Source organism: Nioella ostreopsis, from assembly GCF_004000255.1.
In the GTDB taxonomy this organism is placed as follows: Bacteria; Pseudomonadota; Alphaproteobacteria; order Rhodobacterales; family Rhodobacteraceae; genus Nioella; species Nioella ostreopsis.
Map to the genome: position 1 here is coordinate 1 of NZ_RCIQ01000001.1, position 448573 is coordinate 448573.

The window sequence follows — 448573 nt, forward strand, 5'->3', positions numbered from 1 at the left end:
GTGTCGAAGATCCTCGCATAAGCGACAGGATCACCAGGACTAACGGAAAGGCCCGCTCAAATGAGCGGGCCTTTTTGATTGGGACGCGGCCCGGACAGCGACGGGGTCATCTGAACGTTAGCGCATTGCCGACGCACGCGGGGGCGATCCGAACAGTAGGTGATGCCACTTTATCCAGGCCAAACCCGCAAACGCTCACAATGTCGCGCTTCCCTCACCAAATCGCCTCCGCGTCGGGGCGCGTCGGCAATGCGCGGCGGCTTCGCCTTGATTCCGCGCCCGGTGCCTGCAACTGGTTGGGCAACGGAAGGTGGTGGAAATCCCCAACTTTCCCCTTGCCCCATCCCCCCATCCCCTGTACATCGCGCGGGTTCGCTGATGCGGACTGCTTGAGAAGCGGGATTCGGTCCCGCTTTTTGAGTTCGACGAGGGCCGGGGGAATGAGCCGCCGGTCGTCCTATCAACTCCAAGCCTGAAAGGGCGAATGACATGCAAAGTCAGAACATTCGTATCCGGCTCAAGGCGTTTGACTATCGTGTGCTGGATGCCTCCACGCAAGAGATCGTCAACACCGCCAAGCGGACCGGCGCGCAAGTTCGCGGACCGATCCCGCTGCCGAACAAGATCGAGAAATTCACGGTTCTCCGTGGCCCCCATGTTGACAAGAAGAGCCGGGACCAGTGGGAAATCCGTACCCACAAGCGCCTGCTCGACATCGTTGACCCGACCCCGCAGACCGTGGACGCGCTGATGAAGCTCGACCTCGCGGCCGGCGTCGACGTTCAGATTTCGGTCTAAGGAGGGCAATCAGATGCGCTCTGGATTGATCGCCAAGAAGGTAGGCATGACCCGCCTGTTCATGGAAGACGGCAAGCAGATTCCTGTGACCGTTCTTCAGCTTGATAACCTGCAGGTCGTGTCGCAGCGCACCTCCGAGAAGGATGGCTATTCGGCCGTTCAGCTCGGCGCGGGCACCCCGAAGGTCAAGCGCGTTTCCAAGGCCATGCGCGGTCACTTCGCCGGTAACGGCGTGGCCCCCAAGCGCAAGCTGGCCGAATTCCGCGTGACCCCGGACAACCTGATCGAAGTGGGCGCCGAACTGTCGGCCGAACACTTCCTCGAAGGCCAGAAGGTCGACGTGTCCGGCACCTCGATCGGTAAAGGCTTCGCCGGTGCCATGAAGCGGCACAACTTCGGTGGTCTGCGCGCCTCTCACGGCGTGTCGATCAGCCACCGGTCGCACGGCTCCACCGGTCAGTGTCAGGACCCGGGCCGCGTGTTCAAAGGCAAGAAGATGGCCGGCCACATGGGCGCCGTGCGCGTCACCACCCAGAACCTGGAAGTCGTCAAGACCGATGCAGACCGCGGTCTGATCATGGTCAAGGGCGCCGTTCCAGGATCGAAGGGTGGCTGGGTCACCATCAAGGATGCCGTGAAGAAGAAACTGCCCGATGGCGTTCCGTTCCCCGCAGCCGTGAAATCGGCCGCCGTGGACGCGCCGGTCGAGGCTCCTGCTGAAGGAGCGGAAGAATGAAACTTGATGTAATCAAGCTCGATGGCGGTTCTGCCGGTACCGTGGATCTGGACGAAGCGCTCTTCGGCCTGGAACCGCGCGCCGACATCCTGCACCGCGTCGTTCGCTGGCAGCGCAACAATGCGCAGGCCGGCACCCACAAGGTGAAGACCCGGTCGGAAACCAGCTACTCGACCAAGAAGATCTACCGTCAGAAGGGCACCGGTGGCGCACGCCACGGGGACCGGAACGCGCCGATCTTCCGCAAGGGTGGTGTCTACAAGGGCCCGACCCCGCGTAGCCACGGCCACGACCTGCCGAAGAAGTTCCGCAAGCTCGGCCTGCGTCACGCCCTGTCCGCAAAGGCGGCAGCGGGTGAACTGGTCGTTCTGGACAGCATCTCGATGGACGTCGCAAAAACCTCCGTTCTGGCCAAGCAGGTCAAGGAACTGGGTTGGAAGCGCGCGCTGATCATCGACGGCGCCGACGTGGACGCAAACTTCGCCAAGGCCGCGCGCAACATCGAGGGTCTCGATGTTCTGCCGACCATGGGCGCAAACGTCTATGACATCCTCAAGCGTGACACCCTGGTGATCACCAAGGCGGGTGTCGAAGCACTGGAGGCTCGACTGAAATGAGCGCGAAGCCCGAACATTACGATGTGATCCGCAAGCCGGTCATCACCGAAAAGTCGACCATGGCGTCCGAAAACGGCGCGGTTGTTTTTGAGGTGGCGATTGACGCGAACAAGCCCCAGATCAAGGAAGCGGTGGAAAGCCTCTTCGGCGTGAAGGTGAAGGCGGTCAACACCACCATCACCAAGGGTAAAACCAAGCGGTTCCGCGGCCAGCTCGGCAAGCGGAAGGACGTGAAGAAGGCCTATGTGACCCTCGAAGAGGGCAACACAATCGACGTATCGACCGGCCTCTGATCATCTGGTCACTATGATTGAGGGAACCCTCGGCGAAAGCCGGGGGTTTTCTTGTTTTGGGGATGCCCCATATGGTTTGGGGGATCGGACGAAGGGGTTATGATTATGTCGAGCGGCCAAGCCGAACTGCATTTCCTGTGCGGAAAGATCGCGGCGGGGAAATCGACCTTGTCAAAGGCATTGGCGGCAGAGCATCGCGCGGTGGTGCTGTCAGAGGACGAGTGGCTGCCGCTGCTCTACCCTGACGAACTGGTGACGATCCCCGATTATGTGCGCTGTTCCATACGGTTGAAAAAGGTTGTGGGGCCGCTGGTGCGCGACTTGCTGGCAGCGGGGGTGAGCGTGGTGCTGGATTTCCCGGCCAACACGGTCGAGCAGCGCCGATGGATGAAGGAGCTGGCCGACAGCACTGGTGCACCGCACACCCTTCATTACCTCGACGTTTCGGATGAGGTCTGCAAGGCCCGCCTAAAAGCGCGCAATGCAGGCGGCGAGCACCCGTTCGAAGTGACGGATGAGCAGTTCGAGAAGATCACCAGCCACTTCGTGCCGCCGAGCGAGGGGGAAGGGTTCAGGATGGCGGTGCATTGAGCTTAGGGCATGGGCTCGGAGCGGAATCAAGGTCGTAGGCCGCCGCTCGATTGCCAGACTGCCCCCCGGGCTGGTGATTTGGTTGAGGTCAGCGCAACGCTTTGACGCTCCGAGGAGTTGTAGAGATAAACTGCGCCCCATAGATGTTGCTTCGCCATCCTGCGGTCTGTCGATCCCAAGGCGCGCTCCATTTGTCATCTACGGTGCTTGACCCCACCCCCCGAACCCCCTAAGAGACCCCATCGGCAAGGCCCCGGATTCGTCCGGGGCTCTGCTTTTGTCCGCAAGGACATTCACGACGGGCACCTACGGGGGCCTATAACATCAGGGTTTCGCGGCAACTGCTGCATGACCCGCACAGAAAACGGAAGACAGTAAACATGGCACTCAAGTCGTATAAGCCGACGACGCCGGGCCAGCGTGGGCTGGTTCTGATCGACCGTTCGGAGCTGTGGAAAGGACGTCCTGTCAAGGCCCTCACCGAGGGTCTGACGAAGTCGGGCGGCCGGAACAACACCGGACGGATCACGATGCGCCGCCGCGGCGGTGGGGCAAAGCGCCTCTATCGCATCGTCGATTTCAAGCGGAACAAGTTCGACGTCACCGCGACCGTCGAGCGGATCGAATATGACCCCAACCGGACCGCGTTCATCGCCCTGGTCAAGTACGAAGACGGCGAGCAGGCCTATATCCTCGCTCCGCAGCGTCTGGGACTTGGCGACAAGGTGATCGCCTCGGCCAAGGCCGACATCAAGCCCGGTAACGCGATGCCCTTCTCGGGTATGCCGATCGGTACCATCGTCCACAATATCGAACTGAAGCCCGGCAAGGGTGGCCAGATCGCACGCGCCGCGGGCACCTATGCCCAGTTCGTCGGCCGTGACGGTGGCTACGCCCAGATTCGCCTGTCCTCGGGCGAGCTTCGCCTCGTGCGTCAGGAATGCATGGCCACCGTTGGTGCCGTGTCGAACCCGGACAACTCGAACCAGAATATCGGTAAGGCCGGTCGCAACCGCCACAAGGGCATCCGCCCCTCTGTGCGTGGTGTCGTGATGAACCCGGTCGATCACCCCCATGGTGGTGGTGAAGGCCGGACCTCTGGCGGCCGTCACCCGGTTACCCCCTGGGGCAAGCCGACCAAAGGGGCTCGTACCCGCAACAAGAACAAGGCGTCGTCGAAGCTGATCATCCGCTCGCGTCACGCCAAGAAGAAAGGGCGCTAATCCATGTCGCGTTCCGTCTGGAAAGGTCCTTTTGTCGACTCTTACGTCCTCAAGAAGGCCGAGAAAGCCCGCGAGTCGGGCCGCAACGAGGTCATCAAGATCTGGTCGCGCCGTTCCACCATCCTGCCCCAGTTCGTGGGCCTTACCTTCGGCGTCTACAATGGCAAGAAGCATATCCCGGTGAACGTCACCGAGGACATGATTGGCCAGAAGTTCGGTGAATATTCGCCGACGCGGACCTATTACGGTCACGCGGCCGACAAGAAAGCGAAGAGGAAGTAAGCCATGGGCAAGGATAAGAATCCCCGCCGCGTGGCGGATAACGAGGCGATGGCCAAGCTGCGCATGCTGCGCACCAGCCCGCAGAAGCTGAACCTCGTCGCACAGATGATCCGTGGCAAGTCCGTGGACAAGGCTCTGGCCGATCTGACCTTCTCGCAGAAGCGGATCGCACAGGACGTGAAGAAGTGCCTGCAGTCCGCGATTGCCAACGCCGAGAACAACCACAATCTCGACGTGGACGAACTGGTCGTTGCCGAAGCCTATGTCGGCAAGAACATGGTCATGAAGCGCGGTCGCCCGCGTGGCCGTGGCCGCTTTGGCCGGATCGTGAAGCCGTTTTCGGAACTCACCATCAAGGTGCGTCAAGTTGAGGAGCAAGCCTAATGGGTCACAAGGTTAATCCGATTGGCATGCGCCTGCAGGTGAACCGCACCTGGGACAGCCGCTGGTATGCCGATACCAAGGACTACGGGAACCTCCTGATGGAGGACATCAAGATCCGTGAGTTCATCCACGAAGAGTGCAAGCAGGCGGGCGTGTCCCGTGTGATCATCGAACGTCCGCACCGCAAGTGCCGCGTCACCGTTCACACCGCGCGTCCGGGCGTGATCATCGGCAAGAAAGGCGCCGATATCGAAACCCTGCGCAAGAAGCTCGCGTCGATGACCGCGTCGGAATTGCATCTCAACATCGTTGAGATCCGCAAGCCCGAGCTGGATGCTGCCCTGGTGGCAGAATCCATCGCGCAGCAGCTGGAACGTCGTGTGTCCTTCCGTCGTGCCATGAAGCGCGCCGTGCAGAACGCCATGCGCATGGGTGCCCTGGGCATCCGCGTGAACGTTGCCGGCCGTCTGGGTGGCGCAGAGATCGCACGGACCGAATGGTATCGTGAGGGCCGTGTGCCGCTTCACACCCTTCGCGCCGACATCGACTATGCACATGCCGAGGCGTCCACGCCCTACGGCATCATCGGCATCAAGACCTGGATCTTCAAAGGCGAAATCATGGAGCACGATCCCGCTGCCCGTGACCGTCGCCACGCTGAAGCCCAGGAAGGTGGCGGACCGCGTCCTCAGGGCGGTGGCCGCGGCCGTCGTGATCGCTAAGGAGTAGAAGAAAATGCTGCAACCGAAGCGCACAAAATTCCGCAAACAGCACAAGGGCCGCATTCGCGGTGAAGCGAAGGGCGGGTCTGACCTGAACTTCGGCACCTTCGGCCTGAAGGCGCTGCAACCCGAGCGGGTCACCGCCCGTCAGATCGAAGCCGCCCGTCGGGCCATGACGCGTCACATGAAGCGTCAGGGTCGTGTCTGGATCCGGATCTTCCCCGATCTGCCCGTGACCTCGAAGCCCGTCGAAGTTCGGATGGGTAAAGGTAAAGGGTCCGTCGATTACTGGGCCTGCAAGGTCAAGCCCGGCCGGATCATGTTCGAGATCGACGGCGTGTCCGAGCCGATCGCCCGCGAGGCCCTGCGCCTGGCTGCGATGAAGCTGCCGATCAAGACCCGCACCGTGGTCCGCGAAGACTGGTAATTGGTGGGCAAACTGCCCACCCTACGATATCAAAACCCCCGTCGAGCGATCGGCGGGGGTTTTCCTTTTGCTACGATCCGGTTTGCGCGAGCCGTTTGACGTTGAGCGGGGCCAAGGCGGTTCGAACCGCCTTCCAACCCGATTTCGAAATCGGGTCAAAGCGCCTTCGAAGGCGCTTCCCCGCGTGCCCCTATCGGTCCCCGAACATATCCCCCAAGCCGCCAAGCACGGATCCCTCGCCCTTGCTGCCGCCCGGCATCGCGGCGCGCATGATGCGGTCGGCGAGGCGCGAGAAGGGCAGGCTTTGCAGCCAGACGGTGCCGGGGCCTTTCAGGGTGGCAAGGAAGAGCCCTTCACCCCCGAAGACCATGGATTTCAGGTTTCCGGCGCGCTCGATATCGTAGCCGACACTGCCATCCATCGCGGCCAGGCACCCGGTATCGACGCGCAGGGTCTCGCCCGCCGCAAGCTCGCGCTTGATGACGGTGCCGCCCACGTGGATGAAGGCCATTCCGTCGCCGTTCAGGCGCTGAAGGATAAAGCCTTCGCCACCGAAAAACCCGACGCCGAGCTTCTTCTGAAACGCGATACCCGTGGTGGTGCCGAAGGCGGCGCAGAGGAAGGCATCCTTCTGGCAGATCAGTTCGCCCCCGATCTCGGCCATATTCACCGGGATGATCTTGCCGGGATAGGGGGCCGCGAAGGCCACGCGCTTCTTGCCCTGCCCGTTATTGGTGAAATGGGTGAGGAAGATGGATTCCCCCGTCAGCACCCGTTTGCCGACATTGAGCAGCGAATTCATGATCCCGCCCGAGGGCCGCGCGCCATCGCCCATGCGGCTTTCGAAATCGATGCCATCTTCCAGGTAATTCATCGCTCCGGCCTCGGCGATCACCTTTTCGCCGGGGTCAAGCTCCACCTCGACGATCTGCATGTCGTCGCCAAACACCTCATAGTCGACCTCGTGGCATTGCATCGGAAAATTCCTTTTTGGTTGCGGAAAATATCGTCCAGCCGAGAATTGACGCCGCGCGGGCGAGGGTCAAGTGTCCTGTGCGGGGAACAGGCTATGGCGGCTTGATGCGCCGCGCTCAGCTCAGCAGCAGGGCCGCGCAACGCAGCGCGCGTTTCACTCCCACCGGTAGTTGAAACTGACCGAGATCCGTTCCTCTTCGGCCATGTTCATCGGCACCTCGTGGCGCAGCCAGCTTTCCCAGAGCAGCACATCGCCCACATCCGGTTTCACATAGATGAAGGTCTTCAGCTCCTCCCGCGCGCCTTTGAGCCGCGCAGGGGCGGCCATCATCCGGCCTGACCGCGGGTCCTCCAGCTTCAGGGCGCTGGCCCCGTCTGGCATCGCCACATAGGTGGTGCCGGAAATGACGGAATGCGGATGCAGGTGGCTCGAATGCATGCCGCCCTCGGGCAGGATGTTGATCCACAGATCCTCCAGCACCAGCTGGCGGCCATCGAGATCGAATTCCAGATCTTCGGCGAAGGCCGCGACGTGCTGGTCGAGCACCTTCACCAGATCGGCGAAGATCGGAAAGCGCCAGGGCAGGTCGGTGAGCGACGCGTAGGAGGTATAGCCGGGATAGCCATTCTCCTCGCACCATTCCTGTCCCGCCTCGTCATCTTCGGCGATCACGATGCAGGAATTGTCCAGTTCCTGCGGGTCGATTTCAGGGGCGAACTCCGACAGGCGGGCGCGGTACAGGCGGGTCACGAAGAGGGAGGATATCTGGGGCATGTGCTGCTATTACTCCACCACAAAGAGCTATGCGAGGGGGCAGATTGCCAGAGGGAGCAAGAGTTGGAAACTCCCCCTTGCCCTTCACGGCCCATACCCCTATAGAGCGGCATCTGCCGAGTCCCCGGGTCCCCCCGGGGATTCGTCGTTTGTCATATAACCACCAGGGCCAAGGTTACCCTCAGCAACCCGAGGCGCCTTCTGGTGATTGTAAGAAAAGGAAAAGGCGATGAACGCCCAGGAACTGCGTGACAAGACGCCGGATCAACTCCGGGAAGAGCTTGCCAATCTGAAGAAAGAGGCCTTCAACCTGCGCTTCCAGCAGGCCACCGGCCAAATCGAGAACACCGCGCGTATGCGCAACGTGCGCCGCTCTGCGGCCCGCGTTCTGACGATCCTGAACGAAAAAGCGGCTGCTGCCGCGGCGGAGGCGTAAGACAATGCCCAAACGTATCCTTACCGGCACCGTCACCAGCGACAAGAACGAACAGACCGTCACCGTGTCTGTCGAACGCCGCTTCAAGCACCCCGTGCTGCAGAAGACCATCCGTAAGTCCAAGAAGTACCGGGCTCACGATGCCAACAACACTTTCAAAACCGGCGACACCGTCCGTATCCAGGAATGTGCACCGATTTCGAAGTCGAAACGCTGGGAAGTGATCGCGAACTAAGCGATCTCCTTTCAGATTGAACGAAACCCTGGGGGAATTAACAAGACCAGCCCCCACAGGTCGGGAGAAACCACATGATCCAGATGCAGACCAATCTGGATGTCGCTGACAACTCCGGCGCTCGCCGGGTGCAGTGCATCAAGGTCCTGGGTGGTTCCAAGCGTAAATACGCCTCCGTCGGCGACATCATTGTCGTCTCGGTGAAGGAAGCCATCCCGCGCGGCCGCGTGAAGAAAGGGGACGTCCGCAAGGCCGTCGTCGTGCGCACCGCCAAGGAAGTTCGCCGTGAAGACGGCACCGCCATCCGCTTTGACCGCAACGCCGCCGTGATCCTGAACAACGCAGGTGAGCCGGTCGGTACCCGTATCTTCGGGCCGGTCGTGCGCGAACTGCGTGCCAAGAACTTCATGAAGATCATCTCGCTCGCCCCGGAGGTGCTGTAAGATGGCTGCTAAGCTGAAAACCGGCGACAAGGTCGTCGTGCTGGCCGGCAAGGACAAGGGCAAGGAAGGCACCATCGCCTCCGTCGACCCCAAGGCCGGCAAAGCCGTCGTGGACGGCATCAACATGGCAATCCGCCATACCCGTCAGAGCCAGACCGACCAGGGCGGCCGCCTTCCCAAGGCAATGCCGATCCAGCTGTCGAACCTCGCGCTGATCGACGCAAACGGCAAACCGACCCGCGTTGGCTTCCGCATGGAAGGCGACAAGAAGGTCCGTTACGCCAAGACCACGGGGGACGTGATCGATGCTTGATTCCGCAAACTACACCCCGCGTCTGAAGGCCGCCTACAAGGACAGCATCCGTGCTGCCATGAAGGAAGAGTTCGGCTACAAGAACGACATGCAGATCCCGCGCCTGGACAAGATCGTCCTGAACATCGGCTGCGGGGCCGAAGCGGTTCGCGATTCCAAGAAGGCCAAGTCGGCCCAGGAAGACCTGACCGCCATCGCTGGCCAGAAGGCTCTGACCACGAAGGCCTCCAAGTCGATCGCCGGTTTCCGGGTTCGTGAAGGCATGCCGCTCGGCGCCAAGGTCACCCTGCGCGGCGACCGCATGTACGAATTCCTCGATCGCCTGATCACGATTGCAATGCCCCGCATCCGCGACTTCCGCGGCGTGTCGGGCAAGTCCTTCGACGGCCGTGGCAACTACGCCATGGGCATGAAGGAACATATCGTGTTCCCCGAGATCAACTTCGACAAGGTCGATGAGGTCTGGGGCATGGATATCGTGATCACCACCACCGCGGGTACCGACGCGGAAGCTAAGGCGCTGTTGAAGCATTTCAACATGCCGTTCAACAGCTGAGCCGCGGAGAGGAAGTAGAACATGGCTAAGAAAGCAATGATCGAACGCGAACTGAAGCGGGAACGTCTGGTGGCACAATATGCCGTCAAGCGCGCCGCGCTGAAGGAAATCGCGAATGATGAAGAGCGGCCGATGGAAGAGCGCTTCAAGGCGCGCCTGAAGCTGGCGAAACTGCCGCGCAACAGCTCGGCCACTCGCCTGCACAACCGTTGCCAGCTGACCGGTCGCCCCAAGGCGTATTACCGCAAGCTGAAAATGTCGCGGATCAAGCTGCGTGACCTGGCCTCGAACGGCCAGATCCCCGGCATGGTCAAGTCGAGCTGGTAAGGAGGGTTTGACATGATGAACGATCCTATCGGTGATATGCTGACCCGTATCCGCAACGCCCAGATGCGTGGCAAGTCGACCGTGTCGACCCCGGCATCGAAGCTGCGCGCATGGGTTCTGGATGTGCTGGCCGACGAAGGCTATATCCGCGGCTACGAACGTGGCACGGATGCAAATGGCCATCCCACCATCGAAATCAGCCTCAAGTACTATGAAGGCGAGCCTGTGATCCGCGAAGTCAAGCGCGTGTCCAAGCCCGGCCGTCGCGTGTACATGAGCGTCAACGACATCCCGCAGGTCCGTCAGGGCATGGGTGTTTCCATCGTCTCCACGTCCAAGGGCGTGATGTCGGATGCAGCTGCACGTGGCGCCAATGTTGGCGGCGAAGTGCTCTGCACCGTGTTCTAAGGAGGTTTGGCAATGTCTCGTATTGGTAAGAAACCGGTCGAGCTGCCGTCGGGTGTTTCGGCATCCGTCTCCGGCCAGACCGTTGAAGTGAAGGGGCCGAAAGGCACCCGCACGTTCACCGCAACCGACGATGTGACGATCACCGTTGAAGACAATGCCGTGTCGGTCACCCCGCGCGGCAAGTCCAAGCGGGCCCGTCAGCAGTGGGGCATGTCCCGCACCCAGGTCGCCAATCTGGTGGCCGGTGTGACCGAAGGCTTCAAAAAAGAGCTGGAGATCCAGGGTGTAGGTTACCGCGCGCAGATGCAGGGCAATGTCCTGAAACTGTCGCTCGGCCTGTCGCATGACGTGAATTTCGAGGTTCCGGCCGGGGTCACCGTGACCGCGCCGAAGCCCACCGAAATCATCGTTGAAGGCATCGACCAGCAAGAGGTCGGCCAGGTTGCAGCAAACATCCGCGAATGGCGCAAGCCCGAGCCCTACAAGGGCAAAGGCATCCGCTACAAGGATGAGTATATCTTCCGCAAGGAAGGCAAGAAGAAGTAAAGGCGCGAAAAATGGCAAACAGCAAAAAAGTCCTGTTCCAGAAACGCCGCCTGCGCGTCCGGAACAAGCTGCGGGCAACCGCGAATGGGCGTCCGCGCCTGTCGGTGCACCGTTCGAACAAGAACATCAGCGTTCAGCTGATCGACGACGTGAATGGCGTCACCCTGGCATCTGCCTCCACCATGGAGAAAGATCTGGGCGTGGTCGGCCAGAACAACGTCGAAGCAGCCACCAAGGTGGGCGCGGCCATTGCCGAGCGTGCCAAGGCCAAAGGCGTCGAAGAGTGCTACTTCGACCGTGGCGGCTTCCTCTTCCACGGCAAGGTGAAGGCACTGGCCGACGCTGCGCGTGAAGGTGGTCTGAAGTTCTAAGACCTCTCAAGGGTCTTTTGCAGGCGGCGCCTTGCGGTGCCGCCTCGATGATCGGGGGGTCGATTCAGGCCCACTTCGATTGACACAAACCGGCGTGCAGGGCGCGCCACCAGGATAAGGATGCCATCAATGGCAGAACGTGAAAACCGCGGGGGCCGTGGCCGCCGTCAGGAACGGGAAGAAACGCCCGAATTCGCAGATCGTCTGGTTGCGATCAACCGGGTCTCCAAGACCGTTAAAGGTGGTAAGCGCTTTGGCTTCGCAGCCCTCGTGGTTGTGGGCGACCAGCGTGGCCGCGTCGGTTTCGGCAAAGGCAAGGCCAAAGAGGTGCCCGAGGCGATCCGCAAGGCGACCGAGCAGGCCAAGCGTCAGCTGATCCGTGTGCCGCTGAAGGAAGGCCGCACCCTGCATCACGACGTCAAGGGCCATCACGGTGCCGGCAAGGTGACCATGCGCACCGCTCCGGAAGGCACCGGAATCATCGCCGGTGGTCCGATGCGCGCCGTGTTCGAGATGCTGGGTGTCAAGGACGTGGTTGCCAAGTCGACCGGGTCCCAGAACCCCTACAACATGATCCGCGCCACGCTGGACGGTCTCCGCAACGAGTCCTCCCCGCGTATGGTTGCGGCACGCCGTGGCAAGAAAGTGGCCGACATCCTGCGCAAGCCGGAAGCAGACGCTGCCGCTCCCGAAGCCGCTGAAGCAGCTGAATCGTAAGGAGACGCACCCATGGCAAAAACCATCGTCGTCAAGCAGATCGGCTCCCCGATCCGCCGCCCCGCCATCCAGCGCCAGACGCTGATCGGCCTGGGCCTGAACAAGATGCACAAGACCCGCGAACTGGAAGACACCCCTTCCGTCCGTGGCATGATCGCCAAGATCCCGCATATGGTCGAAATCATCGAAGAGCGCGATTAAGCCGCCCTGAGAGATTAGAGAAGCGCCCCGGTCGACAGGCCGGGGCGTTTTTTTGTTCACGGACGCCTGTCAGTGAAGCTGACCCCAAGCCGCGCCAACCGGTCATCGACGAAATCCCGCTCCTCGGATGTCAGCCGCTGATGCCGGGGATAGACGGGGTCTTCGCGGTCCTGGCAAATGGGCATGTCCCAGCCGTGGGTTGTGGCGAAGAAACGGTCTGCCCCCTCGGCCCCGAATTCCCGCAGATAGCCCTGCACCACCACATCCAGATAGCTTTGCAGCAGGACATGGTCGCCTGCTTCTTCTATATGATCCGCGCTTGCGCGGTAGATCTGGATGTCGGGCAGGGGCGGGTGGTCATGGCGGATCTCCATCACGGGAAGCCGGTGATAGGCGCGTTCCCGTTCATCCAGCGCCACCCAATCGGCCCCCGGCACGGCGGCGATCAGCCCGTCGATCTCTTCGCCATGGGCCTCGACCGCCGTCAGGAAGGCCACGCGGCGCAGCTTTGATTTCTTCCATTCGCGCGCCCATCCCGTCACCGTCGCTTTCGCAGCGCGGGGATAGGCATGGGTGGATCGGTTGACGAGGCTGCCGTAGCCAAAAAAGAAAGGGTCTGACATGGGCTAAGAAATGCCCGCGTATGCGGTTGCATGCAAGGGCTTGCCGGAATCAAAAAGATCGGTATTCTGCCCCTCGTTCAAGCAGGGAGAATCCGGCCGCGTGCCGGTGCCGAAGGAGCAACCGCCCCGGTAAACTCTCAGGCAACAGGACCTGCTGGACATCTGAACTCTGGAGAGAGGCGCATATCGCGTCCGCCGAAGGGATAACGATCTCAGGCGAAAGGACAGAGGGGGCATCGTGACATGCGGTTTACGCATGTTTTGACGATGCCGGGCCAGCCCCGGTCAAGCAAAGGGGAGGCCGCATGAGCGATCTGAAACACCTGCCGCTGAAGGCGCTGCACGAGGCGCAGGGCGCCAAGATGGTGCCGTTCGCCGGCTATGAGATGCCGGTGCAGTTTGCCGCCGGGGTCATGGCGGAACACTTGCACACACGCGAAAAGGCGGGGCTCTTTGACGTCAGCCATATGGGGCAGGTTCTGCTGCCGCTGTCGGCGGATGCGGCGCTCGAAACCCTCGTGCCAGCCGATGTGATCGGGCTGAAGGAAGGCCGCCAGCGCTACGGCCTGTTTACCAATGACGCGGGCGGGGTGCTGGATGACCTGATGATCGCGCGGCGGGCGGGGGACCTGTTCTTGGTCGTCAATGCCTCGCGCAAGGACCATGACATCGCCCATATGCGCGCCGCTATCGACGGCGTCGAGGAAGTGACTGACCGCGCGCTGATGGCGCTGCAGGGGCCGCTTGCCGAAACCGCGCTGAAGCGGATGGTGCCCTCGGTTGCGGAGATGAAGTTCATGGACGTGGCGCAGGTCGCGTGGAACGGCGTGGAGCTGTGGATCTCCCGCTCGGGCTATACCGGCGAGGATGGGTTCGAGATTTCCGTGCCTGCCGATGCCGCCGAAGGTTTCGCAAGCGCGCTGCTGGCAATGGACGAGGTCATGCCAATTGGCCTCGGTGCCCGCGACAGCCTGCGGATGGAGGCGGGAATGCCGCTCTATGGCAATGACCTAGCCGAGGATATTTCGCTGATCGAAGCGGGTCAGGCCTGGGCCGTGAACAAAGCACGCCGCGCGGGCGGCGACCGTGAGGGCGGCTTCCCTGGGGCAGAGCGCATTCTTGATGAAATGCAGAACGGCGCCCCCCGCCGTCGCGTGGGCCTGCGCCCCGAAGGCCGTGCGCCGATGCGTGGCGGCGTGGCGCTCTTTGACGCGGCTGAAGGCGGCACCCAGATCGGCGTAATCACCTCTGGCGGCTTTGGCCCGTCGGTCGGTGCGCCGATTGCCATGGGGATCATCGACAGCGCCGTGCCCGCCGACATTACCCTTTATGGCGAAGTCCGCGGCAAGCGCCTGCCCGCCGCGCAGACCGACCTGCCATTCCACAAACCCGATTACAAACGCTGATCCAACAATAGGGAGAGACCCGATGAAATTCACCGAAGAACATGAATGGCTGCGCGCCGATGGCGATATCGTGACCGTGGGCATCACCGAACACGCGGCGACCGCCCTTGGCGATGTGGTGTTCGTGGAACTGCCAGAGGCCGGCACCCAGGTGGCCAAGGATGACGATATCGTGGTGATCGAATCCGTGAAAGCGGCCTCCGACATCATGGCGCCGCTCGATGGTGAAATCGTGGAAGTGAACGACGCGCTGGCCGACACCCCCGGCATGGTCAATGACGACCCCATGGGCGAGGCGTGGTTCTTCAAGATCAAGGCGACCGACCTCTCGCAGATGGACGAGTATATGGACGAAGACGCCTACAAAGAGATGATCGACTGAGGAGAGACCCAGATGGCCTTCACCCCCACGGATTACAAACCCTACGACTTCGCCAACCGCCGCCACATCGGCCCTTCGCCCTCGGAAATGGCGGAGATGTTCGAGGTGTTGGGGGTGAAGGATCTGGACGAGCTGATCGACCAGACCGTTCCGGCCAGCCTGCGGCAGGAGAAGCCCCTCGATTTCGGCAAGCCGATGTCAGAACGGCAGTTGCTTTATCACATGCGGCAGGTGGCCAAGAAGAACAAGGTCTTCTCCACCATGATCGGGCAGGGCTTTTACGGCACCGTCTGCCCGCCCGCGATCCAGCGCAATGTGCTGGAAAACCCGGCCTGGTACACGGCCTATACGCCCTATCAGCCCGAGATTTCGCAGGGGCGTCTAGAGGCGCTGCTGAACTACCAGACCATGGTGACGGACCTGACCGGTCTGGATATCGCCAATGCCTCGCTGCTCGATGAGGCAACGGCGGCGGCTGAGGCCATGACCATGGCGCAGCGCGTGTCGAAATCGAAGGCAACGGGCTTCTTCGTCGATGAAAACTGCCACCCGCAGAACATCGCCGTAATGAAAACCCGCGCGGCACCCTTGGGCATCGAGATCATCGTCGGTAGCCCCGACGATCTGGATCCTGACGCCGTCTTCGGCGCGGTGTTCCAGTATCCGGGCACCTATGGCCATGTGCGCGACTTCACCGACGAGATCTCCCGCCTGCACGAGGCCAAGGCCATCGGGATCGTCATCGCTGACCCGCTGGCGCTGACCGTGCTGAAGGAACCGGGCGCCATGGGGGCGGATATCGCCGTGGGATCGACGCAGCGCTTTGGCGTGCCCATGGGCTTTGGTGGTCCGTCGGCGGCCTATATGGCCTGCAAGGACGCCTACAAGCGGAACATGCCGGGCCGGATCGTGGGTGTGTCCATCGACGCGCAGGGCAACCCCGCCTACCGTCTGTCGCTGCAAACCCGCGAGCAGCATATCCGCCGCGAAAAGGCCACGTCGAACGTCTGCACCGCACAGGCGCTGTTGGCGAATATGGCCAGCTTCTACGCCGTGTTTCATGGTCCCGAGGGTCTCAAGGCCATCGCGCAGCGGGTGCATCGCAAGACCGTGCGCGTGGCGCGGGGGCTGGAGGAAAAAGGCTACAAGGTCGAGCCTGAAAGCTTCTTCGACACGATCACCGTGGATGTCGGCCCGCTGCAGGGCGCGATCATCGACGCGGCCCGGCGCGAGCGGATCAATGTCCGCAAGATCGGTCAGACGCGGATCGGGATCTCGCTGGACGAAACAACGCGGCCTGCAACCATCGAACGGCTCTGGCGGGCCTTCGGTATCCACGACCGCAAGGCCGGTCTGACCGAGGAATATCGCATCCCCGATGCGTTGCTGCGTCAGTCAGAGTATCTGACCCACCCAATTTTCCACCTCAACCGGGCGGAAACCGAGATGATGCGCTACATGCGTCGTCTGGCGGACCGGGACCTGGCACTGGATCGCGCGATGATCCCGCTCGGGTCGTGCACCATGAAGCTCAACGCCGCGGCAGAGATGATGCCGATCACCTGGCCCGAGTTTTCCAACATGCACCCGTTCGCCCCGGCGGATCAGGCTGAGGGATATGCGGAACTGGCCAAGGACCTGTCGGCGCAGCTCTGCGAGATCACCGGCTATGACGCGATGAGCCTGCAACCCAATTCGGGCGCACAGGGGGAATATGCGGGCCTGCTGACGATCCAGGCCTATCACCGCGCCAATGGGCAGGGAGATCGCAATATCTGCCTGATCCCGGTGTCGGCTCACGGCACCAACCCGGCCTCGGCGCATATGTGCGACATGAAGGTCGTGGTGGTGAAGTCGGCAGACAACGGCGATATCGACGTGGAGGATTTCCGCGCCAAGGCCGAGGCGGCGGGCGACAAGCTGGCGGCCTGCATGATCACCTATCCTTCCACACATGGCGTGTTCGAGGAAACGGTGCGCGAGGTTTGCCAGATCACCCATGATCACGGTGGTCAGGTCTATATCGACGGGGCCAACATGAACGCCATGGTGGGTCTGGTACGCCCCGGCGATATCGGCGGTGACGTCAGCCACCTGAACCTGCACAAGACCTTCTGCATCCCGCATGGCGGTGGTGGCCCCGGCATGGGCCCCATCGGCGTCAAGGCGCATCTGGCCCCGCATCTGCCGGGCCACCCGGAAACGGGCGGAACCGAAGGCCCGGTCAGCGCCGCGCCGCTTGGCTCTGCCTCGATCCTGCCGATCTCCTGGGCCTATATCCTGATGATGGGCGGCGAGGGGCTGACGCAGGCGACCAAGGTGGCGATCCTCAACGCCAACTACATCGCCAAGCGGTTGGAAGGGGCCTATGACGTGCTCTTCAAAGGCAAGGGCGGGCGCATCGCCCATGAATGCATCCTCGACACCCGGCCCTTCGCGGACAGCGCCCATGTGACCGTCGATGACATCGCCAAGCGGCTGATGGACAACGGCTTCCACGCGCCGACGATGAGCTGGCCGGTCGCGGGCACGCTGATGGTGGAGCCGACGGAGTCCGAAACCAAGGCCGAACTGGACCGTTTCATCACAGCGATGCTGTCGATCCGCGACGAGATTGCGGCGATCGAAAAGGGCGAGATGGACGCCGAGAACAACCCGCTCAAACACGCGCCACACACGGTGAATGCGCTGATCGGGGACTGGGACCGGCCCTATAGCCGCGAGCAGGGCTGTTTCCCGCCGGGAAGCTTCAGGGTCGATAAATACTGGCCGCCAGTGGGTCGGGTGGACAACGCCTATGGCGACCGGCATCTGGTCTGCACCTGCCCGCCGCTGGAGGACTATCTCGACGCGGCAGAATGAATCAAGGAAGGCGCCGGCACCCCCGGCGCCTTTTTTCTCTACCTTGCGTTGAAACGGCGGCGCAGCTGCGCCAGCGTGTATTGCTTTTCGACCGGTCCGTGTTCTTCCGGGTAGAAACCGGGATCGGATGGAAGGCAATCCCGCCCGCAGACCTGATACATGAACCCGGTCTGGCCATTGATGAACCACAGCCGCCCACCGGGCGTCGCCACCCAGCCATTCACGCCACGGGCCATGTCCCCTTCAACGTCGATGGTTGAGGGAACCTCGCCGTCATAACCGGGGGCCCAGGCCGCATGGGTGTGCCAGGACGAAATGATCTGATATCCCGGCTCGACCGGGATCATCCCGCAAGACGCTTCGCCGCCCCAACTGACCTTGCTGACATCCAGCTCACCCGTGGGTGTGCGCACGATATAGCCGCAGACCTCCCGGTTATAGGTGATCGACTGGGGGTTCATGTTACGCAAAAGGGCATGGACCAGCTCTGTCTCCTCGACGCTTTGTGCCTGTGCGGCGGGGGCGGTCAGGGCGAGGGCCAGAAGCGCGGAAATGAGGCGCATGGGGGAGCTCCAATTCTCTCAATACAGGGAAAAGATAGGGGCAGCCGGGGCGTGATGCCAGCCTTGTTTGTCCCCGGCTCCGGTGCCACTCTGGCAATGGCAGAGGAAAGGCAGGCGAGATGAGCGACCAGACAACAGAGCCCCAGGGCGATCTGACCCTGCGCACGGTGGCGATGCCCGCCGATATGAACGGCAATGGCGATATCTTCGGCGGATGGGTGCTGAGCCAGATGGATATCGCCTGCGGTATCCTGGCCCGCGAACGCGCGCGCGGGCGCTGCACCACGGTGGCCGTCGATGCGATGAAGTTCATTCGCCCCGTCGCCGTGGGCGATGTGCTGTGCGTCTATACGCGGATCGGGCGGGTGGGTCGCACCTCCATGGGGATCGAGGTCGAAGCATGGGTCAAGCGTGGCGCGGTTGGTGAACGCGAAAAGGTGACCGAGGCGCTCTTCACCTTCGTTGCCATTGATGAAGAGGGTAAGCCGAGACCGGTGCCGGCGTCAGAGACCTAGGGAATCTCGACCCGTCGGCGGTCGATCTGCACCGCGCCCGTTGCATCGGTCGTGACGATGAACAGGTCGCCATATTCCACGGGCGGTGGCCCCTCCAGGTCAAGCGTTTCCCAGATGTCGCGTAGATTGCCACTATTGCCGACCCATACGACGCTTTGGCCAGCAGACAGTCGGGCAATGCGTCGGGCGATCTGATCCACGGAAACCCGCGTGATTTCAAGGCCTTTGGCACGCGCCAAGGGCTCGGCCGTATCAAGGTTGCGCTGAATTCCGGGGCTGTAGATTGCGTCAATCTCCATGGTCTCCAGGGCATCGGCGAAGGCTGCCGCGCGGGCGATCCCCTGTGGTGTCAGGTTCTCGTCGACCCGATCGGCGTGTCTGTAGATGATCAGACGGCTGTTCGGCGCCAGACTATGACCGGTGACACGCGACAGCGGAGAACAAGCCGCCGCCGCCCCGAGTGCGGTGAACAAGAAACCACGTCTGCTGATTGCAAGCATAACTCTTCCCCGTTTTGTATTGGCGATCGAAGGTAGCATGGATGGGAAAACTTTCAAAATGCCGCTTCGTTTTCAGGCATTTCGACAGAAAAACCCCGGAAGACGGGGATCTTCCGGGGGGAAAGACAACAGGCAGGGAGAACTCAGATCATCGCCCAATCGGTGAAGCGAAACCCCGTGGGGCGCGTCGTGCCCTTTTGGCCATTGGTCCGGTGGGAGGGGCCGGTCTGGCGGGACGGGGTGGGCATGGGATACTCCTTTCGGGCGGTGTGATCTTGCGTATATCCATGGGTCGCCGCCGCCTCGCGGAGGGTTCAAAAGAAATCAGTACAGGTGGGGGTCAGGCGTTTACCTTCGCATGGCTCCGCACGAACGCCTCGATATCAGACGCTGGCCGCGCCCCGCTGAGACGCCCGATCTCTTTGCCGTTCTGAAAGAGGATCAAAAGGGGAATGCCCCGGATGCCGAATTTCTGGCTGACCTGCGGGAAATCCTGCGTGTCGATCTTGGCGAAGCGGGCATGGGGGGCGAGCGACCGCGCCGCCTGCTCGAACTGCGGGGCCATCATCCGGCAGGGTCCGCACCACGGCGCCCAGAAATCCACCAGCAGCGGCAGTTGGTCGGTCTTGCTGGCCTTGGCCAGCGTTGCCGGGTCCAACGCCTTGACCTTGCCATCCGCCAGCTTCGCCCCGCAGACCCCGCATTTCGGGCCCGAGGTCAGTTTGTCGGTCGGCACCCTGTTGACAGCCCCGCAATCGAGGCAGGTGATTTTCGCGGCGGCAGGCATGACACGGCTCCGTTTAATTGACTTTGGTAATAAATGGGCAATCGGACGCGCGATGCAAGGGGGCTGCCCGCAAAGAAGAAGGGGCGCAGCCTGCGCCGCGCCCCGTTCCGGAATTCTGTCGCGTCGGGCCGATCAGGCCAGGGCGATGTTGGTCGCGCTTTCGCGGCCATCACGGCCGGCTTCCAGATCGAAAGTCACTTTCTGGTTGTCGGCGAGGCCGGTCAGACCAGCGCGCTCGACAGCAGAGATGTGTACAAAAACGTCCTTGCCGCCGGTGTCGGGTGCAATGAAGCCGAAGCCTTTGGTGGTGTTGAACCATTTCACGGTGCCAGTGGCCATGTCCGTGGTCTCCTAGTTTAAGCGTCGCCCGCAGTATGCGGCAACTCTGGCGTCAGTCGGTAGCAGGTCGAGACTGAAGCCATGGATAGGAGACAGAGGTCGAAATGCGGTAACGGTCGCAAGGCGCATATGGGGGCAGGCGGGGCAAAATGCAAGGATAATCGTCTATCGGCAGCTCCGGGCAGCGCGATGACCCGGCCTATGCGAACGGATAGTATGCCATACGCCTGCACAGCTTCGCGGGCGGGATCGGGGCGGTTAGGGTGGTAATATTCCGAGCACGAGGCGGGTGACCCGATCGGAAACGGGTCGCGCATCTGCCCCCATATGGGCGCGTCTTGATCGGAACGGGGGACCCCTGCGCAAACTCTCACGGAATGCGTGGGACGTGCCTTTGGCAGTCGGGAGAGAAACAGGGGGCGATGCCATAGCGCCCCCTGTTTTTTCAATGGGTTAGATCATCGCCCAATCCTTGAACTGAACAGGGTCCGGCTGTGGCCGCGGGGCGGGTGCCGACGCGGGGACGGATTGGGGTTTGGGTCTGGCGATCATTGTATTGGGCTCTTTTCCTGAAGCCTGAACGAGAGGATGATCCCGAGTTTGACCACAGGTGGTCCTGCAATCGGGGTCGGTCGACACTGCGGGCTGATGTGCCCGAAGGAACGCCCGCTGCCCGTACACCCGGCGGGTCGTCTCTGTACAGCCCTCGCAACAGCTCTACGCGGGAAACCGCCTTGTCAGTTCTGGGGCGGGGCAGTCCGGATTCGGGCCAGCAGCAGGTTCGTCAGGATTGCCATCCAGACCGAACACGTCGCTCATAGCTGGGGCTGACGGCAAAGCTCGCCTTCCGGTCAGGGCTGTCATTCAGGGAGTCTGCCACTCCACTGTCATTGACGCGGAGGTCTTTCAGACCGGTGACCTGGAAAAGCGGGCAGGCATGTGGTCTTGGCTGAACAGATGGGCAGATCTGCCCATCTGATGTTTGTTAAGTACGGCGTCCTTACCGCACGAACTTCTTGTACTTCACCCGCTTGGGCTCCAGCGCGTCTGGTCCCAGGCGGCGCTTCTTGTCTTCCTCATAGGCCTCGAAGTTGCCCTCGAACCATTCCACATGGGCCTCGCCCTCGAAGGCCAGGATGTGGGTACAGAGACGGTCGAGGAAGAAGCGGTCGTGCGAGATGATCACGGCGCAGCCGGCGAAATCCTCCAGCGCGTCTTCCAGCGCCCGAAGCGTTTCCACGTCCAGATCGTTGGTCGGTTCGTCGAGCAGCAGGACGTTGCCACCCTCTTTCAGCAGCTTCGCCATATGAACGCGGTTGCGTTCCCCGCCCGAGAGCAGCCCGACCTTCTTCTGCTGGTCACCGCCCTTGAAGTTGAAGGAGGAGCAATAGGCCCGTGAATTGACCTGCGCGTCCCCCAGTTCGATGATCTCGGCGCCGCCAGAGATCTCCTCCCACACCGTTGCATTCGCGTCGAGCGAGTCGCGGGACTGGTCCACGTAAGACAGCTTGACCGTGTCACCATAGTCCACGGTGCCGGCATCGGGCTGTTCCTGCCCGGTCAGCATGCGGAAGAGGGTGGATTTACCGGCGCCGTTGGGGCCGATCACGCCGACGATGCCACCGGGTGGCAGGGCGAAGGAGAGATCCTCGACCAGCAGCTTGTCGCCATAGGCCTTTTGCAGCCCTTCGACCTCGATCACCTTGCTGCCAAGGCGGGGGCCGTTCGGGATGACGATCTGCGCGCGGGTGATCTTTTCGCGCTCGGACTGGCTGGCCAGATCGTTATAGGCGTTGATCCGGGCCTTCTGCTTGGCCTGACGGGCCTTGGCGCCCTGCCGGATCCAGTCCAGTTCGCGCTCCAGCGTTTTCTGCTTGGACTTGTCTTCGCGGGCCTCCTGCGCCAGCCGTTTGGCCTTCTGTTCCAGCCAGGCGGAGTAGTTGCCCTCGTAGGGGATGCCGCGGCCTCGGTCGAGTTCGAGAATCCAGCCGGTGATATCGTCGAGGAAGTAACGGTCGTGGGTGACGATCAGGATCGTGCCCTTGTAGTCGATCAGGTGCTGCTGCAGCCAGGCGATGGTTTCCGCGTCCAGGTGGTTGGTCGGTTCGTCGAGCAGAAGCATGTCGGGCGCTTCGAGCAGCAGCTTGCACAGTGCCACCCGGCGGCGTTCCCCGCCCGAGAGATTCGCAGGCATCGCGTCATCGGGGGGGCAGCGCAGGGCCTCCATCGCGACGTCGATCTGGCTGTCGAGATCCCAGAGGTTGTTCGCGTCGATGTCATCCTGCAGGGCCGCCATTTCATCGGCGGTCTCGTCGGAATAGTTCATCGCAAGCTCGTTGAAGCGGTCGAGCTTGGCTTTCTTTTCCGCAACACCCAGCATGACATTGTCACGCACCGACAGGCTTTCATCCAGCTGAGGTTCCTGCGGCAGGTAGCCCACCTTGGCCCCCTCTGCGGCCCAGGCCTCGCCGGTGAAATCCTTGTCGATCCCCGCCATGATCTTCATCAGCGTGGATTTACCGGCGCCGTTGACGCCCACGACACCGATCTTCACGCCGGGCAGGAAGCTCAGCCGGATATTCTCAAAGCATTTCTTGCCGCCGGGATAGGTCTTGGAGACCCCGTCCATGTGGTAAACATACTGGTAGGAAGCCATAGGAACCCTCATGCATTCGCGTTGATCCCTCACATAGACAAGGGGAGCGGTCGGGGCAATGGGCGGGGGAAGTCGGGCCCGCCCGCCCACCCCTTTTCGGGGGGCCAGCCCCCCGGACCCCCCGAGGTATTTCAGCCAAGATGAAAGGATCAGAGGGTCTTTTCGAAGAACATGTCCGGGTAGGGGTCGTCGTTGAAGCGGTCGATCTCTCGCCAGCCGGACTTGCGGTAGAGGGCCGCCGCTTCGGGCAGGGCGGAGTTGGTGTCGAGCCTGAGCGTGTCGATGCCAAGCCCCCGCGCCGTGTCCTCGGCCCGTGTCATCAGGCGGGTCGCCAGTTTCAGACCCCGCGCGGCGGGTGAGACCCAAAGCCGTTTGATCTCGGCCACCGGTCCGCCGCCGCCCTTCAGCCCCACGCAGCCAATCGGCAGCGCGTCGGACATGGCCAGCAGGAACACCCCGCGCGGGCGGATCATGTCGGTGGCCTCCGGGTCGCGCGACAGGTTCACGTCGAAGCCGGTGGCGAACCGGCGTTCAAGCTCCTCGTAATACTGCGTCAGGCAATGGATCGCTTCGGGCTCGCGCGGGTCGATCTCGATGATCTCGATACGGTCCTGCCCGAGCGCCGTGGCAATCAGGTCCATCGCGTCCAGGATATCTTTCGGGCGCGGGTGGCGAGCGAGGATGGCACGCGCCTGATCATTCGACAGCCGCTCATATTCCGCGAAAGCGGCACGGCCCGCTTCGGTCAGCTGCGCGATGCGGCGGCGGCTGTCATCGGGGCTGGGGCCGGTCGTGATCAGCCCCTCGGTTTCCAGCCCGCGCAGAAGGCGGCTCATCAGCCCGGAATCGAGCCCGAGATAGGTGCGGATCGCCCCCACCTCCTGCTGTCCATGGCCGATGGCGTTCAGCACCCGCGCCGATCCGAGCGGGCGGCCAAGGCCAAGGAAGGACGTATCGAGCGCGCCCACTTCGGAGGTCACGGCGCGGTTGAAACGGCGGATGCGTTGGATATCATCGGTCATTTATCTGACTTAAGTCAGATAAAACTATCCGACAAGTAGAAACGCGCCGGGATGCTCTCAGCCCAATCGGATGGGTCTCAGTCCTGCCCGTCGCGCCCGCTGTCCAGCAACACCGGCTGGCCATGGGGCGTGCGTTCATAGGCGCGGGTCCAGGTGGCTTTGCGCGCGCTCAGATCCGCACCGGTGATGTCGGTGGCCTCTGTCGTCAGTCGTTCGAGCGCAGAGAGGGCCGCCTCGTAATAGGTTCCGGTCGTATCAGGTTTGCCGGCGGCCTCTGCCGCGCGCAGTTCGGCCCCGAGCGTTTCGGCCCAGTCCGTCGCGGTGAACCGGCCTGCCTGCACCATGGTGTCGGCAATCGCCAGCACCTGCGCCTGCCAGGCCTCGTCAAAGACCGGATCGCGGGGGGCGAGGGGGTTTTCAGGCCGGAACAAGGTAGCTCTCCCACAGTTCCAGCGTGACCGTGTCGCGGGGGTTTGCATCATCTCCCCAAAGCTCCTGCGCCGAGAAGCTGACGGTATAGAGGTGCTGTCCGACATGGCGGTTATGGGCGCCTTCGTCGGGGAAAAGGTGGCAGCCATGATGGGCGATCACCTCGCCCACGCAGTCGCGGGCATAGGCGGGCAGGCGGGTGTGATTGTGATTGATCTGGCGCAGGGTGCGCACGGTGTCACCCACGGCGAAATGCGCCGGGGCGTCTTCCGGCACCGAGAAATCGGTGCAGGCGCGGCGGACCTGCTCGACGATCTGATCGACGGTCTTGGCCTTGGCGGGGTCGGCCGGTTCCAGAACATAGCCGCGTTCAAGGTCTTTTAGGGTGATCTGGCCCGCATCGACCATGAGCATCAGGTAATTCGTGGCCCATTTCTGGAAGTAGGAAAAGGTCAGGTAATCGCCCGGCACCATCAGTTCCAGCCCGTGGCGGAACCAGTCGATTGTGATCGACGGACAGATGCCCTCGCGCGCCAGCCCCCACATGCGCTGTTCCCAGTCATGAGTGAAAGGCGCATCGCCTTCCGAAACCGGAACCGGGCCATAGCCCTCTTTGCCGCCGAGATCGTGGATGCCGTCCATCACGCAGCCCCCGTTTGGAGAATCCGGTCCGTTCCGATCATGGAATTGCGGGTGACAATCGCGGCAAGGCTCTCCTTATCCCAGCCTTCGGTCCCGGCGGGGCGCTGCGGAACCACGAGGTAGCGCAGTTCGGCGGTCGAGTCCCAAACCCGCACGGCGACTTCTTCGGGCAGGTCCACGCCAAACTCGGCCAGCACGGCGCGCGGTTCCCGCACGGCGCGGGCGCGGTAGGCGGCGGATTTGTACCAGGCGGGCGACATGCCGAGGATCGAGAACGGGTAGCAGGAGCAGAGCGTACAGACGACCATGTTGTGTTGCGCGTCGGTGTTTTCGACGGCCTTCAGGTGGCCGGTGGCGTTGCCCTCGAACCCGAACTCCTTGATCGCCTCGGTCGCATCGGCCAAAAGCCGCGCCTTGAACTCTGGATCAACCCACGCCCGCGCCACCACCTTGGCCCCACGCATCGGGCCGATATGCTCCGAATAGGCCTCGACCCAGGCATCGACGGTCTCGGACGCGATCAGCCCCTTTTCCACCGCAAGGCTTTCCAGCGCCTTCACCCTGAGCGCCGGGTCGCTTGGCAGATGCGAATGGATATGGCGGTGCAGATGGGCGGCATGTTTGCTGTCGAATGTGGACATGGGCAGGCTCCTTCGCTGCTCAGGGAAGGTCAGGAATGCGGGCGTGTCAACATCTGACCTCTGGACAGCGGGCGCACGGGCCGCAACAAAGGCGCTCATGCGCGCGGGATTTCCATATGTCCGCCCCGGCATGACCGTGGGCCTGTTCGGAGGATCGTTCGATCCGCCGCATGAGGGCCATGTGCATGTCAGCCGCGAGGCGTTGAAGCGCTTCGGGCTGGATCGGGTCTGGTGGCTGGTCAGCCCCGGCAATCCGCTGAAATCGGAAGGTCCCGCACCGCTGGACAAGCGGATGGCGGTGGCGCGCGCGCTGATCCAGCATCCGCGCATCGAGGCGACGGATATCGAGGCGCATCTGGGCACGCGCTACACCGCCGAAACGCTGGAGGGGCTGTTCCGGCTCTATCCCGGTGTGCGCTTCGTCTGGTTGATGGGGGCCGATAACCTCGCCAGCCTGCATCGCTGGCAGAGATGGGACTGGATCATGGAGAACATTCCCGTGGGCGTTCTGGCCCGGCCCGGTCAGCGGATTTCGGCGCGCACGGCCAAGGCCGCGCAGATCTATCGCCGGTTCAAGGTGCCTGCCGCCGGGGCCAAGGGGCTCGCCTACCGGGACACACCGGCCTGGTGTTTCCTCAATGTGCCGATGGTCGATATTTCCTCGACCGAGATCCGGGCGCGGGGTGACTGGACGCGCTAGCGCCGCTCTCGCAGAAACAACGTGGCAAGGCCCGAGGCGAGGATCACCGCCAGCCCCTGAAGGGCGCGCTCCTGCGGAACTTCTGCGAAGATGAGCAGGCCCCAAAGCGTGGCGGCGACCAGCTGGATATAGACGAACGGGGCCAGCCGCGATGCAGGCGCCATGCCAAGCGCCACGATTAGAAGCAGGTTGCCAAGCGCCGATCCAAGCGCCGAAACAGTGGTGAAAACGGCAATCTCCCCGGTCATCGGGGGCCAGTGGTAAAGGCCGACCGGCATCAGCACCACCGCCCCGATCAGCAATTGGGTAATCAGTATCTGGCGCGGGCGACCGACATCGGTCAGCCAGCGGGAGGCCGTCAGGTAGGCACCGTAGAAACACCCGGCCAGCAGCGCGAAGCCCAGACCGGGGGACAGGCCGAAGCGCGGATCGACGACCATGACGACGCCATAGAACCCCGCCAGCAACAGGGCGGTGCGCAGCAGCGTGATCGGCTCGCGCAGGAAGAGCGCCGACAGGAAGTAGCTCAGGATCGGGCCGATGAAGAAGGCGCCGAAGACATTGGCAATCGGCTCGGTTCTCAGGGCGGTCAGGATGCTGGTGATGCCGCAGATCAGGAAAGCGGCGCGCAGCCAGATGCGCCAGTCGGCCAGCAGCCGCAGCGCGGATCGCGAAAAGGCGAAGGGGGCGAGCAGCAGAAAGCCGAGGGCAAAGCGGCTCCACGCCGTGAAGAACGGGTTTACCCCGTGAAACGCCCCAAGCAGCCGTCCGGCGCTGTCGCCAAGCGGGATCAGGAACATGGCCACGACCATGAGCGGCAGAGCGCGAAGCAGCGATTGGGTCATGTTCGCGTGATAGGGGCAAATTCCGGCCACCGAAAGGCTTGAGTGACGGGCCTGCCTGCGGTTTAGTGGGTGCCGGACGGACAAGAGCATTTGAGCATTATGGTAACGAGACGCGCATTCCTGGCTGGCACTTTCGCCGGTCTTGCGCAGGGCGCGTTCGCCTTGCCGCCCGAGGTATCCCGCATTCCGCTGCGCCGTCCCGACGGGTTCGAACTGCGCACCCTTCCAAGTGCTGCGGACCTGATCGCGCGCGCCGATCTGGGGGGCGCGGTGTCCTGCGTGGTGGCCGACGCCAATACCGGCGAGGTGCTGGAGGCGGTGAACCCGCTTCTGGGCTTGCCGCCCGCCTCTGTCACCAAGGCGATGACAGCCGCCTATGCGCTGGACCGGCTCGGCCCCGGCTACCGGTTCCGCACGCAGCTGATTGCAGATGGTACCCTGTCGAACGGGCGGCTGGAGGGTGATTTGTGGCTGGTCGGCGGGGCCGATCCACTGCTGGACACCGACGCGCTGAATGCCATGGCGCGCGATCTGGCCGATGCCGGGGTGCGCGAGGTGACGGGGGCGTTCCGCGTGGCGTTCGGGGCAATCCCGCATGTCACGGCGATCGACCCCGATCAACCGGGCCACGTTGGCTATAACCCTGCCATTTCGGGGCTGAACCTGAATTTCAACCGGGTGCATTTCGAATGGCAGCGCGGCGCGGAGGGCTACTCCGTTTCCATGGATGCCCGGTCGGAATCGCTGCGCCCTCCGGTCTCGGTTGCGCGGATGCAGGTCGTGGATCGGGGCGCGCCCGTCTATGAATACGAGGCCACGGAAGACCGCGAGGAATGGAGCGTTGCGCGTGGTGCCCTGGGTGAGAACGGCGCGCGCTGGCTGCCGATCCGCCGCCCACATCTTTACGCCGCCGAGGTGTTTCAGGTGCTGGCCCGGGCGCGCGGCATTGTGCTGGAAACCGCAGAACCGGGTGAGGCCCCGCCCGAGGGCGCGCTTGTCATGGCCGAACATGTCTCGGAACCGCTGGAAGACATCTTGCGCGGCATGATGCGGTGGTCCACCAACCTGACGGCAGAAGTCGCGGGCCTGCTGGCAACGCAGGCGGGCGGGGTTCGACCCGAGGGTCTGGAGCAGTCCGCCGCGGAAATGGGTCGATGGATGCAGGACCGATTCGGTGTCCGGCACCAGAATTTTCTCGATCATTCGGGGTTGAGCGAAGACAGCCGGATCAGCACCCGCGAAATGGTGCGCGCTCTGGTTGGCACCGGGCCGAATGGTGGCCTGCGTCGGTTGATGAAGAATATCCCGATCCTCGACGATCAGGGCGCTCCGATTCCCGATCACCCGGTGCAGGTTGTGGCCAAGACCGGGACGCTCTACTTCGTTTCGACCCTTGCGGGCTTCGTCCGGGCGCCATCGGGCCGCGATCTGGCCTTTGCCGTCTTTTGCGGCGATCTGCCCCGGCGCACCACCTTCGATCCGTCACAGGAAGAACGCCCGCCCGGAGCCCGCGGCTACAACAGCCGCGCCAAGCGCTTGCAGCAGGATCTGATCCAGAGATGGGCACTGGTGCATGACCGGACCTGACGCCTGGTCGCAAACAGACGCGACAGGGGGCGTTTTCTGACTTTGAATTCGCGGACGTCCACGCCGGGAATTGTGGCCGGACGACTACTGAAAAGATTGGAAAACCCGCGTGTCAGACGTCACACAGCCAGCAATCGGGGTCGCTACCCCGCGCGCGATCGAGGGCATTTCCAGCGTTGTGCTGGGGATGTTCTTTTTCGTTGCGATGGACGGGATGATGAAATCGCTGCTGGAGGATTACAGCGTCTGGCAGTTGATCGTCACGCGCGGGGTCATGGCGGTGCTGGTGATGGTGCCAATGATCCTTTGGTTGAGGGGGGCGCACCGGTTGTTCACGCCGTTATGGCGGCTGCACCTCTTGCGCGCCTTTCTGCTGGCCACCGGCTTTGCCGCCTTCTATGGCGCGTTTCCCTTCATGGGGCTGGCCGAGGTGTCTACCCTGTTCTTCTCGGCCCCGCTGATCATTGCCGTTCTGGCAGCGCTCTGGTTGGGGGAAACCATCGGCCCGCACAGAACGGGCGCCCTGATCGTGGGGTTCATTGGCGTCCTGATCGCGATGAACCCGACGGGAGACGCCTTCAGCTGGATCGCGGTGATGCCGCTGACCTGCGCGCTGTTCTACGCCATTGCCCAGATCCTTGCCCGCCGGATCGGCGACCGCGAAACCACGCTTACCACGGCGCTATATACGCTGGTCTTTTCGGGGCTTTTGATCGTGCCCGTGGGTTGGTTGACCAACACGATCGTGCCGATCCCTGCGGAATTCACCCATTTGCAGTTCACCTGGGTCCTGCCGACAGGCTGGGAACTGGGGCGGCTCGGGCTGATGGGGGCGGTTGGGCTGATCGGGTATTTCCTGCTGACCCATGCCTATATGGTGACCTCGGCCAGCCTTGTGGCGCCCTTCGACTATATCTACCTGCCGATCGCCTCGGTGATGGCCTACCTGCTATGGGGGGAAGTGCCCGGTGCCGCCACGCTGACGGGCATGGCGCTGATCATCGCCAGCGGGCTTTACCTCGGGTATCGGGAGCTTCGTTCCTCACGCACGACGCTCAGCCCGCATCCGGTCGCCGAATCCTCGGTGGCACCGGGCAACCCGGTCGCCCCCATGACCGTGACGCAAGATGTGGAGAACGACTAGCCGACCGGATCAGACCGTCATGTGCCGCGCCCGTGCACCGCGTTCGATGGCAGCTCCGTGCAGGCGGTCGATGTTCAGCTGATAGCGGATTTCCTGCAGCATCTGCAATTCCGTCTGGCGCAGCAGCCCATCCGCGGCGGCCACGTCACAGGCCAGCGCATAGGCGGTTTCGAACAGGTGTTCGGGCAGCGCATCGGTGATCAGGCCGAACAGCGCATCGAGCCCGTCTTCCTCCTCCATCAGATCGAAGACGATCTGCGCGACAACGCCAAGCCGGTCGGCGTCGAAATCGGCGAACACCGGCAGGTGATCGACGATGCGTTCAATCGTGACCAGTTCCGATGTGCGGATGCTTTCATCCGATACCGAAACGGCGATCATCAGCGCGACAAGCGCGTCCTGCGGGGAAAGAGGGGGCTGTTCGGTCACGGGTCTTATGCCTTCCAATGCGGGTACCGGCCAGAGAGTAGGGTCAGCCGCGCATGGGGGCAAGAGGACGTGACGCCGCCGCGCCGGGGAATGCGGATTGCGCGGCGGCGTGTCTCGTTCAGGCGCTCGCGGCGCTGAAACGGTACTGGACGGAGTCGAAGCTGCCCTCGGCAAACCCGTAGGTGAAGCGCAGACCCTCAGGCCCCGCGACAACGCCATGTTCCGCACCGGCGGGCACATAGATCGCCACGCCTGCGGAGATGTTGTGCGGGACACCTTCGATGGTCACGACGCCAGACCCGTCGATGCCAAGATAGAACTCCGCCGGATCGTGGCGGTGTTGCAGCAGGGTGCCATGGGGGCCGAACTCGGCAATGCCCAGAACGAATTCACGCGGGACATCGGGGGTGCCGTTGATCAGCGTGCGCCAGGTGACGGTGCCATAAGTGGGATCACCGCCCTCTTGTGCCACGTCATCGGCATGGATCGAAAAGGCCTCGCAAGAGGGCGGATAGGGGCTGTTGACGGCGGGGGCATGGGCGACGAAGGCCTCTTCCCGGTCGATAAGGGTTTCGGCGGCTGCGCTGGCGAACTGGGTCATCGGGGGTGTCCTTCTTAGCCCGTGTGGTGGGCGGAGATTGCGGATTGTCCCGTTGCTGCGCAATGCGCTAAAGATGATCGGTAACATACGTTGAGGTTATGATGTCTTCGCGCCTGCCCCCGTTCTCCGGCCTGACGGCCTTCTACGCCGCGGTGCGCCACGGTACACTGACCGGCGCAGCGCGGGAGCTGAACGTGTCACAACCCGCCGTGTCGCGCAGGATCGCCGCGCTGGAGCAGGATCTGGGCTGCCGCCTGTTCGACCGCAGTCACAAGCCGGCACGTTTGACCCAACAGGGGCGAGAGATGATGCGGGCCCTGCGAACCGGCTTTGGCCAGATCGAGGCCGCCGCCGAGACGATCCGCAGGGGCAATGCAAAGCGGGTGGTGACGGTGACGGGGCCGTCAGGGTTCGTCGGATTCTGGTTGATCCCGAAACTGGCGGAACTGGAGGCGGCCTTCCCGGAAGTGACGATTCGTATCATAAGCCAGGAGTATGGTGATCCGGATCGTCCAGGCGATATCTCGATCCGCTACGGGCTGGCAAGCGAAGCAGAACCTCTGGCCCGCCGTATTCTGGGGGATGAGGTCTTTCCAGTGGCCAGCCCGCACTACCTGTCGCGCCACGCCAGCCCGCCCGACCTGTCGAAACTTACCCTGCTGACGATGGAATCGGCCCGTCAGCACTGGCATGACTGGCCAAGCTGGTGCGAAGCGGCGGGCATGCGCATGCCCGATGGCGTGCGGCAGCTTGACTTCAATTCCTACGCGATGCTGGTCAACGCGGCCTTGGCGGGGCAGGGGGTGTGCCTGTGCTGGTCGGGCCTCTTGGACAGTTTCCTGAGCACCGGCGCGATGGTGCGGCTCGACGGGCCGTCTGCGCGGTCGGTGCGGGGCTATTTCATCACCCGCCGCGACGGGTTGGCCGCCAATGAGGAAGTGATGCGCATACATGACTGGATCGTCGCGGAAGCCACGATTCAAGGGGGCTGAATGTTGACCCCGCGCCCCGCCCGCCCTAGGAAGCGGCGGGTTTCGGCGTATGGTGCGCCACCCGCCCGTTCTGGAGAATGAAATGTCTGATCTGCGCGACGTTGCAATGAGCTCGAAAGCATGGCCCTTCGAAGAAGCGCGCCGGGTGCTCAAACGCTACGAAAAGACGCCGCCGGAAAAGGGCTATGTGCTGTTCGAAACCGGCTATGGCCCCTCGGGCCTGCCGCATATCGGCACCTTCGGGGAGGTGCTGCGCACGACGATGATCCGAAACGCCTTCGAGGTGATTTCGGATATCCCCACCAAGCTTATTTGCTTTTCCGACGATCTGGACGGCATGCGGAAAGTGCCGGGCAATGTGCCCGATCAGGAGATGCTGAAAGAGCATCTGCAGAAGCCGCTGACCTCGGTGCCCGATCCGTTCGGCACGCATGACAGCTTTGGCGATCACAACAACGCCATGCTGCGCCGGTTCCTTGATACGTTCGGGTTTGAGTATGAATTCTACTCGGCCACCGAATTCTATCGCTCGGGCCAGTTCGATACGATCCTGCTGCGCGCGGCGGAACGCTATGACGCGCTGATGAAGGTTATGCTGAAAAGCCTGCGCGAGGAGCGTCGGCAGACCTATTCCATCTTCCTGCCGATCCACCCGGAAACGGGGCGGGTGCTCTATGTGCCGATGAAGAATGTGGATGCCGAGAATGGCACGATCACCTTTGACGACGAGGATGGCCGCGAATGGACGCTGCCTGTCACCGGCGGCAATGTGAAGCTGCAATGGAAGCCCGATTTCGGTGCCCGTTGGGCCGCGCTTGGCGTGGACTTTGAAATGTATGGCAAAGACCATTCGACCAACACGCCGATCTATGACGCGATCTGCCGGATCCTGGGCGAGCCCGCGCCGGAGCATTTCACCTATGAACTGTTCCTTGATGATCAGGGGCAGAAAATCTCCAAATCCTCGGGCAACGGGATTTCGATCGATGAATGGCTGACCTATGCGTCGACGGAATCCTTGAGCTACTTCATGTATCTCAAGCCGAAGACCGCGAAGCGGCTTTACTTCGACGTGATCCCCAAGGCGGTGGATGAGTATCACCAGCAACTGAACGCCTATCACACTCAAAACGCTGAACAAAAACTGGCCAATCCGGTCTATCACATCCACGCGGGCGAGGTGCCGGTCAGCACGATGGTGGTGCCGTTCGCGATGCTGTTGAACCTCGCCAGCGTGTCGGGTGCGGAGGAGAAGTCGAAGCTCTGGGGCTTCATCCAGCGCTATGCGCCGGAGGCGAGCCCGGAGGGCAACCCGGACCTCGATCAGGCGGCGGGTTTTGCGATCCGCTATTACAACGATTTCGTGAAGCCGACGCGTGCCTTCCGCCTTGCCGATGACAAGGAAAAAGCGGCGATGGAGGAGTTGCTGGTGTGCCTCGGTGATGCCGACAAAGCCCTTGATGTCATTGCCAGAAAGAACGCCGAGGCGGGCCGGGACGATCCGCTGCCGGAGGTTGATTGGACCGACGATGAATTCCTGCAGTCCATCGTTTTTGCCATCGGCAAGACACACGGGTTCGAGCCGCTGCGCGACTGGTTCAAGGCGCTCTATGAGGTCTGCCTTGGCGCGTCTCAGGGGCCGCGCTTCGGCGGCTTTATCGCGCTTTACGGGATCGAGGAAAGCAAGCAGCTGATCCGCGACGCGCTGGACGGAAAGCTGGCCAGCTGACGCCAAAAACAGGGGGGTGCCATGCGTACACCCCCTGTGCACCCCCCGTACACCCCCCGTGCAGACGGAGTCCGGTTTCGCTGTTGCACCGGCGTTCTGCCTTTCCGGCCCGATTTGACCTTGGTCGCATCCGCACTACCATTCTCCTGACGCCTGTAGATGGGAGGACCGGAATGCGCCGCCTTATCCTAGCCCTCATCCTGACAATGGCCCCTGTGCTGGCCACAGGGCAGGAGCGGCTGCCCGCCAATCCCGATATCGAGAGCACCATCCAGAGCCAGCTCGATGCGTTTTCGACCGGCAATGTCTTCACCGCCTGGACCTTCGCCAGTCCGACCATCCAGCAGATGTTCCAGCACCCGATGTATTTCGGGGCGATGGTGGAACGCGGCTATCCGATGGTCTGGCAGCCGGGGGAAACAACCTATCTGGGCTTGCGGGAAGAGGGCGACAGGCTGGTCCAGCAAGTGCAGATCCTTGACCCGACGGGCCGGGGGCATCTGCTGGAGTACGAGATGGTGCAGATCGACGGCCGTTGGCGCATTGCGGGCGTGACCGTGCTGCGCGGTCAGCATCTGGGGGTGTGAAACCTTCGCCGCGGTTAACCGCTTTTTAACTCTGTCCCTGTAAGTCTGGGCGTCAACCGGGCCTGACCAAGCGCCCGGCGCTTTCCTGAAAGTCGTGAACAATCGAGACACCCCTCGGGCCAGACGCCGCCCGCAGGGGTCAAAGGCGTGGGCTCTGCCCATGCGTGAGCAAAAGGGGTTTGACATGAACCAAGTGATCACCGACGGGCTGAACCTGATGCCGCCGGAATTTTCCGAGGGGCTCTCTGTCTGGAGCCGGGAGGACGGCACGCCCGGCACCGATACCTGGGCCACATCCGGCTTTGGAGTGCTGGTGCCGGCGGATCAGGATTTCGGCACCTGTCTGGAGATCCTGAAGACCGAAACGATCACGCGCGTCCGCTACATGGCGGAAACGCCGATGCTGCCGGGGCTGTATCTGCGTATCTCGGCGCGGGTGAAATCGTTGTCGGGCACCATCCCGTCCGTGCGGATCGCAGGGTGGGCCGGGCAGGCCAACAATACCCATGTCTCAGGCGTGGTCGAAACCGGCCCGACAACGGCGATGACCGCCTATGGCGAGGTGGTGACCGCCTCGGCCATTGTCGGCATCGGGGATCGCAGCGGCGTCGACATGGCCTGGGGCGAGGATGCCGCCTATGGGCATTTCGGGCTGGATCTGACCGGTGGCAATGGCGGTACGGTGCGCATTGAATCGATCAAGATCGAGGATGTCACCCACGTCTTCCTGCGCAAGATGATGGACTGGGTGGATGTGAAGGATTTCGGCGCGGCGGGCGATGGCGTGACCGATGACAGCGGTGCCTTTGCCGCCGCTGATGCCGCCGCTGCCGGGCGTGAGCTGTTGGTCAGCGAAGGCACCTATCGGATCGCGTCGAACCTGACGCTGCAATCGCCGGTGCGTTTCCAGGGCCAGCTGGACATGCCCGATAGCGCGCGGCTGGTGCTGGCTGGCAGTTTCAACCTGCCTGCCTATGCGGATGCGTTCGGGGGCGATGAGTTGCAGGGGTTCAAGAAGGCCTTTCAGGCGATGCTGAACCATGGTGACCACGAAAGCCTCGACATGATGGGGCGCAGGGTGCAACTGGACGGGCCGATTGATATGGCCGCCGTGGTGGGCAACAAGGTGAGCTATGCCAACAGGCGGGTGATCCGCAACGGGCAGTTCAGCTGCCTGCCCAGTTCCAACTGGGATGACGAGGTGCACACCGCAACGGGCACCTGGACCGTGGCCAACCCGAGCCGGCTGGACAATGTGGCCAATGCAGGCTCCATCCCCATTGGCTCGCTGGTGACGGCCGCGCAAGGTGTGGGGCGCGAGATCTATGTGCGGGATGTGAATGCCGCCAACAACCAGGTGTTCCTGTCGTCGCCATTGGGTGTGCCACCATCGAGCCAGACCTATACCTTCACCCGGTTCAAATACATCATGGATTTCGTGGGGTTCGAGAACCTGCAACGCTTCGTGCTGGAGGATGTGGAGTTCCTCTGCGCCGGGGCGGCCAGTGGCATCATGTTGCCGCGTGGCGGGCTGATCTTTCATGTGAAGGACTGTTTCTTCACCGGCCCCAAGGATCGGGGGATTACCTCCTGCGACCAGGGCTGCGCGGGGATGCTGATCGACCGTTGTCAGTTCCTGTCCAATGAACAGCTGCTGCGGGTTCAGGACCGCACGACGATTGCTTTCAACACCAATGCCAATGACACCAAGATCCGCGACAACCGCGCGGTGAAGTTCCGTCATTTCGGGGTGTTCGGCGGCAATGGCAACCTGATCACCGGGAACCACTGGTTCCAGGGGGATAACGAGCCCGACGGCCAGATCAGCGCCGGGATCGTGCTGACCAATACAAACGTCAAGACCACGATCATCGGGAACTACGTGGACAACAGCTATATCGAATGGGCCAATGAACATGACCCGGCGCCCGAGATGTCGGGGGAGTATTCCTTTGGCGGGCTGACCATCAACGGCAATATCTTCACCGCGAACGGGATTGCCAGCTGGTCGAACTTCATCCTGATCCGGCCGCATGGTCCGGGGCATTACATCAACGGGCTGTCGATCTGTGACAATGTCTTCAAGCATCTCAATGGCGGGGCGCTGGATTCGGTCGATGACGTGGACGATTCGATTGCGCCTTTGGATGGCAGCCGCACCGCGAATTTCCTGATGACGGGCAATGTCTATCACGGGATCACCAAGAACTCGCAAAACCCGGTGACGGTGAAGGTGACGGAGAACAGCGATCTCGACGTGTGGGAGGTCGATCTGCGCGACTGGCTGCCGTTCGAGACCGAGGCGCGCGTGGCGGTGGCGGTGATGCCAGAGGGCGCGGTGCGGTCGGTGTCGAACGTCGCCGTCTACACGATGCCCTATGCCACCACGCGGCACGGGGTCGGGCGCGGATCGGTGCGGCTGAACTGGTCGCAGCCGGTGCATGGCTCGGTCCAGCTGACGGCGCGGTGCGATACGGTCTGACGGCTCAGCCTGCGGCCCCGCTCTTGGTGCGGGCCGCGGGTTTTTCCCCCTGCGGGCGACGATATTCCACCAGCTTTTCCCAGCTGTTTGGATCGAGCAACGCCCACGCCCCGGCATCGACCGTATAGCCGTAAGTGACCGCCGTTTCGGACGGCAGAAGGAATTTCACCCGGGCGCCATCGGTTTCCAGATGGCCCCGGTATTCGCGTGTCCAGAGCGTGCCGTTTGCAGAATCCAGAACCCAGATGCCGGTGGTGCGTTCGCCGTCGGACCAGCGTTGCAGGTAGGTCCCGTCTTCGCGGAACAGCCATTCGTCCCCATGATCCCGGTCGCGCCACGCCCCGATGGGGGCATCGCTGTCCCCGCCGATCCGGTCGAACCGGGTCCGGCCCCAGATCATCGCGGCGCCATCGGCGGCCACGGTCAGGGGCTGCGCGGGATCGGCAATGTGATAATTGCCATCCTGATCGATTTCATAGGTCGTCTGCTCACCCGGAATGATCCAGATGCCGGGAAGTTCGGGGTCGATTGCCGCTTGGCTCATTATCCTGGCCTTATGACGGTGCCGTTAACCAATATGATGCACCCTTTATGTTACCTTGGCAACAAAACCTGTCCTTTTAGACAAGTCTTAGGTCAGAAGGTGACAAACGATAGGCTTTGCCGAACCCGCCATTGAGGTGGGCTGCGATCACACGAAGACGGAGCATCAGGAAATCACTGAAGTCGTAGTAGAGCGTCGCCTTGGGGTGTTGCGACAGGTAGAGCGGTTTGAGCATATCCTTGTCCGCTGGCTGTGCCTGGCATTGCAGGGTCAGGCGCGGATGGATCAGCGGATCGCCCCGCTGCCCCGGCTCGCCAACCAGCAGGGAACAGTTATTGTTGAGAAAAAGGGCCCGGCTATGCAGGGACAGCTCGGAAATCAGGGTCACTGGCGTGCCATCGCCATCGGTGCCAACGGAGACACGGGTGACCATCGGGCTTTGCGTGTCGGGGCAGATCACCCCGAGCGAGCCGAACCGCGCCCGGCGCAGCAGATCCTGACCGACCGCGCGCGCCTCGTCATCGGTTTCACGCAGCATCCGCTTGGGTTTCGACATGTTGGGGGCCCCTCCTGCAAAGGGAATACCACCCGTGCGGTTTTGAATAAACATGGCGATAAGTTCAGAATTGGTGCCAGAATCCCAGCTCTAATCCGAGCTGCACGTCCTCCCCTTGGATCGCCCTAATCCCAAGCTCTACAGATGTTCCGCCACGGATTTGGTAGACGAAGGAGGGGTTTAGCGCATAGGTGACGTCAAGCCCGGCCCATTCCTCAGCCACCACCTGCAGCATAAAGCGGGAGCGTTCCGAGAGGGTCAGGCCGAAAGTGGCCTCGACCTTCCAGCGATCCTGCTGCCGGCTCATGTCGCGGACTGCATGGGCGTCCAGCGCAATCCATCCTCCCTGAAGATCCATCGGCATCCAGTGCGGCGGAGTGATCCCGTAGCCGTATCCGAGGGACAACCCAAGCCGGGCAAGCGTGCTGTTGTCCTGACCATCAGCGCTGCGCTGACCGGCGCCAAAGTCCAGGGCGGCCTGAAACCGGGCGTCTGGTCGGGTCAGCGTGTAGCGCAACAGGCCCATAGCCTCGCGGGAATGTTGCCCGCGTCCGATCTCGGCGCTGAACGTCAACCGGCGGCCCAGGCCGTATTCCAGATAGGCGGAATCATGGCGGCTCATCGCATCAACGCCGTCCGCCAATGCCTCGATGCTGGAATGGAGGTTGCTGGAGAAGGACAGGAAGACCTCGCCGTGTAGTCGGGCCCATGCCCCGGCCTGTACAGCAGACGCAAGGCACGAGAAGAGCAGGGTAAGGATGACCACGGGGCGCATGAGAGAAGCCTCGCGCAATCTGGTTAATGTATCCCTAACGCGCCCCAATCGGGTGCTCTGCACAATGCGGTCAAAGGATGAGGGCCATGGCCATACCGGCAGGGTTTCGGCTAGAAACGGGCGCGGCACATGAAGGCGGGGCAGACCGGTGACAGAGAAACGCATGAAACTGGTGCTGGTGACGCCTGAAATCCCCGGCAATACCGGCACCATCGGGCGCACCTGCGTGGCGCTGGAGCTGGAGCTGATCCTGATCCGACCCTATGGATTTTCCATCGACGACAAGGCGGTGCGCCGGGCCGGGCTGGATTACTGGAAACATGTGAGGCTGAGCGAATATGACAGCTGGCAGGATTTTCTGGCGGATCGCTCGCCGCCGCGAGACAGCCTGTTCTTCTTTGAGGAGCATGGCGCATCCAGCGTCTATGACCCTGACTATCCTGACGATGCCTATCTGATCTTCGGGCGCGAAACCAAGGGGCTGCAAGCCGAGATCCTGGCAGGCATGGAAGACCGCATTTTCCACCTGCCGATGCGCAGCCCGCATATCCGGTCATTGAACCTTGCGAATGCGGCGACGGCGGTGGTCTATCAGGCGTTGCGCGGGCAATTCACCCGTTAAGAAACGATTAACCCCTGTGACGGGCTGCCCCGAAGCAGCCAGACCTTTCCCCGAAACAGCCGCAAAGAACCACAATCCGATCAAGGCCTTGCCCCATCACTGCGCCACGCTGGCCCGGTAGTGACCTAGAACGGGTATGAGTAAATGGTTTCGAAGCGTTCCGACGGGTTCGCTGCGCGCGAAAGCGGGGCAGCAACCTTTGACTGGGTGATTCTGGCTGTGGGCGTGTTTGGCCTCGGGCTGGCGGTCTACTCGGTCTTCACCGCCGATCTGGACGAGCGGCCACCGGCCCCGCAAACAGCAATCGAGCGATCCGCGCCGGAGATCGCGCCGCTCTATCCCTATTTCGACGAGGTCTGGCGGCGGGATCAGGCCGCCTACTACGCCGAAGCGGGGGATGACGCGCTGCTGGCGGCCTATGCGGCCCAGTACGCCGTGGCCCTTGGCGAGGTGAATGCCCGGATCGGGGCAGATTTCCTGATGATCATCGAAGAAGAGATGACGCGGCGTGGCCTGCCGCTGCCCGATGGCAACCTGCGAGCCGCCGAGATTCGGGCCCGGTTCATGGACGCGGCGTCCCCGCCATGAAAACAGCGTGATTCCTTCATGACCGCGCCCAACCGCGCGGTTAGGAAGGTCTGGACTGCCCTGGGGGGTAGCTCTGCCCCGGGGGTCGTGTCGCAAGGCGCGGCCCCTTTTTCCTGCCCCGGGCCGGTCATTGATCCCGATCAAGGCCTAGGCGCGGAAAGGCGCGCTTGTTAGGCTGGTGTCACAGGAGGATCTCCCATGCCGACCATCACCAAGGGCGCCGCCCTACAGACCGTCATCACTACCTTCGAGACCACGCCGGGCACCTGTCAGGACCTGCTGGACGCGCTGACCGCGGCTTATTCGGATTTCATCTCGCATCAGCCCGGCTTCATTGCTGCGGGGCTGCATGTGAATGACGCGCAGACGCGCGTAGCCAATTATTCCCAGTGGGAGAAGCGCGAGGATTTTCAGGCGATGCTGCGCAGCGACGAGATGCGTAAAAGGAACCGAGCTATCAACGAGCTGTGCAAAAGCTTCGAGCCGGTGATGTATGACGTTGCGGAGAGCTTCAATTGAGTGAGGGTGACGACGCGCTCAGCACCGAATTGCGGCAGTTGCGCGAAGAGGTGGCGGTGATCAACCAGCATCGGTTGTTCACCTCGCAAAGCACGGTAGGGCGGATGCTGGCGTTGAGTTTCGGACGCGGGCTGGCCTTTGGGCTTGGGTCGGTCATCGGGGCGTCGTTCCTGGTGTCTGCGGTGGTCTATTCGCTGAGCCAAGTGGATTTCATCCCGGTGATCGGCGAATGGGCCGCCCGAATCGCCGATGAGATCACCGCAGGACGCTGAGCCGGGGCTTGCGCCCGAGCGGGTGCGCGCGTAGCCTCATATTCAAATCATTGCATTTGAAATGGAGATCGCCATGCGCCGCAGTTTGCTTCACGCCCTGATCATCGGATTGACCCTTGCCACCCCGGCGCTGGCGCAGGATGCCGTGGGGATCACCCCGGATGTGATGTCCGTCACGGTGGAAACCGCATCCGGCCCGCGCGAGATCACTCGCATTCAGGACACGGATCATGTGATCGAGGACGAATGGGGCCGCACCTCTCGCCCCTGTCCGAATTTCTGCGTCCAGCCGATGATCCCGGCGCCCGGCGTCAGCCCGATTGGCGAATTGGAGCTGTTGGAGGCGCTGCAGAATCCCGACGTGATCGTGGTCGACAGCCGCACGCCGGATTGGTTCCAGGCGGGCACCATCCCCGGTGCGGTCAACATGCCCTATACGGAAATGGTGGACCGGCTTGGGGAACTGGGCTGTGAGATCGACTTTGACGGGTGGGATTGCACCGAGGCGCGCGACGTGGCGCTCTTTTGCAACGGGCCGTGGTGTGGGCAGTCCCCCACGGCGATCCGCCGCATGATCGAGGCAGGCTACCCGGCAGAACGCATCCACTATTACCGCCCCGGCATGCAGGGCTGGCGGATGTTGGGGCTGACGGTCGCTGGCGGCTGAATCCGACGGAAATCGTCAGGATGCCCGTTGTTTCGGGCGGGTTTGCTCCTATCTGAAAGGGAACATCAACCCGCCGGAGGAGACCCGCGCCCATGCAATGCCCGATTGACGGAACTGCCCTTGTGATCACCGAACGTAGCGGGGTCGAGATTGACTATTGCCCCACCTGTCGTGGCGTCTGGCTGGACCGAGGCGAGTTGGACAAGATCATCGAGCGCAGCTCCCTGGTCGACAACCGTGAAGGCAATTGGCGCGAAGCCCCGGCGCGTGGCAGCCGCAGCGACCACGACGGCGGCGACCGGCGCAAGAAGAAGGACGGCATCGGGTCCTTCCTGGGCGATATCTTCGACTTCTGATGAAACGGGCGGCAGACAGCCGCCCTTTTCTTTGCCACACTCCCGGCAGACCATACGGGAGGTGACATGACCGATCTGCCTATCGTCGGCGCGCAGCTGAGCGTGCTCGATCTCGACAAACACCGGGACTGGCTGTTTGAGAAGAACCGCGACCTGGAGCTGCCGGAGTTCTGTCTGGCCGATATCCTCGCCAATGCGCAGCCCTTCATCGACATGGCCAAGACCAAGCTGGACGGCTGGACCGGGCGGCTTGGCATTCATGGGCCGTTTGCGGGGTTCGAGCTGGACGTGAAGGACCGCGACATTCGCGCGGTGGTGCAGAAACGGCTGGATCAGGCGCTGGACGTCTGCGCCGCCCTGAACGCGCGGCAGATGGTCATTCACTCGCCCTATGATGGGTGGGATGCCTGCAATCTGGACAACGGCCCGAAGGATAGGGAACGCCGGGTCGCTGCCGTGCTGGACACGCTGAAACCGGCCATTGCACGGGCCGAGGATCTGGGCGTCGAAATGGTGATGGAGAACATCAAGGACACCGATCCGCGCGACCGGGCCGAGGTGATCGCGGCGGCGGATACGCCCGCGCTGCGCCTGTCGGTCGATACCGGCCACGCCCATTGGGCGCATTGGGTTTGCGGTGCCCCACCGGCGGATCGGTATATCTCGACGGCGGGCGAGAGCCTTGGCCATGTCCATCTGCAGGATACCGATGGCTACGCCGACCGCCACTGGCCCATCGGACGCGGCAATATCGTGTGGGAGGCGGTGTTCCAGGCCCTGCGCAACATCAAATCCGGGCCACATCTGATCGTCGAGATCAATGATTTCGACCGGGTTGAGGAAAGCGTCGCGCATCTGGAGGCGCTCGGGTTGGCGCAGTGACTAAAGCGGGTTCGTCCCGCAATAGGTGATGTCCTTGTTATCGCAATGGCGCCCGGAACAGCGGATGCCTGCGATGACATGGCCGGGGGGCAGGCCCACGCCTCGGTTTTCGTCGCTGTGACGGGTGGTGATGCAGGTGGCACGGTCGATCTGCACCGGGAACCGGGTGCATTGCAGCGAGATGTCGTCGCAATTGTCACCGCGGCAGGCGAGGCCTGTCATCACGAAATCGCCAATGGGGCCGTCACCCGAGGTGATGCCCAGGCCCGGATTGCTGCACCAGGCGGTGTCCTGCCCGTCGGCCTCGACCCACTCTGTCCAGTCAGTGACCCCGGCCCGGCCTGCAATGGCGCGGCAGGTGATCGTGATATTGTCGCAGAAATCGCCCGAGCACTGGAAACCCGCCACCGCTGTTCCGGTCGGGCAGGCGGCGGGTGGATCCTCTTCGGACAGGGTGAAGGATTGCGCGAATGCTGTGGCGGGCAAGAGTAAAAGGATGATCAGGAGCCAGCGCATATCAGGGTCCTTTCATCTGGAGGACCGGGGCGCTGATAGACGCACCCCGGCGCAGGATTACTGGAAGCTCACCAGCAGGATTTCGATATCGCCGGGATCGGCACTGGGGCACATCTGGCGGCCGTTATTGGTGATCGCGACGGATTCCGAGCGACCGCCCGAGAGCATCGCGGTCGCGTCGGTCGCGGTTTCATTGCCGCGTAGGGTGACGCAGACGCGGGCGGTGTTGCGATCGAGGATCACGGCCCAGGTGGACCGGTCAGGCCCGACCCGTGCAAGGCGGCGATTGTCGGTGCTGATCGTGCCGCCGCTGGCATTGAGCTGGGTAATTGCGATTTGCAGGTTTCGCGGATGGCTCGGGTTGGAAAATGTGGCGATGAACTGGTCTGCCAGCGCGGCAGGGGCCGACAGAAGAAGGGCTAGGGCGGCAAGTTTGATGCGCATGATAACCTCGTCAATTAACTCGTGTGCAGGCCCGGCGGCAGGTCCGGGCCCGATGGAATCGACTGGCATGGGGCCGAGTCGTTACAGAAATACTAACGCAACCTCCTCCTATTTGTGATCGTCAATTCAAATAGACCGATACCCCCGCCAAGCCGGCCAGCGGGGTCAGGGCCATCGCCATGCCCAGATGCTGGTGGGCGCGGGAATGGGCAAGCGCGAGCGCCGGCACAAGAAGGGCCGAGAGCGCCAAGCCAGCCACCAGAGCCATCCACAGCGGCAAAGGCTGTCCCGCCATCACGGTGGCGAAGCGATGCGAGACCAGAACCGCCACGGCCAGCAAGACGGCTTGCAGGGCGCAGAGCGTGTAGATGATCCGGCGCATCATCTGGCTGTAGCAGGGCAGGGGGGCGAGAGTATCGGCTTGCATGGTCATGGCTCGGTCAGTCCGTCAGGGTGCAGAGGATGATTTCGCGGGTGTCGCAGCTGGTATCGAGGCAGGTGATGCTGTCTACGGTCAGCGGATCGGTGGGATACTGGCCCGCGTGGAACACGGCGCTGTGACAGGCGGGGGTGTCCTGGGCCAGCGCGGCGGGCAGGTGGATGCTTGCGGGTGTGGGGGCATCCAGAACCGGGCCGTCGGTATGGGCGATGGCAGGGCCGGTCAGGCCCAGATTGAGGGCGGTGCAGAAGAGGCTGGCGATCCGGCGCATGGTTGGCTTCCCTAGGTTCCTGACCATGGGTCGCGGCACCGGGCGCGGCGGTTCAATTTTCGTCTAGACCGAGGGGCTGGTGGTGCAGGCGCGAAAGATCTGCACCTCGGGTGCGGCACCGGTCAGGTCGATCCGCGCGAGGCCCTGCCCGGCAAAGGCGGTGGCCGTCCGGTTGAATTCCAGCCCGTCGAGCACGTTGCCGAAGCCCTGGTCTGTAACTGTCAGGCTATGGCCCGTTTCGTCCCGTTCGTGCCGGGTGGTGGTAATGATGTTGGGCCGGAACCCGTCGAACTGCAGGCCGAAGACGGGCGCCTCGGGCCATGGCGCGGGCGTGGTCACGGTGATGGAGTAGAGCGGCCCGTCAGGGTCATAGGTGAGCCGGATATCGGCGGCGGGGTCGGAATGGCTGAGCGTACAGAGCCGCCCCTCGCTGCCCGCCTGCCAGGCATGGGCGGGAGAGGTGAGAAGGGCGAGGAGGATCAGGGCACGCATGGCGGGATGGTAGCAGGGTTCGCGGGCGGCGGGAACGGCCCCTTTGGGCTGGCGGGTTGCCCGCAACGCTCCATCGGGAACGCCCTGCGCCCGGGGCCCGTTTCCCACGCTGCGATCAGCTGCAGCCCCGGCGGCCTTGTCGCCGCAAGGTTGCGAAGGCTGCGATGGCAAGGCCCGGGTGTCCCCGGATTTCCGGGCTAGCCCGGCCCTCTGGCCTCTGCTAGGTCGAGGCCGAACCATGACCGGACACCGATCGGGAGGGCCTGTTTTGCCGCCACAGGATCACGCAAGATCCAGCCTCGAAATGCTGGAGCCGATCTTTTCCGTCGATCTGACGGCGACCGTGATCGGCGGCATGGCCAAGACCGGCACCACCCTGCCGCTGACCCTGCTGGACGGCCACCCCGATCTGGTGACCTTCCCGGAGGAGCTGCGCTTTTTCCACATGAAGGCCGACAGGCGGGATGCGGTTCGCGCGGCCCGCAAGTTCCTGGACAATGAAAACACCCGGCGGCTGGCCAGCGGCAAAACGGATTACAGCCTGACCGACTATACCGCGCATGGGGGCACCGGATTTGGCAGCATGGATTATTCCATGTTCGACTGGGACCTTTTCGAACGGCTGATCGTCGATGGGTTTGCCGCCCATTCGGTGCCGCTGTCCCGGTTTCGGGTCGTGATCGGCGCCTATTTGCTGGCCATGGGCCGGGCGATCCCGGTCGGGCGGCTCCACTTCGTCTGCAAAGCCCCGCATAATGAACGGTTCGCGCGAAAATGGCGCCGGATGCTCGGCCCGCGGGGGCGGTTCATCCAGTGCACCCGTGACCCGATGGAACATTACCTGTCGCTTCTGAATGTCGCCCGCATGTATGACCACACGCCGCAAACCGCGGGGGCCTTTGCGCGCACTGTCCGGAAGCGGCTGCGCCTGTGGGCGATTTACCCGGCGGATCAGTTGTTCGTTCTGGATTATGACAGGCTGACGGCGGACACCGAGGCGGTGATGCACCAGTTGGCGGAGTTCATCGGCGTCCCCTTTCATGCGTCGATGCTGGAGCCGACGAAGAACGGCCAGCCGTGGCTTGGAAATTCCTCGCGCGGGGTGGTGAAAGACCGCGTATTCCGCAACAGCGCCATCGCGCGGGACCAGTTGTCGGCGGAGGATCAGCGTTGCATCGAACGCAGGTTGCACCGGTTCATGGCGCGCATGGGATATGCCCTGTCCGCCCCGGTCGGCCCGATGGAAGAGGCCCGCGATGCCCTTCGCTGGTTCGGGGAATTCCTGCGCAACAGGCGGGCCCGATAGGCAAGAGGGCCTGCGCGTGCGGCTCCGGGGGCGCGGGGAAGGGCTTTCGAAAGCCCTTTGTCACGCGGTTTCGAAACCGCGTCGCCACCGACCCTGAAACGCGTCATGCGGGTTTGATTCCGCGTCCAGGGCACCATGAGTGTGACGAGGCGATCACCCGCGCCTATCCCTGCGACAGGCTGAACGGGACCGATTCAGCGGGCAGCTCGCCGGCGTAGGGCGCCTGAGACTGCTTCAGGGTTCGGAGGAGACCCGCGCGCGGAATTTCTTTGCTGTCGTCAGGCCGGCCTCTTGCAAGGCATCGTGAAGCTTGTCTGAAAACAGGATGAGCTCCCTCTGATGCCCCTTCTCCCGCCATAGATTTGCGCCGTCATCAGCGTCCGGTCCAACGGTGACGCGTTTGGCGTTGAAATCGATCAGGCTGGTGCCTGTACTCCAATAGGTCGTAATGGTTCCGTCAGGCAACTTCTTGGGAAGCTTTGCCGGAGGCAAGTGCTTGATCGCGGATTCCGCATCGATCATCGTCTTGCGGACGGTCGTGATGTTCATCGCAAACCACTCCCCGGGAGGGGAAGAGCCATCCGGGAACTGCACATTGATGGAAAAGAACTGGTGAAGCCCTGGGTCGAGATCTTCGATGATCTGGCGGGCGGGATCCGAAACGACCCATTTACCGCTCGACCCCATGAACATATCGGGTAACGCCCTCGGCTTCTCATCAATAAAGAACTGTCGTGGCATTTCGTCCGCGGATAAAGAACGCGTGCCCTCTCCGAGCACAATGGAAACATCAAGGTATCGAGACCAGTCTGGATGTGGTTTCTGCGCCTCAAGGAACCAACCTGCTATCAACACATTATCGTTCACGGAACGATTAAATACCCAGGTCACTTGTTAACTCTCCAAATCCTCGTTTCGGGCTTTGCGCCACCACAAAGTCTGTGACCTCACCGATCCTGTTCATGCGCGTAGCGCAGTTTGGCGATCTCTTCGTTCTTGGCGATCTTGTTTTGCAGGTCCAGCGCGTCCTCGACGAAGGTCAGGTGGATGTTCACCGCCTCGCGCGCCGCATTCGGGTCGCGGGCCTGGATGGCGTCGTTGATGGCGCGGTGGTGTTCCAGCAGGATATCGCGGGTGTTGCGCTGCTTGAACATGACCTGACGGTTGTAGAACACGCCCTCTTTCAGCAGGTCGAACATCGATCGCATCATGTGCAGCATGATCACGTTATGACTGGCCTCGATGATGGCCAGGTGGAACTGCGCGTCAAGCTCGGCCTCGTCGGACGGGTTCCGCTTGTTATGGGCCTGTTCCATCTTGTGAAAGATCGTGTCGATGACCTTCAGGTCGGTATCGGTGCCCGCCTCGGCGGCGCGGGCGGCGGCGACGCCCTCCAGATCGCGGCGGAAGCCGATATAGTCCAGAACCGCCTGATCATGGGACGCGAAGAGGCGGATCAGGGCGGGAGAGAAGGCACTGCCCAGAACATCGGCCACATAGATGCCAGCCCCGGCGCGGGTGGCCAGCAGGCCACGGTCCTGCAATTCGGCAATCGCTTCGCGCAGACTGGGGCGCGACACGCCGAGCCGTTCCGACAGCTCGCGCTCGGATGGCAGGCGTTCACCTGGGCGCAGAATGCCCCGCAGGATCAGCTGTTCGATCTGGCGCACAACCGATTGCGACAGCTTCTCGGCGTCGATGCGTTGGAATGGCATGGCGGACCTCCCTCTGATTGGTCAGGTTAAATGACCAGATCGAGGGAAGTCCAGTGAAAGCGTGTGTTAGTTGGTCGGGCGGATGATGATCTCGACCCGGCGGTTTTGCTGGCGACCCTCGGGCGTCAGGTTGGTGGCGACAGGCTCGTTCTCGCCGCGGCCAAAGCTGCGAACGCGGGCAGGATCGACGCCCTGTTCCAGAAGCACACCGGCCACGGCGCTGGCGCGGCGGGCGGACAGATCCTGGTTGTAATCGGCGGATCCGGTGTTGTCGGTATGGCCGATCACGTCCACGGTCGAGGCCGGGTATTGCTGCAGGTTGCGGGCCATGGCGCGCAGGTCGGCCTGAAGGCCCGCCCGAATCGCGGCGCTGTCCGTGTCGAAGAGAATGCCATCGGGCATGGTGACCATCAGGTGATCGCCCCGGTTGTCGATGACGATATTGTCATTGGCCATCGAGGCGCGCAGGTCGGCGGCCTGCTGATCCAGCGAATAGCCGATTGCCCCACCGACAGCCGCCCCCGCCGCGGCGCCGAGCACGGCATTGCGGCCCCGGTTGTCATCATCCGCCGCCGCCCCGAGAAACGCCCCCAGCATCCCGCCAAGGATCGCCCCGTCGCGGGTGCGGTTCTGGTTCGGGTCCTGAAGATAAGCGGGTTCACAGGCGGCAAGGCCCACGGCCGATACAAGGCTGAGAGTGAGAATGCGGAAGGGGGTGTTCATATGGCTGCCTTTCCCAATAGGTCGGACCCGGTCTGATGCGGGGTTCGGCGAGACTATAGCAGCGGTTTTTCGCCGTGGCAGCGGTAAACTGCCTTGCGGCGGAATCCCGCGCACTTCCGGCGGCGCGATCCGGCAGGATATGCGGGGCAATGGCGGCAATCGTCGGTTGCATTCGCACGCGGCAGCCCTACCGTAGGAATTGTCAGACGGGGGACCTCCATGACCGATTTTCTGCTTCTCGCCTTCATCTTCCTTGTGGCCGGTGTCGTCGCCGTTCCCATTGCGTCCCGGCTCGGGCTCGGGTCGGTTCTGGGCTACCTGATTGCGGGGATCGCCATCAGCCCGGTTCTGGCGCTGCTGCATGTGGATGTGATTTCGATCCAGCATTTCGCGGAGTTCGGCGTGGTGATGATGCTGTTCCTCGTGGGGCTGGAGCTGGAACCGAAAAACCTCTGGTCGATGCGCGCGCAGCTTCTGGGGCTTGGCGGCGGGCAGGTCGGTCTGACGACGGCGGCGGTCATGGGCGTGGCGCTGGCGCTTGGCCAGCCCTGGACCGTGGCGCTGGCGATCGGGCTGGTCTTTGCGCTGTCCTCGACCGCGATTGTCCTGCAAACGCTGAATGAAAAGGGGTTGATGCGGTCCGATGGCGGGCAATCCTCTTTCGCAGTGCTGCTGACGCAGGATATCGCGGTGATCCCGATGCTGGCCTTTATTCCGCTTCTGGCGATGCCGGAGCTGGTCGAGGTGCTGAGCCACGGTGCGGGACATGGGGCAGAGGACGGCCACGGGCCGGGCCTCAGCCTTGTTGACGGGCTGACCGGCTGGCAAACGGCGCTTGTGACGATCGGAGCCATAGGGGCCGTTGTCGTGGGAGGCAACTACCTGACCACACCGATTTTCCGCTTCATCTCGGTCGCCAATCTGCGGGAACTGTTCACCGCGACCGCCCTGATGATGGTCATCGGCATCGCGCTTCTGATGTCGCTGGTGGGGCTCTCCCCCGCGCTTGGCACCTTTCTTGCGGGCGTTGTGCTGGCCAATTCACCGTATCGGCACGAGCTGGAAAGCGATATCGACCCGTTCCGCGGCCTGCTGCTTGGCCTGTTCTTCATGACCGTTGGGGCGGGGGTGAACTTTGCGCTTCTGGCCGAAAATCTCGGGGTGACGGTCGCGCTGACGCTTGGGCTGATGGCGTTGAAGGTTGCGGTGCTGCTGGTGCTGGCGGTCCTGTTCAAGATCCGCGGGGCGGACAAGTGGCTCTTCGCGCTCGGGCTGGCGCAGGCGGGGGAGTTCGGTTTCGTACTCCTCTCGTTCACCGTGGCAAACGCGGTCATTCCCGGACCTTTGGCCGATCAGCTGCTGCTGGTGGTGGCGCTGTCGATGCTGCTGACCCCGGCGCTTTTCATCCTCTACGACAAGGTGATCCGCCCGCGCTACACCGCCGGGCAGGATCGGGATGCCGACGAGATGCCCGAAGGCTCGAACGTGATCATCGCGGGGGCGGGGCGCGTTGGTGGTCTCATCGACCGCATCGTGCGCGCGGCGGGCCACCAGACCACGGTGATCGACTATTCGTCGCGCAGGCTCGACATCATGGCGCGCTTCGGGATGCGCACCTATTTCGGCGATGCGACCCGGCCCGACCTGCTGCACGCGGCGGGCATAGCAGAGGCGCGGGTTCTGGTCGTGGCCATCGACGACCGAGAGGGGATCACCCAGATCGTGCATCACGTGACCTCGACCTATCCGAATGTCCACGTGATCGCCCGGGCCACCGACCGCGACCACGTCTATGACCTGTGGCAGCATGGCTGCCGCGATATCATCCGCGAAACCTATGACAGCAGCCTGCGCATGGGACGCTCGGTGATCGAGGCCTTCGGGATCGACCGCGACCGGTCCGAGGCGATGATCGGGGCCTTCAACGCTCAGGATCGAGAGGCGATGTTGCGCGTGGCAGATGTGCACCGGCTGGACGTGCCCCCGCATGAAAACGAAGCCTATATCGCCCGCGTGGCCGAGTTCCGGGAAGAATTCGAAGAGGCGCTGACGGCTGAAATGGCCCGGATCAGGGAAGGGGGCTAGGCGCTTTCGCGCGCGTCCTCCTCCGCTGCTTCCCAGGCCAGCATGGCGCGTTTCACCGGCAGGCCCCAGTGATAGCCGCCAAGCCCGCCCGATTTGCGAAGCGCGCGGTGGCACGGGATCAGCCAGCTGATCGGGTTGCGCCCCACGGCGGTGCCCACGGCGCGCACGGCCTTGGGGTTGCCGACGGCGCCCGCGATTTCCGAATAGGTGGTGACATGGCCCGAGGGAATGCGCAGCAGCGCCTCCCATACCTTGATCTGGAAGGGTGCGCCGATCAGGTAAAGCCGCGCCTCGCCCCCCGCCGCGCCGAAGGCCGCGTCGGCCCAGGATTTCAGCGCCATCGGATCCTCGGTGAAGGTTGCATGGGGCCAGCGCGCCAGCATGTCTTCCATCGCGGCCTCTGGCCCCGTTTCGGCGGCGAAGGCGATGCCGCAGATACCCTTTTCGGTGCCCATGATCAGCGCCGGGCCAAAGGGGCTTTCATACCAGCCCCAGAAGATCTCCAGCCCCGCGCCGCCGCGCGCGTAGTCGCCGGGGCTCATCGCTTCCCATGTCACGAAGAGGTCATGCAACCGACCGGAGCCGGACAGCCCGATCTCATTTGCCGTGGCGAGTGTCGTGAACCGGTCGCGCAGCAGGTGCCGGGCGTGATCGAGCGCAAGGTATTGCTGATAGCGCTTGGGGCTGACGCCCACCCATCTCGAAAACACCCGTTGCAGGTGGGCCGGGCTCATCCCCAAGGCCCGCGCCAGATCTTCCAGCGAGGGGCCGGGGGCCGGGGCCGCGTCGATCACATCGAGCGCGCGACGGATCACGTTGTAATGGTAGGCGGTGTCGGTCATGGCGTCTGTCTCCTGCCCTTCTGTCTACAGCCCCCGCCCCGGCCCCGCGACCCGTTTCCTGCGCATCTTGGGCGTGTTGACCGACCTCCCCGCGCTTTGATGCGCGACAGGGGATAAGCGACCTGCTAGCATCGCTTCGTTTTGAATTTGAAGGAATTGCCCATGGCCGAAGAGTATTTCGGTTCGCCGTCCCAGCAGGGGCTGCAACGGCGCGCCGCCGCGATGTGGGCGCTGCTGCACGACGATCCTGCCTATTGCTGTCATGGCCGCGCCGTCGGGGTGACCGAGCCTTCGCCGGAAACGATTGGACAGCAGATCGCGCTGGCGCGTCTTCAGGGGGTCGGAGCCTGCGAAGGCGTATCGGCAGAGGACACACCCGCACGGCGGGCCGCCTTGGAGGCGGCGGGGCTTTCGCTTGACGAATATGTCAGTTGGAGGGGCGGGGCCGAGGCCATTCGGACCGCGCGAGAGGTGCTGGCCAGCCGGTCGCTGCCAGCGGGCCTGACCGTCGGGCAGGTCGATGCCGACACCCCCGCCGAGGTCATGGCGCAGCTTGATCGTGTGACCGCCTCCTGCGAGGTGCTGCTGCCCATGGGGCAGTTTCTGCGCGGGATCGCCCGTCCCGCCGTTTGCGTCTATGCGCAGACTGAGGACGGTGAAGTGGTCGCCACCTCAGCCGCCGTGGCGCAGTTCCATCCCGCAAGCAGCCGGGGGCGAGAATTCTGGTGGGGCATGCTGGCGACGGATGATCGGTATCGCGGTCAGGGGCTCGCGCTTCTGCTTGGGGCGGACTCGTTGGTGCGGATGGTCGACAGCTGCGACATGACCGGGTTTTTCACCGGGATACGGGCCGGGAATGCCCCGTCTGAACGGCTTTGCAGCAAGCTCGGCCTTGAGGCCACCGACCGCACAATCCAGATCTCCATCGCTCCGGAGGTCTTTGCCGCGACAAACGTCACCAAGTGACGGGTCCGGCGTGAGAACAGAAGGAAGCCAGCCATGATCCAGCCCCGCATTGCCACCGCCTGCTACGCCTTGGTCGTTCTGACGGGCTTTGTCACCTCGGCCTCTGCCTGCGTGATCCCCCTGCCGGAATGCACGCTCGACGGCGGCGGCATCGCTTACCTGAACGGTGACAACGCCGGCGCCGTGCATTTCACCGAGCAACGCGTTGTCGATGGGCGGACCGAGGCGCGGTCGGTTCTTGTCGAATGCACCAGCCGTCAGGGCATTGCCATCGAAGAGCCCGATAGCTGGGACGACCCATATTACGACGCCTATGACCTGATGGCCGATGCGATGTATTCCGAAGAGGCTGTGACCTTGCGCGCGCTGACGCGGGACATTCGGGCCTTGGGGGTCGAGGTGCAAAGGATCACGCTGCCCGCGGGCCATTGCGGCTGCGATCTGCCGGATATGCCGCCGCCGGAATACTACTGCCCCGAGTTCTAGGCCACATTTGCCCATGGCAATGGGCGCTGCCGTTGATCTTTCCCGCCATCCCCATTAGGGCGGGTGAAACCATTTCAGAAGCGCCGGTATCATGGCCAAGCAACTGCCCTATCACACGATCCACGAGATCTTCACCCGGTTTCAGGCCGCAGAGCCGGAACCGAAGGGCGAGCTCAATCACACCAATGCCTATACGCTGGTGGTGGCGGTGGCGCTGTCGGCGCAGGCGACGGATGTGGGGGTGAACAAGGCCACGGCCAAGCTCTTCGAGATCGCCGATACGCCCCAGAAGATGCTGGATCTGGGCGAAGAGGGGCTGATCGAGCATATCAAGACCATCGGTCTTTACCGCAACAAGGCCAAGAACGTGATGAAGCTGAGCCGCATTCTGGTCGAGGAGTATGGCGGTGTCGTCCCCTCCTCCCGCGCGGCACTGGTCAGTCTGCCCGGCGTTGGCCGCAAGACCGCCAATGTGGTGCTGAACATGTGGTGGCACTATCCGGCGCAGGCGGTGGACACGCATATTTTCCGCGTCGGCAACCGGTCCGGCATCTGCCCCGGCAAGGACGTGGACGCAGTGGAACGCGCCATCGAAGACAATATCCCGGTCGAATTTCAGCAGCATGCCCATCACTGGCTGATCCTGCACGGCCGCTATAAATGCAAGGCGCGCAAACCCGGCTGCGCCACTTGCCTGATCAACGATCTCTGCGCCTACGAGGACAAAACCGAATGAGCAAAACCTACGACGTGGTCGGCATCGGTAACGCGATTGTCGACGTGATTTCCCACGGCACCGACGATTTTCTGGCCAATATGGGCATCACCAAGGGCATCATGCAGCTGATCGAACGGGAACGGGCGGAACTGCTCTATTCCGCGATGCGCGACCGGGTTCAGGCCCCCGGCGGATCGGTCGGCAATACGCTGGCGGGGATCGGCACGCTTGGGCTGGAAACGGCCTTCGTGGGCCGGGTCAAGAACGACCCGCTTGGCCAGTTCTACGCCGAACAGATGGTCGAGGAGGGCACTGCCTTCCCGAACCCGCCTACGGATGACGATCCGCTGCCCACCTCGCGCTCGATGATCTTCGTCAGCCCCGATGGCGAGCGGTCCATGAACACCTATCTGGGCGCGGGGGCAGAGTTTTCCTCTGACGACGTGGACCCGGTCGTGATGGAAAACACGCGTTACCTGTTCCTTGAAGGCTACCTCTTCGACAAGGACAAGGGCAAGACCGCCTTTCGCGCCGCTGCTGCCGCCTGCCGCCACGCGGGCGGGCAGGCCGGGCTGACGCTGTCCGATCCGTTCTGCGTCGACCGGCACCGCGAAAGCTTCAAGCAGTTGATCGAGGACGAAATGGATTTCGTGTTCGGCAACGAGGAGGAGTGGCTGTCGCTCTACGAAACCAAGGACCTCGCCACCGCCTTGCAAGAGGCTGCGATGGTCTGCCCGCTGGTGGTGTGCACCCGGTCGGGCCATCCCGTGGTGATCCGGGCCGATGATCAGGAAATCCACGTGCCGGTGACCGAAGTCACGCCCGTAGACGCCACCGGCGCGGGCGACCAGTTCGCCGCCGGGTTCATCTATGGGCTCGCCACCGGGCAGGACCTGAAGACCTGTGGTCAGATGGGCGTCGCGGCGGCCGCCGAAGTGATCGGCCATATCGGCCCCCGTCCCAAGCGGCCTCTCAAGGTCGTGTTCGCGGAACAGGGGCTGATCTGAGTTCTGTCAGGCGGGGCTGTCCACCACCTCGAAATCATGGGTAACCTCTGCGGTCTTGGCCATCATGGCCGAGGCCGAGCAGTATTTCTCCACCGACAGCTGAATGGCGCGTTCTACCTTTGCGGGGTTCACGCCACGCCCTTTGACGATGAAATGCATGTGGATGCGGGTGAAGACGGCAGGCGTTCCCTCGGCCCGGTCGGCGTCAAGCTCCACCACCACATCCTCGATCGGCTCGCGCCCCTTTTCGAGGATCGAGACCACGTCATAGGCCGAACAACCGCCGGTGCCGATCAGCACCAGCTCCATCGGGCTGGGGCCGGGGGTGGTGCCGTCCTCTTCCTTGGTGCCGAAGACGAAATTATGGCCGGTGCCGGACTTGCCGATGAAGGTCCGGTTCTCGGCCCATTTCACGCGCGCTTTCATTGTGCTGCTCCGCTAGAGGGATTTGCCGCCTCATAGCGCAGCCGGGCCGGGGGGCCAAGCGGTCAAGATCATGCTTGGGGGATAAGGAACCATAGCTCGATGCGGCCCAACCCGTCCTCGATCTCGCAGGTCAGCTGCACGAGCGCGGGATCTGTGTCGGCATGGCGCAGAACCATGTTATTGCTGACATCGCAGTCGCGCAGGATGTCGATGGCGGCGGGATCGAACGGATGCGGGCCAATACTGCCGCCACCGACCGTATGAGGCGGCAGGATTTGCAGACTGGCGCGCAGGCTGTCCCGCATCCGGGCGGTGAGCTCGGACAGGGGCAGGTGATAACGCGCCGGGCCGGAAAATCCGAACCCGTCGAGGTCCAGCCCGCTCTCGCTCAACGTGATTGCTGAGGGTGTCCCGAACCGGGGCGGGTCCAGAGGCCATGCGTCGAAGTCGTGATACAGGTCATAGGGGTTGGCGGGCGCAGACAGCGGCAGGGTTTCGACGCGCGGATCGCCATCCGGCCCCCGGTCAACCACCCTTGCCACGCCCTGAAACCCCCGGTCATCCCCGCCAGACAGGTTGCGGAAGACCAGCAGCGTATCGGTCTGGGTCACGCCGTGCAGACCGTGATTGTCCCGCGTTTCGCGGATCAGAAACAGCGTATCGGCGTTGCGCGCGAACAGTCTGTCGCGGATGTCCATCGTGCGGGGCGGCGTTGCCATGACCGGCAGCGCCCCGACCAATAGCACCGCAAGCAGCGCCCTAGTCGCCCAGTTTCGCATGAACCTCGTCCAGGTCGATCTCTCCCACGGGCATCTTGTTGGCCGGGTTCTCGAAATCGTATTTGAAGAGCTGGAAGTCCTTCTTGTAGATCTCGTAGACCAGATGCATCGACAGGTCGTCGAAATAGTCCTCTACCGGATGCGCGCGCTTTGGGCCGTGGCCCTCGGATTCGTTGAAGCGCGGGATCGTGGCCAGGTCGAGCGAATGCTTGGTCTCGATATTGTCCAGCACCTGCTGCATCCCGTCGTTGAAGCTTTCGGTCCAGAAGATCTTGTCGTAGCGCCCGCCGTTGACGATGAAGGTCGAGATATGACCCGACATGGCCGACCAGTGAATGTCCGGGTCCATCGGGCGGCGCCAGCGGATGGTGTCGCGGGCAAAGAGCAGGAAGCGGCGGAAGCTGGCGATCTGGTCGAACTCCTCCTTGCCGTCATCGCCGCCCACCTCGATCCCGTATTTCTGGATCAGAAGCGGCACGAGGTTGCCCCGGTAACGTTTGCCGTTCCTCTGAATGCCGCAGATCTTGTCGAAAAAGCTCGACAGGATGCGGGCGTAGGGGTTGCGCACGCAGGTGAAGGCGTAGGAGCCATGCCCACGCACATTCGCCTCGATCAGCGGCTGTGACGCGTCGAAGGCCCATTTGTGCATGCCATCCTTGGCATCGTGAATATCACCATCAAAAAACGCACCGTTGTCCGAATAATACATGATCTGCCCGATGGTTGAGCAGGCACATTTCGGAACCACCCGATAGACGACGCTTTCGCTCTCTGTCATCCAGGTCCCAGGGAAACCCATACTGCCTTTCCTCCGACGGTTTTTTGCCCGAACCACGGATTGATCGGGCTTTCATGAAACTCTAGGCTGTCTTTACCTGCTATCAACTAGTAATGGCACAACAATAAGGAAAGTTTGAGGCGTCTGTTTCGCAAATGGCAAAAATTGCCTTCATCTTGTTGTGTCACAAAGACCCTGAGGCGATCATCCTGCAGGCGCGCCGTCTGACGGCGGCTGGCGACTGCATTTCCATCCATTTCGACGCCCGCGCCGGGGCCGACAGCTATGCCCGCATCCGCGAGGCGCTGGACCAGAACCCGTCGGTGACCTTTGCCAAACGCCGGGTCAAATGCGGGTGGGGGGAATGGTCGCTGGTACAGGCGACGCTGAACGCGGTGCAGGCGGCGGTGGACGCTTTCCCCGATGCCACCCATTTCTACATGCTGTCGGGCGACTGCAACTCGATCAAATCTGCGGCCTATGCCCATGAGTTCCTCGACCGCCACGACAAGGACTATATCGAAAGCTTCGATTTCTTCACCTCGGGCTGGATCAAGACCGGGATGCGGGGCGAACGGCTGATCTATCGCCATCTGGTCAATGAGCGGAAGCACAAGCGCCTGTTCTACTGGCTGATGGATATGCAAAAGCGGCTGCGGCTGGACCGCGCGATCCCCGATGACGTGCAGATCATGATCGGCAGCCAGTGGTGGTGCCTGCGCCGCGCGACGATCGAGAAGATCCTGCAATTCTGCAAGGACCGCCCCGATGTGATCCGCTTCTTCCGCACCACATGGATCCCGGATGAAACCTTCTTTCAGACCCTTGTGAACCACCTTGTGGCGGTGCGGGAGATTGAGACGCGGACGCTGACCTTCCTGATGTTCACCGATTACGGGATGCCGGTCACCTTCTATAACGATCATTTCGACCTGCTGCTGTCTCAGGACTTCCTCTTCGCCCGCAAGATCAGCCCCGAATCGACCGAACTGAAGGAAAGGTTGGGGGAGTTGTGGGTCTCGGACCGGCGCGATTTCGCGATCTCGGACGAGGGCAAGAAACTCTTTGAATTCCTGTCGGGCCGGGGCCGCATCGGCCGCCGCTTCGCGCCGCGCTTTTGGGAAAGCGAAAGCACGCTTGGGCAGGACCGAGAATTGCTTATGCTCGTCTGCAAGAAATGGCATGTCGCCAAGCGTCTTCTGACCGCTGCGAAACGGGTTACCCGCACCCGTGGGCTGGAGTACATGTTCGATGAGGCAAGCTGCGAGATTCCGCATCTGGGCGGGCTGGAACGCACGCTGGACAAACGTAACCGCCACCGCCGCGCGGTGATGAAGCTTCTGTTCGACTATTACGAGGTGGACCGGCTGATGATCTGTCTCGACCCTAACAATGTCGACCTGATGCGCGATTTCATGTCGGACAAGTCGAACAACCGCATCCTCGAAATCCAGTGCACCTTCGACGACGACTACCTAATCGGCCACGCGCATCGCGTGGGTCTGGCGCGCGAAGAAACCCCGCCCGAGGTGGTGGAACATCTGCTGCCGACATTGCGCCATGAGTTCGACTATGAGGCGGTGCGCATCCGCGAGGCGGGCTTCGGCAACCATTTCCGCATCCATCAGGACCGCAGCCTCGAGGAGAACGCCACCGTTCTGGCGGACTATTTCAACCTCGATATGGACGCCGCCCGCGAAATCGCCAATACCCCCTATCTGTTTGACGACTGAGGAATATCCGCATGGCCTATGCCTATGACGACCAGAACATCTTTGCCAAGATCCTGCGTGGCGAGATCCCCAACAGCACGGTGATGGAAACCGAGCATACGCTCGCCTTCAACGACATCGCCCCGCAGGCCCCGCATCATGTGCTGGTCATTCCCAAGGGGCCCTACGTGACCCACGATCATTTCGCGGCCGAGGCCAGCGACGCCGAGATCGCCGATTTCACCCGTGTTGTCGGTGCCATCTGCGCGGGACTTGGCATCCAGCCGGGCGAGGGCGGCGAGGGTTATCGCCTGATCTCCAACGCGGGCGAGACCGGCGTGCAGGAGGTGCCGCATTACCACATGCATATCCTCAGCGGCCGTCCCCTTGGCCGGATGGTGAAAAAGGCGGACTGACGCAGGACAAACGGATCGGCCTTGCCGGGGGCGGGCCGATTTGCCATATGTCGAAGCGTTGCAAGCCCCCGTTTGTTGCGAAGGATCGCCAGCCATGACCATTGACGCCCCCGAAACCGAAGTTGTGACCAGCTGGCGCGTGGCCTGCGACGGCGGCGAAGGCGCGCTCGGGCATCCCCGCGTGTGGCTGTCGCTGGACCGTGACACGGGCGAGGTCGAATGCGGCTATTGCGACAAGAAATTCATCCACGCTTCGTTCGCGGATAAACAGAACGGCTGATCCCCGCCGATCCGCCCGATTGCCCCAAGGTCATCCGCTCGTCCCGCTTTGTCCGTGACCGGACCGGTGCTATCTATGGGTTATGGCACTCCACCCTGATCCCGTTCCGATGCCCCATGCGTCCCGGATCTATACCCGGGCGGAACTGCTGAGCGATGCCATCGTCCACCTCGCGGCCCTGATCCTTGCCATCGGCGCGGTGCCGGTGCTGATCACGCTGACCGCCATGTGGCAGACGGGGGCGCCGGGGATCGTGGGCGTGTCGATCTATGGCGCGTCACTGATTGCGATGCTGACCGCCTCGCTGCTTTACAACCACCTGCCGACACCCGACTGGCGCGATTTGCTGCGCCGGTTCGATCACGCCGCCATTTACCTGAAAATCGCCGGAACCTACACGCCCTTCGCCCTGCTGTCCGGCACCGGGACGGGCATTCTGGCGGTGATCTGGACCGTGGCGCTGGTGGCGACCATCGGCAATTTCCTGGTCCGCAAATGGTCCACATTAATCGGCGTCCTCATCTGCCTCGGCATGGGATGGGCGGTGGTCATCGGCGGGCGCGACCTGCTGGCGCTGATGTCGACCCCGGTCGTGGTGCTGATGGTGGTGGGCGGGCTGCTTTATTCGACGGGCACGGCCTTCCTGCTGCTCTCTCGCATGCGCTTTCACAACACCATCTGGCACGGCTTCGTGGTGGCGGCATCGGCGGTCTTCTTCGTGGCCATCTTTATCCACGCCGCGCAGGTCGCCTGACCCTCGCCAAAGCCCGACCCCCGCGCTACACAGGGGGCCTGACCAACGCGAACAGGGACGGCACATGGCATTCGGTAAAGGGCATCATCTGCATCTGGTCGACGGCTCGGCCTTTATCTTCCGCGCTTACCACGCGCTGCCGCCGCTGACGCGCAAATCCGACGGGCTGCCGATCGGGGCGGTGTCGGGGTTCTGCAACATGCTGTTCAAGCAGATCGAGGATAACAAAGGCCCCGATGCGCCCACCCATGTGGCGGTGATCTTCGACCATTCCGGCAAGACCTTCCGCAACGATCTGTATGATCTCTACAAGGCCAACCGTCCGCCCGCGCCCGAAGACCTGGTGCCGCAGTTTCCGCTGACCCGCGAGGCCACCCGCGCCTTCAACATCGCCTGTATCGAGCAGGAGAATTACGAGGCTGACGACATCATCGCCACCTTCGCCCGACAGGCACGCGAGGCGGGGGGGCGCTGCACCATCATCTCTTCCGACAAGGACCTGATGCAACTGGTCGGTGGCGGGGTCGAGATGCTCGACGCGATGAAAAATGCCCGCATCGACAGCGAGGGCGTGGAGGCCAAGTTCGGCGTCGGGCCGGATCGCGTGGTGGATGTGCAATCGCTGGCCGGTGACAGTGTCGACAACGTGCCGGGCGCGCCTGGGATCGGCATCAAGACCGCCGCTTTGCTGATCAATGAATATGGCGATCTGGAAACGCTGCTGGAGCGCGCGGAAGAGATCAAGCAGCCCAAACGGCGGCAGACGCTCATTGATTTCGCCGACCAGATCCGCCTGTCGAAACAGCTTGTGACGCTGGATGATCAGGTGCCGATGGAGGTCACGCTCGACGATCTGGAATTGCGCGACCCGGAGCCAGAAGTGCTGCTGGAATTCCTCGCCCAGATGGAATTCCGCACACTGACCAAGCGGATCGCCACGCAACTGGGGATGGACGCGCCTGATATCCCAGAACCCGCCGCCGTTGCCGCCAGCAATGATGCCCCCGCGCCTGAGGCCGTGCCCTTCAACGCCGACGCCTATGAATGCGTCCGCGACGCCACCACGCTGGCCGCCTGGATCGCCAAGGCCCATGCGCGCGGCTACGTCGCGGTGGACACCGAAACCACCAGCCTGGATGAAATGACCGCCGATCTGGTGGGCGTCTGCCTGTCGGTCGAACCGGGGCAGGCCTGTTACGTGCCGCTTCAGCACAAGGAAGGCGAGGGCGATCTTTTCGGCGGCTCCGCGCTCGCCGAGGGGCAGATGGGGCTGGAGGACGCGCTGGCGCTCTTGAGGCCGATGCTGGAGGACCCGAGCGTCCTCAAGATCGGGCAGAACATGAAATACGACGCCAAGATCTTCGCCAATTACGGGATCACCGTCGACCCAATCGACGATACGATGCTGATGTCCTACGCGATGCATGCGGGGCTGCACGGGCACGGGATGGATGCCCTGTCCGAGCGCTACCTTGGGCATGAGCCCATTCCGATCAAGTCCCTGCTTGGAAGCGGAAAATCGGCGATCACCTTCGATCTGGTGAAGATCGACGAGGCGGTGAAATACGCCGCCGAGGATGCCGATATCACGCTCCGCCTCTGGCAAAGCTTCAAGCCGCAACTGCACCGCGAAAAGGTCACGACCGTCTACGAAACGCTGGAACGCCCGCTGGTCCCGGTGCTGGCCCGGATGGAACGCCACGGCGTCAAGGTCGACCGCGATACGCTTTCCCGCATGTCCAATGCCTTCGCCCAGAAAATGGCGGGGCTGGAGGCGGAAATTCATGAGCTTGCGGGGCGCAGCTTCAACGTGGGCAGCCCCAAGCAATTGGGCGAAATCCTGTTTGATGAAATGGGGTTGGCAGGCGGCAAGAAGGGCAAGACCGGAGCCTATGCGACAGGGGCCGATGTGCTGGAAGACCTGGCCGCTGAGGGCCATGATCTGCCCGCGCGGGTGCTGGACTGGCGGCAGCTCAGCAAGCTGAAATCGACCTATACGGACGCGCTACAGGACCATATCAACCGCGACACGGGCCGGGTGCATACGAGCTATATCCAGTCGGGCGCCTCCACCGGGCGGCTGGCGTCCACGGACCCGAACCTGCAGAACATCCCCGTGCGCAGCGAGGAAGGCCGCCGCATCCGCGAGGCCTTCGTGGCGGAATCCGGTAACGTTCTGGTGTCATTGGACTATTCCCAGATCGAACTGCGCATTCTGGCCCATATCGCCGGGATCGACGCGCTGAAAGCGGCGTTCAAGCGCGGGGATGACATCCACGCGATGACCGCGTCGGAGATGTTCAACGTGCCGATGGAGGACATGACGCCGGAGATCCGCCGCCGCGCCAAGGCGATCAATTTCGGGGTGATCTACGGCATTTCCGGCTTCGGTCTCGCGCGCAACCTTCGCATTCCGCGGGGCGAGGCGCAGGAGTTCATCAACACCTATTTCGAACGCTTCCCCGGTATCCGGGATTACATGGACGCGACGAAAGAGTTTGCGAAATCAAAGGGCTATGTGCAGACGCTCTTTGGCCGCAAGATCCACACCCCCGAGATCAACGCCAAGGGCCCGCGCGCCAGTTTTGCCTATCGCGCGGCGATCAACGCGCCGATTCAGGGCACTGCGGCGGATGTGATCCGGCGGGCGATGATCCGCATGGAGGACGCCATAGAGGGGCTGCCCGCGAAGATGCTGCTGCAGGTGCATGACGAACTGATCTTCGAGGTCGAGGAGGGGTCTGCCGATGCCTTGGTCGCGCGGGCGCGCGAGGTTATGGAAGGCGCGGCGGAGCCTGCCGTGAAACTGGCCGTGCCGCTGGTCGTGGATGCGGGTCAGGGCGCGAACTGGGCCGAGGCGCATTGAGCCAAAAACAGGGGGGTGCCATGCGTACACCCCCTGTGCACCCCCCGTACACCCCCTGTGCAGACAGAATGCGAAACCGGCGCGTGACGCGGGTGCGTGCGGTGTGAGCAGGGGCGGGTGCATAGGGGGCAGGTGATGCCGAGCCGACAAGGGATGCTAGCGGGCACAGCGCGCGATGGGATTGCCTCCAGGGGTGGTTCGGCAGCGCAGGGGTGTGACTTTATGGACTGGGACCCGAAGGCGACGTCTGACCTTGAAGCGCTGCGGTCGGTCTATGACACGAATGGTGACGGCAAGCTGACGAGCGCGGACAGCACCTGGTCCCAGTTCCGGGTGGCGGTGACGGAACCGGACGGGAAGCTCAGCTATCACACGCTCGACGCGCTCGGGATCACCGAGATCGACCTGATGGGCGATGCGACGCATATTGAGCTGCCGGATGGCTCGGTGATCACCGGACAGACGACGTTTACCATGAACGGCCAGACCCGCACGGTAAATTAGGGTCAGGGCTTCGGTAAAGGGGTCGTTTCAGTCAAGCGGTTTTACGCAGAATGATTGATCTGCCAGAGCGGTTCAGTTGTAGCTTCTCGTGCCCACCCTGCGCCCTGTCGCGGCTTTCGGCTGAGATCCTTGGGGTACATGCTTCGGTTCGTGGTAAGCGCCGCGGTCGAAGCTTGCGATCATTCGGGCCAGCCCTCGAACCAATGGCGGGCAGGCCCTCATTATTGCTGCTCGGATGGCGTGCGCGGTCGTGGCGCAGCCGTGACGAATTTGTCCCATAGGGCTTCCTTCCATTCCGACGAATAGATCGCACCATCAAATAGTGGGATCAAACACCTGGCAGGTGCTATCGCGGGTGCACAGGCAGGATTCTTTGCCGGGACAGTTACTGGTGGTCCAGCTTGGGTCCTGACCAAACGCTCTAGTGGGTCCGATCCGGCCATCGACGGCTTCGCGCAAGAGGACCCGCGTTCGCAGGGGCCGGGTGTCTCCTGTCAAACGACATCATAGTCGGGGAAACCTGACCTCAGCCCCACTTGGCGCGGCCAGCCAAACCGGTTAAGTCTGACTCTTGTAGGCAGGACGGGCCTTTTGACATGAGTGCAGACCACAAGTTCCTGATCGAGCAGATCGCGCAGGGCGACAAGCAAGCCTTGGCGGCGCTTTACCGTGCCCTCGAACGGCCCGTCTACAAGTTTATCGTGTCCAGATTGAACGATCCCCACGAGGCGAGCGACATACTCCATGAAGTGTTCATGGATGTCTGGCGTTCCGCCGGCCGCTTTGAAGGGAGATCGAAGGTGCAAACCTGGATTATGGGCATAGCCTACCGAAAGAGCATCGACGCGATGCGCAAGCGCGGCCGTATGGACCTGACCGATGAAACACCGGACATGGCAGATGACGGCCCCGATCAGGAGACCTGCCTTGCAGCCGGCCAGGAGGCCGCGCATGTGAGGCATTGCCTGGAGACGCTGAAGGACGATCACCGCTCGGCGATCACCCTGGCGTTCTATCAGGACATGACCTATGGCGAGATCGCCGAGGTCGCGGGGGTGCCCGAGGGCACGATCAAGACCCGTATCTTCCATGCCAAGAAACTGTTGATGCGCTGCCTGTCTGGCCGCGTGGAAAGGGGTGTGGCATGAGCTACCAGGATATTCACGAATTGCTGCCCTTCCGGGCGAACGGAACCCTCGAAGGCGCCGATCTGGCCGCCGTGGACGCGGCCCTGGCCGAGGATGCCGACCTGCGCGCCGAACTGGCCGCGCTGACCGCCATCCGCGCCACGATGCGGGCCGAAGAGGTAGCCAGCCCCGGTGATTTCGGTCTGGCCCGGCTGATGCGCGATGTCGATGCCGAAACCCATGTGGCCGCGCCCGTTGCCGCCAATGACAACGTGGTGCCCCTGTCGCGTCTTCGGATCTGGCAGGTCGCTGCCGCCGTGGTGTTGGCCGTTGGTATCGGCTTCAACCTGCCGCAGATCGGGCCGGGCTCCGCCCCCATGGAGCGGGCCGAAAGCGAACCTGCGGGCTTTACGCTGGCCAGTGGCGGTGCCGCTGCCGACTTCACTGTGGTCTTCGCGCCCGACGCGACCGAGGCGGAACTGCGTGCCCTTCTGCTGCAGGCCGGTCTGGAAATCGTTTCCGGCCCCTCGGCGCTTGGCATCTACGGGCTTGGCCTGATCGACGCTGAAATGTCGGATGCCGCATTTGCAGCGCTGTCGGCTTCGGCTATTGTCGAGGACGTGCAATAGTCCCTTTCAAAGGCCCTGCTTATGTCTCGTCTGATCATCCTAGTCGCCGCAGCTTTTCTGCTCACGCTTCAGGTGGGGGCTGCGCAAGCCCAGATCGAACCCACCGACCCGGCAACCGGGGGACCGACCAGCCCCGGAGAGTGTGACGGGCCGTGCTACCCCGACGATCACCAAGACGAATATGGTTATGAAGATGAACGGGTAGATGCCAATAATTCATCACAACCTCGCGTCGTGACATCTCCATCGGGTCTGCCTGAATACATCGTCAGCGGTCCGATCTCGGAATTCGACGCCTCTCGGAATGGCCTGACCGACGCCGGGGCGCAATTGCTGCGCTATCGTGATCTGCCTCTGCTCGGCATCCGCATTGCCATCTACGATTTCCGCCTGCGCCTTGGTGTGCGCCGGGCCAACATGATTCTCGACGATGTGGCTCCGAATACCCAGGTGGGGCGCCACCACATCTATGAGTTGTCTCAGGCCCGCCCCCGCGTTTACGCCGCCGATATGATTGGCGATGCCTCCCCCGGTGCCTGCCCGGTGGGGCGTCGGTCGATCGGTCTTATCGACGGGCCGGTTGACCCGGACCACCCGGCGCTTTCCGGAGCGCAGATCGTGACGCAGAGCTTCCTCGGCGATGGCGAACGCCCGCCTGCGGGCAATCACGGAACCGCCGTGGCGGCGCTGATCGTGGGGCAGGACCCGTCCGGCGCGCTTGGCGGCTTCGCCCCCGGTGCTGCGCTGTACGCCGTCTCGGCCTTCACGGAGTCGCGCGGTGATGTCGGGGCGGATATCGAACGCATTGCCACCGCCATCGAATGGCTGCTGCAACAGGATGTGCGGCTGATCAACATGTCCTTCGCGGGGCCGGAAAACACTGTGCTGTCGGCTGTTCTGGACAGCGCTGCCGCGCGCGGGGCGATCATGATCGCCGCCGCGGGCAATGACGGGCGCGAGCGGGCCGCCTATCCGGCGGCGCACCCTTCAGTCATCGCCGTAACCGCCGTCGACGCCGCTTTCCGCCGGTATCGCGATGCCAATTACGGCGACCATATCGAGTTCTCGGCCCCCGGTGTTGATATCTACGTGGCCTCGTCGCGCGGCGGCAACTATGCCTCCGGCACCTCCTATGCCGCCCCTATCGTTACCGCACTGGCGGCCCGGCTGGGGGCAGGCGGCGGGCTGAGCCTGACCCAGATCCGTGACCGCCTGCGCGGCTCGGCGGTGGATCTTGGGCCGGATGGCTTCGATTCCGAATTCGGCTGGGGTCTTGTGCGCGGCGGTTGCTGAAACCGCATATTGCAAGAGTGATCCTTGAGGAACCGGCCTGTTGCGGGCCGGTTTCTTGCGTTTCCGGCTTTTGCCACGATGAAATCGGGATGGGATTTTGAACCGAGGCCGGCCACCGTCCGACCAACAGGTATAAGGGCGGATTTTCCCGCCGGATGCCATAACGATCAGGACCCAAGCCATGACCCGTTTTCTTGCCCCCTTTTCCTCTGCCGCCCGCCGCGCCATCGCAGGCGATCACCTTCGGGTCCGCAGCAGTGCCGCCGGATCGCAGCGTGACCTGGTGGCGGTGCCTACCCGCGACACCGCCCCTGCTTCCCGCGCCCGGCTGACCAATTTCCGCCGCGCCATTCAGGGCTGAACCATCGGTGTTTCCGTGGCCACTGTCACCTGCCACGGACTTGTCCCTCGTCTGACCGATCCCGCTTTTCCGTCCCGATCGGCACCTTTCCGGCCCGTATTCTTCATGAGTGCGGGCCTTTTTTTGTACGTGGCCCGCCAGTTCGGCGCGCGGATCGAAAAAAATCTGAAAAACTTTGAACCAAGTCGACACGTCCCCCGACCTACTCCTGTATCGCGCAGATGTTCTGCGCTGCAGGTGAGGGAGCACAACGTGTCACGATTTCTGAAGTGCATGCTGACATTTGTCTCGGTCAGTGTGAAACGCGTTCCTTCCCCGATTGCCTTGGATTTCTGGCAACCGCTGCCCGCTTGTTATGGCCAGGCGATCAGTGGTGATGACGAAATCATTTCCCAATATCGCAGCCACTTGTTTTCCGTCTAACCGGCTGCTTTCCCGGCGCCGAACACCCCCCGTCCTTAGTTCGGTGCCCCGATGCCCGGTCCTCCCCCGGACCGGGCATCTTCTTTTTCTGTCCCGTCAAGTGCTCTTGAAATCCGTTGCACGATGCGCAACGCCTGTCTCATCCTCTTTGCGCTGCCCGTGCACAAGCGTATCACAGGGACATGAACAGCTGGCTGCCCCCAGATCCCGCAACGCTTGCCACCACGCTGGCCGTGGGCGCTATGGGTGCGATGGCCGCGGTCTTGCTGCACATTCCCGCCCCCTACCTGACCGGGCCTGCCGCGCTGGTGACGCTGGCGGGTGTCTTGGGCCTGCGCACGCGGGTGCCGCTGCCGCTGAGGGACAGCTGCTTCCTTGTCATCGGCACGTCGATGGGGGCTGGCGTGAACCCCGAGATCCTGGCCGCCGCAGCCCAATGGCCCCTCAGCCTCGCGGCGCTTGCCTCGGCGCTTCTGGTCATTTTTCTGGGCGGTGCCACACTCCTGCAGCGCTGGCTTGAATTCGACCGCATATCGGCCCTGCTGGCGGCGACGCCCGGACATCTGAGTTATATCCTGTCCCTGTCTGCCGATACCAAATCGGAGCTATCGACCATCACCGTGGCGCAGTCCCTGCGGGTGCTCATCCTGACATTGCTGGTGCCGCTGGCTGTGGCCCTGCTGACCGATGTGGATCTGAGCATGTCGGCGCGCCCCGACGCGGTTATGTCGCTGGTGCATCTGGGCGTGATCATGGTGCTGGCCGCGGCGCTTGGCGCAGTGCTGAAACGCCTGAACATGCCGGCGGCCTTCCTGATGGGCGGCTTCATAATCTCGGCGGTCAGCCACGGCACCGGCGCAACCCCGGGGCTGGTGCCCGGATGGGTGACGATCCCCGGATTTGCCATCATGGGCACTTTGATCGGCACCCGCTTTTCAGGCATCTCGCTGGCCCAGATCCGGCGTGCCTCGGGCGCGGCGGCGGTGCTGACGACGCTGGCGCTGATCGCCACCGTGGGGGCGGCACTGTCCATGCACTGGGCCCTGGGTCTGCCGGTGACGAACCTTCTCATTGCCTATGCCCCCGGCGGGTTGGAGACCATGGCCGCGATGTCGGTGATGCTGGATGCCGACCCGGCCTTCGTGGCCTTCCACCACGCTTTCCGCATCCTGCTGCTGACTTTCCTCGTTCCCGCCTTCCTGCCCAGATCGGAGCCCGAGACATGACCGCGCCCAAGCCCCTTGCCGGTATCCGTGTTCTGGACCTGACCAATGTGCTGGCCGGTCCCTTCGCCTGCCATCAACTGGCCCATATGGGGGCCGAGGTGATCAAGGTGGAGGCGCCGGGTCGGGGGGATCTGGCGCGGCAGTTGGGGGCCGATCCGGGGTTGAATGCGGCGGGCATGGGCGTGTCTTTCCTGGCGCAGAACGCCGGGAAGAAGTCGGTGACGCTGAACCTGAAACATGCGGAGGGCAAGGAGATCCTGAAGGAACTGGTGCGCGGGGCCGACGTTCTGGTGGAAAACTTTCGCCCCGGTGTGATGGACCGGTTGGGGCTGGGGCCGGAGGTTCTGCGGGCCGAAAACCCCCGGCTCATCTACTGCGCGATCTCGGGCTTCGGGCAGGATGGGCCATGGGTCAATCGCCCCGCCTATGACCAGATCGTGCAGGGCGTGGCGGGCGTGATGTCGATTACTGGCGATGCAGAGAGCGCGCCTTTGCGCGTGGGCTATCCGATTGCCGACACGATCGGCGGGCTGACGGCGGCGATGACGATTGCGTCCGCGCTGAACGCGCCGGACCGGGGCTGTGTGATCGACGTGTCGATGCTGGAGGCAGTGTTGGCCACGATGGGATGGGCGGTGTCGAATTACCTGATCGCGGGGGTGGAACCCGGTGCGCATGGCAATGAGAACACGACCTCCGCCCCTTCGGGCGCGTTCCGCTGCAAGGGGGGGCTGGTGAATATCGCTGCCAACAAGGACGAACAGTGGGAATTGCTGGCCCGGCATCTGGGGTTGGAGGTACTGCTGGACGACCCCGACTATGCCACCCGCGAGGACCGAAAACGCAACCGCTATGCGTTGCGGTCGCTGATCGAGGCGCGGTTGGAGGCGAAATCTGCGCGGGACTGGGCACGGGAGTTGAACGCCCTGGGCGTGCCGGCCGGGGCGGTTCTGTCGGTGCCCGAGGCGCTGGCGCATCCTCAGGTGGCCGACCGGGGGCTGGTGGCCTGCTTCGAGGATGTGCCGGGCGTGGACCGGCCGGTGCGGGTGCTGCGACCGGGCGTGAAACTGGATGGGGCCGTGCCCGAGGTGGCACAGGGGCCACCCGCGCTCGGGGCCGATTCGGCGGAGGTCTTCGGGACGCTCGGGCTGGATTCGGCAGAACTGGAACGGCTGGCGCGCGACGGGGTGATCTGAGCGGCGGGGAGCGGCCCGGCTCAACCTGCCCCCGGACGGCGGAGGCCTCGCCGGGCCGCGCTGCCGCGGGATATCGGCTGGGTCAGGTTTGCCGGTTCGGAGGTTTGCGCGGGTTGCTCGGGAGGGATGCCTCCGGCGGGAGTATTTGGGCCAAGAAGAAGGGTACGGGGGTCAGTTGGCCTCGGTGTCGATCCAGATCGTGACCGGGCCGTCATTGATGAGCGAGACCTTCATATCGGCCCCGAACTGGCCGGTCTCGGTCGGGATGCCGAGCCCTGCCAGATGGGCTGCCACATGCTGATAGAGCCGGTCACCCTCGGCGGGCGGGGCGGCGGTGGAGAAGCCGGGGCGGTTGCCGCGCGAGGTGTCGGCGGCCAGCGTGAACTGGCTGACCACGAGGGCCGAGCCGCCCATGTCGAGGATCGAGCGGTTCATCTTGCCCGCCTCATCGGTGAAGATCCTGAGTTTCGAGATCTTGGTGGCCAGCATTTCAGCCTGCGCCGTGTCATCGCCCTGCATGGCGCAGACGAGGATCAGCAGGCCGGGGCCGGATTGGCCAATGATCTCTCCGTCGACGCGGACGGCGGCTTCGCTGATGCGTTGGATGAGGGCGCGCATGTTGGATCCTTTCGCTGATCCGGGGGAGAGTGCGGAAATCTTGACCGGAATCAAGGCGAATCCAAGCGGGATGGGAGAGACTCCGGGACGCAGGCAGAGGCGTGATCTGTCGCACATCAAGGAGGATCGCTATGGTTGAGAAATCGCATACATCCGGTGGATGGCCCTCGGTTTTTGAGCCCTTCCGCACCGTTGGCCGCCATGTGGCGGACTGGTTCGCACCGGCGTCAGAGGCGGCTGTGGATGAGGCCAGCTACCGCGTGGTGGTGGAACTGCCCGGTGTCGAGGACAAGGATATCGATGTGAGCGTCCATGACGGTGTGTTGACCGTGAAGGGCGAGAAGAGGTCGAGCCGCGAGGAAAAGGGCGAGACCTGGTATTTCAGCGAACGGCAATACGGGGCGTTCTCTCGCAGTTTCCGGCTGCCGCCGGATGCGGATGAGGGGGCCGTGAGTGCCGACCTGAAGGACGGGGTCCTGACGGTGTCGGTGGCGAAATCTGCCCCCGCCAGCCCCGAGGCCAAGCGGATCGAGGTGCGAAAAGGCTGAGACCGGGCGCGGGGAAGGGGCTTGCAAGCCCCTTGGAACGTCCTTGCAAGGACGTTGGTTGCGCCTAGCCCTGCCAGCGGAGCGTTTCGTCGAGGCCCGCGCGCGTGGTACGGAAGCTGTTGGCCGGGTGAGCGTCATCCGCCCGGCCCATGCTTATGACGCAGATCACTGTCCGGGTTTCAGCGAGATCAAAGAACCGATGCAGGAAAGGCGCATAGCTGGCCAGAGCCGCTTGCGGAATGGTCGCCACATCGCGCGCCGCCGCGGCCAGGGTCAGCGCGGTCAGGAAGCCGCCGCAATCGACGAGCCCGTAGGGGCCGAGCTCTGCCTCCGAGGTCAGGACCGCCACATGCGGCGCGCCGAAGAAGCGGAAGTTTTCCATCATCTGCCGGTGCGACCCGTCGCGGTCGCCCTTTTCCACTCCCACAGCCCCATAAAGCTGCCAGCCGCAGGTGGACCGGCGCTGATTGTAGACACCCGAATACCGCTCGGGGAAGGGGATGTCGGGCGTGTGGCTGGCCGTTGTCATCTCCTCTGCCAGTTCTGCGCGCAGTCGGTCCGTTTCCTCGGCGCTCGTCACCACCAATTGCCAGGGCTGTGCGTTGCACCAGCTGGCGACCTTTTGCGAGTCGCTCACGATCTCCTCGATCAACTCGCGCGGCAGAGGGTCAGGCCGGAAGGCCCGGCAGGAAAACCGGGCGTCCAGGATGCGGGTCAGCGCCTCGGCGTCGCTCATTGCTGCGAAATCGAGTAGAGATAGGCGGCACCGGCAGCCAGGGCGAGGCCGATGACCACGGCGATGGCGATCTTGATCGCGGACCAGGGCCGTTCGCCCTGCACCTTGCCGGTCTGGCCATTGACCACGAAGCGATAGCTTTGGCCCTTGTATTTATAGGCGGCCATCCAGACCGGCAGCAGCACATGTTTGAAGGTGATCTCGGACACGGCCGTGTTCACATGGCTTATGCGCTGGCGGTCGCCGCCGATATCGGCGTTGATGTCGCGGCGGATCTGAGCGTCCATGATGCCGCGCGCTTCCGCGAACCCCTCCTCTACATCGACCGTATAGCCCTCGGCCATGAATCCGGCGAGGTAATGGGGCTGGTAGGGTTCCAGCTCGCTCAGGTTCCAGGGCTTGAGATTATCGGTGTAGCTTTTCGGCAGCGAGCGCGAGCCGAGGATCAGGATATCGTCGAAGAAGCGGCTGACGCGGCCCCGGACATTGGTCCAGCGGATTTTCTGTTCCCGGACCTGTGTCGGCTTGCCCTCGCGCATCACCGTGCGAGTGACATAGTAGATCGTCCCGCGCTGACCCTGGTAGCGGCTGGCGGTCTGGGCGTCATAGGTCCAGTAGGGCACATAGATGCCGTCGAGGCTGCGGCCCTGGCGGGCATATTCCTTGAGCCCGTTCGGCGCGAACCAGAGCCGCCCCAGCCAATCGGTCATCGCCTTGTGGGCGTCGCGTTCTTCCAGCTTGAAGGGCAGGACGGCCTTGGGCTTGATATGCCTGTGGGTGCCGGTATCGGTCACCACCGGGGTGGCGCAGAAGGGGCATTCGGTGGAATGAACGTCCGAGTTGAACTCCACCTGCGCGCCGCAATTGGGGCAGGGGGTGACGCGGATCTCTTCCATCTCGGCGCTGTCGAGGCCCGAACGCAGCGCCGCTTCGAAATCCATCTCGCGGATCTCGGGCAGGTCGGCGGTCTCGAAGTCTTGCTCATTGCCGCAATGGTCGCAGATCAGCTTGCCCTCTTCCGGGTCGAAGCGGAAATCGGATCCGCATTGATCACAGGGGAAGCGGTGTTCGGCGCTTTCGGGGGCGTCGGTGACTTCCGGCTCGGGCTCGGTTCCGGGCGGGGTGGGGGGTAAATCGCTCATGGCTCTCTGAAAAATGGTTTATGGTCCTGCCACATCTTCGACCGCGGCAGGGCGTAATTCAAGGGAATAAGCCACATGGCCCAGGCTAGCGTGGGCGCAGCATTCGGGTCATCGTGCCGTCTTTCAGCACAAGCTGGTGCAGGATCGCCACCAGCGCATGGCCGAGCGCCACGATCATCAGCGCATTGCCAAGCAGTTCGTGCCCTTCGCCAAGGGCCTCGATGCCGCCGAACCAGGTGATGGCCCCGCCAATGGGGGTGAGAATCATGAGCAGGTAGAGCAGCCGGTGCCCCCAAAGCGCGGCGGCCTCGGCCAATGCGGAACTGCCCGGCACCGGACCCGGCGTGCCCTGACGGTGGCGCACGATCACGCGGATCAGGACCAGAACGAAGACGGCGAGGCCAAGGATCGCATGGGGGTTGGGTGTCAGAATGCCGCTTTCAAGACGGGCCTCGAAGGCGGTTTCCATGGCGTCATGGGTGATCCAGGCCGCGAGGATCAGGACAGCAATCAGCCAATGAAGCGCGATTTGCAGGCGGGAATAGGCGGGGGCGTGTGACATGGGGGCTCCTGAAACAAACAGTCCGGCCCTTTTCACGGGGCCGGACCGGATTTCCGTCGCTGTCGGGAATCAGATGCCCGGCGGCGGGGGCGGGGGCATGACGGTGAAGAGCTGCGCGAGCTCTGCCACGTCCTCGGCCTTCTTCCAGCCGTCCTGCCCGGCGGTCCAGACATAGGTTTCGCGCTTGAGCTGCCCGGCGCTGGCCATGCGACCCAGATCGGCCTTGGAGAAGGGGCCGGTGGTCTGGCCGTTTTCGGCCAGGTGCCAGACATGTTCGACCGGCGGCGGGGGGGGCACGGCGGCACCGCCGCCCTGCGCAGGCTGCTGCTGGCTGCCCTGGTTCATGGCATTCGCCATCTGGTTGGCCATCGCCATGCCCATGCCAAGCCCCATGCCGGCAGCGGCCTCGCCCCCGCCGGGGTTCGACGCGGCGGCGGTCATGGCTTCGGCGGCGGAGAACTGGGTGTATTTGTTCAGATCGCCCACAACCCCCATCGAGGTGCGCTTGTCGAGCGCTGCTTCCACGGCGGGCGGCAGGCTGATGTTCTCGATGTAAAGTTCAGGCAGTTCCAGCCCGTACTGGTCGATGGTGCCCGAAATCGCCTCGGCCATCATGCGGCCCAGATCGTGGGTGTTGCCCGCCATGTCGAGCACGGGAATACCCGACGAGCCGATCACGCGGGAAAACTCCTGAACGATGATGTTGCGGATCTGCGAGGTAACCTCGTCGGTGGTGAACTCGCCATCGGTGCCGACGATCTCGGTCATGAAACGGCCCGCGTCCTTCACCTTGACGGTGTAGGTGCCATAGGCGCGGATGCGGGTCGGCCCGAACTCCGGGTCGCGCAGCATGATCGGGTTCTTGGTGCCCCATTTGAGATCCGTGAACCGGTTGGTGTTGACGAAGTAGATCTCGGATTTGAAGGGCGACTGGAACCCGTGCGACCAGTGCTGCAGCGTGGTCATGATCGGCATGTTGTTCGTTTCGAGCATGTAGAGGCCCGGGGTGAACACATCGGCCATCTGGCCTTCGTGGATGAAGACCGCCGTCTGGCCTTCGCGCACGGTCAGCTTGGCGCCGTACTTGATTTCGTGGCCATGGCGTTCGAAGCGCCAGACCATCGTGTCGCGGGTGTCGTCCGTCCAGTGAATGACGTCAATGAACTGGCCGGAAAGGAAATCGAAAATGGACATCTGGTCCTCCTTTTGAAAATCAGACCTTGAGAGTCAGCTTGGCCCACCAACCAGCCCGTCTGCAAGCTCTTGCAGGATCGGGCGGGCCTCATCGGGGGTCATGCCGGGGCTGAGACGGGGGTTGTAGAGCATGCTGAGCAGCATCTCGTCATGGGTGGTGAGCAGCGCGAACTCCTCGTCATCGTTGAAGATCGAGGGCCGCGCGGTGGGGCTGTCATTGGGCAGGCCGAGGCCTTGCGCCACTTCCTCATGCACACAGGACCGGCGTTGCAGGTCGGGGTGTTCGGTGCGGATGAAGGCGATGGCGGAGACGTAGACATTGGGCGCATCTGCGTTCGAAATCGAATAGACCGCGCAGAATTCATGCCGGGGCAGAGAGGTGATTTCCCGGATCGTGGCGTCGCTGATATTGGGCATGATCCGACGCAGCAGGGGTTCCGCTGCGCGCTGTTCGTCACGATTGAGGTAGAGCACATGGAAATTGCCGCCCGATCCCACGGCGCGAATCGAATGGCCGGTGATGCGTGCCAGACGGTCGGCATAGCGGGCGAGTTCCGCCCGATCCTCGTCGCGCATGTCTTCGGGCACTGAGCCGCCGAAATGCGCTTGCAGCCGAATGGGTCTCTCCCACCGTCGCAGTTCTGCGGGGGTCTGTTGCGCAACGAATCGGCCCCCGGAAATGGTGTATTCGCTATAGAGGGCAATGCGTTCGAAATTGGCCACCAGATTGCGGGCGACTATGGGCGTATCCGGCCCGCCGCCATCGGTGCGCAGAAGCCCCTGCGTCAGAAGCCGCTGCTGGACGCCCGCATAGTAGCGCGCATAGGCAAGGCTTTCTTCCGAGGGCTCCACAGACGGTGGCGCGACGATTGGGGTAGAGGGGCGCGAGGAAGGGGGCTCGGGGGCCTCCTCGCAGCCCGACAGCGCCGCCAAGGCGGCCACCATCAGGGCTGGAAACAGGGCCTTGCGCATACGGCCTCGCGCCTCCGGGTCTTGGATCAGGTCCGCGGCACGGCGGTGCCGACATTGTCGCCGGTGCCGTCGCCGCGCGCCGTGGCCGAGGCCAGCGTATCGCGCAGCTCGTGCTCCATCTTTTCCATCTCGACCTCGGCGGCTGCACGGCGGCGCTTGCCTTCGTCGGCAATGGCGAGGCTTTCCTCGATGGTGGCAATCAGATCGGCATTGGCCTGCTTGACCGCTTCGATGTCGAAGACGCCGCGTTCCATTTCCTCGCGCACCATCTTGTTCGATTCGCGCAGGTTGGCGGCGTTCTGGGTCAGCAGCTCGTTGGTCAGATCGTTGGCCTCGCGCACGGCCTGAGCGGCCTGGGTCGAGCGCTGGATGGTCAGCGCCTGCGCCAGCTGCGTTTCCCACAGCGGCACGGTGTTCACGAGGGTGGAGTTGATCTTGGTGACCAGCGACTTGTCGTTTTCCTGCACCAGACGGATCGAGGGCAGCGACTGCATGGTGACCTGGCGGGTGAGCTTGAGGTCATGGACCCGGCGTTCCAGATCGTCGCGCGCAGCGCGCAGATCGCGCAGTTCCTGCGCCTTCATGACCTGTTCATTCTCGGGCGCGGCGGCAACCTCGGCCTCTTTCGCGGGGATGGTTTCCTCGTCGAGTTCCTTCAGCTTTTCCTCGCCCGCGGTGATGTAAAGCGCCAGTTCATCATAGAAGGCGAGCGTCTTGTCATAGAGAAGGTCGAGCGACTTGATGTCCTTCATCAGCGTATGCTCATGCGCCAGCAGGCTGTCGGTGATGCGGTCGATCTGGCCCTGCACGTCTTCGTAACGGGCCAGGAAATCATGGACCGGCTTGGCCTTGCCGAAGAGCCGTTCCCACCAGCTGCGCTTGCGGTTGGGGTCCAGTTCATCGACGGAGAACCCGCGGATCGTCCCAACGATTTCGCGCAAGCTGTCGCCTGCCGGGCCAACATCCTTGTTCTTCACGCCTTCCAGCATGGCCTGGCTGATCGTTTGCAGCTCCGCCTGCGCGTTCGACCCGAAGGTGACGATGGAATTGGTGTCGGTCATGTCGAGCTCGGCCATCCGGGTGCGGATCTGGTCAGCGGTCGGCGCGGGGGCTTCGGCCAGTGGCACAAGCGCCGTCGAGGGTTCGGGCAAAACCGAGGCATTGATTTCATCGACGAGCTGCGCGGCAGCTTCGGCCTGTTGGCGGATCGTGTCACTCATTGTTATTGGTCCTTATGTCTCAATATGTAGATTATCACGGTTCAAACGATCCCGCAGCACGTCGATTTCAACGTCGAGATCGCTGCGATCCGTCACCAGCATGCGCTTGGTGCGGGCCGCGAAATTGGTTTCGAGGTCATCGAGCAGGGTGACGTAATCGGCACGCACCGAGGGGTCGCGGTCGCGGGCATAGAGATCGGCGAATTTCACCGTCGCGTCGCGCGCCCCGGTCAGGTAGACGCCCAGATACTTGCGCGCCTGGGTCAGATCGCGCGGGTCTTCCTCGACCGTGCGGAACATGTCGCGGGCGGTGGCCTGAAACGCCTCGACGCGGGTCTCCAGCTGCCGGTCGCCTGCGCGGCGGATCGCGTCGGACATGCCTGCCAGCAGCGCCTCGGCCTCTTCGATCTTGCGCGCCACGCGGTCGGTCTGGAACCGGTCGACCCCTTCCAGCCCCTTGTCCTTCAACGGATCGAGCCCGAAGGAGAAGAGATGCAGCGCGCCAGCGAGCGTGCCCACAAGCCCGGCATTCAGAACCGTCCATTGTCCGCCGAAGATCAGCAGGCCGACGCCCACCCCGGTCAGGACCGAGGCGAAGATTTTGCGCGGGATTGCGGGGCGGCGGGCGACCTTGCGTTCGTTATAGGCATCCTCTGCCCGCACCCCGTCGCGCAGCAGCCAGGCGGCCAGCAGCAGCACGGCGGCGCCCGCGAAATCGGTGATCATCTCGGTCACCGGCTGGAAGAAGACGGTCAGGAAGACTAGCAGCGGCAGCAGGAAGAGGATGTTGATCCGCGCGCCATAACGCGCCGGGCTGCGGCCGCGAAAGCTGGCCTCAAGCGGTCGGGTTTGCGGGGCCTGAACCTCGGTGCTGTCGGGATCGGGGCTGAACTGTCCGCCATAACGCTGCGCCATCTCAGACCACCCCGAAGCCGCCGAAAATCGCCATCACGATGATGACCACAAGCGCCACGAAGGCGACACCCTGAAGACCGTTTGAACTCATTTAAGAACCCCTTTCCGCCCAATACGATAAGCACGCAGGGGCGTAAAAAAAAGATGTCAGTGCGTGGAATCGTGAACCGGGACGGTTTCCGCCTGCGCCCCGCGCGCCCTTTCAGCATCAAGCTTGCGTTTATAGCCGGTTTGAATGAATTCGACCACGAACAGCACCACGACCGCGAAATAGAAGGTGGTCTTCGACATGGGGATCAGCGCATAGCCGAAGATATGGATGCCCATGGACGGATCATGGGTGGCATGTTCGGCGGCCACACCTGCCTCGCCAAGCAGCACCACGCCCACGATCAGCAGGATGAACAGGCCAAGCACCTCGTACATCCGGTTCTTCTCAATAAAGGCGGTTACCCCGTCGGCCAGAAGCAGCATGGCGCCCCCCGACAGCAGGATCGCGGCGGCAAGAACCGGGAAGACATCGGTGATGGCGAGCGCCGAGAGCACGGAATCGAAGCTGAAGATCAGGTTCATCAGGACGATCAGCACAACGACCTGTAAGGCGGATTTCCCTGATTTTTCAGAACCCTCGTGGTGCAGGTCATGCATCGACAGAAGGTGGCCGATTTCCTTGACCGCCGTATACATGATGAAGATACCGCCGAAGACGAAGACGCAGGTGGCGAAATTCACACCGCCTTCCAGAACGCCGACCCAGTTCATCACGAAGAACGGCTCTGACAGGCTCTCGATCAGCTGGATCATGGTAAAGAGCAGCACGACCCGCAGCGCCACGGCGATGATGATGCCCCAGAAGCGTACCGATTTCTGGCTCTCCTTCGGGGCCCGCTGGCTTTCGATCGAGATGTAAAGAAGGTTGTCGAAGCCCAGAACCGCCTGCAGGAAGCATAGCATCACCAGGTTGCCAAGATTTTCGATGGTCAGGATATCAGCCATTTTCTATCGCCATTTTTCTATCGCCTTTTCCGGTCTGTGCCGGGTCTCTTCGCCTGAATAAGCGCTAGGGGCGGGGCTTGTCACGCCTTTCCCCGCGTCCGGTTCCCTCTTGTCAAGGCGGGCGCGCTGACGTATCCCAACCCCACCGTGGCGATTTGTTAACCGGATTGCGGGCCACGTTAAACAAGCCGCTAAAGAGGTCGAGCAGCGCCATCCATGGCTCTTGCCCCCGACCGTTCACCCGGTTCGGGGTTTTTTCATGCCCCGGGCCAGCAAAGGACCGTGAATGAAAATGGGACCGAAAGTTCTTCCCGCCGACGCCAAGCCCCGCACCCGCGCCGTCCATGGCGGCACCCGCCGCAGCCAGTATGGAGAGGTCAGCGAGGCGATCTTCCTGACCCAGGGCTTCGTTTATGACAGCGCCGAACAGGCCGAGGCGCGGTTCATCGAGTCTGGCGATGACGAGTTCATCTATGCCCGCTACGGCAACCCCACCGTGCGCATGTTCGAGGAACGGATTGCGGCGCTGGAAGGCAAGGAAGATGCCTTTGCCACGGCCAGCGGCATGGCGGCTGTCAGTGGCGCGCTGACCTCGATGCTGAAGGCGGGCGACCATGTGGTGTCCGCCAAGGCTCTGTTCGGCTCGTGTCTCTATATCCTCGAAGAGGTGCTGTCGCGGTTCGGTGTGGAGGTCACCTTCGTCGACGGCACCGATCTGAACGAATGGAAGGCGGCGATCCGGCCCGATACCAAGGCGGTGTTCTTCGAGAGCATGTCGAACCCGACGCTGGAAGTGATCGACATCAAGGGCGTTAGTGACCTGGCCCACGCGGTCGGGGCGATTGTCGTCGTGGACAACGTCTTCGCCACGCCGGTCCTGCAACGTTCGGGCGATTTGGGGGCCGATGTCATCGTCTATTCCGCCACCAAGCATATTGACGGGCAGGGGCGCTGTTTGGGTGGCGTCATCTGCGGCACGCGCCAGTTTATCCGCAAGGTGGTGGAACCCTACATGAAGCATACTGGCGGGTCGCTCTCGCCCTTCAACGCCTGGGTGATGCTGAAGGCGCTGGAGACGATGGACCTGCGGGTACGCGCACAGGCCGACAGCGCCTACAGGATCGCCAAGGCGCTGCATGGTCAGCCGGGTCTGGCCCGCGTCATCCACCCGTTCCTGCCCGATCACCCGCAGCAGAACCTCGCGATTGCGCAGATGGAGGCGGGCGGCACCATGGTGTCGATCGAACTTGCGGGCGGCAAGCCGGCGGCGTTCAAGATGCTCAATGCGCTGCAGATCTTCGTGATCTCCAACAATCTGGGCGATGCAAAGTCCATCGTCACCCATCCCGCAACCACAACGCATCAGCGTCTGACACCAGACCAGCGCGCTGCGCTTGGCATTTCGGACGGGCTCTTGCGGCTGTCCGTGGGGCTGGAGGACGCGGGCGACCTGATTGCCGATCTCGAACAGGCTTTGGCGGCGGCCCAATGACCGAGATCACCATTCACCGCATCCGGTCGGGGGAGGGGGACCTTCTTGGGCAGCTCTTCCACCGATCCGTGCATGAGGGCACGCATGGGGCCTATGATGCTGCGCAGCGTGCGGCGTGGAGTCCCCAGCCACCGAGCGGCCCGGATTGGGAGGCGCGGCTAGCCGGGGCCGTGACGCTGGTGGCCTGGGCCGGGAAGCTGCCCGCCGGGTTCATGACGCTTGACCCCGAGACCGGTTATCTCGACCTCGCCTTCGTCGCGCCAGAGTGGCAGGGGCAGGGGGTGGCGGCGATGCTCTATGGGCTTGTGGAACGCTGCGCGCGGCGGCAGGGGCTCGCCCAACTGACCAGCGATGCCAGTGAAGTGGCGCGCCCCTTCTTCCTGAAACAGGGATGGCAGGATGGGCCACGGCAGGAGGTGACGCGGGGCGGTGTGACCTTGCACAATTACCGCATGGCAAAACCGCTGAAACCTGCGCTAGAACGGGCGGCATGAAACCCTTTCTGATCCTGCAACTGCGCCCCGAGGATGAGGCCGCCGACGAGGAGTTCTCAAGCTTCCTCACCAAGGGCGGGCTGTCGGAGGATGAGGTCCACCGCATCCGGCTCGACAAGCGCGACCTGCCCGGTGGTCTGGTGCTGGCCGATTATTCCGGCGTGATCGTCGGCGGCGGGCCCGGCTGCGTGTCGGACGCGCCAGAGGACAAGACCCCGCAGGAAGCCAAGATCGAGGCGGAAATCCTCGGGCTGATGCCGCGCATCACCGAGGGCGACGTGCCCTTCATGGGCTGCTGCTACGGGCTCGGCATCCTCGCCCATCACCTGGGCGGCGAGGTCAGCAAGGCGCGCTATGGCGAGGCGATTGGCGGGGTCGATTGTACCCTGTCGGAGGAAGGCGCTGCCGATCCGCTCTTTGACGGGTTGCCCCCGACCTTCCGCGCGCTGGTCGGCCACAAGGAGGCCGTGCAGAACCTGCCCCCCGGCGCAGTGCATCTGGCGGCGGCGGATAGCTGCCCCTTCCAGATGATCCGCTACGGGAAGAACGTCTACGCGACGCAATTCCACCCGGAAGCCGACGGCGAAAGCTTCGCCACCCGCATCCGCATCTACCGCAACAAGGGATACTTTCACCCAGACGAGGCCGACAGCCTGACCGAAGCCTGTCTGGCCGAAGAGATCACCGTGCCGGAACAGGTGCTGAGGAACTTCGTCAACCGCTATCGCACCGGGTGAGCGGGGCGCGGGGAAAGCTCTTCGAAGAGCTTTGCAATTTTCTTCGAAGAAAATTCCAGCACTCCTGAGCAGCCTGCGGGCCAAGTGCCGCCGTTTCACGCTCCTGTGCCGTTTTGGACCGGTCCCGGCCCGGATCGCCGGTCTATCTCTCGCAACGGAAAACTTGGAATAGCGGGGCGGCTGGCCCATATTGTCAGTCTCCAGACCCCGGGAAGGCCCGCGCCATGAACCTGCAGCTCAACGATCTTGCCACCGCGCCTGACAGCGACGAGGCCCGCAAAGCGCTGGAGACCCTGCGCGCATGGGCTGCCACCGCGTCGGCGGAGGAGCTGGCTGCGCTCGACCCGTCCGTCACCAGCCTATTGCGCAATGCGCCCGACTATCCGGTGTTCAACCGCGACTACCCGCAGGATTTCACCGTGGATGCCGCGTATAAGGACAGCCTGCCGGACCTGCAGAACGGTCCTTCTTCGCTGATCAAGGGGCAGAAGCGGGTGATCCAGCATGTAGGCATCTCCAACTTCCGCCTGCCGATCCGCTATCACACCCGCGACGATGGCGATCTGACGCTGGAAACCTCGGTCACGGGCACGGTCAGCCTTGAGGCGGAGAAGAAGGGCATCAACATGTCCCGGATCATGCGCAGCTTCTACAACCACGCGGAACGGACCTTCAGTTTCGAAGTGATGGAAGCCGCACTTGACGCCTACAAGACAGATCTCGACAGTTTCGACGCCCGCATCCAGATGCGCTTTTCCTTCCCGATGAAGATCGAAAGCCTGCGCTCGGGCCTGACCGGCTACCAGTATTACGACATCGCGCTGGAACTGGTGGAGCAAGGCGGCAGCCGCAAGAAGATCCTGCATCTGGATTATGTCTACAGCTCGACCTGCCCCTGCTCGCTGGAACTGAGCGAACACGCCCGCGAATTCCGCAACCAACTGGCGACCCCGCATTCGCAACGCTCCGTGGCGCGGATTTCGGTCGAGGTGCCCTTCGGGGGCGACTGCCTGTGGTTCGAGGACCTGATCGAACTGGCCCGCAACGCGGTGCCCACGGAAACGCAAGTGATGGTCAAGCGCGAGGATGAACAGGCCTTCGCGGAACTGAATGCCGCCAACCCGATTTTCGTGGAGGATGCCGCCCGACTGTTTGCGCAGGCCCTGCATGACGAACCCCGCGTCGGTGATTTCCGCATTGTTGCCAGCCACCAGGAAAGCCTGCACAGCCATGATGCCGTCAGCGTGCTGACAGAGGGCGAAACCTTTGCGGCCACCAGCCTTGACCCAAAACTGTTCAAGACGCTTTTCCACATCGGTTGAGCCCTGCCCCTGACGCAACCCGGGGTTTCCGGATCGGCATTGGGCAAACGGGTCAGGAAGACATACCTATCAGGTCGAACCGGGCAGATGCCCGTCGCAGATATCAAGAGGTAGTCCCATGGCAACCATCGCCCTGTCCCCCGCCGCAACCGGCACCGAATCCCCGATCCGCAGCTTCTTCGCCGCGCTCCTGCGCGTGTTTTCCGCCTATGACGCCGCGCAGTCGCGCGCCAATCAGGTGCAGCGCCTGAACGGCATGACCGACGCCGAACTGGCCCGCATCGGTCTGCGTCGCGAAGATATCGCGCGCTACGTCTTCCGCGATATCCTGTATATCTGACGCGCCCGGCGAAAGCGCCCGTGCGAAGCTTCACCGGTTGACAGCGCGCGCGGGCCGGGCCAACGCTTCGGCCCATGTACGACCTCAGGCCCATTGGATATGTGATCGGACTGCTCGTCCTTGTGCTGGGGTTGACCATGCTGGTCCCCATGGGCGTCGATCTGTATTATCAGAACGGGCATTGGCGGGCCTTCCTGGAAAGTGCCGTTCTGACGGTGATGCCCGGCGCGATGCTGGCGCTGGCCGCCTCCAGCGGAGGCAGCAAGCGACTGTCCATCCAGCAGACTTTTCTTCTGACAACGGGTGTCTGGCTGGCCCTGCCCATCTTCGGTGCGTTTCCCTTCATAATCGGGGCGACGGACGCTACATTCATCGACGCGCTCTTTGAATCCATGTCGGGCCTGACCACCACGGGATCAACCGTTTTCATCCGGTTGGAGCTGCTGCCAGAGGGGCTGTTGTTCTGGCGCGGAATGCTGCAATGGTTCGGCGGCGTCGGTATCATCGTCGTGGCGATGGTGTTCTTGCCGGAACTGCGCGTCGGCGGCATGCAGATCTTCAAATCCGAAGCCTTCGACACGATGGGCAAGATCCTGCCCCGCGCGGGTGAGATCGCGCAGCAGATCTCGGTGATCTATCTTGGCCTCACGCTTGTCTGCTCGCTTACCTATGTAGCGCTCGGGATGCCGACATTCGAGGCCATCGTGCATTCGATGACCACCGTCTCGACCGGCGGGTTTTCCACGTCGGACGCTTCTTTCGGGGCGTTTCAGGGGCCGATGGAATATGCCGCGTCCATCTTCATGATCCTCGCCAGCCTGCCTTTCGTGCGCTACGTGCAAATGATTGCCGGCAGCGCCCGGCCGCTTTGGGTCGATACGCAGGTCCGGGCCTATCTGACCACGATCCTGATCCTTACGATCTTCTTCGCGGTCTACCGGCTGGTTGTGAACGGCGACCATCTGGAACACGGGTTCCGCGAGGCGATCTTCAACGTGACCTCGATCATCTCGGGCACGGGCTATGCCAGCGTCGATTATCAGGAATGGGGCGCCATCGCAGTTGTCGTCTTCTTTTTCATTGGCCTCATCGGCGGCTGCGCGGGCTCGACCGCCTGTTCGATCAAGATCTTCCGATATCAGCTGCTCATGGCCTCGATCTCGACGCAGCTGCGCAGGCTCTACGCGCCGCATGGCATCTTTGAGCCGCGCTACGAGGGGCGCAAGGTCAGCGAGGAAGTCCTGTCCTCGGTCATGGCCTTCTTCGTGATGTTCTTCGTCAGCCTCGGGGTCGTGGCGATGCTCTTGGCGCTGACCGGGCTTGATTTCGTGACGTCGGTGTCCGGTGCGGCCACGGCGCTGGCCAATATCGGACCGGGCCTTGGGGCAGAAATCGGCCCGGCGGGCACGTTCACCAATCTGGGCGATACGGCCAAGTGGATTCTGACCGTGGCGATGCTGGTCGGGCGGCTGGAGCTGATGGCAGTGTTTGTCCTCTTCACCACCCAGTTCTGGCGGGGGTGAGGGACGCGGTGGAAAGCAAAAGGGCGGCCCGTCGGACCGCCCTTTTCTGTTCACAAGAGCCTTGGGATCAGTTCCAGCAGGTCACCAGAACCGCCAGATCGCTGCCATAGCGGGCCAGTGCATTGCGGGTCATCGCGTCGGCCTGCACCGGGGCGGCGTTGACGGTCACACCCGCGCCACCGAGGAATTCCGCCATCCGGTCGCCGCGCAGGGCGAAGCTGACGCCTTCGGGCAGGGCGCGGCCGGTATTGGGCTCGGGCAGGACCATGCCGATCACCGCGCCGGTGGCATCCAGCACCGGGGCTCCGGCCTCTGACGGTTCAATCGACATTTCCAGCCGCGCCATCGTATCCTCGCCATTCAGCCCCTGCATGTCGGCCAGCGTGCCGAAGTTCATGGACGCTGCGCCAAGCGCGCCTTCATAGGGGTAGCCGGCAACAGCAACATCCGTGCGGATGCGGGCGGGAATGGTCGGGAAGCCCGCATAGGTCGACGGGGCCAACGCCTGTGTCGGGCGCAGCACCGCGAGGCCGAGCGCCGGGTCGGAATGGGCGACGGTCATCTCATACCGGTCATTGACCAGCACTCGGGTGCAGGACGCCACGGCCTCGGCGGTGGTCAGCACGGTGCCGGTATTGTCGAGGTAGAAACCGCTGCGCGCCCGGTCGGGCTGACGCACTTCTAGCCCCGCCATCAGGTCGACGCCCTGTTCCATGCCGGGATCGACCGCGCCGGGATCGAGCGTGCCGCCATAGGTGGAGAAACTGTCCTCCATCATGTCCAGCACACGGGTCATCTGCGCATCCCGGTCCGGCGTCCAGATCAGGGTAAAGCCCTTGATCTGACCGTCTTCCAGACGGGCCACGGTATGGCTGCGCAGGGTGTCGGACTGACCGGTCAGCACGAAGCTGTTGGACCGGCGGTTGCGTTCGCCTTCCAGCGGTACGATTTCCAGCGTCTGCATGATCTCATAGAGGCCGCCAAGCGTGGCTTCGCTGCCCTCCTGGCTGATCAGCAGAACCTGGACACCGGAATCACCAATGGAATCGTACTGTGCGAAGGGGAATTCGTAGCGGGCGAACTCGACCATTGCGAGCGGCAGGTCGATCTCGATTCCCGCACGCTCGTCACGCACCGTCTGCATACCGAGCGCATTGAGTTCACCCTGGTACTCGGCCAGCAATTGCGCCCGCTGACGCGTGGTCAGGACGCCGGTTTCCGCATAGCCCTGCGCGGCTTGCCAGCGGGACATGGCCCCGCGTGTGCCGGGGCCGAACGCGCCGTCGATGCCGGAATTGTAGTAACCGAACCACTGCATGGCGATCTGCAACGCCTCGCGTCCCTGCTGGTCGAGCCGGGCTTCGCTTTGGCGTGCCTCGGCGACGGTTTCCTCGGGGATTACCGGTTCCGCGGGCTGCGGGGCCTCTGCGATGGTGGGGGCCTCAGTCACGGCACCGGGGGCCAAGGTATTGGCGCCAATGGGGAAAAACTGTTGCTGGTAGATGTCGACTTCGGACAGGTAACTGTCCTGCGGAATGGCCCCCTGCGCGCGCAATTGGTTCAGAACCGCCGCGCCTTCTCCGGGCGTGTAGGGCCCAAGCGCGATGGCGTACCAGCCGGTCCGCAACCGATAGCCGTTCACCGCTGGCAGGATCCGCGAATAGGCGCGGACCCGGCCCTCGGCGGTGGCCAGATCTGGGTGGGCCTCCATCTGGACCCACACCCGGTCCTGTGCCTGGGCGTCATCGGCCCCGAATACGGCCAAGCCCAGTATGATCAAAAGACACAAAACAATCCGGCGTGCTGCCATCCTCTTTCTCCTAACCCCATGTTTCCTGCGGGCTTCGCCCGTTCACGATCGGCGGCAACCTATCAGAGTGAACAGCCGATGCACCAGAAATATGCGTGATCGGCCAATTGACCATGGCGGGGGGGACCACTATCACACCCCTGCCTTGCAACACCCGGGAAAAGACATGGCCATGAAAAGCACGCCGCCGCGCAGTTTTCAGGAAATCATCCTGAGGCTTCAGTCCTACTGGGCCCAAAAGGGCTGTGCGATCATGCAGCCCTATGACATGGAGGTCGGCGCCGGCACCTTCCACCCGGCCACCACCCTGCGCAGCCTCGGCACGCAGCCCTGGGCCGCGGCCTATGTCCAGCCCTCGCGCCGCCCCACGGACGGGCGCTATGGTGAGAACCCGAACCGGTTGCAGCATTACTACCAGTATCAGGTGCTGATCAAACCCTCGCCGCCTGATCTGCAGGCTTTGTATCTCGGCTCGCTGGAGGCCATCGGCATCGACATGGACCTGCACGACGTGCGCTTCGTGGAAGATGACTGGGAAAGCCCCACTTTGGGTGCCTGGGGCCTGGGCTGGGAGGTCTGGTGCGACGGGATGGAAGTCAGCCAGTTCACCTATTTCCAACAGGTCGGCGGCCATGACTGCAAGCCGGTCTCGGGCGAGCTGACCTACGGGCTGGAACGTCTGGCGATCTATATCCTCGGCGTCGATCACGTCATGGACATGCCCTTCAACGACCCCGACGCGCCGATTCCGCTGACATATGGCGACGTGTTCCGCCAGACGGAGGAGGAATACAGCCGCTTCAACTTCGATACGGCGGAAACCGAAATCCTGTTGCGCCATTTTGAGGACGCGGAGGCCGAATGCGAGGCGATCCTGAGCCACCCGGCAGAGGACCCCAAGACCGGCAAGCGCATCATCATGGCGCACCCGGCCTATGACCAGTGCATCAAGGCCAGCCACCTCTTTAACCTGCTCGACGCGCGGGGGGTAATCTCGGTCACCGAACGGCAGGCCTATATCGGCCGCGTCCGGGCGCTGGCGAAGAAATGCGCCGATGCCTTCGTGCAGACCGGGGCAGGGGGCTACGTGCCTGAAAGCGACAGCGCGGCATGACCCGGGGCCAATTCGTGACAGCAGCCATTCTTCTTTCCGCCGCCGCCGCCGGATCCCTTCTGTGGTGGACCGAAACGCGCGCCTATTATGAACCGATCAGCATGGATGCGGTGACGATCAGCGCCACCACCTTCGATGGCGTGGTTGACCCGCTGCCGATCGCCGATTTCGAGGGCATCGACGCCGACACCTCGCCGCTGCGTTTCCGGGCCTGTTTCTCCACGCCCCTGTCGCTGGCGCTGATGACGGAAACCTATCAGCCCTATGACGGTGCAACGCCGCTCAACACGCCGGGCTGGTTCGACTGCTATGACGCGGGCACCCTGACCCGCGCGTTGGAGGCGGGCACCGGGCTGGCCTTTCTGGGCGAAGCGAACATCATCTACGGGATCGACCAGATCGTGATGATCACCGAAGACGGCCATGGCTATGCCTGGCACCAACTGAACCATTGCGGAGAGGCGGCCTATAGCGGCGACCCCGTCCCCGAAGACTGCCCGCCCGCGCCCGAGAGGAACTGACATGCCCGATCTTCTGCTGGAACTGTTCAGTGAGGAAATCCCCGCGCGGATGCAGCGCCGCGCGGCTGAGGATCTGAAGAAACTGGTGACCGATGCGCTGGTCGAGGCCGGGCTGACCTATGCAGGTGCCGGGGCGTTCTCCACCCCGCGCCGTCTGGTGCTGGCGATGGAAGGGCTGACGGCGGAAAGCCCCGACGTGACCGAGGAACGCAAGGGCCCGCGCACGGATGCCCCGGAAAAGGCGCTGGAGGGCTTCCTGCGCGCCACGGGTCTGACGAAGGACCAGCTGGAGATCCGCGACGACAAGAAGGGCCAGACCTATTTCGCCAAGATCGTGAAGCCGGGCCGGTCGGCAGAGGATATTCTGGCAGACGTCATCCCCGCTACGATCCGCAACTTCCCCTGGCCCAAATCGATGCGATGGGGCGCGGGCAGCCTGCGCTGGGTGCGTCCGCTGCATTCGATCCTGTGCATCCTGTCGGACGAAAACGGTGCGCGCGTCGTGCCGATTGACGTGGACGGCATGGCCGCTGGCGACACGACCGAGGGCCATCGCTTCATGGCCCCAGGCCGCTTCGCAGTCTCCGGCTTCGACGACTACGCCGCCAAGCTGAAGAAAGCGCATGTGATCCTCTCCGCCGAGGAACGGGCCGACCATATCTGGCACGACGCCACCAACATGGCCTTCGCCGCCGGGCTGGAAGTGGTCGAAGACAAGGGCCTGCTGGCCGAGGTCGCGGGGCTGGTGGAATGGCCAGTTGTGCTCATTGGCGAGATCGGTGAGGACTTCCTGGGCCTGCCGCCCGAGGTGCTGCAAACCTCGATGCGCGAACATCAGAAGTTCTTTTCCGTAAAGAACCCCAACACGGGCCGGATCGAACGCTTCATCACCGTCGCCAACCGCGAGACCGCCGACCACGGCGCAACCATCCTGGCGGGCAATGGCAAGGTGCTGTCGGCGCGTCTGGCGGATGCGAAATTCTTCTGGGAAAACGACCTGCGCGTCGCCAAGTCGGATATGTCCACCTGGACCCGCAGCCTTGAAAACGTGACCTTCCACAACAAGCTCGGCACACAAGCTGCCCGGATCGACCGGATTGCGGCGCTGGCGCGTGATCTTGCGACTGTGGTGGGGGCCGACCCCGATCAGGCGGAAACCGCCGCGCGCATCGCCAAGGCCGACCTGTCCTCGGAAATGGTCTACGAGTTCCCCGAATTGCAGGGCCTGATGGGCCGCTATTATGCCGAAGCCGCGGGCTACCCGGCAGAGGTCGCCGCCGCCGCGCAGGAGCATTACTCGCCGCTTGGCCCCTCCGACGATGTGCCGACCGCGCCCGTTTCGGTCGCCGTGGCGCTGGCCGACAAGCTGGACACGCTGGCAGGTTTCTGGGCCATCGACGAAAAACCCACCGGGTCAAAAGACCCCTACGCGCTGCGCCGTGCGGCGCTTGGGGTGATCCGGCTGGTGCTGGTCAATGGGCTGCGTCTTGACCTTGACCGCTTCTTCGATGCGCAGCTGGTGCGGGTCGAGGCTGCGGTGAATACCGGCATGGGGGACGCTGCGCTGACCGAACTTTTGCAGGAGATCGCCGAACACGGGGTGTTCGGAGCTGCTTTCCACGCGGTCAGGGATCGGTTGGACGATCTGCATGACGATTTCCTTGCGCTGGAAAACAAGGTGCCGGATACCTCCGATGATCTCCTGCGCTTCACCCATGATCGGCTCAAGGTCCACCTGCGCGATCAGGGCATTCGCCATGACGTGATCGACGCGTGCCTTGCCCTGCCGGGCAGCGACGATCTGGCCCTTCTGGTCAAGCGGGCCGAGGCGCTGGCGGCCTTCCTTTCCTCCGACGACGGGGAAAACCTCGTTCAAGGCTACAAACGCGCCGCCAATATCCTGGCGCAGGCCGAGGAAAAGGACGGGGTCGAGTACCGCTATGGTGCCGATGTGAAATACGCTGAGACCGCAGAGGAAAAGGCGCTGTTCGCGGCGCTGTCGCAGGCCGAGGCCGCTGTAGCCCCGGCGCTTGCATCGGATGATTTCCCCGCCGCCATGTCCGCCATGTCCGCTCTGCGCGCGCCGATCGACGCCTTCTTTGACACCGTGCAGGTCAATGCGGACAGCGCGATCCTGCGCCGCAATCGCCTCAATCTGCTGCACGAGATCACCGCAAGCTGCGGCAAGATCGCGGACCTGTCGCGGATCGAAGGTTAGGCGTTCCTTTCAGCTTGGTGAAAATACCTCGGGGGAATCGCCGAAGGCAACGGGGGCAGAGCCCCCGGACCCGCTCTTGTGAAAGCGTTTCACGCGGCCAGCAAGGGCCGCGCGGGTCGACGTGCCAAAGGCACAGCGAAACACCCTGACGCCCAAACACCGCACTGGACCCGGCGCGATTCCGCTGTATGGTCCCCTCAACCCTTTTTCTGCAAGTGCGAAGCAAATGCCTGACCGCCCGGATATCGTCCAGATCACTGCAACCGCGTCGATCAAGAAGGACATGCATGGCAACCGCGCCAAATGCCTTCAGCGGCTGGTGCGGCTCGACCTGCCGGTGCCGCTCTCCGTGGCGTTGTCCTTCGACACGGTGCGAAGGCTGGCGCAAGGCTATGTGCCGGATATGTGCGCGCTGTCGGCGATTTTCGAGAAGGGCGACCTGCTGTCCGTCCGGTCCTCCAGCGAGGCCCCTGATTGGGGCGGGCCGGGGACGGTGCTCAATATCGGCATGAATGACGCCGTCGCCGCGCGCATCGCCGAGGAACACGGACAATCGGCGGCGGACCAGCTTTACCTGTCTTTCATCCGTGCCTACGCGGTCGATGTGCTGCGGCTCGACGAGGATCTGTTCGCAGATCCCATCACTCCCCGTATCGCGCTCGCCCATTTCGAGGACGAGATGGAGGAGCCCTTCCCGCAGGATGTGGAAACGCAGCTGACCGAGGTCCTGCGCTCCATGGCGCGGGCCTGGGAGGGCACCTCGGCCCGGCTTCTGCGTCAGGCCAAGGGTGCGCCTGCGGATGCGGGGCTTGGCCTCGTCGTGCAGCGCATGGCGTTGTCCATCGGCAAGGAGGAAACCGGCGCCGGTGTGCTGCAGTTCGTTTCCACCGATACCGGAGAGCCGCAGATCACCGGGCGCTACCTGCCGCAAAGCCAAGGCCGCGCGGCGCTGAGCGAGGCGGATGCCCAGTTCATCGAAACCGACCCGCGCGGCACCGCGCTGGAGGATCGCTGCCCCGATCAGGTCGCGGCGCTGCGCGATGCAGGCCATCTGATCCGCACCCGCCTGCGCGAGGAAATGCAGATCGAGTTCACCCTGATGGAGGGCCGGCTTGCCATTCTTGATGCTGTCCGGGTGCCCCGTTCAGCGCGCGCAGATGTGCGCATCGCTGTCGATCTGGCCGAGGACGGGATCATCCCGCGCGAAGAGGCGTTGATGCGCATCGCGCCGTTTACCCTCAACCAGATGATGCACCGCCAGCTCGACCCGGAGGCCCCGCGTGACGTGCTGACCCGCGGCATTGCCGCGGCCCCCGGTGCGGCAACCGGCAAGCTCGTCTTTACTGCCGCCGCAGCGCAGGCCGCGAGTTCGCAGAATGAACCCTGCATTCTCGTACGTCGCGAAACCAGCCCCGAGGATATCCGTGGCATGCATGCCGCCGAGGGCATCCTTACCGAACGCGGCGGCATGACCAGCCACGCGGCGGTGATCGCCCGTGGTCTCGGCGTACCTTGCGTGTCTGGTGCCACCGATCTTCAGCTCGACCATCGCAAGAAGACCCTGACGGTGCCGGGCCGCAGGGTGTTCCATGAAGGCGACATCATCACCATCGACGGCAGCTCCGGGCAGGTTCTGGTCGGCGCGGTCAGGATGATCGAGCCCGACATGAGCGGCGCGTTCGCCACCTTGCTGAAATGGGCCGATGCGGCGCGCGATATCGGCATCCGCGCCAATGCAGACACGCCCGAGGATGCGCGGCTGGCGCAGACCTTTGGTGTCGATGGCATCGGCCTGTGCCGGACCGAGCACATGTTCTTCGACCCCATCCGCCTGACCGTGATGCGAGAGATGATCTTCACCGAGGATCCGGAGGACCGCAAAGCGGCGCTGGAGCGGCTTTTGCCTATGCAGCGCGGCGATTTCATCGAGCTCTTCAAGCTGATGCAGGGCCAGCCCGTCTGCATCCGCCTCTTTGACCCGCCCTTGCATGAATTCCTGCCCGGCGACCGCGATGGCATCCGGGCGCTGGCTGAGGCGCTTGACCTGCCCGTCAGCCGCGTTGCCGCCCGGATCGAGGCCTTGCAGGAGTTCAACCCGATGCTGGGGATGCGCGGTGTCCGGCTCGGCATCACGGTGCCAGGCATCTATGACATGCAGGCCCGTGCCATCTTCGAGGCGACGGTTGCGGCGTCAGAAGGCGGCGACCCGGTTGTGCCTGAAATCATGATCCCGCTGGTCAGCGCCAAACGCGAGGTGGAGCTGATCAAGGACCGCGTCGATGCGGTGGCCGCGGCGGTGCGCAACGAAACCGGGGTGAATTTCACCTATCGGCTCGGCGTGATGGTGGAAACGCCCCGTGCCGCGCTGCGCGCGGGCGAGATCGCGGAACATGCGGCCTTCCTGTCCTTCGGCACCAACGACCTCACACAGATGACCTATGGCCTGTCGCGCGACGATGCGGGGCGCTTCATGTCGGCCTATGTCAATCAGGGCGTCTACCCTGAGGACCCGTTCCAGCGGCTTGACCGGGACGGGGTGGGTGAGTTGCTGCTGCTCGGCTCGGCGCGGGGACGCGCGGCGCGACCGGGCATCACCCTGTCGATCTGCGGCGAACATGGCGGTGATCCCGATTCGATCGCCTTCAGCAGATCCGCCGGGTTCGACTATGTGTCCTGCTCGCCCTTCCGGGTGCCGGTTGCCAAACTTGCGGCCGCACAACTGTCCATTGCTGACATATAAACGGCGGGATTCCAGCCCATTATAAGCCGACGTTAAATGATTCTCTTTGCGGAGACCCCTAGCCGTTGGGGTCCTGTTAAGGGGATGTCACTAGATTGTGCTCCGGTTTGGTCGATTGGCGATCTTTCCGGTACACGTATGAGGTCGAAGCAGAGCCGGGAAAACCCGGTCAATGGGGGATGCCCAGAATGGGACAGCCGAACATCTTGCGCGCCGTGAAGGCCGCTGCCACCGCATTGCTATTCACCGCCGGTCTCGCGCAGGCCGATGTTGTGGCGTCAACCTCCACCGATCCGACCCATACGCTCGGCTCACTCTTTACCTCTGTCATGGGACAGGAACACAGCGGCATGCGCGCGGTCAGCCCGCTGCGCCTGTCGGCGCTTGGCGCGCCCTATACCGGGCAGGGACTGGATCAGACCGGTGGTGTGGCCCCCTATTCGGCGGCGGAACTTGACGCCATGGGCCGCGCCCGCGGCGGACGCCAGTGGCAATGCCTGACAGAGGCGCTTTATTTCGAGGCGCGCGGGGAAAGCGTGGCAGGTCAGTTCGCGGTGGCAGAGGTCATCCTGAACCGGGTCGATCACGCCAATTACCCCGATACGATATGCGATGTCGTCAACCAGGGCACGGGGCGGCGTTGGGCGTGTCAGTTCACCTATACCTGTGACGGCCGTCCCGAAACCGTGACCGACCACGCGATTCACGAACGGCTTGGCCGTATCGCCCGCATCATGATTGACGGCGGTCCGCGCAACCTGACCTCGGGCGCGACGCATTACCACGCCAATTGGGTCAGCCCCTCCTGGGCGCGCGACTTCCCGCAGACCGCTGAAATCGGTGTACATCTCTTCTATCGTGGCCGCTAGGCCCGCGTCGCATTCCCGGCCAACAGTGACGCCTCCGGCCCGTGCATCCCGCGCGCTGGCCTGCTAGAAGGACGCGACTGTCCTGACCGGCCCCGGAGGCCAAGCCCCATGTCCGATGAAACCCGCCTTGCCTTTGCGCACCCGTCCGAACGCGCCAAGGCCACAGCCGGTAACGATCCGCTGGACCGGATCAGCCTCTCTGACCATGAACGCGAGGTCGAGATCGGCGCGTTTCAGCAGGAACGCGGGCTCTTGCAGCGGGTGCGCTTCAACGTCGTGGTCGAGGTGCGGTCCGCCGCCAATCCCGATGCCGATGATGTGGACCGGATCCTGTCTTACGACACGATTTCCGAGGCCATCGACCATGAATTGCAGGCCGAACGCCTGAACCTGTTGGAAACGCTGGCCGCGCGTATTGCCGAACGCATCCTCGCCCATCCCTTGGCCGCGCGCTGCTTCGTTCGGATCGAGAAGCTGGATCGCGGGCCGTTTGCCCTTGGCGTCGAGATTGTGCGCACCGCCCCCGAACGCCCGCGCCTGTCGCTGCTGAAGGACGGTGCCCCGCATCCGCTGGTGGTGTATCTGTCGAACGCGGCCATTGCGCGCCCGGATCTTGCGGCGCTACTGGACCGGCTGGAAGGGCAGGGCAAACCGGTGATCCTCTGCGTGGGCCGTCCCGATACGAACGTCCCCGTGGCCGATCACGCCATGCCGCAACGGCGCATCGACCTTTTGGCCATTGAACAGAACGCCTGGATCCTGGCCAGCCATGACGACCGCTGCGTGGTGGTCGAGACCCGGACAGAGCTTGACTGGGCAATGAAGCATGACCGCATATCGGTCTGGGCTCCGTCCAAGCTGGTGCTGGACAGCGTTGATGGACCGCACAGCTCTGCCCGCTCCGGTGAGGCGCTGGCGCTTTGGCTCGCGGAAAGCTTCGAGGCGGAGGGGATGCTGTTCCTTGGCGGTGATGCGCCCAAGGCCGATATCGCGCTGACGGTGCTGGCCCCCGACGCGATGCCCGCGCTCTGAGCCTTGCCCGCGAGGCCCCATGACGCTAACCGGCCGGCAACCCGAGGACCGCACCATGACGCTCTATTACCGCCCGATTGCCCAGACCGATCCGGCTCGCCCCGCTGCTGCCTTGCCGCTTGCAGGAACATGGGCGTGGTTCACCCATGTGGAGGAATTGGCAAGGGGCCGCGCGCCGCGTGTGATCCCGGCCGATGCAGTGCCATCGGAAGAGCTTGCCTGCCTGACCACTCCACGCACGCCAATTGCTGGCCTGACATTGGACTTGCCCCGCATCATGGGCATCCTCAACCTGACGCCCGACAGCTTTTCCGACGGCGGGGAATTCAACAACCCCGAGGCCGCCATGGCGCAGGTGCGCCGGATGTTGGAGGAGGGTGCCCATATCCTCGATCTCGGCGGCGAAAGCACCCGCCCCGGTGCGCAGGAGGTTCCCGTTGAAGAGGAAATCGCGCGCACCGCGCCCGTCATTGCCGCGGTCCGGGCGGCGGGCATCGACACACCGATTTCCATCGACACCCGCAAGGCCCCGGTGGCGCGGGCCGCTTTGGCCGCAGGGGCGCAGCTGATCAACGATGTTTCGGCCTTCAGTTTCGACCTCGACATGCAGGGGCTAGCGGCGGATACCGGCGCGCCCGTCTGCCTGATGCACGCGCAGGGCCTGCCCGACACCATGCAGGACAACCCGAATTACTCCGACGCTCTGCTCGACGTTTATGACAGCCTTGAAACATCCGTCGCCGCGGCTGAGGCCGCCGGTATCCCGCGTGAAAAGATCCTCGTCGATCCCGGCATCGGCTTCGGCAAGCGCGATCCGCACAACCTGGCGCTGATTGGGCGCATATCGCTCTTCCACGCGCTTGGCTGCCCGATCCTGCTTGGCGTGTCGCGCAAAGCCTCGATCGGTCGGATCGGTAATATCCCCGATCCTCACGACAGGGGCCCGGCATCGGCAGCAATCGGCCTATGGGCGCTTGGGCAGGGGGTCCAGATGCTGAGGGTTCATGATACACAGGTGCACAGGCAGATGATCGCGCTGTGGCGCGCGGCAGCAGAGGGAAAGGCATGACTCGCAAACTCTTCGGCACCGACGGCGTCAGAGGCCGCGCCAACAGCTATCCGATGACGGCGGAACTGGCGCTGAAACTTGGGGCGGCGGCGGGCCGCTATTTCCGGCGTGATCAAAGCCCCGGCCACCGGGTGGTGATCGGCAAGGACACGCGGCTGTCGGGTTACATGATCGAGAACGCGCTGACGGCGGGGCTGACCTCGACCGGTATGAACGTGCTGCTGCTTGGCCCGGTGCCGACGCCTGCTGTGGGGCTTTTGACGACTTCCATGCGCGCAGACCTCGGCGTGATGATTTCCGCCAGCCACAATCCGGCCACCGACAATGGCATCAAGTTCTTCGGTCCGGATGGCTTCAAGCTGTCGGACGAGGCCGAGAAGGAAATCGAAGCGCTGGTCTTTTCCGAGATCCAGCCCGCGCAGGCCGAAAACATCGGCCGCGCCAAGCGCATCGACGATGGCCGCGCGCGCTATGTGGAACGGGTGAAAGGCACGTTTCCTCATGGATTCAGCCTCGACGGGCTACGCGTGGTGATCGACTGCGCCAACGGCGCCGCCTATCGCGCCGCGCCTGAGGTTTTGTGGGAACTGGGCGCGGAGGTGATCCCGCTTGGCGTCGTCCCCAATGGCTTCAACATCAATGATGGCGTGGGCTCGACCAAACCCGCCGCCGCGCAGGCGCTGATCCGCGAAACACGGGCCGATGTGGGCATCTGCCTTGATGGCGACGCCGACCGGGTGGTGATCATTGATGAGACCGGAGAGGTGGCGGACGGCGATCAGATCATGGCGCTGTTCGCGAACAGATGGGCGGAAGAGGGCCGCCTGAAAGGCCACACGCTGGCCGCGACGGTGATGTCGAACCTCGGGCTCGAACGCTACCTGGCCGAGCGCGCGATCAACCTGCACCGGACCCCCGTGGGCGACCGCTACGTGGTCGAGGCGATGCGGCAATACGGGCTGAACCTCGGCGGCGAGCAGTCGGGCCATATCGTGATGACCGACTATGCCACAACCGGCGACGGTCTGATCGCGGGGCTGCAGTTCCTGGCTGAGATGACCCGCACCGGCAAACGCGCAAGTGAGCTGGCCCGCAGCTTCGAGCGGGTGCCGCAGCTGCTCAAGAACGTGCGTTTCGCGGCAGGCCAGACGCCGCTGGAGTCTGCAGGTGTGCAGCAGGCGATTGCAGAGGCAGAGGCGCGGCTGGAGGGCTTTGGCCGTCTGCTGATCCGCAAATCGGGCACCGAGCCGCTGATCCGCGTCATGGCGGAATGCGAGGATGAGGGCCTGTTGCGCAATGTCGTGGGCGAGGTTGTCGCAGCAGTTGAGGCCGTCGTCTGACCGTCAGTCGGGTTGCACCAATCGGGCGGTGACGAAGATCACCAATTCGCGGTGCCGGTCGGTCGCGGCGCTGGACCGGAAGGCGTGACCGACGACCGGAAGGTCGCCGAAGAACGGCAGCGACGCATTCCGCTCCGTGGAATGGTCCGGTGTATCGTGCATCAGCCCGCCGATGACTATGGTCTCACCGTCCCGCACTGCAACCTGCGTCTGGACCCTGCGCACCAGCAAACCCGGATCACCCGTGGCATAGACATTTCCGGAAAACTCGAGATCCGTATCGCCGATATGAGGAGCACCCGCCGCGGTTGCATCAAAGGTAATCAACGGGCGGGAGATATTCTTGATCTCGGCCCGAACGTTCACGTGAACGGATCCGTCCTGAGTATTCAGTTGCGGGGTCATGATAAGCTTCAGGCTGGTCCGCCCGGTGGTGGCCAGCTCAGCCTCCCTCAGAACCCGGGGTGCGCCGCGGAAAAGCGTGTTCAGGTGCCGCAGGTTGGGAATCTGCAACAGCTCGATCCGTTCTTCTTCCTCAAGCAGGTTGAGAAAAGCGGCTGACGGCTTCGCAAGACCCGAAACAGCCCCGACAGCCAGCCCGGCAGTGAATAGACGACGGTCCATGACACGTCCTACCTTTGCGCTAAAGAAACCATTATAGCACGAGTAAGGGGTTTCAAGCGACTCCGCTTGGGTCAGACGCCGAACAGCCGCCGCAGCGCGCCCCACTGGCTCAGGAACACCCCGGCGAGGATCAGTGCCAGCGCCCACAGCAGTGAGGGCTGCAGCGGCTCGGACAGGACCAGCGCGCCAAGCACGACAGAACAGACCGGCACGACGTAGTTGGTCAGGCTCATGAAGGTGGGGCCCGCGCTGCGGATCACCACGACCCGCAGGATATTGGCCGCCGCCGTCGGCACCAGCCCCAGAAGCGCCAGAACCGCCAGCGTCTGCCCGTCCACGGCGGGCGGCGGGCCTTCCACCATCAGCGCGGCGGGGATCACCATCGCCGCGCCGATGATCAGCAGAACGGTCGCGAGACCGATCGGATCGACCGCAGGCAGGCGGCGCATCCAGACGGAACTAAGCGCATAGCAGCCCGCTGTCCCAAGGCAGGCGAGCCGCCCATAGGGTTCCAGCGCCGCGCCGGTTGAGGAAAAGGCCTGCCCGCCGATCAGCACCACGACGCCCGCGAAGCCGATGACAAAGCCCGCCGTCCGACGCAGCGTCATCCGCTCGCCCGGCACGAGGAAATGCGCCAGCGGCAGCACCATCAGCGCCACCGCGGCCATCGACACGCCCGCGAAGCCCGAAGTCGTGTATTGCTGGCCCCAGCTCAGCAGCATGAAAGGCACGGCGGAACTGAGCGCCCCGATCACCACCATCGCGGGCCAGTCGCGCGCCTCGTCAAGGAAGAGCCGCCCGCCGCGCGCGAGCCACACCACCGTCATCAGCGCGGCGGCAAAACCGATCCGCGCGGCAGCGAGCCAGAAGGGCGTGATGCCGCGCAGGGCGATCTCGATCACCATGAAGGTCGCGCCCCAGGTCAACCCGAGGGCGAGGATCATGAGCCAGCTTGCGCGGGTTATGTTGGGGGTCATATCAGGGGGCTCCTTCCCCGCGCACCTGACAGAGCGGCGCAGGGAAGGTCAATAGCCGACGCTTCGCTCTGCGTCGAAGCGCGTCTTGCGGTCAGACGAAATCAACGAACCTGTTGAACGGCATCTCGCGCAGCCGCTGGCCGGTGGCGGCGAAGATCGCGTTGGCCAGCGCCGGGGCGGCGGGGGGAACGGGGGGTTCCCCGATCCCGCGCACGGGGCCGCCAAGCTCCACGCCGCGCACGGCGATCCGTGGCGCCTGCCAGATGCGCATGCCGTCGTGGCTGTCGAAATTCGACTGTTCCGCCATGCCATCCGCAAAGGTGATCTCGCAATTGATCGCGTGGCCAAGGCCCCAGATCACCCCGCCCTGCACCTGGTTCTCGAAGGCAACGGGATCGACCACCGTGCCCACCTCCGCCGCGACCCAGACATCGCGGATGCGGATGCCCTGCGGGGTGGTCTCCACCTCGATCACCTCCGCCACGGGCACGCCGAAGCTTTCGACCATGGCCACGCCAAGGCCCCGGTTTTCGCCCGGGGACCGGCCCCAGCCCGACATCTCGGCCACGGCCTCCAGCACCGCCACCGCGCGCGGGTCATTGGCCAGCCGCAGCCGTTCGGCCAGCGGATCGGCCCCCGCCGCGTGGATCAGCTCGTCTAGGAAACTCTCGCCAAAGAACCCGCTCGAAGACGCCCCGACGGATCGCCAGGACGAGGTCGGCGCCAGTTCCGGCACCGCGTAGGCGCGCACCCGGTAGGACGGGATCGCGTAAGGCGCGTTCCACACGCCCGCCGGGATCTGGCTGTCGGGGCCGGGCACATTTTGCCCGATCCGGCCCATCTGGCTGCGCGAGGAGGATACCGCCGCAATCTGGATATCGGCGGCCTCGACCCGGCCATTCGCCACCGCACCGTGCCCGCGCGCCATGCCGATCTGACGGGGGAAATCCTGGGCGAAATCCTCTTCCCGCTGCAGGGTCAGCTTGACCGGAACGCCCGGCATCTGCATCGCGATCTCGGCGGCCAGCGTCACGTGCTGGAATTCCAGCCTATGGCCGAAACTGCCGCCCGAGAACTGGTTGTGGAAGGTGACCTGTTCCGCCTCGTGCCCGGTCACGCCCGCCACCTGCTGTTGCAGGAAACGCGGCATTTGGTGCCCGGTCCAGACCTCGACGCCTGCCTCCGTCACCCGCACGATGGCATTGAGCGGTTCCAGCGGCTGGTGCGCCACGTAGGGCGCACGGTATTCGGCCTCGATCACGTCGCCGCTTAGCGCCGCTTCCACGTCGCCCTCGGCCCGCCATTCGCGGTCAAGCCGCGCGTCGGTGAAGCTGGCGGCGACCTCGGCCCAATGGTCGGCCTGCTCGGCGGGGTAGGGGGCAGGGCCCCAAGTGCACTCCACCGCGTTCACGGCCTGGAAGGCGCGCCAGGTGTTGTCGGCGACAACGGCCACACCGTTCGTGACCTCGACCACCTCCGACACCCCGCGCATGGCGCGTGCGGCGCTGGCGTCATAGCTGGACAAGACGCCCCGGCGCGGGTTCACCCGCGCGGCGGCATGGACCATGCCGGGCACCGAAACATCAATTCCGTAGACCTGCTGCCCGGTCGATTTTGCGACGATATCCAGCCGCTCGGTTTCCTGCCCGATCAGCCGCCATTCGGAACGAGGGGTCAGGGGCGCGTCCTCGACAGGGTCAATCGTGGCAGCTTGCGCGGAAAGCTCCGTATAGGGAATGCGGATGCCATCGGGCAGCACCACCGCGCCACTTTCGCAGCGCAGTTGGTCCGAAGGGATCGAGGTTCGGATCTCGCCCGCCCGGCGCAGGGTTTCGCGTGCCATCGCGCCCGCCAGCCGCAGCTTGTCGAAACTGTCTGGTGTCGAGGTAGAGCCGCCTGTGACCTGCATCCCCAACACCTTCATGACGGCCCCCATGGCGGTGCGGGTCGTGCGCGCGGCAAAGCCCTGGTCGCTGGACAGGAAAGGCGCGCCCTCCTCGCCCATGGCCCTGTTCCAATAGGCGGGCGACGGGTCGCCGAAGCTGATATCGAACTGGCCGGGGTCCAGCCGCATTTCCTCGGCCAGCAGCATCGCCTGCATATGCGCCACACCTTGCCCCACATCCGCGTGGGGGGTGATCAGGGTGATCCGCTCGGGCCCGATCAGCACCCAGGGGTTGAAGGTCACCTCCCCCTCTGCCAGCCCCGCCTCCAGCGGGTTCTCATGCGGGCGGCGCACGGTGTAGACCCCGAATGCCACACCGCCGGCCAGCACGGCGGAGCCAATGAGGAAACTGCGGCGGGCGATTTTTCCAACACGCGACATGGCTCAGCCCTCCCGCAGACGCGCGGCGGCGTCGTGAATGGCGGCGCGGATGCGCGGGTAGGTGCCGCAGCGGCAGAGGTTACCGCCCATGAAATCGTCGATATCCGCATCCGTGGGGTCCGGCACGGTAGCCAGCAGATCGGCGGCCTGCATCATCTGCCCCGCCTGGCAATAGCCGCATTGCGCCACCTGATGGGCGATCCAGGCCTCCTGCACCGCGTGCAGGGTTTCGCCTTCTGCGAGGCCCTCCAGGGTCGTGATTGCGGCGCCCTCCAGACTGTCGGCAGGCAATTGGCAGGACCGCATGGCGATGCCATCCACATGCACCGTGCAGGCCCCGCATTGGGCGATGCCGCAGCCATATTTGACGCTGGTGATCCCCAGCTCATCCCGGAGAACCCAGAGAAGCGGCATGTCGCCTTCCACATCCACCTCGCGGGGGACACCGTTTACCGTAAACCGCATAGCCATCCTCGTCTGTGCTTTGGGGCTTTCAGGATAGGTAGGAACGCGACCGCCGCATGTCACTTGCAGATCGCGCCATTTCTCTCGCTTTCCGTGCCGTCACTCTTTCGCACAGCACCTGTTCAGGTGCTGCGCTTGATCGCGCGCGGCGCGAGGGTAGGGTGTGATGAAAGAAGGAGAGCACCCATGGGCCTGATGATCGACGGGATCTACCACGCCGAGGACCCCGGCCCTCATACGTCCGAGGACGGCAGGTTCCAGCGGCAGAAGGCGACGATCCGGCACTGGATCACTGAAGGTGGCCCCTTTACCCCCGATCCGGGGCGCTATCACCTCTATGCCGCGTGGAACTGCCCCTGGGCGCATCGGGCGCTGCTGATCCGTGCTTTGAAAGGTCTGCAAGACCAGATCACGGTGGCCTATGCCCGACCGCGTCGAACGCCCGATGGCTGGGTCTATGATGCGGAGGGGGAATACGCCGACCCCGAGCTCGGCGTCAGTGCATTGCATCAGGTCTATGCCGGCGCGTCGCAGCCCTTCACGGGCCGTATCACCGTTCCGCTTCTGTGGGACCGCGAGACGCGCCAGCCGGTGTCGAATGAAAGCGCCGATATCGTGCGCATGCTGAATGACGCCTTCCCCGGCCCCGATTTCGCGCCGGAACCCTTGCGCGACGGGATCGAGGCATGGAACGCCCGCATCTATCGCGACGTGAACAACGGCGTCTATCGCGCCGGGTTCGCCAGAACGCAGGCCGCCTATGACGAAGCGGTGGCGCAGGTCTTCGCCACGCTCGATGAGATCGAGGCGCATCTGTCGGAAAATCGCTACCTGATGGGCGAGAGCTTCACCGAGGCCGACATCCGCCTTTTCCCCACGCTCGCCCGCTTTGACGTGGCCTATCACTATGCCTTCAAGTGCAACATCCGGCGGCTGATGGACTACCCCAATCTCTGGGCCTATGCGCGTGAGATCCATGCCATGCCGGGCGTGGCTGTGACCGTCCGGTTCGACATCTACAAACAGGGCTATTTCTCACCCTCAGAACTGCGCAACCCGCTTGGCATCGTGCCAGCGGGGCCGATCGTCGACTGGTCAGCGCCGCATGGGCGCGGTCAAAGCCCCGCCTGAAACGCCGCGCGCAGATTGTCGGTGTAGTAGATCATCGTAGGGCGGTCATTCGCGGCGGCTTTCGTCAACAGCTCGGGCAATTCGGCGGGATCCGCCACATGCGCCACGGCCCATCCGCTGGCCTCGGCCTGTGCCTTCAGGTCGGGGGTGTAAAGATCCACGCCAACGGTGCCCATCTGCTTGGCGATCATGTAATTCTTGATCTCACCATAGCCCGAATTGTCGTAGAGCATCACGATCACCGGGGCCTCTGCCTCCACCGCGCTGGCCATTTCGGGCGAGGAGAACTGGAACCCGCCATCGCCCGACAGCACCACAACCGGCCCGCCACTGGCCAGCCGCGCGCCGATCCCTGCGGGCAGGCCATAGCCAAGCGTCCCGAACCCGGTGGTGGAGCTGTGGTAATGCCCCGGCTTGGCGCTGGCAAACCCCAGATTGCCCGCATAGACCGCCTGGCTGCTGTCGCCCATAAAGACCACATCGGGCAGCGTATCGCGGATCAGGTCGAGCATCGCCAGATCGCCACGCATTGCGTCGTCCAGAACCATGCGCCCGGCTGACGCCGCCATTGCCCGCGCTGCGCCGTCCTTGTGCTGGTCTGGCGTGGCAAGCTTCAGCAAAGCGGCGGCGGTGGTGGCGGCATCGGCCACGATCCCGATCTCGGGGGCCGCGCTGCGGGCCATCTGCACCGGGTCCACATCGACGCGGATCATGCGGCCTGTGATGCGGAACCCGTTATCCTCATACATGTCGTAATCCGTGCGCCCAATCTCGGTGCCAAGCGCCAGCACCACGTCGGCATTGGCCACCAGCGCCCGCGTTTCGGGCTGCGAGGCGGTCAGCGACACGCCAAGCGGATGCTCGGGCGGCAGCAGGCCCCGCGCATTTGCGGTCATCACCACGGGCGCGTCCAGTGCCTCGGCCAGGGCGCGTAGCGCCACCGCATTCCGCGCGCCGCCGCCAGCGAGGATCACCGGCGCTTCGGCCCCGTTCAGCAGCTCCGCCGCCTCGGCCAGCGCGCTTGCATCGGGGGCCGCCCGCGTGATCCGCATGGGCGCTTTGGGCAGCGGCAGGTGATCGGCGGGCGCAGTCATGATGTTGATGGGAATTTCCAGATGCACGGGCCGGGGCCTGCCGCCCTCGAACACCGCGAAGGCCTGCGCCAGCGCCGGGGCCAGTTCCTCAACCGTGTGGATCGTCCGCGAAAACGCCGAGACGCCCGAGACCAGCGCCTGCTGGTTCGACAGTTCATGCAGCCAGCCCTCGCCCGATCCCATGCGGCCATGGGAATTCACCGCAGAGATCACCAGCATCGGGATGGAATCGCCATAGGCCTGCCCCATGGCTGTCGCGATATTGGTCATGCCGGGGCCGGAAATGATGAAACAGACTCCGGGCCGCCCGCTGACCCGCGCATAGCCGTCGGCCATGAAGCCCGCCCCCTGTTCATGGCGCGGTGTCACGTGGCGAATGCCCGATCCGGGCAGGCCACGATAGAGCTCCACCGTATGCACACCGGGGATTCCAAAGACCGTATCCACCCCGTAAAGCGCCAGAAGGCGGGTCAGGTACATGCCTGCGGTCAATCCAGTCACGTCGGTCATCGCTTTGCTCCCTGTGTTCACCGGGCGACTGTTCCAGAGCGTGCGGTCTTGCACAAGAGCATCACGCCTCGCAGTCCGTGCTGCCGTTACATGCGCCCAAAAGAACCGAAACCCGCGCGGTCGGTAGGAGGGCCGGCGGAGAAGCGAAAAGTAGGAATCGACAATCCGGCCAGCTGCCGTCAGCTTTGTCGCGGGGGCATCCCCCGCGAAATTGAAGGACGGCGCGTACAGGATGAAGATTACCCTCGCACAGCTTCGGGCCTTCGTGGCGGTCTCGCGGGAAGGCTCGTTCACCCGCGCGGCAGAGCGGCTTGGCACCTCGCAGCCGTCGGTGACAATGGCGATCCGGCAATTGGAAGAGGCCCTTGGCCTGAAGCTGTTCGACCGATCCACGAAAGTTCTGGCTCTGACCAAAGCCAGCGCGACCTTTCTACCGGGGATCGAGCGCACGCTGAACGACCTCGATACAACGCTGGCCGATTTCCACGCGGCCGCGGACGGCACACAAGGCAGCGTCGCGGTGGCGGTGCTGCCCTCGGTCGCCACGGTTGTTCTGCCGCGCACGATTCAAAGCTTTTCCGCAGCCTTTCCCAAGACCCGCATTTCCTTGCGCGACGACAATTCCACCGGTGTGTGTGACCGCGTGCTGAGCGGCGAGGTCGATCTGGGGGTGGCAGGGCGGACCGATCATGTGGCGGGGGTGCAGTTCGAACCCTTGCTGCGCGATCCGTTCGGGGCGGTCGTTCACAAGTCGCATCCCCTTGCCGGGGAAACAGGCCCGCTGACCTGGAAAGACCTGGCCGGGTATCCGTTCATCTCCTTCGCCGCCGATACGGGGTTGCGGCCGCTGCTGGACACACTGGTCGATCAGCCCGAAAACGTCAGTTCCCCCTGGATCGAGGTGTCGAACATCGCGACGGTTCTGTCGCTGCTGAAGACCAATCTGGGGATTGCAGCGCTGCCGAAGATGTCGGTGAACCCGATCGAGAACGACGTGGTGTTCCGGACCCTTCTGAACCCGCCGCTGTTTCGCGAGCTTGGGTTGATCACCCGACAGGGGCGATCCCTGACGCCCGCAGCGGAGCATTTCGTGGAGCATATGAAGGAAACCCTCAGGCCCAGATGGGAGAAACCGGCGGCGCATTGATACCGGCGGGTTATCTTTTTATTCGATTTACTTATAGGTGAGCATTTTATATCAAAAATGCTCATAAAATGCTTAGCACAATCCGTGGAATCATGTGTCCCTTGGGGTATCCGAACCAGGAGGACTTCCCATGACTAATTCGATCAATCGACGCGGATTGCTTGCTGCGGCAGGCGGCATCGCTTTCGCCTTGTCCGTGACCTCACCGGGTTTTGCGCAGGATCCTGACTTTCTGAATATCGGCGGTGGCCCAAGCGGCGGCACCTTCAACGTGGTCGCAACCGGCCTTGGCGATCTGCTGCGCGGCGAGTTCGCCGACAGCATCATTGGCGTGCAGCCCGGCGGATCTGGCCCTAACCTGTTGCGGGTGTCGTCGGGCGATGTCGATCTGGGCATCACCTCTGCCAGCAACGCGGCGGATGCCTGGGCCGGGCGCGACCCGGCGACCCCTGACAGCCCGATCCAGAATGTGCGCGGGCTGATGACCTTCTTCCCGAGCGCGATCCAGATCTGGGTCGATGCCGATTCCGACATTTACTCGGTCGAGGATCTGGTCGGTCGTCAGATCAGCGCCGGCCAGCCCGGCCAGACATCGTGGCTGGCCTTCAACAACCTGCTGTCGGTCTATGACATGAGCATCGAGGATATCGAGGCCGGTGGCGGCCAGGTGCATCCGCTGAGCTGGGCGGAGTCGCAAAGCGCCTTGCGGGACGGTCAGCTGGATGCGGTGATGTGGGTTGCGCTCTATCCGCATTCCACGGTTCTGGCGACGGAAACGGCGCGTGAGATCCGGGTGCTGTCGCTGGATGAGGAGCGTGTGGCGGAATACCTGGACCTGCACGGTGCGGGCTTTGCGGAAGTGACCCTGCCCGTGGGGCTCTATCAAGGCCAGAGCGAACCGGCCTTGACCGTGGGGACCACGACCTTCCTGTTTGCCTCCGACGACATGAGCGACGACACGGCCTACCGGGTGACCTCTGCGATCTGGAACAACCTCGAGAGGTTCCAGCAGACCCATGCCCTGCTGCAATATATCGAGCAGGACACCGCAGGACGTGGCATGTTCGTGCCGATCCACCCCGGCGCAGCCCGGTTCTATGAAGAGCAAGGCATCCCGATGGATGAGCCTCGCCTCGACTGAGACAGCTCCGGTCACGAGCGGTGATGCTCTCTTGCCGCTCGTGACCTCTGCACCCCTGATGTCCGATGTTTATGGCTGGCGGGCCAGTGATGCCCTCAGTGAAGCTTAGGTGACCCCAATGCCCATCCCCTTGGAAAGAACGGTGACGGTGCTGGCGGTGACGATGGCGCTTTTCCATCTTCTCGTCGCCTCGCCCCTGACCCTGTTTCCCGATCTGATCGTGCGCGGGGCGCATCTGCTTCTGGCGCTGGTGATCGGCTTCCTGATCTATGGCATGAAGGGAGGTGCCGTTCAGAAGACGGTCGACCTTGCCCTGATTGCGCTTTCGGTCGTCTGCCTGGGCTACCTTGTCGTCAACCACGCGTCGATCGTTGTGCGCCCGCCATGGACGCGGGACGCGACGCCGATTGAGCTTTTCGTCGCGTTTGGCACCATCGTGGTGGTGCTGGAACTGACCCGGCGCGCGCTTGGCATGGCGATTACGGCGCTGTGCCTGATCTTCATTCTCTATGGCTTCATCGGGCCAGAGCTGCGCCATATCGGATTTCTCAGACCGCTGGCCCATAGCGGCGTGGACCTCAATGAGTTCGTGGACCAGATGTATTTCAGCTTCGAAGGCATCTTCGGGGTCGCGCTTGGGGTGTCCACCAGTTTCATCTTTCTCTTCGTGGTGTTCGGCGCGCTCTTGCAGGTGATCGGCGGCGGCGATTTCTTCGTCAATGTCACCAAGGCTGCGACCGGCGCAACGCGGGGCGGCCCGGCCAAGATGGCCGTGGTGGCCAGTGCCCTGATGGGCATGATGTCGGGCAGTTCCGTGGCCAATGTCGCGACCACCGGGGCGATCACCATCCCGATGATGAAGAAACTCGGCTACCCGAAGACCTTCGCGGGCGCTGTCGAGGCGGTGGCATCGACCGGCGGGCAGATCACGCCGCCGATCATGGGCGCCGCCGCCTTCCTGATGGCGGCAATTCTGGGCATCAACTATCAGGAGGTGATCACCGCCGCCGCATTGCCCGCCGTTCTGTTCTTCCTGTCGCTGTTCGTGGCGGTCCACTGGGAAGCGCTCAAGCACGGATTGCAACCGCTGGAGCGCGTCGAAAAGGGCGCGACGATGCGGGAATTCGCGGCGGGCTGGACCTTCATCTTGCCCCTGGTGGTGATCACCACGTTCCTGATGATGGGCTACACACCCAGCCTGTCGGCCTTCTACGGCGTGGTGGCAACGCTGGTGACGCCCTTCCTGCGGCGCTCGACCTGGGTGTCGCCCATGGTGCTGGCCGAAGGCTTGAACCTCGGGGCCCGCGCCGCCGTGACGGTCGCCATTGCCTGCGCCTCGGCGGGGATCATCGTGGGCATCGTCCAGATTTCAGGGCTCGGGTTCCGCTTCAGCAGCCTTGTGATCGCGTTTGCTAATGGCAATCTCTACGCCGCGCTGTTCCTTGCCATGATCGCGGCCTTCATCTTCGGCATGGGGATGCCGACGACGCCCGCCTATATCATCCAGGCCACGCTGGTCGCCCCCGCGCTGGTCGAGCTTGGCGCGACGCCGCTGTCGGCGCATCTGTTCGTGTTCTACTATGCTGTTCTGGGCCAGATCACCCCGCCCGTCGCGGTGGCGGCCTTCGCAGCCGCGCCGATAGCGGGATCGAGTTCCACCTCTGTCGGGTGGCGCGCCTTCGCATTGGGCATGCCCGCCTATGTCATCCCCTTCCTGTTCGTCGCCAATCCGGTGCTTCTGGGGCAAGGCGGATGGGGAGAACTGCTGGAGGTGCTGTCAAGATCGGCCACCGCCATCGTGTGTCTGTCCATCGCCCTGACGGGTTGGCTCGGCGGCCGGGCGCTTGGCTGGATCGGCCGGGGCATGCTGTTGCTTGCGGCGGCCCTGCTGATCGCCCCCAACCATTTGCTGAGCGCAGTCGCCATCGTCCTGTGTATCGGCGTCTGGTCGATCCAGTGGTCGGGCTGGTCCCTGCATCGCCTGAAAGGAGAGCCCCGTGACTGAGCCGAACCCAAGCCGGATGACGACAATGCTGACGGGCTCTCGCGGTGATCTTGCCGCTGTCGCGGGTCGTTTGCCCAAGCCGGAGGGGACGCAATACCCCTATGAGCTGGTGATCATCGACGGCACGACTGCCTTTCTGGCGGGTCAGATCCCGAAGCAGGCGGGGCAGCTTGCGGTTGTCGGCAAGGTTGGCATGGACGTCAGTTGCACCGAGGCCGCCATGGCCGCGCGCATCTGTGCGGAACAGGCGCTGGCCTGGTTGAACCACTCGGCAGGCGGGCTGGAGAACCTGAGACGGATTCTGCGCTTGACCTGCTACATTGCCCATGATGACGGGTTTCAGGACATATCGGCAGTTGCCGATGGCGCCTCGACCTACCTGATCGAGATGCTCGGCGACAAGGGACGGCACACACGGTCCGTTGTGGGTGTGAAAAGCCTGCCGCGCAACGCGCCGGTGCTGGTCGAGGTCACGGCCTCTCTGATATCGCCGACCCGGGCCGATGCCATAGGTGGGTGATCCACGAAGAACAGGCAGGCAGCTCTACGCATTCCCGCTCGCCTATTGCCGATAGCTGTATGCCGGGCGCGAGAACGCGCTGGCCGTCGGACCAAGCGTCGGCCCGGTGTCGCGGAAGGCCATGTTGTTACGACGATCCTCGAACGGCGACAGGCCAAAGACGGACCTGTAATTCTTCGACAGCTGCGACGCATTGGTGCATCCGACCTCGATGGCGATTTCGGTGATGGGCCGGGTTGAAAACCGCACCAGTTGCCGCGCGGCCTTCATGCGCATCGTGCGATAGTAGACGGACGGGCTTTGCCCCGTGGCGCTTTTGAACCGGCGTTCCAGCTGTCGCTGTGACATGTTCATACGGTCGGCCACTTCGGCGATGCTGATCGTGTCCTCGATATGGTCATTCAGCAGCGCGATCGCCCGGCGCACGGGTTCCGGCACGCAATCGACGGTGCTGTCGGCATGCAGTGTTGGTACCCGTTGCTGCACGCCGGTGCTGCGGATGATCGGGTGCTGGAACCAGCAGGCCACCTCGGTGGACACATCCAGGCCGAGGCGGTCCCCGATCAGATGCAGCATCAGGTCGAACGCCGCCGCCGATCCGGAGGCGGTCTGGCGGGCGCGATCCACCACGATCACCTCGTCGGACGACTCGATAGCGGGAAACTCGGCAGCGAACGCGGCGCGATAGCACCAATGCACACTGACCCGGTGATCGTTCAGAAGACCGGCCCGCGCCAGCGGAAAAACACCCCCGCTAATCGCCCCGAGCACCGAGCCGTGCCGCGCCAGATGGCGCATTCGGCCTTGGCTGGCGGACCTGCTTGCAAATGCGCTGTCCGGGGCGCTGAGAACGAACAGGTAGTCCAGCCCGACCGTATCGGGCAGCGCGTGGTCGGCGTCAAAGCCAACCCGCGCGCTGGACCGGACCGCCCCACCATCCTCGCTCAGAAGGCACCAGTCGAAGACCTTGCGTTCGGCGATCTCGTTGGCCACCCTCAGAGGCTCGATCGCCGAGGTCAGGCAGGACATGGGAAAGCCCGGCAGCAGCAGGAAGCCGAAGCGAATTGGCTTTTCTCGGGGCATGAGCCTTTCGTTCCTCCCAGATCGGCCGGATCAGATATCCAGCGTGTTATCCTTTTCCCATCGGCTGAAATGGGACACGAAGTCGTTCCATTCCTGATGCTTGAGCTTGAGGAAAGCCGCCGAGAACTCTTCGCCCATGGCCGCCTTCAACCCCTTGTCGCGGTCATAGGCGCGCAGGGCGTCCAGCATGTTCAGCGGCAGTTTCGGCGCACCGCGCACCTTGTGGCCTTCGGCATACATGTCGATATCGTATCGCTTGCCGGGATCGGCTTCGTTGCGGATGCCGTCGAGGCCCGCCGCGATGATCACCGCTTGCAGCAGGTAGGGGTTTGCCGCGCCATCGGGCAGGCGCAGTTCGAACCGGCCGGGGCCGGGCACGCGGACCATGTGGGTGCGGTTGTTGCCCGTCCATGTCACGGTATTGGGCGCCCATGTGGCCCCCGACATGGTGCGAGGCGCGTTGATGCGCTTGTAGCTGTTCACCGTCGGGTTGGTGATCGCGGCCAGGGCGCTGGCGTGGCTCATGATGCCGCCGAGGAAGTGCTTGCCCGGGGCGGAGAGACCCAGTTCGCCGGTCGGTCCATCGCCTTCGCCGGCGAAGGCATTGACGCTGGCAGCCGAACCCGGCGCGTCCCAGACCGAGACATGCACATGGCAGCCATTGCCGGTCAGCCCCTCGACCGGTTTCGGCATGAAGGTGGCGCGCAGCCCATGTTTTTCCGCGACCGACTTGGTCATGAACTTGAAGAAACTGTGCTTGTCGGCGGTCTTCAGCACGTCGTCGAATTCCCAGTTCATCTCGAACTGGCCATTCGCGTCCTCATGGTCGTTCTGGTAGGGGCTCCAGCCAAGCTCCAGCATGTAGTCGCAGATCTCGCGCACCACGTCATAGCGGCGCATCACCGCCTGTTGGTCGTAACAGGGCTTGGCGGCGGTGTCGTATTCATCGGAAATCTGCTCGCCATCGGCGGTCAGAAGGAAAAACTCGGCCTCGACCCCGGTCTTGACGTGCAGGCCCATCTCGGCGGCTTCATCCACCAGACGGCGCAGCACATTGCGCGGGGCCTGGGCGACGTCTTCGCCCTCCATCACGCAGTTGGACGCGACCCAGGCGACCTCGGGCTTCCAGGGCAGTTGGATGACGGATGAGGGATCGGGAACCGCCAGCATGTCGGGATGGGCGGGCGTCATGTCGAGCCATGTGGCAAATCCCGCAAATCCCGCGCCATCCGCCTGCATGTCGGCAATCGCCTGCGCGGGCACCAGTTTGGCCCGCTGGCCGCCAAAAAGGTCGGTGAAGGAGATCATGAAATATTTGACGCCGCGTTCCGCCGCGTAGGCTGCCAGATCAAGTGTCATGTCGTCTTTTCCCGTTTCCCTGTTGCTGTCTTTATGCGTTAAAACGGCGCGAGGTCACACCCCGCGCCGCATTGTATCAGTATCCGCTGCCCGGTTTGCCCGGATACCAGTCGGTGCCTGCCAGCGGCACCTGTGCCATGGCGGCGGCCTCCATCGTCAGGGCGCAGAGGTCCTCCGGCTCCAGATTGTGCAGGTGGTTGTGGCCGCAGGCCCGCGCGATGGTCTGGGCCTCCAGCGTCATGACCTTGAGGTAGTTGCGCAGCCGCCGCCCCCCTTCGACGGGGTCGAGCCGCTTGGCCAGCTCCGGGTCCTGCGTGGTGATGCCCGCGGGGTCCAGCCCCTCGTGCCAGTCGTCATAAGCGCCGGTGGTGGTGCCGAGTTTCTGATACTCGGCTTCCCATTTCGGGTCATTGTCGCCAAGCGCGACCAGTGCGGCGGTGCCGATGGCAACCGCATCCGCACCAAGCGCCAACGCCTTGGCAACATCGGCCCCGGTGCGGATCCCGCCAGAGACCACAAGCTGAACCTCGCGGTGCAGCCCAAGGTCTTGCAAGGCTCGCACGGCGGGGCGGATACAGGCCAGCGTCGGCAGGCCCACATGTTCGATGAACACATCCTGCGTGGCAGCGGTGCCGCCCTGCATCCCATCCAGCACCACCACGTCAGCGCCTGCTTTCACCGCCAAGGCAGTGTCGAAATAGGGCCGGGTGCCGCCGACCTTCACATAGATCGGCACCCGCCAACCGGTGATTTCGCGCAGTTCGAGGATCTTGATTTCCAGATCATCGGGGCCCGTCCAATCCGGGTGACGGCAGGCCGACCGCTGGTCGATCCCTTTGGGCAGCGTGCGCATCTCGGCCACACGGTCGCTGATCTTCTGGCCAAGCAGCATGCCGCCGCCGCCGGGCTTGGCGCCCTGGCCCACGACGATTTCAATGGCATCGGCCTTGCGCAGGTCATCGGGGTTCATCCCGTAGCGCGAGGGCAGGTATTGATAGACCAGTTTGCTGGAATGGCCGCGTTCCTCTGGCGTCATGCCGCCGTCGCCGGTGGTGGTCGAGGTGCCAGCGGCACTCGCCCCACGCCCGAGCGCCTCTTTCGCCTGCGCCGACAGCGCGCCGAAGCTCATCCCCGCGATGGTGATCGGGATATCGAGCTTGATCGGGTTCTTGGCGAAGCGGGTGCCAAGCGTCACCGATGTGTCGCAGCGTTCGCGGTAGCCTTCCAGCGGGTAGCGCGACACCGACGCGCCAAGGAACAGCAGGTCGTCGAAATGCGGCACCCGCCGTTTCGCGCCGCCGCCGCGAATGTCATAGATGCCGGTCGCCGCCGCGCGGCGGATCTCGGCGTTGATCGGGTTGGAAAACGTCGCCGACTGAATGGGGACGGTGCGGGGGATCTTGTGGTCTTGATCGCTCATGGTCCTCGTCCTCAATAGGCGTTGTCGATGTCGAAATTGTAGAGCTTGCGGGCCGATCCATAGCGGCGGAACTCTTCCGGCTTGGCGTTCACGCCCGCGCGGGTCAGCAGGTCAGTCAGAAGATCCAGATGTTCGGGCCGCATCTCTTTCTCGATGCAATCCGCGCCAAGGCTTTTCACCGATCCGCGCACGAAAAGCCGCGCTTCATAAAGCGAGTCCCCAAGCGCGTCGCCCGCATCACCGCACACGACGAGGTTCCCCGCCTGTGCCATGAAGGCCGACATATGGCCGATATTGCCCTGCACCACGATGTCGATCCCCTTCATGGAAATCCCGCAGCGGCTGCTGGCATTGCCCTTGATGACCAGCAACCCGCCATGCCCGGTAGCGCCTGCATATTGGCTGGCGTCGCCTTCGACGATCACCGCGCCCGACATCATGTTTTCTGCCACGCCCGGTCCGACGGAGCCTTCCACATGCACGGTCGCCTGCTGATTCATGCCCGCGCAGTAATAGCCAGTATGGCCCTTAACCGTGACTTCGATCGGGGCATCCAGACCCACGGCCAGCGCGTGGCTGCCGCGGGGGTTCAAGATCTCCCACGCGGTCTGGTTGTCGCCGCCTTTCTGCGCCTGAAGGGTTTCGTTCAACTCGCGCAGCGAGGTGGTTGCTAGGTCGATCTGGCTCATCTCAGTGGCTCCAGAAATAGACGGTGGCGGGTTCGGGTTCCCAAACGCGGGCCGCGTCGATACCCGGCAGGTTCACCAGTGCGCGATATTCGCTGCCGAAGGCGACGTATTGATCGGTTTCGGCCATGACGGCGGGTTTGCAGGCGATGGGGTCGCGGACCACGCCGAAGCCTTCCTTGGTGCCGACAACGAAGGTGAAGAACCCGTCAAGATCGGTCAACGACGCTTCCAGCGCCTCGCCGAGGGACGCGCCGTTCTGCATTTTCCAGGTCAGGTAGGCAGCGCCCACTTCAGTGTCATTCTCGCTCTCGATCCGCACGCCTTCACGCCGCAGTTTCCGTCGCAGGCTGTTGTGGTTGGACAGAGACCCGTTATGCACCAGGCACTGATCCGGCCCGGTGGAAAACGGATGCGCACCTTCGGTGGTCACGGCGGACTCAGTGGCCATGCGGGTGTGCCCGATGCCATGGGTGCCCGACATGGCGGGCAGGTTGAAGCGGCTGGCCACGTCGCGGGGCAGGCCGACCTCCTTGTAGATCTCGATCACGTCGCCATCGCTCATCACCCTTATGCGACCGGGGCGGTCTGCAATCGCTGTGCGGGCGGCTTCGACCTGATCGGCGGGCAGTTCCAGAACCGCGTGGGTGTCATTGGCGCGCAGGGTGACCGGCGCCCCCAGTGCAGCTTCAAGCTCTTCGGCCAGCGTCGCGAAATCCTGATCGGGGTTGTCCGATTGCACTGTCAGCTTGGCGCGGTTGCCCGCCGCGCCGTAGATGGCAATCCCGGCGCTGTCTGGTCCGCGGTCGGTCATGGTGATCAGCATTTCCGTCAGCAGCGCGCCGAGCTGGGGCTCCAGCGCCTTGTCCTTCAGGAACAGTCCAACGATCCCGCACATCTGTGCATCTTCCTTTCAAAGAGTGGTCTTGCCCACAGGCTATCAGTACATTGGAGTCATATAAACCCTTAGGAATAAAATTTTCACAAGGGGCAATTTTTGTCGACCTTTCCGACGCAAAGCTGATTTTGCCGACAGATCAGGCAAATTGCGCGCTCGCTGAACAGCAAAGTGGCACGGATCAAGCCGCATCCATCATTCAGAACAGAATCGGATGATGTGGTCAGCTCGTCTGCGGATAGGCAATGATCGAGAGGTAGCGCGCGGGCAGGACCTTGAGGATCTCTGGCCCGTGCGGCGCGTCGGCATCGAAGAACAGCGTATCGCCGGGGCGCAGATGATACAGCCGGTCGCTATGGCGATACATCACCTCGCCTTCCAGCATGTAGATTGTTTCGATCCCGCCATGCTGGAACGTCGGGAAGACATCCGATTCCTCGCTCAGCGTGATCAGGTAGGGTTCCACCATGACGCCGCTGGCATTGGCGCCGATATGGCCGAGCAGCTTGTACTGATGCCCGGCGCGGGTGCCTTCCCGGTCGATTTCCACCCCTTCGCCTGCCTTGGTGTGAACCGCTTCGCGATGCTCCTCGAAACGGCGAAAGAAGGCGGTCAGCGGCACCGACAGGGCATTGGCCAACGTTTGCAGCGTGGTCAGGGAAGGCGAGGTATTGCCGTTTTCGATCTTCGACAGCATCCCGATGGAAAGGCCGGTCAGCCCGGCGAGTTCCGCAACGGTGATGTTCTGTTGCAGGCGAAATCCCCGGACTTCGCGGCCGATGGCCACTTCCAGCACCTTTTCGCGGTCATCTGCCTGCCGATGCGGGTTCTGTTTCAGTTTTGCCAAGGGTATCGTCCTGCCTGTTCGGGCCTGATGTCCGGATCATCTAAACCGACTGACGGGCCGTTTGGAACCGGCAACCGGCTGGGCAGGGCGTTTTGGCCCGGCAAAGGGGTCTGCACTAGACGCTCGTGCACGCGGCCTTGTGCCGGTCTGCACATCAGGCGGGCGCAGGGCGCAACCTGCTTGACCCGCTATCCGGACAGACCCTAACTGCGCGCCACGGGCGTCCATCGCCCGCGCAAACGCAAGCCGCGTCGCCATAGAGGAAAGGACCGCGATGAAGACCGCCGCCGATGCGTTCGACGCCTATGAGGCCATTCGGCATCTTCTGCCAGCCATGCCCGCTGCGGGTGCGGGGCAGGATATCGGCTCGATCCTGGACATCGCCGACGGCGTGGACGCGTTCGTTTTCGATGCGTTCGGGGTGCTCAATGTCGGTGACAGCCCGATCCCCGGTGCCGCCGAGCGCGTGGCGCAATTGCGGGCCAGAGGCAAGCTGGTCCGGGTGCTGTCAAACGCTGCCAGCTATGATCGCACGGCGGCCTTCTCGAAATTCGCCCGGCTTGGCTTTCCATTGGCCGAGGATGAACTGATCACCAGCCGCGACGCGACCTTGCGCGCGGCGGATGAGCGGCTCTGGGGGGTTATTGCGGCACCGGAAGATGCGCTGGAAGACCTGCCATTCCCGGTCCTGAGGCTTGGGGAGTCCGCAGATGCCTATGACCGCGCGGAAGGACTCCTGTTCCTGTCGACCAGCGATTGGTCCGACCACCGGCAGACGCTCTTGCAGGCCAGCCTTGGCCGTCGACCCCGGCCGGTCCTGATCGGCAACGCGGATCTCGTCGCGCCGCGCGAAACCGGCCTGACGCTGGAGCCGGGACACTACGCGCGCGGCCTGCCGGGCGATATCCGGCTGTTCGGCAAACCCTTCCCGGATGTCTATGACCTCGTGACTGCCACTCTGCCCGGCGTGCCCGCCGACAGGATCGCCATGTGCGGCGACAGTTTGCATACGGATATTCTGGGCGCTGCGGCGCAGGGCTGGCGCAGTGTGCTGGTGACGGCTGACGGGCTTTTTGCCGGGGAGGAGACCGGCCCCTATGAACTGCGATCCGGCATCGTCCCGGATTGGCGCGTGGCGCGGATCTAGCCGCGCGTCGCGCAGGCCCTCACATGGCGCATGCGCGTCACCGCCTTTCGTGATAGGCTTTGGCACGATTTTCCACGTTCAGCCCTTTCCCGGAGACCATAGTCATGACCCGCAGTTTCCTGACGAGACTTTCGCTTGTGCTTGCGCTGTCCCTGTTTGGCAGTGTCGCAAGCGCCCAGACCACAACCGACTGGCTGACCAGCCAGGACTACCAGGCCTATTTCGACAGCGTGGTTCCGGCGGGCTATATGCCTGTGTCGGTGCAGGCGGGGCTCGTCTATGGCCATGTCCGCTATCAGGCGACATTCGCACCCACGCCTGCTGGCATATCCTGGGTTGCCCGCCATGGCCAATCCGACAGCAGTTTCGCCGAAACCAATGCCGGCCTGACGGCGCAGGGCTACAGGCTCAGCTTTCATCACCGTTTCAACACCGAAGGCATGGTCCGCAACCAGGCGATCTGGGTGCGCTGAAACGATCCGGTGCACCCGCCAGAGCGGATGGACGACGTTCAGCATCCGCCAAGGGCGAGCGGCGCAGTCCTGCGCGCAAGCGCGGCGAGGATCGCCAAGGCGACCGGATGCGGGCCCGGCCTGTCGAAACGAATATCCGTGCGGATGGTCTGGCCCGGCATGACGAACCGCGCGGCAATGCGATGCGCGCCACCTTCCGGGGTGGAGATCAGAGTAATGTGGGTCGCGTCGATGCCGGGACCGCAGATGGCGCTGGCCATGGCGGTGTTGAGGTGATCGGGAAAACGACCCGCCGCCTCGACCAGCGGCCCGCGAAACACCGGGCCGGGGCGGTCCGCAAGACCGGGCGCATATTGCCGGACAAACAGCTTCGCAGGCAGACCCGGAGGGCACAGAAGCGGCCCGGAAATCCACCCGGTGAAGAGCTGAATCCTGTGTCCACTTTGCAGCGCGGCGCGATGCAGCCTGTCGCGCAGGTCGGGGTCGATCAGGGCGGCGGCGCCGACCGTCCACAAATCCCCATGTGACAGTGCCTCTTCGCCGAACTGGCGCAGGGCGTCCGGTCCGGCCATGTCGATGGTGATGTCGGCTTGGGGAAGGCGGCGGGCGTCGCGTCCAAGGATCGCCTCGACGCAGTAGCCGTGAAGCTCTGGCAACTGGGCTGTGACGTCCCTGCCGATCCGGCCGCGTCCGATCAGGACCAGCTTGGTTGGGGAATGGGTCATCCGCTGCGCGAAGAATGCGCCCGGCCCCGCGATGGGGCCGGGCAGGGGGGTCAGTTGATCGACGCCATGAAGCCAGAGACCTCTTCCAGCGAGATGTAGCGCTGTTCGGCCATGCCGCTGTCATCGAAGACCCAGGACACGGCCGGGGCCGACACATTGCCGTTGGCATCGAAGGTCACCGCGCCGGTCGCGCCCTGATAGGACACGGACCCGCCTTCGGACAGGACCTCCATCGCGCGGGCGAAGCCTTCGACCGTGGCGGGGATCGCCTCGCCATCGGGGTCGGTCACTCGCGGCACCTGGGCTGCAATTTCCGCACCCGTCGCGTCGCGGCCTGCCGCGTGGTAGGCCAGCAGCGCGATTGCTGCCGCGTCAAAGCTGTTGGACAGGCCCGGTCCACTTGGGGCGGACCCGAAATGCGCGGCATAGGCATCGACGAAGGCCTCGGCGCTCGGCACGCGCGGGCTGGAGGTGTCGGTGCCGACGAAATCACCGAGATTGGCAAGGCCGACGGTCGTGCGGAAATCGTCGGACCGCAGCGAGTTCGCCCCGATCATGACCGACGTGCCGCCAAGACCCAGCCATTCGCGCACGAAGGAAATCCCCTCGGTCGGATAGAGCGCCAGATAGAGCGCGCCGGGCTGGTCACGCAGCGCCTGCGTGGCCTCGGCGCGATAGCTTGGCTGCGCGTCGTTCAGCGCGATGGAGGCATGCACCTCGATCCCCACGGCCTCGAACGCGGCGGCGGCCATGCGACCGATATCCTGACCCCAGTCGTCATTCTTGTAGACAACTGTGATGCTTTCGATCCCCGCATCGCGGGCCAGCATGGCGGCAACAGCGGCCTGCACATCGGCGGTCGCAAAGGTGCGGAACCACAGCCCGCGCGCCTCACCGGAGGCGGCGATTTCCGTCAGCCGGGTCGAGGAGGAACAGCAGGACATCTGCATGACACCCGCGGGCGCGGTGACCGAGGTCAGGATCGGGATGGTGATGCCCGAGGACACGGTGCCGATCAGCAGCTGCACCTGGTCGATATCGACCAGAGAACGCGCCGCATCGACGCCAACGCGACCGTCGTTCTGGTCGTCACGCAGGATCATGTTGACATCGCAGCCATCGACGCCGCCGGCCTCGTTGATCATCTCGCCGACCCAAAGCGCGGTCTCCGCAATCGGGCGGCCCCAGTCGACAGAGGTCGGGTAAAGCGTGCCGACATTCACGCTGCAATCCTGCGCCAGTGCGGCGCCGGTTTGAAGGCCGATTGCCAGCGCCGAGGCACCGGCCAGTCCGAGAATATGTCGTTTCATGGTCAGTCTACTCCTTGTTGGATGTGGGTGCGGCCTTGGTGGCCGTCGTGTTTCGGGTGTTGGATATGCGTTCCGGCAGCAGCCCCTCTGGCCGCCAGAGCAACATGGAAACGATCAGGGTGCCAATGAGGATGTACTGGATCGAGCCCGCGTCAAGCTGCATCGAGTCGGGCACAAGCCGGGTCAGGGCAAATCCGCTGAGCGTCCAGGCCCCCCAGATCAGCACCGCGCCAAGCACCGCGCCGCGATTGTTGCCCGCGCCGCCGACGATCAGCATGGCCCAGATCTGGAAGGTCAGGATCGGCAGCAAGTCCTGCGGGCTGACGAAGGCGGTGTAGGAGACATAAAGCCCGCCACCCGCGCCCATGATCGCCGCACCGATGACCAGTGACCAGAGCCGCAGCCGCGCGGGGCTCTTGCCGAGCGCGCGGGCGGCGGTCTCATCCTCGCGGATGGCGCGCAGGGCGCGACCGAAGGGCGAATGCACCAGCCGCTCGATGCCCCACCAGACCAGGGCGAGAACGGCCAGCACGATCAGCAGGAAGACGACACCAAAGAGGAAGTTGCTCTCGATCACCGCTTCGAACGGGCGTGGAAAGCCGCGCATGCCCCTTGCACCGCCGGTCAGCCATTGGGAATTCCGGGCCAGCGATTCCAGCGCCACGGCCACGCCGAAGGTGGAAATGGCCAGATAGTCGTGCCTCAGCCGCAGCGTCAGCAGCCCCACCACCCAGGCCAGCGCCGCCGCCAGCAGGATGCCCCCGCCAAGCGCCACCAGATAGGGCAGACCAAAGCCGCCGAACTGGCCGGGCTCGGCCGGGCCGCCAAGGATCATCGTGCCATAGGCCCCGGCCCCGAAGAAAGCGACCACGCCGCCATTGAACAGTCCGGTGTACCCCCATTGCAGATTCAGCCCGAGGGTGATGATCGCCATGATCCCGGCCATGGTCAGGAAGAACGTCAGGTAGGACACCACGCCGATCATCTTTGATCCTCCCCGAACAGGCCCTGCGGGCGCACCAGCAGCACCGCCAGAATGATGAGGAACGGCATCGCAGGAGCGTAGCCCGAGGGTAGCACCAACAGCGCAAGGCCAGAGGCGATGCCGACGATGAAGCCCCCCAGAACCGCGCCGTAGACACTGCCGATGCCGCCCACGATGGTCGCTGCGAAGACCGGCAGCAGGAAGACCGGCCCGATCATCGGATTCAGCTGGTTGGTCAGCGCATAAAGCGTGCCCGCCGCCGCCGACAGGCTGCCCGCGATGATCCAGACCGCCGCGATCACGGTTGTCAGACGCACCCCCGCAACCTGCGCCAGCGCGGGGTTTTCCGCAACCGCACGCAGGGCGAAGCCGAATGTGGTGCGGGTCAGCATAAGATGCAGCGCCAGCATCAGGACCAGCGCCAGCGCCAGAACGAAGACCTGGTCGGGCTTGATCAGGATCAGCGGATCGAAGCTGAGGATGGTCGCGCGGGCGATCTCCTGCGAATAAAGCTGTGCGTGATGGCCGAAGATCAGCACGATCACGTTGCGGATGATCAGCGCCACGCCGAAGCTGGCAAAGACCATCGACAGCGGATCGGCCTTCTGCCGGATACGGCGGAACACCAGCCAGTCGATGATCACCGCAGACAGCCCGGTCAGCAGCATGGCGATCACCATCGACAGCGCCAGCGCCCCGGTCAGGGTCAGGGGCGCGAAGGCCTGATCCAGCACCGGCACCAGCGCGGAAAAGAGCCGGTCGAAGACCAGCGCCGCATAGGCCCCGATGGCCAGCAGTTCCGAATAGGCGAAATTGGCAAAGCGCAGCATATGCATGATCAGGGTCAGGCCAATCGCGCCGAGGGAAATGATCGCGCCTGTGAGGATGCCGTCAAGGATGCTCTGGATCATGACGCCACCATGCGCTTGCCGCCAAGGTAGATTTCCCCCACCACCGGATCTGCCGCGATCTGCGCCGCAGGCCCGTCGATCTGGTTGCGCCCTTCGGCGAGGATGTAGCAGTGATCGGCCACGCGCAGCGCCTGCTTCACGTTCTGTTCCACAAGCAGCACCGTCACCCCCTGCCCGGTCAGGCCGCGCGTCAGGTCCAGCACCTCGGCGGCGATCTTGGGCGACAGCCCGGCAGAGGGTTCATCGAGCAGGATCACAGAGGGCCGGTTCGCCAGCGCCATGGCAACGGCCAGCATCTGCCGTTGTCCGCCTGACAACGCGCCTGCGCGCTCGCCCCGCTTGTCGCGCAGCGCCGGGAACAGATCATAAAGCTCCTCCAGCCGCGTGGCGCGGTCGGGCGCGCGGCGCAGGACCAGCAACAGGTTTTCGCGGATCGTGAGGTGGCGAAAGATGTTGTCGGTCTGCGGCACATAGGCCAGCCCGTGCGACCCCATCAGGTCCGGGCGCAGGCCGGTGATGTCGGTGTCTCCCAGCATCACATGCCCGCTGCTGACCGGCACAAGACCCGCAATCGCCTTGATCAGGGTCGATTTCCCGGCCCCGTTCGGGCCGATGATGACGGTCAGCTTGGCGTGCTCCGCCACGACGTCCACATTGCGCAGGATCGGCAAGTCGCGCACATAGCCGGCCTCCAGCTGTTCGATGCGCAACGCGGTCATGCGGGCGCCCCCAGATAGGCGTCCAGAAGCTCAGGGTTTACGCGGGCCTCCTCGGCGGTGCCCTGGAACATGACCTTACCTTCGGCCAGCGCAATCACCGGGTCGCAGTGGCGCATGACGAAATCCATGTCGTGCTCGATCACCACGAAGGTGACGCCGCGCCGGTTCAGTTGCTCGATCCGGTCGATCAGGATATTGGTCAGCGACGGGTTCACCCCCGCCGCCGGTTCGTCGAGCAGGATCACGGACGGATCGCCCATCAGCGCGCGGCCCAGTTCCAGCAGTTTCATCTGCCCGCCCGAGATCTTTCCCGCCGGGTGATCCGCGAGATGTGCCAGAGTCACGAAATCGAGGATTTCTTCCGCTTTCGCGTGCAGCGTGCGTTCCTGTTCGGCCACGCGGCCCCGGCGAAAGAGCGCGCCTGATACTGTTTCACCCACCTGCGCGGGCGGGGCCAGCATCAGGTTGTCCATCACGCTCATCCGCCGGAAGGGGCGCGGGATCTGGAAGGTGCGGGCAAGGCCGAGCGCGAAAAGCGCCTCGGACGGCTTGCCTGTAATGTCCTGCCCGTTCAGGGACACAGTGCCGCTTGAGGGCTTCAGACTGCCCGCGACCATGTTGAACAGCGTCGTCTTGCCCGCGCCATTGGGGCCGATCAGCCCCGTGATGCTGCCCTTGCGGATGTCCAGCGTCACCCCGTCCACGGCCCGGAAAGGGCCGAAATCGCGGGTCAGCCCGGCAAGGGACAGGGCCGCGTCGGTCATGATCCGTGCACCTTGTCGGCCGGGTTGGTGTTGAGGTTGTATTTCATGATCCGCCCGTGGCGGCCGCTGCGGTCGCCCTCCAGCCCATAAACGGGGCCGTTCGGTCCACCCGCCTGCGCCAGAATCGCGTCGATCTTCGCCCGATCCTCCGCATCCAGCGCGAACCCGAAGACCTCCAGCGTCTTGGGCAGGTGGCGGGCATAGCGCGCGCCGACGATGGCGGCGGCAACCTGCGGCTGATCCAGCACCCACCGGGTCGCGACCGAGGACAGCGCCACGCCGTGCTTGTCCCCGATGGCCTGCAGCGTCTGCAACAGGGCCTGAAACAGCTCCCAGGGCCCGAATTCGTCGATGATCAGCCGGTATTTCACGAGGCTGCGGTTCTCGAACGCAAAGCCCGGATCGGGCTTGCCGAGCCAGTTTTCGGTCAGGAACCCGCCCGCCAGGGTGCCATAGGCGAGGATCTGCACATTGCGCCGTGCGCCCCAATCGCTGAAATCCCCGGCAGGACGGCGGTCCAATACCGAGTACTGCACCTGCGCCGAGACCACATCAAACCCCGCATCACAGAAGCGGTCCATCACCGGCGTGTTCCAGTTCGTCGCGCCCAGATTGGCGATCTTGCCCTTCTTCTGGCAGTCCTTCAGCACGTCGAGTGCCTCGACCGCGTTGCCGATGGACATATCCCACCAGTAGAACTGCACCAGCGGGATGCGCTCGATCTGCAGGCGATTCAGCGACCGGTCGACGATGGCCTCCACCTCGTCGGGGCGAATATCTGCCAGGCGGCCAAGGTCCGGCACCAGTTTCGTGTGTACCATCACGCGGTCCGCGACCTCTGCCCCCCGCCGGTTGCGCACATCGGCGATGAAATGGCCGATCATCTCTTCCACGCCGGTATAGATGTCGGCGCAGTCGAAGGTGGTGATTCCGGCGTCGAGGAAGGCCTCCATATCGGCGATGGCCTGCTCGCGCCGCACCTCGCCATGGTCACCGGCCAGCTGCCAGCCGCCCTTGATCACGCGTGAGATGCGGTGGCCGGGGCGCAGATCCGCCGTTTCCACGGTCATTTCTCGGTCTCCTGCCAATAGGGGGTGCTGCGTTGATCCGGCAGGCCCGTTGTCGCCGCGTGAGAATACCAGCGTTTGCCCTCACGAATGATGCGGAAGCGGCCGCCGCAATGCGGATCGGGGCAGGCGACCTCTGCGTCGGTGCTCATCCAGTCGTCCTCGTCTGTCAGTCGCTGCTTGGCGGGCAGAAGCGGCAGAAGGGCCGCCAGCGCATACATCGACAGCTTGTGAGGTTGGTCGAAGACGAGGTTTTCTCCGATCACGCGGAAGGAGTCCCCCTCCACATGGCGGCACACGGGCACACGCCCGTCCAGAACGGTATCGACCCGCAGGTCATAGAGCCAGAACCCCCGGTCCCCATCCTTCTCCATCGCACCGCCTTTCCGGTCTTGCCGTGTGATCTGCGATCTGTGATATTTAATCACAATGATATTCCGATTCTGTCAAGCATCACATGTCTGCACCAGCCATTTCCCGCATCGACCCGACCAAGCTGCGCGAGAACGCCTATTTCGCGCTGCGTGACGCCTTTACACGCGGGGCCTTCGCGCCCGGCGACGTGCTGACCCTGCGGGATCTGGCGGCACAACTGGGCGTGTCGATGACGCCCGTCAGGGAAGCGGTGCGCAGGCTGGTGGCGGAGGGCGCGCTGGTTGACACGCCAACGCGCAAGCTGATGGTGCCGCCCTTCGACGCGCGCCGCGCGGGCGATCTACTGGCGGCGCGGCTGGCGATGGAGGCGCTGGCGCTCGATCAGGCGATGGACCGGATGACGGGGGCGAACCTTGATGCACTGGACGCGGTGCTGGCGCGGGTGCCGGACACGCCGGGCAGCCAGCCCGACCTTGTCACCAACCATGACTTCCACTTCACGCTTTATCGCATCGGCGGGTCCGAGGTGCTGCTGCCCATCGTCGAGGCGCTGTGGCTGCAATACGGGGCCTATCTCAACCTGATCATCAACCGCCCCGGCGTGACCGACATCGAAGAGCATGTGCACCATTTCGAACTGATGTCGGCCCTGCGCGCGGGCGACCGGGCTGCGGCCCATGCGGCCTTGCGGGCCGATATCACGCGATCCTTCAACTTCCTTCTGCCCCCGGAGTGACCCCATGCCCGACCGTCCCGACCGCCTGAAACTCTCCGACAGGCTGGAGATTTCCCGCGCGCTGACGGGGCTATGGCAGGTCGCGGATATCGAGAAGGATGGCGCGACCATCGACCCCGACACCGGGGCGGATTGGCTGGCCGCCTATGCCGATCAGGGCTTTGACACATTCGACATGGCTGACCATTACGGCAGCGCCGAGATCATCGCCGGGCGGCTTCTGTCCCGGGGCGGCGCGCCCCGCCCGCTGGCCTTCACCAAGTGGTGCCCCGCCCCCGGCCCGATGACGGCCAAGGTGGTGCGCGCCGGGGTGGAGGAGCGGTTGCAGCGCCTGCAGGTGGACCGGATCGACCTGCTGCAATTCCACTGGTGGACCTTCGAACATCCCGAATGGCTCGATGCGCTGCACGAACTGGCCCGCCTGCGAGAGGAAGGGCTGATCGCGGAACTGGGAGTCACCAATTTCGACGCCGCGCATCTGAACCTTGCCCTGTCGGACGGTGTGCCGATCCTGACCAACCAGGTCAGTTTCTCGCTGATCGACCGGCGCGCAGCGGGGGATCTGGCCGAAGTGTGCGCCCGCCATGGGGCGTGGCTACTGGGTTATGGCACGCTTAATGGCGGGTTCCTGTCCGACAAGTGGCTGGGCCAACCCGAGCCGCAGGACATCACCGACTGGTCCAAGATGAAATATCACCGTTTCATCCAGACGGCGGGTGGTTGGGAGGCCTTCCAGTCCGTGCTGCGGGCTGCCGCCGGGGTCGCGCGTAAACATGGCGTGTCAATGTCCAACGTGGCAACGCGCTGGGTGCTGGACCAGGCCCGTGTTGCGGGGGTGATCATCGGCGCACGGCTGGGCGAGGCGGTGCATACCGCCGACAACCTGCGCCTGTTCTCCTTCGCGCTGGACGCGGAGGATCGCGCGGCACTGGACGCGGCTTTCGCGGTCACGACGCCCATTCCTGGCGATTGCGGCGATGAATACCGCAAGCCGCCCTTCCTGACCGCCTCGGGCGATCTCTCGCACCACCTCGACGCGATCCCCAAGCCCTTCACGCCGGAACCGGCGGGCGGATCCGCCACCCGGGTTCTAACCGGATCCTACTGGGAGAACGAGGCAGGCTATTGCCGGGCGCAGCGGATCGGGGACCGGGTGCTGGTGTCCGGCACCACGGCGATCGCGGGGCTCGACCGGCCCGTCGCGCCACAGGATGCAGGCGCGCAGACCACCTATATCCTCGACAGGATCATCGCCGCCGTGATCTCTCTCGGCGGGCGGGTAGAGGACATCGCGCGCACGCGGATCTACATCACCGATGAATCGGACGTGCTGGCCATTTCCCGCGCCCATGGCCGCGTCTTTGGCGACATCAAGCCCGCCAACACGCTGGTCCGGGTCGCCGGTCTGATCGGCGATCACAGGGTCGAGATCGAGGCCGAGGCCATCCTGAACCGGCAATAGGACCACGGCCGGACCCAAAACGCGGCGGGCGGCGATGCGTCGGGCTGGGGCCCTATCAAGAAGCGCCAAAGCCAGCGGCGCGAGGTGGCAAGGAACAAGCCGGATCACGCCCGTGGGGCGGGATCAACTGTCTCTGCCCCCCGCCAGCCGAGCCAGCAAGGACCAGAGCGCCGCCCCATCGGGCGACTGGACCCGGATCATCAGACGGTTGCCGCTGCGCGTGACATGAGCGCCGAGACCGCCGAACAGCGTTGTGGCCGATGGCGAGCTGCCATCGAGCGGCGTTGCGGTGCAGGCGGCAGCAATTTCCTCGACGCGGGGGCCCTCCAGCGAGATGAGGGTATAGAGGTCATCGGCAAGACTGATCGCATAGGACCCGTGCCAGCCGGGCGCCACGTCCAGTGGCGCGTCCGTGACCAGCAACGCCCTGTCCCGCGCGATGCGGATCGCGTGCGGCCCCTCCGGTGCCGGTGCCCCACATCCCAGAACGGGGGCGCCTTGCACCAGTGCGGAGATTGCCGCATCCAGATCGCCAGAGATCATCAGCGCCCCTCCGGGGGCGGCGCAGGCGACCGAGAGGCCGGGATACTCCGCCACCTGTCCCGGTTCCGGGCTTGGATTGGTCCAGCGACGTTCATCCATTCAGCCGCCCTCCCTCCGGGTCGAACGCACAGGCGGGGGTGACCTGTACGGATCGCGTTTCCCCCAGATGGAATGCGGTCAACGCCTCGCCCATCCGGGAACCGCCCGCCTCCAACAGGGCCAGCGCGATCGGGCGGTTCAAGGTCGGGCTGACATGGCTGGAGGTCACGAACCCGAGCGACCGGCGCGGTCCATCGCTGGCCACCAGATGCGCCCCCACGGGCAGCGGGTCGGAGCCTTCGCTGACCAGCCCCACCAACTGCCGCCGATCCTCGCGGCAAGCCTCCGGCGTGAACAGCGACCGTCGCCCGAAATACTCATCCTTGCGCTTGTCACGCGGCCCGCCCCAGCCCAGATCATGGGGCATGGTCAGCCCGTCCGTGTCCTTGCCGACGAGGATGAAGCCTTTCTCGGCGCGCAGGATCATCACCGCTTCCAGCCCGATCCAGCGGCCCTTGTGGGCCGCGCGCGCGGCCTCCAGTCGGGCGTGCAAATCGGCGCCATGGCGGGCCGGCACCGAGATCTCGTAGCTCAGATCGCCAGTGAAGCTAACCCGCGCCACGCGCAAAGGATGGCCGTTCCAGAGACCCTCCGCCACGCCCATATGCGGCAGCGCCAGCATCCGGTCGGGCAGCCCCGCCGCATGGGCCAGATCGCCCGCCCGCGGGCCGGTGAGCGTGATCGTCACCCAGTTGGCGGTCACGTCGTGGATATAGCTGCGGCGCGGATCGAACCGGTCCTGCCGCGCCTCTTCAAGGATCATCCGCACGCTGGCCACGTGACTGGACGACGCCGAGACGATGAAGCGGTCCTCCGCCAGCCGGAACACCACACCGTCATCATGGACGATCCCGGTTTCCGACAGCATGAAGCCATAGCGCGCGCGCCCCGGTTTCAGGGTCGACATGCGGATATAGCCGCAGAAGTCGAGCAACTCCGCCGCGCCCGGCCCGATCACCTCGATCTTGCCAAGGGGCGAGGCATCATAAAGCCCCACCGTTTCGCGCGCGGTCTTGGCCTCGGCCTGTGCCAGTGTGGATTCCTCGCCATCGCCGTAGACAGAAGGGCGCAGCCAGCCGCCATATTCGCGGAACCGGGCGCCCTGCGCGCGGTGCTGCGGCTCCAGCGCCAGCCGTTTCACCGGGTTGAACAGCTCCCCCCGCCTGAGCCCTGCGATGGTTTTCAGCGGCAACGGCGTGAAGGGCGGGCGGTAGGTCGTCGTGCCGGTTTCGGGGATCGACAGCCCCGTGATCGCCGACATCGCCGCCAGCCCCGCGAAATTGGCGCTGCGTCCCTGATCGGTCGCCATGCCGAGCGTGGTGTAGCGCTTGAGATGCTCGACGGAGCGATAGCCCTCCTGCGCGGCAAGCTTCACGTCCTTCAGCGTCACGTCGTTCTGCGGGTCGAGCCACTGGCGGCCTTTCAGCGTCGGGTCGGGACGCATCGGAATGAGCCCCCAATCGCCCGTGGTTGCCGCGCGCGGCGCGCGGCCTGTGCCGGTCCCGGCCCGGTGGCCCTCCTCCAGCGCGTGTTGCAGCCCGAAACCGCCGTTCGCGGCCCCCGCTACCGCCATGCTGCACGTCCCCGGACGCGGCACCAGCGCATCCGCCCCGGCATTCCAGTCCAGCTTGCCACCCGCCTGGCACCAAAGGTGGACCGAGGGCGTGTAGCCTCCCGAGACCAGCACCGTGTCGGCACCCACATGGCCGCCCTCGACCATCGCACCGCCAACCTCGCGCGCGCCCTTCGCTTTGGTCAGCCTGGCCCCGCGCAGGAGTTCCACCGCCTCAGGCGCATTGGGACCATCCGCCCGCGCATCCGCCAGCGTCACCCGCGCGCCCGTCTCGGCCAAGGCCGCCGCAACCGGGTAACTTGCGTCATTGCCCGTGGCCAGAAGGATCCGCCGCCCGGCCACGGCCCCGTAAAGGCGCAGGTAATGCAGCGCCGCCTCTGCCGACATCACGCCGGGCAGGTCGTTATTGGCGAACCACAGGGGCCGCTCGATGGCGCCAGCGGCCAAAACGACGGTCGCTGCCCGGATACGCCAATGCCGGTCCGGCTGGCCCTCTCGCCGCTGCCATGCCGCATAAAGCCCATGATCGAAGGCACCCCAGAGCGTCGTGTCCGTCATCACGCGGCCCCCGGCGGCCTCGACCGCCTTCACCGTCTCGCTGGCAAACTCCCGCCAGTCGCCGCCGTCGATCTGCCCGCCGCGCCAACGCAAACTGCCGCCGACCTCGCCCGCCTCGTCAATCAGCCAGACCGCCCGCCCCTGTGCCGCCGCCGCCTTCGCCGCCGCCAGACCGGCAGGTCCCGCCCCGATCACCAGCAGATCACAACGCGCGTTCATCGGCACCGCATCCGCCGCCGGATGGTGCCCCGGATCGACGCGGCCTAGCCCCGCCATGCGGCGGATCATCGGCTCCCACCGCATCCAGCCGAGCGCCATGAAGGTCTTGTAGTAGAACCCCGCGGGCAGGAACCGATGCGCAAGGTCCATGATCCCGAACCGGTCCCGCGCCGCGTCGGGGGCCGCGTTGACCGAAGTCAGCGCCATGCCGTCCCGCAGCCGCATCTGCGTGGCGCGCGCATTGGGGGTAAATCCGTCCGGTCCGGTCACGTCGAGGATCGCATTCGGCTCCTCGCCGCCCATCCCCCACAGCCCGCGCGGGCGGTGATACTTGAAACTGCGCCCGAGGATACGGGGGCCCGAGGCCAGCAGCGCCGAGGCCAGCGTGTCGCCCTCGAACCCCGTCAACGTCTGCCCGTCGAAGGTAAACCCGAGCGGCTTGTCGCGGTCGATCCCGCCGCCAGAGGGAAGCCGCCAGCCGCTCATCCGTCCCTCCCCGGCAGGGCCGTCACATCCGTGATTTCCCGCGTGACCGTGTCGCGGGTCATCACGAAGAACTCGCCGCAGGTCGCATGCACCCAGACCTCGCGCGCGGCGCCCTTGGGCGCGTCATTCAGGTAGAGGTAGTCGGCCCAGTCGGCATCGCTGACCTCTTCGGCCGGTTCCGGGCGGTGCTTGCCCGCCTCGGCGGCGAAGTGGAACTCGGTTTCCTCGCGCGGCCCGCAGAAGGGGCAGGTGAATATCTGCATCGTCTCGCCCCCCTAGTGCGAAATCCCGGCGCCCGCGGCCTCGTCAATCAGACGCCCGCGCGCGAAGCGGTCCAGATCGAAGGGGCGGCTGATCTCGTGGTGCTGCCCCTTGGCCATCAGATGCGCCAGCAGCCAGCCACCGGCAGGGATCGCCTTGAACCCGCCGGTGCCCCAGCCACAGTTGATGAACAACCCCTCCGGCCCCACCGGGCCGATGACGGGCGAGCTGTCGGGGACCACGTCCACCACCCCGGCCCATTGGCGCAGCAGTTTCAGTTGCCCGAAGGCCGGGAACATCTCCAATAGGCCCGAAATCACGACCTCCTGCGCGGGCAGGTTGCCCTTTTGCGCATGGGTCGGCACCCGGTCGAGCCCGCCGCCGAAGACCATCTCGCCCTTGTCGGACTGGCTGACATAGGTGCCGGTGCCGAGATACAGCAGCACCGTGTCGAGACAGGGTTTCACAGGTTCCGACACGAAGGCCTGCAGAGCGTAGGTATGGATGGGCAGGCGCACGCCCGCTTCGGCCACGATGCCCGGGGTTGCGCCAGCGGCGGCCACGCCGACCCTGTCCGCGCGGATGGTGCCAAGGCTGGTTTCCACACCGGTGATCCGCCCGCCCTCGATCAAGAGGCGCTCCACCGCGCAATTCTCGATGATATCGACGCCCCGGTCGGACGCGCCGCGCGCATAGCCCCAAGCCACCGCGTCATGGCGCGCGACCCCGGCGCGGCCCTGCCAGATGCCACCCATGCATTTATACCGCGCATCAGCGGTCTGGTTCAGAAGCGGAATGCGTCGCAACGCTTCCTCCGCGCCCATCAACTCCCCATCCACGCCATTGAGTCTCATCGCATTGGCGATGCGCGCGCAGATCTCCATCTGGGCGGGGGTATGGGCCGCAATCAGCATGCCGCGTTGCGAGAGCATGACGTTATAGTTCAGCTCCTGCGAGAGACCCTCGTAAAGCCGCAGCGCCAGATCATAGAGCGCCACGCTTTCGGGGTAGAAATAATTCGAGCGCACGGCGGTCGTGTTGCGCCCGGTGTTCCCGCCCCCGATCCAGCCCCGTTCCAGAACGGCAACCCGGCTCATCCCGTGGTTCTTGGCCAGGTAATAGGCCGTGGCCAGCCCGTGCCCGCCACCTCCGATGATGATCGCGTCATAGGCCGGTTTCGGCCGTGCCTTGCGCCAAGCAGGCCGCCAGCCTCTGTGGCTCCGCAGCCCCTCGCGCAGCAGGGAAAAGGCGGAATAGCGGGTCATGACAAGGGGCGCTCCGTCGAACGCTCGGCAAAACTGCGGCTAAAGCGGATGAACTCTTCGACTTCCTCCGCGCTGGGGCGCACCCCGGTGAAGCAGTAGAGATAGCCCGCGAGGCGCGGCAGGCGTTCTTCCAGCGTCTCGGCCAGTTCAAGCGCGTAGTAGCCAAGCTGCTGGTAATAGAGCACGCGGGCGCGAATATCGGCCTCGGCGGGGTCATAGCCGTGGCGGATGAACATCTCGGCGATCGCGGCATGGCGCGCGGTGTCGGAGCGGTCGATCACTCGGCGCACCTTGCCATCCCGCCGCGCCCATTCGCGCACCGCGAAATCGAGCTGGTGGTTGAACCCGTCGGGATCGACGATGCAGCGGAAGAAGTTGTTGACCGCAGCCGTGATCGTCTTCGCGGGCATCCGGCAATGGGCCACCATGATGCCAGTATTGGTGCGCTCCCACTCCGCAAGCAGCTGGTTCAGCAGGTCCTGACGGCTTTTGAAGTACCAGTAGAAAGAGGACCGAGAGACCTCCAGCCGATTGCCGATGGTCAGTACCTTCACGCTGTCCACCCCGTCGCTGATCAGGATGTCGCGGGCCACATTCAGCCAATCTTCGCGCGTCACCTTGGTATGGGCGACAGGACGGGTTTCATGGGGTGCGGTCCTTGGTTTCTCGGTCAATGGTCTGGTCCGTCTGTGCGTTTGCCTGAGGCTATCGCGCGGCATGGGGAATTGCGAGGGGGCTAGCTGACCGGTGGTGCGCCACCTTCGGCGGTGCGGCGGGCGATGAAGGCATCCAATGCGGCAACACGGTCCGGGGTTGCGCAGGTCGGGGGCTGGTGATCTTCGACGATCTTTTGCCAGACATCCGTGGCCCGCGTGTTCGCGTCCCGCGATCCGCGTTCGGTGAAGGTGCCGAAATTCGACCAGTCGGCAACGATGGGTTCGTAGAAGGCCGTGGCATAGCGCTCCATCGTATGGGCGCAGCCGAAGAAATGCCCGCCCGGCTGCACTTCGGCCAGCGCGTCCCATGCGATATCCGCATCCTCGGAGGGCGTGCCGCTGCACAGTTCAGCGATGACCTGCACAGCCTCCATGTCGGTGATGAGCTTTTCCATCGACACCGACAGCCCGCCCTCGATCCAGCCCGCCGCGTGGATCACGACCGTGGCACCCGCCAGCACCGCGCCCCAGAGGCTCATCTGCGTTTCATGGGCGGCCTGCACGTCGTTCACATTGGCCGCGCATCCCGCCGCGTTGCGCCAGGGCAGTCCAAGATGGCGCGCAATCTGGCCCGACAGAAGGCTCGCCTTGACCTGTTCCGGCGTGCCGAAGGCGGGCGCCCCCGATTTCATGTCGACATTGGAGGCGAAGGCCCCATAGAGAACCGGCGCGCCGGGGCGCACGAGCTGCGTCAGCGTGATCGCTGCCATCGCCTCGGCATGGGACAGGGTTACCGCACCCGCTACCGTGATGGGCGCCATTGCCCCCATCAGGCAGAAGGGCGTGACGATTGCAGGTTGCCCATGGCGGGCGAAGTCGATCAGCCCCTGTGCCATGGGAATATCGATCTGGCGCGGGGAATTGGTGTTGATGATGGTGTAGCAATGGGCGCGGTTCAGAAAGTCCTCATCCGACAAGCCCCGGAAGTCGCGCAGCATTTCAAAGCAATCCTCCGCCTGCCCGGTCCCGCGCGAAAAGACGAAGGGGATCTTGTCCGACAGGGTCAGTTGCGTGCGGGTGAACGCATAGTGGCGCAGCGAAACGTCCACGTCCTGCGGCTCCACCCCGGGCGACAGCATCTGGATCGCGTCGAAATGCTGGACGAGCTTGGTCAGCTCGACCACATCCGACAACGCCCCCGGCCTGCGCCCCCGAAGACGGTCGGTCACATTGGGCGCGCCCGCGCCAGATTGAAAGCTGAGCGTTCCCAGTTCCATCTGAAGATCACGCTCGGGAACAGCGCCATGCAGCCGGAAGCTGCGCGGGGCAGCGGCAATCGCGGCCTCCACGATCTCACGCCCCAGAAAGACCATTTCGCTGGCCTCATCCACCCGCGCGCCAGCCGCCTTGTAGATCGCCCGTGCCTCGGGCAGCAGCACCTTGACGCCAAGTTCCTCCAGCACCCGCAGGGCGGTCTGATGGATGGCCTCCACCCGGTCTTCGCTGACGGCAGGGACCGCCGGGAAGGGGTTCTTCAGCTGGCGATATTGGGGGATACGCCCCGAAGGGGTGCCCGCCTCCCCCCCGCGTCGCCGTTTTCGCCGACCACCGGTTTCGATGAGGCCAGTCATGACCCGGCCCTTTGCCCGCGCATTGCGCCGCCCGCAGGATCATAGGGCGATGGCGCGATGACCGTCGCCTTGCACTCCTGCCCGACGATATGGACGGTCAGGTCTGTGCCCTCTGCCGCCGCGCCCCGATCCACCATTGCCAGCGCCAGCGATTTCCCGACCGTGTGGCCATAGCCGCCGGAGGTCACGAACCCCACGCGCCTGCCGTCCTGCCACACCGGTTCATAGCCGCTGGCATCCGCGTCGGTCGCATCGACCTCCAGCGTGACGATCACCTGTCGGGCCCCCGCATCGCGCTCTGCCAAAGCCGCCTCGCGGCCGACGAAATCGCCCTTGTCCCAGGCGATCCAGCGATCCATGCCGGTCATGCCCGGCGTGTACCCTTGGGTGAACTCCGCCGACCAGATGCCGAAGCTCTTCTCCAACCGCAGGCTCAGCAGCGCATTGAACCCGACCTCGCGCAACCCGAGCCCGTCGCCTGCCTCCAGCAAGGCCCGGCGCAGCGCGATGTGATCGGCGGCGGAACAGTGGATCTCATACCCAAGCTCCCCCGCGACCGAGAGCCGCCCGATCTTCGCGCGCACCAACCCGACATCGAACGATCCGCAGCCCATGAAGGGCAGGTCGGCGACGGGTCCATCGGTCAACCGTTCCAGCACCTTCAGGCTGTTGGGACCGGAGAGCGAGAAGCCAACCGTCGCATCGGAGATATCGGCCACGGTCACATCCGCGCCCATGTGATCGGCGAACCAGCGCATGTGCCATTCACGCAGGTAGTAGCTGCCCATGATCCACCAGCTGCCATCGCCCCAGTTGAACACGGTGAGGTCACCCTTCAGCTTGCCCGTTTCGCTCAGCATCGGGGCCAGTCGCGCGCGGCCCGGGGCGGGCAGCTTCGACGCCATGATGTGATCGAGCCAGGCCTCGGCACCTGCCCCGGTCACTTCAAAGCGAGAGAAGGCCGATATGTCCAGTAGGCCAGCGGCCTCGCGCACCGCGCGGCATTCCTCGGCCACGATGGGGAAGGCGTTGGAGCGTTTGAGGGTTGGCGTTTCCTCGAACCCTTCGGGCGCAAAGTAGAGCGGCAGTTCCAGCCCGTAGCTCGCGCCCCACCGCGCCCCTGCCGCCGTCATCGCGTCATGGGCCGGGGCCATCTTCAACGGACGGCCTGCGGGCAGTTGCTCGTTCGGATAGGTCATCACAAACCGGCGGGTGTAGAACTGGCCGGTGGTTTCGCGGATGAAACGCTTGTTCTGCGCATAGTCGCCGAAGCGCGCCACATCCATGCCGAAGACATCGGCCTCCGGCTCGCCATGGATCATCCATTCGGCCAGCGACTTGCCCACACCGCCGCCCTGAAGGAAGCCCGCCATCACGCCACAGGCGCACCAATAGCCCGGTTTGCCGCGCACCGGCCCGACCAGCGGGTTGCCATCGGGCGCGAAGGTGAATGCCCCGTTGACCCAGGTCTTGATGCCGACATTCTGCAAGGCGGGATAGCGTTCAAATCCAAGGATCAGTTCTTTCTCGATCCGATCGGGATCTTCCTGCTGGAGCTCGAACCCGTATTCCCAAGGCGCGCCATCCATCATCCAATGCTGGTGGTCGATCTCGTAAATGCCCAGCAACATGCCGTTCTGGTCCTGCCGCATATAGGTGAACCCTTCGAGATCGACCGTCAGCGGCATCTCCTTGTCCAGCGCGGCCACTTCCGGGATCGTGTCGGAGATCAGGTAGTGGTGATTGAGGGGAGAGACGGGCAGCTCGATCCCCGCCATGCGGCCGACCTGCTTGGCCCAGAGACCGGCGGCATTGACGACATGTTCCGTATGGATCGTGCCCTTTTCGGTGACGACGTCCCATCCGTCCCGCGTCTGCACCAGCTCCAGAACGCGGTTGTGCTCGATCACCTCGCCGCCATATTTGCGGGCCGCGCCAGCATAGGCATGCACCGTGCCCGTCGTATCGACATAGCCTTCGCGGTCGGCATACATGCCACCCAGAATGCCATGGGTCGACATCAGGGGATTCAGCTCTCCGGCTTCCTCGGCAGAGATCAGGTGAACATCGTCGATCCCGATGGACTGGAAGGTGCGATAGGCCGATTGCAGCCATTCCCACCGGTCGGGCGTGCCCGCCAGCGTCATGCCGCCGGTCATATGCATTCCAACCGATTGGCCCGATTCCTTCTCGATTTCGGTAAGCAGGTCGATGGTATAGGCCTGCAGCGCGGCAATATTCGGGTCCGCGTTCAGCGCGTGAAACCCTCCCGCCGCGTGCCAGCTGGACCCCGCCGTCAGCACTTTGCGTTCGATCAGGCAGACATCTTTCCAGCCGAATTTCGCGAGGTGGTAAAGCACCGAAGCCCCGACGACGCCACCGCCGATGATCACGGCCCTGTAGTGAGATTTCATCTTCTTCTCCCTTGCAGAAATCGGCTGCCCAAACCGGTGCCCGTTTCTCTAGACAACACTGTCTAGATTCGTTCGTCAAGAGGCTTGCTCTTGCCGGAAAGCCAAGCCTAATCCTCGCTAGGGCCCTGTTTTATAATGGGTTTCCAAAGCGTCTCTGAAAGAGATTGACGGAATCGCGGGGATGGAAAATTCTATGGACAGTTGTGTCCACAGAATCACGACACCCCGTTCAACAAGGGAGATCCCAGTCAATGACCCGCAAGACGCACCCCGTCGCAGCGCTCTACGCCCAAGAGTATGAGGCCGGACAGCTCAGTCGCCGCGAATTCCTGAGCCGCGCCACGATGCTAGGCGTATCGGCCACCGCGGCCTATTCGATGATCGGGCTGACCATGCCCGCCCCGGCCCATGCGCAAGCGATGCGGGGCGGCACCCTGCGGGTGAACATGGAAACCAAGGCGCTGAAGGATCCGCGCCTGTGGGACTGGACGGAATATGCCAATTTCTGCCGTGGCTGGCTGGACTACCTGACCCAGTTCAACCGCGACGGCACCGTCACCGGCGCGCTGTGCGAAAGCTGGGAGGCTAACGAGGACGCCACCCAATACACCCTGCATCTGAGACAGGGGGTCAGCTGGAACAATGGCGATCCCTTTACCGCGTCCGACGTGGCCTTCAACCTTGAACGATGGGCCGACAGCACGGTCGAGGGCAATTCGATGGCCACCCGCGTGGGGGCCTTGCAGGATGCTGACACCAACCAACTCGCCGAAGGCGCGGTGGTGGTTGTCGACGACCACACCCTTCAATTGAACCTGCAACGCCCGGACATCGCGATTATGGCAGCGTTGTCGGACTATCCGGCGGCTCTGGTCCACACCAGCTACACCGGCGGCGATCCCTCGGAAAATCCGGTTGGAACAGGGGCCTACCTGCCCGTGCATAACGAGGTCGGCGTGCTGCAGGTGCTGGAGCGCAACCCCGATCACGATTACTGGCGCGAAGGCGGCTGGCTGGACCGGATCGAGTTCATCGACCTCGGCACCGATATGGCGGCGGTCCTCGCCTCGGCGGATGCGGAGGATATCGACCTGACCTACCGCACCGATTCCGACTATGTCGCAGCCTTCGATTCCATCGGCTGGACCTCGACGGAAGCCGTTACAGCCAACACGCTTGCGGTGCGGTTCAATCAGAACTCTGCACCCTTCGACAATCGCGACGTGCGCCGGGCTTTGCAGATGGCCGTGGACAATTCGACCATCCTGCAACTGGGCATTGGCGGCCTGGGCCTTCTTGGCGAAAACCACCATGTCTGCCCGATCCACCCGGAATATGCTGAACTGCCGCCGCTTCAGGCCGATCCCGAAGGGGCCATGGCCCTGCTGACCGAGGCGGGTCACGCGGATACGGTGTTTGAACTGATCTCGCTCGACACCGAATGGCAGTCCAACACCTGTTCGGCTGTCGCGGCCCAGATGCGCGACGCGGGCATAACGGTGGAACGCCGCATCATGCCCGGCGCGACCTTCTGGAACGGCTGGACGGAATATCCGTTCTCGGCCACGGAATGGGGTCCCCGTCCGCTTGGCGTTCAGGTGCTGGCGCTGGCCTATAAATCGGGCGTGCCCTGGAATGAATCGGGCTTTGCGAATGCGGAGTTCGATGCGCTGCTCGATCAGGCCATGGCCGTGGCCGATGCCGACGCACGGCGAGAGATCATGACCCGGATTCAGCAGATCATGCAGGAGGAAGGGGTGATGATCCAACCCTACTGGCGGTCGGTCTTCAACCACTCCAACGGGCGTTTCGCCAATGTCGACGTGCACCCGTTCTACGAGCTTGCGGTTCATGACATTCATATGATCGGCTGAACCACAGTCAGCCAACAGATCGACCGGGCCGCGTTTCTGGTGGCCCGGTCGCCTGGCTGCAAATTTGGGCTGTAACTGACGTGTTCAGTGACTCGCGCCCTGACTTCCTGCCTGACCTTCCACGTCCCGCGAGGACTGCTACCGACCCGAAACAAACACTTAGGCCGCTGCTTCTGACTTCTTGTCTGATTCCGTCCCCAAGTAGGTCGAAACCCCCTCTCCATATGCACGCCCGGTGTACGGGGGGTGTACAGGGGGTGTACGGGGGGCACCCCCCTCTTTTCGGGCGTATCCCGAACCCGCCCGGTAGTGGTTGCGCGTGCCACATGGTCTGATCACACGGCAACCGGGGCGCGTGACGCACACGCCCCGGCTTTTGTCACCAGATGCCCGATCTCAACGCAGGAGGATCTCCACGGGCCGGCGCCCCGCAACTCTCGCTTACCGGTCTAGCATGAATTCCTTCAGCATATCGGCAAGGCGCTCCTCCGCTTCCAGGGCGAGGCTGTGGCCGCATTCTTCGAAGACTTCGGCTTTCTCGACGCCCGCCGACAGACGGGTCATCTGCTCTTCCACAAGCGGCCCGAAGAACTCCGGTGCGCCGACGGTCATGATTGGAAGTGTCAGTTTTTCCTTGCGCAGGTCCCGCACGATGTCGGCGTTCCGGAAAGCGGCGCGATAGGTTTCAAGCGTTCCGCGCAAACCGCCGGGCGCCTTCAGGCAGGATACCCATTCGTTCATCGCCTCTTCGGTAATGGCGTTCGGGTTCCAGGTTTCCGCCTTGATCCAGAATTCCCAGAATTCCCGCTCCTTGCCGGAAATCAGCATTTCGGGAAGATGGGGGATCCAGAAGAACGGGATGTGCCAGACCCAGACACCGTTCTGGCGGAACTGGGCCGAGATATTGTCAGGCGTGAAGAAAGAGGCCTCTTCCAAGCCTTCGCCGGACAGCAGCATCTCGCAAAATGACAGGGTCTTGACGCGGTCACGTTCGGTTGCGGCCAGAACATAGGCAAATTCCGCGCCGCGATCCTCACCATGGACGTGGAACCGGTCATGGCCGAGAAAGCTCATCAATTCCGCCAGATCGCGCGCATTCGCAAGGCTGTCATAGCCTTCGCTGACCGGCGGCTTGTCGGTATAGCCGAACCCGCGCAGGTCGGGGGCGACCACCGTGAAATGCCGGGTCAGCAGGGGGAAAAGCTTGTGCCAGTAGTAGCTGGTTTTGGGGGTGCCGTGGACCAGCAGCAGGGGCTCGCCCTGGCCCGCGGTAATGTAGTGCATGCGGATGCCATTGACGCGGGCGCGCCCATGTTTGACCGGCGCGCCGGTGTGGTCGAAGACTTCAGCCATCTTTACTTCCTCCTGTCCCTGTTCGTGAAAACTGGCCCGGGCTGCGGATAGGGCCCGGGCGGTGTTCGGTCATCCTGCGGCCTTGCGCGGCGGGGCTTGTAGCGAGGCCCGGTAGCCCGAAGGTTGATCCAGCTCCATCGCCGCGATTTCCCGGTGCTGCTGCTCGGCTGACCAGCCAAGCGCGGTGGCCGCGACGCGTGCGCATTCGGCAATCGCGTCGGATGTCAGCCGTCCCGACATCGCGATCAGCGTGCGCCGGAGCAGCAGGTCGGCCAGAGTTCCTACGCGCTCGGTTTGGCACAGGGCGCAGAGTTCCTCGGTGGAATAGTCGGGCAGGCTGACGAGCATGGTCTCGCCCATGCAGGCGCGCGCGATGGACTCTGCCGTCGTGCCGTAGCGGGACAGAAGCGTGTCGATCCGGTCCCGGGCCAGCCCGGTTTCGGCGGCCACGCGGTCAATCCAGAGCGTCCGTGCCGCAGGGGTGCGGGGAAAGTCCCTGCCGCCGCCGATGGCCATGTCGGCCGTGTCGGTTCGACGCGTGACGCCGAGATGGCGCAGTACGCGCGACGTGGCTTCGGCGGAGAAGGCTCTGAATGTCGTCCACTTGCCGCCAATCAGGCACAGGACCGGGGTGGCCTGCCCGAAGCGCAGCTCCGCGATGGAGTGATCCCGCGTGACCAGTCCGATATCGCAATCGGCCCGGGGCAGGGGGCGTACCCCGCAGAATCGGTAGCGGACGTGATCTTCGCGAAGGTCCAGATCGGGGAAAATCTGCCGCATCGCGGCCAGCATGTAGGACAATTCATCCGCGTCGCAGCGTGCGTCGTCCGGATCTTCGATCGGAACGTCCGTCGCCCCGACAAGGACGCGGCCCATGAAGGGATAGCAGAGGTTCACCCGCCCGTCGGCTGTTCCGAAATAGATCATGTGCCCGTTCAGCGCGCGGTACAGCTCCGGGTGATCTATGATGAGATGGGATCCCTTGGATCCGCCCATCAGCTTGCTGGCCAGTCCGAGATCGTGGTTAACGGAGTCGATCCAGGCCCCGCCCGCATTCACGACAACCCTTGGGCGGACGGTGCAGAGCGTACCTTCATGGGTAAAGGTCACGCTGTCGCCCTGAACCGCGATGACCCGCGCGTGATTGAGCGCCCGAGACGCGGGATTGAGGGCCTCGCCATCGAGCACCAGTTCAAGACCAAGCCGCTCGGCATGGCTGAGCTGCCCTTCGTAGTAGAGACCTGCCGCAAAGATGCCAGCATCCAGCCCGGACACCCGCTGCTCCAGTGCCTTGCGCCCGAGCATCCTGTGAACCGGCATGGACCGGAACCGGTGACCGAACACATCATAGAGGATCAGGCCAGCCCGCGTGATCAGCGATCCGCGGTCGGTCATTTTCGCAGGCAGGCCGAAAAACCGCTTTGCGGACGGCAGGATGCCGGAAAAGCGCGATCTCAGGGGCAGGATGGTCGGCAGGGCGGACACGTAGTGCGGGGCGTTGGCCAGCAGGCGGTTCCGCTCCGTCAACGATTCCCGAACCAGGCCGAACTCTCCTGTCTCCAGGTATTTCAGCCCGCCATGCATCAGCCGGGACGACGCGGCCGAAGCCCCGGCGCAGAAATCGTCCCGCTCCAGCAGCAGGCAGGTGACCCCCTGGGCGCAGAGATCGCGAAATGTCCCGCACCCGTTGATACCGCCCCCGATGATCAGGACATCGATTTCTTCTGCATCAGGCATTTTCGATCGCGACCTTTATCGCAGAACCGCTCTCGGCCACCTCGAAGGCGCGGGCCGTTTCTTCCAGCGGGAAGGTGTCGGTGATCAGCTGCGCCACGTTCAGCCGACCCGATGCCACCATGTCGAACGCATCGTCGAAGTTGCGTCGGCTGAGGCCGAAAGCGCCGGTCACGGTGATCTGGTTGTAGTGGATGGCGTTGATGTCCATCTCGGACATGTCGCCTTTCGAGAAGCCGGCAAAGAGGCTGACACGCCCCCCATGCGCGGCCAGGTCTGTTGCCTGGCGGGCCAAGGCCGGGACACCGATGGCGCAGATGACCACATCGGCCCCGCGCCCGTCGGTTTCGGCACGCACGCGATGCGCGACATCCTCTGATGTGGGGTCGATCACCACATCGGCCCCGAATTTCAAGGCTGCCTCGCGGCGGTTGGCATTGGGGTCGGATACCAGGATCCGCATGGCGCCGCGCAGTTTCGCCAGCAGGACATGCAGCAGACCGATGGGCCCGGCTCCGACGATCACCACCACGTCCGCGAACCCGAGGTTGACCTGTTCCTGTCCGTTTAGGACGCAAGATAGCGGTTCGACCAGCGCGGCCTCTCCGAAGGTCATGGTTGCGGGCAACTTGCGGACATTTCCGGCGTCCACCGCCTTCGCGGGCACTCTGACATACTCCGCGAATCCACCGTCGATCTCATAGCCGAAATTCATGCCTTCCGCGCAGAGGTTCTCAGCGCCGCGCTTGCAGCGGTGGCACTGGCCGCAGGGAATCGCCGGGCAGAGACCAACGCGATCCCCGACCGCGAATTCGGCGCGTCCACCAGTGTCGACGATGTCACCTGCAAACTCGTGACCGAGAATCGATGGGTAGCGTACCCCCATGGTCTTGCGTCCACGGAAGATCCGGATGTCGGTGCCGCAGACGGTGGCCACGCGCACTCGGATCAACAGGTCTCCAGGCGAAAGGGCTGGATCATTTGTTGAGTCGAGAGTAATTTTGTTCGGTTCATGCAGGATAGCGGCCTTCACATTAGTAACTCCGATTGAGCGTTTGTCTAATTTTGCTACACCGCACCGCGCCCTAAATCCAGAAAAATCGCGCAAAACACTGCGGTAAATCGCTAAGTGTCTGATTTATATGATGAACATATATGTTGACACATTTACAAAAAAGCGCAAGTGTCAGGAACGAAGGATTTGGGAGGAGCCGCATCCGTGACCTGTGACTACGCATCCGTTGGGTTTTACACCTATGACTGCCTTGGCTGGCCGTTTGCGGGGGTTCCGCCCGGCGGCGGCACTTACTTCATCGACGAGATGACAATTGCCGTTTCAGGCGCAGCTGGCGCAGCGGTGATCGCGGGCGCCAAGGTGGGGCTCTCCACCCGCGCCGTCGGTGGCGTCGGCCACGATCTCATGGGGGACTGGGTGCTGAACCGGCTGCAGGGGTTCGGTGTCGACACGACCCATATGAAGCGTTTCGCAGACACGCCGACCGCATCGTCCATCGTGACGACACGTGCCGACGGTTCGCGTCCCGCGCTGCATGTGAAGGGCGCGACGCGGATCTTCCGGATCGACGATGCCGATCTGGACGCCATCACCGATGCAAAGGTCCTGCACCTGGGCGGGGTCGGCCTGCTGGACGCCATGGACGGAGAGGGCACCGCCCGGTTGATGGCGCATGCCCGGGCACGCGGCGCGATCACCACGGTCGACGTCTTCGCCGGATCGCAGGCCGATCTGCCAGATGTCGAGGCCGTGCTGCCCCATACCGATTATTTCATCCCCTCGATCGAAGAGGCCGAGGCGCTGTCGGGCATGACCGACATCCCGCGCATGGTGTCCTTCTTTCTGGATAAGGGCGCGCAGTGCTGCATCTTCACGCTGGGCGCGCACGGGGCCTACTACCATCACCGCGACGGCACCCGCATCCAGGTGCCCGCGCATGACATCGACGTGAAATGCACCTGCGGCTGCGGGGACATCTTCAACGCCGGGATCGCGACCGCGCTGGTCCGGGGCATGCCCCCGAAAGACGCGCTGCGCTTTGCCTCGGCCATGTCTGCGCTGAACGCGAGCGGACTCGGATCGCAGGCCGGGATCGAGAACTTCGATCAGGTCGTCAACTTCATGAACTCATGCCCGACGAAAGAGCCAGAGCTCCTGATCGGCGCGGCCTGACCCTGCGAACAATCATAACCCCACGGAGGAGAAACCAGACCATGACTACCAATTCCAAGACGAAGCTGATCGCTCAGCGCCTGGGCAGTGCCGCCCTTATCGCCGCGCTGGGCGTTGCCGCCAACGCGCAGGGCGTGACTTTCATGTCCGCCTATGATCCCACCCCGGAAACGATCCTGAACGATCCCAATTTCCTGTCCTTCGAGGAATTCACCGCACGGGCGCGTGAAGGCGAAGCCGCCGGTGTCTATGGCAATGGTGAGCCGATCACGCTCGCTTTCTCGCAGGTCGTCATGAACCACCCGGTCCGTATCAACATGGTCGAGACCTTCCTGGCAAACTGTGAGCTGTACTCCAACGTGACCTGCATCCACACCGAAGGCACCGGTGATGTCGGTGTGGAGATCGCCAATATCGAGAGCCTGATCCAGCGCCAGCCCGACGTGCTGATTGCAAGCAGCCTGTCCGGCACCGCTGTCTACCCGGCCTATGAGGCTGTGAACGACGCGGGCATCCCGCTGATCATCAACAACTCCGGTATTCCCGATGATGATGCGGATCACATCGAGTACACGTCCTTCATCAGCCCCGATGACTGGTACAACGGCGGTATCCTCGCAGACTACCTGGTCGAAGCTCTTGGCGGCGAAGGCGACATTATCGTCATCCAGGGCGTGGTGGAATCGTCGAACTACGAATTCCGCTGGGGCGGGTTCGAGGAAGTGATCAGCCAGCACCCCGGCATCAACGTGGTCGGCATGCAGGCTGGCGCATGGATCCGCATGCCCGCGATGCAGGCGACGGTGGACCTGCTGCAGGCCAACCCGGATATCGATGGCATCTACGCGATGAACGACGAAATGGGCATGGGCGTTCTGGCCGCTTTGCGCGCAGCGGGTCGTGAAGACGAAGTGGTAATGGTCAGCGTCGATGGCCAGGCCGACCTGGTCTGCGAAATCCTGAACGGATCGGCCGCAGAAGCATCCGTCTTCTGGGAATCCGACATGACCTCCGTGGTCGATGCAGCGCTGGCCGTTGCCGAAGGCTACGTGATCGAGCCGCACATCTGGTACCAGCCGCCGCTCATCACCCAGGAAAACGCTGCTGAATGGCTGCCCGAAGGCGCCTGCCAGTAACCCGAGCATCGAAAGGAACCGAGACAATGACCCTGTCACTGAACAGATTCGAGGCGCGCAAGGCCGATTGGGACACGCCGCTGATCGTGGAATCTCATCTCAACGGCGAACGTACCAAAGAGATGAACCCCAACACGCCCCGCACCTATCAGGAAGTGATCGACGACGCGATCGCCTGCTGGGATGCCGGTGCCTGCTGCATCCACACCCACAACACCAGTTTCGACCTTCTGGGCGAGGCTGCCGCCAAGGACTATCACCCGGTCTTCGACGAAGTGCTGCGTCAGCGTCCTGACGTGGTGTGGTATCCGACAACCTGCAACCGCGAGCTGCTGAACGAAGATCAGTTCGGCACCGAGCATAGCGGGTTCCTGCACAAGACCCACAATGTCAACATTTCCTGCATTGATACCGGCGTGAACCTGTTCGCCTTCGACGTGAACGAAAAGGGCCATATCGAAGGCCGCGAATACGGCTGGAACTACAAGCAGGTTGCCGGCCAGGTGGACCAGGCGCTGGCCAACAACATGAGCATCATCTGGGGCGTCTACGAACCCGGTCAGCTGCGGCTTGCCATGCACTACGTCAATCGCGGCATGTCGACCCCCGGTTCGTTCATCGACTTCTACCTGATCGGCCCCTACGCGCTGACCTCGACGAAGGCGATCGGCACCTCCGGCATGGAGCCCACTGTCGAGAGCCTCTACTACTATCTCGACATGATGGAAGAGCTGAACCAGACCGGTCAGAAGATGAACTGGTGCATCTCGATCTGGGGCGAGGGCGACCGTGATACCCGCGAGGTCATCCGCCGCACCATCGAACTGGGTGGTCACGTCAAGACCGGCCTGGAGCTGTTCTACGATCCGGCCCGCAACCCCACCAACCTGGAACTGCTCAAGGAAGTGCAGGACATCGCCCGCGAAGTCGGCCGTCCGCTCGCAACCCAGGCTGAAGCGCGCGAGATCTATGGCATCTCCAAGCAGCACGAAGCCGGCAAGGCCCGGATGGCGTTGCAGCCCGCATGATCCAGGCAGGCCGCACTTTCGGGTGCGGCCCCATCCCGAGCGGAGCCGGTGCCGACTCTCCGGCGATGCTCGGGCCTTCGCCTCTCCCTTCGAAAACTGGCGATCTGTCCTGGCCGGTGTTTCCACTCCGATGCACCGGCAGGACCCCGCCTATCCGTTCCAACCAGTCTGTGGAGACAGGGACAATGCAAACAACATATCCTCAAAGCACCTTCTCAGGCTTGCTGAGCGAATACAGGTCCGAGGCGACGCTCATCCTCTTTCTCGCTGTGGCTTTCATCTTCGGGCCGCTCTTCACCGAGTATTTCCTGACGCCCGACAACCTCTTCAACCTGAGCCGTCAGGGCTCCTACCTGACCATCGTGTCCATCGGCATGGCGCTTGTCCTGATCGTGGGCGGCATCGACCTGTCCATCGGGGCGGTCATGCAGCTGGTCGGTCTGTTCACGGTGCTGCTGCTTGGGGCCGGTGCCTCGGCCGAGATTGCATTTCTCTTCGCACTGGCAATGGGGGCGGTGCTGGGGGCCATCAACGGCGTCCTCACGGTTTATGGCCGGATGCAACCCTTCATCGCGACGCTGGCCACGGGCGGCATCATGACGGGCATCGTCATGACCTATACCCAGGGCAACGCGGTCGCGCCGCGCGGTATCGACCCTGCGTTCCGGGAAATCGGGGGCGGCGCCGTAGCCGGATTGCCCATTCCCGCGGCCATCATGATCGTTGTCGTCCTGCTGTTCTGGTGGACCATGACCAACACGACCTACGGCAAGAACGTCTATGCCCTTGGATCCAACAAGCACGCTGCGCGCAATATCGGGCTGAATACCGAACTGCTGGAATGCTCGGTCTACATGCTGAGCGGCATGCTTGCCGCGCTTGCCGGCTATCTTACCTTCGCCCGGATGGGGACGTTCCAGCCCGCCACCGCCGCGACCGGCGGGACCCCGGTTGAAATGGTCATCATGGCCATCGCAGCGGTCGTGTTGGGCGGTGGAAGTCTGGCCGGTGGCAAGGGGACCATGATCGGTGCCTTCCTTGGCGCAACCGTCAGCGCCGTGATGCTCAACTACCTCGTCCTGCTGGGCATGGGCATCTGGTTCCAGCGGTTCATCCTCGCACTCATCATCATCGTCGTGGTCCTGCTGGCCCGCAAGAACGAGAGGGCATGAAAATGGAAGGAAGCATCGTGTTGGATTCGCATGTGATCGAAACGAATGCCCTGGAGATCCATGGAGTTTCCAAGAGCTTCGGTCAGAACAACGTCCTGCAGGACCTGAACCTGACCCTGAGGAAAGGCGAGGTTCACGCCCTGATGGGGGAAAACGGGGCCGGCAAGTCCACCTTGATCAAGATCATCTCGGGCGTGCACAAGGCCGACCAGGGTGAGATCAACCTCAATGGCAGCAAGGTTGATTTTCACAGCCCCTACGAGGCCCAGATCGGCGGCGTTGCGACGCTGTTCCAGGAGATTCAGGAAATCCCGGATCTGAGCGTCGCGGAGAATCTCTACGCCGGAATGGAACCGCGCAAGCACGGGTTCCTGATCGACTGGAAGAAGCTCTATTCGAACGCACAGCGCCAGATCGACGAGCTTGGGCTTAGGATCGACGCGACCCAGAAGATGCGCAGCCTCAGCCCGTCCTCTCGCAAGATGGTCGAGATCATTCGCGCGGTTCACAAGCGCGGGGCCTCGGTCGTGATCATGGACGAACCCACGGCCAACCTGAATCAGGGCGAGATCGACGCGTTGTTTTCCATGATCGAGGAACTCAAGCAGAAGGGTGTGAGCATCATCTATATCTCGCACCGCATGCGTGAGATCTTCCAGATCGCCAACCGTGTCTCGGTTCTGCGGGACGGGCGGCTGATCCGGACATCCAATATCGAGAACATCTCGGAAGACGAAATCGTCAAGCTGATGGTCGGCCGTGACCTGCCCGCGCTCTATCCGCAGCGCACGCCGCCGGAGAACGAAGTTGCGATGAAGGTGGACAACCTGACCGTGGACGGAGAGCTCGACAGCGTCAGCTTCGAGGTGCGCAAGCGGGAAATCCTGGGCATTGCTGGTCTGGAAGGGTCTGGCGCGACATCGGTCATCAAGGCGCTTTTCGGTCTCAGGCCCGTGAGCGGCGGGACGATCGAAGTGGATGGCGAGACGCTCGTGATCAAGAACCCCAAGCGCAGTATCGCGCAGGGGCTGGCCTATGTGCCCGAGGATCGGAAGGAAGACGGTTTGTTCCTGAACAAGACCGTCAACTTCAACCTCGTGGCGAACGTGCTGAAAAGCCATTTCGCCCGCATGGGCTTTGTCGTTCGCAAACGGGCCGCGCAAACGACCTCTCGCGATGTGGTCAAGCGTCTTGGAATCAAGACCACTGGCGGCATGGCCAAGATCGGCAGCCTGAGCGGCGGCAACCAGCAGAAGGCCCTTGTCGGTCGCTGGCTGATCGGGAGCTACAAGGCCATCCTCCTGGAAGAGCCGACGCGCGGCGTGGATATCGGCGCCAAGGTCGACATCTACGAAGAGATCAACGCCCTCGCCCGGTCCGGTCTGCCCGTGGTCATGTACTCGTCGGAACTGCTGGAGCTGATCGGGATGTGCGACCGGGTTGTCGTCATTCGGAACGGCCGGGTCAGCGGCATCCTCTCGGGTGACGAACTGACCGAAGAAAACATCCTGGAGAAGGCCATCACCAGCTAGGCGGCGCGCACATGCCGTCGCGAGGCCGGAGTCTTCCGACCGGGAAATCTTAACCCTTCATATGGAGCGGGATAATGGAAAACGTCTTGAACAATGCACTGCCGATGACCCGGCCGACGAGGCGCGCCTCGCTTGCCGAGCTCGCGCCTGCCCTGATCGTCGTGGTGCTGCTGGTCATCGGCACGATCACGTCCGATAGGTTCATGCAGACCAACAACATCCTCAACATCCTGCAGTACGCGGCGGAACCGTCGCTGATCGCCGTGGGCATGATGTTTGTCATCCTGGCGCGGGGGATCGACCTTTCGGTCGGCTCCGTGATGGGGGTCGGCAACGTGACGGCCGCGCTCCTGCTCGCTGCCGGATACCCGGTGATCGTGGCAATCCTGGCTGCGGTCGCGTTCGGGGCCGTGATCGGGTTGGTGAATGGCCTTTTGATCACGAAGGGCCGGATGGAGCCTATCATCGCAACGCTGGCGACGATGATCGGGGTGCGCTCGATCATCTACTTCATGACCGACGGCGCCCCCCTGTTTCAGGGCATCCCGCGGGAATTCGTGCAAATCGTTCGCGGAAGCGTGACGGGCTTGCCGAACGGCGTCCTGTTCCTGGTCATCTCGTTCCTGCTGGCCTACGTCTTGCTCAACCACACCCGGTACGGGCGGCATGTCTACGCTGTGGGTGGATCCGAGGAAACCTCGGAGCTGTTCGGCATCAAGGTCACGCGGATCAAGATTTCGGTCTATGTCCTCAGCGGCGTCATGGCAGCCATTGCCGGTGTTGTCGGAGCAAGCCGTCTGGGAATCGGCGATCCCAATTCCGGTATCGGCTATGAACTGGTCGCGATTACCATGGTGGTCGTGGGCGGCGTGCGACTGGCGGGTGGCGTGGGCACCGTCATGGGGGCCTTGTCCGGTGTGCTGATCGTGTCGATCCTGACGAATATTTTGCAGCTCAACAATGTCAGCACCCATGCGCAGCATATCTTCCTTGGCGGTGCCATGGTTGGCATGATGCTCTTCCTGTCCTGGCGGGATGCGAAGAAGGCCTGATGACTTGGGTATGCAGGCGATTGCGGAATGGCACGCTTTACGGCATTCATGAAACAGTGGGGTTAGGGGAGAGACATGTCGAAGTTATCCAGAGAAAGAGAGTCGGACCTCGATACCATAGAGGCTGTGTCCATCGGCTCCGGTACGCCTGATGACTTGAAGACAAGGGTTTCCTGGCTCTACTACATGGAGGGCAAGACACAGGACGAGATTGCCCAGATCGTCGGCAGCAACCGGTCGAAGGTCCTGCGGATCCTCGCACAGGCCCGGTCAGACGGAACAGTGCAGATCCGGGTAACCACGCGCCTGTCGCGCTGCGTCGAGCTGGAAGCGGAACTGAAGAGCAAATACGGCTTCGACACCGTGATCGTCGTGCCCTCTCCGCAGGAGCCGTCGGACCTGCCAGATATTCTTGGCGCTGAGCTTGGGGCATATCTGTCGGACCGGATCGGGCCGGACATGAGTGTCGGTCTTGGATGGGGCCGGACCCTGACGTCGGGTATTCCGGCGATCGAACAGCGCCAGCCTTCGGGCATTTCGGTGATCTCGCTTCTGGGCGGTCTGACCAAGGTCAACCGGGTCAATCCCTCGGATTTCGCATGGCGGGTCGCGGATCGGTTGGCCGCAGAATGCTACATGGTCGCGGCCCCCGTCTTCGCCCCGGATGCCGCCAGCCGCGAGGCATTGATGAACCATCACGGCATTTCCGAGGTGGTCGAGCGGGCGCGACGGCTCGATCTGGCCGTGGTCTCGGTCGGGGATCTTTCGCCTGAATCGATCTTCACCCGCTACGGGCTGCTGACCCATGACGAGATCATCTCGCTGGAACGCGCCGGTGCGATCGGGGACGTACTGTGCCGTTTCATCGACGCCGAGGGGCGGGTGATTGACCATCCGGTCAACGACCGGGTGCTTGCCGTACACCCCAATGACCTGAGCGGCGCGCGCGAAGTCATCCTCGCGTCGGGGGGCTGGAGCAAGCTGACCGCGATCCGGGCCTCTATCAAGCTGCTCAAGCCGCGCGTTCTGATTACGGACTCCATTGTCGCGGAGCGGATCGCGGTCGAGTGATCTGCAAGGGGCACCGTCCCGATCAGTCTCCGCCATCCTCAAGAAGCGCTTTGGCCGTGGTCTCGTCGGTGATGAAGACACCGGGTCCGAGCGCCTTCAGGGTCGCATGGATGATCTCCAGCTTGTCGAGGCCGCCGGAGATCAAGACCTTTCGGGGAATGCGACGAAGCGCATCGAGCGGCATGGAGATCGCCCGTTGATTGATCGGGTGGTTCAGCACTTCGCCATCCGAATCCAGGAAATTGTAAAGAATATCGCCGACCGCGCCGGCCTCGATCAGGGACAGGCGTTCGGCCTCTGAAATGTGGCCCGAGCGATAGGATGTGGTCATCGCGGATATCCCGCCGCAGGACAACAGCGCGATGTCGCAGGACTGGGCAAGCTGAAGGATCTGGTCCAGCCCGCAATATTCCAGAAGCGCGTGCTTCGTCGTCGGAGAGTCCACGATGGCGGGGGCTGGGATCAGGTAGCCCTCGGCTTCGAACAATTCCGCGAATTGCCACGCGAATTCGGCCGGGTTGAAGCGGCGGGCCTGCGCGATACCGCCAAGCAGCGACACCACGCGCACGCCAGCCAGCGCCCGTCCCTCGACATAGGGCAGCATCCTGTGCAGGGTACGGCCCCACCCGACACCGACGGTCAGGTCGTCTTCCATCAACTCCGAGACATAGGCTCCCGCAGCGGCGGCAATGGCGCGTGTCGGATCGACGTCCCGACCATCGACCGGGGCAATGATGGCCCTCTTCAGCCGGAATCGCCGTTCGAGCGCCTGTTGCATTTCGAGCAACGGCGCAATCTGCGCGCGGATGCGGATGACCACGTCGCCGCGCTTCCTCGCGTCAGACAGCAGGCGCGTGATCATGATCCGGTTGACGCCAAGCGCCTCGGCCACATCAGACTGGGTCATCCCCTCGATATGATAAAGCCACGCCGCCCGAATGCGCAGCTGCTGGTGCGGGTCACCAGAGACCCGGTCCGGGGGCGGCCTGTGGGTTTTTTGAACAGCCTCAGACATATTCGCCCCCGCGACACGGTGGGATTGGCGCGATCACACCGCAGCCCGCAAGATCTTACCGACCAGATCGGGTTGTTCGATCTGCGGCATGTGACCGATCCCGTCGAAGAGGTGCAGAGCGACGCGGCCCGGTGCCCGCAGCGCATGGTTCCACGGAATGATTGCATCCCGTTTGCCCCAGATGATCCGGGTGGGCACCTCGACCCGATCAAGCGCGGCGCGCAGGTCGAAGGCCTGTACCCCGTCAGGGAAAAGCGTATCGGCCAGCGCCACCTGGGCGGCGCGCAGGGCTGGGTCGCTACGCCCTGCCATTGCAAGGCGGATGTAGGATTCCGTGACCAGTTTCTCTTCCGCGACCAGCGATTTCAGCCACGGTCCCAGGCTCTCTGCGCGGGTCGCCCTGCAAATGCCAGTCAGTGCCGAGCCGTTGATTTCAGGCCCCAGACCTGCAGGCGCAATCAGCGTCAGCGAGGCAATGGAGCGTAGCCGCGTATCGGCCAGTGCCAGGCTCAGGGCGCCTCCGAGGCTGTGGCCGATCAGATGTGCCTGATCCAGCTGCAGCGCGTCGAAGGCGTGGCGCAGTTCCTTCACGAGATCTGCAAATCCGGGGAACCGTCGCCTTGGAGACTTGCCATGACAGGGCAGCTCGATGCGGATCAATGGGCGATGCTTGAGATATGGCTCAAGCGGGGCCCAACTGGGCGCATCGCTGGCGAACCCATGCAGGAGAACGACCGGGGTTCCCGTCCCGCCCTTGCTGCGGGTCACCGCGAGCGGGCCGGTTTCCGAAGTGAAGCCGGGCGGTGCGGAAAGGGTGGCGACGCTGTTCAGGGCGGACCGGACATCCTCGGCCTGCACGCGGCCGCGCGGGCCGGTGCCGGGAATGGCATCAATTCCCAACCCGGCCTCTCGGGCCAGCCGGCGGGCGCTTGGGGTGGCGCGGGGCCGATCCGCCGTGGGAACGGCTTCGGCATCGGAAGGCCGGGACACGACGCTGGCAGCCTCGGACGAGTGGTCCGGGGCGGGCGCCGCTGCCGGGGCCGGAGCAGGGGTATTGGCACCAGAGATGGCAAAGGGCTTGGGCTGTTCGCCGATCGCCTCCCCATCGGCATAAAGCCAGGCCACTGCTTCGCCGATGGGGATCTCGGACCCTTCTGGCGCGGCAAAGTGCAGAACGCCGGCGTCAGGGGCCTCGATCTCCATCGCGGCCTTGTCGGTTTCGATGTCGAAGAGCGGCGCACCCTTGGCCACCGCTTCACCCTCGCCGACATGCCATGACATGATCTTGCCGCTGGCCATGTCCATGTCGACCTTGGGCATGATGACTTCAACGGGCATCAGATCTGTCCTTTCGCCAGCGACCGGGCCGCGTTCAGGATGTCAGGCATCTGTGGCACCGCCGCCTTTTCCAGTTCCGGGTTGTAGGGGATCGGGCATTCCGCGCCGCCAAGCCGGATGATCGGCGCATCGAGGAAGTCGAACGCGTCGCTTTCGGCGACCATGGCCGAGATCTCGGCCCCGACTCCGAGCGTTTTCACACCTTCATAGACGCAGACCAGACGGCCGGTCTTGCGCACGGAGTCGAGCACCGTGTCCCGGTCCATCGGACGGACCGTGCGCAGGTCGATCACTTCGGCCTCGATGCCATCTGCAGCCAGCGTCTCGGCCGCAGCCAGCGCCTTGTGGACCATCAGCGAGGTTGCAACGATGGTCACATCCTTGCCCTCGCGCCGCACGGCGGCTTTGCCGATTGGGGTGGTGTAGTAACCCTCGGGCACGTGGCCCTTCATCTTGTAGAGAATCTTGTGCTCGAAGATCATCACGGGATCGGGATCCGCGAGGGCCGCCAGCAGCATGCCCTTGACGTCTTCGGGCGTCGACGGCTGCAGCACTTTCAGCCCCGGAACGTGGCCGAGCCAGGCTTCGATGCTCTGCGAGTGCTGCGCTGCCGCGCCGGTGCCGGATCCAGCCGGAAAGCGCATCACAAGGGGGACGGAGACCGATCCGCCAAGCATGTAGCGTACCTTGGCGGCCTGATTGACGATCTGTTCCATGGCCAGGGCGGCAAAGTCCGAGAACTGAAACTCGAAAATTGGCTTAAGGCCCGTCAGCGCCGCGCCAACCGCGACACCGGCCCCGCCAAGTTCGGAAATTGGCGTGTCGATCACGCGGTCCTCGCCGTACTTATGGACGAGATCGCCGGTCACCTGAAAGGCGCCGCCGTAGACGCCTATGTCTTCGCCCATCAGAACGACGGCCGGGTCCGATCCGAGGGCGATATCCATCGCCTCACGGATGGCCTCTGCGTAGCTCAACTCGCGGGTTGGGGCTTCAATCTCTACATGCGTGTTCATGCTGCCGTCTCCGTGTAGACGTCGCGGGTCAGTTGGGTGATGTCCGGGTCGGGACCGCCGCGGGCGAATTCGATTGCCTCGGCAATTTCGCGGTCCGTGCCAGCGTCGATGTCCGCAAGCTCTGCCTCGGTCAGAATGCCATGGGCGATCAGATCGGCGGCAAAACGTGGGATCGGGTCACGCGCCATCCAATCGGAGATCTCTTCCTTGGTCCGATAGCGGTTGCGGTCGGACTTGGAATGTCCACGCCAGCGATAGGTGACGTTTTCCACCAGAGAGGGGCCCTCGCCAGCGCGGGCGCGCGCGACAGCGCCGTCGATCGCCTCGGCCACGGCCGAGATGTCGTTGCCGTCTACGGATACGCCCGGGATGTCATAGCCCTTGGCCCGGTCGGCGATGGACTTGACCGAGGTCGAGCGCTGGATCGAGGTCGACATGCCATACTTGTTGTTCTCGCAAACGAAGACGACCGGCAGCTTCCACACGGCGGCCATGTTCACCGATTCATGGAAGGCGCCTTCGTTATTGGCCCCGTCCCCGAAGAAGCAGATGGTAACATCGTCGCGCCCAAGCCGCTTTGCCGACAACGCCGCGCCAACAGCAATGGGAAGCCCGCCACCGACGATGCCATTGGCCCCGAGGTTCCCCTTTGACGGATCCGCGATATGCATCGACCCGCCACGGCCTCGGCAATAGCCAGTTTCCTTGCCGAAAAACTCGGCAAACATCTTGGCGACATCGGCACCCTTGGCGATGCAGTGGCCATGGCCGCGATGCGTCGAGGTGATCTTGTCGGCATCCGTCAGCGACAGGCAGGTGCCGACGCTGCTGGCCTCTTGCCCGATGCACAGGTGCATGGTGCCGTGGATCAGACCACGGGTATAGCTTTCCTCGGCCCCCTCTTCGAACTTGCGGATGAGATACATCTTGCGCAGGGCATCCTTCAGCTTCTCCGGCGTATGAGTCCGGATCGCATAGGGGATGTTGCTGTCGTCGTTCCTGTCAGTGGACATCGGCCAGTTCCTTGCCATAAAGCATTTCGTCCTGCCGCTTGCGCAGCGCGACGAGCTTGGTGTTCGGGAGAGTTGCGTTTTTGGCGGTGATCAGCTCGCCCTTGCGGATCGGGGCGGTGACGACGGCGCCAGTCAGCATTCCTGCGGGCAGAGCCTGGGCCGCCTGCGCGCGGGACACTTGCATGGCCCAAGCGCGGTAGGTGTATTCGCCGATCTGGTCCAGTTTCTCGCCGGGCTTCAGATCGCGCTTGGCAACGGCACAGACCTCGGCCACCGGTTTGTCGAGCGGAACCATATCTGCCTTGCCATAAAGCACGACGCGGGCACAGGTCAGCGGCACCTCCAGCGAGGTCAGGTGATAGGGGCGGATAAACTCGAAATAGGGGCCGTCGCCCATCTTCAGGTCGCGCATGCGTTCGTGGATGCGCGGATGTTCGGCCTCGGCGATGACGAAAACCCCGGGGGAGACGCCCTTGCCGATGGAATAATCCACCCGGCCGATATCCGACAGGATACCGCCATCCTTTTTCGGGATCAGCACCTTGGCCAGTTCCTTCGGCCCGGCGGCGGGGCCATGCATGCCGTCACAATCCGGGATCAGCCCGGTGGCATTGGCGATCGCGGCCATTTCCACGGCGGTCTTCGACCCGTCGACGAATTCCACCAGAAGGCGCGGGTTCATGTGCCGCGCGATAGCCTCGGCCGCATAGGCGTCGGGCGTGGCGTCGATGTTCAGCGGGTTGTTCTTGCCCTTTCCGGCGCACACGATGCGGTGCCCCATGGCCGAGACGAATTCGATCAGCTCCATGCAGGAGGACGGCTCGTCGCCCGCGCCGAGGCTGTAGATGACGCCGAGCCGGTCGGCCTCGCGGCGCAGGTAGGAGCCGATGGTGATATCGGCCTCGACATTCATCATCACCAGATGCTTGCCGCGCTCCATCGCGCGCAGCCCGATTTCGGCGCCGACGGCTGGCACGCCGGTGGCGTCGATCACCACGTCGATCAGGCCTGATTCCAGCAGCGCGTCGGCATTGTCTGTAATGGCGGTCTTGCCGCTTTCGATGGCGGCGTTGATGGCATCGGTCGTGCCTGCGTCCTGACTATGGCCCGTACCCATGCGGGCGATTTCGACAGCCTTGTGCGCGGAGGGCAGGTTCAGCTCCGCGATTGCGGCCACATCGACCCCATCCATCATGGCGGCCCGAGTTACGATGTCGGTGCCCATCTCACCGGAGCCAATGAGGCCGATGCGAACCGGCCTTCCGGTGTCGGCGCGGGCGGCGAGATCCTTGGCGAGGCCGGTGAGGGCAATGTTTGAAGGCATGTTCTGCGATCCCTTTCTGAATGCGTGGAGGATTGCCTTTCGGCCGTTGGTCCCGCAGTAGATGAACTAAAGTATATCTGTCAATAAAAATGTTCAAACACGGCGAGGCGATGGAACGCGAAAACCCAAGCGGGTTCCGATTTTTCTGGAAGATTTCAGCGAAAAAGGATAGTCTTGTCACGAGACGCCCCTGCATTGCCAAGGGAATCTGGGAGAAGAGATCGAACATTATGACTATAGGAAGAACAAATGCACGATTTCGACACAATGGTTCACCGACCAGACCCCTTGGCGGTCTCTGGTGGTGTGTGGGCGAAGATCCGTTTCGCACCGCTGGCGGGGCAGGGGCGATGACCCATCCTTTCCCGCCATCTCTGTCACCCGGTCTCGGTGCGTCCGTCCTGCGCGACGCCTTGCGTGGTGTGACCCACATGGCCGGGCTGGCGCAGGATGCGCTTCGTCCAATCTCGCCACATCTACCGCTTCCATTGCGCGACGCCGTTGAAGGCGGACTGCGCACCCTTGAGACTTTGACGCGTGAAGAAAACGCAGCACCGCTTGATGCTGCCACGCTTGAACGCGCTCAGGCATTCGTCATCGGCAGGAGCGACCGCACCGCAGATGCAGAGGCCTGCGCCAGATGCCTCGGCTTCGCGTGGCAGCATCTCGGGCGTGACCATGAGGGCCTGCACCATATGCTGTTCAGTGAAGCGGTAACGGCAGGACTTTTGTGCAAGCTGGCCGAGTGCCACGACAGCACTGAGACGCAAAGGGCTGCGGCTATTCTGGAAACGATCATCGGATCGGGTGCGATCCTGATGCTGCCGGGTTCGCCCGTCGGGACAGAGAACGGGATCGAACTGGCCTGCGAAGACATCGTCAGTTCGGCCCTGGTTTGGCTCTTGGCAGAGCGCGCGGCCTCCACAACCCAAGAGCTTGCCCTGCTGGACATGGCGCAGGCCCTGACACGGTCGACAGCTGATGCGACTGCCTCGGGCAAGCTGTCCAGGGCAGCCCGTACAGCACAGCTGCGCAACCTCGCAACGCACCTTTAGGAATCGACCATGCAAATCCTCATGACCGAACCCGACAGCGCATTGGCCTTGCACAAGGAAGCGCAGCGATTGCGTTGGTTGTTCGAGGCATTTGAACACCAGCAACATGTGACCGAGCAGGAAACCGGTTTCACATACCGCACTGACCGGCATGACCTGGCATTGGCCTTTGCCGACTGGCTGAAGGATTTCGAAGCTCAGAAACCTGCCGATTCCCGCAGCAACGCCGCCTATGTCGGTTTCGCGGCCGGGCTGATGCTGCGGGCCCTGATCCGCCACACCCCTTCGAGCGTCAGCGCGAGGCCCAAGGCCGCGCAGGAAAACGATCCCGCGCATTTCTGGCCGGAAGGATATCTCTACGTTGCATTCTGCCTGAGTGTCAGGGGCCAGGTGCTGCGGTCAGACTACGGCGAACGGCAATATCAGAGCGGTAAGCTGGGCGATCTGCGAACCTGGTGGAGCTTCAAGGAAAATACCTCCGAAGACCCGTCGCGGGCGATCGGATTCCTGGATCTCTTTGCCGGATGTGAACCGGCATGGGACGTCCCGCAGATTTTCAGGGGGCGGCCGGGCTTCCGTCTTGCCACTGGGCAGCCGGGTCAAACCGGTGGTCATCTCAGGTGAATTTCTGACGGCCGTCAGTCACAATCCAGCCGGAGCCCCCTGACGACAGGCGCTGTAGGGGGGAAGCCCGTGTTCAACTGGTTTTGACTGTCTTGGTCGCGTAGGCTGCGCGGAGGGAATCCGCCGCATCCAGAGAATGCGCGGTCATGAGGTCTTCCGCCGCCTCGGAATCGCCAGCAAGGATGGCATCGAGAATCTCCGCGTGCTGTCGCCAGATCTCTTGCGGCAGATCGCCTTGGCGCAAGGTTTCGTTCATTGCGCGACGCAGAACGCGCCAGTGAGGTTCAGCCGTCTTGGCCAGCAACGGATTGCCTGACGCAGCATAAAACAACTGGTGCAAAGCCGCATCCTGGCGCACTTGCTCGGCAACATCTTCGGCCACGACGGCGGCCTCGCCCCGGCGCAAAATCTCAAGTCCCCGGGTTTTCAGATCCCGTTTGGCGTCCGCATCGGCACGAATGCGGCGTGCCGCCTCTCTTGCGGCGAGGCCGTCCAGAACGCCGCGAATGGCATAGTGATTGCGGATGCGGTCCATATCGAGGGGCGCAACCCGAAGGCCGCGTTTGCCCGTTCGCTCGACCAGCCCGTCCAGGCGAAGCCGAAGCAGCGCCTGCTGCACAGGCTGACGCGAAACGCCGAGCCGTGCTGCCAGGTGTTCCTGCACCAGATGCTCACAAGCCGCAATTTGGCCCGTGCAGATTTCTTCCGCGACGACATCGTAGACTTGGTCCGCGATACTGGTACTTGGCTTGAGAGTCTCCATGGCGACCCAAGACTCCTGCATTCTGTATTCAGACTTCGGAAAAACTGGATTTGACTGCCACAGTCAAGACTGTTGTCCCTAAGACCTGTCGGAGGCACCGCCGGAATACCCTGGCCTGAGGAGGCGTAGCCGGCACGTGCCAGCCAACTCGGTATACAGATGGGCAGGGCGGTTGTCCTTGTGGAGACCGGTTGGAATTGGTCTGCCAGCCCCTGACCCGCATCCCGCCCGCCAAGCCCCAGCAGAACGCCAGAGTCGAGCGCAACAACCGGACGATCGGGCAGGAAAGGCTGGACCTCCGCATCTGCGAAACCATCGACGAGTTGCAGCAGATCGCCACCGAGTGGCTGTGTATATGCAACAAATATTGCGTGACTATTGCATTGACAATGAATACTTCATAAACTGTCGAAAAGCATCGCAGGAGGAAGCGGCATGCCCCACGAAACGGTTCGTCTGACCATGGCGCAGGCCTTGGTCCGCTATCTTTGCAACCAGTTCACGGAAATCGAGGGCGAGCGCGTGCCGCTTTTTGCGGGGGTGTTCGGCATTTTCGGTCATGGCAATGTGACCTGTCTGGCAGAGGCGCTGGAGACGGTGCAGGACAGGCTGCCCACTTGGCGTGGCCAGAACGAGCAATCCATGGCGCTGGCCGCGATCGGTTACGGCAAGGCCAGGCTGCGGCGGCAGATCATGATTGCCACCTCCTCGGTAGGGCCCGGTGCGACCAACATGATCACCGCCGCAGGTGTGGCCCATGCCAACCGCCTGCCGCTTTTGTTGTTGGCTGGCGATACCTACACCAACCGGCTGCCGGATCCGGTGTTGCAGCAGGTGGAACATTTCGGAAATCCCACGACGACCGTGAACGATGGCTTCAAGCCGGTCAGCCGGTATTGGGACCGGATCACCCATCCCGCGCAGATCCTGTCGTCGCTGCCGCAGGCCATTGCCACCATGCTGGACCCGGCGGATTGCGGCCCGGCCTTCATTGGCCTGCCGCAGGACACGCAGGAACTGGCCTATGACTACCCGGTGGCCTTCTTCGAGGAACGGCTGTGGACGATCCCGCGCCCGCGCCCGTCGCGCGATCAGGTCGCGGCGGCGGTGGACCTGTTGCGAACCGCAAAGGCACCGCTGATCATCTCAGGGGGCGGGGTGCGCTATTCCGGTGCAGGCGCGGCGCTGGCGGAGTTCGCAACGGCGCGCGGCATCCCGATGGCCGAAACCATCGCGGGCAAGGGGGCGGTTGTGCATGATCATCCCGCATATGTCGGCCCGTTGGGAATTGAAGGCACCGATGCGGCAAAGGCTCTTGCGGAAAGCGCCGATGTGGTGATCGCGGTCGGCACGCGGTTGCAGGATTTCACCACCGGATCCTGGACCACCTTCGGCGACGATACCCGGTTCATCAATATCAACGCGGCGCGTTTCGATGCGCTGAAGCACCGGTCGCTGCCGGTTGTGGGCGATGCTTTGGAATCGCTGGCCGATCTGGATGATGCGCTTGGGAATTGGGCCTGCGATCCGGCCCGTATGGCGGATGCGCAGCGGCTCTATGCCGACTGGAACCGCATGCTGGACGAGGGCCAGGCCCCGACCAACACAACACCCCCCAGCTACGCGCAGGTCATCGCCGTGGTGAACAAGATGGCCAAGCCAGAGGATACGATGGTGACGGCAGCGGGCGGCCTGCCGGGAGAGACGGTCAAGAACTGGCGGGTGAAAAGCCCCAACACATTTGATTGCGAATTCGGTTTTTCCTGCATGGGGTACGAGATCGCCGGGGCCTGGGGTCACGCGATGGCCAAGGGTGGCGAGGGCACCCCGATCGTCATGGTGGGCGACGGGTCCTACATGATGATGAATTCCGACATCTACTCATCGGTCCTGTCAGGCCACAAGATGATCGTCGTGGTCTGCGACAATGGCGGGTTCGGCGTCATCAACCGGCTGCAGACCGGCATGGGCGGGGCGGGTTTCAACAACCTGCTCAAGGATTCGCGGGTGCTGAACAGGGACAATCCGCTCCATGTCGACTTTGCCAAGCATGCTGAATCCATGGGGGCCTATGCGCGCCATTGCGACAGCCTCGCCGATCTGGAGGCCGCAATGGACTGGGCGCAGGGAACCGACCGGACCACGGTTCTGACCATCGCTTCGGATGCCCATGCGTGGACACCGGGCGGGGCCGATTGGTATGTGGGCGTGCCAGAGGTGTCCGAGCGTGAGGGCGTGCGGGCCGCGCGCAGCGGTCAGGAAGAGTTCCGCAAGAAACAGCGGCCGGGGGTCTGAGGGGCTGCGTCGCCTCGGGGCCAGACATGCTGACGAGCCGGGGCGGTGGCGTTTATGTCACCGGCGCCCGCTTCGCCGGACCGCGCCACAGCCCGCCCATTTCCTGCGCGGCCACGCGGTTTGCGATCCATAGCGACAGGCCAAGGCCCGAGATCACCGCACAGGCGACACCGAACCAGACGCCATGTTCGTCAAAGCCCCAGATGCCGACGAACAGCCATATGAAGAAGGCGATGCCGAACCCCTGACGGTAGAGGCTGATCCAGACTGTTGCCATGGGGCGCTTGAGCGCCTGAAGCAGCCCGTTGATGGAGAACAGCATCATGTAGACGGGCAGGATCACCCCGTCGATGCGCAGATAGATCGTGCCGACCCGGATCACCTCGGGGTCATCGGTGAAGACCGACAGGATGGTGCTGCCGAAAATCCACAGGATGGGTGCGGCCGTGGCGGTCATGATGAAGCCGACCTTCCAGCAAAAGCGCAACGCTTCCCTGACACGCTCGTAATCCCCGGCGCCGAAATTCTGCGAGGCAATTGGCAGCAGCGCACCGGTCACGCCGAAGACCGGCAGCAGCAGGATCTGTTCCAGCCTGATCCCGAGACCGAAGCCTGCCACGGCATGTTCGCCAAACCCTTTCAGCGCGTATTGCACGACGAAGCCGGAGAGGAACATCACCAGCATCGAGGTGGCCGTCGGCAGCGTCTGGAGAGAGATCTCGCGGAAGCGGTCGGCGCGCGGGCGAAAGTTGCGCGCCCTCAGCCGGGCCATGGTGCGCAGGCGAAAGACCTGCCGCAGCATGTAGAGCATCACCCCGGTCTGGCTGACCACGGTCGAGGCCGCCAGCCCGTCGAAGCCGATGCCGGACCAGAGGCCGGGAATGCCATAGATGAACAGCGGGTTGAGGCCGATATTGGCAACGAACGCCACCATCAGCGCCCGCTGCATCGACCGGCCGTCGCCATGGGCCTGCAAGACACCGTTGCAGCCGAAGGCAACCAGAAAGCCGGGCAGGGCCAGCGACAGGATCTGGAAATAGCGAATGCCCGCATCCTGATAGGCTCCGGCCTCTGACACCAGCCGAATGATCAGCGGGCCATACCACAGCCCCGCAAGGCCGAGCACAATGGCCGCCGTCACCCCGTAGACGATGCCCTGCGCGATGGTGCGCCGGGCCTGACGCCGGTTGCGCGCCCCAAGGGCGTTGCCGACCAGCGCGCCCATGGCCGCCCCAAGCCCGACCCCAACTGACATGGCGATGTGAAACGCCTGAAAGCCAAGCGCGATTCCCGCCTGCGCGCTGGTCCCGAGCAGCCCCGCGAAATACATGTCGACGATGTTGTAAAGCGTGTTGAACAGCATCCCCAAGGCACCGGGAATGGCAAGCGTGCGGAAATGGCCGGCGATGGCCCCCTCGGTCAGATCGTTGTCGATGGGGCGTGCCATGTCAGGGCCTCACGGTCTTTCGGCCTGAACGGTCAGGAAGGTGAATTCGGGGCTCAGCACCTCGACGAACCCATGGTTGAGCTCGGCATCCACGCTGATGCTGTCCCCTGCGCGCAGGGTCAGGTGTTGCTGCCCGTAGCGATAGACCGCTTCGCCTGCAAGCACCTGAACGAAAACGACGCCATGACCGACATAGGTGGGGGGCGGGCCGCCCTCGCGAAGCAAGGTTACCCGCCTTGCCTGAAACCGCAGATCCTTGCGGGCATGGATAGCGAGGTTGATATATTCGTGCTGGTGGTCGTCGGTAATCCGGGTCGATTTCAACCCCTCGCCGTGACGTACCAGCGTGAAATCCGTGTGGTCGGTCTGGGCTTCTCGGAACAGCGAGATAATCGGCACTTCCAGCGCTTCGGCCAAAGCGGCGAGGGTGCCGATGGAGGGCGAGACGAGGCCGTTTTCGATGCGGCTGATCATGGCGGCGGAGACGCCCGAAAGATCGGCAAGGGACCGTGCGGAATGGCCCCGTTGGTGGCGCAGTTCTTTCAGCGAGGCACCGATGGCTCTGTCGATCAGCTTGCCGGGTGGGTCCTCTGTCCGCATGTGCCGCGCCCCTAGTCCTTCTTGTAGTAGCCCACGACGTCGCCGTCGGTCGTGACCCCGAGCCCGTTGAGCAACCTGTTGGCGTAGTTGAAATATCCGACGATCTGGTTGATCTCCAGGATCTCGCCGTCATCCCATCCGGCGGCGCGCAGCCCGTCCACATCCGCCTTTTCGATCTTGCCGGGATGCAGAGTCAGCTTCGCCGCATAGCGCAATGCGGCCAGTTCCGCCCCGTCGAACGCATCTTCCGGGCGACGCGCCTGCAAGGCGTCTTCGACATTGTCCGCGCGGGCGTCGTCGCCGATCAGATGGCGCGCGTTCGCCCAGTGATTGGCGTAGGAATAGGGGCAATCGTTGAGCGTCGAAACATACGAGCTGATGACCTCCTGAAACCACATCGGCACGGTGTTGCTGTCATCATGCAGGCAGGCGCGATACAGAACCACATGGCCGTTCATTGTGCTGGGGCGCAGGGAATGCACACGCATCACGTTATCGACGGTGCCATGTGGCGTCCGGGCGAAGTCGAGGGCCTTTTTCAGGGGCGCGTCGGCCTCGTCATCCGAAAGCATTCTGATCCAGGCGGACATGGTCGCTCCTTCACGTCTATGTGCTCAAAAACTATGCGCTGTGGTTTCGATCCACATTCGTGCTACATTTTTTATTGACGAATTATTGCGCCTCGCGCAACCTTATTCAGCGACGCGCAACAGATTCAGGGGCTGGGGAATTGCTTATGCGGTGGAACTGCACAGGATCGGGGGCGGCCCGACCGGGCTGCGCCATGTGGCCCGTCGGTGGTGCCGATTTGGCCTTCCTGTCATGACAGGTGTGTCCGACCCAATCATCGAGGTCACGAATCTCGACAAGTTCTATGGCGATTTCCATGCGCTGAAAGACGTCAACCTGACGGTCCACCAAGGTGAGAAAATGGTGATCTGCGGCCCGTCCGGGTCCGGCAAATCCACTCTTATTCGCTGTTTCAACGGGCTGGAATGGCACAATTCCGGCCAATTGGTCATCGACGGCGTCGAAGTGCACGAGCAATCCAAGGACATGCGCAGGCTGCGGCAGGAAGTCGGGATGGTCTTCCAGCAGTTCAACCTGTTTCCGCACCTGACGGTTCTGGAAAACCTGATGATCGGCCCGATGAAGGTGCGCAGGCAAGGCCGTGCGCAAGCCGAGGCCACCGCCAGAAAATACCTGGACCGCGTCCATATTCCCGAACAGGCGGACAAGTATCCCGCACAGCTGTCCGGCGGCCAGCAGCAGCGCGTGGCCATCGCCCGCTCGCTCTGCATGGAAACGCGGATCATGCTGTTTGATGAACCGACATCGGCCCTTGACCCTGAAATGATCAACGAAGTGCTGGACGTCATGGTCGAACTGGCCCAGTCCGGCATGACCATGGTCGTGGTGACGCACGAGATGGGCTTTGCCCGCAAGGTCGCCGATACGATGGTGTTCATGGAAGCTGGTGAAATCGTCGAGGTCTCTCCGCCAGACCGGTTCTTCACCAATCCTTCATCCGAGCGCTGTCGGCTGTTCCTCGACCAGATTCTGGAGCACTAAGGATGAGCGCACCGGACCTGTCCGGCCTCCGGGGCCAGCCGCTGCCGCAACGCCCGGCGTTTCAGCGATTTCTTTCGTCCACCGGTGTTTCCGTGGCGATCTATTTCGCGGTGATGGGGCTGATCATCTATGGTTCTTTCACCGGCGCGCAGAACATGGGCTACAACTGGCAATGGCACCGGGTTCCGCAGTTTCTCTACAGTTTCACCGATGACGGGTTTCAACTGGGCGAAATCTTCCACGGTCTTCTTGCGACGATCCAGCTGTCCGCCACGGCCTTCGCGCTTGCCGTGGCACTTGGGCTTCTGGTGGCGCTCTTGCGCCTGTCGGGGCTGGTCATGGGCACGGCCGTGTCGATCGGGTTTCTCGAACTGATCCGCAACATCCCGCTGCTGGTGTTGCTTTACCTCTTCTACTACGTTCTTGGCCCCATCTTCGGGTTCGACCGCTACTGGGCCTCGATCCTGACGCTGGCTGTGTTCCATTCCGCCCTGATTTCCGAGATCTTCCGCGCCGGGATCAATGCCGTGGACAAGGGCCAGTGGGAGGCCGCGAAATCCATCGGGATGACCACAGGCCAGACCTATCGCTACATCATCCTGCCGCAATCGGTGCGTTTCATGCTGCCGCCGATGACCGGGGAGGCGGTGCATCTGATCAAGAGCTCCGCCATCGTCAGCGTCATCGCGGTGGCAGAGCTGACCACCATCGGGCGCAACATCATTTCCGACACCTTCATGAGCTTCGAAATCTGGTTCACGGTGGCCGCCGTCTACATGGTGGTCACGCTGATCCTGTCTGTCGGCGTCTCGTATCTCGAACGCAGATACGCCGTTGACCAATAACAAGAGCACCAAGTCCCTAATGATCCAACAAGGAGACATACAATGACGATTACTCGCAGACTGTTCGGGGCCGCCCTCGGCGCGGCCATGGCGGCGGGCGTTGCCCTTCCCGCCGCGGCGCAAAGCGCGTCGCAGGCGCTGATCTCTGACAGCGTCATCACCCAGATCCAGGAAGAGGGCGTGATCCGTATCGGCCTGTCGCTCTTCGTGCCGTGGTCCATGCGCGACGTGAACGGCGACCTCATCGGGTTCGAACTCGACGTGGGCCGCCAACTGGCCGAGGACATGGGCGTCGAGGTGGAATTCGTCCCGACCGCTTGGGACGGCATCATTCCGGCCCTGCTGGCGGGCAATTTCGACGTGATCATCTCGGGCATGTCGGTGACTTCACAGCGGAACCTGACCGTGAACTTTACCGATCCCTATGCCTATTCAGGCCTGGCCATCCTGGCCAATCGCGAGATGACGGAAGGTATGGAGATGGCGGATCTGAATTCGCCTGACGTGATCTTCGCTGCCCGCCGCGGCGCCACCCCCGCCGTGGTGATTGCGGACCGCTTCCCCGAAGCGCAGCTGCTTCTCTTCGATGAGGACGGAGCCGCCGCGCAAGAAGTACTGAACGGCAACGCGCACGCAACCATGGCCTCTCAGCCCTCGCCCAACCGCGAGGCGGGCCGTCACCCCGATGTGCTCTACGTGCCCTTCGACCAGCTCTTCGATCCGCGTGGCGAAGGCTTTGCCGTGCGTCGCGGCGACCCGGATGCGCTGAACTACTTCAACAACTGGATCGCGCAGCAGTGGCGGTCTGGCTGGCTGGAAGAACGCCACGACTACTGGTTCGCCACCGAAGACTGGGCCGATCAGGTCGCTCAGTAAACCCTAACGAGAAGGGGCGGTTCCGCCGCCCCTTCACCCCTTCTCAGACAGGCCGGCACCGTGATCAGGTTCTTTCGAAAATTCAGATGGCCCGATTGGGTGATCCTGGCGGTCCTGATGGCGTTCTTCAGCTATATCTGGTTCACCATCGAAGGGACGCTTAACTATTCCTGGCGCTGGCACCTGATCCCCAATTACATCGTCGGCTGGCACACCACCCGTGAAGAGTATTTTGCCAATATCCTTCTGCAGGGGCTTGCCGCGACGATCCGCATTTCGATCTATGCCTCGATCCTTGCCGTGATCCTCGGCACGATCCTCGGCGTTGCCCGCTGTTCGGCAAACCTGACGGTGCGGATGCTGGCGCGCACCTACCTTGAATTCCTGCGCAACATCCCGCCCGTTGTCGTGGTCTTCATCTTCTTCTTCTTCCTCTCGCAGCAGCTGATTGACGCTCTGAACCTCGAAAGATGGGCGCGCGGCATCGCGCGGCAGGAAAACAACGGCGTTTGGGAATTCTTCTTCGGCGAAATGCGCCGCTTCCCCTCGCTTGTCTCCGGCGTGATCGTGCTTGCCCTGTTCGAAAGCGCCTTCGTGGGCGAGATCGTCCGCGCGGGCATCCAGTCGGTTCCCAAGGGCCAACGCGAGGCCGCCCGGTCCATCGGCATGAACCGCTGGCAGGAACTGCGCTATATCGTGCTGCCGCAGGCGCTGAAAAAGGTCGTGCCACCGCTGGCCAACCAGTTCATCACGCTGATCAAGGACAGCTCCATCATCTCGCTGATCTCGGTGCAGGAGCTGACCTACAAGACGGTGGAACTCGTCGCTTCGTCCCGCATGATTTTTGAGGCCTGGATCACCACGGCCGGTTTCTACTTCGTTGTGTGTTTCTCTCTCTCGCGTCTGTTCGGGCGGCTGGAGAAACGAAACACGCGGGACGAACGATAGCTCAGGGTAAGGAATGGTCAGATGACGCAACGCTATTCCGCTTTGTCCCTCCTGCGCCACGGGATCAACCGGCACACCACCTGGGCCCCCGCCTGGCGCAGCCCGCCGCTGAAAGACAGCTATGACGTGATTGTCATCGGCGCGGGCGGGCATGGGCTGGCCACCGCCTATTATCTGGCGAAGGAACACGGGCTGACCAATGTCGCGGTGCTGGAACGCGGCTGGCTTGGCGGCGGCAATATTGCGCGCAACACGATCACGATCCGCTCGAACTACATGCGCGACGCGTCGATCCCGTTCTACGTGAAATCGGTGGCACTCTACGAGGCGATGACGCGCGAGCTCAATTTCAACATGATGCACTCCAAGCGCAGCATGATCGACGTGATCCAGAACTACCCGATGATGCGCGACCGCAGGCGGCGGCAGCATATCATGGATATCTACGGCTCGACCTACGAGCAGATTTCCGAGGTCGAGGTGCGCCGCCGCATTCCCGCGCTGACCGGCGGTGGCCCCGATGCGCGCCTGCCTGTTGTGGGCGGCTACGTGCACACCGATGCCGCGATCAACCGTCATGACGCCGTGGCCTGGGGCTATGCCCGCGCGATCGACTCTATGGGGGGCGAGATCCACCAGCAGACGCCGGTCACGCAGCTTCTGCGCGGGGCGGATGGGCGGATCGAGGGGGTAGACACCCCGCGCGGCGTGATCCGCGCCCCCAAGGTCGCCGTGGCCGTGTCGGGCCACACCACGACGCTGACGGAAACCGTGGGGCTGAAACTGCCGCTGCGGACCATGAACCTGACGGCCTTCGTGTCGGAGCCGGTGAAGCCGCTTGTCGATGTGATCGTGAACTGCCCCGATGCGGGCTTCTACCTCAGCCAGTCGGACAAGGGATCGCTGGTCATTGGCGGCGCGCCGGACCCCGGCCAGAGCTTCCGCCGCGATATCAAGCAGACAGTGTTCGAGGATACGGTCTCGGCGATGCTGTCGCTCTTCCCGTCCTTCAAGAAGCTCAAGTTCCTGCGCCAGTGGGGCGGGCATCTGGATATCGCCCATGATGCCTCGCCCATTCAGGATGAAACGGACGTGCCGGGGCTCTTCGTTACCGCTGGCTGGTGGGGCGGCTACAAGGCGATCCCGGCGGGGGGGCTGACGCTGGCGCATCTTGTGGCGACAGGGCGGCCGCATCCGCTGATGGAATCCTTCACAATCAACCGCTTCCGCCATCTCGACTACGTGATGGAAACCGGCACGACGACGGCGAGGTAGGAGAACCGCGATGATGCAGATCCCTTGCCCCTTCTGCGGGCCGCGCAATGAAAGCGAGTTTTCCTTCGGCGGGCCGGTGAAGCCGCCGCGCCCCGATCCGTTGACGGTCAGCGACGAAGACTGGACCGCGTGGCTGACGCAGGTGCCCAACCCGCTCGGTCCCGTTCAGGAACAATGGTGGCACGTGCGCGGCTGCGGAACCTGGCTGAGCATCTGGCGCGACACCCGCACGCATGAGATCGTGGAGGCCCCGGATGACGGCAGGTAACCGGCTGGCAACGGGCGGCCGGATCGACCGGTCGCGGCCCCTGAATTTCACCTTCAACGGCAAGCCCTATACCGGGTTTCAGGGCGACACGCTGGCCTCGGCCCTGCTGGCCAACGGCGTGCGGCTGACGGCGCGCAGTTTCAAATATCACCGCCCGCGCGGCATCGTCGGCGCAGGGGTGGAGGAGCCCGCAACGCTCGTGGAACTGATGGGCGCGGACGCCTCCGGCAACCGCCCCGCCACGACCGTGCCGCTGACCGAGGGGTTGGCGGCGAAAGCGGTGAACTGCTGGCCCTCGCTGGAGTTTGACGTGGGCGCTGTGAACCAGCTGGCCAGCCGCTTCATCCCGGCGGGGTTTTATTACAAGACGTTCAAATGGCCGAACTGGCACCTCTATGAACGTCCGATCCGCAAGGCGGCGGGGCTGGCGGCAGCCCCCTCGGAACCGCCCGCGACGGGCCACTATGAGACCCGCTATGGCCATTGCGACGTGCTGATCGCGGGCGCAGGTCCGGCGGGGCTTATGGCCGCGCTGACCGCCGCGCGCGCCGGTTTGCGGGTGATGATCGCGGATGAGGGGTGCGAGGCGGGCGGGTCGCTTCTGTCGCGCAGGCTGACCATCGGCGGCGCGGATGCGATGAACTGGGTCGCGCAGGCGGTCGCGGAACTGGCCGCCCTGCCCAATGTCACCCATCTGCAGAACGCGACCGTCTGGGGCTACCGCGAGCATAATTACCTGATGGTGACGGAACGCGCCCCGGCGAACCCCAGCCTTCTGGAACGCACATGGCGCATGCGCGCGGGCCATGTGATCACCGCGACGGGGGCGATCGAACGGGGCCTCGTCTTCGGCAACAACGACCGGCCCGGCGTGATGCTCGCCTCTGCCGTGCAGACATACGTCAACCGCTACGGCGTCACCCCCGGCAAGCGCGCGGTGATCTTCACCAACAACACCTCCGCCTATGCGGTTGCCGCGAATCTGGCGGCGGCGGGGGTCGAGGTCCGGGCTATCGTGGACAGCCGAGATAGCGTGCCGGACGACGCCCGCGCGATGGTCCCCGGCATCGAGATCATGGCAGGCAAACTCGTGACCGAGGCGCAGGGCGCGCGGCAGTTGCGCGGCGTGGCCGTCGCCGCGAAAACCGGCGGCTCGGCACGGATTATCTCCTGCGATCTGCTGGCCATGTCGGGCGGCTGGAACCCCACGGTGCATCTCTGGTCGCAGTCCCGCAGCACGCTGCGCTATGACGAACCGCTTGCGACGTTCCTGCCCGACACGCCCGCGCAAGCCGTCAGCGCCGCAGGCGCGGCCAATGGCGCGCTCACCCTGCAAGACGCGCTGCGCTCCGGCGCCGAGGCCGCCGCGCAGATCACCGGCGCGCAAAGCCCCGAGATCCCCGACGCCCCCGACCTGCTCTATGACATAGAGCCGCTCTGGCGGGTGGAAACCACGAAGGGCAGGGCCTTCCTCGACCTGCAGAACGATGTCACCGTGGACGACATCCACCTCGCCCTGCGCGAGGGCTACTCCAATGTTGAGCATGTCAAGCGCTACACCACCGGCGGCATGGGCTTCGATCAGGGAAAGACCGGCAATATCAACATCATCGGCACCGTGGCGCTGGCGCAGGGGCTGGCGATGGAGCAGGTCGGCACCACCACCTTCCGCGCGCCCTATACGCCCGTCTCCTTCGGGGCCATCGGCGGCCTTCGCGAAGAAACCGTCGCCCTGCCCTACCGGCACACGCCGATCACAGACTGGAACCTCGCCCAGGGCGCCTTCATGTACGAGGCGGGGGCGCGCTGGCGCAGACCGGGTTACTTCCCGCGCGCGGGCGAGGGCCTGCAGGAGGCCACCAACCGCGAATGCCGCGCGGTGCGCTTCGGCGTGGGCGTCTATGACGGCTCCCCCCTTGGCACGTTCGAGCTGAAGGGCCGCGACGTGGGCCGCTTCCTCGACTACCTCTACAGCAACGTCATGTCCTCGCTGAAACCGGGGCACGGACGCTACGGGCTGATGCTGTCCGATGACGGGCTGATCATGGATGACGGCGTGTGCTTCCGGCTCGATGAGCATCGCTGGATCATCTCCACCTCCACCGGCCACGCCGACGCGATCAACGGCTATATGGAGGAGATGCTGCAAACCCGTTTCCCCGGCTGGAACGTCTTCATCACCACCGTCACCAGCCAGTGGAACAACGCCACCATCTGCGGGCCGAAGGCGCGGGAGGTCATGGCGGCGCTCGGTACCGATATCGACCTTTCACCCGAGTCCTTTCCCTTCATGAGCTATCGTGACGGCACCGTGGCGGGCCTGCCCGCCCGCGTGGTGCGCGTGAGCTTCACCGGCGAGCTTTCCTTCGAGGTCAATGTCGCGCCCCGCCATATGCGCGACCTGTGGGCGAAGGTGATGGAGGCGGGCCAGCCCTTCGGCATCCTGCCCGTGGGATCGGAAGCCAGCCACGTTCTGCGCGTCGAAAAGGGCTTCCTGTCGCTTGGGCACGAGGTGGACGGCACGGTTGACGCGTATGATCTGGGCATGGGTTGGGCGATGTCGAAGAAGAAGCCCGATTACCTCGGCAAACGCGCGGTCCAGATCCGGCGCGAGGGGGCCGCGCCGCGCCGCGAACTGGTGGGCGTGATCCCCGAGCCCGACCGCCAGATCCCCGAAGGGGCGCCGCTGACCCCCGGCGGACGCAAGGAAAGGACCGAAGGGTTTGTCACCGCCTGCGTCTGGAGCGTGGTGCATGAGAAGTGGGTTGGCCTCGCCCTGCTGGAAGACGGCCACGCCCGCCACGGCGAAACCGCCCATGTGCGGCTGAAGGGCGGCGAGGTCATCCCGGTGCGGGTGACGGCGCCCTGCCATTACGACCCCGACGGCGAAAAGCTGAGGTCCTGAGCGATGCCCTATGACGTGACTTTCGACCGGCTGGAGACGCAGGCGCTTTATGATCTCAAGGGCCCGTGCGCCGCGCTTCTGGCCTGGGCGGGCGACGCGCTGCCGCCCTTCCCCGACCAGCCCAACACGAAGACCGAGGCCGGGGGCGCGACGCTCATGTTCATCGGCCCCGACCACTGGCTCCTGCGCGCCGATCTGACCCGAGAAGATGCGCTCGACGCCGCCCTCCGCCCGGCAGAGGCGCCGCCGGAAATCTCCCTCGTCCGCGTCTCGGACACGCTGGCGTGGTTCCGTATCACCGGGCCGGACGCGGCGGAAGTCATGGCCGTGGCCTGCCCGTTGGACCTGCACGCCAGCCGCTTCAGCCCGGACGGCGCCAGTTTCACCGAAGCCTTCGGCCTTCGGGCGTTCGTCACCCGCTGCGCGGGCGGCTTCGATCTGGCCGTCGAGCAAAGCTTCGGCCCGATGGTGCAGGACTATCTCACTCGCGTCACATCCTGACCTGCACCATGCCGTCCTCGACCCGTGCCTCCAGCACCCGCATGGGCCGGGTCGCCGGGGCTGCCACGGGCCGCCCGTCGCGCACGTCGAAAGCGCCCTGATGCAGCGGGCATTCGATGACATGGCCGTCGAAATACCCGTCGCACAGATCCGCCCCGCCATGATTGCAAAGCGCAAGCGAGGCATAAACCCCGCTCGGGCTGTCATAGACGGCAATCAGCCGCCGTCCGACCTCCACCCGCGTGACCCAGTTCTTCTCCAGGTCCGCCACCGCGATCACGTCGCGCCAGTCCTTGCCGCTCATCCCCGCGCCTCGCGGATCTGGCGCAGGATGTCGAGATGCGCCCCGAAATAGCCGCGCGGCTCCACATGGATATGGTCGCGCAGCTTCTCGTGCAGGCGCGGCAGGGCGTGATAGGGCACGGAGGCCACGTAGTGATGTTCCGCGTGGTAGTTCATGTTCCAGCACAGGAATCGCCAGGGGGCCGAAACAAGGTTGGTGCGGGTATTGTCGCTCATCTGCGCCACGGTCGGGCGGCCCACATGCTCGGTCATCCGGATGAAGCGCATGACGGGTTCGCCCAGGAACAGCGGGATGATCCAGTACCAGATCAGCCCCCACCAGCCGGTAAGTGCCATGGCCACGAAGATCACCGCGTAAATCCCCAGCATCATCCGTGCGTCCCGGTAGACGGCGGCATGTTCCTCCTTCGGGATGAAGCGCTTTTCGACGTCGGAAAGCCGCCCGCTGGCGTGGCGGAGCACCTCGGTGAACTTGGCACGCCAATAGGGGATGGCCGAGAGATACAAGAGGTATTCGCCGTAGGTCTTCGGCATCGGGATCTGCTCGGGGTCCTGCCCGGTCAGCTGCGTATGGGTGTGGTGGTCGCAATGCTCGTACCGGAAGAAGCGGTGCGGCAGCAGGATGATCAGCCCGCAGATCTGGCCCACGATATCGTTCAGCTTCCGCGTCCGGAACACGGTGTAATGCACGCATTCATGTTGCAGCGAGAAGTGATGCACCAGAACGATGCCCTGCAGGAACATCGCGGGCCAGATCAGCCAGCTGTTCCAGGTCAGCGCGATCAGCGTGGTGGTGCCGGCCAGCACCAGCACCCAAAGCGTCAGCCGGCGCAGGGCCGGGCCGTCCGAGCGTTGCATGAAGGATTTGAGCTCGTCCCGGGTCAGCTTGCCCTCTGCAAGCGCCTGGGTCAGGGGCGTGACGATGCCGTGTGTCATTTTGGGATGTCCATGAGTTTTGCCGGTGCCGGGGGCCGCAAGGGGCGCCATCTCGGGTAGGACCGGCGCCGGAGACGGGAGTGCTCCGCACCATGGGGCCGTCTCATACCGGTCCCATTAACAATGGATTATGGAGCGCCTGACGCCAAGATCAAGCCCTTCATCCAACGGCCCGGAGGCCGATATCGCGGTCGGGCCTGTCAAACAGGGCTGCCACGCCCGGATAGCGGGCAAGAATCGCAGGCCCGCCGGGCAGGCGGTCGGCACGAAAGACGCCATTGTCCCACAGCACCACGCCATCGACCTCGATTGTGGGATCGAAGATGTTCCAGCTGATTTCACCGGGCGCATAGGTGCCGCAGGTGTGGAAATGCAGGATGCGGGGGTTGCCAAAGGCCGCGCCCCCCCACCGTTCGTAGTTCTGCCGCATGTCCCAGGGGTAGCCGCAACCGGGATGGATGCCCGCATGCCAGGAATGCACGAAATCGCGGTCGATCCCGAACATCGACGACACCCGGTCATATTGCGCATTGGCACGGGCGACATCCGTCGGTTCGCCCTCGAATCCGGTCAGGCGTCCGTTCTCCATCAGGGCAAAAACCGGTGCGCTGAATTCGGGCGAATAGTCGTCGTAGTATTTCGATCCGGTGCCGGTCAGAAAGCTCATCGCGGCGCGACCGGAAAAGCTGTGCGCCGGGACCGGCGTGAAGACCGACATGGGAAAGCGCAGGATCGTCGTGTCGCCCTCGGGCGTCAGGTTCATCTCGGGCCGCCCGGTGATCTCGGTCCCCAGGGGGCAGGTGATCCGCACATGTTCCGCCCGGTCCAGCGTCTCGTTAACGACGGCTTTCAGATCCAGAAACGCCTCGTGATGGCCATTGGCAAAGCCCGACCCGAACAGATCCCGCGAGAGCGCGAAGCTGACGATGATTGTCTTGCCCTGCGGCATGTCGGAAAACCGCAGTTGATCGCCAAGCCGCGCGAGGAAGACGATGATATCCGCCGCCTCGAACCGGGCCAGCAAGTCCTGCGGCAGGTGCGGATTGTCGGGGTTGAACCCCACGTCGACCGCATCGACCCGAAGCCCGAGGCGTTCGGCGGCACGGGAAACGATGCTGACGGCGTCTGCATCGAAATAGCCATATTCCGGCGGCTCGTAGGCAATGAGCAGCCTGTCACCCGCCGCCGCATGGGCGCAATTGCGCAGCAGGTTGAGCGCACCTTTTTCCGGGGACGGGATCGGCATCTGGTGGGCTCCTTTCCTGATCTACACCAAAAATGTTGACGGATCGTGAAGTCACTCTAATTCACATTGGTTGCATTCAGCTATTTGATTCCCGTAATGGGTGCCATTAGACTGACTTATATGATCATCAACCTTCCCTTCTCTGCCCTGCGCGCCTTCGAGGCGGTGGTGCGCCTGTCCGGCTTCTCTGCCGCCGCACAGGAATTGGGTGTCAGCCAGAGCGCCGTCAGCCAGCATGTGAAGACCCTGGAGGAGTGGCTGGGGCATGAACTGCTGATCCGTGGCGCCCGCAAATCGGAACCGACGCGCGAAGGCGATCAACTGGCCCGCGCGATCTCGGACGGGCTGGGGCGAATCTCGGATGTCTGTGCGCAGTTGCGGGACCGGACGCGATCGGAAAACACCATTGTCATCAGTTGTTTGCCGGGGTTTGCCTTTACATGGCTGTTTCCCCGCCTGCTCAATTTCGACACCAGTCATCCGCATCTGGCGGTGTCCATCGCCACCGATACCGGCCAGCACCCGTTTTCCGCCGCCGATGCCGATATCGGCATTCGGTACGGGCTTGGTGATTACCCCGGTTTCCACGTGGATCACTTGATGCATGAATGCCTGACTCCCGTCTGCGCCCCCGCATTGGTCGATGGCCCGCCCGGCCTGCACCGATTGCAGGATCTGGCCCACCACACCCTGCTGCATGACGAAAACGAAAGCTTCGGCAATGCTGCCCCCACGTGGGACTTCTGGGCGCGGAATTGTGGCCTGACCCTGCCGAAACCGGCCAAGTCCCGACGCTTCGGGCAATCGAACCTTGTGGTGCAGGCGGCGATTCAGGGGATCGGTGTGGCGCTCGGGCGCAAGCCGCTGGTGATCGACGCGCTTCTGGATGGACGGCTGGTTCGGCCATTCCCCGAGATTGCGCAATCGCCTCTCTCCTATTGGCTGGTCCTGCGCCATGACCGCATGGACAGCGCGAAGGTGCAAAGCTTCCTGTCGTGGATCAGGTCCGAGGTCGCCTCGGAACCTGACCTGCCGGACGCTGTTTTGCCAATGAATTAGCCTGCCTAATGGGGGCATTACCTCTGCCCCATGGCGCAACGCTGCGCCTTACGGCAGGATGGGCCGGAGCCATCCCAAGAAAGGACGCCACCCATGTATCTGAGAAACTGCTGGTATGTTGCCGCCTGGAGCAAGGATGTAGGCCGCGAGCTGAAGGCGGAGACCTTTCTGGGCGAGCGTATCGTGTTCTACCGCAAGGAAGACGGCAGCCCCGTGGCGCTGGAAAACGCCTGCCCGCATCGCAAACTGCCCCTGTCCAAAGGCAACCTGATCGGGGACACGGTGGAATGCGGCTATCACGGGCTGACCTTCGACTGCACCGGCACCTGCACCGACAGCCCGACGCAGCGCGGCATGACCCCGCGCCGGGCGGTGGTGAAATCCTACCCGGTTGTGGACCGCTACCGCTTCCTGTGGATCTGGATGGGCGACCCAGAGCTGGCCGATCCCGACACCATCTTTCCGATTCCCAATTTCGATGACCCTGCCTGGGGCAAGACCGATGGCGGGGTGATGGATATCGATTGCCATTACCTGTGGGTATGCGACAACCTGCTCGATCCCAGCCATGTGGCTTGGGTGCATGTCAGCTCCTTTGCAGGGGCGGGCACCGATCACGAACCGCTCAATATCGACCGGCACGACAACGGCGTCGTCGTGTCCCGCTGGATCGAGGGCAAGCCGCCGTCGCCTTATTACGCCAAGCTTGTCCGCTTCGAGGGCGATTGCGACCGGCTCCAGCATTACGAGATGTGCATGCCCGCCATCGGGGTGAACAAGTCGATCTATACGCCTGTCGGTACGGGGGGCTATGACAAGCCGCAGGTGGAGGACACTTTCGTCAACATCTCGTATAACTTCATGACCCCGATTGACGAGGACCGGACCCGCTATTTCTGGTTCCAGCACCGCAATGATCATGCGGAGGATCAGGCGATCTCTGAATACATGAATGACGGTGCACGGATGGCCTTCCTGGAGGACAAGGAGGTTCTGGAAGAGGTTCACAAGGGCATGAAGAACCCGGTGACTCCCCATATCGACCTCGGGCTCGATGCCGGGGCCAAGGCGTTTCGGCTGATGCTGGACCGAGCGATCAAGGCGGAAACCTGATGGCCGGTCATTCCAGATCGTAGAGCACGCTAGTGCCGTTGGCATTGGTCCAGCGCAGGCGCGTGGCGCTGATAACCGTCAGACTGTTGCCATTGCCGCTTTGAAACCGGTCCTGCGCAATCCGGTGGTAGGGCACCGGGGGCGAGGAGTATCCCTGCCTTTGCAAGGTGATCATGTCCGGGCCGATCACACGCAGGATCTGGCGCAGCTCCTGTCCGTCGGTCCAATGCCCCAGATAGGTTCCCCCGGTGATGCCGGCCTGTGCCGCGATGGTTCGCGTTGCGGGATGGGTTGAGAAGAGCTCGGCCTCGGCGGGGACCACCCACAACAGGAAAGGCGCGAGCAGCAACTGGCGGCGGTCAGGACAGGGCATTTGCAGGGCCTTTCTAGGCTAGGGGATGTGACCAGCCTAAGGTGTGGGGGGATGGCTGCGGATAGGGTCGATCCCCCAAACGGGGCTTTGGTCCCCAAGGGAAACCCCGCCAGCGCAGGGCTGACGGGGCTGCATGACGCGAATGCGCGCGGGGGGGGTGAGTCAGTCGTGATCGTCCTCCTCTTCGAGAATGCTGTAAGAGCTGCCGACACCGGTGCCCTCTTCCACAAGAGCGCCACGGTTATCGCCGACGATGCCTTGTCCGACGCTGATCTCGATGGGGGCGCCTATGGCAACATTGCTGTAGTCGGGCCAGGAGGGGCATCGAATGCGGAACGGATGTTCGGTATGCGCCAGTTCCGGGCAATAGCGCGGCCCGGTATCGGCAATCGGGATGCCGGGATTGGCGACGTAGGTGTTCGGTCCGGTTGCGGATTGGGCAAGGACGGGGGCGGCAGAAAGCGCCAGCAGGGCGGCAAGAATGAATTTGGTCATGGGTGGGCCTTTTGGGTTGGGGCGGTGTCTGGGATGAAGATATCCGAGGCACCGGTCACCTTGGATGAGGGCAATCCCCCAATTGCCCGGTGGCCTATTTGGACCGCGCGTCGCTGTTCTCGAAGGTCAGCGCAGAGGCGGGCATGCTGACGGCCAGCGTCACGGCGGCGGTGACGGGCAGCAGCACGGCAATGGCGAGGGCGGCGGTGAGCGTGGTAAGAGAGGATGCGCGGTTCATGAGGTTCTGTCCCTGTTTCATGATGAAGCTGGGATCAGGGATATGGCGCCCATGCCCGCCGGGGCATGGGGCGAATACCTCAATCAGACGGGTCTAGCCGTTCTCGCGGAAATCATCGTCGGCATTGCGTAGCTCGGCGGGGCTGGCAAAGCCGTCCTCATCCTGATCAACACGCCGAAAGGCGATGCGATAGGCAGCGAAATTGCGGATCAGCCGGGCCGTGGGCTGGCCGGTGCGGGCCATCTGGCGCACGAATTCGCGGAACTCGGGAAAGCTGAGCATCCCGTCGCGGTCCACGTCCGCCACGACAAAGGCATCAACCTCGCCTTCGGTCACGGGGCCGACGCCATCCACCTCGGTCTGGGCATTGGCCGCGAGGGGAAGTGAAAGTACCAAGAACAGAACCGGCAAGCGCATCATGAGGCTCCTTTTACCACGCGGTCTGCAGGAATTCGCAACGAAAAAACGGTGCCCCTTCCGGGGGTAGAGGTGACGGCCAGTGTCAGCCCGTGCTGCGCGGCAAGTTCGTGGCAGATCGACAGGCCAAGCCCGTGGCCGCTGCTGTCCTTGCCCGAGGACCAGGCCTGCTGGAAGCTTTCCAGCTCCTCTGCCGTCATGCCAACACCGGTATCGAGAATCTCGATGATGGCCCCGTTCGGCCTGCGGCGTACCCCGGCCAGAACTGTCCCCTCGGTGGTGTATTTTACCGCGTTCGACACGAGGTTCGACACGATCCGCATCAGGATCAGCGGCGGAACGGTGGTGGTCAGGGAGGACGGCACGATCCGCAGGCGCAGCCCCTTGGACACGGCCTCCTCCCGGAACATCTGCGCGACCGTGTTCAGGATCAGTGACAGGGCATACGGCTCTGGTGTGTCCTCAGGCTCTGACGGGGCGGGATCACCCGGCAGGTCCTCCTCGGGGCGGGTATCCTCCAGATGACCGAGGGCCAGATCCTGCATGTAGTCGAAGGCCTCCGACAGCCGTTCCCGGATCTCGGGCGACTGATCGCGGGTCATGGTTTCCATCGTCATCCGCAGAGAGGCGAGCGGCTGGCGAATGTCATGGGACATGGTGGCAAGCTGCTGCCGCCGCCGGTCGGCCAGATCGCGGGCGCGGGTGTAATTGCGTTCGGCCTCCAGCAACTCGCGTGTGGTTTCCGCCTCTTTCTGAAGGGCCACCATCTCCCGTTCCAGCGCCGCCGCATGTTCCCGCCGCATGTCGATCAGCCCGACCGAAAGCCCCGACATGGTGCCGAACGCGATGATCGCGTAGATCGCCTTTATCGCCCAATTCATCGGGATCTCGACCGAGCCAAGTCGCGCCAGCGCCAGCAGGATCAGCAGGCCAAGCCCGACGAAAGCCACCAGCACCACAATGCGAAACACCGGCCTGCGCGCGCCGGAGACCATGTCCCACTGGAATCCCGCCAACAGGTGACTCCCAAGCATCAGCACCAGCAGGATGTAAGAGGCGGGGGCCATGATCTCTGGCGGTAGAACGAAGACAAGGGCAATGCCGATGATCGAGACCACGGCGAGGCCGCGCATGGCCTGTTTCAGCTTCGGCTTCCGGGCAAAGCGCGTCAGCGACAGGGCGGCAGTCGCAAAGCCTGCCGCGCAGAGCGCATAGAGCAGGGACAAGCCAACCGGCAGGTGCCACGTCGGATGGGCGGGATAGAGGAAGCGGAACAGCAGAATGTCGATATAGGCGATGAAGAGCAGCCCCAGGGCCAGAAGCCCGGCGTATGCGCCGCCCACATCGCTGCGCATGGTGGCGCTGAAGACCGCGAAGAACAGGATGCAGGAGCCCAGGAAGGCGTAGAACCCGGCCAGCGTCAGGCCATCGGTAAAGGTGCGGGCCTGATGATCGGCGGGGGTCTCAAGGCTCAGATCCACCAGATCGGTCGCGCCATAGGTCATGCGCACCATCAGCAGCGCCCGTTCCCCGGCAGTCAGTTCCACCGGCGCGCTGCTCAGCCTTGTGGCGCTGAAATCGGCGGGGTCGAAGGGTTCGCGGATGTCATGGGCCAGCAACTGCTCGGTCAGGCCGCCATCGCGCACAAGGAACACATCGAGCGCCACAAGGCCATGGGTATCCGACGCCAGAATCCAGGCATCGGGCGGGCGGCCCTCATCGGGGGCGACGTTCAAGAGTTCGGTCAGCGCCCAGATCGGCTGATAGGGGGTGGCAGGCGCGATCACCGCGTCGAAATCACCGCTCAGGGCGCCGTCCATATAGGCGGTGACGATGTCGGCAATCGGCTGGCCCACATCGCGGGCAAAACGCATGGCGGGCGCGATATCGGGCGAGGAATAGGCCGGGTCGACCTCCATCACCGGCGGGCTCTGCGAGGCTGCGGGAAGGCTTGCGAAAAGCAGGGTCGCACAGACCAGAAGGAATGATAGGATCGCCTGCAAGAGATTGCCTTTTCGAAAGATAATGGGGGGAGCTTAATTTGCCCGAGCCAAGATTTCACGCGGTTATTGCCGATGATCATGCCATTGTCCGGGCGGGGTTGCGCACGGCGCTGGAAACCCCCGGCATGGTGGAAACCGACGGCATCGCCGTGGTGGCGGAGGCGGGGGACGGGTTGCAGGCCATATCCGCCGTGCGCCAGCACCGGCCGCAGTTGCTGTTGCTCGACGTGCAGATGCCCCATGCGGGCGGGCTGGAAGTGCTGCTGGAGGCGCGCCGCTGGTCGCCCGAAACCAAGATCGTGATCCTGACCGGCGTCATGTCCGTGGGCAAGATCAGCGAGCTGGTTTCAAGTGGCGTGGACGGGCTGTTTTCCAAGGGTGAGGACAATACCGAGCTTTACCGCCAGTTGCCCAACATCCTGCGCGGCCGGCGTCACATCGCGGCGAGCCTTGTGGCCATGCTGGAAGATGCACCGGACGCGCCCGACCTGACCGCGCGCGAGAGGCAGACGCTGAACCTGATCGTCGCGGGCCAGTCGAACAAGGAGATTGCCGAAACGCTCGGGATCAGCGCCAAGACCGTGGATCGCCACCGCACCAGCCTGATGCAGAAGCTCGACGTGCATTCCGTCGCGCAGCTGATCGCCTATGCGCTGCGCGAAGGGTTGATCGACCCGGCGGGCGGGTTGTAGCGCCGCCGGGCCTGTGCAGCGTTAGGGCCGGTTGATCGCGGGGGCCGGGCGGCCTGCGGCTTCGGCGAGGTCCATGATGCTGTCATGGATTGCCTGCAGCGTGTAGTTCGGGTTGTGGGCATACCCACCCGGATCGCGCGTCACGAACTGGAAGTTGTAGGCAGCGGCCAGCAGGCGCGGCGTCCAGCTGACATACTGGTTGGGAAAGATCGCCTCGCCCTCGTCGGCTTCGCCGTTCCCGTTCGTGTCGTTGAAGAAATACGGGTATGTATGCAGTTCATAAAGGATCGGTGCCCCCGCGACCGTGTCCGCATAGGCGGCGATTTCCGTGGCCAGGATCAGGCGCAGCCCTTCGACCTCGGCGGCGATGCCCTCGGTGATGTCGCCATCGCCGTCATAGTCGATGCGCGAGATGCGGATCGTTTCGGGATCGGCGTTTTCGTGGCAGGTCAGGCAGCCGTCGGTGACAACCTCCAGAGAATGGGGGTCGTGACAGGAGGAACAGGTGGTGATCGGCCCGGTATGGCTGAAGGCCCCGTCATAGGTCCGGCCCATATACTGATAAAGTCCCGCAACTTCCGATCCAAATGTCGTGGCCCCCGCCGCCGCATAATGCGGGTTCACGAAGCGGAGCTCGTCATTCGGCGTGTCGGGGTCCATCCCCTCCAACTGCCCTTGCAGCGTCGGACCCGAGGACCGGCCCTGGTGGCAGGTCAGGCAGGTGCCCGCATTGGGCAGCGCGGTCATGGTGACGCCAGAGGGGAAGGTGATCTCGGAAATCGCCGATACGCCGTCCGTATGGCAGGTGTCGCAATCCACGACGCCTCCCGGCGCGATGGTCTGGTCAACCGTGCCGACGGCCGTGCCGTCCAGCCCATGAAAATCGCGAAAGCCCGCCCCGGAATGGCAGACCGCGCAGGCGGCGGGCACCTCGTCTTCGCCGTTCCAATGCGCAAAGGCCTCGGCGGCGGCATCGCCATGGGCCGATTGCACCCAGGCCTGCACAGCGGCAGCCGTGCTGTTTTCCTGCGCGAGAATGGCAGAGGGTGCAATGGCAGTCAGCAGGGCCAACAGGGTGGCGCGGGCGGTCTTCATGACAGTCTCCTTCAGGGCGGGAACAGCTTGGGTCCAGATATGCCAGATCGCATCGGTCCTGGCTTTGACCTCCATCAATCCGGGGCAGGGCGTTAAGCGCTATGGTGGGCAGATGAGAGCCCGCGTCATTTCACCGGAGAATCCCGAATTGCCCCGTATCAAAGGTGTCAGACTGCCCGATCAGGGTGCGCCCCGGCAGGAGGTCGGGCCGGTCAAGCTGCCAGATTATGTCGGGCTGATCGGTGCGGATTATCCGGGGATGAAGCTGCGCGCTGTGGTCGCGGAGGGGGATCGTGTGTCTGCCGGTCAACCCATGCTGCACGATCATGCCATGCCCGAGAGGGTGGTAACCAGCCCGGTCAGCGGCACGGTGGAGGACATCGTGATCGGCGCGCGCAGGCAGGTGGCGCGGATGGTGATCCGGCGCGGCACAGGAGAGGCGAGGCGATTCGACCCCGCCACGGCGGACAGCACCGAAGGACTGCGTCGTCTGATGCTGAGCACTGGCCTGTGGGCCGCATTGTTGCGTCGGCCTTTCGGACGGGTGCCGCCGCCCGATGAAACACCCGCAGCCATTGTTGTGACCGCGATGGCCACCGAGCCCGGTGCCGCCGATCCCGCACCTTTGATCCGGGCCGAGGCAGGAAACTTCAACACCGGCATTCAGGCGCTGAGCCGCCTTGGCGGGGGGCCGGTCTTCGTCTGTCAGGCCCCGGGCGCGGAACTGGCCCGCATTGGTGAGCGTGTGCGCGTCGCGGTCTTTTCTGGTGCGCATCCCGCGGGGATGCCCGGGGTGCATGTGGAACGATTGTGCCCGGCCACCGCGTCGCATCCTGTCTGGCAGATGGGCTATGCGGATGTTTTGGCGCTCGGCCACGTGCTGCGCGATGGTGCCTTGCCTGCCGACCGGGTCGTGTCCCTCTCCGGGCCTGCGGCGGCGGACCCCCGGCTGCTGCGCCTTCCCATCGGGGCGGATATCGAGGCGCTGGCAGGCAGCGAGACGCGCGGCACCGCATACCGCGTTCTGTCCGGCCCGCTGTTGTCGGGGCAGGAGGGGCGGTTCCTGCGTCGCAGACATGTGCAGATCAGCCTGACCCCGCGCGAAGCCCCTGCACCGCATGGCCGCAAGGGGTCGGCCCTTCAACGCGCGGCGCTGATCCCGAATGCGGCGATCTCCCGCTCTCTCGGCCCGGATTTCCCGGCGGTTGCCCTGTTGCGGGCGCTCAGCGTCGGAGAGGTCGAACAGGCCGAGCGGATGGGGGTTCTGGGATTGCTGGAAGATGACATGGCGCTTGCCAGCTATCTGACCGGAGGGGGCGAGGATTTTGGCGTTCGGCTGCGGGCCGTTCTTGACCGGTTGGAGGCAGCATGACCGCGCGCGGGCTCTGGTCACGGGACATGATCGGGTGGGCCGTCATCGCCGCCCTTCTGCCACCCGCCGCCATCGTGGTGGTCGAGCAGGGGGTGGAGGGCATGCTGCGCATGGGTGCGGTGCTGGCTGTCGCGTCGCTGTGGCAGCTTTTGTTCCGCAGGCTGAACGGGGTGCCCTGGTCGCCCACAGGCGCGGTTCTGGCGGTGTCGATGGCGGTGCTGGCCCCGGCGGGCCTCTCGCCCATGCAATTGGCGCTTGGGGCGAGCTTTGGCATCGTGCTGGCAGACCTGATCTTCGGTGGCTGGGGTCGCAACGTGGTGGGGGCCGCCCCGGTGGCGCTGGCGATGGTGTTCCTGACATGGCCGGGCGGTGCCGCGCCGGAGGCGGAAACCACGATGTTGCTGGCTGTGGCCGCCTCGGGGGCTGTGCTTCTGGCGCTTGGTATCCTGCCATTGCCAGCGCTGCTCGGCGGGGTCGCGGGCGTGCTTGGTGCAATGGCCCTGATCGGTGCGCCGTTGGAGACCGCTCTGCTGGCCGGGGGCGCGGGCTTCGGGTTGCTGCTGCTGGCCGACCCGGTGACTGCGCCGACAACGCCAGTCGCACGGCTGGTCTACGGCCTGCTCGGCGGCGCGTTGATCGCGCTTCTGGCCGGTTCGGACGGGCTGGCGGGGGCGGAACGCGCCACGGTCTTCGCGGTGCTTCTGGCGCAGGTTTTTGCGCCGACAATCGACTATGCGGCGCTCGCGGTGAAGCGCCATGCAAGGGGGCGGCGACATGCCTGATCTGAACCCGATATCCCTGTGGCAGCGGCTGCTGGCGGCCCCGAATGACAGTCGGGGCAAGACCCTGACCATGGCGTTTCTGGTGTCCTTCGCGGCCGCGCTTGCCGTGTCCAGCGCGGCGGTGCTTCTCGGGCCAAGACTCGATGCGAACCGAGAGGCCGAACGCCGCGCCCGGCTGGAGGCGTTGATCGCCGAGACGCCGGGACTGGCCGAGGTGCTGCCGGGCAGCGGCATCGACAGCCTGGAGGTGCTGACCGTGGATCTGCGCGACCTGACGCTGGCGGACGCAGTCGATCCCGCACAGGTGACGGAACTGACCCCGGACGAAGACATCGCGGGCATCGGGACGCGGCCTGACCTGCAACAGATCTTCATGGCCCGCGACGGGCGGGATCTGGCCCTCGTGATCCTGCCGGTCTACGGGCAGGGCTATCAATCGACGATCCGGGGCTATCTGGCGCTTGGCCCAGATCTGAATACCGTGATTGGCCTGACGATCACCGAACAGGGCGAAACACCGGGGCTCGGCGCCACGATCCAGACGCCGGGATGGCTGGCGCAATGGCCGGGCACGCAACTGATGGATGAGGCCGGTGAGATTCGCGTTGCCGTGGTGCGCGGCGGCGGTACGACGAGTTATGAGGTCGATGCGATCACCGGCGCGACCCGCAGTTCCAACGGGGTGCAGAACATGATCCGTTTCTGGGTCGGTCCGCTCGGCTTTGGCCCGGTTCTCGATGCCCTGCGCAGCGGGGATCTGTGATGAGAGCCGCGCTGAAACCCCTCTTTGACCCGCTCCTGCGCGACAACCCGGTGACGGTGCAGATCCTCGGCATCTGCTCGGCTCTGGCCGTCACCACCTCGATGACCACCGCCCTGACCATGAGCTTGGCCCTGACCGCCGTTCTGGTGGCCTCCAGCGCTGTCGTGTCGCTGATCCGCCGTCATATCCCGGCGCAGATCCGGCTGATCCTGCAAATCACCATCATCGCGGCCATGGTCATCGTCGCGGACCTGATCCTTCAGGCCTATGCTTATGCGATCAGCCAGCGGCTCTCGATCTTCGTGTCGCTCATTGTCACGAATTGCATCGTGCTTGGCCGGGCCGAGGCCTTTGCCATGTCGCACCCGGTCGGTCCCAGCATCCTGGACGCGCTTGGAAACGGAGCGGGCTATTCCGCGATCCTGATGGTCATCGCCTTCCTGCGGGAGCTTCTGGGCTTCGGCACGTTGTTCGGCGCGACCATCTTCCCGACCGTGGCTGAGGGCGGCTGGTATCAGCCCTTCGGCTTCATGCTGCTGGCCCCGTCGGCCTTCATGCTGCTCGGGCTGCTGGTCTGGGCGCTGCGCAGTTGGCGGGTGGAGCAGGTGGAGCCCGCAACGACCCATGTGGACCGGGAGGAGGCGCTGTCATGACCGACCTTTTCCTGCGAGCGGTCTTTGCCGACAACCTGATCCTCAGCTTCTTTCTTGGGGTCTGCACCTTTCTGGCGGTGTCGAAACGGGTGGAAACGGCGCTTGGCCTGGGGGCCGCGATCATCGTGATCCTGACGATCACCGTGCCGGTCAATCAGCTGATCCTGAATTGGCTGCTGGCCCCCGGGGCATGGGACTGGATCGGGGCAGGGGATGTGGACCTGACTTTCCTGAGGCTCATCGCCTTTATCGGCGTTATCGCGGCCATGGTGCAGGTGCTGGAAATGGTGCTCGACCGCTTCGCCCCGGCGCTCTACGCGGCGCTTGGCATCTACCTGCCGCTGATCACGGTCAACTGCGCCATCCTGGGGGGCAGCCTGTTCATGGCAGAGCGGTCATACGGGTTTGGGGAGTCCATCGTCTTCGGCTTCGGCAGCGGGTTGGGTTGGGCGCTGGCTATCGTTGCGCTTGCCGCGATCCGCGAGCGGCTGGCCTATGCAGATATGCCCGCCGGTCTGCGCGGGCTTGGTATGACCTTCATTGTCACGGGCCTCATGTCCATGGCGTTCACCGCCTTTGCCACGATGGCCGCGCCATGACCCAGATCCTGCTTGCCACCGGACTGATGGTTGCGCTGATCATGGCGCTGGCGCTTGGTGTCATGGCCGCGCGGGCGGTATTGGTGCCGTCGCGACCCGTTCGCCTGACCGTGAATGGGCGGCGAGAGGTTGAGGCACGGACTGGGGAGAAACTGCTCGATGCGCTGAAGGCCGGGGGCATCCCAATGCCGTCAGGTTGCGCCGGGGCGGGCACCTGCGGGCTCTGCCGGGTGGTGGTGGAGAATGCAGGCCCGCCGCTTGCGACCGAAACCGGAACCCTTGGCAAACCCGCGACCGATCGGGGCGAAAGGCTCGCGTGCCAGACCGTCCTGCGCGGTGCGATGTCGGTGCAGGTGCCCGAGGATATCCTGTCGGCAGAGCGCTACGAGTGCGAGGTCATTTCCAACCAGTCGCTTGCCCCGCTGATCAAGGAACTGGTGGTCGCCCTTCCCGACGGGGCGGAGTTCGACTTCATCGCCGGGGAATACGGCCAATTGACCGCCCCTGCCTATGCGCTCGATTTCACCGATGTCGACGCAGGTGCATTTGCCGGGATCTGGGACAGTCGCGGGCTGCGCAGCCTGAGCTCCCACAGCCCAGAGCCGGTGTCTCGCGCCTATTCCATCGCAAACCGGCCCGAGGATGCGGGCAAGGTGGTGTTCAACATCCGCCTCGCGCTGCCGCCTGCGGGCAAGCCCGGTGTTCCGCCCGGTATCGTGTCCTCCTACCTGTTCGGCCTGAAACCGGGGGACCGCGTGGCGCTGGCCGGTCCCTATGGTACGTTCCGCGTTCGTCCGTCCGACCGGGAGATCGTGCTGATCGGTGGCGGGGTCGGCATGGCCCCTTTGCGCGCGATTGCCCATGAGCAACTGGCAGGCCCTGGCGCGTCCCGGCGGATCTCCTATTTCTACGGTGCGCGCAGCCGGTCGGACCTGTTCTATGACGACGAGTTCAAGGCCCTTGCCGCCGCGCATCCGAATTTCAGCTGGACCGTCGCCCTGTCCGATCCGCAAACGCAGGACGGCTGGACTGGCGAGACCGGCTTTATCCACGACGTCGCCCTGCGCGCCTATCTGGGCACGCATTCCGCGCCCGATGCCTGCGACTACTACCTCTGCGGTCCGCCCCTGATGATGCGGGCCGTGATCACCATGCTGGACGACCTCGGGGTCGAGCCGGATTCCATCTTCTTCGACGATTTCGCGAGCTGACCCATGACCCTGACCCGCCGCCATTTCCTCGCCCTTTCCGCCGCCACCCTGACGGCGCGACCCGCGTTTGCCTCGGACCCGCAGGTGATCGGGGGGCAGGCCTTCGGGTCCTACTGGCGCGGAATGTTTGGCAGCGATTTGCCCGCAGGCGATGTCTCGGCTCTGATCAACAGGGTCGTGGCCGATGTGGACGCCTGGATGTCGCCCTATCAGCCGGGATCGGAGCTGTCGGTGTTCAACCGCGCGGGCCATGCAGCCCTGTCCGTGGACGTGGCCGAGACCACCCGCGCCGCGTTGCAGGTCGCGTCGGACACGGGCGGGGCGTTTGACCCCACCGTTGGACCATTGGTGGCGCGCTACGGGTTCGGCCCGATCGAGGGGGCAGAGCAGGCAGGCTGGCGGGCGCTGAGCCTGTCCGGCAACCGGCTGACCCGCGCGGCAGCGGGTGTCACGCTGGACCTGTGCGGCATTGCCAAGGGCCAGGCCTTGGATCGGATGGCGGATGCGTTGGAGGCGGCGGGGGCAGGCGGCTTCGTTCTGGAACTGGGCGGCGAGGTGGTCGCCCGTGGCCAGCACCCGGAGGGCCGCCCGTGGCAGGTGGGCATCGAGGATGGCGCGGGCGGTTTGGCGGGGATCGCGCGGCTCGACGGGATGGCCGTTGCAACCTCAGGCCTGTGGGATCAGAGCTACGCCGTCGGGCAGGGGCGCTATGGCCACCTCATCGACCCGATCACCGGCGCGCCTGCGGGTGATACGCTGGCCTCGGTCTCGGTCTTCCATGACCGGGCGATGATGGCGGACGGGCTGGCCACTGCGCTCTTTGTGATGGGGGCCGCGCCGGCAGCGCACTATGCTCAGGCCAACGGGCTGGCCACGGTCCTCGTGGCACGCGGCGGAGGCGCTACGGTGACCGGTGAAGCGCAAGCTTTCGTTGAGACAGGAGGATTGGGCTGATGGGTGTCTTTCTGGCGGTTCTGGCGGTCTTCCTTCTGGCGGCCCTTGGCCTTGGCCTTGGTCTGATGATGGGAGGAAAACCCGTGCGGGGCAGCTGCGGCGGCCTGTCTTGCGGGGCCTGTGAGACCTGTCCGAGAAAGAGGGCGGCGGAATGACCCAAGGCGCCACGATCGACCGCTACATGAGCCGCAATCTCGTGACCCTGTCGCCGGATACGGAGGTGACCCGAGCGGTAGCCACCTTGATCGAACATGACATTTCCGCCGCCCCGGTCGTGGATGATCTGGGTCGACTTGTGGGCATTCTGACCGCCAGGGACTGTTTCCGCGCGGTGCTGCACGCCCATTACCACCAGGAGCTTGGCGATACCGTCGCAGGCTACATGACTGCGGATGTGACAACGCTCGACACCGGTATCGGCGTCGTCGCCGCCGCGCAGGCGTTCATGGACAGCAATCACCGCCGCTATCCGGTGATGCAGGACGGGCGGCTTGTGGGGATCATCACCCGTATGGATCTGCTGCGGGCCTTTCAGGCGGAAGGCTAGGGCAGATGCAGCGCTTCGCGCCCGACCGGTCCCATCTGTCGGGTGATCTGGTCCGTCAGGCTTTGAGCGGCCATTGTGGCCACCTGCTCCGGCAAGTCCCCCAGTTCCCCGGCCCGAGCGACAACGGTGATGGATCGTGAGAAACTGGCCGCAGGCAGCGGGCGGAGGGACAAGGGCATCTGTTCGACAAACCCGTCGATCAGCAGGCTCGGCGTCAGGATGGTAAATCCCAAGCCCTGCGCCACACAGGCAGTCACCATGCTAGACCGGTCCGCCTGAATGACCCTGGGAACCGCCAGTTTCAGCCGCCGCAGATGCTGTTCCGTGCGCCGCCCGACACTGGTCGTTGCGGCAAATCGAACCAAGGGCAGGTTGTCGAGGATATCGGACAGCGACCCGCTTGGGCCACGGTAGCTTTCGGGCAGGACCAGCAGAAAGGTTTCGGTCAGAACATCGTGCCGTTCCAGCCCGTCCATGTCGTAAAACGGGTTCGAGGTGACCACCAGATCGGCCCTTTTGCTGCGCAACAGCGCTTCGTGATCGCCGCTTTGGCCGGCATGCAGGGTCAGGTCCTCGACCCCGAAATCGGCCTTGGTCAAATTGACCAGGGGCGGGGTCAGGGTGGTGGCGATGGAGGCCAGCATTCCCACCCGCAAAACACTGATCGGCCGGGGCCCCTCGTGGCGCATGGAGGTTGCGAGGTCTTCGATGCTGTTCAGGATGCGCTGCGCGTGACGCAGGCACAGCTCGCCCGCCTGCGTCAGTCTCAGCGGTCTGACGGAGCGGTCCACCAGCCGCGCGTCGCAGGCCTCTTCCAGCGAGGCCAGTTGCTGAGACGCCGCTGATTGGGTGATGCCAAGCAGCTTCGCCGCGCGTGTCACCTGACGGGTTTCGGCAATGGCCACGAACACCTCCAGCGCCGTCACCAGGTTCTTGTCGGACAGCAGCCGCGAGGAGAGTTTTTCCTGCATCATAAGAATACCTAATGCTGTGTGGTTTCATTTGCTGTACCGCGGGCCGTTGGGTCAAGCTCCTGTGAGGCGAGACAGGGGTTTGGCATGGCAAGGCGTGGCAAGAAACGAGAGGTGGATCAAAGCACCATTCGCGCGCCTTATATTGACCGCAAGATCGGGCCGCTGCCGGTTCTGTCGCAGGAAGGGCTGGAATTGATCGAGGCCAATGCCGACCGCATCCTTGCCGAAACGGGGATGGAGTTTCACGACGATCCCGAGATTCTACAGATCTTCGCCGAGGCCGGGTGCGATGTGATGGGCACGCGGGTGCGGTTCGTGCCCGGCTTCTGCCGCCGGACCATCACCGCGACAGCCCCCGCCAGTTACACGCAACACGCCCGCAACCCCGCGAAATCGGTCCGCGTGGGCGGCAGCACCAGTGTGCTCTGCCCCTCCTGGGGGCCGCCCTTCGTGCAGGATATGGACCGGGGCCGGCGCTATGCGTCCTGCGAGGATTTCACCGATCTGGTGAAGCTGCACCAGATGATCCCCTGGCTGCACCATTCCGGCGGTGTGGTCTGCGAACCGGTGGACCTGCCTGCCAACAAGCGCCATCTCGACATGCTCTACGCCCATATCCGCTGGTCCGACCGGCCCTTCATGGGAGCGTTCATCGGGGCGGAACGGGCCGGGCATGCGATTGATATGGCGCGGATTCTGTTCGGTGCGGATTACGTGGCCGAAAATCCGGTGCTCTACTGTGTCTCCAACACCAATGCGCCGCTGGTGATGGATGCCAATATGTCCGGCGCGCTGAAAACCTATGCCCGCGCGGGTCAGCCCGTAGCCTGCACCCCCTGGACCCTGACCGGCGCGATGAGCCCCACGACCGTCGCCGGAACGCTGGCGCAGGTGCTGGCAGAGGCGATGGCCTGCCTTGCGCTGGTGCAGCTGGTCAATCCCGGCGCGCCCTGCCTGATGGGCTCCTTCGCGTCGACAATGTCGATGCAGACCGGCGCGCCCACATTCGGCACACCGGAGGCCGGGCAGATGGTGCTGGCCGCGGGGCAGCTGGCGCGGCGGCTCGGGGTGCCGTTTCACACCGTTGGCACGCTGTCCGCGTCGAAACTGCCGGACGGGCAAAGCCAGCAGGAGGGCACCTGGGGCCTGCTCATGTCGATGTTCGCGGGCGCCAATATGATCAACCACGCCACCGGCTGGCTGGAGGGCGGGTTGGTCACGGGCTATGAGAAAACCATGATGGATGCGGATCTGTGCGGCAAGGTTGCGAGGTTCTTTGATGGCATTGACCTCTCTGAAAACGCGCAGGCGATGGAGGCGATTGCCGGGACCGGACCGGGCAAGCATTTCCTGGGGTCCGAGCACACACAGGCGAATTTCCTCAGGGCGCTGTTCCGGCCCGACCTGCCCGACAACAATTCCTATGAACACTGGTCCGGGGCTGGCGGGCTCGACATGGCACAGCGCGCGAATGCTCTGTGGAAACAGCGCTTGGCAGAGTATGAAGATCCGGGGTTGGACCCCGCGATTGACGAGGCGTTGCAGGACTATATCGCGCGCCGCAAATCCGAGACCGAAGACAGGGCCTACTTCTGATGCGCGTCCTCGTCCGCCGCCTGGCAGAGCAGATCGTAGAACGGCCGGTGATGCGCGTCGTAGTCGGTATAGGGCGCACCGAGCGCCGCAAGCTCCGCCCGGTAGTCCCGGTCCTCCGCCGGTTTGATCCCCGTGGAAGACAGAACCTCCTTGTGCCAAGCCTCAACCGATTTCCAGCCCTCGGGAACGTCGCTGTCCCAGCTCAGCGCCTCGGGACAGTCGGGCAATCCCACGGCCTGCCAATAGCGCGCCATTTGCCCCGCAGGGTCGGCCCGCAGCGCCGCCGAGCGGATGACCACCGGCTTCAACCCCGCCGCGCGCAACTGTTCGTAAAGCCGCCACAGCCCCTCGATCCCCACCTCTTCGCAGGCGAAACCGGGGTCCTTGCGGTGATAGGACAGGATGCTTTCTGCCGGATCGCGGACAAGGAAAGCATGGCTCATGGCCCTCATGAAGTCCGGGTCGGCGGGCAGTTTGTCCTGCACGTAATAGGCCATGTCCTTGAAGAACACAGGCGCATGCGCGCCAAGTCTCAGGATCATCTCGCGGATGCCTGCGTAGTCGGTCGGATGGCCCGGTTCCGGCTCGAAATTCTCGAAGGGTTTGTTCCCCGCACCGATATAGTAGTCATACATGAAGGGCTCATGCAGGACGGTCAGATCGCCCCTTTGCCGCATGATGCGTTCAAAGGCGGTCGAGACGGAGCGGGGGTGGCACCAGAGCGCGTGAATGGTCATGCCTGCGAAGCTGCGCCGGTTCGAATGCCCTGTCAATTCCCCGCGATAGGAGGTCCCGCATGAGCCGTATCATCATCATCGGCGGCGGGGCGATTGGCCTGTCACTGGCCTATCACCTGGCGCAGCGTGGGGCGCAAGACGTAGTTCTGCTGGAACGCAACCAGTTGACCTCCGGCACCAGCTGGCACGCGGCGGGGATCGTTGGCCCCCTGCGCGCAACGCCCAACATGACCCGGCTGGCGATGTATGCCGGTGAGCTGTTCCCGAGGCTGGAGGCCGAAACGGGGCTGTCGACCGGCTATCGGAAAACCGGCGGCTATTGGCTGGCGCGCGAGCCGGAACGGATGGACGAGCTGCACCGGATCGCAGCGCTTGGCCGTCATTTCGGGCTGTCGCCCCGGATGGTCGGTCCCGATGATTTGACCCGTGACGTGCCTTGTGTCGATCCTGCCGGGCTGGTCGGTGTGATGGACGTGACTGAGGATGCCAGCGTCAATCCGGTCGACCTGTGCATGGCCTATGCCCGCGCGGCCAAGGCGGCGGGGGTGGAGATTCGGGAAAACACAGGCATTGACGCGCTGCTGACAGACGGGAGCAGGGTAACTGGCGTGAGGCTGGCGGATGGCACCGAGATGCGGGCCGATCACGTGGCGCTCTGCGCGGGTGCGTGGTCCAAGCGGCTTGCGGCGACGGCGGGTCTGGCGCTGCCTTTGCAACCGGTTGAGCATATGTATGTGGTCACCGAACCAAGGCCCGAGTTTGCTGGCTTCCCTGTGCTGCGCGACCTCGACCGGGGAATCTACATCAAGGGCGATACCGGCAAGCTGGTCATTGGCGGGTTCGAGCCGAACGCCAAATGCTGGGACCCGCATGGGCCGGAAGGCAATCGACCTTTCCTTGAGATGGCCGAAGATTGGGACCAGTTCACCCCTTTCATGGAGGCGGCGCTGGCCTTGATTCCGGCGCTGGAAACCACCGGCATCCAGCATTTCATGAACGGGCCGGAAAGCTTCACCGCCGACACCAGGCCACTGGTCGGGCAGGCCCCCGGCATGGACGGGCTTTTCGTGGCGGCGGGGATGAACTCGGTCGGGGTCATGTCTTCGGCAGGCGTGGGTCGCGTGCTGGCCGATTGGATCGTGGACGCCACCCCGCCCATGGATTTGTGGGAAGTCGATATCGCCCGCTGCGATCCGCTTGCCGCCAGCGACACCCACATGGCCGCGCGGATGGAAGAGGCCGTGGCCGACCTCTTCGCCTTGCACTGGCCGTTCAAGCATCCCAAGGCCGGGCGGGGACTGCGGCTGTCACCCTTGCATGATCGCTGGCAGGCGCAAGGTGCTGTATTCGGTCTGACCGCCGGGTGGGAACGTGGGTTGTGGTATGCGCAAGACGAGGCCGAGCGCAGCTTGCCCTATTCCATCGGCGCGCAACCATGGGAGCCCATCGTCGCGCGGGAAGCCGCGCGGATGGAGACGGGGACCGTTCTGCTCGACCTCTCGCCGTTCAGCAAATTCCACATCCACGGGCCACAGGCCCTGGCCTTCATGGAGCAGATCGCCTGTTCCCTGATGGACGTGCCCGAGGGCAAGGTCGTCTACACCCAGCTTCTGAACGCCAAAGGCGGGATCGAGGCGGATGTGACCGTGACCCGTCTGGCCGCCGACCGCTTCCGCCTGACCTCCGGCGCCGCGACCCGCTGGCGCGACGGGGCCTGTCTGCGTCGGGCCTCCCAGGGCTTCGACGTGACCATCACAGACGTGACGGAGGAAACCTGCGTGATCGGTGTGATGGGCGCAGGCGCGCGGGATGTGCTGACGGCGGTGGCGGGCGATCACTGGCAGGATTTCCCCTTCGCCACCGCCCGTACGATCCCCTTCGCCCGCAGGGACTTCTGCGCCACGCGGATCAGTTTCGTGGGCGAGCTTGGATGGGAACTGACCGCCACGCCTGATGTGGCCGGGCCGCTTTTCGATCAGCTCATCGCGGCAGGTGCGCAGCCCATGGGGCACTACGCGGTGGATGCCTGCCGGTTGGAAAAGGGCTTCGTCCATTGGGGGCACGATGTGGGGCCGGAGATCACGCCGCTGGAGGCTGGCCTTGGATTCTGCGTCGACTGGACGAAGGACTTTACCGGCAAGGCGGCGCTGGAGGCGCAGCGTGGGAACCTCACCCGCAAGCTGGTGCTGTTGCAGGTCGAGGGCGATCCGCTTGTTCTGCATGACGAACCGGTCTGGGAAGCGGGCCGCGTCGTGGGTCTGACCACCTCTGGCGGGCGGGGCGCACGGACGGGGCTGACACTGGCCTTCGCGCTGATCGACCTCACCGATACGCCGCTTGCAGACCGGCAGTTCGAGATCGACATCGCAGGGGCACGCTACCCGGCCAAAGTGCTGGTCAGGCCCCCCTATGATCCCAAAGGCGAAAGGATGCGCGCATGACCGAGGCGCAGGTTCTCATTATTGGCGGCGGCGCCATGGGCGTGTCGCTGGCCTATCACCTCGCCAAGGCAGGCTGGTCTGACGTGGTGCTGACCGAAAAGAACGATCTCACCCACGGATCCACCTGGCATGCCGCGGGGCTCTGTACCCATTTCGCCCATAGCGCCACGATCCAGGCGCTTCGGGCGCACTCGGTCAAGCTCTACCGCGACGTGCTGCCCGAGGAAACCGGGCAAAGCTGCGGGTTCCATCGGTCCGGCGCGATGCGGGTGACGAAGAACCCCGAGCGGATGGACGAGTTCCGCCATGTCGCGGGGCTGTCGGCCTTCACCGGCTATCCGCTGGAGGTGCTGACGCCCGAGCGGATCGCGGAGCTGCATCCTCTGGCGCAACTCGATGGTCTGTTGGGCGGGATTTATGAACCCGATGACGGCCATGTTGACCCCTCACTGGCCACCAACGCCATGGCGCAGGTTGCGCAACGAAACGGGGTCACGATCCTGCGTCAGAACCCGGTTCTGTCGATCACGCGGGAGGGCGAGGGGTGGATCGTGGAGACCCCCAAGGCCACGATCCACGCCCGCCAGATCGTGAATGCCGCCGGAACCTGGGGCTTCGAGGTTGGGCAGATGATGGGGGTGAACGTGCCCTTGGTTCCCGTGCTGCACCAGTACCTTGTCACCGACACCGTGCCCGAAGTGGCCGAACGCATCGCCGCCGGTCTGCCGGAACTGCCCATGATCCGCGACCCGGAGGAAAGCTGGTATCTGCGGCAGGAACGCGACGGGCTGATCCTTGGGCCCTATGAGAAAGAGGCGCAGGTCTGGTCCGTTGACGGGGTGCCGCCCGAGTTCGGGGCGGAACTGATGCCGCCTGATCTGGACAGGGTCGAACACATCATCGAGGCTGCCATGGCCCGCGTTCCGGCACTGGGCAACGGCGGCGTCAAGACGGTGGTGAATGGCCCCATCACCTTCACCCCCGACGCCAACCCACTCATCGGCCCGGCCCATGGGGTGCCGGGGGCGTGGCTTCTGACCGGGTCCTCTATGGGGGTGATGGAAGGCGGCGGCGCGGGCTGGTTCCTGGCCCATTGGATGACGCATGGGGCACCGCCGATGGATGCGCTTGCGATCGATAGCCGACGGTTCGGGGATTGGGCGGACCGCGATTTTCGCGTGGCAAAGGCGGTGGAGTGTTTCGGCCTGCAATTCGGCGTGCATTACCCCTATGAGGAACGCCCCGCAGGGCGCGGTCTGCGCCTGTCGCCCCTGCATGACCGGATGGTTGCGCGCGGCGCCGTCATGGGCGCGGCGCATGGCTGGGAGCGGCCCAATTGGTTCTCCGACATGCCCGATGATCATGCGAGGGAGAGTTTCCAGCGGACAAATTGGTTCGAGCCTGTCGCGCGGGAGGTTTCTTGCGCGACAAACGGTGTGGCGTTGGCCGATCTTTCGGTTTTCTCCAAGTTCGAAGTCACCGGGGCAGGCACTTCAGAATTCCTCGACACGTTCGGGGCCAACACGTCGCCGCGTGTAGGGCGGATCGGGCTGATCCATACGCTGACCCCAACGGGGGGCGTGTTGTCGGAATTTACCGTGGCGCGGCTGGCAGAGGATCACGCCTATCTGACCAGCGCCGCAGCGGCGGAAGAGATCGACCTTGACCTGCTGTGCGACCATGCGGCGGCGCGTGATGTGACCGTGACGACTGTCACCGAACGGCTCGGGGTCATCGGCCTGATGGGGCCAAAATCGCGCGATGTTCTGGGGACGCTGACCGATGCAGACCTTGGCGACGGCTTCCCGTGGCTTACCGTGCAGGAGATCACTGTCGCGGGCCTGCCAGTGCGGGCGCTTCGCGTTTCCTATCTTGGCGAATTGGGGTGGGAATTGCATGCCGAGGCACAGCACCTGCCCGCGCTTTTCGATGCGCTTGAAGAGGCGGGCCAGCCCCACGGGATCGGCTTTTACGGGGCCTATGCCGCCAATTCCATGCGGCTCGAAAAAGGCTATCGCGGGTGGGGCGCGGACCTGACCACGGAACGCTCGCCGCTGGAAAGTGGGCTTGCCGCCTTCACCAAGACCGAGGGCCGCGACTTCCTCGGACGGCAAGCCCTGCTGACGCGCGCCAACGACTGGCAGTCGGTCCTGCTGCGCATCGAGGACGGCCCGACCGATCCGTTCTATGCCCACCCCGTCTATCAAGGCGAAAGGATCATCGGCATCGTTACCTCGGGCGGGTTTGGCCATAGGGTTGGCCACGCTCTGGCCCTTGCCTTGCTGCGCGAACCGCTGTCCGGTGAAGACCTCAGCATCGAAATCCTGGGCCAGCGCCGCGCCGCGACCGTGCTGGACCGCCCGCCCTTCGACCCCGACAATAGCCGCCTGCGTGCGTGAAAGGAGCCCAAGATGACCGACCTTCCCATTGACTGGACGACCGAGGGCACCGCGCGCCGCCGCGACACCTACTACGCGGCGACGCAGACCAAGTTCGTGCCCTTCAAGGATCCGATCGTCTTCCGCAAAGGGCAGATGCAATACCTGTGGGACGCAGAGGGCAACAAATACACCGACCTTCTGGGTATGAATGTCTGTATCTCTGTCGGCCATTCCCACCCGAAGGTGGTCGCCGCCGCCCAAGCACAGGCCGCCGATCTGACCCATTGCACGACGATGTTCTATCACCCGGTCCCCGCGCATCTGGCCGAGGAGCTGGCCGCGACGATGCCGAAGGGCCATGACTGGGTGGTGCATTTCACCAATTCCGGGGCCGAGGCCATTGACCTCGCCATGACCATCGCCCGGACCTACACGGGCAATCTCGACCTTCTGGCGCTGCGCACCGCCTATCACGGCCCGACCGCTGCCGCGCAATCGGTGACGGGGATTTCCACCTGGCGCCACCCCGGCATGCCCGGCAACGTCGCTTTCGTGGCCGACCCGAACCAGTATCGCGGGATCTTCGGGGAAAACGCGGGCGCGGCCCCGTATCTCGATGAGATCGAGCGCACCATTGCCACCGCCACCTCCGGCAGGATCGCCGGGATGCTGGTGGAAAGCGTGCAGGGCTATGGTGGCATCATCGAGATGCCAGAGGGCTACATGTCCGGCGCTGCGGAACGGGTGCGCGCGGCGGGCGGGCTCTATATCGCGGATGAGGTGCAATCGGGCTTTGGGCGCACCGGCGATCACATGTGGGGGTTCGAGGCCGACGGGGTGGTGCCCGATATCGTCGTCATGGCCAAGGGGATCGGCAACGGCTTCCCCCTCGGGGCCGTGGTGACGCGCAAGGATATCGCCGCGCCGATGGCGGAAAAGTTCATGTTCCACACCTATGGCGCCAACCCCACCAGCTGCGCGGCGGGACGCGCGGTACTGCAGGTGATCCGCGAGGACGAGGTACAGGAGAATGCACGCACGGTCGGTGCGGCACTGCTGAAACGCCTGCATGAGTTGAAGGACAAGCACGAGGCCATTGGCGACGTGCGAGGCAGGGGGCTGATGCTGGCCATCGAGATGGTGAAGGACCGGCGCACCAAGGAACCCGACCGTGAAACCACATCGGCGGTGTTCGAGAACTGTCGCGCCTCGCGCCTGATCCTGTCCAAATCCGGGCCCACGCAATCGGTGCTGCGCATGGTGCCGCCGATGTGTCTCTCTTTGGCAGATGTGGACGAGGTGGCCGAGGGGCTCGACCGGGCCTTCACCGCGCTCGGCTGACGGGGCATTGCCTGTCGCGCCCATCTGCGCTTTGACTTGGGGGTAGTCGTCCAACTGAAAGCAAGCCCCATGACATTCACCACGCGGCCCGAAATCTCCGGCACCTTCGGCATGGTCACCAGCACCCATTGGCTGGCCACGGCGGCAGGCATGAAGATGCTGGAGGCTGGCGGCAGTGCCGCCGATGCGGCGGTGGCTGCGGGCTTTGTGCTGAACGTGGTGGAGCCGCATCTGAACGGGCCGCTTGGGGACATGCCGCTGCTTTTCCGGGCGGCAGGGGCGGAGGAACCGGTGGTGATCTGCGGGCAGGGCACCGCGCCTGCGGGGGCGACGATTGCCCACTACCGCGCCCGGGGGCTGACGCGCATCCCTGGCTCTGGTTTGCTCGCCACTGTCGTGCCGGGGGCTTTTGACGCGTGGATGTTGCTGCTTCGCGATCATGGTCGCCTGCCACTGGCGGAGGTGCTGGCCCCCGCGATCCACTATGCCCGTCATGGACATCCGATCCTGCCGCGCGTGGCGAATGAGATTGCGGGCATGGCGGATGTGTTCCGAACGGAATGGCCCAGTTCCGCCCCGGTCTGGCTGCCCGGTGGTCAGGCACCCGAAGCGGGGACTCTCTTCGCCAACCCCATGCTGGCCGATTTCTGGGAGAGGCTGGTGGACGAGGCCAAAAGCGCGGGCGTGGACCGGGTTGCACAGATCGAAGCGGCGCGGCTGGCCTTTTACGAGGGGTTTGTTGCCGAGGCAATTGACGATTTCCTGCGGGATGCCGAGGTGCTGGACGCCTCTGGTGACCGCCATATGGGTGTGATGACCGGGCAGGACATGGCCGATTGGCGGGCGAGCATTGAGGCCCCGATCTCGGTCGATCATGCGGGCTGGACGGTCTGGAAAGGCGGCGGCTGGACCCAGGGGCCGGTGCTGTTGCAATGCCTGCAAATGCTGCGCGGCGATGATCTGGCCGGGATGGACCCAATGGGGGCGGATTTCGTTCACCTCGTCACCGAGGCGCTGAAGCTCGCCTTCGCGGATCGCGATGCCTATCTGGGAGAGCCGAACGCAAAGGACCTGCCGCTGGAGGCACTGCTATCCGCCGAATACGGCACGGCGCGGCGGGCAGAGATCGGGGATAGCGCCAGCCTCGACTTCCGACCGGGCTCCCTCGCGGGATATGAGGACTGGGCCGATGCGTTCCGCGCCCGTGTGGCGGAACCCGTGCCCGACGATACCGGCATCGGCATCGGCGAACCGACAATGGCGCATCTGACGGCCAAACGGGGCGATACCTGCCATGTCGATGTGGTGGACCAATGGGGCAACATGCTGTCTGCCACGCCGTCGGGCGGATGGCTGAAATCCTCACCCGTGGTGCCGGGGCTTGGGGTTCCGCTCAACACCCGCGCGCAGATGTTCTGGCTGGAGGAGGGCCTGCCGACCTCGCTCGCCCCAGGTCGCCGACCGCGCACGACGCTGTCACCCTCGATGGCCCAAGCCCCGGACGGAACGAAGCTGGCCTTTGGCACACCGGGCGGGGATCAGCAGGATCAATGGCAACTGACCTTCCTGCTACGGCTGATCCATCACGGCATGAACCTGCAAGAGGCCATCGACGGGCCGCTCTTCCACACGGGCCATCTGCTGGAAAGCTTCTACCCGCGCGGCACCAAGCCCGGCTATCTGATGATCGAGCCGAATTTCCCCCGGGCGACGCTGGCCGAACTGGAACGGCGCGGTCACCGGCTGGAGGTTTCGGACCCGTGGTCCATCGGGCGGCTGACCGCTGCGCGCATCCGTCCTGACGGGATCATGTCCGCCGCTGCAACTCCGCGCCTGATGCAGGCTTATGCCGCCGGGCGTTGAGGGCCTGGGCCACACAATGCGATCAGCGTTCCGGGCTTGTCCTGCGATGAGGACGAAGCTCTGGCATAGACGATATGTTCGCAGAAACATAATGAACCCTTGCCATCGGTCGTCTCATGCGGCTAACTCCCTTTCATGTCCCACCCCGACCAGCTGCCATCACCGCCCTCCCGCCTGCGCCTCAGACTTCTCTTCGGGGATGACCTGATGCTTGGCCCCGGCAAGGCGGATCTGCTGGAAGGAATACGCGACACCGGTTCGATTGCCGCTGCCGGACGGGCCATGTCCATGAGCTACAAACGGGCGTGGACCCTTGTAGATCAGATGAATGGCGCCTTTCAGAAGCCGCTGGTCGACAGCGTTCGGGGCGGGGCGAAAGGCGGCGGTGCAAGACTGACCGAAGCCGGGGAACAAGTGCTGAAGCATTATCGGAAACTGGAAGACATCGCTGCCGAGGCCGGTGCCGCGCGGATCAATGCCATATCGGACCTGCTGAAGACCGGGGATGCCGCCCCGGACGATCAAGGGCGCGGCTGATGTCAGCGATGTGTTTCAATGGCCATAACGTGGAGGGGATCTCTCATCAACCGAGACCCGTGCGCCTTGTCTGTTTCATACTATCCTTGATGGCCATGGTCCTGACCGCTGCCCCGGCAGCGGCCGAAACGGTGACGGTCTTTGCCGCCGCCAGCCTGACCACAGCGCTGACACGGGTTGCGGAGCAGTATGAAGAAACGGAAGGCGGGGACATCGCGCTTTCCTTCGCGGGATCGTCGGCCCTTGCACGTCAGATTCAGCTAGGCGCCCCTGCCGATATCTTCCTTTCCGCGAACCCCGATTGGATGGACCTTCTTCAGGCGGGGGATCTGATAGACCCTGACAGCCGAATTGACCTGTTGGGCAACAGCCTTGTGCTGGTCGCGCATGAGCCAACCGACCATGTCGACCTGACAGCTGACCTGGACTTGTCTGCGCTGCTTGGTCCCGGTCGCCTGGCCATGGCGTTGACGCAGGCCGTGCCCGCAGGGATCTACGGACGCACGGCGCTGGACACGCTTGGACTGTGGGATCAGGTGGCCACGCAGGTGGTCGAGACGGACAATGTCCGGGCGGCGCTGGCGTTGGTTGCGCTCGGCGAGGCCCCGCTTGGCGTGGTTTATGCCACCGATGCCCGGGCCGATCCCGATGTTCACGTGATCGCGACATTCCCCCCGGACAGCCACCCGCCGATTACCTATCCGGCCGCCCTGCTATACGGTCCAGCCGCAGAGGAGGCCGGGGGATTCCTGACCTTCCTTCAAGGCCCCGATGCCCGCGCGGTGTTCGAAGCCGAGGGCTTCACAGTGTTGGGGGACTAGGCCGGTGGACTGGCTGGGACCGGAGGAATGGCAGGCGGTGGCCCTGTCGCTGCGCGTGTCGTTTTGGGCGACGCTGGCCAGCCTGCCGCTTGGCATCTTTACCGCCTATGCGCTGGCGCGCTGGCGGTTTCCGGGGCACGGTTTGGTCAACGGGCTGGTGCACCTGCCGCTGATCCTGCCGCCGGTGGTCACCGGTTACCTGTTGCTCCTGACCTTCGGTACGCGCGGGCCTGTGGGATCGGCGCTGCAGGAGATAGGCATTGTCCTTGCCTTCCGCTGGACCGGCGCGGCGCTTGCCGCCGCTGTCATGGCCTTTCCGCTGATGGTGCGCGCCATTCGCCTGTCGATCGAAGCCGTGGATCCCAAGCTGGAACAGGCGGCCGCCACGCTTGGAGCCTCTCGCCTATGGGTCTTTGCCACCGTGACCTTGCCGATGATCCTGCCCGGCATCATCGCGGGCGCGATCCTGGCCTTTGCCAAAGCCATGGGGGAATTCGGCGCGACGATTACTTTCGTGTCCAACATCCCCGGCCAGACCCGTACCGTGCCCTCCGCGATCTATGCTTTCCTGCAAGTGCCGGGGGGTGAAGACGCGGCGATGCGGCTTGTGCTGGTATCGGTCGCCGTGGCCATGACCGCGCTACTTCTTTCGGAAGTCATCGCGCGGAAGATTGCCGCAAGGGTGTCCGGCACATGACCCTGTCGGTCTCCCTTCGCCACGCTTTGCCGGGGTTTCTGCTGGACGCGGAGTTTGACGCCCCGCTCGGAATAACGGTGCTGTTCGGGCGGTCCGGGTCCGGCAAGACCACGATTGCCAATGCGGTGGCAGGGCTGCTTCGGCCAGACCGGGGGCGGATCGTTGCCGGGGATCAGGTGCTGATGGATAGCGACCGGGGCCTGTGGGTGGCTCCGAACAAGCGCCGGATCGGCTATGTCTTTCAGGAGGGGCGGTTGTTTCCGCATCTGACCGTGCGCCAGAACCTCGCCTATGGCCGCTGGTTCGCCCCCAAGGGCGCGCAGATCGAGGACATGGCGCATGTGGTCGATCTTCTTGGGATCGGGCATCTGCTGACCCGCCGTCCCGGAGCGTTGTCGGGCGGGGAAAAACAGCGGGTGGCAATCGGTCGGGCCTTGTTGTCCGCGCCGCGGCTGATCGTGGCGGATGAACCGCTGGCCGCCCTGGACGAGGCGCGCAAGGCCGAGATCCTGCCTTATCTGGAACGGCTGCGCGATGAGGTCGAAATTCCGATTCTCTATGTCAGTCATTCGGCAGCCGAGGTGGCGCGGCTGGCGACAACGGTGGTGGCGCTTGAAAACGGGCGGGTGATCCGGCAGGGGGCCGCGGCCGAGGTGCTGGCCGATCCTGCCGTTACCCCGCTCGGGGCGCGATCCGCCGGGGCGCTGCTGATGGCAAGGGTGGTTGCCCATCATGACGACGGGTTGACGGAGCTTGAGGCCGGGGGATGCCCGCTGTTTCTGCCGCGCATTCCGCAAGCGCCGGGCCATGCCACCCGTATCCGTATTGCAGCTCATGACGTGATTGTATCGCGGGCAAGGCCAGAGGGGCTGTCGGCATTGAACATCCTGCCGGCGACCGTGCGGGATATCCGGGCAGGCGACGGGCCCGGCGCCATCCTGTCGCTCGACACTGCCGCAGGCGTGGTGCTGGCAAGGGTCACCCGCAGGTCTGTTGCATCGCTTTCGCTGGCGCCGGGAACGTCCTGTCATGCGGTGATCAAGACGGTGGCCATAGCGCCTGAAGATGTCGGCGCGCTTTAGCCAACAAGATTTTTCCGGAAAAATCTTGCGGCGAAGGTATGAAGACTTTTCTGGAAAAGTCTTCCTTGCCTGCGAGAAAAATCTTCTGGAAGATTTTTCCGGGATCTCTCAGCCAAGCAGCGATTGTGTCAGGGGATGGTCTGCCTGTTTCAGCCCGTCGATGACATCGAAATGGTGACGACCGGGATCGTAGACCGCAGGACCCATGTCTGTCTTGCCGGCCCAGGTCTCTGCCAGGATCTGCGATTGACGCAGGAATTCCGGCCGCTCCAATGCGCCGGTCCAGCAGGTCACGGATTTGTCGGGCAAGGGGGCTAGCAACACCGGGCTTTCACGCTCGGCCTCCGGCCCGTCAATCTGCAATATCTCATTCATCGAATGCAGGCGCACGGGGCGCAGGTCGTGGACGCCGCTGATCGAGACAACGCGTTCAATACGGTCGCTGACCGACGTGGGCAATGGTCCGCCTTCGCAGATCATCCGTGTCACCAGATGCCCGCCAGCAGAATGCCCGCCCAACCGGATCGGCCCGTCGACCATCGTGGCGGCCTTGCAGATGGCCGCGCCGATCTGGCGTGTGATGTCCGCGATCCTGGCCTCGGGGGCCAATGTATAGCTCGGCATGGCCACCGCCCACCCGCGTGCCAGGGGCCCCGCGGCAAGATCGGAATACAGTCCCTTGTGCATCCGCATCCAGTAGCCGCCATGGACAAAGACGACGAGGCCTCTGGTCAGACCATCGGGCCGGAACAGATCGAACCGTTCGCGCGTGGCGTCTCCATAGGCGATATCGGTTTCCGCATGGGGCCAGCTGTCGCGGAAGGCATGGGCGCGCTGTTCCCAGATGGCTGGAAAGCCGTCACCGCCGGGGATGTGGTCGGCATTGGCGAAGGCATCTTCCCAGTCGATTCCGCTGTCCGGTGCTGCGCTGGTCATATCTGTTGTCCTATGGTCACAAGAAACCCGGGGCGCAGAGTAGACCCGCCCCGGGGGAATGATCAAACGGGAAAACTGCCGCTCAGATGATCTCTTCGAACAGCGCCTTCACGTTGTCCGATGTCAGGGGCACCGGGTTGCCGCCGCAGGAGGGGTCTTCCAGGGCCATTGCCGTCAGTTCGTCGATACGGTCGCGACCGACGCCCATTTCGGACAGGGTGCGCGGAATGCCAAGGCTGTCGTTGAACGCCTGCACGAAGGTCTGGAACCCGGCAAAGCCGCCCTCGATGCCCAGATAGGCGGCGGCGCGGTCGAAGCGCTGCTCGATTGCAGGGGCATTGAGGCGCAGCACGGCGGGCATGCAGACGGCATTGGTGGTGCCGTGATGGGTGCCGTAGACCGCGCCGATGGGGTGGCTCAGCGCATGGATCGCGCCAAGGCCCTTCTGGAAGGCGGTCGCGCCCATGGCAGCGGCACTCATCATGTTGGCGCGGGCCTCAAGGTCGCTGCCATCGGCATAGGCGCGGGGCAGGTTGTCGATCACCAGCCGCATGCCTTCCAGCGCGATGCCTTGACTCATCGGGTGGTAGTGGGGGCTGCTATAGGCCTCGACGCAATGGGCGAAAGCGTCCAGCCCCGTGCCCGCCGTGATCGCCTTGGGCATGCCCATGGTCAGTTCCGGGTCGGCGATGACGACCGAGGGCAGCACCTTGGGGTGGAAGATGATCTTCTTCACATGGGTTTCGGAATTGGTGATGACGCTGGCGCGCCCCACCTCGGAGCCTGTGCCGGCGGTGGTGGGCACCGCGACGATGGGGGCAATGCCCGCCGGATCGGCCCGCGTCCACCAGTCGCCGATATCCTCGTAGTCCCAGACGGGCCGGGTCTGGCCCGACATGAAGGCGACCATCTTGCCCAGATCGAGCCCCGAGCCGCCGCCAAAGGCGATGACCCCGTCATGACCGCCCGCCTTGTAGACCTCCAGCCCGGCGGCGAGATTTGTCTCGTTCGGGTTCGGATCCACATCGGCAAAGATCGCGCGGCCAAGCCCGGCGGCCTCCATGATATCCAGCGTCGCCGTGGTGATCGGCAGATCGCGCAGGCCCCGGTCGGTGACCAGAAGCGGGCGTTTCATACCAGTTTGGGCGCAGGCTTGGGGCAGTTCTGCAATACGGCCTGCGCCGAACTTGATCGCGGTCGGGTAGGACCAGTTTCCGGTGAGACTCATTTGGTCACCTTCTTGAGATGGTAGGATTTGGGACGGGTCAGGTTGTGATAGCCGATGACCGACAGGCCACCGCCGCGCCCGGTGTTCTTGCAGCCGGTCCAGCACAGGCCCGGGTCGAGATAATCTGCGCGATTGAGGAAGACGGTGCCGGTTTCCACCCGGTCGCCCACGGCCATGGCCCGGTCGATGTCTGCGGTCCAGAGGCTGGCGGTCAGGCCAAACTCGCTGTCGTTCATCAGCGCGATGGCCTCGTCATCGTCTTTCACGGGCATGATGCCGACGACGGGGCCGAAGCTTTCGTCGCGCATGACGCGCATGTCGTGGGTGACATTGGTCAGGATCTGCGGCGTCAGGTAGGCACCGCCGTCATCTTCCGCGAATGTGGGGATATGGGCGATGGCGCCCGCCGCCACGGCCTCTGCCACCTGCGCGCGCACCTCGTCGGCGAAGCGGGTGTTGGCCATGGGGCCGAGCGTGGTGTCCGGGTCCAGCGGATTGCCGAGCTTGTAGGTTTTCACCAACGCCACGGATTTTTCGACGAAGGCGTCGAACAGGCTTTCGTGGACGTAAATCCGCTCGATCCCGCAACAGCATTGCCCGGAGTTGAACATGGCCCCGTCAATCAGCGTGGCCACAGCGGCATCCAGATCGGCGTCTTCCATCACGTAGCCGGGGTCCTTGCCGCCCAGTTCCAGCCCAAGGCCGGTGAACGTCCCCGCCGCCGCGCGTTCCATGGCCTTTCCGCCGCCGACCGAGCCGGTGAAATTGACGAAGTCGAAGGCCCCGTCCGCGATCAGGGCCGATGTCGTGTCGTGGTCGAGGAAGACGTTCAGGAACACATCCTCCGGCACGCCCGCCGACTGGAAGGCGCGGGCCATGCGTTCGCCCACCAGCAGCGTCTGCGTGGCGTGTTTCAGCACTACCGTATTGCCCGCGATCAGCGCGGGCGCCACGGTGTTGATCGCGGTCATGTAGGGGTAGTTCCAAGGTGCCACGACGAAAACGACGCCATGCGGGACCCGCTTGATATAGCGTTTGAACGTGGCGTCCTCGCCCACGGCAATATCGGCCAGAGCCTCCTCGGCAATCGCGGCCATGTGGCTGGCGCGTTCGTTGAACCCGCCGAATTCGCCGCCGTAGCGCACGGGGCGGCCCATCATGTGGGCCAGTTCCGGCACGATCTCGTCATTCATTGCGCCGACGGCGGCGACGCCCGCCATGACCAGTTCAGCCCGCTCGGACAGAGGCCGGGCGGCCCAATTGGCCTGCGCCGCGCGGGCGCGGTCCACCAGGGCGCGGGCGGCCCCGGCTTCAAGGGTGGCGCGTTCGGCAAAGACCGATCCGTCAATGGGCGAGATGCATTTGAGAAGGCTCATTGGTTGAGGTCCGTGTTAATCCCCGAAGGTGTTGAAGCTTGTGTGCCGGATTTTCCAGCTGCCATCAGGCTGCTTGAGCAGAGTGTTGAGGCTCGACCCCAGAATGGTCCCGGTCACGCCGTCCGGGAAGTCGATATCGACGGAAAAGACCAGCGAACAGAATCCGACCTGCCCGTCGACATGAGCATCCATGATGGATACGTCGCGCTTGCTGTCGCCCATCTGGAACCAGTCTTCGTGCAGAGCGCGGATCGCAGCAGAGCCTGTCGCAGGGGCGCGGCAGGGAGAAAAGACCTGACCATCCGCCGTATACTCCGCCGCGCAGGCACCGGCATCGTGGCTGGTACAGGCGCCGAAGTAGCGGTCGAACACGGGTTGAAAGAGCGCGCGCGCCTGCAAGGTCAGGCCCTTTCGAACCCGCGGGCGACCTCGTAGTCGGTCACCACGCGGTCGAAATCCTCGATCTCCACCTCGGCGGCGCGGGTATAGTGGTCGACCACCCAATCGCCCATGGCCTCGCGCAGCATGGCGGAGTTACGCAGCGTCTCTGCCGCGTCGCGCAGGGTGCCGGGGATGTGGCCCACGTCGCCCTCATAGGCGTCGCCCTTGAAGGGTGCCTCAAGCTCCAGCTTGTCCTCGATCCCCTTGATGCCAGCCGCCAGCATCGCGGCCATGGCCAGATAGGGGTTCATGTCGGACCCGCCGATGCGGCATTCCACGCGCACCGCCTTGCTGCCCTCGCCACACAGGCGGAAGCCCGCAGTGCGGTTGTCCACCGACCAGACGGTGCGGGTCGGCGCGAAGCTGCCCTTCTGAAAGCGTTTGTAGCTGTTGATATAGGGGGCCAGGAAACAGGTGTAGTCGCTGGCATATTTGATCAGCCCGGCCATGTAGTGCTTCATCAGCTGCGACATGCCGAGCGGGTCGTTCTCATCGTAGAAGACCGGCGCGCCGTCCTTCCACAGCGACTGGTGCACATGGCTGGAACTGCCGACCTTGTCGTGATGCCATTTGGGCAGGAAGGTCACCGCATGGCCGTTCTGCCAGGCAATCTCCTTCACCGCGTTCTTGGCGATGGTGTGATTGTCGGCGGTGTTTAGCGCCGCGGAATAGCGGATGTTCAGCTCTTCCTGCCCGGTTTCGGCCTCGCCCTTGGAGTTTTCTACAGGGATGCCCGCGGCATAGAGGTGATTGCGGATCGGCCGCATCACATGCTCTTCCTTGGTGGTCTGGAAGATGTGGTAATCCTCGTTGTAGCCGCTGATCGGCTGCAGTTCGCGGAAGCCCGATTTGCGGATCTCGTCAAAGCTCTTTTCGAAGAGGAAGAACTCGATCTCGGTCGCCATCATGGCGTCATAGCTCATGGCCTCCAGCCGCTTGACCTGTTTCTTCAGGATCGCGCGGGGCGAGTGGGGCACGTCCTCATGGGTGTGGTGATCCAGAAGATCGCACAGCACCATGACGGTGCCCTCCAGCCACGGCACCGGGCGCAGGGTGCTGAGGTCCGGCTGCATCACATAGTCGCCATAGCCCGCCCGCCAGCTGGTCGAGGCGTAGCCATCGGGCGTCGCCATCTCCAGATCGGTGGCCAGCAGGTAGTTGCAGCAATGGGTCTCCTTCCACGCGCTTTCGACGAAATTCACGGCATGGAAGCGCTTGCCCATCAGGCGGCCCTGCATATCCACCGCGCAGACAAGCACGGTGTCGACCGAGCCGTTTGCAACTTGGTCTTTCAGGGTGTCGAAGCTCAGGATGGCGGACATGGTGTATTCCTGTAAGGCAGTGGGGGTGCCCCGGCCCGGTGTGGGGCCGAGGCGGGATCATGATCAGGTGTAGCGGTAGGGGCGGCCAGCGGCCTGCATATCCGCGTTATACTGCCGGAAGATTTCGACCACACGCCGTTTCGTTTCCGACTCGGCGGCGATCTCTTCCCAGAACTCTTGTGCAGCGGCCTCGACCGTTGCCCATTCCTCATCGGGGATCGAGGTCAGTTCCATGTCAGTTCCGTGGACACGCAGCGCGGCCTCGCCGCCCCAGTACCACCACTGGCGGTAATAGTGCGACTGGTCACAGCAGACGCGGAACAGGGTCTGCAGGTCTTCGGGCAGTTCGTTCCAGCGATCCATATTGGCGAAGAACGACCCGGCCCATGCGCCAGAGATGTTGTTGGTCAGGAAGTAGTTGGTCACGTTGGCCCACCCGACGGTGTAATCCTCGGTGATGCCCGACCAGGCGATGCCATCGAGCTCACCCGTCTGAACCGCGACTTCGATGTCTTCCCAGGGCAGGGTCACCGGCACCACGCCGAACTGTTGCAGGAAGCGGCCCGCCGTGGGGAAGGTAAAGACCCGCTTGCCCTGAAGATCGGCCAGGCTGCGGATCGGATCGACGGTGGCGAAATGGCAGGGGTCCCAGGCACCGGCAGAGATATGCTTCACACCGACCGCCGAATAGGCCTCGTCCCAGATCTCGTTCAGCCCGTACTGGTTGAACAGCACCGGCACGTCGAGCGAGTAGCGCGAGGCGAAGGGGAAGTAGCCGCCGAAGACGGTCACTTCCGTGGGCGAGGCCATGGAGTCGTCGTCCGACTGCACCGCGTCGATCGTGCCGCGCTGCATGGCGCGGAACAGCTCACCCGTGGGCACCAGCTGATCGGCATAGAACAGCTCGATCTGCATCCGGTCGCCCGCGATCTGGTTGAACATGTTGATCGCCGGGGTGATCACATGCTCGGCCAGGGCTGCCCCGGCATAGGTCTGCATCCGCCAGCGGATGGTGTTCTGGGCAATTGCGGGGGTAGCCAGGCCAGCCGCCGCCGCACCGACACCCGCCGTGGCGAGGAACTTGCGTCTTGTGGTCATTGTCAGGTCTCCTTGTTGATGGGTCGCCCCGGTTCGCGGGGTCTGTTTGCTATCGGTTGTAAACGTATTCAGGCAGCCACAGCGCGATCTGGGGGAAGACCATGACCAGCGTCAGGGCCAGCACCATCACGAGCGCGAAGGGAATGATGGATCGGTAGATGTCGCGCAGGCCGATCTCGGGCGGGGCCATGGCGCGCATCAGGAACAGATTATAGCCGAAGGGTGGCGTCATGTAGGCGATCTGGGTGGTGATCGTGTAAAGCACCCCGTACCAGATCAGGTTGAAGCCCAGTTCATCGACCAGCGGCACATAAAGCGGTGCCACGATCACCAGCATCGCGGTATCGTCGAGAAAGGTGCCCATCACGATGAAGCTCAGCTGCATCAGGATGAGGATCATCCAAGGCGACAGTCCCCATTGTTCGGTGAAGAGGCTCTCAATCGCGTTCACCGCGCCAAGCCCGTCGAAGATCGCGCCAAAGCCAAGTGCCGCCAGGATGATCCACATGAACATGCAGGAGATGCCGAGCGTATTGCGCACCGAGGTCTCGAACACCTCTTTCGTCATCCGGCCTTTCAACACGGCGGCCACGAAGGCGGTCAGCGCCCCGATGGCAGAGCTTTCCACCAAAGAGGTCCAACCATTGACGAAGGGCACCATCATCGTGGCGAATATCACCAGCGGCAGCAGCCCGGCGCGCAGCAGGCGCAGCTTTTCGGCCATGGGCACGTTGCGCTCTTCTTCCGGCAGGACGGGGCCAAGCTCTGGCTGAATGCGGCAACGGATATAAATGTAGATGATGAACATGGCGGCCATCATCAGGCCGGGCAGAACGCCCGCCAGCCACAGCTGCCCCACCGGTTGGCGTGCGATCATCGCATAGAGCACCAGCACGACCGAGGGCGGCACCAGGATGCCGAGCGACGATCCCGCCTGAATGACCCCCGTCACCATGATCTTGTCATAACCCCTGCGCAGCAGTTCCGGTAGCGCGATGGTGGCCCCGATGGCCATGCCCGCGACCGACAGTCCGTTCATCGCCGAGATCAGCACCATCAGCCCGATCGTGCCGATGGCCAAGCCGCCCCGGATCGGCCCCATCCAGACATGGAACATCTTGTAAAGATCGTCGGCGATCTTCGATTCCGACAGGATGTAGCCCATGAAGATGAACATCGGCAGCGTCAGCAACGGATACCAGCGCATCAGCTTCATCGCGTTGGCGAAGGGAATCTCGATGCCGCCCACACCCCAAAGCAGAACGCCCGACAGCGCCGCGACAAAGCCGATGGCCCCGAACACGCGCTGCCCGGTGAACAGCATCAGCATCATCGAGCTGAACATCATGATGGCGATGAGTTCATAGGACATTACAAATCCTCCCCGCGAATGCGGCCGATATCGCGGAAGAACTCAGCCGAGGCCTGAAGGATCATGAGGAAGACACCGATGCAAAGCGTGACCTTGATGGGCCACAGGATGGGACGCCACGCCGTGGGGCTGCGTTCGAGAAAGCCGATTTCCTCTGCCGCGCCACCAGGGCCGCCGGTCAGGAACGCCCAGGCCAGATCGCGGAAGAAGGTAAAGGGCTCCATCCCGAAATAGCCAAGCGCATAGGCGGTGGAACTGATCGCGCCGATGAACAGCACGACGAGGTAGTACATCAGGAACAACACGGTGAAGGCATCGACCCAGGCTTTGGTGCGCGGGCTCCAGTTGCCGTAGAACAGGTCCATCCGCACATTCGATCCCAGCTGGATCGAATAGGGTCCGCCAAGGATGTAATAGGCCACCATCACGAATTGCGCGGTTTCCAGCGTCCACTGTGCCGGGTTGAAGAAGGTCTTGGAGATCGAGCTCCACAGCAGAATACCGATCAGGACGAAGATCAGATACATCGCGATGCGCCCGATGAAACGGTTCATCCGGTCGATGGCGCGGATATAGGCGAGGATGGCTCTAGGCATTCCCGGCCTCCCGGTCGGTCAGGCCCAAAGCTGCAAGCGCGGGGATCAGCAGCAGGTGAATTTCTTTGGCAAACGCCGCTTGATCGGCGTCACTCGCCAGCAGGTCGTTGCGAATCTCGATCATCACATTCGGCAGGCCCCGGTCGATCCCGTGCAGGCGCAGGGAATGGGTGACGCCATCGGCGGGGCCGTAGGGTTCATTGCGGTCAACACGCCGGTGGGGCAGGGTGGAGGCATGGTCCAGCATCGCATCGGCAACGCGGCTGTCGGTGTCGTGAAGAATACCGATCTCAACAGCGCGAGTACGCCCGTGAAACACCGGGGTGAAGCTGTGGACGGTCACCAGCGCAGTGGGAGACTTGCTGACACGGCGACCGTCTAGAACCTCCCCGACCGCATCGCAGAAGGGGCGGTATACCGTGGCTTCCCGCTCGGCCCTTTGATCGGCTGAAAGGCCATGATTTCCAGGCACGTCTATGGCTTCGGACCGGGCGGGCATGGCGCTGGCGGCCTCGGGCGGGCGGTTGCAGTCGTAGACAAGCCGCGACACGCGGCTGGCCACGAGCGGCGCATCCAGCAAGTTGGATAATTCCCGCGCGACGCCAAGCGCGCCGGGATCCCAGGCGGCATGGCTTTGCCGGTCCTGCGGGGCCAGCCCAAGGCCGTCATAGCGTGCGGGAATGTGATGCGAGGCATGTTCACACAGCAAGACGACGGGGCCTGTGCCCCCGCGATTGATCACCTCAACCGCATCGCTCGCTGTCATGTCGAGTGCCGCAGACATGCCGATTCCATCCCTGTTCTGTAAATATTGTTTCCTTATGCAGCATTTCTGTCAATATATTTCCAGAGTGCTTGGACCGGGCTGCGCCAACTGCTAAGAACTGCAGCCAACCTGCCCGGGATTTCGGCAGAACCTGTCTGGTGGAGGGACGTCATGGCCGCAACGACCGTCCGGGAGCTGATCCGCGAACACTATTCCCTGCTGACCCAGTCAGAGCGCAAATTCGCCAATGCCCTGCTGGAAAATTACCCCTCTGCCGGGCTGGCATCCATCACCATGGTGGCCGCCAATGCGGGTGTATCCACGCCGACGGTGGCGCGGATGGTGCAAAAGCTTGGGTTCAAAGGATATCCGCAGTTTCATCAGGCTCTGTTGAAGGAGCTTGAGGCGCGTGCATCCGGCCCCACACAGCGCCGCGCCACATGGGCGGCTGCGGCCCCCGACACCCATATGCTGAACCGGTTCGCCGAGGCGGTGCAGCAGAATATCGGCCAGACATTCGAGAATGTGGATACCGCCAAGTTCGATGCGGCGGTTGAACGGCTCGCCGATACAAGCGGGCGGCTTTATGTTGTCGGGGGCCGGATCACGCGGGCTTTGGCCGACTATTCCTTCACCCATTTCCAGGCGATTCGACCGCGCGTCACGCATATGACGTCGTCCTCCGCCACATGGCCGCATTACGTGCTGGACATGGTCGAAGGCGATACGCTGTTGATGTTCGACGTGCGCCGCTATGAAACCAATCTGGAACGCTTGGCCGATCTGGTGGCCCCGCGCGGCGTCAATATCATCCTGATCACCGATCAATGGGCCTCGCCCGTGGCCAAGGTGGCGGGGCAGGTGTTCAATTGCTGGGTGGAAATCCCGTCGGCCTGGGATTCCAACATCGCCACCATGATGCTGGTCGAGGCGCTGATCGCTGCCACGCAGGAAAAAAGCTGGCCCGATACAAAGGACCGCTACGACCGTCTGGACGAGCTTTTCGACATGACCCGGCTGTTCCGCAAGTTCACCTGATCCGTCTGTCCGCTGCCCGCTTTTTGGGCATTCCCGGCAAGACCGCCCGACCATTCAGCATCCATCTGTGGGCAAACGCCCGGATTTTATGCTCGGCCTTCCGACTCCGGCGTCGAAGAGGGCACCTCTGGTGTCGGACAACCCGACGGAGGCTCCCATCAACAAGCCGCTATCAGCGCAAGACCTGTCCGGGGTCGCAAGCCAGCCAAGGGCAATCGGCGCGGCGCGGTTGACCGTCGGGCTGTCAGGATTGCGCGGATTGCGGCAATCCGGGTCGATGCGCGTGCTGTTCCCGCGACAGACGCCGAGCTGGCCGCAGGCGGTGCTGCTGAACACCTCGGGCGGGGTGACGGGCGGCGACCGCTTTGCCGTTGAGGCCGACGCAGAGCCCGCCGCGTGCCTGACCGTGACCACGCAGGCCGCCGAACGCATCTACCGGGCGCAGCCCGGGGAAACCGGATACGTGGACACGCGCCTGACCATCGGGGCGGGCGGGCGCATCGACTGGCTGCCGCAGGAAACCATCCTGTTCGAACAAAGTAGCCTGCGCCGTCGTCTGTCGGTGAACATGGCCCGAGACGCCAGCCTTTTGGTCGTGGAACCCATGGTCTTCGGGCGCCGCGCCATGGGTGAGGTTCTGCACGACATTCGCCTCTCTGACCGGATCGAGATCTTCCGCGATGGCGCGCGCCTCTTCACCGATGCCACCCGGCTGACCGGCGATGTGTCCCGGCAGATGCAGGGCCATGCCACCGGTCACGGCGCGACGGCACTGGCAACGGTGATCTTCGCCGCGCCGGGGGCCGAGGCGTTTCTGGGCGATGTCCGCGATCTGCTGCCTGAAACCGGTGGGGCAAGCCTGATCCGCCCCGATCTGCTGTTCATTCGCATTCTGGCCGAAGACAGCTTCGCCCTGCGCGCCAGCCTGATCCCTGTCATCACCGTTTTGCACCGGGCGGATCTGCCCCGAACATGGATGCTGTGACATGAACCTGACCCCCCGCGAAAAGGACAAGCTGCTGATCGCCATGGCCGCCGAGGTCGCCCGCAAGCGCTTGGCGCGCGGCGTGAAGTTGAACTACCCCGAAGCCATCGCCCTGATTACCGACGCCGTGGTCGAGGGCGCGCGCGACGGGCGCAGCGTCGCCGACATGATGGAGGCGGGCGCCCATGTGATCACCCGCGACCAGTGCATGGAGGGCATCCCCGAGATGATCCACGAAGTGCAGGTCGAGGCCACCTTCCCTGACGGCACCAAGCTGGTCACCGTCCACAACCCCATCCGCTGAAAGGAGCCACCGATGAAATACCTGTTGCCGGGTCTTGGCCTGATCCTCGCCACCGCCGCGCAGGCCCACGAGGGCGGCCACCTGCACCCGCACGAGGCCAATGGCTGGTTCGCGGGCGCGCTTCTGCTGGCGGCGGGGCTGGCGGGCGGCTACCTGATCGGCCGGGTCCGCCGATGATCCCCGGAGAGCTGTTTCCAGCCGAGGGCGATCTGGTTCTGAACGAGGGGCGCGAGGCGATCACGCTGATGGTGGCCAACACCGGCGACCGGCCCGTTCAGGTGGGCAGCCACTACCATTTCGCCGAGGCCAACAGCGCACTCGATTTCGACCGCTCTGCCGCGCGCGGGTGCAGGCTCGACATTGCTGCCGGCACCGCCGTACGGTTCGAGCCGGGACAGCGGCGCGAGGTCAATCTCATCCCCATCGGGGGCGCACGCCGCGTCTTCGGCTTCAACCAACAGGTGATGGGAGATCTTTGATGGCCACACTACCCCTTCTGACCGACGACCAGCTGACGCCCGAGGCGGCGGCGGTCTTCGCCGATATCCGCGCCACACGCGGCACGGATTACGTCAATAACTTCTGGCGCGCGCTGGCCCATAACCCGGCGCAGTTGAAGGCGACGTGGGAGGGGTTGAAGCCCGTCATGGGCCCCGGCGCGCTGGACCCGCTGGTGAAAGAGATGATCTATATCGCCGTCTCGGCCGCCAATGCCTGCGAATACTGCTGTCATTCCCACGCGGCCTCGGCCCGCGCCAAGGGGATGACGCCCGAGATGTACAGTGAACTGATGTCGGTCGTGGCCATGGCCAGCAGCACCAACGCGCTGGCCAACATGCTGCAGGTGCCCGTGGACGAGGCATTCCGCGCATGACGACCGGTCCAATCTAGGAGCCCCCGATGCCCGCCACGATTTCCCGCCGCGACTATGCCGCCATGTTCGGCCCCACCACGGGCGACCGGCTGCGCCTTGCCGATACCGACCTGATCATCGAGGTCGAGCGTGACCTGACCGGCCCCTATGGCGAAGAGGTCAAGTTCGGCGGCGGCAAGGTGATCCGCGACGGCATGGGGCAAAGCCAGGCGACGCGGGCAGACGGCGCGGTCGATACCGTGATCACCAACGCGCTGATCGTGGACTGGACGGGGATCTACAAGGCCGATGTGGGCCTGAAGGACGGGCGCATCCACAAGATCGGCAAGGCGGGCAACCCCGATACACAACCGGGGGTGAACATTATCGTCGGACCGGGGACCGAGGCCATCGCGGGCGAGGGGCGTATCCTGACCGCGGGGGGCATCGACAGCCACATCCACTTCATCTGCCCGCAGCAGATCGAGGATGCGCTGCATTCGGGCCTGACCACCATGATCGGCGGCGGCACCGGGCCTGCGCATGGCACGCTCGCCACCACCTGCACGCCGGGGCCGTGGCATATCGGGCGGATGCTGCAGGCCGCCGACGCCTTCCCGATGAACCTCGCCTTCGCAGGCAAGGGCAATGCGTCGCTTCCTGCCGCGCTGGAGGAACAGGTTCTGGCGGGCGCCTCTTGTCTCAAGCTGCACGAGGATTGGGGCACGACGCCCGGTGCCATCGACTGCTGCCTGTCGGTGGCCGATGCCATGGATGTGCAAGTGATGATCCACACCGACACGCTGAACGAGTCGGGTTTCGTGGAAAACACCGTAAAGGCCATGAAGGGCCGCACGATCCACGCTTTCCACACCGAGGGCGCGGGCGGCGGTCACGCGCCCGACATCATCCGGATCTGCGGCGAGGAGCACGTGCTGCCCTCGTCCACCAATCCAACGCGACCCTTCACGGTGAACACGCTGGAAGAGCATCTCGATATGCTCATGGTCTGTCACCATCTCGACAAGTCGATCCCCGAAGACGTGGCCTTCGCCGAAAGCCGCATCCGGCGCGAAACCATCGCCGCCGAGGACATCCTGCACGACATGGGGGCGTTCTCGATCATCGCGTCGGACAGCCAGGCCATGGGTCGGGTGGGCGAGGTCCTGATCCGCACCTGGCAAACCGCCGACAAGATGAAGAAACAGCGCGGGCGGCTGGCCGACGAGACCGGCCAGAACGACAATTTCCGCGTCCGGCGCTACGTGGCGAAGTACACGATCAACCCGGCGATCGCCCACGGGATCAGCGCTCATTTGGGCAGCGTCGAGGAAGGCAAGCGCGCGGACCTCGTGCTGTGGTCGCCTGCGTTCTTCGGGGTGAAGCCCGAGATGGTGCTGCTTGGTGGCACCATCGCCGTGGCGCAGATGGGCGACCCCAACGCCTCGATCCCCACGCCGCAGCCGGTCTACACGCGGCCCATGTTCGGGGCCTATGGCCGGTCGGTGGAACGTTCTGCCGTCACCTTCGTCTCCGCCGCCGCGCAAGAAGACGGGATTGGTCGGACGCTCGGGCTGGCCAAGGACACGCTGCCGGTGGCCAACACCCGCGGGATCGGCAAGCGCGATCTTCGGCTGAACGACGCGCTGCCGCAGGTGGAAGTGCACCCCGAAACCTACGAGGTGCGCGCCGATGGCGAGTTGCTGACCTGCCAGCCCGCCGAAGTGCTGCCCATGGCGCAGCGCTATTTCCTGTTCTGAGGGGCGCGGATGTCACCAGGGTTCGATCAGTTCGATGTCCTCCTCCTGCGGGACCGGCCCCTGTCTAGGAAGGGGCTTGGTCACAACCGTCCGCGTCGTGCTGATTTTCCAATATCTGTCGTCGCGGTGAATGGCGTCGGGCAGGGCGTCCATGTCGATGCTGCGCCGGCTGCTTTCGCGAACCGTCACCACGAAACGGCTGCCCGCGACCGGCCCGTTGGAGCGCGCATCGAGCAGGGCGGTGCGCAATTCCGCCTCCCGCTGCTTGAGCGCTTTGATGTCTTCGCGGACCGCGCCAAGCGCATCGGCGAGGTCGCGCGGTGTCGGGTGGCTTCTGTTCATGCGGGCATCCTGTCACGCGAAGATGAACGCCCGGTTAACCGCCCGCGGGCCCTGCGCCCTGCTTTTTCGGAGTTCCCTACATGACCGACCTCACCGCCACCGCCTATCACGGCCATGCCCATGCCACGCCCGTCGGCACCGTCCGGCTCGACTACGAAGGGCGTTTCCTGCGCCGCAGGGTGCTGAGCCTGACAGATGGCCGGGCCTTGCTGGTGGATCTGCCCAAGACAACCTCGCTCGATCATGGCGGGGTGCTGGTCACGCCCGAGGGCGAGATCGCCATAGAGGCCGCGCCCGAGCCGCTTCTGGAAATCACCGCGCCCGATCTGACCCGCATCGCCTGGCACGTGGGCAACCGTCATACGCCCTGCCAGATCGAGTCCGGGCGGCTGCTGATCCAGCCCGATCATGTGATCGCCGACATGCTGGCCCGGCTCGGGGCCACGACGCGCGAGGTTCTCGAACCCTTCACCCCCGAGGGCGGGGCCTATGGCCACGGGCGTACCCATAGCCATGACCATGGCCACACCGCCCACGACCACGCCCATTGACCCGATGACCGACGCCGCGACCCTTCTGACCCTAACGCAATGGTTTTCGCCCGCCTACCCGGTCGGGGCGTATGCCTATTCGCACGGGCTGGAACAGGCGGTGGCCGAGGGGCGCGTCAGCGATGCCGCCAGTGCAGAGGCGTGGATCGGCGAGGTGCTGACCCTTGGCAGCCCGCGCACCGATGTCACCCTTCTGGGGGCGGCCCATGACGCCGACGCCCCGGCGCTGACGGGGATCGACGCGCTTGCCCGCGCGCTGGCCCCGTCGAAGGAACGGCTTCTGGAAACCGTGCAGCAGGGCCAATCCTTCGCGCAGACCACCCGCGCGATCTGGGGCGGGGACCTGCCGGATCTGACCTATCCCGTCGCCGTGGGCCGGGCGGCACGGCTTATGGGCTTGCCGCTGGACACCGTCGCCACGCTCTACCTGCATGCCTTCGCCGCGAACCTGACCTCCGCCGCGATCCGCATCGTGCCCCTGGGCCAGACCGAGGGGCAGGCGGCGCTGGCGCGGCTGTCGCGGCTTTGCCCCGCGATCGCCGCCGAGGCCCTGCAAGACACGCTCGACGGTATCGGCAGCTGTGCCTTCCTGGCCGATATCGCGTCGATGCGCCATGAAACCCTGTATTCGAGGATCTTCCGATCATGAGCATGTACGGCCCCCTTCGCGTCGGCATCGGCGGCCCTGTCGGCGCCGGCAAGACCACGCTCACCGCCGCGCTGTGCGAGGCGATGCGCGACCGCTGGTCCATCGCCGCCATCACCAACGACATCTACACGCAGGAGGACGCCGAAGCGCTGATGCGCCTGCAGGTCCTGCCGCAGGAACGGATCATGGGCGTCGAAACCGGCGGCTGCCCGCATACGGCGATCCGCGAGGATGCCTCGATCAACCTAGCCGCCATCGCCGAGCTGACCGCGCGCATTCCCGATCTCGACGTGGTGCTGATCGAAAGCGGGGGCGACAACCTGTCGGCCACGTTCAGCCCGGAACTGGCCGATATCACGCTTTACGTCATCGACGTGGCGGCAGGAGAGGAGATCCCGCGCAAGGGCGGGCCCGCGATCACGAAGTCGGATCTTCTGATCATCAACAAGACCGATCTGGCGCCTTACGTTGGGGCGAGCCTTGAGGTGATGGAGCGTGACGCCACCCGGATGCGGGCCGGACGACCGTTTCTGTTTGCGCAGCTCAAACATCGCAAGGGCGTGGACGCGGTTGTCGATCAGATTGCGCGGATCGGCGGGCTGCCCATGCGGGAAGCTGCCGGGGCCTGACCGGGGTCAAGGGTTGGATTATCAGCTTCTGCCACGGATACCTTCAGCCAAGACAGGGCGCATTTGACGGTGGTGCGGGGGCCGGGCTTCGGGTTTGATGGGATCTGACTGTCCTGACCGGAGCCTGCCCAGAATGCCCCCCCGTACCTACCATGCCCCCACGGGCGGCTTGCCGCCGCAAACGCAACTGCTGACGGATCGGGCCGTGTTCACCGAGGCCTACGCGGTCATCCCGCGCGGCTGCTTCTCTGACATCGTCACATCGCAATTGCCGTTCTGGGAACAGTCGCGCTTCTGGGTGATCGCGCGCCCCATGTCCGGATTTTCCGAGACCTTCTCGCAATATGTTGCGGAGGTACAGCCGGGCGGTGGCAGCGACCGGCCCGAGACGGATCCCCGCGCGGAAGCCGCCATTTTCGTCATGGAAGGTCATCTGGCGATCAGTATTGCCGGGACGGATTACGAGATCGGCGCTGGCGGATTTGCCTTTGTTCCTGCCGGTACCGAGTGGCGCCTGCGAGCCATGGCGGGGGTGCCGGCCCGGTTCCACTGGATTCGCAAGGCCTACCAGCCGGTGGACGGGCTGGGGCTGCCGGAGCCGTTCGTGGTGGCGAACGAGGCGGCGATAGCGCCCAATGTCATGCCGGACACGGACGGGGCCTGGGCCACGACGCGCTTCATGGATCATGACGATCTGCGCCATGACATGCACGTCACCATCGTGACGCTGCAACCCGGGGCGGTCATTCCCTTCCTTGAAACCCACGTTATGGAACACGGGCTCTACGTGCTGGAAGGCAAGGGCGCCTACCGGCTGAATCGGGACTGGGTCGAGGTCGAGGCGGGCGACTTCATGTGGCTGCGCGCCTTCTGCCCGCAGGCTTGCTATGCTGGCGGTCCGGGACCGTTCCGTTACCTTCTCTACAAGGACGTGAACCGTCACGCTGTGCTCTGACATCTGAGCGTTGCGGTGGAAGGATCTTGCAAGATCCTTTCAATTTTCTTGCAAGAAAATTGGGCCGCGCCCGTTGCCAGGTGCGGCCCTTTTCGTTTGCCCTGGTCCTGTGGTTCAGCGACCGTGACCGGACATGCCTCCCGAGACCTCTTCCGTTGCCTCCGCAGCCAGTTCCTGCGGAAGGACAAGGTTCAGTACGATGGCGATCAGGGCGGCCGGCAGGATGCCGGAGGTGGCCAGAACCTTCAGCGTGGCGGGCAGATATTGCAGCGCATCCGGTTCCAGTTGCAGGCCGAGCCCGAGCGACAGGGCAATCGCGAAGATCACCATGTTGCGGCGGTTCCAGTTTACGTCCGACAGCATCGAGACACCCGCCGCGACCACCATGCCGAACATGACGATCACGCCGCCGCCAAGCACTTCGATCGGCACCGTCGATATGGCCGCGCCGATCTTGGGCACCAGGCCGCAGGCAATCAGGAAGATCGCCCCGATGGTCACCACATGGCGGCTCATGACACCGGTCATGGCGATGAGGCCCACATTCTGGCTGAACGAGGTGTTCGGCAGCGCTCCGAACAGACCGGACACTGCCGTGCCGATCCCGTCAGCGAAGGTTGCACCCTGGATCTCGGTATCGGTCGCCTCGCGTCCCGCACCCCCCTTGGTGATGCCGCTGACGTCACCCACGGTTTCGACCGCCGAAACAAAGCTCATCAGGCAGAATCCGATGATGGCGGCGACGCTGAATTCCAGCCCGAAATGCAGCGGGTTGGGCAGCGCGAAGCTGGCTGCGCGGCCGATGCCTCCGAAATTGACCATACCCATGGCCATGGCCACGACATAGCCAGCAATCAGCCCGAGCAGCACTGCAGATACGGACAGCATGCCCCGGGTGAAGAACTTGAGACCGAGTGTGACAATGATCACCACGCCCGCAACCGTCCAGTTCTGAAGCGACCCGTATTCTTCGGTCCCGATGGCGGGCACGCCGCCTGCGGCATATTGGATGCCGACCTTGACCAGTGCCAGACCGATCATCGTGACCACAAGGCCCGTGACCAGCGGCGGCAGCGCAAAGCGGATCTTGCCGATGAAGAGCCCGAGGCAGGCATGGAACAGGCCGCCCACCAGAATGCCGCCCATCAGCACGGCAATGGCATCAACGCCCTGGCCCGCGACCAGCGGGATCATGATCGGGATGAAGGCAAAGGACGTGCCCTGTACGATCGGCAGCCGCGCGCCCACGGGGCCGATCCCGATGGTCTGGATCAGCGTGGCAATGCCGGCGAAGAACATCGACATCTGGATCATGTAGATCATCTGCGGAAAATCGGGCGAGTTCGACCCGAAGCCGAAGCCGGCCGCGCCGCAGACGATGATTGCCGGTGTGACGTTCGAGACGAACATCGCCAGCACATGCTGGATGCCGAGTGGCACAGCCTTGGCCAGCGGCGGAGTATAGTTGGGATCGCGCAGTTGTTCTGCGGTCCCGATTGACGTGTCAGCCATCTCTCGTTTCCCTTTTGTTGGATGGTGCCGAAATTCCCGCTCTTGACGGCGGGTTCAGGACATCGGGCCGACGATCAGCGGTGTGTCGAACCAATGCTCCTCCAGGTTGTTGCCGGGGCCGATCCGATCGACCACGGCGTAGAGCCCGCGTTCCCCTAGCGGGCAGAGCACCCCGTGCCAGACACCGCGATGGAGGTTCACGGACTGGCGGGGATGGGTGATGAAAGCCTGAATGTTGACGGGGGTTCCGCCGTCATCCTCAGCCACGACGACAAGAAAAGGCGTCCCGGACATCGGAATGAACGCCTGGCTTCCGAGAGGATGACGTTCCACAAGCGCAACCTCGCAGGGCAGGTGCCGCGCCTCGGCGTCGAAAAGGCTGATCCCGGCACGGCCATCCGCGAAGTCGAGCTGCGCCAGGTCGTGGTGCCGCCCGCACATGCCTTGATTGATGATCTTGTCGGGCACGTCCTTCAGCTCGATCACCTCCCCGAAGGCCGCGAAATCCGCTTGCGTCAGGGGGCGTGGGGTCAGCGTGGTCACGGCAAGATATCCATCAGGCGAAATTCCGCGATGCGTTCGACCTGTCGGCAGGCCTCGGCGAATTCGGTCTCGGTGTCATTGCCGATGCGCCGCTCAAAGGCCGCGCGGATCGAGGCCTTGTCGTGGTCGCGCACCGCGATGATGAAGGGGAAGCCGTGCTTGTCCACATAGGCCGTGTTGAGCCGGGTGAAGTCCGCCCGCTCCTCATCCGTCAGCATGTTGAGCCCCGCGCCTGCCTGTTCGGAGGTCGATTCCGCCGTCAGCCTGCCCGCCGCTGCCAGCTTTCCGGCCAGATCGGGGTGGGCGCGCAGCACGCCGAGCCGTTCCTCCTCGCTTGCCGTGCGGAAGGCGCGGGAAAGCGCGTTGTGGACGCCTGCGGCGCAGTCATGGGCCGGGCCAAGCTCCAGCCCCCAGGCCCGTTCCGCGATCCAGGGGGAATGCTCGAAAATCCCACCATAGGCCACGACGAAGTCTTCGCAGCTCATTTGCGAGGGCAGGGGCCGCTCCACCGGCGGATGCTCCCGCGCCCAGTGGTCGGCAATGTCGATACGGCGGGGGAACCAGACGCCTTCGTGCCCGGCGGCATAGTCGAGGAAGCGTTTCAGCGCCATGACCCGGCCCGGGCGGCCGATCAGACGGCAATGCAACCCGATGGACAGCATCTTGGCCTGACCGGCCTCTCCCTCGGCATAAAGTGCATCGAAGCTGTCCTTGAGATAGGCAAAGAACTGGTCGCCCGAGTTGAACCCCTGCGGCGTGGCGAACCGCATGTCGTTGCAGTCGAGCGTGTAGGGGATGATCAGCTGATCGCGGTCGGCGATCTTCACCCAATAGGGCAGGTCGTCGGCATAGGTGTCGGAGATATAGTCCATCCCGGCCTCGGCGGCCAAGGCGACTGTGTTGACCGAACAGCGCCCCGTATACCAGCCGCGCGGACGCTCGCCCGTCACTTCCGTATGCAGGCGGATGGCCTCGGCGATCTGGGCGCGCTCCTCCTCCTCGGGCATGTCCTTGTGTTCGACCCATTTGAGCCCGTGACTGGCGATCTCCCACCCGGCCAGTTGCATGGCACGCACCTGTTCGGGGCTGCGGGCCAGGGCGGTGGCGACGCCATAGACGGTCAGGGGGATGTCCATGCCGGTAAACAGCCGGTGCAGCCGCCAGAACCCGGCGCGCGCGCCGTATTCATAGATCGACTCCATGTTCCAGTGCCGCTGGCCCGGCCATTGCGCGGCGCCGACGATCTCCGACAGGAACGCCTCTGACGCGGCATCCCCATGCAGGATGCAGTTCTCGCCGCCTTCCTCATAATTCAGGACAATCTGCACGGCGATCTTCGCGCCACCCGGCCATCTCGGATCGGGCGCGTCGGGGCCATGGCCGCGCATGTCTCTGGGGTAGCGTGTCACGGGTGTCTGTCCTCGTCGCGTTTTTGTCACCATAGATTAGGGAATGCCTTTTGACTTTCTGGAGATTTTTGAAACTGCTGTTGTCGGAGTGGCAGTGCGCAGACCGTCGCAACGCTGCATAAACGGGCGCAAAGAGTAAGGAGAGGGCGATGGCCGGATATCTGACGACACATGTGCTGGACACGGCGCGGGGCTGCCCCGCCGCGGGGCTGAAGATTGCGCTTTACTCGATCGACGGGGACGCCCCGGCGTTGCTGGTCGAGATGATGACCAATGACGATGGTCGCACCGATAGCCCGATCCTGCCTCAAGAGAGCTTCGCGACCGGCACCTATGAGCTGGTGTTTCACGCGGGCGATTACCTGCGGGCCATCGGCCAGGGAGGGGACGAACCGCTGTTCCTCGATCAGGTGCCGATCCGCTTCGGCATGTCGGACGCCGGGGCGCATTACCATGTGCCGCTGCTTCTGTCGCCCTATGGGTATTCCACCTACCGGGGAAGCTAGGCGGGGGAATGTCCTTGCAAGGACATTGAAAGGATCTTCGAAGATCCTTTTCCGTCCCCTACGGCAATTCGCGCCTGATGTGATCGGACATGAAGTCTATCAGCAGGCGCGCCTTGGGGTCCTGCCGCTTGCGGTGCATGTAGAGACAGGCCATCTGGATCGGCACCGGCGGCTCGTTTTCCAGCACCGGCACCAGTGTTCCGGCGGCCAGATGCTCGGCCACTTCGAAGACCGGCTTCAGCACGATCCCCTGTCCGGTCAAGGCCCACCCGGTCAGGACATCCCCATCATCAGATTCGAAGGGCCCTTTCACGGCAATCCGCCTGATTCCGTCGGGCGTTTGCAGCGGCCACTGGAACTCCGGCGCACCGGGATAACGCAGGTTGAGGCAGTCATGCTTCCCCCCGATCAGGTCAGCGCCGCTTCGGGGCATTCCCTTCCGCGCGACATAATCCGGCGAGGCGCACAGCACCCTGGGGCAATCGGCGATCTTGCGGATACGCAGAGTGCTGTCCTCGGGCACGCCCAGAAAAAAGGCCACGTCGAGCCCCTCCTTGGCCACGTCGAGCCGCCGGTCCGACAGGCGCAGGCGGATGTCGATAAGCGGGTATTTTTCCTTGAAGGCCGGCATCGCAGGCGCGACCAGCCGGCGCCCGACCCCAAGCGGTGCCGCAATATACAGCGTCCCGCGCGGGGTCTGCGTGACCTTGTTGATCTCGGCCTCGGCTTCCTCCACCGCTTCGAGGATCTTGCAGGCCCCGCGATAGAAGATCACCCCTTGTTCCGTCGGGTTCAACTGCCGCGTCGTTCGCTGGAAAAGACGCACATTCAGGTGCTCTTCAAGCTGCGAGATGCGTGACGAGGCCACCGCCGCCGAGATCCGTTGATCTCGCGCCGCTGCCGACATCGACCCGAGTTCGAACACCCGCACGAAGGTGCGTACATTGTCCAGATAGGCCATGTAAATTCGTAGCCTTTTTTTGAAACAGCTCGGTAATTTCTTGCAATACCGACTAAACAAACGCTGCGATAGGTCTAAACTGGATACAAGCAAAGAAAAGGGCGCGGGGATGCAGGATTTCCTGATCATGTGGGACTGGCTGGAAGTGGCCGTTCGGTGGCTGCACGTCATCACGGCGATCGCTTGGATCGGTTCGAGCTTCTATTTCATCGCGCTCGACCTGGGTCTGCGGCGCGAGGGCGACCTGCGCGGCGCCGATGGTGAGGAATGGCAGGTGCATGGCGGCGGCTTCTACCATATCCGCAAATACCTGGTGGCGCCCGAGGCGATGCCCGACCACCTGACCTGGTTCAAATGGGAAAGCTATTCCACCTGGCTTTCCGGCGCGGCGCTTTTGATGCTGGTCTACTGGGCGGGGGCAGAGCTCTACCTCATCGACCCGGCCAAGGCGGACCTGGCGACCTGGCAGGGCATCCTGATTTCCGCAGCGTCGCTGACCATCGGCTGGCTGGTCTATGACTTCCTGTGCAAATCGCCGCTCGGCGAACAGCCCACGGTGTTGATGCTGCTTCTGTTCGTGCTGCTTGTCATCATGGGCTATGGCTACAACCAGATCTTCACCGGACGCGCAATGATGCTGCATCTGGGGGCGTTTACGGCCACGATCATGACCGCCAACGTCTTCTTCATCATCATGCCCAATCAGCGGATCGTGGTGGCGGATCTGAAGGCGGGCCGCGCGCCCGACCCGAAATACGGCAAGATCGCCAAGCTGCGCTCGACCCACAACAACTATCTGACCCTGCCCGTGGTCTTCCTGATGTTGTCCAACCACTACCCGCTGGCCTTCGCCACCGAGTATAACTGGATCATCGCGGCGCTGGTCTTCCTGATGGGGGTCACAATCCGGCATTTCTTCAACTCCATGCATGCGCGCAAGGGCATGCCCTGGTGGACCTGGGCGGTGACGGTGATCCTGTTCATCTGCATCGCGTGGCTGTCCACCGCGGGCAGCGAATATGACAGCTATGAGGAGTCCCAAGCGCGCGACCTGACGCATCGCGAGGAGATGCTGATGGCGGCCGACGGGTTCGAGGACGTGAGCTGGACCATTCCCGGCCGCTGCGCCATGTGCCATGCGCGCGAACCCTCTTGGCCCGGTATCCGGCAGGCTCCGCGTGGGATCCTGCTGGAAACGCCCGCCGACATCGCCCGCGCGGCGCGCGAAATCTACCTGCAGGCCGGGGTCACCAATGCGATGCCGCCTGCGAATGTGTCCTATATGGAAGAAGAGGAACGCGCCCTCATCCGCCGTTGGTATCGTGCGGCAGGCGAGGATGTGCCCTTTGGGCTCGCGATGAACTGATCACCCGTTAAGGGGTTGGAAAGGCGGGTCTGCCACTCTGGCAAGGCCATGCCAGATGTTCCCGAGCTTCCCCCGCCGTTACGGCCCGATCAGATCGCCCTGATCGAGACCAGTTTCACCAGCGCCCTGCGCGTAAAGGCAGAATTGGCGCAGAGCGTCTATGATCATCTGTTCCGGCTGGAACCGCAGGCAAAGGATCTGTTCCCGCCCGATCTGGCCATTCAGCGGGCCAAGATCATGCGGGCGCTTTCGACCATCGTGCGGTCTCTCAGTTCTGACCGGGAACTGGTGCGCGTTGCGGAGGGTCTGGCGCGGTCGCACCAGCGTTTCGCCCTGACGGATGCGCAATTGCACCACATGGAGACAGCGATCCTCATGGCTTTCGAAGACAGACTCGGGCAGGACTTCACCACCGACATGCGCAGCGCCTGGACGTCCGCCTTCGATCGGTTCATCCAGATGGTCAGCCACGCGCAAGACAGGCTTGCGGACGTGGAATAATGCTTCAGCGCGCGGCCTCTGCCGCGGCCCGGATGGCGCGAATATTCTCGCCATAGACCTGCGGCTGGTCGACCGATCCGCCCTTGAACACAGCCGATCCCGCAACCAGAACATCGGCGCCCGCTGCCGCCACCAGTGGCGCGGTTTCGGTCGTCACGCCGCCGTCGATCTGGATATGGATCGGCCGGTCGCCGATCATCTGGCGCAAGCGCCGGGTCTTTTCGACGCCTGAATGGATGAATTTCTGCCCGCCGAAGCCGGGGTTTACCGTCATGATCAGCACCATGTCGACGAGGTCGAGCACATGCTCGATGCTGTCCAGTGGCGTGCCGGGGTTGAGGCTGACCCCGGCCATCTTGCCAGTGGCCTTGATCGCCTGAAGGGTGCGGTGGATGTGCGGGCCGGCCTCCACATGGGCGGTGATCATGTCGGCCCCCGCCTCCGCATAGGCCTCGATATAGGGGTCGACCGGCGCGATCATCAGGTGGACATCCATGAAGGTTGTCACATGCGGGCGGAAGGCCTTCACCGCGGGCGGGCCGAAGGTGAGGTTGGGCACGAAATGCCCGTCCATCACGTCCACATGAACCCAGTCGGCGCCCTGGTCCTCGATGGCGCGGATCTCCTGCCCGAAATTGGCGAAATCGGCGGAAAGGATCGACGGGGCGATCTTGATGGAGCGGTCGAAAGGCATGGCGCAGTCCTCCTGGAGCGGTTGCGGCGGGGTTATCGCCCGCGCGCGGTTTGATCAAGGGCGGGGGACGGCTTTTCGAAAAGCCGTTGGAAGCGGTTTCGAAACCGCTTGTCACGGGCTTTGCAAAGCCCGTCCCCGCGCCTAGCCGTGATGGGCCGCGACGGTCTTGAGCACGGAGAAGCCGTAAAGGGCCTCAAACCCCTTTTCGCGCCCGTGCCCGGAATGGCCGACACCGCCGAAGGGCAGCTCCACACCACCTGCCGCGCCATAGTTATTAATGAAGACCTGCCCCGCGCGCAGCTTCTTCGCCATCCGCATGCAGCGCCCGCCATCCTTGGACCAGACCGAGGCGACCAGCCCGTACTCCGTGCCATTTGCAATCTCGACCGCGTGATCCTCGTCCCGGAAGGGGATGATCACCTGCACCGGCCCGAAGATCTCGTCCTGCGACAGGCTATGATCCGGCCCCACGCCCGAGACCAGCGTCGGCGCCACGTAATGCCCGCCCGCAGGCGCATCCTCGACGATCCGGCCCCGGCTGAGGATGTGGTTCTCATCGGTCATCGCCAGGAAGCTTTCCACGATCTCCTTCTGGCGCGCGGAAATCAGCGGCCCTACGTTCAGATCGGCCATGGCAGGCCCCACTTTCAGCCCGTCATAGGCTGCCGCCATATGGGTGCAGAGCTCGTCATAAAGGCTCTCGTGCACCAGGATCCGCGACGAGGCCGAACAGGTCTGGCCCGCGTTCTGGATGCCTGCGTTCACGAGGAAGGGAAGCGCCTTTTCCAGATCCGCATCCTCGAACACCACCTGCGGGGACTTGCCGCCAAGCTCCAGCGTCACCGGCACGATGTTCTGCGCCGCCGCTGTCTGCACCAGCTTACCCACGCCGACGGAGCCGGTGAAGGACAGGTGCTTGACTCCCTTATGCGCGGTCAGGGCCGCGCCCGCTTCCTCGCCCAACCCCGGCACCACGTTCAACGCGCCATCGGGCAGGCCCGCCTGCCGGGCAAGATCCGCGAAGGCCAGAGCCGACAGGCAGGCCTCCTCCGCCGGTTTCAGCACGCAGGCGTTGCCCATGGCCAAAGCCGCGCCGACCGACCGGCCGATGATCTGCATCGGGTAGTTCCACGGCACAATATGGCCCGTCACCCCATGCGGTTCGCGCAATGTGTAGACGGTAAAGCCGTTCTGGAAGGGGATCGTTTCCCCCATCAGTTTGTCGGCGGCCCCCCCGTAAAACTCCATGTAGCGGGCCAGCGCGATGGCGTCATTCCGGGCCTGTGCCAGCGGCTTGCCCACGTCGGTGGCCTCGATCTCGGCCAGTTCCTCGACCTTCTGGGTGATGAGCCAGGACAGCCGCATTAGGATCCGCCCCCGCTCGGCGGCGGTCAGTGCGCCCCATTCGCCCGCCAGTGCGTCCTCGGCGGCGCTTACGGCATTGTCGATGTCCTGTGCATTGCCCCGCGCGATGCGGCCGATCTCCTCGCCCGTCGAGGGGTTTTCCAGCGGCAGGGTCTCGCCGCTGGCGGGCAGGAACCAGCGGCCGCCGATGAACACTTCTGCGGGGTCGAACCAGAGCTGCATGGGATCAGTCCTTTCGTGCATAGTCGGGCAGGCGCGGCGCGGCGGCCAGAAGGGCCTGCGTGTAGGGATGGTCTGGGGTGGCGAAGACAGTTTCGGTCGGGCCTTCCTCCACGATCTGCCCGGCCTGCATCACCATCACCCGGTCGGTGATCGCGCGCACCACGGTCAGATCGTGGGAAATGAACAGATAGCTCAGCCCCATCCGGTCCTGCAAGTCGGCCAGCAGGTCGAGGATCTGCGCGCGGACGCGGACATCGAGGGCGGATACGGCCTCGTCCAGAACGAGGATTTTCGGTTGCGTGATCAGCGCCCGCGCGATGGCGATGCGCTGGCGTTGGCCGCCGGAAAACTCGTGCGGGTATTTGTCCATGTCGGACGCTTGCAACCCGACGGCCTCCAGAGCCTTGGCCACCTGATCGCGGCGTTCGGCCCGCGAGGGTTTCTCGGACAGCAGGTGATAGGGTTCGGATACCAGATGCTCCACCGTCCAGCGCGGATTGAAGCTGCCATAGGGGTCCTGAAACACGACCTGGATGCCCGCGCGCATGGCGTGGGGCATGGCGGGGGAGATGGCGTTGCCAAGCGCCCGGATCTCGCCGCCCTGAATGGGGTCGAGGCCGAGGATGGCGCGGGTGAGGGTCGATTTCCCGCAGCCGGATTCGCCCACCAGCCCAAGGCTTTCGCCCTCGTTCAGCGCCAGACTGACCCCGTTCACCGCGCGCACCGGGGCACCGCGGCGGAAAAGCCCGATGCGCGGGCCGGGGTAGTGGCGGTCGATGGCGCTACCCGTGAGAAGTGGTGTGTCCGCCTGTCTCGGCGTTCGGGCGGGGCGGTGGTCCGATGCCTCGAAAAGCGCGCGGGTGTAGGGGTGGCGCTGCTGGCTCAGAACATCGCGCGTCGCGCCCTGTTCGACGATCTCGCCCGTCTTCATCACCGCCACATGGTCAGCCATATCGGCCACGACGGCGAGGTCATGGGTGATCAGCAGAAGCGCCATGTCCTCTTCCTCCACCAACCCGCGCAGGAGGTCGAGGATCTGCGCCTGTGTGGTCACGTCGAGCGCGGTGGTGGGTTCATCCGCGATCAGCAGCCGGGGGCGAAGCGCGATGGCGGTGGCGATGCAGACGCGTTGCCTCTGGCCCCCTGACAGCTCATGCGGGTAGCGGTCCAGCGCGATCTGCGGCAGGCCCACGCGGTCGAGCTTCTGCCGGGCGACATCGAGGGCATCGGCGCGGGAGGCCGCCCCGTGGATGCGCAGGGTCTCGGCCACCTGATCGCCGATGGTGCGCACGGGGTTGAGGGCGGTCATCGGTTCCTGAAAGATCATGCCCAGTTCATTGCCGCGCAGGGCGCACATCTCGGCCTCTGGCCGGTTCAGAAGGTCGATCCCGTCAAGGCTGGCCCGCCCGCTGGTGCGCGAGCCCTCGGGCAGAAGCTGCATCAGCGCGAGCGCCGTCATCGACTTGCCCGATCCGCTTTCGCCCACCAGCCCGAAGGTGCGGCCCGGCTGCATGGCGAAACTCACGTCGCGCAGGATCGGCGTGCCGTGAATGTCTAGCGAGAGGCGGTCCACCTCGATCATTGCCGGACCCTCCTGAGCCTTGGGTCCAGCATGTCGCGCAGCCCGTCGCCCATCAGGTTGAGGCCAAGCACCATCAGTACGATGGCCAGCCCCGGCAGAACCGCCAGCATCGGGTGGGTGTAGATCATCGTCTGCGCGTCTGACAGCATCCGGCCCCAGCTTGGCGTCGGGGGTTGCACGGAGAGGCCGACATAGGACAGCGCCGCCTCGGCCAGGATGCCCAAGCTGAACTGGATCGTCGCCTGCACGATCAGGAGGTTCGCGATATTAGGCAGGATATGTTCAGCGCTGATCCGGGTCTTGCCCTTGCCCGCGACACGGGCGGCGAGGATGTAGTCGAGCGTCCAGAGGCTGAGCGCCCCCCCCCGCGCCACGCGGGCGAAAACGGGGATGTTGAAAATGCCGATGGCGAGGATCGCGTTGAAGGCGGAGGGGCCGAAAACGGCCGTGATCAGGATGGCGATGACAAGGCTGGGGAAGGCGAAGATCAGGTCGTTGCCGCGCATGATCAGCTCATCGAGCAGGCTGCCGCGTGTGGCGGCCGCGGCAAGGCCGAGGGGAACGCCAATCACGACGCCGATGCCGACGGCCACCAATGCGACGGCCAGCGACACCCGCGCGCCGACCATCAGCATCGATAGCAGATCACGCCCAAACTGGTCGGTGCCGAGTAGGAAGTCGGCGGAGGCCGGTTGCAGCCGGTTCGCGATCACCAGTTGCTCCACGTTATGGGGTGTCCAGACGAAGGACAGCAGCGCCATGGCGAGGAAGACGGAGGACAGAACCGCGCCAAGGATCAGGGGGACGGGCAGGCGGCTCATGCGCGGCGCCTCAGGCGCGGGTCGGCCACCGCATAGGCGATGTCGACCGCGAAGGTGACTACGATCACCGCGAAGACCAGCAGCATGGTGACCGATTCCACCACCACCAGATCGCGCTGCGTGATGCCCTGGAAGATCAGCCGCCCGAGGCCGGGCAGGAAGAAGACGTTTTCGATGATGATCGCACCCGCCAGCAGGAAGGAAAATTGCAACCCGATGATCGTCAGCACCGGAATGAGCGCGTTGCGGAGCGCGTGACGTAGCAGCGCCTGACGACGGCTCAGCCCCTTGGCCCGCGCGGTGCGCATGTAATCTTGCGCCAATGTCTCAATGAGCGCGGACCGCATGACGCGGGCGAGTATCGCCGCCTGCGGAAGGGCCAGCGCGACCGAGGGCAGCAACAGCGACTTGAGCGCCAGCAAAGGCTCCTCCCACCCCGGGAATCCGCCCGCGCTGAACCAGCGCAGGTTCACGGCGAAGACCAGCACCAGCAGCATGCCGAACCAGAAATTCGGAATCGCGATGCCAAGCTGCGTGCCGCCCATGATCCCGTAATCCGCCGCCCGCCCCCGGTTCGCTGCCGCCAGCAACCCGACAGGGAAGGCGATGACCGTGGACAGGATCAGCGACAGCACGGCCAGCGGCAAGGACACCCACAGCCGGTCCGCCACAAGCTCCGCCACCGGAACGCGATAGGTGTAGGAGGTGCCGAAATCGCCCTGCACCATGCCCGCGATCCACGTGAGGTACCGCTCGGCCCTGGACCCATCCAGCCCCAGATCGGCGCGCAGCGCCTGCACCGTCGCCTCATCCGCATTGAGCCCAAGCATGAACGCCGCCGGGTCGCCGGGAATGACCTCGATCACCGTGAAGATGACGAGACTCGCGACGATCAGGCTGAGGCTCAGCGAGAGAAGGCGGCCAAGGATAAAGCGCAGCATGGCCGCCACTTTAGCGCAACTAACCGGCTTGCCTAGGTCCTGTCTGACGGAACCGCATCAAGGATTTGCTGAAGCTCCTGTTCTCCGATGTCGACGATATGGGCCGCAGTCGGAAAGGCGCCTGTTTCGATATCTGCCTTGTATTCGCGGTAGGCGGCCACGCGCTCTGCCTGCAAGCGTTCGCGTTCGGCGGCGAAATTGCGATAAGCCTTCGCATGGCGCGGGAAATGTCCCCGGTTTTCACCCAGAAGATCGGCCGAGAACAGGTATTGGGCGTCGCAATCGCCGCCCGAGCCAAGCGAGATCGTCAACATCGATGTTCTTCGGGTGATCGCAGCGGCAAGGCGGGCGGGGATTACCTCCATCTCGACCGCATAGGCCCCCGCATTCTCGAAATCCTGCACCTGCCGAAGCAGCTGGACACCCTGTTCGTGCGATTTGCCGACGGCCCTGAAGCCCCCTGTCCAGGTGGCCTTGGGGGGCACCAGCCCGATGTGGCAGATGACGGGCACGCCCTCGCGCGCCAGCACCTCGATCACCGCAGGGCTCATCCCGCAATAGATGGACTGGGCCCCGGCCTGCATGGCCACCATGGCATCGCGCAGCGCTTCGGTGTCGTTGGCGTGCTTGCCCCATGGCAGGCCATATTGGAAATGCGTGCCGGGCACGGCGCGCGCGAAATGGGCGCGTTCCGGGATGAAGGCTGTGCCGATCATGTCGACCCCCGCCTCGGAGGCGGCAATCGCCTCGTCCTCGCGGGCGACCTGCACGAACGAAATCTGGCGCACGCCTTTCAGCGCGCGCAGATCCATGACGGTCAGGGGCTTTGTCATCGTCCGGGTCTCCCACGACGGGATTTCAGGCGCTCATGGGCGGCCTTCGTGCCATCATGGAAGGTGCCGAACCACTTGTCCCAGGGCATTTCGAGGTTGCCATAGTTCACCTCGAAATAGCGGTGGTGCATCTGGTGGTGGAAGGTGCCGAGCGCGAGGCGTTTCTGGTCCTCGACCAGCAGGTTTTCGAAGCCCGTGTGGGACGTGGCCGCCGTCAACGCCTGATGCTGCATGTGGAAGAGAATATGCAGCGGATGGGCGGGCACGATGAGATGGATCAGGATCGAGCTGAAGAAGATCAGGTGCTCCACCGGGTGCATCGACAGGCCCGACCAAGGCCCGACATTGACGTTGCGGTGATGGAGCGCGTGGGCCAGCTTGTAGAGCGGCCCCCAATGCAGCGCCCGGTGCACCCAGTAGAAATGGAAGGAGATCCACACCGGCGTCAGCAGGAACCACAGGACGAACAGAACGGGATGCGAAGCGGGAGACAGCAGCGGCGCATAGCCGTTGCCCATGGCCCAGAACATCAAAACCTCATAGGCGGTCCAGAAGCCGACGCCGCTGCCAAGGCTCCAGAACATGTTGTCGCGCACCTGCCCGCCGAAGGTGAACTGGCGGCCGTTCACCATCAAATCGCGCGGGTCGAATTTCAGCCGCTCGCCCTGTGCCTTGCGCATATAGAAGAACCAGTGCAGCGACCCGGCCACGAGGATCATCAGCGCCATGTTGCGAACCCAAAGGCCGAAGATCCAGCCCGGCGCCAGCGTGGCCGTGACCTCCAGCGGTGGTTGAAACCACAGCCAGCTGATCGTGGCGAGCGCCAGGACGAGCACATTTTCCGCGATGCCAAGCCAGCGCGCGGCGATCCAGCGGGCCATTCGCACCGGGTCAGGCGGCCAGCTGAAGAAGGGGGACACCTGAATGGGCACGTCCGGAACGTGGTTCCAGCCGGGGATGCGGTCGGCATTGTTCTGCATGGTCGGGTCTCCTGTTGCGCGAGCCTATACTGCCATGGGGTCAAACACCGGAAAATCAGTATTATCAGTTCATAAAAACCTGATTCGGTGATGATATGCCCCCCTCCCCCCGCCTCTCCCTGCGCGCCATGGCGGCCTTTGCCGCAACGGTCGAGCAAGGTTCCATCGCGGGCGCGGCGCGGCAGCTCAACATCGCGGCGTCCGCCGTTGCGGCGGCGGTGGATCAGGTCGAGGCCGAGGTGGGCGCGGCATTGCTTGTGCGCACGCGGGCCAAAGGGATTGCGCCGACCGAGGAAGGCCGGGTTCTGGCGGCGCGGTTCCGGGCGCTGCTGGAAGATTGCGACAGCGTGCTGGAGGATGCGCGCGCCGGGGCGGCGACGCTCTCGGGCCATCTCAGGATCGGCTATTACGCGCCGGTCGCTCCCGCCTTCCTGCCCGGGCTGCTGATCCCGTTGCAGCGGGCGAATCCGGGACTGGAGATCACGCTCACCGACTGTTCGGCTGACGAGGCGCAGGCGGCGCTGCTGGCGGGGCGGCTTGACCTGATCCTCTTCGCGGCCGCGCCTGTCCGGGCCGGGATCGTGACGCGCAAGCTGCTGGACCTGCCGCCCTACGTGCTGGCCCCGCTTGGGCATCCGATCACCCGCAGCGGTGCGACGCTGGCCGATGTGGTGGCCCATCCGCTGGTGCTGCTCGACCGCCCGGTAGCAGAGCCCTATGTGACGGCCCTGTTCCGCGACCGGGGCCTGTCGCCCAACATCGCCGCGCGGGCCAATACGACCGAGATGGTGCGCAGCCTTGTGGGTGCGGGGGCCGGGCTTGCGGTGCTCAACATGCGGCCCCGAACCGACCGCTCCTATGCGGGCGACGGGGTGGCGTCGGTGCCTTTGGCCGACACTCTGCCGCCCATCACGCTGCTTCTGGGCCGGGCAGAGGGACGGCCCAAGCGGGCGGTGGCGGTGGTGCAAGACCTGCTGCTGGCCTGGGCAGAGGGGCCGAACGCGCGCGAGCTGATCGTGTCGCAAAAGGGCTAGCGAGACCGAGTTGAATCACGCTATAGCGCGGATCAGGCAGGGGCGATGGCGTCGCCCCGGCGGCGTGGCCGCTTGCCTGCGGGCCCTCCCCGCGACCGCCCTGTACGCCGGGGCCTTGGTCATATGAAGGAATTTCCCATGGACCGTCCCGAATTCTACCGCCTGCACAATGGCGACAAACCCGCCCTGCAATTCACCCAAGCCGAATATGACGCCCGCCTGATGGGCCTGCGCGCGATCATGGACGCCCATGGCGTCGATGCCGCCGTCATGACCTCGATGCACAATATCGCCTATTACTCCGGCTTTCTCTACTGCGCCTTCGGGCGGCCCTATGCGCTGGTGGTGACCGCGTCCGAGGCCGTGACCATCAGCGCCGGGATCGATGCGGGCCAGCCCTGGCGGCGGGGTGCGACCGACAACATCACCTATACCGACTGGAAGCGCGACAACTTCTGGCGGGCGATCCTACATGTGACAGGTGAAGGAAAGGTTATTGGCTATGAGGCCGACCACCTGACGCTGCTGCAACAGGGAAAGATGCGGTCCTTCCTGAACCCGTCCTCCGAGGTCGATATCGCGCCTGCAACCATGCAGCAGCGGATGCGTAAATCGCCCGCCGAGATCGAGCTGATCCGGGCCGGGGCTGCCGTGGCCGATGTGGGCGGCTACGCCATCAAAGACGCGGTAAAACAAGGCGTTAGAGAGATCGACGTGGCCATGGCGGGCCGCGACGCGATGGAGCTGGAAATCGCCCGCCGCTACCCCGATGCCGAATACCGCGACACCTGGGTCTGGTTCCAGTCGGGCATCAACACCGATGGCGCGCATAACCCGGTCACGGGGCGGGTGCTGCAGCGGGGCGATATCCTCAGCCTCAACACCTTCCCGATGATCTCGGGCTATTACACCGCGCTGGAACGCACCATGTTTGTCGAGGAGGTGGACGACGCCTCTCTGGCCTATTGGGAGGCCAATGTGGGCGCCCATGAATATGGCATGAGCCTGCTGAAACCGGGTGCATCTTGCGCCGATGTTACTCATAAAATCAATGACTTCTTCGCCGAACGGAACCTGCTGCAATACCGCAGCTTCGGGTATGGTCACAGCTTCGGCGTGCTGTCTCACTACTACGGTCGCGAGGCGGGGCTGGAGCTGCGCGAAGATATCGACACGGTGCTGGAACCGGGCATGGTGATTTCCATGGAGCCGATGATCACGATCCCCGAAGGCCAGCCCGGCGCGGGTGGGTATCGGGAGCATGATATCCTGATCATCACCGAGGACGGGGCCGAGAATATCACCGGCTACCCCTACGGTCCCGGCTTCAACATCGTGGGCTGAAAAGAGGGGGTGCCCCCCGTACACCGGGCGTACACCCCCTGTACACCCCCCGTACAGACAAACCGCCGGATCTGGAAACAGGTCCGGCGGTTTGGTTCGTTGACAAATGGAGTGGGGGACGGATGGTGAGCAGAGAAAGTAAATACTGCGTTCTTGCGCGTTCGACGGGGATCTAGGCCGATGAAGGTCAGAAAAATTGGTTGGATAGGTCGGCTGCTCTGGCGCAACTATAGCCCAAGAACGCAACTCTATATCAGATCAGGCTTTACGGTGGTCGTCTGCGGAAACACTGAGTGGCCAGCAATCATTACTACCAGCGGCGGGGAGTCTCACATGCTCAGAATTTCCCGGAACACCACGATCTCGTTGATTGATTTCATATCGCGCACCTTCGGTGCAGACGATCAGGATGTCGAGATATCCCCTGAAGTTGCCTACCATCCAAATTCTGAGAAAATTGAAATTGGCGATAGGATAGTTGTTTGGCGGACTAAGAGGGGGTGGAGCTTGGCAAAGAAGGGGGTAGGGATGCCAAGCGCTGAACTGAGCGACAGTGAATGGCGCCTTACCAGAACCGCTTTGGAGAGGGCGCTGCACGACTCTCTAGAAAGCACAGCCATTTCCCACGACACGGCCAACTAGAGCATTCCCCCATGCGCAGCTTCCTCAGCCTTGACCTGCCCGACGCCTGCCGCGATCCGCTTTTGCGGATGGTGGGAGGGCTTCGGGCTGGGCGGGTGGTGCCGTGGGAGAACCTGCATGTGACGCTCTCATTTCTGGATGACCAACCCGAGGAACGGCTGGAGGAGTTGCATATGGCGCTGGAACCCCTGCGACTGCCCGCACCGGAATTGCGCTTTGCGGGGATCGACTGGTTCGGGCCGGGCAAGGCGCGGATGCTGGCGGCGTTGCTGGAGCCGGTGCCGGAACTGGTGGCGGTGCAGGCTGAGGTGGAGCGGATGGCGCGCCGGGTGGGGATGCAGCCGGAACGGCGGGTGTTCAGGCCGCATGTGACGCTGGTGCGCTTTGGGCGGCATATGTCGGAGGGGGAGGCGGCGGCCCTGCAAAGCTTCCTCGCTGCGGCACCCGTGGTCGATGTGCCCGTGACCCGCGCCTCCAGCTTCTCGCTTCAGGGTTCCACCCTAACCGAACAGGGCGCGCGGTATGAGGCTTTGGCGGTCTATCCGCTGAGCTAGCCGGGCTGCACCATGGCCGCTTCCCATTCCTCGATGAACTGCCGCCGCTTCAGCCGGTCGAGATAGACCAGCAGGCCGGGGCCGAGTTGGATGGGGCGCAGGCTGGCGTTTTCAGACAGGCGCGCAGGCGTGATGCCGGGGAAGGCGAAGCGCCCGCCGCCCTCGGTCCAGGCGGTTTCGATCAGGTGGTCGATGAAGCGCCCGGCCGCCTCCGGGGTTTCGGCATTGGCGGGGATCAGGACGGTGCGCATCATCACGGTGGTGAAATCCTCGGGCGCGATGATGTGGATGCGATCATGCAAGTCTTCGCGCACCTGCGCGTAGCTGCCGAGCACATTATACGCCACCGCGATCCGGCCCGAGGCCACATCCTCGATCATGTCGGACGAGCCGCGATAGAGCTGCGTCTGCAAGCCCCCCATCACCTGCGCCAGACGCCAGTAGGTTTCCGACGTGCGCCCGTCCTGCGTGGCGAAGAGGTAGCCAAGCCCGCTTTCGCGCACGTCATAGGTGCCGATCCGTCCGCGGAACCGGTCGGGATGGTCGCGCAGCGCGGTGATCAGTTCCTGCCGTGTGCGGGGCAGGTCGATATCCGCGAAATCGGCGCGCGAGAGCACCATGGTCGCGGGTTCCTGGGTGAAGGCGAAGACCCGGTCGCGCCATCGCGCCCATTCCGGCAGGCTGCCGGTGGCGCCAGAGCGGTAGGGCAGGGCAAGGCCGTCATTGGCAAGCTTGATCTGAAGGTCCATGGCCGAGGAAATGGCAAGGTCGAAGCGTTCGCCTTCGTCTTGCAGGGCGACCATGATCTCGGAGGAGCTGACGACGTAATAGTCCACTGCCACGCCGGGATTCAGCGCCTGGAACGCGGTGATGAAGGGGGTGAACAGATCCGCATCGGCGGTAGAGATCACCCGCAGCTCGTCGGTCTGGTTCGCGGCCGGGAACTGGACATGTTCCTCGATCTCGAAGGCGAGGCCGGGCAGGGCTGACAGGATCAGCGCAAGGGAAGAGATAAACGCACGCATGCGCCGGGGCCTCCTTCGATATTGGCGATGGTAAGGGTGCCGCCATGGGCGCGAGCGACCTCGTCCGCGATGGTCAGGCCAAGGCCTGAGCCGATGACGCCGGTGGCGTTTTCCCCCCGCGCGAAACGGCCTGTCAGGGCATCGGCCCCGGTCGCGGGAAAGCCGATCCCCTGGTCGCGGATGGTCAGGGTGGCGCCGGCGCCCTCTCGGGTCAGGGACACGTCGATTGGGGTTTCGGGTGGCGCGTATTTGATGGCGTTGTCCAGAAGGTTGCGCACCGCGTTCTGGATCAGGATCGTGTCGCCCATCACCTCCTGCTCCTCGCTGACCTCGAAGCGCAGGTCCATGTCCTTGAGTTCCGCCACCGGGCGCAGCCGGTCCACGAGGTCGGCCACCAGCGGGCGCAGGGCGACGGGCGACAGTTCCAGCTGATCGGCACGCAGCGACACCATGGCATGGTCCAAGAGCTGCCCCGCCGCGCGGCTGCTTTCGTCGATGGCGCGGATCATTTCGCGCAGGGACACGCGGTTTTCTTCCTTGCTGACCCGGCGCAGCGTGTTTTCCCCATGGGCGCGGACGGTGGCCAGCGGGGTGCGGACGCGATGTGCGGCCTCGGCGATGAAATCCTCGGTGCGGGTCAGGGCGGCGGAAAGCCGGGCGATGAGGCTGTTGAGCGAGGTCACCAGCGGGCGCATCTCGCTTGGCACCTCGGCCACCACCGGGCGCAGGTCCTGCGGTCCACGACGCGACACCGACTCGGCCAGCCGCGACAGCGAGGCGGCAGTGCTGCGCCCGGCCAGAATCGCCAGCAGGGCAGAGGCGGCGAAGAAGCCGAAGCCGAGCAGAACGGTCATCCTGAGGATGCGGGCCAGAACGTCGGCCTGCGCGTCACGGGTCTGGCCGACCGTCACGTCGATCCTTGTGGGTGTGCCCCCGACCGAGACGCGGCGGGTCAGCGTGGCAATGCGCAATTCTTCTCCGCGATAGGTGACGGTATCGAAGGCCGGACCGGTGCCCTGATCCTGCCGGGCGCTTGGCAGGTCGTCATAGCCGGTCAGCCCGTCGCCGTCCTGCGTGATGCGATAGAAGACCCGGTCGTCGACGGAGTTGTCCAGCATGGTGAAGGCGGAATAGGGGATGTCGACGCTGATATTGCCCGACTGGACGGTGGTGGCGTCGAGGATCGAGGTGGCCGAGGCGGACAGGATCCGGTCCTGCGATTCCGCGCCGATCTGGCGGGCGAAACTGTAGACGATCAGGAACAGCACCAGCGCCATCACCGCCGCGCCGGTCAGCAGTTGCAGCGTCAGCCGAAGACGGATCGAGCCCGGAGCGCGAAACGGCCACATCAGGGCACCGCCAGCCGGTAGCCGAGCCCGCGCACGGTGACGATGGACACGTCGCTGCCCTCCAGCTTCTTGCGCAGGCGACCCACATAGACCTCGATGGCGTTCTCGGACACGTCCTCGTCATAGGAAAACAGCCGGTCCACCAACTTGGGCTTGGGGATGATCTGGCCTGGTGCGCCGAAAAAGACCTCCAGCAGGCGCAGTTCGCGATTGCGCAGGGGAATGACCCTGTCGCCATTCGTCAGCGTGCCCTCCAGCGCGTTGAAGGCGACGTTGCCGAATCGCTTCACATTGGTCGCGGTGCCGGTCCGGCGGCGCAAAACGGCGCGGCAGCGGGCCTCCAGTTCCGCGAAATCGAAGGGCTTGGGAATATAATCATCGGCCCCCATGTCGAGCGCGCCGACCCTGTCCGACACCTCGGATCGTGCGGTCAGGACGATGACGGGCGTGTCCTTCCCCCGTGCGCGCTGCGCGTTCAGAAAGTCGCGGCCATCGCCGTCGGGCAGCATGATATCCAACAAAATCAAATCGTAATCGGTGGCGGAGATGTAGTCCTCGGCCATGCCCAGATCGCCTGCGTGATCCACGACATGGCCATCCAGCGACAGCCGGTCCAGCACGGCGGCGGCGAGCTGCTGGTTATCTTCTACAAGAAGGAACCTCATCGGCGGGGCGGGCCTTTCTGTGCGCGTGACAGGTGAATGTCAGGTTTGGGTGCTTTCCTTCAGTCATGGGCACTCGCCCCTCTTTGTCAAACTGGGAGGAGACAATGATGAAAACGAACCTGACCCGTCGGGCCTTTGCGGCTGCGGCGGTTGCCGCGATGAGCCTCGGCACGCCTGCTCTGGCCGATGGTCACCAGCAGATGGACAGCATCCACTTCCTGATCCCCGGCGGCGCCGGTGGTGGCTGGGACGGCACCGCGCGCGGCACCGGCGAGGCGCTGGTGAACTCGGGTCTCGTTGGCACGGCCAGCTTCGAGAACATGTCCGGCGGCGGCGGTGGCGTGGCCATTGCCCACCTGATCGAGAACGCAGAGTCGAGCCAGGGCACGCTGATGGTGAATTCCACCCCCATCGTGATCCGCGCCCTGACCGGTGAAATCGCACAGAGCTTCCGCGACCTGACGCTGGTTGCCGGCACCGTTGGCGACTACGCCGCGCTTGTCGTCTCCGCCGACAGCCCGCTGACCTCGATGGACGAGGCCCTGGCAAACTATCGTGAAAGCCCGATGGACTTCGCCATTGGCGGCGGTTCGGTGCCGGGCGGCATGGACCACCTGGTGGCGGCCATCGTGATGCAGGCCGCGGGCGAAGACCCGACCGCCTTCAACTACATCGGTTATGACGCCGGTGGCGAGGCCATGGCCGGGCTTCTGTCGGGCGAGATCGACGCGCTGTCCACCGGCTTCTCGGAAGCCGTGGCACTGGCCGAACAGGGCGAAGTGCGCATCCTCGGCGTGACCGCGCCGGAGCGTGTGGCCGCCTATGACGCCGCCCCGACCTTCGCCGAGCAGGGCATCGACGCCCAGTTCGTCAACTGGCGCGGCTTCTTCGCGGCTCCGGGCATGCCCGAAGAGACCGTGTCCGCCTATCAGAACCTGCTGGCCACCATGATGGACACCCCGGAATGGGAAGCCGTGCGCGCGCGCATGGGTCTGGTCAATATCTTCCGTCCCGGTGACGAGTTCGAAGCCTTCCTTGAAGCGCAGGAAACCCAGATCGGCGACCTGATGCGGGATCTCGGCTTCCTCTAAGCCCTGCCCTGAACCACGCCCCCGGTCGGTCAGAGGCTGACCGGGGGCACTCTCCCCGGACGCGACCCGGGCCGAGATGCAGGCGGACGCCTGTCTGCGCGCCGCGCCGCTCTGGCCCCGCCCCGCCCGTCACAATCGAAAACGGAGGAATGACACATGGCGCTTGATCGCTGGATCGCGCTGGCATTCGTGGCGATCTGCTGCGTCTATGGCTATGCCGCCTTCTTCACCATGGATCACCTGTTGCCGCCGATCCTTCAGCGCAACCCGATCTGGCCCTCGACCTTCCCAAAGATCCTTGCGATCGCGGGCGTCGTTGTCGGCCTGTTCGTCCTTCTTTCCCCCAAACCCGCGCCGAAGGACGGCGAAGAGGCCAAGGACGGGGTGATCGATCTGAGCCGCATCGGGGACTATCACGTCGGGCAGGCCATCGCCCTGCTGGTGCTGATGGTCGCCTATGCGATGACCCTGCGTTCGCTCGGGTTTCTGGGCGCGACAATCGGGTTCCTGGTTCTCGGAGGGGCGATCCTCGGGGAACGCAAGTTTCACATCATGATCCCTGTCGCGGCCATTGCCGCGGGGTCGATCTGGTATCTGGTCCAGGAGGTGCTTGGCATCTACCTGAGCCCGCTGCCCAGCTTCCTGTAAGGAGACAGCACGATGCTTGAAGGTCTTCTGCTCGGTCTGAGCGCCGCCGTCACCCCGGTGAACCTGATGATGGTGGTGTTCGGGTGCGTCATCGGCACGCTGATCGGCATGTTGCCCGGTCTTGGGCCGATGTCGATCATCGCGATCATGATCCCCGTGGCCATCGGCCTGGGCGATCCGACGGCGGCCCTGATCCTGCTGTCCGGGGTCTATTACGGGGCCATCTTCGGCGGCTCCACCTCGTCGATCCTGCTGAACGCGCCGGGGGTCGCGGGCACGGTCGCGACCAGTTTCGACGGCTACCCCATGGCCCGGAAGGGCCAGGCCGGCAAGGCGCTGACCATCGCCGCCATCGCCAGCTTTGCAGGCGGCACCATCGGCGCGATCCTGTTGATGATCTTCGCGCCGGCCCTGTCCAGCGTGGCCCTGCTGTTCCATTCGGCGGAATATTTCGCGCTGATGGTGGTGGGCCTGTCGGCCATCGCCGCCTTTGCGGGCACCGGCCAGGTGGGCAAGGCGCTGATGATGACGATCCTTGGCCTGATCATGGGCACCGTGGGCGAGGGCGCCCTGTCCAACATGCCGCGATTCACCTTCGGGGTGATGGAACTGCAATCGGGCTTTTCCTTCATCACGCTGGCCATGGCGATGTTCGCCCTGCCCGAGGCGCTGTTCCTGGTGATGAACCCGGCCCGCGCGGCACAGGGGGAAAGCGGCAAGATCACAGGCCTGCGGATCAGCCGCGCCGAGGCGAAGGCAATTGCCCCCGTGATCGGGCGGCAGTCGCTGCAAGGCTTCTTCATCGGCGTGCTGCCGGGGGCGGGGGCGACCATCGCCTCGTTCCTGGGCTACGCGGTGGAGCGCAACATCGCCAAGGGCGAGGAGCAGGCGGAATTCGGCAAGGGTTCGATCAAGGGGCTTGCGGCCCCGGAAACCGCGAACAATGCCGCCTGTACCGGGTCGTTCGTGCCGCTTCTGACGCTTGGCATTCCGGGCTCGGGCACCACGGCGATCCTGCTTGGCGCGCTCATCGCCCTGAACGTCACGCCGGGGCCACGGCTGATGACCGACACGCCCGAGGTGTTTTGGGCGGTCATCATCTCGATGTATATCGGCAACCTCGTGCTTCTAGTGCTGAACCTGCCGCTTATTCCCTATATCGCCAAGATCCTTGCGATCCCGCGCAACTACCTGATCCCGTTCATCCTGTTCTTCACGCTGATGGGGTCCTATATCGGTCAGAACAACTCGACCGAACTGCTGCTGCTGGTGGGCTTCGGGGTGGTTGCGACGATCCTGCGGTTTGCGGATTATCCGCTGGCGCCGCTGCTGATCGGCTTCATCCTCGGGACGATGCTGGAAGACAATTTCGCGCGGGCCATGCAGCTCTATCGCGGGTTCAGCTTCATCCTGGAGCGTCCGATGACACTGGCGCTGCTGGTCATTGCCGCGCTGCTGGTGGTGGTGCCGAGCTACCGGGCCCGGCGGGCGCGTCTGAGGGCACAGGGCGTCGCGGACGACTGAGCGGTTTCGCCGCCTCCGGCGTCGACCCGGGGGCGGCCCTCGTCAGGCCCCTCCGGGGCCCTCCTCGGGCCGCGTTGCCACGGAAATGTGGTGAGGGAGTCGTGCAGATTGCATGATCCGCCGGTGGCACCGTTGCGTGCCTCCGGCGGGAGTATTTGGGCCAAGAAGAAACTCAGTAGGGATTCTTCGGGGAACGGTCTGCGGACAGGGTCTGCTGGCGGCGTTCGACCAGAAGCTCGATCGCATCGGCGAGATGTTTTTCCTGGATGTTATAGTCGCCCGCCGCAACGCGCATCCGGTGCGCCTCGATCATCACATCGGCATGGGTGCAGCCCGTGGGCGGTTCGAACCGGTAGCAGGCCAGTTCGATCATCAGGCCCATCGGGTCCTTGAAATAGATCGAATCCATGAAGCCGCGATCCTTGGGGCCGGAATGCGAGATGCCGCGCTCATCGAGCCGGGTCACGCATTGGCTGAAGGTGGCCTTGCTGACATTGAAGGCGAGGTGATGCACGCAGCCCGGTTCCGTGGGTGTGCGGCGCGGGTCGGGTGTGCGGTCTTCATTGGTGAAGACGGTGATGAGCCGCCCGTCGCCGGGATCGAAATAGAGATGGCCTTCACGGGGATTGTCGAGATTGGGCTGGTCGAAGATGAAGGGCATGCCGAGCACCCCTTCCCAGAAATCTATGGATGTCTGCCGGTCGGCGCCGGTCAGTGTGATGTGGTGGACGCCCTGAACCTGTAGCTTGCGCATTGTTGTATCTCCCCTTCTGTCGGAGGGATGGTAGCCCAAATGCGGCCAAAGCCAAACGCCGACCAGCGCAGGGGCTTTGTGCGTCAGCCCCAGATGTCGCCAACGCGGAAGCCCTGCTGGAACGGGTCGGTGGGGTCGAGCAGGTATTGGCTGGTGCCATAGATCCAGGCCTGGCCCGCGATGCTGGGGAGGATGGCAGGGTAGGGGCCGACCTGGGTCAGACCCTCGATCCTTGCGGTGAAGGTGGTGCCGATGGGGCCTTCGTTGATGTAGTCCACCCCCGCTTCCAGCATCCCGCGCGCGTGCAGGCAGGCGAGTTTGGCGCTGGTCCCGGTGCCGCAGGGCGAGCGGTCGAGCGCGCCGGGAAGCGACAGGGGGCTTGGCGGGGCCGAGACGCTGTTCGAGACGGTGACGGCGCTGCGCCCGTGGTTACCCGCTTGCTGCGCGGGGCCGGTCAGTTGCGAGATCGTGGGGCCGGTGATGGCGGGGTTCTCCGGGTGGGTGACGGGCAGTTGGTCCCGCGCTGCACGGCGCAGGGCCTCGCACAGGCGGACCATTTCGGCACCGTTTTCCGGGGTCAGGTCGAGGCCGAACTGGCTGGCATCGGCGATCACGTAGAACATCCCGCCCCAGGCGACATCGACCTTCGCGGCGCCATGGCCCTCGACCTCGATTTCGGCATCCAGATGCAGGGCGAAGGAGGGCACGTTGCGAAAGGTGACACGGGTGACCTTGCCATTCCGGCAGTCCGCACGGACGTGGATCAGGCCCGCCGGGGCCTCCAGCGTCAGTTCGGTCACCGGTTCGACCATCGGCAGGATGCCGGTTTCCAGCAGGACGGTCACGGTGCAGATGGTGTTGGACCCGGACATGGGCGGGTATTCCGTCTGTTCCATGATGATGAAACCGGCATCTGCCGCCGGGTCGCAGGGTTCCACAATGGCGTTGCAGCACAGCGCCGGGTTGCCGCGCGGTTCGCGCAGCATCAGCAGGCGGATGTCATCGGCATGGACCTGCATCCACTGCATTTTCTCAAACACAGAGCGGCCGGGAATCGGCGGGAGGCCCCCGGTGATGACGCGGCCCGGTTCGCCTTCGGCATGGGCTTCCACGGCTGTGATCATGCGGCTGCTGCGCATTCTGGTCCTCCTGTCGGTTCGGCAAACCTATGTGGGACAGGCGCAGGCTGTCCACACTCCATTATAGTGTTGCATGCACACTTATTTAACGGCAATATCGTCCCTCTGAAGAGCATCGCGCAAGAAAGAGGCCAAGAATGACATCGGACTGGATGGGCGTCTTCGCGCTGCTGATTATTATGAGCCTGCCGTTTCTCATTTATTCGCACGTGACGCGCACTGGACGGGACCGTACGGAGCAAATGGAAAGGGAGGCGGCTCGGGTGCATCGGATCGATCTGAGCATTGCCACGATCGGCCAACGGCTGGAGGCCGTGCGCGCCTGGCAGGCGGGCAAGGTCATAGTCGATACCCGCAACGACCGCACAGCCACGCTGAATGGGTTCGACTTTCTGACCGAACAGGCCAACCGCTTCATCGCGCGCGGTGAAATCAGGGCTGCGATAGAGGTTCTGGAGGCGCGCCTGCCGTTGGATCGGGAGGAGGATCGCAGTTGGCTTGACCCAGACGAGCCGTGGGATGATCCGCCTGCCTTGCAAGTCAGCTACGAACGGTTGGCGCTGCTGGTGCGGCTGGAGGTGGTGGTTGGGCATATCGACCGTAGCCTGACCTATCTTGGCCGCGAGTCTGCCGAATGCCGGAACGATGAGGTCGAGAACAGCTCGATGATGCCGGTCCTGGTCGAGGCACTTGCGATCTGTGAGCGTTTGGAAGCTGGAGCGCTGGCTGATCAGTTACGCGCGCGCTGTGCCAAAGCAGGAATGGAAATTCCGGACGATCCGCCGTGACGTCGTGTCCAGCGCCTCTTGCGACGGGTCTTCGCTGGTATCGGGGGACGGGCTGCGCTATCTCCTGCGCACGCCAAGGCACAAAGGGACCAAAATGACATTCGAGACCCCAGGGCCCGTCGAGACCGACTACAAGAATGCGATCTCGCCCATTGAAGAGATCATCGAGGAGGCCCGCCAGGGCCGCATGTTCATCCTTGTCGATCACGAGGACCGCGAGAACGAGGGCGATCTGGTGATCCCCGCCAATTTCGCGACGCCCGATGCGATCAACTTCATGGCCACCCACGGGCGCGGGCTGATCTGCCTGACCCTGCCTGCGGAACGAGTCGAGGAACTGGGCCTGCCGATGATGGCGGTGAACAATTCCTCCCGCCACGAGACAGCCTTTACGGTCTCGATCGAGGCGCGGGAGGGCGTGTCGACTGGCATTTCCGCTGCTGACCGGGCGCTGACCGTGAAAACCGCCATCGACCCGCAATGCACCGCTGCCGATATCGCCACGCCGGGCCACGTTTTCCCGCTGCGCGCGCGGCGTGGCGGCGTGCTGGTGCGCGCTGGGCATACCGAGGCGGGCTGCGATGTGGCGCGACTGGCGGGGCATTACCCGTCTTCGGTGATCTGCGAGATCATGAAGGAAGACGGCACCATGGCGCGGCTGCCCGATCTGGTGGAATATGCGAAGATACATGGGCTGAAGATCGGAACGATCTCGGACCTCATCACCTATCGTTCACGCAGCGACAACCTGGTGGTCGAGACCGCGCGCGATACGGTCACCTCCGAATTCGGTGGCGAATGGGAGATGCGGATTTTCACCGACCAGACCCATGGTGTTGAACATGTGGTGCTGGTGAAGGGCGACATCACCACCGATGAGCCGGTGCTGATCCGCACCCATGCGTTGCAGGCCGGGGCGGATCTGCTCGGGCTTGGCCCGAAACCGACCGCAGAGCTGCCGACCGCCATGCGGATCATCGCCGAGGAGGGCCGGGGGGCGATCTGCCTGATCCGGGCGCCCCGGAAGGAGGCCTTCGCCGTTGAGGACGAACAAGGCCCCCGCACCGTCAAGCGCACGGGGCTTGGGGCGCAGATCCTGTCCAAGATGGGCCTGCACGAGCTGATCCTGCTGACCGACTCACCCTCGACCCGCTATCTGGGTCTCGACGCCTTCGGGCTTTCCATCGTGGGCACGCGCCCGATCATGAAGGGCTGACGCTATGGCCGGATCTGAAACTCATTACACGCTGCCACTGCCCGCTTTCGACAAGCCGGTGAAGGTGCTGATCGTTGTGGCGCCCTATTACAAAGATATCGCCGACAACATGGTGGCGGGGGCCATCGCCACGCTGGATGAGGTGGGCGCTACGCATGACATCATCGAAGTGCCCGGCGCGCTGGAGGTGTCCACGGCGATCCGCATTGCCTATCGGCAGGCCAATTTCGACGGGTTCGTCGCCATTGGCTGCGTGATCCGGGGCGAGACGACCCATTACGATACGGTCTGCAACGACAGTTCCCGTGCGATCCAGCTTCTGGGGCTGGAAGGGGCCTGTATCGGCAACGGCATCCTCACCGTGGAAAACCGCAAACAGGCCGAAGTGCGCGCCGATCCCGCCGATCAGAACAAGGGCGGCGGGGCTGCTGCGGCGGCGCTCCATCTTATCGCGTTGACGCGGAAGTTCGCAGCGCCTAAAGGCGGCATCGGATTCAAACCGGCGGGCAGCGAGATGCTGATTGCCGGCGATGCAAAAGGACCAAGCCGCGCATGACCACCCCCAAGGGCCCCACGAAGGACGAAAAGCGCCAGATGAAATCGGCCGCCCGGCTATACGCCGTGCAGGCGCTGTTTCAGATGGAGGCCGCGGGGCAGACGGTGGAGAAGGTGCGCCGCGAGTTCTTCGATTTTCGCTTTGGCCAGGAAGTGGCGGGCGAGGAGCTGGCCGAGGCCGATCCCGATCTTTTCACCAAACTGCTGGATGACGCGGTGAACTGGCAGGCGAAGATCGACCAGATGACCGACCGGGCGCTTGTTGCGAAATGGCCGATTGCGCGCATTGACCCGACGATCAGGGCCCTGTTCCGGGCGGCGGGTGCGGAGCTGCTGGACTCGAATACTCCGCCCAAGGTGGTGATCACGGAATTCGTGGATGTGGCCCGCGCCTTCTTCCCCGAAGGACGCGAGCCGAAATTCGTGAATGCCGTGCTGGATCACATGGCGCGCGAAGCCCGGCCCGAGGCGTTCTGAGCCGGAAAACTCTTCCAGAAGAGTTTTCCGGTCTGAAAATTTTTCGAGGAAAAATTTTGGTTCGGAAGAATTTTCTAGAAAATTCTTCCGCGTCGATCAGCGCCCTTCCACGCGGAAGAAGCGGGTCCATTTCTTCAGCGCCATCATCACGATCTGAAGCGCGATCACCGTCAGCATCGCCACGTGCCAGGCCGTGGCATCCGCCAGGGCCTCGCCCTCGCGCCAGGTCGAGAGCATCTCGAGCGCATACATCATCGTCATGGTGCTGAGCCAACTGGGATGCTCGCGACGGAACACGGTGCGCCAGCTGAAGGGCAGGGCGGGGGGCACCCAGCCCGACAGGCGCGGGAAGAAGGCCGGGGTGCGCGCGGCCCAGTCGTTGTACTCCTGTCCGAACTTGTCTGACAGGAAGCGTTCTTCGGCGGCGATGATCCGTTCGAAGTAGATCACCAGCACCAGCGCCATCAGCGCCCCCACCCAGAGCCATTGGGTATATAGCGCCACCCCCACGTAGCCGATCGCATTGGCAAGGTAGAGCGGGTTGCGCACAACCGAATAGATCCCGGTGGTGTTGAGCGATTCCGCCACCTGCCCCTTTGTGTTGCGACCCGAGGTGCGCGCGGGCACGTAGCCCACCGTATAGGCCCGAAGAACCACGCCGGTCAGCACCAGCACGAGACAGAGCGTTTCGTAGATTTCCCCCACGGTGTCGCCGAAGCGCAGCTCGATTGCCTCGCCCTGCCAGATGGCGAACAGAACGATGGGAATGAACAGGGTCAGAACGAAGCTGCGCCAGCGGAACAGGGTTTCGCCCATGTTCGCGAGGTGGTCCTTGATGAGCATGCGGGAGGGTCCTTCCAGAAATCATCGGCCTGAACGGCCGTGCCTGCGCATAGAACGAAGGCTTCGGCGGGTGCAATAAACTCCGGTTCATGCGCATGGGCTTGCGGTTGAAAACGGGCCTATTGCCCGTGCGCAGGGATCACCCAGTCCTCGCCGCGCGCGGTGGTCACGTATTCGGGCCAGCGGAAGTGAAGCGGCGGGGCGTAGTCGCAGAGCGGCGGAATATGCTCTTGGGCGGTGCGTTGGCGGAACTCGGCCTGTGCCGTTTCCAACAGGGCCGGGTCGGTGAGGCAGTCGAGCGCGGTCATGGCGATGACCTGCGCCGCGACCTCCGTCATCGGGTCGATGGTCGCAGGGTGCCCGCCAAGCGCGTTCATCGCCCAGGCCGGGTAGGCGAAGCCCTCGGGTGCGGTCAGCGCCGGGCGCCCGATATAGAGCCGCACCGTGGGCGCGTGCCAGCAGTATTCGGTGTAGTCGTCCGAGGTGAAATGGCGCTGCGACGGGGGCAGGACCTGGCGGATCTGGCGTTCGGCCTCTTCCGGAGGTGTGAGCTTCGAAATCATCGGCAGAAACGGGTCGGCCATGGGGTCGAGCCCCAGTTCAGCCTGAATCGCACGGGCGAAGTCGGCGGCCTCTTCGCCCCAGACCGGCGCGCCCACGGCCTCCAGGTTGGCGTAGGTTGCGCGGGCCATGGCGTGGTTGGGCAGGCCGGGGCGCGATTTGGCCACCCAGTGCCGCCGCCAGGAACAGTGGCAAAGCTGTGCCGCAGCCTCGGCGAAATGATCGAGGCCGCGGATGATGTGCTCGGCCTCGCTGACCTCGCTGATGCGGATGAAATACTGGATCTGCGCGATCTGTGCCGGGATGTTGTCTGCCGTGGCCTGCCCATGGCTCAGGATGGCCTCATTCATCGACCAGCTTTGCCCCGGCGCCATCACATGTTCGCGCAGGGCTTTGGCCGATTGATACATCTGCACCATGGCATCCGTGGCCCCCGGCGCACGGGCAGCGGCGTGGCTGGCGGGGATCGGGCTGGCATCCTCGCCCGCCATCCAGGTTTCCGGCGCGTCGCAGGTGAATTCGTAGATGACGCCGTAGCCCACGCCGCAATGGGTGTCCCACCGCACGGTGTTGCACAAGGGCGCCATGTAGAAAGGGTGAAAGCTGATTGCCGCATCGAGGTCATCGTAGTAGCCCGCCGCCGCGTGGATGGGTTTCGATCCGCGCACCTTTTCTGCCGGTTCCCCGAAGAACTTGAGCCGCCCGGGGATGTTATGTGCCTCCATCGCGGCTTTTGCCGCAAGAAAACCGCCGAGCGATCCCATGCCAAGCGCCGAATGGGGGTCGGTGTGGCCGCCCGCATGCGGGCCGAGGCCGGGGCGGGGGGCCTTTCGCGGTTCTGCAGCCTGGCAGTTGCCGGGGATGCCGTCATATTCGGCGTAGCCGCCGATGGTGGGGCCGTCGCCGTTTGACCAGGTGGCGCAGAAGGCCGTGGGCATGCCGGCGCTGCCTTCCTCGACCTCGAATCCCTCGCTCCGCAGAAGGTCCACGTAGTAGGCGCAGGATTTGTACTCGCGCCACGCGGTTTCCCCAAAATCCCAGATGTCGCGCGTCCAGCGGGAAATCTCGCCCATGCGGGCCCTGACCGTTGCCCGCGCCGTGTCTTTTGCTGCCGTCATCAGCTGCCTCCGTTTTCAGCACGACGCTAGGCCGCTGCCCCTGATCAAGGCAAGCATCTTGAGGCAGGGGCGAATATTGGCGCATGGGCGGCTCTGACGCAGGCTTGTGGGTTGCAGACGATGCAAGCAGTGCTAACATGATTGACAAGGTCAAGGAGGACATCATGCCAGAGCATATCAAGATGATCATCAGACACGGCTTTATCGGACTCGGGATTTCCGTCGCTTTCACGGCGATGATCCTGGCCTTCAATGTCGGCAACCTGTGGCACCTTGTGACCCATACCGCCGAGGGGCCGGTGGCGGTGCTGATGCTGATCGTGTTCGGCACGATCACCTTCGGATCGGCCCAGATCGGCTACAAGATCATGTCGATGGGCGAGGATGAGGACGATGGCCAGGGCGGCAAGCGCGATGCGCTGCCGGTGGTCGATCCGGTTGCGATTCCGATCAGAATCACCGACCACTAGACACCCCACAAGAAAGAAGGCCCGAAGCATCTGCCTCGGGCCTTGGTCTTTCTGAGGTGACGGGACCACCACAGCCGTTGGGAATTGAATTCCCGAGGACCTGTTTTTACAGGTGGGCGCCAGGTAAACGAACCACGGTCCGCACAGAGCCAGCTCCCTCGGAATTGCTTAAGGCCACCGGAATTTTGCCCGTTACGAGAAGGGCAGAACCCGCCAATCCCTCACATAGGCCCTTCCACCGGTTCCGGCAAGAGCAATGCAGGCAATTGCATTTGTTCTTGAATTGTTCCAATCTGGCCTGATGACAAACGACGCTCTCCTTCCCGATCTCATGCCCGGCCAGTTGCTGGCCCGGGGCGTCTGCCGTCACCTGCGCCAGCATGATTTCGCCAGCCTGGAAGAATTCGTGCCGGAGCGGGGCAAGCGGGTGGATGTCATGGCGCTTGGCCCCAAAGGGGAAATCTGGGTGATCGAGTGCAAATCGAGTCGCGTCGACTTCACCTCCGATTCGAAATGGGATGGCTACCTGGAATGGTGTGACCGGTATTTCTGGGCTGTGGACCAGGAATTTCCGACCGATCTGCTGCCGGATGGCACGGGGTTGATCATTGCGGATGCTTATGACGCGGAAATCCTGCGCTTCGGACCCGAGACCAAACTCGCCCCCGCCCGGCGCAAGGTGCTGACCCAGAAATTCGCCCGCACCGCCGCGCAACGTCTGCACGGATACCGCGATCCCAAACCGGGCAGCATTTGACTAAAATTGTCCGCGCCCCCTTCTTCTTGGCCCAAATACTCCGGGGAGCGCGAGGGGCAGCGCCCCTCGTATGACAGGCCATCGACCGGCGATGCCGTCGGGCCGGAGATCAGCCCTTGGCGCCCTTGCGGATGGTTTCCGCCGCGACGCGCAGTTCCTCGGCGATTTCCAAGGCTTCTTCCGGGTCGAAATCGAGCGGCAGATCGACGCCGTCTGCTTCGATATAGATGCGAACCATGCCCATGGTGGTCGGGCCGATCTGCAGATTGGCGGCGATGTCGCTTTCGCTGTCGATGCCCATTGATGTCCTCCGAGAAACCGGTTTTCCCCATAAATGGGGGCTGGCGAGCGGCCTAGACCCTTGCCCGTTGCGATACAAGGCAAAATACTGGAAGCGGACGGCGTCCACAAAGGGGAAATTGCATGTCGGACGAGGTCATCCTGAAGGATCTGGGCATTGGCGATGCCGGCTGGCTGATCCAGCAACATGCGGAGCTCTATGCCCGCGAAGAGGGATTCGACGCCAGTTTCGAGCCCTTGGTGGCCGAAATCCTTGCCGACTATCTTCGCAATCGCGACCCCGCTTGCGAACGCGCCTGGATTGCCTGGGGTGGGGGCGAACGGCTCGGCTCGATCTTCTGTGTCAGGGGGCCGGAACCGGGGCAGGCCAAGCTGCGGCTGTTCCTTCTGACCCCGTCTGCACGGGGCAAGGGGCTTGGCAAACGCCTTCTGGAGGTTTGCATCGCCTATGCCCGAGACAAGGGTTACGGGGAATTGGTGCTCTGGACCCATGCCAGCCACCGGGCCGCCTGCGCGCTCTATGAAAAGGCCGGGTTCACCTGCGTCGACAGCCATCCCGTCACCTCGTTCGGGCAGCGGCTGGAAGAACAGACATGGAAGCTGAAATTGACATGACAGAGAGGCTTGCATTCCGGCGCAACGGGGGCTATCCACCCCGCCAGTGCCGCCTTAGCTCAGTTGGTTAGAGCGCTGGATTGTGGATCCAGAGGTCCCCCGTTCAAGCCGGGGAGGCGGTACCATCCTCCGATCACATGGGAAGTTGCGCCCGCAGGAGACAGGCCCCTGTGCTGACGTCGCGTGGCCGGATTCGCAATAGCCGCGAAAGCTAGCGCCCAGATCAACGCCTCCGATCCTGCGTCACTGCCCCGGCCTGCGCGGGCTCTACGGTGCTTCCGAATAGTCCGACAAGCCGTTCGGGACGTCGAGGTATCTGCTTTCCCTCGTAATTCCCAAAGGTCGGTGCTAGGCATTATCGCGCTACGGATGCGGGCAGGCGATTGGGGTGGAAGGATCAGGTTCAGATGCGTATTGCGATGATCGGAACAGGCTATGTCGGGCTTGTCTCCGGAGTGTGTTTTTCGGATTTCGGCCATGACGTGATTTGCGTCGATAAGGACGTCGAGAAAATCGCGCGGCTCGATGCCGGCGAGGTGCCGATTTTCGAGCCAGGCCTGGAAGATGTGATGGCGCGCAATGTGGCTGCCGGACGCCTGACCTTCTCGACGGATCTGAACAAGGCGATTGACGGGGCCGATGCGGTTTTCATCGCTGTTGGCACGCCGACACGTCGCGGGGACGGGCACGCCGACCTGACCTATGTGATGGCCGTTGCCGAGGAGATCGCCAAGGCATTGACGGGCTATGCTGTGATCGTGACGAAATCTACCGTTCCGGTGGGAACCAACCGCAAGGTCAAGCAGGTGATTGCCAAGGCCAATCCCGATGCCGAATTCGACGTGGCCTCGAACCCCGAATTCCTGCGCGAAGGGGCGGCAATCGACGATTTCATGAAGCCTGACAGGGTGATCGTCGGAGTTCAGAGCGAACGCGCGGCCGAGGTCATGGCAGAGATCTATCGCCCGCTCTATCTGCGCGAATTCCCGATTGTGACCACCGATCTGGAAAGCGCCGAGATGATCAAATACGCCGCCAACGGTTTTCTCGCCACGAAGATCACGTTCATCAACGAGATCGCTGCCCTGTGCGAACGGGTCGGGGCCGACGTAAAGGAGGTGGCGCGTGGAATGGGGCTTGACGGCCGTATCGGGCAGCATTTCCTGCATGCCGGTCCCGGTTATGGGGGGTCGTGCTTTCCAAAGGATACATCGGCCTTGGCCCGGATCGGTCAGGAAAACGCTGTGCCTCAGAATATTGTCGAGACGGTGATCCGCGTGAACGACTCGGTCAAGCAGCGCATGGTCGAGAAACTGCGTGATCTCTGTGGCGGCAGCTTCAACGGCAAGACCATCGCAATCCTTGGCGTGACCTTCAAACCCAATACCGACGACATGCGCGAAGCGCCCTCGTTGACGATCATTCCGGCGCTGGTCGGGTCGGGTGCCAAGGTGCGCGTCGTCGATCCACAGGGGCGGCGCGAGGGCGAGGCCCTGCTTCCCGGCGTGATCTGGACAGAGGACCCCTACAAGGCCGCGAACAATGCCGATCTGCTGGTGGTCCTGACAGAGTGGAACGAATTCCGCGCGCTGGATCTCAAGAAGCTGGCCCGACGCATGGCCACGCCGCACTTGGCTGATTTGCGCAACGTCTATTCCGCAAAGGACGCGAAACGGGCAGGGTTCAACGGCTACGACTCCATCGGTAGGCGAACGATTCCGCCAGCCGAATGCGGCTAGACAATGGGCCCCTCTGGCGAAGTCGCCCGGAGTAGGAACTGAGTAAAATAACACCAGGCCGCAGACAACGCGCATTGTATTTCGGCAACCAACCGCAGACTGCGGTCCAAGCCCGGCCAGTACTGTTGCAACGCCCGTTTCTCTGTGCAAAGAACTGCCTCGCGGAAACGGGCTATGGTGCAGGGGTGCGAAGGTGTGAACAGGTCAAGTGACATATAGTGTCGAAAACAGATCACCTCTCGCTTTGATCAGTTGAAAACAAGACGTCTTTTACGCGACACAAGGTTCAGGTTTGGTTCATGAAGGATTTTCTTCAGCTCAATAATGAGCTCTACGATCTATATAGTGCTGTGGTCGAAAACCGGGTTCACGATGTAGACCGCAAGCTCTCGTCCATCCGGGACAAGATCTCTCCAGATGCACCGCAGTCCATTCGGCAGTCCTATCTGAACTTCTCGCGTCTCATCGCAGGACACGCCTCGGTGCGTGAAGTCTGTTTGACGCTGCCGGAAGCAGTCCAGGATGGGGTTGCGATGCGGCGCGATACCTTGCTCGGCGGTATCGAGCCTGGCGGCGCACCGGGCGTCAGCCTCGTGACCTGCGCCATGAACCGAACGGATAACCTTCTCAAGGCTCTCGGCAGCTGGCTGGCACATGCGCAGATCTCCGAAGTGATCATCGTGGATTGGAGCTCTCGTGTACCGGTGTCGCAGTCTTTGAAGGACGCAGGTGTCGACGATCCACGCATCCGGGTGATCCGCGTCGATGATGAGCCTCGCTGGATCCTGTCCTACGCGTTTAATGTCGGCTTCCGTATGGCCAGATGCGAACGGATATTGAAGGCTGATGCGGATATCGTGGTCTCCGATGGATTCTTCGACAGCAATCAGCTGCCAAACCTCGACACCTTCATTGCAGGTAACTGGCGCACGGCTGCGGCTGATCAGGTGCATGTGAACGGTTTCTTCTACACATCGCGCTCGGCTCTGGCGGCAGTGGGGGGATTCAACGAATTCATCACCACCTATGGCTGGGATGACGATGACCTTTACACCCGGCTAGAATCTGCGGGGTTCATCCGCCGCGATGTGGCACCGGACACGATCCATCACCTGGATCACTCTGATGAAGAACGCACCGGAGAAGGCGACAATGAGCAACGCCCTGCTCGGGACGTGATCTCTGCCAGCCCGCGCTTCATGATCCAGCGCAACCGCATCCTGTGCGACATGTTGCCGGGCTGGAATGGCCAGCGACAATTGCTGCCGCTTAAGTTCACGCAGCAAGACCAGCACCTGAGCAGTCTGACCCGTGCCGGACATCATGAAAACGTCGTGCCCACTCACGTATTCGACGCGGCGTCGCGCCAGATGCTGCAGGAGCTCATGTCCTGGGACTATGGTCCGGAAGTGCGCGATCTGAATGCCGAAGCCTTTGAGCGCGTGATGCAGCGCCCACTCGGGGAGCTATCCAAGCAGGCCTTCCTCGACGCGATGGCGAGCCCTCCTGACGCGGTTCCGCCAATGCCCGCAGTTTCGGTGCCCCGGAACAAGATCTTCATCGATGCACAGCACGGCCTAGGCAACCGCCTGCGCGCTATCGGATCGGCCGCCGCAATCGCCGAAGCAACGGACCGGGAACTGGTGATCGTTTGGGAGCCCGATCACCATTGTGACTGTCATTTCGGAGACCTGTTCGACTTTGATGGCGCCGTAGTCGACAAGGGCTTCCTGAGCGAAGCTGATGCGATCGGGTGCGATGTCTACAACTACATGACCGCCGAACCCGGTGCTGAGAAAAATGCGCCGATAAGTCTCAATGACGGTCGCGGGGTCTACGCCCGCGCAGCTTTCGTCCTGAACTCCGAGCACAGTCACTGGACAGCCGAGAACGCGTTCATCCAGTCGCTGATCCCGGTCAAGATGATCCGAGACCTTGTGGCCAGCGTGCGGAATCCCAATGACGTTACCGCCCATGTGCGCATGGAAGGTGGCAAACAGTTCGAGCATTTGCCCTACGAAAGCGCGGAAAACTGGACGCAGGAAGACCATGATCTGATCGCCGAATGGCGCGCCAAGAGCCATTTCGCGCATTTCATGAAGCGCCTGGACCAACTGACGGTTGAAGGGCGTGCCGAGCAGATATTCGTGGCCGCGGACCGGCCGGAAACCTATGACGCTTTCAGCGCGCGCTACGGCTCCCGTGTTGCGTTCCTTCCGCGTAGCGCATATGACCGGTCGGCGGAACAGTTGCGCTATGCAATGGCCGACGCGATTCTGTTGTCGCGGGCGCCACTGATGCTGGGCAGCACCTGGAGTTCGTTCTCGGAATTGGCCATGCGTTTGGCGCCGGGGGGGATTGAAGTGGAAATGAGCGGGAAAGAATTTTGATGACCGGGACCCCTGATATTGAAGGTAATTCGCAATGAAGCCTGTTGCTCTTTCCGGCACCCGAGGTCATGTGCCTGGTCTTCCTTTCATGGACACGAAAACCGCAATGCAGCGTGTTGGGAACAACTGTGGAAATCTAGTGTTTCAATATGCGGCTTGTAGCATCATTTCAGACAAGATCAACCTGATCGGCCAGGACGTTCCTTGGCAGCCCAATCAGATCAAGGCAGAACACAAGGCGGTCGTCATTCCCTCCGCGAATTTCCTGCGGGAGAATTTCGATTTAAGTAGCTACGTGTCTTTTCTGGAGAAATGCGACTTGCCTCTTGTATTCTTGGGGCTAGGAGCGCAAGCGGATGATTTCAGCAAAGACAGCTTTGACTTCCATTCCAGCATATTGCGCTTGCTCGACCTGATGCGGGAACGCAGTCCCAAGATATCCATACGTGGTGAATTCACGGCGAAAGTGCTCGAAAAATACCGTGTCGAGAACTACGAAATCACGGGCTGTCCTTCAAACTTCATTAACCCGTCGCCCGATCTTGGTAGCATGATCGCACGCAAGTTAACGTCGCCCATGCGTAGCTTTATTGCCCATGCCGACGAGCCTTGGCCCAAGAACCCGACCAAGGGCCAAGCTGAACGCAAATTGGCATCCTGGGCTGCAAATGGCCCGGGCATCATGGTTCAGCAGGCTGTTCCTGAAATGATCGCGTTCCTGCGCCAGAACAATCCTTTCGCGGTCGATCGCAAGGCGGAGAGTTTTGAAATCAGCCTCGCGAAGGCTATTTTGCCGGAGGCTGATCTTGATACCTTCCGCGACTTTATTGCGACCAAGATGCGAACGTATTTCTGTGTTGATCAGTGGCTTGAAGACAGCAGTCACTTTGACTTTTCCGTTGGGCTGAGGCTGCATGGGAACATGGCTGCATGGCAGGCTGGTACGCCTGCTCTCTGGATAACTCATGATTCACGAACGAAGGAATTGTCAGAAACCATGGCTTTGCCAAATATCGGGATCGAAGACTTTCTGGAAAAATGTGAAACCGTTGAAGATGCTTGGAAATGGATTGAGTTTGATAGCTCTGCGTATGAAAGGCGCAGACATGATTTGTATTCAAAGATGTCGTTGGTGGCTAGTGCATCTGGAATATCAATTCGAGAATCCAACTAGATTGGATTGGTTGGAGTTCTTAGATAATGTCACAGAAGCCCCTGTTGGTCTTGCATCCAGGTCTGCCCAAGTGTGCCACGTCCACGATTCAGCGTTTATTCACATTGGATGACAATAAAATTGGTTCCGCGCTGGGGATTGGTGTTATTGGAAAGGAATTCAAGCCTGGAAATGGATATCCTGAAGTTACAAAGCTGATGTACAGGCAGGATAATTTCGTTGAGGAAATCCACCGTCAGAAATTTTCTTATGGATCATATTTTTACTCAAATGAAGCGCTTCCGGGAAGCCAAATTGCTCTCGAGGCCATTGGGAAAAAATTTATAATTACCGCTAGCATCTTCACAGTTCGCTTTCCGCCACTTCAGAGCCTGTCACAGTTCAATTACAGTGGTTGGCTTACCGCAACATTTGATGAGTTTGTTAATGGAAAATGGACGAGTCCGATTTCTGCGCTTGAGCGCTTTGTGCCGCAAATTGAGAAATTCAGAAAAGCATCTAGTAGAATACTTATCTGCCCAACGGAGAGGTTGGGTAAACCTCTGGAGATTAGGTTTATCGAGACATGCTTTGGTTCGGTACCGGAGGTAGCTTCGCAAGCTCCGTTTTCTCAGGGCTTCACCACAAATAGGTCAATTGGATTCGCGTTTGCGCAGTCGCTCGCGCTAGAAATAAGGAGAAGAGGAGTTCTAGTGCGACCTGAAGATCGAAGCATACTTGTCAAACTGGCTCAGAATTACCCACTTCCATGCGAACTCAGAGAGATTGCCCCCCTAGGCCTCAGTAAAGATGTACTTTGCAGGCTGCAGATGGTTATTCCGAAATATAGAGAATTTTTGATTGAGTATGGACTGGGGGACGCAGAATCTGACGAAGTTGTTAGGAGCGCATCTCGGGATCTCGATAGGGCTTTTGACCTCAGGGTCAGCACTGAAAAAGAGTCTAAGGAGCTAGCACGGCATGCATGCCAAGTTTTGGACCTTGCGCATATCTCCAAGTCATGAGGCAAGCATGATTGAGCGCAAGAAGCATCGTTGACTGTATCCATAGCGTAGTCACGGTGGGTTTGTTTAGGATTGTTTGGTAGGAAGGAAGAAGACATGAATGAAAAAATCATCGTTGAGATATTCAAAGAACTTGCAGTATTGAGGGGTGATAGAACTGCAGAGGGGCAATGGCTGAATGATAACCCTTGGATTATCCAAAAGACCTTGGCGGATGCGATTTCTATGGTTGAAAAGGCGAAGTCTCAGGCCGAATAATAGTGTTCCTTTGTCCAGAATTTCGGCATCTGGAGTTTTATCAACTGGATGGAGCGGTGGCATGTGCTTGACCTCTTCGTTAAGTGAAGGACCAAGCCACCATCAAAGAACTCAGGCTGTATACCTACAATGACCAAAAAAGCGCTCATCACCGGCATCACTGGACAGGACGGATCCTACCTCGCAGAATTCCTGCTGGAAAAAGGCTACGAGGTGCATGGCATCAAGCGCCGGGCCTCCTCGTTCAACACGCAGCGGATCGACCATATCTACGAGGATCCGCATTCCAACCATGCCCATCTCAAGCTCCATTATGGTGATCTGACCGATACCTCCAACCTGACACGCATCTTGTCAGAGGTGCAGCCGGACGAGGTTTACAATCTGGGCGCGCAATCCCATGTCGCCGTCAGCTTCGAGGCGCCGGAATATACCGCCGATGTGGACGCGATCGGCACCCTGCGACTGTTGGAGGCGATCCGCTTTCTCGGGCTGGAAAAGACAACCCGCTTTTATCAGGCCTCAACCTCCGAGCTTTACGGCCTGGTGCAGGAAACGCCGCAGCGTGAGACAACGCCGTTTTATCCCCGTTCGCCTTATGCCGTGGCCAAGCTCTACGCCTATTGGATCTGCGTGAACTACCGCGAAGCCTACGGTATGTTTGCCTGCAACGGTATTCTCTTCAACCACGAGAGTCCGCGCCGGGGCGAAACATTCGTGACCCGAAAGATCACCCGGGGTTTGGCCAATATCGCCCAAGGTCTGGAGCCCTGCCTGTACATGGGCAATATCGATGCATTGCGTGACTGGGGCCATGCCAAGGACTATGTTCGCATGCAGTGGATGATGCTGCAGCAAGACGAGCCGCAAGACTTCGTGATTGCAACTGGTCAGCAGTTCTCGGTGCGCCAGTTCATCTCGTGGTCGGCCGAGGAACTGGGTGTTACGCTGCGCTTCGAGGGCGAGGGTGTGGATGAAATCGGAGTTGTGGATTCGGTTGAAGGGGCCAATGCTCCTGCGGTCAAGCCTGGCGATGTCATAGTGCGTATTGATCCCCGTTACTTCCGTCCCGCCGAGGTGGAAACGCTGCTTGGCGATCCGTCCCTGGCCAAGGAGAGATTGGGTTGGGTGCCGGAGATCTCCACCCAGGACATGTGTGCGGAAATGGTCTCCGAGGATCTTAAGACCGCAAAACGTCACGCACTGCTAAAGGAGCATGGTATGGACCTGCCAATCAGCCTGGAGAATGGCTGATCCAAACTGTGAGCGAGGACTTATAACGTGTCACCTGCGCCCATGCCTCTGCCGCTGTACTACGAAGGTAAGTCCCTTGCTGACATGGAGCAGGCGCTCCGAAATGGTTTCTTGAAGGACTCTGGATGGCTCGACAGCGCGGACCGGAAACTCTCGGTCCGTGACGGCGCACCGATGCCCTGGTTCACCTACGGTGCCATCGAGTTCCTGGAACGCGAACTGCCCGCTGACCTGTCCATGTTCGAATATGGCGGGGGGCAGTCATCGGTTTACTGGGCCGGCCGTCTTCGCCGACTTGTCAGTATCGATCATGATCCGGCATTCGGTGCAGTGATACAGCCGCAGCTTCCGCCCCATGCGGAATTCCGGATTGTCGAGGAGGCGGCTCCCTTGCCCCGACTGCTGGAGGAACGGGCACAAGGTCAGCCGGTGCTCGTAGACCCTGAACGGAGCGTTCGAACATACCGTAGCGGTCAGTTGAACAACGCCTTCCGAACCTATGCGCTGCAAATTCTGGACAACCCGCCCGATAGTTTCGATGTGGTGGTCATCGACGGTATGGCGCGCGTGCTGTCGACTTGGGCGGCGATCCGGCATTTTCGACGTGGCGGGTTCATCGTGTTCGACAATTCGGATCGGGATATCTATCAGCCCGCATTCGATCTGCTGGCGGATTCCGGCTATCGGCGCATAGACTTTGGGGGGCTCGGTCCGATCAATCCCTATGCGTGGTGCACCTCGGTCTTCTACGCATATCGGAACTTCACCAGTGTCCGTTGGTTCGAGGACTCGCGGCAAGGCGAGGTTGAGGCCCGACGGAAACCGGAACTGGGGATCCTGGTCCTCGGATATGGCCGCCCGCACCATCTGCAATCAGTACTCGAAAGCCTTCGACAACAGGGCAAGCTGGGTTCTGCCCATGTTTGGATCGACGGGACCAAGGGACGTGCCGAACTGGCCGGTGTCAACGAAGAGAGCATCGCACTTGCGCAACGCTACGATTTGGCGGAGCTGAGAGTGCATCATTCCCATCTGGGCATTGAAAAGCTGATGCTCGATGGGTTGGAGTGTATGGCAGCGAAGTATGATCGCGTGTTGGTGCTGGAAGACGACTGCTTTCCCAAACAGGGTGCCGTCGATGACTTCGAATCCGAACTTGAGAGAATTGAGAAAGATCCAAGGTACTTTTCTGTCTACGGACACCATTTCGGGTGTGAAGATCCCGATGATGGCGACTTCCCGCGTTTCCAAGGGTGGGGGTGGGCGGCTCATTCGGAGCAACTCTTGGCGCTTCTCCCGGAATTAAAGCGGCTGTTTCTGCTGGATGAAGACACCTACTGCGCAGAGATCGCAAGCCGAATGACGGACGACATCCGGGCAAGGCTGGACGTGACCCCGGGGCGCGATGTCCTCAAGGTGCTTGGGCGCGGTTATTCTTGGGACTCTGCCGTGTCATTTCTTTCCGCCGAGCGGGGCTTGAAGCATCGGCGCACGCGGGAAGCCAGTATTGCGAACACCGGTATTGTGCCAGAGGTCGGACATTTCAATCGCGATATTCCGTTCTTTCGTCGCCCTCCGTTCAACATGATTACGCTGAATGAAGCCTGGGCGCAGTATGACCGCAGATCGATACCCTGCGACTTCTCGCGTGAAAGCTATGGACTTGAAGGGCTTGATTTGCGTCTTGTGGAGGCGCTTGGCGATGAGCCTCCGGGGTTTCTAGTCGAGATCGGTGCCAATGACGGCCTTCAACAGAGCAATTCTGTTCTCCTAGAAAAGCTTGGATGGTCGGGCCTTCTTATTGAAGCCAACCCTGTAAGCTACGCCCGATGTGTCCGGACGCGCCCGAATATGATGACGGCGCATGCGGCTTGCGTCGCATCCGATTTTGAGCGCAGTCATGTGACGCTGACCGATGTCGGCCTCATGGGCATGACAGACCGGAGCATTCTGGACTCTGGGGAACGGGAGATCTGGATTTCCAGGGGCGAACGATCCGCGCGGAAGCCGCGACAGGATATCGAGGTTCCTGCGATTCCGATGAGCAGGCTGCTTGACGCGCGCGAGGTCGAGCGGCTCGATTTACTGTTGCTTGACGTCGAGGGGGCTGAGATCGATGTCTTGCGTGGGCTGGATTTCTCTCGCCATGCGCCTCGTCATATTCTTGCAGAAGATAATTATTCCGACGATGTGGGAACATTCCTCATTCAGCATGGGTATGAACGGATAGCGAAGCTGTCCGAAAGAAAATACACTCGAGATTGCCTGTATCGTCGCAAGGACCCAGGCGATCCATTCCCCGGTTTCTCTTCGCAATCGACTTGAGGATGTCAAAGGTCATGCAGAAAATTTACGTTGCCGGCCACCGTGGCATGGTTGGAGGCGCGATCTTGCGCAAGCTTGAAGCGCGTGCGCGTACGGGAGAGAAGATCGAGATTGTCACCCGCACATCCTCGCAGCTTGATTTGACGGATCAGACGGCAGTGCGGGAATTCATGCAGGCGGAACGGCCGGATGTCGTCATTCTGGCTGCTGCAAAAGTGGGCGGCATTCACGCTAACAATACCTACCCAGCAGATTTCATTTACGAAAACTTGATGATTGAATGCAATGTCATCCATCAGGCCTTTGCCGCTGGCGTGCAGCGCCTGCTGCAGCTCGGGTCATCCTGTATCTATCCCAAGGGCATTCCGCAGCCAATGCGAGAGGATGCACTGCTGACGGGCACCCTGGAACCCACGAATGAGCCTTATGCCATTGCCAAGATTGCCGGGATCAAGCTTTGCGAAAGCTATAACCGGCAGCACGGGACCGACTACCGTTCGGTCATGCCAACCAATCTGTACGGACCCGGCGACAACTTTCACCCGGAGAATTCGCACGTTCTTCCTGCGCTGATCCGGCGGTTTCATGAAGCCGTTCAGGAAGGCAGCGACGAGGTCGTCATGTGGGGTACCGGCAAGCCGATGCGCGAATTCCTGCATGTGGACGACATGGCCGAGGCGAGCCTGTTCGTCCTTGATCTGGACAAGACGAGCTACACCGCCAATACCGAGCCGATGCTGAGCCATATCAATGTTGGTAGCGGCACGGATGTCAGCATTGGAGATTTGGGCCGGATGGTGGCCAAAGTGACCGGTTTCGAGGGCCGAATTACCAACGACACGAGCAAGCCGGATGGCACCATGCGAAAGCTGATGGATGTAAGCCGCCTTGCCCGCATGGGCTGGACTGCGCGCATAGGACTCGAAGACGGGATTGCCGAGACTTATCAATGGTTCCTCGACAATCAGGGCAGCTTCAGAGGCTGAACAATGCCCCTACTGGTTTTGAGACGCCTGCTGGCATAGAACGAATACAGACAGTAGAACGCAGGATGCGCTTGCAAGTAGAAAAGTCGAGGTCAGGCGAAGTTCGGAACACCGAGCCTGTATCATGCGATCTGAACCGATGGGAAAGACGGAGGCTCGGGCGGAGATGGAAACAAGCCCTCATATGGCGGCAGGAAGCCTGATCATTGTCGGGTGCGGCGGCGCGTCTGAGATGCTGCCGAAGATTGGTCAGAGGATTGGGCCCGTGGGCCAGATTGCCCTGTTTGATCCAGTTGCCGAAGCGGCCAACTACTTGCCCGACTCGCTCAATGAACTCGGCCCGACACATATTCTCGCGGTTCCGGGTCCCAGGTCTGGCAAGGCTGAGGTGATCCACTATTCGCTGCCCGGACTCGTGAGTCTCGGTCAACCGACAGAGGCTCTGATGGCACTCTTCCCGGGCCTGAAAGAACGGAACAGGACATCGGCGGACCGAATAACCGGCAAGGACCTTGCGGCGCAACTGGGCGATTTGCCTGATCCCGTGAATTGCGTGATCGATCTGCCCGGTGGCGAAGCCGAGATCCTTGATGCGCTGGACGCCGCGGGTTTGCTGCAAAGACTTTCCTCTCTTTGCGTGCGCTGCGGCGTCGAGCCGTTTTTCGACGGAGCATTGGCCAGTGAAGAGATCGAGAGCCGGCTCATCGAGCGTGGCTTTGCGTTGCGAAGTGTGAACACGGACGATTCCGACTGGCCGGAACTGCATTTCACTGCCGATCCCAGGGCGCGCCGACTTGCCGAGTTGGAGAGTGAGCTTAGTTCACTGCGTGCGACCCTGTCCGACCGTGACCAAAGCCTGAAGAAAGCGCGGGCGGAGTTGCAAGCGCAGGCTGACGAGGGCGAACAGCGCGACAAGGAAATCGCGACGCTCAGAGAGCAGCTAGCTGCCCGCACCCTTGAGGTCGAACAATCCGTTGGCGAGTTGTCAGAACGGGAAAAAGCCCTGCAGGCAATAAACAGTGAGCTCAAGACCAAGGCGAGATCACTCAGCGCGAAACTGTCCAATCGTGACCAAAGCCTGAAGAAAGCGCGGGCGGATCTGCAAAAACAGACCAAGGCGGTCGAACAGCGCGACAAAGAAATCGCGACGCTCAGGAATCAGCTTGATGCCCGCACCCTTGAGATTGAGGAAGTCGGCAGCAAACTTGCCAGCAAAAACGCTGAACTCGCCAGCAAGGCCTTGGAGCTTGAAAGGTCTGAGGAGGCACTGTCCCGGGCGACTAATGAACTTGACGAGGCAAGCCGCGCTTTGGCTTCCAGCCTTGCAGCGAATGACGAAGCAAACCAGAAGCTTGAAGGCAAGGAACAGGAGCTCGCCAGCAAGCGCGAGGCGCTTGAGAAGGTAGGTGAGGATCTTGCCGATCTACGCCGACAGCTTTCCCAGAAGCAGGCATTGCTGGATGAACGAAATCAGGCCTTGGCTGACCACAGTGCAGAGATCGTGGATCGCGATAAGTCTCTGCATTCAGTCAGGAAAGAACTGGATGAACTGAACAAGCAACTGAAGGACAAGACCGTTGCGCTAGAGAATACAAGGGCGTCGCTAGAATCGAAGGAAGCGGCGCTCGCAGAACGGGATCAGTCGATTGCTACCGTAAGTGAAGAACTGGCGGTGGCCAGAAATGACCTGACTGAGAAGAGCGAAGCCCTGGCGAAAGCGCAAAAGGCGTTGGCAATGCGGGACGAAGCCCTGGAAGAGGCTCGGCAGGCAACAGCGGATCTGAGGACTGCTGTGTCAAGTGCGCAATCGGCTTTGGCAGAGCGTGATGCCGTCCTGACGGAGCAGAAGAAAACTGAAGAGCAGCTCAAGGCTGATCTTGCTGCGCTGCAAGTGGAACTGCAGGACCAAGCGCAAGTCGTTGAAGGACATGTGCAGAAACGTGAAGAGCTTGAAGGGCACCTCGCAGAGCGTGATGCCGTCCTGGCGGAACAGAAGAAAGCTGAAGAGCAGCTCAAGTCTGATCTCGCTGCGCTGCAATCGCAACTGCAGGACCAAGCGCAGGTCGTTGAAGGACATGCGCAGAAACGTGAAGAGCTTGAAGGACACCTCGCAGAGCGTGATGCCGTCCTGGCGGAGCAGAAGAAAACCGAAGAGCAGCTCAAGTCTGATCTCGCCGCGCTGCAATCGCAACTGCAGGACCAAGCGCAGGTCGTTGAGGGACATGCGCAGAAACGTGAAGAGCTTGAAGGGCATCTTGCAGAGCGCGATGCCATCCTGGCGGAGCAGAAGAAAACTGAAGAGCAGCTCAAGTCTGATCTCGCTGCGCTGCAATCGCAACTGCAGGACCAAGCGCAGGTCGTTGAAGGACATGCGCAGAAACGTGAAGAGCTTGAAGGGCATCTTGCAGAGCGCGATGCCATCCTGGCGGAGCAGAAGAAAACTGAAGAGCAGCTCAAGTCTGATCTCGCTGCGCTGCAATCGCAACTGCAGGACCAAGCGCAGGTCGTTGAAGGACATGTGCAGAAACGTGAAGAGCTTGAAGGGCACCTCGCAGAGCGTGATGCCCTCATCTCGGAATTGCAGGCGAAGGTGGCCACCGGTGAGGCCGAGCTCACCGAGCGTACAGGCCAGCTGACCGACATCGAGGCGAGGTTGGCCGAAGTCACACCAGCCCTAGAAAGGGCCGAGCGGCGTGCCGAACAGGCCACGACCGAACAAGCCTTCCAATCCAGGGTAAACGCCATGTTGCAGGTCGACCTGGACAATCTACGCACCCGTTTTGAATTCAGCGAAGGCAAACGCCGTCAACAGGAGGAACTGCTGCGTAAATTGACCCCTAAGCTGACTCAAGCGTCTGAACATCTTCAGATGCTACAACTCGCCCAAGCCGAAGAGACGCCCGCGGTGGAAGACCAAGCGCCTCCCAAGTCTGTGAAAAAGAGGCCTGGGGCCAAAAAAGCTTCGACCAAGCAACGTCGGAGTGCGGCCGCGTCCAAGCAGGGGAACTGAGGATGGCGTCCGACATCACCACGGATGTTCTGGCAGGCGAACTGGCGGATGCGCTGGCAATGCTGGAAGACTATCGTCAAGACGGCGCGAACGCGGTGGCAGAGCCGCTGCCGAGCCTTCTGGAGCAATGCCAGGCATTGTGTGAAGACTTTACCCCACCAGAGCCGGTGCGCAGTCTTCACCATCTTGCATGTTCCGGCGGCACGTTGATTTCCAAATGCATCGCTGCCCTGCCGAATGTCGTGCTGCTCAGCGAGATTGACCCGCTCAGCCGCATGGAGGTCGCAAATCTGGGTGAAAAGCCCAAATTCGCACCGACCGATGTTATCCACGCGCTTAATCATGCGAACCGAAAGGTCGACGACGAGATCCGTATTGCGGCCTTCCGTGCCAGCATAGACAGCGTGCTGACAGGTTTGGAACGACGCGGGATGCGCATGGTGCTGCGCGACCACCCGCATTCGCAGTTCCACGCCGGTGCAGATCACACTGCACGTCCTACGGTGTTGGAAATCCTCAGCGCCGCCTTTCCCACACTTTCCCTGGTCAGTGTACGCCATCCGCTCGATGCCTATCTGGCCCTTGCCAACAATGGTTGGATCGGTTTCGAGCCTGATACGCTGGAAGAGTACAGTCTGCGGACAATGGCCTTCCTGAACCGGCACGAGTCCTCCCCGCTGATAAAATACGAGCAATTCATCGCCGATCCCGAAGGGCAACTGGAACGGATTTGCGAGATCCTCTCGCTGCCCTATGAACCGTTGGCTCTCGACATGATCGGCGCAGTCCGCATCAGCGGGGACAGTGGCCGAAGCAGCCCGATCATCGGCGCCCGCCCGCGCAGGCCCGTACCAGAAGCAGTTGAGTCACAGCGCAGTTCTGAGGCCTACACCATCCTTTGTGACAAACTCGACTACGAACCTTGAATTGTGAAGGCCGCAGATGCGTCGACATGGCCGGTAAATGGGACTAGAAAGCATGAATCAGATTTTAGACACCGGAAAGCCCGTTCAATCCATGCAAACCGGCCCTTCACAGTCCGCTTCGACCGTCCTTGTGACCGAGGATGTTCCCGGTCTCGTCTTGCAGGCGCTACTGGGTGCTGGACTCGGTGTTGAACGGATTGATACCGAACAACTCCGCGAAAGGTTGGAGGGCGGCACCGGGCAAATCTCCTTGTTCTGGGATATCCCGTCTGAGACTGTTGCCACCGCGCTTCAAAACGATGGACAGACGGTCGAAATCATAGCCGACTGGCTTGATCGGATGCGTGGCCTGCTGTCGCTGCTGCGCCGTCACCGCCGTGGTTTGAAGCTGTTCGACGCCCGCCTCATATCGCCACAAGCCGAGCCTTCTGACCGTGAAAGGCTTGCGTCTGCCCTTGGTCTGGCGCGTTTGCCGGAAGTGCAGCTTGGCGAGGCCGGGCCGGGCGATACCGTGTCACAGATGCTGGCAGTTCTTGCCCTTTCTCGCCTGGACATGTTGCGTGACTGTCTTGACGAACTGGAGGCAAACAGTCTGACCTTCGGAACCGATGCATTGGCGACGTCTTGGCTCGAACCGGCTGCAAAAGGGTTGCAGCGCATTCGCCGGTTGTCCTTGGACCTGAAGGACAAGACGGAACAGGACGACCGGGCGCTTGCCGCGGCAAAGGCCGACTGCGTGCGTTTGAGCGCAGAGCTTGCGACGACAGTCTCCTCCGCCGAGACACATGCACAGGAAATCAGCTTGCTGCGTGATGAACTTGGTGTGCAACTTACCGAGATCGCGAGGCGCGAAAAGGAGATCAGCTTGCTGCGCGATCAACTTGGTGTGCAACTTGCCGAGATCGCGAGGCGCGAAGAAGACGGACTTCGCAAGGAGGAGCTTCGCGACAAGGCCGCGTATGAATCCGAGCGCGCGCTGTCCCGGGCCCTGACCGATCTGCGCCGTGAAGCGAGAGAGCGCAATTCCCTGCAAACACGGCTGCAGGAAACCGAAGCGCGCCTTGCTTCGGTTGAAGCGGAACGGAACATCCTGAGTCAGCAAATGACCGAGATTTACGAGTCGCGCTCCTGGCGGATCACCAAGCCGCTGAGGCAAGTTCGCTTGTTGGTTGCCCCAATACGTGAGGCGGAGCCTAGCAGTCAGGCGGACTCTTGAGCACCATGGCGACCCCTCAGGCAAGGTGCCAAGGACAGGTATGATCCCGGTTTATTGCTTTGGCGGGTACCGAAACCGGAACCCTTTGAGCTATGATGCAATCCGAACAAGGCTCGGTGACAGGGTGAGCTTGGTTGACACTCCGGCAGATGCCCGCCTTCTCGTTATCAGCCACCATGCGGATTTCGACCTTTTCGGCAGTCAGATTTACGAGATGCTGGCGGCGGTGCCGGACCTTCGTCTGGTATTGCTGTCGGAAGAACCTTTCTGGGACAGCATCTGGATGCCGGATCCGGTATCACGCCATCAAGTCCGCGAAACGGTGCACGGCGCTCTCCCTTACACGGTCCTCAATCATGTGACATCTGATATCTACAAATCGGAAAAAATTCCATATTTCCTGCTGACCGACCCGCGCTATATTGCGCATTATCGCCCCATGACGGCTCGCAATGCAGGGATGTCGGCGACAGCATGGCATCATCATTTTTCACAGGCGCGCGCTGATGCTGTGTTCTTGAACATTCGACGCACAGGGCAGGTTTTTTCTCCCTGCTTTGTCGACGCTGGCATGTGGGCGCTATCCGTGTATCGCAGCAACTTCGCGGCGCAATGCATCGGCCGAAGCGTGGTTCGCAAAGGTTACGGGTGGGAGGACGCGCCTCTGCGGCAGGAGCTGGACGACTGGCACCGAGACAAGCTGGTCCGTTTCGATCATTCTTGCCGCTACATGTCGGCTTTTGAGAACACGCATCATCCCGACTACGTCTCCGAGAAGATCTATGATGCCTTCGCAGTTGGCGCTGTTCCGCTTTACTACGCTTCGTCTGGCCATCGCGTCTCCCGACTTCTGGGTACGGAAGGCTGGCGCAATTTCTATGATCATACCGACACAATTCCGGTCTTCGATGCCGAACGGCCTGTCGACCAAAAGACCTGCGAAGGCTACGCCAGAACCCAGGAGTATCTGGCGCGTCTTTTCGATGACAGGCAGGCCATCGAGGCGGAGTACGAAAGACTTTGCGTCGCGTTGGTCCATGAATTGAATTCGGTGATCTCGGGACGGCGGATATAGGGTCTCTTCGACGCCCTTTCCTTCCGTCAGCTGTTCTTCATGCACTGCACGTTTCCGTTCATCTTGAAAAACGATGTCTGAAGCGTGAGGGACACGGGTGAGTGGCGTGCCGTGTCGGACGGAAGGCAGGCATTGTCCAAACCAGTTGGAAAGCGGCATTTAGTGGCGTAAGAGAAAACTATCAAAATCAGTTGTTTGGACAATGGGCCAGCGTGGAAATGTCATCTGAGAAGACTGCACAGGATTATTTGCTTGATGCCCGGCGGCACTTCGACGCCAAAGACCATGCTGCGGCACTTCGAATTGCAGAAGACGGCCTTGCCCAGTTTCCGGTCCACGCTGGTCTGTGCGACTTAATAATAGCGACACTTCGGGCCATGGAAGGGGCGGAGTCCGCTATCGCCTTTTCCGAAACCTTGCCGCGAGAGCTTTTGGCGAGTTGGCTTCTCAACCGAATGGTTGTCTTGCTGATCGAAACGGAGCGATTGCAGGAGGCAAACGACCTGCTGAACGAGGCGACCGCAGAAACTCGTGCCCGACAGCCATACCAGATGGCTCGGATACGCGTGACCGAAATCATGGAAGGGCAAGAGGCCGCTTTGTCCCACGCTCAGGCGTTTTGTCGGGCCCATCCCGACCGCACGGAACTCATCTTGCGCGCTGCTGGATTGCTGGAAGACCTGGATCGCTGCCATGAGGCCATCGATTGCCTTGACCCATTGATAACGAAAGACGCGCCATGGCCGCATCGAAAACAGTTTGCGCGGGTGTGCAAAAAGGCGGGCTATCTCATCTGGGCGATTTCTGTCATGGAAGACGCTGAACGGGATCTGCAAAACCCTCCGCCCGGGCTGTTCTCTGATCTGGCGCAAGCACTAGAAGAAAAGGGTCGTCCGGAGGAAGCGCTGGCGGTTCTGGACCGCAGCCTGCAACGTTACTCAAACAATTCATATCAGTGCTGGATGAAAGCCCGAATTCTTCGTGGATTGGGGAGGGCTGAAGAGGCACTCGATTTCGTTTTTCATTGGCGCCAGGGGCCTTGGATGAAAAACTACAGAACATGGTCTGTAATCTGTTGATCGAGATCGAACGCCATGAGGAGGCGGAGGAATTCATAGAGTCCCTGCCAATAGACGCGCAAAACCGTCCGGCGATCCTGCTGTCCCGGCTTCGGATCTGCCATGAAACAATGGGCCCGTCGGAAGCCCTGGCATTTGCCGAGCAATCAATCGGCTTTCGTCCAGCGGATCAGTTTCTCGCATTGGAGATTGCGCATTTATTGCAGCTTGCCGGCCGCAACCACGATGCAATATCCATCCTGACGCGCTTCGCAACCGATGCCATGTCAGCGCCAGTCGCGGGCAAATTGGCGAGATTGAATTTGGCGACGGGCCAACCGGATGAGGCCGTTCGGCTACTTGCCCCTTTGGCTGACGCGAAAGCAACCAATGCTGATATGCAGAGCCTCCTGGTGCAAGCCTTCGAAGAAGCAGAGCAGCAGGCGAGCGCACTGGACGCTGTGGAAAAGGGTCTCCAGCGCTTCCAGGGCGATCCGAATCTCTTGGCACAGTACTGGCGTTTGTTATCGGGCTTTCGTGGCCGCGAAGCAGCCATTCAAGCCTGCTATTGCGCGCAAACCGACTGGCCCGGGTCCGTGCAGGTTCAGATTAAGGCGTTGCAATTCTTGTCGCGAATGGAGGACGAGGACGGCTGTAAGAATGCAAGTGAGAGAATCGAGCATGCGGACCCGGACAATCAGCAAGGTGCTGTCGTTCGTGCGAACTATCTGTTGCAGCAGAAGGATGCCGTCGGGGCGCGGAACCTCCTAATGGCAACGCGAAAAAAAAATGGGTCCTCAGCCTCACTTGACAGGACATTGGCCGTTGCCTGCCATCACCTCGGCCTCAACGATGAAGCCATGAGCGTGATCGAACCGTTGGCCTGTGGTCCAGAAAGCAACGCGTATTCAGTAATCGAACTGGTTAAATTTAGACAGGCCGTTTGCGACTACGATGGTGCAAGGGCCGCGCTGGACAGTATTCCTGTGCGCAATCGAGACGATGAAAAACGCAGGCGTGATCGCTTGGCTGACATGGCCCTTGGAAGGGCCGATGTGGAAAGCGCTTTGGAACTGGCGCAAGCGACGGTTCTGGCCAATCCAGACAATGTCTATGGGTGGTCACGCAAGGCAACAGCAGAACTTATGGCTGGTGATGTTGATTCAGCTTGGGAAAGTCATCGGACATGGGTCAACTTGCGTTGGATGCAGGATGAAACCGGTAAGCTAACCAAGAAGGTCAAACGTTCCCTGAACGGTCAGATCATGAATGAATACCGCTTGCTGGGTGATGATCCCGCGCTTGCACTAAGCCGCCCAGGTCTTGATCAGCGGATAGCCGCACGAGAATACAAGCGGAGCCTGATGGGCAACCCGTCAAGCACGGCATTGGCCTTGGGCCTGATGGTATCCCTGCGCCGCTGCGGCGAGGTGCTGGATCAGGTGCATGATGCGCCAGAGTTGTCGTCCGCCCCAGATCGGATTCCGCGTAAGATCTTCCAATTCTGGGATGCGCCGGATCCGCCCAATCAAGTTGCAGATCTGATGGAAGAGAACCGCGTTGCCAACCCCGCTTACAGTTATCGGCGCTTCGACCAGAAATCAGCGCGCGACTACTTGCAGGAAAAGGGTGAAAAGGCGGCCATTGAAGCGTTTCGGCTGGCGCCGAATGCCGCCGGCAAGGCCGATATCTTCCGGTTGGTCGTGCTTTGGCACGAAGGTGGAATCTACCTGGATGCAGACGACCGTTGCACAGTCCCTCTTGACACATTCATAGACCACTCGCTCCGCTTTCTGGGCTACCAGGAACCACAGATGAGCGTGGGCAACAGTTTTCTCGCCGTTCAGCCACGCGACCCGATCATCCGCGCAGCGCTGGATGACGCTGTCAACGCATTTGGCGGGCCGCAAGGTGAAATCCTTTGGCTGAGCACGGGGCCGGGTGCAATGACACGGGCGGTCGCGAATGTGGGAACCGACGAGGCGGGACTGCTCTTGCCCGGTGTCTGTATCGTTTCCATCAATCTGCTAAGAAATGGCGTTTGGCCACATATTCAACTGTCATACAAATCCACTGAGCGAAGCTGGATACGATCCTTTCTAAACCCGGACGCGGGCATCGGGCGCGCTACCATTAGAGCCAAGGGTCGCAAGGCAACAACCTGAATACCTCAACCATGCCTGGTAGAGTGAGCGTCTGGAATTTGCTGCCACTGGATTGCTGCGATGCCAATGGTGATTGAACGGTTGCAGCATCTGTACTGAATTGGGTGCCTAAGCTCCGCGGAACCTGACACACCCGCACTATTCATACGCCTTGCGGCAAGCAATGTCGGTCGGACGGGGCGTGGTTCAGGCCGCGCTGACCAGTCTGGTCAGCTCCCCCTTGCCGTAGTAGCGGCCGAATTCGGTTTGCATGAAATCTTCGAGGCGCACGTCCTCTTGCCGGACGAAGCCTTGTGCGGGCAGCTTGCCTTGGCGCATCAGGTCCATCACGCCCGTTACGCCCGCCGCCGTGGTCAGCTGGATCGCGCCCCAGGTCTTGCCGTTCACCTGACCGGCCAGCGATTTGTTGACGAAGCTACGCTCGCGGTATTCGCCGTCAATCCAGCCCGTGGCGGTGGAATAGATCAGCACAACATCCTGATTGGTGCGGGGCAGGGCGGTTTCAAAGATTTGGCCCATAAGGTCGCGGCGGGTGTCCAGTTGCAGGTCTTGCAGCAGCATCTTGATGATGGCGCGGTGGCCGGGATAGCGGATCGTCCGGTAGGACACTTTTCGCGCCTTGCCCAACAGGGTTTCCGTCAGGGTGCCAAGCCCGCCGGAGGTGTTGAAGCATTCGTAATTCACGCCATCCAGGCCGAACTCCTCCAGTGCCTCCAGCGGCGCGGCCTTGATCCGCTCGCCCCCCTCGATCACGTCGCAGGGGTTGCAGTATTCGTTGATCAGCCCGTCGGTGGACCAGGTCAGGTTATATTTCAGCGCATTGGTGGGGTAGAGCGGCAGCGCGCCGACCCTCAGCGCCAGCGTGTCCAGCTTGTCGAATTGCGCGGCCAGATGCGCGCCGGAAATGCCAACGAACCCCGGTGCCAGACCGCATTGCGGCATGAAGGCTGTCTTGCTGTCCTTCGCCAACTCGCGCACGGCATCAGTCGCGGCCACGTCCTCGGTCAGGTCGAAGTAATGCGCGCCTGCGGCCTTGGCGGCGGCGGCGATGGTGGGGGTCAGGAAGAAGGGCGCGGCGCTGATCACTGCGTCGAACCCGTCGAACGTGCGTGTCAGAGCGGCCTGATCCCCGGCATCGGCCTGTGCCACCTTGAACCCCGCCTGCTGGAAGGGCGCGAGATTCGCGAATTCGGAATCGACGATTGTGACGGAATAGGTGGGCGATGCTTTCAGAAGCTCGGCGATCATTGTGCCGATCTTCCCTGCACCCACGATGCAAACGTTCCAGTTGCGCACGATCTTGCCTCCTGCTTCGGGTCCTTTTCCAAAGCCTGAGGCAGGACGTATCGTGTCGTCTTCTGCCGATTGTTCGCGGATCGGGGGAAATCCGGCAAAATGCCGGGTCAGCCAGCGTCGAGTGTCGACATGGCCTGTATCTGGCGGAAAATCCGCTCCGCCGTCTCGTCTGATCGGCGGTCGATGCGGCGTCCGAAGACCACAGATGTTGTGGTTCGGACGACGCCGGGGATCTCCCCGATCTCGTCGATCAGGATGTCGAGGTCTTCCACCCGCGGGGCCTCTGCCGACAGGAACAGGTCGAACTCACCATTGATCGAGAAAACGACCTGAATTTCAGGGTATGTGTTCAGTCGTTGCAAGACCTTGCGCGTGTCCTGCTGGCGGATCTCCAGCATCATCAGGATCTGCACGGTTTCCTCGCCGGGATTGCGGGAAAGCACCACGGAATAGCCCGCGATCGTGCCATCCTTTTCCATCCGGGCAATGCGTTCATGCACCGTGGATCGGGCCACGCCAAGCGCCTGCGCGATGTTGGAGGTGGATTCCCGCGCGTTGCGCTGAAGTTCCCGTATGATCCGCTTGTCGAGTGTATCTCGCATGCAATTTGCCATATCAGCCGATGAAATGCCGGAAAGCTGACGAGTTTCCCCGAAATGTCAATGCTTTTGGCGACGATGGTGGCGGGCATGCCGAAGAACCCGGTCCTCACGCATTCGTGAGGTGGGCATCCCCGCAAAGTCGTGGAATGCTGCCATTGCGCGGCGACGGGATTCGTTGCAGCATCAAGACTCGGAAAATCAAGGCTGTTTTGGATCGGGACGGGGTCTGAACCATGCCGGGGACCGGACTTTTTGGAGCTGGAATTAGACGGAATGACATTCACAGGATATCGCGCGCTGAAAGCGACCGGGCTTTCGGCCCTTCTATTCACATTGTCGGGCCCCGCCCTGGCCAATGGCATCGGTCTGCCGGACGAAGACACGCTTGCCGCGCAGATGGAGGTCTACAACTCCGACGCGCCGGGGTCGATCTACGCCCTGCAACCGTTCCGCAACGAAATGACCCTGACGGGGGATGACGGGCTGGAGGTGACGCTGACCTCTATGAACCCGATGGTGAATGCCTGGTTCATTCTGCGCGTGGACAGCGATGAGATGTCCCGCCCGCGCTATTATCATCTGGAAAACGCCGCGCCGGATTTCTGGCAGATCTCGCTGGAGATGGATGGCGATGATCCGATCATCCTGATCGAGAACGACGATGACGAGGTTGAATGCGCCCCCTGGGATGGCCGCAACCCGGAACTGGAAGAGGCCCGCGCCGAACCGCTGCCCTATGCGCCGATCTGTGACAGCACCATGTATCTGCGCAACCGGGTGTCCGGGTCGCGCACCACGCGTGAGGCGATTGCCGAGTTCCTGCGCGAAAATGTGCTCTTTGGCGATTCCATAGTGAACCTGATCAAGGGTACGCTGTTCCGTGACGCCTATCTGGAAAGCTCTGACGAAGCCGAATCCGAAGATCCGGGCGCGGTCGTCGAGGCGCTTGGCCAGGCCAATCTGGGCCGCTTCCCGGTCATGCGCGCGGCCCCCGGTTTCGACCTTGTGGGCGCAGAAGGTGGCATGGAAGCCGGCAGTTGGTATCAGGTGGAGGACGCCCCCGGTATCTACGCCAGCATGATGCAGCCCGGCATGATCAGCGACGAGATCCTGAACCGCTCGGGCGAGACCAATTGGCTCGACGGCGTCGAACGGGGTGCCAATGTCTATCTGGTTGCCTTCGACATGCGCGAGTTTGAAATCGGGTACGAGCTTGGCACCGATCACCCCGGCTTCGAATGGTCCTCTCGCCCGCACGGGGCCGGACGCGACTGGTCGATCCCCGGACCTGACGGCATCAGCTCGCCCGATCCGCTGGTCATGGTGGGCATGCTCAGCCCCTCGCTGACCGACCGGGTCGCCGCAACCTTTACGGGCGGCTACAAGCGCGACCATGGGGCCTTCCGCTACGGGGATATGGCGACCTTCAACCATGGCCACCATTACGGGTTCCTTGTGAACGGCACGGTTTTGAGCCGCCTGTGGCCGGGCCTGTCGACCATCTATGTCACCAATGACGGCACCTTCGGCATGACCACATGGACCGAGGAGCTGAACGAGGAACTGCTGCCGCATCTGCGCTTTGCCCGCCAGAACGGTGTGCCGCTGATCAACCCCGACCCGGAAACCGGCGAAAGCGTGCCCGGCGATCGTGTCACGCAATGGGGGGCCGGTAACTGGTCCGGCTCTGCCGATGCGCAACTGCGCACCCTGCGCGCCGGGTCCTGTCTGCGAGAGGTCGATGGCCGTCAGTTCCTGATCTATGCCTATTTCTCGACCGCCACACCCTCGGCCATGGCCCGGACGTTCCAGGCCTATCACTGCGACTATGCCATGCTGATGGACATGAACAGCCAGGAGCATACCTATATGGCGCTCTACCCCGAGATCGAGGATGACGACTGGATCGAGGCCGAGCATCTGGTCAGCGGCATGAGCCATGTGGATCAGGACACGCGCAACGGCACGATCCCGCGTTTCGTGGGCTTCGCCGACAACCGTGACTTCTTCTACCTGCTGAGACGAGAGTAACCCCAAGCGCAAGGAGTGCCCCCCATGAGATATCTCACCCGAACCCTGATGGCCCTTGTCCTTGGCGTCATTGGCGCCGGGGTGGGGGGCGCTCAGACCCTGCAGGAACTCAACGAACAGATGTTCCAGCAGATGCGGGAAGTGCGCGGCGTCTCGAATGCCGAGATCCAGCGGATCCGGCAGATCTTCGCCGGATCCTCCTATATCGGGCAGGGCAATCCGGCGGTGACGCGCCATGCCATGACGCCCGAGGAGGCGGCAGCGCGGATCGGCGGATCGGTCGCCAGCGTGCAGCAAAGCTATCGCAACGCCAGGTGGGAACGGATCTGCGGCGGGCCCTATCGCGCGCCGCTTTATGATCCCGCGACCGAAAGCCCCGAGGATGCCGAGGTCTGCGTGGATATGTTCGAGTACCCGAACATCCCGATGGTCTACCCGGTGGTTTGGGTCCGTGCGAATGAGGCGCATATGCTCTGTGCGGCCGAGGGCGGCCGGATCGGCGATGCCCATGAATGGGAAGGGGCGGCGGCGGGTGCGCTGCTGGAGCCTGACTATCGCTTTGACCTTGGCAGCCCGCAGGCGATGCGCGCCTGGCACAATGCAGAATGGGCGCATACGCGCAATGTCTACAGCATCGGCCAATGGCGGTCCGGGGTCTGCGCCACGGGCAGTTTCAAATCGGCCAGCTGCAATGGCGGCAGCTTCACGGGATGCGGGTCCAACACCTATCCGGCGGGGTCGTTCCCGCAATGCCACAGCCCGCTTGGCGCCTATGACATTGACGGAAACGCGGCGGAACATATGAACCTGCCGCTGTCCCCCGATCAGATGGCAAGCCGGGGCTCAACGACGCTCGGCGTGACCGAGATGAAGGGCAGCTGGTTCATCTGGGATACGGTGCGCGCGCATGAGCATTGGGCGCGCTGGCGGGCGCCGTTCTGGCATGGCAGCCGGGTGATGTCGCCCTCAAGCCACCGGAACTACCACCTTGGGTTCCGCTGTTTCCATGATGTGAATTGACGGGAAATGCGCCCTCAGCCGTGGCCCCACCCACCCACCCACCACGGCTGAGGGCGCAAAAAACAGCTCATGAAAAACCCCGCCGGATGAGGGCGGGGTTTCCTGTTTCTGCTCGATTGTGACGGGGGTCAGCGCGGGTCAGCGCGAAGCGATCTGGATCGCGGGCCGTCCGATCGGGCCATCGGTATTCAGTAGACCTGCATAGGTGCCGTCCATCAGCAGGTCCTGCAGGTCGACGGCGCGGCCGTTCACGAAGGCAGTGCGGCTGACCAGGCGGATGCCGTGGCTGTAATCGGCATATTCGGCGCCATGCACGGTCGAAAGCGGCTGGATCGGGTTGCCGCCCGGACGGTGCCAGCCATAGATCGCCACGCGGCCCGGCGCACTGGACAGGCGGTTTGTCAGCACCAGGTCCTTCTTGTGGCCCGACACCAGCATCCCAAGACGACCGCCCGCGTTCTGACGCTGGCCCTCCACGGTGGCGTTGTGGCGCATGAAGTAGGTGGTCGAGGACATCTGCGAGCCCGGCGTCATCGGCGAGGGCGACAGACGCAGATCGGCCTGCGCATAGATGGCGTCGACCATACGGGTGGTCGGCAGCATCATGTTGAACTCTTCCGCGACCCGTGCAGCAGCCGTCAGGCCAAGTGGCACGCGCACGAAGTCGCTGTCACTGCCAACGGCCAGATAATCGGGCGTTACGCAGATCGTGATCTGGGCACTGCGGCCATTGGGCAGGACGCCCGTAAAGGTGACCGGGGCAAGGTCGCGCAGGAAGGCAGGGACATTGCCACGCAGCACTTCCCGGGCAATGGCCGCGTCGCGGGTGGTGCCAGAGACGTTTTCAAGCGAGGCGATAAAGGCCTGTCCGCCGGCCGCGCTGCCGGCCCGACGTGGAATTTCACGCGACAGGCGGCGGGTGCAGGCATTGGCGCTGCGGTCGAAGGCGGGACCAAGCGCGGCGGGTTCGTCCGGGGTCAGCGCCGCCAGGGTCACGTTTTCGGTGGGGTCGGTGGCGCGGGCCACGAGGCTGGGGGCCGAGGTGACATCCAGATCGGCAGGGCGCGCGGCAGGGCGCGGGCTGATGCTGGTGGCGAGTGGGGACGCGACGGCGAGTTCGATCACCGGCTCTTCCGATGCGGCATCGAAGGGGCGTTGTTCCGGGCGCAGAGAGGCGACATTGGCGGGGTCGGTGAAGCTGCGGGCGGCGGCGGCCAGCGCCACGATATGGGCGGGGCGCGGCACGGCCTCGACCGGCGGGCGGCCTGCGATGATCGTCGGCGCGGGATCTTGCGGGCGGGTGTCGATCGCCGGATCGGCCAACACGTAGTCGCGGCCGGGTGCCATCGGCGGCAGCGCGGTCGGCATCAGCCGCTCCGGCCCCTGATCGGCCCCGGCTATGGGGCCCCCCATCGTGTCGGTCACAGGCAGAGCTCCGAGGCTTGCCTGCGGAATTTCCACACGGGCGGGCTCGATGCCAAGCGTGGCAATCCGAACCGCCGGGGCGATCCTGGTGACCGTGAGTGTCAGGATGGTCGCGCAGACAAGCGCGGAGGCCGCAAGCGTCGCGATGACGGCTGCAGGCGATTCCATGAACTCAGGTTTTCTGTCAACGGCCCGCTGTCCCAGCAGGTCAAAATATCTGTCCCTCATGGCAAAATGGATACACCCACATTTTTAACGAAACAAGAATGCCAGAACGATTATGGCAGGCTCGCCACATTTGCGGCGGAAAACTGCCGTTTTGCTGCGACTGCGAGCGAATTTCTGCGCGTGCAAAATGGGCCGGAGTTCGCCCTTCAGATGCTGGTCTTCTTGAAGATCATCTCGGGCACCGCGCAGATGATCGACATCACGAGCCACCAGATTGGCCGTACATATATGATATTACGTTGTTTTTTCACGGCCTTGACGATGGCGTCCGCGACTTCGTCGGGTTCTGCCGTCAGCTTGGCGGGCAGGTCCAGATGGGCGGTCATGGCGGTGTTCACGAAGCCCGGTTTCACCGTCACCACATGCACGTTCTGCTTGGCCAACCGGTTGCGAAGCCCCGACAGGAAGGCGGTGAAGCCTGCCTTGGCCGATCCGTAGACATAGTTCGAGGCCCGACCACGGTCGCCCGCGACGGAACTGATTCCCACCAATGTGCCCGAACCCCGGTTCGCAAACCGGTCTGCCAGAACTCCAAAAACGATCGCCGGGCCCTCGAAATTGGAGCGCAGGACAGCGACCGCCTTGGCCGGATCTTTCTCATTCTCCTCCTGCTCGCCCATGGTGCCCACAGCGCAAACCGCGATACGTGGCAGAACCGGCAGGCCATCAACGAAGCCCTCGTGCCCCTCCACATCAAGCGCGTCGAAGTCGTGAAGCGTGACCTCTACCCCGTAGCGGGTTTCCAGATCGGCCTTCTCCATCTGCATACTGTCCGCATTGCGGGCAGCCAGTTGGATGGGGTGGCCGAGCGCGGCAAAGGCGCGGGCAGTGGCGCGGGCCATGTCGGACCGTGCGCCGAGGATCAGAACGGGGTGGGTCACAGGTGGAGCCTTTCGGATTGGGCCGAGGCAAAGGCATCGGCAAGGCCGTTCTCCCGCCGCCATTGTGCAAATGCAGCGGCGCGGGGGTCGGCGGTGGCGAAAGTGTCGGCCGGAACGCGGCTGTCCTTGGCGAGGTAGAAGCGCCCGCCATTGTCGAGCGTGATCGCGTCCAGTTCCGGCATCAGGGCGATGGCGCGGGGGTGGCGCGGGAAATCGAGCGCCAGCGTGTAGCCTTCCATGGGGAAGGAAAAGGGGCTGTCCTGCGGGCCGAAGCGTTTGAGCACCGAAAGGAAGGACGCCTGACCGGAGTCAGATATCGCCGACATCAAGCGGTGCAATCCCTCGCGCGCCCGGTCCTGCGGCAACACGCATTGGAACTGCATGAACCCCTTGCGGCCATAAAGCCGGTTCCATTTCAGGATTGCGTCGAGCGGATAGAAATACCCGTCCCAGTCGATGATCTGCTGACCTTCCTGCCGCGCGCCGTTCCAGAAATAGAGTGCATTGAAGGCGCGAACGGAAAGCGGGTTCAGGGCAAAGCCCGGTGCGTTCATCGGGAAGGTCTTCTTGCGACGGCGAGGGGCCTTGAAGGGCGTGGCGCGGTAGCGCGGGGGCACCTCGCCCGGTTCCGCATGTTCCCCCAGCATCACCAGCGACCGGCCAAGCGCCGCACCTTTCGCGGCACAGTCGATCCAGGCGACGGAATAGGTCGCGGCCATGTTGTCCTCGAAAGCGCTGATCGCCTCATCGAGATTGGCGGCGGGGATCATCGTCTGTCGAATCCAGCCGGATTTGACCGACCGAAGCCGGATCGCACAGCGCAGGATGACGCCGGTCAGCCCCATGCCGCCGATGGTCCAGCCGAACAGATCAGAGTTCTCGTCGCGCGAACAGCGGGTGACAGAGCCATCCGGCCCCATCAGGTCAATCCAGTCCACACAGGCGCGGAAGCTGCCGTCCACATGGTGGTTCTTGCCATGCACATCCGCCGCGATCGCGCCGCCAAGCGTGATCAGCTTGGTGCCCGGCGTGACCATGGGAAACCAGCCGCGCGGCAGGAAGCTGTCGATGACGTCAGACAGCATCACGCCCGCCTCGGCCACCAGCTGCCCGGTGGCGGCGTTGAAGGACAGCATCCGATCGAAACGGCGCATGTCGAGCGTGCGCACGGCCCCGATGGCGCTGTCGCCGTAGGACCGGCCATTGCCGCGCGCGATGGCGCGGCCTTCTGTGACCTGTTCGGCCACCTCTGCCTCGGTGCGCGGCGCGGTCAGTTGAGTTGTGCGTTTGGGGAAATTGCCCCAGCCGGTCAGCTGCATTACGTCCCCTCTGCCTGCAAGCGGTCGTCGGTGAAGACGAAGCGGCGGTCGAGCATGTACTTTGTCACATAGCCCACCATCAGGCCCAGAATGGCCCCAAGTTCCCGCATCAGATCGGTGCCCCAGATCAGCCAGAAGGCGGTCTCGGATCCCCAGAAGATGCAGGTCGTGACCAGCCCCATGGCGGTATAGAGCGCGAATTTGCGGCTATGGGCCTTTACCCCGGTGGACTGGTCGAAAAAGATCCAGCGCTTGTCCAGCACGTATTTCACCACCAGCCCGACCAGCGTGCCGGCGGCCACCGCCATGGCGAAGACGCCGCCGCTGTCACCGAAGGACAGGACGATGCGCTGCGTACCCAGGTTGGTCACGGTCGCGATCACCGCGAACAGGGCATAGCGCAATGCGAGGCTCGCGGTGCTCATAGAAACAGCGCCCCCGCTGCAAGCGCCAGCATGGCGAGGAAGGTCGCCTGGCTGGTCCGGTCGGTCACCGCGAAAACCATCGGGTCATCGTTCATCTTGCCCCTGTGGGTGACGAACACCATTCGTGTGACCCAGAATAGAAGCAACCCACAGACCCCCCACAGATAGGTGGGCGACATGTAGTTCGCGCGAATATCGGGCGTGTTGATGTAAAGCGCCAGAACCAGCACTGACAACAGGCCGGAACTTGTGGCGATCTGGGTGATGATCGGCAGATCCTCCAACCCATATCCCCGGCCCACGGTTTTTTCCTGCCCGGTGGATTTCAGATGCACCAGCTCTGCCTGTCGTTTGACGGCGGCCAGCGAGAAGAAGAAGAACATCGAGAAGGCCAGCAGCCACAGGGACAACGGGATGCCGGTGGCGACGCCGCCTGCCACGATGCGCAACGTATAAAGCCCCGCCAAGACGCAGATATCGACGATCACCTTGCGCTTGAGCCAGAGCGAATAGCTCATGGTCATCAGGAAGTAGAAGGCGATAACACCAAGGAACTTCACGCTCAGCGTGGCCGCCGTGGCAAGCCCGAGGACCAGAAGGATCGGAAACAGCATCGTCCCATGCGGCACCTGCAACCGGCCAGAGGCCATCGGACGCTTGCATTTGCGCGCATGGGCGCGGTCGGGGCCAAGATCCAGCAGATCGTTCAGCACATAGCCCGATGACGCCACCAGCCCGAAGGCCAGAAACGCCAGCAGACATTGCAGGAAACTGGCCAGTCCAAGAGAATGGCTGGCCAGCACCGGCACGAAGACGAGGACGTTTTTCAGCCATTGATGCAGGCGCATCGCCTTGAAGATCGGGATCAGCGCATGTTCGGGCGGGCTGATATGGGTGACATCGGCATTGACCCCGGCCACCTTGGCCTGAAATCCTCTTGTCGCACCAACGGTCACGGCGGCCTTGGCGCGCGACCAGACCTTCAGGTCGGCCTTGCTGTCACCCACGTAGATATAGCCGCCGGGGCCGTAGTGGTTGTCGAGGAAGTCTGCCTTGCGCTCTGCCTTCAGGTTGTTGCCCGGCTCGGTCCCGAACACCTCGTCAAAGAGGCCCAGATGTGCCGCGATCCGGTCCGCAAGGATCTGGTCGGAGGCGGTCACCAACGCGGTCTTGCCACCCTCGGCGCGCCAAGCCTCGATGTGGGCAATGACCTCGGCATTATAGGGCAGGCGGGCGATGTCGGGGCTGGCGGTTTCCGCCAGTGCGCGTTTCAGCTCCGGGATGCCTTGGGACAGGGCCTTGGCCGCAATGATCGGTGTACGCCAGTTGCGCGCGGCACTGGCCCAGAAGCATTCGAACAGCATATCGGACCGCAAAAGGGTCCCGTCCAGATCGACGACCAGAACGCTGTCTTTGGTGCCGGAATCGCGCATCTTCCCGTTCATCTTCCCGGCGTGGGTCTGCCTTTAAGTCCCCGTGCCGTGCTGCTCTTCGTTTCGTTGAATTTTATAAGGCACGCAAAAGCTTGCATAGGGTTAAGGCATTGGCCAGCCGTTTCTGTGGTTTTCTTTGGAAAGCTTGGGGCAAGACGGTCGACAGCCGGGGGGCGAATTCGCTAGGGTTTGACCTGTATTTCAATCATAAACCGGTCCGCTGCCATGAAAATTCCGCTTTTGCCTTCGCTGTCCGGGGTTGCCATGACCCTGGCGCTGTCTGTCAGTCCACTGGCGCTTGCTGCGCAAACCGCGCCGGAAAATGCCGCCGCGCTATGCGCTGAGACGGCTGGTGTGCCAAACGCCGGGGTGCCGATCAGCCCCGAAGCACAGGACGCGCTGGAGGCCGCACTGGCCGAAGCCATGCCCTATTGCGAGCAGGCCTTGGCAGAGGGCAGCGAAGATCCGGTCGTTCTGTTCCATATCGGCGCGATCCGGCAGGCCGATGGCGATCATGAGGAGGCCGTTGCCGCCTTTGAAGCCGCTGCCGCTGCCGGGCTGGCCGCCGCGAATACCAAGCTAGGCGACTATCATCTCTTCGGGATCGGCCCGTTGCGGCGCGATGCCGATACGGCGGCGGAATATTTCGCTGCTGCCGCCGAAGGGGGCGATCCGGCCGGTCAGATGACGCTCGGGCTGTTGCACCGGATCGGGGCAGGTGTGCCACGAGATACGGGCCGTATGGTGGAACTGATGCGCGCGGCGGCGGATGGGGGGTATCACTTCGCCCAGTACCGGCTTGGCCAGACCTATTTGACGGGCGACGGCATTCCGGGCGGCGAGGATGACTCGCTCGGCATCCCCGACCGGGATGAGGCGGCGCGCTATCTGTCCATGGCTGCCGAGCAGGGCAATATCGAGGCGGTGCTGGATCTGGCGCGGATCTATTCCGAGCTTGACGGCCCGGGCACCGGCGACGCAGACCAGCAGTTCCGCTGGACCGAACGCGCGGTTGAGGCGGGGTTGCCCGATGCGATTGCGGCGCTTGGCTTCCTCTACGAACGCGGGCGCGGGGTTGAGGCCGACCCGGAGCAGGCGGCGGCGCTTTATGTGCAGGCGCTGGAAACCGGCGATGTGGATATGGATGACCTGCGCGGGCGGATCGGCGGCTATGAACCCCCATGGGACCGGGCCACGGCCATCGCCTTTCAGGTGATCCTGCAGGAGCGTGGGCTGTATCTGGGCGCGATTGACGGCCAGATCGGCCCGATGTCGCGGGCGGCTGCTGCGGCGCTGGATGACTAGCGGTTGATCTCGACGCTCTGACGCAGCTCTCCGCTGTCCCGGTCGAAAATCAGGATGCGGTCGTCATCGGTCACGACCGCATACCAGCCCTCGCCCATTGTGACTGCACTGGCGCGCACGCCCTCGGGCAATATCACCTGATCGGGCAGGCTGACACCATTGCCGCCCGGGAAACGGGTGACAAAGGTGATCACGACCGCTATCAGCCCGACAATCATCACCACCGTCAGGACCGTCACGAGGATGCGCAGCACCCTCAGGTTCAGCGGGTCCTTGTCGTCCTCTGTCAGCGGAGCGTTCTGCATGTCCGGCCTTTCGTCCAAGATCGTCTCGGTCCGTATTGGTCCGGACCCTGCGCCGCGCCTTGATAAGGCACTGGCCCGCGATGTGCCAGAGGAGGCGTCTCTCAGCCGGTCGCGGCTGGCGAAACTGATTGCGGACGGCATGGTGCGCGTGAATGGGGCCGTCGTGACGGATGCCAAGGCGAAGCTGGTCGAGGATGATCTGGTCGAGGTCACCGTCGAGGAAGCCGCCGATGTGGCGACGATGCCCGAGGATATCCCGCTGGAGATCCTCCATGAAGACGATGATCTGATCGTGATCAACAAGCCTGTTGGCATGGTGGTGCATCCCGCCCCGGGAACCCCTTCAGGCACGCTCGTTAACGCATTGTTGCATCATTTCGGTGGCAACCTGTCTGGCGTCGGCGGCGAAAAGCGCCCCGGCATCGTGCACCGGATCGACAAGGACACGTCGGGCCTGTTGGTGGTGGCCAAGTCCGACCGTGCGCATCACGGGCTGGCGGCGCAGTTCGAGAAACACACGGTCGACCGGCACTATCTGGCGCTGTGTCATGGCGAACCCGATGCGTCCGACCCCCGGTTGCGCGGCGTGCGGGGCACCAGCTTCGAGATGGGCGGCATCCTCAAGATCACCACGCAGCTCGCGCGTCACAAGACCGACCGGCAGCGGCAGGCGGTGCTGTTTTCCGGCGGCCGCCACGCGGTTACGCGGGCGCGGGTGGAGGAAGGGTTCGGCGCGGTGGCGCTGATCAATTGCTGGCTGGAAACCGGTCGCACCCATCAGATCCGGGTGCATCTTGCCCATGCAGGCCACGCCCTCATTGGCGACCAGACCTATGGCGGGCGGCGCAAGGTGGCTCCGAAGGTGATGGGCGAGGCGCTGGCGGCGGAGCTCAACAACTTTCCCCGGCAGGCCCTGCACGCCGCAACGCTTGGTTTTGTGCACCCGGTCAGCAGCGAGCATCTGAGCTTCGAGGCCCCTCTGCCCGAGGATATGGCGACGCTTCTTGAAAAACTTCGCGAAACTGCCCGCTAAACTGTGCGCAAATGCACGTGAAAACCCTGTAACATGCGTTGCGGTGCGTGAGCTTCGCGGGGTAATGTCTTCAGGAATTCGTGGACAGGCCTCTTGAATGGCTTTGTTTACGTTCCCATCTTGAATTTAAGTTAATCAGATTTACATCTGAGGATGTCGAACAGGGGATCCGAAAAACATGAGCAGTTATGCAAATCTCCCGGCGCCGTCGCCGGAACAGGGCCTGAATCGCTACCTGCAGGAAATCCGCAAATTTCCGATGCTGGAGCCGGAGCAGGAATATATGCTCGCCAAACGGTGGGTGGACCACGAAGACACCGAGGCCGCCCATCAGATGGTGACGTCGCATCTGCGTCTGGCCGCCAAGATCGCCATGGGCTATCGCGGCTACGGTCTGCCGCAGGCCGAGGTGATCTCCGAGGCCAATGTGGGTCTGATGCAGGCAGTGAAGCGGTTCGACCCCGAAAAGGGCTTCCGTCTAGCAACCTATGCCATGTGGTGGATCCGCGCCTCGATCCAGGAATATATCCTGCGGTCCTGGTCGCTGGTGAAGCTTGGCACGACGAGCGCGCAGAAGAAGCTGTTCTTCAACCTGCGCAAGGCCAAGGCCCGCATCGGCGCGCTGGAAGACGGTGACCTGCGGCCCGAACATGTTGAGCGGATCGCCCATGATCTGGGCGTGACCGAAACCGAGGTGGTTTCCATGAACCGGCGCCTGTCCGGAGGCGATGCCTCGCTCAATGCCATGATCGGCACCGAAGGCGACAGCGCGACCCAGTGGCAGGACTGGCTGGAGGACGAGGATGCCGACCAGGCCGGTGACTATGCCGAGCGGGATGAGATGCAGCACCGCCTTGCCCTGATGGAAGAGGCGATGGAGGTCCTGAACGAGCGTGAGCGGGATATCCTGACGCAACGCCGCCTGCAGGATCAACCGGTGACGCTGGAAGATCTGTCGAGTGTCTACGATGTCAGCCGCGAACGCATCCGCCAGATCGAGGTGCGCGCCTTTGAAAAACTGCAAAAACGGATGCGCGACTTGGCGCGGGAACAGGGCGTTCTTGAGACGGCCTGAGGAAAGCTCCAGTCAATCTGTAACGGCCCGCCTTTTCGGCGGGCCTTTTTTGTGGTCTTGTTCGCGCTAACAAGGAGATGACCGAAATGACCGATCCGATCCGTTGGGGCGTGCTTGGCGCCGCGAATTTCGCCCGGACCACCATGGCTCCGGCAATCCATGATGCCGAAAGCGCGGTTCTGGCTGCGCTGGCCAGTTCCAGCCCGGAAAAAGCGGCTGGATTCGCCGCGCTGGCCCCAGGGCTGCGCATCCATGACAGCTATGACGCGTTGCTTGCGGACCCTGACATCGACGCGGTCTACATCCCGCTGCCCAATGCCCTGCATGTGGAGTGGACGGAAAAGGCCGCCCGCGCGGGAAAGCATGTGCTGACGGAAAAGCCCATTGCGATGAAGCTGGACGAAATCGACCGGCTGATCGCGCTGCGCGATGAAGCCGGGCTGCTGATCGCCGAGGCCTATATGATCCCCCATCACCCGCAATGGCAGATGGTGCGCGATCTGGTGCAGGGCGGCGAGATCGGTGAGTTGCTGCATATTGACGGATATTTCACCTTCCGCCTGACCGATACCGGCAATATCCGCATGCGCCCCGAAACCGGTGGCGGCGTGACCCGCGATATCGGGGTCTATACGCTCGGGTCGGCTCGGTTGGTCACGGGGCAGGAGCCTGAAAACGTGCAATCCCGTTTCGGCTGGCAGAACGGCGTCGATGTGTCGGCCCGGATCTGGGCCAATTTCGGCGGCGCGACCTGTTCCATCTACATGAGCATGGAGGCTCCCAATCGGCAGGTGGTCACCTATCACGGCACCGGCGGCTTCATTGAGCTGGTCGCGCCCTTCAACCCTGTCGTCCACCGCGAAGCCTCGGTCCGCATCGTGCGTGCCGATGGAGAGGAACGCCTGCACCGTTTCCCATCCGCACGGCAATATGTGAATCAGGTGGAAGCTTTCGGGCGCACGATCCGCGAGGGGGCCGATTACCCTGTGCCGCTGGAGTTTTCGCGGGGCACACAAGCCGCGCTGGAGGCCGCCTTCGCAGGTGAGATGGCGTAGGATCTCAGCCCAAGCCATGGTTGTTTTGGACTCAAACGATATTTCCCCCTAGTCTTTTGGTGAATTCAGACCACTTTAGGGGAGTTCGTTTTGTCTGAACCGATTCAATCCATAACCATTGTCGGTGGCGGTACAGCGGGTTGGATGGCCGCGCTGATCTTGCAAAGCAACTTCGGCGACCTGACCCGACCCGACGCGAAGATGAGGATCACCCTGATCGAGTCGCCCAATGTCCCGACCGTGGGCGTGGGAGAAGCGACCGTCCCCAACATGCTGCGCACCCTGCGCATGGCGGGCATTTCCGAACAGGATTTCTTCAAGACCTGCAATGCCTCGTTCAAACTTGGGGTATTGTTTGCCAACTGGAACGTGGATCGGAACGGCAAGCAGATCGACTACGTCAATCCCTTTGCCCATCCGCAGGTGATCGCGGGGGTCGATCTGGCGGATTACTACCTGCAATACGGGGCAGGGAAGCGCGATTTCATCCAGTGTTTCTCGCCTGCGGTCGCCTTGGGTGAGGCGTTCAAGGGGCCGCGTCCCCTGGGTGAAAAGGCGTATGCCATGCCCGTCGGTCACGCTTATCACCTCGATGCCGGTCGCTTCGCCAATATGATCCGCGACATCTGCAAGTCCCGTGGTGTGCAGCATATCGAGGAAGATGTGGTGCATGTGGAGCAGGACGAAAACGGCTATGTGAGCGCGCTGCAACTGGCGGAGACCGGGCGGCACGAGACCGAGCTTGTGATCGACTGCACCGGCTTCAAGGGGCTGATCATCAACGAGGTGCTGAAAGAGCCCTTCATCTCCTATTCCAACTTCCTCGCCAATGACCGGGCGATGGCGGTTCAGATCCCGCATCCCGACCCGACCAAGATCCCGTCGCTGACGCGCAGCTATGCGCTTGGGGCTGGGTGGGTCTGGCGGGTGCCGCTCTATAACCGGATCGGGACGGGCTATGTCTATTCCTCGGCGCATCGCACCGATGAAGAGGCGCGGGACGAATTCATCGCGCATCTGGGCGACACCTGGAACGGTGTGGAGCCGCGCGTGATCCCGATGCGGGTGGGGCGCAACCGCAATGCCTGGGTCAAGAACGTGGTCGCCATTGGCCTGTCGGGCGGCTTCATCGAACCGCTGGAATCGACGGCCATTCACATGATCGACATGTCGATCCGCTGGCTGGCGAGCTACTTCCCCGACAAGAGCTACCCGGAGCCCCTGCGGGATCGCTACAACAAGCTGACAAGCAAGCTCTATGACGAGGTGCGCGACTTCATCTGCCTGCACTATGCGCTCGGGAATCGGACCGACAGCCAGTACTGGATCGACGCGCGTGAAGAGCTGGAGGTGCCCGACCGGCTGGCAGAGAATCTGGAGCTCTGGCGCTACTCTGTTCCCGGGCCGCTCGATCTGGAAACTGAGGTCCTGTTCAGTTACGCGACCTACCAGGCGGTGCTGCTCGGAAAACAGGTCTACAACACCGATTACCCGGCGCCGTCGTTCCGAAGGAACGGGAACCTGCCGGCCAATATGTGGCAGGGCTATCTGCAAAAGGCCGAGGCGACCTTCGGGCAGGTCGTGAATAAGATGGCCGACCATTACACGCTGATCCGGGAATTGCGCGGCGAGCTGCCAAAGCCGAAACCGGCCCCGCAGTTTGTGCTGAACCAGCCGACCGTCGGCCTGCCCGGTGCGCCCCCGCCGCGAGTGCCGATTGGCAACCCCAAGCCGGCACCCGCCCCGGCCCGGGCCGCGAAGGACGACGAGGATGGATCGGTCAGCCTGCTCTAGCGGTACATAGGCGGTCTCTGATATCCTCTGCCTGTCTTAGTCAGAAATGGACCAAGGGCATGGCCGGAGGATGGGCGCGCGACGGCGCGGTGTCGGAACAGATCGAAGCCTCGATCGAGGATGAACTGAAACGCATGCAGGCCCGCGCGCAGCCGCAGGGCGAAAGCCTGACCCATTGCGCGGAATGCGAAGAGGAAATCCCGGAGAAGCGGCGCGCGGCCATTCCGGGTGTCAAGCTCTGCATCGAGTGCCAGCAGGAGCGGGACGGGGCCTACAAGGCGCGCGGCGGGATCAACCGGCGGGGATCGAAGGACAGCCAGCTGAAATAGGCGGTGGAAGGATCTTGGAAGATCCTTGAAAAAATTCTTGCAAGAATTTTCCCGCCGCCCGGCCGCCCCGGTCGCGATCGGTTTAGACGGGTGCGGCAGCTGCACGGACAGGGGCTGGCTCGGTCTCGAATGAGCAGGGCATCCCTACCGGCGGTTTCGCAGCGCTTGCCAGAGCGGCTTGATATCAAGGGCCGCGACCGCGATGCCAAGCGGGATCATCCAGAACCCGAGCACCGGCAGGAAGCCGAACACGCCCCCAACGATCAGCAGCAGGCCAAGCACCAACCGCAACCCAGGCGGCACATTCGCGCGGATCCAGACCAGCCCCCGTTTCATCCGCATGCGGATCGCAGCCCATTTGTCCTTTGCGGTCATGACAGATCTAGGCGCAGGATGTTCTGCGGGCCGGAGCGGCCTTTGAGGTAGAGCCCGCCTGCATCCGTCCAGCCGCTGGCAAGATAGGCGTCATAGGCACGTGCGTTCCGGCAATTCACGGTCAGGTAATAGAGCCGTTGCCGTGGATAGCGCGCGCTCAGATAGGCAGGCAGAGCCGCCAGCAGCGCGCGTCCCAATCCCCGGCCTTGATATTGCGCGCCGATCAGAAGCCCGCGCAGGCCCCAGCCATGGACCTCGGCAAACGCATGGGTCGGGGCGTAGTCGCGGTCGATCTTGAAGAAGCCGACCACCTGATCCGCGTCCCACACGACGTGGAAATCTCGGGCGGGCAGGGGGTCTTTCACCATGTCGCCGATGGTCCCCACGAAATCCGCCTGACCGGGACCGAGGGCAAGGTGCAATACCTCATCCACCCGGTCGCGCGGCAGGTCGGCGATCTGGATCATTCCATCGCTTCAAGCTGGTCGATGAAGCCCTCGATCATGCTCAGCCCCTTGTCCCAGAAGGCCGGGTCGCTGGCATCCAGCCCGAAGGGGGCCAGCAGATCCTTGTGGTGCTTGGACCCGCCCGCCTTCAGCATATCGAAATACTTCTCCTGGAAGTCGTCGCCGCCTTCCTCGTAGACCGCGTAGAGTGCGTTCACCAGCCCGTCGCCAAAGGCATAGGCGTAGACGTAGAAGGGCGAGTGCACGAAATGGGGGATATAAGCCCAGAAGGTCTCATAGCCCTCCATGAAGTTGAAGACCGGCCCGAGGCTTTCGGCCTGCACGGACATCCACAGCGCGTTGATGTCGTCCGGCGTCAGTTCGCTTTCCGCGCGGGCGGCGTGCAGCTTGCATTCGAAATCGTAGAACGCGATCTGGCGCACGACGGTGTTGATCATGTCCTCGACCTTGCCCGCCAGCATCACCTTGCGCTCGGCGTCCGACTTGGCGCGCGACAGCATCTTGCGGAAGGTCAGCATCTCGCCAAAGACCGACGCGGTTTCGGCCAGCGTCAGAGGCGTGGAAGACAGGAGTTCCCCCTGACCGGCGGCCAGTCTCTGATGAACACCGTGGCCCAGTTCGTGGGCCAGTGTCATCACATCGCGCGGTTTGCCGAGGTAGTTCAGCATCACGTAAGGGTGGGCGTCTGCCACGGTCGGGTGGGCGAAGGCGCCGGGGGCCTTGCCTTCCTTCACGGCAGCATCAATCCAGCCATCGGTGAAGAAAGGTTCAGCCAGTTCTGCCATGCGCGGATCGAAATCGGCATAGGCTTCGGACACCACCTTGCGGGCCTCGTCCCAATGGACCAGCCGGTCATCTTCCATCGGCAGGGGCGCGTTGCGGTCCCAGACCTCCAGCGTGTCGAGACCCAGCCACTTTGCCTTGAGCGCGTAATAGCGATGCGACAGGCGCGGATAGGCGGCGACGACCGCATTGCGCAGCGCCTCCACCACTTCGGGTTCCACGTGGTTGGCTAGGTGACGGCCCATCTGCGGGGTGGGCAGCTTGCGCCACCGGTCCTCGATTTCCTTTTCCTTGGCGAGCGTATTGTGAACGCGGGCGAATAGACCGATCCGCTCACCGAAAGTCTCTGCCAGCGCCCGCGCGCCTGCCTCACGCCGGTCGCGGTTCTGGTCGGTCAGCAGGTTCAGCGTGGCCTCGATGCCAAGCTCTTCGCCGTCCACGTCGAAACTCAGCCCGGCAATGGTTTCATCAAAGAGCTTGTTCCAGGCCGCCGCGCCCACCATCGACTGATCGTGCAGGAATTTTTCCAATTCGTCCGACAGCTGGTAGGGCTTCATCGCGCGCATGCGGTCGAAGATCGGGCGGTAGCGGGCGAGGTCCGCATTCGCCGCCATCAGCCCCTCGAAATGGTCATCATCCAGCCGATTGAATTCCAGCCCCCAGAACACAAGCGGGGTGGTGGAGACGGTGATCGCTTCTTGCATGTTCGACATGAACTGCGCGCGTTCCGGGTCGGTGGTGTGCTGGTAATAGCGCAGGCCGGCAAAGGACATCAGCCGCCCGGCAATCAGGTCGATCTTCTCATAACGCTGCACGGCCTCCAGCATCTGATCTGCCGACAGATCCGCCAGCTTGCCCTGATAATCCTCGGCAAACGCGGCGCATTCCGTGGCCAGCCAGTCCTTGTCGCGTGCAATTTCGGGCGCGTCGGTGGCGGGGTAGAGGTCGCTCAGGTCCCATTCCGGCAGATCGCCCAGATTGTCGGCTCCTCCGGCGGCATTGGCATCGCGGACGGGCAGGGGCATCGGGAAGGTGGGGAACTGCATTTTGGACCTCTCTTGCATTGCACGGGCTACAGATAGGCAGCCCCATGGGGAAAGTGCAATGGAGGCCGCGCATCGGGTGGGGAATTTGCCGCTTAAAGGTCGACCGGATCCTCGACCGGATCGGCCTCGGCCTCGCTGTCCGGCTCGCTCACGCGGCGGCGAATGATGATGTCGCCATTGGGCAGCCGTTCGGGCAGCTCATACATGGCCACGTCGTCGATCAGCGCACCAAGTTCCGCGATCATCGGCAGCAGGTGCTCATCCACAAAGGGCCGCATTTCCTCGGCCAGCCCTTCGAGGATCAGGCGAGAGCCCTCTGACAACAGACCCCAACCTTCGCGAAGGTTGCTGTCTTCCCCGCTATCCTGTGCGGCGGCAGGTGTGGCGAGGGCAAGGATCAGGGCAAAGGGAATGACGTGTTTCATGCCCCTCAAGATAAGCGTGAATGCCCCCGGTTTGAAGGGGTCAGCCGCTGACGGGCGATGGAAACGGGCCGTTCAGTTGCATCGTGACCGGGAAATGGTCGGACGCCACCAATAGCGCCCGTTGCAGGGTTTCATCCCGCCAGCAGGCCGGGTCTTCGAACGGGTGCCAGATGCGCCAGCCAGTGCAGAAGGGGCGCAGCACCGGGCTGACCATGATGTAATCCAGCAGTGCCGTCAGGTAGCGGTCTTCGTCGCGGATGTAAAAGCGCGCGGTGGTGGGCTGCGCCCCAAGTCGCGATTGCAGCGCTTGTTCCGCGTGGGGGTCGAACAGCTGGTCCTGCGGGTCCAGATCGGTGCCCAGGACGATCTCCAGCCCCGATCTGCCAAAGAGCCGTTCGAACTCGTCCAGCCCCGGACCATCGTTGAAATCGCCCGCCACGATCAGCGGATCGCCCATGTCGAGGTGATGATCCACCCTCTCGCGCAGCCAGATACATTGCGCCAGCTGCTTGCGCCGGTTGGCGATGGCCAGCCGCATCATCTCGTCCCGGTTGCGCGCGCCATGGGGCGCCTTGGACTTGGCGTGCACCCCGATCAGCCGGAACGTGCCTTCATCACTGTCGATCAACGCCTCCAGCGGCGGTTTGGAGAAGGTCACCAGATCCTCTGTCGCGTCGATATCGAGGTCGATGCGGTAGGTTCCGTCAAAGCGGGGGGCGATGCGGGAGCCTTTCTTGCCCGTTTCCTCACCGATCGGGTCATGGACGGCGCTCAGAACATCAGGATCGTAAAGCAGCATGATTTCCTGCTGCGTGTGGTTCTCGAACCCGATCAGCGCCTTGCGCGCGCGGATGCCGGCGTAGGCGGCGAAGTTTTCAAGGGCGAGACTGCCATTGCGCTGGCGTGAGCTGTCGGGCGCTTCGACGACCAGAACGGCATCGGCATCGAGACGTTTGAACACGAAGGCCAAGGCGGCAAGCTGCTCGCCCCGCGTCACGTCCTGCCGGCCGGACCATTGCCCGTCCTCCAGCAACTTCCCCTCGTCATCGAAGAGATTGGCGAACCATTCCACGTTATAGGTGGCGATGCGCATCGGCGTCAGGTCCCGTGATGGGATTCGATCTCTTCCCAGGCATTGTTGATGGCAATCAGCCGGGTCTGGGCCAGTTGCACGGCCTCTTCCGGGACACCGCGCGCCATCATTCGGTCGGGATGGGTTTCCACCACCAGCCGTCGCCAGACCTTGCGAATCTCTGCCAGCGACATGGCCGGGTCTACCCCAAGAACCGTGTAGGGGTCGGGGTCGGCATCTGGCACGTTGCGGGCGCGCAGGGCAGCGAATTCGCGTTTGGACATGCCGAAGATCTCGGCCACCCGTTCAAGGAAAGCATCCTCGGCGGGGTGATATTCGCCATCGGCCACGGCGATATGAAACAACCCATCGAGAAGGTCCATCAGTACCGCGCTATCGGCCTCGAACATGGTGGCGATCTTGCGGGCGTAGTCCTCGAACCCGGCCACATCCTCCCGTGCCAGATTGAAGACGCGCGCTGCCGATCTCTCATCGGCCTGGGGAATGGCAAAGACCTCGCGGAAGGCGGTGACCTCGTTGCGGGTCACCAGGCCATCGGCCTTTGCCATCTTCGCGCCAAGGGCAATCACGGCAATCGCGAAGCCGACGGTCAGTTCCGGCGGCTTGCGCAGCTTGTCGAACATCGCGCCAAGCCCTTCACCGGATGTGAGGGCCGCAAGCGCGTCACTGATACGGGACCATAGGGACATGGGGGCTTTTAACCCGGATGGGCCGGGAATGTCAGAGGAATTTCTGCATCAGCACAAGATCGTGCCAGCGCCCGAATTTCCAGCCCACCTGCGGCAGTCGCGCCGTGTTTGCGTAGCCGAGGGCTGCGTGGAAGGCGATGCCCGCCGGGTTCTCGCCGGAAATGCCGGCAATGAGCGAATGAATGCCCTGAGCGCGCGCATGATCCTCCAGCACCGCGATCAACGCCCGGCCAATTCCCCGCCCCTCGGACCCCTTCGCCACGTGAACGGAGTGTTCCATGGTGCGGGCATAGCCCGGCCCGCCCCGGAACTGGGAATAGGTGGCGAACCCCAGGATCGCCCCGTTTTCCAGCGCCACCCAAAAGGGCTGTGTGCCCATGGCGTCCGCAATCGCGGATGGGTCCTTTTCTTCCGTGGTGAAGGTCGCCGCCGTGTCGCGGATGATCCGGTTCCAGATCGCGGCTATGGCCTCGGCATCTTCAGGGCGCGCCGGCCGGATCACAGGCGGACGGTCCCCTTGGGTCCGGTCAACTCGACCGTCAGGGTGGGCGCGGGGCCATGCTCGATGCGGAGCCGCGGGTCAGTGATCATCGGGGTCAGTGCTGCGGACAGCATCTCCGCCTCGGGGTGGGTCAGGGTGAGCCCGGTCATGCGAAACCCATGATCCGGCAGGCGCGGGGCAGGATGGGCGCTGCCCTGCCATTCGATCATCGCGGGAAAGCAGTTGTTGAAGGGCAGCTTGCCATCGGTCGGCACCGCCATACGCCATTTCAGGTCGCCCCGTTCCAGATCCCACGGGACACCGGCACCAGCGGGCGCAGCGGCCAACGCGGCCTCAAGATCGGGGCAGCGGCAGATCCAGTTCGTCATCCGGGGCGTGCCCACGAAATTGTCGATGTCGAACCAGCGTGGCTGATCGGGGCCGGGGGCATCGGGGTTGATCGCGATGACCTCCAGGTACTCCTCCGGCCCAAGGGACAGCAGCCGGTTGTGGGTGCCCATGGCGGCGTGTTCGCCACCCGGGGCAAGCTCCACCCCCAAGGCGGCCTCGACATGGGCAACGCCTTCGGCAAGGCTGTCGCAGGAAATGGCCAGATGGTCGAATGTCAGCATGTGCGGTGTGGTCCCTCGTCTAATGTTGTGTCAGTGAAACCCGGGCACCGCCCCGAGCGCAAGAGAAACACCGCGATGGATCTGACTGCCCAGAAAGCCGCTCTCCGCAAGAAAGCCTTCACCGCCCGTGCCGAAGCCTTCGAACGCGCGTCGGTCTCTGACGCCAATGCCGCGCTTCTGGCTGAAATCGGCCCGGTCGAGGGCAAAGTGATCGCCGCCTATATGGCGATGCGGACCGAGCTGGACCCGACGCCCGCAATGCGCGCGCTGGCCGAGGCCAACCGGATCTGCGTGCCGGTGATCGAGGCCAAGGCGCAACCGCTCAAATTCCGTGAATGGCGGCCCGGCTGCCGGATGGTCGACGGCCCCTTCGGGGCGCGGGTGCCGGAAAATGGCGATTGGCTGGAGCCCGAGATCGTGATTGCGCCGCTGGTCGCTTTCGACCGGGGTTGCAACCGGTTGGGCTATGGCGGCGGCTTCTATGACCGGACGCTGGAAGGGCTGCGCGCCAAGCGTCCGACGCGGGCCATCGGATTTGCCTACGCCGCGCAGGAGCTGGAGGGTCTGGTGGTGGAACCCACGGATCAGCGGCTAGATGCGGTGGTGACGGAAGCAGGCGTGTTCCGGCCCTGACGGGGGATGCGCGCGCTCCCGGCCCGCGCTACCTTGCACGCGAAGCACAAGGGGGCACTCATGGCCAAACACGACTACACCGCGCGGATCGTCTGGACGGGAAACCGGGGGCAGGGAACAGCCAGCTATCGCGGCTATGACCGGACCTGGAATGTCGAGACACCGGGCAAGCCGGTCATCAATTGTTCCAACGATCCGCTGCTTGGCGGCAACCCGGCCCTGCACAATCCCGAGGATATGCTGATCGCGGCCCTATCTGCCTGCCATATGCTGTGGTTCCTGCACCTGGCAAGTGATGCGGGGATCGTGGTGGACGGATACGAAGACGATCCGCTGGCCGTGGGGGAGAGCCTGCCATCTGGTGCGGGCCGGTTCCTGTCGGCAACCCTGCGTCCCCGGATCACGCTGGCACCCGGCTCGGATCCAGAGGTGGCAGACAAGATCCACGCCCGAATTCACGACGTTTGCTACATCGCCCGGTCCGTCAACTTCCCTGTCGCCTATGACGCGAGCTACACCGTCCGCCCCTCACCCTAAGGGGAATCGCAGCCGACCTCTTGCCGCCTCGCCGCGAACCGCCTAAGCCTTGGCCATGAGATTGCTTTTTCTTGGCGATGTGATGGGGCGCGCGGGGCGTGCTGCGATCACCGATACCCTCCCCCGGCTGAAAACCGACTGGCGGCTCGACTTTGTCGTCGTCAATGGCGAAAACGCGACCTCGGGCCATGGCCTGTCGCAAGGCCATGCAGAAACAATGCTGGCCGCCGGGGTCGATTGCCTGACCCTTGGCGATCACGCCTTCGATCAGCGCGACATGCTGCAATTCATCGACAAGGAGCCGCGCATCGTGCGGCCGATGAATTATGCCAAGACCGCGCCGGGCCGGGGCTTTCAGCTGTTCGAGGCCAGGGGTGGGCGCAAGGTGCTGGTGGTGCAGGCGCTTGGCCAGGTCTTCATGAAGCGCCCCTTCTCGGACCCGTTTTCGGCGGTTGAGGGCGTGTTGCGGTCGCATCCGCTTGGTGGCTTGGCAAGTGCCATCATCATCGACATTCATTGCGAGGCAACCTCCGAGAAAATGGCCGTGGGTCATTTCTGCGACGGGCGTGCCAGCCTTGTTGTCGGCACCCATACCCATGTGCCCACTGGTGACGCGCAGATCCTGCCCGGCGGCACCGCCTACCTGACCGATGCGGGCATGTGCGGCGATTACAACAGCGTCATCGGCATGGAAAAGGGCGAGCCCCTGCGCCGTTTCATTACCGGAATGCCGAAGGACCGGTTTACCCCTGCGGCGGGTGAGGCCACATTATCGGGCGTTTTCGTCGAAACCGATGACAAGACCGGCAAGGCGCTGCGCGTGGCCCCGATCCGCATTGGCGGGCGATTGCAGCAGGCGGGTCCGGATGGCGCGCTCTGAAAAACTGTGGCTGGTGGCGGTGCTGCTGGTCTGCTCGCTCGGCTGGGGCATTTCCATCCCGATGAGCAAGATCGCGGTCAGCGAGGATTACCGCCATATCGGCATCATCTTCTGGCAGTTCGTCCTAGGGGCGATGGTTCTGGGCGTTATCAACCGGATGACCGGGCGGGGCCTGCCGACTGATCCGCGCGCCTTGCGCTTCTACCTGATCATTGCCCTCATTGGCACACTGCTGCCCAATACGGCGAGCTACACGGCGGCCATTCATCTGCCCGGCGGCATCCTTGCGCTGTGCATTGCCACTGTGCCGATGCTGGCCTTCCCGATTGCGCTGGCCTGGGGCAATGACCGGTTTTCGCCTGCGCGGCTTGTGGGCCTCTGCCTTGGCCTTGCCGCCATTGCGCTGATCATGCTGCCGGACACCAGCCTGCCCGATCCTGCCATGCTGGTCTGGGTGCCCGTGGGGTTGATCGCCCCTGCCTTCTACGCCTTCGAAGGTAACTATGTGGCCCGCCACCAACCCGACAGCCTAGACGCGGTTCAGGTGCTTTTTGGTGCGTCGCTGGTGGGAATCGTGATCTCTCTGCCTATCGCGATTCTATCGGGTGAATGGATTTCCCCGCTGCCGCCCTACGGGTTGCCCGATCTGGCGGTGGTCATCTCCTCCGTCGCCCATGCGCTCAGCTATGCGGGCTATGTCTGGCTGGTCGGGCGCGGCGGGCCGGTCTTTGCGGTGCAGATCTCCTACCTGGTCACCGGGTTCAGCGTGGGTTGGTCGTGGCTGCTGCTCGGGGAAACCTATTCGGCCTGGGTCTGGGGGGCGTTTGCCCTGATGCTGGCCGGTGTTGCGCTGGTGCAGCCGCGTGCAAAGGAAGCCCTTGCCGTTCCCCTGCCCGTCAACAATGATGGCCCCTGATCAATCGGGACGGGATCGCCGATGCTTGCTGAGTTCCTATCGCCCACCATGCAAGGGGTTCTGACCCTCGGCGTCGTGGCCGTGATGTTCGTGCTGTTCGTGCGGGAAAGCTTCCCGGCAGAGGTGGTCGCCATCGCCGGGGCCGCCGCCTTGCTAGGGGCCGGGTTCCTGCCCTATGACGCGGCTTTGTCTGTCCTGTCCAACCCCGCGCCCTGGACCATTGCGGCGATGTTCATCGTGATGGGGGCCTTGGTACGCACCGGGGCACTGGCCAGCTTCACCCATCTGGCAGAAGCAAAGGCCAAGACCCAGCCCAAGACGGCTCTGGCGGCGCTGCTTGGCTTCGTTGTCATCGCCTCGGCCTTCGTGTCCAATACCCCCGTGGTGGTGGTCATGATCCCGGTCTTCGTGCAGATCGCCCGCTCGCTCGGGCGGCCCGCGTCGAAACTGCTGATCCCTCTGTCTTATGGCGCGATCATGGGGGGCACCCTGACCCTGATCGGGACCTCCACGAACCTGCTGGTCGATGGTGTGGCCCGTGCGCAGGGGCTGGACCCGTTCACGATCTTCGAGGTCACGCCGGTGGGCATCGTCGTGGTGATCTGGGGAATGCTCTACATGGCCCTGATCGGCCCGCGCCTGCTGCCTGACCGCAGTTCGATGGCTGATATGCTGTCAGGCCGCAAGAGGATGAAGTTCTTCACCGAGGTCGCCCTGCCAGAGGATAGCGCCCTCATTGGCCAGAACGTCAACGAGGTGGACCTGTTCAAGCGCGAGGGCGTGCGGCTGATCGACGTGCTGCGCGGGGATGCCTCGCTCCGCCGCAATATGGCGAGCGTGTTGCTGGAGGCAGGCGACCGCGTGGTTTTGCGCACCGATATGGCCGAGGTTCTGGGGCTGCAGCAAAGCAAGGACCTGCGCACGGTGGACAAGCTGTCCTCCGTTCAGACCACGACGGTCGAAGTGCTGATTTCGCCCGGATGCCGCATGGTGGGCCGCTCGCTCGGCTCGCTGCGCCTGCGGCGGCGTTACGGTGTTTACCCGCTGGCCGTGCATCGGCGGAATCAGAATATCGGGCGGCAGCTGGATGAATTGATCGTGCAGGTGGGCGATACCCTGTTGCTGGAGGGCGATCCCGCCGACATCCAGCGCCTTGCCGCCGATATGGACCTTGTCGACATCACCGCCCCGACCGAACGCGCCTATCGCCGGGGACATGCACCGATTGCCTTCGCCGCAATGGTGGGGATCGTGGCCTTCGCAGGGCTTGGCGTGGCCCCCATCTTCCTGCTGTCGGTGCTGGCCGTCGCGGTCGTTCTGATCACCCGTTGCATCGACGCGGAAGAGGCGTTTTCGTTTATCGACGGGCGCTTACTGGCGCTGATCTTCGCCATGCTCGCCATCGGGGCCGCATTGGAACACACCGGCGCGGTGGAGCTGATCGTGACCACGCTGGCCCCATGGCTCGGCGACCTGCCGCCCTTCGTGCTGGTCTGGGTGATCTACCTGATCACCTCTGTCCTGACCGAGCTTGTGTCGAACAATGCCGTGGCCGTGGTGATCACGCCGGTAGCCATCGGCCTTGGCACCGCCATCGGCGTCGACCCGCGCCCGCTGGTCATTGCGGTGATGATTGCCGCCTCGGCCAGTTTCGCCACGCCAATTGGCTACCAGACGAACATGCTGGTTTACGGTCCCGGTGGCTATCGCTTCACCGATTTCATGAAGATCGGCATCCCCCTGAACCTGAGCCTTGGCATTGTCGTCAGCCTCGTCATCCCGCTGATCTGGGCGCTGTGAGGGCGCTGCCGTGAGCGACTACGCCAAGGGCCTGTGGCTCACCCTGACCGGCGTGCTGATCCTGTCGCCGGACGTGCTGCTGATCCGGCTGGCGGGGCTGCCGGAATGGACGCTGATGTTCTGGCGCGGGGCAGGCATGGGTGGGATGATCGCGCTTTGGTTGCTTCTGAGTCAGGGGCGTGGGGCGATTGCAGCATTCAAGGGTGTAGGTCTGGCCGGGTTGGCGATTGGGCTGAGCTACACCATTGGAAATGTGAGTTTCCTCTACTCGGTCGGCCACACGCTTGCAGCCAACACGCTCTTTATCCTCGCTACGATGCCGGTCTTTTCGGCTTTGATCGCCCGCTTCGTCCTGGGCCAGCCGGTGCCGGGGCGCACATGGGCCACCATCGGGGCGGTTCTGGTGGGGATCGCCCTGATCGCCATGGGCAGCGCAGGCGGAGGGCAGGGGGACCTCTTGGGCGACCTTGCGGCCATGGTCACGGCGCTGTCCTGGGCGGTGATCTTTGCCATCGTCGGGCAGAAGCGGACGTTTTCGATGGTGCCTGCCATGTCCATCGCGGGGTTCTTCGCCATGTTCGTCTCGCTGTTTCTGGCGCCGGGCCTGTCGGTTCCCGCCACCTCGGTCCCCTTCGTGGCGCTGATCGCGCTGATCGTCACACCGGGGGCCACCGCCCTGCTCAGCCTTGGCCCGCGCTACCTGCCACCGGCTGACGTCTCGCTGATCATGCTGCTGGAGGCGGTCTTTGGTCCGCTGCTGGTCTGGCTGGTGCTGGCGGAATTTCCCGGTGCCTGGACATTGGCAGGTGGGGCCGTGGTGCTTGGCGCGCTGACGCTGAATAACCTCGCCGGGCTGCGTGAGAGGCGTTAGAGCGGCCAGACCAGCAGGATGGTGGGGATCGAGACGCCGATCACGATGATCTCCAGCGGCAGGCCCATGCGCCAGTAGTCGCCGAAGCCGTAGCCGCCGGGGCCGAGTACCAGCGTGTTGTTCTTGTGCCCGATGGGCGTCAGGAAGGCGGCCGAGGCTGCGACCGCCACCGCCATCAGGAACGGGTCGGGGTTGACCTCCAGCGTCTCTGCCATGCGAATGCCGACGGGGGCCGCAACGATGGCCGTGGCGGTGTTGTTCAGCACGTCGCTGAGCGTCATGGTCACCACCATCAACAGCGTCAGCGTGCCCCAGGCGGGCCAGCCTGCGCTGATCGACACAAGACCCTGCGCCAGCAATTCGGTGCCGCCGGAGGATTCCAACGCCGCGCCGAGCGGGATCATGGAGCCAAGGAGCACCACCACCGGCCACTCGATATGGTCATAGACCTCCGCCAGCGGCAAAATCTTGAACAGCACATAAGCCACCACCACGATCCCGAGCGCAATCGGCAGATAGACCAGCCCGAGCGAGGCGGCGATAACAGCGCCCGCGAAAAAGCCGATGGCGGCCCAGGTCTTGCTGTCGCGTGTCACCGCCAGGCCCCGGTCGGCCAGGACCAGCCCGCCGAGCCAGTCCACCACATCCTCGCCGGTGTCCGATGGCGTCAGCAAGAGCAGGATGTCGCCGGGTTCGATCACGGTCTGACGCAGGCGCTTCGTCATCCGCTGGCCCTTGCGGGAAATCCCCATCAGAACGGTGCGCTTGCGCCAGCCAAGCCCGATGGCCTGCGCGGTCCGGCCCGCGATGCGGCTGCTGTCGGTCACCACCATCTCGATCAGGCTGACCCCGTCGCCCACGGCATCCTCGATCGGGTGGCCTTCCGGGGCAAAGTCGAGCTTCAGCGCGGTGCGGAATTCATCGAGCGCATCGGGGGCCGCCTCCAGCACCAGGATATCGCCCGCTTTCAGCACCAGATTCCGACCGGTGCCAAAGCGCCGCTTGCCGTCGCGCACAAGGCCCAGGATCGCCACATCGGCCTTTTCCGCAGGTTCCAGCAGGTCACGCAGGCGGGTGTCCACCAATTTGCTGTCCTCGGGGATGGTGAGCTCGGAAATGTAGGGCTCCAGCTCGCCAAGGGCATCGCCCCCCACGCCGGAATCGCGGGTCGGGATCAGGCGCCAGCCGATAAGGGCCACGAAGGCGAGACCGGCAATGGCGGCCGCCCCACCGACCGGGGCGAAATCGAACATGCCGAAAGACTCGCCGAGAGATTCCTCGCGGATCGCGGCGATGATGATATTGGGGGGCGTGCCGATCAGCGTTGCCATGCCGCCGAGGATCGTCGCGAAGGAGAGCGGCATCAACGACAGACCGGGGCTGCGGCCTGCCTTGCGGGCGGTGGCGATATCGACGGGCATCAGCAGCGCCAGCGCTGCCACGTTGTTCATGAAGGCCGACAGCACGCCGCCCACGCCGCCCATGATCGCGATATGGGCGCCAAGCGAGCGGCTGGCATCGACCAGCGTGCGGGTGATCAGGAAGACCGCGCCGGATCGGACCAGACCGGCAGAGACCACCAGCACCAGCGCCACGACCAGCGTGGCGGGGTGGCCGAAGCCTGCGAAAGCGTCGCTTGCCGGGACCAGCCCAAGGACAACCGCCACCATCAGTGCCCCGAATGCCACGAGGTCATAGCGGAACCTGCCCCAGAGCAGAAGGCCGAAGACGACGCCGAAAAGCGAAAACAGAAGGATCTGGTCAGTGGTCATGGCGCAGTCTTACCGCGCCATGACCGGGGCGTCACGGGGTCAGATGAACTCTGCCGTGGGGCCGGGGCGGGCATTGGCGACAGCCAGCGCGTCGCTGAGCGCGATGGACTTGTCGAAGAGCGCCCGGCCAATGATCGCGCCAGAAATGTGCTGGACATATTTCAGACGTGCGATGTCATCGAGGCTGCGCGACAGGCCGCGCACAATCACCGGGGACCGCGCGCCATCGGCCAGTTGCGAGATCATGCCGAGCGAGCCATCGCTATCGGCGATATCGGAATCGATATCGGTCACGATGAAGGCCGCCAGCGGATCGTCATCGAATGCGGCCATGAAATCGGCAGGCGTAATCGCTGCGGTGTCGCGCCAGCCATTGGTCATCAGCTGGCCCTGGAACACATCAACGGCCACGACGATCTGGTCGGGGAAACGCTTGGCCGCCTGCTTGACGATATCGGGGTTCTGCGCGGCAAGCGAGCTGACGACGATCCGGCCCGCGCCCTTGTCGATCCACTTGGCAATGGAATCGAGGCTGCGGAAGCCGCCGCCGAGTTGCACAGGAATGCCGGAATGAAGAATGATCTCTTCGATGATGCTGGCATTGCCATCACCGCCGACGACCCAATCCAGATCGGTCACATGCATCCATTCCGCCCCGTCGGCGGCAAAGCCCTTGGCCTTGGCGATCGGGTCGACATGCCAGATCTGCGGTTCTTCGATACGGCCACGATGCAAGGAGACGCAGCGGCCGTTCTGCAGTTCGATTGTGGGGTAGATCATCATGGGTCAGGTCCTCCCGGTGGGTCTGGGCAACACATAGCCGACTCGGGTGCGGGACGTGGTGTTTGAAAACGGCATTCGCGCGATCCATGGCGTCGCGAAACCCCGCTTGCGTGTCCCCTCTGGCTTGCAGTAGAACCGCGCCGATCAAGTATTTCAGGAGAAGCGTGATGGCAGGCCATTCAAAATGGGCGAACATCCAGCATCGCAAGGGCCGTCAGGATGCGTTGCGGTCCAAGCTGTTTTCCAAGCTGGCCAAGGAAATCACCGTGGCCGCCAAGATGGGTGACCCCGACCCGGACAAGAACCCGCGCCTGCGGCTGGCGGTCAAGGAAGCCAAGTCGCAATCCGTCCCCAAGGACGTGATCCAGCGCGCGATTGACAAGTCTCAGGCCGCGGGCGGGGATGACTACGAGGAAATCCGCTATGAGGGCTATGGCCCGGGCGGCGTTGCCGTGATCGTCGAGGCGATGACCGACAACCGCAACCGCACCGCCTCCACCGTGCGCTCGACCTTTGGCAAGCATGGCGGCAATCTGGGTGAAACCGGCTCCGTGTCCTTCATGTTCGAACGCAAGGGCGAGATTATCTACCCCCTGTCCGCCGGCGATGAAGACACCGTGATGGAAGCCGCGATCGAAGCGGGTGCCGAGAACGTGGAGACCAACGAGGAAAACCACGTGATCACCTGCGCCGATACCGATCTGAACGAGGTCTCGACCGCACTGGAAGAGACTTTGGGTGAATCGGAAACCGCCAAGCTGATCTGGCAGCCCACCACCACCACCGAGCTGGATCTCGATGGCGCGCAGAAGCTGATGAAGCTGATCGAGATCCTGGAAGACGATGACGACGTGCAGCGCGTCACCGCGAATTTCGAGATCTCGGACGAGGTGATGGAGCAGCTTGCGGGGTGACCCGACAGGCACGAAGAGCATCACGGAAGCGCCCGCCAATTGGTGGGCGCTTCCTGTTTCCGGCGATCGGTTCGGGTCGGCCCGCAGACGTGTTTCCTTGCGTGGGGCCATAGGCTGAGCTAGTCCACGAACTGGACCCAATCGCAGATCAGGACCCGCCGATGTCGACCGAGCCCCTGCACCCCGACCAAACAGCGCCGGTCGCGGATATCCGGCGGGCGTGGGTGATCCTGGCGATTGTCTGGGCCGCCTTCGCGGTTGTCATCCTGATTCCCGGGAATGTGGTGATCACCTCGCATTGGGGGGACGCGCTACATCTTGTCGATATCCTCGACCGGATGTCACAGGGGCAGCAGCCGCATCGCGACTTCGTCACACCCCTGGGGGAATGGGCGTTCTCCCCGATCTCGGCCCTTATGGCCGCAGGGCTGCCGACGGGGCGTGCCTATCTGGCCGCGCAGATCCTTTTGGCCGGCGGACTTGGGGCTGCCGGGCTGGCGATTGCCCTGAGACGCATGCCTTGGGTCTGGGCCGTTCTGTTTGCCTGCGCGATCGTTATGACGACTTGCGCCCTTGTGCATGGCCGCCCCGAGTTCAGCCTGTCCATCAATGTCCATTACAATCGCTGGTCCTGGGCGCTTGGTTTCGTTGCCTTGCTGGCAGCCCTGCTGGAACCGGACAGGGTGCGCACTTGGGAAGGCGTGGTTGTCGGGGCTGCCCTGGCCGGGCTTGCCTTGATCAAGATCACCTATTTCGTGGCCTTCCTGCCCCTCGTGGTCCTGGGTCTTGCCGTGACCGGCCAAATCAGGTCCTTGATCGTGGCGCTTGCAACCGGGGCGGGCATCGCGGTGCTGCTGACAATCCTCTGGGGCGCTGACTACTGGCAGGCCTATCTTGGGGATCTTCTGTATGTCGCCGGGGCCGATGCGAGACCGAATGCAGGGGGCGGGGTGCTGCGCATGATGACCGGCCCGCGCATGCTGGCCCCATTGGCATTGGTTGCTGCCGCTGCTGTCGTGCTGTGCCAGAGGGGGGGACAACGCAAGGGGCTGCTCCTGGTCGGCACTTTTCTGGCAGGGGCCTTTGTCAGTGATCAGAATGCAGGTTTCGACCCGCTGTTCCTTGGGTTTGTGGCGTTGCTGTTGCTGGTATGGGGGCGGCGCCAGAGCGATGGCCGACATGTCGCCCTGACGGTTATCAGCCTTGGGCTCGGCGTGGCGGTGGCACCGAACCTGTTCAACCTGGCCACAAGCCCCGTGCGGGCGGCGCTGGCCGACAGGTCCGGTTTCGTGCCGCTGGTGATCGGCGGCACCCGGCATCAGGACATCTTGCTTGACCGCAGCGCAGCCTTGTCCGCCGGTCAGTCCTATCTGGGTTTCGATGGTCAGAGAGCGTTCTTCGGGCAACAGCTCCCCGCGCCGGTCGAGTTCCAAGGCGAAGCGCTGACGGCCTGCGAAAGCCTGATCAGCCCTGCCTTCTTTGCCTCGATTGCCGCCGACTTGGCAGAACGCGACCTGGCGCAGGGGCAGACCATATTCGTCGCTGATTTTCTCAGCCCGCTATGGTTGTTCGGCGACCATCCTCCGCTGATAGGCGCCGCCCCGTGGAGCTATGGCGGCCTGAATGGGGTCGAGAATGCCGATCTGGTGTTGATCCCGGTCTGCCCCAACCGGATGTCCGTGCACCGCCTTATACTGGAGGCGCTTGAAGAGACTCCGATGACGGAACTGGTGAGCACCCCGCTTTATCGTCTCTACGCATTGTAGATCGGGATTTGCGGAGCGTTCCACGGGCTTCCCGGCTCGCATCGAGCCAGGAAGATGCTCCTCGGCAAGCTGTGCGATTTACTCGGCCGGATGCTGCGACGGCGCGGGATCTGCGGGGGCTTCAGGCTTCGTCCCGAACCGCTCCTTCAACGCCTGCCAGCTTTCCACGAAGGGCAGCACCATGGCCGCGCGCAGGGTCGGGTGGGGCTGGTCCTTGAGGTTGCCCTGCCGGTCGGCGACACCATAGGTCAGATCCTCGTAGCTTTCGGGGATATAGAGCGTGTCGAACATCCAGTCCCACAGGGCAAAGATCGAGCCGTAATTCTTGTTGAAATGCTTCTTCGCTGCCGAATGGTGGATCTGGTGTTGCGCCGGCGAGATCAGGAAATGTTCCAACACCCGGCCATAGCTGACCCAGATATGGCTGTGACGGAAGTTCGAGCCGAGCGCGTTGAACGCCACGTAGAACACATTCGCCCCGCCAATCGTCACAAGGTTTGCCTGTCCGACAAGCGCATAGAGCGCGAGGCCCTGTACGATGCCCACGATGACGCTGGCCATGATGTTGCGGATCAGCACCTCGACCGGGTGGACGCGGGCGACGGTGACGGGCGTCAGCACGTCGGCGGAATGGTGCACCGCATGGAAGGGCCAGAGCGATTGCCATTCATGGCAGATGCGATGCGTCCAGTATTTGGAGAAATCGTTCACCACCACGATGATGAGCGTCAGAAGCGCGGTGCGCCCGAGGGTCACCGGCGGCAGGGCGTAGCCGTCACCGGAAAATGCCGCCAGCGTCACCACGACCTTGAAGGCCACGAAGGGAATGAACACGACGGCCCCGAAGAACCCCACGGCACCGAGGATGTGATTGGCAAGGAACAGCTTGATATCCACCCAGTTCGACTTGTGGGTATAGACCGCTTTGGGCACCAGCCAGGACAGGAAAGGCGCGGGCCGCCCGCGCGCCAGCCAGATGATGAAGGCCAGAGCGATCGTCGGCGCGATATAGATCAGCGCGAAGCGGATGCCCGGGTCGATCGGTGCCCGGAAGACAGCCGTCACGATATCGGTAAACCAGTCCATTTTTTCATGCCTTGCCCGTTATTCTTTGACGCAGTCTAGGCAGAGAAGATGGCGACAACGGGGCACCAATCGGATGAATTCGAGCCGATTGTTCAGGATTGGGGTGGGATCAGCAGGCTCGCGGCGTGCTGTTTCAGGGCGCGGGTCAGGTCGCGCAGGGCCGGGGTGGCCTGACGGCTGACCTGCCAGAACAGGGGCGTGGAAAATCGGCGGCCGGGGATCAGCTCTACAAGGTCGCCACTGTCAAGAAACGGCTGGAACAGCGCCACCGGGTTTGCCCCCCAGCCAAGGCCAAGCCGGATCGCCTCGGTGATGCCATGGGTGGTGGGCAGGTAATGCGTGGGCACGGCAAGCCGCGCGCCCGCCACGTCATCGGCCCAGTCCCGTTGCAGCCGGTCCTTGCGATTGAAGGTCAGACATGGGGCGTCTGAGAGCGCTTTTGCCGTGACTCCATCCGCAAGCCATTGGGCAGCGAAAGCGGGCGTGCAGGTGACCGCATAGTCAAGTGCGCCGAGCGGATGCAGGTCGCACCCCGCAATGGCCCGTCCGTGCGAGGTGATCGCCCCCGTGACCTCACCCGCGCGCATCAGATCTGCCGAATGGTCCTGGTCGTCGACGGTGATATCGAACAGGAAGCCTTTTGCAGCGGCCAGCGCGGGTAGCGCCCAGGTGGCGAGGCTGTCGGCGTTCACGGCGATGCGCAGGGGGCGGTTCGGGTCGGGGCCAAACCCCGCCAGATCCTGTGTGAGTGTCTTTTCCAGCAGGCCCACCTCTTCCGCATGGCGCAGCAGGCGCGCACCGGCTTCGGTCGCCATGCAGGGGCGTCCACGGCGTATGAGGATGGTGCCGACCCGGTCCTCCAGCAGTTTGATGCGCTGCGTGATGGCCGGTTGGGTCAGGCCGAGCTGTCGCGCTGCCCCGGCGAAACTGCCGGTGTTCAGGATGGCCGCAAGGGCCGTGAGGGCATCGTAATCGAGTCTCATAAGAATATTTTATCATAAAGAAGAACAAGTAAGTCGAATTGATTTACTGAACACGCTAGCAGGGGGCGTCGCCAAAGGGGTTTTCCATGTTTCACGCCGCGTCTGCCGGGTTCTATCTGGGCTTCAGCCTGATCCTTGCCATCGGGGCGCAGAACGCTTTCGTCCTGCGGCAAGGGCTTCGCCGGGCGCATGTGTTGCCAGTGGTGCTGACCTGCGCGATATCCGACGCGGTGCTGATCGCGCTTGGCGTTGGCGGGTTTTCCGTCATGATTGACCTGATACCCTGGATCGCGCCCGCCCTGCGTTTTGGCGGGGCGGCGTTCCTGATCTGGTACGGCGCGCGCAGTTTTCATGCCATGTGGCGCGGGGGCGAAGCGTTGCGAGCGGCGGACACCGGCGCGGGGTCTCTGCATGCGGCATTGCTGACCTGCCTGGCGCTGACATGGCTCAATCCGCATGTCTACCTGGATACGGTCCTGCTGATCGGGTCCATCGCCACGCAATACGGGGAGAATGCCCGTTGGTTCGGCGCAGGCGCGGTCACCTCCAGCTTCGTCTTTTTCTTCTCGCTTGGCTTTGGGGCGCGGCTGCTGGCCCCCATCTTTGCCCGTCCACGGGCGTGGCAGGTGCTGGACGGGGTCATCGGGCTGGTGATGTGGGCAATTGCCGCGAAACTTCTGACGGGCACGTGACGTATCGCCTTGCTGTTCCCGGCGCTTTGAGGTTCTTTGCTAAACATGGCAAGCAATTCATCCCCCATGCGCCCGCCCGGCCAGAACCCCGCAATGGGGGTGTTCTGGATGGTGGTGACGGGGGCCTGTTTTGTGGCCGTGACAGCTGTGGTGAAGATCATCGGCCCGACCGTGCCGCCCGCGCAATCGGCCTTCCTGCGCTACGCGCTCGGGCTGGTTTTCGTGCTGCCGATGATCCGGCCCATCCTGAACGCGCACCTGTCGCGGCGGGCGTTCAAGCTGTTCGCCCTGCGCGGGTTCGTCCATACCTTTGGCGTGATCAGCTGGTTCTACGCGATGACCCAGATCTCGATCGCCGAGGTCACGGCGATGAACTACCTCAACCCGATCTATGTGACGATCCTTGCTGCCATCTTCCTGGGCGAGCGTCTTGCGATGCGGCGGATCATGGCGGTGGTCGTGGCCTTCTGTGGAGCGTTGATCATCCTGCGCCCCGGCTTTCGGGAAATCAGCCCCGGCCATATCGCGATGCTGTTCACGGCGGCGGCGTTTTCCGTTGGCTATCTGGTGGCCAAGATCATGGCGGATGAAACCTCGCCCGCCGTGGTGGTGGGGATGCTGTCCTTGACCGTGACGGTGGGGCTTGCCCCCTTTGCCTGGGCGGTCTGGGTGCCGCCGACATGGGAGCAGATTGGCTGGCTGTTCCTCGTCGCCTGTTTCGCCACGGCGGGGCATTTCACCATGACCATGGCCTTCAAGGCCGCGCCATTGACAGTGACGCAGCCGATCACCTTCCTGCAACTGATCTGGGCCACGCTGCTTGGCGCAGTCGCCTTTGGCGAGCCCGCCGATATTTTCGTGATTATCGGAGGCGCGATGATCATCGCGGCGATCAGCTATATCACCCTGCGCGAAGCAATGTTGCGCCGCAAACAGGTGACGCCGGCGGTTGCGCAGACCAAGCTGTAGCGGCTGGCGTTCGTTTGTTGCCACCCGAATAGGCATCAGGCGCAGAGATTGCCTAGCGGCGGTCCAACGCGGTGCAGGCGACTGCCCCGGCGCAATCCGCGCGCTTGTCGCCGCGCCGGTCGGGCGTATTCCTGATCCCGTGGAGGATCACGAATGGCTTTGGAAGCGATCTTGTTTGGTGGGATCGGTGCGATCTCGGAATGTGCCGATCTGGACCGGGCGGCATGGAATGGCGCGTTTCGCGCGCAGGGGCTGGACTGGGAGTGGAGCTGGGACATGTACCAGCGGCTGCTGGCCACCCGTGATGACCGCTCGCCAGTGGCGCGCTACGCGGTGCAGCAGGGTTGCGCGGTGGATGTCGCCGCTGTGGAACGCACCCAATCGCATCTCTTCGCGGCGATGCTGGCCGAGGGGTTGCCACTGCGCCCGGGCGTGGCGGCGGTGATCATGGCAGCGGCGGGACGCAGGCTCAAATTGGGGCTGGTCAGCCGCTCGGCGACGGAACCGGTTCGGGCCATGCTGAAGGCGACGGCACGGGCGCGCGGCGGCGTTGGCTTTGACGTGGCGATCCTGCGCGATGACCTGCTCCACCTGCCGCCGCATCCCGAGGCCTATCAGCTGGCCCTGGCGCAGATTGGCGTGTTGCCCTCCGCTGCCCTGGCCGTGGTCGACAGCGCCGCGGCAATGCAGGCCGCAGCCGCTGCGGGGATCGGCACATTGGGCTTTCCCGGTGCCCTTGCACGGTCCGGCGGGCTGGGCGTGCCGGGGCAGGGTGGCGAAGTTGCGGTGCTGTCCATGGCCGAAGTCGATGCCGCTTGGCGGCGCAGTCTTCGGCAGGCGGCGGAGTAGTCCTTTCTCAAGATTCCTTTCCCCGATTGACCTCTGTCAAAGTGGACGCCGCGCGCGCCCTGCTATCCATACCGTCGGAACACGACAATAAGAGGAGCGCGACATGTCCCACACCCCCCATGAACTGGCCGAGGAATTTCCCGACAAGGTCGAAAAGATCCACGAGCTGAAGACCTCGAACGCCCATTTTGCCAAACTGATGGACGACTATCACGAGGTGAACCGCGCCGTGCACCGCGCCGAGACCGGGATCGAGCCGAAAGAGGAACTGGCAGAGGTTGAGATGCGCAAGAAACGCATGCATCTGAAGGATGAGATCGCCTCGATGCTGGCCAAGGCCTGACCGATTTTACCTCACGGACCAGACGCGGTCGGGGCTATGCCTCGGCCGCGTCTTCGTGTTCGGTTCTGCCTTCCACATGGGTCTGGAAGCGTTCGAAGAACTGGTCTGCCATCTTGCGCGCGAAGCCGTCGATAAGGCGCGAGCCAAGCTGAGCGATCTTGCCGCCGACCTTGGCCTCCACGTCGTAGAACAGTTCGGTGCCGCCCTCGGCATCCTCCAGCCGCACCTTGGCTTCGCCCTTGGCAAAGCCCGCGACGCCGCCCTTGCCCTCGCCCGAGATCGTGTAGCTTTCGTTTTCGACCACGTCGGACAGGGTCACTTCACCCTTGAAGGTGGCTTTCACCGGGCCGACCTTCTGCTTGACGGTGGCGGCGAAACCCTCTTCGGGTGATCCCGTCAGTTCCTCACAGCCCGGAATGCATTCCTTCAGCACCTCGGCAGAGTTCAGTGCCGCCCAGACCGTCGCCCGATCCGCCGCGATCACGCGGCTTGAATGCATTTCCATGATGGTTCTCCCGATTGCGTGTCGCGATAATTTGGCCGGGGTCGGCGGCCTGCGTCAACGCCCGATCTCGTAGGGCAGGGTGCCGCGTTGATCCGGGTCGATGCGCAATTGCCGTTCCAGTGGCGGCACGGACCGCTGGTGGCAATTTGTCCGTTCGCAGATGCGGCAGGAGATGCCAATGGGCTGATAGGCACTGGCGGTGCCGATATCCATGCCATCAGCGTAGACCACGGCGCTGGCATGCTGCACTTCGCAGCCGAGCCCGATGGCAAAGCGCCGTGTGGGCGCGTGAAACGACCCGCCAGATTTCGACACGTCACGGGCGAGGCACAGGTAGCGCACCCCATCGGGGGTTTCGGCCAATTGACGCAGGAAGCGGCCCGGTGTCTCGAACGCCTGATGGACGTTCCATAGCGGGCAGGCGCCGCCGAAGCGGGCGAATTGCAGTCGGGTGGCGCTGTGGCGCTTGGTGATCGTGCCCGCCTGATCGACGCGGACGAAGAAGAAGGGAATGCCCTTGGCGCCGGGGCGCTGCATCGTGGACAGGCGATGCGCCACCTGTTCGATCGAGGCCCCGAAGCGGACGGCCAGTTGTTCCAGATCGTGGCGGGTTTCGCCCGCGGCCTCCATGAAGCGCCCGTAGGGCATCAGCACAGCTCCGGCGAAGTAGTTGGCCATGCCCACCTTGGCGATGGAGCGGGCGGTGTCGGTCTGGAATCGGGCAAGGTCCAGCGTTGCTTCCAGCAGCCGGTTCTGTGCAATCAGGGCCAACTGGTGCAGCAGCTGGAAGCGCTGCGTTTCGGGGGCGGTGCGCGGCGACAGCGTCAATTCCTTCCGTGAAGGATCATAGCGGCGAATACCGGCATCGTCGGCGTAGCGCACGGCAATCCCCTGATCGTCGAACGCCGCGCGGATATGGGCATCCAGATTACCGCCCGCCTTTTCGGCGAAGCGTTCGGCGGCGTGGTCCACCGCGTCGATGTAATTGTCGCAATAGTGGAAGAAATCACGCACCTCTTCCCACGGGCTGGCGGCGACGCGGGCGCCCTCGCGGCCAAGCGCCTCGTCCAGCGAGGCGAGCCGTTCATGGGTCTGTCGGTAGGCGCGGTGCAGGTCGAGGAAGGCGCGGGCCAATGCGGGGGCGTTCGAGGCGGTCAGGCGCAGGTCGGGCAGGGGGGGCGCGGCCTCGGTGAAGACTGGATCGGCCAGCGCCTCTCGCATGTCGGAGACCAGCCGTTCGGTATCGCCCGAGGCCAGCTCCGTCACGTCATAGCCGAACTCCTGCACCAGCCCCAGCATCACGGTCGAGGACACGGGCCGGTTGTTGTTTTCCATCTGGTTCAGATAGGGCAGCGAGACGCCGAGCTTGGTGGCGAATTCCTTTTGCGTCAGGCCCATGCGCCCGCGCAACTCGCGCAGCTTTGCCCCGGCATAGAGTTTCTGGATCGCCATATCTGCCCCTCGGTTTGCAAAGTTACTATGGGCTTTGCAAATCCGGGCGACAAGGGGTCAGGCCGCGCCGACGAATCGTTCGCGGCGGATCGTGTAGACAATGGCGACGATCGACATGGCAGAACTGCCAAGCATGATGGCGACAAGCGGCATCGCGGTGGTGCTGCCGGCAAGCGACGACCCGGCCAGATCCGCCAGCAAGGCGCCACCGGCGAGCATCACCGCGCCCCCGACACCGGAGGCCGACCCGGCCAGATGCGGGCGCACGGACAGCATGCCGGAATTGCCGTTGGCCATGGTCATGCCATTACCGAGACCAACGAGCGTGACCGAGCCGAAAAACGTCTGTGCTGAATCCTGCCCCATGAAGTGCAGGGCCACCGGGATCAACAGACCCGCGGTCGAAATCGACGTGCCGTAGAGGATCATGCGATTGATGCCCAACCGCACCGACAGCCGCGCCGCGACGAAATTGCCGCAGAAATAGCCTAGCGCCGGGGCACCGAAAAAGAACCCCACCTGCGACGGCGTCAGGTGATAGATTTCCGAGCCCACATAGGGCGCGCCGCCGAGATAGGCGAAAAACGCGCCCGAGGCGAAGGTCGTGGCCCCGCAATAGCCCCAGAAGCGGCGCGAGGTAAACAACTCGGGATATTCTCTGATCTGGTCGCGGAACCCACCGGTGCTGGCCCGCGCGGTTTCGCCGAGGTCGAACCATGTCAGGGTCAGGACCGTCAGTCCAGTCGCCAGAAGCAGCACGAAATTCGCCTGCCAGCCGAAGGTTTCGCCAAGGATGCCGCCCACCACAGGCCCGATCATCGGCACCAGTGCCATGCCCATGGTCACGTAGCCGATCATCGCCGCGGCCTGCGGACCCGGCACGATATCGCGCACCACGGCACGGCCAAGCACAAGCCCGGCCACCACCACGGCCTGCGCCATGCGGAAGGCAAGGAAGATTTCGGCTGTGGGCGCGAAGATGCAGCCGATCGTGGCGAGGGAAAACAGGATGAAGCTGCCAAGCAGCACCGGCCTGCGCCCGAACCTGTCCGAAATCGGCCCGATTCCCAGTTGCAGGATCGCATTGATCAGCAGGTAGAGCGTGACCGAGCGCTGCATCAACGCGTAGTCAGCCTGATAGTACTCCGCCATTTGAGGCAGGGTCGGCAGGAAGATATTCATCGACATCGCGCCAAGTGCCGTTGCCGCGATCAGGGTCGAGATGTGAGGGGGCGTTGACCGGTCAAGATACCGGATCTCGGGGGCTGAACTCATTGGTTTACTTAACGCCGCAATGAACCGCTTGTCCATGTGCGATCTTGCACAAGGATGTCACTAGTTTGCATATTAGCAAATGCAAAATAAGCAAACCACAATCATTTGCAAATATGCCGGATTCCGCTGGCCTTTCGCGATCAACTCGCTAGGTTCCCCTCGAATTCGCATCGACGGACGGGTCGCTCCCGTTCCGGCACGGGAGGAAGGGGACCCCATGAAAGACATCCTGCAGGAATTGGAACATCGCCGGGAAGAGGCCCGGTTGGGTGGCGGCCAGAAGCGCATCGACAGCCAGCACGCCAAGGGCAAGCTGACGGCGCGTGAGCGGATCGATCTGCTGCTGGACGAGGACTCCTTCGAAGAGTTCGACATGTTCAAGACCCACCGATGCACCGATTTCGGCATGGAAAAATCCAAACCGCGTGGCGATGGCGTGGTGACCGGATGGGGCACCGTCAATGGCCGCATGGTCTATGTGTTCAGCCAGGATTTCACCGTTTTTGGCGGGTCGCTGTCCGCCACCCACGCGCAAAAGATCTGCAAGATCATGGACATGGCGATGCAGAACGGCGCGCCGGTGATTGGCATCAACGATTCCGGCGGTGCGCGCATTCAAGAGGGTGTAGACAGCCTCGCTGGCTATGCCGAGGTGTTCCAGCGCAACATCATGGCCTCTGGCGTGGTGCCGCAAATCAGCGTCATCATGGGGCCGTGCGCGGGCGGTGCTGTCTATTCCCCCGCCATGACCGACTTCATCTTCATGGTGAAGGACAGCTCCTACATGTTCGTGACCGGCCCCGACGTGGTCAAGACCGTGACGAACGAGGTTGTCACCGCTGAGGAACTGGGCGGCGCGTCTACGCACACCAAGAAGAGCTCCGTCGCCGATGGCGCGTTCGAAAACGATGTGGAGGCGATGGCAGAGGTCCGCCGCCTGGTCGACTTCCTGCCGCTCAACAATCGCGAAAAGCCCCCGGTCCGCCCCTTCTTTGACGATGTGGCGCGGGTGGAGGACAGCCTCGACACCCTGATCCCCGACAATCCCAACAGCCCCTATGACATGAAGGAGCTGATCTACAAACTGGCGGATGAGGGCGATTTCTACGAGATCCAGGAAGACTATGCCAAGAACATCCTGACCGGGTTTGTCCGCCTGGAAGGGTCTACCGTGGGCGTGGTGGCGAACCAGCCGATGGTGCTGGCGGGCTGTCTGGATATCGACAGTTCCCGCAAGGCCGCGCGCTTCGTGCGGTTCTGCGATGCGTTCGAGATTCCGATCCTGACGCTGGTCGATGTGCCCGGCTTCCTGCCCGGCACCAGCCAGGAATATGGCGGCGTCATCAAGCATGGCGCAAAGCTGCTCTTTGCCTATGGCGAAGCGACGGTACCGAAAGTGACCGTGATCACCCGCAAGGCCTATGGCGGCGCTTATGACGTGATGGCGTCAAAGCACCTGCGCGGCGATTTCAACTACGCGTGGCCGACCGCCGAGATTGCGGTGATGGGCGCCAAGGGCGCGACCGAGATCATTCACCGCGCCGATCTGGGCGATGCCAAGAAAATCGCGGCCCATACGAAGGACTACGAAGACCGCTTCGCCAACCCATTCGTGGCGGCGGAACGTGGTTTCATCGACGAGGTCATCCAACCTCGCAGCACCCGCAAGCGCATCTGCCGCGCTTTTGCCTCGCTGCGCGGCAAGAAACTCCAGAATCCGTGGAAGAAGCACGACAACATTCCCCTTTGAGCTTCTTTCTCGGGTCTATCCCCCGCCCAGGTCCGGCCGGCGGCACGGGCGGGGGAACCCTAATTCAAGGAACCGATATGCGCAGGATCACGCACAGGATGTTGCAGCGGGCAGGTGGGCAATGACCGCCCGCCGCTGGCATATCCTGCGTGAGGACGCGTCGCTGACACTGGCACGACACCTGCCCGCGCGGTTCGATATCGGCGTGGTGGCCGAATTTCCGAACATGGGAAAGCTGCGTCTGGCGCAGCAGGTCCGGCAGGACATGTGGCGCGCGTTGAGGGACGTGCGCGGCTTTTCCCCCGTGGTTCATGTGGAGGAGCAGGATCACGGGCTGAGGCTGCGCGCGGGCGGGCGGGTCGAGGGCCCCGCCCCCCGTGCGGGCCTCGAAACCAGGATCGCGGGTGTGCTCTCCTGCCCCCGCAACCGCGCCCGTTGGGCGGCCTTCGCGGGGCTGCGGGCATGAGGGCGCTGGCGGTGATCCTGGCGCTGACTGCGCTGGCGGGCTGCCGCGAGGAGGCGCTGGAGCTGCCCTCGGGCCTTGCCGTGGAACTGGCGGGAATGATCAGCGAGGACCAGCCGGGCGGTGAGACCTGGCTGATCCTTCAGGTGCTGGCCCCGTCGCTGGACGGGGTGCGGATCAGTGCCGAAGAGATGGCCGAGGATACCGGTGTGATCTGCGACACATGGGGGCTTGCAGCGGCGGCAGAAGCCGACCAAACCCCCGATCAGATCGTGGTGCAGGTGATGAGCGAGCGGGTCGAACGTGGTCAGCCAGCCCCTGGCGTCACGCAGGTCTTCGCCGGATATCGCGTTCAGGACGGGTCCTGCATCTGGGAGGATTTCTGATGACCCTACAACATGTTGCGAGACGTTCCTGCTGTGGATATCTTTCTGATGCAGCGCGGACACAGGACATATTCCTGCCATCATTTGGCTGCTTTTCCGCCGTCGTTTCGGGTATGATCAAATTTGGCCATGTGTGTACGGCCATTCCCGGGAACCCGGTCCGCCCCCAAGCGACCGGGACAAAAAACGATAGGAGAGCAGGATGTCCAACCGCATCAAAGCGCTTCTCGCTTTGGGCCTTCTTGTCGGCGTCACGGCATGTGCGCCGGCCCCAGAGCCAGAAGAAATCATCATCATCGACCCCGCCCCCATTCAGGCAGAGCCGGTGTATAGCAACAAATACGACTGACGCAGACCGGACCGGGCGGGACACCCCCGTCCGGCCCTACCGCGTCCCTGCACTCTTGGGGGCGTGGGCATGATCAAGCATCGTGGCTTTCCGGGTCGGATGCCCGGCACCGACTATCAGTTCACCATCCGGCGCGAGAACAAGAAGGGCGCGACGCCTCTGATTGCGCGCGAACGCTATGCCGACCGGCGCCCGGCCGACCGCCGCGCCGATGCGGCCTTTGTCGAGGCGCTCTGGCTCTACTTTGGCGACCAGCCCTTTGAGCGCGGCAACCTTGATGCAGGCCGTCTGTCCTGGCTTTTCGGGCGCGAAGTGATCGCGCTGGATGATCCTTTCGATCCAGAGGATTACGAGGCGCTGTTGCAGTTGGACGTGGCGCGCGCGCGGGCCTCTTTCCCCGAGGCTTTTGATGGGACGGGCCATTGGGAGGGGTCGGCATGAACCTGCCTATGGCCCTTGGAATTGCGCAGAAACGCGCCCAAAAACTGGCCTTCGGTTTTTCCAACTCGCGCGGCGCTCGGCCACGTGCAAACGTCATCTTGCCGGCCCTAGTCCCCAGCTTCAAACGGGCCGGTGGTAATGTGACGTGTTACCCTTCCCCTTCAGAGCGGCCCGTCGGCGTTGACGGCGGGCCGTCTTTTTTCAAAGGTGGGTCACGCCACTTGAAAAAAGAACGGGAAGAGGCACGAGCAACATGCAAAAAATCAAACTCATTGCGGTGTGCGCGATCGCGGCAACGCTTCTGTCGGGCTGCTTTGCTCGAACGGATCTGGATCGTGCGGCCGTCGGTGCCGCAGCGGGCGGCGTCGGTGCGGCGGTGCTTGGTGGCAGCGTGGCAACCGGCGCTGTTGTCGGCGCGGCTGCTGGCGCACTTTGCGACGACGTTAATCTCTGCTGACACACCAGACATAGCATCTGCGCATCGCGCGCAGATCGGCAATTCAATGGGACCATCCAGGGCTGACCGCCCCGGATGGTCCTTTTTCGTTTCCACGCCTGCCGTAACGGCCCCGGCGTAAGAGGAGGACAAGGGACCATGTTCAACAAGATCCTGATCGCGAACCGGGGCGAGATTGCCTGCCGCGTGATGAAGACAGCCAAGAAGATGGGGATCACGACAGTCGCCATTTATTCGGACGCCGACAAGCATGCGCTGCATGTTCAGATGGCGGACGAGGCTATACATATCGGACCTCCGCCCGCGAACCAGTCTTACATCGTCATCGACAAGGTGATGGAGGCGATCAAGGCCTCGGGCGCTGAGGCGGTTCACCCCGGGTATGGGTTCCTCTCTGAGAACAGCAAGTTCGCGGAAGCTCTTGAAGCGGCTGGCGTGGCGTTTGTTGGCCCCCCGGTCGGTGCGATCGAGGCCATGGGCGACAAGATCACCTCGAAGAAGATTGCACAGGACGCACACGTATCCACAGTGCCCGGTTACATGGGGCTGATTGAGGATGCCGAGGATGCGGTAAAGATTTCCAACGAAGTCGGCTACCCGGTCATGATCAAGGCCAGCGCCGGCGGCGGTGGCAAGGGCATGCGGATCGCGTGGAACGACGAGGAGGCGCGCGAAGGCTTCCAGTCGTCCAAGAACGAGGCCGCCAACAGCTTTGGCGATGACCGGATCTTCATCGAGAAATTCGTCACCCAACCGCGCCATATCGAAATTCAGGTTCTGTGCGATGCGCATGGCAACGGGATCTACCTCGGTGAACGCGAATGCTCCATCCAGCGGCGCAACCAGAAAGTGGTCGAGGAAGCGCCGTCGCCCTTCCTCGACGAAGCGACCCGCAAGGCCATGGGCGAACAGGCGGTCGCGCTGGCCAAGGCCGTGGGCTATGCCAGCGCGGGAACGGTTGAGTTCATCGTGGATGGGCAGCAGAATTTCTACTTCCTCGAAATGAACACCCGCCTGCAGGTGGAACATCCGGTGACCGAACTGATCACCGGCGTCGATCTGGTGGAACAGATGATCCGCGTTGCGGCGGGGGAGCCGCTGTCGATCACCCAGGACGATGTGAAACTGACAGGGTGGGCGATTGAAAACCGGCTTTATGCGGAAGATCCCTATCGCGGCTTCCTGCCCTCTATCGGCCGTCTGACCCGCTATCGCCCGCCGGCGGAAGTGGCTGCCGGGCCGCTCCTCGTGAATGGCAAATGGCAGGGCGACGCGCCTGAGGGCGCGACCGCCGTGCGCAACGATACCGGCGTCTATGAGGGCGGCGAGATCAGCATGTATTACGACCCGATGATCGCCAAGCTTTGCACATGGGCGCCCACCCGTGCGCAGGCAATCGAAGCGATGCGGATCGCGCTGGACAGTTTCGAGGTGGAGGGCATCGGCCACAACCTGCCCTTCCTGTCCGCCGTGATGGATCACCCGAAATTCATCTCGGGCGACATGACCACGGCCTTCATCGCCGAGGAATATCCCGACGGGTTCGAGGGCGTGACCCTGCCAGAGGATGACCTGCGCCGCGTTGCCGCCTCTGCCGCTGCGATGCATCGGGTTGCCGAGATCCGCCGCGCGCGGGTGTCGGGCCGGATGGACAACCATGAACGGGTGGTGTCCACCGATTGGGTCGTGGCGCTACAGGGCGAAAGCTTCCCCGTGCATATCGACGCCGATCACGACGGATCGACCGTGACCTTCCCTGATGGTGAGGTTCTGCGGGTGGCCAGCGACTGGACACCGGGTGACCAACTGGCGGTGCTCGATGTGAACGGCAGCCCGCTGGTGCTGAAAGTGGGCAAGATCACGCAAGGCTTCCGTCTGCGGACGCGCGGGGCCGATCTGGCCGTGAAGGTGCGCAGCCCGCGTCAGGCGGAACTGGCGGCGCTGATGCCGGAAAAGGTCGCGCCCGACACGTCCAAACTGCTGCTCTGCCCGATGCCCGGCCTCATCGTGAAGGTGAATGTCGAGGTCGGACAGGAAGTGCAGGAGGGTCAGGCGCTCTGCACCGTGGAAGCCATGAAGATGGAAAACATCCTGCGGGCCGAGAAGAAGGGCATCGTGTCCAAGATCAACGCGGCGGCGGGCGACAGCCTGGCGGTGGATGACGTGATCATGGAATTCGAGTGATGACAGCGCACCCGCCCTATGCCCCCACCCGGATCTGGGTGGTGCACGGGCTCGGCTTTCTGGCCGGGCTCGGGGCGATGGCGGGTGTAGTCTGGCTGCTGCTGGCCGATTTCCTGAGCGATCAGGTCAAGGCCGGGCCGTTGATGGCGGCGCTGCTGCTGGCGGTTGTCGCTGGTGCCAGCGTGTGGGCCGGGGCCTTGCGGCTTTGGCTTGGGCGGCGGTGGCTAACCCTTGCCGGGATCGCGGCATTGGCGCTGATGCTGACCAGTGGCGGGCTGATGGGCGCGGTTCTGGGGTTGGATGCCGATCCGGCAACGTCAGGTCTGGTGGCGCTTGGCGCGCTTTTCCTTGCAGGCGGCGTGATCCTTGGCGGAATGGGGGGGGAGCGATGACCGAAACGGCCTATTGCGACAGCCCCATTTCCTCGATCCGCATCGGCAGGTTGTCGATGGCGCGGGTGATCTCGCGCACGTCCCATGGCGTGGGTTTGCGCAGGGCAACGCGCCCGTCGCGCTGTAGGATCACCAGCGAAAAGCCGCGCGGGCGCAGCGCCTGCCGTATTTCGGAATTGGCGTCGGGATCGGCGTCGAAGATCACCACCACGTCGCGCTCGATCAGCGGGCCGGGGCGTTCCAACAGCAGATCGAGCTGGTCCTGGAACCGGGGATCGCGGGGCGTGTCGGCGAAGACGACAATCGGGCGAGAGGCCCAGAGATGCTCGTCCAGCGTGGTCTCGGTGGCATCAAGGATCAGCAATTCCGGGGCGGGACTCTCTTCCGCCACGGGGGGTGTCTCGGTGTCTTGCGCCATGGCTGGCAGGGCCAGCAACAAGGCGGTGATCAGGGGCAGGACTGCGCGCATGAAACCTCCGTATGTCAAAGATATAGGCGCGCGTTCCGTGAAAGCGAAGAGGCATAACCGCATGGGCGCAAGAAAGCGTCCCTGCATGGCGCGGGGCAGGGGCGATTGCCCCCCGGCGCGGGATTGAGAAGAGGACCGAAAAGATGAGCGACAAGACCCAAGCCTGGCAGGACATGGCCGCAAAGGAACTCCGGGGCCGTTCGCCGGATGACCTGACGTGGAACACGCTGGAAGGCATCGCTGTAAAGCCCCTCTATACCGAGGAGGACACTGCCGATCTGCCGCATATGGGCACGGTGCCCGGGCAGGAGCCGTTCACGCGCGGCGTCAAGGCCACGATGTATGCGGGCCGCCCCTGGACGATCCGGCAATATGCGGGGTTTTCCACGGCGGAAGAGTCCAACGCGTTTTACCGCAAGGCTTTGGCCGCCGGGCAGCAGGGCGTGTCGGTCGCCTTCGACCTGGCCACGCACCGCGGCTATGACAGCGACCATCCGCGGGTGGAGGGTGACGTCGGCAAGGCGGGCGTCGCCATCGACTCTGTCGAGGATATGAAGATCCTCTTCGACGGCATCCCGCTCGATAAGATCTCCGTGTCCATGACCATGAACGGCGCGGTGATCCCGATCCTCGCCAATTTCATCGTGACGGGCGAGGAGCAGGGGCATGACAAGGCGTTGCTCGCAGGGACCATCCAGAACGACATCCTGAAGGAGTTCATGGTCCGCAACACCTATATCTATCCGCCGGAACCTTCGATGCGGATCATCTCGGACATTATCGAATACACCTCGAACGAGATGCCCAAGTTCAACTCGATCTCGATCTCCGGCTATCACATGCAGGAAGCGGGCGCGAACCTGGTGCAGGAGCTGGCCTACACGCTGGCTGACGGGCGCGAATATGTGCGCGCGGCCATTGACGCGGGCATGGATGTGGACAAGTTCGCCGGGCGCCTGTCGTTCTTCTTCGCCATCGGCATGAATTTCTTCATGGAAGCGGCCAAGCTGCGCGCCGCGCGTCTGCTGTGGCATCGCATCATGGACGAGTTCGGGGCGAAGAACCCCCGGTCCAAGATGCTGCGCACCCATTGCCAGACCTCGGGCGTGTCCTTGCAGGAACAGGACCCCTATAACAACGTCATCCGCACGGCCTATGAGGCGATGGCGGCGGCGCTTGGTGGAACGCAATCGCTGCACACCAACGCGCTCGATGAGGCGATTGCCCTACCGACGGAATTCAGCGCGCGGATTGCCCGCAACACGCAGCTGATCCTGCAGGAAGAAACCGGCATCACCAACGTGGTCGATCCGCTGGCGGGCTCATACTACGTCGAGGCGCTGACGGCGGAACTGGCGGAGAAAGCTTGGGCGCTCATCGAGGAAGTCGAGGAGATGGGCGGCATGACCAAGGCCGTGGCCTCCGGCATGCCCAAGCTGCGCATCGAGGAAACGGCAGCGCGCAGGCAGGCGATGATCGACCGGGGCGACGAGGTGATCGTCGGCGTCAACAAGTACCGCAAGGATCACGAGGACCCGATCGACATTCTCGATGTGGACAATGTGAAGGTCCGCGACAGCCAGATTGCCCGGCTGGAGAAGATCCGGGCGTCACGCGACGAGGCGGCCTGTCAGGCGGCGCTCGATGAACTCACCCGCCGCGCCGAAGCGGGCGGCAACCTGCTGGAGGCAGCCGTGGAAGCGGCCCGCGCCCGCGCATCTGTCGGAGAAATCAGCATGGCTATGGAAAAGCAGTTCGGCCGCCACCGCGCCGAGGTCAAGACGCTGGCCGGGGTCTATGGGGCCGCCTATGAGGGCGATAAGGGCTTCGCCGCGATCCAGGCCGATGTGGAAAAATTTGCCGAGGAAGAAGGCCGCCGCCCGCGCATGCTGGTCGTGAAGATGGGCCAGGACGGGCATGACCGGGGTGCCAAGGTGATTGCCACGGCCTTCGCCGATATCGGGTTCGACGTGGATGTGGGCCCGCTGTTCCAGACGCCAGAAGAGGCCGCACAGGACGCCATCGACAATGACGTGCATATCATCGGCATCAGTTCCCAGGCGGCGGGGCACAAAACACTGGCACCCAAGCTGATCGAGGCGCTGAAGGCTGAAGGGGCTGGGGACATCATCGTGATCTGCGGCGGGGTCATTCCGCAGCAGGATTACGACTTCCTCTACAATGCCGGGGTGAAGGCGATCTTCGGGCCGGGAACGAACATTCCCGAAGCGGCCAAGAAGATTCTCGACATCGTCCGCGAGGCTCGGGCGACATGAGCAAGCGGGCGGTCATTCTTGTCGGGATGGCCGCCGGGCTGATCTGGTCCGTGGCCCTGGTGAGCTGGGCGATTGCCCCTGCCTCTGCCTTCGAGGGACAGGGCCTCGCGGAAGGATTGAGCCTTGCCGGCTTCCTGGCAGGGAGCCCGCTGCTTCTGATGATCGGTCGGCTGGCGCAGCGGCGCTTCTTCGACGACAGCATCATAGATGGCCAGCCTTACGCAGAAGGCAGCGCTGCGCAGATCGACCAGCGGGTTCTGACCAATACGACCGAGCAGCTGGTTCTGGCGGCGGCCATCTGGCCTATGGCTAGCGTGCTGTCCCATCCGGGGGCAGCGATCTGGCTGGCTCTGGGCTTTCTTGTGACGCGGTTGCTGTTCTGGGTAGGCTATCACCTTTCGCCGCCTCTGCGTGGCTTCGGATTCGCCGCGAGTTTCTATCCGACCCTCGTTGTTGCCCTTTGGGTGATCTGGAGCTTGCTCAAGGGATAAGGCCCCGCGCGATGCGGGGTCTTTTTCATGTCTGCGTTGGTGACAACGGCGCGCGCAAGTGCTCTGCTCAGCGAAATTGCCAGCTTCGGCTTGAAAACCCCGCCCGTCAGGGGCAGCTTGGGGCAATTGACTGCCGCGCCCAAGGAAGGACGACCGCCCCATGGCCCTGCCCGTGAAACAGCAAGCGACCTATTGGGGATTTGCGACAGCTGTCTTCCTTTTGCTGATGTGGTTTCTGGGGCAGGTTCTGCTGCCCTTCGTGGTGGGCGGGGCGATTGCCTATTGCCTCGATCCGCTGGCCGACCGGCTGGAGGAACGCGGCTTCAGCCGGGCGATGGCAACCGTGGTGATCTTTGCCTTCTCGGTCTTGCTGTTCCTGCTGGCGCTGCTTCTGGTGCTGCCGATGCTGATCGGGCAGGTGATCGCCCTCGTACAGGCCGCACCCGAGCTTTACGAAACCGTGCGCGATGTGCTGGTGGAGCGGTTCCCGACGCTGATTCAGGAGGATTCTGCCGCACGCCAGACAATCGCCGATGTGCTGGCCTCTGCCCGCAGCCAGATCGGCTCGGTGATCTCTTCGGTCCTGTCCTCGGCGGGTGCGGCCATCAACAGCGTTGTGGTTCTGGTCATCGCGCCGGTGGTGGCCTTCTACCTTCTGCTCGACTGGGACCGGATGATCGCGGGCATCGACGACCTGCTGCCCCGCGACCACGCGCCGGTGATCCGGCAGCTGGCGTCCGAGATCGACCGGACGCTGGCCAGTTTCGTGCGCGGTCAGGGGACCGTCTGCCTGATCCTCGGGATCTTCTACGCCATCGCGCTGATGTCCGTGGGGCTGAATTTCGGCCTGATTGTCGGGCTGATCGCCGGGGCGCTGACCTTCATTCCCTATGTTGGGGCTTTGGTGGGCGGTGTGCTGGCCATCGGCCTCGCGCTTTTCCAGTACTGGGGGTATAGCGAGGTTGTGGATGGCGAAACCGTGCGCCATGCCACGGACTGGCTGCGGATCGGCATCGTCGCGGTGATCTTCGCCGTGGGTCAGGTGGCAGAGGGCAACGTTCTGACCCCCAACCTTGTCGGCAGCTCGGTCGGGCTGCATCCGGTCTGGTTGCTCTTTGCGCTTGCGGCGTTCGGCTCGATCTTCGGGTTTGTCGGCATGCTGGTCGCGGTGCCCGTTGCCGCGATGATCGGGGTTCTGGTGCGCTACGGTATGGCACAATATCGAGAGGGTCGCCTCTACAAGGGGCTTGAAGGCCACGCCGAAGACGACGACATGTAAGTGATGGCCGAACAGCTTCTCCTCGATTTACCCGTGCGCACCGCTCTCGGGCGGGATGACTTCTTCGTCTCCGATGCCAATGCCGCCGCCGTGGCCGGGATCGAGGCGTGGCAGGACTGGCCGCATGGCAAGATGGTGCTGGTCGGACCGGAGGCGTCGGGCAAGACCCATCTGGCGCATGTCTGGGCCGCAATGACCGGCGCGCGGGTGGTCGATGCGGTGGCGCTTGCGGACATGTCACCCGATGATGCCGGCCCCGCACTGGTGGTCGAGGACGCTGACCGGATCATGGGGGACGCGGCCGAGACCGCGCTCTTTCACGTGCACAACGCGGTATTGGGGCAGGGCGGGCGGATCCTGCTGACGGCGCGCACCGATCCCTCCCGCTGGCACGTCACGCTGCCCGATCTGAAAAGCCGCATGCAGCAGGCCGGGGTTCTGAAGCTTCAAGGCCCCGACGATGTGCTTCTGTCCGCTGTGATGGTCAAACTTGCGGCGGACCGTCAGCTTGCGCTTGGCCCTGACCTGATTTCTTATGCGGTTCTGCGGATGGAGCGGTCCTTCGTTGCGGCCCGACGCTTGGTCGAGGCTATCGACGCCCGCGCCCTGCGCGACAAGACACGACCCACGAAGCCCATGATCGCCAGCCTGCTTGCAGACCTGACGGAATGAGTGTCACGCTGGTGTCACACCCCAAGCCTATGGCAGCCATATGATCAACGCCGATTTCCTGCACGAACCCATCCCCGCCCCTGTCGAGCTTCCCGAAGCGCAGCGCAGCGGGCCGCAGCGCTTTTTCAACCGCGAGCTTAGCTGGCTGGCCTTCAACTGGCGGGTGCTGGAAGAGGCGGAGAACCCCCGCGTCCCCTTGCTGGAACGGGTGCGGTTCGTCTCGATATCGTCTGCCAACCTCGATGAATTCTACACCGTCCGCGTGGCGGGCCTGCGCGAATTGGCGAACGAAGGAAACACCGCGCCCTCCGATGACGGGCGCACGCCCGCAGAACAGTTGCGCCTGATCAATGCGGATGCGCGCAAGCTGATGCAGTCGCAACAGGCGGCGTGGAATGCGCTGAAATCCGAGATGGAAGCCGAGAAAATCACCGTCGTGACCCGCTCGGCCCTCAAATCCGCCGACAAGGCCGCGCTGGACGATATCTTCCTGTCCAATGTCTTCCCGGTGCTGTCGCCCCTGGCCATCGACCCGGCCCATCCCTTCCCCTTCATCCCGAATGAAGGCGTGTCGCTGGCCTTGCAGATGAAGCGGGAGCGCGACGGGCGGCCCTTGCAGGCGCTGTTGCCGATCCCCGGCCAGATCGACCGCTTCGTGCGCCTGCCCGCGCCGGAAGGCGCCGCGCGGTTCCTGCCGCTGGAGGAATTGCTGCTGCTGAAGATCGGCGCGCTTTTCCCCGGCTACAAGCTGACCGGATCGTGCATGTTCCGGGTGCTGCGCGACAGCGATCTGGAAGTGGAGGAAGAGGCCGAGGATCTGGTGCGCGAGTTTGAGACCGCCCTGAAGCGCCGCCGCCGGGGTCATGTGGTGCGCCTTCAGGTCTCGGCCGGGGCGCCGCCCGCCCTGAAAGAGGAAATCTGCGAACAGCTCGGCGTCATAGGCGACGAGGTGGTCGAGGTGCGCGGCATGATCGGCCTCGCGCGGCTCAAGGAGCTTGTGCTCGACGAACGGCCCGACCTGCTGTGGCCCAGTTTCACCCCGCGCGTGCCCGAACGGGTGCAGGACCACGAGGGCGACATGTTCTCGGCCATTCGGCAAAAGGACATGCTGCTGCACCATCCTTACGAAACCTTCGACATGGTGATCCGGTTTCTGGCGCAGGCGGCGCGCGATCCCAACGTGGTGGCGATCAAGCAGACGCTTTATCGGACATCGAACGAATCCCCCATCGTCGATGCGCTGTGCGAAGCGGCGGAGAACGGCAAGTCGGTCACCGCATTGGTGGAACTGAAGGCCCGGTTCGACGAGGCCGCCAATATCCGCCAGTCGCGCAAGCTGGAACGGGCGGGCGCGCATGTGGTGTACGGCTTCATCAACTACAAGACCCACGCCAAGATCAGCGCCGTGGTCCGGCGTGAAGGCGACCGGCTGGTGACCTATACCCATTTCGGCACCGGCAACTACCACCCGATTACGGCGCGCATCTATACCGACCTCAGCCTCTTTACCTGTGACGACGCGCTTGGCCGCGATGCCACCAAGGTGTTCAATTATGTGGGCGGATATGCGGAACCGGAGAAGTTGGACAATCTGCGCATTTCGCCGCTCAACCTCAAATCCACGATCATCGAGAACCTGCAGGCCGAGGCGGAACACGCCCGCGCAGGCAAGCCGGCGATGGTCTGGGCCAAGATGAACAGCATCATCGATTCCGACGTGATCGACGCGCTCTACGAGGCCAGCCAGGCCGGTGTGAAGATTGATCTGGTGATCCGGGGCATCTGCGGATTGCGTCCCGGTGTGAAGGGATTGTCGGACAATATCCGCGTGAAATCCATCGTGGGCCGGTTCCTTGAACACAGTCGCATCGTCTGTTTCGGCAATGGTCATGGGCTGCCCGCCAAGAAGGCGCGGGTCTATATCAGCTCGGCCGACTGGATGGGGCGCAACCTCAACCGCCGGGTGGAGACGCTGGTGGAATGCACCAACCCCACGGTGAAGGCGCAGATTGTCAGCCAGATCATGGCTGCGAATCTGGCGGATGTGGCCCAAAGCTGGGTCTTGCAGGCCGATGGCAGCTTCGTGCGGCCTGACCTCGACCAGATCGACAAGCCCTTTTCCTGCCACCGCTTTTTCATGCAGAACCCGTCGCTGTCGGGGCGTGGATCGGCGGGGGCGGCGGATGTGCCTGAATTGGCGCATTCGCATGATTGACCGAGTCACACGCCCCGTGCCATGACCAAGTCATGATGGGACAAGCCGAATTGGCGGATCCGCGTATCGCAGGGTCCGGGACTGTGGCCGACGGGGGGCTTTTCGGCACGCCGCTGTTTCAGGATCCGCATGCGCGGAACCTGGCGCGTGTGGGCGTGATCGACATCGGTTCCAACTCGGTCAGGATGGTGGTGTTTGACGGCGCGGCGCGATCACCTGCCTATTTCTACAACGAAAAAATCCTCTGCGGGCTTGGCGCGGGATTTGCCGAAACCGGGCGTTTGTCAGCCACGGGCCGGCCCCGCGCGCTGGCAGCGTTGAAACGCTTTGCGGCTCTGGCCAAGGGGATGAACGTGACCTCTCTGGTCACCGTTGCCACCGCCGCGATGCGAGAGGCCGAGGACGGCGCGGAATTCAAGGCCGAGGCGGAACGCGAAACCGGTTTGACGATCCACGTGGTCGACGGGCGCGAAGAGGCTCGGCTGTCGGCGCAGGGTGTGCTGCTTGGCTGGCCCGGCGCGTTCGGCATGATCTGCGATATCGGCGGCTCGTCCATGGAACTGGCGGAACTGCTTGGCGACGGGCAGGTCGGCGCGCGCGAAACCTCTGATCTGGGACCGCTGAAGTTGCAAGGGATCAAGGGCGGCAAAAAGGCGATCAAGGCGCATATCAAGGATCGTATTGCCGAGCTGCGGGAACAGTTCACGGAACCTGCGGGACGGTTGTTCCTTGTGGGCGGGTCGTGGCGGGCGATTGCCCGGATCGACATGGAACGCCGGGGCTACCCCCTGAAGGTGCTGCATGAATACCGGATGACCCGCAAGGATATCCGCGCCACGATCGCCTATATCCAGAATGCAGATATGGAAGACCTGCGCGCCCGCACCGGCACCAGTGCCGAACGGATGGCACTTGTGCCGCTGGCCTCGCTGGTGCTGAAGGAACTTGTGCGCTGCTTCAAGCCCGATGAGGTGGCAATCTCGTCTTACGGTATCCGCGAGGGGTTGCTCTACGAACAGATGTCGGACGAACAGCGGCAGCGTGATCCGCTGATCGAGGCCGCTTACCAGATGGAGCTGGCCAATGCCCGGATGCCCGGTTTCGGACGGGCGCTTTACCGGTTCATCGAGCCCCTGTTCGGCAGTATCCGTCCCGAAATGAAACGCGTGATGCGGGCCGCGTGCCTGTTGCATGACGTCAGCTGGCGGGCGCATCCCGACTATCGCGCCGAGGTCTGTTTCGACAACGCAACGCGGGCCAATCTGGGCGGGCTGACGCATGAGGAACGGGTCTATCTGGGTCTTGCCCTGCTGCACCGCTACAAGTCCAGCCGCAAGGATACCGGCTTTGATCCCCTGCTGGAGCTGTTGACCGAGAAGCAGGTCCAACAGGCCGAAATCATGGGCCGCGCCATGCGGTTCGGGGCGATGTTCACGCTGGAAAAGCCATTGGATCACGGCAAGCTGAAGCTCTACCCGAAAAAAGGCATCCTGGAGCTGACCCTGAAAACGGATACCGCCCGCGATCTGTTCGGCGAAGTCGCACAGGCCCGGTTCAAGGCGCTTGCGGCTGCCATCGGGGCCGAACCGGTGGTCAAGGGGATGGGCTGAGGCGCCTTACGCCCTGCGGCGCAGGAATTTCAGGCCCGACCAGTCCTGATCCACGGCGCAGACCTTCACGTCAACCCATCCCGTGGACAGAATCACCTCTCGCAGCCCGTCCTCGGTCAGATCTCGAAACAGGGGCGAGGATTTCTTGGGCCAGCTGATCCAGAGCATCCCCTTTTCGGCCACCAGATCGAGCGCGGCAGGGCCTTGCGTGTCCAGCGTTTCACGGTCAGGGCAGAACAGATGGACAATATCGGCCTTGTCCGGCGCACATAGCCTCTCGATCCTCTCGGCCCCGGTCAGCAACTCATCAAGATGTTCGGGCGCGTTCAGGGCGAGGTAGCTTAGCCCCGGTTTCAGGCCGAGCTTCTGATAAAGAGGTTTCCCGGAATAGCCGGTTGCTTTGCTCCTTGGCTTGCGGGGCATGGCGCCTTTCCTGCTGTTTGCGTCACTCTCGCACAAACGCGACACAGATGCGCGCTTGGCGTTCGCCTCGGTCGTCATCGGTCGACATGGCTCAGTGGGTGGCTTCTGCCGCGATCCAGTCGCGAAAGGTCTTCACACCGGGCGCGTTCCAGCGGTCCGCCGCGCCGATCAGGGCGTAGCGGCCATGGGGCGTGCCGCAGGCCATGTGGGGGAAGGGCAGCACAAGCGCGCCCCGCTCCAGCTCTTCGCGGCACAGGAAGAGATCGGCCATGACGACGCCAGCCCCCATCACCGCCGCCTTGGCCGCCATGTCGAGATTTGGGAAGGCTTCCCCCTGACCGGGATCCAGCCCGTCGATGCCGAAATGCTGGACCCATATGCGCCAGTCCTCTCGCGCCGCGCTTTCGTGGAGCAGGGTAAACCGCCCCAAATCGGCAGGGGTGACGAGTGGAGGGGCATCCTCCAGCAGCGCGGGCGCGCAGGCAGGGGACAGGCGCATCGGGAACACCGGCTGGATCTGTATGTCCGGCGACCGACCCGGCCAGAATTCCAGCGAAACACCCAGATCCTAGCGCGTCGCGTCGAAGCCGGATCGCCCGTAGAAGTCGGTTGTCAGGCGGACAGGGGTCTCGGGATGCGCCTGCCGGAACGCAGCCAGCTTCGGAAACAGCCAGCGGATCGACAGGGTGGGCGGGCAGATGATGCGCAGCGCTGTTGCCTGCTCGGTCATCCGGTCGGTCTGCGCGGCGATCTTGCGGAACGCATCCGTCAGCACCGGCAGCAAGCCACGCCCCGCCTCGGTCAGCGTCACGCCGTTGTGGCCACGCTGGAACAGCTGCACGCCCAGATGCTCCTCCAGCAGCTTGACCTGCCGGCTGATGGCTCCGCGCGTGACGTGCAGTTCTTCGGCCGCGGCGATGTAGCCACTATGCCGGGCCGCCGCCTCGAAGGCGCGCAGGGCGTTGAGAGGGGGGAGGCGCATGGGGTGCCTTTGGATTAGATTTACTCACTCATGATGCGAGGAATTGTGGTTTGCAGCAAGCCCACATGGCAATTTAATTTGTTTTTAGAAGAATGAGTCTGGAGCAACAGGATGGCTTTCGTTCAGGAAATATCACCCTTATCCAATGGCAATCGCCCAGGGGCCTTGGCCCGCAGTCTGCGTGTGCTGGCGGATTTCGGGCGCCGCATTCAAAGGCGCGATATGGGCCCCGGCTGCGATGAGGATCTGTTGCGGCTTGCAGACCTCTCCCCACACCTGCTGGCTGATATCGGCTTTCAGATGGATGAGGGCGGGTCCTGCGATGCCTGCCAGGTCTGGCGCAAGGGGCCTGTCGTTCTGGAACTGCCCGCGCCTGAGTAAGGGACGCCCGGCAGCGGGGCCGCCTAGTGGATGCGAACCCCTTGCCGGGTCAGCTCTGTCTGAACGGCGGTCAGGTCCACATCCGCCAGGCCTCGGTTCGATTTCAGTGACAAAGCCGCCGCCACCCCCGCGCCTTGCCCTGCGACTGCGCAGCAGGCCATGTTGCGCACCGCTGCATGGGAAACCTTGTCGCCACCGATGGCGCGGCCCGTGACCAGCAGGTTGTCGATCCCCTTGGGCAGCATCGCGCGGTAGGGGATCTGCATGTAGCGGCCCGTCGTGGGCAGGATCAGGATGCCGTATCCGTCGATAAATTCCGGGTAGATGCCGATCGTGTCTTCGAACCGGCCCTGATGGCGCACATCCGCTTCGGTCATGTTGTAGACCGCGTCGATCTTGCGGCTGTCGCGGATGCCGATGGACATGCCGAAATTGCGCAGCCGCACGCCCTCGCAGCCCGGCGTGTAGCGGCGCAGCGCCTCGATGGCCATCATCGCCTGCTTGCGCCCCTCGATCTCGAACCTGGTCAGGCTGTCGGGATCGACCCCGTCGCAGCCCGCGAGGTGGACGAGATTCATATAGGTCATCTCGCCCGAGTCATGCACCGCGCCCCAGGTGCCGCCAATGGTGTTGAGATGTGCGGGGATCACCCCGTCGCGGATTGCCTGCGCGAAGGGCTTGGCGAGGAAGGGCGAAAACATATCGTCTTCCTTGCCGTCCGTTTCCACCTGCCATTCGCCGGTGGACCAGTTGGCATAGGTCTGCGGATCGGCCTTGACGCCGTCGATGAATTTCGCCTTGTCGACGCCCGCGACGTGGAACATCACCGATGCGGCCTGGGTTTCCTCCAGCGGGGTCTTGCGGGTGGGGGCACCGGCCCGGTGCGCCACATCCGCGTCGCCTGTCGCGTCAATAACACGCTTGGCCAGCACCGCCTCGCGCCCCGCCTTGCTTTCGACGATCACGCCCTTGATCGCGTTGCCCTCCATGATCGGCGCGACGAAGACCCGGTGCAGCATTGGGTGAATGCCCGCCTCTTCGACCAGCCGGTCGGCGACCAGTTTGAAGCCTTCGCTGTCGAGCTCGTAGGACAGCGACTGGCTTTCGGGCACTGCCGCGCCCATGGCCTTGGCGCGTTCCTCGAATTCCCAGCCAATGCCACCCGCCTCGACGGTCTGTTCATGGCGATACCAGGCGAAGCCCTCCACGCCGACCACGGTGACATTGCCCCCGAAACAGCCGAACCGATCCAGCAGCGTCACCTCCGCCCCCGCCCGCGCGGCGGCCAATGCGGCAGCGAGCCCCCCGGGGCCGGAGCCCACAACCAGCACATCGGTCTGGTGGACCACGGGAATTTCGCGGGCCGGTTCGGTGATGGTCAGCATGAGGGCGCTCCGCCAGTGGTGTCGTCAAACGGTTACAATCACCATCCGCGCGGCGGGGTCAATCGGCTTGACACTTCCGGGCGGCTTGGCCCTGATGCGATCCAACAGAAAGGACCCCAAATGCGCACAGACTTCGACGCCGAACTGGAGGACCGGTTGGTCCGTTATGCCGCCATCGACACCCAAAGCGATGAGACCTCGCCCACCAGCCCGTCGACCACGATTCAGCTGGATCTGGCACGCGTCCTGAAGGCGGAGCTGGAGGAGATCGGGGCCGAGGACGTGACGCTGACCGACTATGGCGCGGTTCTGGCGACGATCCCGGCCACCGTGGAGGGTGCGCCGGTTGTGGGCTTCTGCGCCCATATGGATACCGCGCCCGCCTTCAACGCGACCGGGGTGAAACCGGTGGTCCATCGCCATTACAACGGCGGCGACATCACCTTCGCCGACGCGCCGGGGCTGAAGCTCTCGCCCGAAAACGCGCCCTACCTGGCCGAGAAGGTGGGCGAGGACATCATCACGGCGAGCGGCACCACGCTGCTTGGCGCCGATGACAAGGCGGGTATCGCGATCATCATGACGATGGCGCGCAAGCTGCTGTCGGACCCGGATCAGAAACATGGAAAAATCCGTATCGCCTTCCCCCCGGATGAAGAGATCGGGCGTGGCGTGGATGAACGGCTGCCCGCCGATCTGGGGGCCGATTTCGCCTATACGCTTGATGGGTCGATGCCCGGCGAGCTGGAATATGAAAGCTTTTCTGCCGATGGTGCCTTGGTCACGGTCAAGGGTGTCGCCGCGCATCCCGGATGGGCGAAGGACAAGCTGGTGAACGCGCTGCATCTCGCCGCCAAGATCGTGCAGACCCTGCCGCATGTAACCCTGACCCCGGAAACGACCGAGGGGCGCGACGGGTTCATCCATCTCTACGCGATGTCGGGTACGGCGGCCGAGGCCGAGCTGAGCTTCATCCTGCGCGATTTCGAGCTTGATGGTCTCGCCGCCAAGGGCGTGCTGCTGAAGCAGGTCTGCGAGACCGTCGCCGCCACCGAACCGCGCGCCGAGATCACCTGCGCGATCCGGCCGCAATATCGCAACATGCGCTACTGGCTGGAAAAGGACATGTCGCCCGTAGACCTCGCGCGTGAGGCATACAGGGACCACGGCATGGACCCCGACAGCACCGCCATTCGCGGCGGCACCGATGGCTCTCGCTTGACGGAACTGGGCGTGCCATGTCCGAATATCTTCTGCGGGATGCAGGAAATTCACGGGCCGCTGGAATGGGTCAGCGTGCAGGATATGGCACTCGCCACCAAGGTCTGTCTCAGCCTCGCTGCCCGCGCGGCCCAAGCCTGATTGCCCCCGCGCGCCCTTTCCCCTAATCAGGGGCCAAACGAACCTATAGGTCTGCCCACATGCGTCTGTCCCGCTACTTCCTGCCCGTTCTGAAAGAAACCCCCGCCGAGGCCCAGATCGTCAGCCACCGCTACATGCTGCGCGCCGGCATGATCAAGCAGCAGGCGGCGGGCATCTATTCCTGGCTGCCGCTTGGCTTCAAAGTGCTGCGCAAGATCGAGAATATCGTACATGAGGAACAACAGCGCGCCGGTCATATCCCCCTGTTGATGCCCACTCTGCAACCCGCCGACCTGTGGCGTGAGTCGGGCCGCTACGACGATTACGGCGAGGAAATGCTGCGCATCCGAGACCGGCATGATCGCGACATGCTCTATGGCCCCACCAACGAGGAGATGATCACCGACATCTTCCGCAGCCATGTCAGCAGCTACAAGGACCTGCCGCTGACGCTCTACCACATCCAGTGGAAGTTCCGCGACGAGATCCGCCCGCGGTTTGGCGTGATGCGGGGGCGCGAGTTCTACATGAAGGACGGCTACAACTTCGACCTGACCAAAGAGGATGCGTTGCACGCCTATAACCGCCACCTGGTCAGCTATCTGCGCACCTATGAACGCATGGGGTTGCAAGCCATTCCGATGCGCGCCGATTCAGGCCCCATCGGTGGCGACGATACCCATGAATTTCTGGTGCTGGCCGAAACGGGCGAGTCGGAAGTGTTCTACGACAGCGCCGTGACCGATCTGACCTTTGGCGACCGCGAGATTGACTACGACAGCGTCGAACAATGTCAGGGCGTGCTGGAGGAGTTCACCTCGAAATATGCGCGCACCGACGAGACCCATGACGAGGCTCTGTTCAACCAGATCCCCGAAGAGCGCCGCCGCGTGGCGCGCGGGATCGAGGTGGGGCAGATCTTCTATTTCGGCACCAAGTATTCCGAAGCCATGGGCGCCGAGGTGCAGGGGCCGGATGGGAAGAAGGTTCCGGTCCACATGGGCAGCCACGGCATCGGCGTCAGCCGCCTGCTTGGCGCGATCATCGAAGCCAGCCATGACGACAAGGGCATCATCTGGCCCGAGGGCGTGACGCCCTTCCATGTGGGCATTGTCAATCTTCGTCAGGGGGATGAGGCCACGGATGCCGCCTGTGAACAGCTTTACAAGGCGCTGACCGCTGCCGGTCTGGAGCCGCTCTATGACGACACGAACGAACGGGCCGGGGGCAAGTTCGCCACCATGGACCTGATCGGCCTGCCCTGGCGGATAACCGTCGGTCCGCGTGGCCTGAAAAACGGCGTGGTGGAACTGACCAGCCGCCGGACGGGCGAGAGCGAAGAGATGAGCCTTGAGGCCGCTATCGCCCGCGTGCAGGAAATCTACGCGCCGCATATGGGCTGACCGCCGGTCCTCTGACAAACGAAAAACCGCGCCTCGATCTCTCGGGGCGCGGTTTTCGATTTCAAGGGGCGGTCTTAGCGCAGGCGCACATCGACCGTGGCGTTGTGGCGGCAGGTGAAGGCGCTGCCCTGCGCGGTGTAGCTGCCCGTCCAGCGGCCGCCGCTGGTGGTGCGATAGCGGAAGCGAATGCGGGTCTGGGCGTTTTCCACGTCTTCGAGATTGCGGGTGAAGCTGAAGTAGTATCCGTCCTGGATGACGCGGTTCTCGAAGGGCTCGGACCGCCAGATGCCCTGACCGTAGTCGTAGTAGTCCACGTCATAAATCTGGATGGCTTGGCCGCTGTAGTTGTGCAGGCGCATGGTCACGTCCTCGCAGATGTCGAAGCCCCATGCGCTGGCAGAGCTGGCGGTGGCGGCGAAGGCGGCGGCTGCGAGGGCGGCTTTGGCGAAGGTCTTGAGGGTCATTGGTTTGTCTCCGGTGTTGGGTGTTGTGTTTCGATGATCCTTTTATGCCGGATGGGGACCGCGCGGGGCATGGGGTCGATCCCCCAATATGCGCGTTTGATCGGCGAATTCTGCCACAAGCCTCTGACGCCAAAGAAAAACCGCGCCCCGGTTTCCCAAGGCGCGGTGCATGACTGAAGGAGGGGTCTTCAGCGAACGCTGACGGTGACGGACCGGTTGTGGCGGCAGGTGAAGGTGTTGCTCTGCGCGACATAGCCGCTTTCCCACCGGCCCTGGCTGTTCGTGGCGCGGTAGCGGAAGCGCAGCATGGTCTGGGCGTTCTCCACATCTTCCAGATTGCGGGTGAAGGAGAAGCTGCCGCCGTTCTGAATGACGCGATCGGGCAGCGGCTCGGACCGCCAGATGCTCTGGCCGAAATCGTAGTAGTCGAGGTCGTAGATTTCGATTGCCTGACCGGAATTGTTGTTGAGGCGCATGGTGACATCCTCGCAGATGTCGAAGCCCCAGGCGCTGGCGGTGGTGGCGGTGGCGGCGAAGGCAGCGGCGGCGAGGGCGGCTTTGGTGAAGGTCTTGAAGGTCATCTTGGTGTCTCCTGAAGGTTGCTGTGTTTCGATGACCCAGTTGTGCCGGAACGCGCCCCATTGCGGCATGAGGTCGATCCCCCAATATGCGGGCGGCAGGGTTTCGCCGGGGCCGGGCAGGGGCCTCAACAGATGGGGTTGTCCTGTGCTATGCTGGCTGAAAAGCAGAGAACAGGCAGACCCATGAGACTACTGGCACTGGCCGCCGGACTGGCGGGCGCGGGCGCGATGGCGCAGTTCCCCGAGGCGTCGCAGCACTATGTGCAGCGGCTGGCGGGCGCGGTGGATGAGCTGTCGGTCGTGGTGGCAGACTTCGACCGCTCCGCCCAATCCGCCGGTCTGACGCGGGACGAGGCGTTGGCGGAACTGTCCGGGTCAACCTTCCTTGCCGCCCGCAATGCCGACATGACCCGCACGATCACCCGGTATGAGGCGCTGTCCTCTGACCTGACCTTGTTGCGAGAGGCGGGACCGGTGGAGCGAGCCCTCCTTCTGCCCGCGCGGCTGGACACGGAAATCGGCCGCCGCGCACTGGAGGATTTCCACCCCGCCCTGCCACTCACCGCCAGTGGCGCGGGCTTCGCCGGAGTGGGGTTTCTGGCGGGCTATGGCCTGCTGGCGCTTGTCATGGCCGGGGCGGGGCGCGTGATGCGGCGGCGGCCTGTCGCTGAAACGTGAAACGGGCATGTGAATGGGCGGTTTCCGCTGCCCGCGCCATGCGCTAACCTGCGCCCCAAGCGCCCGAGCCATCAGCGGCGCAAGACAGGAGCAGCCATGCCGACCCCGCCCAAACCCTTCGCCCGGTTCGAATTCATGATCGCCTGGCGCTATATCCGTGCCAAGCGCGCCGAAGGCGGGGTCAGCGTGATGACCTGGATCAGCTTTCTGGGCATCATGCTGGCGGTGATGGCGCTGATTGCCACGCTCGCCGTGCGCGCCGGGTTCCGACATGAATTCGTCGGCACCATTCTGGGCGCGAACCCTCATGCCAGCGTGATCCCCGTGGGCCGGCAGGTGGAGGGTGGGCGCAGCCTGCGGGTGCTGTCCGATTACGATGCCATCGCCGAGCGCCTGCGCGAGGTGGAGGGTGTCACCAGCGCGTTTCCGGTCATTCGCGGGCAGGTCATGGCCACCGCGAACGGGCGCAATGCGGGTGTGGAAGTTATTGGAATTAAGCCGGAAAATCTGGATGAGGTGCCCCTGGTCGCCAACCCTGAACTGGCCTATGGCGCGCTCAGCGACTTCCCCTATGGTGTCGCCTTGGGCGTCGGCGTGGCGCGCGAGCTTGGTGTCAGCGTGGGTGACCGCATCCGCCTGATTTCCCCTGACGGCGCGCGCACGGCCTTTGGCACCAGCCCAAGGATCAGCGCCTACGAAGTAACCTATATATTTCAGGTTGGGCGTTACGACATAGATCGCATTCGCGTCTATATGCCGTTTGATGAGGCCCAGACCTATTTCAACCGCGACGGGGTGGCCGATGAGATCGAGGTCAGCGTCGCCGACCCGGATCGCGTGCTGAACATGGTCATTCCCCTGACCCGCGCCGCCGAGGCGGATGTGATCATCTGGACCTGGCGCGACAGTTCCGGCGCGTTTCTGAGGGCCTTGCAGATGGAGGATAACGTGATGTTCATCATCCTCTCGATCCTCGTCCTGATCGCCACGATGAACATCGTGTCCGGCCTGATCATGCTGGTGAAAAACAAGAGCCGCGACATTGGCATCCTGCGCACCATGGGCCTGTCAGAGGGCTCAATTCTAAGGGTTTTCTTCATCTGCGGGTCCTCCATCGGCGTCGCTGGAACACTGGCGGGCGTGACCCTTGGCTGTGCCTTCGCGATCTGGATCGACCCCATCTTCGCCGCCGTCAACTGGATGGCTGGGGGCGGGGTGTGGGATCCTTCGGTGCGGTTCCTCTCGACACTACCGGCGCGGCTGGAATTGGGCGACGTGATGTCGGCGGTGACGCTGTCGCTTGGGCTCTCGTTCGTGATCACCATTTTCCCGGCCCGGCGTGCGGCGCGGATGAACCCGGTGGAGGCGCTGCGCTATGAGTGATCCGGTGCTGGTGCTCGACGGGATCGAGAAGGGCTACAAGCTTGGAAAACCTGGGGAAATCCGGGTGCTTCGGGGCGCATCCGTAACCATCCAGCCGGGCGAAGTGGTGGCGCTGGTGGCACCCTCCGGTGCGGGGAAGTCGACGCTGCTGCATATTGCCGGGCTGCTCGATACGGCGGATGCCGGAACAGTGCGGATCGGGGGGGATGACCTGACCCGTGCGCGGGACCGGGCGAGGACGGCGACGCGGCGGCAAGATGTTGGATTCATTTATCAATTTCACCATCTGTTGCCGGAGTTCACCGCTGCAGAAAACGTCATTCTGCCACAGCTGGCCAATGGGGTTCCCCGCACAGAGGCCGAGGCGCGGGCGGCGGAACTGCTTGCCCGCGTGGGTCTGGAAAACCGCGCCGATCACCGGCCCGCGGCGCTGTCTGGCGGGGAACAGCAGCGGGTGGCCTTCTGTCGGGCTCTGGCAAACAAGCCATTGATTTTGCTTGCAGATGAGCCGACGGGAAACCTCGACCCCGGCACCGCCGACGTGGTCTTCGACGCCCTTTTGACGCTGGTCAGAGAAACCGGGATGGGGGCGCTGATTGCCACCCATAACCTGGAGCTTGCCGCCCGGATGGATCGGGTTCTGCACCTGCAGGACGGGGTGCTGGTGGCGCAGCCCGAGGGCTGAAAACAGGGGGGTGCCATGCGTACACCCCCTGTACACCCCCCGTACACCGGGCGTGCAGACAGATGGCAGATACAGGCACTGGTTTCTGTGCGGGCAGACGGCTTAGCCGGTCTTGCGTTTGACGGTCAGCACTTCGGCGCACCAGTCGGCGATCATCTTCACCACCGGGCCGCGCATGGCGTCGCCCTCCATCAGGATCTCGTGCCGGCCACCGTCGATCTGCTGCAACCGGCTGCCCGGCCAGCTTGCGGCGCGGGTGTGGATGGCGGGTGTCTCGACGATGCGTTCATCGGTGCCCAGAAAGACCAGCATCGGCAGATCGGGCGGGTCCATCTCCATCAGCGCGGCGGTTTCTTCCAGCGCCGCATTGACCCACCGGATCGAGGGGCCGCCGAGCGCCAGTTCCGGGTGTTGGGCGACCTGGCCTTCCATGTAGTTGAACATGTCCCGGTCATTGGTCAGCGGGTTGTCGTTGTATTCCATCGCGGCGGCAGGGCCGGTGGTGGGGGCAAAGTTCTTGTCCAGCCCGAGCGGTTTCGACAGGCCCATGACCACGCCGGAAATCGCCTTGAGGAAGCCCGACATGCGGATGCCCCACATCGGCGAGGAAAAGATCACGCCCGACACTGGCAGCCCGTCATAGATCGCCCGCAGACCGATCGCGCCGCCCATGGAATGGCCCAGAAGGAACCAGGGTTTCGGCAGGTCGAGCTGGTCGAGAACGGCGCGCAGGGCGTCCACGTCTTCGCGGTATTCATCGAAGCTGACCACATGGCCCATGTCGCGGCGATGCGCGGGACGGTCGGACAGGCCTTGACCGCGCCAGTCCATCGCCAGCATGCCATAGCCGTGATCCGCAAGCTCGCCGGCGAGGCGGCCGTATTTTTCGATATACTCGGTCCGGCCCGGAAACATCAGGATGGTGCCCTTGGGCCCCGCAGGCCAGACGCCCACGCGCAGGCGCGTGCCGTCCCTGGCGCGCAGCCAGTGGGCCTTGGCCCCCTCGGGCCCTTCCGCGATATCCTGAAGAAACGGGGCCGGTTCCATTGTCGCTTATCCCAGAAGGCCACCCAGACGCATGGCGGTGCCCATATCGCCGTCAAGGCGCAGGCGTCCGCCCATGAAGGCGGAGGTGGGGTTCAACTCGCCCGACAGGATTTCCTGGAACGTGTCGGCGTCGGCAGAGAGGGTCACGTCGGCCTCGTCACTGTCATCGGCGGCGCGCACGCCGCTGCCGTCGACCATGATCGCGCCTTCGCCGTCGATGGAGAATTTCGCGGTCCCGTCAAAGCCGCCCGACAGTTTTTCGGAAAGTGCGGCCACGGCTGCTGTGATGATCTCGCTCATGTGATGCGTCCTTCGTCAGTTTCAGGCCGGAAATCACTGGAATGACCGGCCCCAGATGCTAAGTTCGGGAATGACCATGCGGAATATGCGTTCAACATACAACAGTGTCGTGACGGCAGCCATTGCCTTGTGTCTGTGGCTGCTGCCGGTGGAGGCGCATGCCGATCAGCTGGACGAGCTGTTCCGGCAACTGGCCGACCCCGGAACGACGAACTGGGAAACGGTGGAACGCGATATCGAGATCCAGTTGAGCCTGTCGGGGTCGGCCTCTGCCGATCTGCTGCTGCGGCGCGGTCAGGACGCGCTGGAGGAACAGGATTTCGAGGCGGCGATTGACCATCTGACCGCCCTGACCGACCATGCGCCGGAGTTCGCGGAGGGCTATAACAGCCGCGCGATTGCCTATTTCCTTGCCGGGCTGATCGGGCCGGCGCTGGACGACCTGCGCCATGTTCTGGTGCTGGAGCCACGCCACTACGGGGCGCTGGCCGGAATCGGGGCGATTCTGGAAGAGGTGGGTGACGATGAGGCCGCACTTGCCGCTTATCGTGCCGCCTTTGCTATACATCCGCACCGCACCGACCTACATGGTGCCATAGCCCGGCTGGAACGGGCGATCGAGGGCACCGCCCTGTAAAGGCAAGCGATCCCGAACGAAGGGCGACAGAGCAGAACCATGCAACGCCAGGGGCGCATCACGGCCGTTCTCGGGCCGACCAATACCGGCAAGACCCATTATGCCATCGAGCGGATGCTGGCGCATCGCACGGGGGTGATCGGCCTGCCGTTGCGTCTGCTGGCGCGCGAGGTCTATGACCGGATCGTTTCGCTGCGCGGGCCGCGCGTGGTGGCGCTGATCACCGGCGAGGAACGGATCGTGCCGGACAGCGCCCAGTACTGGGTCTGCACGGTCGAGGCGATGCCCACGGGCATGGGCTGCGATTTTCTGGCGGTGGATGAGATCCAGCTTTGTGCGGACCCCGAGCGGGGGCATGTCTTCACCGACCGCCTGCTGCACGCGCGGGGGCTGCATGAGACGCTGTTTTTGGGCTCCGACACCATGCGCAGCGCGATTGCGGCCTTGGTGCCGGGCGTGCAGTTCATGCGGCGCGAGCGGTTCTCAGAGCTGACCTATACCGGGTCGAAGAAGATCAGCCGGATGGTGACGCGGGCGGCGATCGTGGGATTCTCGGTCGAGAATGTCTATGCGATTGCTGAATTGCTGCGCCGACAGCGGGGCGGGGCCGCCGTGGTGATGGGCGCGCTTAGCCCACGCACGCGAAACGCGCAGGTGGAGCTCTACCAGAACGGCGATGTGGATTACCTCGTTGCTACGGATGCCATCGGGATGGGATTGAATCTCGATATCCGGCATGTGGCGTTTTCGGGCCTACGCAAGTTCGACGGGCGCAAGATGCGGATGCTGGCGCCCAATGAGCTGGCCCAGATCGCGGGCCGCGCCGGGCGGCATACGCAGCCGGGGACCTTTGGGGTGACGGGCGAGGCCAGCCCGCTGGACGACGAGGTGGTGCAGGCGATCACCAATCACAGCTTTCGGCCCGTGGGCAAACTCTTCTGGCGCAATGCACAGATGGCGTTCGGCACCGTGGACCGGCTGATTGCCTCGCTGGAAGCCCCGGCAGTGGACGAATGGCTGACCCGCGCGCGCGAGGCCGACGATATCCGCGCGCTCAAGACCATCGCGGCGATGCCGGAAATGGCCGACCGGATCAGCGGCCCCAAGGACGTGCGCCTGCTCTGGGATATCTGCTGCGTCCCCGATTTTCGGGGCATCAGCCACGCCGAACATGCGACCCTGCTGGCGCGAATCTACGAGTTTCTGCACGGGGTGGGCCGGGTGCCCGATGACTGGATGGCCCGTCAGGTCAAGCGGCTGGACCGGACAGATGGCGATATTGACACGCTATCGAAACGATTGGCCTATATCCGCACATGGACCTATGTGGCGCAACGTTCCGGTTGGGTTGATGACGAAAGCCATTGGCGCGGGGCCACGCGTGCCGTAGAAGACCGCCTGTCAGATGCTTTGCACGAGCGTTTGACCCAAAGATTTGTTGACCGGCGCACCAGCGTATTGCTGCGCCGGTTGAAGCAGAAGGAGGGCCTTGTGGCCGACGTGAATGACAAGGGTGAAGTGACGGTTGAGGGCGAATTCGTCGGCCGTCTGGAAGGGTTCCGCTTCCGGCAGGATGCCAGCGCAACCCCGGATGAGGCAAAGACGCTGCGCCAGGCTGCGGTTGCGGCTTTGCGGCCCGAATTCCACCTGCGCGCCGACCGGTTCTACAACGCCCCCGACACGGAGTTCGACTTTACCGAACAGGGTGGCCTGATGTGGGGTGACCAGGCGATCGGCAAGCTGGTGAAGGGGTCTGAGCCTCTGAAGCCCGTCGCGGAAGCCTTCGTGGATGAGGAAGCGGGCCCCGAGGTGATGCAGAAAGTGCAGCGCCGGTTGCAGCATTTCATCGACCGCAAGGTGGCGACCCTGTTCGAGCCGTTGCTGGCGATGTCGCGCGACGAGGCGATCACCGGTCTGGCGCGGGGCTTTGCCTTCCGTCTGGTCGAAGCGCTTGGCATTCTGCCGCGTGCAGAGGTCGCCGACGATGTGAAATCGTTGGACCAGGAGGCGCGTGGCCTGTTGCGCAAGCATGGCGTGCGCTTCGGTCAGTTCACGATTTTCCAGCAACTCTTGCTGAAACCCGCGCCGACGCGGCTGCGTCTGGTGCTGTGGGGGCTGGCCAGCGACCACGCGGAGTTTCACGAAAGCCCGCCGCCGGGTCTGGTGACGATCCCCGCCGTCGAAGGCGCCCCGCGCGAATATTACACCAATTCCGGCTATCGCCTGGCCGGGGCCCGTGCGATTCGCATCGACATGCTGGAACGTCTGGCCGACATGCTGCGCCAGCAGGACAGCCGGGGCGGGTTCGAAGCCACCGCCGATATGCTGTCGATCACCGGCATGACGCTCGATCAGTTCGCCGATCTGATGGGCGGACTGGGCTATGCCGCCGAGAAAGGTGAGCGCCCCAAGGTGAAAGCTGCCCCCGCAGCCGGTGGTGAACCTGAGGCCCCCGCCGAAGTGCCGGGCGACGCGCCGACTGAGGCCCCGGAGACGCCCTCCGAAACCCCGGCAGAAACGCCCGTGGAAGCGCCGGTCGAAGCGCCGGTCGAAACCCCGGCGGACGCGCCCGTTGAACTGCCCGATGAGGGCAGCGCCGAGGCGGCAGAGCCGGAGATCGAGACCTTCTACACCTTCACCTGGGCCCCGCGCCGCCGGTCCGGTCCGCAAGGCGGACCACGCCGGGACGGAGCCAAACCGGGCGGCAAGCCGCGTGGCAAGGGCAAGCCGCAGGGCAAGGGCGGGCCGAAAGGGCCGCGCAACGAGAAACCCAAGAGTTACTCGGCCAAGCCCGAGCGGCGCGAGAAGAAGATCGACCCCGACAACCCGTTCGCGCAGGCGCTGGCGGGGCTGAAGGGCAACTCCTGACCGAGGAGGCGCCCTCCCGGCTGCGGCTCGATAAATGGCTGTGGCACGCGCGGTTCTTCAAGACCCGCACTCTGGCCGCGCGCATCGTTGCGGGCGGCCATGTGCGGGTGAATGCCCAGAAGGTTCACAAGCCCGCCGCAACGGTCGGCCCCGGCGATGTCCTGACCTTCGCACAGGGGCGTGACGTGCGGGTGGTGCGCGTTGTCGCCATTGGCGAGCGGCGTGGACCGGCACCGGAGGCGCAACAGCTTTACGACGATTTGACACCGGTCAAGGAAACCGTCCCGCAAAACCCGTCATACGAGGGAAAGGGGCGGCCCTCGGGCAAGGATCGCCGGGCGCTTGGTTCTTTACGACGCAGCCCGCTTGAATGATGCCCGTGCCCGGATTAAACCGGCCCAAGAGTTGTTGAACGGAACTGCCATGACCTATGCCGTGATCGAAAACTGCATCAACTGCAAATACACCGACTGCGTCGAGGTATGCCCGGTGGATTGCTTCTACGAGGGGGAGAACTTCCTCGTCATTCATCCCGATGAATGCATCGATTGCGGCGTCTGCGAACCGGAATGCCCGGCGGACGCGATTCGGCCCGATACCGAGCCGGACATGGAAAAATGGGTGGAGCTGAACCGGAAATATTCCGAGATGTGGCCGGTCATTGTTTCGAAGAAGGATCCGCTGCCGACGGCAGAGGAGTTTGACGGCAAGGATGGCAAGCTGCCGTACCTGTCGGAAGCCCCGGGCGAGGGCGGCTGACCGATTCGCCCCGGCGCTGGCAGTTATGCTGGTGCCGAAAGTCATGTTGCACTGCGGCAAAACCCTGTGAAAACAGGGCTTTTGGCGATAGTTGCATTGCGAATCTTTGAAATGGCCATTTTTTGTGCTATATTCCTGTTACAAAGGATGTCTCGTGAACGCACAAGCCGCGGTCGTGCCACACCGCGCATGAAATCAAAGAATGACAGCCCGTAGTGGAAAGTCCCGCTTTCCTCGCGGTGTTTTTGTCGCCCGTGACCGGGCCGTAAAAGGAAAACCATATGAGCAAATCGCGCAAATCGCAGGACTTTCGCCCGAACGACTATGTCGTCTACCCCGCGCATGGGGTCGGGCAAATCGTGTCCATCGAGGAACAGGAAATCGCCGGGCTGTCGCTCGAACTTTTCGTGATTTCCTTCGAGAAGGACAAGATGACCCTGCGGGTGCCAACGGCGAAGGCCACCGAGGTCGGGATGCGCTCGCTGTCCAGCCCCGATGTGGTGAAGAAGGCCATGGATACGCTCAAGGGCAAGGCCCGGGTGAAGCGCGCCATGTGGTCGCGCCGGGCGCAGGAATATGAACAGAAGATCAATTCGGGCGACCTGATTTCGATCGCCGAGGTGGTCCGCGACCTGCACCGCGCCGATGACCAGCGGGAACAGTCCTATTCCGAGCGTCAGCTCTATGAGGCGGCGCTGGAGCGTCTGACCCGCGAATTGGCTGCCGTGAACGGCATGGACGAGGCCGGGGCGCAGAAACGCGTCGACGAGGTGCTGACCGCCCGCGCGGCCTGATCCGTTCCTTCGGTTGAACAGAATGACCCCGTTGCATTTTTGCGGCGGGGTTTTTTCTTGGCGGGGAAGGGCCTTCGAAGGCCCTTGAAAGCGGTTTCGAAACCGCTTCCCCTAAGGCGCTTGCAAGCGCCTTGTCACCCGGCTCAAAGCGCGGTGGCCAGAATGGCAAGCGCCGCGATTTCGGCAAGCTGTTGGCTCGCGCCCAGAATATCGCCGGTCTGCCCGCCGATCTTGGTCCGCGCCAGCAGCCCGAGCGCGATGGCCACAGTCGCAACCAGCAGCGCCGCCCATATTGCAGCCCCCCCGGTCAGGACGATCGCCAGCACCAGCGCCACGCCTGCGCCGATCGCGGCGGCCTCCATCGAAGGCCGTCCCACCGCCCGAGACAATCCGCCCTCGCGGGCGGGTGGCATCCAGGCCATCAGGGCCACCATGGGAACCCGCGACAGCATCGCGGCTGTCATCAGCGCCGGGAGAGCGTGGCCCGCCGCAATCAGACCAGCCAGCAGCGACCAGCGCGCCAGCACCGACAGGATCAGCGCCAGCACCCCGTAAGTGCCGATATGGCTGTCCTTCATGATCTCCAGCCGTCGCTCCACCGTCCAGCCCCCCCAGAGCCCGTCGGCGGTGTCTGCCAGACCGTCCTCATGCATCGCGCCGGTGACCATCGCCATGACCGCAAGGGCCAGAGCCGCAGAGAGCCCGGCCCCGAGCCCAGAAGACAGCCAGATGGCCAGCCCGGCCAGCAGCGCGGGGGTCAGCCCCGCCAGAGGCCAGGCCCAGGCCGCCGCCGCGCCTCGGGTCATATCCGGCTCGCCCGGCAGGGGCAGGCGGGTCAGCAGCCCGAGGGCCAGGCGCAGATCGCCGGTAATCTGTTGCAGAATGTCGCGCGGGGCCATGATCCCGGATCCTTTCGGTCGCATTCCAATGGACAATCCGGCATATCCGCCCAAACGCCCCTTTGGCAATGACAGAGAGACCGACGCCGATGACCACGCCCTTCACCAGCCTTGCCGAATTCCGCGCCTTTCTGGCCGAGGCCCCCGGCCCGGACAGCGCCGCCATTTCAGGCGCAGAGGAGCGCAATGGGCAGCTGACCAAGCCGCCCGGCGCGCTTGGGCGGCTGGAAGATCTGGCGATCTGGTATGCGGGCTGGCGCGGTGATGCGCGGCCGTCGCTCAATGCCCCGCAGGTGCTGGTCTTCGCGGGCAACCATGGGGTGACGGCGCGCGGTGTCTCGGCCTTTCCGGCGGAGGTCACGGTGCAGATGGTTGCCAATTTCGAGGCGGGTGGTGCCGCGATCAATCAGCTGTCGAAGGCGGCGGGGGCGTCCATGCAGGTGCACGCGCTGGATCTGGACCGGCCCACGGCGGATTTCTCAGCCGGTCCGGCCATGAGCGAGGCGGAGGTCGTGGCGGCGCTGGCGACCGGCTGGAATGCGGTCGATCCCAAGGCCGATCTGCTGGTCACCGGCGAGATGGGCATTGGCAACACCACCTCCGCCGCCGCCATTGCGCTGGCGCTCTTTGGCGGGGAGGCCGCCGATTGGACGGGCCGGGGCACGGGCGTCGATGACGCGGGCCTGGCGCTGAAGGCGCAGGTCGTGGCTGAGGGGCTGGCGGCGAACCCGCAGGCGGGTGAGGACGCGCTGGAGGCGCTGCGCTGCCTTGGCGGGCGGGAGCTTGCGGCGATGGCGGGCGCGATTGCGCGGGCTCGGGTCTTGCGCATTCCGGTCATTCTGGACGGGTTCATCTGCACGGCGGCGGCAGCCACGCTGGAACAGGCCGTGCCGGGCGCGCTGGATCACGCGGTGGCGGGGCATCTGTCGGCGGAAACCGCCCACGGCGCTGTGCTCAAACGCCTTGGCAAAGAGCCGCTCTTGGCGCTCAACATGCGGCTTGGCGAAGGATCCGGCGCGGCGCTGGCGATCAACGTGCTGAAAGGTGCGATTGCCTGCCATTCGGGGATGGCGACTTTTGCAGAGGCCGGTGTGTCGGACGGCTAAACGCCGTCCCGAGAGGACTCTTCGTCTTCCACCGGCTCCGGCAGCTCGGCCTCGTCCAGATGCGTGGCGATGGCGGTTTCCAGATTGGCGTTCAACTCGCGCGAGCGGGCCACATAGGCGTCATTCTCGGCCAGGGGGATGCCGGGCTGCCACAGCTCTGCCAGTTCGCGCAGCACGTGGCGGTCGTGGCGGTAGAAGGCCATCTCCATCTCATGCGCCTCGTATTCGGACAGCCCCATGTTTTCCAGCACGTAGCGCCCGGCGCGCAGCGAGCTGTCGAACATTTCCCGCACGATGTCGTTCGCGCCTGCCTGATACAGTTCGTAGGTATGCACCCGGTCATAGGCGCGGGCCACGATGTGGATGTCGGGGCGGCGGCGTCGGGCGTAGCGCACCAGTTTCAGCACTTCCTCCTTGCCGTCCATGGCCACCACCAGCACCTTGGCATGGTCGAGCCCTGCCGCATGCAGCAGCTCGGGCCGGGTCGGGTCGCCGAAATAGCCATGAATGCCGAAGCGGCGCAAAAGCTGGATCGTTGACAGGTCCGCGTCCAGAACCACGGTCTTGAAGCCAGACAATTGCAGCATCCGGTTCACGACCTGACCGAAGCGACCTGTCCCCGCGATGATGATGCTTTCGGGGTTGTCGATCTCATCGGCATCGGGGCTATCTTCGACCGTGTCCTTGACCAGTTTGGACAGCACTTCATAGAGGATGAAGAACAGCGGCGTCAGCAGCATCGACAGGGCGACGACCAGCAGGAGGATTTCAGAGATGTGATTGGGCAGAACGTGGCTGGCCACCGCGTAGGAAATCAGCACGAAGCCAAACTCGCCCGCCTGCGCAAGGCTGAGCGTGAACAGCCACTGGTCGCGCCCGCGCAGCCCGGCGGCAAGGCCGATCCCGTAGAGGATGAGCCCCTTGGAGATCATCACCGCCAGCGTCAGGCCAATGATCGTGAACAGATTCGACCACAGCACATCAAAGTGGATTCCTGCGCCTACGGTGATGAAGAACAGCCCCAGAAGCAGGCCCTTGAAGGGCTCGATATTGGCCTCCAGTTCATGCTTGAACTCGGAATTGGCCAGCACCACGCCCGCGATGAAGGCCCCGAGCGCGGGGGAGAGGCCCACCAGAACCATCAGGAAGGCGATGCCCACGACGATGACCAGTGCGACGGCGGTATACATCTCGCGCAGCCGCGCCATGTGGATGAACTGAAACAGCGGCCGGGTCAGGAAGCGCCCGCCCACGATGACGGCAGCGACGGCGGCGATGGTGGTCAGCGTCACGCCCCAGGCGGGCAGACCCTCGACCAGCGACAGACCTGTCTCGGCGGCGGCTTCCATGCCGGGGCGCTGGATCGAGCCATCGGGGGAAAACTGGGCGGCAGGTATGGTGGCCAGCAGCGGCAAGAGCGCCAGCATGGGGATGACGGCGATGTCCTGCGTCAGCAGGACGGAAAAGGCGGATCGCCCGCCACCCGTGCGCAGCAGTTTCTTTTCGGTCAGGGTTTGCAGGACGATCGCGGTCGATGAGAGCGCAAAGATCAGACCCACGGCCAGCGCCTGTTGCCAGGGCAGGCCGAGGATAAAGGCACCGCCCCCCAGAACCGCCGTAGAGAGACCGATCTGCGCGCCGCCAAGCCCCACCAGCTTGTCGCGCATTTCCCACAGGCCCTTGGGGTTCAGTTCCAGCCCGATCAGGAACAGCATCATGACGACACCGAACTCCGCCACGTGCTGCAACCCGTGCGGATCGGCCCCCACCTGATAGAGGATCGGGGCCAGTGCGATGCCCGCGATGAGATAGCCCAACACGGACCCAAGCCCGAGCCGCACCGAAAGCGGCACCGCGATCACCATCGCGGCGAGGTAGAGCGTGGCCTCGAAGAGGATGGAATCCATGATCTGGTGTCCTGTTGCGTTTGCAGGTGCAGCATCGCGGGTCTGCGGCGGTTTGGCAACAGGACAGGCTGTCAGGTGGGCAGGGGCGCGTCCGGCTTCTGCTGATCCATGACGATCTGGCTTTGCACCCGTGCGACGGCGGGCGTGGGCAGGATGACCTCGTGAATCAGCCGGTGCAGCGCGCCCAGATCGGTGCAATAGACCCGCAGCAGGTAGTCGGCCTCGCCCGTCAGGGTCCAGGCCGAGATGATCTCGGGCCGCGTGTCGATAATGCGAGTGAAGGCGCGGACCTGAGCGGGGTCATGGGTGGCCATCTGGACCTGTACGAACGCCTGAACATGCAGCCCGAGCGCCTCGGGCGAGACCACGGCGCGGGAGCCGGTGACGATGCCTGCCTGTTCCAGCCGCTGGCGGCGGCGGCCCGCCTGACTGGCGGATAGGTTCAACTGCTCTCCCAGTTCCTGTGCGGTCAGGCCCGCATTGCGCTGAATCGCTTTCAACAGGCGGCGGTCGGTCTCGTCGATCATATGCGTGAAATCCGCGTGAATATGCATTCCAATGCTAATGTATCGTGGAAATCTCAGCAATACCCATGATCTTCGCGCGTTTTATGTGGATCACATGCGGTAAACTCTGCCCAAGCGAACACCAGACAGGAGGAAACGCCCATGGGCCCGTTCCCGCATGACGCCCCCCGCGCCACCATTACCGCAGAGAACCCCGCCGGAACCGACGGGTTCGAATTCGTTGAATTCGCCCATCCCGATCCGCAACAGCTTCGCGATCTCTTCGCCAAGATGGGGTTCGTGCACACCGCAAATCACAAGACCAAGGCGGTTGAGCTGTGGCAGCAGGGCGATATCTCTTACATCCTGAACGCCGAGCCGGGCAGCTTTGCCGCCAAGTTCGTCGAGGAGCATGGCCCCTGCGCGCCCGCGATGGCCTGGCGCGTCGTGAATGCTCAGCACGCCTATGAGCACGCGATTTCCAAGGGCGCGGAAGCCTATGAGGGCGACGACAAGACGCTCGACTGGCCCGCGATCAAGGGGATCGGCGGCAGCCTGATCTATTTCACCGACCGGTATTTCGACGCCTCGCCCTATAACGAGGAGTTTGACTGGATCAGCAGCGCCCATCCGCAGGGCGCGGGCTTCTACTACCTCGATCACCTGACCCACAATGTCCACAAGGGCAATATGGACACGTGGTTCCGGTTTTACGGCGACCTGTTCAACTTCAAGGAAATCCGTTTCTTCGATATCGAGGGCAAATTCACCGGGCTTTTGTCGCGCGCGCTGACATCCCCGTGCGGGCGCATCCGCATTCCGATCAACGAGGACCGGGGTGAGAAGGGTCAGATTGTCGAATATCTCAAGCGCTACAAGGGCGAGGGCATTCAGCATATCGCCGTGGGCACCGAGAATATCTATGCCTCGACCGACCTAATCTCGAACGCCGGTATCAAGTTCATGCCCGGCCCGAACGAGGCCTATTACGACCTGTCCTATGACCGGGTCAAAGGCCATGACGAGCCGAAAGAGAAGATGATGAAGCACGGCATCCTGATCGACGGCGAAGGCGTGGTCGATGGGGGGGAGACCAAGATCCTGCTGCAGATTTTCTCCAAGACCGTGATCGGGCCGATCTTCTTCGAATTCATCCAGCGCAAGGGCGATGACGGGTTCGGCGAGGGCAACTTCAAGGCGCTCTTCGAGTCGATCGAGGCCGAGCAGATCGAACGCGGTTTGTTCACCGACGAAGAAAAGGGTGACGCGGCCTGATCAGGGCCACGCGTCTAAGACCAGGGGAGGGGCCCCCGTCCGGCGATCCGGGCGGGGGTTTTTCGTCAGTTGAAGGCGAGCACCCCGAAGATGATCGCGATGGCCACGCCGCCGCGTCCAATGGAGCCAAGGGTTTTCATGCGCTTCAGGTCGGGTCGCGTGCCGGTTTTCTCGGCCTTCAGGGCAATGGCCGTCATCATCGTGACGGGAACAAGAACCGCCGTGGCCCCGACCATCTTGACCCAGAAGGTCCAGTCCAGCGCCGCGATGTCATGGCGGCCAAGGGTCATGCCAAGACCCGAGAGCCACAGAAGGATGACCGCGCCAAAGCCGATCTTGCCGATCACGCCCATGGTCTGGGCCACCATCGGCGGCGGAGGCCCGCCAGAGGCGATGACCTTTTTCAGAAGCAGCCCGTTGCCGATGCTCGCGGCGCCGCCTGCGAACAGGCTGAACATGTGAATGATCTTGAGTGCGATCAGCATGACGTCCCCCTTCATGCAATCTATGGAGGGGAACCTTGGGCCATACCGTCTCCGGGGTCAAATCGGAAACTCTGCAGCCAAATTCCATTTGCGATAGCGGGCTTCGAAAGGCATGTCGGGATTGGGCTTGCAGGGAGGCTGACATGAAACGCTCGACGATCAATGACATCATGGGGCAGGCGGATGCGTTCATCCGCTCATTCGGCTTTGCCCTGCCGCCCTTTGCCTACTGGACCCCCGAGGAGATGCGCGCGCGCCGGGGGCAGATCGACGGGATCGTGCAGGGCCGCATGGGCTGGGATATCACCGATTATGGCGAGGGCCGGTTCGACGAGATGGGACTGTTCCTGTTCACCCTGCGCAACGGGCGGCAGGCGGATCTGAAGAAAGGTGGCGGCATGTGCTACGCCGAGAAGTTGCTGATTTCGCGAAAGGATCAGTTGAGCCCGATGCACCGGCACTATCTGAAGGCCGAGGATATCATCAACCGGGGCGGCGCCACGATGGCCATTGAGCTGTTCGGCTCTGCCCCCGATGGCAGCCTCGACGAAACGGCAGGCGGCACGGTTCTGTGCGACGGGATCGCGCGGGACTATGCGCCCGGTGAGGTGCTGCTGTTCCAGCCCGGTGAAAGCATCACGCTGATGCCCGGCGACTGGCATGCGTTCTGGGGCGAGGGCGGCGATGTGCTGATCGGTGAGGTGTCCACGGTGAATGACGACGAGGCGGATAACTGGTTCCGCGATCCGATCGGGCGGTTTGCCGAGATCGAGGAGGATGTTGCGCCGACGCATCTGCTGGTGTCGGATTACGGGCGCTGGTTGGGATGATCCGGAGGGATTTCGCCGTGCCTTCGGCACGTCGACCCGCGCGGCCCTGACGGGCCGCGTTCGAGGCCGCGGCAGGTATCGACCGGGGATGGGGGCGCTGCCCCCGCCGCCTTTCGGCGGCTCCCCCGAGGTATTTTGGCCAAGATGAAAGGGTGAGGGTGTTTCGGGGTGGAGGGCCTGTTAACCTTAACGAAAGCATTGATGTCGCAGGCTGATTGCCGCCGGAGTGTCGGGCGCGGCTTCCCAAGGGCGGGTGGGGCCGCTAAAACGCGCCGGACAGGTTACCAGAAGGTTCCGAAACATGACCCAGATCCGCCCGCAACCCGGCATCATGGAGATCGCGCTCTATCAGGGGGGCGGGGCCTCCATCGCGGGGCAGGAAAAGCCGCTGAAGCTCAGTTCGAACGAGAACCCGTTCGGGCCGGGGCCGAAGGCGGTGGCTGCCGTTCAGGCTGCGGCGGGGGCGATGCATCTTTATCCGTCCACGGATCACGTTGGTTTGCGCACGGCCATTGGCGAGGTGCATGGGCTCGACCCTGACCGGATCATCTGCGGCGTCGGTTCGGACGAGATCATCACGTTCCTGTGCCAGGCCTATGCGGGGCCGGGCGACGAGGTGCTGTATACGGAACACGGGTTCCTGATGTACAAGATTTCGGCGCTGGCCGCGGGCGCGACCCCGGTCGTGGCGCCGGAGCGGGAGCGGACCGTTGACGTCGACGCGATCCTTGCAAAGGTGACCAGCCGCACGCGGCTCGTGTTCATTGCCAATCCCAACAACCCCACCGGCACCATGATCGGCGGCAACGAGGTGGCGCGGCTGGCGGCGGGCTTGCCCGAGAACTGCCTGCTGGTGCTGGACGGGGCCTATGCGGAATATGTGGATGGGTTCGATGGCGGTGCGGGGCTGGTCGATGCGCGCGACAATGTCGTGATGACCCGGACCTTTTCCAAGATCTACGGGCTAGGCGGGTTGCGCGTGGGCTGGGGCTACGCCCCCCGCGCGGTGGTCGACGTTCTTACCCGTGTGCGCGGGCCGTTCAACCTGTCCACGCTGGCGCTGGCGGGGGCCGAGGCCGCCGTGCGTGACACGGACTACGTGGACCACTGCCGGGCGGTCAACACCGCGCAGCGCAAGCGGCTGGCTGAGGGCATGGCGGCGCTTGGCTTCCCCTCTGATCCGTCCGAGGGCAATTTCATCCTTTGCCGGATGGAGGATGAGGCCACGGCACAAGCCGCTGACGCGCATCTGAAATCCAAGGGCATCATCGTGCGGCTGGTGGCGGGCTATGGCCTGCCCGATTGCATCCGCATTACGGTCGGATCCGAGGCGGATGTGACCCGCGTGCTGGATGCGATGGCGGATTTCGGAGGCGCGGCATGAGCGTGATGTACAACCGCGTGGCGCTGATCGGTCTGGGGCTGATCGCCGGGTCCATGGCCCATGCCATGCGGCGCGACGGGCTGGCCGGAGAGATCGTGGGCACCGCGCGCTCGGCGGAAACGCGCGACGTGGCAAGGGAAATCGGACTCTGTGATAGGGTCGTGGACAGCGCTTCCGAGGCCGTGGAGGGCGCCGATCTGGTGGTTCTGGCGGTGCCCGTGGGCGCCATGGGCCGCGTGGCCGAAGAGATTGCGCCGCATCTGGCGCCCGGCGCGACCGTGACCGATGTGGGCTCCGTCAAGAAGGACGTGGTCGATCAGGTCGGGCCGCATCTGCCCGAGGGCGTGCATTTCATCCCCGGCCACCCGCTGGCGGGGACGGAACATTCTGGCCCGCGATCGGGCTTCGCGGAGCTGTTCGAGAACCGCTATACCCTGCTGACCCCGGTCGAGGGCATTGACCCGGAGGCTGTGGCGCAGCTACGCGCGCTGTGGGAGGGGATGGGGGCAAATGTGGAGGAAATGGATGCCGAGCATCATGACCTCGTGCTGGCCGTGACCTCGCACACTCCGCACCTGATTGCCTACACGATGGTGGGCGTGGCCGACCACCTGCGCCGGGTGACGGAAAGCGAGGTCATCAAGTATTCCGCCGCCGGTTTCCGCGACTTCACCCGGATTGCCGCAAGCGACCCAACCATGTGGCGCGACGTGTTCCTGACCAACAAGGAAGCGACGCTGGATATCCTTGGCCGGTTCACCGAGGAACTGTTCGTTCTGCAGCGCGCCATTCGCATGGGCGATGGCGATGCGCTGTTCGATTATTTCACCCGCACGCGGGCGATCCGGCGCGGCATCATCGAGGCCGGGCAGGACACGGATGCGCCGGATTTCGGCCGTGTCAAACCACGTCAGGATGGAGACAAGGGATGAGGCTTGCGCGGGCGGCATTGGTGGCGGTTCTGGGCTTTGCCCTGCCCGCCTTTGCCTATGCGCCCGCGCAATCCCTGCGCCCCTTGCCGCGCCCTGTCTCAACCCCGGCACCGCAAAGCCCGGCCGACCGGGTGGTTGGCCCCTCTGATCCGCTTGTGGTGACGATCCGGGCCACCGATCTGGCGCCGTCGGCATCCCTGCGGCCGATTTATCGGCCGGGGCGGGCCGAGCAGGTGACGGAGCTGCGGCCGGATCAGACCATCGTGGCGGAACTGCCCCCGGAAGAGACCGAGGAGCGGGGGCCGCCGCGCGGGTTGCTGGCTTTGCTGACCGGGCAGAACCGGCGCAACCCGCCGGGGATGACCGCGGTGCGCGTCTCCTTGCGCCCCGTGGAACGGCCTGCGGGGCTGGCGGCGGCCATTCGCGCGGCGGAAACGCGGGGCACGCCGGGGCGGGTGACGCAGCCGGGCCAGCGCGGGGCGCTTTGCGGGCAGCGCGGCATTATCGGCGACCGGCTGGAGCGGATTCCGGGGCGGATCAACGGCTGCGGCATTGCGGAGCCGGTGCGGGTGCGCGAGATCGACGGCATTACCCTGGCGCAGCCCGCCACGATCAACTGTGATACGGCGCTGGCGGTGCAGGAGTGGCTGAACGATGCGGTCATTCCCACCGTGGGGCGATATGGTGGCGGGGTGGCGTCGCTGCGCGTCGTCGCCTCCTATTCCTGCCGGACGCGCAACAACCAGCCCGGCGCGCGGCTGTCGGAACATGCCACCGGAAACGCCATTGATATCGCCGGGATCGGTCTGGTGGACGGGTCCGAGATCTCGGTTCTGGACGACTGGGACGGAGGGCGCGAGGGCCGCATCCTGAGACAGCTGCACGAGGCCGCCTGCGGCACGTTCGGCACGGTTCTGGGGCCGGGGTCGGACCGCTACCATCGGGACCATTTCCATCTGGACGTGGCGGCCTATCGCGGCGGGGCTTACTGCCGGTAGCGTTTGGCAGCTGAGACCCTGCTCCCAGACCGAAGTCGATTCGCACTCAGTAGCTCGATCAATGGCGCGAGGGGCAGCAACGCGGGACGAAGTGAGCTTTCGCTGCGGTTGCGCCAAGGGCTGCTTATTAGGAATTTCCCGGTTACAAGTTGAAGCCAAAATGTTCCTAGAATTCGTTCGGAGTCTTCATGACCTTCAAATACCGACCTGCTGAAGGGAGCGACGGGCGCTCTTGTGCAGAAATTGTTCGGGACTGGAGCGCAGAGACGCCTTGGTTAGGCCCGCTGAACGAGTTTGAGAGTGTTGTGGAATGGTGGACCGGCTGTTTGCATCACGTTGATACCTCTTGGGTTTGTGAAGAAAACGGTAAGGTCGTTGGGTTCTGCGTTCGGCAAGACGATAATCTTACGTGCCTTTATGTCTCACGCGATGCACGGGGCCGCGGTATCGGGAAGCACTTATTCGACATGGCCAAGGCGGATCGAGAGTGGATTACGGTATGGGCATACGAGGAAAACCCTCGCGCTCGCAAGTTTTATCGCCGGGAAGGCTGTGTCGAGATTTCTCGTGAGATCGAAGAAGGAACGGGCCTGGTCGACATCGAGCACCGATGGGCGAAGTCAAAGTAACGAGCGATGTCGTTGCCTTTCAGATTTCCGTTCGCGGATGTAGAAAAAGCGGTGTGGCTTAATACTGGACATTCAGACGCGGGGCCGCATCGGTCCATATGGGCTCTCTGCTGACAATTGTCTGCTTCCCATAGGAGTGCCGAACCAACCTCCGGCATCAAGCGTCGTGAAATAGTTTCTTTTGTTGCGAGGGTTAGCGCAACACCAATCGCGGGGCGGGGCCAAGCGGGATCGGCCCGAAATAGACCTGCCCGCCGGAAAAGCGGAGCGTCGCGTCAAGATCCTCAGACCTGCCTGAGAGGCCCGCCAGCAAGCCAAGCCCGGTTTCCAGCGTGCCGCGGAACCCCTCGGGGATGGCGCCTGCATTGACCCCGATCTCGATCATTTCGCGCCAGTTCTGCGCGCGGACTGACAGGTCGCCGGTAGGCAGCCCCTCGGCATCCACATCCAGATCACCCGACAGGCGCAGCGCCAGGTCGCCCCAATCGGCGCGCAGTTCGGCCAGTTCCACCCGGGTGATCGCCGGACGGCTGCTTTCCAGCGCCGTCAGATCCCAGGCGCGGGCGAAGCCCATGATCGCCTCAAAGCGGACGGTCTCGATCTCCCGCGGCAGCAGCCCGGCGGGATCGAGCAGCGCCAGAACCTCGCCTGCCGGGGTCACGCCGCTGGCGTCGATGCGGATGTCGTAGCGATGGCCCGGCTCGTCGCGTTCCACAACCATCGCCAGGGCCTGATCCACCCGGCTGGACCAGCCCAGATCGCTCTCCATCTCCAGCGCCGCGATGCGGGTTTCGGACTGCACCAGGGCCAGATAATCCAGCGGCCGGACATGCAGCATCGCCTCCAGCTGCTCGGCGCGGATGGTGATGCGTTCGAGCGGGGTCGACAGGGTATGCTCGGCAGGCCAGATCGCGCGGATCGCCTGTGGCTGGTAGGCGTCCTGTTCCAGCCGAAACCCGTCTGCCTCCAGCGCCCATCCGCTGAACGGATCGGCCAGCATCAGACCGGGCAGGGTGGTGACGAAGCGAAACGGATAGCCCGAGGTCTGCACGCTGTCATGGGCCACGACCCACCCGGCGGCGTCCCGGTCGTTCAGCCAATAGGTCACCAGCCGTTCCGTGGCGATGGACCCGGCCAGCCACACGATCGACCAGATCGCGACAAGCGCACCGATCACCCAGGCCCAGACCTTCATGGCGCTCATCTCCTGTTTCATCCCGCCCATGCACTGCATATACGGGGGCGGGTACAGGTGGCCATAGGACAAGGTGGAAAAGGCATGACAGCAGCGGATCTTTGGGTGTTCGGCTATGGATCGCTGATCTGGAACCCCGGTTTCGACGTGGTCGAGACACGGATCGCGCGGCTGCCCGGCTGGCATCGGTCCTTTTGCATGAGTTCGATCCACCATCGCGGCACGGTCGAAAGCCCCGGTCTGGTGCTGGCGCTTGACGCGGCGGATGCGGCGCATTGCGACGGGCTGGCCTTTCGGGTCGACGCAGCCAAGGCGCCCGCGACCATCGACTATCTGCGCGAGCGGGAGCTGATCTCTTCAGCCTATCTGGAACGCGAATTGCCGATCACCTTCCATGGCGGCGGCGAGGCGGTGGCGGTCACCTATGTGATCGACCGCGACCATGAGCAATATGTGGCGGGGATGAGCCTTGAAAAACAGGCGCAGATCATCGCCCACGCGGTCGGCGGACGTGGCCCGAATGACGAGTATCTCTACAACACCGCCGCCCATCTGGCCGAGCTTGATCTGGCCGATGTGGATCTTGATTGGCTGGTGCACCGGGTTCGGGCGCTGAAACAGGGGTGACCTTGCGCCGGAATGCATGCGCAGGCCCCGCAACGCTTGGCAGAATGGTGCAGGCACGGTAGGGTGAGCGCGTGAAAAACGGGATGGCAAGAACACCGTGACGAGCAGACCAGACGCGCCGCGCTTTACGCAACCGATCCGTCAGATCGCGATCATGCTGATGATCTGCGGGCTGGTGGGGCTTGGCACCTTCCTTGTCTGGGCCAGCATCGAGCCCGTGGTGACCGCCAATACCTATCTCAACGGCACCATCGCCCTGGTCTTCTTTGCCGGCGTTCTTGCCTGTTTCTGGCAGGTTGTGCAGCTGTTTTCGTCGATTTCCTGGATCGAGGGCATCGCCAATGGCGCGGGTGAGGATCAAGGCAAGCCGCCGCTTCTGCTGGCGGCGCTGTCGGGCATCTTTCAGGCTCGTGGATCGCGGCTGCAACTGACCTCCGCCTCGTCACGCTCGGTGCTGGATTCCGTGGGTGCGCGGATGGAAGAGGCGCGCGACATCACGCGCTACATCACCAGCCTGCTGATTTTCCTTGGCCTTCTGGGCACCTTCTACGGGCTTGCGGTTACGGTTCCGGCGGTGGTGGAAACGATCCGCTCGCTGCAACCATCGGCCGATGATTCCGGCATCGAAGTGTTTTCGCGCCTGATGGGCGGGCTGGAAGACCAGTTGGGCGGCATGGGAACGGCCTTCGCCTCGTCGCTGCTTGGCCTTGCGGGATCTCTGGTTGTGGGCCTGTTGGAGCTGTTTGCCGGCCATGGCCAGAACCGGTTCTACCGCGAAATGGAAGAATGGCTGTCCACCATTACCCGCGTCAGTTTTTCCTCGGGAGATGGCGAAGGCGGCGGGCTGGACCGAGCGGCGATTGCCACGGTGCTGGATCACATGGTCGACCAGATCGACACCTTGCAGGGTCTCTTCACCCAATCCGAGGCGCGCCATCAGGAAACCGAGGCACGGCTTGGCGAGATGACCGGCGTACTGGCGGACCTTGCCGAACGGCTCGGCCCCGGACAGGTCGCCGCGACCGAACGGCTGGCGGCGGCGCAGGACCGGCTGGCCGAGGTGCTGTCTGCCACCTCGGGTGAAGGTGGCATTGATGCGGAAAGCCGGATGCGGCTGCGGTCGATCGACGTGCAGTTGCTGAAGATCTTCGAGGAAATGGGCAGTTCGCGGCAGGAAGAGATCGGTGCCCTGCGCGCCGATATCGGTGAGTTGACCGGCGCGATACGGGAGCTGACGCGCTCGGCCTCGCAGCCCCGCCAGCGCCCCGTCCCGCAACGTCGTGCGCCCCCCGAAGACCCGGCCCCGGAGGGCTGATCCATGGCCTTCCACCGGCGTTCCGGCACGCGCTTTACCGCCTCGATCTGGCCCGGTTTCGTGGATGCCATCACCGCGCTGTTGATGGTGATGATCTTCGTTCTGACGATCTTTATGATCGTGCAGTTCGTGCTGTCGGAAACGATCAACAATCAGGATGACGAGCTGAACGTTCTGAACGCGCAGCTCAATGAACTGGCCGATGCGCTTGGTCTGGCGCAAAGCCGCTCGGCGCAGCTGGAACAGCGGGTGGCGACGCTTGGCGCCAGCCTGTCCGAGGCCGAAGGCGAGTTGCAGTTGCAGGCCGCGTTGATCGCCTCGCTGACGGCGGAAACCGAGGGGCAGGCGGCGCGGATTGCTGATTTCGAGGCACAGGTGGCGTCGCTCATTGCGGCCAACACGGATCTGACCGAGGAACGCGACGCGGTGCAGGCGGATCTGGAGGCGCGGGTGTCAGAGGTCGATGCGCTGACCCTGGCGCTGGCCACCGCGCGGGACGAGATCGACGTGGCCGCCGAACAGGCGCGCCTGGCCGCAGCCGAACGCGAGGCGCTGGAGGCGCTGATCGCCGATCTGGAATCCGAGGCTGCCATGCAGGAGGCGACGCTCGCTGACACGCTGGCTGCCTTGCAGGCCCAGGAAGAAACCTCCGCCGGGTTGCAGACAGACCTGACCACGGCGCTTGCCGCACTTGCGGGCGAGGAAGCCCTGACCGCCACGCTCGAAGCGCAGATCGCCGAGCTGGAGCAAGACCTGACCGCCGAGGAGGCCGCGTTGCTGGCCGAACAGGCGGCTGCTGCGGCCTTGCGGGAACGGCTGTCGGTCCTGGAAACCAACCTCGACAGCGAAGAGGCCGCACGACTGGCAGAGGCCGCTGCCGCCGCCGCCCTGCGCGACCGGCTGTCCGATACCGAGGCGCAGCTGTCGGATGAAGAAGCTGCAAGATTGGCAGAGGCCGCCGCCGCCGAGGCCCTGCGCGCGCGCCTGCAAGAGGCCGATGCCGAGCTGACTGCAATGGCGCTGGCGTTGGAGGAGCGGCGGCAGGAAGCAGAGGATACGTTGACCCTGCTGGCCGCCGCCGATCAGGCGCGGGAGAATTTCGCCGCCCGCCTTGCGACCGCGCTGGCCGACAACAGCGCGCAGGGCGAACGCATCACCGAACTGGAGGCGAGCCTTGCCGCTGCCAGCGAGGAGGCAGGCCGCCTTTCGGATCTGGAGGCGCAGCTGGCACTGGCGCTTGCCGCTCGCGCGCAGGACGCCGCCGCTCTGGCCGAGACACAGGCCGCGCTGGAGGCTGCGCAATCCGTGGCCGCGGATCGCGCCACCGAAATGTCGTCGCTGGAGGAGGAACTGGCCCGCGCCCTGGCCCGGCTGACGGCGCAAGCTACTCAAAGCCGCGCGCGGATCGCCGCGCTCGAAGAGGATATCGCGGCTGCCAATGCCAACGCCGCCGCGACAGCGGCCGCCCTGACGGCAAGCGAGGAAACGGTTGCCGGGCTGCAAACGCAGCTTGCGACGGCCCTGCAACAGGCCGACCAGCGCGCGGAAGCGGATGCCGGGCGGCTCGCGGAACTGGAGACCGATCTGGCCGCAGCCGAAGGCACGGCCGCCGCGGCTCAGGCCGAATTGACCGAGAGCCGGGAGACATTGACCGGGCTGGAGGCCGAGCTGGCCGCAGCCCTTGTGCGCGCCACGCGCGACGCCGAACGGATCACGGCGCTGGAACAGGATCTGGGAACCGCACGGGCCGAAGCTGCTGCCGCGCAATCGGATCTCGACAACAGCTCCGAAAGCCTCGATGCGCTGCAAACGCAACTGGCCGCAGCGCTCCAGTCGGCACAGGCGCAGGCCGGCGAGGATGCGGCGCGCATTGCCGCGCTGGAAACCGATCTGGTCGCCGCGCAGGCCGAAACCGAAGCCGCCGAAGCGGGGCTGGCCCGGCGCGGTGCGGAACTGACGGCGCTGGAGGCGGATCTTGCTGCGGCGCTTGCGCGGGCCACGCTGGCGACGGACCGGGTGGCAGAGGTCGAAGCCGATCTGTCTGCGTCACAGGCCGAAAGCGCCGTTCTGCGGGAAGAACAGGCCGCCAACCAAACCGCCCTGACTGCAATGGAGGCAGAGCTGACACAGGCCCTGCTGGATCTGGCGCGGGCCGAGCAGACGGCGGAATCGCGCATCGCGGCGCTTGAGGCGGAACTGGCGGCATCCGAGGCCGCACGGGAAACTGCGGGAGCAGAAGCCGCCGGGGCCCTGTCCGATCTGGAGGAACAACTGGCCGCCGCCCTGACCGCTCAGATGCTGGCCGAAGCCACCGCCGAAGACCGCCTGAGCGAAGCGGAACAGCGCTCGGCCCTTCTGGCGCAAGCCAATCTGGAACTGGAAACGGCGGAGGCGGCATCTGCGGAAAGCCAGCGCCAAATCGCGGCGCTGAACGAACAGGTGGCGGCCCTGCGCACACAGCTTGGCGAGTTGCAGGGGCTGCTCGATACGTCCCGGGCGGCGGATGCGGCGGCGCAGGTGCAGGTGGAAACGCTCGGGGCCGATCTGAACGCGGCGCTGGCGCGGCTGGCGGCGGAAAGCGACGCGCTGGCCGCATCAGAGGCCGCGCGGGCAGAGGCCGAGGCGGAAGCACGCCGTCTGGCCGAGGCCGAGGCCGAACGTCTGGCCGCCGAGGCGCAGGAGCTGGAACGCTATCGGTCGGAGTTCTTCGGTCGCCTGCGCGAATTGCTTGAGGGGCGCGACGGGGTGCGGATCGAGGGGGATCGCTTCGTCTTCGCCTCCGAGGTGCTGTTCGAGGTCGGGTCCGCCGATCTCTCGCCCGAAGGGGAGGCGCAGATCGCCAATGTGGCGGAACTGCTGTTCGACGTGGCGGGGGAAATCCCCTTGTCGGTGGATTGGATCGTCCGCGTCGATGGTCACACGGATGACCAGCAGCTGCGCCCGACCGCCGAATACGCCAATAACTGGGAACTCAGTCAGGCCCGTGCCCTGTCGGTGGTTCTGTTCATGAGCGAGGAACTGGGCTTTCCCCCGGCGCGGCTGGCGGCGACGGGGTTCGGTGAATTCCGCCCGATTGCATCGAATGACACTGAAGAGGGCCGCGCCCAGAACCGCCGGATCGAACTGAAGCTGACGGAACGGTGAGGGAACTTCTGGACGAATTGCTGGCCTGCGAAACCCGTGTGTGGGAGGCCTTGGTGGCGGGTGATTGCGAAGCCGATGCCGCGGCATTGGCGGTGGATTTTCTGGGTGTCTATCCAGATGGCTTTGCGGGCAGGGACGCCCATTCCGGGCAAGTGTCGCAAGGCCCCACCGTGGCGCGCTACCGATTGAGCGAGGCGCGGCTGTTGCCGCTTGGCCCCGATCACGCGCTTCTGGCCTATCGCGCGACCTATCTGCGGGTGGGTCGGGCGGCAGAGGAAGAGATGTTCGTGTCCTCCATCTGGCGTCGCGAGGGGGCCGGGTGGGTGAACGTGTTCAGCCAGGACACCCCTGCAACCGGCATTCCGGTTCCCTGAGAAAAAAGGCGCCCAAGAGGGCGCCTTTTTCCGTTCTTATTCCGCCGTCAGCAGCGGGGGTTTCTTCGACGTGATCCTCCGCGCGCCCGGTTCTTCGATGCGCAGGTCGATTTCGCCATCCTTGACGCCCACCTTGACGTTGCCGCCCTTGGCGAGCTTGCCGAACAGCAGCTCCTCGGCCAGCGGCTTCTTGATATGTTCCTGGATCACGCGGCCAAGCGGGCGGGCGCCCATGCGGTCGTCATACCCCTTGTCAGCCAGCCATTCCGCCGCCGGACGGGTGAGCTCGATGGTCACATTGCGATCCATCAGCTGCGCTTCCAGTTGCAGCACGAATTTCTCGACCACTTGCAGGATCACCTCTTTCGGCAGGGTGCCGAAGGAAATCACCGCGTCCAGACGGTTGCGGAATTCCGGTGTGAAGGTGCGTTCGATGGCAGCGGTATCCTCGCCCTCGCGCCGGTCGCGGCCAAAACCGATGGCAGATTTCGCCTGCTCCGCCGCGCCCGCGTTCGAGGTCATGATCAGCACCACGTTGCGGAAATCGACGGACCGGCCGTTGTGATCGGTCAGCGTGCCGTGGTCCATCACCTGCAACAGGATGTTGAACACGTCCGGATGCGCCTTTTCGATCTCATCGAGCAGCAGCACGCAATGCGGGTGCTGGTCGATGCCGTCGGTCAGCAATCCGCCCTGGTCGAAGCCCACATAGCCCGGAGGCGCGCCAATGAGGCGGCTGACCGCGTGCTTTTCCATGTATTCCGACATGTCGAAGCGCAGCAGTTCCACCCCGAGCGTATCGGCCAGTTGTTTGGCCACCTCGGTCTTGCCGACGCCGGTGGGGCCGGCAAACAGGTAGTTGCCAATCGGCTTTTCCGGCTCGCGCAGTCCTGCACGGGCGAGCTTGATGGCGCTGGACAGCGCCTCGATGGCCTTGTCCTGGCCGAACACCACGCGCTTGAGGCTGCGTTCGAGATCCTTCAGCACCTCGGCATCGTCCTTCGAGACGTTCTTGGGCGGGATGCGGGCGATCTTGGCCACCACGGCCTCGATCTCCTTCGCGCCGATGGTCTTGCGGCGCTTGGATTCCGCCACCAGATGCTGCGCGGCCCCGGCTTCGTCGATCACGTCGATGGCCTTGTCGGGCAGCTTGCGGTCATTGATGTAACGCGCCGACAGTTCCACCGCTGTCTTGATTGCGTCATTGGTGTATTTGATGTCGTGATGCTCCTCGAAATAGGGCTTGAGGCCCTTGAGGATCTTGATCGTGTCCTCGACCGACGGCTCGTTCACGTCGATCTTCTGGAACCGGCGGGACAGCGCGCGATCCTTCTCGAAATGCTGACGGAATTCCTTGTAAGTCGTCGATCCCATGCAGCGCAGCTTGCCGCCCTGAAGGGCGGGTTTCAGCAGGTTCGAGGCGTCCATTGCCCCGCCAGATGTCGCGCCCGCACCGATCACGGTGTGGATCTCGTCGATGAAGAGAACCGCGTCGGGGTGTTCCTCCAACTCGCTGACAACGGCCTTGAGCCGCTCCTCGAAATCGCCGCGATAGCGGGTGCCAGCCAGCAGCGCGCCCATGTCGAGCGAATAGATCGTAGCACCTTGCAGCACTTCGGGGGTCTGCCGTTCGACGATCTTCTTGGCCAGACCTTCGGCAATGGCGGTCTTGCCGACCCCGGGGTCGCCCACCAGAAGCGGGTTGTTCTTGCGACGGCGGCAAAGAACCTGGATGCAGCGTTCGACCTCGTGTTCACGACCGATCAGCGGGTCGACATCGCCCTTGATCGACTTGGCATTCAGATCGACACAGTATTTCGCCAGCGCCGATTCCTTGCCGTCGCCGTCCGGCGTGGCATCGGACGCGCCGTGCAGGCCTTCCTCTTCCGTAGCGCCGGTGACGGGACGGGATTCGCCGAAGGAGGGGTCCTTGGCGACGCCATGGGCGATGAAGTTGACCGCGTCGTAACGGGTCATGTCCTGTTCCTGCAGGAAATAGGCGGCATTCGATTCGCGTTCGGCGAAGATGGCGACCAATACATTGGCACCGGTCACCTCGGTGCGGCCGGAGCTTTGCACATGGATCGCGGCGCGCTGGATCACGCGCTGGAAGGCGGCGGTCGGCACCGCCTCGGAGCCTTCCACATCGGTGACCAGCGTCGACAGCTCTTCGTCGATGAATTCAACAAGGGTCTGGCGCAGCTCTTCGAGATCGACGGAGCAGGCCTGCATGACCTTCATCGCGTCGGGCTCTTCCAGAAGGGCGAGCAGCAGATGTTCCAAAGTTGCGAGTTCATGACGGCGCGCATTGGCATTCGCCAGTGCGGCGTGGATGGCCTGCTCAAGGGTGTTCGAAAACGACGGCACTGCCTGTGCTCCTTTCGTTGCGCCGGACGGGCGAAGGGGCGCTCGCGTCCGACAGTGGCCTCATACTGTTAAGGTTCGGTTTTTGTCCGCACAGTTCAAGGTATTTCTCTTCAATTTTTCTTCGGGCCGCTGCCATTTTTCGTGAAGTCGCATTTTTGGGCGGCGATTGAGGGTCAAAAGGGGCGCACCTGTCAGAATCGATCCTTTCGGGCGCGGATTTCGGTAAAGACTGCCACGTCGTCGGCAGTCTCCAGTCCAAGCTGCGCGCGGATGGCAGGGTCATGGGCGCGCAGGAAGGGGTTGGTGTCCAGTTCTTCCTGCAGGGTCGAGGGCACCGTGGGCCGCCCTTCGGCCCGGGCGGCGTCGATGGCCCTTGACCGAGAGATAAGCGCCGGATTGCCCGGATCAATGGTCAGCGCGAATTTCGCGTTGCTGGCGGTGTATTCGTGGCCGGAACAGACCAGGGTTTCCGGGGGCAGGGCGGCCAGGCGGGCAAGGCTTGCATGCATCATCTCCGGTGTGCCTTCGAAAAGCCGCCCGCAGCCAAGCGCCATCAGGCTGTCGGCGGTGAAAACGGCGGAGCTGTCGGGGAAGTGAAAGGCGATATGGCCGACGGTATGGCCGGACACCTCGATCACCGTGCCGCTTTCGCCACCGATTGTCACCGCGTCGCCGGGATTGACCGCGTGATCCAACGGCGGCAGCCGACCCGCGTCAGCGGCATTACCCCATGTCTTTGCGCCCGTGGCCTCGACCAATGGCGCGACCCCGTCGATATGGTCCCAATGATGGTGGGTGATCAGGATATCGGTCAGCGTCCAGCCCCGCGCGGCCAGCTCAGCCTGAATGGGCTCCGGATCGGGAACATCGACCACGGCCGTGGCCCCGGTGGTCGCATCGTGCAGCAGGAATGCATAATTATCGGCAAGGCAGGGCACGGTGATGATCTGCAAGGGCATGGCAAATTCCTTCTTCCCGGTTAAGCTGGCCCTGACCGTCGCCCAAACCCGAGGGGGTTGCAATGCATCTCGACGTGCTGGACCTGCGCCAGTTCTACTACCGGACCCGGTTGGGCCGCATTGCTCAGAAGGCAGTGCGCGACCAGGTGACGGCGTTCTGGCCCGAGGCACGGGGGCAGACGGTCGTTGGATTCGGTTTCGCGGTGCCTTTGCTGCGCCCCTATCTGGGCGAGGCGGAACGGGTCATCGGCCTGATGCCGGGGGCGCAGGGGGTGATGCCCTGGCCCGCCGGTCAGGACAATGTCAGTGTCCTGTGCCACGAAACCCGCTGGCCGCTGCCCGCGGGGCTTGTCGACAGACTTGTCTGCCTGCACGGGCTGGAAACCTCTCAGCATCCGGCGGCGGTGCTGGAGGAATGCCACCGGGTGCTGGCACCGGGAGGCAAGGCGCTGTTCATCGTGCCGAACCGGGGCGGGCTATGGGCCCGGCGCGACGCGACGCCCTTCGGCTTTGGCCGACCCTATTCGCTTGGCCAGCTGGAGGAACAGATCCGCAACCACGGGTTCGAACCCGAACGTCATCGCGCCGCGCTCTTCGCGCCGCCAAGTCAGGCGCGGTTCTGGCTCAGGAGCGCGGAGTTGGTCGAGAATATGGGCCGCAAACTGTCCAGCTACTATGCGGGCGGCGTCATCATGCTGGAGGCCAGAAAGCACACATTCGCCCCCACACGGCCCGGTTTGGCAGAGCGCGTCAAACGTCCCCTGCGCATCCTCGATTCTGCGCCCCAGCCCGCCCGCGTGAGGGATAATGACGCGGCGCAGGGTCTTGTTCAGCTCTCACGGGACGGGTGAATCGAGGGCATACCGTGGTGTGCCAAGGCATACAGTTGCACCTGACTCGCGCCTTATCCACAGAAAAAGCAGGAAAAAACGTTAGCTTCAAAGCGTCGCAGGACGGTGAAATGCGTCAAAACCCCGGAAAAACAGGGGGTTCAGCGGATTCCCGCCAATTGCCGTGGCTGTTGCAGGCTGCAGAACCCTCTGCTACATCCAGCGCGATTTCAGGTGGGCGGGGACAGATACCGCCTTTAGACAGAACCGCCGGGCACACCGCAGGGTGTGGTCCCGGCCACTGTATCGGAAGGGTGGACGTGTCGGAAACAGCTTCGATCTCGACCGGCATTGCCTCGCGTTACGCGACGGCGGTGTTCGATCTTGCCACAGAGGATAATGCGCTCACTGCGCTCGAGGCCGATCTGGCCACGCTGGAAGCCGCTCTGGCCGACAGCGAAGACCTGCGAGAGCTGATCGCATCGCCGATCTATTCGCGCGAAGACATGCAGGCCGGTATCGCGGCCGTCGCTTCGGCCATGGGCCTTGGCGCAATCATGTCCAACACGCTGAAACTGATGGCCAGCAAGCGCCGTCTGTTCGTCGTGCCGCAGATGATCGCCGCGCTGCGCGAGAAGATTGCAGATCACAAAGGCGAAGTGACCGCCGATGTCGTGTCGGCCAAGGCGCTGACCAAAACCCAGTCCGACAAGCTCGCGAAGGCCCTCAAGGCTGCCGTTGGCAAGGACGTGAAACTGAATGCAACCGTCGATGAACGCATCATTGGCGGTCTTGTCGTTAAGGTGGGCTCGAAGATGATCGACACGTCGATCCGCTCCAAGCTCAACACCCTCCAGAACACTATGAAAGAGGTCGGATAAATGACTATCCAAGCAGCCGAGATCTCTGCGATCCTCAAGGAGCAGATCAAGAGCTTTGGCCAGGAGGCCGAAGTCGCCGAGGTGGGCCGTGTGCTTTCCGTTGGTGACGGTATCGCCCGTGTTTACGGTCTGGACAATGTCCAGGCAGGTGAGATGGTCGAATTCCCCGGCGGCATCATGGGGATGGCGCTGAACCTCGAATCCGACAATGTCGGCGTCGTGATCTTCGGCTCCGACCGGGACATCAAGGAAGGTGACACCGTCAAGCGCACCAACTCGATCGTGGACGTGCCCGCGGGCGACGGTCTGCTCGGTCGTGTTGTCGATGGTCTGGGCAACCCGATCGACGGCAAGGGCCCGATCGTGTCCTCCGAGCGTCGCGTGGCCGACAGCAAGGCGCCGGGCATCATCCCGCGTAAGTCGGTGCATGAACCGATGGCAACCGGCCTGAAATCCGTTGACGCCATGATCCCGATCGGCCGTGGCCAGCGGGAACTGATCATCGGCGACCGTCAGACCGGCAAGACCGCCGTGGCGCTCGACGCGATCCTGAACCAGAAATCCTACAACGATGCCGCCGGCGACGACGAGAGCAAGAAGCTCTACTGCGTCTACGTGGCTGTCGGCCAGAAGCGCTCGACCGTTGCGCAGCTGGTGAAGAAGCTGGAAGAAACCGGCGCGATCGACTACTCGATCGTCGTGGCCGCCACCGCATCCGACCCCGCGCCGATGCAGTTCCTGGCCCCCTACGCCGCAACAGCAATGGCGGAATACTTCCGCGACAATGGCCGCCACGCGCTGATCATCTATGATGACCTGTCCAAGCAGGCCGTGTCCTATCGCCAGATGTCGCTGCTGCTGCGCCGCCCGCCGGGTCGTGAAGCTTACCCCGGTGACGTTTTCTACCTCCACTCCCGCCTGCTGGAGCGTTCCGCGAAGCTGAACGAAGACCACGGCGCTGGCTCGCTGACCGCTCTGCCGATCATCGAAACCCAGGGCGGCGACGTGTCGGCCTTTATTCCGACCAACGTGATCTCGATCACCGACGGCCAGATCTTCCTGGAAACCGAGCTGTTCTACCAGGGCATCCGTCCCGCCGTGAACACCGGTCTGTCGGTGTCTCGTGTGGGCTCCTCCGCTCAGACCAAGGCGATGTCCTCGGTTGCCGGTCCAGTGAAACTGTCGCTCGCTCAGTACCGCGAAATGGCGGCCTTCGCCCAGTTCGGGTCCGACCTCGACGCCGCAACTCAGCGCCTGCTGAACCGTGGTGCCCGTCTGACCGAGCTGATGAAGCAGCCCCAGTACTCGCCGCTGACCAACGCGGAAATCGTCTGCGTCATCTACGCCGGCACCAACGGGTATCTCGACAAGGTCGCGATGTCCGATGTGGGCCGTTTCGAAGCCGGCCTGCTGGCGCATCTGCGCGGCAAGCACGAGGCTCTGCTGGATGACATCACCAACAATGACCGCAAGGTCAAAGGTGAGCTTGAAGACAAGGTCAAGACAGCACTCGACGAATTCGCCGCTGATTTCGCATAAGGAGGTCAGGCAATGCCAAACCTCAAGGACCTAAAAAACAGGATCGAGTCGGTCAAATCGACCCGCAAGATCACCAAGGCGATGCAAATGGTCGCCGCCGCCAAACTGCGCCGCGCGCAGGATGCGGCGGAGGCCGGTCGCCCCTATGCCGAGCGGATGAATGCCGTCATGGGCGGCCTCGCCGCCTCGGTCGGCAATTCCGACGGTGCCCCGCGTCTTCTGGCGGGCACCGGGTCCGATCAGACCCACCTGCTGGTGGTGCTGACGGCCGAGCGGGGGCTGTGCGGTGGCTTCAACTCGACGATCGTGCGTCTCGTGCGCAGCCGGATCGCCGATTTGCAGGCACACGGCAAGACCGTGAAGATCCTGACCGTGGGCAAGAAGGGCCGCGAACAGCTGCGCCGGGACTATGCCGATCTGATGGTGGGTCATGTCGACCTGTCTGACGTGAAGCGTGTCGGCTATGCCAATGCCGCCGAGATCGCCGCTGACGTCCTTGCGCGTTTCGACGCCGGGGAATTCGACGTTGCCTCGATCTACTTCAACACCTTCCAATCGGTGATCAGCCAGATCCCGACCGAAACCCAGATCATTCCGGCCAAGTTCGATGCGCCCGAGGCGGACGATGCCTCGACGCTCTACGACTACGAGCCGTCGGAAGAGGCCATTCTGGAAGACTTGCTGCCGCGCGGTGTCGCCACGCAGATCTTCTCGGCCCTGCTGGAAAACGGGGCGTCCGAACAGGGCGCACGGATGTCGGCGATGGACAACGCGACGCGCAACGCAGGCGACATGATCGACAGGCTGACGATCGAGTACAACCGTTCGCGTCAGGCCGTCATCACCAACGAGCTGATCGAAATCATTTCGGGCGCCGAGGCGCTCTGACGTAATCTGGAGACACGACATGGCACAAGCAGTCGGGAAAATCACGCAGGTCATCGGCGCCGTCGTTGACGTTAAGTTCGAGGACAACCTGCCCGAGATCCTCAACGCGCTGAACACCGAGAACAACGGCAAGAAGCTGGTTCTCGAAGTGGCGCAGCATCTTGGTGAAAACACCGTTCGGACCATCGCTATGGACGCAACCGAAGGTCTGGTGCGCGGCGCTGTCGTCACCGACACCGGCGCCCCCATTTCGGTTCCGGTCGGCAACGCCACCCTGGGCCGCATCCTGAACGTCATCGGTGAACCCGTTGACGAAAAGGGCCCGGTGAACGCAAGCGAAACCCGCGCCATCCACCAGCCCGCACCGGAATTCGAAGAGCAGTCCACTGCCTCCGAGATCCTGGTCACCGGCATCAAGGTGGTCGACCTTCTGGCCCCCTATTCCAAGGGTGGTAAGATCGGCCTCTTCGGCGGCGCCGGCGTGGGCAAGACCGTTCTCATCATGGAACTGATCAACAACATCGCAAAGGTGCACTCGGGCTATTCCGTGTTCGCCGGTGTTGGGGAACGGACCCGTGAAGGCAACGACCTCTACCACGAGATGATTGAATCCAACGTGATCAAGCCCGACAACCTGGAAGAATCGCAGGTTGCCCTGGTCTACGGTCAGATGAACGAGCCTCCGGGGGCGCGTGCCCGCGTTGCGCTGACCGGCCTGACCCTGGCCGAGCAGTTCCGCGACCAGTCCGGGACCGACGTTCTGTTCTTCGTCGACAACATCTTCCGCTTCACCCAGGCCGGTTCCGAGGTGTCCGCACTTCTGGGTCGTATCCCCTCAGCTGTGGGCTACCAGCCGACGCTGGCCACCGACATGGGCGCGATGCAGGAACGCATTACCTCGACCAAGCAGGGCTCGATCACCTCGATCCAGGCCGTCTACGTTCCCGCGGACGACCTTACCGACCCGGCTCCGGCCACCACCTTCGCCCACCTCGACGCAACCACCGTTCTGTCGCGTGCGATTTCGGAACTCGGCATCTACCCGGCCGTGGACCCGCTCGACAGCTCCAGCCGGATCCTCGATCCGCAGGTTGTCGGGGAAGAGCACTACCAGGTTGCCCGTGACGTTCAGGGGATCCTTCAGCGCTACAAGTCGCTGCAGGACATCATCGCCATCCTCGGGATGGACGAACTGTCGGAAGAGGACAAGCTGACCGTGGCCCGCGCCCGGAAGATCCAGCGTTTCCTTTCGCAGCCCTTCGACGTGGCGAAAGTGTTCACCGGCTCCGATGGTGTTCAGGTCCCGCTGGAAGACACGATTTCGTCCTTCAAGGCGGTTGTCGCTGGCGAGTATGACCACCTGCCCGAAGCAGCCTTCTACATGGTTGGCGGCATCGACGAAGTGATCGCAAAAGCCGAGCGCCTGGCCGCAGAAGCAGCCTAAGGAGTAACCGATGGCCGATATGATGCAGTTCGACCTTGTGTCGCCGGAAAAGAGGCTCGCCTCTTTCGAAGCGTCCTCGGTCCAGATTCCGGGTGCCGACGGCGACCTGACGGCGATGCCGGGGCACAGCCCCGTCATCACCACCCTGCGTCCGGGCGTGGTCCGGGTGCAGTCGGCCGAGGGTGACAAGAGCTATGTCGTGACCTCCGGCTTTGTCGAGGTCACCGCAGGTTCCGTCTCGGTGATCGCCGAGCGCGCCCATGCCGGGGACGAGGTCCGCAAGGACGACCTCTCCGATCTTCTGGAAGAGGCCCGCGCAAAGGCCGCTTCCGCCGAAGCCGATCAGAAAGACGGGGCCGAGAAATTCGTCGCCGATCTGGTCCAGCTTCTGGAAGACATGGAATAAGCCCGCTGCCCGGCGGCAAGACAAGACGACACGCCCCGCGCCTGACCGGTTGCGGGGCGTTTTCTTTTCTACATTTTTGTGAACGCCTTTCTTCCCAATACTGCCGTATTTATCTTCCACTAACGGCTCGGGCATAGCGATTGAGCAGATGAAAAAGATCAGAAACAACCTCGTTGGCGTCGATCAGGGCAGCCATTTGCTGTTCGAGGATTACGATGTCGGCGGCGAAATGTGGACCGGCTCGGGCAACCGGGAGGTCTGGCATCCGGTGCGTTTCGCGCAGCCCTTCAAGTCACCGCCCGCCGTCCATGTCTCCGTCACCATGTGGGACATGTCGACCGAGGCCAATCAACGCGCCGATATCCGGGCGGCCAATATTCGCAACGACGGGTTCGAACTGGTCTTCACCACCTGGGAAGACACCAAGATCGCCCGCGTCCGTGCCGACTGGATGGCGATTGGCGAACTGCCCTATGAGGATGACTGGGATCTTTATTGATCCCCTCCGTCCTGAACCTCGATGGCGGTTGTCTTGGCCTTGTGCTCAGGCTCCACATGGATGGTGATATTGGCATCGGGCACCGCTTCCCGCAGCGCCCCCTCAACCCTATCGCAGATTTCATGGGATACCGTCACCGTGGTGTCGCCCGGCATGACGAGGTGAAAGTCGATGAAGGTCACCTTGCCCGCATGCCTTGTGCGCAGGTCATGGGCCTGCACCGCGCCCGTGGCGTGCGAGGCGATGACATCGCGGATCACCTGTAGCGTTCCCTCCGGCACTGCCTCATCCAGCAGACCGTTCAGCGAATCCTTGATCACCTTCGATCCCGACCAGAGGATATTCACCGCGACAATCGCTGCCATGATCGGATCGAGCAGCCAGAACCCGGTGGCCCAGGCCAGCAGGATGCCAATCGCCACGCCGCCAGAGGTGACCACATCCGCCAGCAGGTGCTTGCCATCGGCCACGAGCGCCGGGGATCGTTCCCGCCGCCCCCAGGTCAGCAGAACCCAGCACCAGACGCCATTCAGACCCGTCGCCAGACCGTTGATCAGCAACCCCTCCAGCGGCGCGTCAATGGGCATAGGGGCGAAGAGACCGGCATAGGCTTCCCGCAGGATCACTAGCGCCGCGATGACGATCATCACGCCTTCCAGCACCGCACTGAAGAACTCTGCCTTGTGATGGCCATAGGGGTGGTTGGCGTCAGCGGGCAGGGCCGCAACCCGCACCGCAATCAGCGCCGCAAGGGCCGTGACCACATTGACCGTGCTTTCCAGCGCGTCCGACAGCAGCGCCACCGACCCGGTGATCCAATAGGCCAGCCCCTTCAGGGCCAGCACCACAAACCCGAGGATCAGGCTGCCGATGGCGAGTTTGATGGTCGTGGTCACGGGCAGAAACCCCCGGTGAAGCCTGTCGCGCAGTCCGTATCAGCCCGCTGCCTGGCCCGACCCTCGCAGGGCAAGGTGTCAGACGCGCGAATACATGCCTTCGTAGATCGGCGCGAGCGTTTCATCCTGGAACAGCGAGGACACGGAGGTGCCCGACCAGGTGTTCAGAATGGCCTGAGCGAACATCGGCGCGGTCGGCACGATGCGGATATTGGGTGCGGATTTGGTGGCTTCTGTCGCCTCGATGGAATCCGTCACGACCAGCGATTTCATCACCGATTTGCTGACCCGGTCAATCGCGGGGCCGGACAGGACGCCATGGGTGATGTAGGAATGCACTTCCTTCGCGCCATGTTCCATCAGCACCTCGGCCGCCTTGCACAGCGTTCCCGCGGTGTCGCAGATGTCGTCCACGATAATGCATTTCTTGCCGGTCACGTCGCCGATCACGGTCATTTCCGCAATCTCGCCCGGCTTCTCGCGGCGCTTGTCCACGATGGACAGCGGCGCATTGATCCGCTTGGCCAGTTCCCGCGCCCGCGCCACGCCGCCCACATCGGGCGAGATCACCATGATATCCTCCATCTGCCCCTTGAAGTGGTGCAGGATATCCAGCGCGAAGATCGGCGCGGCATAGAGGTTGTCAACGGGAATGTCGAAAAAGCCCTGGATCTGGGTGGCGTGCAGGTCCAGCGTCAGGATGCGTTCGATTCCTGCGCCGACCAGCATGTTGGCCACCAGCTTGGCGGTGATCGGTGTGCGCGCCTTGGTGCGGCGATCCTGACGGGCATAGCCGAAATAGGGGATCACGGCGGTGATGCGGCTAGCCGAGGAGCGGCGCAGCGCATCTGCCATGATCAGCAGTTCCATCAGGTTGTCATTGGCGGGGTTCGAGGTGCTCTGGATGATGAACATGTCCTCGCCGCGCACGTTCTCGTAGACCTCGACGAAGATTTCCGCGTCGTTGAACCGTTCGACCCGGGCCTCCACAAGGCCAACGGACATGCCCCGGTGGAGCGACATCCGGCGGGCGATGGCCTGGGCCAGCGGGCGGTTGGAATTGCCGGAAATGAGCTTGGGATCGGATGCGGACATGGCAGCTGTCTCTCGGTGTGCTTTTGTAACGGGGCGTTGACACCCCCTAGCATCCGGCTACCAATCGCGAAAGACCAAAGGAAGGTGCGACATGGCTAACATCGACTACTATTTTTCCACCCTGTCTCCGTTCACATATCTCGCGGGCACGCGGTTGGAGGAAATCGCCGCGCGGCACGGGGCGGCTGTCACCTACAAGCCGATGGACATCATGACGCTGTTCACCCGCACCGGTGGCACCGCGCCGAAGGACCGGCACCCGGCACGCATGGCCTATCGCGGGCAGGAACTGCGCCGCGCACAGGTCAAGACCGGGCTGCCCCTGAACGCCAAGCCGATGTTTTGGCCCACCAATCCCGCGCCCGCGTCCTACGCAATCATCACGGCACAAAAGACCGGTGGCGGCGATCTGGCGGGGCTGGTCCATGGCATCCTGCGCGCCTGTTGGGCCGAGGAGAAGGACATCGCCGAAAACGACGTTGTGCGTGGCGTGTTGGAAGCCAACGGGTTCGACCCCGATCTTGCCGACAAGGGGATGCTGTCTGCAGCCGAGGAATATGCGCGCAATCTGGAAGAGGCGGTCTCCGCCAATGTCTTCGGCGCGCCTTTCTATGTGGTGGATGGGGCCGAGCATTTCTGGGGCCATGACCGGTTGGAAGATCTAGACCGATTCCTTGCGGGGGATCTGTGAGCGGGTTCGCACGCCATTGGGGCGAAGCGGGCGGCCGGGCGGTCCTGATGCTGCACTGTTCTCTGGCGCATTCCGGCGCATGGGAAGGGATGGTGCGGTCGCTTGGCCCCGGCTATCGCGTCACGGCGCCCGATATCCTCGGCCACGGCAAGGCCCCGGATATCGACCCGGCCCGCGACCTGCACGACCAGTGCCATGAGGCCGTGCTGCCGCATCTGCCCGAGGGTCGTTTCGACGCCATCGGCCACAGCTTTGGCGCGACGCTGGCGCTGCGGTTGGCCGAGGAGATGCCGGATCGCATCCGCAGCCTGACGCTGATCGAACCCGTGCTGTTTGCGGCGGCGAAGGGCAGCGGGGAATTCCGCTCCTACCGCGAAACCATATCGCATTTCGATCGGTTGCTGGCGGCCGGGACGCGGGAGGCAGCCGCACGGGAGTTTCTGCGCCTATGGGGAGCTGCGGGTGGGCTCGACGACATGCCAGAGGGCCAGCGGCGCTACATGATCGACCGCATCCATTTCATCAAGGCGTCGGATGATGCCCTGTTTCATGACAGCGCCGATCTGGTCTCGGGACTGGCACAGGTCCGGGCTCCGACCTTGCTTGTGCAGGGGGGGGATTGCCTGCCTGTTACCGCCGCCGTCCTTGACCGGATGGAGAAAGACATTCCAGACACCACCCGCGTCAGCGTCCCCGGCGCGGGCCATATGGTGCCGATCACCCATCCGGTGCCGGTGGCCAAGGCGGTTGCCGATCTGTTCGCGCGGGCGGGGTAGGGGGAAGGCGCTTCGAAGCGCCTTGGCAAGAGTTTTCGAAAACTCTTTCGCGCCCGCAGGCGACCCGCAGCGCAGAGATTACCCGTGAAAGAGCGCCAGCAGCCGTTCCACGGTCTCGTGTTCACAGGACCAGTCGCAGACGAAGCGGCAGCGGATGGGTTCGTCCTCCGGCCCGTCCAGAGACGCGTTGAACGGGAAGAGATAGTATTTTGCTCCCGCCGCCATTGCGCGTTTATGCGCCCCGCGCGGGATATGGGCGAAGATCATGTTGCCCGCGGGCTCGGCCTCAAGCGACGCGCCGGGCAGGGCCTTGATCCCCGCCGCGAGCTGCGCTGCCGCCGCATTGGCCTGCTCCGCCAGCCGCAGCCACAGCCCGTCGGTCACGTAGGCGTCCATCTGCGCGGACAGGAAGCGGTGCTTGGAGAAAAGATGCGCGCCCCGCTTGCGGCGCAGTTCCAGCTCCCACGCCTGCGCGGGGTCGAAGAAGACCACCGCCTCTACCCCCATGCAGCCATTCTTGGTGCCACCGAAGCTGACCGCATCGACCCCGGCCTTCCACGTCATTTCGGCGGGCGTGCAGCCAAGCGCCGCGCAGGCATTGGCAAAGCGTGCCCCGTCGAGATGGGTTTTCAACCCGTAGGATTTCGCCACATCCGTCACGGCGCGGATCTCGTCGAGCGTATAGGCGGTGCCAATCTCGGTGATGTTGGTGATCGAAACCGGCCCGCGCTGCACGCCGTGCACGCCCTTGTCGCCCGTGGCCTTGATCGCGGCATCGAGCCTTGTCGGGTCCATCTTGCCATCGGGCCCGTCCACCAGCACCAGCTTGGCGCCGTTGGTGTAGAACTCGGGCGCGCCGCATTCATCCTCTTCCGCATGGGCGATGCGATGGACGAAAACCCCGTCCCAGGGGTTTGCCAGCGTTGCCAGCGCCAGCGCATTGGCCGCCGTGCCCGTCGCCACCAGATGCACGCTGGCCTCCGGTGCCTCGAACAGATCGCGGATCTTTTGCGTCACACCCGGCATGATCGTGTCATTGCCATAGGGCATCTGGTAGCCCGCGTTGGCTCGGCAAACCGCGTCCATGATTTCGGGCGCGGCGGGGCCGGTGTTGTCGGAGGCAAAGATCATGTGCCGGGCTCCTCGATGATGTAGTCTTCCCACTCCTCTTCCGGCACCTCGAATTCGGGCACCGTCAGCCCGCGCATCGACACGCCGGCAGAATGGACGCTGTCGGGATCACCAGACACCAGAGGGTGCCAGTGGTAAAGGGGCTTGCCCTCGTGGCGCAGCCGATAGGCGCAGGTTTCGGGCATAAAATAGGCCACATCCGCCATGGTCTGCGGGGTCAGCTGGATGCATTCGGGGACCAGTGTCTTGCGGATCTCGTACTGTCCGCAGCGGCAGGTGTCGTCGTCCAGCAGGCGGCAGGCGACACGGGTCAGCGCAACCTCTCCGCTATCCTCGTCTTCCAGCTTGTTCAGGCAGCACTTGCCGCAGCCATCGCAAAGCGCTTCCCATTCGGCGGGCGTCAGCCTGGCCAGCGGCAGCGTCCAGAACTCGCGCCGCAAACGGCTCATGCCAGCGCCTTCAGGATCGCGCGGGCCTTGTCGCTGTCGGCATCCATCTGGGTGATCAGCGCATCCAGCCCGTCGAATTTCAGCTCGGGCCGCAGATAGTCGATCAGCGCGACAGAGAGATCGGTGCCGTAGAGATCGCCTTTGAAATCAAACAGAAAGGTCTCAAGATTCGGCACATCGCCGTTGAACATCGGCCGCACCCCAAGCGAGGCGACGCCGTGGTAATGGCCCGCATGAGGGCCATCGAGCACATCGACCAGCACCGCATAGACCCCCAGTTTCGGCAGGTGCAGCCCGTCGAGGTTCATGTTCGCCGTGGGATAGCCCAGTTGCCGGCCCCGCTTTTCGCCATGCACCACCAGCCCCTCGATCCGGTGCCAGTGCCCCAACATCGCGGCGGCATCGCGCGGACGGCCATCGGACAGGGCATTGCGGATATTGGTGGAGCTGATGGCCCCCAGATCGCCATGCAGGATCGGCACGATATCGACGTCGAACCCGAAGCGTCTGCCGAATTCGGTCAGCATCTCCGTGTTGCCAACGCGGCCCTTGCCGAAGCAGAAATCGGCGCCCACGATCACCCGTTTCAGGCCCAGACCCTCGGCCAGAACATCTCGCGCGAATTCTTCGGCGGTCAGGTGGGAGAGGGCGGTGTTGAAGGGCAGTTCGTAGAGAATGTCGACGCCGAGCTTTTCCAGCCGGTGCGCCTTGGCTTCGGCATTCATCAACCGGAACGGGGGCGCATCGGGCGCAAAGAACTGGCGCGGATGCGGTTCAAAGGTCAGGATGCCCAGTGGCAGACCCTCGACACGCGCCCGGTCGATCACATGCTGGTGGCCCAGGTGAACGCCGTCGAAATTGCCGATGGCGGCAGAGGCGCCGCGGTCTTCGGGTTGTGCATATTGATGGTCGCGCAAGACTCTCATGGCACCGGCTTAGCGGGCCTGATGGGCGAGGGCAAGCGGGGCTGAACGGGATTTGGCCCGCGGGACAGAGCAGGTCCGACTTTGTCTTCATGCAGGCCGGTTTCGCCGCCTGCGGCGTCGACCCGCGGGGGGCTAGCCCCCCGGACGCCCCAAGGTATTTTCCCCAAGATGAAAGGGTTAGTCGAATTTGCGAGAGGGGGCGAGAACCATGGCCTCGCCCTTGAGAACCGGCTTGCCGTCGATGGTACACTGGGTCTTCAGCGTCACGCGGCGCTTGGCGATGTCCATGTCTATCACCTCGACCTCTGCCCGGACCATGTCGCCGGGGCGCACGGGCGCGAGGAATTTCAGCGTCTGGCCAAGATAGACCGTGCCATGACCGGGCAGTTGTTCGCCGATCACGGCAGAGATCAGCCCGGCGGTCAGCATGCCGTGCGCGATGCGGCCCTCGAAAATCGTGTCCTGGGCGTAGTCGTCATCCAGATGGACCGGGTTGCGGTCGGTGGAGACCTCGGCGAAAAGCTCGATATCCCGGTCGGTCACCTGTTTCATCAGGTGGCGGGTCATGCCGATCTCGATATCTTCGATACAGATCGTTCCACGGGGGAAGTTGTCGAGCATATCTGGGGCCTCACGAGTCATCTTGACCTGTCTCATAGCGGAAACAGGCGAATGCTGCAATGCAGAAGTAACAATGTTCTGCAATGAGCCCCTTATGTCGCAACTATGTTGCTTGACGCCTAGCGCAGAAAGCCGATGGACCAGGTGGCTTCGACCTGCGCCGCGACCAGGGCGCGGTCCAGTTTTTCCGGGTCCGGCTGGTCGGTGGTGCCGGTGTCCTCGCGGCTGAGGCCGCCGGAAATGAACAGGGAATCAATGGGTTCGCCCTGTGCCCCCAGGATATCGGTCTTCAACCCGTCCCCCACGGCAAGGATGCGCTCTGGCGGGCAATCGACACCCGCCTGCGCCAGCCGCATCCGCGCCAGTTCGTAAATCGGCGCGTGGGGCTTGCCGAAATAGAGGCTTTCGCCGCCCATCTCGGTATAGAGCTGCGCCAGCGCGCCCGCGCACCATTCGCGGGTCTCTCCACGATCGACGACGATATCGGGATTCGCGCAGAGGAGTTTCAGGTTTTTCTGTTTTGCATACAGGAACTTAGGGCGCATCACCTCAGGGGCGGCGGAGGGGTCTTCGGGGCCGGTGCAGACGATGCCCTCGGCCTCTTCCAGCGGCACCTGGGTGATCTCGACCGAGTCGCTGACGACCTCCATGGGCGCGAAAAAGCTCTGGTCTTGGGGCTGGCCGATGAACCAGACCTTGCGGCCCACCAGACCGCGCAGCATGGCCGCGCGGGCGCTGTCGCCGGAACTGGCGATCCCATCCCAGCAATCGCGCGGAACGCCGATTTTTTCCAATTGTTTCTCGACACTTGCACGAGGTCGGGGGGAGTTCGTCAGAAGCAGGACATAGCCGCCTTTGGCCTTGAAGGCGCGCAGTGCCTCGACCGCCTCGGAAAAGGGGGTGTAGCCATTGTGCAGGCAGCCCCAGAGGTCGCAGTAGAGCACGTCGTAGCGGTCGGAAATCTCGGACAGCGAGCGGATGATGGTGGTCATTTTTGCCGGGCTCCTTCTGGGTCGGTGCCTGATTACGGGAGCGGTCCGTGGAAGGGAAGGGGCGGCGAAATCGGGGGGTGCCGGGCGTGCACCGGGCGTACACCCCCTGTACACCCCCCGTACAGACGCGAAGCTGTTTTCGCAAGGTGGCTGCTTAGCGGAACACGCAGACCGTGCCGGACCACATATGGCTGACGATGCCTTCCCTGTCGGACAGAAGGCCGGAGATTTCACCGGCCTGGAATTCCCATCCGAGGGTGGATTCCATGACCTCCAGTGTTGCAAAACCGCCAAGCCCGGCCAGCGGTGTGCCAAGGCCGACCCCCGATTGCGTGGTCAGGGTCGAGCCGGGGCGCAGCATCCAGCCCGCCAATCGGTCGTCCTGATAGATCAGGTCGATCTGGCGGGTGAAGCTGGCAACGACAACGGGGCCCGCGGGACAGTCTTCCGGCAGATAGACCGAGAAATCATGCCCCATGATCGTGGTCAGGGTCCGCAGGCTATCGTGGAACCCGGTGCCGAAGGGCAGGGTGGCGGCGGCGGTCGCATCGGCGGAAGACAGGCCAAGCCCGCCCTGGCCGATGGTCACGAGATCGCCGGGGGCCGGGCTGTAGCTGTCGGCCAGCACGGGGGCGGCCAGAAGAAGGGTGAAGACAGCGGGCAGGATGGGTCGCATGAGGCACCTCTGGTTGGGCGCCATCAGTCTCGGCCAGAGGGGCAGATGCAACAAGGGGCAGCCATGGGCCGCCCCTTGCGTAAGCCAAAACTGGCCGATGCCGATCCGCGACAGTGCGATGCGCTGGCTGGACCGGGTCAGAACGTGATGCGATAGCCGATATGCAGGCTATGCTGCGTGACCTCAACTGGCATCGTGACAGCGGGGAAGGTGGGGTTGAGCACCCCGCTCGCCTCGCCGAAATCGGTATAGCGATATTCAATGCGCAGCGCGGAATTGTCGGTCATGGCGATGTCCATACCGATTCCCGCAGTCCAGCCGCTCAGTTGCTCGCTATAGCCGCCGCCGGGCGGGACCGGAACCGATGGCCCGCCGAGGAAATCGAACTCGCCCACGGCCCAACCCGCAGTGAGATAATAGAGCGCAGGCCGTTGCCCGAAAGACCCGGCATGCCCCAGAACACCGCGCACCGATCCCTGCCAGTTCGTGTCGATTACCCCTTGGGAGGTCGCACCAGTGGCGTCAATGAAGCTGCCCGAGTAGTCGGAATACATGACGTCGATTTCTGCGCCGTAGACAGTATTGCCTGACTGCCAGGCATAGCCCAAGAAGGCCCCGAGAAGTGCGCCGGAGGGATCGGACCCGCCGGTTGGTACGCCATTGCTGAAGCTGTGGGTCGCCTCGCCGAAACCGAATCCTGCCGTAAACCCGGCATAGGCTCCGCTCCAATCCTGAACCATCGACGGGGTCGGCGGCAGCGGTGCCGGTTCCGGCTCCACGTAACTGGGACCATCGGCAAGCGCAGCGCTGGCAAGCGACAGGCTGCTGATAGCGGTGCAAACGAGCAGAAACTTCTTCATGTCTTTTCCCCCATGTGAGCGCGCCCCGGAATTTCCCGAGCTGCGAATCCATATCACAAATCTAGCATAACAATTTGTAATAATAGCGGCGGCAAACTGAAGCTATTGGCAGCTATTTCGCATCGATTGGCGGTTCGGTCTGCTACCTTTCGTTAAAAAAACCGGCCGCTGGTGGCGGCCGGATTCAAGGGTGCTTCTGTTAAGCTGCGTGGGACGCGCCCGCGCCTTACAACGACAGGTTGGGGATGATCTGCTTCTTGCGGCTGACAACGCCGGGCAGAACCACGGTGTCGGCATCGCCCACGACAGTGGCGAAGCTCTTCTCGGCCACGGTCTTCACCAGATCATTGGGAACCAGCATGGTGGATTCCTCGTTCAGGATATCGACAACGAAGAGCAGCACCTGATCGACGCCATCTTCCTCGGCCACTTGCGGCATGGCCGCGACCAGCGCGTCCTTGCGTGACAGGACGGTGCCGGGCGAGGTGGTTTCGAGGACGGACACGCGGAACTTGGTGCCCGAGACCTCATAGGCCTTGGAGTCCATGCGCAGTAGTTCCGCGTCCGAGAAGGCGGAGACGTCGGATTTGGCGGCGAACATCTCGGCCGCGTAGGCGGCGGTGTCGATGCCCAGATCGGCGGCCAGCGCCTCGACCACTTCCCGGTCGCGGTCGGTGGTGGTGGGGCTGCGGAATTCAAGCGTGTCAGAGAGGATGCAAGAGAGCATCGCGCCCTTGATCGCCTCGGGCATCTTGGCGGCGTCGTCCCCCATCAGGTCATGCATGATGGTGGCGGTGCAGGCCACGGGGCGGATAGTGATGTCGATCGGGCCCTTGGTCTCGATGCCGCCGACCAGCTTGTGGTGGTCGATGATCGCCAGAATGTCTGCGTCATTGATGGCGTCGGGCAGTTCGGCGGGGTTGTTGGTGTCGACGATGACAACCGGCGCGCCTGCGTCCACGGCGTCGATGATGCGCGGCTTGGGCAGGTCCCATTTCTGCAGCACGAAAGCCGCTTCGGTGTTGGGCTCGCCCAGAAGCACGGGCTCGGCGGCGGTGCCTTTCACTTCGTTCAGATACCAGGCCCAGATAATGGGGGAGCCGGTGGAATCGGTGTCGGGGGATTTGTGGCCGAATACGAGCGTGGTCATGGGATGGGGTCCGTTCATCTTGAGTTTGCGCGCGTCATACAGAAGCGGCGCCGGATTGTCAGGTGGAAGTTGTGCCGCAGGATGGGCGGTCAGCGGGAGGGGGCTGCGCGGTCCTTCAGCCGATCGGCGATCCAGGCGGCGAGGCGTTTGAGGCCGATACCGGTGCGGAACTCGAACTCCTCGTAATGGATGTCGCGGGCGCTGACGCCGTGACGGGCAAGGCCCGATTGCAGCGCCCGGCGCAGACCGGCGGGGCCGCAGAACCAGAGCTTCAGCGGCCCATTGGCGTTGGCTGCGATCCGCTCGGCGGTCAGCCGGTCGCCGGTATCGGAGGCGAGGATGTGGAGCGTCAGGTTGGACACGCGGTTGACGGCGGCCTCGACCCGGTCCAGCTGCGGCGCCTCCGCGCGGGACCGGACACACCAGAAGAGCGTGACGGGTTCGGGCAACCTGTCGGGCAATGCCTCGGCCCAGGCCAGAAAGGGGGTGATGCCGATGCCGCCCGCGACCCAGATTTCGGCGGTGCTTGAAGGCGCGCGCCGCTGGAACCGCCCGAACGGCCCCTGAACCCGCAGCGGGGTGCCCAGTGTCAGGTCGCGCCCCAGACGATGGGTGAAATCGCCAAGTGCCTTCACGGTGATCTGGAGAGACCCATCCGCAGACGGAGGGGCGGAGAGGGAAAACGGGTGCGGCTCGGTCAGGCCGCGGGATCCGAAGGTGAAGACGGCGAACTGGCCGGGGGCAAAGCGCAGGGGGCGGCCGGTCGGGGTCATCGTGATCTCGGTCGCGCCGCCGGTCTTGCGGATGCCACTGACCTGATAGCCGGTCGACCGGCGCAGGGCGGGGGGCAGCAGCGTGACCGCATAGGCCAGCACGCCTGCGCCGCAGATCGCACCGACATAGAGCCCGAGCGGGGAGCCATTGGCGAAGGGTTTGAGGATGAACAGGTAGTGGATGGTCCCGGCGATGAAGAACCCGCCCATGGCCTTATGGGTCCAACGCCACAGGTGGTAGGGGATGAAGGTGGCGATGGAGATCACAACCAGGACGAGCAGCCCGTAAAGGCTGAGTTCGCCCAGGGTTTCTGCGATTTCGGTCACGGCGGTTTCGCGGCCGATCCCGTCCATGTCGGCATCAATCGTGTCATGCAGAAGGATTGCGGCCATGGCGACGATGCCGGACCATTTATGCAGCACATAGACCCGGTCCATCGGACCCATCAGTGCCTCGATGCCTGCGGAACGCGTCGCCATGATCTGCGCCCAGGCCATGAGGATCAGCGCCAGCGTGCCAAGATACTGGCTGAACAGCGCCACGGGGTCGGGAATATCGGGCAGCGTGGCGAAGAGATAGGCGGGGATCAGGCAGGAGAGGAAAATGATGACAAGCCCGGCGGCGCGCATTGCTGTGCCCTTTTTTTGTGCGGATCGGATTGGAGCGACGGGCTAGCGGCTTGGGCGCAGTCTGTCAGGGTGGGATGCAACCCTGACGGGAATTGACCTGAGAATGGTGCCCGAATGCCACGATCCGGGCGCGTCATCGGGCCACGGGCCTGCGCAGGCGCGATGCTATTCGGCGGCGATCTGTCCCTCGTCGCCAAGGGCAGAGACCACGCGGTTGCGGCCCTGGTCCTTGGCGCGGTAGAGCGCGAGGTCCGCGTGTTTCAGCATGTCGGCCACATGGTCGCCCGAGGCCGGGTAGCTGGTAACGCCCGCCGAGGCGGTAATGCGGGGCAGCTTGCCGTCGCCATAGGCCAGTTCAAGCTCGCTCAGCGCAATGCGGAAGCGGTCGGCGATTTCCAGTGCTGCAGAATGATCCAGCCCTGGCAGCAGCGCCACGAATTCCTCACCTCCCAGGCGACATGGGGCGAGCGGTGGGGTAAACACCTCTCGCATCAGGGCGCCGACCTCTCGCAGAACGATGTCGCCCGCGTCATGGCCGTGATGGTCGTTGAATTTCTTGAAATGATCCACGTCGAGCGAAATGAGCGACAGCGGGCTGCCCTGTCGTCTTGCGCGGCCAATCTCCTTATGGGCGGCATCGAGGAACCAGCGACGGTTCCACAGGCTGGTCAGCGGGTCGCGCACGGATTGATCCATCAGCTCCTGTCTCAGCTGTACATTGGCCACCGCAAGGCTGATCTGTTCGGCACAGAGCAGGCCCAGTTCCCAGCGCTGTTGCAGGAAGGTTTCCACCATCTCGCGCGACATGATCGACCGGTCGAAGGCGGAGAAAGCCAGGTGCAGCAGACCGATGGTTTCGCCATGGGCGATGATCGGCAGGCAGAAATAGGGGGTATCCTCGCCCTCGACATGGGTACAGGGAAATTCGATGGCGCGGGTGCCGTAGGAATAGGCGCGACCACGGCGCAGGGCCCAGCAATCCTCTGCATCTATGTGCTTGTGAGGCTCGTGATCGCCCCAGCAGGTTTCCAGATCCAGCGTGTCGCGGGAATTGGAATAGATGTAGAGCTGCCCCTCTGATTCCGGGATCAGCGTGTACATGGATTTCTGTACGACCTTCAGCAGCTCCTCCAGCGATTTGGCGGAATAGAGCCATTCGCTGACCTGAGAGAGCAGCTTGCGTTCATGTTGGCGCTGTTCTTCGTTGGCCATCACCTCGCGCGTCTTTTCCTCCATCTTGCGGCGCTTGGAGATGTCGCGGTTGATCGACATGTGATGGGTGTGATTGCCGTTCTCGTCGAAAATGGGCGTCAGGGTCTTGTCGACCCAGATCGGTTCGCCCGAGGCGGAGTAATGCAGGATATCGACGGTCAGGGTTTCGCGCCCTTCAATGGCACGCAGGACCTGATCGCGCGCGGCTGGGTCCGTATCGGGGCCGTCCAGCAAGCCGCGTGCAGGCTGGCCGATGATGTTTTCCAGCCGGTGGCCGAACATCCGTTCGAACCCGGTATTCACCCAGACGATATCATTGGCCAGATCGGTCACCAGCACCGCGTCGAGAATGTGGCGCAGCGTCAGTTCCGCATAGCGGCGGTGGTCCTCGGACCGGTCAGGGGTCTCTTTTTTTGCCTGGGCCAATTCGCCTGTCCTGAAATATGCGGGATCCGGGACAAACCCTATGGGCGAAGGGTGAAGAAAACCCTGACAGCCCCGGCTTATTCCGCAGGCATTTTAGTCAAACCGTGGCGCAGAGGTCGTTAGGCCCGCCGATGCCGGGGCATGGCTGCCTCGACCCCGCGTCCCAGCTGGTGATCGCGGTATCGTTGCAGGTGCTTGCGCAGCAGCAGGGGGCGGGCCCGTTCCGTCATCGGGCGGCTGGACTGGTGGCGCAGCAGCAGGCGCAGCACGGGGTCGGCACGTAGGGCCTGAGCCCCGGTGAAGACGCTTTCGGTCCAGACCCCTTCGGCACAGATCAGCTGATGCCGGTCGAACAGCAGGTGGAAATAGGTCAGCCCCCGGCAGGGGGAGGGCGCATGGCTTGCCTTGCCCAGTTCCTCCGCGATATGGCGGGCGCGGATCAGCACCTCGCCCTTGCCGCTGGGCCGCGGATCATGGGCCAGGAACGCATGTTGACGCGACACGAGAAGCGGCCGGAGCGGTAATCCCTCGCCGAAGGCCCCCGCCTCGATCAGGATCGGCCGCAGGGCGGGATCGGCGCGCTGGGCGGCGGCGGGCACATGGCGGTGCAGATTGGCGCGCAGCGGTTGCAGGCCCGCGTCGCGGGTCAGCACCAGATCGCCGGGGCGCAGCGCCTCGACCGGGCGGGGACCGGTGGCGGTGGCGATCATGGCCCCTGTGGTCAGGCAGATCGGCGGGCCATAGGGATCTTCGGGCATTGGCCCATCGTCATCGGTCAGGATGCGGTCGAGCAGATCGGACTCGTCGATGCCGCTGTTCCAGTGATAGGTGAAATCGAGCGTCAGACTGGCCCCCGGCACCCCGTCCAGCGTCAGAACCCAGATTTTGGGATCGCCGGTCGCGGTCAGGATGACATCCTCGGGCGCGGCGCCGCCAATATGAATGTGGTCGCTGTCGGGGCTGAAGCCCGAGGCGGTGTCATGGCCGCTGCCCGGCCCGAAGGCGATGGTGTCGCTGCCGCCGGAATAGCCGCCCATGGTGATCAGGTCGTCGCCCGCGCCGCCATCGACCACGTCGCCGCCAATGGCGTGAATGGTATCGTTGCCCGCGCCCCCGAAGAGCGTGTCGGACCCCCATCCCCCATCGAGCGAGTCGTCGCCATCGCCTCCGGACAGCAGGTCGTCGCCGCTTTCCCCTTCGAGGGTGTCAGCGCCATCGCCCCCCGACAGCGTGTCGTGACCGGACCCGCCATCGAGTGCGTCCGACCCGTCGCCGCCAAGCAGCACATCCTGACCCGACGCGCCGGACAGCGTGTCATTCCCGGCACCCCCGTCAAGCGTGTCGTGGCCGGACTGTCCGTTGATCTGGTCGTCGCCGGAGGTGCCTGTCAGGCTGTCGTCGATCCAGCTTCCGTTGATTGTGGTCGGCATCCGCTGCTCACAGGTTTCCTCGTGCCCGGTCGAGGGCGCAGGCTATTCGTTACGCCGCAAGGATAGCACGAAGAATGCTTGCTGTTGAGTGAATCGGGGCCTGTCGAATTTTTGTCGATCGGGCGTGTTGACTCGCCCATGCACCCCCCCTATCTACAGCTCGTTAGCACTCCCCCATAGTGAGTGCTAACATGGGAGAAACAAACGAACCTAAGGAGTGTTCGAGAGATGGCATTCAAACCGCTGCATGACCGTGTGCTGGTACGCCGCATCGAAGGCGACGAAAAGACCAAGGGCGGTCTGATCATCCCCGATAGCGCCAAGGAAAAACCGTCCGAAGGCGAAATCGTTGCCTGCGGCGAAGGCGCGCGCAAGGACTCGGGCGAGCTGATCGCAATGGCTGTGAAAGCTGGCGACCGCGTTCTGTTCGGCAAATGGTCGGGCACCGAAGTATCGGTCGAGGGCGAAGAGCTCTTGATCATGAAAGAGTCGGACATCCTCGGCATCATCGCCTGAGCCGTCCCCTTTTTCGACTGAAACCAAGACATTCCAAGGAAGGAGCCACCGATGGCTGCTAAGGACGTCAAGTTCAACACCGATGCCCGCAACCGTATGCTCAAAGGCGTCAACATCCTCGCCGACGCGGTGAAGGTGACCCTCGGCCCCAAAGGCCGCAACGTCGTGATCGACAAATCCTTCGGCGCCCCGCGCATCACCAAGGACGGCGTGTCCGTGGCGAAGGAAATCGAACTGGAAGACAAGTTCGAAAACATGGGCGCTCAGATGGTGAAGGAAGTCGCTTCCCGCACCAATGACGAAGCCGGCGACGGCACCACCACCGCGACCGTGCTGGCCCAGGCCATCGTGAAAGAAGGCATGAAGCAGGTTGCTGCTGGCCTGAACCCGATGGATCTGAAGCGCGGCATCGATCTGGCCGTGGCCAACGTGATCGAGTCGATCAAAGCCTCTGCCCGCCCGGTGAACGACTCTGCTGAAGTCGCTCAGGTCGGCACCATCTCCGCCAATGGCGAAGCTGAAATCGGCCGCCAGATCGCCGATGCGATGCAGAAGGTCGGCAATGACGGCGTCATCACCGTCGAGGAAAACAAGGGTCTGGAAACCGAGACCGATGTCGTGGAAGGCATGCAGTTCGACCGCGGTTACCTGTCCCCCTACTTCGTCACCAACCCCGACAAGATGGTTGCCGAACTCGACGACTGCATGATCCTGCTGCACGAGAAGAAGCTCTCGTCGCTGCAGCCGATGGTTCCGCTGCTGGAATCCGTCATCCAGTCGCAGAAGCCGCTGCTGATCATCGCGGAAGACGTCGAAGGCGAAGCGCTGGCGACCCTCGTGGTCAACAAGCTGCGCGGCGGCCTGAAGATTGCAGCCGTCAAGGCACCGGGCTTCGGCGACCGCCGCAAGGCCATGCTGCAGGACATCGCGATCCTGACCGGCGGTCAGGTGATCTCCGAAGACCTCGGCATGAAGCTCGAGTCCGTGACCATGGATATGCTTGGCACCGCCAAGAAGATCTCGATCACCAAGGACGAGACCACCATCGTTGACGGTGCGGGCGAGAAGGCAGAGATCGAAGCGCGCGTAAGCCAGATCCGTGGCCAGATCGAGGAAACCACCTCGGATTACGACCGCGAGAAGCTTCAGGAACGTGTGGCCAAGCTGGCAGGCGGCGTTGCCGTCATCCGCGTCGGCGGCATGACTGAAGTGGAAGTGAAAGAGCGCAAGGACCGTGTCGATGACGCACTGAACGCGACCCGCGCGGCCGTTCAGGAAGGCATCGTCGTCGGCGGTGGTGTTGCCCTGGTTCAGGGTGCCAAGGCGCTCGAAGGCCTGGAAGGTGTGAACTCCGACCAGAACGCCGGTATCGCCATCGTGCGCCGCGCGCTGGAAGCACCGCTGCGCCAGATCGCTGAAAACGCAGGTGTTGACGGTGCCGTTGTCGCCGGCAAGATCCGCGAAAGCGAAGACAAGGCCTTTGGCTTCAACGCCCAGACCGAAGAATATGGCGACATGTTCAAGTTCGGCGTGATCGACCCGGCCAAGGTTGTGCGGACTGCCCTGCAGGACGCCGCGTCCATCGCCGGTCTGCTGATCACCACCGAAGCCATGGTGGCCGACAAGCCTTCGAAAGAAGGCGCCGGCGGCGGCATGCCCGACATGGGCGGCATGGGCGGCATGGGCGGCATGATGTAAGCCACCCGGCACCAGATCTCGCGAAGGGCCACCCGATTGGGTGGCCCTTTTGCGTTTTTTGGAAGGTAGAGGGCACCGGAAATGGGTCTTGCAGCCACCCGGCAAGGCGGTCTGATGACAAGGGAGCGGCTGACGCCCTATCGTGACTTGCGGGACAGGCGGCCATATGGGCATAGTCGGCAAGCCTGATCCAATCCGCACCGCTGCAAACGGCGGAAAACGGCAACCCACTGGGCAATTTCTCACGGAAGGTCATGACCATGGAGGACATTCCGGACGGGGCACTCGCCGCTATCATGCTGTTTTTCATGCTGATCCCGCTGGTCTTCGCCTATTTTGGCGTAGTCGTGCTGCGCGGTGCGCTGCGGGTTCTCAAACAGGGTCAATGGGTCATGGGCACCGTCGTCGAGGTCAAGGAGATTTATCATTTCGGCAAGATCGGCGCGCAACAATACTCGTATCAACCGATCTTCGAGTTCACGGCACCGGACGGCACACGCCTGCGCGGCGGGGCGGGAAACTACGGCCATACCAACCTTTATCCGGTAGGAAGCCAGCGTAAGGTTTTGGTGGACTTCGACAATCCTGACCCGGTGGCCATGTCCAGCTGGTTTCGGCTTGTGTTCGGGGCGGGGATGACCGTGTTCGGCTTGGCCTGCGTTGCCTTTATCCTGTTCGCGGTTGCGTCGGTGTTGGATGGTTAACCCCGGCCCGCTACCGCTGCCCCCTTCATTTGGGACCGCATCTTGCGTCATGTCATGGCGCACACATGTCGGGGGGATAGAATGACAGCCCGATGGGTGACACAAGGACAGACCAATGCACATTTCGAAGATGATCTCAGCCGGGCTTGTGGCGCTTATGGCCCTTGCCGCGCCCGCCGCGGCCCAGGACGATCAGGACGAAGGCCGCGCGCTGTTCGGGGGGGACCGTTATATCGCGGGCAGCAACATCGCGGTGGAGGAGGACACCACGCGCGACCTGTTTATGGCCGGGGAAACCGTAGCCTTAGATGCCCCGGTCGCGGGCAGCGCCCATCTCATGGGGCGGCGGTTGAGTGTCTCCGAGCCGATTGGCGGCAATCTCTATGCCATGGGCTATGCGCTGGACCTTGACGCCTCGGTTTCAGGATCAGTCACCGCCACCGGGGCGGAACTGCGCCTGAGCGACGAAATCACCGGAAACCTGCGTGCCAGTGGTTGGGAAATCCGGCTGGAGGGCCCGGTTGCGGGCAGCGCCTTGCTGGCGGGCGGGCAGATCACCCTGAACGCGGCCATTGCGGGCGATGTGGTGATCGCCACCGACGATCTGCGCTTTGGCGATGGCGCGGCGGTCGGCGGCACCTTGACCATCTATGCGGAAGATCCCGACAGCGTCAGCGTGCCGGACAGTATCGCGCCCGCTGGCCGGGTCGAGATCTTGCAGGCAGACAGTTATGACAGCGCCCATGGCAGCACCTGGCCCGAGGTTGAGCGGCCAAGCCTTGCCTCGCGCATTGGCAGTTTCCTTTTCGGCGTGCTGATCGTGACGGGTCTGGCCGTGGCCCTTGCCGCGCTGATGCCCGACCGGTTGGCAGAACTGCGTGCGCGCAGCGTGGACCATCCCGGCCAAAGCCTGTGGTCGGGTTTTCTTGGGCTGTCCACGCTGGTGGGGGCGGGCTTCGTTGCGTCGCTGACCATCGTTGGGATCATCCTATTGCCAGCCGCGATCCTGCTGGCGGTGCTGGCGATGCTGGTGGGCTATGTGCTGGGCGTCTATGTGCTGGGCGGCGCGATCTGGAACGCGCTTGGCCGTGCGGCCCCGGTGGATCTGGCCAGCAAGGCGCTGATGGCGCTGTTTGGCGCTGTTTTGGCGGCGCTGATCGGGCTGATCCCGTTTCTTGGCTGGCTCTTTGCACTGGCGCTTGGGCTGGTGGGCGTCGGTGCGATGGTCCGCTCGTGGAAGTTGCGGCGGCAGGTCACCTACTGATCGGCACACGCAAAGGGGCTTTCCTTTCGCGCCGGGATTGGGCAGGGAACGCCCATGACCCTGCCGCCCCTGACCCTTTCCAACGCCCGCGTTCTGCGCCCAAACGGGTTTTCATCCGCGTCGGTTTCCGTGACCGATGGCCTTGTCAGTGACAGGCCCGGCAAGGTCGTGGACCTGTCGGGATACTCGATCCTGCCGGGCATCGTCGACCTGCATGGCGACGGGTTCGAACGCCACGTGGCCCCGCGCCGGGGGGCGGTGACCGATCCGGGCGAGGGGCTGGCGACGCTCGATGCAGAGCTGGCCGCGAACGGCATCACCACCGCGGTGCTGGCGCAGTTCTTCAGCTGGGAAGGCGGCATGCGCGGACCGGATTTCGCCGAGACGCTGGCGGGCGTGCTGGCCCGTGCGCAGCCCCTGACAGACATGCGGATGCAATTGCGGCTGGAGGTGAACCTGCTGGCGGAGTACTCCCGCGCCCGCGATCTGATCCGGGGCGCGGGGATCGGCTATGTGGTGTTCAACGATCACCTGCCGCATGCGGCTCTGGCCGCTGGCAAACGCCCACCCCGACTGACCGGGCAGGCCCTGAAAAGCAGTCGCAGCCCCGAGGCGCATCTGGCGCTTCTGCACAAGCTGCACGGGATGCGAGATGAGGTGCCGGGGGCGCTGGCGGCGCTGGCCGCTGACCTCGTGGCCGATGGCGTGATCCTCGGCAGCCATGACGATGCCAGCCCCGATATCCGCGCCCGGTTCCGCGGCATCGGCGCCCGGATCGCGGAGTTTCCCGAAACCGCCGACACCGCCGCTGCAGCGCATGATGCCGGGGATGCTGTGATCATGGGCGCGCCCAATGTGGTCCGGGGTGGCTCGCATGACAAGAAGGTCGCAGCGACGGAGATCATCCGCGCGGGACATTGCTATGCGCTTGTGTCGGACTACCACTACCCGACCCCGAGGCAGGCGGCGTTTGCGCTGGCCGAGAGGGGGGTGTTGCCGCTGGAGGACGCATGGGCGCTGATCTCCAGCCGCCCGGCGGAGGTGATGGGCTGGACCGACCGGGGACGGCTGGAGACGGGCTTGCGCGCTGACCTTGTCATCGTGGAAGACGCGACCGGCCGGGTTGCGGCCACGATCTGCGCCGGGAAGGTCAGCTGGATGGCAGGCGACGTTGCCGCGCGGTTCCTGTAAAGCGCTTGGGTCAAGCATGGCGAAACCCGCAGACGACGCTTTCCCTTGCGCCCGGAGCCATGCTGAGGTGTTCTGACCCCCTCGCATCATCGGACAGTTCCCATGCGCCTTGCTTTGCTCACCGCCCTCACCATGCTGGCCTTCGCGGCCAATTCGATCCTCAACCGCATGGCGCTGGCCGGGGGCGATATCGACGCGCTCGGCTTTGCCATCATCCGGGTGCTGTCGGGCGCGGGCATGCTGGTGGCGCTGGTACTGGTCCAGCGGCGTGGGCTGCCGATGTTCCAGCCCGGACGCCTTGCCGGGGCCCTGTCGCTCTGCCTCTACCTGCTTGGCTTTTCCATTGCCTATGTGCAGCTTGATGCCGGGCTTGGGGCGCTCATCCTCTTTGGCTGTGTGCAGATCACCATGTTTGCGGGCGCGATCCTTGGCGGCGAATCCGTGCCGCCCGCGCGGTGGATCGGGGCGGGGCTGGCCATGGCGGGGCTCGGCTGGCTGGTCTGGCCGGCAGGTGAGGTCACGGTGCCGCTGACGGGCACCGTCTTCATGGCTTTGGCGGGCATGGGCTGGGGCATCTATTCTCTGGCGGGGCGCAAGGCGGGCGATCCCTTGGCGGCGACAGCGGCGAATTTCCTCTGGGCTGCGCCGGTCTGCCTGATCATCCCGATCTTCCTGCCGGTGCAGATGGAGCCTGTCGATGTCACGACCAGGGGCATCCTTCTGGCCTGCCTGTCGGGCGCGGTGACCTCGGGCCTCGGCTATGCGCTGTGGTATTCCCTGCTGCCGCAGCTCAAGGCCACAGTGGCGGGGTTGGTGCAGCTTTCCGCCCCGGTCATTGCCATTCTGGGGGGCGTGGCGCTGCTTGGCGAAGGCCTGTCGCTGCGGCTGGTGCTGGCGGCGGCGATCGTTCTGGGGGGGATAGCCTTTGGCCTGCTGGCGCCTCAGCGCAGGATCGGTTCCAGCGGGTCGTAGAGCAGACCCTCCCCCCAGGCCGCATCGGCCAGGCTGTCGGGCTTGACCTTGATCCGCGCGATCTCATCCCGGCTGAACAGCCTGCGTTCGCAAACCACCCGTTCGGGGTCTTTCCAGCTGTTGTCGAGCTGGCCTGCCAATAGCGTGCAGCGGAAATAGACATCGACCTGATGGAACGTGCCCTCGGGGTCGTGGAACTCGTTGACCAGACAGGGGTCGCCCACGCCGACCGTGAGGCCGGTTTCCTCGTGGAACTCCCGCGCCAGATTGTCGGGCAGGGAACTGCCGCGCTCGACGCCACCGCCGGGCGCGCACCACAGGTTGCCCCGGTGCTTGGGCCAGGCGTTGACCAGAAGCAGGCGGTTGTCGATCAGAAGCAGGCCGCGAACGGCAAGTCGGGGGGAAGCTGTGGACATAGGCGGGGTTCTGCCCGGCTTGTGACGGTTTCGCAAGGGGGGTTGGGCTTTGCGCGGGACGGCATAGATAAGAGGAATGAAACCAATTTTCCCCCTGTTGGCCGCGTTGGTGCTGGCCCCGGTGGCGGCAAGCGCCGACTGCGTGGTGCTGCTGCATGGGCTGGCGCGAAGCACAAGCTCGCTTTGGGTGATGGAGGAGGTGCTGGAGGGGGAAGGCTACCAGGTGGTCAACCTTGGCTACCCCTCGACCGAAGGCACGATCGGCGAGCTGTCGGCGGCGGCCATCGAACCGGCGCTGGCCAGCTGCGCCCCCGGCACGGTGCATGTGGTCACCCATTCCATGGGTGGCATCCTGTTGCGTCACTGGCTGTCGGAGCATGACCTCCCGGTGCTTGGCCGGGTGGTGATGCTGGCGCCGCCGAACCAGGGGGCGGCACTGGTGGATCGGTTCGACGATCTTGCGGCGTTCGACTGGGTCCATGGCCCCGCCGGGCAGCAATTGGGCACCGGCGAGGACAGCGTGCCGCTGGCCCTGCCGCCGGTGGATTTCGAGCTTGGGGTGATCGCGGGATATGGCTCCATCAACCCGGTGACCTCGGCGCTGATCGAGGGGCCGGATGACGGAAAGGTCTCGGTCGAGGAGACCATGGTCGAGGGGATGCGCGATTTCATTGCCTTGCGGGTCAGTCACACCTTCATGATGAACAACCCGCTGGTGGTGGCCGAAACGCTGACCTTCCTGCAAACGGGTGCGTTTGAACAGGATCTCGACCTGCTGGATGCGGTGGAGCAATTGCTTCCCTGACGGGACCCGCGAGCGCGCCTCGTCGACCCCCGCTGACGCGGGGGCACTCCTCGGTGCGCGTTGCCACGGTGTTGTGGTGGGGCTTGGGGACCTGTCCCGGCTGTTGCGCCGGTGGTGGGGTCGGATGCCTCCGGCGGGAGTAGTTTTGCCAAGAAGAAGAGGCGGTTACGCGGGGCCGGTGACTTTGTTCACATGGCCCATCTTGCGGCCCGGGCGGGTGTCGGCCTTGCCATAGAGATGGATCTGGGTGCCGGGTTGGGCGGCAAGCTGCGGCGCCTTGTTCACATCGTCGCCGATCAGGTTTTCCATGACCACATTGGCGTGACGCTTGCCGTCGCCAAGGGGCCAGCCCGCGATGGCGCGGATATGCTGTTCGAACTGGTCGACGGCGCAGCCCGCCTGGGTCCAGTGGCCGGAATTATGCACGCGCGGGGCGATTTCGTTCACGACGAGGCCCTGCGGGGTCACGAACAGCTCCACCCCCATCACGCCCACATAGTCGAGCGCGTTGAGGATGCGGGCGGCGAGGAGGACGGCGTCGCTGCGTAAGGATGGCGCGATGGCTGCGGGCACGGTGGTGGTGGCGAGGATGCCGTTTTCATGGACGTTTTCGCCGGGGTCGTAGCAGGAGATCGACCCGTCCTGCCCGCGTGCGGCGATGATGGAAATCTCTCGGCTGAAGTCGATGAAGCCTTCGAGGATCGCGGGCGCGCCGGCCATGTCCGCCAGCGCCTGCGCGGCGTCATCCGGCGACATGATCCGCGCCTGTCCCTTGCCGTCATAGCCGAAGCGGCGGGTTTTCAGGATGGCGGGGGTGCCGATCTGGTCGATGGCCTTCGCCAGACCCTCAGCACTGTCCACCGCAGCGAAGGGGGCGGTCGTCAGGCCGATTTCGGTCAGGAAACTCTTTTCGGTCAGGCGGTCCTGGCTCACCTCCAGTGCGCGGCGCGAGGGATAAAGCGGGGTGGTGGCCGAGAGGACATCCAGCGCATCGGCGGGGATGTTTTCGAATTCATAGGTGATGAGATCGACCGAGGCCGCAAAGCGCGCCAGTGCGTCGAGGTCGTCATAGGCGCCCTGGGTGACCTTGGCCGCGACATCGCCCGCAGGGGCGGCGCCGGGCTCATAGATATGGGTTTTGTAGCCAAGGCGCGAGGCCGCGACCGAGAGCATGCGGCCAAGCTGGCCGCCGCCGAGGATGCCGATGGTGGAGCCTGTGGGCAGCATGTCACTCATCGACCGGCACCTCGGGGATGGAGGCCGAGAGCGCCGCGCGCCAGGCGTCGAGCCGCTCGGCCAGGGCCGGGTCGCCAAGGGCGAGGATGCCCGCGGCCATCAGGCCTGCGTTTTTCGCGCCAGCCGCCCCAATCGCCATGGTGGCCACCGGGTAGCCGCGCGGCATCTGCAGGATGGAATAGAGGCTGTCGACACCCGACAGGGCCTTGGTCTGGACCGGCACGCCGATGACCGGCACCCGCGTCTTCGACGCCATCATGCCGGGCAGATGGGCCGCGCCGCCCGCGCCCGCGATGATGACCTTGAGCCCCCGGCCCACGGCGTCCTTGCCATAGGACCACAGCCGGTCCGGGGTACGGTGTGCGGACACGATGCGCGCCTCATAGGGCACACCCAGTTCGTCCAGAATATCGGCGGCTTCCTTCATGGTGGGCCAGTCCGACTGGCTGCCCATGATGATCCCGACCTCGACCCGATCCATGGCGGTCATCCTCGCTATCCCTCAGGAAGCGCGCACTATAGTCATGGCGATGACTTACGCAATGATATCCGGGGTCAGTTCATCCTCGATCCGGGCGATCGCGTCCTTTAGCGCCAGCTTGCGCTTTTTCAGGCGGCGCAGCGTCAGCTGATCGGGCAGGGGGCGTTCCTCCAGCGCGCCGATGGCTTCGTCCAGATCGCGGTGTTCGCGCGTCAGCACCCCCAGCTTCACGCGCAGCACATCTTCATGGGTCATTTCATTGGGGGCGTTCATGGGCACTGGACCTGCGGGTGAGTCGCCTTGCGGCGGGAGCTTGAGGATACCGGATTATCCCCCATCGGCAAAGCGTTGCGCGCCTTGCAAGGGCCGGGAACCGCCCCCATATTGAGGCAAATGGCCGCCATAACGGGGCCGACACATGCAGATCGCTTTGTAAAGGATGTGCCCGATGACGAAACTGACCCTTGGTTCGCACCCGTTCCTTCTGGGATTCGACCAGCTTGAACGGCTGGTGGAGCGGACCGCGAAATCCGGCAATGACGGATATCCCCCCTATAATATCGAAGCCAAGGGCGAAAACGCCTTTCGCATCACGCTGGCCGTTGCGGGCTTTGCCGAGGATGATCTGTCGATCACGCTGGAGGACCGCCAGCTGGTGATCCGGGGCCGTCAGGGCGATGACAGCGAAGGCCGCGTCTTCCTGCACCGGGGCATTGCCGCGCGCCAGTTCCAGCGCAGTTTCGTGCTGGCCGACGGGGTCGAGGTCACTGGCGCGACCATGGAACACGGGCTGCTGCATGTGGACCTGAAACGGTCGGTCCCGGAAAATGTCGTCCAGACCATCCGGATCAAGGTGGGAGGTGCCGAGGATGCATGAGCCAAATGACAAGATGAATGCCGGTGAACGGCCCATCGTCTATGTCCGCAAGGTCAGGGTGGACGACCTGCCGGAGGAGATTCGGGCACAGGCCAGTGGTGCGGGGTTGAAAGAGCTCTATGCCATCGGCAATGAGGCGGGAGAGCAACTGGCGCTGGTCAAGGACCGAAAGCTGGCCTTCGTGATGGCGCGACAGAATGACATGATGCCGGTCAGCGTACACTGATCAGACATTGCCGAACGTAAAATGGGCGCCCCGAAACGGGGCGCCCATCTTCGTTTTCCCTACGAGGTACAGGTCGCAGGGAGGTTACAGCGGTATGACAAGGCGCAGGAACCCGGACAGGCCACGATCCTCGATGCCACCGAAATCGAACAGCCGGTAGGACACGCCCGGCGTCAGCAGCACACCGCCCGCCAGCGGAATGGCCAGATAGGCATCGGCGCGGCCATAGAGACCGGCGTCGTTGATCTGGAACGCTCCACCGAAGCCGTCAACAGCGGCCCAGCCATAGCCAAGGTTCAGACCGAACCCGAAGGTCGGCACCGCGATGGAACTGCTGGAATAGCCGCCGCCAAGCGGGGTTTCATACGCGGCGCCCACGAAAATTCCGGTGAAGGTGGAACTGCCGGTTGTCGGAAACAGCAAGCCGCCCGACTCGAAGGCATTGACGTTGGAGTTCATGTGCTCCAGCCCGAGCGTATAGGCCAGGACCGGGGCGGATGAGGACGCAGAGGCCCCGCGCGCGGCGGCATTGAGCCATGTGGCCGCAACCATAAGGCCAATCGCATTTCCGACATGGATGTTTTCCGGTCCACCCAATCCGGCCACAGTCCGGCAGTCGGAACAGAACGGCGACATGAAGCCGAAGGTCAGCCGGTCGGGGCCGCGTGCAAAGCTGCTCGGGCCGCTGAAGCTGAATGGCAGGCTTTGTGCCATGGCGCTGCCGGCGATGGTGATGGACAGGATCAGGCCTGCCAGAATGGTGACGATGTTTTTCACGGTCCCAATCCCCCCAAAGATTGCATGTACCCGTCAGAGTTGCGCCGTCGGGCGATTCCCGCAACCCGCCCTGCGGACTCTGACAGCGGGTGTTGCAGAAAGGTTGACGTAGCGTAAACTTTTGCGCGGAATCAGGGGATTGGCAAAAATGCCCTGGCCTCTGTCGCGCCGATCGCGGGGCGGGCGAGCGGTCCGTAGGCGGTGGCTGAGCTGCGCAGCTTAGGGAAGATCCGCAGCACTTCCTCGCGCGCGGCATGGTCCAGCGCACTGATTGACTGGTCCGCCGGGTGGAAGCTTTCGGCGGCGATGCCCTCGGCCAGAATGATCTGGTGGCGGTCAAACAGCAGGTGCCAGTATTCCACGCAGTCACACGGTTCGGACCGGATGCGCCTATCATCAATAAGGTGTTTTGCGGCGACCAGTACCTCGCCATCCCCGAACAGCAATTCGGCCCGTGGCCCGCCAATCAGCAGCCGGTGCTGGGGTGAAACCAGCAGGCGGCGGCGATTGCCCAGGACACCCTTGCCGATCACCACCGGCGCCAGATCGCCCCGCCCGGGCACCCGCCGCCCGCCGATCCAGCGCAGGGGTTGCGGGCCGTCATCGCGGGTGCGGATCAGGTCGCCGGGATGCAGGGTTTCCACCGGGCGGTCGCCCTCGACCGTGCCGATCAGGGTGCCACGCGCGAAACAGACGAAGAAATCCGAATACTGCGGTGTCGCATTGAACCCGCCGTTGGAGAAGTTGACCGACAGGTCCTCGGCAAGGATCGTATAGGTGCTTCCCGGAACGATGCCGCCGCCGCCGGGATTGGCGGGATCTTCCATGACAACGAAATAGCCGTCATTGGTCACCGCCTGATTGTTGCCTTGCTGATTGGCACCTGTATTGACCCAGACCATGATGAACGTGTTGCTGCCGTCTGTGACCTGATAGGCGATTTCATATTGATGCAGCGCATTCGTATATGTGGTGCCGTCCACGGTGCCGCTGACCAGCTGATCGCTGTCGACCGGGTTGAAATCGTCGGGCGTGTCGTCGGTTCCGCCATCGGTGACGGTGACGATATCTGCCGTGGCAGCGGCTGAAACTGTAAAACTGTCACCCACCCCAAGCGAAGTTGGGTTGCCTATATCCTGCAGGCTCCAGGCCTGCATGTCGTAACTTGGCATCGCGCACACATCCTCGCACTGGCCGCACGGTTTCCCATGGGCCGGATGCCCCCGCCCTTCTTGTACCCTGCGAATATGGACGGACCGGGGCGCAATCCTGCCGCGATCTGGACAATTCCGGGCAGCATCGGCCGCAGGACTTTCCAACCGGTAAACAGCGGACAGAGAAACGCCCCGGACAGGCGGGCTGGCCGGGGCGTTTCAGGATGTGTCGGATCGCGTGGGATCAGGCGGAGATCAGCCCCATGGATTCCAGCTTCAAGAGCACCTGCTGCGCGCAGTAATCCACGTCCATGCCCTCGGTATCGACCACCAGTTCCGCGGCGGTCGGTGCCTCATAGGGGTCGGAAATGCCGGTGAATTCCTTGATCTTGCCTTCGCGCGCCAGGGCATAAAGCCCCTTGCGGTCACGGCGTTCGCATTCTTCCAGCGACGTGGCAACATGCACCTCGACGAAGGCCCCGAAAGCTTCGATCATCTCCCGCACGGCGCGGCGGGTCGCGATATAGGGCGCGATCGGCGCACAGATGGCGATGCCGCCGTTCTTGGTGATCTCGGACGCGACATAGCCGATGCGGCGGATGTTGATGTCGCGGTGTTCCTTCGAGAAACCCAGTTCCGAGGACAGATGCTTGCGCACCACGTCGCCATCGAGCAGCGTCACCGGGCGGCCGCCCTGTTCCATCAGCTTGACCATGATGGCGTTGGCGATGGTCGACTTGCCCGAGCCGGACAGGCCGGTGAAGAACACGGTAAAGCCCTGCTTGGAGCGCGGCGGCGAGGTGCGGCGCAGTTCCTGCACAACCTCGGGGAAAGAGAACCATTCCGGGATTTCCAGCCCTTCGCGCAGACGGCGGCGCAGCTCGGTGCCCGAGATGTTCAGGATCGTCACGTTGTCCTTGTCGGCAATCTCGTCGGCGGGTTCGTACTGGGCGCGTTCCTGCACATAGACCATGTGTTTGAAATCGACCATTTCGATGCCCATCTCGGCCTGATGTTCGCGGAACAGGTCCTGCGCGTCGTAAGGGCCGTAGAAATCGTCACCGGCAGAATTCTTGCCGGGGCCCGCATGGTCGCGGCCGACGATGAAATGGGTGCAGCCGTAGTTCTTGCGGATCAGCCCGTGCCAGACGGCCTCACGCGGGCCGGCCATGCGCATGGCCAGCGGCAGCAGGCTCATGGTGGTGGTGGCGCCGGGATACTGGTCCAGAACCGCCTCGTAGCAGCGCACGCGGGTGAAATGGTCCACATCGCCCGGCTTGGTCATGCCCACGACCGGGTGGATCAGCAGGTTGGCCTGTGCCTCTTTCGCAGCGCGGAAGGTCAGTTCCTGATGCGCGCGGTGCAGCGGGTTGCGGGTCTGGAAGGCGACGATCTTGCGCCAGCCCAGTTTGCGGAAATAGGCGCGCAACTCGTTCGGCGTGTCGCGGCGGGCGCGGAAATCGTAATGCACGGGCTGCTGGATGCCGGTCACGGCACCGCCCAGATAGACGGGGCCTGCCACGTGATGCAGGTAATTCACCGCCGGGTGGGCGACGTCATCGGCGCCAAACACCATCTCGGCCTCGCGCGCCTTGTTGGGCAGGTATTTGTCCCTGATCGACAGGATCGCGAGGATCACGCCCTCCTGATCGCGCAGCGCAATGTCCTGACCGGGCTCGATCCCGTCGGCGAAGGTCTGGCTCACGTCCAGCGTGATCGGCATCGGCCAGAGCGTGCCATCGGCCAGACGCATGGTTTCGACGACGCTCTCGTAGTCTTCCTGACCCAGAAAGCCCTTCAGCGGGTTGAACCCGCCATTCATCAAGAGTTCCAGATCGCAGATCTGGCGCGGGGTCAGATCCCAGCTGACCAGTTCGGACGCCTCGCGCTTGAGTTTCTGGGCGCTATCGGCGGAAACGAAAAGTTCCTGAACGGGGGCAAGGTGGTTCTGCATCACTTGGGTCCTGTACTTGGGAGAAAGAAGCCCGCTGGCCGCACCGGTCAATTCGGCATGAAGCGCGTCATATTCGGCCAGTTTGCGGGAAAGAAAACGATCGGTGAGACGGGCCTTTTCGGCCGCCCCGCGAGAGGTGAGCGCATAGGCGAAGCGCTGGCGCTTGTCGGTGCTGTCGCGGTCGGTGACCTTGATCAGCCCGGCGTCGGTCACCGCGCGCAACACCGCATTGAGCCGCCCGAGCGAGATGCCAAGCGCCGCCGCCGTCGCCCGCTGAGACGCATCCGGCGCCAGATCCAGCTGGCGCAGAAGGCGGAAGAGCAGGTCATCTTCCGGCAGGGTGGGCGTTGGTGCAGGCATCGCAGGCGACTCAAAGTTTGTTCACGGATGAACATATGTCATATTGTGCACGCGCAGCAAAGAGAAAAATGGTCAAGCGTCAGAAACCGAGCCGAATGGCGCAGCGGTCCCACCTGTCAAAGGTTGAAAGGGTCAGAAAAGCAGACGGTTGCCGCGCAGGCAGTCGATGGACAGCTGCCGCGTCTGATCGAAGTCACCGTTGAAATCGCCATGCTGCGTATGCAGCCGGTCAATCGTCCCGGCGTCGAACAGCTGGAGAATCTGCCCGTTCCAGCTATCCAGCAGATCGGGCCGCTGCCGTGACACCATAAAGGCCGCGCCCACGGGCGGCATTTCCAGCCGGTCCACCTCGACCAGTGCCTGCGCCGCCCCGGCCACCGTATCGAGTGCGCGTTCCGACCCGAAGAAGGCGTCAGCCTGCCCGGTCAGGGCCGCCCGTACCGCTTCTTCGGTCGTCTCGAACACCGCCAGCCGCAGCCCGCGTTGCACCAATGTCCATTCCTGAAGCGACCCGCGCACCGTGGCGATTGTGCCGGAACTTACGTTGACTGCGCCGGAGCGGGCATAGAACATCTCATCCCGGCTCAGGAAATACATCAGCGGACAGGTCAGGTTGCCCATTTCCGCCCGCGCGGGCGTGGCCGCCAGACCGCCAATGGCGATGTCGAGCGCGCCCTCGGATATCCCGCGCAGAAGCCCCGCAAGCGGGCGCATCTCCAACCGGCAGTCCTGCCCAAGCCGCGCGCAGATCTCGGAGGCCACATCCACGTCGAAACCGCTGACCTGTCCAAGGCTGTCGCGGTAGGCATAAGGCGGGTAATCCTCGGACACGCCGATCACCACCGGTTGTGCGGCAGCGGTGGTGGCGGACAGGAGCAGGGAAACGGCGATAGAAAAAAGCAATCTGGGAAATGGCATTCGATGTCCTCGGGTCGGAAATGGATCGGGGAAACAAGAGCGCGTCAGCACAGAGCCTACCCTGCGCGGCGATGCCCGGCAACAGCACTACCCGCTCCGGGCGGATCTGCCCGGGTCTACTCGGCCGCCGACAATTCCTGCACGCCGGTGCCATCTCGCGCCACCTCGGTGAACAGCCAGTCGCGGAAGGCACGGATGATCGGATCGCTGGCCCGGTCCTCGGGGTAGGCGACCGAATAGATGACCATCGGCATTGTCACGGTCTCGAACAGCCGCACCAGCCTGCCGGAGGCCAGCGTGCCCCGCACGACCGAGTCATAGGCCAGCGATACGCCCTGTCCGCGTTCGGCGGCGGTGGTGGCCAGTTCGCAATTGGGGAAGACAGGGCCGTTGGGCAGGACGGGATCGGGCAGACCGGCGGCGGAGAACCAGTCGCCCCAGGCGTCGTCGGTTTCATCATACATCAGCCGCAGGCGCAGCAGGTCCTCGGGCCGGTCCACGCCCTCCGCATCGCGCAGATGCGGGCTGATCACCGGGTAGCGGTTGGACTGCATCAGCGGCTCCGTCACCACACCTTGGGTGGGATCGGTCGACCACTGGATCACCACGTCGCTGTCATTGCTGGCGAAATCGGTCGAGGGCGCGCCAGTCGAGACCCGCAGCCTCACCCGGTCTCCGAACTCCAGCCGGTCGAGCCGCGGGACCAGCCAGCGCGCAGCCAGACCGGGCGTGCACAGCACCCTCAGCGGGCGCTCTCCGGCCTGCCGGATGGCGCGGGTGCTGTCCTCCAGACCGTTCAGAAGCCCGGTCAGCCTGCCGGCATAACCGCGCCCGGTCAGCGTTAATTCCAGCCGGTTGCCGACCCGTTCAAACAGCGCGGTGTCCAGATACTCCTCCAGCGCGCGGATCTGGTGGCTGATGGCCGACGGCGACAGGCACAACTCCTCGGCGGCTTTCTTGAAGCTTCTGTGCCGTGCGGCGGCCTCGAAGGCGCGGACGGCGGCGAACGGTGGCAGCTGTCGTCCCATGGCAGGTGAATTCCCTTCATGTGCCAATGAAAAAAGGTCTTTTGCGTCGGGCGCGGGTCGGACCTTACCATGAATTCATTCCTGAACCAAACCCACGGAGGTCACCATGACCATCCCTTTCCGGGCCAGCCGCCGGCTGGTGCGCTCTCTCTCCCTGTGCGCGGCATTGGCGTTGGCGCCGGTCACCGCAGCGGCACAGGATCTGCTGGCATGGCGTGAGGCCCCCACGATGCAGGCGCTTGTCACCCATATGGAGGACTGGTTGGACATCCACACCGATCTGCCAAGGCGGGAGGCCCCGCCTCTCATCCAGCTGACCAGCCATGCCCACGCCACTGGCATCGCCCACGCTCATCAGAGCGCGGCCAGCCCGACCTTGCGGGGGCTTTACGACCCCGAGGCCGAAACGGTCTGGCTGGTGCAGCCCTGGGATGCCCGCAACCCCTATGACGTCAGCGTGCTTCTGCACGAGCTGGTGCATCACCGGCAGGCGGCAGCGGGCCATTGGTATTGCCCCGGCGCGCAGGAATTGCCCGCCTACCGCATCCAGCAGGCGTGGCTGAACGATCTCGGGCTGGAGCCCGATGTGAACTGGATCGCCGTGGTGATCGAGGCCGGGTGCACGCCGCGCGACATCCACCCGGACTGATGCTTCACTCCTGCTCGGCCAGCCAGTGTTCGGCGTCGAGTGCTGCCATGCAGCCCATGCCGGCGCTGGTCACCGCCTGGCGGTATTTGTGGTCGGTCAGGTCGCCCGCCGCGAAAATGCCGGGGATCGAGGTGCGGGTGCTGCCCGCCTCGACCTTCACGTAGCCGCCGTTGTGCAGTTCCAGCACGTCCTTCACCAGTTCATTCGCGGGCGCGTGACCGATGGCGACGAAGACACCCTTGCAGGGGATTTCCGTGATCTCGCCGGTTTCCACATGCTTGACGCGGACGGCCTCGACCCCCTTGGGGTTGTCGGTGCCGACGACCTCCTCCAGCACGTGGTGCCACAGGGGGGCGATCTTGGGGTTCTTCATCAGACGGTCGATCAGGATCTTTTCGGCGCGCAGCTCGTCCCGGCGGTGAATCAGCGTGACCTTGCTGGCGAAATTGGTCAGGAACAGCGCCTCTTCCACTGCCGTATTGCCACCGCCGATCACCACGATTTCCTGCCCGCGATAGAAGAACCCGTCGCAGGTGGCGCAGGCCGAGACGCCGAAGCCCTTGAACGCCTCTTCCGAGGGCAGGCCGAGCCACTTGGCGCGCGCGCCGGTGCACAGGATCACCGCGTCGGCTGTGTAGGTGGTGCCGCTGTCACCCTGCGCCACGAAGGGGCGCTGCGTCGTATCAAGCGAGGTGATGATGTCGCCGATGATCTCGCAGCCCATGGCCTTGGCGTGGGCCTCCATCCGTATCATCAGGTCCGGCCCCTGCACCTCGGTATCGCCGGGCCAGTTTTCCACCTCGGTCGTGGTGGTCAGCTGCCCGCCCGGTTCGATCCCCTGCACCAGAATGGGTTCCAGCATCGCGCGGCTGGCATAGACGCCGGCGGTATAGCCGGCAGGGCCGGAGCCGATGATCAGAACGCGGGTGTGGCGGGTGTCGGACATGGGGGCTTCCTTGGGTGTGTCATGAGTCGCCGCCAATGTAGCCACCCCGCGCGGGAGGCAAAAGGGGGGCAAGGCCGGATCGGATCCTGCCCTAGACAGAACCGTGCCTAGTAGTCCGAATCCCCGCCGCCCCGGGTCATGGCCCCGCGCACGGCCTCGATGCAGCCTTCCGCCGTGGGTGCTTCGCATTCATAATAGCGCCCGTTGACGGAGACGAAATATTGCTCTCTGTCACCGAATTCTGCCGGTCGCGTTGACACCGTGTAGGTCTGCCCGTCGATGGCTATGACGGTCCGCTCGTAGAACGTCGACTCCGGCAGGCGCGGCATGGAATCCGAATCGCCTGCGCAGCCGGCCAATGCCACCACCGAGATCAAGATCAGACTTTGCAGCTTCATGAAAATCCTCCTTCTGGTGAATCCGATCATCAACGGTCGCAGCCTAGCATATTCCGCGCGGCAATGCTGCAACGGTGCGGAGGCGCTTGCATTGATCGCAATGCTGTTCCATATGTTGCGCGCCCTTGAAATATTCTTGCGCGAAGGGCATGTCCAATAACAGGAATATTAAACGTCTGGGGAGGCGAGCAGAAACATGCCAGGGGCAAAACTGGACCAAACCGACCGTATGATCCTGGCAGAGCTTCAGGGCAATGGCCGCATGACCAATGTGGAACTGGCCAGCCGCGTCGGCATTTCCGCGCCCCCCTGCCTGCGCCGTGTCCGCACGCTGGAGGAGCAGGGCTTCATCAAGGGCTATCACGCCGATGTGGATGCACGACAACTGGGCTTCGAGGTGCAGGTCTTCGCCATGGTCGGGCTGCACAGTCAGGCCGAGGCCGATCTGGTCGCCTTCGAAGACCGCTGCCGCAACTGGCCGCTGGTCCGCGAATGCCACATGCTGAATGGCGAGATCGACTTCATCCTGAAATGCGTGGCGCCCGACCTGTCCACCTTCCAAAGCTTCCTGACCGAACAGCTGACTGCCGCCGACAATGTCGCCCATGTGCGTACCTCGCTGGTCATTCGCGGCGCCAAGGACGAGCCCGGCGTGCCCTTCGAGGTGCTTGAGGACCGCATCGCGCGCGAGGGCTAGGCCATGCTTCCGGTCAATCCGGCGCGGATCAAGCAGCTTTATCAGCAGGCGATGACCGCCCAATCCGCTGGACAGGCGGAGGAGGCGCTGGCGCTCTATGCGCAGGTGCTGCAGGCCCGCCCCGATCTGGCCGAGGCACATTTCCAGGTGGGCCGCATCCATGCCGCGCGCGGGGATGCCGCCAAGGCCGAAACCGCCCTGCGCAAGGCGCTGAAATCCCGGCCAAAGGAACCCGCGATCTGGCAGGGGCTGGCGTCGGTGCTGACCGGCGGCAAGCTCAAGAAACTGCAACGCGAGGCTGCGGCGGCGGGCATTCCCCTGACCACGGGTCCTGACATCGCCCCGATTCTGCGCCAGATCGAGCAGGGACAGGCCAAGGCCGCCGAAACCGCCGCATTCGCGCTGGTCACCCGGTTTCCGAATGCGGCCGAACCGGCCCTGGCGCTTGGTCTTGCCCGACAGGCTCTGGGACATTGGGCGGGGGCCATCGGGCCGCTGGAAAAATCCGTGGAACGCGCCCCGGACGACCCCCGCGCGTTGCGGGCGCTTGGCGAATGTCATGCGCAACTGGGGCAATGGCTGCGGGCTGAAACGGCGTTGACCCGCGCTGCCACTCTGGGGGCGGATGTGACACTGCCGCTGGCCCGAAGCTTGCGCGAAACCTGCCGCGTGGAAGAGGCCGAGGCGCTCTTGGCAAGCGCCATTGCCCGCCACAGGAAACGCCCCGACCTGCATCTGGATCATGGCGATACGCTTGCCGCCCTACGCCGCCCGAAAGAGGCGCGCCGCGCCTATGACGCCGCCATCCGCCTTGGCCGGTCGCGTGGATTGCTGGCGCGGCTGTCGGAAACGCTGGCTGCCGAGGGCGAAACCGGGGCCGCTGCGGCGCTGATGGACGAGTTGGTGAAATCGGATCCCAAGAACGTTGCCTTCCGCACCATCCGGGGCCAGCAGCGCCAGACGGCAGGCGACATGGATGGCGCGCGCACCGATCTGCTGGACGCCACGCGGATCAGCCCTGACGCGGCCGAGGCGATCCGGTCCTATGTCGGGGGTGGCAAGATCAAATCCGACGACCCCATCCTGCCGATCCTTGAGGCACGGGTGGACAGCGCGACCCTGCCCGCGCTCAGCCGCCGTGTGCTGGCCTTTGCCATGGCCAAGGCGCAGGAGGATCTGGGCCATCACGACCGGGTTTTCCGTTATCTCAACCGCGCAAACCGGATGATGCGGGCCGAGTTCCCCTACCGGTTCGAGGCGGATCTGGACGCCGCCCGCGCGCTGATTTCCGGCTATGACGCCCTGCGCAAGGCCCCGGCCCTGACCGATTGCCCGGAGGATGCGCCGGTTTTCGTCACCGGCCCGCCCCGGTCGGGAACGACGCTGGTGGAAACCATCCTTGCCGCGCATCCGCGTGTGACGGCGGGGGGCGAGATGCCGTTTCTCGTGCGCGCCCTGTACCTGCCGTTGGACCGGGTGGCCGATGGCCTCCCCGCTGCCGAAGCAGGCTTTGCCGAGGCGGGCCGGAGCTACATGACGGCTGCGCGGCGTCGCTCGGGGGCTGTGGATATCCTGACTGACAAGGCGATTTCCACGTTCTCGCGCGTCGGGCAAGCGGCGCTGGCGCTGCCCAATGCCCGGTTCCTGATGCTGCGCCGCGATCCGCGCGATGTGGGCCTGTCGATCTACCGCAACATGTTCCCGCAGGGGCGGCAGCTCTTCGCCACCGATCTGGCCGATATCGGGCGCTACCTGCGGCTTTACGAGGCGATGCTGGACCATTGGGCCGAGGCGCTGCCCGACCGGGTGCATGTGGTGGATTACGAGGCGCTGACCGCAGAGCCGGAGCCGCAGATCCGCGCCCTGGTCGCAGCGGCAGGGCTGGACTGGGACGCCGCCTGTCTGGAACCCCACAAGGCGCGGCGCAATGTGGCGACGCTCAGCTTTGCGCAGGTGCGCCAGCCCATCTACCGCGCCTCGGTCGCGGGCTGGACCCGCTATGAAACGGACCTGGAGCCGCTGTTGGACGCGCTGGAAAAGCCCGTTTCGCTGTAGCGCCGCGCCTCTTTGGACCCGACAAGCGCAGATCAGGCAGCGGTCCTTGCAAAACGGGCGGTGGTTTCGTCGCAGCAATAGAGCGCGGCATAATCTTCGGCGGTTTCGGCCAGTTGCTCGACGCAGTCGATGACGAAATCCGCCTTCTCATCGGTCATCAGCGCCGACAGGTTCAGCCGCACCCAACCGGGTTTGGCCAGTTCCTCGCCCGCGTCCAGCGCTGCGAAGAGGGCATCGGATTGCGCCTGCCCGATGCCGAGCAGCCGGTGCGCATAGGGCCCCGCGCAGGCACACCCGCCGCGCGCCTGAATGCCGTGAATGTCGGACAGCATCCGGGTGAACAGCTGATGATGCACATAGCCCCCGCGCCCGTCGCGGATGCGGAAGGCGAAGATCGGCAGGGCCTTGGCATCGGTGTTTCCGAGCAGGTCCAGCCGCGGATGGGCCCGCCACCGCAACAGCGCGCGGGCGCGCAGATCGGCCTGCCGACGGTCCAGCCAGCCTTGGCCGAGCGCCTCCTTCACCATCATCACCAGCGCCGCGCGGATATCGCCGACGACATTGGGCGTGCCCGCCTCTTCGCGGGTCGACAACCGGTCTGAATACTTGTGCCGCCAGGGCGAGACGAAGCTGACCGTTCCGCCGCCGGGCAGGGTGGGCGTGGCCCGCGTGGTCATCGCGTCGCGCAGGATCATCACGCCCGACGCGCCCGGCCCACCGGGGAACTTGTGGGCCGAAAAGACGATGGCGTCCTTGGCGCAGTCGGTGCCGCCCTGCATCGACATCTCCATATAGGGGCCACCCCCGGCGAAATCCCAGATCGCCAGCGCGCGGCCCTGTTTCAGCACCCGCGTGACCGCATCGGTGTCGGTCACGATCCCGGTCACGTTCGACGCCGCCGAGAAACTGCCTACGATCAGATCCGCGCCCTGTGCGGCGTCCAGCTGTTCCTGCAGATCATCCAGATCCGGGCCGCCTGCCGCAGCCTCGATCACCTCGATCACCTCCGCCCCGCTTTCGCGCCAGGGCAGCAGGTTGGAATGATGCTCATAGGGGCCGACCAGCACCACCACCCGGTCCCCACGCGCCAGCCGCGCCGGAATGTCGAGCAACGCCACCAGCCGGTTCAGCCCCGCCGTCGCACCAGATCCGGCGAACACCACGCTGCACCCGTCATCCGCCCCGACCAGCGCCCCGATCCGCGCGCGCGCCTCTTCCCGCATCCTGGTCATGGCCGCGCCGCAAAAGGACGCCTCGGTATGGCTGTTGGCGTAATAGGGCAGCACCGCGTCGCGGACGAAATCCTCGACCACCGTCAACGCCCGGCCAGAGGCGACGTAATCGGCGTAGATCAGGGGCTTCTGCCCGAACGGCGTGTCGATCAGGATGCCGTCGCCGATGACCCCGGAGCGCAGGACATCCACCAGGTCGCTTCGGTCGAGAGAGGCTTGAAAACGGGCAAGGGGGGTCATGTCGGGCTCCAATTCGCTGATTTCGGGAATCTGACACCCAGTTGCCGCGATTTCATCACCGATCTTTTCATGATACAGGCCTAAATTGGGTCAAATGATCGGAGATTGCCTGTGAAACTAGATCAGATTGATTGCAACCTATTGGAGGCGCTTCAGCAGGATGCCAGCCTGTCGCAACGGGCGCTGTCGGAAAAGGTCGGGCTGTCGCAGAACGCCTGCTGGCGGCGTCTGCGCGCGCTGGAGGATCGGGGCGTGATCCGGGGGCGCACCGTGCTGCTCGACCGGGCACAGCTTGGGGCCACGCTGGTGGTCTTCGTGATGGTCAAGACGCGGCACCATTCGGCCGACTGGCTCAACGCCTTTCGCCGACATGTGCGGACGATCCCCAATGTGGTGGATTTCTTCCGGATCGGCGGGGAATACGATTACATGCTGAAGATCGTGGCGCGCGACATGGCCGATTACGACCTGTGCTACAAACGGCTGATCGAGGGGGTCGAGCTGGAGACCGTGACATCCTTCTTCGCGATGGAAGCGATCGAGGAACAGCGTCCGATTCCCCTCCGGCCGATCGGGTAGGGCATCCATCTGACCCGCGCAAAGAAAAAGCGGCCCCGGAAGGCCGCCATTTTTCAGCGTTCTGCTGTTCGGGCCATGTCCAGCCCATGCGTGGGATCAGGCCGATGCCGCTTTGCGCAGCATGCTCCGGCGACGATGGCGTTTGCCGCGCGACCAGGGCATGTCGATCTGTTCCTTCTGGCTTTCTTCCAGAACCTTTTCCATCCAGCGCCGTTTCAGCATTCTCTCGTCCTCTTTTCATGCCGGCCCTTTCCGGGCCATCTGTTGTCCCGTTTCCGGGTTGAGGACAATCTGGCGGAACTTTCGGGCAGTCTTACGGCCCCGGCCCTAATTTTCCGTAAAAGGCCGAGGCGAAAATGTGGCGGGGGCTGGCCTTGTTTCACAGGGTATTTCCGATGACGCCGCACCGTTCAAGGCAGCAATGGGGCGGTGCCTGCCAAGGATGTGCCGGATTTCCCGCGTCAAGGCGCCAAGCGTGGCAGCTTCGCCCGAATTCCAGATCGTGATCAAAGCCGAATCGCGGAAATGAGTCGCCCGTAATCGGCTTCGCCCTGATGCACGGACCGGCGGTAGGAAAAGAACCGCTCCGGGTCGGAATAGGTACAATGCCGCGTCCATTCCGCCTGTCCCACGCCCGCGCGGCGCAGCCGGTGCAGCCCGTAGGCGGGCAGATCGAACAGGAACCGGTCGCCCTCGCCATTGATGAAGAACATCGAGTTCTCGCGATCCTCGTCAAAGAAGGTCTCGAAAAACTCCGGTCCCACCTCATAGGCGCGCTGGCTGATCGAGGGGCCGATGACGGCGTGGGTATCCTCGCGCCGCGCGCCAAGCTCTTCCATTGCCTCCAGCGTCGAGTCCAGCACCCCGTCCACCGCCCCGCGCCAGCCAGCATGGGCGGCCCCGATGACACCTGCCTTGCGGTCGGCAAACAGCACCGGCTGGCAATCGGCGGTCAGGATGGCGATGGCGGTGCCGGGGGTTGCCGTGACGATGGCGTCGGCCTCGGGTCTTGGCAGCGGCTGCGCATCTTCGACCGCCACCGCGCGGGCGGAATGGGTCTGGTGCACCGTCACCAACTGGAGGATCGGTACCCCCATGGCGTCGGCGACGCGGGCGCGGTTGGTGTCGACCATGCTGGTCTGGTCCGACGATCCCGTGCCGCAGTTCAAGCCCTTGAAGATGCCCGAGGACGCCCCGCCGCGACGGGTGAAGAACCCGTGCCGGACACCGTCCAGCAGGTCTGACGTGATGATCTCGAGGCTTGTGGTCACGGTCATCGGATTGCGGGGCCTTTCATGGGTCGAGGCCGGGGGGCAGGGCAGCGTCGGGCGGTGTCAGCGACATCACCTTGAACAGCGTTCCCATTTCCTGCCCATGCGTCAACCGTCTGTGTGCGGCAATGTGTGAGTCAAGAGCCGGGCCGCTCAGTTGAGCGGCCAGCGCCTGCGCCCGTGCCGTGATGCCGAGCCGTTCGAGGAAGACGCCCTGCGGTGACGGGGAGGAGGCACGGGCCGGGGCGGCGGCCTTGGCCAACGGGGCGAAGGCCACATGCGCGGTCAGGTCGGCCTCTCCCGGGCAGGTCAGGGGGTCGACGGATTTATGCGCCTTGAGGGCCTGAAACGTGTCGCCATGGCTCACCGCCTCGCCATAATCGACGATCAGCGCCGCCCCGCCATGGGTAGCGATACGGCGGCCGATATCCTCGGCCAGCGGCAGGGCAGGGGTGTTGACCTCGACGATCTGGCCCTCGGTCGTGTCGGCCAGCCGGTCCTCCAGCATCTCGAAGGCGCTTTCCGGCCCCAGCCCCCAGATCAGCCGCCCGTCCTCGGCCCCGATCATCCGTTCATGCCAGCCGGTCTTGCCGCGCTGGAACTGGCGGATCGGCAGGGCGTCGAAGAACTCGTTGGCCAGTAGGAAGAGCGGCCCGTCGGGCAGGCTGGCCAGATGGTCGTGGAAACTGACCTGATGACCCGCCAGCGCCTCGGCCTGTTTGGCGCGCAGGGCAGGCGAGACCTCGACCAGATGCAGCCGCGCCGCATCGTGAAAGCCTGGCACAGCCCGCGTGGCGCGCAGCACATCGGCCATCAGCGTGCCGCGTCCCGGCCCAAGCTCGGCCAGCAGGAAGGGCTGAGGCGCGCCCTGATCCATCCAGACCTGCGCCAGCCACAGGCCCAGAAGCTCGCCGAACATCTGGCTGATCTCCGGCGCGGTGGTGAAATCGCCCGCCGCCCCAAGCGGATCGCGGGTGGTGTAATAGCCGTGCTTTGGATGCAGCAGGCATTCGGTCATGAACTCCGCCAGCGTCATCGGCCCGGTTCGGGCGATGCGCGTCAGCAGGCTGTCCAAAAGGGCGCTCATGTCCCGCGCCTGCGGGACAGAAGGATGAAGGCAAGCCCCACGATCAGCATCGGCAGCGACAGGATCTGCCCCATGGTCAGGCCGATACTGGGCGACAGGGACAGCACGTAGCCAAACGGATTGTCCGCGGTGATGAACTGCGGATCGGCCTGCCGGAACAGCTCGACAAAGATCCGCGCAAGACCGTAGCCCGCAAAGAACACCCCCATCGTCATACCCGGCCGCGTCAGCGCCCCGCGCCGATAGGCCAGCCAGATCAGCAGCGCGCCGAGCAGCAGCCCCTCCAGCGCCGCTTCATAGAGCTGTGACGGATGGCGGGCGCAGAAGACAGCGCCGTCAATGGTCACAACCCCATGCGGCCAAGGGCAATCCTGCGCTGCGCTTCCGGGAAAGATCACCGCCCAAGGCACATCCGACGCGCGGCCCCAAAGCTCGGCATTGATGAAATTGGCCAGCCGACCGAAGAGCAGCCCCGGCGTGGTGCACAGCGCCATCAGATCGCCCGCCTGCAACATCGGGATTCCGTGGCGCCAGCAATAGAGCCCGCCGCCAATGACCACCCCCAGAAAGCCGCCATGAAAGGACATGCCACCCTGCCAGAGGATCAGGATCTCGACCGGATTCTGCAGGTAATAGCCGGGCTGGTAAAAGAGCACGTAACCAAGTCGCCCGCCCGCGACGATGCCAATGATGATCCATGTCATCAGCCCTTCCAGCTGCTCACCGGTCATCGGCGCGGTGCCGCGCGGCCACAACGCCGGGCGGCGCAGGGTGACCAGCGCCAGCCGCCAGCCCGCGAGGATGCCCACGATATAGGCCAGCGCATACCAGCGGAGCGCGAACTCCATGCCGCCAAGCGTGATCGAAAAGATCTCGGGTGAGATATCGGGGAAGGGGATCGCGGCTGCCAGCATCTTTGGCCTCGTCTGCTCGGGTCGCCGATTGGATGGCTGGCCCCTGCGGCGAAGTCAACCTTGATGCCGGGCGCCTGCGGGGCCATATGAGGGACAAGCGACAGGAGGCCCCTCATGCAGACCCGCAACAAGTTCATGGAAGACATGTCCCAACTTATGACCAACGCCATGGGCGTGGCGCAGGGGGCAAAGGACGAGGCCGAGACCGCCATGCGCTCGCTCATGGACCGCTGGCTGGCCGACCGCGACTTCGTCACCCGCGAAGAATTCGACGCGGTGCGCGCCATGGCCCAGAAGGCCCGTGAGGAAAACGAGGCCCTGAAGGCGCGGATTGCCGCGCTGGAGGAGAAGGGCGCGTAAGTCCGACCGCTTCGCTGACCCACCGTTTCTGATGTCTAACAGGCTGGTTTCGCCGCGCGTCGCGAGTCGACCCGTGTGCGGTCCTCCTCAACCCCCGCTTGCGCGGGGGCCTTGTCGGGCCGCCTGGGGGCGCTGCCCCCAGACCCCCGAGGTATTTTTGCCAAGATGAAAGGGCAGGGCGGGTGTTTCCGGTGCTGATCCTGACTGGTTATCCGGTGAAAAGCGGTTCTTTGTGAATAACTTGGGCTTTGGGGCAGAAACTTGTGGATAGGTCGCACCGGCCCGGATTCCCGCCTCGACTCCCCAACTTTATCCTTTACAGACATTCCCATTGGCTCCACCATATCTGGTATGGGGTCGGGCCTGCCCCGGCGACCCATAGTCAGACACCCAGCTTCTAGTGGGTCGTTCTGGTCCCCGGACCAGCCGGCGCGCGAAGCTGCCAAAAAACAAAGAGGCCTGGGCAATGTCGCTATCCGAGCAGTATATCGAGGTCGACGACCTCCATCCCATCGACATCGTGGAAACGCTGGCGACGCATCACGAATGGGATTTCGACCGCGTCGCAGATGACCAGATCGCCATGGCGATCGAAGGGCAATGGCGGACCTATTCCGTCACCCTGGCCTGGTCGGCCTATGACGAAACCCTGCGGATGATCTGCACCTTCGACATGGAGCCGCCAGAGGCGTCGATGCCGGCGCTTTACGAGGTGCTGAACCTCGCCAATGACAAATGCTGGGCGGGGGCCTTCAGCTATTGGCGCGAGCAGCGGCTGATGGTCTATCGCTACGGGCTGGTGCTGGCGGGCGAGCAGATGGCCAGCCCAGATCAGATCGCCTGCATGGTGGAAACCGCCGTTCTGGCCGCCGAGCGGTTCTATCCGGCCTTCCAGCTGGCCTGCTGGACCGACAAGACGCCCGAGCAGGCGATGCAGGTCGCCATTGCAGAGAGCTACGGGCGCGCCTAACCTGACCGGCGATTGAAGCGGGCGCTTTTCGGCCTTCGGGCCGGGGGTGCCGCAACGCCGGGAGAGCACATGAATTTCGACGAGATCGCGCGCCGCGGGCTGGTGATGCTGGGCTGTGGCAAGATGGGGCAGGCGATGCTGGAGGGCTGGCTGGCGGGCGGGCTGCCGCCCGGGGCTGTCTGGGTGCTGGACCCGCATCCCTCGGACTGGGTGCGCGCGCAGGGTCTGCAGGTGAACGCGGGTCTGCCGGAGAATCCCGCCGTCGCCATCGTTGCCGTGAAGCCGCAGTTCATGGCCGAGGCGCTGCCGCAATTGCAGCCGCTTGGCGGGGGGGCGACGCTGATCATTTCGGTCGCGGCGGGCACGCCGATTGCCTATTTCGAGACCGTTCTGGGGGCGGATACGCGGGTCATTCGCGCGATGCCGAACACGCCCGCCGCCGTGGGCAAGGGGATCACGGCGATCATCGGCAATGAGGCGTCCGGCCCGGCGGATGCGGATATGGCCGAGGCGCTTCTGTCCGCCGTGGGGCAGGTGGTGCGGCTCTCGGACGAGGACCAGATCGACGCGGTCACCGGCGTGTCGGGCTCCGGTCCCGCCTATGTCTTCTACATGATCGATGCATTGGCCGCCGCCGCGCGGGCCGAGGGGTTGCCTGAGGATATGGCGATGCAGCTGGCGAAAGCAACCGTCGCGGGTGCGGGGGCGCTGGCGGAGGCTGCCTCTGAAAGCCCGGAGCAGTTACGGATCAACGTGACCTCACCCAATGGCACCACGCAGGCGGGGTTGGAGGTGCTGATGGCCGAGGATGGGCTGATGCCGCTGATGCGTGCCACTGTGGGCGCGGCGGCGGGCCGGTCGCGGGAGCTAAAGGGATGAGCGGCGAGATTTCCTTCGACGACTTCCTCAAGGTCGATATCCGCGTGGGTGAGGTCGTGCGGGCCGAACCCTTCCCTGAGGCCCGCAAGCCCGCGATCAAGCTCTGGGTGGATTTCGGGGGCGATCTGGGGGTGAAGAAAAGTTCCGCCCAGATCACGGCCCATTACGACCCGGAAAGCCTGATCGGCAAGCAGGTGATGGCGGTGGTGAACTTCCCTCCCAGACAGATCGGGCCGGTGATGTCGGAAATCCTGGTGCTCGGCCTGCCCGACGAGAGCGGAGAGATCGTACTGATCGGACCCGACCAGAGTGTGCCCAAGGGGGGGCGGATGCATTGAAGCTGCTGATTTCGAGACGCCTGCCCGAAAGCGTCATGGAGGCCGCCGAGGCACGCTTCGACGTGACCTGCCGGGCGACGACACAACCGATGACTCATGAGGACTGCGTGGCCGCGCTGTCCGACTATGACGCGGTGCTGCCGACGCTTGGCGACGCCTTTCGGGCCGAGGCCTTTGCCGCCGTGCCCGAACCGCGCTGCGGGCTGCTGGCCAATTTCGGGGCCGGGTTCAACCATATCGACGTGGCAGCGGCGCGGGCCTCTGGCATCGCGGTGACCAACACGCCCGGCGCGGTCACGGATTCCACCGCCGATATCGCCCTGACGCTCATTCTGATGACCGCGCGGCGGGCTGGCGAGGGTGAGCGGCTGGTGCGCGCGGGCGGCTGGACCGGCTGGCATCCGACGCAATTGCTGGGGCTGCATGTCAGCGGCAAGACGGTCTGCATCATCGGCATGGGCCGCATCGGGCAGGCCATCGCGCGGCGCTGCCATTTCGGCTTCGGCTGTCGGGTGGTCTACGTGAACCGATCGGTCAAAGCGGTGGATTTCCCCGCCGAGCAGATGCAGATGGCGGATGCGCTGGCCGTGGCCGATATCGTCGTTGTGGCGACGCCGGGCGGGGCCGAGACGCATCACCTTGTGGGCGCCGAGGTCTTCGCCGCAATGCAGCCCCATGCGATTTTCGTCAATATCGCGCGCGGGGATATCGTCGATGAGGCGGCGCTGATCGCGGCGTTGCAGGCGGGCCGGATCGCGGGGGCGGGGCTCGATGTCTATGAGTTCGAACCGGAGGTGCCCGAAGCGCTGCGGGTCATGGAGAACGTGACGCTGCTGCCGCATCTGGGCACCTCGGCGCTGGGGCCGCGCGAGGATATGGGGCGCATGGCGCTCGACAATATCATCGCCTTCGCCGAGGGGCGCGCCCTGCCCAACCCGGTATGAGATGGGCGGTGGCGCTGCTGGCGTTGGCGGCCCCGGCACTGGCGGAAAACTCCGTGGCGCTGGAGGGGTATCAGTTTCGCCTGCTCTGGCCTGCGACCGGCGCGTTTTCACCTGACCTGATTGCCGAACAGGCCGGGCAGGACATGCCCTACGTGTTCTGTGGTGAGGCGGCGTTTTCCAATGGCGAAAGCTGGGAAGATCTGGGGGCGCCGTTTCGCGGCCTGCTGATGGTCGGGGTGCGCGGCGTGGGGGATCAACCGAACCGCACGGGGGTGGCGCTGTTCACACTTGTCGAGGGTGACACGGTGACGGAGCTTTCCGTCCATGCCCATCCCGGAGAGCTGGTCTGGTATCCGGTCGGGTTCTTTCCGGTTGAGGTGAACCTGAATCGGATGCTGGGCGGGCTGGATGAGGATCTGCAGCCGCTGCCCCGGATCTTCAGCAGTTGCAACGAATAGGGACTGCCAAATGCTCGATCGGGGCGGGTCCCGGTCGAGTGTGCAAATGTCTTTGGCTGGAAAGCCCCGGAGTGTCGGGGCGGAGCGATCGGATGGGCGGCGCCGCCCGTTGGGGCGTGCGCAGCAGGATGGTCTGGCGAAGCTTCTGTCGCGTCTCGTCCCCTGCACCCTTGTCGGGGTGGTCTGGGGGTCGGATCGGCGGACCGGGCCACGCTTTGGGAATCGGTTAACCGGCGATCAGCGTGACAGATTGGGGTTAAGATCGGGTGAAGGCGGGGGGCGACGCGGTTTCGAAACCGCGTTTTGGCGTGTCAAAAGACGCGCCGGACCCGGGCTTTGATGATGCGCACAGGTCTCTTGGTTGGCGAAAAAGGGCCTTCGAAGGCCCTTGCACGCGGTTTCGAAACCGCGTCCCTACCGATCCCCGACCGCCTCGCGCCAGTGGGCACGGCACAGCGACACATAACGGTCATTGCCGCCCACCTCGATCTGTGCCCCTTCGCGCAGCGCCCTGCCGTCTTCGCCCACGCGGATCACCATCGTGGCCTTCTTGCCGCAATGGCAGATGGTGCGCACCTCGCGCATCTCATCTGCCAGCGCCAGCAGCGCCGCGGACCCCGGAAACAGCTCGCCCCGGAAATCCACCCGAAGCCCGTAGCACATGACCGGAACCCGCAGGTCATCCACCGCGCGGGCCAGCTGCCAGACCTGGTCTCGCGTCATCCATTGCGCCTCATCCACCAGCACACAGGCGCAGGGGCCTTTCGCAAGGCGGGCTTCGATCTTGGCGTACAGGTCATCGGACTGCGAATAGACATCCGCTTCAGCCCCGATGCCAATGCGGCTGGCGATCTGGGCGGTGCCACCCCGGTCATCGAAATCGGCGGTCAGCAGATAGGTCTGCATGCCCCGTTCAATGTAGTTGTAGGAGGCTTGCAGAAGCAGGGTCGATTTCCCCGCATTCATGGTGGAGTAGTTGAAATAGAGCTTGGCCATGGGGAAGGATTTGCCCCAAGCCGGGGAAGGGTGCAAGACTGTCCGTGAAGGAGGTCACCCCATGTCTGACGCCCCCATATACGAGATCGACCCCAAAGCTTTCTGGGCCGATCCCTACCCGGACCTCAAGCGCATGCGGGCCGCGGCGCCGATTGCCTATGTGCCGCAGCTTAATGCCACGCTGATCACCCGGCGAGATGACATCTTTGCTCAGGAAAAGCGGGTGGAGGTGTTTTCCTCGGACCAGCCCGAGGGGCTGATGACCGTGCTGATGGGCCAGAACATGATGCGCAAGGACGGGGCGGATCACGCGGCGGAGCGCAAGGCGGTGTTTCCCACGGTCTCGCCCAAGACGGTGCGCGATGTCTGGACGGCGCAGTTCCGGGCACGGACGGCGGAGGTGCTGGACCGGATCGCGCCCATGGGCGCCTGCGATCTGGTGAAGGACTTCGCGCTGCCGGTCTCGGGCGAGGCGCTGAAGGCGATCACGGGGCTCACCAACATGAGCTACGCGGAAATGGACCGCGTCAGCCAGGGCATGATCGACGGCTGCGCGAATTACGCGGGCGACCCGGAGGTCGAGGCGCGGTGCCATGACTGTACGGCGTCGATTGACCGGCACATTGACGACCGGATGCCGGAGTTGCGCGCTGCGCCTGACCACTCGCTTTTGTCGGTGCAGATGCAGGCGGGGCTGTCCGACGCGCAGATCCGGGCCAATGTGAAGCTGGCCATTTCCGGTGGCCAGAACGAACCGCGCGATGCCATCGCGGGCACGGCATGGGCTCTGCTGACCCATCCCGATCAACTGGCGATGGTGCAGACCGGGCAGGCCACATGGATGCAGGCCTTCGAGGAATATGCCCGCTGGATCAGCCCCATCGGCATGTCACCGCGCCGGGTGGCCAAGCGCGACACGGTGAACGGCGTGACGTTCGAGCCCGAGGACCGGGTGTTTCTGATGTTCGGATCGGGCAACCGGGACGAGGCGGTGTTCGCCCGGCCCGATCTCTACGACCTGACTCAGGATTGCAGCGCCTCCATCGCCTTCGGCGCGGGGCCGCATTTCTGCGCCGGGGCCTGGGCGTCGAAAGCGCTGATCGGCGATGTCGCCCTTCCTACGCTGTTCGACCGCCTGCGAGGCCTGCGCCTTGACCCGCCGGAGGCGAGCCGATTCGGGGGATGGGCGTTCAGAGGGCCTCTGTCGATGCCGGTGGCCTGGGACGCGGCGGGCTGAATTCGGCGGGAATTGGCCGAAGATCACTGTTGAACCTGCCGATCACCTTTGCGTGACCATCGGTCCTCTTGCTTGCCTGCCCTGTCCCGTGGTGACCATTCTGCCGGTAAGACTAGTTGGGTTCAGGATTTTATGACGACACTTACAGGACGATGCCTGTGCGGCCAGGTCACCTGGTCTGCCACAGGGCGAATGAGATGGGCTGCCTATTGTCATTGCGAGAGTTGCCGCCGGGCGGGATCAACGCCTTTCGTGGCGCTGTTCGGGGTGCCGGATGAGGGGCTGACATGGTCGGGGCCGGTGGCAACATATGCCTCGTCTGACGATGTGGAGCGTGGCCACTGCGAAACCTGCGGAACGCCCCTGTTCTATCGCAACCATTCCCGCTGGCCGGATGAGACGCATATCCCGGCGGTGACGCTGGACGATCCCTCGGCCTACGCCCCAAAGGCGCATATCTACTATAACGAACGGCTACCCTGGATCGAGATGCGGGACGGTCTGCCGAAATATCATGGCACCGGCGATGATGGCACCCGGCCGCTCGATGATAACGAGGCGCATGGCTGAGGTCAGGCGCTGAATTCCTGCATCAGCCAGTCGCAAAAGGCGCGGCTTGGCTTTGTGGCGTCACGCTCTGGCGGGGCGATCAGGAAGTAGGCTTCGATCAACTCGGCCTGATGGTCGAAGGGGCGGATCAGATCGCCATTGGCCAACAGATCGGCGCAAAGCGTCTCATGCCCCATGGCCAGCCCCGCGCCCGCCCGCGCCGCGGTCAGGGAAAACGTGTAGCTTGAGGAAATCGTTACCTGCTGGCCGGGCGGCAGGGATTCGCCCTGACTGGCGGCCCAGTGATCCCAGTTCGACATGATCCCGCCGCACTCGAACAGCGGATCGCGCCGCCAGTCCGGTGCACCATCGGCATAGCCGGGCGCGCAGACCGGAAACACCCGGTCGCGGGTCATGCGCTGCGCCGTGGCGGGCATGTCGGCGGCGCGGCCGAAGCGGATTTCCACGGCGGCGGTATGGGCGAATTTCTCCGGGTCCCAGATCGGCGTAACGAGGTTCAGCACCAGCCACGGATGCGCCGCTTTCAGCCGCGCCATGCGGGGCGCCAGCCAGAAGGTGGAAAACGCCAGATTGCATTGCAGGTTCAGCGTGTTGTGGGGGGCGCTGCCGATGAAGCTGCGGGTGCCGGCGGCGAGGATGTCGAAGGCCTCTCGCACGATCGGCAGGTAATTCACGCCCGCATTGGTCAGCACCAGCGACCGGGTGCGGCGCACGAACAGCTCCCGTCCCAGAAAGCCCTCCAGATTGCGGATATGCTGGCTGATCGCGGATTGGGTCAGGTTCAGTTCGACGGCGGCCTGCGTGAAGGACAGATGCCGCGCGGCGGCCTCGAAGGCGCGCAGCCAGCCAAGCGGCGGCAGGGCAGAGGGTTGCATGGGCCTCTCCGATCATGGATCAGTTTTTCTAATGGGATAGTTGCGAATTATTCGTTGGTAAAGCCCCGGCGCTTTGCGGCAGCATTCACAGGAACAGAAGGAGACGCCCAGATGACCCAGACCGCCAGCATCGCCGCCCATCCCAACATGTCCCACTGGCAGGAACGCGTGGACCTTGCCGCCGCCTTCCGCTGGACGGAGCGGCTGAATTTCCACGAGGCGGTGGCCAACCATTTCAGCCTTGCGGTGAACGAGGATGGCACGCGGTTTCTGATGAATCCCAACCAGATGCATTTCCGGCGCATCAAGGCCTCGGACCTGTTGCTGCTTGATGCCAATGATCCCGACACGCTGGATATGCCCGGCGCGCCCGATCCGACGGCCTGGGGGTTGCACGGGTCGATCCACCGCCGCTGCCCGCATCACCGCTGCGCGATGCATGTGCATTCGATCCATGCCACGGTTCTGGCTAGCCTCGCCGACAGTACCCTGCCGCCGATCGACCAGAACACCGCGACCTTCTTCAACCGCTATGTGGTGGATGAGCATTTCGGCGGGCTGGCTTTCGAGGATGAGGGCGAGCGCTGTGCCGCCGCGCTGCAGGACCCGTCGAAGAAGGTCATGATCATGGGCAATCATGGCGTCATGGTTCTGGGTGACAGCGTCGCTGACACGTTCAACCGGCTCTATTATTTCGAGCGTGCCGCCGAGACCTATATCCGCGCGCTTCAGACCGGCCGCCCGCTGCGGGTGCTGTCAGATGAAATCGCCGAGAAGACCGCGACGGAACTGGACGACTACCCCGGTCAGGCCGAGCGTCACATGGCCGAGCTGAAAGCGATTCTCGACGAAGAAGGCTCCAATTACGCGAGCTGACAGCTGGCATCTGGAAACGGACAGGAGACGACGCCCATGAGCGACACTCGCGACATGGAGGGGATGAGCCGTGAGTGGAACTACCACCCGGAGCTGCCCTTGAACGATCCCTCGATCTTCCGCTGGCCGCCCGATCCGGGGTTTCTGGCGCGATGGTTCGCGAAGAACTGGCTGACCCTGTCGGAACGGGTGATGATGGTCATCGTCTCGGTGGCGCTGTGGTATTGGGCCTATCCGTCGCTCGACCGGGCAGAGGAGTTTGCGTTTGGCTGGATCGCGCAGGTCTGGGCGGTGAATTTCGCCCTTATCTTCCTGACGGCGGGCGGGCTGCACTGGTTTTTCTACATGCGCAAGGGGCAGGGCAAGCGGCTGAAATTCGATCACCGCGATCAGGCGAAGGGCAACGCGCTGTGGACTTTCCGCAACCAGGTGCATGACAATATGTTCTGGTCGCTCGGGTCCGGCGTTTTGCAGCTGACCGGGTTTCAGGTGTTCGTCATGTGGATGATGGCCAATGGTTATGCGCCGGTGATCTCCTTCGCGGAGCATCCCGTCTGGTTCGTTCTGGCGCTGATCCTGTTGCCGATCTGGTCGGCCTTCCATTTCTACTGGGTGCACCGTCTGCTGCATGTGCCTGTGCTCTACCGCCACGTGCATTCTCTGCATCACCGCAACGTCAATGTGGGCCCGTGGTCGGGGTTTTCTATGCATCCGGTGGAGCATTTCCTGTATCTCTCCACGCTGCTCATTCACTGCGTGGTGCCGAGCCATCCGATCCACCTGATCTTCCACGTGGTCTATCAGGGGCCGGGGGCGGCGATGACGCATACGGGCTATGAGGATCTGCTGATCCGCGACAAGCGGCGGCTGGCGCTTGGCACCTTCTATCACCAGCTGCACCACCGCTATTACGAGTGCAATTACGGCAACCAGGAAATGCCCTGGGACCGCTGGTTTGGCACCTTCCACGACGGCAGCCCCGAGGCCACCGCCGAGACGCGGGCGCGCAAGAAACGGATGTATGCGGGGTGAACACGCTTTTCCTGATGGTCGATGAAATGGCGTGGTGGGCCGTTGGGTCCGCCGCGTCCCTTGGCGCGAAGACGCCGAATATCGACGCACTGGCGGCGCGCGGGATGGTCTTCGACGCGGCCTGCACGCCCTCGCCCATCTGCGTGCCCGCAAGGGCGGCGATTGCCACCGGGCGGGATGTGCACGAGACCGGCTACTGGTCGTCAGCCGAGCCGTACGACGGGGCGGTGCCCTCCTGGGGCCATCGGCTGCGCGCGGGCGGGGTGGAGGTCGTGTCCATCGGCAAGCTGCATTACCGGGACGAGGGCGACGACACCGGGTTCGACCGGCAGATCCAGCCTCTGCATGTGCATGAGGGCAAGGGCTGGCTTCTGGGCCTCGTCCGCCGCCCGGTGCCGCGCTATGAGGCGACGGCGGGGCTGGCGGAGGAGCTGGGTGCGGGCTGGACGGGCTACACGCGCTATGACCGCGGGGTGACGAAGGCCGCCTGTGCATGGCTGGCGGAGCCTGAGCGGAAATCACGGTCATGGGCAGCCTTCGTGTCGTATCTCAGCCCGCATTACCCGCTGATCGCGCCCGAGGAATTCCTGTCGCTCTACGATCCTGCCGACTATGCAGGGCCGGCACAGGATGTGCCCGACCACCCGATCCTGCGCGAGATTGCCGGGTTCTTCGCCCATGACAGGCATTTCACCGATGACACGCGGGGGCTGGCCCATGCGGCCTATCGGGCGCTGTGCAGTTTCATCGACGCAGAGGTCGGCAAGGTGCTGGCGGCGCTGGAAGCCAGCGGGCAGGCCGACGACACGCTGGTGATCTTCACCTCGGATCACGGCGACATGATGGGTGAAAAGGGCTTCTGGACCAAGTCGGTGATGTATGAGTCATCGGTGCGCGTGCCGCTCATCGTGGCGGGGCCGGGGGTGGCGCCGGGCCGCAGGGCCGATCCGGTCAGCCTGATCGACATCGCACCGACGATTGCCGGGGCCATGGGGCAAAGCAGCAAAGGGTTTTCGGGCCGCTCGCTGCTGGCGCCGCCCGAACCGGGGCGCACGGTTCTGTCGGAATACCATGACGGGGGATGCTCGGTCGGCATGACCATGTTGCGCTGGCAGGCCCCGGACGGGACCCAGTGGAAATTCGTCCACTACGCCGAGGGCCATCCGCCGCAGCTTTTCGACCTGACTGCCGATCCCGGCGAGACCACGGACCTTGCCAGCATGCGCCCCGATATCCGCGCCGAGGCCGAGGCGCGGTTGGCCGCGATCATGGACCCCGAGGCCGTGAATGCCCGTGCCCATGCGGATCAGGCCCGGAAAATGGCCGAACATGGCGGGCGCGCTGCCATTCTGGGAGTGCCGCAGTGGAACTTCACGAAAGTCGGGGACAGCTGACCCCGGCCCCACTTGGCGCGGCCAGCCAAACCGGGTAAGTCTGGCGCCCACAGGCAGGATGCGCACCAGGAACGGGGGACAGCGACGCATGGCACATGTGGCTGAGGACCCTCGGGGCAGCACGCCTCTCAGAGGTTTCATTGATGACGGGAAGCGCGGGTAGGTCCCCATAATGAGTGAAACGCCCCTTCGTCTATGCGCGGTCGCCACGTCCTCTCCGGGCGTCGATGTGGTGCGCGAGATCATGAGCCTGCCTGACAGTGGCATCGAGCATCTTGTCACCTTTGGCGGCACGGATGCGGATTACAAGGCATCCAGCCTGCTTCGGATGACCGATGCCAAGGGACGCCGGGGCCATGTCATGTCGGGCGACCGGTTCTGCGGGGCGGCGGCCAGCTTTACCCGCGCGCCCGGTTTCGACCGGATCCTGCACGAGGCGATGGACAGCCTGCAACGCAGTGCGGCGGGCCATGCCTATCGCAGTCACGATCTGAAACACCCTTCCGACTACGCGAACTATGTCGGCATCGTCGCGGATCGGCTGGCCGGCATTCTGCAATCGGAGCGGATCAATGCGGTGGTCTTCTTCGATATTCCGCACCTGTTCTACGATATCATGCTGTACCGTCTGGCGCGCCATCTTGGGATACGCACGCTGATCCTGCGGGTCGGCTATGACCCGGCGACGTTCTATTCCATGGATCGGATCGAGGATCTGGGCCGTCTGTCGCCAAAAGCGGACCCCGCGCCGCCCGTTTCGATCGAGCCGGGTGCCGCGTCCGATCTCTATTACATGAAAGGCATCTCGCAAGAACAGGGGCCGCGCGGGCGCCTGTCGGGGCGGGCGCTTGGCCAGCTTGCCGCGCATGTGGTGATGCAGGAGCCGTCGCTGCTGGTGCGGCCCCTGTCTCTGGCCCGGACGATCGGCCGGATGTGGCGCGTGTCCCGGCGGCTGCCGGACTGGCGCGATCCGTTCGCGCGGTTCTTTCACACCGACGCGCTGGACTATGCCGAAACGCTGGCGGAGCTGGAGGAGGCCCCGGTCGATCTGGATCAGCGCTTTGTCTATTTCCCGCTGCAGATGCAGCCCGAAATGACGACCGCCATCCTAGGCGGGATCTACCGCGATCAGGTTCTGGCCATCGAGCAGTTGGCGGCGATCCTGCCCGAGGATGTCCGCATCCTTGTCAAGGAAAACCCCAAGCAGAACGGTCAGTATCGCAGCCCGATGTTCTTTCACCGCCTGCGCCGGATTGCTTCGGTCCAACTGCTGCCCTCGCATGCGAATACGCACAAGCTGACGGCCGCGTCGGAATGCGTCGCGACGATTTCCGGCACCGCCGCATGGGAGGCGGTGACCTCTGGCAAGCCCGCGCTTCTGTTCGGGGTCAGCTGGATGGCGGACATGCCGGGTGTGCACCGGTTCGACGAGCGGCTCGACTACGCCACCTTAACCGGCGGCGGCGTCGATCACGCGGCGCTGGAACAGGCCTTTGGTCAATTGGCCGCCGCCAGCCATGACGGCGCGGTCAGCCGTTGGGCCCTGCGGCATCTGCCCGAGATTGATCCGGACCAGAACCGACTGACCATCGCACAGACGTTGATCGGACTGCTGAAGGGCGAGATCGCCACGACCTTCGTTTCGGACGAGGCAGGGCGCGACGTAGGGTAGGCGGCGTCTCGCAGGAATGGCCACCTTAATCCTCGGGACAGGGTCGCAGCTTTGAGCCGGGCGCGCGCAGGTCGCGCCCGGACAGTCAGCCCCGCAGCCGGTGATGCAGCAGGATCGGTACGATCAGATCCTCCTCGTCCGTCAGATGCCGGTGCAGAAACCTGGTCAGTTGCTCGGCCATGTCGCGCACCGGTGCGGTTTCATCCGCCATCTGGCTGGGGTCGAGCGTGGCCAGTTGCACCACCCGATTGGCCCCCCGCGTGAAGCGGTCAAGCAGCGCGTCCAATTCCGCGTGATCGCGTTCCAGCATGTCCAGCCCGTCGGCAAACCGTGGGTCGGCGGCCTGCAGTTCCGGGAAATAGCTGCGGTCCTCCCACGTGTGATGCCCATGCAGATTGCGCACCAAGAGGTTGCCGAAATGCGCCAGCCGCCCGGCGTAGCGGTCGGTCTCCATCGCCTTGTCGAGGAAGGTCTCGCTATCCTCCTGCACGATTGCGCCAAGCTGGCGGAACATCTGGTGGGCGCCCATCCAGTTTTGGATGGAGCGGGCGAAAGCGGGATGCGCCTGCCAGCTGTCGCGTGGCAGGTCCCGCAGGAGGCTCCGCATTTCGGGCGGAAGGCCCTCCCGCATGGTGATGTGGTGGGTCATGGCAGCCCAGATGGAGGTCACACGGGATCGTGACAATCTGCATGGCCGCACAGGCGGAGGGCCGGATTGCAGAGGTGGCGATTCCGTGTACTCTGCGTGAAAGGGAGATTTGACAATGACAATCATTCCAGTTGCTGGAAGGCTTACTGCAGCGGCGCTTGCCCTTGCCCTGATGGCCACCACGGCCCCGGCGCAGATGCATGGGGGCGGGCATGGGCATGGCGAGGGGCAAGGCATGATGCATGGCAATGGCGGCGGGCATGGTGGTGGCCACGGCATGATGCATCACGGTCAGGACGGCACCGGCCATGACGAGGTGAATATGCCGGGCCTTCAGGGTCTGAACGCCACACCGGGCGAAAGCGCCGACCTGATGGTCATGTTCCACCATTTCGACACGCTCTATCGCGAGGTCGAAAATCTTCCCAACGGCATCCGCACCGTCACCGGCGCGACCGACCCCTACGTGATGGACGCGCTGACGCGCCATGTCACCCAAATGATCGGCCGGGTCGAGGCGGGCGACGATCCGCAGATCTTCATCCAGAGCCCGACGCTCGACATTTTCTTCGCCCGCTACGAGGGGCTGCAAACAGATATCGAGCTCACCGAGGCGGGCATCGTCGTCACCCAGACCTCGGACGACCCCGAGCTGGTCACGGCGCTCCACACCCATGCCGCCGAAGTCAGCGACATGGCCGCGCGCGGCATGCAGGCGGTGCATGAGCGGATGATGCAGGGGGGCTAAACAAAAGCGCGGGATGGTTGCCCACCCCGCGCCTATTCGTAACCTGACTGATCTCGAAGGATCAGTTCTTGGACTTGTCGACCATCTTGCCGGCGGAGATCCACGGCATCATGGCGCGCAGCTTTTCACCGACTTCTTCGATCTGGTGGGCGTCGTTCATGCGACGGGTGCCCTTGAAGAACGGCTGACCGGCCTGGTTTTCCAGCATGAAGTCACGCACGAACTTGCCGGTCTGGATGTCGGTCAGGATGCCCTTCATCCGCGCCTTGGTCTCGTCATAGTGCAGGACGCGCGGGCCGGAGACATATTCGCCATATTCCGCGGTGTTCGAGATCGAATAGTTCATGTTGGCGATGCCGCCTTCGTAGATCAGGTCCACGATCAGCTTCACTTCATGGAGGCACTCGAAATAGGCCATTTCGGGGGCGTAGCCCGCTTCCACCAGGGTCTCGAAGCCCATGCGGATCAGCTCGACGAGGCCACCACACAAAACCGCCTGTTCGCCGAAGAGGTCGGTTTCGCATTCTTCGCGGAAGTTGGTCTCGATGATGCCCGAGCGGCCGCCGCCGATGGCGGAGCAGTAGGACAGACCGATTTCCAGAGCCTTGCCGGAAGCGTCGTTGTTCACGGCCACCAGGCAGGGCACGCCGCCGCCCTTGGTGTATTCGCCGCGCACGGTGTGGCCGGGGCCCTTGGGGGCCATCATGATCACGTCGACGCCGGGCTTGGGCTCGATCAGGCCGAAATGCACGTTCAGGCCGTGGGCGAAGGCAATCGCGGCGCCCTCACGCAGGTTGTCATGGACGTATTTCTTGTAGGTCTCGGCCTGAAGTTCATCGGGCATGGTGAACATGATCAGGTCGCACCAGGCCGCGGCTTCCGCGATGCCCATGACCTGCAGGCCCTCGCCTTCGGCCTTGGCGGCAGAGGGCGAGCCTTCGCGCAGGGCGACGACGACGTTCTTGGCGCCGGAATCGCGCAGGTTCAGTGCATGGGCGTGGCCTTGGGAGCCGTAGCCCAGGATGGCCACTTTCATGTCCTTGATCAGGTTGATGTCGCAATCGCGGTCGTAGTAAACGCGCATCGGATTTCTCCTCCGTTGGATAAACTCTGGCGCCCTGTCTATCTGCCCTTTTGGATGGGGGCGAGGTTTGGGTTGGAAGAATTTGCGGATTCTGATAGAAAATAATTCGCACAACTCAAAAATCGTGAAAAAATCATGCTGGACGATACCGATAGGCGGCTTCTGCGCCATCTTCAGGCCGATCCCGACATGCCCGTGGCCGATCTGGCCGAGGCCGCCCGGATTGCGCCCGCCACCTGCTACAAGCGGCTCGACCGGCTGCGCGAGGAGGGTGTGCTGCGCGCCACCCGCGCGGTGATCGACTGGCGGGCGCTTGGCTTTACCGTCGAGGTCAGCTTGCGGGTGACGCTCGACAAGACCCAGAGCCGTGCCTTTGACGAGGTGATGGCGGCGGCGCGCGAGATTCCGGAAGTGGTGGAGATCCAGACCTTCCTGGGCCGGGTCGACCTGCGCCTGTCCGTCCTGGCCCGCGACATGGCCCATTACCAGCAGGTCTATCGCGACCGCATCCTTGCGCTGCCCCATATCACCGATATCGAGGCGCTGATGCAGGTGGCGACGCTAAAAGACGTGAGGACCCTGCCGATATGAGCGGATGGGACGAGGTGGATTTCGCCATCCTGCGGGCGTTGCAGGAGGAGGCGGGGGCAAGCGCGGCGACGCTGGCGCGGCGCCTGGGGCTGAGCCAGCCCTCGGTGTGGCGGCGGGTGAAGCGGCTGGAAGAGGCGGGCGTGATCGCGGGCCGGGCGCTCGATCTCGACATCGCGCGGCTCGGCTTCGGGGTGACGGTGTTTCTGGGGGTGAAACTGGCGACGAAAGGGCGGGTGTCTCTCGACGATTTCGAGCGGGCGGTGAGCGCCATTCCCGAGGTGCAGCAGGTCAGTCACGTGCTGGGGCTTTACGATTACCGGCTGCGGGTCGTCGCCCGAGACATCACGGATTTCGAACGGGTCTTGCGGCGGCGGATCATGACGCTGCCCGGTGTGGGGAATGTGGAGGCCAACGTGCTCTTGAGCGAGGAGCGGCGGCCGGGGCCCTTGATGGCGGGTTGACGCTCGGCCCGCCCTTCGGGACGTGCCATCGCCCCACCCGCCATCCCGTTTGGCGCCCTTGCCGTGAAACCTGCGCTGGCGTTTTCCGTCGGATCATGAGTATTTGAACCAAGAAGAAGGAATATGCCGCGAAAGGGAGGCCAACATGTCCGCATTGCTTGAGACCGTCGATCCTGATGGGTTGCTGGAGTTCTCGGTGGTTTTCACCGACCGGTCGCTCAATCACATGTCGAAGCAGTTCCAGCAGGTGATGCGCGATATCGATGCCGGGTTGAAGCAGGTCTATAATGCCGATGCGACGGCGCTGGTGCCCGGTGGCGGCACCTTCGCGATGGAGGCGGTGGCGCGGCAGTTCGCAGGCGGCGAAAAGGTGCTGGTGGTGCGCAATGGCTGGTTCTCTTTCCGCTGGTCGCAGATTGTCGATGCAGGGCAGATCGCGGCGGACACGGTGGTGATGAAGGCCCGCCAGACCGGCAATGAGGCGACCGCGCCCTTTGCACCCGCGCCGATTGACGAGGTCGTGGCGCGGATCCATGCGGAGAAGCCCGCCGTGGTCTTTGCCCCGCATGTGGAGACGTCCTCGGGCATCATCCTGCCGGACGCGTATGTTTCTGCGCTGGCGGAGGCGGCGCATGAGGTGGGCGCGCTGATGGTGCTGGACTGCATCGCCTCGGGCTGTGCCTGGGTCGATATGAAGGCCACTGGCGTTGATGTTCTGATCTCGGCCCCTCAAAAGGGCTGGTCCTCCACCCCCTGCGCCGGTCTGGTGATGCTGTCCGACCGGGCGCTGGCGCGGATGGAGGAGACCCAGAGCAGCAGCTTTGCCGCCGATCTGAAGAAATGGCGGTCGATCATGGCGGCCTATGAGGGCGGGGGCCATGCCTATCATGCGACCATGCCCACGGACGGGCTGAAGGCGTTTCGGGATACGATGACCGAGAGTTTCGACTACGGCGTCGAGAGGTTGCGGGATGCCCAGTGGGATCTGGGCAACAAGGTGCGGGCCTTGCTGGCGGCGCGTGGGATCCGGTCTGTCGCGGCCGAGGGATTTGGCGCGCCCGGTGTGGTGGTGAGCTACACCGACGATCCGGGCATTCAGAACGGGTCGAAGTTCAGCGCGCAGGGTGTGCAGATCGCGGCGGGGGTTCCGTTGCAGGTGGATGAGCCGCAGGGATTCTCGACCTTCCGGCTCGGGTTGTTCGGGCTGGACAAGCTCTATGACGTGGATGCGACCGTGGCCCGGCTGGAAAATGCGCTCGACAGCGCCATGGGCTGAGAGGGCTTTCTGATCCCGGCTTTGGGTGATGGCGAGTGCTATTCCGCCGCGTCGCGGGGCAGGTCGAGACGGGATCTGGGCCGGGCGTCCGGGTCCGTATCCATGACCTGGTGCAGCTTTTCCATGATCGTGGACAGCGTCGCCTGTTCCTCGGGCGACAGGGCCTGCAGCAGGCGGCGTTCATAGGCCCGCGCCGGGGGCAGGATGCGGGCCAGAAGCCCCTGTCCTTCTTCGGTCAACGAGATCGAGAGCAGGCGCTGATCCGTGGCGCTGCCTGTCTTGGCGACGAGCCCCGCCTCGGTCAGGCGGCTGACGGCGCGGCTGACTCGGGGTTTGTCGAGATTCACGCAGTTGTGGATCTCGCGCACCGAAACCTCGCGGCAGCGCGCGAGATGCACCATGACCCGCCATTCGGCAACGGTGATCCCCGCCTCGGCCCCGTAGATCAGCGACAGGCGGCGGCTGATACGCTCTGACAGCACCGCGATTCGGTAGGGCAGGAACTCTGCCAGTTCAAACGCGCTGCTCGCCATCTGTCCGAAAGCCCCCGATATTTCGTTGCAGGTGCAACGTCATTGACATTTGTTGCATTTGCAACGATACCAGAGCCGAGGACCGGCGGGAAGGGGCAGAGGGCCGCACCGCCAGAACGCGCGCGAGACACGGGAGAGACAGGATATGGCCAAGGCCTTTGCGTCCCAGGGGGACATGACGGAGAAGACGATTTCCTTTACGGAAGTTGGCGAGGGTCTGTGGGCCTTTACCGCCGAGGGCGACCCCAATTCGGGCGTCATCATCGGCGATGAGTCGGTGATGATCGTCGAGGCGCAGGCGACGCCGCGTCTGGCGCACAAGGTCATAGACTGCGTACGCGGTGTGACCGACAAGCCGATCAGCCACCTGGTGCTGACCCATTACCACGCGGTGCGGGTGCTGGGGGCCTCGGCCTATGGCGCGGGTCAGATCATCATGTCGGACACGGCCCGGTCGATGGTCGTCGAGCGCGGGCAGGAGGATTGGGACAGCGAGTTCCAGCGTTTCCCGCGCCTGTTTGAAGGCCATGAGAGCATTCCGGGCCTGACCTGGCCCACCACGACCTTTTCCGACGCGATGACCGTCTACCTGGGCAATCGTCGGGTCGATATCATGCATCTGGGCCGCGCCCATACGGCCGGCGATGCGGTGATCCATGTGCCCGACCAGAACGTGATGTTTACTGGCGATATCGTGGAATATCACTCCGCCTGCTATTGCGGCGACGGGCATTTCGGCGACTGGGGCAATACGCTCGATAACATCAAGTGGTTCGACGTGGACGCGATTGCGCCGGGGCGCGGCGATGCGCTGGTCGGCAAGGAGATGGTGAACGCCGCCATCGAAAACACCCGCGATTTCGTCGAGTCGACCTATCGCCCGGCGGCCCGTGTCGCCGCGCGCGGGGGCAGTCTGAAAGAGGCCTGGGACGCGGTGCGCGCCGAATGCGACCCCAAGTTCGGGGACTATGCGATCTACGAACACTGCCTGCCCTTCAACGTCGCCCGCGCCTATGACGAGGCCCGCGGCATCGACACGCCGCGCATCTGGACCGCGCAGCGGGATATCGAGATGTGGGAGGCCCTGCAGGGGTAAGCGGCGATGCGTGATCCGTTCCTGACCATGGCGCTGAACAATGCCTGGGCGAATGCGACGCTTTACGGGGCGATCAAGGGCCTGTCGGAGGAGGCGTTTGCCGCCCCGCGTCCGGGGTTCTTTCCGTCACTGAAGGCCACGTTGAACCACATTTACGAGGTCGACCTCTATTATGTGGACGCGCTGGAGGCGGGTGGCCTTGGCCGGTCCGTCTATGACCGGGAGGAGATCGGATCGGTGGCGGAACTGGCCAAGGCGCAGGCCGAGGTGGACATGCGGCTTGCCAAGTTTTGTCAGGGTTTGACGCCCGAGAGGCTGGACGAGGACCGCGTTACCGAACGTCGTGAGGGCAGGGTGACGGAAAAGGTCGGCGCGTTGCTGCTGCATCTTTTCCAGCACCAGATCCACCACCGGGGGCAGGCGCATACGATGGTGGCGGATGCCGGGATCGACCCGCCGCAGCTCGATGACTTTCACCTGGACTATGGCCGCGTGCCAAGCGCACAGGCCTATTGGAATTGATCCTCGGGGAGGAGGAGCCGATGAACCAGATCAGCGACAAGAAGATTTTCGAGGTGCCGCTTTATTCTTATGAACGGTCCCCCGATCAGGATGCCGATGCGCCCGTGCGCCGCAAGGTGGTGGTGATTGGGGCGGGGCCCATCGGGCTTGGGGCCGCCATCGACCTTGCGCAGCAGGGGGTGGAGGTCGTCGTTCTGGACGACAATGACAAGGTCAGCTTCGGCAGCCGTGCGATCTGCTTTGCCAAGCGGCCGCTTGAAATTCTCGACCGGCTCGGTTGCGGGCATGAGATGGTGGCAAAGGGCGTTGAATGGCAGCTTGGGAAGGTGTTCTTCGACGAACGGCAGGTCTATGAATTCAACCTGTTGCCTGAAAAGGGCCACGAGTTTCCGGCCTTCATCAACCTGCAACAGTATTACTTCGAGGAATACATGGTGAACCGGGTCCGCGCGATGCAGGCCCAAGGCGCACCGATCGAGATCCGGGGCCGCAACAAGGTGCTGCGCGTGACCGACACGGGCGACCATGTCAGCCTGCTGATCGACACGCCCGAGGGGGAATACAAGCTGGAGGCCGACTGGCTGATCGCCTGCGACGGGGCAGGCTCGCCCACGCGCGCGATGATGGGGCTCGACTTCGTCGGCCGCGTCTTCGAGGACAATTTCCTGATCGCCGATGTGATCATGGAGGCCGATTTCCCGACCGAACGCTGGTTCTGGTTCGACCCGCCCTTCAACCGGGGGCAGTCGGCGCTGCTGCACAAGCAGCCCGATGGGGTCTGGCGGATCGACCTGCAACTGGGTTGGGACATCGACAAGGAGGAAGAAAAGAAGCCCGAAAACGTCATTCCGCGGCTGAAGGCGATGCTGGGGGAGGACGTGAAATTCGAGCTGGAATGGGTCTCGATCTACACGTTCCAATGCCGGCGGATGGAGAAGTTTCGCCATGGCCGGGTGATCTTCGCGGGCGATTCCGCGCATCAGGTGTCACCATTCGGCGCGCGGGGGGCAAATTCCGGGCTTCAGGATACCGACAATCTGGGCTGGAAGCTGAAGCTGGTGATGGATGGCATCGCGCCGGACAGCCTGCTGGACAGCTATGATGTCGAACGGGTGCATGGCGCGGATGAGAACATCCTCAATTCCTCGCGTTCGACCGACTTCATCACGCCGAAGTCGGAGATGAGCCGGGTGCTGCGCGACGCGGTGCTGGACCTGTCCGAACATTACGCATTCGCCCGGCCCTTGGTGAATTCCGGCCGCCTCAGCGTGCCCTGCACCTATGATGGCTCGCCGCTCAACACGCCCGACGCGCTGCCCGGCGGCCCGGCGCGCTCGCGTCCCGGCAGCCCCTGCGCGGATGCGCCTATGGGCGATGGCTACCTGCTGCCGCACCTGGGGGACCGGTTTACGCTGCTGACCATCGGAGCCGAGGCGCCGGACAGTTTGGAGGCCGAAGGGCTGAGCATTCAACGCCTTGCATTGGACGCCACGCCGGAGGTCAGGGAACGCTATCTGGGTGACGCGGCAAGCGCGGTCTATCTGATCCGCCCCGACCAGCACGTCGCCGCCCGCTGGCCTGCCTATGACGCCGTCGCCGTCGAAACCGCGCTGAAACGCGCCATCGGCAAGGAGTGACCCCATGTCCAACCTGATCCTGACTCCGAACATTCCCGGCGCGGATGATTTCTACGCCGAGCTTCTGGCCACGCATGAGGGCCTGAGCAAAGCCGAAAGCGACGCGCTGAACGCAAGGCTGGTTCTGGTGCTGGCCAATCACATCGGCGACCGGGCCGTCCTGAGTGACGCCCTGAAAGCCGCCGCCCTGTCCAAGGAGGACGCCGCATGAAAATCGAACAGATTCACCACGTCGCCTATCGCTGCAAGGACGCGAAAGAGACAGTCGAGTGGTACAACAAGATGCTCAAGATGGATTTCGTGCTGGCGATTGCCGAGGACCACGTGCCCTCGACCCATGAGCCCGACCCTTACATGCATATCTTCATGGATGCGGGGAACGGCAATGTGCTGGCCTTCTTCGAGCTGCCCACAAAGCCCGAGATGGGCCGCGATCCCAACACGCCCGTCTGGGTGCAACACATCGCATTCAAGGTGAAGGATCGGGATGAACTCATTGCCTTCAAGGAGCATCTGGAGGCCAATGGCGTCGAGGTTCTGGGCGTCACCGACCATTCCATCTTCCATTCCATCTATTTCTTCGACCCCAATGGCCATCGCATCGAACTGGCCTGCCCAGACCCGGAGGAAGAGGCGCTGCTCAAGCGCATGGACGAAGTGAAATGGGACATGCTGGAGGAATGGTCGCGGACCAAGAAAGCCCCGCAGCATGCCGCCTGGCTGCACGCCAAGGAGCTGAACAAGGCCTGAAATTCAGGACCGGGGCAGGGGGGAGAGGACCAGCCCCGGTTCTTACGCAAAAGGAAATGCGCGATGACCACCCATGATTTGCCCAAGGGCATGGTGACGGCAGCGACCCGTCCCAATGAACTGCAATACATGCCGGGGTTCGGCAATGATTTCGAAACCGAGGCGCTGCCCGGCGCCCTGCCGCAAGGCATGAACTCGCCCCAGAAATGCAATTACGGGCTTTATGGCGAACAGCTGTCGGGCACGGCCTTCACCGCGCCGAGCCACCAGAACGAGCGCACCTGGTGTTATCGCATCCGTCCGTCTGTGAAGCATTCCGGGCGCTATACGAAGATCGACCTGCCCTACTGGAAATCCGCCCCGCATGTGGACCCGGACGTGATTTCGCTCGGCCAGTACCGGTGGGATCCGGTGCCGCATTCCGACCAGGGGCTGACCTGGCTGACGGGCATGCGGACGATGACCACGGCGGGCGATGTGAACACGCAAGTGGGCATGGCCTCGCATATCTACCTCGTGACCCAGTCGATGCAGGACGCCTATTTCTACTCCGCCGATTCTGAATTGCTTGTGGTCCCGCAGGAGGGGCGGCTGCGGTTCTGCACCGAACTTGGTGTGATCGACCTGGAGCCGAAAGAGATCGCCATTCTGCCGCGCGGTCTGGTCTACCGGGTGGAGGTGCTGGAGGGGCCTTGCCGGGGCTTCGTCTGCGAAAACTACGGCCAGAAGTTCGATCTGCCGGGGCGCGGTCCGATCGGCGCCAACTGCATGGCCAACCGGCGCGATTTCAAGACGCCGGTCGCGGCGTTTGAAGACCGCGAGGTGCCTTCCACCCTGACGATCAAATGGTGCGGTCAGTTCCACGAGACCAAGATCGGGCACAGCCCGCTCGACGTGGTGGCCTGGCACGGCAACTACGCGCCGGTGAAATATGACCTGACGACCTATTGCCCTGTCGGCGCGATCCTGTTCGACCATCCGGACCCGTCGATCTTCACGGTTCTGACCGCGCCCTCTGGCGTGGAAGGCACGGCGAATATCGACTTCGTGCTGTTCCGCGAGCGCTGGATGGTGGCCGAGAATACCTTCCGCCCGCCCTGGTACCACAAGAACGTGATGTCGGAGCTGATGGGCAATATCTATGGCCAGTATGACGCCAAACCGCAGGGCTTTGTCCCCGGCGGCATGTCGCTCCACAACATGATGCTGCCGCACGGGCCGGACAAAAGCGCCTTCGAAGGCGCTTCCAACGCCGCGCTCAAGGCAGAGAAGCTGGACAATACCATGAGCTTCATGTTCGAAACGCGCTTCCCGCAGCATCTGACGGCGTTTGCCGCCAAGGAAGCGCCCTTGCAGGACGACTATATCGACTGTTGGGAGAGCCTGGAAAAGAAGTTCGACGGCACGCCGGGTGTGAAGTAGGGTGACCAAGAATTTTCGAAAATTCTTGGGAACTTTCTTCGAAGAAAGTTTCGCGGAGACGAGATGAAGCTCTACACCTACTGGCGGTCCAGCTGTTCCTACCGGGTGCGCATCGCGCTTGACCTGAAGGGGTTGGTGTGGGAAAGCATCCCTGTCCACCTTGTCAAAGGCGACCAGCGCGCGCCCTCCTATCTGGCGCATAACCCGTCCGGTTTCGTTCCCACGCTGGTGCTGGAGGATGGGACCGAACTTGTGCAGTCGCTGGCCATTCTCGACTATCTGGAGGCAGTCTGGCCCGACCCGCCGCTATTGCCCGCCGAGCCGCTCGCCCGTGCCCGCGTGCTGGCGGCGTCCCATGTCATTGCCATGGACACGCAGCCGGTGACCAATGTGGGCGTGGTGGCGCATCTGAAATCCGCCTGTGGCACCGATCAGCAGGGCGGCATCGACTGGATGGTTCATTTCATGGAGCGCAACTTTGCGGCTTTCGACAAGCTGATCCTGCCCGAGAGCGCCTTCTGCTTCGGCGACAGCCCGACCTGGGCCGATATCTGCCTGATCCCGCAGCTTTACAACGCCCATAGATGGGGGGTGGACCTGTCCCGCTTCCCCCGCCTGACCGAGATCGAGCGTGCCGCGCTGGCCCTTCCGGCCTTTGACGCCGCACGCCCGGAAACCCAACCCGACGCCGAATGAGGACCGCATGACCGGATTACGCCAAAGCTGGGTCGACAGCGCCAATGACCCCGAGACCGATTTCCCCCTGAACAACCTGCCCTATGGCGTGTTCTCGCCCAAGGGCGGTGACGCACGCTGCGGTGTTGCCATTGGCGAGATGATCCTTGACGTGGCGGGCCTGGAAGCGGCGGGCATCCTGACGGCGGGCGATCCGCCGGTCTTCTCGGACCCTTCGTGGAATGCCTTCATGGGGCTTGGGCCCGAAGGATGGGCCGGCTTCCGGGGTGCGCTGATGGCCCTGCTTGCGCAGGGATCGACCCTGCGTCAGCGGGTGGAGCCCTTCCTGCATCCGATGGACGAGGCGCGGATGCACATGCCCTTCGCGGTCTCGGAATACACCGATTTCTACGCGGGCAAACACCACGCGATGAATGTGGGCACCATGTTCCGCGGGCCGGAAAACGCGCTGCCGCCCAACTGGCTGCATATCCCCATCGGCTATAACGGGCGGGCTTCGTCCGTCGTGGTCTCGGGCACTGATGTGCGCCGCCCCTGGGGGCAGTTGAAAGGCCCCGATATGGAGGCGCCGGTCTTCGCGCCCTGCAAGCGCTTCGATCTGGAGCTGGAGATGGGGGCGATCGTCGGCGTTCCCTCCGACGGGCCGGTGACGGTGCAGGAGGCCGATGACATGATCTTCGGCTATGTTCTGCTGAACGACTGGTCTGCGCGCGACATTCAGGCCTGGGAATACCAGCCGCTCGGGCCGTTTCAGGCCAAGGCGACGGCCACCTCCATTTCCCCGTGGATCGTCACCAAGGCCGCGCTGGAGCCGTTCCGGACCTCGACCCCCGACCGGGAAAGAGAACTGTTGCCGCATCTGCGGGAACCGGGGCCGATGCTCTACGATATCGACCTGATGGTAACCTTGGCCCCGGCGCGGCAGGCCCCGAGCGTGATCGCGGAAACCAATTACCGGCAGATGTACTATTCCGCCGCACAGCAACTGGCGCATCACACGACCTCCGGCTGCCCGATGCGGGTGGGGGATCTGCTTGGATCGGGAACGATCTCGGGGCCGGAGAAGGCGGAACGCGGATCGCTTCTGGAGCTCAGCTGGGGCGGCAAGGAGCCATTGACGCTGGATAGCGGCGAGGAGCGGTGCTTTCTGGAAGATGGCGATACGCTGACCTTGCTGGGTGCGGCGAAGGGCCCGGGGTATCGCATCGGCTTCGGGGCCTGCGCGGGAACCGTCCTGCCCGCGTTGAAAGACCCTTACGGCCGGTAGGGCGCCGGATCGCGGGATCGCGCTTGCAAGAGTGTTTTTGGGGGCTCTGCCCCCGTCGCGTTGCAGGCGACTCCCCCGAGGTATTTTTGCCAAGATGAAAGCTCAGGCAATGCGGTCGCGGAGGTCTGACAGCACCGGATTCAGGTCGCGGGCCGTATGGCTTGCCTCGCGCACCAGCCAGTCGAAATGGCGGGTCAGGGCGCGCACCCGGTCACGGTCCCGGAACGCCACGTAGTAGCGGCCAAGATAGATCGCGGCGAGTTTCGGCCCGAAGATGGTGATCGGCGCGGAATAGACCCTTGCCGCGTCGTAGAGGAACAGCCGCAGCGTCGGGTAGAGCTGATCATGGACCGAGAGGATCCAGTCGATCTGCTCTCGACGGACCCCGGCGGGCAGGTCCGCGTAATAGCCGGTTCCTTCGGCAAAGCTGCGCATCTCGTGCAGTGGCAGGGCAATCTCGTAGTCGCTTTCCGACGCGCGCATCCAGTCCAACCGCGCCTCGGCCACGGCAATGGCCTGACCGGGGCTTCGGTTCATCGTGTCCGCATATTCCCATTCCATCACCGCGCGGGTCTTGAGCATGTCGGGCAGGGTGGCGGGGACATGGCGGATCTTGTAGCCCGCCGCCTCCTGATGCCAGGCAAAGATCTGGTCATCGGCGGAGGTCGCACGTTCGGCTTCGGTCAGGGTGGCGGTGAGCAGGTCGGCGCTGGCCTCGGGGCGGTCGGACAGGCCCAGAAGCCAGTCGGTCGAGACCGAGAGCGTCTCGGCGCAGGCTGCCACCAGATGGCCACCGGGCATGCGTGCATCCGCTTCCGACAGCAATTGCGTCACGGTCGAACGGTCCACGCCCGTGGCTCTCGCCAGGGCTGCGCGGCTGGTGCCTGTCTGTTCCATCGCTTCGGCCAGGCGGGTTCGGAACAGGGCGGCGCGATCCAGCTTGTTGATGATTGAGCGCATTGTTGGATATTTTCATCAATGTTGAATTATTGTGGAGAATTCCCTGACTGCCTTGAAAAAGCAAGCCCTGATAGGAGTTTGATGAAAGCACCGACAGAGTGAAGGGGACGATGATGCGGGTCGAATGGCCGACGCTTGGGCTGATTTTGGCATGTTATACGGTTTGGGTGGCGGGGCTGTTCTGGTTGCCCGCGATCTGGATGCCCCTGGCCGTTCTGGCGCTGATCCTGTCCATTGCCCTGCAAAGCTCGCTTCAGCACGAGGTCATTCATGGCCACCCGTTTCCGGGGCGCAAATGGGGGGCGGCACTGGTCTATGCCTCGCTGAACCTTGCTATTCCCTATGGCCGTTTCCGCGACACCCACCTATCGCACCATTTGGACAGCACCTTGACTGACCCCTATGATGACCCGGAAAGCAACTATCTGGACCCTGCGGTCTGGGGACGGCTGGCAAGCCCGGTGCGGGCGCTGCTGCGGGCCAACAACACGCTGCTGGGCCGGATGGTTCTGGGGCCGCTGATCGGGCAGGTGACCTTCATGGCGGGCGACCTGCGGCAGATAAGGGCGGGCAACAGGCGGGTGCTGGTGTCATGGCTGGGGCATGGGGCGATGATGGTCCTGATCCTGTGGATCGTCAGCCTGTCACCGGTGCCGGTCTGGGCCTATCTGCTGACTTGTTACGCGGGGCTTGCGGTGCTCAAGATCCGCACGTTCCTGGAACATCAGGCCCATGAGAAGGTGCGCGGGCGCACCGTGATCGTCGAGGATCGGGGTCTGCTGGCCTTCCTCTTCCTCAACAACAATTTCCACGTCGTGCACCATATGCACCCGCGCACGCCCTGGTATCGGCTGCCGGGGCTCTATTTTGCCAACCGTGAGAAATACCTGAGCCGCAACGATGGCTATCGGTATCGCAGTTATGGGCAGATCTTCCGGCGGCATTTCCTGCGCGCCAAGGATCCGGTGCCGCATCCGCTGTGGCCGCGCGACTGAATCGACTTGCCAAGCCTGTGAGCATGGGCGCATGAAGCGACATGCCCCTCTGGATCCCCGTCACGATCTTTGCCGCCTTCATGCAGAACCTGCGGTTCCTGCTGCAACGGCATCTGAAAGTGACCAGCCTCTCCACGGCAGGCGCGACCTGGGCGCGGTTTCTCTATTCCGCGCCGATGGTTCTGGCGATCGTGCTGGGGTTTTCCGCAGTGACGGGTCAGGAACTGCCCGCCACCAACCTGCGGTTCTGGGCCTTCATCCTGTCGGGCGGCTTGGCGCAGATCGTGGCGACCATGTGCGTGGTGGCGCTGTTTGCGCGGCGCAATTTCGCGGTCGGCATCACCCTGAAGAAGACCGAGGTCATCCTGACCGCGCTGGTCGGGCTGGTGGTTCTGGGCGAAGCGGTGTCCCTGCCGGTCGTCGTGGCCATCGGGTTCGGCTTTGCGGGCGTGGTTTTGCTGTCGGACCCGCCCAAGGGGGACGTGGCCCTGCCGTGGCGGGCGCGGCTCTTCAACGTGGCGTCGGGCTATGGCCTGCTGTCCGGGCTGCTGTTCAGCGTCTCGGCTGTGGGTTATCGGGGGGCGTCCCTCGCTTTGCCTGACGGGTCCGTCTTCCTGCGCGCTTCTTTTACCCTGTCGGCGGCAACCATGGTGCAGGCACTGGCGCTTGGCGCGTGGCTGTTCTGGCGGGAACGGGAAGAGATTGGCCGGGTTCTGTCCAGTTGGCGCGTGTCGGGGCTGGTCGGGCTGACCTCGATGCTGGGATCACTTGGCTGGTTCACCGCCTTCACCCTGCAAAGCGCGGCCTATGTGAAGGCCGTGGGGCAGGTGGAGCTGCTGTTCACCTTCCTGTTCTCGATCTTCTGGCTGAAGGAGCGGTCCTCGGCCAAGGAACTGGGTGGCGCGGCGCTGATCGTGCTGAGCTTGCTGCTGATCGTCTGGGGGGCGTTCTGACCAATGGATATCGTTCTCAGCATCGCGCCGGTCTTCGTGCTGATCTGCCTGGGCTACGTGCTGCGCCGGGGCGGGATCCCGTCGGCGGAGTTCTGGAACCTCAATGACCGGCTGGTCTATTTCCTGCTGATGCCGGCCCTGTTCTACGTGCGGATTTCCACGGCGGAGCTATCGGGCGAGACATTGGCGACGCTGGCCACCGTGCTTTATGCGGCGTTCTTCGCCGCCATTGGCTTCGGCATCCTGATGAGCTGGCTGATCCGGCGCGACGGGACGGTGGTGACGTCGCTTCTGCAAGGGGTGGGGCGGTTCAACACCTTCATTGCGCTGGCGGTGGCCGAGGCGCTTTATGGCGCGCCCGCCCTGCAGATCGCGGTGCTGGCGGCGGCGGCGCTGGTGCCGGTGGTGAACCTGACGGTGGTGAGCCTCTTTGCGCTCTACGTGCCGCGACCCGGGGCGCGGCCGGTGCTGTCGGCCCTGAAGGGGCTGGCGACGAACCCGCTGATCCTGTCGATCCTCGCAGGGCTGCTGGCCAACTGGGCCGGGCTTGGTGGGCTGCCGGTGCTGCATGACACGCTGTCGGTGCTCGGGGCGGCGGCCCTGCCGATCATGCTGCTTTGTGTCGGCGCGAACCTGAAGCTGCGCGGGCTGTCGGGCGATGCGCTGCCTATTGCGCTGTCGGCTGTGGGCAAGCTGGTCGTGTTTCCCTCGGTGGTGCTGGCCATTGCCATGGCGCTCGGGGTAGAGCCGTTGCAGGCGCAGGTCCTGCTGATCTACGGGGCGCTGCCCACGGGAGTGGCGGCCTATACGCTGGCGCGGCAACTGGGGGGTGATGCGCCGCTGATGGCCGCGATGATCACCGTGCAGACGTTGCTGAGCTTTGCCGCGATGCCGATCTGGATCGCGATCGGAGAGTGGCTCTTCCTCTGAGGCCGGGCGCGGGGAAGGGCCTTCGAAGGCCCTTTTGAACGCGGTTCGAACCGCGTTTCAAGCGGCTTGCAAGCCGCTTCCCCCTCACAACCGTTCGAACCGGCTGATTTCGTCGAGATTGTTGAAGAACGGCACACCCGGCTGGTCGGTGCCGTTCAGGATGGCGCTCGTTTCGGCCAGCACCACCTCGGTGATGAAGGGCATGTCGAACTTGCGCACCTCGTCCAGTGGCACCCATTGCAAATGGCTCAGCTCATCCTCGGCCTTGCCGAAATCGTCCGGGTCATTGGCGAGCTTCTCGGCCTCGGCCAGGAAGAACCGCGCATCGAACCGTCGGGGGCGACCCGGCGGGGTGATGGCCCGGAAGACGAAGCTCAGCGCATTGCCATCGGGCAGATGCCCGGTCCGCAGGTAGCCGCGCCAGCCGCGGGGTGCCTCGATCTCTCCCGCACGCGGGTCTTCGGCCCCCAGAAGCAGCCCGGTTTCTTCCCACAGTTCGCGGGTGGCGGCATTCAGCAGCGCCTCGGGCGCGGTCGTGCTTTGATTGGCCAGCCGCCGCAGGCAATCCGCGCCCGCCGGGTTGGCGACCGGAATCTCGGCATCCACCGCATCCACCGCGCCGCCGGGAAAGACGAATTTCGACGGCATGAACACCGCGCTGTGTCCGCGCTGCCCCATCAACACACGTGGGCGCGTATTGGCGTCGCGCACCATGATGATGGTGGCGGCATCGCGGATCGGGATATCGGTCACAGCCCGTGCATCCTCTTCGCCCATTGGATGCCCACGAAGACCCCCTTGAAGCGCGGCAGCAGAAACAGCGACAGCGCCACGGTGCCGATGCCGAAGATCGCCAGCATCTCCATCGGGCTGGGGCGGTAGGCCATGAACACATGCAGCATGCCCGCCACCATCAGATGGCCCACGATCAGGATGGTCAGATAGGCGGGGCCATCATCTGCGCGGGTCTTGGTCAGGTCCAGACCGCAGCAATCGCAGCTGTCATTGAGCTTCAGGTAGCCGCGCAACACCCGGCCTTCGCCGCATTGCGGGCAGCGTTTGCGCCAGCCCTTGCGGACGGCGGGCCAGAAGGGCCGTTCCTCGACCTGGGCGGTAATCGTTTCCGTGGCCATGGCGGCCTCCTCATGCGCGGTTTCTTGGATTGGTTCCATATCTAGTCCTGCCGCGCAACAATCGGAACCCCATCTGGGCGCGGCAAACTGGCTGCGAATCTTTTTGCGACGGAAACCGCGACCTGCCCCGTTCAAAGGTCAGACAGGCATGAAAAAGGAGATTGCAGATGTCGACCAAGAAAGCCCTGATGCTGAGCGTTCTCATTCCCGTTGGCCTTGCGCTGGCCCTTCCCGTGGCAGCCATGGGGCCGGGCGGACGCGGCGGTGATATGGAGCGTCCCGCCTTCACTGACCTCGATGCCGATGGCAATGGCGAACTGACGCTGGACGAAATGCTGGCGCATCGCGAGGCCCGGTTTGCAGAAGCCGACACCGATGGCGATGGCAACCTCAGCCGGGATGAGTTGATCGCTGCGGCCATGGGCCGGGTGGAAGCCTCGATCGACCGCCGGATGGAGCGTTTCGACGACAATGAAGATGGCATGCTGAGCGCCAACGAAATGGACGATATGCGCCCCCGTGGCCCCGGACCGGAGCGTCTCTTCAGCCGCATGGATGAAGACGGCGACGGTGTTGTGACGGCCGAGGAATTCGAGACCGCAGCGGCAAACATGATGCAGCGCCGCGGCGGCATGGGTGGCCAGGGGCGCCACGGTGGCGGTGGCGAAGGCCACGGGCATCGCGGAGACCACGACGGCCAGGGCGGTGGCCATGGCTGGTGGCGCAATCAGTCTGACGAAGGCTGATCTCGATGCGGGAAAGAGCGGCCTCTCCCCCCGGTCGCTCTTTCCCCAACTGCGCAGGCGGGCTACGACAGGAGAATGGAGCCGTTGGATGCCGATCTGGACCAGCTTCAGGACGATGCCCTGATGGTGCTGTTTGCCAATGGCGAACCGGCAGCGGCCCGAATTCTGACCGCCCGCCTGCTGCCCCGGGCCCTGAGCCATGCCGCGCGGGTTCTGGGCGACCGGGCCGAGGCCGAGGATGTGGCGCAGGAGGCGATGCTGCGGCTCTGGCGCGCGGCGGCGAATTGGCAGCCCGGGGGCGCCAAGCCCTCGACATGGCTCTACAAGGTGGTGGCGAACATGACCGTGGACCGCTTGCGCCGGTCGGGTCGTGCCGTGGGGCTGGACGAAAGCGCCGAGCCCGAGGATGATCGGCCCGGTGCC

The 448573-nt window shown here is 63.6% G+C and carries 467 protein-coding genes, 1 tRNA gene, 1 other RNA gene, 1 pseudogene and 2 riboswitches (1 of these 472 cut by a window edge); of the genes and pseudogenes, 274 read left to right on the forward strand and 196 right to left on the reverse strand.

Features of this window, described 5'->3' with window-relative positions:
- The first annotated feature begins 489 nt into the window (after positions 1–489).
- The 10 genes from rpsJ (at position 490) to rplP (ending at position 6073) form a co-directional block, all read left to right on the forward strand.
- A complete protein-coding gene (gene rpsJ, locus EP237_RS00005) occupies positions 490–798 on the forward strand; it encodes a 30S ribosomal protein S10 (protein ID WP_035248435.1) in 309 nt (102 codons plus the stop codon).
- A gap of 13 nt (positions 799–811) precedes the next feature.
- The gene (rplC, locus tag EP237_RS00010; protein WP_127556828.1) at positions 812–1534 is read left to right on the forward strand and encodes a 50S ribosomal protein L3; all 723 of its coding nucleotides are present in this window, start codon (positions 812–814) and stop codon (positions 1532–1534) included.
- Positions 1531–2151, forward strand: coding sequence for a 50S ribosomal protein L4 (rplD, locus tag EP237_RS00015; protein WP_127556830.1), 621 nt, complete (start codon positions 1531–1533; stop codon positions 2149–2151). Before rplC ends, rplD begins: the two co-directional genes overlap by 4 nt.
- On the forward strand, positions 2148–2444 hold the full coding sequence (locus EP237_RS00020) for a 50S ribosomal protein L23 (protein WP_127556832.1): 297 nt from the start codon (positions 2148–2150) through the stop codon (positions 2442–2444). The genes rplD and EP237_RS00020 overlap by 4 nt, the downstream gene beginning before the upstream one ends.
- Positions 2445–2549: 105 nt before the next feature.
- Positions 2550–3035, forward strand: a complete 486-nt coding sequence (locus tag EP237_RS00025) for a P-loop nucleotide/nucleoside kinase family protein (protein WP_127556834.1) — start codon at positions 2550–2552, stop codon at positions 3033–3035.
- Between the two features lie 380 nt (positions 3036–3415).
- Positions 3416–4258, forward strand: a complete 843-nt coding sequence (rplB, locus tag EP237_RS00030) for a 50S ribosomal protein L2 (protein WP_127556836.1) — start codon at positions 3416–3418, stop codon at positions 4256–4258.
- Between the two features lie 3 nt (positions 4259–4261).
- Entirely contained in the window at positions 4262–4540 is a 279-nt protein-coding gene (gene rpsS / locus EP237_RS00035) for a 30S ribosomal protein S19 (RefSeq protein ID WP_127556838.1), read from the forward strand.
- 3 nt (positions 4541–4543) lie between these two features.
- Positions 4544–4924, forward strand: coding sequence for a 50S ribosomal protein L22 (gene rplV / locus EP237_RS00040; RefSeq protein WP_071688953.1), 381 nt, complete (start codon positions 4544–4546; stop codon positions 4922–4924).
- Positions 4924–5646: a 30S ribosomal protein S3 gene (gene rpsC / locus EP237_RS00045; protein ID WP_127556840.1), complete on the forward strand. Its 723-nt coding sequence runs from the start codon at positions 4924–4926 to the stop codon at positions 5644–5646. Before rplV ends, rpsC begins: the two co-directional genes overlap by 1 nt.
- Before the next feature lie 13 nt (positions 5647–5659).
- On the forward strand, positions 5660–6073 hold the full coding sequence (gene rplP / locus EP237_RS00050; protein WP_127556842.1) for a 50S ribosomal protein L16: 414 nt from the start codon (positions 5660–5662) through the stop codon (positions 6071–6073).
- A gap of 190 nt (positions 6074–6263) precedes the next feature.
- Here the strand turns inward: rplP and EP237_RS00055 are convergent, their stop codons facing one another.
- Together EP237_RS00055 and EP237_RS00060 are read right to left on the reverse strand one after the other, a co-directional pair.
- Positions 6264–7049: a TIGR00266 family protein gene (locus EP237_RS00055; RefSeq protein WP_127556844.1), complete on the reverse strand. Its 786-nt coding sequence runs from the start codon at positions 7047–7049 to the stop codon at positions 6264–6266.
- Between the two features lie 153 nt (positions 7050–7202).
- Positions 7203–7823, reverse strand: coding sequence for a 2OG-Fe(II) oxygenase family protein (locus tag EP237_RS00060; protein ID WP_127556846.1), 621 nt, complete (start codon positions 7821–7823; stop codon positions 7203–7205).
- A 229-nt stretch (positions 7824–8052) separates the two neighbouring features.
- Between EP237_RS00060 and rpmC the strand changes: the two genes are divergently transcribed.
- The 11 genes from rpmC to rpmD all read left to right on the forward strand — a co-directional run bounded on the left by rpmC (position 8053) and on the right by rpmD (position 12376).
- Positions 8053–8259, forward strand: a complete 207-nt coding sequence (rpmC, locus tag EP237_RS00065; RefSeq protein ID WP_127556848.1) for a 50S ribosomal protein L29 — start codon at positions 8053–8055, stop codon at positions 8257–8259.
- A 4-nt stretch (positions 8260–8263) separates the two neighbouring features.
- Positions 8264–8494, forward strand: a complete 231-nt coding sequence (rpsQ, locus tag EP237_RS00070; protein ID WP_127556850.1) for a 30S ribosomal protein S17 — start codon at positions 8264–8266, stop codon at positions 8492–8494.
- A gap of 74 nt (positions 8495–8568) precedes the next feature.
- A complete protein-coding gene (gene rplN, locus EP237_RS00075; RefSeq protein ID WP_007427594.1) occupies positions 8569–8937 on the forward strand; it encodes a 50S ribosomal protein L14 in 369 nt (122 codons plus the stop codon).
- A gap of 1 nt (position 8938) precedes the next feature.
- Positions 8939–9250: a 50S ribosomal protein L24 gene (gene rplX / locus EP237_RS00080; RefSeq protein ID WP_071688946.1), complete on the forward strand. Its 312-nt coding sequence runs from the start codon at positions 8939–8941 to the stop codon at positions 9248–9250.
- Positions 9243–9806, forward strand: a complete 564-nt coding sequence (gene rplE, locus EP237_RS00085; protein ID WP_127556852.1) for a 50S ribosomal protein L5 — start codon at positions 9243–9245, stop codon at positions 9804–9806. The genes rplX and rplE overlap by 8 nt, the downstream gene beginning before the upstream one ends.
- Before the next feature lie 21 nt (positions 9807–9827).
- A complete protein-coding gene (rpsN, locus tag EP237_RS00090; RefSeq protein ID WP_127556854.1) occupies positions 9828–10133 on the forward strand; it encodes a 30S ribosomal protein S14 in 306 nt (101 codons plus the stop codon).
- A gap of 15 nt (positions 10134–10148) precedes the next feature.
- Positions 10149–10541: a 30S ribosomal protein S8 gene (rpsH, locus tag EP237_RS00095; protein WP_127557757.1), complete on the forward strand. Its 393-nt coding sequence runs from the start codon at positions 10149–10151 to the stop codon at positions 10539–10541.
- Positions 10542–10553: 12 nt separating this feature from the next.
- Complete coding sequence (gene rplF / locus EP237_RS00100; RefSeq protein WP_127556856.1) at positions 10554–11087, forward strand: 50S ribosomal protein L6; 534 nt, start codon at positions 10554–10556, stop codon at positions 11085–11087.
- Positions 11088–11098: 11 nt separating this feature from the next.
- Complete coding sequence (gene rplR, locus EP237_RS00105) at positions 11099–11458, forward strand: 50S ribosomal protein L18 (protein ID WP_127556858.1); 360 nt, start codon at positions 11099–11101, stop codon at positions 11456–11458.
- A gap of 129 nt (positions 11459–11587) precedes the next feature.
- The gene (gene rpsE / locus EP237_RS00110; protein WP_127556860.1) at positions 11588–12175 is read left to right on the forward strand and encodes a 30S ribosomal protein S5; all 588 of its coding nucleotides are present in this window, start codon (positions 11588–11590) and stop codon (positions 12173–12175) included.
- Positions 12176–12187: 12 nt separating this feature from the next.
- A complete protein-coding gene (rpmD, locus tag EP237_RS00115; protein ID WP_071688940.1) occupies positions 12188–12376 on the forward strand; it encodes a 50S ribosomal protein L30 in 189 nt (62 codons plus the stop codon).
- A gap of 56 nt (positions 12377–12432) precedes the next feature.
- On the opposite strand, the gene EP237_RS00120 is transcribed toward rpmD, so the two are convergent.
- Positions 12433–12999: a gamma-glutamylcyclotransferase family protein gene (locus EP237_RS00120; RefSeq protein WP_127556862.1), complete on the reverse strand. Its 567-nt coding sequence runs from the start codon at positions 12997–12999 to the stop codon at positions 12433–12435.
- A 73-nt stretch (positions 13000–13072) separates the two neighbouring features.
- A riboswitch (glycine riboswitch) is annotated at positions 13073–13162 on the forward strand.
- Between the two features lie 142 nt (positions 13163–13304).
- On the opposite strand from EP237_RS00120, the gene gcvT reads away from it, so the two are divergent.
- The 3 genes from gcvT to gcvP are packed head-to-tail and all read left to right on the forward strand — an operon-like array spanning position 13305 to position 17649.
- Complete coding sequence (gene gcvT / locus EP237_RS00125) at positions 13305–14405, forward strand: glycine cleavage system aminomethyltransferase GcvT (RefSeq protein WP_127556864.1); 1101 nt, start codon at positions 13305–13307, stop codon at positions 14403–14405.
- Between the two features lie 22 nt (positions 14406–14427).
- A complete protein-coding gene (gcvH, locus tag EP237_RS00130; protein WP_071688937.1) occupies positions 14428–14787 on the forward strand; it encodes a glycine cleavage system protein GcvH in 360 nt (119 codons plus the stop codon).
- A gap of 12 nt (positions 14788–14799) precedes the next feature.
- Positions 14800–17649, forward strand: coding sequence for an aminomethyl-transferring glycine dehydrogenase (gene gcvP, locus EP237_RS00135; RefSeq protein ID WP_127556866.1), 2850 nt, complete (start codon positions 14800–14802; stop codon positions 17647–17649).
- Positions 17650–17687: 38 nt separating this feature from the next.
- Here gcvP and EP237_RS00140 read toward each other — a convergent pair whose 3' ends face one another.
- Positions 17688–18212 carry a DUF4329 domain-containing protein gene (locus EP237_RS00140; protein WP_127556868.1) on the reverse strand — a complete coding sequence of 175 codons (525 nt, stop codon included), beginning with the start codon at positions 18210–18212 and terminating at the stop codon, positions 17688–17690.
- 119 nt (positions 18213–18331) lie between these two features.
- On the opposite strand from EP237_RS00140, the gene yciA reads away from it, so the two are divergent.
- Positions 18332–18727 (forward strand): acyl-CoA thioester hydrolase YciA, encoded by a 396-nt coding sequence (yciA, locus tag EP237_RS00145; protein WP_127556870.1) that lies wholly within the window; start codon positions 18332–18334, stop codon positions 18725–18727.
- Here yciA and EP237_RS00150 read toward each other — a convergent pair.
- The 8 genes from EP237_RS00150 to nthA form a co-directional block, all read right to left on the reverse strand.
- Complete coding sequence (locus EP237_RS00150; RefSeq protein ID WP_240661396.1) at positions 18724–19200, reverse strand: histidine phosphatase family protein; 477 nt, start codon at positions 19198–19200, stop codon at positions 18724–18726. The two genes, yciA and EP237_RS00150, sit on opposite strands and share 4 nt — an antisense overlap.
- Before the next feature lie 367 nt (positions 19201–19567).
- Positions 19568–20014, reverse strand: coding sequence for a thioredoxin TrxC (trxC, locus tag EP237_RS00155; protein WP_127556872.1), 447 nt, complete (start codon positions 20012–20014; stop codon positions 19568–19570).
- A 132-nt stretch (positions 20015–20146) separates the two neighbouring features.
- Entirely contained in the window at positions 20147–20353 is a 207-nt protein-coding gene (locus tag EP237_RS00160; RefSeq protein ID WP_127556874.1) for a cold-shock protein, read from the reverse strand.
- 1000 nt (positions 20354–21353) lie between these two features.
- Positions 21354–23009, reverse strand: coding sequence for an energy-dependent translational throttle protein EttA (gene ettA / locus EP237_RS00165; RefSeq protein ID WP_127556876.1), 1656 nt, complete (start codon positions 23007–23009; stop codon positions 21354–21356).
- Positions 23010–23158: 149 nt separating this feature from the next.
- Positions 23159–24031, reverse strand: a complete 873-nt coding sequence (locus EP237_RS00170; protein WP_127556879.1) for a bifunctional helix-turn-helix transcriptional regulator/GNAT family N-acetyltransferase — start codon at positions 24029–24031, stop codon at positions 23159–23161.
- 77 nt (positions 24032–24108) lie between these two features.
- A complete protein-coding gene (locus EP237_RS00175; RefSeq protein WP_164744566.1) occupies positions 24109–24462 on the reverse strand; it encodes a nitrile hydratase accessory protein in 354 nt (117 codons plus the stop codon).
- Entirely contained in the window at positions 24449–25102 is a 654-nt protein-coding gene (nthB, locus tag EP237_RS00180) for a nitrile hydratase subunit beta (protein ID WP_127556883.1), read from the reverse strand. Before nthB ends, EP237_RS00175 begins: the two co-directional genes overlap by 14 nt.
- Positions 25102–25743, reverse strand: coding sequence for a nitrile hydratase subunit alpha (gene nthA / locus EP237_RS00185; RefSeq protein ID WP_127556885.1), 642 nt, complete (start codon positions 25741–25743; stop codon positions 25102–25104). Before nthA ends, nthB begins: the two co-directional genes overlap by 1 nt.
- Positions 25744–25840: 97 nt before the next feature.
- Between nthA and EP237_RS00190 the strand changes: the two genes are divergently transcribed.
- Complete coding sequence (locus EP237_RS00190; protein ID WP_127557761.1) at positions 25841–26443, forward strand: nicotinate-nucleotide adenylyltransferase; 603 nt, start codon at positions 25841–25843, stop codon at positions 26441–26443.
- On the opposite strand, the gene EP237_RS00195 is transcribed toward EP237_RS00190, so the two are convergent.
- Positions 26440–27288, reverse strand: coding sequence for a DMT family transporter (locus EP237_RS00195; RefSeq protein ID WP_240661398.1), 849 nt, complete (start codon positions 27286–27288; stop codon positions 26440–26442). The genes EP237_RS00190 and EP237_RS00195 overlap by 4 nt on opposite strands.
- 99 nt (positions 27289–27387) lie before the next feature.
- On the opposite strand from EP237_RS00195, the gene dacB reads away from it, so the two are divergent.
- Both dacB and EP237_RS00205 read left to right on the forward strand, forming a co-directional pair.
- The gene (gene dacB, locus EP237_RS00200; protein ID WP_240661400.1) at positions 27388–28875 is read left to right on the forward strand and encodes a D-alanyl-D-alanine carboxypeptidase/D-alanyl-D-alanine endopeptidase; all 1488 of its coding nucleotides are present in this window, start codon (positions 27388–27390) and stop codon (positions 28873–28875) included.
- 109 nt (positions 28876–28984) lie between these two features.
- Complete coding sequence (locus EP237_RS00205; RefSeq protein WP_240661402.1) at positions 28985–30019, forward strand: DMT family transporter; 1035 nt, start codon at positions 28985–28987, stop codon at positions 30017–30019.
- Between the two features lie 9 nt (positions 30020–30028).
- Here the strand turns inward: EP237_RS00205 and EP237_RS00210 are convergent, their stop codons facing one another.
- On the reverse strand, positions 30029–30448 hold the full coding sequence (locus EP237_RS00210) for a tellurite resistance TerB family protein (RefSeq protein WP_127556889.1): 420 nt from the start codon (positions 30446–30448) through the stop codon (positions 30029–30031).
- Between the two features lie 118 nt (positions 30449–30566).
- Complete coding sequence (locus tag EP237_RS00215) at positions 30567–31049, reverse strand: cupin domain-containing protein (protein ID WP_127556891.1); 483 nt, start codon at positions 31047–31049, stop codon at positions 30567–30569.
- A 98-nt stretch (positions 31050–31147) separates the two neighbouring features.
- On the opposite strand from EP237_RS00215, the gene EP237_RS00220 reads away from it, so the two are divergent.
- The 4 genes from EP237_RS00220 (at position 31148) to EP237_RS00235 (ending at position 36839) form a co-directional block, all read left to right on the forward strand.
- Positions 31148–32041 carry a LysR family transcriptional regulator gene (locus EP237_RS00220; protein ID WP_240661404.1) on the forward strand — a complete coding sequence of 298 codons (894 nt, stop codon included), beginning with the start codon at positions 31148–31150 and terminating at the stop codon, positions 32039–32041.
- 82 nt (positions 32042–32123) lie between these two features.
- Positions 32124–33770 carry a lysine--tRNA ligase gene (locus EP237_RS00225; protein WP_127556893.1) on the forward strand — a complete coding sequence of 549 codons (1647 nt, stop codon included), beginning with the start codon at positions 32124–32126 and terminating at the stop codon, positions 33768–33770.
- A gap of 173 nt (positions 33771–33943) precedes the next feature.
- On the forward strand, positions 33944–34357 hold the full coding sequence (locus tag EP237_RS00230) for a DUF4864 domain-containing protein (protein ID WP_127556895.1): 414 nt from the start codon (positions 33944–33946) through the stop codon (positions 34355–34357).
- Between the two features lie 184 nt (positions 34358–34541).
- A complete protein-coding gene (locus EP237_RS00235; protein ID WP_127556897.1) occupies positions 34542–36839 on the forward strand; it encodes a glycosyl hydrolase family 28-related protein in 2298 nt (765 codons plus the stop codon).
- Positions 36840–36843: 4 nt separating this feature from the next.
- Here EP237_RS00235 and EP237_RS00240 read toward each other — a convergent pair whose 3' ends face one another.
- From EP237_RS00240 to EP237_RS00250, 3 genes are all read right to left on the reverse strand, one after another.
- Complete coding sequence (locus EP237_RS00240; RefSeq protein WP_127556899.1) at positions 36844–37383, reverse strand: hypothetical protein; 540 nt, start codon at positions 37381–37383, stop codon at positions 36844–36846.
- A gap of 76 nt (positions 37384–37459) precedes the next feature.
- Positions 37460–37939, reverse strand: a complete 480-nt coding sequence (locus EP237_RS00245; protein WP_127556901.1) for a HugZ family pyridoxamine 5'-phosphate oxidase — start codon at positions 37937–37939, stop codon at positions 37460–37462.
- A gap of 64 nt (positions 37940–38003) precedes the next feature.
- Positions 38004–38714: a hypothetical protein gene (locus EP237_RS00250; RefSeq protein WP_127556903.1), complete on the reverse strand. Its 711-nt coding sequence runs from the start codon at positions 38712–38714 to the stop codon at positions 38004–38006.
- Between the two features lie 148 nt (positions 38715–38862).
- Here EP237_RS00250 and EP237_RS00255 point away from each other — a divergent pair, with 148 nt between their 5' ends.
- The 7 genes from EP237_RS00255 to EP237_RS00285 all read left to right on the forward strand — a co-directional run bounded on the left by EP237_RS00255 (position 38863) and on the right by EP237_RS00285 (position 42620).
- Positions 38863–39336, forward strand: coding sequence for a tRNA (cytidine(34)-2'-O)-methyltransferase (locus tag EP237_RS00255; protein WP_240661406.1), 474 nt, complete (start codon positions 38863–38865; stop codon positions 39334–39336).
- Between the two features lie 144 nt (positions 39337–39480).
- The gene (locus EP237_RS00260) at positions 39481–39924 is read left to right on the forward strand and encodes a hypothetical protein (RefSeq protein WP_127556905.1); all 444 of its coding nucleotides are present in this window, start codon (positions 39481–39483) and stop codon (positions 39922–39924) included.
- 198 nt (positions 39925–40122) lie between these two features.
- Entirely contained in the window at positions 40123–40443 is a 321-nt protein-coding gene (locus tag EP237_RS00265) for an antibiotic biosynthesis monooxygenase family protein (RefSeq protein WP_127556907.1), read from the forward strand.
- Positions 40440–40715 carry a DUF5665 domain-containing protein gene (locus EP237_RS00270; RefSeq protein WP_071689006.1) on the forward strand — a complete coding sequence of 92 codons (276 nt, stop codon included), beginning with the start codon at positions 40440–40442 and terminating at the stop codon, positions 40713–40715. Before EP237_RS00265 ends, EP237_RS00270 begins: the two co-directional genes overlap by 4 nt.
- Before the next feature lie 73 nt (positions 40716–40788).
- Positions 40789–41382 (forward strand): rhodanese-like domain-containing protein, encoded by a 594-nt coding sequence (locus EP237_RS00275; protein ID WP_127556909.1) that lies wholly within the window; start codon positions 40789–40791, stop codon positions 41380–41382.
- Between the two features lie 92 nt (positions 41383–41474).
- The gene (locus EP237_RS00280; RefSeq protein ID WP_127556911.1) at positions 41475–41738 is read left to right on the forward strand and encodes a TFIIB-type zinc ribbon-containing protein; all 264 of its coding nucleotides are present in this window, start codon (positions 41475–41477) and stop codon (positions 41736–41738) included.
- 66 nt (positions 41739–41804) lie between these two features.
- Complete coding sequence (locus EP237_RS00285; protein WP_127556913.1) at positions 41805–42620, forward strand: sugar phosphate isomerase/epimerase family protein; 816 nt, start codon at positions 41805–41807, stop codon at positions 42618–42620.
- On the opposite strand, the gene EP237_RS00290 is transcribed toward EP237_RS00285, so the two are convergent.
- The 5 genes from EP237_RS00290 to EP237_RS00310 form a co-directional block, all read right to left on the reverse strand.
- Positions 42621–43136, reverse strand: a complete 516-nt coding sequence (locus tag EP237_RS00290) for a hypothetical protein (protein WP_127556915.1) — start codon at positions 43134–43136, stop codon at positions 42621–42623.
- Positions 43137–43193: 57 nt separating this feature from the next.
- Positions 43194–43580, reverse strand: coding sequence for a hypothetical protein (locus EP237_RS00295; RefSeq protein WP_127556917.1), 387 nt, complete (start codon positions 43578–43580; stop codon positions 43194–43196).
- A gap of 121 nt (positions 43581–43701) precedes the next feature.
- A complete protein-coding gene (locus EP237_RS00300; protein WP_127556919.1) occupies positions 43702–44013 on the reverse strand; it encodes a hypothetical protein in 312 nt (103 codons plus the stop codon).
- 7 nt (positions 44014–44020) lie between these two features.
- On the reverse strand, positions 44021–44290 hold the full coding sequence (locus tag EP237_RS00305) for a hypothetical protein (RefSeq protein ID WP_127556921.1): 270 nt from the start codon (positions 44288–44290) through the stop codon (positions 44021–44023).
- Between the two features lie 63 nt (positions 44291–44353).
- A complete protein-coding gene (locus tag EP237_RS00310) occupies positions 44354–44782 on the reverse strand; it encodes a hypothetical protein (RefSeq protein ID WP_127556923.1) in 429 nt (142 codons plus the stop codon).
- Positions 44783–45086: 304 nt separating this feature from the next.
- Between EP237_RS00310 and EP237_RS00315 the strand changes: the two genes are divergently transcribed.
- A complete protein-coding gene (locus EP237_RS00315) occupies positions 45087–46088 on the forward strand; it encodes a sulfotransferase (protein ID WP_164744567.1) in 1002 nt (333 codons plus the stop codon).
- A 234-nt stretch (positions 46089–46322) separates the two neighbouring features.
- Here the strand turns inward: EP237_RS00315 and EP237_RS00320 are convergent, their stop codons facing one another.
- The 3 genes from EP237_RS00320 to EP237_RS00330 form a co-directional block, all read right to left on the reverse strand.
- On the reverse strand, positions 46323–46979 hold the full coding sequence (locus tag EP237_RS00320; protein WP_127556927.1) for an imm11 family protein: 657 nt from the start codon (positions 46977–46979) through the stop codon (positions 46323–46325).
- 56 nt (positions 46980–47035) lie between these two features.
- A complete protein-coding gene (locus EP237_RS00325; RefSeq protein ID WP_127556929.1) occupies positions 47036–47803 on the reverse strand; it encodes an FCD domain-containing protein in 768 nt (255 codons plus the stop codon).
- 66 nt (positions 47804–47869) lie between these two features.
- Positions 47870–48526 carry a YiaD family glycine zipper/OmpA-like lipoprotein gene (locus EP237_RS00330; protein WP_127556931.1) on the reverse strand — a complete coding sequence of 219 codons (657 nt, stop codon included), beginning with the start codon at positions 48524–48526 and terminating at the stop codon, positions 47870–47872.
- A gap of 219 nt (positions 48527–48745) precedes the next feature.
- On the opposite strand from EP237_RS00330, the gene EP237_RS00335 reads away from it, so the two are divergent.
- Complete coding sequence (locus EP237_RS00335) at positions 48746–50611, forward strand: cation:proton antiporter domain-containing protein (protein ID WP_127556933.1); 1866 nt, start codon at positions 48746–48748, stop codon at positions 50609–50611.
- Here EP237_RS00335 and EP237_RS00340 read toward each other — a convergent pair.
- Positions 50608–51453 carry a methylated-DNA--[protein]-cysteine S-methyltransferase gene (locus tag EP237_RS00340; RefSeq protein ID WP_127556935.1) on the reverse strand — a complete coding sequence of 282 codons (846 nt, stop codon included), beginning with the start codon at positions 51451–51453 and terminating at the stop codon, positions 50608–50610. The genes EP237_RS00335 and EP237_RS00340 overlap by 4 nt on opposite strands.
- A 162-nt stretch (positions 51454–51615) precedes the next feature.
- Between EP237_RS00340 and EP237_RS00345 the strand changes: the two genes are divergently transcribed.
- The 4 genes from EP237_RS00345 to EP237_RS00360 all read left to right on the forward strand — a co-directional run bounded on the left by EP237_RS00345 (position 51616) and on the right by EP237_RS00360 (position 54630).
- Positions 51616–52419, forward strand: coding sequence for a GNAT family protein (locus EP237_RS00345; protein WP_127556937.1), 804 nt, complete (start codon positions 51616–51618; stop codon positions 52417–52419).
- A gap of 33 nt (positions 52420–52452) precedes the next feature.
- Positions 52453–52905 (forward strand): hypothetical protein, encoded by a 453-nt coding sequence (locus EP237_RS00350; protein ID WP_127556939.1) that lies wholly within the window; start codon positions 52453–52455, stop codon positions 52903–52905.
- 91 nt (positions 52906–52996) lie between these two features.
- A complete protein-coding gene (nth, locus tag EP237_RS00355; RefSeq protein WP_127556941.1) occupies positions 52997–53641 on the forward strand; it encodes an endonuclease III in 645 nt (214 codons plus the stop codon).
- On the forward strand, positions 53638–54630 hold the full coding sequence (locus EP237_RS00360) for an adenosine kinase (protein WP_127556943.1): 993 nt from the start codon (positions 53638–53640) through the stop codon (positions 54628–54630). The genes nth and EP237_RS00360 overlap by 4 nt, the downstream gene beginning before the upstream one ends.
- A 6-nt stretch (positions 54631–54636) precedes the next feature.
- Here EP237_RS00360 and EP237_RS00365 read toward each other — a convergent pair whose 3' ends face one another.
- The 3 genes from EP237_RS00365 to EP237_RS00375 form a co-directional block, all read right to left on the reverse strand.
- Positions 54637–55056, reverse strand: coding sequence for an OsmC family protein (locus EP237_RS00365; RefSeq protein ID WP_127556945.1), 420 nt, complete (start codon positions 55054–55056; stop codon positions 54637–54639).
- A 68-nt stretch (positions 55057–55124) separates the two neighbouring features.
- The gene (locus tag EP237_RS00370; protein ID WP_127556948.1) at positions 55125–55835 is read right to left on the reverse strand and encodes a hypothetical protein; all 711 of its coding nucleotides are present in this window, start codon (positions 55833–55835) and stop codon (positions 55125–55127) included.
- Complete coding sequence (locus EP237_RS00375; RefSeq protein WP_127556950.1) at positions 55816–56634, reverse strand: sulfotransferase family protein; 819 nt, start codon at positions 56632–56634, stop codon at positions 55816–55818. The genes EP237_RS00370 and EP237_RS00375 overlap by 20 nt, the downstream gene beginning before the upstream one ends.
- A gap of 134 nt (positions 56635–56768) precedes the next feature.
- Between EP237_RS00375 and EP237_RS00380 the strand changes: the two genes are divergently transcribed.
- From EP237_RS00380 to EP237_RS00445, 13 genes are all read left to right on the forward strand, one after another.
- Positions 56769–58346 (forward strand): DUF5928 domain-containing protein, encoded by a 1578-nt coding sequence (locus EP237_RS00380; protein WP_127556952.1) that lies wholly within the window; start codon positions 56769–56771, stop codon positions 58344–58346.
- A gap of 11 nt (positions 58347–58357) precedes the next feature.
- Positions 58358–58741 carry an HIT domain-containing protein gene (locus EP237_RS00385; protein ID WP_127556954.1) on the forward strand — a complete coding sequence of 128 codons (384 nt, stop codon included), beginning with the start codon at positions 58358–58360 and terminating at the stop codon, positions 58739–58741.
- Between the two features lie 94 nt (positions 58742–58835).
- Positions 58836–59021 carry a zinc-finger domain-containing protein gene (locus EP237_RS00390; protein WP_127556956.1) on the forward strand — a complete coding sequence of 62 codons (186 nt, stop codon included), beginning with the start codon at positions 58836–58838 and terminating at the stop codon, positions 59019–59021.
- An 82-nt stretch (positions 59022–59103) separates the two neighbouring features.
- The gene (gene trhA, locus EP237_RS00395; RefSeq protein WP_127556958.1) at positions 59104–59775 is read left to right on the forward strand and encodes a PAQR family membrane homeostasis protein TrhA; all 672 of its coding nucleotides are present in this window, start codon (positions 59104–59106) and stop codon (positions 59773–59775) included.
- Between the two features lie 64 nt (positions 59776–59839).
- Positions 59840–62641, forward strand: coding sequence for a DNA polymerase I (gene polA, locus EP237_RS00400; protein WP_127556960.1), 2802 nt, complete (start codon positions 59840–59842; stop codon positions 62639–62641).
- 222 nt (positions 62642–62863) lie between these two features.
- On the forward strand, positions 62864–63145 hold the full coding sequence (locus EP237_RS00405; protein WP_127556962.1) for a hypothetical protein: 282 nt from the start codon (positions 62864–62866) through the stop codon (positions 63143–63145).
- A 596-nt stretch (positions 63146–63741) separates the two neighbouring features.
- Entirely contained in the window at positions 63742–64293 is a 552-nt protein-coding gene (locus EP237_RS00415) for an RNA polymerase sigma factor (RefSeq protein ID WP_127556966.1), read from the forward strand.
- On the forward strand, positions 64290–64901 hold the full coding sequence (locus EP237_RS00420) for a hypothetical protein (protein ID WP_127556968.1): 612 nt from the start codon (positions 64290–64292) through the stop codon (positions 64899–64901). Before EP237_RS00415 ends, EP237_RS00420 begins: the two co-directional genes overlap by 4 nt.
- Before the next feature lie 21 nt (positions 64902–64922).
- Entirely contained in the window at positions 64923–66194 is a 1272-nt protein-coding gene (locus EP237_RS00425) for a S8 family serine peptidase (protein WP_127556970.1), read from the forward strand.
- A gap of 181 nt (positions 66195–66375) precedes the next feature.
- A complete protein-coding gene (locus EP237_RS00430; protein ID WP_127556972.1) occupies positions 66376–66555 on the forward strand; it encodes a hypothetical protein in 180 nt (59 codons plus the stop codon).
- Between the two features lie 105 nt (positions 66556–66660).
- Positions 66661–66978 carry a hypothetical protein gene (locus EP237_RS00435; protein WP_127556974.1) on the forward strand — a complete coding sequence of 106 codons (318 nt, stop codon included), beginning with the start codon at positions 66661–66663 and terminating at the stop codon, positions 66976–66978.
- 182 nt (positions 66979–67160) lie between these two features.
- The gene (locus EP237_RS00440; RefSeq protein WP_127556976.1) at positions 67161–68204 is read left to right on the forward strand and encodes an AbrB family transcriptional regulator; all 1044 of its coding nucleotides are present in this window, start codon (positions 67161–67163) and stop codon (positions 68202–68204) included.
- Positions 68201–69400 (forward strand): CaiB/BaiF CoA transferase family protein, encoded by a 1200-nt coding sequence (locus EP237_RS00445; protein ID WP_127556978.1) that lies wholly within the window; start codon positions 68201–68203, stop codon positions 69398–69400. The genes EP237_RS00440 and EP237_RS00445 overlap by 4 nt, the downstream gene beginning before the upstream one ends.
- Positions 69401–69571: 171 nt before the next feature.
- Here the strand turns inward: EP237_RS00445 and dtd are convergent, their stop codons facing one another.
- The gene (dtd, locus tag EP237_RS00450) at positions 69572–70018 is read right to left on the reverse strand and encodes a D-aminoacyl-tRNA deacylase (protein WP_127556980.1); all 447 of its coding nucleotides are present in this window, start codon (positions 70016–70018) and stop codon (positions 69572–69574) included.
- Positions 70019–70149: 131 nt separating this feature from the next.
- On the opposite strand from dtd, the gene EP237_RS00455 reads away from it, so the two are divergent.
- Entirely contained in the window at positions 70150–70566 is a 417-nt protein-coding gene (locus EP237_RS00455; RefSeq protein ID WP_127556982.1) for an Hsp20/alpha crystallin family protein, read from the forward strand.
- A gap of 64 nt (positions 70567–70630) precedes the next feature.
- On the opposite strand, the gene EP237_RS00460 is transcribed toward EP237_RS00455, so the two are convergent.
- The 8 genes from EP237_RS00460 to EP237_RS00495 form a co-directional block, all read right to left on the reverse strand.
- The gene (locus tag EP237_RS00460) at positions 70631–71302 is read right to left on the reverse strand and encodes a nitroreductase family protein (protein ID WP_127556984.1); all 672 of its coding nucleotides are present in this window, start codon (positions 71300–71302) and stop codon (positions 70631–70633) included.
- Positions 71299–72444 (reverse strand): TFIIB-type zinc finger domain-containing protein, encoded by a 1146-nt coding sequence (locus tag EP237_RS00465; protein ID WP_127556986.1) that lies wholly within the window; start codon positions 72442–72444, stop codon positions 71299–71301. The genes EP237_RS00460 and EP237_RS00465 overlap by 4 nt, the downstream gene beginning before the upstream one ends.
- Before the next feature lie 85 nt (positions 72445–72529).
- Positions 72530–73006 (reverse strand): cytochrome b, encoded by a 477-nt coding sequence (locus EP237_RS00470; RefSeq protein ID WP_127556988.1) that lies wholly within the window; start codon positions 73004–73006, stop codon positions 72530–72532.
- Positions 73007–73075: 69 nt separating this feature from the next.
- Positions 73076–74200 carry an SPFH domain-containing protein gene (locus EP237_RS00475; protein ID WP_127556990.1) on the reverse strand — a complete coding sequence of 375 codons (1125 nt, stop codon included), beginning with the start codon at positions 74198–74200 and terminating at the stop codon, positions 73076–73078.
- A gap of 33 nt (positions 74201–74233) precedes the next feature.
- Positions 74234–75172, reverse strand: coding sequence for a DUF2927 domain-containing protein (locus EP237_RS00480; RefSeq protein ID WP_127556992.1), 939 nt, complete (start codon positions 75170–75172; stop codon positions 74234–74236).
- A 26-nt stretch (positions 75173–75198) separates the two neighbouring features.
- Entirely contained in the window at positions 75199–76392 is a 1194-nt protein-coding gene (locus EP237_RS00485) for a toxic anion resistance protein (protein WP_127556994.1), read from the reverse strand.
- A 12-nt stretch (positions 76393–76404) separates the two neighbouring features.
- On the reverse strand, positions 76405–77307 hold the full coding sequence (locus tag EP237_RS00490; protein ID WP_127556996.1) for a 5-bromo-4-chloroindolyl phosphate hydrolysis family protein: 903 nt from the start codon (positions 77305–77307) through the stop codon (positions 76405–76407).
- 147 nt (positions 77308–77454) lie between these two features.
- Positions 77455–78303, reverse strand: a complete 849-nt coding sequence (locus tag EP237_RS00495) for a TerC family protein (RefSeq protein ID WP_127556998.1) — start codon at positions 78301–78303, stop codon at positions 77455–77457.
- 137 nt (positions 78304–78440) lie between these two features.
- A riboswitch (SAM riboswitch) is annotated at positions 78441–78519 on the forward strand.
- 76 nt (positions 78520–78595) lie between these two features.
- Between EP237_RS00495 and metZ the strand changes: the two genes are divergently transcribed.
- From metZ to EP237_RS00525, 6 genes are all read left to right on the forward strand, one after another.
- Positions 78596–79795, forward strand: a complete 1200-nt coding sequence (gene metZ, locus EP237_RS00500) for an O-succinylhomoserine sulfhydrylase (protein WP_127557000.1) — start codon at positions 78596–78598, stop codon at positions 79793–79795.
- A complete protein-coding gene (locus tag EP237_RS00505) occupies positions 79792–80289 on the forward strand; it encodes a GNAT family N-acetyltransferase (protein ID WP_127557002.1) in 498 nt (165 codons plus the stop codon). Before metZ ends, EP237_RS00505 begins: the two co-directional genes overlap by 4 nt.
- A complete protein-coding gene (locus EP237_RS00510; RefSeq protein WP_127557004.1) occupies positions 80286–81026 on the forward strand; it encodes a glutamine amidotransferase in 741 nt (246 codons plus the stop codon). The genes EP237_RS00505 and EP237_RS00510 overlap by 4 nt, the downstream gene beginning before the upstream one ends.
- A 224-nt stretch (positions 81027–81250) precedes the next feature.
- Positions 81251–82348 carry a GTP cyclohydrolase FolE2 gene (gene folE2 / locus EP237_RS00515; RefSeq protein WP_127557005.1) on the forward strand — a complete coding sequence of 366 codons (1098 nt, stop codon included), beginning with the start codon at positions 81251–81253 and terminating at the stop codon, positions 82346–82348.
- A 118-nt stretch (positions 82349–82466) separates the two neighbouring features.
- Positions 82467–82688 (forward strand): YjiS-like domain-containing protein, encoded by a 222-nt coding sequence (locus EP237_RS00520; RefSeq protein WP_127557006.1) that lies wholly within the window; start codon positions 82467–82469, stop codon positions 82686–82688.
- Between the two features lie 74 nt (positions 82689–82762).
- Positions 82763–84211 (forward strand): TrkH family potassium uptake protein, encoded by a 1449-nt coding sequence (locus EP237_RS00525; protein ID WP_127557008.1) that lies wholly within the window; start codon positions 82763–82765, stop codon positions 84209–84211.
- Positions 84212–84278: 67 nt separating this feature from the next.
- Here EP237_RS00525 and EP237_RS00530 read toward each other — a convergent pair whose 3' ends face one another.
- A complete protein-coding gene (locus EP237_RS00530; RefSeq protein ID WP_240661408.1) occupies positions 84279–85976 on the reverse strand; it encodes a serine protease in 1698 nt (565 codons plus the stop codon).
- Positions 85977–86187: 211 nt separating this feature from the next.
- On the opposite strand from EP237_RS00530, the gene EP237_RS00535 reads away from it, so the two are divergent.
- The 8 genes from EP237_RS00535 (at position 86188) to glmM (ending at position 96924) form a co-directional block, all read left to right on the forward strand.
- Positions 86188–87135, forward strand: a complete 948-nt coding sequence (locus EP237_RS00535) for a glycine--tRNA ligase subunit alpha (RefSeq protein ID WP_127557012.1) — start codon at positions 86188–86190, stop codon at positions 87133–87135.
- Between the two features lie 14 nt (positions 87136–87149).
- Entirely contained in the window at positions 87150–87656 is a 507-nt protein-coding gene (locus tag EP237_RS00540; RefSeq protein ID WP_240661410.1) for a DUF6446 family protein, read from the forward strand.
- 1 nt (position 87657) lies between these two features.
- Entirely contained in the window at positions 87658–89874 is a 2217-nt protein-coding gene (gene glyS, locus EP237_RS00545) for a glycine--tRNA ligase subunit beta (protein WP_127557016.1), read from the forward strand.
- A 226-nt stretch (positions 89875–90100) separates the two neighbouring features.
- Positions 90101–92614, forward strand: coding sequence for a putative PEP-binding protein (locus EP237_RS00550; RefSeq protein WP_127557018.1), 2514 nt, complete (start codon positions 90101–90103; stop codon positions 92612–92614).
- Between the two features lie 188 nt (positions 92615–92802).
- A complete protein-coding gene (locus EP237_RS00555; RefSeq protein ID WP_127557020.1) occupies positions 92803–93483 on the forward strand; it encodes a cell wall hydrolase in 681 nt (226 codons plus the stop codon).
- A 108-nt stretch (positions 93484–93591) separates the two neighbouring features.
- Entirely contained in the window at positions 93592–94515 is a 924-nt protein-coding gene (locus EP237_RS00560) for a dihydroneopterin aldolase (RefSeq protein ID WP_127557022.1), read from the forward strand.
- A gap of 55 nt (positions 94516–94570) precedes the next feature.
- A complete protein-coding gene (gene folP, locus EP237_RS00565) occupies positions 94571–95584 on the forward strand; it encodes a dihydropteroate synthase (RefSeq protein ID WP_127557772.1) in 1014 nt (337 codons plus the stop codon).
- A complete protein-coding gene (glmM, locus tag EP237_RS00570) occupies positions 95581–96924 on the forward strand; it encodes a phosphoglucosamine mutase (protein WP_127557025.1) in 1344 nt (447 codons plus the stop codon). Before folP ends, glmM begins: the two co-directional genes overlap by 4 nt.
- A gap of 3 nt (positions 96925–96927) precedes the next feature.
- On the opposite strand, the gene EP237_RS00575 is transcribed toward glmM, so the two are convergent.
- The 4 genes from EP237_RS00575 to EP237_RS00590 form a co-directional block, all read right to left on the reverse strand.
- Positions 96928–97548 (reverse strand): hypothetical protein, encoded by a 621-nt coding sequence (locus tag EP237_RS00575; protein ID WP_127557027.1) that lies wholly within the window; start codon positions 97546–97548, stop codon positions 96928–96930.
- Between the two features lie 71 nt (positions 97549–97619).
- On the reverse strand, positions 97620–98525 hold the full coding sequence (locus EP237_RS00580; RefSeq protein ID WP_240661412.1) for a DMT family transporter: 906 nt from the start codon (positions 98523–98525) through the stop codon (positions 97620–97622).
- A 91-nt stretch (positions 98526–98616) separates the two neighbouring features.
- Positions 98617–100851, reverse strand: coding sequence for a xanthine dehydrogenase family protein molybdopterin-binding subunit (locus EP237_RS00585; protein ID WP_127557029.1), 2235 nt, complete (start codon positions 100849–100851; stop codon positions 98617–98619).
- A gap of 3 nt (positions 100852–100854) precedes the next feature.
- Entirely contained in the window at positions 100855–101316 is a 462-nt protein-coding gene (locus EP237_RS00590) for a (2Fe-2S)-binding protein (RefSeq protein ID WP_127557031.1), read from the reverse strand.
- A 186-nt stretch (positions 101317–101502) separates the two neighbouring features.
- On the opposite strand from EP237_RS00590, the gene EP237_RS00595 reads away from it, so the two are divergent.
- On the forward strand, positions 101503–102447 hold the full coding sequence (locus EP237_RS00595; RefSeq protein WP_127557033.1) for a glutathione S-transferase family protein: 945 nt from the start codon (positions 101503–101505) through the stop codon (positions 102445–102447).
- Here EP237_RS00595 and EP237_RS00600 read toward each other — a convergent pair.
- Entirely contained in the window at positions 102432–104051 is a 1620-nt protein-coding gene (locus tag EP237_RS00600; protein ID WP_127557035.1) for a 5-guanidino-2-oxopentanoate decarboxylase, read from the reverse strand. The genes EP237_RS00595 and EP237_RS00600 overlap by 16 nt on opposite strands.
- 232 nt (positions 104052–104283) lie before the next feature.
- Between EP237_RS00600 and EP237_RS00605 the strand changes: the two genes are divergently transcribed.
- The 4 genes from EP237_RS00605 to EP237_RS00620 all read left to right on the forward strand — a co-directional run bounded on the left by EP237_RS00605 (position 104284) and on the right by EP237_RS00620 (position 108864).
- Complete coding sequence (locus EP237_RS00605; RefSeq protein ID WP_127557037.1) at positions 104284–105198, forward strand: LysR family transcriptional regulator; 915 nt, start codon at positions 104284–104286, stop codon at positions 105196–105198.
- Between the two features lie 130 nt (positions 105199–105328).
- Entirely contained in the window at positions 105329–106339 is a 1011-nt protein-coding gene (locus EP237_RS00610; protein ID WP_127557039.1) for a TAXI family TRAP transporter solute-binding subunit, read from the forward strand.
- Between the two features lie 118 nt (positions 106340–106457).
- Positions 106458–108344 carry a TRAP transporter permease gene (locus EP237_RS00615; protein WP_127557041.1) on the forward strand — a complete coding sequence of 629 codons (1887 nt, stop codon included), beginning with the start codon at positions 106458–106460 and terminating at the stop codon, positions 108342–108344.
- A complete protein-coding gene (locus EP237_RS00620; protein WP_127557043.1) occupies positions 108337–108864 on the forward strand; it encodes a RidA family protein in 528 nt (175 codons plus the stop codon). The genes EP237_RS00615 and EP237_RS00620 overlap by 8 nt, the downstream gene beginning before the upstream one ends.
- Positions 108865–108906: 42 nt before the next feature.
- On the opposite strand, the gene EP237_RS00625 is transcribed toward EP237_RS00620, so the two are convergent.
- The 6 genes from EP237_RS00625 to EP237_RS00650 all read right to left on the reverse strand — a co-directional run bounded on the left by EP237_RS00625 (position 108907) and on the right by EP237_RS00650 (position 115157).
- Complete coding sequence (locus EP237_RS00625) at positions 108907–109947, reverse strand: GlxA family transcriptional regulator (protein WP_127557045.1); 1041 nt, start codon at positions 109945–109947, stop codon at positions 108907–108909.
- Between the two features lie 30 nt (positions 109948–109977).
- Positions 109978–111306 (reverse strand): type III glutamate--ammonia ligase, encoded by a 1329-nt coding sequence (gene glnT / locus EP237_RS00630; RefSeq protein ID WP_127557047.1) that lies wholly within the window; start codon positions 111304–111306, stop codon positions 109978–109980.
- Between the two features lie 76 nt (positions 111307–111382).
- Positions 111383–112726, reverse strand: coding sequence for an FMN-binding glutamate synthase family protein (locus EP237_RS00635; RefSeq protein WP_127557050.1), 1344 nt, complete (start codon positions 112724–112726; stop codon positions 111383–111385).
- 11 nt (positions 112727–112737) lie between these two features.
- The gene (locus tag EP237_RS00640) at positions 112738–113415 is read right to left on the reverse strand and encodes a GltB/FmdC/FwdC-like GXGXG domain-containing protein (RefSeq protein WP_127557052.1); all 678 of its coding nucleotides are present in this window, start codon (positions 113413–113415) and stop codon (positions 112738–112740) included.
- Between the two features lies 1 nt (position 113416).
- The gene (locus EP237_RS00645; RefSeq protein WP_127557054.1) at positions 113417–114310 is read right to left on the reverse strand and encodes a class II glutamine amidotransferase; all 894 of its coding nucleotides are present in this window, start codon (positions 114308–114310) and stop codon (positions 113417–113419) included.
- Positions 114311–114533: 223 nt separating this feature from the next.
- Positions 114534–115157: a helix-turn-helix domain-containing protein gene (locus EP237_RS00650; protein WP_420812492.1), complete on the reverse strand. Its 624-nt coding sequence runs from the start codon at positions 115155–115157 to the stop codon at positions 114534–114536.
- Positions 115158–115431: 274 nt separating this feature from the next.
- Between EP237_RS00650 and EP237_RS00655 the strand changes: the two genes are divergently transcribed.
- The gene (locus EP237_RS00655) at positions 115432–116304 is read left to right on the forward strand and encodes an HAD-IIA family hydrolase (protein ID WP_127557058.1); all 873 of its coding nucleotides are present in this window, start codon (positions 115432–115434) and stop codon (positions 116302–116304) included.
- A 104-nt stretch (positions 116305–116408) separates the two neighbouring features.
- On the forward strand, positions 116409–116777 hold the full coding sequence (locus EP237_RS00660; protein ID WP_127557060.1) for a hypothetical protein: 369 nt from the start codon (positions 116409–116411) through the stop codon (positions 116775–116777).
- A gap of 38 nt (positions 116778–116815) precedes the next feature.
- Here EP237_RS00660 and EP237_RS00665 read toward each other — a convergent pair whose 3' ends face one another.
- Genes EP237_RS00665 through EP237_RS00700 form a run of 8 tightly spaced genes read right to left on the reverse strand, consistent with a single transcriptional unit; the run spans position 116816 to position 123632 of the window.
- On the reverse strand, positions 116816–117502 hold the full coding sequence (locus tag EP237_RS00665) for an aspartate dehydrogenase domain-containing protein (protein WP_127557062.1): 687 nt from the start codon (positions 117500–117502) through the stop codon (positions 116816–116818).
- Between the two features lie 50 nt (positions 117503–117552).
- Positions 117553–118812 carry an ABC transporter substrate-binding protein gene (locus tag EP237_RS00670; RefSeq protein WP_127557064.1) on the reverse strand — a complete coding sequence of 420 codons (1260 nt, stop codon included), beginning with the start codon at positions 118810–118812 and terminating at the stop codon, positions 117553–117555.
- 7 nt (positions 118813–118819) lie between these two features.
- Complete coding sequence (locus EP237_RS00675; RefSeq protein ID WP_127557066.1) at positions 118820–119797, reverse strand: branched-chain amino acid ABC transporter permease; 978 nt, start codon at positions 119795–119797, stop codon at positions 118820–118822.
- Entirely contained in the window at positions 119794–120708 is a 915-nt protein-coding gene (locus tag EP237_RS00680) for a branched-chain amino acid ABC transporter permease (protein ID WP_127557069.1), read from the reverse strand. The genes EP237_RS00675 and EP237_RS00680 overlap by 4 nt, the downstream gene beginning before the upstream one ends.
- Positions 120705–121427 (reverse strand): ABC transporter ATP-binding protein, encoded by a 723-nt coding sequence (locus EP237_RS00685; RefSeq protein ID WP_127557071.1) that lies wholly within the window; start codon positions 121425–121427, stop codon positions 120705–120707. Before EP237_RS00685 ends, EP237_RS00680 begins: the two co-directional genes overlap by 4 nt.
- Positions 121424–122191 carry an ABC transporter ATP-binding protein gene (locus tag EP237_RS00690; protein WP_127557073.1) on the reverse strand — a complete coding sequence of 256 codons (768 nt, stop codon included), beginning with the start codon at positions 122189–122191 and terminating at the stop codon, positions 121424–121426. Before EP237_RS00690 ends, EP237_RS00685 begins: the two co-directional genes overlap by 4 nt.
- Positions 122188–123261 carry an aldo/keto reductase gene (locus EP237_RS00695; protein WP_127557074.1) on the reverse strand — a complete coding sequence of 358 codons (1074 nt, stop codon included), beginning with the start codon at positions 123259–123261 and terminating at the stop codon, positions 122188–122190. Before EP237_RS00695 ends, EP237_RS00690 begins: the two co-directional genes overlap by 4 nt.
- Entirely contained in the window at positions 123258–123632 is a 375-nt protein-coding gene (locus EP237_RS00700) for a TIGR04076 family protein (RefSeq protein ID WP_127557076.1), read from the reverse strand. The genes EP237_RS00695 and EP237_RS00700 overlap by 4 nt, the downstream gene beginning before the upstream one ends.
- 83 nt (positions 123633–123715) lie before the next feature.
- Here EP237_RS00700 and EP237_RS00705 point away from each other — a divergent pair, with 83 nt between their 5' ends.
- Together EP237_RS00705 and EP237_RS00710 are read left to right on the forward strand one after the other, a co-directional pair.
- Positions 123716–124369: a GntR family transcriptional regulator gene (locus EP237_RS00705; RefSeq protein ID WP_127557078.1), complete on the forward strand. Its 654-nt coding sequence runs from the start codon at positions 123716–123718 to the stop codon at positions 124367–124369.
- A 4-nt stretch (positions 124370–124373) separates the two neighbouring features.
- Positions 124374–125831, forward strand: coding sequence for an aldo/keto reductase (locus EP237_RS00710; RefSeq protein ID WP_127557080.1), 1458 nt, complete (start codon positions 124374–124376; stop codon positions 125829–125831).
- A 123-nt stretch (positions 125832–125954) separates the two neighbouring features.
- Here EP237_RS00710 and EP237_RS00715 read toward each other — a convergent pair whose 3' ends face one another.
- The 7 genes from EP237_RS00715 to EP237_RS00745 all read right to left on the reverse strand — a co-directional run bounded on the left by EP237_RS00715 (position 125955) and on the right by EP237_RS00745 (position 135536).
- Positions 125955–126473: a hypothetical protein gene (locus tag EP237_RS00715; RefSeq protein ID WP_127557082.1), complete on the reverse strand. Its 519-nt coding sequence runs from the start codon at positions 126471–126473 to the stop codon at positions 125955–125957.
- On the reverse strand, positions 126466–129309 hold the full coding sequence (locus EP237_RS00720) for a 2Fe-2S iron-sulfur cluster-binding protein (RefSeq protein WP_127557084.1): 2844 nt from the start codon (positions 129307–129309) through the stop codon (positions 126466–126468). The genes EP237_RS00715 and EP237_RS00720 overlap by 8 nt, the downstream gene beginning before the upstream one ends.
- Positions 129306–129572 carry a sarcosine oxidase subunit delta gene (locus EP237_RS00725; RefSeq protein WP_127557086.1) on the reverse strand — a complete coding sequence of 89 codons (267 nt, stop codon included), beginning with the start codon at positions 129570–129572 and terminating at the stop codon, positions 129306–129308. Before EP237_RS00725 ends, EP237_RS00720 begins: the two co-directional genes overlap by 4 nt.
- Positions 129573–129584: 12 nt before the next feature.
- Positions 129585–130835 carry a sarcosine oxidase subunit beta family protein gene (locus tag EP237_RS00730; protein WP_127557088.1) on the reverse strand — a complete coding sequence of 417 codons (1251 nt, stop codon included), beginning with the start codon at positions 130833–130835 and terminating at the stop codon, positions 129585–129587.
- Positions 130832–131509: a TetR/AcrR family transcriptional regulator gene (locus tag EP237_RS00735; protein WP_240661414.1), complete on the reverse strand. Its 678-nt coding sequence runs from the start codon at positions 131507–131509 to the stop codon at positions 130832–130834. Before EP237_RS00735 ends, EP237_RS00730 begins: the two co-directional genes overlap by 4 nt.
- 62 nt (positions 131510–131571) lie before the next feature.
- Complete coding sequence (locus EP237_RS00740) at positions 131572–133122, reverse strand: trimethylamine methyltransferase family protein (protein WP_127557092.1); 1551 nt, start codon at positions 133120–133122, stop codon at positions 131572–131574.
- A complete protein-coding gene (locus EP237_RS00745; RefSeq protein WP_127557094.1) occupies positions 133119–135536 on the reverse strand; it encodes a GcvT family protein in 2418 nt (805 codons plus the stop codon). Before EP237_RS00745 ends, EP237_RS00740 begins: the two co-directional genes overlap by 4 nt.
- Positions 135537–135787: 251 nt before the next feature.
- Between EP237_RS00745 and EP237_RS00750 the strand changes: the two genes are divergently transcribed.
- The gene (locus tag EP237_RS00750; protein WP_127557097.1) at positions 135788–137410 is read left to right on the forward strand and encodes an ABC transporter substrate-binding protein; all 1623 of its coding nucleotides are present in this window, start codon (positions 135788–135790) and stop codon (positions 137408–137410) included.
- 441 nt (positions 137411–137851) lie between these two features.
- Here EP237_RS00750 and EP237_RS00755 read toward each other — a convergent pair whose 3' ends face one another.
- The 3 genes from EP237_RS00755 to EP237_RS00765 form a co-directional block, all read right to left on the reverse strand.
- The gene (locus EP237_RS00755) at positions 137852–138763 is read right to left on the reverse strand and encodes an alpha/beta fold hydrolase (protein WP_127557099.1); all 912 of its coding nucleotides are present in this window, start codon (positions 138761–138763) and stop codon (positions 137852–137854) included.
- A 69-nt stretch (positions 138764–138832) separates the two neighbouring features.
- Entirely contained in the window at positions 138833–140500 is a 1668-nt protein-coding gene (locus EP237_RS00760; RefSeq protein ID WP_127557101.1) for a glycerol-3-phosphate dehydrogenase/oxidase, read from the reverse strand.
- Positions 140493–141449, reverse strand: a complete 957-nt coding sequence (locus tag EP237_RS00765) for a zinc-binding dehydrogenase (protein WP_276316977.1) — start codon at positions 141447–141449, stop codon at positions 140493–140495. Before EP237_RS00765 ends, EP237_RS00760 begins: the two co-directional genes overlap by 8 nt.
- Before the next feature lie 267 nt (positions 141450–141716).
- On the opposite strand from EP237_RS00765, the gene EP237_RS00770 reads away from it, so the two are divergent.
- From EP237_RS00770 to EP237_RS00800, 7 genes are all read left to right on the forward strand, one after another.
- On the forward strand, positions 141717–142685 hold the full coding sequence (locus tag EP237_RS00770) for a carbohydrate kinase family protein (protein ID WP_127557105.1): 969 nt from the start codon (positions 141717–141719) through the stop codon (positions 142683–142685).
- 41 nt (positions 142686–142726) lie between these two features.
- Complete coding sequence (locus EP237_RS00775) at positions 142727–143821, forward strand: substrate-binding domain-containing protein (protein WP_164744568.1); 1095 nt, start codon at positions 142727–142729, stop codon at positions 143819–143821.
- Positions 143822–143847: 26 nt separating this feature from the next.
- The gene (locus EP237_RS00780) at positions 143848–144849 is read left to right on the forward strand and encodes a beta-keto acid cleavage family enzyme (protein ID WP_164744569.1); all 1002 of its coding nucleotides are present in this window, start codon (positions 143848–143850) and stop codon (positions 144847–144849) included.
- Between the two features lie 221 nt (positions 144850–145070).
- A complete protein-coding gene (locus EP237_RS00785; RefSeq protein ID WP_164744570.1) occupies positions 145071–146021 on the forward strand; it encodes an ABC transporter permease in 951 nt (316 codons plus the stop codon).
- 2 nt (positions 146022–146023) lie between these two features.
- On the forward strand, positions 146024–147553 hold the full coding sequence (locus tag EP237_RS00790) for a sugar ABC transporter ATP-binding protein (protein ID WP_164744571.1): 1530 nt from the start codon (positions 146024–146026) through the stop codon (positions 147551–147553).
- Positions 147554–147627: 74 nt separating this feature from the next.
- Complete coding sequence (locus tag EP237_RS00795) at positions 147628–148605, forward strand: ABC transporter permease (protein ID WP_127557115.1); 978 nt, start codon at positions 147628–147630, stop codon at positions 148603–148605.
- A gap of 75 nt (positions 148606–148680) precedes the next feature.
- Positions 148681–149676 (forward strand): sugar-binding transcriptional regulator, encoded by a 996-nt coding sequence (locus EP237_RS00800; RefSeq protein WP_127557117.1) that lies wholly within the window; start codon positions 148681–148683, stop codon positions 149674–149676.
- A 22-nt stretch (positions 149677–149698) separates the two neighbouring features.
- On the opposite strand, the gene EP237_RS00805 is transcribed toward EP237_RS00800, so the two are convergent.
- From EP237_RS00805 to EP237_RS00825, 5 genes are read right to left on the reverse strand one after another with little or no spacing between them, the layout of a single operon-like run.
- Positions 149699–150691, reverse strand: a complete 993-nt coding sequence (locus EP237_RS00805; protein WP_127557119.1) for a sugar-binding transcriptional regulator — start codon at positions 150689–150691, stop codon at positions 149699–149701.
- Positions 150692–150724: 33 nt separating this feature from the next.
- Entirely contained in the window at positions 150725–152029 is a 1305-nt protein-coding gene (locus tag EP237_RS00810; RefSeq protein ID WP_127557121.1) for an acetoin dehydrogenase dihydrolipoyllysine-residue acetyltransferase subunit, read from the reverse strand.
- Positions 152029–153045, reverse strand: coding sequence for an alpha-ketoacid dehydrogenase subunit beta (locus tag EP237_RS00815; protein WP_164744572.1), 1017 nt, complete (start codon positions 153043–153045; stop codon positions 152029–152031). Before EP237_RS00815 ends, EP237_RS00810 begins: the two co-directional genes overlap by 1 nt.
- A complete protein-coding gene (locus EP237_RS00820; protein ID WP_127557123.1) occupies positions 153042–154058 on the reverse strand; it encodes a thiamine pyrophosphate-dependent dehydrogenase E1 component subunit alpha in 1017 nt (338 codons plus the stop codon). The genes EP237_RS00815 and EP237_RS00820 overlap by 4 nt, the downstream gene beginning before the upstream one ends.
- Entirely contained in the window at positions 154048–155382 is a 1335-nt protein-coding gene (locus tag EP237_RS00825) for an NAD(P)H-dependent oxidoreductase (protein ID WP_127557125.1), read from the reverse strand. The genes EP237_RS00820 and EP237_RS00825 overlap by 11 nt, the downstream gene beginning before the upstream one ends.
- 350 nt (positions 155383–155732) lie before the next feature.
- On the opposite strand from EP237_RS00825, the gene EP237_RS00830 reads away from it, so the two are divergent.
- Together EP237_RS00830 and EP237_RS00835 are read left to right on the forward strand one after the other, a co-directional pair.
- Positions 155733–156437: a hypothetical protein gene (locus EP237_RS00830; RefSeq protein ID WP_164744574.1), complete on the forward strand. Its 705-nt coding sequence runs from the start codon at positions 155733–155735 to the stop codon at positions 156435–156437.
- A 21-nt stretch (positions 156438–156458) separates the two neighbouring features.
- On the forward strand, positions 156459–157061 hold the full coding sequence (locus tag EP237_RS00835; RefSeq protein ID WP_127557129.1) for a hypothetical protein: 603 nt from the start codon (positions 156459–156461) through the stop codon (positions 157059–157061).
- Positions 157062–157134: 73 nt separating this feature from the next.
- On the opposite strand, the gene EP237_RS00840 is transcribed toward EP237_RS00835, so the two are convergent.
- Entirely contained in the window at positions 157135–157824 is a 690-nt protein-coding gene (locus tag EP237_RS00840) for a GntR family transcriptional regulator (RefSeq protein WP_164744575.1), read from the reverse strand.
- Positions 157825–158021: 197 nt separating this feature from the next.
- Here EP237_RS00840 and EP237_RS00845 point away from each other — a divergent pair, with 197 nt between their 5' ends.
- Both EP237_RS00845 and iolD read left to right on the forward strand, forming a co-directional pair.
- Positions 158022–158228, forward strand: a complete 207-nt coding sequence (locus EP237_RS00845; RefSeq protein WP_420812499.1) for an integrase core domain-containing protein — start codon at positions 158022–158024, stop codon at positions 158226–158228.
- 31 nt (positions 158229–158259) lie between these two features.
- A complete protein-coding gene (gene iolD, locus EP237_RS00850) occupies positions 158260–160119 on the forward strand; it encodes a 3D-(3,5/4)-trihydroxycyclohexane-1,2-dione acylhydrolase (decyclizing) (RefSeq protein WP_127557133.1) in 1860 nt (619 codons plus the stop codon).
- A gap of 52 nt (positions 160120–160171) precedes the next feature.
- On the opposite strand, the gene EP237_RS00855 is transcribed toward iolD, so the two are convergent.
- From EP237_RS00855 to EP237_RS00865, 3 genes are read right to left on the reverse strand one after another with little or no spacing between them, the layout of a single operon-like run.
- Complete coding sequence (locus tag EP237_RS00855) at positions 160172–161566, reverse strand: MATE family efflux transporter (RefSeq protein WP_127557135.1); 1395 nt, start codon at positions 161564–161566, stop codon at positions 160172–160174.
- A gap of 9 nt (positions 161567–161575) precedes the next feature.
- On the reverse strand, positions 161576–162166 hold the full coding sequence (locus tag EP237_RS00860) for a helix-turn-helix domain-containing protein (RefSeq protein WP_127557137.1): 591 nt from the start codon (positions 162164–162166) through the stop codon (positions 161576–161578).
- Between the two features lie 11 nt (positions 162167–162177).
- Positions 162178–162756 (reverse strand): carboxymuconolactone decarboxylase family protein, encoded by a 579-nt coding sequence (locus EP237_RS00865; RefSeq protein WP_127557139.1) that lies wholly within the window; start codon positions 162754–162756, stop codon positions 162178–162180.
- A 232-nt stretch (positions 162757–162988) separates the two neighbouring features.
- Here EP237_RS00865 and EP237_RS00870 point away from each other — a divergent pair, with 232 nt between their 5' ends.
- From EP237_RS00870 to EP237_RS00905, 8 genes are all read left to right on the forward strand, one after another.
- A complete protein-coding gene (locus EP237_RS00870; protein ID WP_127557141.1) occupies positions 162989–163738 on the forward strand; it encodes an amino acid ABC transporter ATP-binding protein in 750 nt (249 codons plus the stop codon).
- 2 nt (positions 163739–163740) lie between these two features.
- Positions 163741–164583 (forward strand): amino acid ABC transporter permease, encoded by an 843-nt coding sequence (locus tag EP237_RS00875; protein WP_127557143.1) that lies wholly within the window; start codon positions 163741–163743, stop codon positions 164581–164583.
- 42 nt (positions 164584–164625) lie between these two features.
- Complete coding sequence (locus EP237_RS00880) at positions 164626–165459, forward strand: transporter substrate-binding domain-containing protein (RefSeq protein WP_127557145.1); 834 nt, start codon at positions 164626–164628, stop codon at positions 165457–165459.
- A 99-nt stretch (positions 165460–165558) separates the two neighbouring features.
- Complete coding sequence (locus tag EP237_RS00885; RefSeq protein ID WP_240661416.1) at positions 165559–166407, forward strand: amino acid ABC transporter permease; 849 nt, start codon at positions 165559–165561, stop codon at positions 166405–166407.
- A gap of 21 nt (positions 166408–166428) precedes the next feature.
- The gene (locus EP237_RS00890) at positions 166429–167682 is read left to right on the forward strand and encodes an FAD-dependent oxidoreductase (RefSeq protein ID WP_127557149.1); all 1254 of its coding nucleotides are present in this window, start codon (positions 166429–166431) and stop codon (positions 167680–167682) included.
- Between the two features lie 10 nt (positions 167683–167692).
- Positions 167693–167950, forward strand: a complete 258-nt coding sequence (locus EP237_RS00895) for a sarcosine oxidase subunit delta (protein ID WP_127557151.1) — start codon at positions 167693–167695, stop codon at positions 167948–167950.
- Positions 167937–170855 carry a sarcosine oxidase subunit alpha family protein gene (locus EP237_RS00900; RefSeq protein ID WP_127557154.1) on the forward strand — a complete coding sequence of 973 codons (2919 nt, stop codon included), beginning with the start codon at positions 167937–167939 and terminating at the stop codon, positions 170853–170855. The genes EP237_RS00895 and EP237_RS00900 overlap by 14 nt, the downstream gene beginning before the upstream one ends.
- Before the next feature lie 3 nt (positions 170856–170858).
- Positions 170859–171356 carry a sarcosine oxidase subunit gamma family protein gene (locus tag EP237_RS00905; RefSeq protein WP_127557156.1) on the forward strand — a complete coding sequence of 166 codons (498 nt, stop codon included), beginning with the start codon at positions 170859–170861 and terminating at the stop codon, positions 171354–171356.
- On the opposite strand, the gene EP237_RS00910 is transcribed toward EP237_RS00905, so the two are convergent.
- From EP237_RS00910 to EP237_RS00920, 3 genes are all read right to left on the reverse strand, one after another.
- Positions 171346–171660, reverse strand: a complete 315-nt coding sequence (locus EP237_RS00910; protein WP_127557158.1) for a non-heme iron oxygenase ferredoxin subunit — start codon at positions 171658–171660, stop codon at positions 171346–171348. The two genes, EP237_RS00905 and EP237_RS00910, sit on opposite strands and share 11 nt — an antisense overlap.
- On the reverse strand, positions 171657–172595 hold the full coding sequence (locus EP237_RS00915; RefSeq protein WP_127557160.1) for a fatty acid desaturase family protein: 939 nt from the start codon (positions 172593–172595) through the stop codon (positions 171657–171659). Before EP237_RS00915 ends, EP237_RS00910 begins: the two co-directional genes overlap by 4 nt.
- Positions 172596–172755: 160 nt before the next feature.
- Positions 172756–173841, reverse strand: coding sequence for a hypothetical protein (locus tag EP237_RS00920; protein ID WP_127557162.1), 1086 nt, complete (start codon positions 173839–173841; stop codon positions 172756–172758).
- A 96-nt stretch (positions 173842–173937) separates the two neighbouring features.
- Here EP237_RS00920 and EP237_RS00925 point away from each other — a divergent pair, with 96 nt between their 5' ends.
- Together EP237_RS00925 and EP237_RS00930 are read left to right on the forward strand one after the other, a co-directional pair.
- The gene (locus EP237_RS00925) at positions 173938–174900 is read left to right on the forward strand and encodes a LysR substrate-binding domain-containing protein (RefSeq protein ID WP_240661419.1); all 963 of its coding nucleotides are present in this window, start codon (positions 173938–173940) and stop codon (positions 174898–174900) included.
- Between the two features lie 93 nt (positions 174901–174993).
- Positions 174994–176013 (forward strand): aromatic ring-hydroxylating dioxygenase subunit alpha, encoded by a 1020-nt coding sequence (locus tag EP237_RS00930; protein WP_127557164.1) that lies wholly within the window; start codon positions 174994–174996, stop codon positions 176011–176013.
- Positions 176014–176020: 7 nt separating this feature from the next.
- Here EP237_RS00930 and EP237_RS00935 read toward each other — a convergent pair whose 3' ends face one another.
- From EP237_RS00935 to EP237_RS00950, 5 genes are all read right to left on the reverse strand, one after another.
- Positions 176021–176386: a hypothetical protein gene (locus EP237_RS00935; RefSeq protein ID WP_127557166.1), complete on the reverse strand. Its 366-nt coding sequence runs from the start codon at positions 176384–176386 to the stop codon at positions 176021–176023.
- A gap of 162 nt (positions 176387–176548) precedes the next feature.
- Positions 176549–176881, reverse strand: a complete 333-nt coding sequence (locus EP237_RS00940) for a hypothetical protein (protein WP_127557168.1) — start codon at positions 176879–176881, stop codon at positions 176549–176551.
- Between the two features lie 94 nt (positions 176882–176975).
- Positions 176976–177119, reverse strand: coding sequence for a hypothetical protein (locus tag EP237_RS22985; RefSeq protein ID WP_164744576.1), 144 nt, complete (start codon positions 177117–177119; stop codon positions 176976–176978).
- A 93-nt stretch (positions 177120–177212) separates the two neighbouring features.
- Positions 177213–177536 (reverse strand): EF-hand domain-containing protein, encoded by a 324-nt coding sequence (locus tag EP237_RS00945; RefSeq protein WP_164744577.1) that lies wholly within the window; start codon positions 177534–177536, stop codon positions 177213–177215.
- The gene (locus tag EP237_RS00950) at positions 177536–179539 is read right to left on the reverse strand and encodes a sensor histidine kinase (protein ID WP_127557170.1); all 2004 of its coding nucleotides are present in this window, start codon (positions 179537–179539) and stop codon (positions 177536–177538) included. Before EP237_RS00950 ends, EP237_RS00945 begins: the two co-directional genes overlap by 1 nt.
- Positions 179540–179577: 38 nt before the next feature.
- Here EP237_RS00950 and EP237_RS00955 point away from each other — a divergent pair, with 38 nt between their 5' ends.
- Positions 179578–180231 carry a LuxR C-terminal-related transcriptional regulator gene (locus EP237_RS00955; RefSeq protein WP_127557172.1) on the forward strand — a complete coding sequence of 218 codons (654 nt, stop codon included), beginning with the start codon at positions 179578–179580 and terminating at the stop codon, positions 180229–180231.
- Between the two features lie 21 nt (positions 180232–180252).
- On the opposite strand, the gene EP237_RS00960 is transcribed toward EP237_RS00955, so the two are convergent.
- The gene (locus EP237_RS00960) at positions 180253–181326 is read right to left on the reverse strand and encodes a cytochrome c3 family protein (RefSeq protein WP_164744578.1); all 1074 of its coding nucleotides are present in this window, start codon (positions 181324–181326) and stop codon (positions 180253–180255) included.
- Between the two features lie 148 nt (positions 181327–181474).
- Here EP237_RS00960 and EP237_RS00965 point away from each other — a divergent pair, with 148 nt between their 5' ends.
- From EP237_RS00965 to EP237_RS01000, 9 genes are read left to right on the forward strand one after another with little or no spacing between them, the layout of a single operon-like run.
- Entirely contained in the window at positions 181475–182698 is a 1224-nt protein-coding gene (locus EP237_RS00965; RefSeq protein ID WP_164744579.1) for a hypothetical protein, read from the forward strand.
- The gene (locus EP237_RS00970) at positions 182695–183480 is read left to right on the forward strand and encodes an RnfABCDGE type electron transport complex subunit D (protein WP_127557178.1); all 786 of its coding nucleotides are present in this window, start codon (positions 182695–182697) and stop codon (positions 183478–183480) included. Before EP237_RS00965 ends, EP237_RS00970 begins: the two co-directional genes overlap by 4 nt.
- A complete protein-coding gene (locus EP237_RS00975) occupies positions 183473–184243 on the forward strand; it encodes an FMN-binding protein (RefSeq protein WP_127557180.1) in 771 nt (256 codons plus the stop codon). The genes EP237_RS00970 and EP237_RS00975 overlap by 8 nt, the downstream gene beginning before the upstream one ends.
- A complete protein-coding gene (locus tag EP237_RS00980; RefSeq protein WP_127557182.1) occupies positions 184243–184896 on the forward strand; it encodes an NADH:ubiquinone reductase (Na(+)-transporting) subunit D in 654 nt (217 codons plus the stop codon). Before EP237_RS00975 ends, EP237_RS00980 begins: the two co-directional genes overlap by 1 nt.
- Positions 184893–185495, forward strand: a complete 603-nt coding sequence (nqrE, locus tag EP237_RS00985) for an NADH:ubiquinone reductase (Na(+)-transporting) subunit E (protein ID WP_127557184.1) — start codon at positions 184893–184895, stop codon at positions 185493–185495. Before EP237_RS00980 ends, nqrE begins: the two co-directional genes overlap by 4 nt.
- On the forward strand, positions 185492–186706 hold the full coding sequence (gene nqrF / locus EP237_RS00990) for an NADH:ubiquinone reductase (Na(+)-transporting) subunit F (protein ID WP_127557186.1): 1215 nt from the start codon (positions 185492–185494) through the stop codon (positions 186704–186706). The genes nqrE and nqrF overlap by 4 nt, the downstream gene beginning before the upstream one ends.
- A 3-nt stretch (positions 186707–186709) precedes the next feature.
- Positions 186710–187660 (forward strand): FAD:protein FMN transferase, encoded by a 951-nt coding sequence (locus tag EP237_RS00995; protein ID WP_127557188.1) that lies wholly within the window; start codon positions 186710–186712, stop codon positions 187658–187660.
- Positions 187660–187815 carry a hypothetical protein gene (locus EP237_RS22990; protein ID WP_164744580.1) on the forward strand — a complete coding sequence of 52 codons (156 nt, stop codon included), beginning with the start codon at positions 187660–187662 and terminating at the stop codon, positions 187813–187815. The genes EP237_RS00995 and EP237_RS22990 overlap by 1 nt, the downstream gene beginning before the upstream one ends.
- Positions 187812–188207: a CBS domain-containing protein gene (locus EP237_RS01000; RefSeq protein ID WP_127557191.1), complete on the forward strand. Its 396-nt coding sequence runs from the start codon at positions 187812–187814 to the stop codon at positions 188205–188207. Before EP237_RS22990 ends, EP237_RS01000 begins: the two co-directional genes overlap by 4 nt.
- Here EP237_RS01000 and EP237_RS01005 read toward each other — a convergent pair.
- Positions 188204–189181, reverse strand: a complete 978-nt coding sequence (locus EP237_RS01005; RefSeq protein ID WP_240661421.1) for a LysR family transcriptional regulator — start codon at positions 189179–189181, stop codon at positions 188204–188206. The genes EP237_RS01000 and EP237_RS01005 overlap by 4 nt on opposite strands.
- Positions 189182–189265: 84 nt before the next feature.
- Between EP237_RS01005 and EP237_RS01010 the strand changes: the two genes are divergently transcribed.
- Positions 189266–190777, forward strand: a complete 1512-nt coding sequence (locus tag EP237_RS01010) for a trimethylamine methyltransferase family protein (protein WP_127557194.1) — start codon at positions 189266–189268, stop codon at positions 190775–190777.
- On the opposite strand, the gene EP237_RS01015 is transcribed toward EP237_RS01010, so the two are convergent.
- Entirely contained in the window at positions 190768–191514 is a 747-nt protein-coding gene (locus EP237_RS01015) for a sulfotransferase-like domain-containing protein (RefSeq protein ID WP_127557196.1), read from the reverse strand. The genes EP237_RS01010 and EP237_RS01015 overlap by 10 nt on opposite strands.
- Before the next feature lie 59 nt (positions 191515–191573).
- Between EP237_RS01015 and EP237_RS01020 the strand changes: the two genes are divergently transcribed.
- The 8 genes from EP237_RS01020 (at position 191574) to modC (ending at position 202677) form a co-directional block, all read left to right on the forward strand.
- A complete protein-coding gene (locus tag EP237_RS01020; RefSeq protein WP_127557198.1) occupies positions 191574–193955 on the forward strand; it encodes a GcvT family protein in 2382 nt (793 codons plus the stop codon).
- Positions 193952–196354: a GcvT family protein gene (locus EP237_RS01025; RefSeq protein WP_127557200.1), complete on the forward strand. Its 2403-nt coding sequence runs from the start codon at positions 193952–193954 to the stop codon at positions 196352–196354. Before EP237_RS01020 ends, EP237_RS01025 begins: the two co-directional genes overlap by 4 nt.
- A gap of 12 nt (positions 196355–196366) precedes the next feature.
- Positions 196367–197677 carry an aspartate aminotransferase family protein gene (locus tag EP237_RS01030; RefSeq protein ID WP_127557202.1) on the forward strand — a complete coding sequence of 437 codons (1311 nt, stop codon included), beginning with the start codon at positions 196367–196369 and terminating at the stop codon, positions 197675–197677.
- Positions 197678–197746: 69 nt separating this feature from the next.
- Positions 197747–199540, forward strand: coding sequence for a gamma-glutamyltransferase family protein (locus EP237_RS01035; RefSeq protein ID WP_127557204.1), 1794 nt, complete (start codon positions 197747–197749; stop codon positions 199538–199540).
- Between the two features lie 135 nt (positions 199541–199675).
- A complete protein-coding gene (locus EP237_RS01040) occupies positions 199676–200077 on the forward strand; it encodes a winged helix-turn-helix domain-containing protein (RefSeq protein ID WP_240661423.1) in 402 nt (133 codons plus the stop codon).
- Positions 200078–200172: 95 nt separating this feature from the next.
- Entirely contained in the window at positions 200173–200898 is a 726-nt protein-coding gene (gene modA, locus EP237_RS01045) for a molybdate ABC transporter substrate-binding protein (protein ID WP_338068124.1), read from the forward strand.
- Between the two features lie 4 nt (positions 200899–200902).
- Positions 200903–201595: a molybdate ABC transporter permease subunit gene (modB, locus tag EP237_RS01050; RefSeq protein WP_127557206.1), complete on the forward strand. Its 693-nt coding sequence runs from the start codon at positions 200903–200905 to the stop codon at positions 201593–201595.
- Positions 201592–202677 carry a molybdenum ABC transporter ATP-binding protein gene (gene modC / locus EP237_RS01055; RefSeq protein ID WP_127557208.1) on the forward strand — a complete coding sequence of 362 codons (1086 nt, stop codon included), beginning with the start codon at positions 201592–201594 and terminating at the stop codon, positions 202675–202677. The genes modB and modC overlap by 4 nt, the downstream gene beginning before the upstream one ends.
- Positions 202678–202785: 108 nt before the next feature.
- On the opposite strand, the gene EP237_RS01060 is transcribed toward modC, so the two are convergent.
- From EP237_RS01060 to EP237_RS01100, 9 genes are all read right to left on the reverse strand, one after another.
- The gene (locus EP237_RS01060; RefSeq protein ID WP_127557210.1) at positions 202786–203613 is read right to left on the reverse strand and encodes an alpha/beta hydrolase; all 828 of its coding nucleotides are present in this window, start codon (positions 203611–203613) and stop codon (positions 202786–202788) included.
- A gap of 82 nt (positions 203614–203695) precedes the next feature.
- Positions 203696–204841, reverse strand: a complete 1146-nt coding sequence (locus EP237_RS01065; protein WP_127557212.1) for an iron-containing alcohol dehydrogenase — start codon at positions 204839–204841, stop codon at positions 203696–203698.
- Positions 204838–206217, reverse strand: a complete 1380-nt coding sequence (locus tag EP237_RS01070) for an aldehyde dehydrogenase family protein (protein ID WP_127557214.1) — start codon at positions 206215–206217, stop codon at positions 204838–204840. The genes EP237_RS01065 and EP237_RS01070 overlap by 4 nt, the downstream gene beginning before the upstream one ends.
- Positions 206218–206232: 15 nt before the next feature.
- Entirely contained in the window at positions 206233–206589 is a 357-nt protein-coding gene (locus EP237_RS01075) for a YybH family protein (protein ID WP_127557216.1), read from the reverse strand.
- A gap of 29 nt (positions 206590–206618) precedes the next feature.
- Positions 206619–207980 (reverse strand): glutamine synthetase family protein, encoded by a 1362-nt coding sequence (locus tag EP237_RS01080; RefSeq protein WP_127557218.1) that lies wholly within the window; start codon positions 207978–207980, stop codon positions 206619–206621.
- A gap of 63 nt (positions 207981–208043) precedes the next feature.
- The gene (locus EP237_RS01085) at positions 208044–209078 is read right to left on the reverse strand and encodes a TRAP transporter substrate-binding protein (protein ID WP_127557220.1); all 1035 of its coding nucleotides are present in this window, start codon (positions 209076–209078) and stop codon (positions 208044–208046) included.
- 49 nt (positions 209079–209127) lie between these two features.
- Positions 209128–210450: a TRAP transporter large permease gene (locus tag EP237_RS01090; RefSeq protein ID WP_127557222.1), complete on the reverse strand. Its 1323-nt coding sequence runs from the start codon at positions 210448–210450 to the stop codon at positions 209128–209130.
- Positions 210450–211046 carry a TRAP transporter small permease subunit gene (locus tag EP237_RS01095; protein WP_127557224.1) on the reverse strand — a complete coding sequence of 199 codons (597 nt, stop codon included), beginning with the start codon at positions 211044–211046 and terminating at the stop codon, positions 210450–210452. The genes EP237_RS01090 and EP237_RS01095 overlap by 1 nt, the downstream gene beginning before the upstream one ends.
- Positions 211039–211830: an N-formylglutamate amidohydrolase gene (locus EP237_RS01100; RefSeq protein WP_127557226.1), complete on the reverse strand. Its 792-nt coding sequence runs from the start codon at positions 211828–211830 to the stop codon at positions 211039–211041. Before EP237_RS01100 ends, EP237_RS01095 begins: the two co-directional genes overlap by 8 nt.
- Positions 211831–211983: 153 nt before the next feature.
- Between EP237_RS01100 and EP237_RS01105 the strand changes: the two genes are divergently transcribed.
- The 7 genes from EP237_RS01105 to ureC all read left to right on the forward strand — a co-directional run bounded on the left by EP237_RS01105 (position 211984) and on the right by ureC (position 216752).
- Positions 211984–212850 (forward strand): MurR/RpiR family transcriptional regulator, encoded by an 867-nt coding sequence (locus EP237_RS01105; RefSeq protein WP_127557228.1) that lies wholly within the window; start codon positions 211984–211986, stop codon positions 212848–212850.
- A gap of 130 nt (positions 212851–212980) precedes the next feature.
- On the forward strand, positions 212981–213835 hold the full coding sequence (locus tag EP237_RS01110; protein ID WP_240661427.1) for an urease accessory protein UreD: 855 nt from the start codon (positions 212981–212983) through the stop codon (positions 213833–213835).
- A gap of 1 nt (position 213836) precedes the next feature.
- Complete coding sequence (locus EP237_RS01115; RefSeq protein ID WP_127557232.1) at positions 213837–214139, forward strand: urease subunit gamma; 303 nt, start codon at positions 213837–213839, stop codon at positions 214137–214139.
- A 12-nt stretch (positions 214140–214151) separates the two neighbouring features.
- Positions 214152–214316 (forward strand): hypothetical protein, encoded by a 165-nt coding sequence (locus tag EP237_RS22995; RefSeq protein ID WP_164744581.1) that lies wholly within the window; start codon positions 214152–214154, stop codon positions 214314–214316.
- Positions 214313–214618 (forward strand): urease subunit beta, encoded by a 306-nt coding sequence (locus tag EP237_RS01120; protein ID WP_127557234.1) that lies wholly within the window; start codon positions 214313–214315, stop codon positions 214616–214618. The genes EP237_RS22995 and EP237_RS01120 overlap by 4 nt, the downstream gene beginning before the upstream one ends.
- A complete protein-coding gene (locus tag EP237_RS01125; RefSeq protein ID WP_127557236.1) occupies positions 214618–215013 on the forward strand; it encodes a carboxymuconolactone decarboxylase family protein in 396 nt (131 codons plus the stop codon). Before EP237_RS01120 ends, EP237_RS01125 begins: the two co-directional genes overlap by 1 nt.
- 26 nt (positions 215014–215039) lie before the next feature.
- On the forward strand, positions 215040–216752 hold the full coding sequence (ureC, locus tag EP237_RS01130) for an urease subunit alpha (RefSeq protein ID WP_127557238.1): 1713 nt from the start codon (positions 215040–215042) through the stop codon (positions 216750–216752).
- 12 nt (positions 216753–216764) lie between these two features.
- On the opposite strand, the gene EP237_RS01135 is transcribed toward ureC, so the two are convergent.
- Positions 216765–217094, reverse strand: coding sequence for a hypothetical protein (locus tag EP237_RS01135; RefSeq protein ID WP_127557240.1), 330 nt, complete (start codon positions 217092–217094; stop codon positions 216765–216767).
- Between the two features lie 80 nt (positions 217095–217174).
- Between EP237_RS01135 and EP237_RS01140 the strand changes: the two genes are divergently transcribed.
- From EP237_RS01140 to EP237_RS01155, 4 genes are all read left to right on the forward strand, one after another.
- Positions 217175–217645 carry an urease accessory protein UreE gene (locus EP237_RS01140; RefSeq protein WP_127557243.1) on the forward strand — a complete coding sequence of 157 codons (471 nt, stop codon included), beginning with the start codon at positions 217175–217177 and terminating at the stop codon, positions 217643–217645.
- Positions 217614–218294 carry an urease accessory protein UreF gene (locus tag EP237_RS01145; protein ID WP_420812493.1) on the forward strand — a complete coding sequence of 227 codons (681 nt, stop codon included), beginning with the start codon at positions 217614–217616 and terminating at the stop codon, positions 218292–218294. The genes EP237_RS01140 and EP237_RS01145 overlap by 32 nt, the downstream gene beginning before the upstream one ends.
- Complete coding sequence (ureG, locus tag EP237_RS01150; RefSeq protein WP_164744598.1) at positions 218288–218923, forward strand: urease accessory protein UreG; 636 nt, start codon at positions 218288–218290, stop codon at positions 218921–218923. The genes EP237_RS01145 and ureG overlap by 7 nt, the downstream gene beginning before the upstream one ends.
- A 133-nt stretch (positions 218924–219056) precedes the next feature.
- Entirely contained in the window at positions 219057–219878 is an 822-nt protein-coding gene (locus EP237_RS01155) for a bifunctional allantoicase/(S)-ureidoglycine aminohydrolase (protein WP_127557247.1), read from the forward strand.
- A gap of 114 nt (positions 219879–219992) precedes the next feature.
- Here the strand turns inward: EP237_RS01155 and EP237_RS01160 are convergent, their stop codons facing one another.
- From EP237_RS01160 to puuE, 3 genes are read right to left on the reverse strand one after another with little or no spacing between them, the layout of a single operon-like run.
- Positions 219993–221390 carry a uracil-xanthine permease family protein gene (locus EP237_RS01160; RefSeq protein ID WP_127557249.1) on the reverse strand — a complete coding sequence of 466 codons (1398 nt, stop codon included), beginning with the start codon at positions 221388–221390 and terminating at the stop codon, positions 219993–219995.
- Between the two features lie 54 nt (positions 221391–221444).
- A complete protein-coding gene (locus EP237_RS01165; protein ID WP_127557251.1) occupies positions 221445–221933 on the reverse strand; it encodes an ureidoglycolate lyase in 489 nt (162 codons plus the stop codon).
- Entirely contained in the window at positions 221930–223342 is a 1413-nt protein-coding gene (gene puuE, locus EP237_RS01170; protein ID WP_127557253.1) for an allantoinase PuuE, read from the reverse strand. The genes EP237_RS01165 and puuE overlap by 4 nt, the downstream gene beginning before the upstream one ends.
- 149 nt (positions 223343–223491) lie before the next feature.
- On the opposite strand from puuE, the gene uraH reads away from it, so the two are divergent.
- Complete coding sequence (uraH, locus tag EP237_RS01175) at positions 223492–223848, forward strand: hydroxyisourate hydrolase (protein ID WP_127557255.1); 357 nt, start codon at positions 223492–223494, stop codon at positions 223846–223848.
- Between the two features lie 58 nt (positions 223849–223906).
- Here the strand turns inward: uraH and EP237_RS01180 are convergent, their stop codons facing one another.
- Entirely contained in the window at positions 223907–224809 is a 903-nt protein-coding gene (locus EP237_RS01180; RefSeq protein WP_127557257.1) for a LysR family transcriptional regulator, read from the reverse strand.
- A gap of 109 nt (positions 224810–224918) precedes the next feature.
- Here EP237_RS01180 and EP237_RS01185 point away from each other — a divergent pair, with 109 nt between their 5' ends.
- Positions 224919–226175, forward strand: a complete 1257-nt coding sequence (locus tag EP237_RS01185) for a urate hydroxylase PuuD (RefSeq protein ID WP_127557259.1) — start codon at positions 224919–224921, stop codon at positions 226173–226175.
- A 48-nt stretch (positions 226176–226223) separates the two neighbouring features.
- On the forward strand, positions 226224–226676 hold the full coding sequence (locus tag EP237_RS01190; protein ID WP_127557261.1) for a globin domain-containing protein: 453 nt from the start codon (positions 226224–226226) through the stop codon (positions 226674–226676).
- Positions 226677–226680: 4 nt separating this feature from the next.
- Here EP237_RS01190 and rpe read toward each other — a convergent pair whose 3' ends face one another.
- From rpe to EP237_RS01225, 7 genes are all read right to left on the reverse strand, one after another.
- Positions 226681–227370, reverse strand: a complete 690-nt coding sequence (gene rpe, locus EP237_RS01195; RefSeq protein WP_127557263.1) for a ribulose-phosphate 3-epimerase — start codon at positions 227368–227370, stop codon at positions 226681–226683.
- 141 nt (positions 227371–227511) lie between these two features.
- Positions 227512–228957: an aldehyde dehydrogenase family protein gene (locus EP237_RS01200; protein ID WP_127557266.1), complete on the reverse strand. Its 1446-nt coding sequence runs from the start codon at positions 228955–228957 to the stop codon at positions 227512–227514.
- A gap of 4 nt (positions 228958–228961) precedes the next feature.
- Positions 228962–230539, reverse strand: a complete 1578-nt coding sequence (locus EP237_RS01205) for an ABC transporter ATP-binding protein (RefSeq protein ID WP_127557268.1) — start codon at positions 230537–230539, stop codon at positions 228962–228964.
- Positions 230536–231360 carry an ABC transporter permease gene (locus tag EP237_RS01210; RefSeq protein ID WP_127557270.1) on the reverse strand — a complete coding sequence of 275 codons (825 nt, stop codon included), beginning with the start codon at positions 231358–231360 and terminating at the stop codon, positions 230536–230538. The genes EP237_RS01205 and EP237_RS01210 overlap by 4 nt, the downstream gene beginning before the upstream one ends.
- Complete coding sequence (locus tag EP237_RS01215; RefSeq protein ID WP_127557272.1) at positions 231357–232301, reverse strand: ABC transporter permease; 945 nt, start codon at positions 232299–232301, stop codon at positions 231357–231359. Before EP237_RS01215 ends, EP237_RS01210 begins: the two co-directional genes overlap by 4 nt.
- Positions 232302–232333: 32 nt before the next feature.
- The gene (locus EP237_RS01220) at positions 232334–233134 is read right to left on the reverse strand and encodes a 3-methyl-2-oxobutanoate hydroxymethyltransferase (RefSeq protein ID WP_127557274.1); all 801 of its coding nucleotides are present in this window, start codon (positions 233132–233134) and stop codon (positions 232334–232336) included.
- Positions 233131–234114 (reverse strand): sterol desaturase family protein, encoded by a 984-nt coding sequence (locus EP237_RS01225; protein WP_127557276.1) that lies wholly within the window; start codon positions 234112–234114, stop codon positions 233131–233133. Before EP237_RS01225 ends, EP237_RS01220 begins: the two co-directional genes overlap by 4 nt.
- Positions 234115–234209: 95 nt before the next feature.
- Here EP237_RS01225 and EP237_RS01230 point away from each other — a divergent pair, with 95 nt between their 5' ends.
- From EP237_RS01230 to thpR, 4 genes are all read left to right on the forward strand, one after another.
- A complete protein-coding gene (locus EP237_RS01230; RefSeq protein ID WP_127557278.1) occupies positions 234210–235148 on the forward strand; it encodes a LysR substrate-binding domain-containing protein in 939 nt (312 codons plus the stop codon).
- Positions 235149–235286: 138 nt separating this feature from the next.
- Complete coding sequence (locus tag EP237_RS01235) at positions 235287–236492, forward strand: aminopeptidase P family protein (protein ID WP_127557280.1); 1206 nt, start codon at positions 235287–235289, stop codon at positions 236490–236492.
- A gap of 180 nt (positions 236493–236672) precedes the next feature.
- On the forward strand, positions 236673–237134 hold the full coding sequence (locus tag EP237_RS23000; RefSeq protein WP_164744582.1) for a hypothetical protein: 462 nt from the start codon (positions 236673–236675) through the stop codon (positions 237132–237134).
- A gap of 11 nt (positions 237135–237145) precedes the next feature.
- Positions 237146–237688: an RNA 2',3'-cyclic phosphodiesterase gene (gene thpR, locus EP237_RS01240; RefSeq protein WP_164744583.1), complete on the forward strand. Its 543-nt coding sequence runs from the start codon at positions 237146–237148 to the stop codon at positions 237686–237688.
- Here thpR and EP237_RS01245 read toward each other — a convergent pair.
- The 3 genes from EP237_RS01245 to EP237_RS01255 are packed head-to-tail and all read right to left on the reverse strand — an operon-like array spanning position 237685 to position 240727.
- A complete protein-coding gene (locus EP237_RS01245; RefSeq protein ID WP_127557284.1) occupies positions 237685–238713 on the reverse strand; it encodes an ABC transporter substrate-binding protein in 1029 nt (342 codons plus the stop codon). The genes thpR and EP237_RS01245 overlap by 4 nt on opposite strands.
- Positions 238683–240062, reverse strand: coding sequence for a sensor histidine kinase (locus tag EP237_RS01250; RefSeq protein ID WP_127557286.1), 1380 nt, complete (start codon positions 240060–240062; stop codon positions 238683–238685). The genes EP237_RS01245 and EP237_RS01250 overlap by 31 nt, the downstream gene beginning before the upstream one ends.
- Positions 240062–240727, reverse strand: a complete 666-nt coding sequence (locus tag EP237_RS01255; protein WP_127557288.1) for a response regulator transcription factor — start codon at positions 240725–240727, stop codon at positions 240062–240064. Before EP237_RS01255 ends, EP237_RS01250 begins: the two co-directional genes overlap by 1 nt.
- Before the next feature lie 107 nt (positions 240728–240834).
- Between EP237_RS01255 and EP237_RS01260 the strand changes: the two genes are divergently transcribed.
- From EP237_RS01260 to EP237_RS01270, 3 genes are all read left to right on the forward strand, one after another.
- A complete protein-coding gene (locus EP237_RS01260; protein WP_127557290.1) occupies positions 240835–241818 on the forward strand; it encodes a tripartite tricarboxylate transporter substrate binding protein in 984 nt (327 codons plus the stop codon).
- Positions 241819–241974: 156 nt separating this feature from the next.
- Positions 241975–242466, forward strand: coding sequence for a tripartite tricarboxylate transporter TctB family protein (locus tag EP237_RS01265; RefSeq protein WP_127557292.1), 492 nt, complete (start codon positions 241975–241977; stop codon positions 242464–242466).
- A 12-nt stretch (positions 242467–242478) separates the two neighbouring features.
- Entirely contained in the window at positions 242479–243990 is a 1512-nt protein-coding gene (locus EP237_RS01270; RefSeq protein WP_127557294.1) for a tripartite tricarboxylate transporter permease, read from the forward strand.
- Between the two features lie 172 nt (positions 243991–244162).
- Here EP237_RS01270 and EP237_RS01275 read toward each other — a convergent pair whose 3' ends face one another.
- Together EP237_RS01275 and EP237_RS01280 are read right to left on the reverse strand one after the other, a co-directional pair.
- The gene (locus EP237_RS01275) at positions 244163–244744 is read right to left on the reverse strand and encodes a VOC family protein (protein WP_127557296.1); all 582 of its coding nucleotides are present in this window, start codon (positions 244742–244744) and stop codon (positions 244163–244165) included.
- A gap of 83 nt (positions 244745–244827) precedes the next feature.
- Entirely contained in the window at positions 244828–245883 is a 1056-nt protein-coding gene (locus tag EP237_RS01280) for a proline racemase family protein (protein ID WP_127557299.1), read from the reverse strand.
- A 137-nt stretch (positions 245884–246020) separates the two neighbouring features.
- Between EP237_RS01280 and EP237_RS01285 the strand changes: the two genes are divergently transcribed.
- The 4 genes from EP237_RS01285 to nusB all read left to right on the forward strand — a co-directional run bounded on the left by EP237_RS01285 (position 246021) and on the right by nusB (position 248919).
- Positions 246021–246671, forward strand: a complete 651-nt coding sequence (locus EP237_RS01285) for a hypothetical protein (protein ID WP_127557301.1) — start codon at positions 246021–246023, stop codon at positions 246669–246671.
- 94 nt (positions 246672–246765) lie between these two features.
- The gene (gene ribB, locus EP237_RS01290) at positions 246766–247887 is read left to right on the forward strand and encodes a 3,4-dihydroxy-2-butanone-4-phosphate synthase (RefSeq protein ID WP_127557303.1); all 1122 of its coding nucleotides are present in this window, start codon (positions 246766–246768) and stop codon (positions 247885–247887) included.
- 4 nt (positions 247888–247891) lie between these two features.
- Positions 247892–248443: a 6,7-dimethyl-8-ribityllumazine synthase gene (locus EP237_RS01295; protein ID WP_127557305.1), complete on the forward strand. Its 552-nt coding sequence runs from the start codon at positions 247892–247894 to the stop codon at positions 248441–248443.
- The gene (gene nusB / locus EP237_RS01300; RefSeq protein WP_127557307.1) at positions 248440–248919 is read left to right on the forward strand and encodes a transcription antitermination factor NusB; all 480 of its coding nucleotides are present in this window, start codon (positions 248440–248442) and stop codon (positions 248917–248919) included. Before EP237_RS01295 ends, nusB begins: the two co-directional genes overlap by 4 nt.
- Before the next feature lie 96 nt (positions 248920–249015).
- Here the strand turns inward: nusB and EP237_RS01305 are convergent, their stop codons facing one another.
- Together EP237_RS01305 and EP237_RS01310 are read right to left on the reverse strand one after the other, a co-directional pair.
- Positions 249016–249762 carry a methyltransferase family protein gene (locus EP237_RS01305; protein ID WP_127557309.1) on the reverse strand — a complete coding sequence of 249 codons (747 nt, stop codon included), beginning with the start codon at positions 249760–249762 and terminating at the stop codon, positions 249016–249018.
- A 119-nt stretch (positions 249763–249881) separates the two neighbouring features.
- Positions 249882–251441: a zinc-binding metallopeptidase family protein gene (locus EP237_RS01310; RefSeq protein WP_127557311.1), complete on the reverse strand. Its 1560-nt coding sequence runs from the start codon at positions 251439–251441 to the stop codon at positions 249882–249884.
- Positions 251442–251578: 137 nt separating this feature from the next.
- Between EP237_RS01310 and EP237_RS01315 the strand changes: the two genes are divergently transcribed.
- A complete protein-coding gene (locus tag EP237_RS01315; protein ID WP_127557313.1) occupies positions 251579–251911 on the forward strand; it encodes a hypothetical protein in 333 nt (110 codons plus the stop codon).
- Positions 251912–251969: 58 nt separating this feature from the next.
- On the opposite strand, the gene ssrS is transcribed toward EP237_RS01315, so the two are convergent.
- A non-coding RNA gene (gene ssrS / locus EP237_RS23890) (6S RNA) lies at positions 251970–252124 on the reverse strand.
- A gap of 88 nt (positions 252125–252212) precedes the next feature.
- On the opposite strand from ssrS, the gene EP237_RS01320 reads away from it, so the two are divergent.
- Positions 252213–252668, forward strand: coding sequence for an MmcB family DNA repair protein (locus tag EP237_RS01320; RefSeq protein WP_240661429.1), 456 nt, complete (start codon positions 252213–252215; stop codon positions 252666–252668).
- A gap of 109 nt (positions 252669–252777) precedes the next feature.
- On the opposite strand, the gene EP237_RS01325 is transcribed toward EP237_RS01320, so the two are convergent.
- On the reverse strand, positions 252778–252969 hold the full coding sequence (locus EP237_RS01325; RefSeq protein ID WP_127557314.1) for a DUF6324 family protein: 192 nt from the start codon (positions 252967–252969) through the stop codon (positions 252778–252780).
- 122 nt (positions 252970–253091) lie between these two features.
- Here EP237_RS01325 and EP237_RS01330 point away from each other — a divergent pair, with 122 nt between their 5' ends.
- The 16 genes from EP237_RS01330 (at position 253092) to EP237_RS01400 (ending at position 274163) form a co-directional block, all read left to right on the forward strand.
- The gene (locus tag EP237_RS01330) at positions 253092–253583 is read left to right on the forward strand and encodes a GNAT family N-acetyltransferase (protein WP_127557315.1); all 492 of its coding nucleotides are present in this window, start codon (positions 253092–253094) and stop codon (positions 253581–253583) included.
- A 48-nt stretch (positions 253584–253631) separates the two neighbouring features.
- A tRNA-His gene (locus tag EP237_RS01335) sits at positions 253632–253708 on the forward strand.
- Positions 253709–253990: 282 nt separating this feature from the next.
- Complete coding sequence (locus tag EP237_RS01340; protein ID WP_127557316.1) at positions 253991–255322, forward strand: UDP-glucose dehydrogenase family protein; 1332 nt, start codon at positions 253991–253993, stop codon at positions 255320–255322.
- Positions 255323–255621: 299 nt separating this feature from the next.
- Positions 255622–257712, forward strand: coding sequence for a glycosyltransferase (locus EP237_RS01345; protein WP_127557317.1), 2091 nt, complete (start codon positions 255622–255624; stop codon positions 257710–257712).
- 34 nt (positions 257713–257746) lie between these two features.
- Positions 257747–258886, forward strand: a complete 1140-nt coding sequence (locus EP237_RS01350) for a polysaccharide pyruvyl transferase family protein (RefSeq protein ID WP_127557318.1) — start codon at positions 257747–257749, stop codon at positions 258884–258886.
- Between the two features lie 26 nt (positions 258887–258912).
- Positions 258913–259890, forward strand: a complete 978-nt coding sequence (locus tag EP237_RS01355) for a hypothetical protein (protein ID WP_127557319.1) — start codon at positions 258913–258915, stop codon at positions 259888–259890.
- Between the two features lie 96 nt (positions 259891–259986).
- Positions 259987–260148, forward strand: coding sequence for a hypothetical protein (locus tag EP237_RS23005; RefSeq protein WP_164744584.1), 162 nt, complete (start codon positions 259987–259989; stop codon positions 260146–260148).
- A gap of 129 nt (positions 260149–260277) precedes the next feature.
- Positions 260278–261402, forward strand: coding sequence for a GDP-mannose 4,6-dehydratase (gmd, locus tag EP237_RS01360; protein WP_127557320.1), 1125 nt, complete (start codon positions 260278–260280; stop codon positions 261400–261402).
- Positions 261403–261444: 42 nt separating this feature from the next.
- On the forward strand, positions 261445–263727 hold the full coding sequence (locus tag EP237_RS01365; RefSeq protein ID WP_127557321.1) for an FkbM family methyltransferase: 2283 nt from the start codon (positions 261445–261447) through the stop codon (positions 263725–263727).
- A gap of 14 nt (positions 263728–263741) precedes the next feature.
- Complete coding sequence (fcl, locus tag EP237_RS01370) at positions 263742–264713, forward strand: GDP-L-fucose synthase (protein WP_127557323.1); 972 nt, start codon at positions 263742–263744, stop codon at positions 264711–264713.
- A 265-nt stretch (positions 264714–264978) separates the two neighbouring features.
- Positions 264979–267723, forward strand: coding sequence for a coiled-coil domain-containing protein (locus EP237_RS01375; protein WP_164744586.1), 2745 nt, complete (start codon positions 264979–264981; stop codon positions 267721–267723).
- 2 nt (positions 267724–267725) lie between these two features.
- Complete coding sequence (locus EP237_RS01380) at positions 267726–268649, forward strand: sulfotransferase (protein WP_127557327.1); 924 nt, start codon at positions 267726–267728, stop codon at positions 268647–268649.
- Positions 268650–268701: 52 nt separating this feature from the next.
- Positions 268702–269865 (forward strand): hypothetical protein, encoded by a 1164-nt coding sequence (locus EP237_RS01385; protein WP_127557329.1) that lies wholly within the window; start codon positions 268702–268704, stop codon positions 269863–269865.
- 130 nt (positions 269866–269995) lie between these two features.
- Complete coding sequence (locus EP237_RS01390) at positions 269996–270940, forward strand: glycosyltransferase family 10 domain-containing protein (RefSeq protein WP_164744587.1); 945 nt, start codon at positions 269996–269998, stop codon at positions 270938–270940.
- A gap of 101 nt (positions 270941–271041) precedes the next feature.
- The gene (locus EP237_RS01395) at positions 271042–272019 is read left to right on the forward strand and encodes a tetratricopeptide repeat protein (RefSeq protein ID WP_127557333.1); all 978 of its coding nucleotides are present in this window, start codon (positions 271042–271044) and stop codon (positions 272017–272019) included.
- Positions 272016–274163: a tetratricopeptide repeat protein gene (locus EP237_RS01400; RefSeq protein WP_164744588.1), complete on the forward strand. Its 2148-nt coding sequence runs from the start codon at positions 272016–272018 to the stop codon at positions 274161–274163. The genes EP237_RS01395 and EP237_RS01400 overlap by 4 nt, the downstream gene beginning before the upstream one ends.
- Before the next feature lie 186 nt (positions 274164–274349).
- Here EP237_RS01400 and EP237_RS23805 read toward each other — a convergent pair whose 3' ends face one another.
- From EP237_RS23805 to EP237_RS01410, 3 genes and pseudogenes are all read right to left on the reverse strand, one after another.
- Positions 274350–275054, reverse strand: coding sequence for a saccharopine dehydrogenase family protein (locus EP237_RS23805; RefSeq protein ID WP_420812500.1), 705 nt, complete (start codon positions 275052–275054; stop codon positions 274350–274352).
- A gap of 72 nt (positions 275055–275126) precedes the next feature.
- Positions 275127–275459 (reverse strand): annotated as a pseudogene (locus EP237_RS23810) (saccharopine dehydrogenase NADP-binding domain-containing protein); the annotation flags it as partial.
- A gap of 107 nt (positions 275460–275566) precedes the next feature.
- Positions 275567–276061: an Lrp/AsnC family transcriptional regulator gene (locus tag EP237_RS01410; protein WP_127557337.1), complete on the reverse strand. Its 495-nt coding sequence runs from the start codon at positions 276059–276061 to the stop codon at positions 275567–275569.
- A 273-nt stretch (positions 276062–276334) separates the two neighbouring features.
- On the opposite strand from EP237_RS01410, the gene EP237_RS01415 reads away from it, so the two are divergent.
- Both EP237_RS01415 and EP237_RS01420 read left to right on the forward strand, forming a co-directional pair.
- A complete protein-coding gene (locus EP237_RS01415) occupies positions 276335–278092 on the forward strand; it encodes a hypothetical protein (RefSeq protein ID WP_127557339.1) in 1758 nt (585 codons plus the stop codon).
- Positions 278093–278116: 24 nt separating this feature from the next.
- Positions 278117–279112 (forward strand): SUMF1/EgtB/PvdO family nonheme iron enzyme, encoded by a 996-nt coding sequence (locus tag EP237_RS01420; protein ID WP_240661433.1) that lies wholly within the window; start codon positions 278117–278119, stop codon positions 279110–279112.
- Positions 279113–279250: 138 nt separating this feature from the next.
- Here the strand turns inward: EP237_RS01420 and EP237_RS01425 are convergent, their stop codons facing one another.
- From EP237_RS01425 to EP237_RS01445, 5 genes are all read right to left on the reverse strand, one after another.
- Positions 279251–280705 (reverse strand): hypothetical protein, encoded by a 1455-nt coding sequence (locus EP237_RS01425; RefSeq protein ID WP_127557341.1) that lies wholly within the window; start codon positions 280703–280705, stop codon positions 279251–279253.
- Between the two features lie 206 nt (positions 280706–280911).
- A complete protein-coding gene (locus EP237_RS01430) occupies positions 280912–281646 on the reverse strand; it encodes an SDR family oxidoreductase (protein ID WP_240661435.1) in 735 nt (244 codons plus the stop codon).
- Positions 281643–282965 carry an FAD-binding oxidoreductase gene (locus tag EP237_RS01435; protein ID WP_127557345.1) on the reverse strand — a complete coding sequence of 441 codons (1323 nt, stop codon included), beginning with the start codon at positions 282963–282965 and terminating at the stop codon, positions 281643–281645. Before EP237_RS01435 ends, EP237_RS01430 begins: the two co-directional genes overlap by 4 nt.
- Entirely contained in the window at positions 282965–283390 is a 426-nt protein-coding gene (locus EP237_RS01440) for a GtrA family protein (protein WP_127557347.1), read from the reverse strand. Before EP237_RS01440 ends, EP237_RS01435 begins: the two co-directional genes overlap by 1 nt.
- Positions 283387–284835, reverse strand: coding sequence for a UbiA family prenyltransferase (locus EP237_RS01445; protein ID WP_240661437.1), 1449 nt, complete (start codon positions 284833–284835; stop codon positions 283387–283389). Before EP237_RS01445 ends, EP237_RS01440 begins: the two co-directional genes overlap by 4 nt.
- A gap of 213 nt (positions 284836–285048) precedes the next feature.
- Between EP237_RS01445 and EP237_RS01450 the strand changes: the two genes are divergently transcribed.
- Positions 285049–286128 (forward strand): tetratricopeptide repeat protein, encoded by a 1080-nt coding sequence (locus EP237_RS01450; RefSeq protein WP_127557349.1) that lies wholly within the window; start codon positions 285049–285051, stop codon positions 286126–286128.
- Here EP237_RS01450 and EP237_RS01455 read toward each other — a convergent pair.
- The gene (locus EP237_RS01455; protein WP_127557352.1) at positions 286125–286433 is read right to left on the reverse strand and encodes a DUF6476 family protein; all 309 of its coding nucleotides are present in this window, start codon (positions 286431–286433) and stop codon (positions 286125–286127) included. The genes EP237_RS01450 and EP237_RS01455 overlap by 4 nt on opposite strands.
- Here EP237_RS01455 and EP237_RS01460 point away from each other — a divergent pair.
- The 5 genes from EP237_RS01460 (at position 286432) to EP237_RS01480 (ending at position 291719) form a co-directional block, all read left to right on the forward strand.
- Positions 286432–287466: an RluA family pseudouridine synthase gene (locus EP237_RS01460; protein ID WP_127557354.1), complete on the forward strand. Its 1035-nt coding sequence runs from the start codon at positions 286432–286434 to the stop codon at positions 287464–287466. The genes EP237_RS01455 and EP237_RS01460 overlap by 2 nt on opposite strands.
- Before the next feature lie 178 nt (positions 287467–287644).
- The gene (rpoH, locus tag EP237_RS01465) at positions 287645–288541 is read left to right on the forward strand and encodes an RNA polymerase sigma factor RpoH (RefSeq protein ID WP_127557356.1); all 897 of its coding nucleotides are present in this window, start codon (positions 287645–287647) and stop codon (positions 288539–288541) included.
- Positions 288542–288627: 86 nt separating this feature from the next.
- Positions 288628–289596: a Gfo/Idh/MocA family protein gene (locus EP237_RS01470; protein WP_127557358.1), complete on the forward strand. Its 969-nt coding sequence runs from the start codon at positions 288628–288630 to the stop codon at positions 289594–289596.
- A 90-nt stretch (positions 289597–289686) separates the two neighbouring features.
- The gene (locus tag EP237_RS01475; protein ID WP_127557359.1) at positions 289687–291390 is read left to right on the forward strand and encodes a tryptophan halogenase family protein; all 1704 of its coding nucleotides are present in this window, start codon (positions 289687–289689) and stop codon (positions 291388–291390) included.
- 59 nt (positions 291391–291449) lie between these two features.
- On the forward strand, positions 291450–291719 hold the full coding sequence (locus EP237_RS01480; RefSeq protein WP_127557361.1) for a DksA/TraR family C4-type zinc finger protein: 270 nt from the start codon (positions 291450–291452) through the stop codon (positions 291717–291719).
- Between the two features lie 144 nt (positions 291720–291863).
- On the opposite strand, the gene EP237_RS01485 is transcribed toward EP237_RS01480, so the two are convergent.
- From EP237_RS01485 to EP237_RS01520, 8 genes are all read right to left on the reverse strand, one after another.
- On the reverse strand, positions 291864–292094 hold the full coding sequence (locus EP237_RS01485; RefSeq protein WP_127557363.1) for a hypothetical protein: 231 nt from the start codon (positions 292092–292094) through the stop codon (positions 291864–291866).
- Positions 292091–292561, reverse strand: coding sequence for a GNAT family N-acetyltransferase (locus tag EP237_RS01490; RefSeq protein ID WP_127557365.1), 471 nt, complete (start codon positions 292559–292561; stop codon positions 292091–292093). Before EP237_RS01490 ends, EP237_RS01485 begins: the two co-directional genes overlap by 4 nt.
- On the reverse strand, positions 292558–294390 hold the full coding sequence (locus EP237_RS01495) for a M3 family oligoendopeptidase (RefSeq protein WP_420812494.1): 1833 nt from the start codon (positions 294388–294390) through the stop codon (positions 292558–292560). Before EP237_RS01495 ends, EP237_RS01490 begins: the two co-directional genes overlap by 4 nt.
- 92 nt (positions 294391–294482) lie before the next feature.
- Positions 294483–294815 (reverse strand): AAA+ family ATPase, encoded by a 333-nt coding sequence (locus EP237_RS01500; protein ID WP_127557367.1) that lies wholly within the window; start codon positions 294813–294815, stop codon positions 294483–294485.
- Between the two features lie 40 nt (positions 294816–294855).
- The gene (locus EP237_RS01505) at positions 294856–295908 is read right to left on the reverse strand and encodes an endonuclease/exonuclease/phosphatase family protein (protein ID WP_127557369.1); all 1053 of its coding nucleotides are present in this window, start codon (positions 295906–295908) and stop codon (positions 294856–294858) included.
- A gap of 5 nt (positions 295909–295913) precedes the next feature.
- Entirely contained in the window at positions 295914–296597 is a 684-nt protein-coding gene (locus EP237_RS01510; RefSeq protein WP_127557370.1) for a molecular chaperone DjiA, read from the reverse strand.
- Positions 296598–296628: 31 nt separating this feature from the next.
- Entirely contained in the window at positions 296629–297099 is a 471-nt protein-coding gene (locus EP237_RS01515; RefSeq protein WP_127557372.1) for a GNAT family N-acetyltransferase, read from the reverse strand.
- A complete protein-coding gene (locus tag EP237_RS01520) occupies positions 297096–297710 on the reverse strand; it encodes a VOC family protein (RefSeq protein WP_127557374.1) in 615 nt (204 codons plus the stop codon). Before EP237_RS01520 ends, EP237_RS01515 begins: the two co-directional genes overlap by 4 nt.
- Before the next feature lie 75 nt (positions 297711–297785).
- Between EP237_RS01520 and EP237_RS01525 the strand changes: the two genes are divergently transcribed.
- From EP237_RS01525 to EP237_RS01550, 6 genes are read left to right on the forward strand one after another with little or no spacing between them, the layout of a single operon-like run.
- On the forward strand, positions 297786–298343 hold the full coding sequence (locus tag EP237_RS01525; protein ID WP_127557376.1) for a 5-formyltetrahydrofolate cyclo-ligase: 558 nt from the start codon (positions 297786–297788) through the stop codon (positions 298341–298343).
- A 60-nt stretch (positions 298344–298403) separates the two neighbouring features.
- Positions 298404–298880, forward strand: a complete 477-nt coding sequence (locus EP237_RS01530) for an OsmC family protein (RefSeq protein WP_127557378.1) — start codon at positions 298404–298406, stop codon at positions 298878–298880.
- Between the two features lie 55 nt (positions 298881–298935).
- Positions 298936–299760 (forward strand): TIGR00282 family metallophosphoesterase, encoded by an 825-nt coding sequence (locus EP237_RS01535; protein ID WP_127557381.1) that lies wholly within the window; start codon positions 298936–298938, stop codon positions 299758–299760.
- The gene (locus EP237_RS01540) at positions 299747–300676 is read left to right on the forward strand and encodes a DMT family transporter (protein ID WP_127557383.1); all 930 of its coding nucleotides are present in this window, start codon (positions 299747–299749) and stop codon (positions 300674–300676) included. Before EP237_RS01535 ends, EP237_RS01540 begins: the two co-directional genes overlap by 14 nt.
- Before the next feature lie 21 nt (positions 300677–300697).
- Positions 300698–302476 carry an SLC13 family permease gene (locus EP237_RS01545; protein ID WP_127557385.1) on the forward strand — a complete coding sequence of 593 codons (1779 nt, stop codon included), beginning with the start codon at positions 300698–300700 and terminating at the stop codon, positions 302474–302476.
- A gap of 10 nt (positions 302477–302486) precedes the next feature.
- Entirely contained in the window at positions 302487–303347 is an 861-nt protein-coding gene (locus EP237_RS01550; protein WP_127557387.1) for a DMT family transporter, read from the forward strand.
- Here the strand turns inward: EP237_RS01550 and EP237_RS01555 are convergent.
- Both EP237_RS01555 and EP237_RS01560 read right to left on the reverse strand, forming a co-directional pair.
- The gene (locus EP237_RS01555; protein WP_127557389.1) at positions 303344–305119 is read right to left on the reverse strand and encodes an SLC13 family permease; all 1776 of its coding nucleotides are present in this window, start codon (positions 305117–305119) and stop codon (positions 303344–303346) included. The two genes, EP237_RS01550 and EP237_RS01555, sit on opposite strands and share 4 nt — an antisense overlap.
- Positions 305120–305158: 39 nt before the next feature.
- The gene (locus EP237_RS01560; protein WP_127557391.1) at positions 305159–305902 is read right to left on the reverse strand and encodes a 1-(5-phosphoribosyl)-5-[(5-phosphoribosylamino)methylideneamino]imidazole-4-carboxamide isomerase; all 744 of its coding nucleotides are present in this window, start codon (positions 305900–305902) and stop codon (positions 305159–305161) included.
- Positions 305903–306069: 167 nt separating this feature from the next.
- On the opposite strand from EP237_RS01560, the gene EP237_RS01565 reads away from it, so the two are divergent.
- Both EP237_RS01565 and EP237_RS01570 read left to right on the forward strand, forming a co-directional pair.
- Positions 306070–306816 (forward strand): YebC/PmpR family DNA-binding transcriptional regulator, encoded by a 747-nt coding sequence (locus EP237_RS01565; protein WP_127557392.1) that lies wholly within the window; start codon positions 306070–306072, stop codon positions 306814–306816.
- Positions 306817–306977: 161 nt separating this feature from the next.
- Positions 306978–308582: a hypothetical protein gene (locus EP237_RS01570; protein ID WP_127557394.1), complete on the forward strand. Its 1605-nt coding sequence runs from the start codon at positions 306978–306980 to the stop codon at positions 308580–308582.
- 78 nt (positions 308583–308660) lie between these two features.
- On the opposite strand, the gene EP237_RS01575 is transcribed toward EP237_RS01570, so the two are convergent.
- Both EP237_RS01575 and EP237_RS01580 read right to left on the reverse strand, forming a co-directional pair.
- A complete protein-coding gene (locus EP237_RS01575) occupies positions 308661–309668 on the reverse strand; it encodes a sterol desaturase family protein (protein ID WP_127557396.1) in 1008 nt (335 codons plus the stop codon).
- Between the two features lie 92 nt (positions 309669–309760).
- Entirely contained in the window at positions 309761–310651 is an 891-nt protein-coding gene (locus EP237_RS01580) for a LysR family transcriptional regulator ArgP (RefSeq protein WP_127557398.1), read from the reverse strand.
- An 86-nt stretch (positions 310652–310737) separates the two neighbouring features.
- Between EP237_RS01580 and EP237_RS01585 the strand changes: the two genes are divergently transcribed.
- The 4 genes from EP237_RS01585 (at position 310738) to EP237_RS01600 (ending at position 313504) form a co-directional block, all read left to right on the forward strand.
- Positions 310738–311343 (forward strand): LysE/ArgO family amino acid transporter, encoded by a 606-nt coding sequence (locus EP237_RS01585; protein WP_127557400.1) that lies wholly within the window; start codon positions 310738–310740, stop codon positions 311341–311343.
- A gap of 45 nt (positions 311344–311388) precedes the next feature.
- Positions 311389–312312 carry a DMT family transporter gene (locus tag EP237_RS01590; protein ID WP_127557402.1) on the forward strand — a complete coding sequence of 308 codons (924 nt, stop codon included), beginning with the start codon at positions 311389–311391 and terminating at the stop codon, positions 312310–312312.
- 153 nt (positions 312313–312465) lie between these two features.
- Complete coding sequence (locus tag EP237_RS01595; protein WP_127557404.1) at positions 312466–313161, forward strand: HAD family hydrolase; 696 nt, start codon at positions 312466–312468, stop codon at positions 313159–313161.
- Positions 313162–313264: 103 nt separating this feature from the next.
- Entirely contained in the window at positions 313265–313504 is a 240-nt protein-coding gene (locus tag EP237_RS01600; protein WP_127557406.1) for an HP1242/YdcH family protein, read from the forward strand.
- 34 nt (positions 313505–313538) lie between these two features.
- Here EP237_RS01600 and EP237_RS01605 read toward each other — a convergent pair whose 3' ends face one another.
- From EP237_RS01605 to EP237_RS01615, 3 genes are read right to left on the reverse strand one after another with little or no spacing between them, the layout of a single operon-like run.
- Positions 313539–314009, reverse strand: coding sequence for an SRPBCC family protein (locus EP237_RS01605; RefSeq protein WP_127557408.1), 471 nt, complete (start codon positions 314007–314009; stop codon positions 313539–313541).
- Between the two features lie 54 nt (positions 314010–314063).
- Positions 314064–315461 carry a helix-turn-helix domain-containing protein gene (locus tag EP237_RS01610; RefSeq protein WP_127557410.1) on the reverse strand — a complete coding sequence of 466 codons (1398 nt, stop codon included), beginning with the start codon at positions 315459–315461 and terminating at the stop codon, positions 314064–314066.
- Positions 315462–315518: 57 nt separating this feature from the next.
- Positions 315519–316736, reverse strand: a complete 1218-nt coding sequence (locus EP237_RS01615; protein ID WP_127557413.1) for a multidrug effflux MFS transporter — start codon at positions 316734–316736, stop codon at positions 315519–315521.
- A 217-nt stretch (positions 316737–316953) separates the two neighbouring features.
- Here EP237_RS01615 and EP237_RS01620 point away from each other — a divergent pair, with 217 nt between their 5' ends.
- From EP237_RS01620 to EP237_RS01650, 8 genes are all read left to right on the forward strand, one after another.
- Complete coding sequence (locus EP237_RS01620; protein ID WP_127557415.1) at positions 316954–318486, forward strand: acyl-CoA carboxylase subunit beta; 1533 nt, start codon at positions 316954–316956, stop codon at positions 318484–318486.
- Between the two features lie 121 nt (positions 318487–318607).
- Positions 318608–318952, forward strand: a complete 345-nt coding sequence (locus tag EP237_RS01625; protein WP_127557417.1) for a hypothetical protein — start codon at positions 318608–318610, stop codon at positions 318950–318952.
- Positions 318949–319335 (forward strand): DUF6497 family protein, encoded by a 387-nt coding sequence (locus EP237_RS01630; RefSeq protein ID WP_127557419.1) that lies wholly within the window; start codon positions 318949–318951, stop codon positions 319333–319335. The genes EP237_RS01625 and EP237_RS01630 overlap by 4 nt, the downstream gene beginning before the upstream one ends.
- Positions 319336–319537: 202 nt before the next feature.
- Positions 319538–319684, forward strand: coding sequence for a hypothetical protein (locus EP237_RS23010; protein WP_164744589.1), 147 nt, complete (start codon positions 319538–319540; stop codon positions 319682–319684).
- Between the two features lie 69 nt (positions 319685–319753).
- A complete protein-coding gene (locus tag EP237_RS01635; protein ID WP_127557421.1) occupies positions 319754–320125 on the forward strand; it encodes a hypothetical protein in 372 nt (123 codons plus the stop codon).
- Positions 320126–320378: 253 nt separating this feature from the next.
- Positions 320379–320582, forward strand: coding sequence for a hypothetical protein (locus EP237_RS01640; protein WP_071688675.1), 204 nt, complete (start codon positions 320379–320381; stop codon positions 320580–320582).
- A 138-nt stretch (positions 320583–320720) separates the two neighbouring features.
- Positions 320721–322766: an acetyl-CoA carboxylase biotin carboxylase subunit gene (locus EP237_RS01645; protein ID WP_127557423.1), complete on the forward strand. Its 2046-nt coding sequence runs from the start codon at positions 320721–320723 to the stop codon at positions 322764–322766.
- Positions 322766–323158, forward strand: coding sequence for a hypothetical protein (locus tag EP237_RS01650; protein ID WP_127557425.1), 393 nt, complete (start codon positions 322766–322768; stop codon positions 323156–323158). Before EP237_RS01645 ends, EP237_RS01650 begins: the two co-directional genes overlap by 1 nt.
- Before the next feature lie 10 nt (positions 323159–323168).
- On the opposite strand, the gene EP237_RS01655 is transcribed toward EP237_RS01650, so the two are convergent.
- Positions 323169–323627, reverse strand: coding sequence for a DUF4174 domain-containing protein (locus EP237_RS01655; protein ID WP_127557427.1), 459 nt, complete (start codon positions 323625–323627; stop codon positions 323169–323171).
- Positions 323628–323770: 143 nt separating this feature from the next.
- On the opposite strand from EP237_RS01655, the gene scpA reads away from it, so the two are divergent.
- From scpA to EP237_RS01685, 6 genes are all read left to right on the forward strand, one after another.
- The gene (gene scpA / locus EP237_RS01660; protein WP_127557429.1) at positions 323771–325903 is read left to right on the forward strand and encodes a methylmalonyl-CoA mutase; all 2133 of its coding nucleotides are present in this window, start codon (positions 323771–323773) and stop codon (positions 325901–325903) included.
- The gene (locus tag EP237_RS01665; protein WP_127557431.1) at positions 325900–326394 is read left to right on the forward strand and encodes an MAPEG family protein; all 495 of its coding nucleotides are present in this window, start codon (positions 325900–325902) and stop codon (positions 326392–326394) included. Before scpA ends, EP237_RS01665 begins: the two co-directional genes overlap by 4 nt.
- Before the next feature lie 160 nt (positions 326395–326554).
- A complete protein-coding gene (locus tag EP237_RS01670) occupies positions 326555–327673 on the forward strand; it encodes an AI-2E family transporter (protein ID WP_127557433.1) in 1119 nt (372 codons plus the stop codon).
- Positions 327674–327676: 3 nt separating this feature from the next.
- Entirely contained in the window at positions 327677–328345 is a 669-nt protein-coding gene (locus tag EP237_RS01675) for a P-loop NTPase family protein (RefSeq protein WP_127557435.1), read from the forward strand.
- 40 nt (positions 328346–328385) lie between these two features.
- Positions 328386–330560, forward strand: coding sequence for an RNA degradosome polyphosphate kinase (locus tag EP237_RS01680; protein ID WP_127557437.1), 2175 nt, complete (start codon positions 328386–328388; stop codon positions 330558–330560).
- A 32-nt stretch (positions 330561–330592) separates the two neighbouring features.
- On the forward strand, positions 330593–332170 hold the full coding sequence (locus EP237_RS01685; RefSeq protein WP_420812495.1) for a Ppx/GppA family phosphatase: 1578 nt from the start codon (positions 330593–330595) through the stop codon (positions 332168–332170).
- 6 nt (positions 332171–332176) lie between these two features.
- On the opposite strand, the gene EP237_RS01690 is transcribed toward EP237_RS01685, so the two are convergent.
- The 3 genes from EP237_RS01690 to EP237_RS23420 all read right to left on the reverse strand — a co-directional run bounded on the left by EP237_RS01690 (position 332177) and on the right by EP237_RS23420 (position 333575).
- Complete coding sequence (locus tag EP237_RS01690) at positions 332177–332593, reverse strand: DUF3052 domain-containing protein (protein ID WP_127557439.1); 417 nt, start codon at positions 332591–332593, stop codon at positions 332177–332179.
- A 91-nt stretch (positions 332594–332684) separates the two neighbouring features.
- Positions 332685–333158, reverse strand: coding sequence for a LysR substrate-binding domain-containing protein (locus EP237_RS23415; protein ID WP_338068128.1), 474 nt, complete (start codon positions 333156–333158; stop codon positions 332685–332687).
- Positions 333159–333161: 3 nt separating this feature from the next.
- Positions 333162–333575: a LysR family transcriptional regulator gene (locus tag EP237_RS23420; RefSeq protein ID WP_240661442.1), complete on the reverse strand. Its 414-nt coding sequence runs from the start codon at positions 333573–333575 to the stop codon at positions 333162–333164.
- 165 nt (positions 333576–333740) lie between these two features.
- Here EP237_RS23420 and EP237_RS01700 point away from each other — a divergent pair, with 165 nt between their 5' ends.
- On the forward strand, positions 333741–333956 hold the full coding sequence (locus EP237_RS01700) for a hypothetical protein (protein ID WP_127557440.1): 216 nt from the start codon (positions 333741–333743) through the stop codon (positions 333954–333956).
- Between the two features lie 23 nt (positions 333957–333979).
- On the opposite strand, the gene EP237_RS01705 is transcribed toward EP237_RS01700, so the two are convergent.
- The gene (locus EP237_RS01705) at positions 333980–335341 is read right to left on the reverse strand and encodes an FAD-dependent oxidoreductase (RefSeq protein WP_127557442.1); all 1362 of its coding nucleotides are present in this window, start codon (positions 335339–335341) and stop codon (positions 333980–333982) included.
- Between the two features lie 120 nt (positions 335342–335461).
- Here EP237_RS01705 and pepT point away from each other — a divergent pair, with 120 nt between their 5' ends.
- A complete protein-coding gene (pepT, locus tag EP237_RS01710; RefSeq protein ID WP_127557444.1) occupies positions 335462–336703 on the forward strand; it encodes a peptidase T in 1242 nt (413 codons plus the stop codon).
- A gap of 59 nt (positions 336704–336762) precedes the next feature.
- Entirely contained in the window at positions 336763–338106 is a 1344-nt protein-coding gene (gene proS / locus EP237_RS01715; protein ID WP_127557446.1) for a proline--tRNA ligase, read from the forward strand.
- 74 nt (positions 338107–338180) lie between these two features.
- On the opposite strand, the gene EP237_RS01720 is transcribed toward proS, so the two are convergent.
- Together EP237_RS01720 and EP237_RS01725 are read right to left on the reverse strand one after the other, a co-directional pair.
- Complete coding sequence (locus EP237_RS01720; RefSeq protein WP_127557447.1) at positions 338181–338570, reverse strand: hypothetical protein; 390 nt, start codon at positions 338568–338570, stop codon at positions 338181–338183.
- 188 nt (positions 338571–338758) lie between these two features.
- Positions 338759–339151, reverse strand: a complete 393-nt coding sequence (locus tag EP237_RS01725; protein ID WP_127557449.1) for a hypothetical protein — start codon at positions 339149–339151, stop codon at positions 338759–338761.
- A 183-nt stretch (positions 339152–339334) separates the two neighbouring features.
- Here EP237_RS01725 and EP237_RS01730 point away from each other — a divergent pair, with 183 nt between their 5' ends.
- The 3 genes from EP237_RS01730 (at position 339335) to EP237_RS01740 (ending at position 341897) form a co-directional block, all read left to right on the forward strand.
- Positions 339335–339829: a DUF2937 family protein gene (locus EP237_RS01730; protein WP_127557451.1), complete on the forward strand. Its 495-nt coding sequence runs from the start codon at positions 339335–339337 to the stop codon at positions 339827–339829.
- 96 nt (positions 339830–339925) lie between these two features.
- Positions 339926–341212 (forward strand): lipoprotein-releasing ABC transporter permease subunit, encoded by a 1287-nt coding sequence (locus EP237_RS01735; RefSeq protein WP_127557453.1) that lies wholly within the window; start codon positions 339926–339928, stop codon positions 341210–341212.
- Positions 341205–341897 (forward strand): ABC transporter ATP-binding protein, encoded by a 693-nt coding sequence (locus tag EP237_RS01740; protein ID WP_127557455.1) that lies wholly within the window; start codon positions 341205–341207, stop codon positions 341895–341897. The genes EP237_RS01735 and EP237_RS01740 overlap by 8 nt, the downstream gene beginning before the upstream one ends.
- Positions 341898–341999: 102 nt before the next feature.
- Here EP237_RS01740 and EP237_RS01745 read toward each other — a convergent pair whose 3' ends face one another.
- A complete protein-coding gene (locus tag EP237_RS01745; RefSeq protein ID WP_127557457.1) occupies positions 342000–342944 on the reverse strand; it encodes an alpha/beta hydrolase in 945 nt (314 codons plus the stop codon).
- Positions 342945–342950: 6 nt separating this feature from the next.
- Complete coding sequence (locus EP237_RS01750; RefSeq protein WP_071688654.1) at positions 342951–343244, reverse strand: SCP2 sterol-binding domain-containing protein; 294 nt, start codon at positions 343242–343244, stop codon at positions 342951–342953.
- An 85-nt stretch (positions 343245–343329) separates the two neighbouring features.
- Here EP237_RS01750 and EP237_RS01755 point away from each other — a divergent pair, with 85 nt between their 5' ends.
- The 5 genes from EP237_RS01755 to EP237_RS01775 all read left to right on the forward strand — a co-directional run bounded on the left by EP237_RS01755 (position 343330) and on the right by EP237_RS01775 (position 348302).
- Entirely contained in the window at positions 343330–343881 is a 552-nt protein-coding gene (locus tag EP237_RS01755) for a tetratricopeptide repeat protein (protein ID WP_240661444.1), read from the forward strand.
- Between the two features lie 39 nt (positions 343882–343920).
- Positions 343921–346749, forward strand: a complete 2829-nt coding sequence (locus EP237_RS01760) for a helicase-related protein (protein ID WP_127557459.1) — start codon at positions 343921–343923, stop codon at positions 346747–346749.
- Positions 346746–347123 carry an RNA-binding S4 domain-containing protein gene (locus EP237_RS01765; protein WP_127557461.1) on the forward strand — a complete coding sequence of 126 codons (378 nt, stop codon included), beginning with the start codon at positions 346746–346748 and terminating at the stop codon, positions 347121–347123. The genes EP237_RS01760 and EP237_RS01765 overlap by 4 nt, the downstream gene beginning before the upstream one ends.
- Positions 347124–347172: 49 nt before the next feature.
- A complete protein-coding gene (fdxA, locus tag EP237_RS01770) occupies positions 347173–347508 on the forward strand; it encodes a ferredoxin FdxA (RefSeq protein ID WP_117297297.1) in 336 nt (111 codons plus the stop codon).
- 281 nt (positions 347509–347789) lie between these two features.
- Positions 347790–348302, forward strand: a complete 513-nt coding sequence (locus EP237_RS01775) for a CarD family transcriptional regulator (protein ID WP_071688650.1) — start codon at positions 347790–347792, stop codon at positions 348300–348302.
- Positions 348303–348445: 143 nt separating this feature from the next.
- On the opposite strand, the gene cobS is transcribed toward EP237_RS01775, so the two are convergent.
- The gene (gene cobS / locus EP237_RS01780) at positions 348446–349201 is read right to left on the reverse strand and encodes an adenosylcobinamide-GDP ribazoletransferase (protein WP_127557463.1); all 756 of its coding nucleotides are present in this window, start codon (positions 349199–349201) and stop codon (positions 348446–348448) included.
- 89 nt (positions 349202–349290) lie between these two features.
- Here cobS and cobT point away from each other — a divergent pair, with 89 nt between their 5' ends.
- On the forward strand, positions 349291–350307 hold the full coding sequence (gene cobT / locus EP237_RS01785; protein WP_127557802.1) for a nicotinate-nucleotide--dimethylbenzimidazole phosphoribosyltransferase: 1017 nt from the start codon (positions 349291–349293) through the stop codon (positions 350305–350307).
- Here cobT and EP237_RS01790 read toward each other — a convergent pair.
- Both EP237_RS01790 and EP237_RS01795 read right to left on the reverse strand, forming a co-directional pair.
- Positions 350304–352214, reverse strand: a complete 1911-nt coding sequence (locus EP237_RS01790) for a cation:proton antiporter domain-containing protein (RefSeq protein ID WP_127557465.1) — start codon at positions 352212–352214, stop codon at positions 350304–350306. The two genes, cobT and EP237_RS01790, sit on opposite strands and share 4 nt — an antisense overlap.
- A gap of 71 nt (positions 352215–352285) precedes the next feature.
- A complete protein-coding gene (locus tag EP237_RS01795) occupies positions 352286–352741 on the reverse strand; it encodes an Lrp/AsnC family transcriptional regulator (RefSeq protein ID WP_127557804.1) in 456 nt (151 codons plus the stop codon).
- 141 nt (positions 352742–352882) lie between these two features.
- On the opposite strand from EP237_RS01795, the gene hppD reads away from it, so the two are divergent.
- Complete coding sequence (hppD, locus tag EP237_RS01800; protein ID WP_127557467.1) at positions 352883–353995, forward strand: 4-hydroxyphenylpyruvate dioxygenase; 1113 nt, start codon at positions 352883–352885, stop codon at positions 353993–353995.
- Between the two features lie 65 nt (positions 353996–354060).
- On the opposite strand, the gene EP237_RS01805 is transcribed toward hppD, so the two are convergent.
- Complete coding sequence (locus EP237_RS01805) at positions 354061–354480, reverse strand: hypothetical protein (protein ID WP_127557469.1); 420 nt, start codon at positions 354478–354480, stop codon at positions 354061–354063.
- Between the two features lie 143 nt (positions 354481–354623).
- Here EP237_RS01805 and EP237_RS01810 point away from each other — a divergent pair, with 143 nt between their 5' ends.
- The 5 genes from EP237_RS01810 to EP237_RS01830 all read left to right on the forward strand — a co-directional run bounded on the left by EP237_RS01810 (position 354624) and on the right by EP237_RS01830 (position 359253).
- Positions 354624–355310, forward strand: a complete 687-nt coding sequence (locus tag EP237_RS01810) for a D-lyxose/D-mannose family sugar isomerase (RefSeq protein ID WP_127557471.1) — start codon at positions 354624–354626, stop codon at positions 355308–355310.
- Positions 355311–355611: 301 nt separating this feature from the next.
- A complete protein-coding gene (gene hisC, locus EP237_RS01815) occupies positions 355612–356694 on the forward strand; it encodes a histidinol-phosphate transaminase (RefSeq protein ID WP_127557473.1) in 1083 nt (360 codons plus the stop codon).
- Entirely contained in the window at positions 356691–357626 is a 936-nt protein-coding gene (locus EP237_RS01820; RefSeq protein ID WP_127557475.1) for a prephenate/arogenate dehydrogenase family protein, read from the forward strand. The genes hisC and EP237_RS01820 overlap by 4 nt, the downstream gene beginning before the upstream one ends.
- Positions 357623–358624, forward strand: a complete 1002-nt coding sequence (locus EP237_RS23425) for an extensin-like domain-containing protein (protein WP_240661446.1) — start codon at positions 357623–357625, stop codon at positions 358622–358624. The genes EP237_RS01820 and EP237_RS23425 overlap by 4 nt, the downstream gene beginning before the upstream one ends.
- Before the next feature lie 188 nt (positions 358625–358812).
- Positions 358813–359253: a GNAT family N-acetyltransferase gene (locus tag EP237_RS01830; protein ID WP_127557477.1), complete on the forward strand. Its 441-nt coding sequence runs from the start codon at positions 358813–358815 to the stop codon at positions 359251–359253.
- Positions 359254–359446: 193 nt separating this feature from the next.
- On the opposite strand, the gene EP237_RS01835 is transcribed toward EP237_RS01830, so the two are convergent.
- Positions 359447–360478: a DUF2125 domain-containing protein gene (locus EP237_RS01835; RefSeq protein ID WP_164744590.1), complete on the reverse strand. Its 1032-nt coding sequence runs from the start codon at positions 360476–360478 to the stop codon at positions 359447–359449.
- A gap of 54 nt (positions 360479–360532) precedes the next feature.
- Between EP237_RS01835 and EP237_RS01840 the strand changes: the two genes are divergently transcribed.
- From EP237_RS01840 to EP237_RS01855, 4 genes are all read left to right on the forward strand, one after another.
- The gene (locus EP237_RS01840) at positions 360533–361075 is read left to right on the forward strand and encodes a gamma-glutamylcyclotransferase (RefSeq protein ID WP_127557481.1); all 543 of its coding nucleotides are present in this window, start codon (positions 360533–360535) and stop codon (positions 361073–361075) included.
- A 154-nt stretch (positions 361076–361229) separates the two neighbouring features.
- Positions 361230–362390 (forward strand): biopolymer transporter ExbB, encoded by a 1161-nt coding sequence (locus EP237_RS01845; protein WP_420812501.1) that lies wholly within the window; start codon positions 361230–361232, stop codon positions 362388–362390.
- A gap of 3 nt (positions 362391–362393) precedes the next feature.
- Positions 362394–365534: a peptidoglycan -binding protein gene (locus tag EP237_RS01850; RefSeq protein WP_127557485.1), complete on the forward strand. Its 3141-nt coding sequence runs from the start codon at positions 362394–362396 to the stop codon at positions 365532–365534.
- Positions 365531–365908 carry a nuclear transport factor 2 family protein gene (locus EP237_RS01855; protein WP_127557487.1) on the forward strand — a complete coding sequence of 126 codons (378 nt, stop codon included), beginning with the start codon at positions 365531–365533 and terminating at the stop codon, positions 365906–365908. The genes EP237_RS01850 and EP237_RS01855 overlap by 4 nt, the downstream gene beginning before the upstream one ends.
- A 36-nt stretch (positions 365909–365944) precedes the next feature.
- Here EP237_RS01855 and clpA read toward each other — a convergent pair whose 3' ends face one another.
- Both clpA and gloB read right to left on the reverse strand, forming a co-directional pair.
- Positions 365945–368275, reverse strand: coding sequence for an ATP-dependent Clp protease ATP-binding subunit ClpA (gene clpA / locus EP237_RS01860; RefSeq protein WP_127557489.1), 2331 nt, complete (start codon positions 368273–368275; stop codon positions 365945–365947).
- Positions 368276–368466: 191 nt separating this feature from the next.
- A complete protein-coding gene (gloB, locus tag EP237_RS01865; protein ID WP_127557491.1) occupies positions 368467–369234 on the reverse strand; it encodes a hydroxyacylglutathione hydrolase in 768 nt (255 codons plus the stop codon).
- A 62-nt stretch (positions 369235–369296) separates the two neighbouring features.
- Here gloB and EP237_RS01870 point away from each other — a divergent pair, with 62 nt between their 5' ends.
- The 7 genes from EP237_RS01870 to EP237_RS01900 all read left to right on the forward strand — a co-directional run bounded on the left by EP237_RS01870 (position 369297) and on the right by EP237_RS01900 (position 375721).
- A complete protein-coding gene (locus tag EP237_RS01870; protein ID WP_127557493.1) occupies positions 369297–370085 on the forward strand; it encodes a class I SAM-dependent methyltransferase in 789 nt (262 codons plus the stop codon).
- A gap of 299 nt (positions 370086–370384) precedes the next feature.
- On the forward strand, positions 370385–370945 hold the full coding sequence (locus EP237_RS01875; RefSeq protein ID WP_127557495.1) for a F0F1 ATP synthase subunit delta: 561 nt from the start codon (positions 370385–370387) through the stop codon (positions 370943–370945).
- A complete protein-coding gene (gene atpA, locus EP237_RS01880; RefSeq protein WP_127557497.1) occupies positions 370946–372484 on the forward strand; it encodes a F0F1 ATP synthase subunit alpha in 1539 nt (512 codons plus the stop codon).
- A 12-nt stretch (positions 372485–372496) separates the two neighbouring features.
- Positions 372497–373372, forward strand: coding sequence for a F0F1 ATP synthase subunit gamma (locus EP237_RS01885; protein ID WP_127557499.1), 876 nt, complete (start codon positions 372497–372499; stop codon positions 373370–373372).
- Positions 373373–373391: 19 nt separating this feature from the next.
- Positions 373392–374816 (forward strand): F0F1 ATP synthase subunit beta, encoded by a 1425-nt coding sequence (gene atpD / locus EP237_RS01890; protein WP_127557501.1) that lies wholly within the window; start codon positions 373392–373394, stop codon positions 374814–374816.
- 10 nt (positions 374817–374826) lie between these two features.
- Positions 374827–375222 (forward strand): F0F1 ATP synthase subunit epsilon, encoded by a 396-nt coding sequence (locus tag EP237_RS01895; protein ID WP_127557503.1) that lies wholly within the window; start codon positions 374827–374829, stop codon positions 375220–375222.
- A gap of 148 nt (positions 375223–375370) precedes the next feature.
- A complete protein-coding gene (locus tag EP237_RS01900; protein ID WP_127557505.1) occupies positions 375371–375721 on the forward strand; it encodes an H-type lectin domain-containing protein in 351 nt (116 codons plus the stop codon).
- Here the strand turns inward: EP237_RS01900 and EP237_RS01905 are convergent.
- Positions 375715–376617: a cation diffusion facilitator family transporter gene (locus EP237_RS01905; RefSeq protein ID WP_127557508.1), complete on the reverse strand. Its 903-nt coding sequence runs from the start codon at positions 376615–376617 to the stop codon at positions 375715–375717. The two genes, EP237_RS01900 and EP237_RS01905, sit on opposite strands and share 7 nt — an antisense overlap.
- 78 nt (positions 376618–376695) lie before the next feature.
- Positions 376696–377712 carry a ribose-phosphate pyrophosphokinase gene (locus EP237_RS01910; protein WP_127557510.1) on the reverse strand — a complete coding sequence of 339 codons (1017 nt, stop codon included), beginning with the start codon at positions 377710–377712 and terminating at the stop codon, positions 376696–376698.
- 91 nt (positions 377713–377803) lie between these two features.
- On the opposite strand from EP237_RS01910, the gene EP237_RS01915 reads away from it, so the two are divergent.
- Complete coding sequence (locus tag EP237_RS01915) at positions 377804–378403, forward strand: 2-hydroxychromene-2-carboxylate isomerase (protein ID WP_127557512.1); 600 nt, start codon at positions 377804–377806, stop codon at positions 378401–378403.
- Complete coding sequence (locus tag EP237_RS01920; RefSeq protein ID WP_127557514.1) at positions 378400–379179, forward strand: alpha/beta fold hydrolase; 780 nt, start codon at positions 378400–378402, stop codon at positions 379177–379179. Before EP237_RS01915 ends, EP237_RS01920 begins: the two co-directional genes overlap by 4 nt.
- Before the next feature lie 78 nt (positions 379180–379257).
- On the opposite strand, the gene EP237_RS01925 is transcribed toward EP237_RS01920, so the two are convergent.
- The 11 genes from EP237_RS01925 to EP237_RS23675 all read right to left on the reverse strand — a co-directional run bounded on the left by EP237_RS01925 (position 379258) and on the right by EP237_RS23675 (position 390455).
- Positions 379258–380310: a threonine aldolase family protein gene (locus EP237_RS01925; RefSeq protein WP_127557517.1), complete on the reverse strand. Its 1053-nt coding sequence runs from the start codon at positions 380308–380310 to the stop codon at positions 379258–379260.
- Positions 380307–380759 (reverse strand): YcgN family cysteine cluster protein, encoded by a 453-nt coding sequence (locus tag EP237_RS01930; protein ID WP_127557519.1) that lies wholly within the window; start codon positions 380757–380759, stop codon positions 380307–380309. Before EP237_RS01930 ends, EP237_RS01925 begins: the two co-directional genes overlap by 4 nt.
- Positions 380756–381685, reverse strand: coding sequence for a bifunctional riboflavin kinase/FAD synthetase (locus EP237_RS01935; RefSeq protein WP_127557521.1), 930 nt, complete (start codon positions 381683–381685; stop codon positions 380756–380758). Before EP237_RS01935 ends, EP237_RS01930 begins: the two co-directional genes overlap by 4 nt.
- A 177-nt stretch (positions 381686–381862) precedes the next feature.
- The gene (locus EP237_RS01940; protein ID WP_127557808.1) at positions 381863–382306 is read right to left on the reverse strand and encodes a MaoC family dehydratase; all 444 of its coding nucleotides are present in this window, start codon (positions 382304–382306) and stop codon (positions 381863–381865) included.
- 119 nt (positions 382307–382425) lie between these two features.
- Positions 382426–383298: a TIGR01459 family HAD-type hydrolase gene (locus tag EP237_RS01945; protein WP_127557523.1), complete on the reverse strand. Its 873-nt coding sequence runs from the start codon at positions 383296–383298 to the stop codon at positions 382426–382428.
- A gap of 154 nt (positions 383299–383452) precedes the next feature.
- A complete protein-coding gene (locus EP237_RS01950) occupies positions 383453–383974 on the reverse strand; it encodes a hypothetical protein (protein WP_127557525.1) in 522 nt (173 codons plus the stop codon).
- A gap of 137 nt (positions 383975–384111) precedes the next feature.
- Positions 384112–384834 carry an outer membrane protein gene (locus EP237_RS01955; protein WP_127557527.1) on the reverse strand — a complete coding sequence of 241 codons (723 nt, stop codon included), beginning with the start codon at positions 384832–384834 and terminating at the stop codon, positions 384112–384114.
- 226 nt (positions 384835–385060) lie between these two features.
- Positions 385061–385984 carry a manganese-dependent inorganic pyrophosphatase gene (locus EP237_RS01960; RefSeq protein WP_127557529.1) on the reverse strand — a complete coding sequence of 308 codons (924 nt, stop codon included), beginning with the start codon at positions 385982–385984 and terminating at the stop codon, positions 385061–385063.
- Positions 385985–386073: 89 nt separating this feature from the next.
- A complete protein-coding gene (locus EP237_RS01965; protein ID WP_127557531.1) occupies positions 386074–387387 on the reverse strand; it encodes a ferredoxin reductase family protein in 1314 nt (437 codons plus the stop codon).
- A gap of 165 nt (positions 387388–387552) precedes the next feature.
- Positions 387553–389025 carry a bifunctional diguanylate cyclase/phosphodiesterase gene (locus EP237_RS01970; protein ID WP_127557532.1) on the reverse strand — a complete coding sequence of 491 codons (1473 nt, stop codon included), beginning with the start codon at positions 389023–389025 and terminating at the stop codon, positions 387553–387555.
- Between the two features lie 119 nt (positions 389026–389144).
- Complete coding sequence (locus EP237_RS23675) at positions 389145–390455, reverse strand: Hint domain-containing protein (RefSeq protein ID WP_127557534.1); 1311 nt, start codon at positions 390453–390455, stop codon at positions 389145–389147.
- 228 nt (positions 390456–390683) lie between these two features.
- Here EP237_RS23675 and EP237_RS01980 point away from each other — a divergent pair, with 228 nt between their 5' ends.
- The 6 genes from EP237_RS01980 (at position 390684) to EP237_RS02005 (ending at position 396800) form a co-directional block, all read left to right on the forward strand.
- On the forward strand, positions 390684–390971 hold the full coding sequence (locus EP237_RS01980; protein WP_127557536.1) for a co-chaperone GroES: 288 nt from the start codon (positions 390684–390686) through the stop codon (positions 390969–390971).
- A 51-nt stretch (positions 390972–391022) separates the two neighbouring features.
- Positions 391023–392669: a chaperonin GroEL gene (gene groL / locus EP237_RS01985; protein ID WP_127557538.1), complete on the forward strand. Its 1647-nt coding sequence runs from the start codon at positions 391023–391025 to the stop codon at positions 392667–392669.
- Positions 392670–392929: 260 nt separating this feature from the next.
- Complete coding sequence (locus tag EP237_RS01990; RefSeq protein ID WP_164744591.1) at positions 392930–393373, forward strand: DUF3592 domain-containing protein; 444 nt, start codon at positions 392930–392932, stop codon at positions 393371–393373.
- A 115-nt stretch (positions 393374–393488) separates the two neighbouring features.
- Positions 393489–394637: an EI24 domain-containing protein gene (locus EP237_RS01995; RefSeq protein ID WP_127557542.1), complete on the forward strand. Its 1149-nt coding sequence runs from the start codon at positions 393489–393491 to the stop codon at positions 394635–394637.
- A 54-nt stretch (positions 394638–394691) separates the two neighbouring features.
- Entirely contained in the window at positions 394692–395828 is a 1137-nt protein-coding gene (locus EP237_RS02000; protein ID WP_127557544.1) for an alpha-D-ribose 1-methylphosphonate 5-triphosphate diphosphatase, read from the forward strand.
- 102 nt (positions 395829–395930) lie between these two features.
- Positions 395931–396800 carry a DMT family transporter gene (locus tag EP237_RS02005; RefSeq protein ID WP_127557546.1) on the forward strand — a complete coding sequence of 290 codons (870 nt, stop codon included), beginning with the start codon at positions 395931–395933 and terminating at the stop codon, positions 396798–396800.
- Here the strand turns inward: EP237_RS02005 and EP237_RS02010 are convergent.
- Positions 396770–397216 (reverse strand): NUDIX domain-containing protein, encoded by a 447-nt coding sequence (locus EP237_RS02010; protein ID WP_127557548.1) that lies wholly within the window; start codon positions 397214–397216, stop codon positions 396770–396772. The two genes, EP237_RS02005 and EP237_RS02010, sit on opposite strands and share 31 nt — an antisense overlap.
- A gap of 76 nt (positions 397217–397292) precedes the next feature.
- Between EP237_RS02010 and EP237_RS02015 the strand changes: the two genes are divergently transcribed.
- Positions 397293–398021, forward strand: coding sequence for an esterase/lipase family protein (locus EP237_RS02015; RefSeq protein WP_127557550.1), 729 nt, complete (start codon positions 397293–397295; stop codon positions 398019–398021).
- Between the two features lie 165 nt (positions 398022–398186).
- On the opposite strand, the gene EP237_RS02020 is transcribed toward EP237_RS02015, so the two are convergent.
- The 3 genes from EP237_RS02020 to EP237_RS02030 are packed head-to-tail and all read right to left on the reverse strand — an operon-like array spanning position 398187 to position 400011.
- Positions 398187–399257 (reverse strand): 5-(carboxyamino)imidazole ribonucleotide synthase, encoded by a 1071-nt coding sequence (locus EP237_RS02020; protein ID WP_127557552.1) that lies wholly within the window; start codon positions 399255–399257, stop codon positions 398187–398189.
- Positions 399250–399738, reverse strand: coding sequence for a 5-(carboxyamino)imidazole ribonucleotide mutase (gene purE, locus EP237_RS02025; RefSeq protein WP_127557810.1), 489 nt, complete (start codon positions 399736–399738; stop codon positions 399250–399252). Before purE ends, EP237_RS02020 begins: the two co-directional genes overlap by 8 nt.
- A gap of 54 nt (positions 399739–399792) precedes the next feature.
- A complete protein-coding gene (locus EP237_RS02030) occupies positions 399793–400011 on the reverse strand; it encodes a YdcH family protein (RefSeq protein WP_127557554.1) in 219 nt (72 codons plus the stop codon).
- Between the two features lie 175 nt (positions 400012–400186).
- On the opposite strand from EP237_RS02030, the gene EP237_RS02035 reads away from it, so the two are divergent.
- Both EP237_RS02035 and EP237_RS02040 read left to right on the forward strand, forming a co-directional pair.
- Positions 400187–400615 carry an Hsp20 family protein gene (locus tag EP237_RS02035; RefSeq protein ID WP_127557556.1) on the forward strand — a complete coding sequence of 143 codons (429 nt, stop codon included), beginning with the start codon at positions 400187–400189 and terminating at the stop codon, positions 400613–400615.
- A complete protein-coding gene (locus EP237_RS02040) occupies positions 400608–400841 on the forward strand; it encodes a DUF1150 family protein (RefSeq protein WP_127557558.1) in 234 nt (77 codons plus the stop codon). The genes EP237_RS02035 and EP237_RS02040 overlap by 8 nt, the downstream gene beginning before the upstream one ends.
- Positions 400842–400925: 84 nt before the next feature.
- Here the strand turns inward: EP237_RS02040 and EP237_RS02045 are convergent, their stop codons facing one another.
- From EP237_RS02045 to EP237_RS02065, 5 genes are all read right to left on the reverse strand, one after another.
- On the reverse strand, positions 400926–401618 hold the full coding sequence (locus EP237_RS02045) for a hypothetical protein (RefSeq protein WP_127557560.1): 693 nt from the start codon (positions 401616–401618) through the stop codon (positions 400926–400928).
- A 131-nt stretch (positions 401619–401749) separates the two neighbouring features.
- The gene (locus EP237_RS02050) at positions 401750–402790 is read right to left on the reverse strand and encodes a Hint domain-containing protein (protein WP_127557562.1); all 1041 of its coding nucleotides are present in this window, start codon (positions 402788–402790) and stop codon (positions 401750–401752) included.
- 226 nt (positions 402791–403016) lie between these two features.
- On the reverse strand, positions 403017–405086 hold the full coding sequence (locus EP237_RS02055; protein ID WP_127557564.1) for a bifunctional sulfate adenylyltransferase/adenylylsulfate kinase: 2070 nt from the start codon (positions 405084–405086) through the stop codon (positions 403017–403019).
- Positions 405087–405218: 132 nt separating this feature from the next.
- Entirely contained in the window at positions 405219–405989 is a 771-nt protein-coding gene (locus EP237_RS02060; protein WP_164744592.1) for a substrate-binding periplasmic protein, read from the reverse strand.
- A 131-nt stretch (positions 405990–406120) separates the two neighbouring features.
- Positions 406121–407032 carry a LysR substrate-binding domain-containing protein gene (locus EP237_RS02065; RefSeq protein WP_127557568.1) on the reverse strand — a complete coding sequence of 304 codons (912 nt, stop codon included), beginning with the start codon at positions 407030–407032 and terminating at the stop codon, positions 406121–406123.
- Positions 407033–407138: 106 nt separating this feature from the next.
- On the opposite strand from EP237_RS02065, the gene EP237_RS02070 reads away from it, so the two are divergent.
- Positions 407139–407681 (forward strand): DUF6647 family protein, encoded by a 543-nt coding sequence (locus EP237_RS02070; protein WP_127557570.1) that lies wholly within the window; start codon positions 407139–407141, stop codon positions 407679–407681.
- A gap of 4 nt (positions 407682–407685) precedes the next feature.
- On the opposite strand, the gene trxB is transcribed toward EP237_RS02070, so the two are convergent.
- Together trxB and EP237_RS02080 are read right to left on the reverse strand one after the other, a co-directional pair.
- Entirely contained in the window at positions 407686–408627 is a 942-nt protein-coding gene (gene trxB, locus EP237_RS02075; RefSeq protein WP_127557572.1) for a thioredoxin-disulfide reductase, read from the reverse strand.
- 107 nt (positions 408628–408734) lie between these two features.
- Complete coding sequence (locus tag EP237_RS02080; protein WP_127557574.1) at positions 408735–409025, reverse strand: hypothetical protein; 291 nt, start codon at positions 409023–409025, stop codon at positions 408735–408737.
- Here EP237_RS02080 and EP237_RS23015 point away from each other — a divergent pair.
- Genes EP237_RS23015 through EP237_RS02090 form a run of 3 tightly spaced genes read left to right on the forward strand, consistent with a single transcriptional unit; the run spans position 409024 to position 411777 of the window.
- Complete coding sequence (locus tag EP237_RS23015; RefSeq protein WP_164744593.1) at positions 409024–409185, forward strand: hypothetical protein; 162 nt, start codon at positions 409024–409026, stop codon at positions 409183–409185. The genes EP237_RS02080 and EP237_RS23015 overlap by 2 nt on opposite strands.
- 36 nt (positions 409186–409221) lie before the next feature.
- Positions 409222–409722, forward strand: coding sequence for an Lrp/AsnC family transcriptional regulator (locus EP237_RS02085; RefSeq protein WP_127557576.1), 501 nt, complete (start codon positions 409222–409224; stop codon positions 409720–409722).
- A gap of 3 nt (positions 409723–409725) precedes the next feature.
- Complete coding sequence (locus tag EP237_RS02090; protein WP_127557578.1) at positions 409726–411777, forward strand: tetratricopeptide repeat-containing sulfotransferase family protein; 2052 nt, start codon at positions 409726–409728, stop codon at positions 411775–411777.
- A gap of 32 nt (positions 411778–411809) precedes the next feature.
- On the opposite strand, the gene EP237_RS02095 is transcribed toward EP237_RS02090, so the two are convergent.
- Complete coding sequence (locus EP237_RS02095; protein ID WP_127557580.1) at positions 411810–413249, reverse strand: aminotransferase class V-fold PLP-dependent enzyme; 1440 nt, start codon at positions 413247–413249, stop codon at positions 411810–411812.
- A gap of 105 nt (positions 413250–413354) precedes the next feature.
- Here EP237_RS02095 and EP237_RS02100 point away from each other — a divergent pair, with 105 nt between their 5' ends.
- Positions 413355–413828: an Lrp/AsnC family transcriptional regulator gene (locus EP237_RS02100; protein WP_127557582.1), complete on the forward strand. Its 474-nt coding sequence runs from the start codon at positions 413355–413357 to the stop codon at positions 413826–413828.
- 96 nt (positions 413829–413924) lie between these two features.
- On the opposite strand, the gene EP237_RS23680 is transcribed toward EP237_RS02100, so the two are convergent.
- The 4 genes from EP237_RS23680 to lgt all read right to left on the reverse strand — a co-directional run bounded on the left by EP237_RS23680 (position 413925) and on the right by lgt (position 417097).
- Positions 413925–414050, reverse strand: coding sequence for a hypothetical protein (locus tag EP237_RS23680; protein WP_276316979.1), 126 nt, complete (start codon positions 414048–414050; stop codon positions 413925–413927).
- Positions 414051–414334: 284 nt separating this feature from the next.
- Positions 414335–415105: a peptidoglycan editing factor PgeF gene (pgeF, locus tag EP237_RS02105; RefSeq protein ID WP_127557584.1), complete on the reverse strand. Its 771-nt coding sequence runs from the start codon at positions 415103–415105 to the stop codon at positions 414335–414337.
- Positions 415106–415121: 16 nt separating this feature from the next.
- Positions 415122–416186, reverse strand: a complete 1065-nt coding sequence (locus EP237_RS02110) for a class I SAM-dependent methyltransferase (protein ID WP_127557586.1) — start codon at positions 416184–416186, stop codon at positions 415122–415124.
- A complete protein-coding gene (gene lgt, locus EP237_RS02115) occupies positions 416183–417097 on the reverse strand; it encodes a prolipoprotein diacylglyceryl transferase (protein ID WP_127557812.1) in 915 nt (304 codons plus the stop codon). The genes EP237_RS02110 and lgt overlap by 4 nt, the downstream gene beginning before the upstream one ends.
- 117 nt (positions 417098–417214) lie before the next feature.
- Here lgt and EP237_RS02120 point away from each other — a divergent pair, with 117 nt between their 5' ends.
- From EP237_RS02120 to EP237_RS02145, 6 genes are all read left to right on the forward strand, one after another.
- Complete coding sequence (locus EP237_RS02120) at positions 417215–417460, forward strand: accessory factor UbiK family protein (protein ID WP_071688580.1); 246 nt, start codon at positions 417215–417217, stop codon at positions 417458–417460.
- A gap of 466 nt (positions 417461–417926) precedes the next feature.
- Positions 417927–418430 (forward strand): type III secretion system chaperone family protein, encoded by a 504-nt coding sequence (locus EP237_RS02125; RefSeq protein WP_127557588.1) that lies wholly within the window; start codon positions 417927–417929, stop codon positions 418428–418430.
- Between the two features lie 69 nt (positions 418431–418499).
- Positions 418500–419309 carry a pyrroline-5-carboxylate reductase gene (proC, locus tag EP237_RS02130; RefSeq protein WP_127557590.1) on the forward strand — a complete coding sequence of 270 codons (810 nt, stop codon included), beginning with the start codon at positions 418500–418502 and terminating at the stop codon, positions 419307–419309.
- Positions 419306–419647: a tRNA-binding protein gene (locus EP237_RS02135; protein ID WP_127557592.1), complete on the forward strand. Its 342-nt coding sequence runs from the start codon at positions 419306–419308 to the stop codon at positions 419645–419647. Before proC ends, EP237_RS02135 begins: the two co-directional genes overlap by 4 nt.
- A complete protein-coding gene (locus tag EP237_RS02140) occupies positions 419644–420591 on the forward strand; it encodes a 2-hydroxyacid dehydrogenase (protein ID WP_127557594.1) in 948 nt (315 codons plus the stop codon). The genes EP237_RS02135 and EP237_RS02140 overlap by 4 nt, the downstream gene beginning before the upstream one ends.
- The gene (locus tag EP237_RS02145) at positions 420588–421049 is read left to right on the forward strand and encodes a hypothetical protein (protein ID WP_127557596.1); all 462 of its coding nucleotides are present in this window, start codon (positions 420588–420590) and stop codon (positions 421047–421049) included. Before EP237_RS02140 ends, EP237_RS02145 begins: the two co-directional genes overlap by 4 nt.
- A 414-nt stretch (positions 421050–421463) precedes the next feature.
- On the opposite strand, the gene EP237_RS02150 is transcribed toward EP237_RS02145, so the two are convergent.
- Complete coding sequence (locus tag EP237_RS02150) at positions 421464–422045, reverse strand: thymidine kinase (protein WP_127557598.1); 582 nt, start codon at positions 422043–422045, stop codon at positions 421464–421466.
- Positions 422046–422106: 61 nt separating this feature from the next.
- On the opposite strand from EP237_RS02150, the gene EP237_RS02155 reads away from it, so the two are divergent.
- Both EP237_RS02155 and EP237_RS02160 read left to right on the forward strand, forming a co-directional pair.
- Positions 422107–423282 carry a cytochrome P450 gene (locus EP237_RS02155; RefSeq protein ID WP_127557600.1) on the forward strand — a complete coding sequence of 392 codons (1176 nt, stop codon included), beginning with the start codon at positions 422107–422109 and terminating at the stop codon, positions 423280–423282.
- 132 nt (positions 423283–423414) lie between these two features.
- Positions 423415–423852 (forward strand): GFA family protein, encoded by a 438-nt coding sequence (locus tag EP237_RS02160; RefSeq protein WP_127557602.1) that lies wholly within the window; start codon positions 423415–423417, stop codon positions 423850–423852.
- Between the two features lie 2 nt (positions 423853–423854).
- Here EP237_RS02160 and EP237_RS02165 read toward each other — a convergent pair whose 3' ends face one another.
- Positions 423855–424727 carry a LysR family transcriptional regulator gene (locus EP237_RS02165; protein ID WP_127557604.1) on the reverse strand — a complete coding sequence of 291 codons (873 nt, stop codon included), beginning with the start codon at positions 424725–424727 and terminating at the stop codon, positions 423855–423857.
- Positions 424728–424838: 111 nt separating this feature from the next.
- Between EP237_RS02165 and EP237_RS02170 the strand changes: the two genes are divergently transcribed.
- From EP237_RS02170 to EP237_RS02185, 4 genes are all read left to right on the forward strand, one after another.
- A complete protein-coding gene (locus tag EP237_RS02170) occupies positions 424839–425603 on the forward strand; it encodes a class II aldolase and adducin N-terminal domain-containing protein (protein WP_127557606.1) in 765 nt (254 codons plus the stop codon).
- A 36-nt stretch (positions 425604–425639) separates the two neighbouring features.
- Positions 425640–426635, forward strand: a complete 996-nt coding sequence (locus EP237_RS02175) for a sterol desaturase family protein (RefSeq protein WP_127557608.1) — start codon at positions 425640–425642, stop codon at positions 426633–426635.
- Positions 426632–428029 carry a sulfatase-like hydrolase/transferase gene (locus EP237_RS02180; RefSeq protein ID WP_127557610.1) on the forward strand — a complete coding sequence of 466 codons (1398 nt, stop codon included), beginning with the start codon at positions 426632–426634 and terminating at the stop codon, positions 428027–428029. Before EP237_RS02175 ends, EP237_RS02180 begins: the two co-directional genes overlap by 4 nt.
- Positions 428030–428201: 172 nt before the next feature.
- Complete coding sequence (locus EP237_RS02185) at positions 428202–429701, forward strand: capsular polysaccharide export protein, LipB/KpsS family (protein ID WP_127557612.1); 1500 nt, start codon at positions 428202–428204, stop codon at positions 429699–429701.
- Between the two features lie 85 nt (positions 429702–429786).
- Here the strand turns inward: EP237_RS02185 and EP237_RS02190 are convergent, their stop codons facing one another.
- Positions 429787–430350: a hemerythrin domain-containing protein gene (locus tag EP237_RS02190; protein WP_127557614.1), complete on the reverse strand. Its 564-nt coding sequence runs from the start codon at positions 430348–430350 to the stop codon at positions 429787–429789.
- A gap of 115 nt (positions 430351–430465) precedes the next feature.
- Here EP237_RS02190 and EP237_RS02195 point away from each other — a divergent pair, with 115 nt between their 5' ends.
- Positions 430466–431098, forward strand: coding sequence for a hypothetical protein (locus EP237_RS02195; protein ID WP_240661450.1), 633 nt, complete (start codon positions 430466–430468; stop codon positions 431096–431098).
- Positions 431099–431159: 61 nt separating this feature from the next.
- On the opposite strand, the gene ilvC is transcribed toward EP237_RS02195, so the two are convergent.
- Positions 431160–432182: a ketol-acid reductoisomerase gene (gene ilvC, locus EP237_RS02200; protein WP_127557616.1), complete on the reverse strand. Its 1023-nt coding sequence runs from the start codon at positions 432180–432182 to the stop codon at positions 431160–431162.
- 135 nt (positions 432183–432317) lie between these two features.
- Between ilvC and EP237_RS02205 the strand changes: the two genes are divergently transcribed.
- The 3 genes from EP237_RS02205 to EP237_RS02215 all read left to right on the forward strand — a co-directional run bounded on the left by EP237_RS02205 (position 432318) and on the right by EP237_RS02215 (position 434510).
- Entirely contained in the window at positions 432318–432773 is a 456-nt protein-coding gene (locus EP237_RS02205; RefSeq protein WP_127557618.1) for an Lrp/AsnC family transcriptional regulator, read from the forward strand.
- Positions 432770–433234, forward strand: coding sequence for an Lrp/AsnC family transcriptional regulator (locus EP237_RS02210; RefSeq protein WP_127557620.1), 465 nt, complete (start codon positions 432770–432772; stop codon positions 433232–433234). Before EP237_RS02205 ends, EP237_RS02210 begins: the two co-directional genes overlap by 4 nt.
- A 145-nt stretch (positions 433235–433379) precedes the next feature.
- Positions 433380–434510, forward strand: a complete 1131-nt coding sequence (locus EP237_RS02215) for an aminotransferase class V-fold PLP-dependent enzyme (protein ID WP_127557622.1) — start codon at positions 433380–433382, stop codon at positions 434508–434510.
- A 38-nt stretch (positions 434511–434548) separates the two neighbouring features.
- On the opposite strand, the gene EP237_RS02220 is transcribed toward EP237_RS02215, so the two are convergent.
- Complete coding sequence (locus tag EP237_RS02220) at positions 434549–435043, reverse strand: MarR family winged helix-turn-helix transcriptional regulator (RefSeq protein WP_127557624.1); 495 nt, start codon at positions 435041–435043, stop codon at positions 434549–434551.
- 145 nt (positions 435044–435188) lie between these two features.
- Here EP237_RS02220 and EP237_RS02225 point away from each other — a divergent pair, with 145 nt between their 5' ends.
- The 8 genes from EP237_RS02225 to fahA all read left to right on the forward strand — a co-directional run bounded on the left by EP237_RS02225 (position 435189) and on the right by fahA (position 442433).
- Positions 435189–436139: an MBL fold metallo-hydrolase gene (locus EP237_RS02225; RefSeq protein WP_127557626.1), complete on the forward strand. Its 951-nt coding sequence runs from the start codon at positions 435189–435191 to the stop codon at positions 436137–436139.
- 6 nt (positions 436140–436145) lie between these two features.
- Positions 436146–436661: a DinB family protein gene (locus EP237_RS02230; RefSeq protein ID WP_127557628.1), complete on the forward strand. Its 516-nt coding sequence runs from the start codon at positions 436146–436148 to the stop codon at positions 436659–436661.
- Between the two features lie 20 nt (positions 436662–436681).
- Positions 436682–438298 carry an FAD-dependent oxidoreductase gene (locus tag EP237_RS02235; RefSeq protein ID WP_127557630.1) on the forward strand — a complete coding sequence of 539 codons (1617 nt, stop codon included), beginning with the start codon at positions 436682–436684 and terminating at the stop codon, positions 438296–438298.
- A gap of 4 nt (positions 438299–438302) precedes the next feature.
- Positions 438303–438509, forward strand: a complete 207-nt coding sequence (locus tag EP237_RS02240) for a DUF2783 domain-containing protein (RefSeq protein WP_127557632.1) — start codon at positions 438303–438305, stop codon at positions 438507–438509.
- The gene (locus EP237_RS02245) at positions 438506–439048 is read left to right on the forward strand and encodes a VOC family protein (RefSeq protein WP_127557634.1); all 543 of its coding nucleotides are present in this window, start codon (positions 438506–438508) and stop codon (positions 439046–439048) included. The genes EP237_RS02240 and EP237_RS02245 overlap by 4 nt, the downstream gene beginning before the upstream one ends.
- A gap of 90 nt (positions 439049–439138) precedes the next feature.
- On the forward strand, positions 439139–440470 hold the full coding sequence (gene hmgA / locus EP237_RS02250; RefSeq protein WP_240661462.1) for a homogentisate 1,2-dioxygenase: 1332 nt from the start codon (positions 439139–439141) through the stop codon (positions 440468–440470).
- A gap of 63 nt (positions 440471–440533) precedes the next feature.
- Positions 440534–441166 (forward strand): maleylacetoacetate isomerase, encoded by a 633-nt coding sequence (maiA, locus tag EP237_RS02255; RefSeq protein WP_127557638.1) that lies wholly within the window; start codon positions 440534–440536, stop codon positions 441164–441166.
- Positions 441167–441173: 7 nt separating this feature from the next.
- The gene (gene fahA, locus EP237_RS02260) at positions 441174–442433 is read left to right on the forward strand and encodes a fumarylacetoacetase (protein WP_127557640.1); all 1260 of its coding nucleotides are present in this window, start codon (positions 441174–441176) and stop codon (positions 442431–442433) included.
- 102 nt (positions 442434–442535) lie between these two features.
- On the opposite strand, the gene EP237_RS02265 is transcribed toward fahA, so the two are convergent.
- Positions 442536–443393 (reverse strand): helix-turn-helix domain-containing protein, encoded by an 858-nt coding sequence (locus tag EP237_RS02265; RefSeq protein WP_127557642.1) that lies wholly within the window; start codon positions 443391–443393, stop codon positions 442536–442538.
- A 113-nt stretch (positions 443394–443506) separates the two neighbouring features.
- On the opposite strand from EP237_RS02265, the gene EP237_RS02270 reads away from it, so the two are divergent.
- Genes EP237_RS02270 through EP237_RS02280 form a run of 3 tightly spaced genes read left to right on the forward strand, consistent with a single transcriptional unit; the run spans position 443507 to position 446271 of the window.
- A complete protein-coding gene (locus tag EP237_RS02270; protein ID WP_127557644.1) occupies positions 443507–444388 on the forward strand; it encodes a fatty acid desaturase in 882 nt (293 codons plus the stop codon).
- 41 nt (positions 444389–444429) lie between these two features.
- Positions 444430–445341 (forward strand): EamA family transporter, encoded by a 912-nt coding sequence (locus EP237_RS02275; protein WP_127557646.1) that lies wholly within the window; start codon positions 444430–444432, stop codon positions 445339–445341.
- A 3-nt stretch (positions 445342–445344) separates the two neighbouring features.
- The gene (locus EP237_RS02280) at positions 445345–446271 is read left to right on the forward strand and encodes an AEC family transporter (RefSeq protein ID WP_127557648.1); all 927 of its coding nucleotides are present in this window, start codon (positions 445345–445347) and stop codon (positions 446269–446271) included.
- Positions 446272–446355: 84 nt separating this feature from the next.
- Here the strand turns inward: EP237_RS02280 and EP237_RS02285 are convergent, their stop codons facing one another.
- Together EP237_RS02285 and EP237_RS02290 are read right to left on the reverse strand one after the other, a co-directional pair.
- Entirely contained in the window at positions 446356–447048 is a 693-nt protein-coding gene (locus tag EP237_RS02285) for an NUDIX hydrolase (RefSeq protein ID WP_127557650.1), read from the reverse strand.
- Positions 447021–447443 carry a DUF983 domain-containing protein gene (locus EP237_RS02290; RefSeq protein ID WP_420812496.1) on the reverse strand — a complete coding sequence of 141 codons (423 nt, stop codon included), beginning with the start codon at positions 447441–447443 and terminating at the stop codon, positions 447021–447023. The genes EP237_RS02285 and EP237_RS02290 overlap by 28 nt, the downstream gene beginning before the upstream one ends.
- Before the next feature lie 128 nt (positions 447444–447571).
- On the opposite strand from EP237_RS02290, the gene EP237_RS02295 reads away from it, so the two are divergent.
- On the forward strand, positions 447572–448150 hold the full coding sequence (locus EP237_RS02295) for an EF-hand domain-containing protein (protein WP_127557652.1): 579 nt from the start codon (positions 447572–447574) through the stop codon (positions 448148–448150).
- Between the two features lie 75 nt (positions 448151–448225).
- Positions 448226–448573, forward strand: the 5' portion of a protein-coding gene (locus tag EP237_RS02300; protein WP_127557654.1) for an RNA polymerase sigma factor. 237 nt of this gene lie beyond the right edge of the window; the window shows 348 of its 585 coding nt (coding positions 1–348); it begins with the start codon at positions 448226–448228; its stop codon lies beyond the right edge, outside the window.

Coding starts and splice junctions, on each gene's coding strand:
- rpsJ (WP_035248435.1), top strand. CDS start 490: ATGCAAAGTCAGAACATTCGTATCCGGCTCAAGGCGTTTGACTATCGT.
- rplC (WP_127556828.1), top strand. CDS start 812: ATGCGCTCTGGATTGATCGCCAAGAAGGTAGGCATGACCCGCCTGTTC.
- rplD (WP_127556830.1), top strand. CDS start 1,531: ATGAAACTTGATGTAATCAAGCTCGATGGCGGTTCTGCCGGTACCGTG.
- EP237_RS00020 (WP_127556832.1), top strand. CDS start 2,148: ATGAGCGCGAAGCCCGAACATTACGATGTGATCCGCAAGCCGGTCATC.
- EP237_RS00025 (WP_127556834.1), top strand. CDS start 2,550: ATGTCGAGCGGCCAAGCCGAACTGCATTTCCTGTGCGGAAAGATCGCG.
- rplB (WP_127556836.1), top strand. CDS start 3,416: ATGGCACTCAAGTCGTATAAGCCGACGACGCCGGGCCAGCGTGGGCTG.
- rpsS (WP_127556838.1), top strand. CDS start 4,262: ATGTCGCGTTCCGTCTGGAAAGGTCCTTTTGTCGACTCTTACGTCCTC.
- rplV (WP_071688953.1), top strand. CDS start 4,544: ATGGGCAAGGATAAGAATCCCCGCCGCGTGGCGGATAACGAGGCGATG.
- rpsC (WP_127556840.1), top strand. CDS start 4,924: ATGGGTCACAAGGTTAATCCGATTGGCATGCGCCTGCAGGTGAACCGC.
- rplP (WP_127556842.1), top strand. CDS start 5,660: ATGCTGCAACCGAAGCGCACAAAATTCCGCAAACAGCACAAGGGCCGC.
- EP237_RS00055 (WP_127556844.1), bottom strand. CDS start 7,049: ATGCAATGCCACGAGGTCGACTATGAGGTGTTTGGCGACGACATGCAG.
- EP237_RS00060 (WP_127556846.1), bottom strand. CDS start 7,823: ATGCCCCAGATATCCTCCCTCTTCGTGACCCGCCTGTACCGCGCCCGC.
- rpmC (WP_127556848.1), top strand. CDS start 8,053: ATGAACGCCCAGGAACTGCGTGACAAGACGCCGGATCAACTCCGGGAA.
- rpsQ (WP_127556850.1), top strand. CDS start 8,264: ATGCCCAAACGTATCCTTACCGGCACCGTCACCAGCGACAAGAACGAA.
- rplN (WP_007427594.1), top strand. CDS start 8,569: ATGATCCAGATGCAGACCAATCTGGATGTCGCTGACAACTCCGGCGCT.
- rplX (WP_071688946.1), top strand. CDS start 8,939: ATGGCTGCTAAGCTGAAAACCGGCGACAAGGTCGTCGTGCTGGCCGGC.
- rplE (WP_127556852.1), top strand. CDS start 9,243: ATGCTTGATTCCGCAAACTACACCCCGCGTCTGAAGGCCGCCTACAAG.
- rpsN (WP_127556854.1), top strand. CDS start 9,828: ATGGCTAAGAAAGCAATGATCGAACGCGAACTGAAGCGGGAACGTCTG.
- rpsH (WP_127557757.1), top strand. CDS start 10,149: ATGAACGATCCTATCGGTGATATGCTGACCCGTATCCGCAACGCCCAG.
- rplF (WP_127556856.1), top strand. CDS start 10,554: ATGTCTCGTATTGGTAAGAAACCGGTCGAGCTGCCGTCGGGTGTTTCG.
- rplR (WP_127556858.1), top strand. CDS start 11,099: ATGGCAAACAGCAAAAAAGTCCTGTTCCAGAAACGCCGCCTGCGCGTC.
- rpsE (WP_127556860.1), top strand. CDS start 11,588: ATGGCAGAACGTGAAAACCGCGGGGGCCGTGGCCGCCGTCAGGAACGG.
- rpmD (WP_071688940.1), top strand. CDS start 12,188: ATGGCAAAAACCATCGTCGTCAAGCAGATCGGCTCCCCGATCCGCCGC.
- EP237_RS00120 (WP_127556862.1), bottom strand. CDS start 12,999: ATGTCAGACCCTTTCTTTTTTGGCTACGGCAGCCTCGTCAACCGATCC.
- gcvT (WP_127556864.1), top strand. CDS start 13,305: ATGAGCGATCTGAAACACCTGCCGCTGAAGGCGCTGCACGAGGCGCAG.
- gcvH (WP_071688937.1), top strand. CDS start 14,428: ATGAAATTCACCGAAGAACATGAATGGCTGCGCGCCGATGGCGATATC.
- gcvP (WP_127556866.1), top strand. CDS start 14,800: ATGGCCTTCACCCCCACGGATTACAAACCCTACGACTTCGCCAACCGC.
- EP237_RS00140 (WP_127556868.1), bottom strand. CDS start 18,212: ATGCGCCTCATTTCCGCGCTTCTGGCCCTCGCCCTGACCGCCCCCGCC.
- yciA (WP_127556870.1), top strand. CDS start 18,332: ATGAGCGACCAGACAACAGAGCCCCAGGGCGATCTGACCCTGCGCACG.
- trxC (WP_127556872.1), bottom strand. CDS start 20,014: ATGCCTGCCGCCGCGAAAATCACCTGCCTCGATTGCGGGGCTGTCAAC.
- EP237_RS00160 (WP_127556874.1), bottom strand. CDS start 20,353: ATGGCCACTGGCACCGTGAAATGGTTCAACACCACCAAAGGCTTCGGC.
- ettA (WP_127556876.1), bottom strand. CDS start 23,009: ATGGCTTCCTACCAGTATGTTTACCACATGGACGGGGTCTCCAAGACC.
- EP237_RS00170 (WP_127556879.1), bottom strand. CDS start 24,031: ATGACCGATGATATCCAACGCATCCGCCGTTTCAACCGCGCCGTGACC.
- nthB (WP_127556883.1), bottom strand. CDS start 25,102: ATGGACGGCATCCACGATCTCGGCGGCAAAGAGGGCTATGGCCCGGTT.
- nthA (WP_127556885.1), bottom strand. CDS start 25,743: ATGTCCACATTCGACAGCAAACATGCCGCCCATCTGCACCGCCATATC.
- EP237_RS00190 (WP_127557761.1), top strand. CDS start 25,841: ATGCGCGCGGGATTTCCATATGTCCGCCCCGGCATGACCGTGGGCCTG.
- EP237_RS00195 (WP_240661398.1), bottom strand. CDS start 27,288: ATGACCCAATCGCTGCTTCGCGCTCTGCCGCTCATGGTCGTGGCCATG.
- dacB (WP_240661400.1), top strand. CDS start 27,388: ATGGTAACGAGACGCGCATTCCTGGCTGGCACTTTCGCCGGTCTTGCG.
- EP237_RS00215 (WP_127556891.1), bottom strand. CDS start 31,049: ATGACCCAGTTCGCCAGCGCAGCCGCCGAAACCCTTATCGACCGGGAA.
- EP237_RS00220 (WP_240661404.1), top strand. CDS start 31,148: ATGATGTCTTCGCGCCTGCCCCCGTTCTCCGGCCTGACGGCCTTCTAC.
- EP237_RS00225 (WP_127556893.1), top strand. CDS start 32,124: ATGTCTGATCTGCGCGACGTTGCAATGAGCTCGAAAGCATGGCCCTTC.
- EP237_RS00230 (WP_127556895.1), top strand. CDS start 33,944: ATGCGCCGCCTTATCCTAGCCCTCATCCTGACAATGGCCCCTGTGCTG.
- EP237_RS00235 (WP_127556897.1), top strand. CDS start 34,542: ATGAACCAAGTGATCACCGACGGGCTGAACCTGATGCCGCCGGAATTT.
- EP237_RS00240 (WP_127556899.1), bottom strand. CDS start 37,383: ATGAGCCAAGCGGCAATCGACCCCGAACTTCCCGGCATCTGGATCATT.
- EP237_RS00245 (WP_127556901.1), bottom strand. CDS start 37,939: ATGTCGAAACCCAAGCGGATGCTGCGTGAAACCGATGACGAGGCGCGC.
- EP237_RS00250 (WP_127556903.1), bottom strand. CDS start 38,714: ATGCGCCCCGTGGTCATCCTTACCCTGCTCTTCTCGTGCCTTGCGTCT.
- EP237_RS00260 (WP_127556905.1), top strand. CDS start 39,481: ATGGTTTCGAAGCGTTCCGACGGGTTCGCTGCGCGCGAAAGCGGGGCA.
- EP237_RS00265 (WP_127556907.1), top strand. CDS start 40,123: ATGCCGACCATCACCAAGGGCGCCGCCCTACAGACCGTCATCACTACC.
- EP237_RS00275 (WP_127556909.1), top strand. CDS start 40,789: ATGCGCCGCAGTTTGCTTCACGCCCTGATCATCGGATTGACCCTTGCC.
- EP237_RS00280 (WP_127556911.1), top strand. CDS start 41,475: ATGCAATGCCCGATTGACGGAACTGCCCTTGTGATCACCGAACGTAGC.
- EP237_RS00285 (WP_127556913.1), top strand. CDS start 41,805: ATGACCGATCTGCCTATCGTCGGCGCGCAGCTGAGCGTGCTCGATCTC.
- EP237_RS00290 (WP_127556915.1), bottom strand. CDS start 43,136: ATGCGCTGGCTCCTGATCATCCTTTTACTCTTGCCCGCCACAGCATTC.
- EP237_RS00295 (WP_127556917.1), bottom strand. CDS start 43,580: ATGCGCATCAAACTTGCCGCCCTAGCCCTTCTTCTGTCGGCCCCTGCC.
- EP237_RS00300 (WP_127556919.1), bottom strand. CDS start 44,013: ATGACCATGCAAGCCGATACTCTCGCCCCCCTGCCCTGCTACAGCCAG.
- EP237_RS00305 (WP_127556921.1), bottom strand. CDS start 44,290: ATGCGCCGGATCGCCAGCCTCTTCTGCACCGCCCTCAATCTGGGCCTG.
- EP237_RS00310 (WP_127556923.1), bottom strand. CDS start 44,782: ATGCGTGCCCTGATCCTCCTCGCCCTTCTCACCTCTCCCGCCCATGCC.
- EP237_RS00315 (WP_164744567.1), top strand. CDS start 45,087: ATGCTGGAGCCGATCTTTTCCGTCGATCTGACGGCGACCGTGATCGGC.
- EP237_RS00325 (WP_127556929.1), bottom strand. CDS start 47,803: ATGCCATTCCAACGCATCGACGCCGAGAAGCTGTCGCAATCGGTTGTG.
- EP237_RS00330 (WP_127556931.1), bottom strand. CDS start 48,526: ATGAACACCCCCTTCCGCATTCTCACTCTCAGCCTTGTATCGGCCGTG.
- EP237_RS00335 (WP_127556933.1), top strand. CDS start 48,746: ATGACCGATTTTCTGCTTCTCGCCTTCATCTTCCTTGTGGCCGGTGTC.
- EP237_RS00340 (WP_127556935.1), bottom strand. CDS start 51,453: ATGACCGACACCGCCTACCATTACAACGTGATCCGTCGCGCGCTCGAT.
- EP237_RS00345 (WP_127556937.1), top strand. CDS start 51,616: ATGGCCGAAGAGTATTTCGGTTCGCCGTCCCAGCAGGGGCTGCAACGG.
- EP237_RS00350 (WP_127556939.1), top strand. CDS start 52,453: ATGATCCAGCCCCGCATTGCCACCGCCTGCTACGCCTTGGTCGTTCTG.
- nth (WP_127556941.1), top strand. CDS start 52,997: ATGGCCAAGCAACTGCCCTATCACACGATCCACGAGATCTTCACCCGG.
- EP237_RS00360 (WP_127556943.1), top strand. CDS start 53,638: ATGAGCAAAACCTACGACGTGGTCGGCATCGGTAACGCGATTGTCGAC.
- EP237_RS00365 (WP_127556945.1), bottom strand. CDS start 55,056: ATGAAAGCGCGCGTGAAATGGGCCGAGAACCGGACCTTCATCGGCAAG.
- EP237_RS00370 (WP_127556948.1), bottom strand. CDS start 55,835: ATGCGAAACTGGGCGACTAGGGCGCTGCTTGCGGTGCTATTGGTCGGG.
- EP237_RS00375 (WP_127556950.1), bottom strand. CDS start 56,634: ATGGGTTTCCCTGGGACCTGGATGACAGAGAGCGAAAGCGTCGTCTAT.
- EP237_RS00380 (WP_127556952.1), top strand. CDS start 56,769: ATGGCAAAAATTGCCTTCATCTTGTTGTGTCACAAAGACCCTGAGGCG.
- EP237_RS00385 (WP_127556954.1), top strand. CDS start 58,358: ATGGCCTATGCCTATGACGACCAGAACATCTTTGCCAAGATCCTGCGT.
- EP237_RS00390 (WP_127556956.1), top strand. CDS start 58,836: ATGACCATTGACGCCCCCGAAACCGAAGTTGTGACCAGCTGGCGCGTG.
- trhA (WP_127556958.1), top strand. CDS start 59,104: ATGGCACTCCACCCTGATCCCGTTCCGATGCCCCATGCGTCCCGGATC.
- polA (WP_127556960.1), top strand. CDS start 59,840: ATGGCATTCGGTAAAGGGCATCATCTGCATCTGGTCGACGGCTCGGCC.
- EP237_RS00405 (WP_127556962.1), top strand. CDS start 62,864: ATGGACTGGGACCCGAAGGCGACGTCTGACCTTGAAGCGCTGCGGTCG.
- EP237_RS00415 (WP_127556966.1), top strand. CDS start 63,742: ATGAGTGCAGACCACAAGTTCCTGATCGAGCAGATCGCGCAGGGCGAC.
- EP237_RS00420 (WP_127556968.1), top strand. CDS start 64,290: ATGAGCTACCAGGATATTCACGAATTGCTGCCCTTCCGGGCGAACGGA.
- EP237_RS00425 (WP_127556970.1), top strand. CDS start 64,923: ATGTCTCGTCTGATCATCCTAGTCGCCGCAGCTTTTCTGCTCACGCTT.
- EP237_RS00430 (WP_127556972.1), top strand. CDS start 66,376: ATGACCCGTTTTCTTGCCCCCTTTTCCTCTGCCGCCCGCCGCGCCATC.
- EP237_RS00435 (WP_127556974.1), top strand. CDS start 66,661: ATGAGTGCGGGCCTTTTTTTGTACGTGGCCCGCCAGTTCGGCGCGCGG.
- EP237_RS00440 (WP_127556976.1), top strand. CDS start 67,161: ATGAACAGCTGGCTGCCCCCAGATCCCGCAACGCTTGCCACCACGCTG.
- EP237_RS00445 (WP_127556978.1), top strand. CDS start 68,201: ATGACCGCGCCCAAGCCCCTTGCCGGTATCCGTGTTCTGGACCTGACC.
- dtd (WP_127556980.1), bottom strand. CDS start 70,018: ATGCGCGCCCTCATCCAACGCATCAGCGAAGCCGCCGTCCGCGTCGAC.
- EP237_RS00455 (WP_127556982.1), top strand. CDS start 70,150: ATGGTTGAGAAATCGCATACATCCGGTGGATGGCCCTCGGTTTTTGAG.
- EP237_RS00460 (WP_127556984.1), bottom strand. CDS start 71,302: ATGAGCGACGCCGAGGCGCTGACCCGCATCCTGGACGCCCGGTTTTCC.
- EP237_RS00465 (WP_127556986.1), bottom strand. CDS start 72,444: ATGAGCGATTTACCCCCCACCCCGCCCGGAACCGAGCCCGAGCCGGAA.
- EP237_RS00470 (WP_127556988.1), bottom strand. CDS start 73,006: ATGTCACACGCCCCCGCCTATTCCCGCCTGCAAATCGCGCTTCATTGG.
- EP237_RS00475 (WP_127556990.1), bottom strand. CDS start 74,200: ATGTCCATTTTCGATTTCCTTTCCGGCCAGTTCATTGACGTCATTCAC.
- EP237_RS00480 (WP_127556992.1), bottom strand. CDS start 75,172: ATGCGCAAGGCCCTGTTTCCAGCCCTGATGGTGGCCGCCTTGGCGGCG.
- EP237_RS00485 (WP_127556994.1), bottom strand. CDS start 76,392: ATGAGTGACACGATCCGCCAACAGGCCGAAGCTGCCGCGCAGCTCGTC.
- EP237_RS00490 (WP_127556996.1), bottom strand. CDS start 77,307: ATGGCGCAGCGTTATGGCGGACAGTTCAGCCCCGATCCCGACAGCACC.
- EP237_RS00495 (WP_127556998.1), bottom strand. CDS start 78,303: ATGGCTGATATCCTGACCATCGAAAATCTTGGCAACCTGGTGATGCTA.
- metZ (WP_127557000.1), top strand. CDS start 78,596: ATGGGACCGAAAGTTCTTCCCGCCGACGCCAAGCCCCGCACCCGCGCC.
- EP237_RS00505 (WP_127557002.1), top strand. CDS start 79,792: ATGACCGAGATCACCATTCACCGCATCCGGTCGGGGGAGGGGGACCTT.
- EP237_RS00510 (WP_127557004.1), top strand. CDS start 80,286: ATGAAACCCTTTCTGATCCTGCAACTGCGCCCCGAGGATGAGGCCGCC.
- folE2 (WP_127557005.1), top strand. CDS start 81,251: ATGAACCTGCAGCTCAACGATCTTGCCACCGCGCCTGACAGCGACGAG.
- EP237_RS00520 (WP_127557006.1), top strand. CDS start 82,467: ATGGCAACCATCGCCCTGTCCCCCGCCGCAACCGGCACCGAATCCCCG.
- EP237_RS00525 (WP_127557008.1), top strand. CDS start 82,763: ATGTACGACCTCAGGCCCATTGGATATGTGATCGGACTGCTCGTCCTT.
- EP237_RS00535 (WP_127557012.1), top strand. CDS start 86,188: ATGGCCATGAAAAGCACGCCGCCGCGCAGTTTTCAGGAAATCATCCTG.
- glyS (WP_127557016.1), top strand. CDS start 87,658: ATGCCCGATCTTCTGCTGGAACTGTTCAGTGAGGAAATCCCCGCGCGG.
- EP237_RS00550 (WP_127557018.1), top strand. CDS start 90,101: ATGCCTGACCGCCCGGATATCGTCCAGATCACTGCAACCGCGTCGATC.
- EP237_RS00555 (WP_127557020.1), top strand. CDS start 92,803: ATGGGACAGCCGAACATCTTGCGCGCCGTGAAGGCCGCTGCCACCGCA.
- EP237_RS00560 (WP_127557022.1), top strand. CDS start 93,592: ATGTCCGATGAAACCCGCCTTGCCTTTGCGCACCCGTCCGAACGCGCC.
- folP (WP_127557772.1), top strand. CDS start 94,571: ATGACGCTCTATTACCGCCCGATTGCCCAGACCGATCCGGCTCGCCCC.
- glmM (WP_127557025.1), top strand. CDS start 95,581: ATGACTCGCAAACTCTTCGGCACCGACGGCGTCAGAGGCCGCGCCAAC.
- EP237_RS00575 (WP_127557027.1), bottom strand. CDS start 97,548: ATGGACCGTCGTCTATTCACTGCCGGGCTGGCTGTCGGGGCTGTTTCG.
- EP237_RS00580 (WP_240661412.1), bottom strand. CDS start 98,525: ATGACCCCCAACATAACCCGCGCAAGCTGGCTCATGATCCTCGCCCTC.
- EP237_RS00585 (WP_127557029.1), bottom strand. CDS start 100,851: ATGTCGCGTGTTGGAAAAATCGCCCGCCGCAGTTTCCTCATTGGCTCC.
- EP237_RS00590 (WP_127557031.1), bottom strand. CDS start 101,316: ATGCGGTTTACGGTAAACGGTGTCCCCCGCGAGGTGGATGTGGAAGGC.
- EP237_RS00595 (WP_127557033.1), top strand. CDS start 101,503: ATGGGCCTGATGATCGACGGGATCTACCACGCCGAGGACCCCGGCCCT.
- EP237_RS00600 (WP_127557035.1), bottom strand. CDS start 104,051: ATGACCGACGTGACTGGATTGACCGCAGGCATGTACCTGACCCGCCTT.
- EP237_RS00605 (WP_127557037.1), top strand. CDS start 104,284: ATGAAGATTACCCTCGCACAGCTTCGGGCCTTCGTGGCGGTCTCGCGG.
- EP237_RS00610 (WP_127557039.1), top strand. CDS start 105,329: ATGACTAATTCGATCAATCGACGCGGATTGCTTGCTGCGGCAGGCGGC.
- EP237_RS00615 (WP_127557041.1), top strand. CDS start 106,458: ATGCCCATCCCCTTGGAAAGAACGGTGACGGTGCTGGCGGTGACGATG.
- EP237_RS00625 (WP_127557045.1), bottom strand. CDS start 109,947: ATGCCCCGAGAAAAGCCAATTCGCTTCGGCTTCCTGCTGCTGCCGGGC.
- glnT (WP_127557047.1), bottom strand. CDS start 111,306: ATGACACTTGATCTGGCAGCCTACGCGGCGGAACGCGGCGTCAAATAT.
- EP237_RS00635 (WP_127557050.1), bottom strand. CDS start 112,726: ATGAGCGATCAAGACCACAAGATCCCCCGCACCGTCCCCATTCAGTCG.
- EP237_RS00640 (WP_127557052.1), bottom strand. CDS start 113,415: ATGAGCCAGATCGACCTAGCAACCACCTCGCTGCGCGAGTTGAACGAA.
- EP237_RS00645 (WP_127557054.1), bottom strand. CDS start 114,310: ATGTGCGGGATCGTTGGACTGTTCCTGAAGGACAAGGCGCTGGAGCCC.
- EP237_RS00655 (WP_127557058.1), top strand. CDS start 115,432: ATGAAGACCGCCGCCGATGCGTTCGACGCCTATGAGGCCATTCGGCAT.
- EP237_RS00660 (WP_127557060.1), top strand. CDS start 116,409: ATGACCCGCAGTTTCCTGACGAGACTTTCGCTTGTGCTTGCGCTGTCC.
- EP237_RS00665 (WP_127557062.1), bottom strand. CDS start 117,502: ATGACCCATTCCCCAACCAAGCTGGTCCTGATCGGACGCGGCCGGATC.
- EP237_RS00670 (WP_127557064.1), bottom strand. CDS start 118,812: ATGAAACGACATATTCTCGGACTGGCCGGTGCCTCGGCGCTGGCAATC.
- EP237_RS00675 (WP_127557066.1), bottom strand. CDS start 119,797: ATGATCGGCGTGGTGTCCTACCTGACGTTCTTCCTGACCATGGCCGGG.
- EP237_RS00680 (WP_127557069.1), bottom strand. CDS start 120,708: ATGATCCAGAGCATCCTTGACGGCATCCTCACAGGCGCGATCATTTCC.
- EP237_RS00685 (WP_127557071.1), bottom strand. CDS start 121,427: ATGACCGCGTTGCGCATCGAACAGCTGGAGGCCGGCTATGTGCGCGAC.
- EP237_RS00690 (WP_127557073.1), bottom strand. CDS start 122,191: ATGACCGACGCGGCCCTGTCCCTTGCCGGGCTGACCCGCGATTTCGGC.
- EP237_RS00695 (WP_127557074.1), bottom strand. CDS start 123,261: ATGACCGTGGAAACGGCGGATCTGCGCCCCGGCCACCGCATCTCACGC.
- EP237_RS00700 (WP_127557076.1), bottom strand. CDS start 123,632: ATGGAGAAGGATGGGGACCGGGGGTTCTGGCTCTATGACCTGCGGGTC.
- EP237_RS00705 (WP_127557078.1), top strand. CDS start 123,716: ATGTCTGCACCAGCCATTTCCCGCATCGACCCGACCAAGCTGCGCGAG.
- EP237_RS00710 (WP_127557080.1), top strand. CDS start 124,374: ATGCCCGACCGTCCCGACCGCCTGAAACTCTCCGACAGGCTGGAGATT.
- EP237_RS00715 (WP_127557082.1), bottom strand. CDS start 126,473: ATGGATGAACGTCGCTGGACCAATCCAAGCCCGGAACCGGGACAGGTG.
- EP237_RS00720 (WP_127557084.1), bottom strand. CDS start 129,309: ATGAGCGGCTGGCGGCTTCCCTCTGGCGGCGGGATCGACCGCGACAAG.
- EP237_RS00725 (WP_127557086.1), bottom strand. CDS start 129,572: ATGCAGATATTCACCTGCCCCTTCTGCGGGCCGCGCGAGGAAACCGAG.
- EP237_RS00730 (WP_127557088.1), bottom strand. CDS start 130,835: ATGACCCGCTATTCCGCCTTTTCCCTGCTGCGCGAGGGGCTGCGGAGC.
- EP237_RS00740 (WP_127557092.1), bottom strand. CDS start 133,122: ATGACTGGCCTCATCGAAACCGGTGGTCGGCGAAAACGGCGACGCGGG.
- EP237_RS00745 (WP_127557094.1), bottom strand. CDS start 135,536: ATGAAATCTCACTACAGGGCCGTGATCATCGGCGGTGGCGTCGTCGGG.
- EP237_RS00750 (WP_127557097.1), top strand. CDS start 135,788: ATGACCCGCAAGACGCACCCCGTCGCAGCGCTCTACGCCCAAGAGTAT.
- EP237_RS00755 (WP_127557099.1), bottom strand. CDS start 138,763: ATGGCTGAAGTCTTCGACCACACCGGCGCGCCGGTCAAACATGGGCGC.
- EP237_RS00760 (WP_127557101.1), bottom strand. CDS start 140,500: ATGCCTGATGCAGAAGAAATCGATGTCCTGATCATCGGGGGCGGTATC.
- EP237_RS00775 (WP_164744568.1), top strand. CDS start 142,727: ATGACTACCAATTCCAAGACGAAGCTGATCGCTCAGCGCCTGGGCAGT.
- EP237_RS00780 (WP_164744569.1), top strand. CDS start 143,848: ATGACCCTGTCACTGAACAGATTCGAGGCGCGCAAGGCCGATTGGGAC.
- EP237_RS00790 (WP_164744571.1), top strand. CDS start 146,024: ATGGAAGGAAGCATCGTGTTGGATTCGCATGTGATCGAAACGAATGCC.
- EP237_RS00795 (WP_127557115.1), top strand. CDS start 147,628: ATGGAAAACGTCTTGAACAATGCACTGCCGATGACCCGGCCGACGAGG.
- EP237_RS00800 (WP_127557117.1), top strand. CDS start 148,681: ATGTCGAAGTTATCCAGAGAAAGAGAGTCGGACCTCGATACCATAGAG.
- EP237_RS00805 (WP_127557119.1), bottom strand. CDS start 150,691: ATGTCTGAGGCTGTTCAAAAAACCCACAGGCCGCCCCCGGACCGGGTC.
- EP237_RS00810 (WP_127557121.1), bottom strand. CDS start 152,029: ATGCCCGTTGAAGTCATCATGCCCAAGGTCGACATGGACATGGCCAGC.
- EP237_RS00815 (WP_164744572.1), bottom strand. CDS start 153,045: ATGAACACGCATGTAGAGATTGAAGCCCCAACCCGCGAGTTGAGCTAC.
- EP237_RS00820 (WP_127557123.1), bottom strand. CDS start 154,058: ATGTCCACTGACAGGAACGACGACAGCAACATCCCCTATGCGATCCGG.
- EP237_RS00825 (WP_127557125.1), bottom strand. CDS start 155,382: ATGCCTTCAAACATTGCCCTCACCGGCCTCGCCAAGGATCTCGCCGCC.
- EP237_RS00830 (WP_164744574.1), top strand. CDS start 155,733: ATGACCCATCCTTTCCCGCCATCTCTGTCACCCGGTCTCGGTGCGTCC.
- EP237_RS00835 (WP_127557129.1), top strand. CDS start 156,459: ATGACCGAACCCGACAGCGCATTGGCCTTGCACAAGGAAGCGCAGCGA.
- EP237_RS00840 (WP_164744575.1), bottom strand. CDS start 157,824: ATGGAGACTCTCAAGCCAAGTACCAGTATCGCGGACCAAGTCTACGAT.
- iolD (WP_127557133.1), top strand. CDS start 158,260: ATGCCCCACGAAACGGTTCGTCTGACCATGGCGCAGGCCTTGGTCCGC.
- EP237_RS00855 (WP_127557135.1), bottom strand. CDS start 161,566: ATGGCACGCCCCATCGACAACGATCTGACCGAGGGGGCCATCGCCGGC.
- EP237_RS00860 (WP_127557137.1), bottom strand. CDS start 162,166: ATGCGGACAGAGGACCCACCCGGCAAGCTGATCGACAGAGCCATCGGT.
- EP237_RS00865 (WP_127557139.1), bottom strand. CDS start 162,756: ATGTCCGCCTGGATCAGAATGCTTTCGGATGACGAGGCCGACGCGCCC.
- EP237_RS00870 (WP_127557141.1), top strand. CDS start 162,989: ATGACAGGTGTGTCCGACCCAATCATCGAGGTCACGAATCTCGACAAG.
- EP237_RS00875 (WP_127557143.1), top strand. CDS start 163,741: ATGAGCGCACCGGACCTGTCCGGCCTCCGGGGCCAGCCGCTGCCGCAA.
- EP237_RS00880 (WP_127557145.1), top strand. CDS start 164,626: ATGACGATTACTCGCAGACTGTTCGGGGCCGCCCTCGGCGCGGCCATG.
- EP237_RS00890 (WP_127557149.1), top strand. CDS start 166,429: ATGACGCAACGCTATTCCGCTTTGTCCCTCCTGCGCCACGGGATCAAC.
- EP237_RS00895 (WP_127557151.1), top strand. CDS start 167,693: ATGATGCAGATCCCTTGCCCCTTCTGCGGGCCGCGCAATGAAAGCGAG.
- EP237_RS00900 (WP_127557154.1), top strand. CDS start 167,937: ATGACGGCAGGTAACCGGCTGGCAACGGGCGGCCGGATCGACCGGTCG.
- EP237_RS00905 (WP_127557156.1), top strand. CDS start 170,859: ATGCCCTATGACGTGACTTTCGACCGGCTGGAGACGCAGGCGCTTTAT.
- EP237_RS00910 (WP_127557158.1), bottom strand. CDS start 171,660: ATGAGCGGCAAGGACTGGCGCGACGTGATCGCGGTGGCGGACCTGGAG.
- EP237_RS00915 (WP_127557160.1), bottom strand. CDS start 172,595: ATGACACACGGCATCGTCACGCCCCTGACCCAGGCGCTTGCAGAGGGC.
- EP237_RS00920 (WP_127557162.1), bottom strand. CDS start 173,841: ATGCCGATCCCGTCCCCGGAAAAAGGTGCGCTCAACCTGCTGCGCAAT.
- EP237_RS00925 (WP_240661419.1), top strand. CDS start 173,938: ATGGGTGCCATTAGACTGACTTATATGATCATCAACCTTCCCTTCTCT.
- EP237_RS00930 (WP_127557164.1), top strand. CDS start 174,994: ATGTATCTGAGAAACTGCTGGTATGTTGCCGCCTGGAGCAAGGATGTA.
- EP237_RS00935 (WP_127557166.1), bottom strand. CDS start 176,386: ATGCCCTGTCCTGACCGCCGCCAGTTGCTGCTCGCGCCTTTCCTGTTG.
- EP237_RS00940 (WP_127557168.1), bottom strand. CDS start 176,881: ATGACCAAATTCATTCTTGCCGCCCTGCTGGCGCTTTCTGCCGCCCCC.
- EP237_RS22985 (WP_164744576.1), bottom strand. CDS start 177,119: ATGAACCGCGCATCCTCTCTTACCACGCTCACCGCCGCCCTCGCCATT.
- EP237_RS00945 (WP_164744577.1), bottom strand. CDS start 177,536: ATGCGCTTGCCGGTTCTGTTCTTGGTACTTTCACTTCCCCTCGCGGCC.
- EP237_RS00960 (WP_164744578.1), bottom strand. CDS start 181,326: ATGAAGACCGCCCGCGCCACCCTGTTGGCCCTGCTGACTGCCATTGCA.
- EP237_RS00970 (WP_127557178.1), top strand. CDS start 182,695: ATGACCGCGCGCGGGCTCTGGTCACGGGACATGATCGGGTGGGCCGTC.
- EP237_RS00975 (WP_127557180.1), top strand. CDS start 183,473: ATGCCTGATCTGAACCCGATATCCCTGTGGCAGCGGCTGCTGGCGGCC.
- EP237_RS00980 (WP_127557182.1), top strand. CDS start 184,243: ATGAGAGCCGCGCTGAAACCCCTCTTTGACCCGCTCCTGCGCGACAAC.
- nqrE (WP_127557184.1), top strand. CDS start 184,893: ATGACCGACCTTTTCCTGCGAGCGGTCTTTGCCGACAACCTGATCCTC.
- nqrF (WP_127557186.1), top strand. CDS start 185,492: ATGACCCAGATCCTGCTTGCCACCGGACTGATGGTTGCGCTGATCATG.
- EP237_RS00995 (WP_127557188.1), top strand. CDS start 186,710: ATGACCCTGACCCGCCGCCATTTCCTCGCCCTTTCCGCCGCCACCCTG.
- EP237_RS22990 (WP_164744580.1), top strand. CDS start 187,660: ATGGGTGTCTTTCTGGCGGTTCTGGCGGTCTTCCTTCTGGCGGCCCTT.
- EP237_RS01000 (WP_127557191.1), top strand. CDS start 187,812: ATGACCCAAGGCGCCACGATCGACCGCTACATGAGCCGCAATCTCGTG.
- EP237_RS01005 (WP_240661421.1), bottom strand. CDS start 189,181: ATGATGCAGGAAAAACTCTCCTCGCGGCTGCTGTCCGACAAGAACCTG.
- EP237_RS01010 (WP_127557194.1), top strand. CDS start 189,266: ATGGCAAGGCGTGGCAAGAAACGAGAGGTGGATCAAAGCACCATTCGC.
- EP237_RS01015 (WP_127557196.1), bottom strand. CDS start 191,514: ATGACCATTCACGCGCTCTGGTGCCACCCCCGCTCCGTCTCGACCGCC.
- EP237_RS01020 (WP_127557198.1), top strand. CDS start 191,574: ATGAGCCGTATCATCATCATCGGCGGCGGGGCGATTGGCCTGTCACTG.
- EP237_RS01025 (WP_127557200.1), top strand. CDS start 193,952: ATGACCGAGGCGCAGGTTCTCATTATTGGCGGCGGCGCCATGGGCGTG.
- EP237_RS01030 (WP_127557202.1), top strand. CDS start 196,367: ATGACCGACCTTCCCATTGACTGGACGACCGAGGGCACCGCGCGCCGC.
- EP237_RS01035 (WP_127557204.1), top strand. CDS start 197,747: ATGACATTCACCACGCGGCCCGAAATCTCCGGCACCTTCGGCATGGTC.
- EP237_RS01040 (WP_240661423.1), top strand. CDS start 199,676: ATGTCCCACCCCGACCAGCTGCCATCACCGCCCTCCCGCCTGCGCCTC.
- modA (WP_338068124.1), top strand. CDS start 200,173: ATGGTCCTGACCGCTGCCCCGGCAGCGGCCGAAACGGTGACGGTCTTT.
- modC (WP_127557208.1), top strand. CDS start 201,592: ATGACCCTGTCGGTCTCCCTTCGCCACGCTTTGCCGGGGTTTCTGCTG.
- EP237_RS01060 (WP_127557210.1), bottom strand. CDS start 203,613: ATGACCAGCGCAGCACCGGACAGCGGAATCGACTGGGAAGATGCCTTC.
- EP237_RS01065 (WP_127557212.1), bottom strand. CDS start 204,841: ATGAGTCTCACCGGAAACTGGTCCTACCCGACCGCGATCAAGTTCGGC.
- EP237_RS01070 (WP_127557214.1), bottom strand. CDS start 206,217: ATGAGCCTTCTCAAATGCATCTCGCCCATTGACGGATCGGTCTTTGCC.
- EP237_RS01080 (WP_127557218.1), bottom strand. CDS start 207,980: ATGTCCGCCATCCTGAGCTTCGACACCCTGAAAGACCAAGTTGCAAAC.
- EP237_RS01085 (WP_127557220.1), bottom strand. CDS start 209,078: ATGACCACAAGACGCAAGTTCCTCGCCACGGCGGGTGTCGGTGCGGCG.
- EP237_RS01090 (WP_127557222.1), bottom strand. CDS start 210,450: ATGTCCTATGAACTCATCGCCATCATGATGTTCAGCTCGATGATGCTG.
- EP237_RS01095 (WP_127557224.1), bottom strand. CDS start 211,046: ATGCCTAGAGCCATCCTCGCCTATATCCGCGCCATCGACCGGATGAAC.
- EP237_RS01100 (WP_127557226.1), bottom strand. CDS start 211,830: ATGTCTGCGGCACTCGACATGACAGCGAGCGATGCGGTTGAGGTGATC.
- EP237_RS01105 (WP_127557228.1), top strand. CDS start 211,984: ATGGCCGCAACGACCGTCCGGGAGCTGATCCGCGAACACTATTCCCTG.
- EP237_RS01115 (WP_127557232.1), top strand. CDS start 213,837: ATGAACCTGACCCCCCGCGAAAAGGACAAGCTGCTGATCGCCATGGCC.
- EP237_RS22995 (WP_164744581.1), top strand. CDS start 214,152: ATGAAATACCTGTTGCCGGGTCTTGGCCTGATCCTCGCCACCGCCGCG.
- EP237_RS01120 (WP_127557234.1), top strand. CDS start 214,313: ATGATCCCCGGAGAGCTGTTTCCAGCCGAGGGCGATCTGGTTCTGAAC.
- EP237_RS01125 (WP_127557236.1), top strand. CDS start 214,618: ATGGCCACACTACCCCTTCTGACCGACGACCAGCTGACGCCCGAGGCG.
- ureC (WP_127557238.1), top strand. CDS start 215,040: ATGCCCGCCACGATTTCCCGCCGCGACTATGCCGCCATGTTCGGCCCC.
- EP237_RS01135 (WP_127557240.1), bottom strand. CDS start 217,094: ATGAACAGAAGCCACCCGACACCGCGCGACCTCGCCGATGCGCTTGGC.
- EP237_RS01140 (WP_127557243.1), top strand. CDS start 217,175: ATGACCGACCTCACCGCCACCGCCTATCACGGCCATGCCCATGCCACG.
- EP237_RS01145 (WP_420812493.1), top strand. CDS start 217,614: ATGGCCACACCGCCCACGACCACGCCCATTGACCCGATGACCGACGCC.
- EP237_RS01155 (WP_127557247.1), top strand. CDS start 219,057: ATGCCCCCCCGTACCTACCATGCCCCCACGGGCGGCTTGCCGCCGCAA.
- EP237_RS01160 (WP_127557249.1), bottom strand. CDS start 221,390: ATGGCTGACACGTCAATCGGGACCGCAGAACAACTGCGCGATCCCAAC.
- uraH (WP_127557255.1), top strand. CDS start 223,492: ATGGCCGGATATCTGACGACACATGTGCTGGACACGGCGCGGGGCTGC.
- EP237_RS01180 (WP_127557257.1), bottom strand. CDS start 224,809: ATGGCCTATCTGGACAATGTACGCACCTTCGTGCGGGTGTTCGAACTC.
- EP237_RS01185 (WP_127557259.1), top strand. CDS start 224,919: ATGCAGGATTTCCTGATCATGTGGGACTGGCTGGAAGTGGCCGTTCGG.
- EP237_RS01190 (WP_127557261.1), top strand. CDS start 226,224: ATGCCAGATGTTCCCGAGCTTCCCCCGCCGTTACGGCCCGATCAGATC.
- rpe (WP_127557263.1), bottom strand. CDS start 227,370: ATGCCTTTCGACCGCTCCATCAAGATCGCCCCGTCGATCCTTTCCGCC.
- EP237_RS01200 (WP_127557266.1), bottom strand. CDS start 228,957: ATGCAGCTCTGGTTCGACCCCGCAGAAGTGTTCATCGGCGGCCGCTGG.
- EP237_RS01205 (WP_127557268.1), bottom strand. CDS start 230,539: ATGATCGAGGTGGACCGCCTCTCGCTAGACATTCACGGCACGCCGATC.
- EP237_RS01210 (WP_127557270.1), bottom strand. CDS start 231,360: ATGAGCCGCCTGCCCGTCCCCCTGATCCTTGGCGCGGTTCTGTCCTCC.
- EP237_RS01215 (WP_127557272.1), bottom strand. CDS start 232,301: ATGCTGCGCTTTATCCTTGGCCGCCTTCTCTCGCTGAGCCTCAGCCTG.
- EP237_RS01220 (WP_127557274.1), bottom strand. CDS start 233,134: ATGACAAAGCCCCTGACCGTCATGGATCTGCGCGCGCTGAAAGGCGTG.
- EP237_RS01225 (WP_127557276.1), bottom strand. CDS start 234,114: ATGCAGAACAATGCCGACCGCATCCCCGGCTGGAACCACGTTCCGGAC.
- EP237_RS01230 (WP_127557278.1), top strand. CDS start 234,210: ATGCCCCCCTCCCCCCGCCTCTCCCTGCGCGCCATGGCGGCCTTTGCC.
- EP237_RS01235 (WP_127557280.1), top strand. CDS start 235,287: ATGGACCGTCCCGAATTCTACCGCCTGCACAATGGCGACAAACCCGCC.
- EP237_RS23000 (WP_164744582.1), top strand. CDS start 236,673: ATGAAGGTCAGAAAAATTGGTTGGATAGGTCGGCTGCTCTGGCGCAAC.
- thpR (WP_164744583.1), top strand. CDS start 237,146: ATGCGCAGCTTCCTCAGCCTTGACCTGCCCGACGCCTGCCGCGATCCG.
- EP237_RS01245 (WP_127557284.1), bottom strand. CDS start 238,713: ATGCGTGCGTTTATCTCTTCCCTTGCGCTGATCCTGTCAGCCCTGCCC.
- EP237_RS01250 (WP_127557286.1), bottom strand. CDS start 240,062: ATGTGGCCGTTTCGCGCTCCGGGCTCGATCCGTCTTCGGCTGACGCTG.
- EP237_RS01255 (WP_127557288.1), bottom strand. CDS start 240,727: ATGAGGTTCCTTCTTGTAGAAGATAACCAGCAGCTCGCCGCCGCCGTG.
- EP237_RS01260 (WP_127557290.1), top strand. CDS start 240,835: ATGAAAACGAACCTGACCCGTCGGGCCTTTGCGGCTGCGGCGGTTGCC.
- EP237_RS01265 (WP_127557292.1), top strand. CDS start 241,975: ATGGCGCTTGATCGCTGGATCGCGCTGGCATTCGTGGCGATCTGCTGC.
- EP237_RS01270 (WP_127557294.1), top strand. CDS start 242,479: ATGCTTGAAGGTCTTCTGCTCGGTCTGAGCGCCGCCGTCACCCCGGTG.
- EP237_RS01275 (WP_127557296.1), bottom strand. CDS start 244,744: ATGCGCAAGCTACAGGTTCAGGGCGTCCACCACATCACACTGACCGGC.
- EP237_RS01280 (WP_127557299.1), bottom strand. CDS start 245,883: ATGCGCAGCAGCCGCATGATCACAGCCGTGGAAGCCCATGCCGAAGGC.
- EP237_RS01285 (WP_127557301.1), top strand. CDS start 246,021: ATGACATCGGACTGGATGGGCGTCTTCGCGCTGCTGATTATTATGAGC.
- ribB (WP_127557303.1), top strand. CDS start 246,766: ATGACATTCGAGACCCCAGGGCCCGTCGAGACCGACTACAAGAATGCG.
- EP237_RS01295 (WP_127557305.1), top strand. CDS start 247,892: ATGGCCGGATCTGAAACTCATTACACGCTGCCACTGCCCGCTTTCGAC.
- nusB (WP_127557307.1), top strand. CDS start 248,440: ATGACCACCCCCAAGGGCCCCACGAAGGACGAAAAGCGCCAGATGAAA.
- EP237_RS01305 (WP_127557309.1), bottom strand. CDS start 249,762: ATGCTCATCAAGGACCACCTCGCGAACATGGGCGAAACCCTGTTCCGC.
- EP237_RS01310 (WP_127557311.1), bottom strand. CDS start 251,441: ATGACGGCAGCAAAAGACACGGCGCGGGCAACGGTCAGGGCCCGCATG.
- EP237_RS01315 (WP_127557313.1), top strand. CDS start 251,579: ATGATTGACAAGGTCAAGGAGGACATCATGCCAGAGCATATCAAGATG.
- EP237_RS01320 (WP_240661429.1), top strand. CDS start 252,213: ATGACAAACGACGCTCTCCTTCCCGATCTCATGCCCGGCCAGTTGCTG.
- EP237_RS01325 (WP_127557314.1), bottom strand. CDS start 252,969: ATGGGCATCGACAGCGAAAGCGACATCGCCGCCAATCTGCAGATCGGC.
- EP237_RS01330 (WP_127557315.1), top strand. CDS start 253,092: ATGTCGGACGAGGTCATCCTGAAGGATCTGGGCATTGGCGATGCCGGC.
- EP237_RS01340 (WP_127557316.1), top strand. CDS start 253,991: ATGCGTATTGCGATGATCGGAACAGGCTATGTCGGGCTTGTCTCCGGA.
- EP237_RS01345 (WP_127557317.1), top strand. CDS start 255,622: ATGAAGGATTTTCTTCAGCTCAATAATGAGCTCTACGATCTATATAGT.
- EP237_RS01350 (WP_127557318.1), top strand. CDS start 257,747: ATGAAGCCTGTTGCTCTTTCCGGCACCCGAGGTCATGTGCCTGGTCTT.
- EP237_RS01355 (WP_127557319.1), top strand. CDS start 258,913: ATGTCACAGAAGCCCCTGTTGGTCTTGCATCCAGGTCTGCCCAAGTGT.
- EP237_RS23005 (WP_164744584.1), top strand. CDS start 259,987: ATGAATGAAAAAATCATCGTTGAGATATTCAAAGAACTTGCAGTATTG.
- gmd (WP_127557320.1), top strand. CDS start 260,278: ATGACCAAAAAAGCGCTCATCACCGGCATCACTGGACAGGACGGATCC.
- EP237_RS01365 (WP_127557321.1), top strand. CDS start 261,445: ATGCCTCTGCCGCTGTACTACGAAGGTAAGTCCCTTGCTGACATGGAG.
- fcl (WP_127557323.1), top strand. CDS start 263,742: ATGCAGAAAATTTACGTTGCCGGCCACCGTGGCATGGTTGGAGGCGCG.
- EP237_RS01380 (WP_127557327.1), top strand. CDS start 267,726: ATGGCGTCCGACATCACCACGGATGTTCTGGCAGGCGAACTGGCGGAT.
- EP237_RS01385 (WP_127557329.1), top strand. CDS start 268,702: ATGAATCAGATTTTAGACACCGGAAAGCCCGTTCAATCCATGCAAACC.
- EP237_RS01410 (WP_127557337.1), bottom strand. CDS start 276,061: ATGCGAGATACACTCGACAAGCGGATCATACGGGAACTTCAGCGCAAC.
- EP237_RS01415 (WP_127557339.1), top strand. CDS start 276,335: ATGACATTCACAGGATATCGCGCGCTGAAAGCGACCGGGCTTTCGGCC.
- EP237_RS01420 (WP_240661433.1), top strand. CDS start 278,117: ATGAGATATCTCACCCGAACCCTGATGGCCCTTGTCCTTGGCGTCATT.
- EP237_RS01425 (WP_127557341.1), bottom strand. CDS start 280,705: ATGGAATCGCCTGCAGCCGTCATCGCGACGCTTGCGGCCTCCGCGCTT.
- EP237_RS01435 (WP_127557345.1), bottom strand. CDS start 282,965: ATGCAGCTGACCGGCTGGGGCAATTTCCCCAAACGCACAACTCAACTG.
- EP237_RS01440 (WP_127557347.1), bottom strand. CDS start 283,390: ATGAGCACCGCGAGCCTCGCATTGCGCTATGCCCTGTTCGCGGTGATC.
- EP237_RS01445 (WP_240661437.1), bottom strand. CDS start 284,835: ATGAACGGGAAGATGCGCGATTCCGGCACCAAAGACAGCGTTCTGGTC.
- EP237_RS01450 (WP_127557349.1), top strand. CDS start 285,049: ATGAAAATTCCGCTTTTGCCTTCGCTGTCCGGGGTTGCCATGACCCTG.
- EP237_RS01460 (WP_127557354.1), top strand. CDS start 286,432: ATGTCCGGCCTTTCGTCCAAGATCGTCTCGGTCCGTATTGGTCCGGAC.
- EP237_RS01455 (WP_127557352.1), bottom strand. CDS start 286,433: ATGCAGAACGCTCCGCTGACAGAGGACGACAAGGACCCGCTGAACCTG.
- rpoH (WP_127557356.1), top strand. CDS start 287,645: ATGAGCAGTTATGCAAATCTCCCGGCGCCGTCGCCGGAACAGGGCCTG.
- EP237_RS01470 (WP_127557358.1), top strand. CDS start 288,628: ATGACCGATCCGATCCGTTGGGGCGTGCTTGGCGCCGCGAATTTCGCC.
- EP237_RS01480 (WP_127557361.1), top strand. CDS start 291,450: ATGGCCGGAGGATGGGCGCGCGACGGCGCGGTGTCGGAACAGATCGAA.
- EP237_RS01485 (WP_127557363.1), bottom strand. CDS start 292,094: ATGACCGCAAAGGACAAATGGGCTGCGATCCGCATGCGGATGAAACGG.
- EP237_RS01490 (WP_127557365.1), bottom strand. CDS start 292,561: ATGATCCAGATCGCCGACCTGCCGCGCGACCGGGTGGATGAGGTATTG.
- EP237_RS01495 (WP_420812494.1), bottom strand. CDS start 294,390: ATGCAGTTCCCCACCTTCCCGATGCCCCTGCCCGTCCGCGATGCCAAT.
- EP237_RS01500 (WP_127557367.1), bottom strand. CDS start 294,815: ATGAAACACGTCATTCCCTTTGCCCTGATCCTTGCCCTCGCCACACCT.
- EP237_RS01505 (WP_127557369.1), bottom strand. CDS start 295,908: ATGCGCATCGCCACCTATAACGTGGAATGGTTCGCCAATCTCTTCGAT.
- EP237_RS01510 (WP_127557370.1), bottom strand. CDS start 296,597: ATGTCCCTATGGTCCCGTATCAGTGACGCGCTTGCGGCCCTCACATCC.
- EP237_RS01520 (WP_127557374.1), bottom strand. CDS start 297,710: ATGCTGACATTCGACCATCTGGCCATTTCCTGCGACAGCCTTGCCGAA.
- EP237_RS01525 (WP_127557376.1), top strand. CDS start 297,786: ATGGATCTGACTGCCCAGAAAGCCGCTCTCCGCAAGAAAGCCTTCACC.
- EP237_RS01530 (WP_127557378.1), top strand. CDS start 298,404: ATGGCCAAACACGACTACACCGCGCGGATCGTCTGGACGGGAAACCGG.
- EP237_RS01535 (WP_127557381.1), top strand. CDS start 298,936: ATGAGATTGCTTTTTCTTGGCGATGTGATGGGGCGCGCGGGGCGTGCT.
- EP237_RS01540 (WP_127557383.1), top strand. CDS start 299,747: ATGGCGCGCTCTGAAAAACTGTGGCTGGTGGCGGTGCTGCTGGTCTGC.
- EP237_RS01545 (WP_127557385.1), top strand. CDS start 300,698: ATGCTTGCTGAGTTCCTATCGCCCACCATGCAAGGGGTTCTGACCCTC.
- EP237_RS01555 (WP_127557389.1), bottom strand. CDS start 305,119: ATGACCACTGACCAGATCCTTCTGTTTTCGCTTTTCGGCGTCGTCTTC.
- EP237_RS01560 (WP_127557391.1), bottom strand. CDS start 305,902: ATGATGATCTACCCCACAATCGAACTGCAGAACGGCCGCTGCGTCTCC.
- EP237_RS01565 (WP_127557392.1), top strand. CDS start 306,070: ATGGCAGGCCATTCAAAATGGGCGAACATCCAGCATCGCAAGGGCCGT.
- EP237_RS01570 (WP_127557394.1), top strand. CDS start 306,978: ATGTCGACCGAGCCCCTGCACCCCGACCAAACAGCGCCGGTCGCGGAT.
- EP237_RS01575 (WP_127557396.1), bottom strand. CDS start 309,668: ATGGACTGGTTTACCGATATCGTGACGGCTGTCTTCCGGGCACCGATC.
- EP237_RS01580 (WP_127557398.1), bottom strand. CDS start 310,651: ATGAGACTCGATTACGATGCCCTCACGGCCCTTGCGGCCATCCTGAAC.
- EP237_RS01585 (WP_127557400.1), top strand. CDS start 310,738: ATGTTTCACGCCGCGTCTGCCGGGTTCTATCTGGGCTTCAGCCTGATC.
- EP237_RS01590 (WP_127557402.1), top strand. CDS start 311,389: ATGGCAAGCAATTCATCCCCCATGCGCCCGCCCGGCCAGAACCCCGCA.
- EP237_RS01595 (WP_127557404.1), top strand. CDS start 312,466: ATGGCTTTGGAAGCGATCTTGTTTGGTGGGATCGGTGCGATCTCGGAA.
- EP237_RS01600 (WP_127557406.1), top strand. CDS start 313,265: ATGTCCCACACCCCCCATGAACTGGCCGAGGAATTTCCCGACAAGGTC.
- EP237_RS01605 (WP_127557408.1), bottom strand. CDS start 314,009: ATGGAAATGCATTCAAGCCGCGTGATCGCGGCGGATCGGGCGACGGTC.
- EP237_RS01610 (WP_127557410.1), bottom strand. CDS start 315,461: ATGGCGATCCAGAAACTCTATGCCGGGGCAAAGCTGCGCGAGTTGCGC.
- EP237_RS01615 (WP_127557413.1), bottom strand. CDS start 316,736: ATGAGTTCAGCCCCCGAGATCCGGTATCTTGACCGGTCAACGCCCCCT.
- EP237_RS01620 (WP_127557415.1), top strand. CDS start 316,954: ATGAAAGACATCCTGCAGGAATTGGAACATCGCCGGGAAGAGGCCCGG.
- EP237_RS01625 (WP_127557417.1), top strand. CDS start 318,608: ATGACCGCCCGCCGCTGGCATATCCTGCGTGAGGACGCGTCGCTGACA.
- EP237_RS01630 (WP_127557419.1), top strand. CDS start 318,949: ATGAGGGCGCTGGCGGTGATCCTGGCGCTGACTGCGCTGGCGGGCTGC.
- EP237_RS23010 (WP_164744589.1), top strand. CDS start 319,538: ATGTCCAACCGCATCAAAGCGCTTCTCGCTTTGGGCCTTCTTGTCGGC.
- EP237_RS01635 (WP_127557421.1), top strand. CDS start 319,754: ATGATCAAGCATCGTGGCTTTCCGGGTCGGATGCCCGGCACCGACTAT.
- EP237_RS01640 (WP_071688675.1), top strand. CDS start 320,379: ATGCAAAAAATCAAACTCATTGCGGTGTGCGCGATCGCGGCAACGCTT.
- EP237_RS01645 (WP_127557423.1), top strand. CDS start 320,721: ATGTTCAACAAGATCCTGATCGCGAACCGGGGCGAGATTGCCTGCCGC.
- EP237_RS01650 (WP_127557425.1), top strand. CDS start 322,766: ATGACAGCGCACCCGCCCTATGCCCCCACCCGGATCTGGGTGGTGCAC.
- EP237_RS01655 (WP_127557427.1), bottom strand. CDS start 323,627: ATGCGCGCAGTCCTGCCCCTGATCACCGCCTTGTTGCTGGCCCTGCCA.
- scpA (WP_127557429.1), top strand. CDS start 323,771: ATGAGCGACAAGACCCAAGCCTGGCAGGACATGGCCGCAAAGGAACTC.
- EP237_RS01665 (WP_127557431.1), top strand. CDS start 325,900: ATGAGCAAGCGGGCGGTCATTCTTGTCGGGATGGCCGCCGGGCTGATC.
- EP237_RS01670 (WP_127557433.1), top strand. CDS start 326,555: ATGGCCCTGCCCGTGAAACAGCAAGCGACCTATTGGGGATTTGCGACA.
- EP237_RS01675 (WP_127557435.1), top strand. CDS start 327,677: ATGGCCGAACAGCTTCTCCTCGATTTACCCGTGCGCACCGCTCTCGGG.
- EP237_RS01680 (WP_127557437.1), top strand. CDS start 328,386: ATGATCAACGCCGATTTCCTGCACGAACCCATCCCCGCCCCTGTCGAG.
- EP237_RS01685 (WP_420812495.1), top strand. CDS start 330,593: ATGATGGGACAAGCCGAATTGGCGGATCCGCGTATCGCAGGGTCCGGG.
- EP237_RS01690 (WP_127557439.1), bottom strand. CDS start 332,593: ATGCCCCGCAAGCCAAGGAGCAAAGCAACCGGCTATTCCGGGAAACCT.
- EP237_RS23420 (WP_240661442.1), bottom strand. CDS start 333,575: ATGCGCCTCCCCCCTCTCAACGCCCTGCGCGCCTTCGAGGCGGCGGCC.
- EP237_RS01705 (WP_127557442.1), bottom strand. CDS start 335,341: ATGCTGACCATCACCGAACCGGCCCGCGAAATTCCCGTGGTCCACCAG.
- pepT (WP_127557444.1), top strand. CDS start 335,462: ATGCGCACAGACTTCGACGCCGAACTGGAGGACCGGTTGGTCCGTTAT.
- proS (WP_127557446.1), top strand. CDS start 336,763: ATGCGTCTGTCCCGCTACTTCCTGCCCGTTCTGAAAGAAACCCCCGCC.
- EP237_RS01720 (WP_127557447.1), bottom strand. CDS start 338,570: ATGACCCTCAAGACCTTCGCCAAAGCCGCCCTCGCAGCCGCCGCCTTC.
- EP237_RS01725 (WP_127557449.1), bottom strand. CDS start 339,151: ATGACCTTCAAGACCTTCACCAAAGCCGCCCTCGCCGCCGCTGCCTTC.
- EP237_RS01730 (WP_127557451.1), top strand. CDS start 339,335: ATGAGACTACTGGCACTGGCCGCCGGACTGGCGGGCGCGGGCGCGATG.
- EP237_RS01735 (WP_127557453.1), top strand. CDS start 339,926: ATGCCGACCCCGCCCAAACCCTTCGCCCGGTTCGAATTCATGATCGCC.
- EP237_RS01740 (WP_127557455.1), top strand. CDS start 341,205: ATGAGTGATCCGGTGCTGGTGCTCGACGGGATCGAGAAGGGCTACAAG.
- EP237_RS01745 (WP_127557457.1), bottom strand. CDS start 342,944: ATGGAACCGGCCCCGTTTCTTCAGGATATCGCGGAAGGGCCCGAGGGG.
- EP237_RS01750 (WP_071688654.1), bottom strand. CDS start 343,244: ATGAGCGAGATCATCACAGCAGCCGTGGCCGCACTTTCCGAAAAACTG.
- EP237_RS01755 (WP_240661444.1), top strand. CDS start 343,330: ATGCGTTCAACATACAACAGTGTCGTGACGGCAGCCATTGCCTTGTGT.
- EP237_RS01760 (WP_127557459.1), top strand. CDS start 343,921: ATGCAACGCCAGGGGCGCATCACGGCCGTTCTCGGGCCGACCAATACC.
- fdxA (WP_117297297.1), top strand. CDS start 347,173: ATGACCTATGCCGTGATCGAAAACTGCATCAACTGCAAATACACCGAC.
- EP237_RS01775 (WP_071688650.1), top strand. CDS start 347,790: ATGAGCAAATCGCGCAAATCGCAGGACTTTCGCCCGAACGACTATGTC.
- cobS (WP_127557463.1), bottom strand. CDS start 349,201: ATGGCCCCGCGCGACATTCTGCAACAGATTACCGGCGATCTGCGCCTG.
- cobT (WP_127557802.1), top strand. CDS start 349,291: ATGACCACGCCCTTCACCAGCCTTGCCGAATTCCGCGCCTTTCTGGCC.
- EP237_RS01790 (WP_127557465.1), bottom strand. CDS start 352,214: ATGGATTCCATCCTCTTCGAGGCCACGCTCTACCTCGCCGCGATGGTG.
- EP237_RS01795 (WP_127557804.1), bottom strand. CDS start 352,741: ATGATCGACGAGACCGACCGCCGCCTGTTGAAAGCGATTCAGCGCAAT.
- hppD (WP_127557467.1), top strand. CDS start 352,883: ATGGGCCCGTTCCCGCATGACGCCCCCCGCGCCACCATTACCGCAGAG.
- EP237_RS01805 (WP_127557469.1), bottom strand. CDS start 354,480: ATGCTGATCGCACTCAAGATCATTCACATGTTCAGCCTGTTCGCAGGC.
- EP237_RS01810 (WP_127557471.1), top strand. CDS start 354,624: ATGAAACGCTCGACGATCAATGACATCATGGGGCAGGCGGATGCGTTC.
- hisC (WP_127557473.1), top strand. CDS start 355,612: ATGACCCAGATCCGCCCGCAACCCGGCATCATGGAGATCGCGCTCTAT.
- EP237_RS01820 (WP_127557475.1), top strand. CDS start 356,691: ATGAGCGTGATGTACAACCGCGTGGCGCTGATCGGTCTGGGGCTGATC.
- EP237_RS23425 (WP_240661446.1), top strand. CDS start 357,623: ATGAGGCTTGCGCGGGCGGCATTGGTGGCGGTTCTGGGCTTTGCCCTG.
- EP237_RS01830 (WP_127557477.1), top strand. CDS start 358,813: ATGACCTTCAAATACCGACCTGCTGAAGGGAGCGACGGGCGCTCTTGT.
- EP237_RS01835 (WP_164744590.1), bottom strand. CDS start 360,478: ATGGGCGGGATGAAACAGGAGATGAGCGCCATGAAGGTCTGGGCCTGG.
- EP237_RS01840 (WP_127557481.1), top strand. CDS start 360,533: ATGACAGCAGCGGATCTTTGGGTGTTCGGCTATGGATCGCTGATCTGG.
- EP237_RS01845 (WP_420812501.1), top strand. CDS start 361,230: ATGCTGATGATCTGCGGGCTGGTGGGGCTTGGCACCTTCCTTGTCTGG.
- EP237_RS01850 (WP_127557485.1), top strand. CDS start 362,394: ATGGCCTTCCACCGGCGTTCCGGCACGCGCTTTACCGCCTCGATCTGG.
- gloB (WP_127557491.1), bottom strand. CDS start 369,234: ATGCCCTTGCAGATCATCACCGTGCCCTGCCTTGCCGATAATTATGCA.
- EP237_RS01870 (WP_127557493.1), top strand. CDS start 369,297: ATGCATCTCGACGTGCTGGACCTGCGCCAGTTCTACTACCGGACCCGG.
- atpA (WP_127557497.1), top strand. CDS start 370,946: ATGACTATCCAAGCAGCCGAGATCTCTGCGATCCTCAAGGAGCAGATC.
- EP237_RS01885 (WP_127557499.1), top strand. CDS start 372,497: ATGCCAAACCTCAAGGACCTAAAAAACAGGATCGAGTCGGTCAAATCG.
- atpD (WP_127557501.1), top strand. CDS start 373,392: ATGGCACAAGCAGTCGGGAAAATCACGCAGGTCATCGGCGCCGTCGTT.
- EP237_RS01895 (WP_127557503.1), top strand. CDS start 374,827: ATGGCCGATATGATGCAGTTCGACCTTGTGTCGCCGGAAAAGAGGCTC.
- EP237_RS01900 (WP_127557505.1), top strand. CDS start 375,371: ATGAAAAAGATCAGAAACAACCTCGTTGGCGTCGATCAGGGCAGCCAT.
- EP237_RS01910 (WP_127557510.1), bottom strand. CDS start 377,712: ATGTCCGCATCCGATCCCAAGCTCATTTCCGGCAATTCCAACCGCCCG.
- EP237_RS01915 (WP_127557512.1), top strand. CDS start 377,804: ATGGCTAACATCGACTACTATTTTTCCACCCTGTCTCCGTTCACATAT.
- EP237_RS01925 (WP_127557517.1), bottom strand. CDS start 380,310: ATGATCTTTGCCTCCGACAACACCGGCCCCGCCGCGCCCGAAATCATG.
- EP237_RS01930 (WP_127557519.1), bottom strand. CDS start 380,759: ATGAGCCGTTTGCGGCGCGAGTTCTGGACGCTGCCGCTGGCCAGGCTG.
- EP237_RS01935 (WP_127557521.1), bottom strand. CDS start 381,685: ATGAGAGTCTTGCGCGACCATCAATATGCACAACCCGAAGACCGCGGC.
- EP237_RS01940 (WP_127557808.1), bottom strand. CDS start 382,306: ATGCTCGACAACTTCCCCCGTGGAACGATCTGTATCGAAGATATCGAG.
- EP237_RS01945 (WP_127557523.1), bottom strand. CDS start 383,298: ATGACCACCATCATCCGCTCGCTGTCCGAGATTTCCGACCGCTACGAC.
- EP237_RS01950 (WP_127557525.1), bottom strand. CDS start 383,974: ATGCGACCCATCCTGCCCGCTGTCTTCACCCTTCTTCTGGCCGCCCCC.
- EP237_RS01955 (WP_127557527.1), bottom strand. CDS start 384,834: ATGAAGAAGTTTCTGCTCGTTTGCACCGCTATCAGCAGCCTGTCGCTT.
- EP237_RS01960 (WP_127557529.1), bottom strand. CDS start 385,984: ATGACCACGCTCGTATTCGGCCACAAATCCCCCGACACCGATTCCACC.
- EP237_RS01965 (WP_127557531.1), bottom strand. CDS start 387,387: ATGCGCGCCGCCGGGCTTGTCATCATTTTCCTCTCCTGCCTGATCCCC.
- EP237_RS23675 (WP_127557534.1), bottom strand. CDS start 390,455: ATGCCGACCACAATCAACGGAAGCTGGATCGACGACAGCCTGACAGGC.
- EP237_RS01980 (WP_127557536.1), top strand. CDS start 390,684: ATGGCATTCAAACCGCTGCATGACCGTGTGCTGGTACGCCGCATCGAA.
- groL (WP_127557538.1), top strand. CDS start 391,023: ATGGCTGCTAAGGACGTCAAGTTCAACACCGATGCCCGCAACCGTATG.
- EP237_RS01990 (WP_164744591.1), top strand. CDS start 392,930: ATGGAGGACATTCCGGACGGGGCACTCGCCGCTATCATGCTGTTTTTC.
- EP237_RS01995 (WP_127557542.1), top strand. CDS start 393,489: ATGCACATTTCGAAGATGATCTCAGCCGGGCTTGTGGCGCTTATGGCC.
- EP237_RS02000 (WP_127557544.1), top strand. CDS start 394,692: ATGACCCTGCCGCCCCTGACCCTTTCCAACGCCCGCGTTCTGCGCCCA.
- EP237_RS02005 (WP_127557546.1), top strand. CDS start 395,931: ATGCGCCTTGCTTTGCTCACCGCCCTCACCATGCTGGCCTTCGCGGCC.
- EP237_RS02010 (WP_127557548.1), bottom strand. CDS start 397,216: ATGTCCACAGCTTCCCCCCGACTTGCCGTTCGCGGCCTGCTTCTGATC.
- EP237_RS02015 (WP_127557550.1), top strand. CDS start 397,293: ATGAAACCAATTTTCCCCCTGTTGGCCGCGTTGGTGCTGGCCCCGGTG.
- EP237_RS02020 (WP_127557552.1), bottom strand. CDS start 399,257: ATGAGTGACATGCTGCCCACAGGCTCCACCATCGGCATCCTCGGCGGC.
- purE (WP_127557810.1), bottom strand. CDS start 399,738: ATGGATCGGGTCGAGGTCGGGATCATCATGGGCAGCCAGTCGGACTGG.
- EP237_RS02030 (WP_127557554.1), bottom strand. CDS start 400,011: ATGAACGCCCCCAATGAAATGACCCATGAAGATGTGCTGCGCGTGAAG.
- EP237_RS02035 (WP_127557556.1), top strand. CDS start 400,187: ATGACGAAACTGACCCTTGGTTCGCACCCGTTCCTTCTGGGATTCGAC.
- EP237_RS02040 (WP_127557558.1), top strand. CDS start 400,608: ATGCATGAGCCAAATGACAAGATGAATGCCGGTGAACGGCCCATCGTC.
- EP237_RS02050 (WP_127557562.1), bottom strand. CDS start 402,790: ATGCCAAGTTACGACATGCAGGCCTGGAGCCTGCAGGATATAGGCAAC.
- EP237_RS02055 (WP_127557564.1), bottom strand. CDS start 405,086: ATGCCTGCACCAACGCCCACCCTGCCGGAAGATGACCTGCTCTTCCGC.
- EP237_RS02065 (WP_127557568.1), bottom strand. CDS start 407,032: ATGGGACGACAGCTGCCACCGTTCGCCGCCGTCCGCGCCTTCGAGGCC.
- EP237_RS02070 (WP_127557570.1), top strand. CDS start 407,139: ATGACCATCCCTTTCCGGGCCAGCCGCCGGCTGGTGCGCTCTCTCTCC.
- trxB (WP_127557572.1), bottom strand. CDS start 408,627: ATGTCCGACACCCGCCACACCCGCGTTCTGATCATCGGCTCCGGCCCT.
- EP237_RS23015 (WP_164744593.1), top strand. CDS start 409,024: ATGAAAATCCTCCTTCTGGTGAATCCGATCATCAACGGTCGCAGCCTA.
- EP237_RS02080 (WP_127557574.1), bottom strand. CDS start 409,025: ATGAAGCTGCAAAGTCTGATCTTGATCTCGGTGGTGGCATTGGCCGGC.
- EP237_RS02085 (WP_127557576.1), top strand. CDS start 409,222: ATGCCAGGGGCAAAACTGGACCAAACCGACCGTATGATCCTGGCAGAG.
- EP237_RS02090 (WP_127557578.1), top strand. CDS start 409,726: ATGCTTCCGGTCAATCCGGCGCGGATCAAGCAGCTTTATCAGCAGGCG.
- EP237_RS02095 (WP_127557580.1), bottom strand. CDS start 413,249: ATGACCCCCCTTGCCCGTTTTCAAGCCTCTCTCGACCGAAGCGACCTG.
- EP237_RS23680 (WP_276316979.1), bottom strand. CDS start 414,050: ATGCTGAAACGGCGCTGGATGGAAAAGGTTCTGGAAGAAAGCCAGAAG.
- pgeF (WP_127557584.1), bottom strand. CDS start 415,105: ATGACCGTGACCACAAGCCTCGAGATCATCACGTCAGACCTGCTGGAC.
- EP237_RS02110 (WP_127557586.1), bottom strand. CDS start 416,186: ATGAGCGCCCTTTTGGACAGCCTGCTGACGCGCATCGCCCGAACCGGG.
- EP237_RS02120 (WP_071688580.1), top strand. CDS start 417,215: ATGCAGACCCGCAACAAGTTCATGGAAGACATGTCCCAACTTATGACC.
- EP237_RS02125 (WP_127557588.1), top strand. CDS start 417,927: ATGTCGCTATCCGAGCAGTATATCGAGGTCGACGACCTCCATCCCATC.
- proC (WP_127557590.1), top strand. CDS start 418,500: ATGAATTTCGACGAGATCGCGCGCCGCGGGCTGGTGATGCTGGGCTGT.
- EP237_RS02135 (WP_127557592.1), top strand. CDS start 419,306: ATGAGCGGCGAGATTTCCTTCGACGACTTCCTCAAGGTCGATATCCGC.
- EP237_RS02145 (WP_127557596.1), top strand. CDS start 420,588: ATGAGATGGGCGGTGGCGCTGCTGGCGTTGGCGGCCCCGGCACTGGCG.
- EP237_RS02150 (WP_127557598.1), bottom strand. CDS start 422,045: ATGGCCAAGCTCTATTTCAACTACTCCACCATGAATGCGGGGAAATCG.
- EP237_RS02155 (WP_127557600.1), top strand. CDS start 422,107: ATGTCTGACGCCCCCATATACGAGATCGACCCCAAAGCTTTCTGGGCC.
- EP237_RS02160 (WP_127557602.1), top strand. CDS start 423,415: ATGACGACACTTACAGGACGATGCCTGTGCGGCCAGGTCACCTGGTCT.
- EP237_RS02165 (WP_127557604.1), bottom strand. CDS start 424,727: ATGCAACCCTCTGCCCTGCCGCCGCTTGGCTGGCTGCGCGCCTTCGAG.
- EP237_RS02170 (WP_127557606.1), top strand. CDS start 424,839: ATGACCCAGACCGCCAGCATCGCCGCCCATCCCAACATGTCCCACTGG.
- EP237_RS02175 (WP_127557608.1), top strand. CDS start 425,640: ATGAGCGACACTCGCGACATGGAGGGGATGAGCCGTGAGTGGAACTAC.
- EP237_RS02185 (WP_127557612.1), top strand. CDS start 428,202: ATGAGTGAAACGCCCCTTCGTCTATGCGCGGTCGCCACGTCCTCTCCG.
- EP237_RS02190 (WP_127557614.1), bottom strand. CDS start 430,350: ATGACCCACCACATCACCATGCGGGAGGGCCTTCCGCCCGAAATGCGG.
- EP237_RS02195 (WP_240661450.1), top strand. CDS start 430,466: ATGACAATCATTCCAGTTGCTGGAAGGCTTACTGCAGCGGCGCTTGCC.
- ilvC (WP_127557616.1), bottom strand. CDS start 432,182: ATGCGCGTTTACTACGACCGCGATTGCGACATCAACCTGATCAAGGAC.
- EP237_RS02205 (WP_127557618.1), top strand. CDS start 432,318: ATGCTGGACGATACCGATAGGCGGCTTCTGCGCCATCTTCAGGCCGAT.
- EP237_RS02210 (WP_127557620.1), top strand. CDS start 432,770: ATGAGCGGATGGGACGAGGTGGATTTCGCCATCCTGCGGGCGTTGCAG.
- EP237_RS02215 (WP_127557622.1), top strand. CDS start 433,380: ATGTCCGCATTGCTTGAGACCGTCGATCCTGATGGGTTGCTGGAGTTC.
- EP237_RS02220 (WP_127557624.1), bottom strand. CDS start 435,043: ATGGCGAGCAGCGCGTTTGAACTGGCAGAGTTCCTGCCCTACCGAATC.
- EP237_RS02225 (WP_127557626.1), top strand. CDS start 435,189: ATGGCCAAGGCCTTTGCGTCCCAGGGGGACATGACGGAGAAGACGATT.
- EP237_RS02230 (WP_127557628.1), top strand. CDS start 436,146: ATGCGTGATCCGTTCCTGACCATGGCGCTGAACAATGCCTGGGCGAAT.
- EP237_RS02235 (WP_127557630.1), top strand. CDS start 436,682: ATGAACCAGATCAGCGACAAGAAGATTTTCGAGGTGCCGCTTTATTCT.
- EP237_RS02240 (WP_127557632.1), top strand. CDS start 438,303: ATGTCCAACCTGATCCTGACTCCGAACATTCCCGGCGCGGATGATTTC.
- EP237_RS02245 (WP_127557634.1), top strand. CDS start 438,506: ATGAAAATCGAACAGATTCACCACGTCGCCTATCGCTGCAAGGACGCG.
- hmgA (WP_240661462.1), top strand. CDS start 439,139: ATGGTGACGGCAGCGACCCGTCCCAATGAACTGCAATACATGCCGGGG.
- maiA (WP_127557638.1), top strand. CDS start 440,534: ATGAAGCTCTACACCTACTGGCGGTCCAGCTGTTCCTACCGGGTGCGC.
- fahA (WP_127557640.1), top strand. CDS start 441,174: ATGACCGGATTACGCCAAAGCTGGGTCGACAGCGCCAATGACCCCGAG.
- EP237_RS02265 (WP_127557642.1), bottom strand. CDS start 443,393: ATGCGCTCAATCATCAACAAGCTGGATCGCGCCGCCCTGTTCCGAACC.
- EP237_RS02270 (WP_127557644.1), top strand. CDS start 443,507: ATGCGGGTCGAATGGCCGACGCTTGGGCTGATTTTGGCATGTTATACG.
- EP237_RS02275 (WP_127557646.1), top strand. CDS start 444,430: ATGCCCCTCTGGATCCCCGTCACGATCTTTGCCGCCTTCATGCAGAAC.
- EP237_RS02280 (WP_127557648.1), top strand. CDS start 445,345: ATGGATATCGTTCTCAGCATCGCGCCGGTCTTCGTGCTGATCTGCCTG.
- EP237_RS02285 (WP_127557650.1), bottom strand. CDS start 447,048: ATGGGCGAAGAGGATGCACGGGCTGTGACCGATATCCCGATCCGCGAT.
- EP237_RS02290 (WP_420812496.1), bottom strand. CDS start 447,443: ATGGAACCAATCCAAGAAACCGCGCATGAGGAGGCCGCCATGGCCACG.
- EP237_RS02295 (WP_127557652.1), top strand. CDS start 447,572: ATGTCGACCAAGAAAGCCCTGATGCTGAGCGTTCTCATTCCCGTTGGC.